Raw genomic sequence first — 461,373 nt, forward strand, 5'->3', positions numbered from 1 at the left:
TGGAAAAGTTTTTTGAAAAGGTGGAGAGTGGAGGATACAAGGTCGCCAAGAAGCTTCGCGACATTTGTCTCTTTTCGCGTCATGATGTGACTCGTGATCCGCCGTTTGCGAAAGTGGATATGATCTCGTGTCGCAATGTTCTCATTTATTTCGATGCGGAACTTCAGAAGACTGTCCTTCCGATTTTTCATTATGCCTTGAATCCAGGTGGCATTCTCTTTCTTGGGAAATCAGAATCTGTGGCTGGTTTTTCTGATCTCTTTTCAGTTGCGGATAAATCAAATAAAATTTGCCTTAAAAAAGGTGTTACAACGCCACTTAAATTACAGATGTCACTTTTGAGGCCGAATTCGTCCGAAAGAGTTAATACCGGGATTTCTCGAGTCGAAGCTTTGCCAGCTCGAGTTGATTTGCAGAGAGAATCGGACCGGATTGCCCTGGCCAAATATGCGCCACCAAGTGTTGTGATCAATGAGGCCTTAGAGATTATTCAGGCGCGAGGCCGCACGGCCCCCTTCCTTCAGCTCTCGCCGGGACATGCAAGTCTCAATCTCTTGAGAATGGCCCACCCAGAATTGAGCGCAAAACTAAAAAAAGCAATCCAGACGTCACGCGCGAAAAGTGGACCAGTAACTCAGGAAGGTTTGCAGATTCATGATGAGGGTAGAACAAGATTTCTAACCATTCATGTGGTCCCTATCCCAGCCTTGCCGATGATCAAAGAACATTACCTCACAATTTTTTTTGAGGAGACTGATCATGGGACGGAGCAGTCACGTTCAAGTGAGAAGAAGCAGCAAACTCGTGAGGAGTTCAATAAAAGTAATAGGCGAAAACAGAATACGCAACGCCCCGCCGGCCACAACTGTCTCGAACTAGAAAAAAAGCTTTCAGTTTCTTTGGAGTACCAGCAGTCTCTCATTGAGGAATATGAGACTTCGCAGGAAGAACTAATTGCCAGCAATGAAGAGTTGCAAAGCACAAATGAAGAATTGCAGAGTACGAATGAAGAGCTCCAGAGTAGCAATGAAGAACTGGAAACGGCGAAGGAAGAACTGCATGAAGAACTGCAGTCTGCGAATGAAGAACTGATAATGGTTAACGATGAGGTGCAAACAGCAAATATTGAAATGGTCCAACTCAACAACGATCTCTCTAATTTAATTGCAAGTGTCGACATTCCTATTGTGATGATCGGTGCAGATGGACGTATTCGCCGCTTTACCCCAAAGGCCGGTAAAGTTCTGAAATTGATTTCTACTGATGTGGGTCGCCCTATTGGCGATATCAAACCGAGTGTTCAGATTGGGGATCTCAGTGAAATCGTCTCTGAAGTCATTGAATCCATGAGGGTCAAGGAGATTGAGGCACAGGACGATAAGGGTTATTGGTATCGCCTGCATGTGCGACCCTATAAAACAGAGGGCAATAAAATTGAGGGCGCTGTCGTGGCCCTCATCGACGTAAATACTATAAAAGTACATTCAGAGAGTCTCAGGAAGGCTGCGGATGATTTGAAACGTGCTCGTGATGATGCCGCTTCAATCATTGAGGCTCAGCCAATTCCCTTGCTGGTCGTTGATTCTGATAAGCGAGTGCTATTGGCAAATGAGATATTCTACGAGACCTTTAAGGTCACGAAGTCACAGACGGAGGGACGAAAAGTTTTTGAACTTGGCTCTGGTCAGTGGAATAATTCAAGATTGTTGGAACTTTTACGACTCGTTCTTGTTGAGGGTTCGAAGTTTCAAGGCTTTGAAGTGGAACATGAGTTTCCTGAAATTGGATTTAAGACAATGTTAGTCAGTTGCAGAAGGGCTGAGCTGGAAGGGTCAGGTAAGACGGTCGCGCTTTTCGCGATTGAAGATATCACTGAACGGCAATATGCGATCAGGGCGCTCAAGGATTCTGAAGAAAAGTACAGGACACTTGTAAATACGGTTAGGGATTATGCCATTTTTATGCTGGACACCAAAGGAAAAATTGTCAGCTGGAATCACGGTGCCGAAAATCTAACGGGATACATGGCAGAGGAAATTGTCGGAAAGACAAATGCTCTTTTCTATACCCCTGAATCACTAAAACAGGGGCTCATGCAGAGGGAGCTTGAGCAAGCCACGGAGCAAGGACGTTACGAAGTTGAGAATTGGCGCCTGCGTAAGGATGGTTCACGGTATTTCGCAAATATTATTACTTCCGCATTTCACGACAGTAAGGGAGAATTGAAAGGATATATCAAGATTATTCGGGATATATCCGAGCGAATAGAGGTTGAAAGAGAGCGAGCGAAACTTTTGCTCAAGGAAAAGAAGGCAAATCAAGCCAAAGACGAATTCTTGGCGACACTTTCACATGAACTTCGTACTCCACTTTCGATCATTCTTTCTTGGGCGCAGATGTTACAGCTAGGTCACCTCGATGCCGAGAAGGTAAAAAAGGCGCTGGAAACCATAGAACGAAGCGCAAAGGCTCAGAGTCAGTTGATCGATGACCTATTGGATATTTCAAGAATTCAGGCTGGTAAACTGAATTTGAAAGTTCAAAAAGTTGAACCCGAAAAGGTCATATCAGCTGCGGTGGAATCGACTCGAAATATGGCCACCAACAAGTCGATCGAAATTGAGACGACTATTGATTCATCGATAAAGTTTATTTATGCTGATCCCACGCGCTTGCAGCAAATCTTGTGGAATCTCATTGCCAATGCGATCAAATTCTCCCATCCGGGCGGAAAAATATGGATTAAACTTGGCCAAGTGGAACTCCCTACAGGTAGGCATAATCTAATTGAGGTGCGAGATAATGGGAAGGGGATCAAATCGGAGTTCCTTTCGACCATTTTTGAACGTTTTATGCAGGTAGATAGCTCGAGCACGCGCGCTTATGGTGGTCTCGGCTTGGGACTCGCGATCGTCCGGATGCTGGTCGAGATGCACGAAGGGAAAGTTGAGGTCGAGAGTGAGGGAGAGGGGCTGGGTGCAACTTTTAGGGTTTTGCTTCCAGAGAAACTGAACGCAAAGGTAGTTAGGACAGCGGGCGCGGCAGAGGCAGAGGCAGAGGCAGAGGCAGAGGCAGAGGCAGAAGTGAGGCTTGATGGCTTTCGAATTCTTCTAGTGGATGATGAGCCGAGTGCGAGAGAAGCTTTTGGTCTTATGCTGCAAAAATTCGGAGCGCAGGTGAAAGCAGTCGGCTCATCCACTGAGGCTGTTACGGCCCTCGAAGAGTTCAAGCCAGATATATTGGTCAGTGATATCGCCATGCCGACTGAGGATGGGTACAGTCTCATAAGAAAGATAAGGGCCTTGAAATCCAGATTTGCGCAAATTCCTGCTCTTGCGTTCACGGCTTACGCTGGACGTGAGGATGTACAACGCGCGCTTTCAGCTGGCTTTCAGTCCCATGTGGCAAAGCCAGCTGATGGACGCAAGCTGGCCTTAGCTATTTCCAAATTGGCTGGGAGTCGTTAAAATTTCTAAACTGGCCTGCTTGATTGTTGTTCCAAACTCCTTTTTGGAAGCTTTCACTGTCAGATGATTTGATGTTTGTGAAAATCCACATGAAGGTCAATATGATTTTTAAGTCTCTTGGGATCCTTTGTTGTACACCAGGTTTTACGGATGAGGCGATTGATGTTGGCTCTGAGTACGGCGTAGGTTTGATTGAGAGTGAACAGAGGATCTAATCCGATTTTTTAAAACTCCCCCTGTCCTGCCACACAGCCCCTTTTCCCTTTGTGGGCCTTGTGAGTGGCCTGAGGAAACCAATTCGATATCGATGGCGGGTAGTGAGGACTTTTCATCAGAGTAAATGATTGAGTTATCATGGTTGCTGAAGGGGGTTTGCATTTTGTGTGCTCGATCGTTTCAAGATCATCAAACTGAAACTCAGTGAGAGGCTGGAGTTAATCAAAATTCTTCTGATTTCCTATTCTCGACCAGTGGGCAAGAAAAAGAAACTTTCGAACGACAGTAGTTCGACTGATTTTCAAGAGCTTAGCTACCTTTCTTTGTGAGATTCCCGAGCAGAGAAGTTCAAAGACTCGTGGGATGAGACGACGCTTTTATTGTCGATAGCATTTTTGTCTGGTGGCTTCTGAAAACGTGCGTCGACATTGCTTGCAACGAAATCTCTTGAGTCGGCGTCCATCCGATTTTTTGAAAAAGGACCCGAACTTCGGATGGCGATCATGGGTAAATGAACAATGGGGGAAAATTCGCTTCATAGCAAAGAAGAGAGGCAAATACCTCGCCAACTCGTGGGAGCTACGCTCTGCCAACCAACATTCTAGTGAGCCAGTTTGAACAAAATACGTTTCGCTAGTTCCCTTCCATTGCGTCTTGACGATACTCATCTCGAATCTGCCGAAGCTCATGTTTCTTTTTCTTGAAATCAAATATAACGCCCTCGGTGTTCTTGAAAGGAATACTGGTGCTAGAATTTCCAAGAAGACTTGAATCGCTGGAGCTGAAAGCGGAGGCAGCAGGAGATTTGCAGGAATCATGGTCCCACACCTTTCCATTTGGGCACAAATAAACGCAGGTTCGACTGACAACTGGGAGAGAAGAATTGCAGTTCTCTGGGAGAGTAGAAAGGACGTCTCGGGTTTCCTGTCCACTGGCGTCGCAAGCGTTCCAGTCAGAATAAGTAAATGTGCAGGGAATGAGAGTTCTGTTTGTTAAGAGAGCAGATTTGGAAATAGTAGCAATTCCTGACCCCAAACGCCAATGTAAATATGGTGTTGGGTGGGGATGATTTTTCTAACATCAATCCCATAGAGTCCTTCATTGTTTGACGTCCAGGTTTTCCCACTGTCTTCGCTAAAGAAAAAACCATTTTCTCCCCCAGCGTAGATAAGATCTTTTTCAAATGGATCGTAGATGGAGTTAAAGTGAAATCCAGCATCAATTCCAGGTTTGTCTGGGTCGGCGTAGGAAGTGATAGTTTGTGTTGATATTTTGTAAAACGAAATATTGTGAGTTGGTGATCCAGAGTAGGTCCCTATAAAATTTGTGATCATCAATTCATCTGTGTCAAATGGATTAAAAGACATGGATTTAACATTTACTGTGGGCCAGTTCATCTTGGACCACGTGGCACCTCTATCCGAGGACAAGTATAACTCACGTTCCGATGTCATAACGGCCATTCGAGATCCGTTCAGTGGGTCCACAGCAATAACAAATGGCGTTCCAGGAGTGGAGATACCTTTCTTGTCAAGATCCGCAGGATTTGTGGTCATTCTAAAAGAAAGAAGATTTTTTGAATTATTGCACGCAACATAAGCGATTTTGGGACTTGACTGGTTATCGAATCCAACTGTATTAACAGCGGTAAGAGGAGTAGGAATGCACGCCCTATCCAGAAAAATCTCCTTATTGGGGTACTCGACAAGACGAACGATACCGCCCATAATCCAGTCAGATTGAACGTGGAGACTGTTATCGTCTAAAACTGAATCGAAAACTGAGACTTCACTGCCGAAATAATCACTCCACTTAGGACCACTTGATACAACAGCCATGTGATCTTGAAAACCAAGCAAAAAATTGGGTCTACTCTGAAGGGAACTGGTATTTCCCGCAAGGGTAAATGAATAGGTTTCGGTGTAATGGTCTAGATTGTACTTTTTTGTAATATGGTAGGGTTCGGTAGAAATATCCACTTCAACGAGACCGTTATCCGATGGGACAAGAACTTTTGTCGCTGATAGAAAATAAAACTGATTAATATCCCAAAAAGCATTGGCAACAGTAATAGCACCCGTTGGTCCGCCGCTCAATTGAAAAAAAGAGTTGCCTCCGTCCCGAGAAAACGAAAGACTTCCCACTGATTTGGAAACAATAAGAGTTCCAAATTTCCACGCAACTCCACCCATATATCCAATATCGTTAATTTTTCTCCAGGCAGTTTGTCCGACATCTCGTTTGAGAAGCTCAATCGTGTAAGTGGATGTGCCTTGAACGTAAGAAAGACAATAGAGATTTCCATTTTCATCAATTGTTGTTTGGCGATTGCATTTATCACCAATGAGGGTCCAAGTAGAGCCTTGATCTTTGCTCTCAAAAAGACCTTTTTGAGCGTCAACAACGTAGATATCGTTATTCTTGCTGACAATAAGATCCCAAAATTGCTGACCTGGTGGCAAAATGGAGTGTTCCTCCCAATTGATGCCATTGTCTGATTTGAGGATTTTCTTATAAAGGAGGGCCCATATTTTGTTATTTGTGTAGCCTTCAATTTTTCTGACCTGGCTTCCCTTATAACGTGATTCCCATCCTGTTTCTGATGAATTCAATTCGTAAATACCATCGGTCGTAGCGATGTAGATTTTATCGCCAATCCTTTTTGTGTCCCATACGCGACGGGCAGAATGGGAAATCAATCCCTTATTGATCGGAACAAAGTTCGGACGGCTATCAATCTGTTTGAACATGCCCCCGGATGAAGTGCTGATTATCAAATTGCCATTGGCTAAAACAGACACGCTGGTGGATCTACCGGAGGAGGGGCCAATCAGTTGCCATGAATTTTTCGGAGCATTAAGTGGGGAAGAAGGCTCCTCTGGCGGGGATTGGTTCTCGATTGAGCTTCCTAAGCCTTTTCCACTTCTAACTTGAAATCCTTTTTCACAATTCTGATAAACCACCGAAGAGGCGACTGCAAAACAAAAAACGCCCACAAAATAATAAACTCTTTTTTTCATAAAAACCTACCACTTCATCTTAGGATATCTATTCGAATTTAGTTAGAATATTACAGTATCGACTTAAATCATAGTCAACCAGTAACATTTGGCTTTTAAAGGGTCAGCTGCTCACCAGTCTTTGTCTCCGACCTTGGAGTCATCATGCAATGAATTGCGCTCTCAAGCGCATGGGTTACAGTTCTGCCATGGTACACAGGTAAAATATCAACGGACTTTTGGGACTGAAGAAATAAAAACTTTTTCTAGCGACCCAAAATCGTGGGCTCCCTCCAAGACAGTACCATTGAGCAGAACGACTGGCACCCCGTTGAAGTCAAACTCGCGAAACTCCTTCATATCATCTTCAATAATCCTTTTGATCTGGTCGGATTTTATTTCTTCAAGCAATTTCACCATATTTACCCCAAGCTTCGCTGCTGCCTTCTTCAAAAAATCATCTTCGGCAATGCTCGTTTGATTTTGAAAAACATATTCGAAAAACTTCACTGCCTTTGTCTTGTCTTGCATTCTGATTGCCTCAAAATATTGAGCAGCGGGATAGGCCATTTTGTGGAAACTCAGAGGCATGTGCTTAAAGTAAAACTGGATCTTACCCTGATGTTTTTCTTTAAATTGGTTCAATCCCTCAAAGGCGGTTCGGCATGCGGAACATTCGAAGTCGGCATACTCGACGATTGTTATTTCGGAATTCGCACTTCCGAGAAGTCTTCTCTCGCTGTCTAGCCGTGGTCCTTTAGGATTTTTAGCCGCCCTCAATTGTTCGACCTTGACTTCCGCTTGGCGAGTTAAGCCTGTGGCACAACCACTCGTCCAAATCAATGCAACTAAAGCACTGAGCTTAATCATACTCCTCCCTTACTATCGATGATATATGTTTTCAGCCTATTGAAGCCTGAGTGTGTCGTCAATGAATGTCGTCATTTAAATTGTAAAGAAATAAAGATGACATGGGGGTTTGGTTAGTTAGTTTAGTTCAGGTTCCGCAGAATGTTTCAATAACTTGCTCATCGGGGCCTGGTGGTAGCATATAGGATTGGATGGTTTTTGATGGGTTTTCGTAGGGACTTGATAGGGCATCAATCAGTTGCTTCATGGGAGTGAAGTCACCCCCTTCGATCGCGGAATTTATAAGCCTTTCAATCTGGTGATTGCGTGGAATGATTGCTGGACTGACTCTCTGGATTGACGATTTCACATCTGCGTGGAGATCTTTGTTTTTGCGGAGACGATCTCGCCATGACTTTATCCACGTATCAACTTCTGACTTTGAAGAAAAATGAGAATAGATTTGTGTTAAATCAGAATTTTCATCGTGGCAGTCTGCCAGACAACGAAAAGTGAGGGTGTAATCGGCTCGGTCCTTGTGCATCAAATTGAGGAGCGTCTCAATAAGTGAAAAATCATTGTTCTGCGAGTTATCAAATCCAAGCTTTTCTCTCATTCCAGCCAACCAATATGAACGGAATATTTCACCAAATGAATGAATGACTTCTTTAGCAAGATCCATGGCCTTCATCTCATTCGCATCGATAAAAGGTAACAGACAGGTGGCGAACATTCCTAGATTCCACTGGGCGATGGCAGGCTGGTTGCTAAAAGCATATCGGCCTTGATGGTCAATCGAACTAAAGACCATATTGGGATCATAGAAGTCCATATATGCGCATGGACCATAATCAATCGTTTCACCTGATATCGCCATATTGTCTGTATTCATCACGCCATGGATAAATCCAACAAGCATCCACCGAGCTACCAGATGAGCCTGGGCTTTGACTGCGGCCTCCAGAAATCCAAGGTAAGGATTTGAGATATCTCGGGCGCTGGGAAAATGACGGTCGATGGCATAATCAGCCAATAATTTTACGGCTTCCCAATCCTTTCGGAAAGCGAAGTATTCAAATGTGCCAATGCGGATGTGGGAACCTGCAACTCGCGTTAAAATAGCGCCAGGCAGATCCCTCTCTCGATGCACTCGATCTCCACTTAAAACCATGGCCAGTGATCGGGTTGTCGGAATTCCAAGTGAATTCATGGCCTCGCTCACAAGATATTCGCGGATCACGGGGCCGAGGGCTGCTCGTCCATCACCTTGTCGAGAAAACTCGGTTCTTCCAGCGCCTTTTAGCTGAACTTCGCGGGTTCTGCCCTTCGTATCGATGACCTCGCCTAAGAGAATGGCTCTGCCATCTCCCAATTTTGGTGTAAAATGTCCAAACTGATGGCCGGCGTAAGCAAGTGCAATCGGAACGCAATTCTCTACCAGTTTGTTTCCAGAAAATATCTGAGCGATTTCTTTGTCACTGAGTTCGTTGAGGTCGATTTGTAGCTCATGAAGTAGCTTATCGTTTTTGAGTACCAAAGTGGGTTCTGATGACGGCGTTGGCCTCACCTTTTGATAAAATCGTTCCGGAAGTTGTGAGTAGCTGTGTGTAAAGCTGATCATTTCAAAGTTCACCATTCTCTGAGTGACGCTCGCAGAGTCAGAGTCAGAATCAAAACCGCAATCGGAAGCAGGCGTGTTAATACGTAAACGTCATTTCCGCTTACTTATTTCTACTTCCAATGTAGTCAAGGACTTCTTGAGCGTGACCCTCGACCTTCACCCCACGCCATTCTTTTTCAAGTTGCCCATTCTCATCGATAACAAAAGTGGAGCGTTCAATTCCTAAGACTTTTTTCCCGTACATATTTTTGATTTTGATAACCCCAAATGTCCGACAGATTTTTTCGTCAGGATCACTGATCAAATCGATGCTGTAGCACTGCTTGTCTTTAAATTTCTCGTGAGATGAAATCGAATCTCGTGACACTCCGTAAACCTCTACATTTTTATTTTTGAATTCGTTGTGCAATTTTGTAAAATCGTGTCCTTCGATGGTGCAGCCAGGAGTTGAATCCTTGGGATAAAAATAAAGTACTATTTTTTTCCCCTTCATTGCGGACAATTGGAACAGTTTGGATCCAGTAACAGGTAGAGAAAAGTCAGGAACCACCTGACCCAATGAGACGGCTGGCTCAGTGCCAACTGGAGATTGCACTGATTTTTTTACTTTTTGTTGAGTGGACTTCAAAGCCACTTTCTTGGTCGCAGTTGCTCTTTTTGTTAAAGCCACTTTCTTTGTTGTTGTTGTCTTCTTGGCCTTTGTGCCTGTTTTTGTGGCCTTTGATGTTACTTTTCTTGTAGCGGATTTTACTTTTTTTTTCTTTGCCATCTGGTCATTCCTCATTTTAGAGTCAGGGGCGATTGACAAAATTGAATCCTTTCGCTCCTGTTCAGTATTTTTCCGGATCCATTTCTCTAGAGCGGGTTCATCCTATTTGAATGACAGAGAAATGCAACAACTATGGTTTTGGTCCCTTCGCCCTCGTTAACTACTTAAAAATAGGGCGTTTTATTTCCTGCATGTGGACCTTGCTTGCTCAAACACCTGAAACGAGATAAAAGGTGCTGGTCGGAATTTTGAATTTTTCCGCGCTCCTGGAAGTCCGTATTTCGAAAGGAAAAGATAATGTCGAAGAGTTTAGCTGCTAAATCAAAGCATTTTCATGCTCACGATGTGATGCATCTTCTGGCTGGTCAGAACCGAGCTTTGGCCGTCTCTGAAATCAAAAGTCTGATTCTTGAGAAATTTGGTTTGGATGCTGATTTTGGATCTTGTTCGGTGGATGGGATGGATGCGGATCAGGTTATTCAGTTCTTATTGGATCGGCAAAAAATCTCCGAAGTGGAACCCGGTAAATTTATGCTCGAAGGAAATCACTCTTGTGGGCATTGATTGTTTGTCAGTTGGATGAAGTGACCAATTTATTGGCGGAGTCTAATTCTGGAATTTTTACGTGGCCTATTGGTTTCTAGAGCAGATGTGAAAACGCGGTCCTCCGTTCAGATTGAAATTCGGAGGATTTCCTCTTGATTGAGGTCATTGAGAGAGACAAGATTTTCAGTGAATCTGCGATAAAAATTCCTCTATTTCAAGTGACTCTCAGGAGAGGAGGCAATCGAGACAGTCTCCTGTTTGTTGAATCTTCTTTGTTGGCTCAAAATATTTGTTATGTCGAATTCAGCCAAAAGAACTGTGAATATTTAAGACAAGATAAGGGGTTCGAGGAGTAACTCAAAATCTTGAGCTGAGGCACGAGGGCAATGTTTTCGCCTATTCAGTTTTACAAGGACGAAGATAAGAAAGGGGGTTGGAACTCGTGGAGTTCGGATTCTTTGAGCTTTCGCATCTCTCCCGATACTTCTCAAATGCTTACGCTACTTTGGGGCGCACATATTTGTGAACAAAGGCCTGATTCAATCACATTGACAACAAAACAACACACCTTCATCACTTTTGAAGCAGCTCTCAAATTCTATGAAATAGCATTAAATGGGCAGTTGGGTATTAATTTCAAGCTTTAGCCAGAGCCCATTTTATCAAGTGCAAGATGCTGTCGCCCAGGTTGAGCCATTTGGCATTCCGCTTGCTATGAGTTTGACTGATCTTGTCAGCGGAGGGAAGCACCAATTGAACTGAGGTTCTCAATAGGTGGTGATATGAAATTGAAAAAGTGGGCGGCGTTCTTGTTTGTCACTCTGTTATCTAGTGCCCCTTCTTCTGGGCAGGGTGAAAGAAAAGTTATTCTGTTGTGTCGGTCGGCCTCGTTTAGAATCGTTGTGCATCAGATCGGAATTGAGTTCAGATTGAGTGCCTATCATTTTGATGAACAGGGAGCGAGAAACCTTATAGAGGACTCTTCTGTTGAACTAAAGAGAGAGGGGTTTAGTTCAAGCCTATCAAGCTATTTTATTGAGTTTCGAGGCATAGACGTTGAGTACACCTATGCGATTTCACAGAAATTAGCTTTGCTCACCGTAATCGGTGACGGCAATGGCCCCAATTGGCTCTCGGATCATTCGTGTCAGGTTGCAAAGGATTTCCAGGAAAAATTTAATTTTGCCATCGGTCCATCTCTATCGAAAGATCCAATCCTTGCAGATAGAAATAATCAAGTCAGACTAGGGATATCAAGGAAGTAAGCTCGTCACGGCGGACGTCCTTGCACCTTGAATTGCTATCTTAAGCTGGTACGACTGAAAGTTTCTTCTTATCTGCTTTGTCGGATGATTCAGTACGTCGGAAAGAGAACAGACGCTTTGAAAGGCTCTCCTTCTCTGACTCACTTCCATTGGTGGGTGTTTCTCCATTTGGCTCGATCTGACCACTGGAAATAGAGTGTTGCACAATCACGCTTACTTCCTCAAAGAATCGTTTCAATTCATCTTCGCTTGTAGATTCCATAATTATTCCCTTTAATGCTGATCTGATGCCGATTTCAAGGTTCTCAACAAGAAGACTGAATTCGTGGCGCCTTTTGTTCTCCAAAATTTTAGTTTGAATCTGCCACTGCTCTTCAATTCTGGAAATCTCAAGTTCACGGGATCTCTCCATTTCCCTTTCCAATGCTTCTCTTCTGCTTTCACACTCCTTCTGAGAGCTATCCAGCATTTCATCAGATCTTGACTTGGCTTCGATTAAAATCTCCTTGGCTTCTTCCTTGGCAGACTGAAGCTCTAACCTCGCTTGCTCCATCATGCGATGAATTTCATCGTTTGCCTCCGTCTGGCAGGAAACTAAAAATTGAGAAGCCTGAGCGCGTGCGTCTTCGAGAATTTGAGTTCTTTCGGTTTCCAATTGGTCTGTTGTATTTTTCGCAGCCAAATTTGCTTGGGAGATAATTTTTTCGGACTCCTTATCCGCTCTTTGACGAAACTCAAAAAGAAGATGATGGGCCTGTTGGATTGTCTCATCCGCTTCCTTTTGCGCTCTTGCTCTTACCTCATTTGATTGAAACTGAGCTGACTCAACAATTCTATTTGCTTCGATTTCTCTCTGGCGAAAGACTTCATCCGCTTTTGATTGAGCTTCCGAATAAATAGAGGCAACCGAGATGTTAGCAGCTGTCTTAAGTTCTGCGGCCTCAATTCGAGCCGACTCTCTTATTTTTTCAGCGTCAATGTGGGCTGACTCTCGTGTTTCCTCAGCTTTGATGGAGGCGGCGTCAATGATTCTTGCTGTTTCAATATGTTGAATTTCGGTAGCATTGAGTTGCGCCTCTTCTATCAATTTGCGTGAACTCGATCTTGCCTCCTCCAAAATCCCATTTGCCTTGGCTCTGGCTTCATTGATAATCTCAGCACACTTCAGCTCTTTCTGCTTATAAAGTTCTGTCATTTTGATCTCGGTCAGGTCAATCATTTCCTTTGCCTTTTTCTCGCTCATTCGCAGATTTTGGCGATGGATCTCTGAGGCGTTTTGTTCAGCTTCCTCCTGCAAGATTGTGGCCGCTTGGCGAGCCGCCTTTAAAATCTGCGCGACATCATCCTGAGCTTGTATGACTATTTTCGAGCTTTCATTTCTTCGCTCATCAAGAAATGCACTGGCTTCAGCCTGTGCTGATCGAAAAATCTCAAGAGATCTCTGTTGAGCTTCCTTTATGATGTGAGTGACATCATCTTCAGCCCTTGAACGTATCAAGAAGCTCTCCTTTTGGGCCCGTTCTAATTCGTTTTTGATTTCTACGTCGATATTTCTTCTTAGTTCAATTTGGGATACCTTCGCCTCAGATAACACTCGTTGGACATAGGTGTCCCCTTCATTTTTAATTTCAATCGCAGCAGTCTGAGCTTTGCGCAAAATAGAATCAACTTCTGTTTGAGCCTCAGATCTCATCGTCGCAGCTCGCTCTCTGGCTTGTATTAAATAGTTCTCGCCAGTGGTTTGACCTTCCTGAATTATTTGCGACGCCTTATCTCTAGATTGATTGATTATGGACTGGATATCCAGTTCAGCCTGTTTGCGAAGTTGCAGAGTTTTCTGGTCAATTTGAAACATCTTTTCATTTGCGTGAGTTTCTGCCAAATCGAGCGCCTGAGCCGCTTTTTCTTGATATTCTCTCAGGATATTTTCTCCCTGAATCTCGGCCTGACGACGAATAGATTCTGCATCTGCTGTTGCCTGAGTGAGCATTCTTTCACGATTGAGTTGATTTTCTACCTTAACTTTAGAAAGGTATTCGGTGGCCTTGGCTTTTGCCTCGTCAATAATTTTTCGTGCGGACTCTTCGGCCTGCTGGTCGCTCTTTGCTAAAATCTCTTGGCGGAGTTTCTCAAGATTGATGTTTATCGTTTTTCTCTCATCCTCAATTCGTATTCTTTCCTGCTCAAGAGCCTGAAATTTTGACTGAAACTCTTGCTCCAGATTTGCAACAATTTCTTTTCCTCTGAGCTCGGCCATCGATACAATTTCATCTGCCCTATCAAGGGCCTGAGTCTTTATGGCATCGCACTCAAGTTTTGTATTTGAAAATTGCTTTTCGATATCTTTGAGCTTTTCCTGTTCTACCTTCTTTGCTCTTTCAAGGGCTGCATCCATTAATCTGTTTGGACCGAGCTCCTCATCGAAAACTTGATGGTAAAGATCGATCAGGATCGAAAATTGACTCTCTCCAACAGTAATTTTGTCTCCCGGACAGTAACGGTGAGGAATGCTCGATGGAATGGGGTTTCCGTTGACCTTTGTTCCTGTCGCTGTATTTTGATCGGTGATCCAAATCTGATCTTTCACACAGGAGACAACCAAATGTCTTTTTTCGACGCCCTTCTCGCGAAGAACAATTGGTAATTTTGGCATTGAGCCGATGCTAAATTTTTCTAAGGGGACGTAGGCGGTCTGAATATCATTTGGCGAAAGAACGCAAACTCTAAAAATTTTATTTGTTTTATTTTGAATCGCTTGTTCCACCTCGGCCCCCTCAGCTATTTTCATCCTACACCAACAGGATTCTCCTCGCAATGTTTGTGCCGGTCCGCTGTTGTGTTTGCAAGGAGTAAACAGGGTTTATATAGACCAACACGTTTACACAATCATTGCTCTTTTGAAATTGCGCTGTGAGCAAAGGATGGCATTTCATGGTTTTAACGCAGAGATGCACACAATAGTGACAATGAACAAATATTCTTCATTGATCAAATTGAGAAAGTACTGAATTGGGATTCTTCGTTAGGAATACTGATCAATTTTTTGTTCACCAGGGATTCAAATTCCGGAATGACATCCAGAATATTCTGGTTTCTTTGGCGATCTAGTCCGTGGGTAAAATCAACAAATTGTGGCAGTAGATCAGGCCGCTCGACAGAGATCATTCTGTCGAGGTGCACTTGAAGTTGGTTTTTGGTTTCAGGAAAAGGTTCTAATTCCTGATGAAACTCTTCTAAGACTTTATTGATTCGATTTAAGGCGAGCAATTTTATCTCTCTGGGCAGGGCGGCCGGATCATGAAATGCGGGGTGACCAATGTAGTTGAGAGCAGGTATCGGAGGAACTTCCGCTCGATAGGGGATCAAAAATCGAATGAGATCAGATAATCCAAGGAGGCCGCAGCTCTGAAAGACCGTGTTGACATAAACATCTAAGCGATGGCTTTCCTTTTTCAGTCGAACCAGAAAGTCAAAATTGTTTGCGATTTTGCTCCATTTCGAGGGGTAACGACGGTAGTCATTGAGGGCACCTGTCCCATCAAGACTCACAAAGGGTCCAATAAGTAAAGTGCAACTCACCAAAATCCTAATTGGGGGGCTCTGGAGGATTCTTACCTCGTGGCGAAGACTGGAAGCCGATATGCTGCCCAAGTCTTTCATCAAGGATTTCCTCTAGCATTCTTCTCAGTTTCTGTTGCAGAATCTCATCTGTTGCAGCGTTTGAAGCTATGGACTTCGCCATTTCCGATTGTCGAGCCATTTCTCTCATCTGATCATCGACACCAAAAGCTTTAAGCCAACTTGACTCACGTAGAAGAATGAAAACGATAGCGATCGTAAATGTCAGTAATCCAATACATGTCAGCGTGGGGATATCAAAACTCAAAGCTCCATAGGTCTGCACTTGAAAAAGCGAGTGCAGGGCGAGGACCATAATGACGGCTGTCAGGACAATCACTGCTAACAGACTCACAAAATACGCAAGGACGATTTTTCTTAGGCCTTTGAGCGTCTTAATCCAAGCAGTCACTACCTTTGCCTGGACAAACCTTTTGCCCTCATTCATAAGTGTGGTTGTTGCCAGATCAAAAAATTGATCAATCAACTTTAAAACACTGCTCATTGTCATCTCAAATTCTCTTTATTTTGATTTTCTTCCAAACAGAAATCCAATCACGGCGAAAATGGCTGCAGCGCTTGCGATAAAGATCCAGGGCTTCTGGTGAGCCGACTCATCTACAAAGTGTGCAGCATCAGTACTTTTCTTTACCACTGTCCTTCGAGCTTCTTGAAGACGTTCCATAGAGGCGTCTCCGATTTCCTTGAGGGCAGCTTTTACTTCCGGCTTTATCGCAGAAAGAGACTGTCGAAGCTGCTCATAATCTCGCTCAAGAACCTCACGAACGTCATTTCGACTCTCCTTGATAGCTTCATTTAAAATGTTCATCGCGGTTTGAATGGACTTCGTTCGCTCAGTAGAATTTGTATTTATCGTGGATCCGCCCATATATGCCTCCGTCATTTCCGTCTTGGTAAAACATTATCGTTTGTGGCTTATTATAATTTATTCCTGGCAAACGCGAAATATATTTGAGGGTGAGTCCTAGGGCATTTTTACCCAGTAAATGGGACTGAATTTGGCCTAGTGTCAGCTTCTGGGACAATATTTCGTCCTAAGGTACGGGAAATATTTTCCCAACAGAGTCTCTCCTCATGGTTAAACATTCAGAGGTGGTCTCGGCCAGGTATTTGGATTCTCATTTTACTGTAGGATGAAATATCGCATTCAAATTCATGGACGCACAGGCAATTTTTAACCGTCTTTGGAGGATCACCGTCAATGAGAAATAGTAGTTGTGATTTGAAAAATGTTGAAACAATGGACACGAATTGCAGACTGGCTATCATCTCAGCCATCGTTTTCAACCTATTTGTCGGTTTTTCCAGTTTGGCAAAAAGCCCTACGGCGATATTGATCTCAGATGTTTTAGCTGAGTTGAAGTCTGTGCCACTTTCCTTTGCTGACAGAGATTTAGTGTTTGGCTATTTCAGTCTTGAATCTTGCTTGTACACTCAAAATTCTGCTTCAGTCCTGAAGCATTATTGTTTTCCCAAAGGCAAGTATCCAGCAAGAGCAATGACACTCATTGGTCCAAAATTTGGTGTCGTCTATATTTATGAGGAAATAGAAGGTCCCATCGTTCGCAGAGAAATAGCAATAGATATCTTTCCTGAGCATTTGGCTGAATTTTCAGATGGTCCTTACGGTCACTGGATGATTCGTGATTGGAATAAGGCCTTTAGTTATTTTTCGGATTACAGAATGGGTTCGTGTTGGTCGACGAACTTCAGTTCAAATCATAACTCAGCGGAGTCCGATTGCTATCTACTAAGGATCGGTGATTACAAGGATTGGTCGAAGGAGACCATGGATCTTGTGAATGACCCCAAGGCCTGGAATATTCTTTGGGAACAGCTTGAGAAAAGTGCTCCAGATGAAGCATTTGGACATTCTCAGACAAATATAATCATTGATGAGTCTCGCTGAGCCATTGTCTGGTCTTTGGTGCATTCTGAAATTATTTATCACCGACGATTGTCTCAATCCGGAATATGTCCAGGTGCATGTGTGATAGATTTTAATCTATAATGTGTGAGTGATGAGAGATCATCAAGAGTAGCATATGATAGGCAATTGAAACTAAACACAAAGAGCAAATATATGAAGACAAAATCGGACTGGAATTCTGATGGAGCCGCCTTCATTTTGGTAAAATCCATTTCAATCATATTATTGGTGGTGATTGGTTTTGGGTACTCGCGACAAACATTGGCTGCTGAAGCCAGTGATGATGATATGGCGCAGTTCGAGGCTGAAAAGTCCGAGGGAGTAAAGTCTGAAGTGCCGAAAGCATCAAAACGGAGAGGAGAAATGAAGAAAAGGCCTGCAAAGCCATTGGATGAGCAGGGGTCGAAGGATTCAAGCCAGACTCAGGCGTCCTCACCTGACCAGCAGTCTTCTCCGCTTTCGGAGGAGGCTGATGACGAGCCAGGTTCTCTCCATGAGCTTTTTAAATCTTTGGATTATCCAGAGCTTCAGGTGGTTCCACGCGCGAGTCAGCGTCTCAAAATGGAAAGTGGAGAGGAAGGCGATAACTGGTGGTATATTCACTGGCCAATGTATGTCTCTGCTCTCGCAACTGCGGGATTCGGTTCGACCGCTTCGCAGTCTCTGAGAGACGATCTGAACGAAACAGAAGAGAACGATGCGAAATCGGCAGTATTGGCGGCAAGAACTGTGGGTGTATCTTGGTTTTTAGGGACAATGTTGTTGGCAAGCCGCAAGCCATATCAAAAAGGAAATAAAAGAGTTCGAGGAATATCTGGTTCAGGCAGGTCAAATGATCTCATGCGCGAGAGACTCTCCGAAGAGGCATTAGAGAAAACAGCTCACCAATTCAAGGTTTTGAGCTACGTCTCTGTTTTCACGAACGTGGCGGTTGCAGGTTATGCGGGGTCATTTTTAACAGATCGCGGGCGTGTTACTGCGGCAGTGACCGGGATGTTGAGCTTTTTGCCAATTATTTTTGATGACTGGTATGTGTACAATTACAATAAGCACCTTGAATACAAACGCAACATTTTTGCTCCAGTTGTTTCGATGGGCATTCGGGAGGACTCAGTTGGCAGTAGGGAAGCTTATCCGATGCTGAGCTGGGTAGTGGAGTACTGAGGGTGGACCGAAGAACCTTTAAGTTTATTGGGTGGTTGCTGCTTGGACTTGGCGGTGGCCTTTTGGAATTGCAAGATGGAAAGGCCTTGTTGGCGGAAAAGGCTGACAAACAGGACGTCAAGCTATGTGATTCAACGACCGAATTTATTGCCACCTTTGAGTTCCTGCGAAAGAACGGTGGAGCTGGAATGAAGGATGAAGTTGCAAGAGGGGTGGCTGATCATGTTGCTCGCGGCTGCGATGGTGCGTCCACGAGATTTGAGGAAACCTATGGGTTGCTAACAAAAATGGGTGTCTCTCAAATTAAGAGTCTTGAGATGAGCATTGAATTTTCTCGTTTGGATTCAGATATTCAAAGAAATTTTTTTGAAATACTCAAGCATTCCTATCTTTCAGAATTTTTTGACTATGATTTTGACGTTGCATTGAGAATCGCATTTGAATTTTCAAGGGATCTAAAGGGCAATCATGTTCGGGCAAGAGATGATTTCATTTCATTGGTAAAATTTTGCCTTGATAAAAAAAATATGGCTCTTCCGGCTAATGTTTGTGGATTGATGGCCTTGGATTTGGTAAGACTATCTCCCTATTTTCCAATGGGAATATTCAAGCCGTTTACAGAATTTTATGAGAAGTTGCGTGTCGGAGAAAGTTACGGCTTGTCCGTTCGAGATACAATTGAAGTTGTGATGAGGGTTCTCAGATATGGGCCTCGTTCTCCTGATAATTTTAATCGAGCATACGATTATGCGCTGAGCGAGAAGGGTCTAAGAGCTAGACCTAGGGAGGCTCTTCTCTTTGCCCTTCGGATGGCGAGACGGTCAGCGACGGGACAGCCGCTTCCGTTAGCAAAGGGAGAAGACTCGGAGCTCATGGTAGAAAGGGCGCGGAAAAAGTAAAATGGGGAAGGGAAGTCGAGGAGAGATATTAAACCTCTCGAACATCCTGAGGGGTTTAACTGTCTCCTTGCTTTTTTTTCTCGCGGGACCCTGTGCTCGAGCACAAGAGAACCTAGGATGGAAGGAATTAGAGAAAACTGAAATTGAGGTAAGTTGGGAAAATTTGCCAAATGCCAAGGGCTATGAGTTGGAGTTTCAGCCCGTGGATGGTTCTGGAGAGGTGCTCAATTTTTCTACCGTCGAGTCAACTTTTAAGGTCTCGCTCGTTCCTGGATCATATCGATTTCGGATTCGTTCGATGGACAGCATGGGTGATAAAGGAGAGTGGAGTGAACCATTAATACTTGTGGCCCAGAGTCAGGAGGTAACACTTGTCTCTCCGGTGAATAATGTTGCCATCGAAGCCAAGGGAAAGCGGGAACGTGTTCAATTTTCATGGAATCCATATTCTGATGCAAAGGGGTATGTCTTTCGGATATGGTCTGAGACAAAAAGTGAAGTGCATACCCTTAAGACAAAGAAAGTGAATGTTTCACTGAGTCTCCTTGCGGAGAACAAATATTTTTGGGAAATTTACCCAATTCACAAATCCGGCGTTCGGTATCAGAGAAAGAGCCCTCCAGAAAGCTTTACTCTGTATGGTAAACAGCTGCCAACTCCTGAGTTGGAAATTCTGACTCCAAAGAATCCGATTGGAGTCGAATGGAGACCGCTTAAAGACGTTTCCTATAATATCAGCATTTTTCGCCGTGATATTCTTGGACTGGAGTGGGCAAAAATCGAGGAGCAGAACGATATCAGGACTGGTAAGTGGCTCTTTAAAAAGCCGTTGAGACCAGGGCAATATAAAGTTGAAGTGTTTGGAGTCGGCAAAATGAGGACGAACTCAATAGTTGCTACAAAAGAGTTTTTTGTAAAGCCGAAGCTTCAGGAATTGCTTGGCTTGTCACAAGTCAACTTGCAGGGAGCTCAGAATGATTGAGGATGATCAGAATTCCAGGTCCGATGATCCCAACGACAGAAGTTTTTTTACTCAGTTGTCATCATCCGATAGAGAAGATCTATTGAAGGGTCTGAGGGAAGTGGTTAGCCTTGAAGCAAGTATTGCGATTCCTGATAAAAAATTGATTCGTGTTAAATGCGGATGTATGAAAGGTTCACTCATGTTGATTTTGGAGGGTGGGCTTGAAATTGGTTCATATTCAGGGGCCGTCGAAGTGGAATTCATTTTTAATTTGAACAAGTATCTATTGAAATCAAATTTGAAAGCGGATGAGAGTGGACGGAAATATTTGGGATTGAATGGTGATTTTTATTTGGTTCAAAGACGAAAGAACTTCCGAGTTGATGTGCCCGTTCATATCATACCCTCGTGCTCATTTGTGCTGTCTAACCAGTCAAAGCGTCTATTTAGAGCGAAAGTTTTGAATATTAGTTTGGGTGGATGTTTGTTGGCCATCGAGCCCCGCAATAATCATACATTTCAGATTGATAATCAAATTGAGATGACTCTCTCCATTGAGGGAGGAAAGGTAATTGAGGTAACCGGTGTCATCAGAAGAGTTCTCTCGGTTCATCAACAGAAGGATTTCTCTCTCCGATTGGGCATCGAGTTCGAGAGGTTGAGCAGTCATGAAGAATCGAGGATCAATGAAATTGTAATGAAATGCTATCGAATGACAAATCGGTTTGGGAGCCGTCTGAGAAGTATGTAAAGGCTTTTCTATACTTCCGCCTGCAAACGAGAGATGGTGCCCACTCCTGCACGGTGGTGAGCACCATCTTTAGGATTCTCTGACCCTATTATTAATGAAAGACCTCTCTAACTTGCTGACGTGATCGATTGAGGTCGGCATTGTAATAGAACCAAATATCAAAAATGATAAGAAGTTCTCCACCTTTCCGTTTTGCTACGGATTTGTATCGAATTTCATTTCCGAGGGCATCTCTTTCAAAAAAATGTGGGTCATAATTGAGATCTAATACATCAATGTTAAATTGAGATAGACTCAGAAGTTCAGAATCTTGTGCGATTCCGTCTAAGTTGGAATCTTTCCAAAGTCTTAATTCATTGAAGATCGCATCGTCCTTGTCAATGTATCCATCTGAAATACTGAGGGATCTTTTTCCATCTAATGAAGTCCCATCAAATTTGGCCAGAGCTTTAAATCCATTGGGAGAAAAGTTCCATCTGGACCTTTTGTGTTGTCGCCAAAGAGCTCCTGTATACCATTGATCTTTCCCTGGGAGTTTGGCCTAGCCAGAAACATGAAGTTCGGCTCTTTGATCCATCCAATTCGCACTTTTGAAAATGGGGATGGGAAGGAGCGAAATCCAAAAATGTCAAAGAAAACACCTTGAAGCGAATCTGAGAAGGAGAGCTGTTCTCCTTTTTCGACTTGAACTGCTAGAGGGGATGCTCTGTTGTCGCAGGAATCTCCCTCTCCTGTTCCTTCGCCTCCGAGACCCATTCCCGGATTTGGTCCATTTAGGATGTAATGGCGGCTAGTATCGTAGTTTGCCGCTTCGACAACTCCGGTTTGATCATTGTTGGTTTGGACAAGCTTGCCCTCTTTAATTTGAATTCTCAAGCCTGATCTTGGATTGTTTGCCGTGTAATAAAGCCACATAGTCTCAATAGTTCCGGAGTAGGATAGATCCTTGAGGCGACCTTCGCTTGAGAGCAGTGAGACCTGGTAGGTTCCGTCAGGAAGATTGCAGGAAGACAAGTCAATTGTTCTTTCCCGGTAGATTCTCTGGCGAATTTCTTCTGTTTTACCATCAATGTTGCAGGAGAAGGAGGAATCAGAGAATGCGAGTGGTGTGGTCTGTTGACCCGTGTCTTTTTTGACAACTATCTTTAGAGATGGTGCGACTCTGAGATACGTGCCTGCACCGTCTGCCATGCCCTGACTGCATATGGTGGTGACCTTTATTTTAATATCGCTTTCATTTCGTGGTTGCGTGTCGTCCCCTGGCTCTCTGATTCGCTCTGAGGTATCGATGGGATTCCTCAGAATAGATTGAGATTTTAGTAGCTCGTTTTTTTCTCCCCCATCTATAGGACTAAATTTTGAGCATGAAGTTGATATAAGTAGGAAGAATACGACCAGTGGTAATCGAGGTGGGGAACAGTTCGACAAAACGGATTGTTCCGTTGGAGGATAGGCCATTAATTGCTCCTTGATTCGGATTGTTTGTTGCCTAATTCAATTGCAATGCTAATGCCGTACCTAAGTAAAACGTTTCGAGATGAGTTTCTTATTTGATTGAGTTCGCAACACTTGTTCATGAGCCTGACGGATGAATTTCTTATCAACGACTATCACCGATTATCAAGAGTGTGAGCGTTGAATTCAGTCTCGATTTGGCGTTCTTCAGGACTATAATCCAGTTCTAATTTAGCGTATATATTTGCTAGAGTTTGACGTGATGAATTGGATCTCTATTTGAGTTAAGGCAGCCAACTGTCTATCAAAAAGATATCTCGCCTGAAGCAATATGATAAAAAGCGGCTCCACGCACACGTGCTACCTGTAGAATATGGCCTTTGCTTTAAAAATAAATCTGGTCTGGTCATTGAGAGGAAATGGCTTCTAATATACATCATGAGAGCAAGAGCTTTCTTTTTGTCTGTGATGTTGCCGATTTTGGTTTTATCTCTGTTGGCACTGACGTCCTGTTTTCGAAGAGAATGGTCCCAAGAGGAGATAAAATACTACTCATCTCTTTCTACGCCAGATAATTTCTGGTGGCATGGAATGTTCGGTGAAGTTCCGGATGCTGAATCAAGAGCTCTGATAAAGGCCTTCAAGCCATCTATTTACGTGAGTCCGAGGGGCCTTGCGCCGATTGACTTCTATGCTGATTACTTATCTCAGTGTGATCTGATTGATGAGCATGGAAAGGTATTAACGAAAAAGGTAGGCCGAACAGCTCTTCAATTTTACGAACGATCTCCTCATGTGAGTTTGAAATACAGAGGTGGCGTACAGGCGTGTTCAGAAAATTCATGTGAGAGGATAGCCTCGGTCGGGTATGGAAATCATTTTTTGGAATCAATTGTTCTGGATGCAGATCTTGAAATTGCATTTCATGTTTTAAAATACAATTTCGTCTTCCCACGTCGTGGATTGCCGGCAAGACTAAATTTGTTTCAAAAATTCTTAGCCTCTCTCCTGGGGGATTCTGCAAACTGGGCTGAGCCTGATATTCATAGTGCAATCCATATTTTTGTGAACAGTTGGGATGGCCGACCCCAAATTGTCCTTCTTTCCCAGCCGAATCAATACCGCACTTATGTGGTGGGCGAGGACATCTCATGGGATCCTCAGAACAGTTTGCAAATCTGCTTTGCCGAACGATCCAATGTACCCTACCCCTGTCCAGTGGGTAGTGAACCGCAGGTTCACAAGTCGGAATTAAACCCCGCTGACTTATCACCCACTATCTATGGTCGAGGGGATTGGTGGGTAAATGGGGAGGACTTGGTTTACGGTCCGAAAGGAAAGGCCATTCCAGTATCATATGAGTTGGCCTATCTGCCTCAGTGGGATCCCCTTTATGTTTCATGGATGCCTCTTGGCTCAAACCAAGCTCGTTCCCTTCTAGGGGGGTCGAATGAGTGGCGAGGGAGTGGCTCGCCGGGAATGAATTTCAAGTTTAATTCGAAACTTTCACGCTATATTGATATCGCTCAATTTTTTTATTTTGACTCGACGGATAGTGTGGGTCTTCGACTTTTTCTTGAGAAAAAAAGGAGCCTATTGTCAGAGGACTATGATTTCACCTCAGTTTACAGGTGGAATTCTAGCCGATTGAGGAGAAAGATGATTGAGAAATTTTATCCAAACTACCAGCCCCCCAGGTATCCATCTTCGAAGCGCGCAGCTGAATCTGAATAAAATTGGTGGCTGAATGAGCTAAGTTGTTCCGCTTCTCATGCGCGAGGCCCGATTTTCCTTTTGATTTACGGATGATTCAAGATTCCGATTCGATTTACTCAATCGACGAAGTCGCGATTTATTCTCTTGGTTCTGGCGCTTGTATTTGGCGATAAGAGCATCCGCCTCTTTGCTTCGTTGCATCAGGACGCGCTCTCTTTTTTGTTCCATTTTAATCTCGCGACTAGTGTCGTCGCGTTTCCGTTTTGATTCCTTTACCCGACTTTCCACAATAGCGAGCTTTTCCACAACGGAAGCGAGTCGCAATTTCAATTTGTCTCTGTCTCTTTCCTTTTTACGCAGTTCTAGTTCCGTTTTTTCGGCCAACTTAGAACTGCTATCAAATCGCTTTGCCTGGCGTTCAATTTGGTTTTGTAAACGCTTTTTCTCAAATTCCATTTGTCCAATTTTACGACGGAGGCTACTTGTTTCCTTCTTTATTGATTGGATGTGATTCGCTGTCTGCTTAGCTCTTTCCTTTTCGTCCAAAACTTCAATGTCTTCAACTTCAGCTTCTAAAGAGGTTTCATTAAGTTTTTCTTCTGAAGCCTTGCTCTCATTTGAATAGGCCTCCACTTCAAGGGGGGAATCTTCCGGACTCCCCATGGCTTGATAGGAAAAGCCAATTGCAGCTATTGTCATCCAGACAAATAAAAATGATCTCATAGACTGATACTCCCTGGTCTTCATTTGAGATAAGTCTCCAGACGAAAGTAACAGCAATCTTGTCGCCAAGACGATCTACAGTTTAATTGGAAGCCAGGGCAGGAAGCCACGAAAGGATTTCAAGGGAAGTGACCAAAAATGGCCTATAGGGCAATGAGCCCGTTGATTTTGGAGGCCCGTTCGTAGATGGCAATAATAATATCAGCGCAGTCAGCTTTGAAAAAAACAGTTGCGCTGACGTAATTGCCATTGCGGGAGTCGCGAAAAGTCATAGAATGCTGAGGAAAAAGAGCCTCCACTTGAGGCAGTGCTTCTCTAAGGACAATAAATTTAAACATGTATTCGCAGGGCCACTTGTATTCGGTGTTCAAGATAGCCTTAAATTTTTCGTGATCTCCGGGATAACGTGATCTCATGATATCCTGCCTTAAAACGCTAGTTCAAACTGGAATTCCAGTTCTGATTTCTGCACAAAAATTGCGCCAGCTGATCCCTTGAACCACGAGAAATGTTTTAATGAATCCGCGAAGGCAGTTCAAGTAGAATTTTGACTTGTCTTCACGGATTCTGGATTCGGGCTATGCATCGGACATTTCAACTGTCATGGATGTCATTCCTAGATTTTCTTAGTAGTTGGCTGGTTTCCGATTGTTTTTTTGTTGGATTGGACGTGCATTGTTTGCGTAAATTGATCGAAATGTAGATAGCTGATCTTTTGAAATTGTTAAGGGCGTATTGAGGAAATTCCAGTCAACTCCTTCTGTGCATGGTGGGGTCGTCAGCGATCCCGAATAATTGTAGTAGGTTTTCTCTTTTGGAAGGCCAAGGGAAAAATCGACTGTCTGACCGGAAACAATGAGTTCCTGATTCTTCTCTTTGGGCAAATGAGACAAGATTTTTTCGATAAAGGGGTCTGATTTTTTGCCGATAGTAATCATTCGACCCAGGACCGCATGTTGACCGTCTTTGGCTCGATGAACAAAGTGCACTTCCATGGGATAGCGTTTGCCGCTCAAGGTATGCTCGCTTTCTGAGTGAAAGTGAAGTTGAAGGAGTTCGTAATCGGTTCCGTTGATACGAATGAGGCTGCCAGGATCGGCGTTCACCTGGATAGTGTGTCCGTTATCTATTATTCTCAGTTGTGAGGCTTGATATTTTATTTCGATTGGACGCTTTTCTTGTGGTTTGGTCCACTTAAGGTCAATGGGGGATTGATTGTCTCCTGTTTTGCAGAGCTGAAATGCGGGATCGAGGTCACCCCAGAGTTGTGGACCGGTAAGTCCGTTGTAAGACCAGTGAGCCTGCTTGCTTTCGGCGCCTTGCGGGTGGGAGTCCTTTTCTGATGGGTTTGGTTTTGAAGGCTCTTCAGTATTTGTTAGAGGACCATTTGTTTGCGTGGATGAAGGATTTGCCTTCATTTTTTTCTCTTCAGGCATGTTGCTAGATTCCTTATTTGGAGTCGAGCAGCCTGCTAAAGACCAACTTAGAATGCACCAAATGGAAAAAGAAATGGAAGTTTTCATTGACTGTTTCATTGGAGGCCCCCTCAATTTTAATTTCTGGCTTATTCTATAAAAACTCTGATCTTTCGACCAGAGATAATATGACAATATATTTGTTATTTGTGGTTGTTTTGTCACCGACGTTTGTCGGGTTTGATTTCTTGGCAAAGATCTCAGAGAGTATTGGATTTTTGCTTGGCTCAGATTTTAGTTCTCCTGTCGGCCGATCAAGCATTTTTGCAGCAAATCCGTTTTCGGAGCAAAAGTGGAACGCAGCCAATGAGATCAACAAGAGGAAGAGTTGACAACGCAGAATGGGGATGAAATCCCGCAGAACAAAGTGCTTCATTTACTTTATCCCCCCCAAAGCCTGCCTATCCAAGATGTCCCCCGTTTTTTAAATAAGCAAAGAGTGTACCGCAAAAACTGGAGTCGATTTGGCACTGTATATCGCTTGAGGGAATGTTTTAAAAATGTACGGGCATTCCCGTTAGATGGTGTCAAACAACTAAGCATTTCACTTCAAATTGACGCTTCAGGATCTCTATCTTATCGAATTCAGGATTATTTGAAATGAGTTTTGGCCTTTGATCTGGCATTGCCTTTGCTCAGTCCTAAGGTATGGAAGGATCAAACAGGAATATCAAAATGAGACAGAACTGCATCATTTCATGTGTTATTGGAGCTTGCATCGCCGGGTTTTTCACGGGCCTAACCGAGGCGGCGGCGGAATCTAGGAATGGGGGGCGTGCACCCGCTGGGGCTAAAATCGTTGCGAGGTCCGCAAAGGAATATATTGGGAATTTGCGAAAGATCGTCATCGAGACAGAAGGTGATTCGGTAAGTGACTATGACAAGGCTGATGAAATTACCGTATATATGGAAAATCGACTGGCGGAGGCTTATGCGTCTCTCTTATATGAAGCCATTCAGAGTTCTGACCAAGCGCGATTTTTTAAGAAGCTAGCCAAAGTGGTATCCAAGGAGCAGAAAAATCAAATGCAAAGGGTGCTTGGTGGTTTGAATATGACTTTGTCTCAGAAGGATGGGGAGTTAATTGTGCAGCAGCAGATTTTGGAGCAGGCCGAGTCTTTAGCTAGAAGGGATATCGGGCTTGCAAAAAAATCCTTTGAGAAGGAGTTCCGCACCTTGGTCACTGAAAAAAACCGAGAACGACGAAAAGACTTGCCTGGGGCTTGAGAGAAAACATCATGCGCGCGCGCTTTGAGAATGATGCGCACTTTGACCACTTTGGGTATTATGGGCGTGAAATCTTAACCGTCCAGTTAGGACCTGATTCAGCGCCTCTCAGTTTCGCAAAATTGCCCTGATTGATCGCTATCGCCAAATCCAACATGCTGTTTATATAGATCAGATCTTCTCCTCTTGGGACATCAGTAAAGGTTTTTACGTAGGGAATAATCCTATTGTAAGCGATTTGATCGCCATTAAATAGCTGCACTCGATATTGTTCGCCCACTTTCATTTGTAGCTTCTTCGTCATATCCAAAGAAATATTTGTCCAAAGGTTGCCGTACTGGGGGTCAGTTATAGGAATATTCCCAATCAGCGTGCCAGCTTCCAGTTTTGCCTTTGAGAACTCTAGTGTTACTGGAGAGGCTTTGTGCTCTGGACCGATCTCGGCGAAGGATCTCTTTCCCGAAGCGAGCAAGGCCCCAACATTGGCGTACAAGTCCCTGCCAAAAAAAGTGTGGCTGTATTCAGAGCCCTTTAGCCGATACTTTTTTTCGTCGATGATCCGAACGGATTCTATTCCGATCCGATCAATCAAATGAGTCAAGGTCCCATTGTCTGGGGTGACGACCAAGTGTCCAGATTTAAGTTTTGCGACAAGACTGCGTCTTTCTGAACCAACTCCTGGGTCGACAACGCTGACAAATACGGTGGATGGCTGCCAATAAGGGACGGTCTGCATGAGGCGGTAAGAGGCCTCCCAGATGTTAAATGCTGGTATTTCGTGAGTGAGATCAGAGACCAAAACGGTGGAATCGACCCCGTTTATAACGCCTTTTGTCGAGCTCACGGCTCCATCCTTTAGTCCGAAGTCAGTTTGTAGAACAAGAGCTCCCCTTCCCAAGGCAGAAAAGGAGAGAAAGAGAAGGAGACTGAGGCAAACTAGGTGATTCATAGAAAATTTCCTAAAATGATGCCTATTTGCTACCAATGATCTTTGGCGAACACAAGGGAAGCTTAGACGGAGAATTCGTTCATGATTCTGTTTAGCGTCATGATGTTTCAGTACATTGCAATGGGGAGTATTTGGTAATAAGGAGGAAATTTAGGCTAGGTTGAGACCGGCCAGAAGGGGTAGCAAAGTGCCGTCATTCGATGTGGTATCCGAGATAAATCTTCAGGAAGTTGAAAATGCCTTCAATCAGGCTCAAAAGGAAGTTAAGTCTCGCTATGATTTTAAGGATTCCAAGGCCACCATGGCCTGGGACAAGAAAGAAATCAGTTTGGAAGCCGAAGATGACTACAAGCTGGGAGCCATGAAGGACGTCTTGCAAAGCAAGGCCCATCGTCGCGGAGTTGATTTAAGGGCTTTAAAGTTTAGCGACCCTGAAAAAATTGGGGGCATGATGTTGAAGCAGAAAGTGACTTTTGTTCAGGGGATAGAGAAGGAAACTGCAAAGAAAATTACGAAGATCCTGAAGGATTCAAAACTAAAGGTTCAGGCTCAAATTATAGACGACAAGGTTCGGATAACATCAAAAAGTATTGATACCTTGCAGGAATGCATGCAGTTCCTGAAAGGGGACAAGTCACTTGATATTCCCCTGCAATTCGAAAATATGCGTTGAGACAAGGTTTTTTCTCTGCTGACGTCCGGTATTCTGAGGCCGGATCTGGCGCTTGATTTGATTTTCTCGGACAATGGGACATGGGTAAATCAGCTTACAGCAGCCTGCACGCAGTAGCAGATCGGAAGAAAATATCTGAAAAGCCGGTGCGTGACTTTATGTCTCGCAGGGTGTTTAGCATTGTTGCTGGGACAAAAATCTATTTTGCGGTCAAAATGCTCCAAACTCATGGCATCAGTGGTGCACCCGTGGTTGATAAATCCGGGAGTCTGATCGGGATCGTATCCGATTATGATCTTCTCTTGCAGGCGGCAACCCGAGATGTTGCCGATCCTTTGGAGTATAATAAAGATGTTTTGTCAGTGAGAGAGGAAACTCCCTTGAGAGACATTATTATAATTCTCTACAAAAAGAAATTCCGACGTTTGCCAGTTGTGGATTCGACTAACAAAGTTGTTGGGATCGTCTCGCGTGTTGATGTGTTGATGGAGTTGTTGGAACTTCCTTGAGAATAATTGAAGTCAACTGGCGAACCTGTGGGCTGGACCAAGGGCCAATTTCTGGGAAGAAATGAAATATGGCGCCTGGCGAATCATTGCGAGGTTTGGGATCTCATGACAGGGGGGATGCTCAGATGTATGCTCGTATTGAGTTTGAAACTTGGGTAAAAGTTCTTCCATGTTTCTCACAAGAAGAGGGCAATATGCGTTGGTATCAAGAATCTAGAATCATATCTGGTGTTATTCAGATGAAAGATCGTGGTTCCGAACTGGCTTTGATCAATCAAGACGAAGGGCGTTTTGAAATAATCAATACAGAACACAGCAGGGGAATCGAAAAAAATTGCGGTGAGGAGATCTTTATTGAGGGACGGGTCAAGGCCACGGCATCGGGAGCACGCTATCTGTGGGTGAATCGCTGGTGGCAGCAAGACAGCTACCCCGTTGCGAAAAAGATCAGCTGAAATGCCGGTGGCTCGGAGGATGGTGCGACCCATCGACACATTTGATTTTCCAGAAGGATTTATTCTTTCGCGTAAATATCGTGTTATTCGCAAAGTTGGAGAGGGCTGGGAGGGGGAAGTCTATATAGTCGAAGAGCTTTTTACGAATATCGAAAGAGCTGCAAAGATCTTTTTCCCGCATCGCAATCAAAACAATCGCACAGCCAAATTTTATGCTAAAAAGCTTCATAAACTCAGAACCTGCTCAGTTCTTGTCCAGTATTTGACTCAGGAACGTATCTATTATCGGGGACATCAAATTACGTATTTGATCTCAGAGTTTGTCGAGGGCAAGACTCTAGACAGTTTTTTGGAGACCTTTCCTGGAAAAAGAATGAGCCCTTTTCAGGCCGTTCATTTGCTCTACGCCTTAGCTCGCGGACTTGAAGAGGTGCATCGCCTGAAAGAATATCACGGTGATTTGCACTATGAAAATATAATGGTGCAGCGTTACGGATTGGCTTTTGATTTGAAGGTGTTCGACATGTTTCGATGGGGTTCTGCCTCTCCAGAAAATATTCGAGACGATGTTTGTAATCTCATTCGCATTTTTTATGATTGCCTGGGGGGGAGCCGATTTTATCCCCGCCAGCCAAGGGTTGTTAAAGATATTTGTTGTGGATTGAAGCGTTCACTTATTTTAAAGAAGTTTCGAAATGCAGGAGAACTGAGGCTCTATTTGGAGAAAATGAATTGGAATTAAGAGGTCGGCAGTTTTATAATCAGCATCTTGAAGACATAGCAGTCTTCTCGAAAAATTGGCTTGAAGCTGTTATTACGACAACCATGTGTCCCGTGAACAAATTGGAAAATGAGGATTCTTGTTTTGTCATTGAAAATGGGGAATTTTCCTGCGTGGCAGTTGCCGACGGACTAGGGGGGCATAAGGGTGGAGGGCTGGCCTCGCGTCTAGCGATCTCTATCCTAAATGAAACTCTAAATATCTACGAGGCGTTTCCTCAGCCGGAGCGATTGCCAATAAGAGAAGTTATCTTAGATGCCATTGATCGATGCCATGTTCAAATTCAAGCCCTCGGAATTGGGGCCGGCACGACTTTGAGCATGGCTATTTTAACTCGTAAGACAGTGCGTTTTTATAATGTGGGAGATTCTTGTTCCATGCTGATTGGGGGCATGGGAACTCTCAAGTTTAAAAATATTGAACAGTCTCCAGTTGGCTATGGCCTAGAAGGCGGATTCCTGACAGAAGATCAGGTTGTTGGTCATTCAGCTTCAGGAATTGTCCTCAACGCCCTCGGGCTTAGCCCCTTGCGAATAGAAGTCAGTCAGGAATTTGAATTGGCGCGACGGGATAGCATCTTGCTTTCCTCAGATGGACTTACGGACAATCTGGCTTATTCTCGAATAGGCCAGATTGTCGGGCGAGGGACCTTGTTGGAGAAGATCAAAAGGCTAAAAGAGGAGGCTACCGAGCAAATGAGAAAAGAAAAGGGAAAGCCCGATGATTTAACGATGATTTTGCTGAAAGTCCGCGACTGATAGCGATAAAACTTATGCCGCATCGAGCGAAGCCCCATATTTATTGGGAGACTGTTGCTCATTCGCATGCCACAATTACTCTCAGTTAATCAATCGGCGGACGAATGAGACTTGTTCGGTCGTCAAATAGAACATATTTAACCCATGAAAGGGGAGGACTCCGTGACACTTTTTAAATTTATGATTGCAGCACTGTTTTCAGTATCTGTGGCGTCTCTAGGTTGGGCTCAGGAAGGTGGAGGTGAAGACTGGAATGCCGGAGAAGCGACGGAAGCACCTGCCGGAGATAGTGGTGCGGCAACAACGCCTCCAGGCGGTGGCGGCAGTGGGGCTTCAGAACCGGCGAAGCCTAAAACAAAAGAAGTAAAAGAAATGAAAGCAAAGAAGGAAAAGAAGAAAAAAGAGGAAAAAAAGTCAAAAAAGGGAAAAAAGAAGCATCACAGTGAAGATGCAGGCTGATAGTTTGGCTTGGACAATCGAGGCTAAGTTTCAGTTAGGTATTGAACCGGGCTTTCAGGCCCGGTTTTTGGCTTAAGAAGTGGAAAAATGGGGAGTGTCTTGTTACACTGGTTTTATTAAATTTTAAAAAATGGCGCCGCGATCGCTATATTTTGGTTATTTTTCAGAGGGGTTTATTGTGAACGTGAAGCGGATTTTGTTCTTTTGTCTGATTCTCCTTTTGCCTGCATGTCTTGAAAAGAAGAAAGAGACTGAGGTTGTTGTTGATTCCATCGTCACAGATGGTATCCCAAAAGAACAGCAGGCCAGTCCGTCGGGGACGATGGCCAATCCGGACCAAGAGGGTGGTTCCAAGTCGAGCTCGGAGACTTCTCGATCCAAAAAATGAGAGTGAGGTTTTGTTGCTCGAATTTATCAGGCAGTGCCTCATCGGCCTTTTGTTTCTTTGTACGGCATGGGGGTTTCCTCCGCCTAGCTACTCACAGGAGGATCCCGATCTTGGTGTTTCAGCCGAAGAAGCTGAACCTGTTTTTGAGGAGCCCCCCCTCCGCCGCCGACTGATGGGGCCTTTGGTGGGGAGGGTGTGACCCAGAGTGACGATTTTGGTGGAACTCCTTTTGGTACTGGAAAGGGAGATCGTTCTGGTGGAAGTGGCTATCAGGGGGGAGGATTGGGACGAAGCAATAGAAATTCTTCTTCAAAGAATGGGAAAGTTCAGTTCCACCTCGTTAAACCTGGAAATCCAAGATACGGAACTCGGTCGTCTGAGAGCAACTTGATGTCACCATCTTCCGATTCTCTATCGTCTCCCGAATAATTTTGTCGATGAATCTTTGTCCTCAATCTGTTGGTTTTGTTTGATTGGCTGCACGGAAAACTCTAAGATCGTCCTATGGTGATAAAGGACTCGATTTTCGCAGCGGAGAGCACAAAGAGCAAAGGGGTGGAGCATTCTGAAAGCAAACAGAAACCTATTCTTGGGTGGCGCGAGTGGGTGGAGTTACTAGATCTCGGGCCTACTAGAATTAAGGCAAAAATTGATACGGGAGCAAAAACATCGGCCGTTCATGCTGAGGACATCGTGGTTTTTAAAAGAAAGGGAAAACGTCGAGTTCGATTTCGTCTTTATCCATTGCAGCGCAGTCGCGAAGGTGCGGTTTGGGTAGAGGCTGATTTATTGGAAAAGCGCAAGGTACGTAGTTCTGTGGGTCATGAGACTCAGCGTCCAGTGGTCTTGGCTCAAGTTGGATTTGGTGAGCGTCAGCTCTCCATTGAATTATCTTTGATTAATCGTGATATTATGGGTTTTCGGATGTTGATCGGGCGTCAGGCCATCAGAGATCTATTCTTAGTGGATCCGGGAAGATCTTTTCTGATTGGGAAAAAGAAAAAACGGAGAAGAAAGAAGAAGACCTCTGCAAAATCGATTGGGGTTCACCAGTGATTATTGGGGTCTTATCGAGAAAGCGAGATCTCAAGTCAACCCAGTTACTTGTTCGTGCGGCTTCGGATCGCGGACATCATGTCGAGGTTATCGATCCTATTCGCTGTTTCATGAATATCGCGTCTATGCGACCGATGATTCAATTTAAAGAGAAGCGACTCGACCATTTTCATGCGGTTATTCCAAGAATTGGGGCTTCAATCACTTTTTACGGAGCCGCAGTAGTAAGGCAATTTGAGATGATGAACACATATACGGTGAATGGTTCATTGGGTGTCACGAGAGCGAGAGATACGCTGCGAGTATTGCAGATGCTCTCTCGGAAGGGAGTGGGCTTGCCCACTTCCAGTTTTGCTCACTCAACTAAAATGACAAAGGAACTCATCGAGTTGGTGGGAGGTGCTCCACTCGTCATTAAACTGCTTTCTGCACCCCAAGGGGGAAGCGTCATATTTGCACAAACTGCTAAGGCTGCGGAGAGCGTGATCGATGCTTTTCGCCGGATGGATGCCTATTTTATTGTTCAGGAATATATTCCTGAGGCTGAAGGGGCCGACATTCGTTGCGTTGTCGTTGGTGGTAAGGTTGTTGCTTCCCTTCGAAGGCAGGCAGGCGAAAGAGGATTTCCTACTTCTCTCAAGCAGACTGATTTGATTTCGTCTGTAGAGATCACGCGCGAGGAGAATGAAACTGCGCTCAGGGCCGCAAAAGTGGTTGGTTTAGGAGTTGCAGGGGTTGACTTTCTGCGTTCTAAGCGAGGGGCTCTCGTGATTGGTGTGACTCCGTCACCTAGTTTTGTCGGCATTGACAGAATTTGCGGTGTTAATGTCGCCGACAAAGTCATTCAATATGTCGAGAAAAAGATAAAATCAAACTCAATTTAACAAACTGCCTCGAGGTGAGGATTTATGAACAGCGTGGACTCTCTTTCATATCTCAAAAAAGTAACTGAATTGGCCAAGTGGAAGCGAATAGAGTCCCCGGGAAATTCCCCCGGCACTCTGGTTGCGGACACCGCCTTGCCTGCTCCGTTTATTTCTCTCCTTTCGTACAATAAAGGAGAAGTTATTGAAAAAGAAAATATCAGTCTCAAGGATGCCTTTGCAGAGGTGGGACCAAAGCGAGTGACCTGGATTGATATTCAAGGATTAGGAAATGTTGATGTTCTGAGGGAGCTTGGCGATATCATGAGTTTGCATCGCCTTGAATTGGAGGATGTCATTGATTTTTCTCAGCGAATCAGGATTCAAACTCACGAAGAGTATTGTTTTTTGATCGGCAAGCATTTGCTCTACAAGTCAGAATTGCTGGTTCAGCAGGTGAGCTTGTTTTTTGATTCGCAGACAGTGGTGACTCTGACGCCCGTTGATAGCTCATTTCTCAATCCTGTTAGATTCAGAATTCAGAATGGGATCGGACAAATTCGCCGTCAGTCATCGGAGTATTTGATTTATGCAATTGTAGACACGTTGATAGATAGCTCTTTTCCTGCCATAGATCAAATTGGTGACTTGGTGGACACGATGGAGCTTGAAGTCTTTGGCCACACGATGCCCGAAGAGGACGTTGCGAGCACAATCAGAGACACTCGGTTATCATTGTCTTATTGCCGAAAATGGATTTTGCCGATGAAAGATGTTCTTAAGAGTATTCTGGAGGGTCAAAACAAGTTTGTAGGAAAGGACACTCGAGTCTATTTTTCCGATTGCATGGATCATGTGCTGACGCAGCTGGAAACTTTGAATGCTCTCAGAGATGAAACGGCGGATCTGATGAATCTTCATCTTTCTGTTTTAAGCCAGAAAATGAATGAGATCATGAAAGTGTTAACGATCATATCCACGATCTTTATTCCTCTCGGTTTTATCGCCGGTTGCTATGGAATGAATTTTAACCCTTCGGCCTCCGAGTTCAACATGCCTGAGCTCAATTGGCCCTACGGGTACCCCACGGCGATTGGTTTGATGGTTTTTGTCGCCACTTTGCTTGTAGGATATTTTTTTCGAAAGAAGTGGATTCGGTTTCGATTTTGATTGTTTTAAATAATATTTCCTGAATAAACGCTTGATATTTTCGCGACGGATCCACATTGGCACACATTGCCAAAACCACATTCTCAATAATCCGGGAAGGTTGGGGATTTGCAAGATCCAAATAAGCGTCACTGTGTAAGCATATAGTTTTCGAGCATAGGACACCAAGTAGATCGGAACAAGACCGACAAGCCTAATCAGCCACCAATATAAAGGACTCATACGCCAGTACAGCGGACACACAACATGGAAATAGAATTTACGAATGCCGTGGAAATAGAATTTACGAATGCCATGGAAATAGAATTTACGAATGCCGTGGAAATAGAATTTACGAATGCCGTGGTAATAGATACCATTCATAAAATAGGATTTTATTCTGAGAAGGTAGCTCCTGGACAAGAAAAGTACTTTGCGAAAAACATGAAAATAAAAGGGACGGAGCAAACGGTGGAAGAACGGTCGAAAAAAGTAATAAAGGACCACTTTATTCAGAAATCTAAAAAGCTGGGATTGCCAGATTGTGTTTCCTGTAAGCGGTGCCCATAAGTAGATGGCAAACCATCTCGGAAATTGAGGTTTCTTCAGCCAAGTTTGAGTGTACCAATCCTCAAAGCAGTGGCCCGCATGAGGTGAAATCTTTTGAAACACGGCCGACTGCCAGACGTAGTTTTTGGTCATCCTCCAATGGGGGTGGGAGCAAAGAAATTGATAGAGACCAAAGACGACAGGCAACTGGATATCATCAATGATGAGATATCCACCAGTTTTAAGGAGACCCGCGGAGTAAAACCAGTCAATAAACGGAGTGGGAAATCCATGACCCCCATCAATGAGAACCAAATCAAACTCTGGATTCCTCTTCATCAGAGGCAAAGCAGTCTCGGACCTTCCAATGTCAAAATGAAGCTCCGCAGTGGGCCATCTATTTTTCTGACATGCCTCAAGAATGCGCTGAACCTCCTTTGAATCAGGAGTTATAGCCAAGTGCCTGGTCTGGCAGCGAGCAAAGACAAGAGTGCTAAGGCCCACACCTGTTTCCAAAGTTTTCATTCTGGGTCTTAGAAATCCTATGAGAAAATCAAGGATGCCCTCATATATCTCCCACGTGATGGGTTTGTCATCAAAGGTCCTGTGTAACCCCGAAGACTGACTTCGAATTTCTCTTATCTCGCGCCAGTGCCTGATCATGGACCTGTGCTCCCTCGTAATTGGTCGTAAAGATAGGTCGAGAATGGTCCTGGCATCAATCAAGAAAAGTCGTGCTGCGTCTCAATATTGAGTGTTCCCCCTTAAGAAAAAATGCTAGTCCTTGCGATTGGCGGGACCTTCAGCCTTCCCTCTGCTTTCGGGACTTTTCAATCTTCCTCAGGATTGCAATAATTTTATGTGGAATATTTTCTGTTTTTGCTCAGGAGGAGCTTAAATGAAAATGATGGGACGAATCTTTACATTTGTGGCTGGTTTCTTAATTTTCTTGTTTGTTTTTCTATGTGACGCCCAAGCTCTCAAGGTCGATGTCCAATCTGAAGGTCAAATTGTGATTTGCCGAGATGGCAATCGCGAATCCTATCGCCTTCTTGATTACTATGAGGGAGAAGAATTTCAGTCGGCATTTCCAAAGCACGAAGCCTGGGTCTTTGATAAGGTTCGGTGGGCGCTTTCTCAAGCAGAAAGTTTTCATTCTGACTTGATTAAGACGCTCTACGCTGCTCTAAAAGAGATGCCAAGTCAGCTAAAATACATTTCAAAAGGCGAGACGACATCGCCAAATGAGGGGCTGAGATCCTCTGGCCTGCCTCTCAATTGTCGTCTAGAAAAGGCGCTTTTTCGCAATTCTGGCGAAAATATAAAGTATTCTATCGAAAGTAATTTGTGGCAGAAATTGAGTGCCGATGATCAGGCTGGAGTGATCATGAATGGCCTTTTGACCGAGTTCTTTCAGAATAAGGGAATTCAAGTTGATCAAAGCAAACTCAGAGTCCTTGTGAGACTCTGGAGTCAGGGAGCGGGTCGAGTGAGAGGCGTGTCCTACTACGTGTCATCTCTGCGTGGACTTGAAAGTTTGATTCCCACTGTGACTCTGGCGGGCGTGGATTACTCAGTCGATTCAAACAACTCAATTCGCGTGTATAACAATGGCCAAGTTGAAAGTGGACTGATGGCGTCTTCAGAAAATTCATACATTTACAAAAGTCAAAATGGGTTTGATATAGATCTCAGTGGGAAGCGAGGGCCAGTGAAGCTGTCATTTCATACCACTGGGGTCCCACGCGATGCGCTTCTCAAGTCCGAGACAGTCGAGATACCCGTGCAAGGAAAAAGGCTAAAATTCAAATATGAAGTCTCGTTTCACCCAAACGGTCAGATTCAGAGAGGATTTTTTTTGAGTGAATATGGATTGCAGTTGCATATGAAAGATGGGCGTATCCGGCGATTCAAGAGCATGGAATATCATTTGGGAATCTTTGATGAGGCTGGACGACTCGTCAGTGCACGTCGGCTTTCAAATATGAACAAATTGCCTGAGGATTTTAAGGGTCCAAATGCCGCCTTGCTGAAGAGCCAAACAAAATCAGCTAGGCCGCAGTATTGATTGTCTCCATCGTTACACCATGCTCCTGAGCCAGTGGAATTTCCATTACAAAGGAGGTGTTGGGATGGTCTTTGTCATAAAAGAACCGGCCCCCATGATCTCGAACGATTGAGCTTGAGATGCTGAGCCCCAATCCAGTTCCTTTTCCAATGTCTTTAGTTGTAAAGAAGGGCTGAAGAATTTTATCTTGCAAGTTTTTTGGAATTCCGAGGCCTGAGTCAGTCATTCGAATTTGGCAAGTATTTGAAAGAGGGAGAACCTCGATTTCAAGCCATTTTTTTGTGGTTTGTGTTTCAATGGCATCCACCGCATTTTGAATGAGGTTCAAAATGACTTGGCTGATCTGTACCTCTTGGCATTTTAGTATGACAGGATGGGAGGGAGGGTTGTAGATCAGTTGAATATCACGATTTTTCAGCTTCTCCATGCACAAGGTGAGTGTTTCATCGACAATTTTTCTAACATCACATGGAAGAAAATGTGATTTTGATCCGTCGCGGGCATAAGTTCGAAGAGCTTTCACTATTTTTTCTATTCGATTGGTTGTCTCTCGGATTTTGAGGGCCACATCGTTTAGCTTATCTTTGTTTATTACCTCTTTTGAGAGCTGGCGAGTCAGAATTTCAGCATATCCATGTATGATGGCAAGTGGATTGTTGATCTCATGGGCAATGCCACCGGCCATTTCTCCGAGCGTCGAGAGCTTCGAAGCCTGAATTGTTTTGGCCTTTTCTTCGTCTAGAAGATGTTCTGCTGTCTTCCGAGCCTTGATGCTCATAAGGTATGCCTTTATAAAAAGCCCCCAAAAGAAAATTGTTATTACAAAAACAGAGATAGAGATAGTACCGGTGAAATAAAGTTGCTTTGTTTGGTCATCAAGTATCGCATCTCGTCTTGTGCTCATTTCTTCGGCCAAGGACTGCATTGCTTCTGAGTATTTGATCAACTCGTCCTTATACTCCTCAGAATCCAAAATTTCCAAGGCTTTTCCAAATTCTTGGATTTTCATTAAATTGATAGTTTCAAGTTCAAAACGATCGACAAGATTTCGCCTCGGCAACGCAAATAATTGAAAGGAGGAAGCCTTGGGCGCAAATTTTGGAATCAGAACGCTTTGATTTTGATCGAGGGCCTCGCGGTAGGCGAGGATATCGTCGATAAAATTCGATTTATGGGTGACGACCGCAAGATGGAGGGTCGTGGTTATCTTCTCGTGAAGTCGAAGTGAGATTGCATTTCGTTCCGTCAAAGGAAAATGAAACTGATTCATCTCTTGCAAGATGTAATGTCCTGATTTTAGAGAAAGGAATTGCAGCACCAGAAAAACTACACTTCCTAGGATTGCCAGAAATGCCGTTTTTCTTGGAAAATTTGAGACGGACCCAGGAGTGGTTTTCAAGTCAACGGCATCAGATTCTTCTGTCTTCGTGGGCGACATAAGTCTTTCTTTTCGCTTCATTAAATCAAATGACTTCTCGAAGTAGGCTGGAGTCTCTATTTTATCGGATCCCTAGGGGGAAATATATAGGGTATAAAAACGGAAGCGTGGGCATTTGTACCGCGTGCGGACGGTCGTTTCACTTCAAGACAAAATTATGACGATACTTTGATTTTGGTCTCATATTCCTTTGACTTCTTCTGGCTATGCTCAAGGTGTGGCAAGGAGAATTGTACGATGAAACCCAGTGCAGGAAGAAAATGGAAGATATTGATTGTGGATGATGAAGAGCTTATACGAGAATTGATTAATATGGCCTTAGAAGAGTTTGAATGTGAGTTAAGAAGTTCAAATAACACAGCGGATGGATTCAAGGTGGCCGAAGAATTTAGGCCAGATCTTATCATTTCTGATGTATTGATGCCTGGAGGCACCGGAGACAAACTAGTTTGGCGCATTCGGACGGAAATTCCTGGCTATGATCCATACGCTATTCTTATGTCAGGCTATAGCGAGTTAACTCAAAATCAAATAGAATCCTTAAGGATAGACCGAATCATTGAAAAGCCCTTTCAATTGTCACAAATTGTTTCGATCGTTAAAGAAGTACTAAAGTCCGGACCTGTCCTATCTAAGCTGGACTGAGACGAGAGATGGAGAGAGAGGCGGGAGTGTCTGTCGCGCCACCTCATATTCGCTGACCAACTTCTCAAGTATTTCTTTGCAAGAAAGAATTTCATCGATGAGACCAACGGATTGTCCAGCGCTCCACACCGACTTCCAAGTCGGCCCCTCTGCGGCCATTTGGAGGGATTTCATCCCCAACCAATGAATGATCGGCACCACAAATTTTTTTGATACGGGATGATTTTTTAAAATCCGAATGGGAAGAGGCAAGTCAAGGCCCATCTTTTGGACGTATTCTGTTCGGATAACAGAGGCGGGTGTTCCAGATATCCGAGAGGTCATTACAATGTCATCCGGTGTGGCCGTCAATACGGCCTGTTTATAAGAAGGGTCAATATGCGCCTCGTGCGACGCAATAAATCGCGTCCCAACCGAGACGCCGGCGGCGCCCAATGCCAAGCAAGCCGCGATAGTGGCTCCATTCGCCACTCCTCCAGCTGCAATAACAGGAATCTTGAGTTTTTTGGTCAGCCAAGGGATTAGAACCAAGGGTGAAATGGGACCTGCATGGCCCCCAGCTCCAGAACCCACGGCGATGACCCCGTCGGCCCCTAGATCCTGGACTTTCAGGCCGAATTCAAGATTTGTGACGTCACAAAAGACTTTAGCGCCGTTTTTGTGGGCGTCAGAAATAACTGATTTTGGGTTTCCGAGACTCGTAATAAATAAATCCACACCAGCATCAAGTGCGACACGTATATCATCCGCCTGTCGAGTATTGCTCTTGTTTACGATGATATTCACGCCAATTGGATTAGAGGTCCTGGCCTTGATCTCTTTGAGAGCTTCGGCGTATTTTTCAATGGGTCTGAAGTTGAGAGCGGGAAAAGTTCCAATTCCGCCTCCTTCTGAGATGGCCACCACCATTTTGATGTTCGAAACCAAAAACATCGGTGCTCCGATGATGGGCAATTGGCATCCAAGAAGTTCTGTCATTGAGGTCTTAATTGAAGACATTTGATGATCCTGGTTGAGATTTATATGTCGGTCCATCTTAGCACAGACTTGCGCCGACTCAAAGTGTTCGCAATTGAGACGTGAAACTTGAGATGTTGAGATCTTCACTTTAAGTTTCTATTCAAAATTGTTAATCTTAAGGCATGGGAAAATATATACGTAGGACGTTTTGGGCTTTTTCTTTGATGGGTGGAATTTCAATTCTTCAGGCATTATTGAAACCCAATTTTCTGGGTTCAAGAATTGCGGGTGATCATTCATTAAAACAGAACAGGCTTGATGCAAAGGATCCCTCGCCGTTAATGAAGTCTGTGACTTCTTTGGTGAACAAGGGGCTTGTTGTCGCCCAGAAGGGACTGGATACCGTTTGCAAGGATTGCGGCTTGAAGCTAAATCGCCTGCACTCCAATTCGGATGGGGTTTTGTCTCGATCTGAGACGGGACAGGAAGAAGATGGAAATATGGAGAGATGGAAATCTGGGAGTCCTTACAGCGCCGAAATGATGGGTCGGAAGTATGTTTATCGGGACGGCAAATATTATAGAGCTGTTGAGACGAACGTCTATCTGGATGCGGAAGGAAATCCTACCCTGGTTATCGACAATGCCCGGTCTCGTTACGAAAAAAAGGATGAGGAAGAGCAAGATTCAAACAATCGCTTTCGTCCGGATGTTGTCAAGAAGACTGAAGTGGCGAAATTGGCTGGGTCTGAGAGGGATAATTTTGTGAAATCCGGGACTCCATCAATCGCTGACTCTTATTCTCCAGAAGGAATTAAGGGCATGGTTGAAACGATAAAAGAGGCTAAGAAAAACATGGCGGAAAGAAATCGTGTTTTAGAACAGCTGGCTCAAGAGGACATGCGAAGGTCCAAGAGTCGGCACTAGCTGATTTATAAATCAAATACAAAGATACAAAGAGCAACGATACAAAGATACCTGGTCAATCTATGATTTTTTGGTTGGATTTTGTTGTATTGTAACCTGTCGTTCTTCACCTTCATTTAATTTTTTCTTTAGATCCTGTAGTTCTGCGTCCAAGAAAGTCGATGCATTGGAGCCCTTTTCTTGGATCCCCTGAATAACCTGGACGGCTCGTGCTAACTGGCCTGTTTTTCGAAGAAAGCTAAGGTACTTTTGAGTCACAGTGATTTGCAAGCTTTCTTCCTTTGAGGCTAACACGAATTCATAGTACTGAGCCGCTTCATCGTTTCGTCCAGTTTCCTCTAGAGATCGGGCATAATGATAGGCGGGTTCAACAGCTCGTCCTCCGCGCGAGAAATAGTCTTGGAGCGAATATGCAGATCGATCAAATGCATTTAACTTGTATTGAAGTTTACCTAACTGTGCGAGAAGTTCCAGGTTTTCAGGTTGGCGCCGAGCGGCCTCCTTGAGAGCTGATTCGCTGCAACTGGGATTCATTCGTTCTTCGCAGATTTGAGCAAGCCTGGTCATTTCGGCAGAAGAAGAGATGTTCAATATCTGGCGTGTCTTGAGTGGTATAACTTCTAGAAAGTATTGGTCCCAAGTGACCAAATGAATAAAGACGGCGACAAGGGCGACCGACAATAGAAAAGCCTGATTTCGAAATTGGCTGGCAAGTTTCTTGTCGATACGTCTTTCCTGTCCAGATAACACCCATCCGCAGTGGCTACAGACAACAAGGGAATCCATCATTCGCTCCTGGGGAATGATCAGGTGGCAGCGGGGGCAGAGATCTACGGGATTCATAGTTATAACCTCTCACATAAAAATATTTGCCATCAACCGCGTGCGGGCATGCGGTCCCTCGATAGACAATGAGCAATCTTGGTGCCAAATCCTTCAACGAGCAGTTCTTGTTTCGTCGCCATAAGTGTGAAAAAATAGCCAACCAAGGCGAGTTTTGGCATTTTCTTAACGGCATTTTGAGGGGAATAATATGAAATGTGGTCGGCCGCCGTATGAAATTCGAGCGTGGCAAGTGCGTTTTGCCATTTTTGGATGCCTTTTTTTTTCGTGCGCAAGATTGCAAGTGAAGGATCGGTCCTTAGCCATGAGGCCTCTCAAACAAAACAATCAGATTCTAAAGCAATTGGAGGAGGGCAGCGGGTTGAAGGGGTTGAAACAGGTCCTACAGGAACAACTCACTTATTGGGATCTCCAGGTGGGTCGCTTGAAGGGCTCCGAAAGGGAGAATTATCTGCAATCTGATATGATATTTGGCCCGACGCACATACCTCTCTCTGAATACCGTCAAGGATTGGCTCGGTTATTTGATTTTATTGGAGACACTTCAGTTTCGGCCGAAGGACTTAGAAACTACATCGACTCCAATTTTGACTTTTATGAGGTTTACGGAGGGGAAAATGGGTGGGGAAGTGTTTTGGTTACAGGCTATTTTGAGCCCCTTTTGAAGGGCTTTAAACATCCGCAGGGAAATTACACTCAGCCTTTGTATCTTACTCCCAAAAATCTGGTTACAGTCAGGTTCGATCTTTTCGCTGAAGTGATTCCCAGTCTTGCTGATTGGCGGCAGCGCTTTTTTGACCAAAGTGCGGCCCTTTATTCTTTACGAGGCCAGCTAAAGGCTCCTTCCGGTGATTCTTTGGTTCAGGAAATAGTGCCATTTCCGGATCGTCGCCAGATTGACGGCGAAGGCGTTTTAAAGGGACAGGGGCTGGAGATTTGTTATGTTGATCCCATTGAGGCCTTTTTTCTTCAGATTCAGGGGTCCGGAAAGGTTGTCTTGGAAGATGGCTCGTTTCTTCATCTGACCTATTCCGCCCAAAATGGACATCCTTATTATCCAATCGGCAAAGAACTTTTGCACCTCATTCCAAAGGAGCAAATAACTTTCCAAAAGATAGTGTCTCACTTGCAGGGGCTTTCTGGCCACGAGAGAGATGAATTGCTGTTCAAAAATCCAAGCTATGTGTTTTTTAGGAAATCTCCGGAAAATCGGGGCATCACATTTCAAGGCACTCCAGTCGCTGATGGAAGAACAATTGCCACGGATAAGAATTTGTTTCCGAAAGGGGCAATGGCCATTCTTGAGTTTGAAAGGCCTATTTTTAATCAGGATGAAGATCAATACCCTTCTTCATGGTTAATAGAGAAGCGCATTGTATTTGATCAGGACACGGGTGGCGCCATTCGTGGGCCGGGACGAGTTGACTTTTTCTGGGGTTCTGGGAAGGAGGCTGAGAAAATGGCAGGTGTCTCAAAAAATCTTGGGCGCTTGATCTATTTGCTTCCTAAACATCTGGGAAAAAAGTGACTGCCCTTCATCCGTGAAGGGCAGTTGGTGATACCTGACCTTTCGGTCAAGTGAATAGGTCAATTGGGTTGGGTAAAATTGAGTATTTACCCGACGTGGTTAGGACAAAATTGAGAAAAAACAATCTCATATGATTTTTTCTCAGATCGACTTCTAACTTCCTCCTTTGATTGAGGGGGATTGGATTTCTGTAACAGGTTCCTTTCCCAAACTTGCAGCAGCTTGTTCCAAAGTCAGTGTTGTTGCTTTTTGGCTAACAGGATCATAATGCTCTGTTTCGCCTTCAATGAGCGTGACAATATGATCAAGATCTGTTTGTGCCTTCGTCCAGATCCATTTGTAGGTGTTGAGGTATTGGTTGTTCTCATCTTTGTCTCTCAGGAAGACCAGGGCCGTTCCCGATTTGAGCTCAGATGTTTCTTTTGGGTATTTGACAACAACCAAAACTTGATGTTTTGAATCCAAAGTTGCCACCGAAACCTTTTCATTTTCGTTGCTTGGGCTGGATATTTCAGCAGGCCGATACCCCTCGTCTTGGTTGTTCTGGTTCAAACTTCCTTTGTAGAGAATTGTGGTTCCTCGGTTGAGTGGTGTCTGAAGTTCTTTGCTGATGGGTAAGCTGATTTCAATTTCGAAAGTCGAAGAGTTCTCTGACACAATTTGGGCGGAGGCAACGGCCTCAGGAATTACTTCGTCTTGAGATTTTTCCTGTACGGGCTTGCTATCAAGCACTGCTGCTGGCAATGTTGACTTTGAGCGGTGGATTTTACGATCTGAATTGCCACAACCAGTCGAGGTTATGGAAGCGAGTAAAATAAATAATCCAGAGCGAGCCAGCGGCGACACATAATTCATCGTTTCAATCCTCCAGGTTCCGTAGATGGTTATCCATCCTCAAGTTGGCGAGTTCTCACTTCATGACTTCACTCGCGTCACCTGCACAGTTTCATAAGCAATGGAAATGCCAGAGCGTCCGCTGCACGGGCCGGGCTAATTTGAAATCTTCAGAAAAAATGGGAGAAAATTCCCGGTGACAAGCTTCGCGCATTGTCTGAGAAAAAAATACGTACTCCTAATCTTTTTTAGTTTGAGTTGGGGTGTGGTGATCTCAAGAGCGAGAAGAAATTGCAGGGTGCTCTGTTTTCTTACAAGGCTGATTTATTTTTAAATTCGTGATCTGATCCCCCCAAGTTGTTGTCTGTGAGCCTTGAATATTCCTCCGCATTGCGGCGATAATTGGCAATTGGGGCCAGTTCGTGTGACAATTTGAGGTCGGGCGGTGTTCTCAGTTGCTTGTTTTTTGATTGGATGAACACATCATGATCATGGGTGAGGCCAAAGGGGCGAGGAAACGCCATCTAATTAATTGAGAAGGGGGTTTTATGTCTTACAATCCGATTCGCGCTCAGCTTGAACCAAGTCTCGAACAGGCTCGGGCTGTTTGGATTAAAGCATTTAGTCATCTGAAAGAGATTTCGAAGGAGGGATGGTATCCTTCTCTTGTTATTGAAAGGCGTTATAAGAGAGATTTTTTAGTCAATAGCAAATCGGAGGCGATGTCGGAGAGGCTAAGCGAGGGGATTGTAGTTCGCATCTTTGACGGAGTGACGCTATTTGAAGAGGCGAGCTATGATCTATCAGAAGCCTCTGTTTTGGAAATGGTTCGTCAGTTGAATGATCGGGTCCGTATTCAGGGGCAGGCGGGTGAACGGGGAGAGGAAGTTCGTTTCTACCGGCCGTCTACATGGGCGGAGCGTTTGCAATTGTCTCTAGATCCTGAAATAACTCAACAAATACCGGCTGGGGTCAATCAGCAAACCTGGGTTCATTTCGGTACGGCTCAAAGACAGGAACTCTGGAAAACCAATGATGAGGTCATGAAGTTCACTCGAGATAACTTTGATCGTCTGCGCCAGGCTGAGGCGACTCTGTCTAACAGGCATGCGGCAAAAAAACCTGATTTTCTACAGGCGAGAGTAAGTTTGGAAAAATTGGATTTTATATTTATCGATGAGCAGGCTCGGATGAGTCAGAGTTTATTGAGAAACAGCCTGGTCGTTGCAGCTATCAAAGCGGGCGAAAGGGGTCATTCTGTTCAGGGAGGACTTGGTGGTCGAGAAAGCCTCGAGATGAGTGATAAGGAGATGTCTGAGGTCTACGAAAAATTGAGGAAGAGCTTGAATGCGGAGAAGATTCAACCTGGCCATTACAAGGTTCTCATGCATCCTTCTATTACAGGTGTTTTTGCACACGAAGCTTTTGGTCATTCCCAGGAGGGGGACACTTGGGCGCGCGGTCGTTCGAAAGCTCGAGAGCTTTATGAGAGCAAGGAAAAGGTGGGAAATCAACACGCCACGATTCTTAACAATCCGGCGATCTACCAGAATGGACCAAGCTCCTTTTCTGCCTGGGGATCGTACTATTTTGATGAAGAGGGCTGGTTAGCTCAAGAACATTGCTTGGTCAAGGAAGGGGTTCTGCAGAATCCCATGACTCACCTGATCTCGGCGGTGCGTTTGAATGTTCCACGCACGGCCAATGGCAAGAGAGAAAATGGACTCATGGAATCTACACTCGTCAAACAAACACTTATTTTTCTGCCGGTGACAAGACTTTTTCGGAGCTGCTGGCCATGGTAGATTATGGATTTTTTGCGGACCTGGCTTTTGGGGGAATGGAAGATCCTAAGGGGATGGGTATTCAGGTGGGCATGGCTTATGTTGAGGAGATCAAAGACGGAGTCTTGACCGGGCGTACATTCAAAGCTCCGAACGGCGGTGCCATTCAAATGACTGGTTATGTTCCCGATTATCTCGGATCGATCATCGCAAAATCAAAAATCGATGCACATCGCGAGGAAGTTGATGAATCTCAGCATCCCTGGAATGAAGTCGGAGGCTGTGGAAAGTACCACAAGGAATATGTGGCGGCTGGCTGCGGGGGTCCTTACATGTTGGTGGATAAGGTTTTACTGAGTTAACAGGGAGGGAATCGATGTTGCTATGGAACAGAACTGATCTGCTTGAGTGTCTCAAGAAAAACACAAGCCAACAAGGCAGGCCTTGGCTGCAATGGGCGTTAACTGAGCGTCAGGAAGATCGTCAGGAATTCTATTTGATTCAAAGCATGACTCAAAAAGTTGTTCTTGATCAGTCTCGCGAAGTTGAAGATCGATCGTTTAATTTGCGTCTTTACGTGCGTCGTTCAGATGGCAACAAAATGGGCGTTGCGGAGGGTCCTCTGTTTCAGAAATTAGATCTTCAAGGGCAGTTGGAGGAATTGGAAAAAAAGGCTTTGCTCGGTGTCGAAAGGGAATGGCTTTTCCCAAAGTCAGATAGAGATGATGAAGAGTCACAGCCGCCCTTGAAGGTTTATCCTCCACTTTTAGCCGAAATCAGAGATTGTTCTTTCAGAGTCTATCGAGACTTGGAGAAGGCAATTCAAAGAGCTGCAGAAGGGCAATTTAATTCAGGTGAACTCTTTGTTATTCGTGAGCATCGGGTGCGGACCTTGTCTTCTGGATTTTCGACAGAACAGATTGAATCAAAAATTTACGCAGAGGTTTGTTTCTCCTCACAAGATAAGGAATCGGGTCTATCCGAGGAGTTTTTAGTTACTCGATGGGCTTGCCACCCTGAGCAGCTTGATTTCGATAAAATGTGTCGGGAGTCGGCTCAATTTGCCCAGGCAAGTTTACGTACGGAGAGGCCAGCCTCTGGTGAGATCCATGTTTTACTTCATGCGGATGTTCTCAATTCACTTTTTCACGATGTTTTGAGCCAATTGAGCTCGCGGCAAAAATATTACCAAATGCCGTTTAAGCCAAAGGGATCTTCATTAATTGAAGATTTTAAGGGCATGCCATTTGTCATGAGGTTGGATCCGACTCTTGATTATTGCTTCGGAAGTGGATCCTTTAGTTCCGAGGGTTTATCTCAACGAAACAAGATCCTTGTTCAAGACAACAAAATTCAGTTCAATCCAACCTCAAGCCAGATGTCTCAATATTTAGGGGACGAGGTGACCACGGTTCTTGGAAACCTCGTTATTGTTCCAAGCAAGCTTGAAAGTAAGGACTCGTTAATAAAATCAGAGGACAAGGTTCTTGAGATTCTTCAGTTCTCTGGGCTTTTCACAAATTCGATGGATTTAACCTACTCTTCGGAAATTCGCCTGGCTCGACTCTATGACAATCGCACCGGCAAGGTGAGTTACATCAAGGGGGGCAACTTGTCCGGTCACTTTCCCACTAATTTTTCTTCAGTCTTGTGGGGTGGGGATGCAGTTGTTGAGAATTGGTTCGATGAGAGTGGGGGACACACCTACTTCGGGCCCGAAGTGGCCTTGATTGGAAATGTTTCGGTCACATCCTAAATGCCTTTCGAGGTTTAAGAAAGAGGAGACTTCATGTCCAGTTCCAAAATTGTTTTAACCGGAGTCAAACCCACCGGGCAGCCCCATATCGGAAACTATTTGGGGGCTATTCGACCTGCCTTAGCGATGGCTAAAGAGCCCAACACGCGATCCTTTTTTTTTATCGCAGATTATCACTCTCTCATTAACACCCACGATGCAAAAGTGCTAAATCAAATGGTTTACGAAGTAGCAGCAACTTGGCTTGCTTGTGGTCTTGATGCAAGTTCGACGGTGTTTTATCGCCAGTCTGACGTACCTGAGGTTTTCGAACTCAATTGGATCCTTTCTTGTTTTTCTGCGAAAGGCCTCATGAATCGGGCGCACGCCTACAAAGCCAAGCTAGCCGAAAATCAAGAAGCCGGAAAAGAGGATTTGGATTTTGGAGTGAATATGGGCCTTTTTTCATATCCTATCCTGATGGCCGCTGATATTTTGATGTTTGGAACTCATAAAGTGCCCGTTGGTGAAGACCAAGTTCAGCACGTAGAAATCGCTCGTGACATCGCACAAAAGTTGAACCGAACTTATAATTCAGAAGTTTTGGTAGTCCCAGAAAGTGTCCTACAAAAGGAGTCAAAACTTGTGCCGGGTTTGGACGGTCGCAAAATGAGCAAGAGTTATGGCAATACGATCCCCTTGTTTTGCGACGAGAAAGTATTGCGTAAGCTTGTGATGAAGATTAAGACTGACAGCTCCGGTCCGGATGAGCCCAAAGATCCGGACAAGAGTTTAATCTTTGATCTTTTTAAGGAATTTGCGAGGCCTGAACAGATTGTTGAATTTCGCCAATCTTATCTGGACGGAATTTCCTGGGGTAACGCAAAAGAAGCTCTCTTTCAAGCTATCGATGCCAGGCTCAAAGGTCCAAGAGAAAGATACAATGAGCTGATGGCGCATCGTGAAGAGATCGACCGTTTACTGCGAATTGGCGCAGATGAAGCTCGGGGAATTGCAAGTCAAAGATTGAGAGCTGTTCGTAAGGTAATTGGTCTTTCACCTTAAACATGAGGCGGAGGAAAATTATTAAAAAGCGATTCGTGATTTCCATTTTTGCAGGAATAAGCTTTTCTTGTTTGGCGATTTTTTGGTTGTTTTTAAAGGCCTCTTTTTCCCCAATTTCGGACTCCTCTGTCCTGACCTTTGCCCGCGATCAAACCCGCTCTAATGTTTACGATACAAAACATGAGGTGGATTGGGGGAAGCTCAAGGTAAAGGAACCTGCGTGGGGCAAGGAAGCCGTCGAGTCGATGCCGCTTTACCTTTCCTACAAGGAGTCCTTGTTCGCAAGGCAGAGAAATCAAATCGTTTTTGGAAACAGAAGAGGAAAACTTCAATAATTCAATCTCAATACGAGAAGTGTCAGCTGGGAAGCGAGTTTCCCTGAAGGATTCCAACTTTTTTCTACGCCAGTAGTGAGTAAGAATACGGGGATCATCTATGCTCTTGGGCGGAGTGAGGATTTTTACAGTGCCGAGAAGGGGAGCCCGCCAAAGAGTGGAATTATCGTGATAGCTGTTAATGCATTCACTGGGCGAATTGTGAGCCAACGTCAAGTTAACTTGGCTGAGATTTTTTCTCACTACACACCGAACGTAAAATGGGATTTAGATCCACGATTTGGACTTGTTTGTAAAACAGCCTTAGGATTGCGAGAGCAAGGAGAAAGCTCAGTCGTTTACTTCGGCTGCTCGATGACAAAGAACAACAGTTCACTGACTCCCTCGGACCGTAGACCTTACCGTCAATACAGGGGGATTCGAGGCGTTCTTTTGGGACTTGAAACAAACAAAAAAGGTGAATTGGCGGACAAAATGCCGCGTGCTTTTTTCCCGAGTGAATATCATCAGGACGATGCAATGACTGGATTTGACGGCGGAATATACTGTGCAGGAGGAGTCCCTCCAGTTCTGCCTGACGGAAGAATATTGGTTACGACTGGAAATGGACCTTTGCTCCCCAAAATGAACAACTTTGGTTGTTCCATTGTAAAAATAAATTCGGAAACATTTCAGCCAGTGATTAACAAGCCAGGTGAAGTTCCATTTATCAGCTTAGATATTAATGATTTTGAGGAATGTTATACATCGAATGCTGATTATTCATCTGGAACGGTTTCGGCATTGGAGGTCGGCCCAAATAAGTTTGTGGGTTTTCTCAGGGATAAAGTGGGAAATGTGGTGGCTTTTGATCCTGATAGAATGTCAGGGAATCATTTGTCTGGTCGAGAGGAGCTTGATGTTCGCAGGGATTTGGACATAGAGGGACTTCACTACGGACAAGGGTCTGTGCTCTTGGATAAGGATTCAAAGCCCAACCTTGTGATTCATCACCATCGGATCTGGCAGACTCGAAGAAGACTGTTGGCGACAAATGCGACAGAAAACACTCTGTCACGCCTGGGGTATGCGAGAGGCCGTTGTGTCGGATATGTTCGTGATAAGCCAGATGGACATGCCTTTTCACTGTACGAGTCCGGTCCTACAAATGGTGCCATTGTACTTGTCAATGAGTCTTTAGAAAACAAAGAGAGGATGACTTCTTCGGATGTGTCTTCCGTGGGTTTTGCAAAGGAGAAGTTCTATTGGGGAGTGGGAGGTCTCAAGCTTCCTTATCGAAAAATGTTGGAGCTTGGGTTTTCACCAACAAGAGCTTCGAATTATTCCAAATCACGATTTGACTTGGTTCCTCTGCATCTCATGGCAAATGTGGACGTTCGCACCTCGATTGTCAGCATGATTGAATCGCACTACCAAAAGGAGCCCGACTATAACGGAACCTGGAAGGTCTTTTCTGATGATAATGGATTCATTTTGCGACCAAAAAAGCCAGAAGAATTGAATGCCTGCCTTGAGAATGATGGCCTCGTGCCTTTTTACGAATACGAGAAACCTGAATCGGAGTTTCTGGGATTCAAGGTTTCGCGTCTTGTGTACGACGAGGGCTTGGGGCAACCTCGGTACCAGTGGGTTTATTCAGACGACAAACAGAGGTTTCTGCACTCGAGTTCCTTGAACACGATAAGAATTGTTGGCAGTCAGGATGGCTATGTTCTCGTTGCTGCCCACGAGCCCTATAAAGAGCAGGATTCTTGGCTGGTTGTCCTCTCTTTGAAAGATGGTCATCGCATTTCGGAGTTTCGTTTTTCAGGCAGCCATCACTTTTCTCAACCCCTTTTTACGGACCATGGAGTCTTTCTCTCTACCAGAGATCGTGGCCTGATCGCGGTTACTCAAGACGAGCTGGAGCTGTGACTTTTTGCTAAGGTAACGAGGCGGGGTTTCGCCTTCTTCACATCTTCACATCTGCCGAGCTCGACCGTCTACGGCCAAGGCTGCTTCTCGAAGAACTTCAGGAAGAGTCGGGTGAGCATGAAAGCTGCGGGCAAGATCTTCGGACGAAGCAGAAAACTCCATTGCTACAACAGCTTCTGCAATCAAATCACTGGCGCGTGGGCCGAGAATATGAACGCCAAGGATTTGATCTGTTTTCTCGTCGGCGAGGACTTTTGCCATGCCTTCTGTGCAGCCCAGTGCTTTTGCCCGACCATTGGCTGTGAATGGAAAAGTGCCGACTTTAAATTTAATTCCTAGTGCCTGCAGTTCTTCTTCAGTTTTTCCGACGCTGGCAAATTCAGGCCAAGTGTAAATCACTCCGGGCAGAGTGTTGTAATTGACGTGTCCTGCCTGTCCCGCAATAATTTCGGCGACAGCGACACCCTCCTCTTCGGCTTTGTGAGCGAGCATGGGTCCGCGGACGAGATCTCCGACCGCGTAAATGTTTCGAATACTCGTGCGAAAATGCTCATCGATTTGGACGACTCCTCTGCTATCTGTTTTGATCCCCAGACCTTCAAGGTTTAAACCATCCGAGTAGGGTCGGCGTCCCGTGGCGACGAGAACAACATCGGCTTCGATTGAACCTTGACCTTGATCTTTGAGAAGTTCGTATTTGACCAATGTTCTCCCTTGAGAAGGAGGCGTCTCCGCTCCTGTGACTTTGGCCTCCATAATGAACTTCATTCCCTGTTTAGCGAGGATCTGTTCAAGGCGTTTGCTGAGTTTGGCGTCCATGCCTCCGCAAATTTTGCCTGTGTACTCAATGATCGTCACTTCAGAGCCGAGTCGAAGCCACACCGAGCCCAGCTCCAAGCCAATCACGCCCCCTCCCACAACCACAAGTTTTTGAGGCACCGTTGGAAGGCAGAGAGCCTCAGTGGAGGAAACCACTGTTTTTCCGTTGAACTTCAAAAAAGGCAGCTCATTGGGTACGCTTCCCGTTGCGAGCATGATATTTTTCGTTTGAATGAGATTTTTTTTCCCGCTCTTGTCTGTGATTTCGACTTCGTTTGCGCTGATCAGACGACCGAGGCCTTCGATCGAAGCGATCTTATTTTTTTTAAAAAGAAAAGCGATGCCACCAGTGAGGTCACTCACGATTTTACTTTTTCTTTCCATCATCGTTGGGAGGTCGAGACTCAGTCCCTCAAGCTTAATTCCATGATGCGAGAATTCCTTCCGAGCTGCCAAATAGTGCTCGCTTGAATCGAGCAAAGCTTTTGAAGGAATGCAACCGACATTGAGACAGGTTCCACCGAGTGTTGGATTTTTTTCAACAACAGCCACTTTAAGGCCCAGTTGAGCTGCTCGTATGGCACCGACATAGCCCCCGGGGCCGGAACCAATTACAACCAAATCAAATATTTCTGACATACAAACTCCCTAATCTAATCCGACTGAGGTCCTGTTTTCGTTCGGGCAGAGTTCTCACCTGACGACGATCCCAGGCTTCCTATTTACAAATCAAGCAGAAGGCGTGAAGGGTCTTCCATGCCTTCCTTGATTTTAACGAGAAAACTAACACTTTCGCGTCCGTCCACGATCCGATGGTCATAGGAGAGAGCGACATACATCATCGATCGAATTTCAATTTTTCCATTAACGGCCATGGGTCGATCTTCAATTTTGTGGAGTCCAAGAATTCCGCTTTGTGGGGGGTTGAGAATGGGTGTGGACATCAGGGAGCCAAATACTCCACCGTTGGATATCGTGAAAGTCCCATCAGCCAAATCGTCCAATGAAATCTTTCCGTCTCGCGCCTTGAGAGCATAATGTCGAATGGCCAATTCGATTTCGGCTATCGAGAGTTGATCAGCGTCGCGAATCACCGGAACTAATAGTCCCTTTTCAGTGCTGACGGCGATCCCCATGTTGATAAAGTCCTTATAAAGAACCGAGGTCCCCTCGATTTCAGAATTCACCTGCGGAAAAGCCTTTAGAGCAGCCACTGTGGCTTTCACAAAAAATCCCATAAATCCCAGGCTGACTCCGTGTTTTTCTTTGAACGAATCTTTGTACTTCGCCCTCAGGGCCATCACTGCGCTCATATCGATTTCATTAAAGGTTGTGAGAATAGCAGCTGTGTGTTTGGCCTCAACCAATCGTCGAGCGATCGTTTGGCGAAGTTTTGACATTGGCACACGTTTTACATCGCCACTGGTTTTTACTTTGGATTGACTAAAAGGGAAGGACTCTGAGAGCGGGGATTGCATGGCTGTCTTTTCGCTCAGACTGGCATCCGATTTCCCCGTTTTGCCACCGGCCGGTACGACCTCTAAAACATCTCCCTTCGTGAGACGTCCTCCTTTGCCACTGCCGCTTCCAAGGGAGGCAGGATCGATTCCTTTTTCCGTCACAATTTTGCGCACCGCGGGGCTTAGGTGAGGAGAGGAAGGGCCGCCTGCTGCAGGAGCTCTGTGACCATTTCCATTTCCGTTGCCATTGGCTGCCGCCGACGCTGGAGTGGCAGGGGAAGGAGAAGATGAAGACAAGCCTTTTCCCTTCTGCGCTGAATCAGATCGAGGACTTCCCTCTGTATCTATTGTTCCGATAATAGAGCCAATCTGAACGGTCTCTCCCTCCTGAGCCTTTGTTGTGAGGGTCCCATCATTTTCAGCAACGACTTCAACGCTCGCCTTGTCTGTTTCAAGGACAAGGAGAACTTCATCGCGCTTAACGGCTTCTCCATTCTTCTTTTTCCATTCCGAAATTGTGGCTTCGGTAATTGATTCGCCTACCGCAGGAACTTTTATTTCAATTTTCACAGCGAAATATCCTTTTTTTGAAGAGATACCATTTATGGGAGCAGTGTACACTGCCTATTGGGATCAACTAAAGCACTTGTTTAAAATTTCGTCCTGTTCCTTTTGATGGGCTTTGGCAGAGCCTGTGGCGGGACTTGCTCGTTCTGTGCGTCCCACGTACTCCACCTCGAGTTTTCTGAGACCCAAATCATCTAAAAGTTCTCTCAGACGTGGCCCCAGCGTTAACCAAGCCCCCATATTTTTTGGTTCTTCTTGGGCCCAAATAATCTTTTTTAAGTTAGGAAAGCCATTTAAGAAAGGAGTCAGTTGAGTTCTTGGGAATGGATATATCTGTTCAATTCGAATGAGACTCGTCTTTTTTATCTTTTGAGGATGTTCATCGCGATATTTGTCGAGGTCGTAATAAAGCTTTCCTGAGCACAAAACTACTTTTTCAACGTCAGGGAGCTGAGTTATCGTTGGATCATCAAGTACTTCTTGAAAGTGACCCACCTCCATGTCCTCGAGGCGTGAGACAACTTTAGGGTGCCGTAAAAGGGATTTCGGTGACATGACAATGAGGGGTTTGCGGAAATCCCTTTTCATCTGGCGACGAAGGAGGTGAAAGAAATTGGATGGAGTGGTGACGTTACAGACTTGCATGTTCGTCTGTGCGCAGAGCTGGAGGAATCGTTCAAGTCGAGCGCTAGAGTGTTCGGGACCCTGACCCTCGTAACCATGTGGCAAAAGAAGAGTAAGTCCTGCGCTGCGCAACCATTTTTCTTCTCCGCTGGCGAGGAATTGATCGATAATAATTTGGGCTCCGTTGGCAAAATCTCCAAATTGGGCCTCCCAGATCGTCAGGAATGTCGGATCGCCAATCGAGTTTCCATACTCAAATCCCAGCACGGCCATTTCAGAGAGTGGAGAGTTGTAAACGCAAAACTCCCCATTTTCGGGATTCAATTGAGCGAGGGGGCAGAACTCACTTCCATTCTTGATGTCAAAATAGACAGCCTGTCGATGCGTAAAGGTTCCTCTTTTGCAGTCTTGCCCAGAAAGACGTACCGGCGTTCCTTCCAAGCACAGGCTGCCATAGGCGAGTAACTCACACATAGCCCAATCAAGCCGATTCGATTCGAGCATTTCCTTGCGGCTTTCTATGAGTTTTTTTGTTTTCGGAAAAAGAGCAAAATCACTTGGAGGGAGACTGACAAGCGCTTTGGCCGCCTTTTCTAAATCTTGACGCTTCACTCCTGTCGGTGTGGGTCTTTCAAAATCACTGGAGGTTCCGCGACGAAGGCCCTTCCATCGAGCATCGAAGGCGAGTGGCTTTGCTTCGGGTGGATTGGCCCTCGTGGAATTAAGAACAGCTTGGAGGTTATCAATTTTTTCACGATAAAATCCGTCGGCAAAATCAGCAGTTACATGAGCTTCCTGAACCAACTGATCACGATAGATTTTGCAGGTAGTTGGGTGATTCTTGATAATTTCATACATCAAGGGCTGAGTGAAACTGGGTTCATCGCCCTCGTTGTGTCCAAAACGTCGATAGCAAATGAGATCAATCACCACATCCTGCTTGAAGTCCTGACGAAATCGAAGCGCGATATCCATGGCACGTACACAAGCTTCAACATCATCTCCATTGACCAAAATGACGGGGGCTTTTACAGTTTTTGAGACGTCTGAGCTGTATTGAGTCGAACGGGAGTGACGTGGATCCGTTGTGAAGCCGACTTGATTGTTGACGATGATATGTATCGTTCCTCCCACCCTGTATCCATCGAGCTGTGACATTTGAAAGGTTTCGCTCACGACTCCTTGGCCTGCAAAGGCCGCATCACCATGAATAAGAACAGGCAGAACCTTACGTCTTTCAAGTGTGTCCTTGCGCTGGCGCTGCTTGGCACGCGTCATTCCGCAGACGACTGGATCAACGGCTTCCAGATGGCTTGGATTAAATGCGAGAGAGATGTGGCAAGGACCATTTTTGGTGATCTTATCGGAGGAGTACCCAAGATGATATTTGACGTCCCCGTCGAATCCTAAATCTTTATAAGCTGTGCCATCAAATTCTGAAAATATAACATCGATGGCCTTTTCCATAAAGTTGGCGAGGACATTGATTCGGCCCCGGTGGGCCATGCCGATCACTATTTCTTCAAGTCCCAGAGGGGTTCCGTTTGCTGCAAGCGCCTCAAGCATGGGAATGAGAGAATCTCCTCCTTCGATAGAGAATCTCTTGGTTCCAACGTATCGAGTGTGTATGAATTTTTCGAGGGTTTCTGTCCGTGCCAACTGGCAATAGATCTCTTTCTTTTCTTCGGTGGACAGAGTTGGATTCACCTGTTCTTCAAATTCACGTCGAAACCATTTTCTTACGTTGGGCGGACATTCGGCGAGCTGAGCAGTGAGGGTCCCGCAGTAAGATTGTTCAAGGCGGCTGAGAATTTGTCGGAGATTGGTTTCGCCGAGTCCCAAGGCTGTTCCCACGTGAAAAATTTGGTCTAGATCTGAATCAGAGAGATCAAAATGTTCCAAAGAAAAAGCCTCTGTTTGAGGCTTTTGAATTTTCAGGGGATCGAGATCAGCTTTCAAATGACCATAATCTCGGTAAAACTGAATGAGGTTGTAGACTCCCAACTCTTTCTTTGAAAAGCTATCTGCGGCCGGGGAGGTGGAGGGCGCTGCGGGCCCAAGGGACTGGGAGAATTCAAGGCCTTCAAAAAATTTCTGCCACAAAGGATCGACCTGTTCAGGGTTCTTGCGGTAGTCATTATAGAGATTTTCAATGTATTCCATGTTGCTGCGAGCCATGTAACTGAATTTTTCCAAAATTCTCCTCAACTCTTCTGTTCCAAAAATATGTCCCGCGGCGCACTGCCCTGACGAACGGAGGAACCCTTTTTGATGTGGACAACAAAACAATTTCCTAAAACGACATCCCATTTATATCAGGTAAAGTTAGGGTCAGTCAGGTTCATTTTCCAAAAAGTCACAAGACCATTTCGGCCGAAACGGCTGGCTGAGACTTTTTACCAGGAAGTTTATTGGCAAGTCTTATATTGTGGCATGGGGTTTGCTGGACCTTTTGACATGAAAATAATGAGGAATATACATTTTGTGTCCTGCATTGGGAGGTCGATTCATTGGATAGTTTACATCTCATTTGCGCTGGCCTCCTTTCATGTATCTTCTGGAGCTGAGAAGACTGTGTCGCGCCAACCAATGGAAATTCGTCTTTTTGAGAATGGTATTCAAGTCGAAAACTATAGGTATCTTGTAGAAAATATTATGCCTGGGGACGTTTTGATTTTTGATGGCCAGCGGCGCTTTGAAGTCGTCCGTTTTTTGGGAGCAGGGAATACGACTCGGGTGCTTGAGGTGAAACAACAGTCGCATCGAAAAACGCTTGCATTGCGGATACCAAAATTGCCGGGAAAAAATAGCTGGGCGATTCCTGTGCTTCCATACACTGAATATATAAATATCTATTTGGATGTTGCCCCGAATTTTCCCCTACTTGTTCCTCAAATTCATGATTCCCTGCGCGGCCAATTTGCGTTAGTCGACCTGATCAATGTGAAGTTCCTTTTAAGTGATGTGATCCAAAGCGAGATCCTCTACGAAATACACCAAACCACTAACTCGGAAGATATTCCAGCCTGGGGATATGAAAATGGGGTGCTTGTTTCTTCTCAGGATACAAAAAGAGCGTATGCGAGGCTTGCTGACCTAGACGTGCTTTTGGCGCCGATTTTAGGGATGTCCGATGTTGAAGCGAAGCAGCTTGCATTTGACGGAAACAGATGGTGGATCTTGGATTTCCTGGACGCGCGCCTTCTAGAAGGCACTCTCAGTATATCCCGAATAACATCGTTTCCCCTAGATTATCTTGTCTTGGTTCATAAACATTATATGGTCAGACCGGCAATTGAAGAACTTGGCCGAAGAATTCAAGCAGAAAGAATGAAAATTTTTGCCTCCGGGATCAATCCGTTAACGGGAGTCCCCTTACATATTTACTCCAGTCTCGACAAAGACCCGTGGGGTCAAAAATGCCAGGATTATCTCAAATATTAATTATTTATATGGTGCCCGGGGGGGACTCCGTTGTGGCCGGAGGTCTTGCTGGGGGGGCGCTGGCCGGGGGTGCACCAGCCGAATCTTTTGGTCCCGTCACGAGGGGGCAGTTTTTTCCGATGGCATATTGGAATCGCTTGGCCTGATCGTATGGCAGTGTGCGATGCTCAGTAGATGTACCCCAGGAGTTAATTGTAAGAAAAGCTGCTTTACTATCGTCATATCCCGTCACTGTCACGCAATGAAATGAGTGGCCTTCGGTGTCTGTGGTCATGACGATGGGTAAGGGACCCTTAGCCTCGTCTAGCATTTTTTTCAAAGAATTCACCCGGTCGTTGTCGCTGGCGAGATCTCTGTTTTTACAAGAGTCCTGGTTTTGGCTTGTTCCGCCGCCCAGCTTGAGCTTTTTCTTGTTTTCCAGTGCGGCCTTAGCACATTTTAAGAATTTCTGATCCGGTTTGTCTAAATATTCAGGTTCCGACACTTCGGCCAGGCGTTTCTCGTAACCTTCAAGGTCGTCCTCAAGCGACTTATTACCTGGCTGAGGGCAGAAAAGATCATAAGCCACCCCGGGATCTATTCCAAACTTTTCCCGCCAATTCTTCATCTCCTTTGCATCAAATTGAGGGCGCGGATTTATTCCTTTTGTCGCAGCAGTTGCTTTAGAACGAAATTGGGTTCCCCAATCTCTTGTATTCTTGTCATAGGGAATGTAATCATCTTCTGCACAAGCCCCAATGGCTTCCATAATTTTAAGGTTATCGCCAGGTTTCCATCCTGTTTTCAACATCTCATCAGAAGTTCTATGAAAGTCTCTTGGCTCGTCACACATTCTCTTCACGACCGAAATCATGGCAATCCAATTGGCGGAAACTCGAAATGGCTTCGCAGTTGGGGTTTTCGATTCCTTTGTGGCGCGAGCCATCGCGTTATCATAGACGCAGGTCAGACAAAATGCATGGCAAGTACTTCTTGCTCCTTGGTCACGAATGGGATCACAGGCATCCTGAGTGGCTAAAAAAGATTGAATGCCAGTGTCCTCTTGTTTGCTATCCTTCCCTTTCGCTTCCTCCTTCTTTTCCTCTTTCTCTTTTTCTTTATTTCTATTCCAAGGAAGCTGAGCGGGGGGTTCTTTTTTATGTTGTACACTCAGTTCGTTCACGCGGACCCAAAACTTGTCGCAGGCGTCTCGTCCCTTATCGGGGGCGTTCTGGCAGACATCTTTGATTCCGAGATCAAGATCTTGAGTGATGGCAGCATAATCATCCGCAGGGATTTGATTGCCCTTTCCTTTATCTTTGCAGCGCTCTGAAATAGTTTCTGTCGGCACTCGGCTGATACAAGCTTGTTGATCTTTCCCATAGATCTTTCCGCATTGGAAGCCATCAGCTTCGCCATTGCATCCTCTCCCGCGGGTGGGGCAAAGCCCATCAATCGTCGATCGAATCACTCCTCCGATGATGCACTTTGGCCCCCCCCAAGCGCCTTTTTTCGTGGCGGCAAAGGAGCGAGGCAGGATGGTGTCAAAGAGGCCGAACTGAGAGACATCCATTCCGTTGCGCTGAAGAGAGGACTCGAGTTCTGCGACCGCTAGCTGTAAACCTTTTGTGTAGGAAGTTCTCTGCGACCCCGTGAGTTGCTGATAGTTAGCAAGATTGATAAATCTGAAATTGGACTCTTTGGCCTTTATCGACAAGGCAGACAAAATTGCAAAGATAATAATCAAAAGCTTATTTTGAGTCATCAATAGACCTCTCCTGTGAACACATTTTCAAATGGATACGAGTATTGTATTCGATTCAGGTGTATCTGTTGAAAGCTAATGAGGAGTTTGCTTAAACTTGGACCTTGGTCGAAGGAGTTTTTCTGATTCAGTGACCCCGTCTGAAAATTTCCCTACAATGCCGTGATGGTAAAAAAGAAAAAATGGAGGAAATGGAAGCGAAGGCTTGCAAGGGCCCTGGCGATATTATTTATCCTCTTTGTTTTAGGTTTGGCTGCAGGCTGGGCCGCGCTCCCAAGCTTGGTTGAACCGAGAGTCAAGCAGCTCATCATCACAAAAGGAGGCGAGCTTTTCGAAGGGGAGGTAGTTCTCGGGGGATTTCAATTGAAAAGCATTCTTCCCATTTCTATAGCCATAGAAAAACTACAAATTAAGAAGTCTGATGGAACTCTTCAAGTTTTGATCCCCAACGCGACGATAGAAATTGATTTCAATCGGATTTTTAATCATTTTCCTTCCCTTTTTTTCGCACGAGATTGAGGATTGAAAATCCCAACTTGAGAATTTTGATTCCGGAAAGCGTTGAGAAGCTTCTGTTTCAAACCATCCTGATACTTTAGGTGCAAGGCTATTCAAAATGTTTCCTCTTGATTCGAGCATGGATATTCAAATTTCGCGCGGTCAGGTCGAAGTTCTATTGTCTGACAAGAGCGGAAAAGAAGAATTGGGGACTCGCTTAGGACTTAAAGGCCTAAGTCTCTTGCTTCGACAAGAGAGCCTCTTGAACAATCAAACACCGATGGATTTAATGATTCAAGCAATGCTTGACTACAAGTCAGCTTATGCATCTTTTTCTATGCCTTTGAGTATCGATTCCAAGGAGATCTTTACTTCCTCTGGAAAGCTAGACGTCAAGCGGGTAAATATAAATATTGGGGGATTGCTCGCTGCTGTGGCTGGCACGACTGAATTTCCTTCTTTGCAACACAATTGGATATTGAAACTCCAAGTTCCTGAAATCAGCCAAATTAAGGTGCCGCCCCAGTTTTTGCCTCCTGGAAGCTGGGCCGGCGAAATCTCAGGTAAGGTTCATTATGCTCAAAAGCCGTCTTCTCCTCCATATGTCGCCGTTCAGGGAGCTATCCGTGGGCTTCGCGGGGACACCAACTTTCATCGTGACGAAATCCAGATGAACGGAGCTGTGGCTGCTGACGCCCGAATTGATGCTGTCTATTCATCTGGTTGGCAAATAAATGATCTCTCGGTGGTTTTTGATTTGAGCGGAGCCAGCCTTCGCTATCTTGATTGGTTTCAGAAGAAGGATACAGATCGTTTAAGAATTGAAGTTCAGGCAAAAAAAGAGGGAAATGAATTTAAGATAGAGAAGGGAGACTTGGAGTTCACTCGTCTGTTGTCCCATGTTCGAGGAGTCATTTATTCGGAGAGAAACAAGCAATCATTTCTTGAGATTAGCGTTCCCCCTGTTAAGCTCGATGGTTTCGAAGTGTTTTTCCCGTTTCTGAAAGATCAGACCTTGCGTGGGCTTCTGCAGGTTCGCGCTGAAGTGAGGGGCGATCTCTCCCAGCCTGAAAACTTGTTGGTAAAGCTGAGTCCTTTGAAAATTCAGAATTTATCGACCACACTCAACTACAGCAACGACAAAAGGAGCATTCATGCCGGAGGACCATTGTCCCTTAATGCTGACATGGAATTGTTGGCAGAGGGCACTCATCTCAAATCGGCAAAGGCGATTTTTTCTGCTGAATTGTCAGGCATGAGTATGGTTTATGGGGATGAATTTCGTAAGAAGAAGGGCGATCCTCTTTCTCTGCGCGCGTCGGTAAATCAAGCTGGAGATAAAATTATATTGCAGAAGTTTAGTTTTATCCACCCTGCTGGATCCTTTGCTGGAGCGGGGGAAATACAGAACCCTCAACGCCCTAAATTTAACATTCAGGCCGATATAGAAGAAATCAGCTTTTCTCGTCTTTCACAGATCCTGCCTAATTTAGCTCAATACGGACTCAATGGGGGAAGTCTCCAAGGACATTTGAAATCTCATGGTGTTTATGACTTTGCCCTCGGAATCTCCAAGAGTCCGATCAGTGTTGTTGGAGAGATCAAGGCTCAAATGGCAGGTGTGAGCATTCCCATTCCGAAGAGTGAGGAAAAAAAAGAGAGCACGCCAACTGTCTCTCATGCAACAGAGCCCTTTCACTTGCCCAGTTGGCCAATTCTGGCTCAATCCAGGCTAAGTTTTGAGGCTCAGGTGGCCAAAATGAGATTGGGAAGTGAGTCCATAGATCGTTCAAATGTGAAGGGTTCATACGATAAGGGAGACCTTGCTGCTGAGATTTCCATCGGGGGATTATTCGGCGGTGATCTGCGTGTTTCTGGCTTAAAGGTTTTTTTGCTCGAGAATCAACCTCAGTTAAAGCTAAAGGTCGATCTGAACAGATTCAACTTGGCAAGAGTATTCAATTGGTGGATGCCCGAGCGACGCGATTCAGTCAGAGGCCTTTTGAATCTTCAGGGCAACTTTGGGATACCCTTTCCTGGGCCGGTTGGTTGGTACGAAAAAATTGTGAGCGAAGGGGGTGTTTCGATAAAGGATTTTTTTGCCAGCACTTTGGAAATCGACAAAAAAATCAATGATGTTCTAGCGAAATTGCGAAGGGATGAAGAAAAAAAGCCAGTCGATTCAAAGGGAATTAGCGCCGAAATCTCAGCCAAATTTGGATCTCGCGATGGTCAAATAAATCTTGATAATTTGATTTTTTCCACACCTGAAAACAATCAAATTGTTGCCGATGGAAGGGTCGATTTTAATTTGGCAGGGCACCTCAATGGGGAGTTGCGAGTTTCCAATCTGAACATGTCAGGGAGTGTAATGGCTGCTAACGCAGACAAAGAAGGGAGATTGGTTATTCCAATTGAAGTTCAGGGAAGTCTGGTAAATCCGAGTTTGACTGTGGCCAGTGCAACCGTTGAGAAAATGTTGGTTAAGACTCTTGAATATGAAAAGAAAAAGCTTGTCAAAAAGCTTGAGGGCAAGGCGAAACAAGAGTTCGAAAAGACCGTGGACGAAGGTAAACAGAAGCTTGAAAAGGATATCAATGAAAAAATCAAAGGCTTGTTCAACCGGAAATAATGCCTGTCGTCATTCTTCAGTTTTATTCAATTCTCGATCAATATTGAAAGAATCCGGTTGACCGCAGTCTCCAGAAATTTAAATTAGTCGGGCGATGATGGAAACAGAATTTTATCAAGGTCATTTGGATCGAGTCAGTCGTAGCTTTGCCTACTGTATTTCACAGTTGGATGCTCCCCTGCGGGGGTGGGTCAGTTTGACCTACCTCATCTGTCGGATATTGGACACCGTAGAGGACGCTCCTTGGAAGAGATTGAGTGAACAGTTGCGGCAGTTTGGTCAGTTTGATGAGTTTCTGTTAAATCCTCCCCCGCCAGAATTGGTTCGATCATGGAACCAACAATTTCCACAAGAAATCCCGGAGGGTGAGAAGATTTTGCTGAGAGACTCTGCGCTTGTTTTTGGGGAACTTCATGGCACTCCTTTGACTGTGAGAGCAGTGATTCAGGAAATGATCGTTTGCATGAGTGCAGGGATGCAGCACTATTCCCGTCTTCGAAAGCAGCGCGGACAAGTTCGTCTTATTAATCTGAGAGAAGTGAATCAGTATTGTTTTTTTGTGGCTGGTATTGTCGGAGAAACTCTTGCCCAATTGGTTAGGCATGTCGAACCTCAAGTCAGAGCAGCGCGGAAATTTGTTTTGGAGGCCCACCATTTCGGTCTTTTTTTACAGAAAATCAACTTGCTCAAAGATCAATTCAAGGATGAGCAAGAGGGACGTTTTTTTATTCATTCACGGGAAGAAATCAAAGAGAGCTTGAATCGAAATTCCTTGGGGGCCTGGAGGTTTTTGGAGAGTCTTCCAATTCAGCAACGAGGCTTTCGTTTGTTTTGCGCTCAAAGTTTATTTTTGGGCTTGGCTTCTCTTCCCTGGGTCGAAAAATCCCATTCAAAAGGCAAAAAGGTGAAAATACCGCGTCTGGCGACGATGAAGTTATTCGATGTTTTGAAGAGAAATATAAATGATAATTTATTTTTGGAAGGGCTGTTCGGGGAATTGGCGAAGGAGGCTGGATTGAAACCTGATTTCTCTGCATCAGGGAAGATATCAAGTGCCAAGGCGTCTTTTTTGTTGTCTGATGGGGATTGGTTATGTGGAGTCTATCGTGGTCAACTGCACTCCGAAGATTTCTTTGATCTCGGAATGGCGGGGGCCTGTTTAACTTGAAGAACTACTTAGAAGATCTCGATCAGACTTGGTTTCTGCTTATCAATAACACTCTCACAAATCCCTCCTTAGACCGGTTTTTTGGGCAGATTACAAATCTTCACCATCATTCGTATTTTTTGTATATTGTTGTTCCTCTCTGCGTTCTTTTTTATCTGTGGAGGAGTCGCAGGCGGGCAATCAAAGTGATTGTGCTTGTGGGACTGGTTTTGGGCTTTGCGATACAATCAGCTACCGAGTTCTAAAACCTTTGGTTTCGAGGGCTCGACCCAAGTACGCTCTTGGATCTCAAGTGCAAGTGAGAGTCCCATATTATCCTAAGTCTGATAGCTTCCCCAGTAACCATGCGCTCTCAGGTTTTGCAGTGGCGAAGTTGTTGGCTTGGTGTTACCCGCTGGCCAGTCCATGGTGGTTTTTTGGGACAGCGGCAGTCATTGCTTACAGCCGAGTGTATGTGGGAGTGCACTATCCAGGGGATGTCATCGGCGGTGGTCTTATCGGTTACTTGATTTCCACTTTTTTGATTTGGATTCTCTTTTCACGATTCAAGTTTTTCTCCCCTGCGGGCGCGGTGACCGCTCCTCGTAAGAGGGGGCGGCGGTTTTAAAGTACCCATAAGTATTTGAGAAGTTTTGTGACTATTGATTGAGTAATTGCCTTGGACCAAAAGAAAAGGGGGGCAATGATTCAGAACGACTGGATTTATGAGGAATTTAAGGGAGTAATTTAAACGATGGGAGATTTGAACGGCGGACGATACTTCAGAATCAGTATCTCAAAGTCAATGCAGAAAAAGGTGTTTTCAGAAGATGAAGTAAAAGTGTTGATTGCAAGAGATGAGCTCAATACAAGAAAATGAAACGATCAACTCAGACAGCGGTGGCCCAAGCTATGAGGCTCGTTGCGAAATTAGGCGGTTTCTTTGCCAGGAAATCTGATGGAAATTCTGGATTTTTTACTATTTGGCGAGGGCTCAAAAAACTTTCCGAGTTCATGGAAATTTTAAGTTCGCCAAGGTCACTATTTTCAACCTAAATAAATATGGGTATTTTAAAGTGGTCGGTGAACGGATACGACTTTAGTCCTACATAACTGGTCCACTTGTGTGAGATTTGTCTGCGTCATCCCGGTCCAAGCATGTGAGACGGGACACCTTGGCCGGACTATCAATGCAGAAAAATCAGAATTTTTTCATCTAATAAGTGGTTTGTGATCATTTAATTTTCCGCCTTCCCAATCGAGTATTAGGCAACTATCATTATATTGTCGGTTTGCGAACGCTAAAAACATCAGAGTTATCAAAACTAAAAATCTCTGAAAATCCTAGAGTTTTTCTAATTTTATATGCCGGTGTTTCTTGAACTGCAGCCAAGGGACTAAGCCCATGCCTTAAGGCGTTCAAAAATATTTCTTCATTTTCGGTCGACAAGCCAGATGTAATAACTTTTGTGTCGGGATTTATTCTAATAGCCTCTTCCAGTAGGGCTAAGCTAACCCCGTTACGTTTGTATTCTGTATAAACAGTAATATTGTCCACCTGAAGAGAGCCTTCATTCGAATCATATCGGAATATCATAATACCCAAAGATGTCCCGCCGGCAGCTGGCTTTAGCGCCAATTTGAATCGTTTGACGGGACTTTTTGAATCAGGTGAGGGGTCACTTATTGAAATTTTAAGCTGTCGCCCTAATCTAATTTCAATATCTCTTAGAGTCTTATTTTCTGTAAAGATACTGCGGCATAAGGTAGGTGAAGCAATGCTAATATGTGAAATAAAAACAATACAGAATAAAATGCCAAAATACATTGGAAGATTCCTCATCGATCGAAATGGTATACATCTAAAATGTGAAAACTCTAAGCTTTAATTTCCTATCCAATTGATCTCCCGCTAACGTGGCGAAAAAAATCTTCATGAAGCCAAAATGCTTCTTTGGAGACAGTCCAATCCAACGAACTCCATAGAATATCTCACCCCGATCTTAGAAGTCACAAGTCAGCGATTTGACAGGCTAAGATCGGGTCGGCATGAAGCTTGTGGGTAAATGAATTGGCGAGTGACGACAATGGTGACTCGTCTTTTCGTGGTGGTAGCGATATCGGCCCTTTTTGCATGCTGAATCTTTTGTGATTGGCTTTTTATCTAACAAGTGGCATTTGAATTGCAAACGATTGCTCGCGTCCGTATTTTTACTTTTTTTGATGTTGGTTTTTGAAGTTCTCCGGTTTAAGCATCAGCTTGGATTGTTGAAGATGGTATTATGGCGATTCCCAAAAATTCTCGGGCTTGTCTTTTTTTGTTGGTCTCATCAGGCCCATGCTGGTTTTGTTTTGGACTTGGCGAATACCCTGGGATTGGTCAGGCCGCACAAGTCGATCTGTTTGGCCTTTCTAAAGGCGGGTGAGAAGCTTGATAGATTGGAAAAGTCTCAGGTGTCTGATGGTCTTAGCGGTTCAGGCGCCATCTCATCCCGTGCCTTTACCTTGAATTCATTTAGAACTCTCAAGAGTCGACTGGGGGTAGACCCCGAATCTGTTCTGAACCGTGGTTATGCTCGGATTTCCAGTCGGGGAGAAGTTCTGAGAGGTTCGATGGATAAGCTTCATGCGGCTTCAAGGTTGAATGCAGTAATAGTTTTGAGCGATCGTAAAGAGGACAATATAATCGTAGCTTTTTCTTCTCAAAATAGAGAGAAATTGAGTTATGCCATCGACGCTATTGCAAGAGAAATGCAATTGACCCCACTGGGTGAGCTTGGTTGGCGGTCGATATTTACTCAGATTCAGGATTTTTTAACCGAGCCAGTGTCAGGCACACGAGAATACCTAATGGTGTCCGAATCGGCCCAATTCTCCCGTGATATCATCGGCGATTCCGGTGGTGTTGTAACTCTGAGTGCGAGTTCTCAGGGGGGCTCTCAGGGGAGTTCGATTTTTTTGGGCCACTCAGATATGTTGATTGAGCGGGACCCCGATGGGGAGGTTTCTATTCATTTATTGATTCAATACTCTGATGGAGATCCTCAATTTCCAGCGAGAGGCCGAAGAAAAATTATCGGCGGTCCTGAGATGGATCTCAGGACTCCAGTCCCGAATGGGATTCCCAGTAAACGCGATTAACTGTTTTCTGGCTGATGGCCACAGGTTGACACCTTTATGAGTTCCCTAATAGGCCGAGCAGTAGTTCTGAAGATCGTTCACAAGATTTATTCCAGGAAGCCCGGGAGCTCCATTCGGGGTGCTACCCGATCCCCCAAGGCCTCCAGTCGAGGTTGCAGTTGATTGTAAAATGGCCACAGTTGTTGAAGACATTGATGCGCAATAATTTACTTCTGAAACCCCACCGGCGCCACCACCTCCGCCGCCACTGCCACCACCAGTAATTCCGATGCCTCCATTGACGCTTGTGTTGATGTTTGAATGAATTTCGCGAGCCGAGAGATGAATTGTGCCTCCGGCCCCGCCGCCGGCTCTATCAGAAGAGCCTTGTGAGCCGCTGGCTTTCAGTTCAAGTAAGCCCGGCCCCTGTATGTCCCCGATAAAAATGAGCAAGGCTCCCCCTCCAGATCCTCCGGCCACGGTGTTAACGCCGCCACCAGCACCTCCATACATAATTTTATTGCCCCCATAGATCGAACAAGGACCCACGCAATAATCAACTGCGTATCCGCCAGAACCTGAATTTGCACCTCCATCTCCACCAGCGGAAATAGCACTGCCTCCTCCGCCGGCCCCACCAGAGCTCGGTTCATTTCCGCCCCCATTTGTGCTGGCACTTCCTGTGCTGCCTCCCGGGCCGGAAAGGCTGCCGCCATCAGAAAACGCGGTCGCATCAAACCCCGATCCATCGGATTTAATTGTGAGTGTGCTGCTTGAGTTCAGGACCAAGCTCTTGGCCCGAAAAACTGTGAGTCCAGTGACATCCCCCCAGGCGTAGGTTCCCGATAATATCTGATGTACTGCGCCTGGTTGGACAGTGATTTGGTTAAAGTTTGGCACACGGATGATTTGGATATGACAGAAATATCCGCTGTATGAAATGGGCCCTGAGAGATTGGAGTTATTGATCGCAGCAGGAATAGGAGCGATTGGATGATCAATCTCGATAGAAGTGCTGTCTGGTACGTTCGTAACACGAGCAAACTGAAAATCTCCTCTGTGCAGTCCTCCTCCGCAAGCGTTGAGGTCAGGGTCCACCAGAGATCTTCCAGAAACGACATGAAATAGGATTTCGTCACCAATCTCAAACTCGTAGTTCGTAAAACTAGAGCTTGTCGACAAAATCAAGCCTGTCGAGTCGATACCAACGATTCGGCGTGAGGCACCAAAGATTTTGTTGCTCGGCAAGTTTCGATAGCCAGGTGTGTAGCCAGAGAAAAAGCCATAGGTGCTCACATTGGATTGGCTCGGTCCCGTAGAGGTGATAACAATGTCGCCGTCTCCTCCATCACCGAAGAGGTTTTCTGCAACCGGAAAAAGAGGGGTAGTTCCACCGCCGCCCGATCCTCCGCCTTGAAAAAAGCTGCAATCCTCAAATTTCTCTGAGCCAGTGAGTGATGCGACAATGTTCACTTCTGCATTACCAGGAGCCAGATCCAAAGTCGCTTGACCGACAATCAAGGGGGTGGACAAGTGCTCCTTTGGAGGTGAGGCATGAGTACCAAATATGTCATAGCAATGTTCAAAGCTTGTTGTATCATCTGTCTTGAAGCCAATGAGAAAAATGCGGCGACCCTTTCCAGATGGCACATCCAATTCAATATTCTGACCTGGCTTAAAAATACCAGCTTCTTGACCGAATCGAACGACCTCAATGCCCTCAGAATTCTTGCAGCTTTTGTAATCAAGACCAGGTCCGCCGACGAAAACTGCATAACATGCGATTTCAGAAATATCCGTTGCGTCTTCTATTTCCCAGGATCCACCCGCCGATTGGGTGCTTAGTTTTTTTGAAGCTGTTGCATTTGTGCTTCTGGTCTGTCCTAAGAGAACAGACGAAGTTGAGGAGCTTTTCGATTGACCACTTGGTTTTCCCTTATATGAGGGGAGTGCCAAACTAATCTTACTCATATTGCTATTCTTTCGCGTGCAGGAAAAACCCAAAAGCGAGATGATAGACGCGGCCACCAAGTAAATCCAGACTTGTCTTTTGACACCTGTAACGTTCTTCACTTAATACCTCCGCGAAGTCTCTAAGTGCTTATCGGCGAAACCAATGAGACACTCCATGCTAAAATTCTGTTTGTATTGTTATTGGACATGAAAAACTTGAGGTATGCCATGGGCAATCTATGAGTTGCAATATGCAAAAGGAACCAACAAGGGAGGTGAAAGAAAATCGCTCGAAAGTCTCAAAAAAAGACCTTTTGCAATCAAATCAAATCACTTCAAATTTGAAGGCTACTTTTTGTTCTTAAAATTGGGGGCGCCGATCTTGAGAGGATTGGGATTGTTGTAAAGCAAATATTTAGCAGTTTCGTAAAGGCCGAAGGTTAAATCAGACATCCACTGATCTCGGTCTTTCAATGTGGCTCTCAAATCTTGACCGGGAGTCTTTCCGCTCAAATCATAAAGCCCTTGAACGGCATTGGGTTCGGCCAACAAATAATACTGGTTATCAAGAAGAGCAATATGGGGAGGAGTCCTGTAGTAGACATAATGAAAAGCAAAGCGCTGATCCTTGAGCCGGGGGTCCCATAAATCCCGACCGAAGTTCCTGACGAGAGTTTTATGTCCAGTGAGAGAACTGATTGTGACGAGAACATCGGGCTCTGTGGCAAAAGTATCAATTTTCTCCGGATGATCCCAACGCGGATGAAAGAATAAGAGAGGCACGTGAAAACGGGTGATGTGGTGCAATCGGCTGCCTTCAGACAGATGGGCAGCATCGAGATCAGGCAGACCGTGATCGCCAATAATAACAAACAAAGTGTTGTTGTAGTAAGGGGCCTTCTTCGCAATCTCCATAAAATGACCCAAGCTGTAATCCGAAAAGCGAAGAGAATTATATTCATCGTTGGATACAAGTCCATATCGAGCCAGGTCCTCTTTGCCTAGTTCCTTGGTCATAAATTCGCCGCGATCAGACGGTATCGTATAGGGACGATGAAATCCGGCTGTCTGTACGACGGTAAAAAAAGACTGATCTGGAGGCAGGGAACTCAGCTGATCATGAACTTCATTAAAAAGTTGATAGTCTGATATCCCCCACACATCTGTACTTGGTGTTTTAAACATGCCCTCTTCAAAAATTTTCATATCAGGAATATTATTCGCAATAACTCCACGAATATTTCCCCAATTGGCACTTCCTCCAAGGAAATAGAATTTTTGGTATCCTTTGAAGGCGTTTATCAAAATATGCTGATCCACGATCAGGGGATTGCGACTTGAAGTTCTGGAACTCACGACATCTGGAATTCCCGTCAGGGCCGTAAATATGGATCGAGCTGTTCCTTCCGAAGGGACATGATAGCGGGTGAACAATTTACCTTTCCTTGAGAGCGCATCAAAGTAAGGTGTTGGATCGAGAGGATGACCAAAGGCTCCTGTTTTGTGGGCGGCAAAAGATTCCATGATAATGAGAACGATATTGGTGTTTGACGGCAATTGAGGACGGGGAATGAGCCAGCGGTCAAAATTCAATTTCTCTGCATCAGGATTCTCGACACCCAGGTATTTGGAGACAATCGGATAGTATTTTTTTACTTTTTCGAGATCATAGGGTCTTTCTCGATCTTTGAAGGTGTCAAAGAAATAGTGTATGGGATTCATTCCAAGAGAGGTGACAAAGGAATTTGTGCTGAAATAGGCTTCGCTCCAGCGCAAGGGATAGGCAGAAAATTTGCCGTAAATTCCACTCAAAAAAAGGACTGTCACAACAGAGCTTTGAAGCCACCTGTGTCCACCTCGAGTGTGAGGTAAATCGCATTTCTGGAAAAGTTTCCATAGGGCCCACGAAAAGAGGATTGTTAAACTGACAACACCAAAAATTATCTTAACGACAGGATATGTCTGCCAGACCATCTCAGCGCTGATCTCCGGATTTTCAAGAAACATAAGAATGGTCGCGTTAGCCCTTAAACCGAGATAGCTGTAATAAGCAAAATCAACAACATAAAACAACATGGCAAATGCAAAGCAAAATGTTCCGTAAGTTGTCCAGTAAGCTTGGGCCTTCTTAGAGCGGAATGGATTCAGAGATGGAATGAGCATTCCCAGGGCCGGAATCAGTAACAGCACCAAGAGAACTCGAGTATCAAATTTGAGTCCCAGATAAAAGGCTTTGATTAGCTCCAGGCGACTGCCAATGTCAGAGGCAAATGCGAAATAAAAAATCAAACGCAAAAGGGTAAAAGGAATGAGAAACATCACAAACAATCGAGCCAGTAAAAGTCCACGGCTCCCGACAAAGCGTTTCAACATCTATGAGACTCCAGGAAATGAAATTGCTTCTGTGTACCACTGTCCCGCTCGATCAACAAATTGAACTTTTGGATTTGGCCCAGGAACGGACGAGGTCTGTATGTCTGCGCCAGGCTTTTGACGCGATCAGCATGTGTTATTTGATCTCGTTTAATTGCCAGTCGTATTTGAGAAACTCATTTTTGAAAGAATTTTTGGAGAGAATCTTTCTTAAGCTGGGATCGTCGGTAATATAGGGGGCGATAAATTTGTTGATGGAGCCCGCTTCTTTGATGAAATCATCGCCAAACCAAGGCATCGGGGAAAATATCTTAGAGAGGTAGAGAGTTTTCGTTTTTTTTGACAGCCGATTGTGCGTGGAATCACGCAAAAATAACTTTGTTTGATTTTCCAATTGAAGATCAATTCCATGAGCGACGTAAGGGTCTGGTTTCAAAGGGGGGCTTGAAACGGTTCCAGAGTTCAGGGCAAAGAGAATTCGGGGGTCAGGAAATGCGCCACGAATGGCTTTAAATCTGAGCCAATCCAAATTGCGGTTTTTTCCGAGCAAAGAAAAGAATACAATTTGCCATGGACTCTCAAGAAGTGGTCCGATCTTGTTGACGGATTCGATGGGATAATTGTTGAGGACGTGTTTGATTGTAAAGGCATTATAAGAATTGATGAGGAAGGCGAGTTTTTGATTTTGGCCCCAGGAGTTGAACTGAGACTCGGTGACTTTCGAAAATTCAGCCAAACAGAGGTCAAAAAACTTTTCTTTCTTCTTGAGTTCACGATAGTTAACGCTCGAACTTGCGCCTTTGGTAATAACGTACTTCTCCAAAACCTGGGCCCATTTTGTGTAAGAGTGGTCGAACTCTGCCTGAGGGGTGCTGTCCGAACTGGTCATTGATACAAAATCGGCGGCTTTCGTTGAAAGAGAAAAAATCTGAGAGAGAAAAGCGAGGAGGGACAATATTTTAAAAATATAAAATCGATCTTTCATAAATTATCCTCTTTTCTTTTCTTTTCTTTTCTTTTCCGTTTGTTCCTTGCTCGTTCCTCGCACGCCTTTCTTTGGTTGTCGTTATAAGTGACTAAAGGCGTGGCACGTGCTTAGGAGCCGTTTCATTCTATGAAAAAAGTAAGGCCGGGACAATGATTTCTGGGAGCCAATTCGGCGATCAATTTTCTGAGCCAGGTGGGAAATGATGATTACAAATCTCCCAGATTCTCCCAAAGCTGCCTCCGGGCGAAAGAACTGGTGATTTGCCAAAGAGTTTGATATGGGACAATTCGCTATTTCTCGAGAAATTTCCTCAAAGGAGACCTGTTTGCCCGATGTTTCAAAGCTTGCTCAAATCAATCAGGCTCCAGAGTTTGGGTCTCTTTGTGAGACGCCGAAAATGGGTGAATCCCATGGATCTGTTTCGCGTGAACGACTTCCTGATGTTGCCAAACATCGCCAAACAGCTCCTGCCTTGTCTATCGATTGGGTGGGAATGGAAAACCTTGAAATTCCGGTTCTTGATCGCGACGAGACGGGTAAGGCGCAGAGAGTTTCGGCCAGGGTTTCGGCCTTTGTGAGCCTCGATAGGGTGGATCACCGCGGGATTCATATGTCGCGTCTCTATACGCTTTTACGGGATCGTCTCGCGGCGGAAGTGATTGATGGTGCTTACCTCGAACAAGTATTGGAGGACATGTTAACTACCCAGAACGGTCTGAGTGAGAACTGTCGTCTTGAAATTTCTTTCGATAAGTGGAGGAAGCGACGGGCGCTAAAGAGTGAAGAGTGGGGGTGGAGGAGATATCCTGTCGAAATTAGGCTAGAGAAGAGAGGCAATAAGTTGTCATGTCTCTATCTCTTTGAAATTTTATACTCCAGCACTTGCCCTGCCAGCTCCGCGCTTGCTCGTCATGATCTTGTTCGCAGGCTTCAGGGTCGGTTTGGTTCCGAAGATTGGCCTGCAGAACATGTTAAGAAATGGATCGAGGATGATTCTAATGGATTGGCGACACCGCACGCGCAGAGAAGTCGCGCTTGCATTGAGCTCGGATTTGAGAGTGGGGCAGAAGGCCTTTTCTTGAGCCAATGGAATCAATGGATTGACAGAGCTGAAGAGCTTCTTCAGACACCAGTGCAAGCCGCTGTGCGTCGTGAAGATGAGCAGGAATTTGCTCGACTGAACGGTCAGAATTCGATGTTTTGCGAAGATGCAGTGCGCTATTTGTTTGCTGGCTTGAAAGAGTGGCCAGAGATCAAGAGTTTGAAAGTGCGAGTGGCTCACTTGGAAAGTCTTCATCCCCATGACGCCGTGGCCGAGATGAAATGGCCTTGAACTGATAATGATTGTTATTTTCATTGACATTTTTCAATGTGGCCGCTAGGAAGGGGAGATGAAATCGGAAAGTCTCTCTCTTCCCCTCATACATGGTCGGCAATTCTCTGAGACCTCACTTCCTCATGGTCCAGAAAAGCTGATTCACCGCGAACCAGTCGGAGAAGCCAATTTAAGGCGTATGATTCGCAGTATGGGTATCAAAGTGACCTTGCAGCGAGTGACGATTCTGAGTGCTCTCATTGCTGGCCGGGCTCATGTAACGGCTCAGGAGGTCTTTGAGAAGGTGCATGATACCCATCCTGAAATGGGCTTTGCTACGGTCTATCGTTTCTTGCGAAAATTGGTGGAAGCGGGATTGGTAACAGAAGTGAGGGTGGGTGGATTGCCGGCCAGATATGAACTTGCGACTCATCGGCATCATGATCATTTAACCTGTGAATCCTGCACAAAGATCATAGAGTTTGAAGATCCTGAGATTGAGGCTCTTCAGAAAGCTGTGGCGAAGAAATATGGCTTTGTTTTGACTCATCATCTTTTGGAGCTTTATGGTCGCTGTGCTATTTGCGCTCGGCAAAAGTAATCAAAGGTAGACGCATTTTATTGCTGTGCTATTCTTCCTCGTTGAATTGAATTTTCTTCGGGAGGAAATCTAATGAAAGCGGAAGTAAAGTCGCCGGGTTCTTCTGGTTCTTCTGGTTCTTCTGGTCCCTCTTCCGAGCTTGGGATTTGGGTCCGTCGAGCGTCTGAGCACAATCTGAAGGATGTCAGCGTTTTTATTCCCAGGAATAAAATGACCGTTATCACGGGTGTGAGCGGAAGCGGAAAATCGTCTTTGGCCTTTGATACCATATATGCTGAAGGGCAAAGACGCTACATCGAAAGTCTTTCCGCCTACTCCCGAAATTTTCTTGAACAAATGAAAAAGCCGTCAGTTGAGGCGATAATTGGTTTGAGTCCTGCAATTGCGATTGATCAAAAATCAATCAACACAAATCCTCGATCGACGGTCGGGACAGTGAGTGAGGTCTATGACTACCTTCGGTTGCTTTTTGCCCGTATTGGGGTGCCTCTTTGTCCTCAGCACAAAATTCCGGTCACGAGCCAGTCTCCCCAGCAGATTGTGGATGAAGTACAAGCTCTTCCTCTTGGCACAAAGTACTTTGTTTTGGCGCCTGTGGCTCAGGGCAAGAAAGGGGAATTCTGAGTGATTTTCAAAAGTGGATCAAGAAGGGGTTCTCTCGTGTAAGGATCGACGGCGAATGGATAGACCTGGCCAAAGCAAAGAAATTGGCTAAGAGAAAGTCTCACGATATCGAAATACTGATTGATCGCCTCGTCGTGGACGAGAAATATCTGTCGCGGCTCAAAGAGAGTATTCACTTGGCTCTGAGTTTGTCCAATGGCCTCGTGATGATCGAACCTCTTGGGGCCGCTTCAAAAGTTTACTCTGTCCATCGAGCCTGTCCTCAGTGTGCTTTTAGTTTCCCTGAGTTAGAACCGCGCCTTTTTAGCTTTAATAATCCGCGAGGAGCCTGCCCTGCTTGCAGTGGGTTAGGGGTTCTTGTGTCTTCTGAGGTCGATTCGGATGAGATTTTAGAAGGCGAAGACAGCATTGAGGAAGTAAAAGATGATCCGATTTGTCCAAGTTGCCAAGGGAGGAGATTGAGACCTGAAGCGCTCAATGTTCAACTCATGGGAAAAAATATTGTAGAATTGTCGGACCTTTCGATTAGAAACCTTCGCTCGTTTTTGAACAAAGAGCTTCAGATTGGCAAAAGAGAGCAGCTCATAGCTGAAAAAATCCTCAAACAGATCCTTCTGCGATTGGATTATTTGGACAAAGTTGGGACAGGCTACTTGAGTTTGAGTCGCAAGACGAGCTCTCTTTCGGGGGGAGAAGCTCAACGAATTCGGCTTGCCTCCCAAGTGGGATCAGCTCTGATCGGAGTGTTGTATGTTCTGGATGAACCCAGTATCGGACTGCACCCTCGCGATCATCGTCGATTGTTGGATATTCTTGAAGAGCTTCGCGGACGCGGCAACACTGTCATTCTGGTTGAACACGATGAGGAGACAATACGGGCCGCTGATCACCTCATTGATTTAGGTCCCAGGGCGGGGGTTCATGGGGGAGAAGTCATGGCTGAGGGATCGCCTCTCGAAGTTATTGCAGAATCCAAGAGCTTGACGGGTCGGTACCTTTCAGGAGTTGAAAAGATCCAGATCCCTCAAGTTCGTCGCAAAGGTTCTGGTCTTTTTTTGATCGTGGAGGGCGCAACGGGAAATAATCTTCAAAACCTCACTCTGAAAATACCCCTCGGTTGTTTGGTTGGCATCACCGGAGTTTCTGGAAGTGGGAAAAGTACGCTCATTGTAGATACCTTGTATAAGGCATTGGCCAGGCATTTTTATTCTTCTTTGTCTGAAGCCTCTCCCTATAAAAGAATAGTGGGATTGGAAAACATCGACAAGGTCATAGAAATAAATCAGAAGCCTATCGGTCGTACCCCTCGCTCCATTCCTGCAACATACGTCGGAGCTCTTCCTTTGATACGGCAGATATTTTGGGATTTGCCGGAATCGAAGATCCGGGGCTATAAGCCCGGCCACTTCAGTTTTAATGTGAAGGGCGGACGTTGCGAGGTTTGTTCTGGGGGAGGCCAGGTTCGAATCGAAATGCACTTTCTTAGCGATGTGTATGTGACTTGCGATGCCTGCCTCGGAAACCGTTATACGCGTGAAACCTTGAATATTAAATTCAAAGACAAGTCCATATCCGATGTTTTGAATATGACGGTAGAAGAAGCTGCTGATTTTTTCAAACATCATCCGCCCCTCAAGAGAAAGCTGGAAACCTTGATGCGTGTGGGTCTTGATTACATGACTCTTGGTCAGAGCTCTACCACCCTTTCTGGAGGCGAAGCTCAGAGGGTAAAGTTGAGCAAAGAACTTTCAAAACGGGGAACAGGCAAGACGCTCTATATTTTAGACGAACCGACGACGGGTCTTCATTTTGCAGACGTTCGTAAACTTCTCGATTTGCTCCATGAGCTCACGGATCAGGGTAATACAGTTTTGGTAATCGAACATCACCTCGATGTTATCAAAAGCTGCGATTACTTGGTTGATTTGGGTCCAGAAGGCGGCGATGGGGGAGGTCAAATCGTCGGACTAGGGAGCCCCGAGGAGTTGGCCCGAGAACCAGGGAGCCTCACAGGAGGTTTCCTTCATTCCCTTTTCTAGCTGATGTTCAAAGGGGTGGATGCGACTGTTGCTAAAGCGCAGGTTTGAGGTCAAAGAGCGGATAGTCCTAACTCATTGATTTGGCGCAAATTCTCAAATCTTAACAGGACTTTTGTAGAGGAGTCTCTTCAGCTGTCAGAGAGTTCACCGATAGGTCCATAGATGGTGCTCTTTGCGGGACGTTAGCGAGGGAAGAGGCATCGCTCTCTTCGTATTTTAACTGAACGTTACCGATGAGGTTTGAGAGTATGTCTTGGAATGATATTCCGAGTTGGGCGAATGATGTTGCCAACTCTATTTTGCAGACGGTGAAGAAGAAGGACCCATTTACTTTTTATCATTGCTGTCGCGTCGGAATGGCCAGCAGAAAATTAGCAAAAGCAATGGGCCTGAACGAGTTCGAGCAAGCCGTGCTCGAATACTCTGGCTTGTTTCACGATATTGGTAAAGTGGGAGTTCCCGACAATATCCTTCTCAAAGCGGGCCGCCTGACAAACGATGAAATCGAAATCATGAAGGCCCATCCGATTAAGAGCGCGGAGATCATTGAACCTCTTAGTCATATTCCATTTTTTAGATTTTTGTTGCCTGGAATTCGCTACCATCATGAGAGAATGGACGGGGCTGGATATCCGTTTAACCTGGTCGGAGAGAGAATTCCTCTGCCCGCTCGGGTGATTGCAGTGGTTGATAGCTACGATGCCATGTCTAATAAGAGGCCTTACCGAGAAGCCCTATCGCATGAAAAGGTAATAAAAGAGTTAGTTGATTACAGTGGCAGTCAATTTGATGCCAATATCGTAAAGATTTTTATCGAGGCTCTTCCCTATTTTCAGGAGGAAAAGGAAGAGGAGAATCTTGTTATATCTCACGTTTTAAAGGCCGCCTGAGGAGTGATTGAGGGATGTTGGTGTTTTTTGTGGATCCGAGTATTTGGTCCAACCCAGAGAGGGGTGGGTAGCCAACCAAGCAAAGGGGGGCCGCACTTCAGGAAAGAGGCGCGGCTTTTTTTATTTTCTGTCATTTAAAAGTTGTCAGTTTCAGTTGTGCCTGCGGAAATCCTGGTGTTAGGTTCAATTTTTTTTACATCAATGATTTTTGAGAAGGTATATTGTAATTCTGACCATGTGTATTCGGTCTTGGGTTCGTCTTTCATGCAATATATCTTGAGACTCGTTTCGTTAAATGAAAGCTCCAAAAAACGACGTTGCTTACTGCTTGAGTCATCACCGACATCGACAACTGTTTCAGAGTAGTCCATCACACTTAGTACCGGATTGCTCTCTGGGGAAGAATTAGGATTCAATTCGCCTTTTTGGCTGCTGGGTTCCTCTCTTGTGACGTCGCATATCATCTTCTGTTTGGATGACAGATGATATTGATAGGGCCCGGAAGATACTGAATCATAAACCTTCCCTTGCTCCACGAGTATCTCGTTCTTGTTAGCGAGAGATAAAAGTTTTTTATAGTCCAGAACGACTATTTTGTAATCTGAGGTCGTCTCTTTGATTTTGATTCCATTGAGTCCATTTAAGAGAGGATATGAAGTCGAGGCCACTGATGTATATCGAGGAGTACTGCTAGAATTTGCTGAAGGCGTATAGGGAGTTAGCTCTTTTTCAAGGGCTGTTTTTACCCGGTCGCAGACTTCATCGAATTCGGAGCTGGAAATAAACGCTTCCCGGTCGTTTTTCATCAATCTGCAGAAAACTCCTGCATGTCTGGATTTAAAATTTTCACAGGCATTATTGACTGAGGTCAGCTTCTCTTTTAGCTCCGCAGCCAGTGCGGCTGTTAGGACCCTGTTCTGCTTTAATTTCTCTGCAGTTGGTGTAAGATTCATTCGGGCAATTGTTATCGCGTTAGCATCGTCGACTAATGATTGGCTGCAGGCCCCATCATTGCTGGTCGTATCATTATTCCTGGCGCAGTTGCTAAACACGATGAGGATCAAAGCGAAAGTCGCAAAACGGCTGATCATTGGAAGGCTCCCATAAATATTATTCATTTTCTTAAAAAAAATGCCCGAGCCATGATCATGCGGCAGGCCGAGGCCACAACATGCGATCATGGCCGCACATATGAGCAAGAATGGTGCCGTTGTTCTTGCTGTTTCAGTTTGTCAATTCGTCTTAAGTTTTTGGCTTTTATTGTTCGGCCAGCCACCGAGCAGCATCCATTGCCCAGTAAGTAAAGATCACGTCAGCTCCAGCTCTCTTGATGGATAGGAGAGTTTCGAGCACAGCCGCCTTTTCATTGAGCCAGCCTTTTTCTGAAGCGGCCTTGATCATGGCGTATTCGCCGCTGACATTGTAAGCCGCCACCGGGACATCACAGACTTCCTTGGCCAAGGAGATAATGTCAAGGTAGCTGAGAGCTGGCTTGATGAGAATGAGATCAGCTCCTTCCTCTTGATCCAAGCAAATCTCACGGAGGGCCTCGCGGCGGTTGGCAGGATTCATCTGGTAGGATTTTTTGTCTCCTGTCTTCGGAGTCGAATCGAGTGCGTCTCGGAATGGACCGTAAAAACAGGAAGCGTATTTGGCCGAGTAGCTGATAATTCCGACGTCAGAAAAACCGCCTTGGTCAAGGATAGCCCGTATATAGGCTACCCTTCCATCCATCATATCAGAGGGAGCCACGTAGTCAGTCCCTGCGCGAGCCTGCACAAGAGCCATCTGACCCAATACAGAAAGGGTCTCATCATTAAGGATCTTTCCTTCGGATAAGATGCCATCATGTCCATCGGAGGAATAGGGATCCATTGCGACGTCTGTGATCACTGTGAGTTCGGGTAGGGATTTTTTAAGAGATCTGACAGTTCGCGGGAGCAAACCATCCGGATTGGCTGACTCCCTGCCCATAGGGTCTTTGAGGTGGTCTGGAATTTTAGGAAAGAGGGCAATACCTGGAATGCCTAAGGCTAAAACTTCGCGAGCCTTCTCAATGAGAAGATCAGGGCCATACCGAAATTGACCGGGCAAGGACAATATTGGCTCCTTAGCTCCATTTTTTTCCGTTAAAAACAGTGGCATGACGAAATTCTTTGGACTGAGCCAGGTCTCCTGAGTGAGGTCTCGGATACTCGCCGACTTTCGATTTCGCCGGGGCCTTGAGATGAAATCTAGATTCTTTGTCGATTGAAGCTTAGGCAAGGCGACCTCCTTTAGGTGATGAGGATTGAGAGAAGAATACTTCTGATGACTGAGATGGCGGAGGATAAAGACAAAAGGGCTTTTCTCCCGTGAGTTTCTCGATGCATTCAGAAAGCCCCATGAGAGGCAGGCCTATGATAGAGGAGGGATCTCGACCCTTAAGAGATTCGATCATACAAATACCCATTTTTTCAAACTTGTAAGAGCCTGCGCAGTCAAAAGGTCTCTCCCAACTGAGATAAAAGTCGATTTCTTGTGAGCTCAGGTTCTTGAGTGTGACCTGCACTTCTTCAACCAAAGAGATTTCTTTCTGATTGTATATAACGTGGAGCGCTGTCAGCAGCGAATGAGTTTTTCCCTCAAGAAGGCCGAGTTGTGCCTTCGCTTTTTCCGGTGATCCTGGCTTTGAAAGAATTTGGCCCTCAAAGAGGGCTATTTGATCGGAGCCAATGACAATGGCATTTGGCCGAGTGTCGGCGAGGCTTTTGGCCTTGGCTTTAGCGAGAGCCAAGCAGAGGTTCTGAGGCGAGAGAGAGGAGAGTTGGATTTTAAGTGTTTCCTCATCGATCTGAGGTGCCATCGCAGTGAAGGGAATTTCCCAGCTTTCAAGTTGCCTCTTTCGGTAGCCTGAAGTGCTGGCAAGAATCAACAAAGGGGGGTCTACCCGTCGTGTCATTAAATTGGAAATCTCCGTGAAATTCTAGATTCCATTGTTATAGAATGTGGACAGAGGACACAACCAAAAAAATGGGTGAAAACGCATGGAAACTGTAACTCACTATGTGCACAATCTTGATCCCTTTGCGATTCAGTTTACAGAGACGGTGGGTATCCGCTGGTATGGTTTGGCTTATTTATTAGGGTTTGTGGCAAGTTACTTGGTCTTTCTTTACCTTGCAAAACGCAAGCGCATTGAGTTGCCGGCAGAGAAAGTGGGAGATTTCATTACCTGGGGTGCCATCGGGGTTTTGGTTGGTGGTCGATTGGGATATTGTTTGTTCTATTCTCCAGAATTGCTTTGGACCTTCACTTCAGACTTCCCTTTTTGGGGATTACTTGAAGTTCATAAGGGCGGCATGGCCAGTCATGGTGGAATTGCCGGAGTGATCATCGCATGTTGGTTCTTTGCAAAAAAGTACGGCTATTCTAAAATGCACATGATTGATTTGACGGCCTATGGGGCCACTTTTGGCTTTACGGCAGGCCGAATTGCCAATTTTATCAACGGTGAACTTTATGGACGAGATGCTCCCTCGAGTTTATCTTGGGCGGTCAAATTTCCTCGAACTCTATTTTTGGGCCAATTACCACGTTCAAGAACTGAAAGGTTTGGTTCCCGTCTTGGGCCACCTCTCATCAATTCAAAATCCGGGCGGAACCGAGATGAGCTTAAGCGCTGATCGCTGGATTGAATGGGTCGATCACTACCGCAGTGATGCCATGGCTCACGAAAATGTCAACGCAGTTATCGAAAAGATTATTTGGGCAAGTCAGAATGGGAAAATAGAGGTTCTCCAGGCATTGCAGAATGTTCTGACCCCTCGATATCCTTCTCAGCTCATCCAAGCCTTCTTTGAAGGATTTCTCGTCTGGGTGGTTCTCACTTTGCTGTGGCTCAAACCTAGAAAGGCCGGAGTGATCAGCGGAGTTTTTGGAATTGCATATTCCCTAGCGCGAATCTTTGGAGAGCAGTTTCGGATGCCAGATGCCCACATCGGATTTGAATGGCTCGGTTTGACTCGAGGACAGTGGTTAAGCCTGGGTTTTCTCATTTTTGCGATTGGATATACTGTCGTTGCTTTCCGGAGCGACAACCCAGTGCTCGGCGGATTTTGTCCGAGAAGTTCAGAAAAGCCTGAAACAAAATAGAATAGAAAATCCGAAAACGATGGAATTTTGCCCTATAGTTTATTGGGCTTATAGTCTATCAGGCTTATCACTGGTTTTTGTTCTTTTTGTTTCCCTCACAAGCGGGAGAGCCGACTATGTTTCCTCCGTTGACTTGCCACTCCGTTGGACTCATCAGTCGCTGCGACAATGCATGAACCCCTGCGCCGAGCTCCTCAGACAAAACCTCATGAACCTTCCGTTGGCGGTGAATTCGAGACAAATTCTCAAAAACTTTACTTACCACTACTATTAAAAAATGGGTTTCAGAACCGACGGGTACGCTGTGGTTGGAACTCTCATTGATGACTTCAAGATGAATGGGCCGAAAGGCCTCGTTTAACTTTTTCTGTATCCGTTCTTCAATGAGCAAATGATCCTCACCTTCTAGAAAAGTATCAAAGATACGAATCCGAGCAATGTTTGGCAATGAATTGTTTAGATTTGGCTATATTGTCCTATCAAGCTGGTCCTATCAAGCTGGTCTTTAAAATGACCAAGGTGTCAATGTTTGTCTAATGTCTGAACAAGGACCGGGCTTGAATACATTCAATCTGTTCAAATCTGATGTTTGAGGCGCTTTAATTTCGAAAGGCAATTGAAAGGCAATCAACGGAATGGATTTCATTTTTAGGTTCCAAATAGCCCTTTGCTGATTCAATTTGATAATAATTCTAAACTCCGTTCAGTCGTTTGTGTCTCAACTTGAGATCTTTTTATCCGGATCTCAAAATAATTGTATTTTCGGAAATGGGGCATTTTCGGCCTGACTTTTGCTCATACTATGCAGAGGAAGTGTTGGTTGGGTTTGAGTGTTTTCAACTATTTTGAGATTTGATGTTATTTCAGAAATTTCTGGAGCAAAGAAAGGAATCAATGAAGCGAACAGACGGATCTCTAAAATTTCCGGTAATGATTTTGGCCGGTATTTCAATCGCCCTTCTTTTTGTTAACTGTGATTCCTTTAAGGCACTGAAAAACAAGGAAAGTCTTTCTTCTTCTTCTTCTTCTTCAGGATTCAATTTTGACGCCTGTTCTGATGAAAATAAGGAAAGTACAAATAAAGTCTACATATTAGGTGCTTCTGAGTATTTAAATATTGCTGAAGACTTATTTCCGAATGTGAACCATGGAGATCTGGTGAAACTGACCAATGCGCTGCCAGTAGTTCCAGATCTATTCGATGGAAATCTTGAGTTAAAGGATTTTAAGGATTTTATTTTGGATCGAACTCCTATCGTGGAGTATTTTGGAAGAAGATTAACAGAACAAGCCAGTTCCACTTGTGCAGAATTGGACAAGAGTTGTCGTTCAAGTATTCTGAGTTTACAGATTTCAAATATCTTTAGACGTTTTGTTTCTTCGAGCGAAATGAGTGAGCTTGTTGAAAACAATATGGATATTTCGTTTGAAAATTTTGCCAGGCTCATTTTTATTCGCCAGATTTTCATTTTAAGATCTACTCGAATGAACTGACGTCCTACGAATTTATTTCAAAAATATCCATGACTTTGTTTGGAAGCTTTCCGTCTTCTGAGCTTGTCAATCAAAGGGATGAGGTCCGCAGCAACCCCCAAGCGCTCCGCGCAGAGCTATTAAAGATGTTCAGTGTGCCGAAAAATGCACGTCGATTTTCGAAGCGTTTCTGGGAGAAATGGCTCTCGAATGATGGCCTAAAAAACATGGATATTCCAAGCTCTGAGTCCTTCGACAAGGAAGCTGTAATGAATGATTTTTATAGCAAGGTTGAAGAGGCCATTGTATCTGAAAAAGGTTTAAAGGACCTCTTTTATTCAGCGTCCTCAGAGGGAGAAATTCCTGAGAGCCTTCTGACACACCCGAGTTTTGCGATGTCCTCTTCAAGAGTGGTTAATGGACAAGTAAAGTCTCATTACGTTCATCGAGGCATCAATATCACAAATAAGCTGCTTTGCATGAAATTGCCAACTTTAGAGCCTGCGACCCTTGAACAGCTCGAAGAAGCAAAATCAGCATCGGCCAATCAAAATTTTGCTGATGCGATCGCGCAGCACCGATCAAATCCCAATTGTAGATCTTGTCACTCGATCATCGATCCTGTTGGTGTCACTTTAGAGCACTTAAGTCCATTTGGAAAATTTCGTGGTGAATTTAGCGACGGCAGTCCCATTTTAAGCAAAGGTGTGTTTTTGAATAGGGCATACAGTGATTTGTCTTCACTTGTTGAGGTTATTTCAGAGTCAGGCGAGCTAAGAGGTTGCTTTCTCAGTCAACTCAAGGGATTGGGAGATGGGCCAGACAACCGGGTTCTGGGACCCTGCGATGCCAAGGATATCTTTTCTCAAAACAGAGAGCGTCCAGTTATCGATGTTTTAACTGAAATGTTCTCTTCTCGCAGATTTATCAATAGTTCTTTGACTGCTGAACAGGTAAAAATGAAATTGGTTGAAGTTTTCGTTGGAGATCTTTATCGCTATGGTTTGGGAAGAGAGCCTGATTCTGAAGGTTTTGAGACTTGGTTTCAAGTTTACCTCAAATCTGGAATGTTGCCAGTGATCAAAGGTATTCTCCTCAGCGCTGAGATGAATAATCTAGGTCTGAGCCAGGAGCAATTTGCGGGGCGATCCTATCGTTCATTGGCTGGTCGTACTCCAAATTCAGCTGAGCTAGCGGAGGCCGTTCGTAAGTTAGTTGCAGTTGGCAAGGACATGTATTTGGAAAGTTTGTTAAATTCAGATGAAGTAAGCAAGAGATTCAAAATACTGAAGTAGGAATCAATATGAGCACAGAGAGAAAATTATCTCGCAAAGAGTTTATGTTGTGGATGTTAAAAAGCGCGGGGTATGCTTATTGTTTGCCCCATGTCCTTGATTTAACGAAAGCTTTCGCTGCGGGCGGATCTCATCAATATTTTATTGGAGTGATGGCTCACACACTGGCACTCAATAAAACCGTAAAAGATACCAGTGATTTGCATGGAGGTTTTTTCAACGGCTACGGAAATTGGATTTTCAATGGTTATGGAAGTCTGAGCGGACTTGATTCAATTAAAGCCAATGTATTTGTGCCCAGGGGTCTCACCTATAGGATGGAGGCCGGAACTGAGGCGGTTGGACACTTTCAAGCCCAGGGGGGTTTTTTGACGGGCTTTCCGTCACGAGGAGCTTCGGATTATGATCTCCTTGTAGGGGACAACAATACCACTGCGGCCCCTGACGGCACAAAGTCCATTGATTGGCTGATTGCAGAAAGTGCCGGCCAGACGCCCTTAGCCGTTGGGTATAATCACAGGGCTGGGTTTAATGGGGCTGAAGCGCCTCATTTTTTTAATGCAATTTCCTGGAGAGATCCAAGAAATGCTCATTATCCAACTTTTGATTCCGGAGCACTTCTTAAGCAATTAACCGCTCGCGCGCGGTGCGAGACTTATAATTCGGACCCCAAGGTCATTGAAGCACAAATTAAACAAGCCAATGAAAAAATCATTCTTATGGATCGTGTCAAGGACCGATACTCTCAACATTTTAAGCTCAACAGGAGATATGCCGGAGCTTATGATCGGTATATCGAGGATTTTAAATCCGAAATATCCAAACTGAACAAGGATCTCGAGGGTTTGCAGAGCGGTTTGAACTATCAAAATAGCAAGCCGGCTCTATGTGATTGGTCAGGTCCCACAGTGACCACCGCAAACCCCTCCACCAGTGATCGAACAGTTTACGAGCAAAAGGTTCAAGGATTGAATACTTTGTTGGCTCTATCATTTAAAGCTGGATTGACTAATTCGGCAACCATGTCTCTTTGCCTAGAAGTCAATCATGGAAATCAACACTATATTACGAGCCAAGATGTTGGAAGAGACGGCCAAACTCTCCAAGATATCGTCAATCACGGCAATGGGCTAAGAGACTATATGGATTCCGTAACAAAAAATATCGTGCACTTGGTAAATGAACTTAAAAAATATGGCATTTTTGAAAAAACCTTGATCTTGGTTGGAGGCGAGCAGAACGATGGAAACACGCACACAGCCTCAGAAGCGCCAGTTTTTGTTATTGATGGAAGCAATTCTTCTTGGAATGGAAAAGACGTTGGTGTTCTTGCGGGAGGACAGACTGCGCCTGAAGATAAACCCTATTCCTCTTTGTTAGTTGATGTTTTGAATAAGTTTGGAATTTCTAGGTCAAGCTTCGGATCACCAAAGAACATTAAGGGAATTGGGAGAGGTGGGATTTTTTGATGGATCAACCATTGAAAATCAGTAAGCTTATCTTTCTGTTTTCTTGCGTCTTTTTTATTTTAAATTTTCAAAATTGCGGATCGGTTCATGAAGGTAACCAGATAAATTCAAATGTTCTTGAACAAAATAGCACCGGCCAATCTCCATCTGCTCGAAAAATCTGGCAAATGAATCGTGTACTATCGAGTGAACTCCCAATCGTTGTTTACGTAAATCCTCAGATTTTCCCTCCAGAATCAGTTTACGTGTGGATTCATAAGTTTGCCGGGATCATCTCCGGTTGTGGGCAAAAGAATTACCAAGATCATAATAATGCAATTGAACTCATTTGTCCTTCTGAAGGGCTTCTAGAAGTCGAGCTCTATATCACCAACTCTTTAGGTGAAGTCATTCTTATGACCTCTAGATTGACTGTCAGCAGAAAGGATTCCTTTTCATCAAATGAACTTGAACCCCTCTTTAATGGAATTGAAAATTTGGTCGTTGATATTGATGGAAAATCGGGTGGACTTGCGAATTCATCGGACGGCTCCTCTCTCCGGAGCGAGGCGACCGCTCTCTATGGGACCAGTTGTAAGACCTGTCATGGCTCACTTGAAGCTTCTAATGTGAGGGGAAAAAGATTGAATGATCTCAATCGAGCAATTGGCCAGATTACTGAAATGAAAACGTTTCAGCGTCTTTCAGATAGAGAAAGGAAAGGCTTAGTTGAGGTTTTGGGGGGTAGCTAAGCGCTTCTTTCGGTGGTACCTTTGAGGACAATTCAGTCCTAATTTTATTCTTAGAGGGGAAAGGGTGATATGGCGGAGGCAAAGTCCGGAAAAGAAGATTATTTTGACGTCATTGTTGTTGGCTCAGGCATGGGAGGGCTTACTTGCGCAAGTCTCCTAACTCAGTTTTATGGAAAGAAAGTGTTGATCTTGGAGAGTCATTCTAAGATTGGAGGCTATACTCATTCATTTTCAAGATCCGTTCGTGACACCCGCGTTTCTTGGGATGTTGGACTTCATTATGTCGGGCAAATGGGTGAGAAGAGTTCTTTGCAGAAAGTAATGAATCGAGTCACTGGTGGCAAGGTGCAATGGAAAAAGCTTTCGGATCCCCACCAATGGTTTATATATCCTGGTCTGAAGATTGCGGTACCCTCATCGTCTGACCAATTTAAATCTCAGTTGGTGGAATTGTTCCCCTCCGAAGCCGATAAAATAAGTACATACTTTGTGGATGTTTACCGCGCAACAAAATGGGCCAACTTTTTTCATATGGCCAAACGGTTTCCTCGTGCTCTTCAGTTGGTTTTACAATACCTTCTTTTTTGGGGTTATCATTTGGCGTTTGGAAAAACCTCAGAATATTTTGGAAAGAGAAAGTTTTCCAAGGAGCTGAGAGCCGTTCTTGATTCTCAATGGGGCGATTATGGCCTGCCTTCGGGTCAAAGTCCATTTTTTATGAATGCTCTTGTTTTTACTCACTATCTAAACGGAGCTTATTACCCTGTTGGTTCTTCCCAGGCGATTCCTCAGGCCGTAGCGAGCATTGTAAAGGGAGGAGGGGGAGATGTTCGTGTTCGCCATGAAGTCAAAGATCTTCTTCTTGATGGAGATCGAGTGATAGGCGTTAAAGCCTTGAATCTTTTTACAAATGAACTTATCGAAGCTCGATCCTCAGTTGTGATCTCTAACATAGGTTTGATCAATACATATCAAAAATTAATCCCAGAACTTTACGCGAGTTCTACCCTCGATAGGATTTCAGAATTGCCTGAGCCCTGTTCAGGTGTTTGTCTTTTTCTGACTCTCAAGGAGCCACCCAGCAAACTGGGAATTCAGGATCAAATCTTTTGGCTATTTGATTCTTATGATCACGACAAAACTTGGGCGTCACGGGCAGATATTTTGAATCATTCTCCCTCAATGGTATTTCTTTCTTTTTCAGCAAATGTCGATTTAGGTGGAAAGGTTCCAACGGCCCAAATTTTGACCTTTTCGGACCCATCCCTATTTAAGAAATGGGAGGATTTGCCTCTCAAAAATCGTGGTGCTGAATATGAAAGTTTAAAAGAGCAGATTTCGCTTCGACTGCTTGAATTTGTGGAAAAAAGTCTTCCTGGTTTCAAATCCTTAGTGGATTTTTACGAATTGGCGACCCCGCTCACTTTTAAGTCTTATAGCAAACATCCTCAAGGTGCGATCTACGGCATTCCCCTTTCTGTCAATAGGTTTGAGAATCCTTGGATTTCAGCAAAAACGCCGTTAAAGGGATTGTACCTCACCGGGGCTGATATTGCTGGGCCAGGAATTGCGGGAGCTATGATGGGAGGCGTTTTGACTCTCTCTGAGATCGTCGGCCTCTCCGTTCTCGGAAAGGCCTTCCAAAAATAGTGGCCCTGTGATTGGTTTCTTTATTAGTGAAGAAGCAGACCTACGCCTGGTCTTCGCTTGGCGGCCTCATCCTACCCAGTGACACTGGAACGCTGAAGTCTTTCGATTCTTTCCTCGAGTGGAGGGTGAGTTGAAAAGAAGCGCATGATTCCGCCTGGACGACTCGAAATTTTAAGTGCCTGGATAGCAGGGCGGGTGTTGGGGTCGACGTCATCAAAAGTGCGCTTAAGGCCTTCAAGCGCTTGAATCATGTTTCCGCGTCCAGCCAATCGCGCTCCGCCTGAATCTGCACGGTACTCCCTGTATCTAGAAAACCAAGCAACAACCATAGACCCAAGAACCATAAAAACCATTTCGAGTGCAAATTGGACAAGGTAATAGGACATGGGTGTCCCCCCTTGACGATCATCGCTGTCTTGTCCGCGCGCCATTGTGAGTGCATAAGCAATCACGCGAGCCAAGAACATGACAAAGGCGTTCACAATACCTTGGATGAGTGTCATGGTGACCATGTCTCCGTTGGCGATGTGGGCCACTTCATGGCCGAGGACTCCTTTGACTTCATTTCTCTTCATGCGGTGAAGGAGACCACTGGATACCGCAACCAATGAGCGGGATTTACTCGGACCAGTGGCAAAGGCATTGACTTCGGGGGAGTCATATACCCCAACTTCTGGCATGACCGGAAGGCTGGCTGCCCTGGAAAGCTCATGAACCATTTGGACCAAATCTCGAAGTTCAGAATCTCGAGTATCAGGTGGAATGACCTTAACTCCCATCATCCACTTGGCCATGATTCTAGAAAGAGCGAGGGATATAAAAGCTCCGCCCATACCCCAGATCAGGCAAAATGCCAAGAGAGATTCGTAATCGAGTCCCCTGGCCGTGAGATAGGGTTTTACGCCAAGCACGTTCAGAACAATAGAGATCGTGAAGATCACCAGGGCATTGACTGCCATAAAAAGAGCAATTCGTTTAAACCAAGCCATAAGCACCTCCCATAGGCCGCGATGGCGTACTATACCAAACTTTTCTTAAGTGGTGCACATAAAATTTAAAAGGCCGACTCCAGCTGGGGGGATTCTCAGCTCTTGGCTCGGCCCGCCTTATTGAAGTTGCTGAAGATATTCGGAAACTTTCTTCCAGGCCACTTCCCAAAAGCTTGTATCAAATTTCTCAGGCGGGAAGTTCCCCAGAACAAAATCCACAAAATCAGTCATGCCCTCTGGTGCACCCGTACCAATTGCCAGACGGTGATAGGAGAGTCCTTCGCGCACGATCCTTTCAATATCCACTTTGAGTGCTTGGTACTCCGTATCTAAGTCCTTCTTCAATGTCGCCATTTTGCTTTCAATGTCCTGTATACGGGTTTGAAGAGCTGCCAATCTCTCACCAATTTCTGGTCTGGTTTCTTCAGAACTTTCGGCGGAGCGCTGTTGTAATTCTGCTCTTTCGCGTTTTAGAACTTTGAGTTCAGCTCCGCCTCCAAGTTCTAATAGAATTTTCGTGGTATCAGTTTGAACGAGTCTCTTGAGGAAATTTTGAATCGGAATGAGTATTGTATTCAAATTTCTAAACGCTGTCGTGCCTTCTCGTAGCGAGGCCATCTGTTTGAGCTTAAGATTCATTTCAACGAGATTGGGATTGGCGAAATTAAAATACGGACCAAAAGTTTTGTCTTCTCTTATTCGATCTAACACCTTCGAGATAATTCCGAATGAGAGTGCCCTGTTAACAGAAAATATGGCATTATTTCCCTTGGATCTTGAGGGCCTGCATAAAACGAGAGGGAGCCTTCCGTCTCTCGAAGATCGTCGTGTACCAGTAAAACCTGGCTAATCGGTACACCCGTCACGTCAAGCACAGGGGCAACGACGTCGCCGATCTCATTGTAATCTCCTATGGGGCGCAAGATTGCGATTCTCTGTGCGTGCGGTAAAGCGAGAATGAATATCTCCATTTGAGGTGTGCGGAAAGTTCCTGGTTCAGAAAAAAGCCATCGTTCTCCGGATCTAGCCGAACGATCATCATAGATGATATTCAGTCTTTCGAAAACCCGATATCTCTCGTTTACTCGGCTCTGAGAGTTTTGGGTGGCTCCGACGGCGCCAGCGTGCTCGATGAGGTAGTCACCAAAATGAAATCCAAGATTGTGGCGGGTGTTTTCATAGAGGGTATTTCCGGCAAGGACAATAATTCGAAGATTTGGATCCCCCCGCAAGCTGTCGAAAAGGATGCTTGGAAGTTCAATCTTTCTTTCCTCTTTATTCCAATCAATTGTGAAACTCCACATGCCCGAATCCAACTGCACAGGAGGAGTCACAGCCAAATGAACGTAAAATCCTGACTTTTCCCCAGAATACTGGGTGGCTTTTCGCACGAGATCGTGACAAGAAAGACGGCCAGAATTTTCACTGACCTGATCAGCCGCGAGGACGCCCGAATTAAATGAAAGGAAGAATACAGCTGCAAGCAAAGGCTTAAGAACCAGAGACACGACAAAAAGACATGGTTTCACTTTTTCTCCTTGGTCGCCATTTCACGCCCTTGCTGTTTTGATTTTGAATGGCGAATCATGAATCATGTTGTTAACATTGAAAAGGCTCTTCTGTAATTGCGATCTGCCAGCGATGGAAAAAATCTCATTTTAGAATGAAAAATAGACAAAAAATGTTAACCTCGCCAAAATCAAAATCCCGAAATTATCTTTCCTTGACGTGCGCATGGCAAAGCCTTAACTAGACCGGATATTTTACTGAAGCATTACCAACGGAATTCCAAAGGGAGCTTTGTTATGCAGGTTTTTTTGATTATTTTCGTGGGTTTTTTCTCTTGGGCTGCCAGCGCGGATTTCATCGACTCCCTTAAAGAATACCGAACATATTATTTAGTCGAGAGTATCCCGCCTCATGTAGAAAAATTGATGGTTGTCCTCACGCAAGGAGACATGAGACGTGAGGGGGTTCTGCGTGGAGTCCTCAGCGAGTTGAATTTGGATGGGCCTTTCGAATGGGAAAGCGATGTTGTTTATACCGAGGGCCACATTCCTTCTGCTCCTCCTGCTCCTCAGTTGCTTCTGCCCGATTCAATCGAGAAATCGAATTTGGCTCGTTTGGAGAAGCTGAATCGTTTGCGGGAACGTATGGAAGAGCTGTATCCGGGTTGGGTTGTTCAGGTTGGGTATTCCAAACGGGCGAGCCGCTTTAGGTTGATTGAGTTAGTTCCTGTGGGATATGACTTTAGCGGAAAATCGAATCGAAGGGTGGTATACTACCATTCAGTTTTCTTCACGCGCAACAATGATGGTGCTCTTGAATTCCTCGAGGGTGCGAACGATGCCCGATATGGAGATCTAAACGATTTCTTAACTCGAACAAATCGCAAGGAGATTTCGGTCCTTCGATTTTCTTTACCTCCCGAGTTAGAGGGGTCGTCGCTGCTTTCGCATGTGAAGTTGGGCAGTAGGATTATCAGTCAGCCATATGAAAATTTTTTATTTCAATTGAGCCAAGCAATAAGTGAATCAATGGCAGCAGACTGGCCTGAATCACATCGAGAGGCCGTTTTGAGATATCATTTCAAACGCCATGGTGAGAGCCGTCTGCCTCCCGGTTTGAAACAGTACTTTAATCTTCCTGTGACACTTTCTGGACCCAGTGCCAGTGACCCAGGTCAGCCAAATAGTGAGGAAGTTGTAAATTTTCGGATTCCAACCAAGGAAGCCTTAGAGGGCAAGCTTGATATTTCCTTAGTATCTGAATCGCTTGGACTCGATCTTCGACTCAAGGGTGGGATCGCAGGGAGAAGGATGGCCGGTCCGCAGCAGTCGCTTGAGTTGACTATTGAACGACGAAGTCAGGTTTCGGAGATGGACCCTCCTTTCGAATTCAAACTGAATCTTTTGGCCAAGGCTAATAATGTTGTGACGAATGAAACGGGAGAGGTTGCTATTTTAGGCCCTGTGGCAGTTTCATCTGGAGGTGTTTCTGCTATTTCTGGTTATGCATTGCCATATTCCATCAACCAAGAGGCAGTCGTAGGTTCTTGGGTGAAATACACCATTCCTGATACTCTCCTTCCAGATCCTCTTACGGGGTCTCAAAATGTGGCGGCGGCAGCAGAAGGGGAAGTTAGTCATCGCTCCTGTCGCAGTCTAGCCAGCGGATATCCACAATAGGCACCTTGAAGAACAGAGTTTCAGGAAATATTTGATTCGGTGGGACTTGGCCTTGTTAAAGAGACAGAATCTTCTTCTCTTCTGTGAGGCCAAGTTCGTTGTCATCGAGGTAACAGCCGGGGTCCTCGGCCCAGGCGTCTTTGTGGACTTGATATGCGCGAACCCTGGTGTTTCCATTGCAAACGTCAAAGAAAGAGCACTGCCCACAGCGACCGCTGATCTGTCTTTGCTCGGCCTTGAGGCCCTTCATCAGTGGATCAGAGAGATCGGTCCAAATTTGCGAAAAAGGACGCTCTCGAATATTGCCCAAAGTGTAGTCCCACCAGAAGGAGTCAGGATGGACATTGCCGAGATTGTCGATATTGGCGATATTCACTCCTGATGAGTTGCCACCCCATTGGGCGAGCTTGGCTCGAATGTGGTTTTCCATCTCTGGAAAATTATTGCGAACCCAAAACAACAGGTAGACACCATCGGCATCGTTATTGCCAGTCACAAATTCTCGTTCGTCCTCGCGCTGTGCAGATTGCCAAGCCTCTTTAAACAAGAGATCCAATGCCCATTTTGTTATTTCAAAGTGGGCATCCCGCCCACGATTCAATTTTCCTCGACCTGAGTAATTGAGGTGGGACAGATAAAATTTATCAATGTGCTCAGCTTTTTGAAACTCCAGCAAAGCGGGCAAATCTTGAGCGTTCTCTTGGGTGAGAGTAAACCGAATACCGACTTTAAGATTTTTTGATTTGCACACGCGAATGCCTTCGAGTGCGGCTTGAAAGGATCCGGTCTTTCTTCGAAAGCGATCATGAGTCTCGCCGATTCCATCGAGGCTAATGCCTACATAGTTAAAATTGAGCGCGGCGATTTTATCAATATTGGAGGAGTCGATGAAAGTGCCATTGGTAGACAGTCCAACGTAAAAGCCCATTTTTTTTGCGCGCGCCGAAATATCATAGATGTCGGGACGCAAAAGAGGTTCGCCGCCCGAAAGGATCAGGACGGGCACTCGGAAAAACTTGAGATCATCCATGACAGAGAATACTTCTTGCGTGTTGAGCTCACCCGAATAGTCACGGTCAGTGGAGTTTGTGTAACAGTGCAGACAGGCAAGATTGCAGCGGCGAATGAGATTCCAGATGACAACGGGCCCGGGAGGGTTTCTTTTCGGTCTTACTGGAGTGGGAGACTTGATTTCGTTCATGAATTGGCTGATACGAAACATCAGATTTCCTTTCGGCTGCGAAAGCCCGTCTTTTTTAGTATTTCAGAACTAAATAGAATATCATAGCCGTTGAGTGAAGGTTTGAGAATTGAAAGAATTTTTTCAGCATGAGTTTGAACTTCCAGCTTATTCCTTCCGTGCACCATTGCGAACAGATTGTAGGGCCAATCGGGCAAATGGCGCGGTCTTTTGTAGCAGTGGCTCACGCAATCCAGCGATCCCACTCGCTTTCCCAATTCAGAAATCTTGTCGTCATGAACATCCCAGACGGTCATGCCGTTTGAAACGAAGCCAAGTTTGTAATGATTTGGAACGGCCGCGATTCGTCGGATGACCCCTGCTTCTTTCATTTGTCGAAACCGCGAAATGACCTCTTCTTCTGAAGCTCCGACCTCTGAGGCGATGGCTGCAAAGGGTCTTACAGTCAGTGGCAATCCGCGTTCGGTGCACTTGATGATTTTGTTATCCAATTCAGTGAGCTTGAACATCATAATTTAAACCTTAAATCCAGAAAATATTCTTCGAGTTTTGGCATCGCAAATGTTTTCAAACCCGTTTCAGATTCGATAGTTTTAAGAACTTCTTCCGTGGCCCTTTTTGAGTCCGTTGCCGTGACAAACCACATGTTGAGGGCATGTTCTCGTCGGTAATTGTGAGCCACCTCGACGTGGGCATTGACGAGCTTTGTGACTTCTTCAAACTGAGCTTCCGGAACCTTCATGGCGACCAAAGTGAATTCTCCGCCAAATTTTTCAACATTGAACATGGGACCGAATCTTGTCAGAGAGCCGTCGAGAAGTTTCTTTTCAATGATAGAAAGAAGTTCGCTTTCAGACAAATTGAAATCATTGGCGAGCTGAAGAAATGGACTCTCCTCTATCGAAAGCCCATCTTGTAGTTTGTTGAGGAGAGAAGATTCTTGGTCCTTAGTGAGCGGCATATATTTGGCACCTCTCTGTTTAAAGGTCTTTGTGCTGAACAGTATCTTGCTTGCGATGTCGCCTAAACGTAGTTCATTTTTGATGATACGGTACTGAGACAAAACCATATCCTGGTCTTGTCCATGGATCATGCAGTAGAGATTGTAGGGCCAAGCAGGCAGGGAGCGCTTTCGCCGATAACAGAGTGTAACGAACTCGTAGGATTTCATTTTTTTTCCAATTTCACTTACTTTTGTGTCTGGCACATCCCAGACGCACATGGCATTGGACTCAAAGCCAATGGCCTTGTGGTTCACGACGACTCCGAATCGTCGAATGGAGTTTTGTGATTCAAGGTCTTGAATTACGGCCAGAACTTCACTGACCGTCGCGTTGCAGTCTGCGGCAATAGTTTTGAAAGGTTCTGGGTCTATGGGGATTCCAGATTCGAGACGTTGGAGGATTCGATCCATTTTGTTCACTCTGATCTCCCCTTGAGCCAGTGGGCTAAATCAAAGCCCAAATCAATGCGATACTCCTCTAGTAGCCTCAAATCATGGACGGGGATTTGCGTTCTCAATTCGATCTCCCTTAAGACTTCGAGAAGCTTCGCTTCATTTTGTGCAGTCACGACAAACCATAAATTCATTTTGTCTGAGCGCTCATAATTGTGATTCACTTCTTGAAATCCGCTGACAAAATGGGCCAGACTTTCAAGTTTGTCTGGATCAATCATCATTGCGGCGAGAGTGCTAGTTCCTAGCGCATGTGGGCGAAACACAGGACCAATTCGGCTGATGGCCCCTTTCCTTTTGAGGTATTGTAGCTCCGAGATGACAAGTTCTTCGGTGACGCCAAGCTCACTCGCAATTTTCAAATATGGTCTTTCGCAAATTGGAAATCCTCTTTGATACTGATCCAATAGCTGAATTTGAAGGGGAGTCCATTTTGTTGGGACGGATGAATTCATGCAATCGCTCGCTTCACTTTTAAGTCCTCTCACAATTTAGCTCTCACGCATACATATTAAGTTAAGTCTCACACAGACATACTACACAAATACATATATTGATTGCATTCAATAGATCCGTAAAATATGTGTAGGCAATGTCATATTTTCCTCTTTTTATTGATCTTTCAACAAAACGAATCTTGATCGTAGGTGCGGGTATTGTTGCGACCCGAAAACTTGAAAAGCTAAATCCCTTCGCTCCGAAACTTAAAATTGTGGCCAAGGAGTTTTGTCCCGACTTCGAAAATGAACTTGCCCTGTGCCTCAAAGAACCAGAGGTATTTCGACGTGAGTTTCTGGTCACAGACATTGAGGGGATCGATATCGTCATTGTTGCGGCCGATGACCTCAGTCTGCAAAAGCAAATATTCGATATCTGTAGCAAACGCAATATCCCATGCAACAGTGTGGACAGTCCGGCCTTTTGCAGTTTTATTTTTCCCTCTTTAATCCTCAGAGGAGACATGACTATTGGCCTCACAACAGGTGGTAAGGCACCGGGTTTGGCGGTACAAATTCGCAAGCGCCTGGAGGCGGTTTTGCCTGAAGATCTCGAGTCCATGATCAAAACTGTGAGCTCCTTTCGAGAAAAGCAAAAAGTATCGGGTCCCTCCACATTTATCGAGCGAGCTCAACAGGTTTCTCAATTGGTCCAGACCCTATTGACGAAGAGGGACGGAGAAAAGAAGAGTTGGAATCATGAGGCAGAAACCAAGATAGATTGAGGTCGGCAACGCCTCCGACGATCATAACGGCAGGAGATTTGATATTAGGAGGTCTGTCTCGAACCTCGCCCAGAGTCGATCTTGTGACTCGCTGGTTTTTGGTTGTTCCAGATTCTACGAAGGCAACGGGTTCATCTGATTGTCGTCCTGATTTGATTAATTGAGAAGCAATGGCTGCACGGTTGCCGACGGCCATCAGAAATACCAAGGTATCAATTCCACCGAGAGAACTCCAACGAATGGATGATGTTTCCTTTGTGGGATCCTCGTGTCCTGTGATGACCGCAAAGGAAGATGCCAGCTCGCGGTGAGTCACAGGTATTCCAGCATAGGCGGCCGCGGCGATGGAACTGCTGATTCCGGGGACGATTTCAAATGATATGCCAGCCTCGACCAAAGATTGAGCCTCCTCAGCACCTCTGCCGAAGACAAAGGGATCGCCCCCTTTGAGGCGGACTATATATTTGTGGGTTCGAGAGTATTGAATCAAGGTTCTATTGATATCTGACTGCGACATCTCGTGTTTCCCACATTCCTTTCCAACGTAGACAAGCTGAGTCTCGGTCGGAGCGATACTCAGAATCTCCTTGTTGACCAGGTTGTCGTAGAGAATGACCTGTGCCGAACGAAGACGTCGGTATGCCTTGATGGTCAACAGCTCGATGTCACCTGGACCTGCCCCGACAATCGATACCAGGTGCGGAGAACCGGAGGCTCCTTGTGAAGGATTTAGATCGCAAATATTTTGAATCGTCACAGTTTGCCTTTCTTTTACCTTATCGTCTCAACCTATTTAGATTTGCCAATTATGTAAACACCCTGGATCAAAAAAATATAGCGGGCATTCTTGAACAAAGTGAAAATCGAGTCGGCCTTTTCGGTTTGCCGACTTTTCTTTAAAGCGATGGACCAGGCTGAGTTGCTGCAGATAACTGAGGCATAATGCCCCAAATGATTTCAATAGAAAATTAGAAATTGGAGAAAACGGCAAAGCCATTTATTCTTGGCGGAACACTCGTTTAGTGAGAGATTATTGAAATAATAAAATTTCAGCAGCAATGCAAAGATCAAAATTCTAAGTTTAGAGCTCAGAATTTAAGCAAGGGAGTAAGATTTATGAACAGCAATCGTTTCTACACCATCATCCTGTCGCTTGCGGCGGTGACCTTTAGCTCATCGAAATCGATGGGTGCGGGTGATTCTAAAGCGGGAAAAGAAAGAGCGAACTCCTGTGTTGCCTGTCACGGTGTTGCGGGCAATAGCGTGAACCCACTCTATCCATCGTTGGCCGGTCAATCAGAGGCCTACCTCGTCAAGCAACTTAAAGCCTTCAAGTCGGGCGATCGGAAGGATCCCGTGATGTCCGCAATGGCGACTCCCTTGTCAGACAAAGATGTCGAAAATCTAGCGGCTTATTACTCGACCTCCAAATCTGGCGGCAAATCATTGGAAGAATCAAAGGGCGAGAAAGCCAAGACGATGGAGCAGACTGGTCGATATGAGGGAGCCCCATCGGGAATATCTTCGAGTGACATTGTTTACAAGGACGTGCCAAAAGGTATTCAGATTTCAAAAAGCGAATTTGAAAAATCAAACACGATTTACTTTGAGAGATGTGCGGGCTGTCACGGTGTCCTTCGAAAAGGCGCAACGGGCAAGCCGCTGACAACGGACATCACACGTAAGCTGGGAACGGAATATCTGAAGAACTTCATTACTTATGGATCTCCAGCGGGAATGCCGAATTGGGGCACCTCGGGTCAGCTCAGTGATAAAGAGATTGAAATGATGGCCAGATACATTCAAAACGAACCGGCTGTGCCGCCAGAGTGGGGCATGAATGAGCTAAAAGGTTCATGGAAGATGTTGGTTGCTCCAGATAAACGACCAAAGAAAAAGGAAAACAATTTAAATCTTGATAATCTCTTTTCAGTGACCTTGCGCGATTCTGGCGAAGTGGCCTTGATTGACGGTGACAGCAAAAAGATCGTGACGATTATTAAGACTGGTTACGCGGTTCATATATCGAGGATGTCTTCATCCGGTCGATATCTTTTTGTTATTGGCAGAGATGCGAGGCTAAATCTCATCGACCTTTTTATGAAGGTGCCCGAGACCGTTGCTGAAATCAAAATCGGCCTAGAAGCCCGAAGCGTTGAGACCTCAAAATACAAGGGATATGAGGACAAGTATGCTATCGCAGGGAGTTATTGGCCGCCACAGTACGTCATCATGAATGGCGATACGCTGGAGCCAATCAAAGTGGTCTCTACTCGCGGAATGACAACTGGCACTCAGGAGTATCATCCAGAGCCTCGGGTTGCAGCGATCATTGCTTCACATGAGCGACCTGAATTTATCATCAATGTAAAAGAGACCGGCAAAATCATGCTGGTTGACTACACTGATATTGAAAATCTCAAAACGACGGTCGTTGATGCGGCACTTTTCTTACATGATGGAGGATGGGATTCAAGTCATCGTTACTTCATGTCTGCAGCGAATAAATCAAATAAGATTGCCGTCATTGATTCTAAAACAGCGAAACTCGTCAAGCTTGTTGACGTTGGGGCTATTCCTCATCCTGGTCGTGGGGCCAATTTTAAGTTGCCAAAATTAGGGAGAGTATGGGCGACAAGCCATCTTGGCGACGATTCAATCTCTATGATCTCGACTGAGCCAAAAGGTAAAAAAGCTTGGTCCGTGGTGAAAACAGTTAAGGGTCAAGGAGGCGGTTCTCTCTTTATTAAGACTCACCCAAAGTCTAAGAATCTATGGGTGGACACGACTTTGAATCCTGATACGAAAATCAGTCAGAGCGTTGCCGTGCTAGATATTAACAATGTTGACAAGGGTTTTGAGCGTATTCCCATCGCTGAATTGGCGGATCTGGGCGATGGACCGAAGCGAGTGGTTCAACCTGAATATAACAGAGCTGGCGATGAGGTCTGGTTTTCCGTTTGGAATGGAAAAGATCAGAAGTCTGCCATTGTCGTCCTGGATGACAAAACACGTAAAGTGAAGAGCGTTATCAAAGATGCTCGGCTTATAACGCCCACAGGTAAATTCAACGTCTTCAATACTCAACACGACATTTATTGATTTGAGTGGACCTTGTTTTGGCGTTCTTCGAAGGAGAGTTGGATCCTTACCAACTCTCCTTTTCTTTTTGGAATTTCAGAGGTAATAGATTTTTATGTTCAAGTTTCAGGTGTTGTTTCTTTTGTTATTTCAGATTTTAATTGCTCACTCGATTCGCGCAGAGAGGACGGATCTCGAACTCAAACATCTTCTCAAACATGATTGCGGCTCTTGTCATGGGATGACTTTAAAGGGAGGGCTTGGTCCTCCTTTGACAAAGAAAACCATGCTAAGCCGCAACAGAAATGAAATCCAGGCAGTCATTTTGAGCGGAAGACCTGGAACCGCGATGCCACCCTGGAGGAGTCTTGTGACAGAGAGCGAAGCGAACCGTCTGGCCGAAATTCTCATCAAAGGAGATAATGAATGAGAAGTCATATTATCGAATGTCTTTTTGTAAGTTTGCTTTTTTCTTCATGTGCGACACTCAGGGGAACTGGTGATCTCGGCGTCGTTGTTGAACGAGAAGCCGGATCTGTCCAAATCGTTGAAACAACCGAAAGGACAAAACTTGGATTGATTGGAGGACTTGGAGACTTGTCGCACGCTTCGGTGGTCTTTTCCCGAGATGGTCGTTTTGCCTACGTGTTTGGGCGCGATGGGGGACTCACAAAAATTGATCTGCTAAAGACGAAAATAGTGAAGAGGATCCTTCAGTCGGGAAATTCTATCGGTGGAGCCATCTCTCAGGATGGCCGTTACGTTGCGGTGTCCAATTACGAACCTGGCGGCGTAAAGATCTTTCGAAGTGATGATCTGAGATTGGTTGCTGAAATTGAGGCGCGAAATGACGAAGGTAAATTGTCCAAGGTCGTCGGGCTTGTCGATGCACCAGACAATCAATTTGTATTTTCGCTCTTTGAGGCGGGTGAAATCTGGGTCGCTAAAATGACCGATGGAGGCGCTCCTGAGGTCCACAAATTTAAAGATGCCGGGAGAGAGCCGTACGATGGATTTGTAACCCCAGAGGGGCGGTATTATTTGGCCGGCCTTTTTGGCGAAGACGGAATCTCAATGGTGGATCTTTGGGATAAATCAAAAGGTGTAAAGAGGATTTTGCCAAAATACGGAAAAGGGGAGCAAAAGTTACCAGTTTTTAAGATGCCCCATTTTGAAGCATGGGCTGTTTCAGGCAATTTGGCTTTTGTGCCTGGAGTCGGGCACCACGAGGTGGTTGTTGTTGATACCACCAGATGGACAGAAAAGAAGAGAATTCCTCTGAGTGGACAGCCTGTCTTTGCGATGGTCAGTCCCGACGGAAGAAAAGTCTGGGTAAATTTTGCGTTGCCAGACAACGGTAAAGTTCAGATTATTGATGTCTCTACTTTATCAGTTGTTGAAACTCTAAATCCGGGCAAGGCAGTTTTGCACATGGAGTTTACTCCGAAGGGTGAGCAGGTTTGGATTTCTGTGCGTGACGAGAATCGAATTGATGTCTATTCGACTGACAAAGTGAAGAAGCTCAAGTCGCTGACGGTGGATAAGCCGAGCGGCATATTTTTTAGTTCTCGAGCTAATAGGATTGGCCTGTGATAAAGAAACTGTTTTCCACTTTTCATTTTGCCTCTTTATTTGGTTTTGTTTGTTGGTTTGGATTGATTTGTTTGTCTTCGACAAGTTGTCAATCAACGAGAGTTATCGAACCCGAAGAAGCGAAAGAGACAAAAGATGCTGTCGGATCGCCAAATTTCCTGTTGGCTCGTGGGAACTATGTCCAGCATTGCGCCTCTTGCCATGGCGAGAATCGATACGGAATTTCCGGACCCGCTTTGATTCCAGAAGGGCTTAATCGACTTAAAAAGCCCGAGGCCATTACAGCTATTTTGGAGGGACGAAGAGCTACGCAGATGCCTGGCTTTTCTCGATTGTTGTCGCAGGAGCAAATCAAAGATCTGGTTGACTACATTTATAGTCCAGCAACTGATGAAGTGCGCTGGAGTGAAGCATCAATTAAGGCTTCAACCCGCTCTCTCGTTCCCGCTTCGGAATTAAAGGAGAGTCCTCAATTCAAAGCTGATCCTTGGAATCTCTTTTTTGTAGTGACTCATGGTGATCACATGCTGAGTGTGCTGGATGGCGATCGACTGGAAATCCTTGGTTCCTTTCAAATGCGCCCGGGACTTCATGGAGGCATCAAATATTCATCAAACGGACGTTATGCCTATGTGGCTTCACGGGATGGTTGGGTCACAAAGATAGATGTTTATAATTTAAAACCAGTGATGGAAGCGCGGGTTGGAATCAATCTTCGAAATATTGCTATCTCAGATGATGGCAAATACCTGATGGCGGGAAATCAATTGCCAAACACGCTGGTTCTCCTCAGGACATCAGATTTCAGTATCATCAAAACTTGGAACGTAGCAGATCGGCAAGCCACTCCCTCACGCGTGAGCGCCGTCTATGCGGCTAAGCCTCGCCAAAGTTTTGTCATCGCGTTGAGAGATGCCAGTGAGGTTTGGGAAATCAATTATTCCGAAGATCCCCCCGCCGTCCATGAGGGCTTGGTCCACGATTTTCGAACAGATTCAGGTGAACTGGAACAGAAAAGAGAGATGTTCCCACTTCGAAGAATCCCTGTTGACAGGGCCATTGAAGATTTCTTTTTCAACCCAGACTACAGTTATTTGATTGGAACATCTCGAGATGGAGGGAAGGCCCAAATCCTTAATTTGATTGTTGGACGAACCATTAAAACCATCGATATTGAGGGGATGCCCCATCTTGGATCGGGCATAGCCTGGGCCCGCAATAAGACGATTGTCATGGCGGCGCCAAATTTGAAGGCTGGTGAGATCAGCATAATTGACACCAAAACCTGGCAGGTTTTAAAGAAAATTCAAACGGGTGGAGCTGGTTTCTTTCTTCGAAGTCATGAGAAAACAAAGTATGCCTGGGCCGATGCATTTTTGAGCGAGAAGAGAGATGAAATTTATCTCATAAATAAGAACAATCTCAAAGTGGAGAAAATTTTAAAACCCATTCCGGGAAAAACCGCAGCACATGTTGAGTTCACAAAAGATGGTCGCACGGCACTTGTCAGTATCTGGGATGATGAAGGTTATTTGATTGCCTTCGATTCTAAAACGCTCAAAGAGATTAAGCGTATTCCAATGAAGAAACCGTCAGGCAAGTACAATGTCTTCAATAAGACTCATTTGTCGTTGGGGACAAGTCATTGAGTTAGAGACTGACCCACTTGGATGGATTTTGATCATTTAAGTTTTTTACCAATCACGCCCCCCCCCAAAGATTTCTTGATCTTTCTGCTCGAACCCTATCACGTTTTCATCAAGCCTGGCAGCGGTGCCCGTCGGTCAGCAACAAGAGGTGCGATAAGCGCCATATATCCTTTATCGTTATAGAGCTCTTCGCCAACGCTATCTCCGAAGTATTTGCCATAGCTACCGAAGCCTTTCTTTCCGGTTGTTTCAAATTCTTCAGGCGACATGCCGAACGCACGCAAGAGACTCACTAGAAGCTGATTCTGAGATGGGCCGGCTTGGGCCTTGTAACCGAATGTCCCGTCGTAGGGGTATCCCACTCCAGTGAAACGTTTTACATAGTGCAGAAACTGCCCAGTTTTTATGCCTAAGTTTCCTCCGCCAGCAAGGAACGTTTTGAGACACTCATCCCCGTGAGTCGAAAGCGAGCCTCCGTAATCATCGACGTCACCCATGCCGTTGCTCCAGTAGATGATTGAGTTGTCCAGGGCCGTGGCACCAGTGGACGTATCTTCGACCGCAGCATTGAACTGCTCCATCATTTCACCGATCATAGAAGCAACATATTTTCCAAAATTTGTCTGATTGGTCCTCCTCACTGAATTAGGCGCATTCATACCGATTTCATTGTTGTCGGGATGTCCGTTCTCGTGCCAGCTTCCATCATATATACCATCGGCGCCGTCCCCTGAGTCGCCACTTTTAAAATAAATCGTAGCTATGCGACTTCGGTCACAGACCAGAGCTGAAGTGATGATTTTCATTGCTAGATTTTGACGGGTCTTAACGTTATATGTGGTCGATGGGGTAGCGGGCTCTTGGCAAGTCGGCGACGATACCGAGCCCAGTGACTTCTGAATTTCGTAGATCGACTCAATGTGATTTTCTAGGATAATTTTCTCGGCCTTTGAAATTCTTGCGCTGTTTCGAACTTGATTGAAACTCACCAAGACTCGGTCTACGATAAATTGCTTCTTGTTGTTTTCGCTTATGCCTGGCGCAGCTCCGCTGTTGGTAAATACACGATTGAATAAAACAATAGGATCAATATCCATACTTAAGCCTATTGTTCCGCCAGGTGTTTTTTTATTCGACATTTGGGGGGAATCTATATTGTGAGACGCGAAGCTTAGAATCCTTTGTTTGGGAGGCTGCTGGTAGAACTGACTCCAGTTGCTCAAAACAACATCCATGGACTCGTTTCCAGGGTCGATAGCTGAGCCTCGCAGCATACGGTCTGATGGGTGATTGTTCTCTCCGCAGGCCGAATAATTTTGAATCCCTCTTAATAGAGTCACTTTGCTTCTCATAGACAAAATCTTGGGATCTGAAAGAATTGGACTCAGAGATCCTGTGATTTGAGTCAAATCCCTGGACCGAATTGTCATCAAGGGATTGGCTAAGACATCAGTTGGAGCCGTGGGCCAGAACTCACGGCCAAAATAGCAGTGCCCTTGTAAAATAGCGACAAACCGCTTTGGGACTGGGCCGGCCGCGAGCGCCTTTGAAGGAAAAAGAGAGGGTAGAAACGGCAAAGCCAGAGAGAATCCACCAAGGCCGCGAAGAAACTGCCTGCGATCGAGATAGTAAATCACTGTGCCCCCACACGACGAGTTCTGATATTTGGCCGAATAATTGCCGATCCAATCATTTCTCGAATACTGCCTTTTTTATTGCTCGACTGAAGTTTTCCAACCATGCTTTCAAGAACGCATTCATCCTGACTGACCATTTTTCGTCTGGCCATCGCCTCAAACATTTTCTGGGTGAAACAGTCTCGGCCCTCTTGAGAGTTCCCGATCGCACTTGCTAAATCGGAGCCTCCATCGATAACGATTTCCTTTTGGTCCATGGTCAAGTTGACCCTCGCGTCAACGGGAAATGAGTTGGTGGCCTCGCCGGTGGTGCTATCAAAGATCAACTCTTTGGTTCTTAACCTTCCAATCGGATCAAAGTTCTCCATGGCAAATCCCAAAGGGTTGATTTGAGAGTGGCAACCGATACAGGAGGTCGAACTCGTCTTCGCTTGGACAACCTGCCTGGTGCTTTGGTTTGGATCAATGTCGATTGGGTTGAGCACGCCCTCGGGAAGGCTTTGTGGACTGGGCCGACTGATTTCCTTGCATAGCAACTGTGCTCTAACAAAGGCTCCGCGTTTGATTGGTACGGAAGTACCCAAAATACCGACCCGTGAAAGAAAGGTTGCTTTTCCTATTAGGCCGCGACGAGACTTGCCTGAAAAATCGACGAGTCCGTTTGGATCAGGGGTTACTTCGTAGAGTTTGGCTAGTTCTTCCGATTTAACCTTGGACCACTGCGAGGTCATCAGATCGAAGTAGTCGCCATTAACATCCCAGATAATATGATCGACGTAGTCGTCAAACTCGTCCTTCATTGCCACTTTGAGACCAGACAATTTCAGTCCATTCAGAAAAGATTCAGAAAAGCTGAGCGCAGGAGTAATATCAAAACCTAGCCAATCCGCAAACAGCCTGCGAAGGTGAATTCGAGCCTTACTATCAGCCATCATTCTTTGAAATTCCTGGATCAGACCTGACTGGGTTGAGAGGTGCCCAGCTCTCACCGCATCCATTAAAGTGCTGTCAGGCATGGTTCCCCAAATCGCGTAAGACAGGCGAGATGCTAGCGCCCAATCGGAAATAGCATATGAATTGAGGCTCGAATTCTCCATCTCTCCTCCCTCTAACTCGAGATGAAAGAGGAACTCGGGCGAAACCAAAAAGCTTCCGATTAACATCTGAAACTTTTCTGATGCGTTACCTGGAGCGGCTGTGTAGGTATCTTTCGCAAAAGACACCTCATTGGGGTTCAGTGGCCGACGAAAGAATAGAGTGCCCACCTGTTCAACAACTCGGCTCAAGCAAATATCATCAAGCAGGGCTGTGCCGACACAGCTAATGCCCATTTTTGTTAAGAGCGACCTCGAGCTGAATAAGAACGATCCCATTTGGATGCCCACGCCTAAATAAGCTTCGAAGTGCCTCTCCTGAATGGGCGAGGCCTCCTCGCGCCCCAAAACCAAATCAGAGGGGAGACCTGCGAGATGAAGTGCTACGATCTGATCGCTAAGTATGGTTTCGCCAAAAATGCTTTTCAGTGTGTTCAAATATTCGTACTTCGTAAGCCTTTGCACTGTATCGATCGGTGGTTCAGAGCTTAAGCACTGGAAACGACTCTGTAGAGATCCGCCCCTGACCTGTTCAGAGTCGACGTCCACCTTGTGCGATGTAAAACCACCGGTACAGTTTTGAAACACAAGAATCATTGCAGTAGCGGCGAGTGACAAATGGACCAAATGCCAAAAATGGCGGGGTCGCCACATGCCAGGGACATTGCTCATTCCGTGCGCTCTCCTGTCTCTCAGGACCTATTACACTACATAAGTCACTAGTCATTTTACTCCAAAATTAACTTATACGCACTTTTGCGGCCCAGCCTGTCTTACAGTGAAACGGTGTTACGCCGAAATTGTACCTGAGGTGATCTTACTAAAGGAGCCTGCTGGATTCTAAAACGCTCAAAGAGATTAAGCGTATTCCAATGAAGAAGCCGTCAGGCAAGTACAATGTCTTCAATAAGACTCATTTGTCGTTGGGGACAAGTCATTGATTTAAATGGGCCTAAGATGAGGATTGTATCAAATTGAAGCGAAAGTTAAAGTCATTCAGATGATTCTTCGATTGAAGATCATATGTCTGAGAAATCTATCAAGTTTCGGCGCCATTGTTCCGAAATGAGAAGTGATGAGTTTGAGAAAGCGTCATTTCACTTCAATTGGGATTTTTTTTGTCTTTCTAGTGATTTGCGTTGTTGCATTTGAGAACTGTAGCAAGGTGCGGCTTACCGCTCTTGTTCCTGAAAGGCAGGTCTCTTCAGTCATCGGCGCAGAGGCCCAGCGTCTTCCCATTCCTCGCCGAGATCCAGGAAATGCTCGTGTTGTCGTACTTTTGGATCAGAGCTTCTCAATGGTCTGGGGGAAGTGTCCTCAGGATCTGGATGGGACGGCCCCGAGTCCCACTGGTTCTCCATTTAATTCCTGTCAGAGAGGGCCTGGAGTTGATCAGCCGGGGTATCGCTACGATGTCACGAAAGCATGGCTTGATCAACTTGCAGATGTAGTTGAAAAGGGAATGGATGTTAAAGTGATGCTTTTGCCCTTTTCTGGAGGAAAAGCGAAGCGCCCAAATCCAATCGCGAGCCCTGTGCATAACCTTCGAGATCTGGATCACATGAAATTTGTTGATTTGCCCAAGGCGGAGACTTGGCTAGCTGCCCTCAGGCAAGAGCAAGATGCCATGAAGTCCAACGGAGCTCGGGAAATCATGGGAACAACGGTCTTTGATCCTATTCTTGACTATGCTTACGCCGAGATTGTTCGTGAGGCGAATTTGCTTAAGGAGCAAGACAAGTTGGCGACAACACCTTTTTTGTTTGTGATCATCTCAGATGGGGTCTATAAGCCGACCAATGCTCTCTTTGGGCTTCTGAGACAGGTAGCAGGATGCCCTGATTGCAGCAGAACCCCCCACTCATATTGCGTGTACCTGCTTTTCAACAGGTGGATGTTGGAGCGGCCCTGGAGAAGCTCCAGGTCGTTACTGTCAGTCACTTGAGCAGAATTTTAGGGAGTATCTCGGTGATCCCGCTGTGAATCAGTTAGATGAAGTGATAGTTTCGCTCAATAATATTTTGAAACTTGAACAAGATCCTGATTTTTTAGGTTTTCGAATTTCAATGAAATTTGCTAAAATGAATTGGCTGGCCGTTCCTTCTGAGGACACCAACAAATCTCTGGATAAAACAAAAAATATTTTTGATGAGGTGCAGTCGAGTCTGGTCCGGCGTCAGATACCGATCTACAATATCACAGACGGAACTCCACCCTTTCCTGTTGTCAACTTAGGGGGGGATTCGTCTACTTATGTCATTGAAAATTTCTATGCGATAAACACAAATGTTTACGTTAACAAGTTTGGAAATCTTATTATCGATAGCGACGGTGATGGTCTTGGAGACGAAGAGGAAGTCGCGCAAGGAATGGATCCCAGTATTCCGAGGACAAATGGGATTTGTCTGGACGGGATTGCGGTGAACTTCGGATGCCAGAAGCTTGGGTGTCGGCCGGATATTGACATGGACTTGGATGGTTTGAATGAATGCGAGGAAATTACGGTTGGCACTCGAGATATATTGCTGGATTCCGACGCCGATCACATTCCTGATCTCTTCGAGGCATTGAGATTTTTAAAGCCAGGCGATGATGACCGTGAGTCGAAATCTTCAGGAGACAGCTTCACTGACCATGATCATTTTCGATACGGAATTCACCCTCTCCGTCAAGTGGCTTCGGTTCTGGATCGCTTCAAAGTTGACCTTTTTTCGCGGTTTATGGGCTATGAATTGGGGTCAGATCAAAGCGGTGCTCAACAGGCTGTAGCAAAGTATGTGGTCGAGCTCAGAAATATGCCCTTGGCTCCAACGCAAGCCGTGGCTTCAAGTTCGATACTTGTCATGAAATCTCAGTCGGGATCTGGCCCCATAAAGGACGATGTTCGCTTGGACCCGATCGCGAAGGAAGCACATTTTAACAGAGTCTATTTTCTCTTGGAGATGGCAACACTTGAAAATCGTCAAAAGATCTCATGGCACCTGCTCAAAATGGACGTTCCAGCACCAGAAGGTGCAGGATCATATGCTCTTCCAGGTAGTTTTTCTTTTGATAAATTTGTTCAGATCCAGGGAGAGCCACCATGAGATATTTGAACTCCATCTTTTTGCTGGCTGTAATGGTGGTTGCTTGTTTTCAAAATTGCAGCAATGTTCGGCTCACGCCGATTTCAAGCCAAGTGATGTCGTCCTACGCCAAGTCTGGCGATATCTGCAGTTTGCCTTCGCTGAGCTCAACAGATAAAGTGAAGATCACTTTTGTTGTGGATATGTCCTCGTCAAACGCGACCATCGAAAAGAGGAACTCCTCTAATCAGATCATTGAAATCAATGGTTCTGACCTGAATCGTCAGAGGATGCAGACGATCCGCGATTTTCTGACGAAAGACTGTTTGAAAGCCAACGACTCAACGAAAATAGCTGTCGTTGGATTTGCGCATCAAAAAATTATTCCACCGGGTACTGCTTGTGACCGAAATCAGTTTAAACCAGTGGATGATTACCTCACTCAAGGCGCAAACGACCCCCTTGATTTTCTTGAGTCGGAGCATGATCTGACGAAGCAGGATTGCGTTCCTGGCGGAGGGAGATGTTCGGAGTATATCACCCGTTACGATGAGGGAATGGAGTGCGCCAAACAGATTGTGCACGATGATGTGCAGGCGGTAGCCGAAGATGGAAAAAAGGCATTTTATATGACTTTTTTTCTGACGGATGGAGAACCCTCGATTCCAGCAGTTATTGGCTACGACATTTCTAATGCGGCCTACCAGGCCATGAAAATCACGGTGAAGCAAAAGGTTCGCGACATGAGAAATGAGGCGGAGGAAAAGGCCTTGGGCCTGACCCTTCGTCCGATTTTTTATGGCGGAGATTATCTCACCAGAAAGGACCCAACGGGAAAGAAGGAAGCCATCGCCCGCGATATTTTAACAGATATTGCCAATGAAGGCTTGACGGAATATATTTTCCTACAAGATGTGAGCGAGCTCGATCTTTGTAAGTATTTGGTGTCCGGAACTCGAGTTCCATACAAGTTAAAACAATTTGTTGCGACGAATCTGACAATTACGAAAATGGGTGAAAAGTTGCTCGCGGATTCTGATATGGATGGAATTCCCGATGAACTTGAGGGGCAACGAGGATTTGATCCGACAAAAGCGAGATCGATGGGGCCTACCAGTCAGTTGCTCGACGGATTTTGTGGTGGACTCAATGCCTCTCAGTGTGCGAATTCAATTCACCAAGATTGTGGCAATCCGAATGCCTTGGGGTTAACACTCTGTGAAGTGTCGAAATGGGGGCTTTCAAACGGATTGGATTCTGACGGCGATGACTTTATCGACATTATGGAAGTGATTAAGGGGATGGGACCCAATATTCCTTCTGGATATGTAGACGGCGACAGTTCGTCGGAATTTGAAGAAATGATGATCGGAAGAGATCCTCGCTTTCCGGATGATGGCACGCCGGATGAAATGCTCCTACAATACCGTCGATGGCCTCTTTCTAAGCCATTGCCCGGCTGCCCTGCTGATCAAGAGTCCTACCAGTTCGAACTTGATCATGTGCCCTTGCTTCCAACATTAGCCACAAATTCAGACGATCCTGTCAGTCAAAAACTGCCTTGGATGAATCACGGCGAAAATGTAAATGTTCTTATGGCATATTATATCCTGACTCCCGCAAATCAGGCCCTTCGTCAGGACTTGAAAGATCAGGTTTATATCAAATACTATAAGATTCATATATCCAAACACCTCATCGAAGAGCTAGGATTTTTAAAGGCGGGCGAGCTCAATGATGCCTTTAGTGAGTTTGCCGAGGAGTGGAAGTGAATCGCTTGATTTTATTCATTCTCTTATTTGGGTCTATGAAGGCAGGGGCCCAGGCGGTTGGTTGCATCAGCCTTGAGGGTCTTAAGCTTCCCTGTTTTGGTGGTGGAGTTGCCTGCGGATCTTGTGAAAGCAAATACACTGAGGAAGAGAGGAGAAACGCTTGCGTTGGCACCCTGCCCTTATCAAACCCTGCTGGCTGTGGAGGGGGAGGAACTTGCGGAACAAAGTGCTGCACCACCTGTTCCCAATACAACCCGGCAGATTATTATACATGTCAGACACTGCCAGGTGCTTGCGATGCAAATGGCAACTTTGCCTCTTGCGGGAATGGAACCAAAGTAGCGAGTTGTGATGAGAGTTCTTGTGCTTCCCAAGCCGCGAATCGCTGTGGGTCATTTAACTGCTCTTGTGGGATCACCTGTCAAGGGACCAAGCAAATGATAAGGTGTTACAGGTGGACCTCTAGATCTGTCCCCAGCGGTGGGTCGTGCGGCTGTCGCAATGTTGGCGCGACACCAGGACGTTGCTCGGGAGCTCCTACTGGAGCATCTGAGTGTGGAGGAGTTCCGAATCCCTGTAACGGAGATGGATCTCAATGCACAGGTGCGAGCAACCGATGCTATGTTTGTTCCTATTCGCCTGGAAACCCAGGGACCTGCTCACCCACTTGCAATGTGGGATCCGCCTCTTGTTATGAGAATCCTACCCCGGTTGATGTCTGCGCTTCATCCTGTTCCGGTGGCGGTCTCACAGACAGTCCCAGTACACCTCCAGGGACGTCCTGCAGTTCGGTTCCTGGGCCGGCTTGCACCGAGAATAGTTGCCCTGCTTGCGGGGGTTCCTGCTGATTTTTCTGATCTATTTTCGCGTTCCAAAATGACTTGATTTGAGAAAATTTAGAACCTTCTCAATTTTGTTGCCTTGTTTTGAACGAAGCGAGATCCAATTTTTTACAAAATAGGTCCAGGATGGCAGACTGGACTTTGTGGGACGTGACTCGAGGTGTATCTAAAGTGAGATTTTTGCTAAATCAAATTTTCCTTTTTCGACTTTGGATTTTTCGTCCTCCTCACCCATTTATTTTTGCCTGTATTGACCTTCTCATTTTTGTCAGTCTTTCAGGTTTTGTTTTGAGCCAACTCAGTTTGGCAAACGAAGCTCCGTCAGACTTGGTCTATCAAGGACGAATTATGAAGCCCGACAACAGTCCTCTTGAGGCCGCCTCTGTTGCCTTTGATGTGAGTGTTTTCAGCCAGGATGGGATATGTCTGCTCTACGAAGAGATTCACACAGTCAATATGACAAATTCTGGTGGTTCCTTTGCGTTGCCATTGGGAAGTGGAGTTCCGGTTGGGCCGGCGTATTCCTTGAAAGAAGTGTTTTCTAACACGGGAAGTTTTACCGGAGGAGGCTCCTGTCCCTACGCTCCTTTGACCGGTCACAGTCGTCTTCTTCGTGTGACTTTTGATGAGGGTTCCGGACCTGTTGCTCTTCAAGATCAAACCATTAACAGCGTCCCATATGCTCTTTACGCATCAAAACTTGAAGGGAAGGGCAAGAGTGATTTTTTGCAAATCAACACCACGACATCTGCTCTTAGCCAGGCAAACGCGAATTCACTTTTTCAAAATGCGACCTATACCGAGCTCATGGCATTGGCTGGTGGCACGTCTACAGTCTTTGCAAAGAGCGCAGATCTTCCAGTGTCGGGCGGGGTGCTTAACCTGAGCGGTGCAGGACAAGGGGTCAGAGTGTTGGACGTGCCAGCTGGTGGTGACTATGCCGTGAACAAAAATTATTCTGATGGAAAGATTGGCGGGAAAGCCATCGATGCCGCTAACTTCGCAGGACTTGCCAATGGTGAGTCCGTGAAGTGGGATACAAGTGCCAATAGTGGTCTTGGGGGTTGGGTTCGGTATTCGCCTCCCTCAACAAGTGGTACCTCTGGAAAAATTGCCAAATTCACTTCATCTAGTGCCGTAGGCGATTCTGTGCTTACGGAGGCATCGGGTAAAATTGGATTTAATGCTTCCACTCCATCTTATGATTTGAGTTTTGGGGGAGAATCTGCCCGGAGCCTTGGGGTGGAACGTCATTCGACGGCCGATACGGCCGGAAATTCTTTGACGTTGAAAGCTGGTGGAGCAACTTCGGGCGCCACCAACAAAAACGGAGGCAACCTGATTCTGTCTTCAGGAATTGCTACGGGGACAGGAAGCTCTGACATTGTTTTCCAGCCAGTTGCAGCGGGTGGTACCGGGGTCGCCAATCGCAATCCAGCTGAGAACATGCGTTTGAACGCCTTCGGTCTCAGTGGGGGAGGAGCCAACGCAGTCGGCGCCGGAGGCTCATTAGCGTGGGGAGGCGGGGCCACGGCGAGTGGGTTAAATACCGTTGCCTTTGGAGACAATGCTTCGGCTGTTAGCAACTGGTCGGCCGCGATTGGGTGGCAGGCTTCGGCCGATAACCAGCATGGAATTGCGATAGGAGGAGCCTCCTACGCAGGCGGATATCGCAGTTTGGCCTTGGGATATGAAGCGGACGTAACGGGAGGAAATTCCGTTGCCATCAGTGCGGGGGTTCCGGCCGGTGCGGCACCTACTGTTTCAGGAGCCGAGTCCATCGGAATTTTTATGGGCGATCAAAGCGGTGCGGATGTAACGGCAAGCAATGTGATGGCAATCCTCGGTGGCAATGTGGGAATCGGAACGACTTCACCCAGCTCTAAATTAGATGTTAATGGGGCTCAGACATTTCGGGAGATGGCTTCCGCCTCGGCCCCAACACCGGCTGCCACCAAAACCTTTCTTTACGCAGATAGTACCTCGCATACTCTCAAGTTTTCTGTGAATGGCGGAGCCTATAAAGATGTCTTGCCTGCTTCGGCTCTTGTCCGCGTTTGTGAAATTGTCATAGGTGATCCTGGATCAGCCTCTTCAGTATTGGTTGATGATAATGATTCTCCCGCTAATTGCAGCAATTTGACAGGGTCTACGATGACGGTTCTTTCTGTTGAGTGCTATTCCAATGCAGGATCTCCGACAGTGAATCCAATCCTCAATGGTGGAAGTTCGACTTCTATACTGAGCAGTCCCTTGACCTGCGGTACCGGAAGCTTTGCGGCAGGAACCTTAAATGGAACTCCCACTCAAGCTGATAACCAATCAATCGATGGCAATATCGATATCGCCGGTGGGACTGCGAAATACATTGTTATCCGCATCAAGAGAACTTTGTAATCCGTAATTTTACATAATTTGTTAAAGGGAGTGTAGCACAATGGGTTTTGAACTTGCGGGTCTAAAAGAGAGGATAACCCAAGCATTTCCTGTTTTCATTATTTCGCTTGTTGCATGTTCGCTCTTTGTGTCAGATCCGGCCGCAGCTTCAATATCCTTCGTAAAAATGAAGCAAAATGATCAGACCGCCAACTCTAACAATATTGCGACGGGTGCGTTTTCAGCGACGACTGGAAATTTCATTGTCTGTCGAGTGGCTTACAATACGACCTCAGGAAGTTTGATTTCAGTGACGGATACGGCCTCGAATTCCTATTCATTGGCCACAGGGCCTGCGACTCTCCCGAGCAGTACCTGGAGGCAAGAACTGTGGTACGCCTACAATATCACGGGGAGTGGGACTCTCAATATCACAGCAACTCTCTCGGCAACTTTTAATATTTGGAAACAGATTTCGTGCAACGAATACTCAGGAGTCCTGGCGACATCAGATCCAAAGGAATCTGTCACAGGGGCGACAGGCTCATCCTCTCTCACTTCTTCGGCTGGTCCATTGACCACTTCACAAGGAGGAAGCCTTCTTTACGGGTCCCTCTTGTTGAGTGGAGGAACTGGTGAGCCAGGCAACAGCTTCATCCAGCGTTCTGGTCAAAACGGGGATGCCACTGAAGATCGAATAGCGAACTTCGCCGGGTCTCATTATGTTCGGTTCTCACATTCAGGATTGTCAGATTGGGTTGTTCAGGCGGCGGCCTTTAAGGCAGCCACGCCTCCAGTCGCGACGAATGGACTTGTGCAGGCCGCGACGAGCTACAAATCAGGAGCGACGATAACTCTCTCGAACGATTTTGAGAGCGCCAATATAGCCGGAAACTTGATCGTCGTTGGCGGCTATTTTGGAGGCAATGGTCAAACTCTAACTGTATCGGATACGAGAGGTAATACCTATCAATTGGCAGGTACGGTCGATCAAACATCTGACAACCACCAAATTTGGATCTATTACGCAGAAAATATTGCTGGTGGAACTAATACCGTGACGGGGAGCATCCCTGCCAGTTCTACAGATGCTGCTTTTTTTATTGCTGAGTACAGTGGAATTGTCACGTCGGGAGCTTTGGATAGAACGAGCAGTGCGATGGGAAGTGGCAGTTCCATTTCCACTGGCAATACCGCCGCCACCAGTGCTGCCAATGAGCTTCTAATCGGCATGATTGGCATGAGCGCTGGAAGCTCCGGATTCAATATGTCTTCCGGTTTTGAAGAGAAGGGATTTGTGAAGCAGGGTCCGGGAAATAATAACAACATTGCGGCACTTGCAGACCAGCTTGTAACAGCCACTGGCACTTACGCAGTTACGGCGTCACCTTCTGGAAGTGAGGCGTGGTCGGCAATTATCGCGACCTTTAAGCGGACATCATTGAATCGGGTTAAGCATAGGGTCAATAATTTTTAATATTATTGTGTCTGACTCTTGTGGAGACTATCGCTACCAATTTACATATGTCATGAAAATTTTAGTGTCCGGCGATTTCGTGATTGCTTAGCCAGCGGAGGTCGACTACCTAACGGAAAACACTTTTATGGATTTGAGAGTGAAATTGAATTGAACCCGATATTCAAACCGATCACCCTCTGATCTGAAAGCTGCAATGACGAGTGGGGCACAGAAAAGTCAAAAAAGTCCAAGAAGTCAAAAGAGTCAAAAGAGTCAACTCAGTCAATCAGGCCCACCAAAGCAATCAAATCTGTCATTGTCAGAACTGATCTTCTTTTTTCTTTTATTTTTTTTATTTCCATTGGGTCGTAACATATCTATGGCAGCCTCGGAGCGTCCCTTAAAAATTGCGATTTGTCAGATTGATCCCGTAGCGGGAGATATGGAGTACAATCTAAAGGCTATTCTTGAATGCTATCAACGGGCCATCAAAGATGGAGCTGATATTGCTATTACTCCAGAGCTCGCGGTTGAAGGATATACTTTTGGTGATTACTTTGAGAGACCTGAAATTTGGGCTCGAAGCGAGAAATATGTTTCTCTGTTAAGCCAGGCGACAAGAGGAAAAAAAACGGCGCTTTTGGTCGGCCATATCGTGAGAAATCCAGAGGCCTGGGGAAAACCATTGCAAAACGTGGCGAGTGCCTTCCTGGATGGAAAACTGATTTATCGACATGCGAAGGCCCTGTTGCCAGATTATGACGTGTTCAATGATGCCAGATGGTTTCATCCGGGACATAAAGCGAATGTTTGGAAGTTTCGAGGACACAAAATCGGAATAGCGATTTGTGAAGATTGGTGGTTTGAAGATAAATTTGCGGGACCACAGGGGCCGAGATCTTACTATAATTTTGATATCCGCAAAATCTATCAAAGAAAAAAAATTGATTTGGCGATTTCTCTTTCGGCATCTCCTTATGGACAAGACAAGCAAGCCTTCCGTGAGGATATTCATGGTGATGTGGCGCGGAAGCTTCAGGTGCCATTTATCTGGAGTGGCATGTCTGGTGCAACAGATGCCGTTTTGTTTGATGGAAGATCCTTTGTCCTGAATGCCGAGGGTGTCACTGTTGACCGACTTGCCAGTTTTCGTAATGACTATGCGACAGTGTATTTCCCGAAAGGAACAGGTGTCAACTCTCCGATACTTGTCAAAAAGGATTCTTTGCTCGAAGAGACCAATCCTTCAGAACTTGAAATTGTCTATCAAGGCTTGCTGACGGGAATACGTGAATTTGTTCGCAGGACGGGTGCCACGGGATTTGTGCTTGGAATCAGCGGAGGAATAGATTCAGCCGTTGTTGCAGCCTTGATTGCAGCTGCGATAGGTCCAGAGAAGTTGATCGCTGTTTCTTTGCCATCAAAATATTCATCTGAAGGAAGTAAGACGGATGCCTTTGAGCTGGTACACAATTTGGGGGTTCCAGAGAGCCAAGTCCATCTTTTGTCGATCGAAGGAGCTTACGATGCCACTCGAGAAACTTTTGGTGATAAATTCTGGCAGAACGAAGGGATCGTTGACGAGAACACGCAGGCGCGCCTCAGGATGTTGTATTTAAATGGAATAGCCAATCGGTTTCCTGGCTATATGGTAGCTGTAACAGGAAACAAAACTGAATATGCAATGGGATATTTTACCTTCGGCGGCGATGACAAGGGTGGTCTTGGCATTTTAGGAGGGCTTTGGAAGTCTGAGGTCTATCGATTAGCGAATTATGTCAATGAGAGAGCGGGCAAGGAAATCATTCCAAATACCACCATTGTTAAACCAGCTTCAGCTGAGTTAAAACCTGGTCAAGTGAGTTATGATCCTTCGAGCGGATTGCCTCCTTATGAAATACTCGATCGGCTTTTGCGTGACTATTACGAAAGCAGGGTCTCGCTCGAAAACCTTGTCAAATCCTATACCCATCTGCTCCCTCAACGACCAGCCGATTGGGTTGCAACAATTATTCGGCACTCTGAAGCTATGGATTTCAAGCGTCGGCAGGCAGCGCCATTGCTTCGGGTTGACAGAAGAAAGACTTTTGATTGGGTTGGTCGACGGGTCCCGGTGGCCAAGAGAAATATCCATGAGCCTATGGATGCCAATAACTGTCGGGGGCTTTTGACGGCCTCTTCAGAGTTTTCTGGGTCTGATGGGTTTAGAAATACAAGATTTTCTGAGTCTGATTGGTTTAGAAGCACGTTGAGGAACACTCTATCTTCCGAATTTTAACAATAACAGTTTTGAGGGCGAAAATGAAAATCTTAAAGAGTTTTAAAGCAATCCGAATGAGAAATTTGATTTCGTTTGCTGTTTTATTTTTTTGCTGTGATGTGGGATTTGCTTCGCAATGTCCCGACGCAAAAAGAGTGGTTGAAAATATCTTGTCAGATTGGCGCAGCCCACATCGTTTCATTGACGGAGCCGCTCTTCGCGAAGAAGCTGAGCTATTTATTGGGGTGAAGGCGAGAAAGGCATTGGCCAAATGTTCTCCGAGACAGATTCTTGAACTGCTGAAAAAACCGATTTTGTCGCTGATTGGGCGTTAACGCTTGCCGATGCAGAAAATATTTTGAGAATAAGAAGGCTGGGTGTGTTGACTCAGCAGCAGCGCCGACCTTTTGTAAGGGACGATCTTCCTGTTCATGGGTATCAGGATGAAATATCAGGGATGACTCAAAAAGATTTGGATCGAATTTTGGCGGGAGTCGCTCTTCCCAAGGAAGCAATAGCTCAATCAAAATATCCGAGCAAGAGGACTTTTAGTTATACCGTTCATAAGCTTAAAAATCTTGCGCTTAAAAGTCGAGAGAGCGCAGTTATTGACAACGATCTCTACGCTTTCACTGTTGCTGCAATATTTTATAATCTTGGATTTCATGAATCAAAAGAGGCCGTTTTTGAAAGCACATCGAGAGGTGCGGATCAATACCCTTTTCTTGTTGTGGGCGGACAGAGTCAGATCTTAGATTTGTTGGAAAATCTGCGTTTCACGAGATGGGATGTTGAAGTCATCAGAAAACAAATCGGTTCGAGAATCGATGTGGACGAGGGTTTTTGGAATTGGCTAAAAAACTGGAGATTTCGAGGTGAGGTTCGTTTGATTCCCGATGGCTCTGTGGTATTTCCCCACACTCCACTCTTGCAGGTCACGGCGGATCCCGCTTCGGCGATTATTGTGGAGTCTTTGCTCAATCCATGGCTTAGCTTCATGACGAATCTGACAACGACTGCTGCGAGGAATTTGCTCGCAGTGGGAGGAAAAATTAAATCTGTGGCAGATGCGGGGACGCGTCGGTTAGTTACGGGGAATCTGTCTGCTCTCACTGCGATGATGGGGGGAGCAAGTGGCACTTCGAATCTGTTGATGGCTGAGCTGACAGGTATGCCGGCTTACGGGACGATGAGCCACGCCTTTGTCGCAGCCTTTCCAACAGAGCTGGAGGCCTTTGAAGCTTTTGTAGAATATAGTCGAAACCCGAGCCTTCTTTTGCCAGACACCTACCATCTTCAAACGGGACTGCGCACGGCCGTTCGGGCAGCTGGAGAAAAGGTGGCGACCGTCAGACAGGATTCGAACATCATCGGCGACGATGGGAGCGAAAAGAGCACAGCGGAAACCGTGCGGGAAATTCGCAGAATATGGGAGTCACTTGGCAAAGGAAAATGGGGTGGAGTTGTGACGAATGATCTGACAGAAGAGACACTTCGTTTGCTAGCTGGAATGGATGGGGGTATTGACGTGGCCTCGGTTGGCGGAGCCTTTGCTGCCTCGACTAGAGGGGTTCCGCATGGAAACATGGTTTATAAGCTTGTAGAAATGCGAGATACGAAGTCGGGAGAAGTAAGGTATCCGATCAAGATCTCAAACCGCGTAAAATCGACGGAGCCTGGAAAGAAAGATGTGTACCGCGTTTATGACTTGAGTACGGGTCGTGCCGCCTTTGATATCAAGGAGCAAAATGGTTTCAATGTTGCCGTTGCAGATGGACAAAGAGCAATCCCTCTTTTAGTAACTGGATTTTCAAATGGTCGTCGTCGATTAAAACCCGAGCTCGTCACTATTGCGCCTGCGAGAACGTCCCGAGGCTTAGCCGAGTTAGATCCGATTCTCTTAGATCTAGATCAAACTCGAACGTCTCTGGCTGATCGCAACTATCCTGTCGTTTTGAGCGATAACTTGGCTTCTGTAAAAGAGAAGGCAATTGAGGCGGTGACTCCTCCAAAAGTATTTCGAATTTTGGTATTTCCTGGATCCTTTTCTCCAGTTACAGATGGCGGCCACATGGCCTCAGTAAAGATTGTAAACGAGCTGTTTAAGAACCAAGTGTCGCCTCATGGTTTCGATAAGATTATATTTGTTCTTGCTGGTGACAAACCCGTTCATGGCCGATCTTATGATTTGAGTGGTCCTGCTCGTTTGGAGCAGCTCAGTCGGCGCTTGAGAATTTCGGGTCTGGAAGATCGTTCTGGAACTGAATATGAAGTTCATTTGGGTGAAATCGATTCCGGAGGCGGTTATACGATTGATTCACTCAAGGCGATTCAATCAAACAATCCTGGAGCTGAAATAACTATCGCCATGGGAGAGGATGTCTTTTGGAGTATCGGCAGGAAGGCCAGCCCTTGGAAAGATGCGGACAGGATATTGAGCGATTACGGGATTGTGGTGCTCGATCGACAAGGGGTGAAGCAGGTGAAAGATGGTTCTCTCAGTGATCAGGAGGATACGCTCGCTCTTTTAAATAAATTGGGTTTTGTGCGAAGGCCAAATGCCTTTGTTCTTCCTTTTGATCCTGGACTGCATAATGTTACGGGTGGTGCACTTGGTGTCAAGCGCATTGAGTTTTTGAATCCTCACTTCAAGAAAGCCATTTCAGCGACCGAGGTTCGAAAGTTTTACGATGAACAAGGATTTTCTGGTGTCGTGCATGTGACGGATCCTCAGTGGACATTTGCAAACAGGTTGGAGTTTCCCAATGGGGATCAGAGAGAAAATGGGTCTCTTTCGGTGTTGGGTACCGGAGAAAGCATTCGGCTGGTTGCGGCTATATTTGGTGATGTTTTATACGGAAAAATGATGAAGCTTTCTGTCTCGGGTGACTCGCATTTGGAAGCAGAAGTTAGAGATCCAAGTCAAAACGGCGAATTTCATGCGCCAATGAACTTTCCTCGACACGCAATGAAGGGAGAGAGGGGTCCTTCGGGTGATCGATTCATTGTGGAGATTGAAAATGCCCTGGAGGGACGTCGGGTCATTAGGGTTCCAGCGCACGAAGAGGTGGTCGGAAGTGATGGTCAAACCAAACTGAGGCTTGTTCCTTTTGATTTAGGATCTGTAGAAGGGGATTTAAAGGATGTAGGCACTGTCTTTCGCTTCGATAAAAACGGCCCCTCGTCTTACAGCGTCTTTGTTAATCCGCATTATGAATCTTATCTTGAAAGAATTGATCCATTCAAAGTTTTGCCGCACTTTCATTTTGGTTGGTGCACAGACTTTTGTGATTACCATGTGATGAAGGGCGAGCTTCAGAGGGGATATTTTGTGATTTTCATTGCAGACGCAGCCGCTGGAGTGGGAGCAAAAACCACGGGCCAAGCAATGCGTGAGCTTCTTGATTTGGGGCTTGTTGTTATGAGTAGCGACGAGTTTCTCGCTTTAAATAGAAAGTGGTACGAATCAAAAACAAAGTGGACTGGTGTTTTAAATGATCTGGAATTTTGGCGCACAGGAAGCTCAAGTCAAGATCGCGTTGTTGCAGAACTCAAAGCTCCCCGTTACAAGGATCCGGAGTATCCGGGTGACCTAGGGGAGGCTTGCGCTCGCTTCTTGAGTCGTCCTTGGAGATGAGAAATAGCATCGCATCAACGAAGTTTCGTTGAATCGCAAATCGATCATTGCTTTTCACCGTTCATATTTGTTCAAATCCTTCTGTCGAGGCCCCATTGGCCCGCTGTCTCCCGCGCGACAACGGGGAAACAGGTAAATTTGCCAATCATGCAGGTGTTCAATGTGTGGAGATTTTTCTTTTGCTTCGGGTTTCTGAATTATGTTTGACGCTAGATTTGATCGGATTTAGTTTTTGCGAGGGAAGTAAAGAGATAAATAAAAGGGTAGAACAAACAAAAAAAATCAATGATCGTGAGCAAACTTAAATTTGTGGCGATCTGCTGGTAAAAATAAGGGGGATCATTGTGAAAAAGCTAGTTGTTTCCTTAAGCGTGCTTTTACTTGGAGCCTATGCACAGGCGGAAGTTCATGGGCCGCTTTGGACTTGTCAGATCGATGCAGCTCAACTCGAAGGCCATGGTTTTTCATTTATCGTCACGGGTACCACGCTTGAGGGAAAGGGAACAGTCACTTGTTCGTCGCTCAGTGGGACTGTGACCACTCCAGTTGAGGTAGAACTTACAGCCGGCGGAATTGGTGCGGTTATTGGGGTTGTAAAAGCGCAGAATGTGGACCTCATTGGTGCTGCAGTTGGACTGAGGGATCCAGATGGAATCTTTGGAACATATCCGGGCGTTCGTGGAACTGCAGCATTGATCGGTGGAGAGGCTTCTCTGTCGCTTAACTTCGGTGCGAATGAACACGGTGTTGGTCTAGGTGTCAACCTGATCGGATCGGCCATCACCAAAGGCTTTCGCGTTGGTGCGGCTATTGAGGGTTGGGAACTGACTTTGAAGCCAGTTGTTAACGAGCCATGGCAGCCAGCTCCAACTCCTCCTCCCGCACCTAATCCAGGTCACTAAGAGTCTCTTTGCAAAAGAAAGAAGACGAGTGAATCTGAGTTTGTGAGTGAGCAGAGTTAAGGAGAGAGGTCGGAATCGCCCCGACCTCTTTTTTTTTGAAAAGGACCAAAGATGACCAATGTGAGAGAGGTACAGGCTCTGTAGAGTGAAACAATAAATGAATTATCTTTTAGTAATCTTCTTGATTCTCTTTTGTTCTCAGAGCAGAGCTCAATCCAAATCCTTAGCTGATGCCTTTGATTGGATCATTTGGTCAACTCGCAATGAAATTGCAAAAATTGGCCAAGAAAAGCGCCTCGCTCGTTGCCAAAACTTTTACAATGAAATGTTCAATGACGGTTATGCGACCATATCGGTGGCCTTGGGCTACATGGATATTTCCTCTGGCGAGAGCTACTATTATGGGAGTGAAGATTTGGGGTCCGATATTGTTTTGGATTCCATAGCTAAAGCCAGTTTTGTTCGGGTCTTAACCCAACCTTGTATTTCCGGCATCTCAGCCTGTGGGTTTAAGCAAGTTTCTGAAGATATTTTCACGCGATCAATCCTGCGGTCTACGGGCCAATCTCTGGTCGTAAACTTGACGATTACAAACGCGTCGGTGAGTTCATCAAATCGCGATAACACGACCAATCTTATCGAATGGCAAAATCAGAGAACCTCAAACAGTGAGACTAATTTTTTTGGTGGTATTTCTTCGGGTGTCGACGTCGCCATATACATGGGACATGCCCGAAAAGGTGGAGGACCCGATTTCTCGCCTCCCATTTTATTAAAAAGCGGAAAACCCGATTTTGCTTATTACAAAAAGAAGGAAAAGGGCATTCGTAAGCTGGTAGATTCGCTCGTTCAAAGTCGGAGGCCTCCCGGCCTGATTGGCCTTCTTTCATGCAAAAGCACCGGTCTCTTTGTTCCGCGTGTTGAGGAGGCAAGTCCTGCGAGTTTGATTGTTTCTGCTGACGACCTTTTTGATTTCAATGATATCATACCAACGGGTTTTGCTCTTTTGGATGCACTTCTTTCTGAAAGGTGCGGAAATTCGTTTTCTCAAGCGATCCGAATTCGCTCTCAGTCAGCGGCCTATCTGATGATTAATTATTTTCCATAAGGTTTTTTGTAGCGAGAAGACTTGGTCGTGGCTTGTGACTCTCGCGTTTTCGAATATCTTTCATATTCTCGCACGGTATTTGCAAAGAATTCTGTCGCGGAGAAACTGAATGCACGAAAAGCGAAGCTTTTTCGGTTTTTATTTTTTGAGTTATAAGAAATTATTTTTGTTCCTATAAGGGTGAGGATAAAATCATATGCCTAATAGTTTCATGAATTGCAAATATGGGTTCTGGTTAGCCTTTGTTTTGCCGGTCGTGCTTCTCTATTCCGGTGACTTGTCTGCCGACCCCCACAAGAGCTGTTATCGCAAATTGATAAGCGGAGGGGGACGCGATGGATTTACTTTCGAATCAGATCCTAAAAAGCCCTCCGTTCCGATCGTGGTTACTTTGGGGCCCGGAACGGCTTATCTGGAGGAGCTGGAAATCCAACCACTTGAACCCTCTGTTTTGAGAATGAATTTCAGTCATGTAGGAACGGATCCGAAAAGATTGGGAGATGCCAATAATATCTTAAGGACTGTTTGGCCTTTTGGCTCAGCTATTTTGGCGGATAATCCGGGGCCTAAAATTCGGATAACCAACAGCCAACAGATTGCCTTACATACTGGGATTTCCCTCGCCATTAACCGTGATGGAACGAGCCCGGCTGAGGAGAGCAGGCAGGACCTGAGAAATTTACTCATGTCTGTTCAAGAATTCGATTGGATCACAGAGAATTTAAGGGTTGATTCCCCCATCGTCATTGGTGATGACGTGGAGGGAATTGTTACGGCTTTCAAACCAAATAGATCCTTTACCGTGAAAATAACAAGCCTTCCTAAGATTGGCTATGTTCTGACCGGAAACAAAGGCATCCAAGCTCCTGGAGTTGAGGTCAATGCTCCCGCCCTCACGCCTTTAGACTTCAAGAATACGGATTGGCTCATTTGGACCGGGCAGATTCACGGAATTACAATTAGCTTTATTCGTGATGGATCAGATGTGGTTCAGTTGCGATCCTACATGACAGAAATTCTTAGCACAGTATTTAATAAGATTCGTCAAGCTGAATCTTTTTCTGAAATTGAAAAAGATTCATCAGCAGATGGAAAACGTACTCTAGATTTTATTAATAACGTGGCATATCGAGCGAAGCTTGACGAGATGGACCCCAGTGAGCGGTTTAAGATCATCAAAGAAGGGGCTCTCCGACATCATGGAACATTGCCGATGATTTGGGCAAAGGTTGAGACTGTCACGGCCTTGGAAAATCTTGAAGAGATCGTCACAGAGCTGTCTCGCGTGGGTGGTGGATTGATTGTTGCTCGTGGGGATCTTCAGATACAGACGCGCCGCGATCTTGCCGCTGCCGAAGTGCTCCTTGTGGCAGCGGCCAAAAGGGCGGGCCTCCCTGTCGTGGTCGCTACGGGGGGCTTTGCAACGCCATCCGTTCAAAGTGCTCTGACCCCTTCCGATACGGTTGATGTCGGCTTAACAGCTTTGTTGCAAGCAGGCCTGATGGTGTCTGAGCCAACAGCCATGGCTGCGGATGATCAGCGCCTCCGTGATGTGATTAGGCATATGAAATACGTGGCAAGTCAGGCCTATGATCTTGGCGGGAAGCTTCAGGTTGGCCCTTCTCTGGATTCCTTAGCAGATTTCAGAATTGATCCAAGCGCTTTGCCCGATAGAGAGACAATGGACCAAGCCAGAAGAATTGTTGAGAAGAAAAACTTGGGGCGAAACGATTCCTTGGGAAAAGTTCCAGTTGTTTTTGAGGGAGTTCCATCTCTGAGATTGATACAGGCCATTCGGATTCTCGACTGGGGTTTGCCCTTGCTGGTCGTTGACGAAAACAGCGATAATCTGACGAGCGAGACAGATCGGGGTCATTCGGGACGAGAGTTTCTTCAAAGAGTGCTTAAATTCTACCCCTTCGTATCTCTTGTGTCTGCCGGGTCACCTTTATCCTCAGAGAATGATTTCGCTGCGGTCCTTGTGAAACAAACTTGGGCAGGGGCCGGAGATGAGTTTATATTGGTTCGGGAGAAGTACGGAGAAGGCCAGCAACACAAGCAGCAGGTCGAGCCAGTGCTCATTCAAATCAATTAGATTTTTACTTGTATTCCGACTTCAATCACTTGATCGTTTGGAATGTTGAAGTAGGCTGTGGCCCGCTCTGCGTTTTTAGACATAAATGCAAAGAGGTTTTCTCGCCAAATCGCCATTCCAGGTTGGTCGGAAGCGAGGAGAGTTTCTCGTCCAACAAAAAACGTAATTTCAATCAAGTTGAGGACAACCCCTTTTTCTTTGCAGATCCAAAGAATGTCGTGAATGTCTGGGGTTTCCATAAATCCATATTTCGCAATAACCCGATAAAAATCCTTTCGAATTACTTTAATATCAATCCGTTCTGACCTATCAACGTGAGCTTCTTCGCAAGAAGTTATCGTTAGAAGGGCATTCTTTTCATGTAAACATCTGTTGTGCTTCACATTGCGAATCAGTGCAAGAGGGGTTCCTTCCGGATCACCGGTCATGAAAACAGCTGTTCCCTGAACTCGGGCAAGAGTCTGAGAGTCCGCTTTTTCCAAGAAATCTGCTAACGGAAGACTCTTTTCTCTCAATCGCTGCATGAGTATTTTTCGGCCTCTCGACCAAGTCGTCATCAGCGTAAAAATTGAGGCACCTAAAACAAGAGGAAACCAACCACCCTCAGCTATCTTTGGCAGGTTTGCGCTCAAAAAGACGATATCGATTGCGAGAAAGAGAGCAAGGACTGCAACAACAGAAACCCAGTTCCATTTCCAGCGTCGGCGAGCGACACGACAGGTGAGCACAGTTGTGATGACCATCGTGCTCGAAACGGCGATTCCGTAAGCTGAGGCGAGAGCGCTGGAAGATTTGAATGAAAAAACGCACCAGCATGTAAGAATAAACAAAATCCAATTGATCTGAGGAATATAGATTTGGCCGATTTCATGGCTAGAGGTATGAACTATTCGCACTCGTGGTGCGTATCCCAGTTGAACGGCTTGCCGTGTGAGAGAAAAAACTCCCGAGATAAGTGCCTGAGACGCAATGACGGTCGCCATGGTTGCAATTGCAACGAGTGGATAGAGAGCCCAGCTGGGGGCGAGCAGATAGAAGGGATTCTCTGATGCTTCGGGTCTCATGAGCAAGAGGGCTCCTTGTCCAAAGTAATTTAGAACAAGTCCAGGCAACGCAACATAAAACCAGGCCCTCTGAATCGGTTTTCGGCCAAGATGCCCCATGTCGGCGTAAAGAGCTTCACCTCCTGTAACAACGAGAAAAACTGCACCTAGAACTGAGACTCCGTTGAGCCCATTGTTGAGGAAATACTCAAACGCAAATTGTGGGCTTAATGCTGTGAGGACAGTCGGATGCTGAACGATGCTATAAACTCCTAAAGTGCCAATGACCCCGAACCAGAGAAATATGACGGGGCCAAATATTTTACCTATTTGTTCTGTGCCCTGATGTTGGGCCAAAAATAAACCAGCCAAAATAGCAATGGTAATTACAATCACGAGCGGTTCAAAGAGGGGCGTCGCAATTTTTAGTCCTTCAACGGCGCTCAACACTGAGATAGCTGGAGTGATGACTCCATCTCCAAAGAGGAGGGCGGAACCAAAAAGACCAAGGTATAGAATGGCCCGGTTCCAAACGGTCGGTGTGGCGGTTTTTGGCAGAGCTGCCAGTGCGGTGAGGGCAAGGACTCCGCCCTCACCCTTATTGTCTGCTCTCATCACAAAGAGCAGATATTTGATCGAGACCACCAATATCAGAGACCAGAGAACAAGAGATAGGATCCCCAATATGTTATCGGGGGTTGGCGACAGGGCATGCGGTCCATGAAAAGCTTCTCGTACAGCGTACAAAGGGCTGGTCCCGATGTCTCCAAAAACGACGCCGAGAGCGGCCAAAGTAAGGGCGTTCTGAGACAATTTTCCGTTCGCTTCCTTGTTGCCGCTCACAAATCACCTTCCTGGCTTGGTTCCTTGTTTTTGGTTCCATGCTTTTGAATTAATTGGACTAAATGGCAAAGTGCAGGTTTACGATGTTGTGTTGGCCATGTCGAGAATCAAAATAGACTCGCCGCAATATCCGAGATTGACTCTATGACTAGAGAGAACAATTATTTCTTTGTAGATGACGTTACATTTTTGTATATTTTTTCTGCGGTTTGGTGAGTTTGTGTAAATTTAGTTAAGTTTTTAACGGTCAGGGTGCATTTCATTGACTCTGGCCAAACAACAACAAGGAGATACCACATGAAAGCATTATCAATCGTTCTCGCTCTTTCTCTGAGCTCTTTTGCATTTGCCGAAAAGGCTGCAAAAACACCAGCAAAGGCTGCAAAAACAAAGCATGCAGCAACAAAAACTCTCACAAAGGAAGAAGCAACAAAGGCTTGTACTGAAGAAAAAGCTGTTGATCTTAATCAGTGTGTCACTGAGAAAATGGGATCAGCTCCTGCAGCAACTGAGACTCACTAAGTTATTCAATTTTCAGAGTGCTAGCGGGATTGGTGACATTTCCCGCTAGAAACTTTCAAAGTATCTTCTGAATCGGTTTGAGATATTCTGGGATTTTCTTTCCCCCATTTCTTGCTTCCTCCATCATCTATATTCCATCTTTTATTTCTGATTGACTGCTTTTAGAAAAAGCCTCGAACTCAACGGATTTGTGTAGCCAAAATTCTTACCACACAGTATGAAACCGAATCGGGTTGAGGGTTTCAAAATTTGAAAGAGGAAGGGCGGCCTATTCGATGAAAACAAGTGGGATGAGTAAGAGAGATATGACAGTTGGAACTTTACTGCCGATCAATATTGGGATTGGGGCGTTAGCGCAAATTTTTGGCATGATGGGTCTCTTTTGTCTGATTATGACATCTGGGTGTACCAAAAAGCAGACATTTGAAGCAGACAATTCCGATTATATTAAGGTCGGAGAAGTGGGCTCGATGACAGGAGCCGAAGCGACGTTCGGAATTTCAACTCATCGAGGAATTTTGTTGGCTTTTGATGAGATCAATAAATCCGGAGGAATTAAGGGCAAAAAGCTCAAGGTTGTCAGTCTTGATGATCAGGGCAAGCCCGAAGAGGCCGCAACAGCAATTACAAAGCTCATTACTCAAGACAAAGTGGTGGCAGTTATTGGCGAAGTTGCCAGTTCACGAAGCATTGCGATGGCCCCTATTGCCCAGCAAAATAAGATACCCATGATCTCGCCTTCCTCTACAAATCCCAAGGTGACTGAACTTGGGGAATACATCTTTCGAGTTTGTTTTATTGATCCCTTTCAGGGGCTTGTGATGGCGCGATTTGCCTATGAGAATTTAAAGATAAAGAAAGTTGCTGTTTTGAGAGACTCAAAAAACGACTACAGCGTGGGGCTTTCTGACGTCTTCACCGAGTCCTTCAAAAAGGTAGGGGGAGCGATTGTTGAAGACAAAAGCTACAGCGCAGGTGATATCGATTTCAAATCCCAGTTGACATCTATCGCGGCCAAAAATCCAGAAGCGATTTATGTTCCTGGCTATTATACGGATGTTGGTCTGATTGCTCGACAGGCACGAGAATTAGGTATCAAAGTGCCGCTTCTTGGAGGAGACGGATGGGATTCTCCTAAGCTGAAGGAGATAGGTGGAGATAATATTAACGGGTCCTACCTTTCAAATCACTATTCAACAGAGGATCAGTCTCCCCATGTTCAAAGATTTATTCAAAGCTATAAAGGTCTTCACAATGAAGCTCCAGATGGTCTCGCAGCACTAGGTTATGATGCAGCAAAAATTTTGGCAGAGGCCTTGCTCAGGACGACCGATGAATCATCACCGGCCCTTCGCCTTGCCATTGCCCAAACAAAGAATTTTCAAGGTGTGACCGGGCTAATAACGATCGACGAAAAACGCAACGCTACAAAATCGGCGGTCGTTTTAAAGGTTGATCAAGGGGAGTTCAAATATCAGACCACGATCAAGCCTTGATTTTCTGTGCCAGAATTAACCCGGACTCATAATTTAATAGGTTAAAAGTAAAGATCTTAGTTTATGACCGAATTTGTACAGCATCTCATTAATGGCTTCAGTTTGGGCAGCATCTATGCACTTGTGGCCTTGGGTTATACAATGGTGTTTGGAGTTCTTCAGCTGATTAACTTTGCTCATGGCGAGGTGTTCATGACTGGAGCCTTTGTTGGATATTACAGCGGTAGATTCTTGGGTTTCGATAGGAGTCCCTCCTTTGTGGGACTCCTTGTCACTCTTGGGGTGTCAATGATGGCTTGTTCGCTTTTGGGTTTACTGATCGAGAAATTTGCTTATCGACCTCTCCGGCGTCAGCCGAGAATTAACATTTTGATTACTGCAGTTGGCGTTTCTCTTCTTCTTCAGTTCTCGGGTCAGCTGTTTTTTGGGTCTGACCCAAAGTTCTTTCCTCAGGTGTATAAGCCAGAGGGAACCTGGGAAATCGGAGATTTAAGAATTAATCCTCTCCAGGTCAATGTGCTATTTGTTTCATTGTCTATGATGCTAGTCCTTCAATATATCATTTTTAAAACGCGAGTTGGAAGAGCCATGAGAGCGGTGAGTTTTGATCATGATCTGGCGCGATTGATGGGGATACCTACTGACCGTGTCATTAGCTGGACGTTTATGTTGGGTTCAGCATTGGCCGGAGCGGCAGGTGTTTTGGTGGGGCTGATTTACCCTAAAATTGAACCATTTATGGGGATTGTGCCAGGCCTCAAATCCTTCGTGGCCGCGATCTTGGGTGGAATCGGAAATGTCACCGGTGCTTTTGTAGGGGCTATTTTCTTAGGGCTGGCGGAGGAGTTTGTTGTTGGGTACGGAGCTTCCACTTATCGAGACGCTCTCGCCTTTATTTTTCTCATTGTTGTGTTGTTGATTAAGCCGACAGGTTTGTTTGGCAGGGCAGGATCGGAAAAAGTATGAAAGATCTGATGCTGATATTACTGAACTTGAGATATTGGCTTCTCGTGCTTGGGATAGTTTGGATATCAGATTTGGCTCTGATGCCTTATATAGACCCTTATTTTTCCAAAATAATTATCTTGTCGGGAATTAGTATTATTTTGGCCGTCAGCCTAAATTTGATCAATGGACACACCGGACAGTTTTCGATGGGGCACGCGGGATTCATGGCCGTTGGGGGTTACATTTCTGCTCTAACGACTCTCCTGGTTCAGAACCTAGTCATCGGCAATCTTGCCGTTCAGAATCTTATTTTTTTGCTGGCGCTTCTTCTCGGAGGAATTTCTGCGGCCTTGATTGGCTTTTTTGTGGGACTCCCCTCTTTGCGATTGCGCGGGGATTATCTCGCGATTGTCACCTTGGGTTTTGGCGAAATAATTCGCGTGGTCGTCCTCAATCTTGATATAGTAGGTGGATCAAGGGGCTTAGCCGGGATTCCAAAATATTCAAACTTTGGATGGGTTTTTACTTTTGCCGTGATCACTGTATTTTTTTGCTGGAGAATCGTAAACACCTCTTACGGGAGAGCCTTTCTGTCAGTTCGGGACGATGAGATTGCTGCTGAAGCGGTTGGGGTTCCCACAACGCGAGCAAAGGTGAAGTCATTTGTGATTGGCGCTTTTTTTGCGGGTTTGGCGGGAGGACTTTTCGCCCACGACCTCCAGTATTTGAGTCCTGCTATCTTTGATTTTAATCGGAGCTTTGAAATCATCATTATGGTTGTTTTAGGTGGAATGGGAAGTATTTCTGGCTCTGTCATTGCAGCAATATTCTTAACGGTTTTGAAGGAGGCCCTGAGACCTTTGCAAGAAATGACAGGTGTAGATTTGAGGATGATCATCTACTCACTTTTACTCATTATCATTATGCTGACGCGGCCTAATGGTTTGTTGGGAAAAAGGGAAGTTTCTGAAATTCTCATGAGTTGGAAGAAAAAGGCGTCATAAATGGATGATCAATGAGTACGGCTTTGTCTGTTGAAAATTTAAGTATTCACTTTGGCGGTTTAAGAGCTGTCAATTCTTTTAATTTGATTGTAAGGCCCAAAGAAATTGTGGGCTTGATAGGGCCAAATGGAGCGGGAAAGACAACTGTTTTTAATATGCTGACAGGTATTTATCGCCCTTCAGAAGGATCTATTCAGGTATTTGGAAAGAATGTAACGGGCAGTAAGACCTCAGATATTATTTCGAGCGGATTGGCTCGCACGTTTCAAAACATCAGACTATTCAAAGAATTAACGGTTCTCGAAAATCTTCTTGTCGCAATGGATTTTGATAGAAGCCGCAGGGCCGCAACTTTGTGGCATTCAGTCTTTCAAACTTCAAGGGAAATCCAAAATGAGTCAATCAAGCGAAAGGATGCGGCAGAGCTTTTGGCCATTTTTGATTTGGGCGATCGTAAAAATGCTCAAGCTAAGAATCTTCCTTATGGTGACCAAAGAAGACTTGAAATACTTCGAGCCATGGCAACTGGAGCTAAATTGATTTTGCTTGATGAACCGGCAGCGGGTCTGAATCCTCAAGAAACATCTGCCTTGATGAGGACAATCGGTACCATTCGTGAAAGATTTGACATGACCGTTTTACTGATCGAACACGACATGAAATTGGTGATGGGTCTCTGCGAAAGAATTGCGGTGCTGGATCACGGAGTTAAAATTGCTGAGGGCACTCCAGAAAAAATCCAGTCTGATCCGAAAGTTGTTGAGGCCTATTTGGGAAAGGCGGCTCATTGAGGATGGTGAAGGAATCTATTCTATCGGTTGAAAACTTAGTTGTACAATATGGAGCGATTGAGGTCATTCACGGGGTGAGTTTTGACGTTCCTCGTGGGGAAATTCTCACAATCATTGGTGCCAATGGTGCTGGTAAAACGACTGTTCTCAAAACGATATCAGGCTTGATCAAACCATCATCTGGACGCGTGACTTATTTAGGAAAGAGAATTGACGGTCTCGGTGCGGATGAAATTGTTCGTCGGAAGCTCTGCCAGGTTCCTGAAGGAAGAGGTATTTTTTTGAATCTCACCGTTGAGGAAAACCTGGATTTGGGAGCTTATACGGTGAGAAATAAAGTCGCCTACAAGGAGGATCTGGAACACGGCTTTCAACTGTTTCCGATACTAAAAGAGAGAAGGTCCCAGAGCGCGGGAACCTTGTCTGGTGGTGAACAACAAATGTTGGCTATCGCGCGAGCACTGATGTCTCGTCCGGACATTTTGCTCCTTGATGAACCAAGTCTTGGATTAGCTCCACAGGTGATTGAGAAAATATTCACAATCATCAAGAAGATTAATTCTGAAGGGAAAACCATTCTCCTTGTTGAACAAAATGCCCTGCAAGCACTGCAGGTAGCCCATCAGGGGATAGTTCTTGAAACGGGAAAGATTGCTGTGCGGGGGACTTCTCAAGAGCTTCTCGGATCTAGTGCCGTGCAAAGTGCGTATCTCGGATATTAATTATTAGTGTTATTAATTATTAATTGAGAATTTGAACCTAATTGTATTTGAAGCTCATCATCTATTTCTGAGGCAGGGGAAACCTGAGGATCTTCGCACAGACCTTCTCATCTTGATCATGATCATGTCCTTTGGAGTACCAGGGGATACCATAGTTTCCCTTTAACAATTCCGTTGCCGCTCCCTCCATTAAGGCCACGACCAGTGGGTTTGCGCTGACCCACTTCTCAATTCGTTTCTGAATCTGCTGATTCGAGATATCAACACGGTCCAGTGCCGATAGAACAGAACCTGTATATTCTGGATCGTTCACCAATCCTAAGACGGCTTTTTGTACTTTGTCTTCCTTCATCAGTGCGCCTTGGAGTGCATAAAATCGAAAGCGTCTGCTCCTCGCATCAAAATCAAGCAGTCGAGCGCGCGTGTGGGTCCTCAATCCTTGCTTTGATTTTTCAGCGAGGGCAAGTGAAATGGCATAATCCAAGGACCACTTAACCCCAGGTTGAGAGGAAGGTTCTGGAGAATCGAGAAGTTTAACCAAACGATGTTCAGCCTGAGCGGGCAATTGTCGCCATTTGTGCATGAGCTTAACGGCCTTCACCAGCAGGACATAATCCAGGGTGGTGACAGGCTTGTGATAGAGAGCTTCTGAAACGATCTCAAATAGAGAGGTTTGGCTCTTCTGAAGAAACAAAGGTCCGCCAGCTCGTGCGAGGGCCTCTTCAAATAAAAGAAGGCGAGCCAAAGAATGGTCGGCAGGATGATGGACCCCGCTCTTGTGTTGAAGCTCCTTTTGAGAATCTAAGTCTAAAGAATTTTTGGGCCAATCTTTCCTTGGCCAAAGTTTTAGAAGGGCCAACTTCGGGGCAAAAAGAAAGGCTTCAGCTCTGAAATCTGGAGAGTCATAGGACCTTAGTTTTTCTAAGTCTTTCGAATTGGTGATGAAGCTCGAAACACTCTCGATTGCATAAAAAATTTGTGATCGTTCCTTTTGATCAGGTTCGGACCCTAAAAGCTCTATCAAGCGGGAGAGGAGGGAGATATTTCTACTGAGCAGAGATTTAAGAATCCATCCCTTTTGATTGAAATGAAGTTCGCCCATCTCAAGGAAAAGGTACTCAGGTAGTGCAAGAACGGCATTTAGGTTTTCAATCAAAGGTTCTAATCCTATAAAGGCCAAAAGCAGTTCCTTCATTAAGCCTTTGAATTGGACTGACACGGCGATATCATTTTTCGCAAAAAACTGCTCCTGGAGCTTCAAGAGACGACTGTATTGTACTGCTTCCAAATTGGAATTGAGTCCAAAAACTCTGGAAAGCTCAAGGACAGAAGTCAAAATTTTGAGATCATCGAGTGAATTTGGAACTTGGAGTAGCTCCCTACGAATATCTTCGTGAAGGTATCTCATGAGGGGCCGACTCTGAAAGCCCCTCTTTTCATTCACAAATTTTCCAAATTCGTGAATGATGGCCTCTTGAATTGCCATGATCTGCAGATCGGCTCTTTCAAGTAATCTCTGTGGCAGATTTTTAAATCTCCAAAGAGATGTGAATTCACTGTATATCCAACGGGCGAGCTCAGCGCGCATATGCTCTTTACTTGGGTTCAATCTCCAAAGAAGCTCAGCGCTTTTGTTGGCCTCAAGGCGTCGATGCTTATGCTGTTTTTCATATAAAAAACGCTGATATACGGCATCGATCAATTCTGGGTCTTGAAACAGCTTAATAAATGTCGAAGGTTTCATATGTTGGCGTCGAGCTTCCCGAGCAACATTCGACATGAATTCAGAAGTTCCGTCTGCAACAACCGCGTCTGTGGCCCCGAGCCCTTCTCCGAGAGTTCTGGTGAAATGAGCCAAGCTTGCCTGATTGGAATCAACAGGTTCAAACAAAAAAGAAGAAATGGTCAATAACCCCGTCAGTTCGATGAGCTCCAATGAATCGCTGCCTGCAGATAAATCAGGCAGAGCGGAAAAGCGATCGATGAGATTCCAGATGAACACTGGTTTGCTTAGCCGACCCCTCCTTACCTGGTTCAAAGGGCGATTTGCCAATCGGATCTGATCGAGATCAACCAATCCTGCCTTTTCGTGGGAAAGTGGTACATCAGGAATTGCTTGAGTTTGAGGCTCAGCATGAGCCATTGGTCTGATGGCGCCAAAAATGAGGAAGGCAGTCAATACCCCAGAAAAAGCGAATTGTGAGAAAAGTAGTCTCATGCAAGCTTTCATATCAATAAATTCGGGCCTATTCACTAATCGAAGTATTTCTCTTTGGCGCGTCAGCTAGCTATTTGTCTGATTTTTCACTGGCTTTCTCTTTGCTTCGGCCTTTGCTTTCCCTTTTTGAAGAACTAACAAATTTGGCGGTTTCAGCATCTATGGGCTTATCAATTTCCTTCAAAATCTCAGCGACTCGGTTTAGGTTTGAAACCCAGTCAGTGAATACAAGTTGATTTGTACCGGCACTCACCGTCATTTCACCTTCCTTAGACGGAAAAATACGGAATTCACGATTGATACTGTCAGCAGCTAAATGCCTCACGTTGTAAATCCAAGTATAAAGTCTTTGTGGTTTCAAACCAGGTCGTTCAGTGCTGACCTCAATTAAATCTCGCTGAATATTTCGAGCTGTCGAAATCACCATCGTGTCACCCTGCTTGCTAATCGCATAGCCATTTATAGCTAAAGCAGAAGACAATTGATTAAAAGCCTCTTCAACAGAAACAGGCTCTTGTAAGAAGATCGAAATTTTGCCACGAACCGTAGCGTCAACAACAAACTTTTGCCCTGAGAATTTCGAATAAAACTCAATGATTTTAGTCAATTCCTCGTTGTTGAAATACATTTTTATTTTATCTTCAGCTTGAGAAATGCTGATTGTGAACACAGCCAAAATCAAAGTTACCAATCTCATAGGAAACTCCTGGGTTATTACTGGTGGGCTGAGATAACCACGGTTTATTGCCATGTTGCAATTCTTTTCAGTGCTCCGTTATCGCTAGACATTATTGAGGGGCGTCGGCTCCTGGGTTAATGGCCGCAAAACCGACCTCCTCAATTTGAAAATCAACACTCACATTGCGATGAAAGAGTCTCTCAAGAACAGGAGTTAAATCATTCAGCCAGGTCGTCTCATTGACCTCGGGGGCCTCGGGGCCAAATCCATAGATTTGAGTGTCGATATAAACATGAAAATGACTGTCTGCGTGTCGAGTCACAAAACCGCCCATGCGAGCCGGTTTTTGTCCAACCAAGAGATGCAAATAATTTTGAGATCCCAAATTATCGAGGTAATTTCCAGGCCCGATCAAAAACCGACCATCCAAATCGACGGCCCAATAGTAAAGACGACGGTCATCCCATTCGGAGAGAAGTCTTTCAGCTCCCGAAGTTGATCTGCTTGCTAGGAGAGGAATAACAAAAGGTGCGAGAGGTTCTGGTTCGATCCGATCTCCCAATGACAAAAAAATACTTTCATCTGCTTTTTGAATGAGTTTAGCTCTCGGAGCTCTCTCAGGATAATTTTTAAGATCGTCGAGATTCAACAGCTCAGATTCGCCTTGAGAGAGTTTCGCAAAATGAAGGGATGATTGCTTCCTCGACGATTCATCTACCTGGATGAACCCAGGTCTTAGAATTTTGTCCTTCGTAAGGATTCGAGGAATTTCTTTCATGAGATCAGGGGTGAGATAAGCGTCGATGGCGGTGTTCTCATCGGAGGAGCCCATCTCAGCAGTTTCAAAAACCATGTTGATAACATACACCGAGCCCAAAGGGTTGGGCCGACTGAGATTCAGTGACAAGAGTCGATTAAAGAAAACACGATCTTTCCATTGAAACGAAAAGAATCTTTCTTTTCCGCTCACTTCAAGCTGAATTTCATTTTTATTCTCTTCGTTTCTGAAGTTACCTTGAGTGTCAGAATCAAGAGTTCGGCCCAAGATAACCGGAGTCAACGGTCTGTTAGAAATCGGAGGGAAACTCTGCTGGACATGTTGGGAGTTCGCTATAACGAGATTTCTCATCTCTTGGTTATCGAAAATCCTTTTCTTCATTTCTTTGAGGTCAGGATGGTCGAGGGGAATCTTGTAAAGATGACTCAAGTAAAGAGCGAATTCAGGCCATTGGGAGGATGGGGTGAGCCAATTCTCTTTGGTCTTCGAAGTCCCTGCGATTTTTCTGGGCTCGAAAACCGTGGTGAGGGGACTTGTAATTTTGATGGTGTGAGGGGACCATTCCGTCTGACTTGGCAGGGGACCAACATCAATAGTCGCAATGGGAGTTGATCCTTCTTTCAATACGAGAATATTGGATCCCACGTATTCGGCAACGAGAAAAATCTCCCTCAGATTTTTACCCAGAAATTCATTTTGATTGAAACCAATCAAGCCAAGTTTTTTTGAGCAACTCAATGGCTTCGCCGCTTCTGTTGCCTGAGCAAGAGGGAAAGGAGACCAATGAGGAGCCGCAAAAACATTCAGAAGAACAATGCCAATGCCGGAGATCGCGCCGGCCATCAAGTGGCGATTCATTCCAATCCTCCTGCCTAGCGGCTCGAGGCTCGTCTTCTATTTGTGACCGTCCTAACAACATTCAAGCAAGAAAGCATTTGTTTGCCATTGGGTCTGACAACAACTGTATCGCTACCACCTGGAGAATTGGCAGCATCGAGAGCTCCGCCACCTAGGCTTGGAGCCACAGAGACCGCGACATTTCCAAGGTGGATGCCGTCTGTGCGACTGATCCCAAAGGCATCAAAAAGTTCCCATCGCACAAATAGCGGGGTTAAAAACTGTGGTGGATAAGGAAACAGAGGACCTAGCAAAATTGGGAGAACAATCGAGGCGTCGTAGAGCTGAGAACCATTCAGTGGTTTGAGTTCAACCACCGAAATGTTTCGATCATTGGACAGCGACAAACCCATCTGCACAATATCTGGTCCTGTCAATCGAAGAGTCTCCGGTTTGAGATTAAGATGACCGAGAAACCCGTTGGTTCTCGCATCTATAAGGGGGCCGACAGAGCTTGAAGAATAACCGCTCGAGCCAGGCAATCCCTCGATATTGAAGAAAGCCGTTTTCCATCCGTGTTCACGTTTTAAGACATCAAATTGATCGACCTGACCGCTCTCAAGGTTCACTCTAAAAAACAAAGGGGGCAATTGATATTCAGAGGCGGCCACGGGCGTCGCCATCACAAACAGATTGGCGATTCCGCTGCCTTCGGTGCCTTCAGATGTCGCGGACGTCGTGTCATCTGTTGCGCTTTTGTACAGAGAAAATTCATACTGTTTGGCTCGATTCTTCAGCTGAATATTGTCGGCCGAGGCTTGATCTCTTAGAGTGACAACCTGAGCACGAACATATTCACCCATGCCACTAAATTTTGGATAGGTCGATCCAAAGGATTGGTTGGGTTGATAGAAATCGAACCTGTACTCGGTTGATCGTTTGAAGCGCAGGCTCCCAAGTCTCAGTTCTCTTTCGTTGATAGAAAAGGGAAGGCGTCCTGTTGGAAAAGAAGGGACAGAAAAATATCCGCCTCCCGAAGTGATCCCATTGAACACACTGGCTCCACCCTGTCCAATTTGATCCAACTCAAACATAACATCGGGCTGGTCAGGTGGGACATAGAAAAAAGAGCCATGAGTTTCGTTCGAAATAGGCGTGACAGACACCTCAGTTCGAGCCTGCTTCCCATGGCCAATCTGCTGCTCACGACTTTCATATTTTGGTTCGACAATTGCGTACACAATTTGCTCTGGATATTGGATCTCAGTTCCCAAAAGAGCTTCCATGTGGGCTTTATCATTTGGATCATCTAAGATGTATCTCTGAAGTATCTGCACAGACAGTTGAGGTCTATCAAGCGAGCCAGGCTCTGCCTCTCCAAGTTCGGAAACATTGAGTTTGGTACCAGAATCATGAATGACTTGCCATGTCGTTGGAAGAACAAAGAGCCCCTCGTTACTGAGTTGTCTTAACCGGATCTTGCGTTGAGGAGTCGCAAGGGCTCTTCCCGTATGGGCGCTCTCGGCGTTTCGCCGATCAACAGCTTGCCTGAATCGCACAGCCTCTGCTTGAACTCGTTCCCTGCGGAGGTTCTCTTCTTCTTCTCGACGCTTTCTTTCGGCGGCAGCATCAGTTAAGGGGATTCCCATCTTTGCTGCAAGAGCATCGATTTCTATGTCCTTTAATTCTTTGTTTCCGTCATTTGCTTGAGACTTGGATCCAGTGAGGATCAGAATCGCCAAAACTAAAAAGGCAAGAGCGCCAAAATAGGAATTGCGTGATTTTAAATTAACGGAGAGCAAAAGGGCATGCTTAGTCATACGGTGACTCCATTTTTCGCCCCCCAGGTGACACAAGGAGGGCCAATTGAATTTCTTCTTGGTGAATTTACAGCTGGGCTTATTAGACTAAGTTTTGCTCTAAAGGTAGGAGGAAGTTGAAGACAGGTAAATTATCTGCACCTCCTATAACTATTACTTGTCAATATCGAGAGACTCCGGAAACATTCTTCGGTGCTCCCTCATGATGTCTTCGATAACGGAAGGGTCTGCGAGTGTTGAGACATCCCCTAATCGTGACTCTTCGCCGCCGGCTATTTGCCGGAGGAGTCTTCTCATGATTTTTCCGCTGCGTGTTTTTGGCAGAGCGGGAGAAAACTGAATTTGATCGGGTCGAGCAATGCCTCCGATGTCGTCATGAACCCATTTTGTGAGCGTTTGACGCAGTTCTTCAGAAGGAGAAATTCCCGCCATCAGAGTCACAAAAGCATAGATGCCTTGACCTTTGATGTCATGCGGATAGCCGACGACAGCTGCTTCGGCCACTTGACCTTGCGCTACGAGTGAACTTTCAATTTCGGCTGTGCCCATTCGATGTCCTGAGACGTTAATAACATCGTCAACTCGTCCGATGATCCAATAATATCCCTCTTCATCACGATGACATCCGTCTCCGGCGAAGTAATAGCCGGGGAATTGACTGAAATATGTCTCTTCGAAGCGTTGGTGGTCTTTGTAAACTGTTCGCATCTGTCCTGGCCAGGAATCGCGCAAACAAAGATTGCCTTCGCAGGCCCCTTTGAGTTCATTTCCTTGATCGTCAAGAACAGCAGGCTGTATTCCGAAAAATGGCATGGATGCAGAGCCAGGCTTAAGATCCATCGCTCCTGGCAGGGGAGTGATCAAAATTCCACCTGTCTCTGTTTGCCACCAGGTATCCACGATGGGGCAGCGTCCGTCTCCTGCGACATGAAAATACCAAAGCCAGGCTTCAGGGTTGATGGGTTCTCCAACAGAACCTAATATGCGCAGTGATTTTCGGTTTGTGGATTGAACTGGGCCCGGTCCTTCGCGCATGAGTGTACGAAGGAGCGTTGGTGCCGTGTAGAGAATGTTGACTTGATACTTATCGACTATTTCCCAGATGCGAGAGGGGCTTGGCCAGGTCGGAATTCCTTCAAATAAGACTGAGGTGGCGCCATTAGACAACGGACCGTAAACCATATAGCTATGTCCGGTGACCCAGCCAATGTCAGCTGCGCACCAATAGACCTCATTTTGTTTATAATCAAAAACAGTTTCGTGGGTGTAAGAAGTGTAAACCAAATAACCTCCAGTGCTGTGGAGGACTCCTTTTGGTTTGCCGGTGGATCCTGAAGTATAAAGGATAAAAAGAGGGTCTTCGGCACTCATGGGTTCGCACGGGCAATGAGCCGAAACATTGGCCATCGCTTCATGGTACCAAATGTCAATTTTTGGATTCCAGCTCACCTCTGTGGACTTGGCATTTCTTCTGATGACCAGAATCTTTTCAAGACCTGGACACTTTTCGGCGGCGCGGTCCGCATTGATTTTCAGAGGAATGATTTTCCCACCACGATAGCCGTGATCACAGGTCACAAGATATTGACTGTCACAGTCTTGTATTCTCGAGGCCAGCGATTCGGCAGAAAAACCTGCAAACACAACAGAATGAACAGCTCCTATTCTGGCGCAAGCAAGCAGGGTGTAGACAGCTTCGGGAATCATGGGCAGATAAACGGTAACGCGATCTCCCTTTTTGACCCCCATTTCTTTTAGAATGTTTGCAGTTTTTGAGACATTAACCAGAAGTTCCCCGTAGCTAATGGTCAGCCCCTTCTCTTGCGGATGATCAGGCTCCCAATAAAAAGCAACCCGATCCGGATCTTTGCTGGCGTGGCGGTCGACACAATTAAAGCAGGCATTCAGCTCCCCTCCCTCGTACCATCTGATTGAAACAGGCCTCACAAACGAAGTCTTTTTGACAGCCTTCCATTTTTTATCCAAGTCAGACGTTCCGCCTTTTGTGCCCAGAAGGTTTCAGGATCCCTGAGACTGGCTTCATAACTTTCCTTGTATTGATGAGGTTGGATATGGGCCTCTTTTGCCCACTCGGATCTAACGAGAATCTTTTCATCTGAATGGTGCATGGTGAAAACTCCCCGGTTTGACTTAAAATTGGCCTTCTGAGAATCATCATTTTCTGGACACTGAATTTGATCAGTCTGCATCATGGAAGCAAAGGGTCAATGGAAATTGTAAAGTATTTGCAGCGCAAAAAAATCTGGTTTTTCTTTGGGAGTGGTGAAATGGTAACATGCATTGGCTGGGGTGGGACTCTGTAAAGGAGGAGTGCGTGGGAAAGAGAATTATGCGAATCAGTGGCCGCGTATCGAGGTCCTCATGTTTGAAGTTTTTATTTTTCCCATCTGCGTCTGCCGTTATTACTTTCGTTATTTCATTGGTTTTATTTATTTGGCTCCAGGAAAATCGAGCTTTTTCTCAACAAACAAATCCGGATGAATCAGAATCGATGTCCATCTCGACTTCACGCTTAACTGGCGAATTTGCAGAATCAAAGTTTCCCTCCGAAGGGCATCTTAAGATGAGCCTGTCAGGGGATTCTGTTCAATATTTGAGCAGCCAAACAAAGTTTTTTGATCGTGGGACCGAAACTCCCGCCCAACTGTCGTCCTTGACGCTGCAAATCGATTACAGTTGGCGGGGATTGTTTGACGGGGCGATTTCCTTGAAGGATCGGATCGCGATACAGGAGGGGTCCAATTACTTCATGCCCAGAGATCTTTATGGTGGCTGGCAAGGACAAGGGTGGAAATTTTGGCTCGGTCGCAAATGGTATTTGTGGAGTGAGGCTGACGAGCACTTTCACCGTGGCCTCTTTCAGGGAAGATTTATGAACGATAAATTTCGCCAGGATTCCCATGGACTGACGGGGCTATTTTTTGAAAAAAACTGGGAAGGGACTCAGTTGGTTGTTTTTGCCTCGCCATTGTATATCCCCGAATTTGGCCCTGATCACAAAATCGTAGACGGTGGATTTGAGTCTCCAAATCCCTTCTTTAGACCCCCCTCTCGCTTTGTTGATTTTTTAGGGGTTGAAACCCGATTGCGATACAAGCTGATTTATCCTGTCGAAAGTGAAATTGTTTTGAATCAGAGTTACGGGGCTTTGTTCGAGACTCACCAGGGTCCTTTTTATTTTCGATCGAGCTATGCCTACAAACCGATGAATCAATTATTGGTCGGGGCTCAATTTTATTTTCGTCACTCTGAACGAGGGGATCAAGATATTTCGGTCAATGTTTTTCCGCGTCTTCAATATCATCATTTGGCGGCCGTAGAAGGAGGATTCTCTGAACGAGGCGGATGGACGACTTGGCTGAGTCTTGTCAATGAGAGGCCCGAGAAGGACAGTGTTCCGGTTGATTGGACCTACCAGGATACCGGGCCAAGCTCGGTTCTTACGTTTTATCTTGGACACGACCTGGGAGTCAGTCCTCTCGGTGAGACCCGCCTGTTTTTCTCTACTTCTAAAATCTATGGAGGTGATCGTCATGATGGAGGAGAATTCACTGCCCGTGAAACTTTGTTTGAGCGGCGTTTTCAGTTCTACGATGTTTTGTCCTTTGGCCTTCAGGGTGGAAACACTCGTTTGTTGAAACACCAGCTGAGCTGGAACACGCGATTGGATTTTGATGAAAGTCAGCGTGGGATGTTATGGCTGAGTGATCTTCAATATAAGTTCGATAAGGATTGGACTCTGTGGACCTCACTTGATTTGATTGGAATTTTGGATTCGGGAAAGGCTCGCATTACCGATGGTTTTTTGGGGGAGTACCGTGCAAATGATCGGGCTCAGTTGGGAGTTCAGTATGTTTTCTAGAAGACTCATATCAGTTGGGGCTCATTCAATTTCCATGGTGTTGACACTTTCTCTCGTGCTTTTTTCATGTAGCGGTGAAGACAAACCATCTCAATCAGCCCCAGTCATTGAAATGAAGGACTCTCAGTGTTTAAGGAAAGTTGATGAATCACTGGCCGGCTATTTTGACGGAAAGCTCTCGGACGCAAAGGTGAATCGATTCTGGGATTGCATGGAAAACGCGTTTCAGATGTTTATGAGGCATACCAAGGGTCGAGAAATTGGTTTGTACCATGCCAAAGAACTTCGTAATTTTTGCATACATTTTTTTTGGGCGACATTAGGATGACCGACGGTCTTCTGAAAGAATTAATGCAAATCAAAAGAGTGTTCCTTGGTGGAAGTACAGATTATGTGACCTATGAAGAACTTGATTACACTTTGAAGCTTTTTGAAGGTTTTCGACAATTGACTCTAGATTTATTGCCTCACATACGCTTGCTTACTGGCGAGTTTTATCATTTTCAGAAGAGCTATTCCACAGAAGACCTGGATCAATCTCTCTCTGTACTGTCGCAGACGATGGATAAATTTGCCATTCTCATAGAGAACTCGGGGCAATCTTATGACTTCAAAAATTTTGAGAATCTTTTGGAAGAGGTCTATCAGCTCATCAATGTGAAGGGAGGCAAGGGAGGAAAGGGCGCAAAAGGCGAAAAAGGCGGTAAAAAATTGAAGCTCGTCCAGGAGCTAGTTCCGATTCTTGGTGAATTCAAGAACAGTTTAGTTGGCTCGCCTTTGGAATCGATTTTGCCTGGTCAATGGAAAAAGTCTGCGACAATTTTATCTGAAATTTTTGGTCTCTGGATGCGTTACGAGCACTTCTCTTTTCATCGAGGTTGGTCCGAAGACGCAGAGAAGTTGGAGGCGGCCTTTCGGTCTATGTATGCTTCCACTCAGCGATTGGGCCTTGTGGTGAGCGGGACCGACAAGGATTTAGAGTGGTCCAAGCTTGAAAAGGTAGTCGATGACTTGGACCTTGTGGTTGGAAAGTATCGCGGAGATTCTCCGATAGGAGCTGTGAAACAGTACCTCCCATTTATTGGTGAGCTTAAGGCGCAACTTGTGGGTGGCGAGAAAAATCGCGTGACAGCGGTCGAGTGGCCCATACTGATGCGACGACTGACCCAGTTGGCAGAGGTGGGATTGAGATGGAATCATCTCGTGATGCCATTAGGATGGAGCGATGGGCCGGGTTTGGATCATTTGGATTATTCCGTTCAGTTGGCTTTGAAGCTAGTGGATGAGGCCATCAATCAACACAAAGAAAAGGAAATTTCCAAAGCCGATTTGGAGAGCCTATTTGTCACGGCCGAGGCATCAAAACTTTTGCCTCTGGGATTGACTGCCCAATCGATCAATCAAACTTTGCCTGTGTTTCTCAATAAAATACTCAATGATCGAAGTCAGGAACAGACAAGTCGTTCTGGAAGAGGTTTTGATTCTGCGCATCTGAATTACATCTCCAAGCAGTGGAAGGATTGGTCTCGTGCTCAAAAATTTGTCAATGCTTCAGCAAAAGGGACTCCGTTCGACCCTCGAGGGGACAGTATTCTTTTGGAGATGTCCAATCTGATGGATAGCCCCTGGCCTCTCGTGACAGATGCAGAGGGCCGTCTTATTTTTCGTTCTAAAGCGGAAATAAGTTGGAACCAATCCTCTTTGACCCAACTCAATGGAGTGCGCTCTTTGTTGCGCCTTTTGATTCTTGGATATGCGGAAGATGAAAGCCGGCGTCAGGAGGCGAGGGGGGTGAGCCGTGATGAATTGGCAACCATAGCAGAAGACATCTTTCCATTGGCGGTTGATATTGGACTGTTTTCTCCCGAGGATCCGAATATTTGGGAAAGAATTTTCATTGAATCGGACCTCTTTATGCCAAGGAGCAATGGAGACGAGATTGTCAATTTGGTTGAAGGCGCTGAATATTTTGCTTTTGTCTTGAGCGGCATAAAAGCTGGCGAGAACTTCTTGAAACTAGTTCCTCCCGAATGTCTTCAATCAATTGGAAAAGAAGAGAGAGTGTTAACATCATGTTATCGCGAGATTTTGAGTCTCAAACGCGCGGAGGTCCTTGCTCACCTTCCGAAACTTGTGGACTTCAGTCGTCAGTTAAATTCAAAGCAGTGGGATACTTTGGTGGAATACCTGGAAACTGCAGTGAGAGGCCCCGAAGGGGCCGACGGAGCCACTCCCATTAAGACATCAGATATCAAGGAATTGTTGGTGTTGGCTCAATACCTTGAAACCTTTTTTCTCCGCTTTAGCAAGGACGGGGATTTTTGGCATATAAGTAAAGAGGAGGCTCTGGTTGCTTTTCCAATCTATGACTTGCCGCTTCTGAGTTTGCTTGGTTTCGCAGATCGGGAAGATCGCGAAGCTTTATTTTCTTATATGATGAAAAATTGCCAGCCTCCCCCTCAGACGATCGAGGGTTTAGAGGAGCTTCAAAAGTGGAAAAGCCAAAAAGATCAGTGGGAATTTCAGGCGGATAGAGTCTGTTTGGCTCATGTGTTATCTGAACTTGCAAAGTCACTCTAGACGGTTTTTGGCTCAGAAACATGTATAAATTTCATTTTTCTATCATTGATTCTGAGTAATTTAATCAACATTGGTTACAAAATGGGTCTTTTTGGTTACAAGGGGGTTGCCTGTAAAGTTAGATTTGGTAATTTACCCCGTGAAAGAGCGAGGTGCCTGGTGGATTTTGGGCGCGTGCGATTTTTCAAATTTTGGGTTTTTCTTTTTGCGAGGTTTTTCTCGTGGCCTTTCTGTGTCCGCAATACGTGCGGGCTGAGGTGGCTTCAAGAGAAGAGTCCTTGTACTTGCGAATCTTGAGCGATGGGTACCTTTCTTCGGGTGCATTGAAAGACGGTAGTAGCACGTATTCAGTTGTTGGTCTCGATTACTCTGTACGATCAAGGCAGGGTAGACGAGTTTTTCTGTTTCATGCCTGGGGTCAGCAGAGCTTGGATGAATCAAGGGAGCAGCAGTTCACGTTGCCAGAGGCCTATGCGGGATGGACGACAGAATCAAAGGTGTTTCATTTTGGATTTGGTCGAAAGATCGAAACCTGGAGTGCCCTTGATCATGAGTGGAAGATGGGGTTGTGGGGGCCCTTATTTAATTGGGATCCTCTGAGACCTCAGGAGCAGGGTTTGGCTGGTTTCTTCTCTAAGATCAAGTTGAGTCATTGGGAAGTGGCTTTCTTCGGGTCGCCCGTATTTTTTCCCGATCAAGGACCTCAGTTCGCTTTGAATGAGGGAAGTTTTGAATCGCACAGTCGCTGGTTCTCACCTCCACAAGAGCGAGTCGAGGTGTTTCAGAAAGATTCTAACATCTATTACAAGCTTCAGAAGCCCCGCACTCAGGAGATAGTCCTTCAGCCAAGCTGGGCGATGCGATTGCTGTGTGGAGATCCCAGTGAGGGATTTTGGGGACAGTGGTCGATCAGCTACAAGCCCATGAATCAGCTTCATCTGGGTGTTGAGGCTTTTCGAAGTATTGCTTTGCAAGAATCTTTTGGTAGTACGGTCGCTGTTATCCATGCAGGCACTGTGAATCATCAATTGAATACAATTGAGGCCGGTCAGACTTGGAACGGGGCGAAGCTGTGGTTGAGCGCGTCCCAGGAAACTCCTGGCTCTTCAGATATGAATCCGGTCTGGGAGCAGCCTCCTCTCTTTGAATCTCGAGTTTATGGGGCTCATCTGAGCCACCCACTTCCATTGCCAATGCTGTCAGCAAGTCATCTTTCATGGAATTATGTCCAAACAGAGGAAGGCCGACAGGTGAGGACAAAAGGAGCAGAGGCTGCGGGTGGAGTATTGCTTGCGGGTGAGTCAGAGGATCGATTTTCGCAGAGGTTTCCTATTCAAAGGGGAGTTGGCCTTAAATGGGAAGCAAAATTGAGTGAAACTGTAGGTCGTCGTATTGGGTGGGAAACTCAGTACGTCTATTCATTTCCTGATCGTGCTGCATGGTTTTCTGCTTCAGCTAAATGGGGAGTGAGCTCTCAGTTAACTTTGATTGCAGGAATTGATGTTTTAGGGGCGAGTCCCAGTGATAGTGGGGAGATTTTTGAGAAGAGTACTTTTAGTCGTTTTCGGCAGAATGATAGGATTGGGGGGGGACTGACCTATGTTTTCTAGAAGAAATGAATCTAAGGGAATCAATTTTTTAATGTATCTGGGCCTGTCTTTGGTTTTGGGGCTCGGGGTCTGTGCGTGTAGCATGAACTTTGGAGAGAAGAAAGACGCAGCTCCCTCTCTAAAATTAAACTCTGACAAGTTCACCTGTCTCAGTAAGGTCGGCGAAAAGATAGAATCCTATTTTGGAGCTGAGATGACTGTTGCTGAAACAGAGCAGTTTTACACTTGTGTGCAGGAGTCTTTTGATACTTTTCAGGTCTATGCGCGCGGAGCAGACAAGGGCTCCTATTCTCCAAATGAATTGCGCGCTTTTTTGGAGAATGATGTTATCTACCCTAAAAAAATTGGGGATGGATTCATGAGCGAAGCGATGAATCTGAAAATGGCTCTCTTGGGTGGCTCTGCTGATAAAATTACCCAGGCTGAGTTGAAACGATTGAGGGATTTTCTTGAGATCCTTAAGGACGCGAGCATTCAGTTTCAGCCTCATATGGCTGCATTAAATCCCTCTGTTGCGATGCAGAGAACCCCTGATTTTGTAGACCGCTTAGGGCAAGGAAAATCAGCTGGGGACTCAGCGATTCAAATAGCTCAGCTGTTGGGACGTGAGATTGGCAGTATTGCTCAACCCTTGCGACTGGAGAGCATGGGTGGGTTTGTGATCGAATTGGCCCGTTTTATTTACGGAGATGGCGAGAAACTTGAACGGGCCAAGCTTTGGGCTCAAATGATATCTACGGTAAAACCAATTTTCGTTGGGGGCTCTCCAGAGATATTGGAGCCCAGTAACTGGAAATCTTTTTTGGAATCCGGGTTGGCTTGGTACTTGGTTTTTGTGCGTTCGAAGTATGAAGCCTCACAAGGAAGCTTTTTTTATGGGCCCGTGTTTGCTGATTTTGTTGACAACGTGAATCGGGGTTTTCAACTCATTCAAAATTCACTAAATAATCAGCCCGGCAAGGTCGTCTCCTTTAGCTCCTTGGAGAGGCTGTTTTTCAGTATGAAGGCACTGGACATATTGCCATGGACAATCACCCCCCAATCTTTTGCGGAGTTCATGCCCGTTTTGGTGAACAAGGCTTTCGGTGATTTGGGCAAAGCTCCTCAGTTTCGCATAGGAAGCGAGATCACGGGCGAGCACATCAATCAGGCGCTCCAGGAATTTAAGCGATGGGCAGCGATTCAGTCCTACCTGGAATCTCAATTGTCTCCGGGGTATAGTTCTGAGATGGCAAGGCCCAGTGAAGGTGGAAACAGAGGTCTAAAGGTAGACTGGGAATTGTCTTCGATTGGCAAGATGGGAATTGACATCACCGTTGAGAGGGGTGGTGGATTGGCACTGTTTGGTGATGGCTTTGAAGGAAGGCAGACCAATTTTGCTATTGGTGAATTGAAATCAATTATTGAAAGGGTCAGACCATTTTTTAAGCAGGGAGAGGGTCGAACCTATCTGACCTACAAGGACGAGATCGTCAAGGTTCAGGGATTTTATAATCTTTCAATCATGAATATCGTTCGTGGTCTGACAAGACTTCTGGTGCGCGGATACTCGGAGGAGCCATCTCGAGCTGCTAAGATGGAGGGATTAACGCAGTCTGAGTTATCCGAGTTTTTCAAAAGCATTCGAGGTATTGGTGGCGATTTAAAAATTCTTGACCGCCGGAACGTGGACAGCCTCGGAGGCCGAGTTTATACGGAGGGCAATGTATTCACTTACCTCGGTAATGGTTTGCAGGAGTCTATGAACAGAAATGAATTTGGGAATCTGTTGGACTTTGGGGAAACTGTCGAGCTTATCAGTCTTGTTTTTTCCGGAAATAATCTGGGAAGTGAGATGTATTATCAAGCTCTATCGACCTGTGAATCGGGGCCTCTTGATTTTTTCGATCGGCCAAAAGTGAAGCGTGATTGCTTTTCTGAAATATTTTTTGGTAGGATTGGTGATTGGCTGACTCAGTTGCCTCAAATGAAAAACTATTGGCAGAATTTGACAGCCGAGGAGAGGCACTCAGCGCTGATCGTTCTATCTCGAATGTCCGTTCGTCCGGTGCAGGACGAGTTGGACTACATAGAAATAGCAGCGAACCCCTTGGTTGGAACAAGGCCCATTGAGAATTGTGTGCGTCCAGGCTTTCTTCAATTTGGTCCATGGGGAAGGTCGGCTCATGATAAATTTGAGAAATGTCAGATCGATAACTATATTCGGCAGGAGCGGTTGGAAAAAGTAGTTGCTCGCCTTGAAAAGGGCGGCTTTCAGTCCGTTGATTGTGCCTGGTCTGGATCGATAGAGCTTTCGAAGTCCTATTGTGATTGGATTGAAGCGGGTGAAATGGCAACAATCTCTGTTGTTATTCACTATATCGAAACAATTCTGACGCGTTTTGATCTTGATTTGGATGGTCGAATTACCACGAGCGAGGCATGGGAGGCCTTTCCGGTATTCAGGGGACTCATTGACAGAGTCGCGAAGGCAAATGGATTTAACCTTGAAGAAAAGAGGCTCCGCGAGGTTTACGGATTTCTTCTGAGTGAAGGACGAATTCCTACAAAGGAGGATTTTCTTTGGAGAATGGCTTCGATGGGATCTTCTTTGAAAATTGATATTGATAGAATGGGACTTCTCAAGATTTTTGAAATTTTTGTCGGCGGCGGCAAGAGTAAAATGATGAGTGCGTCGAGAGAACTCGCTCAACTTCGTAAGGAAAAGGAGAAGGAGCTGAGAGAGGCTGAGACTTCAAAGAGGAGAGCAGAAGAATTTGAATACGTTGGCCCATGACGCAGAAAGTCTTTTCAAAGTATAGGTAATAAAATAGCCTGATTCCTCAACTATTTGGAGGTGCTACATGACGAGGCTGTTTTCAATTTTTCAAAGACTGATAGTTCCTTTTCTTGGTGTCGTTGCTTGCTGTTTCAGTTTTATCGGTGGGATGACATTTTTGGAATAGCCGATGCGGCGCCCGATTCTAAAGTGAGTCAGTATGTTTTAGATCAAAGCCACACTCAGGTTATTTTTCGAGTCTCCCATTTGGGTTTTAGTTATGTGACCGGATTCTTCACTCAAGTGAACGGTGAAATAGCAATCAGTGATGAAAATCCGTCTGAAAGCAAAGTAAAAATTGTGATCGCAACGGACAGTGTGAACACACACTTTGCGGACCGTGATGATCATTTGCGCAAACCTGATTTTTTTGATGCGAAGAAATACCCAGAGATTGTCTTTACCAGCACCAAGATCTCCAAACAGAACGGAAATATTTATTCCGTCGAGGGGAATCTCAGTCTTCATGGCAAGGTGAAGCCCATCAAGTTTCCTTTCACGCGTCTAAAGACAGGTCCAGATATGAAGGGACAGACGCGTACCGGGGGATTTGCTTCCTTCGTGATCAAGCGAAGTGAATTCGGAATGAATTACATGAATGGTCCGGATAAGATCGGCGATGAAGTTGAAATGACCATTAATTTAGAGGCCGTTCTCAAATAAAGTGGCGAGGTTTTGGGATTGAGACCAATTCTTGAAATGATAGGGGGAAGTCTGTTGCTTCCCCTTTTTCTTACTGTTTTACCCTTGTTTATCGCGAGATCTCTGAGTCGTCGAGTTATCGCCAGCAGGTCCTCATCATTGGATGCGACCGGAAGTGAAAGCTCCAAGAAAGGTCTTGGCGTTGAGATCAAGCGATTTGTTGCCCAAAGTTTAGTTTCATTGGCCCCTGCTTTGGCTTTTTTTGGGGCTTGGCAGGCCTTGATTGGCTGGCCGGGTTTTGATTTCTTCTCGGGACCCGAAGTTCTCCTGGTGGCCACTCCTGTGTTGGCAGTTCTTTCCGTCTCTATTTCTCATCGTATCTGGCGCCAGGTTTGTTTCGGTGTGATCGGAATAGCTACAATTTGGCTGTTTCTTCACCCTCTCAATATTCAGGATTTGTCTTTGTGGCTGATGATGGGCGCGCTTATTTGTTTTTTTTGTATTTGGAGTTATTTTTTCTCACAGTCTGCTGTTGGTGGAAGCGGCGAGCGTTTTTTCAATCGCTTTGAGCTCGCTGGTTTTTATATCAGCTATCTTGGTAGCGTTTTGCTATTGGCTTTTGAGATGATGATGTGGGGGAGTGCTTCTTGGTCACAAGTGATGGGCGGCGTTGTCTCGTCACTATCTGTGAATATGGCTTTTATCTTGATCGACGATGTGAAAACGTGGCAAGTCCGACCAGACTGGCTATGGCTTTTCTGTTTTTGGCAAGGAGTCTTGGCTCATTTCTATCTTGAAGTTCCAATTCAATTTCTTGTTCCAGTCGCGGCACTTTGGCTGTTGAGTGTGTATTGGGAATATCACTTCAAGGATCGAGCTAAGCTTCAAAGCTTAATTCTCTTAGCTGTCACCGTTTTCGCGACAGTGTTCGCTTCTGTAATTTGGGCTTTCGTGACGAAGCCCAAATCATTCTATTAACTGTATTTATTAAGTTTACTGGTGGATGGCCGATTGCTTGGCAATGATGTCGTGGCCGAGCCACCACACTGGCTCACGCGGACTCCAAGATTCGGCGAGCATAATTTCTCCACAAGCACGAAAAACGACTTCACTCAGGAGAGACGTCATCAAATGCTTAGGATCTTTGTGAAGTCCAATCAGGAAGGAACTTGCATCTCTCATTTGATTCATCTGTTCAAGCCCGTTGTGTTGAGGCCAGAGATCAAAACGACTCCACTTCTGAATCACCTCTGATTTAAAGTACCTGTCTGTATAGTTCATAATATCGTCAAGATTGTGATCTGTATTTAACAACTGACCGCAATTCTTTAGTATCTGTTTTACCGCATCATTGTCCCCTCCTTCCTTTTGTAAAGCTCCGACGAGAGGATAAAGGGACACCTCCACACCAAGAAAAATTGAGGAGGAGTTAGTCAATATTTCCGGAGCATTAAAAACGGATACTTTTACTCCCTGGCTAAAGGCTTCCTTGGCAATGTTTTCGAGTTGGATCTTTGAAAAACCCTGAAGGTAAGGAGCGTAAGATTGCCACTGGTATTTTCCGCTCACGAGAACATCAGTTCCGTGATACCCATAAGCGACGTAGGAGACGTGTTTCCCGGCCTTTTCACTTCTCTCTCTGATGCCCTGACTTAGGTCAATGAGATGGTGAAGGGTGTTTCCTGTTACTTCTTCAAAACTTGCTCCACAAAATCGACCCATGTCAGTGTTCCAGAATTCTTCACTTGAAGCATAGCGATCGCCCGCGCCCTTGAACACTCGATTCATGGCTGGCATCACGATCTTGGCTCTGGGAACACCTCCGGCCATTGTATGAACAAAAAGAATGTTGGACTGTGGCGGAATTTGCTTTTCAAGTTCATGCATAAACTCAGCGACACGTCGTCGAAAGCTTTCAATTCCTGCTGCTCGGCTCTGTTCGATCTCATCAAAGTTAATTTTTCCTTTGTTCCACTCGCTCAGTTTCAGGCCTTGAAGTTGATCAACAGGTCGAAGGCCTGATTTGGAGGGCTCCAGGTCAAAACCAGCTTCGAGAGGAACGTTGATAATTGCTTGAGATTTTTCGATGAGTTCTTCGGGAGTCAAAGCTCTTAACTTTTCATCTTCGCCGCGACGACCAACTGTGGAAAAGATGACTTTCATTCCTGCTTTCTGAGCTTCCTCAACGATTCCATTTGCGTAGCCACGATTAAAGAGCTCACCAAAGACAACCAGCACATCACCTTTTTTGTAGTGATCTTTGGCAGGAGTTTGGCGCATCGGCTTAAATTGGGTAATCATGGTCCCTCCTCTGGAGAACAGTAAGATTCATAGATTTATTTTTGAAAGGCGACAGTAGCCGTCTCTCTGTTAAGGGTCAAATTGAGGCTTACTGAGCTCAGAGTTAGGGCGCTTCGTCAAGGGTGACCGGAACAATAAACTAAGGAATCTAACACAAATAAAACGCAATAAAAAAAATTCACATTTAGCCTTATTTTAGACAAAGCAAAATTTTTAATAGTATTAATTTCAAATTCAATAATATTAATTAATTTCAATGATTTAAATCTATTTTGATGCCTGGCCATTTTGTAAAATAGTCTGTCTTGTGGGCCCATTTTACTGTGTTAAGAGATCGTATAGAACTTGCAAGGGGACAGTGGAGACTCCAAATTCTGGAGTGCAATCGAGGAGATGAACCGTTTGAAAATATTAGATTGGCGGACCTCCTTGGTTCCATTTTGGCAAGGGAGGCCGATCATTATTGCTGATAAGGCCAAGTGCAAAAGCTTTTCTTGTTTTGCTTTGTTGGACTATCTCAAATTTCTTTCTGTTTCGTTTTTTTCTTCTTCGGTGTTGTTTGCAATCGTTTTTTTCTTCGCGATGAACCTGACTTTTATTGCATGGGCCGAGTCTTCAGAGGGGATCTCCTCATTGGTTTTTGAAGATCACAGTTTTTCCCGGTTTCACGGCAAGTGGAATATTGAGGCAGGAGGGGAGACCTTTTCTGAAGGAGTTGATCAGGGAACCCTCGTCGGTTTTGTTTTTCGTTCCCGTGTTCAATACAGACTGACAGATCAAATTGATCTTTATGTTGATGCGAAAATGCAGATGTTGACTCGCCAAATTCAGGCCCGCTTTGCTGATTCAAGGCAGACCGGTATATTTCCTTACGAAGTTGTTGCCCGGTATCGTCCATCAGAAAAAGTCGAATTGAAGGCGGGTGCCCTCAACATGGGCTTTCTTGACCTGCCTCTTTTGATATCAAAAGAGAGATCGTTTCCCGGAGCCTTTGAGAAAATCGGCTTCGGCGAGGGTAAAAATTATTTGAGGGCTGTTGCACAACAGAGTATTCCAACCTCTTCTTCGTTTGAGTCGATGCGTTCTGAAAAGGAAGAAACTCCTTTGTTTACGACTGAATCCTTGCAGGCCGGATCGAGTCTTGGGGAAGTGATGATTGTTTCAGGGCAATTAACTCATTTTCGGTACAGTGATCTGCCGTCCGTGGTGGCGTTTGAGAGCGGAAAAATGGGGAACACGACGACGGGTGAGTTTCCGGCTAATAGCCGTTTTTTGTTTGGCTTTTCTGGATGGGTCGTGGGTGGAGAATTTTGCCTTTGTAGAAGTCCAGGATCTGGGTTTCGTATTGGTGGGTATCAACTTGAAAATCGAGAGGCGGAACCGGCTTTCAATAGGTCTCAAGAGCTTGTGCTTCGGGGAGATTTTGAGATTTCAGAATTTGTATTGAGTCCCTATTTATTGAGGTTTTTTAGTGAATCTGATGCCGTTCCAGCTTTTTTTAATTCTGGCTCTAGGGGACATAACAATCGAAGAGGAGAGGGCTTGGGTATGGAGATTTTCTTTCGCCCTTACAATTTTCGTCTTGTTGGGGAGTATATATCGAGTGATGTGATCAATCCAAATTCCTTGCAACAAAGATTGAATTCGATCCAAGTAAGGCTGGAGACTCTAAATGTTGAATTCTAAGCAGATTGTCTCTGGAGTTTTAGGTTTCGTCCTGCTGATGGGATTGACTTCTTGTTGGGAGCCCAAAGAGCAGAAATCCAATTTTGAGAGAGGTTTCTCTACCGCAAATTTTTTAGTTAAATTGGTCGATGGGGATGCCTTGCCGACGGAAGAGGTCACTCCGAATTGGCTCATACCAAAATCGCGTCATTATCATTTCTGGTCTTGTTTGCGAAATCGAGCGACAGATCAGATTATCAGAGGGATTGGCTTTACTGTCAAATCCGATGATTCCAAGATTGAGGTTGTAACAGACAATGAAGGTTGTCTTCACTGGCATGAGAAAATTGATTTTGATTATTTGGCTGAAGAGGCCTATTTGCAGCTCGAAAGGACTGTGTCAGGGACGGGCATTTATCAAGGCGAGCAGAAGATCCAACTCGCCATCAATCCCTGGGTTGTTTCCAGGAAGTCTGGTTTAAAGGAAGTTAAATGGGAAAGAGACAGCCAGGGCACGGATATCCCCGACGGGATTAAAGTCATTGGGAAGAATCAAGTCAAATCAGTTCTGAGGGGCGCCTACAAAGGAAATCTTCCTTCTGCGCACGCACAGGGTCCAAAACTATTGTGGATGAACAGGGTCTCTTCAAATATAAAGGAAATCAAACAGGATGCTCAGGGTGTTTGGCTTCAAATTCAGTTGTCAATGATTCCTGTCGCACAGTTTCGGGATTTATCGGGTTCTCCTAATCCGACTCCTCTGAAGGCGGGGCGATTTCGAGTGGATGCGCAGATCGTTGCTACGAACCTTGGGGTCAATCGCGATGAGAATCTGATATTGACTCCTGATCTTCCGTCGTCTGTAGGAGTGATTACAAACAATGACGGCATTTTACGAGTTCAGTTTGATTCGATGATCACGAGGCGGGTGGCTCGAGGGAATATTCAATTGGCCTTGCGAGTCACTCCGATTGATGGAGCGCCGGAAGGCTTAGGTTCATTTGAGGGACTCTACGAGCTAGGTCCCTTTGATAAACTGGAAAGCAGAAATACAGATATGTTCGTTCCCGCCAGTGTTTATTCTGAGGGTGATGGTTTTGCCTATGAAAAATTTTTGAAAAACGCCGGTAATTTTGAAAAGCTTGAGGCAGCTCGATCTGCCTTTAAAAATGAGCCATTTGAGTTTCCGAAGATGCTGATCAAATTTGAGACGATTCGTCCGGGAGAGACGGCAACAACAAGAACTGTCGATTATTCTATTCAGGCTTGTGTTCGCAATACTTTGACATCTTCTTTTGTAAAAGATGAACTTTTTTATGTCGATTACCTTCCTGACAATAAGACTTTGGAATTAGAAAAAGATTTTTATACTCATGAAAATGAAATGAATTCCCCAGACAATAAGATTTGGTGCAAATCCGACGGATCATCGCCGAAGCCTGGTCAGGACTGTAGACCCTTATCGAAAACTGATCAGGATGGTTGCCTTCGAATCATGGGTCATGTGACTCACAAGTATTACAAGCCAGAAGAGCTCTTTTTCCCGACCATTCGGATTCGGCATGTGGCGAGCACCTATTCCAAAGAATTGGTCTTGGCGATTAATCCATGGGATTTGTTTGCGACTTTTGGACGAGATCGTCGTGAACTGACTGATGATTATGTGGAGGCATCAAAGAAGCGTGAAAAAATATCCTCTTTGCTTTATGTCCCCGCATTTAGCTATCACACTTTGCGTTTCCGCTACGAAATTGATGAGTTTATGAATCTTGTCGTAAAAAAAGTATTGCTGCTTAAGCTTGAACCTAAAGTCTTGAGGTATTCGAGCATTACCGACGGACGAAAAAATATTGGGCATTTGAGAGACGGAATCTATCTGCTCAAATTGGCTGTTCAAAAGGATTATCTCGACCCGGCGGCTGAGGGAGTGGTTATTGGATTTGATGAGGACCAACAGAAGACTTACGTTGAGGCTCCCAAGAAGGCAAAAACACGTGAATATATCAACGGAATTAAGAAATTGGTTCGTGTTCAAGATGGAGAAATCATTACTCCAGTTGAAATAGCGGTTCGTGATTTGCGGCTATTGAGAATTCGATCAAACATGTTGATACAACTTGAAACGATTGATGAAAAAAACTTAACTATGTCTGCAATTGTTCATTCTAACGCGAAAGAACATCTTTCGAAGGGCAACACCGAAGGGGTCAACATAGATCAAAGAAATAAGTTGTTGACGGACATGACATATTCTCTGAGTTCCTTCCTCTGGGCAGGAAGACAAGAGGGCAATCTATTGGTTCCCAAAAAGAACGAAGGAAACTTGCCAGGTATTTATCAGATCACCTCCAAGAAGTATCTTGCTGAGATCGATCATCTCAGGTCTGGAATGACGGAGGAATTTCTTTCAAAGATGAAAGCAGAGGCAGTTCAGGCCTATAAAACGAACGATGTTTCATTTATGCCGGTTGCTCCTTACGTCGAGTTGGATTCTTTACGGGATTTGGACTCGGGTTTGGCCCCACGTAGTTTCTCTGGGCCGGTCACTCTCCTATTGAATTCTAATATGTCATATATTCGTCCACTGGATAATCTCGATGAATCATTCTGTGAGGCAACAGACGACTGTCGGGAAGTCAGCAAGACAATTGATGAAATGACTGGTGGAGAAAGGGCAAAAATTGAAGATCGCGATTATCGAGATTCTCCACTTTTCGGTTCAATCAGGCATCTCAGTTCTATAAACGTAGATACAATTCTTCAAAGGATGACAGTCCTCGAGGAGGAATATCGCAAGAGCAATACAATTTCGAGCCTGCTATATAATTTTATCAATCAAACTGGTCTTGATTTTGTCTCGCTTGGAGATGTTCCGTTGAAACGGTTTGACCAAGAAAAATGCTCATCTATGAGAGAGTACTCAGTCAATGAGGAAAAGTGTTTGGTCCCGGCGCCAGAGGTTTCAACTTCCTTCGAGAATTTCCTTTCAGATCTGAATAATCAGGGACAAAGCACTTACTACCAATTGCCGGGTGAAAATGTGAATAGAGGTGATATTGAAAAATTGATTGAGACCGGTGAGATTGATCCGAGGGTTGACTCTCGATTCTGTGATCTCTTTGGACGTCAGATGAACAGAGTTTGGAAGGATTGGGACCCGCGCGGTTTAACTGTGGTCTCGGATTGGTTGAAAGGCATTGGTTGGGCCTGTGTGGATCGACAGAGAAGTCATGATGGTGTTTCGGTCGGTTTCTTTTCATTGGGGAAAAGGTCGCCCGGACTTATTTTTGAGCGAAAATTGAAAGTTCTTAAGACGGGTAGGTATCGGTTTAAGGGTGGTAAGCCCATGAACATCAGTGTGGGGGTCAATTTTGGAGTGAATTACAACAAGTCATTTTCTGGAGGCTGGAACTATAATATTTTTGGTGAGATACCGATCCTTGGATCAATTCTCAAGTTTTTCTCTTTGAAGGAAGAAAGAACTCGCTCAAATACAAATGGGACTTCAGTCGGAGAAGGGGCTTATCTTGCTATGCAGGAAGCCACAATGGATGTTGAAATTCTTGAACATGAGAAGTGCCTGATTGTGAGACCACACCCGGAGTTCGTAAAATCGATCGTCGATCGTGTGAATTTCAATGTTAAGGCTGTGACGATGAGAATCCGAGATCGTGTGAAATTTAAAATGGGACTTTCAAAATTGGACTATGGAAAAGCAATGAGTCCAGGAGATGATACCGATGTTACTGAGAAGGAGCTTGTCTTGCGCCAGTTCCTTCGGGGGATCATGCTTTGTGGGGGCAAAAAAATCAAGGAGCCCACTCCTGTTCGAGAGAAATACTATTATTTTAGTCAACATTTTACAGAGGGAGATCTGCTTGATAGTGCCGATCTTTATAATCATCCTTGGCTTCTGGCTTTGCGAGGCAAGAGGGATTTTCAGGGATTTATGGCAGTTATCAAAGCAGTTCCTTACAATTGGAATTTTTCAGAGGTGGCCAAGGCAGAGGGTTGGTCAATTGATCATATGATAAGGTCCTATCGGCAGGTTCATCCGACTTTTCCCGGCCTCTATTCGATTTTAGACGATGGACCATCGTCGGCGTCGGCTCCTCAATATCCTTTGCAGGATAAACCCGGCGACTCTTTTCGTGACGGAGTCTTAGATGGCAAAAATAATTCTGAGGAAAAGGCACCTTAAAAAATATTTTTAGTGTCGAATGCGAGCAATGCCGTGACTGGCGCTGAGGGCGTTTTCAACCTCGGGTGAATTTGAGGGTGATTTGAGTCGAGAAAATGTCTTGTGAAAGAATTCTATGTCCCAGCCTCCGTTCACTTTAGTGAAATTTCCAGTAACGACAACTCGATAGAAAGTAGTTGAATCTTCGCGCTGTTCCTCTCCTAAGAACACGGAGGGTTTAGGACCTAGGACGATGATCACTGACTGATCAATGGTAGTGAGCTGAGGCGTGAGCGAACTGTTCAAAGAGGAAGAGACCACTGAGAAAAACGAAACGCCAGATCGATCTATGTAGTCAAGTGTCACATCATGGTTCCAAATACTACCGCCGGGGCCTGTGTAGGTCGGTGTGCTGGCCTTGATATTATTGACGGGTACAGGCTCGCCTTGCTCTTGAGCAAGGTCAGTGTCTGAGTCTTTTGACTTATCTTTAGAGCAGCTGGCACTAAAGAGAATGAGGAATCCGAATGTGACAATGAGTCCGAAATTAATTGCCCTTTTCATCAAAGTCCCCCCAGAAAAGTGGTCCAAAATGCGACAAAGTGGCTCGTGCCACAGGTCATGGCCTAATCCAGAATAATGACAGAACAATGAATTTAGTGTGCATATTTCGGGACAGAAATAGAGCTTGTAACCTCTTGTTTTGACTGAGTGTCGATGTTGAGGATCTAATGAGATGTCTTCTTATTGGACAATGATTCAATAAAAATAAAGTTGGAAGAGGTGAGCGGCAATCCTTTTGGTGGCTCCTCCTTTTCGAATCACTTCATTTGCGATCTGCCTGCTGATGAGAGAATGATATTCCCGTGCTGAAAGCCATCTCTCCAATTTTTGTTTCCATTGCTCAGGGGAATCTACAACCTCGACCATTTTTAAGCTTTCGGCGCCAGTGGGAGGTTTGCTGTTACCAACGTCGAAGTCGACGTCGACGTTAAAGGCCGGGATTTCCTTAAATTCGATGGCTTCACGGTTGTTGTGATGATGAGGGCCAACGAATGTGAGTGATCCAGAGCCCAATGGCTCCATCACACTGTGGACGGAGTTTCGAAACGAGCCGCCGACAAAAGCGAGCTGTCCCCAAGAATAGAGATCAGCCAAAATACCAACCTCGTCTATCAGGAGAACAGCATTTGGTGTCCACAGGTTCGCCTGAGAGTAGCGTAGTGATTGCAGGCCGAGCTCTGAAAGGCGATGTTCTAAATCCACAAGGTGCTTATTTGTGGGCTCATGTGGGGCAATCATCAGCCTCAGCTGGCCGCTCTCAACAAAGAGGCCGAGGCTAGCAAGAAGAACATCTTCATCTTCGGGCCAGGTCGACCCGGCAATGAGCACGGAGTCTCCTGGAGAAGGTTTAAGTTGCAGCTTGAGAGCAGCGTTGGGGTGAGCCAGACGAAAATGAACCTGATCATATCGAGTGTCTCCCGTAACATAATGTTTGCTATCAAGCTGACTGATTTGACTCAGGTCATCTTGGTCTTGTTGGCTGACCACATGAACTTCATCTAGAAGAGGAATGAGAAGTCGCAAGAGATGTTTGGGTAAAAAAGAATTCAGTTTTTTTTTAGAGAAGGTCGCACTAAAGAGGATCGAAGGAACTTGCGCTCTCCTGCACTGAAAGAGCAATTCTGGCCACAGGTCCGTGCGAGCAATCAAGAGAAGCCTTGGTTTCCACAGCTTAATAAAGCTTTGAGTGGCCGCCTGAGTGTCTAAGGGGAGCGGCTCAAGCCAGTCGACGCCTTTGGTGTTCACAATACTTTTAAAGTGGCTTGGAGAGAAGTAAGTGACCAGAATCGGAACATGAGGCTCACGCTCCTTCAGTTCGCGAATCAGGCTTTTGGCGTATTCGAATTCACCAGATGACGCGTGAATCCAAACTGGCCGGAGCTTTCCCATCCACTGAGGCTTTGGGCGCTTTGAGCTCTCTTGTCGAAGGCGAAAGCCCCTTCGCATTTTCGGTGAAAGCCAGAGTCCAAAAGTAAAAAGAAGGGTCAGCATCAGAGGGACGGCAATCCAGCGATAGAGCCACAAAAACAGAAGAAAAAGCGGACTGATTTTTTTTTTAATCACAGGAGAGACCCTCTCAAAGTGGTCGACACGAGCTGGGGAGAAATATCAACTAAACACTTTTTATAAATAGATTGAGAACATTTTCCACGTCCATCTTTTGTGCAGGGTCGACAGGGGAGATCGATTTCGATCACTTTCGAATTTTTCCAGGAAGGAAAGCCAAAGGCCGTTGGGCCAATGAGAGCAAAAGTGGGCCTGTTCAAATAATCACTTAAATGGAGGACGCCCGTGTCTCCGCTGACGACAGCCTTTGCTTCTCGGATGAGCCGAGAGGTCTCGAGCCAAGAGAGCCTTCCCGCCAAATTGATCGTTCGATCCGGAAACATTTTCTGAATGACTGAGCAGAAGTCATCAGCCGGTCCTCCCACGACAATAAAAATGCGCTCTTCCATTTGACGAATGAGTTCAGCCCAGGACTCAATTGGCCAACGCTTCATTTCCCAGGCGGCCGAGGGCGCGACAACTATCGCTTCAGACAATTTTAGATTTGGGTGCTGAAAAGAAGTAAATAGATTTTCAGGAAGCTCGGGAAGTCGAAGATCACGTCCAAGGGATTCTTGCCACTTGATATTCCATTTTTCCAGAGGCAGAACAAATGACTGGGAAGCGCGAAAGGGCCAAGGCAGAACCTTCCATCCAAGGCTTAAGAGGAACCAGCGTTTGATTCGGTATTTTTTGCGCCTGAGAAATGAAGGCCCGCCAAAAAATGGAAATAATAAAATCCAAGATAAAAGGTGCGATCGCAGATTACAATGAGCATCATAAACATGGGTATAGTTTTCAGACCTCATCTTTATTGCAAGTTTCCACAATCCGAGCCAGCCACTCTTTCTATCAAGACTCAAAATTCGATGGACCCTTGGGTGAGAAGAAACAAGATCAGCTGAGTCATTTCTCACGGCCCAGTGAATTTCAGCTTGAGGAAAACCATTGGCTAAATGATCCGCCGCCGAAAAACACTGGACAATGTCTCCAAAGCTAGAGAAACGCAGAATCAGAATCTTTTTAATTGTCCTGTTCGAGAGAGGGGAGGTGGATTGGTTTGAATTCATGCCGAGGACATTACCGCAAAATGAGGATCTGTCCAATAAAAGGTCAGGGGGGATGTTGACCACATAGGGACCTGGTGTCTAAATAGGGAAATTGTGTTTCATACCTGAAGGAGCCCTTTATGTCTTCTGCATCTGCTGCGATCCCGAAGTTCAAGGACCTGACTCCGCCTCGAGAGGGAGGGACCATTGTTTTTTCGCAGGGTCGGTTCAGTGTTCCCGATCATCCCATTGTCCCATTTATCGAGGGAGATGGAACAGGTCCTGACATTTGGCGAGCCTCAAGAGCGGTTCTCGATGCGGCGGTGCAAAAATCATATCAGGGCAAGAAAAAGATTGCTTGGTTTGAAGTTTATGCTGGAGAGAAGGCTTTTAAGAAATATGGGGATTGGCTTCCTGAGGATACGATCGAGGCATTTCGCCACTATTTGGTTTCGATTAAGGGTCCCTTGACGACACCGATCGGTGAGGGGATGAGGTCTTTAAATGTGGCTATACGTCAAATTCTGGATCTCTACGTCTGCTTGCGTCCTGTTTGCTATTTTGAAGGTGTTCCTTCTCCCGTAAAAAAACCCTCAGATGTGGACATGGTGATCTTCAGAGAGAACACCGAAGACATTTATGCAGGAATTGAATTTGCGCAAGGGACTGAGGACGTAAAAAAGGTTTTAAGTTTCTTGAAAGAGTCCTTCCCAGGATCTTACAAAAAAATCCGATTTCCTGAAACCTGTGGGATTGGAATTAAACCTGTTTCCCGAGAGGGAACCGAGAGATTGGTTCGTTCGGCGATTGAATATGCCATCGCTCAGAAGAAGAAATCGGTGACCTTGGTTCATAAGGGCAATATCATGAAATACACCGAGGGCGGCTTTAGGAATTGGGGCTACGCTTTGGCTGAAAAGGAATTCGGAGACCAAATCTATTCTTGGAACAAATGGGAGCAGACAAAAAAAGGCAAAGGGGAAGATGCGGCCAATGCGGAGCAATCCGAAGCTTTGGCGAGAGGAAAAATCCTGATTAAAGACGCGATTGCTGACATTGCGCTTCAGCAGGTATTGACCCGACCCAAAGAGTTTGATGTCATAGCGACGCTGAACCTCAACGGAGATTATCTTTCGGACGCCTTGGCGGCTCAGGTTGGAGGGATCGGAATTGCCCCTGGAGGAAATATCAATTACCAGACGGGTCATGCCGTTTTCGAAGCGACTCATGGAACGGCTCCAAAGTACGCGGATCAGGACAAGGTAAATCCCGGCTCGGTTATTCTTTCAGGAGAGATGCTTCTTCGTCATATTGGTTGGGATGAGGCTGCTGATTTGGTGATATCCGGACTCGAAGGAGCGATTGGAGCCAAAACGGTGACCTATGACTTTGCTCGTCTCATGACAATGGAGGGAGCAAAGGGTGTTAAAGAAATCAGTTGTTCTCAATTTGGCGAGGCCGTCATCAGTCACATGAGCTAAGTGTGTGCTTGGTATCGAGTCATATGAGACTTGATTTCGAGCCACTCGAGATTAGGCATACCCAAGAACGCCGAGTTGTCGCAGTTGGTGTTTCAGGCTGAGCGGATTGTGATAGTGAAGAGCAAGGAAATTGAGATCCAAGGCCGATTTTACGTTGTCTAGATTGTCATCGATAAAAAGACACTGCTCGGCCCTGAGTTGGAATTGGTTGAGCAGGCGGTGAAATATTTCGGGATCAGGTTTTATGACTTTTTCTTTTCCGGAGAGAATGACCCCGTCAAACTCTTTAAGAAAATCAAAACGTTCCTCCGCAATGGGAAATGTTTGATTTGACAAATTGCTGAGAGCGTAGGTTTTGTAATCGCTGTGGCTTTTGAAATAGCGAAAAATTTCTACAACGGCTGAAATTTCTCCTTTTAACATTTGTGGCCATCTCTCCCAGTACATTTGAATTTCTCTGGCGTATTGAGGGTATTCTAAGCAGCGCTCAGAAATAGCAACCTGAAATGAAAGTCCCGCATCAAGCCGTAGGTTCCACTCGGGAGAGCAAACGTATTGGAGAAAATACTCCATTTCGTCTTCTGATTTAAAGACTTCGCGGTAAAGGTAGCGAGGGTTCCAGTCAACCAGGACGCCCCCAAGATCAAAAATGATATTACAGACCATGGTCTGGATCCTATCACCTGTATTGGTTTGGGCCAAGAATCCAGAGTAAAAAGCGCTCAGAGAATTATCGCAGCGTTCTATTGCGCATCTCTTCTCCTGCTTTGGTCCAGATTCTTCATCAACATTTTATTAAGGTCTTTGAAGTACCGAATTAGCATTCAAGTAGAATAGCTAGAAAAAACCGGGAGACAGAAACAATCAAGCCAGGCTCGCGAGAGCCAAGGGTAGCTGAAGAAAAGTGAAAAATGCGATGCACAAGATAAAGTCTTTAAACCTCAATTTTATCTTAGAACTAGCAAAGATCGGTTTGGCTTTTGCTTGGATCTTATTGTCAGGTTGTACAACGAGCATGTTGACGGTGCAGACCTCGCCCGAAGGGGCCGATGTGTACGTCGTCTATCCGGGACAGCAGCCCTCTCGCCTGGGCAAGACTCCGTTGAGCATGGACAGTTATCCTCTCTCATCTCAGCCAGGGATTCGATAAAATTGATTGTCGAGAAAGAGGGATTTCGCGCCGAGCATTACTTGGTTCCAAAGACTGTCTTTGCTGCGAGTATTCGTCTTGATATTGAAATGAGAGAAAGCAAATTGCCGGCAGCTTGTACGGATCAGGACGCAGCCGTCGAAGAAGTCGCTCGATCGGTGGCTCAGGCTCAGTCTCATATCCAGGCAAAAATGTACGATAACGCACTTCGAATTTTGAAAAATCTCAATGATAAATTCCCGAACTCCAGCGTTGTTTACGACCTTATGGGGAACACTCATTATCTGATGAAAGACTTGGAGAAGGCCCTGATCTCGTATGAAAAATCGCTGAGGCTCAGCCCAAACAATAGCGAAACACAAAGAATGGTGGTTAAGTTGAAACAGATATATTCCATTCGCTCTCCGGCGGGTAATTAGCCATGTTTTACCTGGTTGGACTCATTATAGCAACTTCCAGTGTGGTGGCAGTTGTTGTTCATCTTCAGCAGGCCTACAATAGCTATTGGGACTTTGTGGCTTTTGCGATGGTGTTGGGTGGAACCATGGCCGTCGCAACAATTATTGCGCCCTGGGATATCTACCGCGATTTTGCACGAAATCTGAAGAGGTTGTTCGTCTATGTGGCACCATCTCAGAGAGAATTTTTACAACTCTGTCTAGATATTATTTCCAAACATAAAAATGGTCTAAAAGATTTCAAGGTTGATCCGTCACGTCTCGAGCAGAGAATTCTTCGCGATGGGTTCGAATTGATCTCTCTTGGATTTAATCCAGATAAAATTGAAATCATTTTAAAGGAAAGAGTCTATCAAGCAAATGAGCGAAATTTTAGGGTGAGCGCGATTGTCCGTTCATTGGCAAAATATCCTCCAGCATTTGGACTTGCTGGTACGGTCTTTGGACTGGTGCATCTGATGCGCGGGGTTTCAGAGGGAATGAACGCAAAGGAGACGGGCATTCGGATGGCGATTGCCCTCGACGCAACACTTTACGGACTGATGGTCGCCAACCTGTTCGTGAATCCAGCGGGGAGTTAATGAATAGGTTTGCGAAGATGGACGAAGTCCTTGCAGAAATTGCGATTCAGGCCGTTCTTTTGGCGGCAGACGGCACTCCCGTTCTAGAGGCGCAGGAAATGTTAAATTCTTTTGTTGATACGGATCAGAGAATCGACTTGACCGCAATTACCGAATTTCCGAGCGCAGGCGCTGCGTGAAAGCAGAACAGAAGGAGATATGAGAGCAATCAGTCGCAATTTACATAGAGCTCACGAAGAAATTGACACGGAGGGGACGTGGGCGATCAGTTATGGTGATATGGTGACCCTACTTTTGAGCTTCTTTGTTCTTTATTTTACCGTGGATCAAAAGGCCGATCAAGCACAACACCTTCAAGAATCCCTGATGGCAAGTTTAAAAAGTCTTTCTGACAAGGACAAGCCCATCGATAAGAGTTCCTATAAGTTGCATATTGGAGAGGAAAAATCGACAGAAATTGACCAAAAAATAATTGATCAATTGGGCGCCAAAGTTCATCAGGTGGGACAGAAAATTATTATCGAATTTCCCGGTGTTTCCTTTTTTGATATTGGAAAAATTGATTTGCGGTCAGAGGGTATCAGGATGCTGAGCGACTTTGTGACGGCCTATCTTCCTTTTGCGGGGAAATACAGCCTGGGCGTTCACTCCTTTACGGACACTCGACAGGTATTGAGAACAAAAAATCGGCGATTCAATGATAACCTTGAACTCTCGGCCTTGCGGTCGGTCGCTGCGATGAGGATCCTGCAGTCGAGGGGAATTCCCCTTAATGCCATGAGGATCAGCGGATTGGGTGAATTGGAGGTCACTTCGGAGGAACTCAAGGCCTCGGGTGTCAATTTCTTGAGTGGAGACCCCAGAGACCTCGCTCGAAAGGTCGTATTGGTTGTTGAGCCTGCCGTCGAACGTGGAGGTAAGGGGTGAAAAAATCAGTTGTCGCATCATTTCTCTTGTCGTCTCTTTTGCCTCTTGCAGTGATGATTCCGTCGGGCGTTTGGGCTCAGAATGACACTCGTCACCCGCGGGTGGCTGAGCTGGAAGATCAGTACAAACGACAAGCGATGGATTTTCTGAAATCTCGATTTCCTCATCTGCCATTTTCAGTTGTTGTCAGTATTGACCCTCTGAGGCGAGTTTCGGCTGACAATTATCAGGCGAAACAAGAGGCTTTGCCGTATTATTTACTACAAGATGAAGAGATTCGGGATGAGTGGGATGATCCCAACGCGACTTTGTATGTGTTGAGCAGACGAATTAAATCTGTTCAGGTTTCTGTTTCAGTGCCCTCATCGGTCGCTGATGAGGAACTTTCCGAAATCAAAGAGACTCTCATTTCTTCTTTGAGACTTGTTCCAGCCAGAGATAAGATAGAGATTTTGAAGCGTTCCTGGTCAGGACTGCCGAATTTTTCAGTTTATGCAGGAATTGGTTTGGCAGCGATCCTTATCTTTCTTCTCGGACTTTATGCGATCACCCGTATGTCCTTGCGTCGAATGACTCGTTCTTTTAGCGAGTTGCAGACGTCTTTGGGGTCAAAAAACAGTCAAGCTTCTGTGAGTCCTCCGCCCGTGGTGTCTATGGCAGATGAAAATAAGAATAGCGGAATGGGTGGCGGTGAATTTCGCTTTACGGATCCGATTAAGATCAGAGAAGTCATCGCTGGTCGAGTGCATGAGTTACTCTATTCTGATGAGTTTCCTCGTCTCGAGGATATTGTAAATTTGGATCGGTTTGCACAGAATGACTCTCGTTCCACCGGAGCACTGATTTCTGAATTTCCTCTCGATATGCAACGTCGGTTATTTTCTCTTGGAAGGGGAGAATACTGGATGGAGGCCTTTATCGAACCAGGAGAATTGGTTCCCCAGTGTTTGGAAATTCTTGAACGTCTCTGTCGAGTTCAAAAATCAAAAAGAGGGAAGGAATGGGAAGCCTTGCTGATACAAATTTGGCGAATGGATGAGTTAACTAGAGTGAGATTTCTACGGACAATTGAGCAAGAGGAATCGATGGCCATCGTTCATTCGATGCCAAAAAATGTTTCGGTTCCAACGGCCCGTCAGGCCTTTCCTGGAAGTTGGGGTGCCGTCTTAGATCCTCAATTTCGTCCCACTAAGGTTACTGTGGAGCGAATCAAGAAAATCGGTGAAAAAGCGATGGAAATTTTACCTCCAGTTCCGTTTGAGATACTTGAAACATACAGGCAGGAAAAGGATCTCATTGCCTATCTCAATGTCTCTGACGTGGCGGCAGAGAGAGATATCTATCGAGCATCCCCAGAAACGGCAATGATTCATCGAATAAGACCTCCCTTTTATCGTGTTGTGCAAGATGATAAAGCTCATATGGAGCAATTTGTTAATATGATTAGCTTAGACGATTGGGCTTTGGCTCTGTTTAACGTGAATCGAAGTGAAAGAGCAAATATAGATCGGCATTTTTCAAATAAGCAGAAATTCATTTTTATTGAAAAACTGAAAGCCCTTGATTCAAGAAACCCTGAGCTTCGTCAGATAGGATTGATCAGGGAGAGGATAGCCAGGAGCTATGCGGAGTACATGAAGGGGTTAAGTCTCAATCAAAAAGCTGTGGATGTCGAGAGAGCTCAGGAGAATGAGCCTGACTCTCAGGTTGAATCTGATAACGAGCAGAATGACAGTGGAGATACAGAAGAGAATGTCGCCTAAAATTGGAAAATTCAAAAAATCAATTTGGGTTTTCGCTTGTCTTGTTAGCGCGCTGGCTGTCTCGACTCAGAAAGCTCGCGCGACAAAGATAGACGTGATGACAGGTTGGTACAGCATAACGGCCGAAACGGCCACAGCCAGCAGCGAAATTTCAAATTTTGGACTCTATCGAATTAACTATATGATTTCACTGCTTCCAAAATTGGAATTGATTGTTGGCTACAGTTTAATGATGAGCGACATCTTAGGGGGAGATTTGGGCTTCGGAATCGATGGCTCCTTTGTTTATTATCCGATTAGCACCAGCTGGAGGATATTGGCTGCCGTCGACAACGCTAAAATGAGTGTTGACGGCATATGGAGGCCCTATTTGGGAATGGGCTTTTCACAGAGACAATTTCAATCAGTGCAGAGCACCTACGCTGGTTTTTCGTTCAATGTGGGCGTTGAGAGATCCTTGGCCAGAGCTTTTGATATAAAGGGAGAGATTCGCTATCTTTTATTGCAGGGCACTCGTGATTCCACTGCGACCGAATTATCTGCAGTCGGTGGAGTCGTATTCTCCTTTTGAGATGATACTTTCGAGACATATCTCAATTCGATTTTTTTGAATTAATATAAATTCTCCGAATTGGAATGCATCGGTCTGACTCAGTTTATCCAACTGAGTCATATTTGTGAGTGAATATTCAGTCAAGAAATGTCGATTAAAGGTGTAGAATGGTCCAATGAATAGGGATTTAAATAATGTGTTAAGGATTTTTTGAAACCCATTTTATCCGCTCCGAACTGAGGACTTTAAATCAAACAAGAGGTTTGACTGGGGTCTAGATGAGGTGCGTGAACTATCGCTTGGAGATTCGTTATGGCGAATGTCAAATGGATGAAAAAAGTTAAAGAGAATCGCGCTGCGAAGGGGTCCATTCATAGTTGTCTGATTCTGCATTCATGTTTCAGGTCAATTTTAGTTTCGCTCTCGTTTGCGATGTTGGCTGTTTCTGTTTCGAGCTGCAAGAAAAACAGTACGGCTTTCGATTTTCTTGAAGAAGAACCATCTATTTCGGCTGGAGAGGTTGATATAATTGGATACACCCCTGAAAGTGATCCCGTGGTGGTCGCAGATGGAAAATCAACGACATTTGCCGTATCTCTTGGACCCACAGCCGGAGCCGAAGTTACCTACGTCTGGAAGCTAGATGCTGTTGAGGTGGCCTCTTCGTCAAATCCGTTCTATGTTCTCAATGGATCCTCGGTCACCTCTGGCTCTCATTCGCTAGTTGTTGAGGCGCGGAATACCAAATACGCGGCTTCGAAGACTTTCAATGTTCGCAAGAATGCCGCCCCAGCTTTGTCATTGACGACTCCTGGCGCCACTGGAAATTCTGTCAACGTGAACGGATCAATCAGTTTTTCTGTTCAGGCAACCGATTCAGATGGAGATTCTCTTTCCTATACTTGGAAACTCAACGGAGTCGAAGCGCCGAGTCTCTTTGCGGTGACAAGTTCGGCTGGCACCTCGACTGCCATTTTTTCTCCAACTCTGACTCAGGTCGGTTCGGGTACAATTAAAGTTGAGGTCTACGACGGAAATGATACCACCTCCTATTCTTGGGGAATCGACGTTGTAAACCCCATCACTGCAGCGATCAACAGCTACAGTCCGACGACCGCGCTCGTTATTGTGACTTCAACTGGGAGCGTTGCTTTTAGCATCAGTGCAACAGCAAAAACCCCACAGTTTATAGCTGGAAACTTGATGGAGTGGCCGTAGGAACAGCAACAAATCTCTACACCTTAACAGGAGCCGGGTTGACTGTTGGGAGTCACACTTTGATCGCAAAGGTCGAGGATTCAGACAGTTCAGATACCCATACCTTTTCGATTAAGCGCAATGCTGCCCCTGTTCTTTCTAATCCGGTGGCAACGCCGAGCTCCCAGGTTATTAATTATGGATCTCAGATGACCCTCACTATTGATGGCACGGACGGGAATTCGGATTCACTCAATTACACTTGGACTTTAAATGGCAATCCAAGCGCCACACTTTCAGCAAGCAATACGGGAACAGGGAGTCAGGTGATTTTTCAGCCAAACGTTTCATTGACTGGAAACCACACGATATCAGTTTCAGTGACGGACAATACCGAAACGGATAATTATTCATGGAGTGTGAGTGTCAATCGCTTTACGGACGCTTGCAATCAATTGACTTCCGGAAAAATTTGTACCTTGGTTGGAGTTCCTTCTGGCGGTTCAGGTCTCAATCCTGTGGATGATCAAACCAAACAAAAAATCTACCCTCGAGACGTGATCGATGATGGGTCTGGAAACTGGGTCTATGCTGACAGTCACAACAATGCCGTTTGGTTTTATAACCGTTCAGGATCGGATATTGTTCGCTTGGGCAAGACAATTCCAGCTGGTACAACGGTTATGGTTGTGGGTAACGGCGCCATAGGCAGGACAGATGACTTTAGCACGTATAACAATTTTAAGTTATACAATCCCAGCGGCATTGCCTATGATGCGGCAAATGACCGACTTTTTGTTGCTGATATCAGCAGCAATCGCGTCGCAAAAATTGATTCAACGGGAGTTGCATCGACTCTGCTTGGAACCTTTGGAACCGGTCAGGGAGGGGCAACCAACAATCAAGACACAGCAGGGACAACGCATGTCTGTGGCTCTCCTCGTGACTTGGTCTACCTCGATCCGGATGTCTATGTGACCTGTTCTCAGTCTAATTCTATCAAGAAGGTTAATGCGAATACCGGACTTGCTCGAGTTGTTGTGGGCACAGTTGCATCAGGGTCGACAGCCGCTGGAAATGGAGAAGGAACCGCAGGGAGTGGTGCTGGAACAGCTCAGGTGAATGCTCCTCAAGGCATCGAAAAAGACTCTTTGGGAAATATCTATTGGACAGAGGTGGGATCGGGAAATGACTGTCGGCTGAGGGTTTGGAATCGCACGGGCGGTACAATTAACTTTTTTAATTCCACAGTCTCGGTGCTTTCTGGCCAGACGGGTACGCTAGCTGGATCGACTACTGACTGCACCTATGTGGGCGGTGCCCGTGCAGCTCTTCGTTTGGGACAAGTTTACGGACTTGGAGTTCACGAATCGGGCGGAATTGTGCAAGGGTTCTTCTTGCCGAGTTATAACTATCATCGCGTGATGTATGTGAACAATTTGAATTCCAGTCAGCTTCATGGCGGAACGACAGTCAACGCCCTCGAGGGCGCTACTGTTTTAGGAGATGGAAACGCTGCGTACAATGGTGATGGGGCTCTTGGAAATCTTGTTCGCGTTTATAACCCATTTAACATGTCTATGACTGCCTCTGGAAACGATGTTCTTCTTGCGGACTACTCGAATCTGCGAATACGTCGAATGACCTTGGCCTCAGGATTGGTATCCACAGATGTGGGTGCTGGTCGTTTGCGCTACGGGCTTGTGGGTGGTGCCGATGAAAGTGCAAGCGAGGCTGTTCTCAATCTGCCTTACGATATGTCTATCGATGCGGGAAATAGCAAACTCTATTTTACAGATAGCGGAAACTACCGAATTCGCCAGGTCGATTTGATTACGGGTTTGGTGTCGACAATTATTGGAGAAGGAATTTCTGGAGATGGGAATATTCAAAATGAGGATCCATCAAATGTGAGGATGCGAGACCCGCGTGGTGTGATTCCGTTTGGAAGCCATCTCTTGTATTCAGATGCGACATCAGGGAATTGTCTTGTGAGAGCCTATAATCGAGCTGCCACGGCACAGACTATCTTTGGCGTGACGGTCAACTCAATGAAAGTATCTACAGTGGCTGGAAACATCATTAATGGTTGTGCCACATTTCAAGGAAGTGGAGGGGCTGCCACCAATGCGAGGCTTCGCAATCCTGAAGGGATTGTCTCAGATGGGACAAATCTTTTTATCGCAGATAGTGCCGATGATTGTATCCTAAAGGTATCTTCATCCGGAATTATCACTTCCTACTTGGGAACATGCAATTCTGGAAACTATGGGGAGGGGCCGCTGGCTGGGGTTACTTTGAATGATCCCACTTCATTGGTCTTTGACCCGAGTTACCCAGGCACAGGTAATTTCTTTTTTGTCGATCAGACAAATCAAGGAACAGCGAGAATTAGGTATGCCAATTACACAGGGGCACAGGTAACAATTGCGGGTGTTCCTGTTAATGCGAATAGTGCAAATACGATTTTTGCCGAGACTGGAACTCCGAGACTTTTTGGAATTGCGGCTTTTTCAAACCAGCTGTGTTATTCTTCTGGTCATACAAATGGCCTGAACGGAAATCACAATGTCATCTGTCGAGATCGCAGTTCTGGGCTTGCTCCGGTTACGCTCAGGGCTGGATCTATTTTGGGTGATGTCAAAGGATCTGGTGGTCCTCTGCACTATGAGCATGAAGGGGTTGATGCTTTCCAGGCACTTCTGAATAGACCCGGAGGATTGGCTTTTGATGCGTCGGGGAATCTCTATATTGTTGAGCGAAATAACTCATTGATTCGCAAAGTAAAACGTTGGTTTTAGTTGATGGTTTTAATCAGTGAGTCCCACAGTTGAAACGGAGTGTGATTGGGATGATGGGTAAAGAGTGAACCATGTTTTTCTTGGTACTTTTTTCTTGAGTTTCGTTTCTTTTGCTTCTCTTTTTTCCTTTGCTTCAGTTGAAGAACAAACCCAAATCCAAACCCAAATCCAAACTCAGTTCCAAACCCAATCACATTCCCATTCAGATGATCCTTATAATCAGATTGAATTCTTCGTCCTGGAGAATGGCTTAGAGGTGATCCTGTCGCCTGAATCGGCAGCTCGAACCGTGAAGGTCTATTATGAGGTTGACGTCGGCTATGGCTCCGAAGACGTCGACAACCTGGGAGTATCTCATCTTCTGGAACATGCTCTATTTAGGCATCCGGATCTTTCATCAAATATGTCTTTTCTTGATGTGATCCAAGAAAAGGGAGGACAGGGCAACGGGATCACTTCAAAACTGACAACTTCGTATTTTGCGACGGTTCCGAGCGGGAAAGTGACTTGGACAATTCAGACCTTTGCAAAAATGATGTTGGGTAGAAGAATTCAAAGAAAGGATTTGGAGAAGTCGCGTCGTGAGGTTCAATTGGAAATTGGAGAAGCCAATCCAGTGAGTTCATTTCTTGGATTCGACGCGGCCAAATGGCTGACACTTCCTTACCTTAAAGCTCCGGAATTCTATGAGTACAATTTTGGCATGGATATTGGTAAGACATCCTTTACCGAAGAAGAAAATCGATTGTCTAACCAAAAAATTAGATTGGACCAAGTTCAGGATCGCTATGATCGCTATTATTACCCCGGTAATTCTCGACTTTATGTTGCTGGAACCTTTGATCCGACGAAGATTAAGGAGATATTGCGAACTTCCTGGGGCGCCTTTTCGTCAAGTTTCAAACATGAGGTAAGGCCCGCGCAGACCCCAAGGCCGCGGGGCAAACCTCAGGTCATCCATGACATTACCTCTGACAATGTCCCAAGCCTTCAAGTTGGCACTCTGCTTTACGATTTGACCTATTTAGAAGAAGTCGCCGTCAATATATATATCAATTTCATGGCCAGTGAATTGATGAAGGAAATAAGAAATCAGAGGGGGCAAACCTATACAGTTGTTCCGCGATATTACACAGAGTCTGGAGTTGGATTTGCGAGTGTTGAGCTTGAAGCTCATCGGGCTGACTATGGAGACATTGAATCAAGAGTTCGATCGATTTTTATGAGTATTGCCGAAGGAGGACTTTCTGGTCTTGAATTTGAAAGTGCGCGTGCGGCCTATTTGAAGCAGCTCAGTTTGGTTGAATCTGACAGCGAATCTCTTTATTCACTTTCTGCGGCCTGGAGAGAATTGCGAAACCGTTACGGAAGGGATATTATTTCCCCTTACGCCATGGCTCGGGATTTGACAACTGAGCAAATGAATGAAGCCTTAAAAAAGCATTTCCAACCGCAGCGTCGTCTCGAGATATTAGATTCATCTAATCTTTTTTTTCGATACGATGATTGGGTGTTTGGATTTTTAATTTTTCTCATCGGCTTGTCCGTCATGAGGTGGATCACCTTGAAACCATTCAACCACAGTGAGGTGAGATGGGTTCGGAAGGTTCGATATCCTGGCTTAAAATTGGTTGAGCTCTCTGCTCTGGCTCTCTCTGCCTTTATGTTTGATCATGCGAAATATGTTCTGGAACAGATAATTCCAGAATTGATTGATCTGCGTCAGGTGATGATCTTCAACGGATACCTTTTGCCCTGGACGGAATCTTTGACGGTCGTTGTGATTCTGATTGCCACGTTTAGCGCCTATCCGCGAAAGTTGATGGTGGTGAATCATTCCTTGCTTGTGAAAAGTTTGACGTTTTATTCCTATCGCATTGCGTTTGAGGATATCGAACGAGTTGAAGCGATCTTCTATTTGAAGCACATTATGTCTTGGAAAAACCTCAGAGAATTGGGTTGGCGACACTATATCTTTCATCCATTTGTATGGGAACCGGCTCTTTTGGTTCGGACAAAGAAGAAGTCCTACGTTTTTAGTATTAAAAAGGGGAATGAAGCGGCAGGGGAATTGAGAGAACTTCTCGACGATTTTAAAAAGATTGGTTTAATCGAACATCGGTCAGTACTTTTCCCTCTGCCTCAAGTGAAGCATCGTTAGGCAATATAGCAAGGATGGGGCGCAATGAAATTATTTTTTTTAGTGATTCTTTTTGGAATTTCAACTAATTCATGGGGAGCTGAAGCGGGAGGTCGAGTGACCAAAGGAAAATACAAAGAAGTTCCATCCAAGGAAGAATTGAAAAAGCGCCTGACTCCTGAACAATATTTTGTCACGCAAGAGGACGGAACGGAAAAGCCGTTTGTGAATGCCTATTGGAATAAGAAGGATGATGGGATTTATGTTGATGTCGTAACGGGTGAACCCTTGTTTAGCTCCCTCAATAAATATGATTCTGGGACCGGTTGGCCCAGTTTTGATCGACCTCTGGTCGATTCAGACATCGTCAAAAAGGAGGATCGCAAATTCTTTTCGAAAAGAACAGAGGTTCGATCGAAATACGCAAATTCTCATCTTGGTCATGTGTTCGATGATGGTCCTGCGACCACAGGTCTTCGCTATTGTATCAATTCGGCGTCTCTCAGATTTGTATCGATCGAAAAAATGAAAGAGGAGGGCTACGGGGAGTTTTTGTTTCTATTTGCCGAAAAAAGGGCTTGGAAACTGGCGACCTTAGCTGGGGGATGTTTTTGGGGGGTAGAAGAGTTGATTCGAAAAATCCCAGGAGTCATTGAAACCCAGGTGGGATACAGTGGGGGTGAGGTGAAAGATCCCATTTATGATATCGTAAAATTGGGCAAGAGCAATCACGCTGAGGCCGTTCAAATTTTGTTTGATCCAAAAAAGCTAAGTTATGAAGAAATTTTACTTCAGTTCTTCAAAATTCATGATCCAACGACCTTAAATCAACAGGGCAATGACAAGGGAACACAGTATCGTTCTGCGATTTTCTACGCTGATGGTGAACAGAAGAAAATAGCTGAGGCGGTAAAGTCGCGAGTTGATAAATCTGGAAAATGGAAAAATACCATTGTGACTCAAATTATTCCGTATAAAGAATTTTGGCGCGCCGAAGATGAGCATCAGAAATTTTTGTATAAGAATCCCCAAGGCTACACTTGCCACTTTGTTCGAAATATCAGTTTTTGATTTTCGAAATAAACGTATCATAACGGGCACACGAGAGAATCAAATTCTCGTTTCGAGTCAAAATATAAAATGGGAAATGTCGGGCAAACTTACACTGACTAAAAACTGTCACATGAGGAGGCATTAGACAAGTGTCCAGTCGGCATACGCCGTGCAATAGGTTAAGATGGAACTGAGCGGGTTAATCAGTTAAGGGGGAGCGGCGTGGTGATCAGAAAATGGCCCAATATATTTAGAGATAGGGTAAAAAATCAGTGGCTCAAATATCGATCAAGTCGGCTACAGAAGCATACGCTTATGGTCTCATTAACTTTGTTGATCGTCTTATTTCAGAATTGTGATCCCGCCGGAGTTCCTAACGGAAGCGCCCCAAATGGTGATGGATTTGTCGATAATGCGAGCGGAAATGGCAATAATCCATCCGGAGGAGGAAGCACTCCACCACCTCCTGGAGGAGGCGGCACACCACCTCCTGGAGGCGGCACACCGCCCCCTGTTGTAACGGGAAACCCTCCCCCACCCAATCCAGCGGGAATTAATTTAACAGCAAATACAGTTAATAGCATTTCCTTGAACTGGACTCCGGGAGGAGGAAGCACTGTCGGATATCGCGTGGCGTATCAAGAAGGAACAACAGCTCCGGCAAGCTGCGGGACCGGCACAGTGCTTTCAGTCAATTCCACGGTCAGCTTAATTGCCAATCTAACTAGGGCTTGGCAATACTCTTTTCGAATTTGTGCTGTAAATGGTAACACCACTCCAGACATGTCTTCTGGAATTACCTATACGACCGGAACAAGGTGCTTTCAAAATCCAGCTCCGACAATTGTGCAGGATACTTTTGCCAGCTTTTCCTTTCCGATGGGAATGGGGCCGCTCTCAGGTACAGCTTCGAATATTCCGCAGGTAGCTGTGACGGGAACAAATGCTGGGGGACCATACGATCTAAATCAGACTTATTCGCTTCGATGTACAACTTCGGTCAATAATATTATCGACGTAGATTGCGCAGATAACAACGGAACCAATTTCAATAATAATGCGGCAAGTATCCGATTTCAGCAGCCTGCGAACAGTCAGTGTCAACCGACAGGTCCGGTCACAGTGACAATGGTCGCTCGAGATGAGTGCGGTGCTGAGTCGCCTGCAAAAACAATTGTGGTAAATGTGACAAACGAGTGTCTTCCGGAGACAAAAATTGCTGCTGTAGAAAAAGCACAAAATGATCAATTTGGAAGTCAGGTGGCGATTGACGGTGACTACGCGGTTGTCGTTGAGACTGGTGACAGTGAGGGCGGTGACGGGGCCGGAGCTGCGAATGTCTTTTTTTACAATGGTACGAGCTGGATTTTTCAGCAAAAATTGATTCCTACAGAGGCCGCGATGAGTGATAACATGAAGAGTGTTGCCATCAGCGGAAGTAGAATCGTGTTGGGAAGTCCCTATCATCCCACCGCCGGAGTTGGAGCCGTCTTTGTTTTCGATCGATCTGGCTCTACTTGGACACAAACTGCGAAGATCACTCCTTCTCAACCCAATGTGCAGGATGTTGGAGACCTTTTTGGGTACTCCGTGGCTCTTTCGGGAAATCAGCTTGTGGTCGGAGCACCTTGGGACAACAATGTTGAAACAGCGGGATCAAAATTGGCCTATGCGGGAGCGGTTTATGTCTACAACCTATCAGGTGGAGCCTGGGTTCAAGATGGAAGCAAAGTTGTCGTTAGTGGCAATACCGGACGCAATGAATTTGGAGCGAGCGTTGCCATAGGATCCGATTACATTGTGGTCGGCGCACCTCACAATGAGACCTTCAAGGCAAATGGCAATGGCAAAGCCTACGTGCTGAAAAAGCCTGCCGCCAATTGGACAGTTTCTCAGACTTTAGAGTCTTCAAATAAAAAGGCTGGAGACATGTTTGGAATTTCCGTGAAGACTGATGGGGTGCGGATCGCTGTTGGGGCCATCTTTGCCACAGGTCGGTCTGGTCAAACTTCGTCGGGAGCCGCGTACATCTTTGAGAATACTGGAACCTGGGTTCAAACCGCAGCAATAGGCGCAAGCGACGTGGCAAATGGAGATCGTTTTGGAGCTTCAATTGCTCTAGCTGGAGATGATCTGCTGATTGGTTCTTACTGGGATGACTCAAAAACAGGAGCTGCTTATCACTATCGACGCAGCGGAGCCAATTGGACTCAGACTTTCAAAATTATGTCACGTGATAGAGCTTTAAACGATGAGTTCGGTGGTTCTGTTGCCATGTCTAATCGTCGAGCTATTTGTGGAAGTCGTTTGGATGATGGATCGGCTGAAAACATTGGAGCAGCCTACATTGTCAATCTGAAGTGATTTATTGGAGCGCTGGGCGCTAAGGAATGTTTCGAGTGCACAGTTGTTTTGGGAACAAGAGGGGTAAGAGGATGAGTCAAAGGAATATCAAATTGAAAAGTAGCCAAATAATATTAGGCCTATCTTTCGCATTTTTGCCATTGACTTCGTTTGGACTGGCTATTGATGGCACAGAGGAGTTTCCAGGGCAGCGGGCCGGAATCGTGGCTCTTTATGAATTCAATGATACAACAGGTCCTGTTCTTGATACTTCCGGCGTGGGAACCCCTTTGAATTTAACGATTGATTCTGCCACAGCCGTCATTCGTTCTGGAGGTGCTCTTGATATTGAATCTCCAACCTTGATCCATTCAGGTGGACCGGCCACAAAAATCGTTAATGCCTGCAAAGCATCCAATGAATTGACTATTGAAGCCTGGATTGAGAACAATCAGGATCGTCCGCCCCGCCCGAAGCCTGTCAGAATTGTCACGCTCTCAAACAAGGCAGGAAATGCCGCGGATCAGCTCTCATCCACCAATCGAAATTTTTTCTTAGGGCAGGACTATATAGATTCAAATCGATTTCATGCCGTTGTCAGAACCTCTGGGAGTCGCGATGGAGCAGAAGTTATCACTGAACAAGGAGTTTCTGCTTTTAAGAAACTTCAACACGTCTTTTTCTCTCGCGATGCTTCTGGCGTCACCCGTCTCTATGTGAGCGATGAGTATGGGGTCAATATATTGCGCGAGACAGTTCTGAGCAATGAGACAAGGGGCACTTTTGCCAATTGGGACAATGGAATGATATTGGGTATTGGAAATGAGATTTCATATCTTGATCCCGCTGCACGTGCTGATGCAGTTGAAACGAAATTCAAAACAGAAGAGAGAGCTTGGCTTGGGAAGATTCATCTTCTAGCTATATATTGTCGCGCACTCACACCTAAGGACATCAGCGGAGATGCGGCACCTGGTAATAAGGTTTATCCTGCTTACAAGCCCGTGCCTGGAGATCCCATTACTGAAGGTCGAAAAAAGGCGATTTTGCTCTATAAGCGGCTGGCTGGGGTGAGTACTTCAATAGATAATCCAGTTGTAAGGGAGATGGGTCAAAGGATAGATGCTCAAGACATGATTGGCGCGGCTGATTTGGCCTCTCAAGAAGCTGATTTCTATAATATTACAGTGCGTGATTTTGCTGGCCGAATGTCAACACGCGATGAAACAGTCAATGCTCCTTTGAGCGACTTTGTTGCAACGGTGATTGGTGTCACTCGCGATGATATCAATGCTAAACAATTGTTGACAGGTAACTTCACCTATCAGGGGGACCCTCGTAAGGCGGCCGTCGTCCGCAATACTTTGAGCGATATTGTTGTTTCCAACAATCATTATGATGCCCTTTCGAGCGGAAATTTTGATTTAAAAAGAGTCTTGGTTAAAGTCGATGGACAAAAGATTTACAATGGCGCCGGAGGAGTTGTAGACAATCCTGATCCAGCTGGGATTTTGACAAGTCGGGCTTTTCTCCAAGCGCATGCATCGGCAGGAACCAATCGACGAATCATCCAGTATTCATTTAAGATTTTTCTCTGCAATGATATTGAAGGATGGGCTGATTCCAAGCAGTCCGATAACTGGGTCGGGCGTGATGTCGATCGTTTTCCAGGCGGGGATACCGCCCAGTATTCCTCCAAATGTGCCGCTTGTCACAGTGTGATGGATTCCCTGAGAAATGCTTTTGCTCGCTACGATTTTTCAAATGATGTGATTAAATACGCATCTATCATGCCTGATGGCGATGGCGACGATCGGGATTCGATGGAGGAAAGCCCATCGGGAATTTCAGCTAAAATGAATCGCAATGCAGATACCTTTCCTGGTGGATTTCAATCGAGCGGAGACAGCTTTATAAACTACCTTCGGTCCGGTGCCAATAGTTCCTATTTTGGTTGGGGATCGAAAGTGTCTGGTTCTGGAGCCTCAGAATTTGGTTTGATGTTAAGTGAATCAAGTGCATATCCGCGTTGCCTGGCCCGCAGAGTTTTCCGCTCAGTGTGCAAGCGCGATCCAGTGAGCTTTGAAGAGGACATGTTAAAAAATGCGGCTAAATCCTTTACGGAAGCGAATTACAGTCTCAGAGAATTGTTTAAGCGCATTGCGATCAGCAGAGAGTGTTTGGGTCAATAGTTGAAGATTAATTATTAATTGAATGAACAGGGGAGAATAGAATGTCTGTGAAAATAAAAGGAAAAATGAGAATTTTCTCGGTGGTGATAGGACTCTTCATGACGATGGTATTTGTCGGTCACGGTTGCAGTGACCTTCTCGGAAGAAGTTCAAAAAAAGATTCAGCATCAAATGGACCCGCCAGTGATGAAAACCAGGATTTCGAGGTGATTCCAGGCGAGAGAACCGTATCAACCGTTTATGCGAAGCAAATATTGGACAATATGACTTCCTGCTCAGGGATTGGAACACCTAGCGTTGCGACTGTTCAGGAATGGACTCAGCGTTTAGGTACCATTTCAGAATATGGCTATGCGACTTCGATTTCAGGTCCAATGATGATGGGGATCGTCGCCATTGCTGGTGAGATTTGTAACGACTTAGTTTCTTTGGAAACGCCCAAACCAGATGTGCAAAGAATTATCTTCGATGGAATTGATTTTACTCGTGGACCTTCTTCGGTATCAAGTGGCGCGATTCGCTTAGTTGTCAACCGACTAGCCCGAAGTTGCTGGCAGCGTGACAATTTGACTAGTCCTGGCCCGCAGGGAGAGCCCAGTGAGACAGATATAATTGATAGTGCCTATCAAGATATTGTTCAGGCTGGCGCAGCCGATACTCCAGCCCAAACCAGAGCTGGCATGTTGGCAGTGTGCACGGGCATGTTATCTAGTTTGAGCGCAGTTGAATTTTAAAAATTGAAAAATGAAAGTTGAGGAAGTTTATGAGCAAATTGAGCAAAAAAGACAAATTTAAGATCCTTGAAATGGAAGAAAGAAACCCAGAGTTAAAGGAACGAAATACCGTTTCTCGAAACTATGTTCAGCAGCATGGAAAGCCAATTTCGCGAAGGGAACTCTTGGCTTCGGGAATGATGCATTTTGGAGCTGCGATGACTTTGCCTTCCATCTATAACGTGTTGGCAAACAATGGCGTAGCCCAAGCGGCCGATTTAGTTTGTTCCAAGGGAGGCAATACCGATCTTGCTGCTCTCGTTACTCTCAGTTTGTCGGGTGGAGCGGGCTTGTCGGGAAATTGGGTTCCTCACGATGCCGGCGGACAATTGCTGCCATCATATAATCGTTTGGGCATGGGAGCGACTTCCCAGCTGAATGTAGACCGCAGTGAATTTGGCGGTGGACCTTTTGTAGCGACGAGCCAACTCTTGGCCGGCATTCGAACAACGTCTACTCCCGGAACAAGGGATAAAACATCATTTGTTGGAGTTTGTGTCACATCTCAAGATGACTCAAGCAACAACAAGTTTGACGTAACTGGAATGGCAGCCAAATCTGGACTCGAGGGAAGTCTCCTGAAAAACTTAGGCACCCAGCAAACCGAAACTGGAACAAAGCATGCTTATGCTTTTGTACAGCCTCCGACTCCGCTTGTTGTGAGCCAATACAATGACATCACGAGTGCTCTGGGAGTAGCGGGAAGCCTGAATGCGCTAAGTACGACACAGAAAAGCCGTCTTTTCAAGATGGTTGAAGATTTGAGCACCACTCAGGCCCGCCAGATTTCTCAGTATACTGGTGGAAGTAAATTGGGTGATTTGATTAGGTGTGCGACTGGTCAAAATAAGGAGCTCATGAGCAATTCAGATCCTGGTACCAGCCCTCTTAACAACGCGGCTATCGCTGGGGTTTGGGGATTAAATGCCAATACAGCGACTAACAATAGGGACTTTGTTTTTGGAGCGATGGTTTACAATGCGCTCAAAGGTAATTGTGGATCAGTCAACCTAGAGCTTGGTGGCTATGACTATCATGGCAATCCACGTGCGACCACTGATGGGCGTGATCTTCAGGCAGGTCAAGTCATCGGTCGGATATTGGAGTCGTTTGCGGCGATGGGCAAACCAGGAATGGTCTATGTTTGTTCGGATGGAGCAGTGGGTTCTGTCGTATCTGATACTTCCAGCGCGCAGTTTACCAGTGATCGCGGTGGGGGCGGCAGTGCCTTGATGTTTGCCTATCATCCTACTGGACGCCCTGTAACGAGTGCTTTTCAGTTAGGTCACTTCACAGAGGGACAGCAGGCCAACGATCGCCACTTTGTTGGGGGAAGCCCTCAGGTTGCTGCGGCCTCCGTGTTTGCAAATTACCTCTCTCTCAGTGGTCGACTGAACTTATTTGACACAAGGTTATTGACCAACGAACAACTGAATGAAGCTGTTAAAATTTTCAAACCAGTAGGGTGAGATTATGTGGATGAAGGGACGTATACTTTTGGTCATTGCGGTAATTGGAGTTCTACCTCTGTTCTACAACAATTGCTCTCCTTCTCATGATAACTCTGAGAGCGCTAGCTCTCAGGGTAAGAACGGTTGTAGCGACATGTCGGAATTGTTTAGCCGAACCTACCATCCCTTCGTTAAGCAACATTGCGCCACCTGCCATGTTCCAGGTGGGCTTGGAAAGGGCACCTTTGCAGATTCCAATCTGACTGTTGCCTGGCGCTCGTTTGAAGTAACAGGTTTTTCCAAAATATCAGAATATTCCGTAAATCCCTCACATCAATCTCCTTATACAGGTCCACAGCATGAAGCCGAGATATCTCAACTTCGTGAAACTTGGGTAAAGGGGATTGAGGAGGCAGAGCGAAACTGCAAGGATGGCGTCCCAATTGATGAGACAGAGGACAAGGCCCCACGCATTCGCACAAAGAGCAAGGGGATCAATGCTAATTTTGCTACAGGTCAGGCCGTGACTTTGACTTGGGGTCTTGATCGGGAGCTGATTGCCGACGAGGGAATGACTTTACCCACATTGCCCGGGGCATTATTTGAAGTTAAGGTCAGCGTGCAAGATGTGTTAGGAATAAAGTCCTATCTTATTTCAGAGCCGCGAATCCGTGGTTCTTCGGTAGATATCGAAGTGAAGAGCATTCGATTTACAGTCAATGGTAAAAGCCTTGCTGGCAATCTGACTTTTAATGCCGTAAACGAGGCCGTCAGGGCAGGAACGAATGTCTTGCTGTCAGCTGGAACCAATGTTGCTCCAATTAAAGTGAGTTATTCGGATGTCATCGCAGTGTCTTTCGGAAGTCTTGAAATTCCATCGGAACCGATTCCTCCTCCGTCTGCAGGTCCGCAGGTTTCATTTTCAGTGGCAACTTCATCTGTTGTCGAGTCGGCCGGCCTGGCGACGGTGAGAGTGAATCTGTCGCAGCCGTCAGCGAAGTATATCACGGTCACGATTCGTGTGAATGGCCAGACAACATCTTCAGCGCTTTGCTGTATCGATAATTTTACAAATGAGGAGCAGGAAAATATCAGTATCAATCGCTTCGATTGGGACTACAAAGTGAAGAATTATTCAGTTGTCATCCCTCCGGGTGAGACTTTCAAGAATTTTGAGATTGATATTGCAAATGATCAGAGAGACGAGGGAGCTAGCGAAGCCTTGGTGCTTGATTTAGATGCGATTGGCACTGTTAATGCGGTAGTGGGATCGGTTGCCCGTCATACCTTAACGCTGCAAGATGATGACGATCCTTATGATGGAGCAGCATTAACCATGACTCAGCTTTTGCGTCCAGGAGGAATTCTTTACGTGAATTGCCTGGGCTGTCATAATTCGCTAGATAATGAAGGGGGATATGACATCACGGATTGGCAGAGTCTAATTGATAATCGTATTCTGATACCCTATGACGTCAACAGCAAGGCTTTTGTGAGAATGAATAGCAAGCTTGCGGGTTTGCCTCCCATGCCATTTACGGGCTTGCTTGAAACAGAGAAGAGAAGGGCTGTGCAGGATTGGATTATGGCTGGAGCACAAAATAACTAGTTAAGAAATTCAGAAAAAACAGAGCAGACAAAGCGAGTGAAAAACTCGCTTCTGTTCAATTAGCGCGATTGGACCGCCTCTTCATACAATCTGGTAAGAAAATAGAGAAGTGATTCGATGGCCATCTCCTTGGTCATTTTGTAGTGTGCGGCCATTAATTGAGAAACTTCATTGATACTTCTGTGACCATCGATTGCCGTGAGAACTTCGAATTGAAATCGACTCTGGTTTGAAACTGTATCAAAAAAACCCTCTTTTGGAATAGGTAGGTCATGATTTTCTAACCAGGAAGGAAGATAAGAATACTTTCCTGGATCCTTTCCTTTTCTTTTTTTGCACGCCCTGAAGGCCCATATTTTTTCTTGCCGCCAGTGACCGCTATGAGGAGACTGAAGATAAGGTAGAGTTCTTTCTTGCCACTCAAGAAGATCGAATCCGGCATTCGTTAGCAAATCCTGGATTTCGGTGGGAGAATAGTGAATGGAATCAGGGCCATATCCAAAGCCAAGAGGGCCCAGGTTAATCCATTCCCCCTTCATTTTAAGCGAGTAGTTCATCCGACGTGCAAGCATTTTCAGATCAATGGGAACGATATCCACAAACCAGGGTGTCAAGATGGCCTCCAGGGATTCTCTTTTACGGGTAAATTGAGAGCATCGGCAAAAAGAAATGAGAGGTTACCAGCCTGGCCAAGCGGATTTCTGAGAGTCTGCAGAGCACATGTGGCTTCAAGTGAGACAGGTGAAATGGGAAACTCAAAAAAATCCAGCGTTTTTTGGCGTTGCATAGCTTGAGCAGTGAACATTAACAAAGGGTTGATATCGACAGATGTGAGATTCCAGTTTGGGTGTTGGTGGGCCAATTCAAAGGCAAGTCTCCCAGCGCCTCCGCCAAGGATAACGAGTTGGTTCCATAAGGATTGGCCTGATGGGGTTATTGAGTCAAAAACCTGTATGGTCTCTGTGAGCTCATTGTTTTCCCACGCCCAGTCTCGAAATAAAAGATCCAGATAAGTGCGAGGTCCTTGCTTCGTTGGCATTTTATTGGGAGTCTCTGATGCAGTCGATCGCTGATCAAGCTGAGCTTGGTTATTAAAAAGCGGATCCAACAATGAAGTCATTTGGTGAAGGTTGTGTTCCATGCCCTTTTCCATGAGTTCAAGACGTCTTCTCGTTGAGACCTGAAGATCGACACTTCGCAATTGGGTATTTAGCGAAGATATTCTTTGTCTGAGATAAGAAAGATAAGAACCGCATTTGCTCATCCACTGTATTCGAACCGATTCGGGTGAGGAAAAAAGCCACGGAATTTCGTTGAGAGAAGGAAAGACACTTGAGCAAGAAACGCATTGCCAAGCGCTTCCCTTTGTCAGATCTAGTTCGCTTGAGCAACTGGGGCAAACGAGGGATAGATAAAATGAGGACACGTCCACAGGAGGCTCCTTCGACCGGTTGATCGACTTTGAAGGCCGGAATTTGGCTCTTGAAACTAGATTAAAAATAGACTGCCACTTGGGCAATCCAAATCTGTGTCAAAATGGGATATAAAGAAAAAACTAGATGCTTCCAAGGTAGGTTGCGATGGCTTGAATTTGAGTGGCGTTAAGCTGGCCGCCAAGGCCCATCATCGTTGGAACAGACCCTATTGCGTTGGTTATTTGAGCGGCTGTGCGGCCTCGTTTGGTGCTTGCAGCGCCAACACCATGACAAGAGGAGCAATAGGTATTGTAGAGGACTGTTCCCGAGGGGGCCGTTGGAGGGGGAGGTGGAGTTCCACCAGGGGTGCCTGGATTGTCAGGCGTCGCCAGGGGGTTTCCGCCTCCAAGAACTATGATCCAGTCTCGGACGAGGCCGGTTTCTGAGGATGAGAGTGGTGACTGACCTTTTGGCATTGATCCATCAATGATGCTGGTGAAAATTGGGGAGTTTTGGGGGGAGCCTGGCAGGATCCAGCCATTTGTTGTCATGCCATCAATATTCAATATATCCGGTATTGGTGTTATTTGTGTCGAAGTGGGACTGTGGCAGCTCGAGCATTTGTTTTGAAGAACGCTTAAGGCCCCGGTCGTAATGCGTTCGCTGCTCAGCGAGGTTTCATCGACCTTTTCCTCAGAATCATGTTTGGACATGCAATTTTGGAAAGACAAAATGATCAAGGTCAAAGAAAAGATCCAGGTGTATTTTGATCTGACAAATTTGCCCATTCTGCAATCTCCCCTGATTCAAAAATTTCATCTCTTCTGTTGCCGAAAATATCTGTGACAATTCCAGTATGAGTGACAAAGAGGTCATTCCAAAGCCGCTAAATTCAGGCTTGTTCAGGGTGAGACACATTTCTCGTAGATAGTACTTTTGAGACAGTGGAGTTCAATCTGCTGCAACAATTGTTTAGGACGTAGACACGAGTGCGGATATTACTGGCTCTATTTACTTGTGGAAATTCACTCGTCAGTCTGCGATAATGAGGCATGAGAAAGCCGTCGCAAAAATGGGTTAGGATTTTTTCATTTATTTTCTTTTCAAGCGCAGTGGTCGGTTTATTTCAAAATTGCGCAAAATCGAATTCGCAAAAAAGCCAGGAACTTGCCTCGGGTGAGGCTGATGTCGGACCAATGTGTGGAATTGAAGGGTTCACCTACCTTCATAAGAATTACTTTCTCGTTCACTGTTCAAGTTGTCATGCCAAGTCGGGGTTTGCTTTTCCGGCCTTTGCCGATGCGGATGTAACGTCCTCTTTTCAATGGGCCACTTCAATTTCTGCGAACTCTCTTTGGGCCTCATCCACCAATAATAAGTTTTGTGGTGAAGAGTGCAGCCTCAAGCCATCCGATCCGCTTTATGGTCAATTGGAGACTTGGCTAAAGAGTGAAAATTCTTGCGATTGAGTTATCTGGTTGATTGGTGCAAGATACGTGGAGTTCTGAATTAACAATTAACAATTAACAATTAACAATTAACGCTTTTGATCTCTTTCTCAAAATTTTAATAACCGCTGTAAAAAGCATGCTTTGTTGTCTGAGAAACTTATGTTCTTACGATGAGTAAGGAGTTCAATCGCCTGATTCAATTCAATCTTCGAAATGTGCTCAATGTTTTTGTGACTCCCATCTGTTTCGTTAAACCAATGCCAGAGAACGCCCCCCTCTTTTTGAGGATCCAAATTATCCAGTTTTTCTGTCTTCAAAATTGACTCAGAAACTTTGGTTTTCAGGCCCAGGCCAAAAGGTGATGATTTTTCAACTGTCAAATATTTAAGGCGATACATTTTATTGGACAAATTCCCATCTTTGTTCAAATCATCAATGCCATCTAAGGACAAGGGAAGTACCACCAAGTTGGTATTGTCAGAAAATGACAGTTTAAAAAAAGACAGAGCCCATTCGAGGTCTTCCTTAATTCCCGAATACAAATCCAATATTTGGCAATTCGAAGCGATGAGGATAGACTTAGCATCTGTGTTGCGCTGAACATAAGTTGAGAGATTGTACGGAAAGGAGTTCGTTAGGAAATTGGTCGCCATTTCCTCTGGTGGCCAATTGCTGTTCAAAGTGATGAATTCTTTACGAGATGCTATCTCTCCAGATTGTTCCACTGTAGATTGCCCTCTTTCGTCAGGCTGAGTTCTGCGCAGGAAGCTTCCTTCGCAGATATCGTGCTTTGAAAAAAACTTGCGCAACCTCAACTGGATACTTCCGTAGTCTGGAACAAAAAAGCCGTTCCCGTTGTCTTCTAGGTCGGAAAAATCCAGGAATTTTGGAAAGGAAAGAACTCTTTCCAGGAGAAAGCCTCTTTCTTTATGGTCCATTGCCTGATTGCCGAACTCATGAATTTTCAATCCAATGCTAGATATTTTACTTTGGCCGCTATTTTTTTGAATTCTCTCAGTCTCAATTGCACAATCGACTTCAATTTTCATTTTGGACAACTCACAGCTTTTTCGGCTTAATTCAAAATTGAGTATGTCTAGAAACCATTTCCAGTATGCTGTTGATCTGATTTCTTTCGGACACTGATCCCAAACAACGCCAAACCGCGGACTTTGAATTAATTCAGATCGGGGATTCTTCTCGTCGGTCTTGCCAGTTAAAATAGAATGCATTGATGCGGTTGAGAGCTCAGCAGTTTCAGGGGAGTTCCAAAGACCAAGCTCCTTGAGACGCTCACTCACGAGCACACAAGGATTACTTTCGTCTGGGATACCTGAGGGGTTGAGATGAAATCCGATGCAAAATCGATTGAAGGAATTGAGAATTTCAATTTGAGTTTCTCTTAAAGCGTCTTGGCTTAATTGAACAAAAGGCAAATCTCGCGAATTTGGATAAATCTTCCTACTTTCCTGAGCACAGCGTTCAGTTAGGTTTTCTTCTGGTTGCTGAGGCACGCACACTTCGCCAAAAATTTTTCCACAGCGAAAAGAAGAGAAGCTTTTGTCACAGTCTCTGCCCCTCAAAGGACACTTTTTTGAATCCGCGCTGGCCCTCGTCACTCCGCCAATCCAACAGGTATGTGTGGTTTCAATTCGACTAGGCTGCCTTTCGAATCCTAAAGCGACAAGTTCCAAAGCCATGAAACCTAGGATAAGGCAAGATGAGAGAGCGAAGCGAAAATGAAATACACGAGTAAGCTTTAATTTCCGTCTGAGAAATCCGAAAAATAGGCGAAATGGCAGAAGAAATGGGCGTTGAGACATAATGATGGCGATACTAGCACAAAATAAATCCCATCGGATTCCTGATTGAAAATTATATAGAGTTAAAAGAGGGATTTTTTTTCAAGGAAATGAGCCCTCCGCACCAAGCGAGGCGGAGGACTTATCTTGTTATAATCGGTCAATTAGCCGCAGAAATCTTTTAGGTTCTTATAAAGCTCAACTCCGTTTTGGGCTGGTGCCACAACGGTTCTGTACTGCGACTGAATTCGAGCAGTGTTCTTGCAGCCCATGACTTCAGTAAGACCTTCAACATACTCGCCTTCGCCAGAAGCCAATTCTTGTTTTAGGTTTGAATAGTTGTTGATGACGTAGTTGGCGGCTTCTTGCTCATTGGCTGCAAAAGAAAGTTGCTTACATCCAATGGTGCCAGTTGTCATGCCGAACGCTGGAGGAACAAACATATTGGTTGTTCCACGAGTGGTGGTACCAATCATGGTTTCAGAATCAGTCACTTCCCAGCCAAGTCCGCATCCGTCCATGGTATCTTTCGCTTGGCTCACCAATGGGAAAGCCAACAAGATTGCTCCGATAATAATACTGCGCATAAGTTCCTCCTTAAGGAATTGTTAGTTTTGTATATAGATCACTGTATCTATTCAGGAGGAGGAATCAACGGAAATAAGAGATCCATTCAAATCGAATTTCAAACCAGTCTGGCCGATTGAGAGAATGATCGTAGTTTAAAATTGTAGCTTGGCGGAGTTCTTGATTTCGGGCTAGGGCAAAGGAGTGTTCGACTCGAAATTCATAGTCGCGAGCGTTCAGGTTCCAATTTTTTGAATTCCATAGGATTCTCCCAAGAAGTCGGATCTTATAGGGGGCAAATGGGTTCCAAAGCCATCCGCTTTCGATGCCGGGACGCAGGCGATATCCACGCGGCAATCTCGAATGCGCTTCCGCACGGGAAATACCGAGCGAGTAGAGTCGATGGGTCGCGCCTCCAAGAGAGAGCCCGTAGCCGCCTTCAAAACTCCCAACAAGGCAGTCCTGGCATTCGAGTCCCTTTTCTGTTTCAAAAGCCCAGCGCAGACGCCAAGAGGGGCTTCGATTGAAATGGTTGAGAGGAAAGAGAGATGTGGAAGAAATCAATCCAAGCTCTTGAATTTTAATCGTTTTTTGATCCAATTGAAGTTCTATCCAGGGAAATTCAATCTCGGAAAAAGGGGAGTAGCCTAAATCACTTCCCAATAGATCATGGTAAGCAGACCGAATTTTAATTCTCCCAATGCCTCGAGGCTCGGCCATCGTATCAGTTTGAGAATCGAGGCTTCCCAGGCTGGTATGGACGGAATACGAATCGTGGCCAAGGTCGGGCTGTGACCGCAAGAGTCTGTTTGGAATTTGGGCTTCAGGGGTTTTTTGAGGATCGCGAGAACGTAACAATAAGAGATTATTTTCAATTTTTTGATCTTCTTCGGACCAGTTCTTTTTCTTTTTGGCTTTCAGATACAACATGGACAATAGGCCAGTATCGAGAACCTCGGGCGAGAATTGATTTTTCAGATCATTCTCGCTTTGAGGTCTTATGAGTTTTTGATAGTTCCTGAGTTCGGTTCGCGACAGCAATCCATATCGGAGTTGCAGCTGATGGAAAAGCGAGGGCCGAAAATGAACTTCGCGGACGATTCCGGGGAAGGCATTGACCTGTTTGATTGTCTCCCCTGGAATGACATAGATCCGATGTTGAGTGATATTCCAATCTGTTCGAACAGCCTCAATCGCTCGAAGAATTTGGTAAGAGCAATTCTTGTCAAAAAAATAATATTTGAAGTGGGAGTTAATTTCCAATTCCCAAAGGTGTCCAATCAGGCGATTGGTTTCGATTGCGGTCAGATTGAGGTCGTATTCCCAGAGGTCGCGGCTCTCTGAATTGATGTATTCATTCACCTTTTTGTAGTAGGGTTCGGTTGACCAAATTCCGCGATACCCTCCAAATACTCCCATGTACATAAAAGCGAGGAGATTTGAATCTGGAGGAGTCCATGCAGCAAAATTCACTCCTGTATCAAGAAGTGCATTTGTTCGCTTTGATCGAATTTTTAAAAAGCTGTGTCCAAACATGCTGGCGGGATTATTTGGATAGGCGCTGGAAAAGACGAGAGTCAATCCGGTCGGCTCTTGAAATCGATTGAGAAACTTCTTAAAAAGAGGACATTCAACCTCTTGAATTTTAAGTTGAAATGTGTCTCGAAGAAGACGAAACCTCTCCGGAAATGCGCACTGAGGGTGAAGTTTGAGATCCGTCAATTTCAGATCTTGATCAAAGGCATTGATTGAGGCAATGAGCTCCGCCAAAGGATTGAACTTGCCATCCTGTGCGAAAAAGAATCCGGACCCATCGAGTTCGCTGCGATGCCCACCCCGATAGGGAAGATAGTGCAGGGCGCGCAACCACGCGGCTGATTGAGCGAACTGGTCGAGTGGCGCCGACGCAGCGAGAGACGACGACAGGGCGAATTCAGTATCACCCCGCTTTCCAATTTCATCCCTGGTTTGTGGCCTTGCAGACAATGATACCAGGAAGCTGAAACACCAGATAAAACTAATCGCGAATAGCCTCAGTTGTAACAGTGGACTCCTGGTCCTGCCAGTTAACTCTCGAAATCTTTTCATCCTGCAATTCAATGGCTTCATTATTCAAGCTCTTCTTAGCTAGGCGCAAGGCATCCGCTCGAAATAGGGCGCGCTGTGCGGTTGTGGGCATCGTCAAGTAAAACCAGCAACTGCCTCCCAGGCCGATTGCAGTGATTATACAGAGCGGTTTAATTGCGCCCCCAATCGGGTAGCTCTTTTCCACCTTCACGACTTCGTTCTGCCCCTTTTGGTTGGTCATTTTGCCTTCGTATCCCAGCCGAATTGTCGCGCAGCCTGTGAACGAAAAAACAAGAAGACTCAAAGTAATGGAATCAAAAACTGACTTCACCATTCCTCCCTTGCAAGAGCCCCCAATCTAGTGAATTCTTTTTTGTTATGAAAGATAAAAAAGCATTTTATTTAATTCTGCGCTTTGGCATGCTCATTTTTTTGACAAACCTCGGTTGCTCGAACCTCTTGTATTATCCGACAAGATCGATTTATGTGGATATGAACAAGTTGAAGCCCCTGCCAGAGGAAGTGTCTTTTGAACTTGAAAAAGGACAGAGCATTCACGGTTGGTATTTTCAATCCCAAAACAATCTCCCTCGATCGGTCGTAGTATTTTTTCATGGAAATGGGCAGAATCGTTCTGCCCACTTTTATTCGCTCTATTGGCTGCTCAAAGAGGGCCATGATTTGGCCATTTTCGATTATCCTGGATATGGACAGACAGAGGGTCAGCCGTCCCCTCAGAATACCGTAAAAACAGCCATGGGCGCCATAAACTATGTGCGCAGACTAAAGCCAGGACTTCCCCTGATTGTTTACGGTCACAGTCTAGGAGGCGCTATCGCCATGCGGGCTGTTTGGGAGTTGCGATCAGACTTTCTGCCAAAAATTCTCGTGGTAGACAGCTCCTTTTTGTCCTATCAGAATACGGCGCGAGCGATCATGTCTAAATCTCCATGGACCTGGGCGCTACAGCCCTTTTCGGCATTCCTATTCAGCGATGAGTGGGCTCCAGCTCAGCGAGTTTCTGAAATGGCTGGAACCAAGATCATTGTGATTCACTCGAAAAAAGATGAGATCATTCCCTTTGCAATGGGTAAGGAAATCTTTGAGGCAGCCTCCTTTCCAAAGGAATTCTGGCAAAAGGAAGCTGGCGGTCACAATGAGTCCTTTTCTGATTCAGAAGGGGCAGCACTCAAGGTAAGGCTCCTCAAATCGCTTTCAGAGTCTTTAAATAACTAAAACCTCAGGATGAATTGATTGGACCCGATGAATCCTTCTCGGCTGCCAAATACCCTCAAAATCAGGCGAGGGAAGGCAGTCCTGTGACAATTATCGTCCCCCGTTTTGACAAAACTTCAGGCTCGCAATCTTAGAATCATCTTCTGGGTCAGCTTTTATTTTGGGCTATCCATAAGAAGTGACAAGTCAATTTGAAATACTCAAGGGGCTCTAATTGATCTGGAACAGGGATTTGCAGAATGAGGGAGGCCAATCCAGGTTTTGGCTTAATCCTAGTCACAGACCGCTAAGGAGTATTTTTGTGAATGAGGCATTGTGCAAGATGAAAACAGATAAGGTGATGATTGGAAAGTCGGAAGATATATCATTTTTGAAATCGGTCTACGCAATACTCATCCTTGTCATGATAATTGGCAGTACCCGTGAAGTTATTGCGCGTGAATCAAAGTCTCAAGGTGCAGCGGATACTTCTGTCTTAAGTGCCGAAGTGACGAAGGGCGTATCAGGGAATGATCTGACATCCAACTTTTCGACAGAACCTGCGGATCTACCAGAGATTAGTTTGGAAGAAGGAGAGCGGGTCAGACTCCGTTTAAAACATCAAATCGATCTTCTTTTGTCGCCTCCAGATTCGAGTTTGATGTCTGAATATCTCGCTCTAGATTCAAACTTGAGACAAAAATTTAACACCAAACGCCTGGGAATATTGAGAGCTCTTGCGGGAATTTTATCTAAAGGACGCCTTGTTTTTGGATTACATGGTTTTGTGAAAGGTAAGTATCATCAAATTCGAAATAGAGATCAGTCTGGGAAAACCACAGATGCTTTAACAGATATTTTTCCGCCCACCCAGAGGCGCTCGGTGGCAGAACATGGCCTTGCTGTAGTGAGAGATATAGTTGGTGCTGTCGATAAATTTCTCCTTTCTCAAGTGAATCTCCTTATTGAATCAAACGAAGTTGGCTTTGTTATGGGACTCGCTCCCATTCTCGAGGCAGGCGCAGCAAAATGGGGCTATGGCGGAGCGCCGCTGTCTGTTTATTTAAGTGTGGGATATAACTCCCATGAGAATAGTTATGTTTTTGATATTGCGAGAGGGAGCGAATACTTTGAGAGCGCAATGTCTGTATTTGTTATTGGAGGACTCAATATTCAGACGGGCGTCTACTTACTTTCCAGCAAATTGGAGAGAGATCATCAGTCTCGAACGGGGACAACATTTTATCCACCAGTTGCACCCATGTACGTTAAAGTTACACAATCAGGAGATTATGCGAGTGCAGGAATGAGTACGACCTTCCCTCCATTGGGTGGAGATCTTTTCACCTGGCAAAACAAAGGGTCTCAAGTATCTGTGTTGAGAGTTAAGATTTCAAAACACATTCCTGGCTTTGTTCGTTGGACTTGGGGCGGAATTCCAAATCTGGGAATTGTTTGGCAGAAGGTCAGCAACGTAGTGGCAGAGTTGAAATCCCGTTCTCAAACTTGGGATTGATTGAAGAAATCCTCTCCGTCGACTTCTGCTGGTTTGTGTCGCCAAGCAGTTATTGGGGGTAGATTTGCGGATATTCAATAAGTGAGATTCACAAATTCAGATTGAGACTTTTGAAAATACGGGCAATAGTAAGAACTGTCTCATATCTGAGGTTCATGAGGGAGTCCTGCGCGAGGAAGAGCGAGCGAGAGATGGGGGTAGTGTGGGGTCACTTGAGAAAAAATTGATCTTAGTGGTTGATGATGAGCCTCTGCTTCGAGAGATTGTGAGAACCTTGGTAGAGGATGAGGGGGGCAGTGTTATTGAGGCTTCTGATGGAGACTCTGCATTTGCGATTTTGCAAGCGCAAAAGGTGGATTTAGTGATTTCAGATGTTCGTATGCCCATTGTAAGTGGAGAAGAGTTGGCACGAAAGATCAGATCCACTGATCCAAGGATCCCCGTTATTATTCTGATGACGGGTTTTTCTGATTTGGATCTTGATACGGCGAAAAAAATTGGGGTGAGAACGGTGTTATCGAAGCCTTTCAATTCGGAAGAGTTTATGAAAGAAGTAATTGCATCCTTGGCTGAGGCCGAATAGATCACTTATTCTGACTTTTTTCAGTTTTCATTGTGATCTTCCTTCTTGTAGCACTCCATTGTTGGCGACGACCACTTCCCTGCATTGAATGGACTTGTCCACCGGGATCTTTGAAGACCTTCTTCCTCGATTTTGATTCACAAAATGCAATGCGTAATAGGGATCTGAAAGGAGGCGATCCAGTTCATCCCACATGGGCTGAAGTTCAGTCTCCTCCCCACGATAGAGAATTTCCTTAAAGACTTTCTGTTCCAGCATATATTTACTTACTTTACTCGGCAAGTTTAGGAAAAAGTCCGCAAGACCCTGTCGAACATTGCTAATTCGATCAGCCAACTTCAAAGCCACCGAAAGTCGATCTGTTCGGGTCCTTCTATAGGTATTTTTCAAAATATCTTCAGGGCTCAATCCGACCTGATCCTTGTCGCTATTATTTAATTTAGTGACCCCCAGGACTATTCGGGCAAGTTGAGAGGAAAACAAGTCCTCTATCTCTTCATAAGTCGCGTCGGTATCTTCGATGACATCATGAATGAGTGCCGCGCTTCCCAGTACAAGTCCCTCAATTGAATCCTTAGGTCCAAATCCAAACTCTCTTAGTACTGCTTTGACATTGTTCAAGTGCCTCGTATAGGACTCGCCAGCGTATTCTTGCTGGTTTTCAGCTACATGCTTTTGATGAGAATATCTGATTACGGCTTTGTGCTGGGCCTTGAGCTGCAAAACGAAATTATTTATTTTGCTGATTTTTGCAATCAGTTTAGAATGAGCGGGAATCGTCGCCAAAATTGATCGAATGTCGGTTTGATCCCGAAGAGCAAATTGAGAGATTTTTTCCAGCAAGCTTGAGAATTCATTCAACTCATCTAGAGTGTCAAACGAATCAAGTATGTAGATTAGATGGTCATGCCGAAACCAAGGAGAAAGATAATTCGAAGAAGGGATGGTCGATCTGGACGAGCTATTGGACAACATTGACCCCACAAGATCATAGTATTTAATCACAGCTTCGATTTTAGCTTGGTGAAGAAGGTCGGTCTCACCCTGTTGATCACTTCTGTACAGATCAAATAAATCTGAAAGTTTTTTGGTTCTCATCTGCAGCGATCCGCTCTCGTTCGCTAGACCGGGCCATGAAAAAGAAATTAAAAATACGCAAAACACAGGCATAAAAAAACGAGTATTCACGAACAGTTTCCTCTCAGGATTTTCCATTTACTCCAACCGACAAAGAGAAGGCCATGACTATCCTTGTTTGTGAGAAAAAGATAGAGGAATCAGGCTTTAGATTCCCGAAACTCCAATTTGAGATTGGTAAAAGATGAGCAAATGGTTAGAACAGAAAAGTTTCCATGGCAAAATGAAAAATCGTATCAGTGCTTAAGGCCACACAATCGGAAGAGCTTCGCTGAGGGCCAATTGCTGTACAGTCCTCCGATCTATCTTACCACTTGTAACATATGGAAATGGAGAGAGAAAATAGATCTTTCGTGGAACGGTCACCGGGGGTATTTCATGGGCCATCGATGCCAGACAATCCTCCAATTTTGACTTTTCCATTTGTTGATCGATGACTCCGATAACGTGGTTGGGAGACGTGCGACTGTCTGAGAGGGCAATCAAGGAAACTCCCTGAGATCTCTGTGAAAAATAGTATTCGATTTCTTCAGCCTCTATTCTGATTCCTGCAATTTTAAGCTGCCAGTCTGTGCGTCCAAGAAAAATGACTTGCCCCTTTGCGTTTCGAGTTACTAAATCACCAGTGCGGTACCATAGTTGGAGGTTGTTTCCCCATCGAATGAATTTTTTTTGTGTATCTGGGACGTTTTCGACATATTCTTTTGCTAGCTGCGGACCGGAGATCATCAGTTCTCCGCGTTTCCCGACTTCCTTGATCTCATTTAACTCCTCATCTACGATGGCGAACTGGTGATCGAGGTAGCAATTACCGATAGGAATTCGTGATTCTTCCAGCTCAACATCCGAGATAACATACCGAAATACATTCACGGTTGCTTCGATGGGGCCATAAAGGTTTTCGATTCGTGAATTTTGAGCACAGGTCTTCCAGCGGCGGCAAACTTCCTTGTCGAGTGATTCGCCCGTAAATGTCGTGTATCGCAGAGAAGGTAGGGAATTGGCGTTGAGATCTATTCCTCTTTGAAAATTGAGTTGGACTAAGGTGGGGACTGATGACCAATAGGTGATGGAATTTTTAGAAATGAAATTGGCAATATCGAATTTGTAACTATCTGCCAAGGGGTAGAGGGTAGCGCCATTGACAAAGGCTAAAAAAATATCGCTCAAGCAGGGATCAAAACTCAGTCCAAATGTTTGCGAGATTCGATCGCTTCGACTGATCAGATAATTTGAGAGAAAATTGGAAAGAAAGCTGGAGAAGTTCCCTCGTGTAATGCCAACACATTTTGGTTGCCCAGTGCTTCCAGAGGTGGAGAGGTAATAGCAAATTTTGTTGTGATCTTCCTTTTCAAGGTACTTGGTGTTAATCGAGCTTAAAATATCTTTGTCCGAAAAATTGACAAGAGAAAAATCACTTTCGTATTCCTCAAAGAATTTGGCGTGCCGTTCATCTAGGGAAGTGCAGGCAATGACGCTTTTGACTTGAAGTTTTTTTAGGAGATTTCCTTGATGAGAGAGAGATTTTGATTTGTAGATGGGAACGAAGGGGCGATGACTGAGCATGCAAGCGATCACCGACAAGTAGGCATCGATGCACTTCTCTCCATATATTCCGACCGATTCATTTGAAGAGGTGTTCTCGGTTAGAAAACTTGCCAGTTGGAGAGCTTTTTTAGTGAAGTCTCCGTAATTGATAGAACTGGAGCCCTTGCGTTGAGAGAGGACGACAGCAGGGCTTTTGGCAATTTCGATCCCATTCTGCAGTATCGTTGTGAGGTATTCGGTTAATGTCGTCATCGATAAATCCCCAGGTTACGAGACCACACGAAGAGCGTAGGGATAAATGTAAATTTCAATCGCTGGAAAGATCATGGATATCAAAAAGTGGTTAATTGCGATCGATGCCCATTGAAAGATTGGATGAGAGTATTTCCTGAGCAAATGACTCCATAATGTTGCTCCAAAAATGATTAAAATGAGCCAGAGGCTCGCCCAGGAAATAGAAAATACCAAACTGGAAAGCAAATTCAATGGAGGAGCTCTCAGCTCTGGGACAAGAAGCGCATAGAATGAGCGGATAAAAATGTCCTGAAAGAGCATCATGTGAATGATAACCAAGACAAAGGAAGCAAGAATTGCAAAAATATAGTTCCGAAAGAGGCCGAATAAGGGAATGTAAATATGTCGAAAAAAGAACTTGTAGAGATAGGTTGAGCCCCTTTGCCAGGTTTCCATAGGTGTTTTGGCGAGAATCATAAAATAGGAGGGGTCGGGACAGTTGACGCCAAACAAGCGTGACATGCCCGCCAATTGGCTAAAACTGGCGATGAGAAAGAGGATGAAATAGGTGTAGTGTCCGAAAATGGCTCCGAGTCCTTGAACATGAAGAGAAGCCAATAGGTTCTTTCCCAAAAATGCAATAGCAAAAAGAATAGCTCCAGTGTAACAATTCCAAATTCCTTTCCACCAAAGTTTTTTTTGTTCGACCTTTTCCAAACAAAAAGTGGTTTCTTCAGGCCACAAAGTACTCCAGGCGAAATTGGTTGGGACGAAAGCAAAATCCTCCTTCGCCGGAAGATTGACCGCCAATACCCAGTAGACAACAAAGAGAAGATACATCTGAGGGTGAAGAATCCAAAATAGTTTGAGAACCTGAGAATTATTTTTTGTGGCCGCTTCGTGAGCGAGTAGATAGCCAATGGCGAGAAAGAAGAGAACAAAAAGGGGAGCCCCAGCGAGCGCTAAAGAGCGACTTTTTTGAGAATATCGTAGCAAAACATATCCACCAAGGGCACACAGAGGTATGGCTGCCATGCTCCAACCTGGTTCCATGATCCAGTAGCAAGCCAATACCCAAGAGAAAGTGAGAGTGAGGTAGCGCAAAATTCCAAACCAGGAAGTAGGGCAGTAATAGAACAATAAAGCCCCGGTGCAAAGTGCCGAATAAAGGATTTTTCTTTCCAAAAATAAATCAATACGAACTCCGAAAGGAGAAGGAGTCATAGCGAGCGGAAAGACGATGAGGTGATAGAATGCTCCTAGAAGGAGAATTGCAATGGCTGGAGCCCACTTCGCAGTGATGTTTCCCATTTTGAGGAACAGTTTTTCCTCAAGTTCTAAAAATTTCTTTTCTACCGAAATTGGAGAAATCATCCTTCGATTATCTGTAAGCATTTTCAATAGCGCAATCTCTGAATAGACTTTCCTGCATGAGGAGCTTCTGTTAAACTTGACTTCAATTTTCGGAGCGGAACATGGCGAAAAAACTAGATTTGAGTCGAGTTCAAAATATGTTCTACCTTCATGGTGGTCTCAAGGCTGAGGTGTTCTTTGGATCCTTGGAGGAGGGGCCGAAGCTGAACTATCGCCGGAGTTTAAGGGTGATATCGGCTCAGCAGTCTTTGATATTGGAAGGTATTTACTGCAGGATCTCAGATGGTCAAGTCGAGGTAAAATCCAAGACAGAGTTTAGGGCGGGGAAGATTGTGAGCCACTCGGTCGAATATTTTGGTTCTGGACAAAGAGTCGAACTAAAATCCTTCTTCACTGGGTGGTTCCAGCGTTTGTCGAGTTATCAGCCTTCTGGATGCAAAGTCCAAAGATTTTTTGGACGAGATCATGTGTCACTGGCCTACTTCTCCTGGTTGAGCCCTGAGTTGTCGATGCTTTTGGATATGAAGAAATCTCTTGAATGTAACTTGATCCGAATGGAACAAGTTCGGGCGTATCCGATTAAGGTTGTGCGAGAGGAGTCGTTATCCTCCTCGCAGGTATCTTGTTTGCGTATGTATTCCCGAAGAAATGATTTGGAGTTTCCGGAAACACTCCTGACTTTTGATCGTCAGACAGGTCGATTGCTTCAGACCAAGGGCTATATGTATCCTCCCCCTCATGTGGGACGGATGGTTCTGAGTTACCCTCACTTAGGTGAAGTCCAGAATACCGCGCATTGAATACTGCGCATTCTTGATGAGACTTCTCTCGGGTGGTACGATGGTTCTGTCAAACGCAATGAGGAAGGGCCATGATTCCTCTTTTTGCCCGACGATATGCTTCGTGCTCTAGGGGCGAGACTTGGGGTCAGATGAATCGCATTTGGTATGAAAGCATTATTGACCAGGCGGAGAAGTCAGATAAAATTTTTTCTCGTGGTCGTCCCTTCTTTCTTTATAATCCCTCTGTTGCTGTTGAAAATATCCTCGCAATAAGGAAGGCTTGGAGTGGATCCTCCCAGGCATCAACGAAGGTCTTTTTCTCGGTTAAAGCGAATCCAAATCCCGAAATATTGAAGGAATTAGAATCGGTTGTTGATGGGTATGACGTTTCATCCGAAATGGAATTTGATTTGCTTCTTCGTTTGGGGATCGGGGGCAAACGAATCACTCTCTCCGGTCCTGCGAAAACAGATCGCTTATTGAAAAGGCCTTAGAGCAAAATGTCTACGGGATTCATTTTGATTCAGAAGAAGAATATTCCGCCTACAAGCGGTTGAAGGAGAATGATTTGTCTCAGTCGCAGAGTCGACTGACTATGAGACTAGCTCATGGCAAGATTGGGTCCCATAAATTAGGTTTCTCAGATGAAAATTTGAGTGGCATCCTCAAAGAAATAAATGATCAAAGTTGTTTCGGGTTTCATATTTATCTGGGAAGAGAATCTTTCAGCGCGCCGGTTGTTCGCTCAGTTATCGAAAAGGCAACCGAGTTTCGGCAAAGATTCCCGCTAGCCTTTCACAGAGAATTTGAACTTTTTTTGGGAGCAGGATTTCCAAGCGCCAACTGTGGCTTGGTTGAAGATCTCCGATTGGTGTCGGCAGATCTTCAAGCCCCGTATCCGGTTCACCTCGAAATGGGGCGCTACATCATGAATACGGCAGGTATCTATGGGACGCGGATACTGGCGGTGAAGATTCGGCCCAAGGGGAGAGCTTTTGTGATTATCAATGGGGGACTTCAGCATCTGGCGGCAAATCTGGTTTCTCCGCGCTATGGGCGAAGGCATCTCAATTGCTTATTGAGGTTCGACCGACCTGGTAGGCTGAAGGGTGGCGATAGTCGTGAGTATGATATCTATGGATCCCTGGGAATTTGGAATGACTGCATCCTTCCGGAGGTGTCTTTGCCTCAGAGCGTGGAAAGAGGCGATTGGTTGATCTTTTTTCCGACTGGAGCCTATGGTTTTACGGCCGCTGCAAACCAGTTTATTGGACCTCCGCGAATAGATGAGTGGATGGTCAGAGGTGGCGGTGAGAATTTTGAACTCAAGGAGGTTTCTGCTTCTCATCTTGTTCCCTACCAATTAGCCTTCTCAAATTTGGAGAGGAGTCCTTGTGAACTTCTCCCTTAAAGTAGACGGAGAGACGAACTCTGGGGAGCTTTGTGATCTTTTTGGTTCTGAGTCCAAATATCCGAGCGAATACTATTTTTGGCAGGATCGTAAACCAGATTTTTTTGCCTTTTATAGCCATCTGAAAACTCAGCCTGCCACCTATCTGAAGTGGATAGATGCGAAGGGAAGAACGCGGATTTGCTTTGGCGTCATACCCATAGGTGAAATGCAGGGGTCGCCAATTTGTTATCTCACCGATTTTTTTGCGGACCCTGCAATACGAAACTCCAAAGAAGTCTGGAGATTTGTGGAAGCAAGCTGTCACTTTTTCCGAGAGAATTTTCAAACATCTTTGTGTTGGGGCTTGGAGAATCGTCCTGGTGTACTTCGGGGATTCTCGAGGATGCTCGCTCGAGTTGGTTTTGGCTTTAAGTATTTTGGACTCTCTCTTATGAGAGAGTTCTATTTATCTGGAGAGAGAAGCACCCAGTACCAGGCATCCTTGGAGAAAGTTGAGAGGCTGGAAGGCAAAGAGATTTTGAATAGCCCAGATGTCTTTTCTTTCTTAAAGTTCGCCCCAGAGAACAGACCAATATTTGCTCCCTCTCTGAGTATTTCAGGCTTGGATAAATTGCTGAAAACTGATCCAAATCTGACAATTATAAAATATCCCTCCTCGGTTAATAGAAATAAATGTTTGCTTCTCGTTGACTTTGGAAAAGTCCGAAAACTATGTAGCACCGGTAAAAAGTCAGAATTGATGAAAGGTCAATCCTGGGGGGATGAATTGAGGCAGTTAATCGTGAGTCCTATCGGACCGATTGACGAGAGTGATTCAACTTTAGTGCGGGCAGCCTTCGAGTTTGCAAACTTGGGGAAGTATGATCTTCTTAGTCTTCGCGATATGAAATTGGGACATGAATTTGCTCAGATGAAGAGGCAACTTGTTTATTCACGCAGAGCCTTTGCCCTTTACTCTCAACTTCATCCTCACTGGCCACAAATTTTTCAGGATGTTAGGCCCGAGACTCGTATCAACTTGGAATCAAGCTTCCTATGAAAACGTCTTTTGAGAAGATCGCATTTGTTAATTTGGGACTGGATCAGAATTTCGATAAGCTTAAACTATTGCAAACCCTATTTCCAGCTCGAGTTCCAGCCTCAGAGAGACTTGTTTTGAGTCAACTGGATATGAGCCTGTATTTGGTGTCGCAAAACGGTTTAGGAATCGGATTTCAAAAGCCAGAGGGGGACTTGTCTTCCTGGTTAGACAGGATGAAAGTTCGGGTTCCAAGAGTGCTCAGTTTGAAGACAAATCCCTACTTTATCACCCAGTGGATGGAAGAATTGAAAACTGAATTATTGCGTCTCGACTACGACATTCTAGGGGCGACGGCAGAGCTGGCGGGCCTCTCTGACCTCGAGAGCGAACTGATAGAAACCTTTAAATTGCGGGCACCCAAATTTCAGGGGCATTCGGTCGATTTTTTTTCCAGGGTCAATTCGAAGAGCTTTTTGATTGAGCTGTGTTCGCAGTGGGGGTGTGCGTTTCCGAAGACTGTTTTGACGAACACAAGGTCTTTGAATAGGGAAATAAAACAGTGGACTGGACAGTTTCCCCTATTTATCAAATATGAGCACAGTTCGGGAGGAGGAGGGACTTTTGAAATTGCGGATAGCCAAGATGTTTCATTTATCAAATACATTGATAGGCATAAGAGTGACCTGGGGGATGGAATTTGGCTCCTGCAAGAAAAAATTTCGGCGAAAAAGCAATTCAGCTGTCTGTGTGAAGCCAATTCCTCCCCATCTCTAAAATGCGTTATGGAAGTCGAGTACAATTCTCATGGCTATTCTTCGCGCCATAAGATGGTCAGTCCCAATGAAATAATCGATTTTTTTCCTGAACTGAGCGGAATTGCTGATCGTATCGTGGGAGTCCTCGAGGGCTTACCAGGGGCTATTTGGATTTGATGCTATTTTATCTGAGAGTGGAGATTTGTTTCCAATCATTGATCTGAACGTCAGAATGAATAAGGGACATTTAATTCTCAAGGCGGCTGAGCAATTTCGGATCGATTTGGCAGATATTTATTCCGTGCGAATAAGAGAAACTGGGTTTCGATTTTCATCGTTCGCGGAACTCTGGGGGCAAATTTGCCAGCGATTGAATCTCGATGAGCAGGGACTGTCTCCAGGGGGTCAGTTTGTCATTCCCTATTTGACCTCAGGAATTGTTGATTCGAGCCTATCAACAAACGGGTCATCGCAGAATTTTAGAGAGGGTCCATTGGTACGGTCTCCCGTTGAGTTGACTTGTTTTTTTGGTCACAAAAATTCGTCTGAGGAGGAGTCGATCATATGGAGAGAGAGGGCGATCGAAAAAATATCTAAAATCATGAAAGGGTGGCTCAAAGGTGATGTCTGATATCCGTTCTCATTTGTCTGCAAAGCAGTGGAAAACTTTATTCAGCCACGAAAAACCATTTTTTTTGTATGACTTTGGAAAAATTCGATCTAATCTTTCCTTTATCCGGTCCTATTTAAAAGGACTTATTGACCAGAAGTGCAGTATTTATTTTTCTACCAAGAGTAATCCGAATAATTTTTTACTTAAGTGCCTGATTCCAATCATAGATGGATTTGATACGTCTTCAGAAATAGAGATGCGGATGATGAGAAATCTGGGTGTTGAGGCGCCTCGTCTATCTCTCTCGGGTCCGGGAAAGCCCAATGAGGCATATGATTTTGCTATTGGACAGGGGGTAGGCTGCATTCACCTTGATTCGATATCAGAGTATGAGGCCTTTCGCTCTCTTCAGGGAAAAAGGCCTGACCAAGGTGGGGTGGGAGTCACATTGAGACTGCAACTGGATTCAGACGAAACAAAGCTTGGACTGAGTCTTGAGGAAGTCAGGTCGGTCTTGAAAATGGCAGCAAGACGGCAGTTTTATGGTCTTCATACTTACTTAGGTAGGGAATCCTTTTCCGGCGAGGCTCTCTCTATTCACATTGATTTGCTCAGCAGATTGATTAGCGAATTTCGTGATGCTTTTGTTAAAGACGTCAAACTCTACATCGGGCCGGGATTGCCATCATTGAAAGCTTTAAAGAAAGACATCAGGGATTTTAGCAATCCCATTCGGTCTCCACATCCTGTAACTTTTGAATTGGGTCGATCCCTGGTTTCGGATATAGGTTTTTACGCAGCCCAGGTGTTGTCGGTAAAGCCCGGTCGAGTCCCCACTGTAATTTTAAATGGCGGAGTTCATCATTTGGGTAGTCCTCTATTGTCCGTCTACAGTGCTGGCGAGGCTGCTCGGGTCCAGGGGATAACAGCTCAAGGAACTAAGATTGAGGGCGAAATGGCTGAATTCGCAGTTTACGGATCTCTCTGTCTATCTCATGACTGTCTTCATCCCAAGGCGACTTTGCCCAGGGGAATAAAAAGGGCGATTGGATTTTAATTAGTGATTGTGGGGCCTACGGTATGACCGCTGCTGTTCCATTTTTTATTGGTCAAGCCCTAGCGCTAGAATATGCAATTTGCCTTGATCCGATGGGTGGTGAATGTAGAATTGACGAGATATCGCCACAGAATTTCCTTTCTTACCATGAAAGTTTTTAGTGTGGCTTGCAGGGAGAAAAATGGGGATGAATTCCATTGAGTTGACGGGAAAAGTCCGGACCTTGTTGATTGATTTGAATTTTTCTGCCGCTGCTCGATCCGTTAAAGATGAAGATGATTTGTTTGACAATGGAGCATTGGACTCTCTGACTCTTATTCAGTTTGTCTTGGTCTTGGAGGAGGAGTTTAAGATTCAGTTGGTCAACAGCGATATTTCATACGATAATTTTAAAAGTCTCAATCACCTGGTAAAAATGCTTCAGGATGTTTACAAAGTTTAGATCGAGGTCGACATGATGGTTTTGCCTGACAAATCTCGGACAAAACAACCGAATGCACTTTTCGTTCGTCATCCTCAGTTTGAAGCCCTTAAAACCGCCCATTTCGTTTGGGACTTTTTTTCAATTTGGGTGCCCATTGGAATGGGCATTTATCTTTCTGAAGGAATTAGCATTTGGTTCTATCCCTTGAGTTTCATGATGATAGCCCATCGTCAAATTGCCAGTGCACTGATGGGTCACGAGGGCGCTCATGGACTTCTTGCTAAAGGGCGATCGATTAATAATTTCCTAGGGCGCTACCTGTTTCACTTTCCAGCTTTGATTTCTCATTCACGCTACAAGTCACTTCATTTGCTTCATCACCGTTATTTGGGAGAGCCACATGATCCTGACACTTTTCTTTATGAGGGATATCCTCAGTCTTGGCGAAAGGTCGTGTTCTTTTTGCTCAGGGAGTTGATTTCCGGTCGGTCCCTTTACTATTTTGCCAATTATTTTACGGAAATTCCAATGATGATAAGAAAAATGTTTGGGATCAAATATTCTCGTGACCCTCACAATGGAAAATCCGATTTTATTCAGTATTCAATTTTTTGGTTAGCTGTGTTAGTTCTCATTCACTCTCTCGGAGTTTGGAAAGAGTTCCTTCTCTATTGGATTGTTCCGGTTGTCTTGAGCATTCCATGGATTCAGTTTCAGAACGCACTGGAGCATGGAGCCATTCGACTGACCGCAAAGAATCAGAGTCGTTCCATCTCCCATCCCGCACTTCTGGTCGCTTTAGCTTTGCCGAAAAATTTGAATTATCATTTTGAACACCATGCTAACCCTCATATTCCCCACTACAACTTGCCAAAGTATTCTATTTTCATGAAGGAAAGCCAGCTTGTTCCTCCAGAGGAAGAATTTCGCGTGGGCTTGGGATCAAGCCTGAAGCAACTGTTTTCACGGTAGTGCTCTGACAAATATTTCCAGCTGAGTTCCACTGATTTGGTTTGAAGTGAAGACGACTCGAGAGTGGGCCCAATCAATGTTGAAGCTACTTGCCGAAGCAGTGCTAAGACTAATGTTGGCGGCTCCTGTGCCGTCCGTATTGATCTTTCTTAAATAATAGCCCGTATTGCCAGGATTGGTTTCCCTGATAATGACTTTGTCATTAGAAGGACTAAGTAAGTAACTCACGTCACTCGCAAAGTCATTAACAAAGGTTCCGTCGCTGAGTCGGATGAGTCCTGTATTGTTAACGTTTTCGATAAATAATTCGGAAGATCCTGATGTCGATGACGGGTCATTTACATAAAGGATCTTCAGGGAGTCGCTTGTCGCAACATAATCTGAACATGAAGCACCCCAGCTAACTGCGGTACCACTGAGATCGATATTGCTTGTGCCATCAAGTGCATGAATTTCAATATTGTCATTAAAACTCGAGATCTCACCGCAACTGATCAATTTTGACGAATCCGGGAGGAAGCTAAAATTGCCATAAAAGTCATCGCTTACGGTCTTTAGTTTGACGGCATTATTTCCATCGATATCAACTTTGTAGATATCCCCACCATCGTAGCCTGAAGCGTAGTTCCCCTGATAGTAGGCGATTTTTGCACTATTCGGCGCAATTGTGAAATGGGCAACATCGTAATTTGCAGGGAGAGTTTGATTCAGCTTTGTCAAATTGGTCCCGTCAAGATTGACGGCATAGAGTTCGTTCACCGCGGTGGAATCTTGATTGGCCAAATAAATGACTTTTTGGCTGTCGGGGGTTATTTTGAAACTGCTGACTTGTCCCCCACTTGGGAGATTGGGATTGAGCCTCAGTGGCGTTCCAGTTCCTTGGGTGTCTGAAACGTAGAGTTCAGGCGCGCCTTGGACAGAATGGTCATCTGTGTAAATGATGTGCGCAGAATCAGGAGAGTAAAGACCAGTGCTGGCCACGCAGCCGCCGTTTGTGAAGGGGTCGCTGATGGGGTAGATTGCACTGCCGTCAACATTTGCAGTAAAAAGCTCATAGGTCGTGGAGTCCTTTTGTGCCGCTCGATAGATCACTTGCTGGCTGTTTGGGCTTAAACTGAAACTACTGTAGGCTGTCATCAAACTAGATCCACTGATGCGAATGAGATCTTGTCCGTCAGGTCGAACGCTAAACAAGGCTCGATTGCCTTGGGCGTCGTATTTTCCATTAAAAACAATTCGCTGAGAATCGGTGGTGATCAAGGCTTTATCAAACGTATTGTCACTGCCGTTGAGATCGTTTGGTTCTGGGTTCACTCGTAGCAGCCCAGTTCCGAAAAGATCCATGGTGTAAAGATCTATTCCGTTGTCAACGCTCAGATCAAGAGCTGCCAGAACAAAGCAGCCGTCGGGACTCAATTGAAAGGAACTAATGCCGGAATAAGAGGGAACCGGCAAAATCCGGGTTGTGGCAGAGATATCAGTCCCTTCCTTAATTGTACCGATTGCGACTCCATTCCCGAGATTTGCATTTTGGACATTTGATACCGAGAGAGTGAAGGTCTCTCCGGAGTCTGACGATCCATCATCCACCAGAGGAACTGTGATGCCGATTTCTTTTCGCCCGGGAGGAATGGTTAATGATCCTGATTTTGCCGTGTAGTCACCAGGCGCCATCGCTGTCCCATTTATTGTGGCGTACTGAAACGTCACAGGATATTTTGAGGGATTTGAGAGTTCAGCTACAAACACGGCACCACAGCCCTCCAAATTGGTAACAGATTTGAGATTGAGATCTGGGAGTGCTGTATCATTATCGAGGATGCTGAGAGTGAAAAGTTTAAATCCTTGAATGAATGACCCGGTTGGGGTTCCAAGAGAGATTTGAAGGCTCTCAGTATCTTCAATCCGCGCGTCATCGACGATTGGAATACTGATGGTTCCAGTCGTGGATCCCGCAGGTATGACAAGGGTTCCGCTGTTGGCCGTATGGTCGTGAATTCGAGAAGTGGTGAAGTTAATGATTGTATAGGGAACGCTGATGTTTTCTCCGCTTGCTGCCGTGATATTCACATCAACATTTACAGTTCCGACGTTCTCAGATACTGTCAGGGAGTCTTGAGGCATGGAGGTTGCTGGCGTTGGATCGTCGTCGGTGATGGTAATCGTATCGGTGCTGGAGCCAGTCCAGGCTGCATTGACCACAGTGCCTCTGTTGAGTACGACTGTTTTGGATGTTCCAGGTAAACTGTCGTTGACCAAATCGAAAGACTTGGTTGCTGTCAGAGAACCAGCCGGGATTGTAATTGTCCCGTTTGCGAGGTTGTGCTTTGTTGGATTGGCAGCGCTTCCAGATAACGTAAAAGGTATTTGGACATTAGATGCTGAAATCTTGTTCAGAGCTGCTTCTACGATGACCGTGCCGGCATTTTCTGAAACAGTCATTTGGGGAGTTTTCCAAAAGGCGTAGATGGTCGCACTCTCATTGTCTAATATTGTTGGGGAAGCAAACAGGCTGCTTGTCGTGGTGTTCGTTCCGTTTAGGAAATTGATGTCTATATCTTCAGTGCTTTCAGGATCGGAATCGTCGGTTGTCGGAATATTGAGACTAATTTGAGTTGTGAGCGCAGGGATAATAATAGTACCGGTAGTGCTTGCAGGATTGTAATCGACATTGAGTGTTGCTGATCCCCCGGATATTGTGTAGCTGTACGAAACCTGTTCAGTCGTAGGGCGGGAGAGCGTGATCATTACTGAAATCCCCTCTCCTTCCGTAACTATGCTTGTAGAAACTGCCGCAGAGGGCTTAGTTTGATCATCAACAAGTTTCAATGGAGCGGTGATCTCGCTCTTAGCTTGGTTTCCAGCAATTTGAATCGTGAAATTCTTTGGCGGCTCGTACACGTTATCATTGATCGTCTCAAGATAGAAGCTCATCGAGTTGCTGCCCTTACTTACATGAACAGTTCCAGAGTTTGATTTGAAGTCAGTGCTTTCTTCGAGAATTGACCACTCGAATTCGCAGTCCTCACTAAGATCCTTGTCAAATAGTACAAAGAAGGCCACCTTATCGCCTTCGACAATCTGCAAAGTGACAGAGGGAGTGCTCAGACCAACTTTGGTATTGTGGTCTCCAGGCAGAAGTGATCCGCCACCAATGGCGCCCTTGATCACGTTGTCACAAGACAGCAGGATCAAAGCGCTCAAAATGAGAAATGGCCAATGCATCAAACGGTCCAAATAGGCCTCCAAAAATTTTGTCATATAGCTGATCGGCACAATTGAGCCCTACTTTAGTCCTGTGAACTTCGCTTGTATTAGAACGATCCTCATGTTCACTTTATGTGATACAAAATGAGAATAATGAATGGATTTTCAAAAACAGGGGGGAGCAATGGAAGCTGTGCTGAACAAACTCTGCGTTGTCATTTTGGGTGCAAGTAGCGGTATTGGTGAAGCGACGGCGAGAGAGCTGCACGATCGAGGGGTTCGTCTTGTTTTGGGTGCTCGGCGAGAAGAGAAATTGGGTGCTTTGGCTCGAGAGCTAAATTCTTCTCGGGCCTCGGTGGACTTTCTTCAAGTGGATGTCGGATCCAAGGATCAGGTAGACAGATTTATGTCGTTTGCTCTTGAGAAAATGGGACGCATTGATGCGCTCGTCAATAGTGCGGGGGTTATGCTCCTTTCTAAAATCAGTGATTTAAAAGTAGACGAGTGGGAAGCAATGATAAATACCAATTTGAGAGGGGTTCTGTATGCCTGCGCGTCGGTTATCCCTCACATGTCCAAAAGCGGATCGGGTCACATCATCAATGTTTCCTCTGTTGGAGGCGAGAAGGTGTTTCCTTACGGGGCTGTCTATTGTGCAACGAAATTTGCCGTCAATGCCTTTTCAGAGTCAATCCATCAGGAATTCAAGGGGGCTGTTCGCTGCACTCAAATCTGTCCAGGCATGGTCCAAACCGAGATCAATGATCATATCGTTGCAGATGACCTTCGAAACGCAAATCGACTGGCCTACCGTATCGCTATCTCGCCCTCTCATGTGGCGCAGGCCATTTGCTTTGCTCTTGCACAACCTCCCGATGTTTCAATAAATAAATTGATTATTCGGCCTTCGCTTCAGTCATTTTAGTTAACAGGAGAATTGGTGGACCTGACAGGGATCGAACCTGCGACCTGAAACATGCCATGCTTCCGCTCTCCCAACTGAGCTACAGGCCCACTTTTTTATTCATCTTCAAAGAATTTATTGAGGAATATTTCTAGCTCTTCTGGCCAATGGTGGCAAGCAATAATTTTGTTGAAAAACTCAATAGTTAGAGGCTCTAATAGGATCTAAATGAATCTTGGGGAGGAACCGATATGATAGATAGGACAGGGACTCTGAAGAAGTCTATTAGACTTATTGCCGTATTATTTGTTTGCCTTGCTTGTTGTTTGAAAGGGCAGGCAAAGAATCTGACCAACCGCCTTGGTGTTGGATACGCAGATCAGTTTGCGGAGGAGCTTCCCAGTCTTGCCGTACGATACTACCCAAACCAGAATCTCGGTTTGTCTGCGTCCTTGGGAGTCGACACCCATAAAGACAGTTCGCGGTTTGGATTTATGGCACGAGTTCATCGTGTGATCTTTATGGAAGACAATTTGAATTTCTACATGGGAACCGGGGCGGGAATTTTGAGTGTTGAACTGTCAGGAGCAACCAGCTCTGGATTTGAGGTCAGTGGATTTTTTGGTTCTGAATTTTTCCTTCCAGGATTGGATTCTTTGGCATTCATTTTTGAGGCGGGAGTTGGTGTCACCTCGATTTCAAGTGAAATTCGTTTTCGAACAATGGGGAACAGTCCAATCAGGGCTGGAATGGTCTTTTATTTTTAAACGACAAAAAGATGAAGGGATAAAGATGTCAAAGCGTATCATTGAAACCAAATCAGCGCCAGCTCCTGTGGGGCCTTACTCGCAAGCCGTTGAAATCGGGGATACTCTCTATTGTTCGGGGCAAATTGCAATTGATCCGACGACAGGAGAGGTGTTAACCGGAGATGTAAAAGCTCAGACAGAGAGAGTGATGAAGAACATTGAGGCTGTATTGGCAGCTGCGAGTTTAAATTTTTCAAATGTGGTAAAAACCACAATCTATTTGATCAATATGGGCGATTTTGCCCAGGTGAACGAAGTCTACGGCAGGTATTTTAAATCCTCGCCGCCCGCGAGATCAACGGTGGCCGTGTCAGGTTTGCCAAAGGGAGTCAGTGTGGAGATCGAAGTTCTGGCGAAAAGGTCCTGAGCGAGGGTGCGACTGCAAAGGGGAATTCTTTTTGCTGGTGTATTTGTTTCTGGCTTAGGGGCCTGGGCCTTCTATGAAGAATCGCTTAAGATTTCTGGACAAACGGTGACAAGCTGGGAAGAAGATCACGCGGCGGATTGCGCGGTTGTCCTGACTGGGGGTGCTGGGCGCGTCCGCGAAGGTTTTGATCTTTTGGCTCACAAAAAAATTAAGAAATTGGTTATATCTGGGGTCTATCCTCACGCGACCCTGCGGGAGATTTTTCCTCAGTGGCCCTATTATGGCGTTTTAGACCAACGTAATATCATTTTGGAAAAAAGATCTGGCACAACTTACGGAAACGCTCAGCAGAGCTTGCCCTTGATCGAGGCTCTTCATTGCAGGGACTTGATCTTAATTACCTCAAGAATTCATATGTATCGTTCTATGAGAATCTTTTCGTCTGTTTTTCCGGAGTCTTTTCCTATTTATCCCCGGTCCATCGTGCAGGGTAGCTATGAGACGCCTTTTCCAGAATTGGCGATCGAAGTGATGAAATCTCTCTTTTATTCGCTTTGGGCCTACTAAGGACCAGGAGCCTGATTTTGCTCGACGTCCTGTTTACCCGAGTCTTATCAAGCTCAGCGCGAAGGTCTCCGATTTGTTAATAGGAACAGTTGGAGAAGAGCATGGCTCAAATCACAGCCTATTTGGTTGGACAGGTAGATTCACTCGGTGAGTGGTTTTTGAATATCGGCAAATACACGTTTAAAGTGTTCATCATGATCTATTTTGCCGTTCGTGCCGCCGTTTATGATCAAACCCAAGGGATTCGAACAATTGTGAGCGTTATTTCTGCTCAGATTTACTTTACAGGCGTTCAAGCGCTGCCGCTCATTTCAGTATTAGCTCTTGCCTCCGGCGGGATTGTCATTATGCAATCGAATATGCAGCTGAGTTTGTTGGGTGGCAATGACATGATTGGAAATCTTCTCGTCATTATCATCGTGAGGGAAATCTCTCCTCTGTTAACCGCACTCGTTGTGATTGCCAGAAGCGGAACAGCCGTCGCATCTGAACTCGGAAACATGAAGGTCAATAGAGACAGACGCTCTCGAAGTTATGGGGATCAACCCTCTTAGTTACATTGTCTTTCCTCGTCTCCTTGGCGGAATTTTGAGCGTTCTAGGGCTATCTTTTTACTTCATTGTCGTTGCGCTGCTTGGCGGATTTCTGGTCACTTCTCTTGTTCATGATTTGCCGTTCATATTTTACTCGGAGTCTCTGGCGCAAGCGTTTACGGGCGAGGATGTCTTATTGTTTTTGGCAAAAAACACATTTAGTGGAGCGATCATCTTTGTTGTTTGTTGTTATCAGGGGATGTTGGTGCAAAGCGGTCCAGAGGAGGTACCCCAGTTTACGACAAAGGCCGTTGTAAATAGTATTATCTATGTGACTGTTTTTAACTTGGGGACCACAACCCTGTTTTATCTCAATCAACTGAGAAAGTTGGGAGTGTTTTAGCTTGGAGATCTCCAATAGAATAGAAAAGATTTCTTTTAATGATTTGTCGTTTTCGTTTGGTTCTTCGCACAAACCCTTATTTATTGGGATGGATTTTGAGTTTCAAAAAGGTGAATCATATTGGATAAAGGGTGGTCCCGGCAGTGGCAAATCAACTCTATTAAAATTGCTCGTTGGACTGGTTCAGGCAACTGCAGGCGATATGGTCATAAATGGGGACGGTTTTCGACAAATGAGCTTTGAAGAATTTCTTCCGTATCGAAAACAGATTGGGTACAGCTTTGATCTGGGAGGGCTTATCTCAAATTGCACACTGTTCGACAATCTCATGTTGCCCCTCGCCTATCATCACTTTATGCCTTCCGAGGAAGCGAGATCGTGGGTCCATCAACTGGCAGAAGAATTTGAAATTTCTCCAGTCTTACACTTGCGACCCAGTCGTGTTTCAGGAAGCAACAAGAAGGCAACAATAGTGGCTCGCTCTTTAGTAATGAAACCGAGAGTTTTGCTTCTGGATGATCCCACAACTGGGATATCGGGTTCAAGAGTATCAAAGTTGGCAGAAATAATTCATGAGGGCAGAACGAACGGCCAAATTGATTTTATCTTTTTTGTATCGGAAGATATGCCATTTGTCAGAAAAATTGCAACCCGGACAATTGAAATCAAGGATCAGCGAATTTATCAGACGGAAGCAGTGCAATCTGGATTCATTATTGTAGAGAAAAAGAGGGTCATGTGATCGTTAAACTCACTCGGTATGAAAGGATGGCTGGTCTTTTCCTGGTAGGGGCCATCGTGGGATCCATTGCTGTAACGATTGGTGTTGCTGCAAAAAAGGGATGGTTCTCCAGAAAGATCTATTACGAGACAAATTTGGAAAATGCCGAGGGAATACATCCCGGAACGATGGTTCAAGTCTCAGGCTTGCGTGCCGGAGAAGTGAGCGAAGTCGAGCTATTAAGTAACGAGCAAGTAATGGTAAAATTTAGAGTTCTTGAGAAGTTTTCTGTGCGAGTGAAAGAAGACAGTCGCATTCAGGTTGTGAGGCCATTTTTGATTGGAGAGAAGGTATTGGATTTGTCGGTTGGCTCAGATGAGTCAGCAGAAATCCATGAAGGTGGGCGCGTGCATTCTCGTCCTTCGGTTGACTTGATGGATCTGGTTTCAGGAAAAAGAATGAACGAATTTCTAGCAAGTATCAGTGGCTTTGTTGAAAGTTTTCGAATTCTGAGTCGGGCCTTCGCTGATCCACGGAGGTCAGAGGCCTTTGTTAATACGATGGATCGGATAGAGCCCCTTGTTATTAATATGAATGCCATGTCACTTGGTGTAACAAAGATGACTCAGGCCCTCAATCGAGAGGGACGAATGGAGCTAATGGCAGGAAGTTTGGCAAGTTTGACCAACGAGCTCAAGGTGATTCTTCCGGATCTCACCAGGGAAGCACCCCAAATTGGAAAGCAGTTGGGTCAATTTGTGACGAGTATGACTATTTTGGCCAAAGAATTTGAGGTCCTTGCGCCGGCTCTTCGGGAGGTGGCACCTGATCTGCCTCAAACCAGCCGGCGAGCAGTCGAAGCTTTAAATGAAGCTGTTGTTCTTTTAAAGGCCATGCAGAAATCCTTTTTTCTACGTGGAAGTGTAAAAGAAGTCATCGATGAAGAAAAACAGAGGTCTCCTTCTTCAGAAAACGACTCAGATGTGAATTCAGGTTTTGGAAAGAAGTAGATTTAACTCATTTTTTTTGCTCATTTATTGAATTTTTTTCGACAGCAGATATGATACGAACCCAATGACGGTTCAATTTTTCTTGCGATATTTATTTTCAAAGAGGGCTGGGGCACTTATTCGGACCATTTCTTGGATCTGTGTGTTTGGAATTGGTCTGGGTGTCATGTCTTTGATTGTTGTTTTGAGTGTTATGAATGGTTTTAATGGAACCATACGAGATCGATTGCTCGCAGTGGATCCTCACTTGGTTGTTGGGTCGATTGTTTCCGACAATAGAGATTCAGCTGAGATTCGAAGCTCCCTGATTGAATTGCAAAGTGAATTTGCACAAGTTCGGAGCGTGGATACGGATTTGGTTGAAAGCCAAGATGTGATTTTGAAAACACTCGAGGGAACCTTTGGAGGCGCCATCGCCAAGGGGATGGATGTAGGCGACTTACAGAATATTCTTGTCAGCATTCAGAAAGTTGGCCAAAGACACAAGGGTCATTATGGAGAGGTAGAAATCAGAAGTGCTTCGGAGAAGAGTGGCGCAGATCCTGCGAAGGATTCTGGACACAGTTCTCTCAACGAATCTAAAGAATCTGAGGAAATAGTTAGAGTTAAGGAACTTGCTCGCCTTGGCCCAAAGGAAGTTATTTTGGGTTCTGATTTAGCCCGCTCACTTCGCATTCTTGAGGGAGATCAGATCATGGTAATACCTCCTGAGTCCTTATTGAAGCCGAAGGGAGAAGCTCAAGTTTATGAAACAGTGACAGTGAAGGCTCTTCTCAATTCGAGAGTGGCCGACATAGACAGCAAATTTATGTTTTATCGCCTGGGGCAGACCCTTGGGCAATTCAAGAAATCAGCGAGCAGGGAGATCAATCTTGAACTGCGCTTTAAAGATCCAGGCGATCACGTTCTTTATGAAGGCGACCTTCACAAGAGGGGATTTCGAACCTCGAATTGGATTGAGCGCAATGAAGCTCTTTTTTTCGCCCTAAAGATGGAGAAATTGGCAATGACTATATTTCTTGCTTTAAGCGCATTGATAACCTGCTTTTCAATCATTACAGTTTTGGTCCTATTGCTGACCCAAAAGCGACGCGATCTTGGCATCTTGATGGCTATGGGATTGAGTCAGACGAGAACGAGATGGATCTTTACACGCGTTGGAATGATTTTGAGTTTGACTGGGATGCTGGGAGGCTTAGGATTGGGTCTTGGTTTATGTTGGGCGCTTGACAAATATCCCATCGATTTACTGCCCGATATTTACTACGATTCATCGATACCAGTTCTTGTCACACGACAATTGGTTTATTTCGTCATATTTATTTCGGTGATTGTGGCTTTTGTCAGTTCTTATTTTCCCGCCCGGGCCAATACGGTGAGATGGCCCGCTTTGGCACTGAGGCGCGGAAACAAATAGGTGTCTAAACTGAGACTTCAAAATCTCTGAGCACTTTCGTTAGAGATGTCTTTTTGTCCGTTGATTCGGAACGTTGGCCAATTATCAATGCGGCAGGAACTCCAAATTGGCCAGCTGGAAAATCCTTCATGGTCGTTCCCGGGATGACGACAGAATTTTTAGGCACCCTTCCTTTGCTTATCTTTGGATTTTTTTCGGTTACGTCGATAATTTTCGTAGAGGCTGTGATGGTTACTCCCGCACCAAGAACAGCCCCCTCTTCAATGACGGCCCCCTCGACAATGATGCAGCGACTGCCCACAAACACGTTGTCCTCTATGATGACGGGACTCGCCTGGATCGGCTCTAGGACTCCGCCTATTCCAACTCCACCGGAGAGGTGAACATTGGCTCCGATTTGTGCGCAGGAACCCACCGTCGCCCACGTGTCAATCATCGTTCCCGGACCAACCCAGGCTCCGATATTCACGTAAGAAGGCATGAGTATGGCGCCAGGGCTAACAAAGGATCCCTTTCGAACGAGAGCGTGAGGAACAACTCTGACGCCTTCAGTTCCTTTCCATTTTTTTAATGGTATCTTGTCGACAAAACTGAATTCGCCAAATTCAATTAATTTCATTTTATTGATTTTAAAATATAACAAAATGGCTTGTTTGAGCCATTCTTGAGTCATCCACTCAGAGCCTTGTTTTGTGCAAACTCTTTGCTCGCCTGAATCGAGACCATCGATTGCATATTGGATCGCCTCAACGACGTCATTTCCGAAGTCCTCATTTGTTTTCGTCGATGCCAATTCGCCAAAGGCCAATTGAATGATTTTTTTTGCACGTTCTGTTTGGCTGTCCCTGTTCATGAAATAATTCCTTGTTAGATGTCGAAGCGCATTGAAAAATGCCTTTCAGAAATTTTCACCATACCTACCAGAGATCAGCATCGAATAAAATACTAAAGTAACAAATAAGAATTGGAGGAGTCGCTGGGGTTTATAAGATCAAACTTCGAGAACCTTGAGTGCCTCCAGAATGGCGGGCACGTGGATTTGCACCACGCTTTTATGACTGAGTCCGCGTTCTATCTCGTATGTGAGTGTTGGCATGTTGCGTTCTAATCCGCAATAGGTGCCGAGGCAACCTGGAGTTGGGTAGCCGATGCTGTCTTGGATTTCATAGCCTGTCAGTCGAGAAATGACTTCGGCTACATTTCTGCAATCTCCGTTTACATTGAGCATTGGCTTCCAAGAATGCAGGCTGAGGATAAAGGTGGGCTGGATCCTCTCGATCCATCCAGTGAGCGCCTGGTTTTCGAGTTCGCTATTCGCGGACTTCCCCGGAAAATAGCGGGGGTTCTCAACAGATGCTGTCCAATCTTGAGTGGGGAGATTGCGATTGAGATCGACCCCATTGGCATTTTGCCGTTGACCACTGAGAATACCGTCTACGTTAAACAAAGGAACAATGGTGAGCCTCAGGCATGGCACCGATCCTTTGGCGAGTCTTCCGAGGAGGGCTGATGCAGCGACCGTTCCTTCGCTTTCGTCGCCGTGCACACCCCCTAAAATCAACACATTCGGACCTCCCTGGCCAACTTGATACCCGATAATTGGCAGATTCAATTCCGATTGACCAAATATAAAACTTTTCACTTCTAGTTTCCTCGTGATAGGTTAGGGGCCCATGAAAACTCACTCATCCATTATGGTCAAGAAGTTCGGTGGCACCTCAGTTGGCTCAATTGAAAGAATTGAGGCTGTTGCAGACCGTGTGTTAGCGGATATGAAGTCGGGACAAAAGCCGATTGTGGTCGCGAGTGCCATGTCGGGAGAAACGAACAGGCTGGTCAAGTTGGCCAACGACATTGATCCCTCCTATCGCGGGCCGGCCTATGACATGCTCGTTTCATCCGGGGAGCAGGTTTCTATTGCGCTGCTGGCAATTGCATTGAAGAAGCGAGGCGCCAAAGTCGCACCTTTGCTGGCTCACCAACTTGGTATACAAACGGACGCTATTTTTCGAAGGCTCGCATCACGAATGTGGATGGGCAAAAACTTCTCGGTTTTTTGGAATCCTCGGTTGTTCCGATTGTGGCCGGGTTTCAGGGCGTTACAGAAGGACATCAAATAACTACATTAGGTAGAGGTGGAGGAGACACGACGGCCTTGGCGCTTGCGGCAGCGGTTGGTTTGGATGTCTGTGAAATCTATACAGATGTCCCAGCTATATTTACTGCTGATCCGCGTTTGGTGCCAATGGCTCGCGAAATAGACGTGTTGAGTTTTGAAGAAATGATGGAAATGGCTACTTTGGGTTCTAAAGTTCTGCATTTTCGAAGCGTTGAAATTGCGGCCAAATACAATGTGAAAATCCACCTGAGGTCTGCTTTTGAAACTCGAGAGGGGACCTGGGTGGTCCCAGAAGGAGAGAAGATGGAAACTCCAGTTGTGTCTTCAATAACTCATGACGCGTCTGTGGTTGTATTGAAGCTTTTTCCTGTTCCGTTTGGAGCTAAGTTTTTGGCCGATCTTTTTGAAAAGCTCGCAGAAAGAGGAGTCGTGGTCGACATCATCACTCAGAGCCAAAATGAAGAGGGGCAAAGAGTTGCTTTTTCAGTTCCCGAAGATGATTTGAACATGGCGCTCGAAGTGGTGGCGTCCGTAGTCGGTCCTAAAACTCAGGTGGTTCCGATGAGAGGAATGGCCAAGCTTTCAGCCGTTGGAGTCGGTATGGCAAATCATCCGGGAGTGGCCTCAAGGTATTTTCGAATTCTTGATAAAGTGAATGTACCCGTTCATCTTGTAACGACTTCCGATATTAAAATCAGTGCCGTGATTGAGCGGGAGAAGTTGGGAGAGGCCGCAAGGGCTTTGCATACCGAATTTGGCTTGGACTGTGAGGCGAGGGTTTGAAGGGGAAAAATCGCTAAGGAGAGGGATGGACTTTTTTTATCGCAACAATGAGCTTGGATTTCTATCAGGGAAAGTTTTTTTTTCGCTAAATGATATCGCATCCAGAGCGAAGCGTCCGGTGTATGTCTATCATTTGGATTCTATCCTACAGCGCTATCAGCGCTTCGTCGAAGCCTTTCAAGGGGATGTCCTCGTCTGTTATGCCGTCAAGGCGAACTCCCATCCTGTTTTGCTGAGGGCCTTGGCGCAAAAAGGGGCTGGCGCTGATGTTGTTTCTGGAGGCGAAATAAAACTGGCTCTGTCCTGCGGTTTTCCTGGGAGCCGAATGGTCTTTTCCGGAGTTGGAAAAGAAAAATACGAAATTCAATTGGCCCTTGAAAATAGAATCAAGCAGATCAACGTTGAGAGTCCCTCAGAATTGAGGCGAATTGGACAGGTTGCAAGATCTTTGGGAGTTCAGGCCAATGTTGCCTTTCGATTGAACCCCGATGTGAATCCGGACACACATCCCTATATTCGAACAGGCTTTAGGGAAAACAAATTTGGAATGGATGAAAGTTTTGTCTCTGAATTAAAGAGAATTTTAACAGAGTTCTCTCGAGAACTGAAGCTCGTGGGGCTGAGTTTGCACATAGGGTCTCAGATTCGTGACTTAGGCCCTATCGAAGAGGCCGTGCGAAAATCTTTGCCATTGTTTAAATCTTTACGTGAGTCAGGTCATCCTCTAAATGGTTTTGATGTGGGCGGAGGATTGGGTATTGATTATCATCAAGACAATCCTTCCTCTCAAGGAGGGCAGGGTCCCAAAGGAAAACATAAAAACTTACGATGTCGTAGGTCCCATCTGCGAATCAGCTGACGTGATAGGCTTCGAAAGGGAGTTGCCGGAGCTGGCAGAAGGAGACTATTTGGCCATTATGGACACGGGAGCTTATGGGGCGGTGATGGCATCCCGCTATAACAGTCATGAGCTTCCCCTTGAATGGGTTTATCATAATGGTGAGGAGCTTCATTGATGAGGACCTTTTTAGGTATTTTTGGTCGTGGTTTGGTCGCCTTGCTACCAACTTTTTTGTCCGTCTATATTTTGATTCGTTTTTTTCAATGGGCAGATAACATCATTCATAGTTTATTGGCTCTGCTCCTGCCGGAAAGTTTTTATATTCCCGGGATGGGGATTGTCTTCGGAGTTTTATTTATATTTGTCCTGGGCCTTTCCCTTTCTCATTATTTGGGAAATAAAGCGCATCAATTGCTTGATCGCCTGTTTCGTCAGGTCCCGTTGGTAAAGAGCATATACATCGCCATTCAAGATCTGACGGATTATTTCTCTCCAGAAAAAGGCGCGGGGGGAGATGGACAAGTTGTTGCGGTGAAGTGGCCCGACTCGGGCGCTCAAGCAATAGGTCTGGTGACACGGAGTGATTTGTCGGGGCTTCCAAGCGGTTTGGACAGAGAGGGGCGAGTGGCTGTTTTTTTTCCGATGAGTTACCAGATGGGGGGCTTTACTCTTTTTCTTCCGAAGACTTGGTTAACTCCGCTTGATATGAAGGTAGAAACGGTCATGCGTTCAGCACTCACAGGTTGGATAAAAAAGAAATAGCTTAAAAATTCTTCGTTTGGTCGGCCTTGGAGCTATCCGAAGTTACGAGATTTACGTGCGTGAATTTTGCGGCCTTAAAGGGATGCAATATTTTTTCGGCTGTGAATTGTATGTGCTGGTCAAGGTCGGTATTGAGTATCTCGATTTTTCCGGAGCTTGCGGGGTTCGCTTTTAATTTCCCTTCGTTCATGTTGCTCATTATTTCGGCGCTAATTGCTTTCCCAGATTCGACGAGAGTCACTCCGCCACCCATAACTTTTGCAATGGATTCTTTCAAGATTGGGTAGTGGGTGCAGCCAAGAATGAGAGTGTCGATTTCCTGCGTGGCTATAGGGCTCAGATAGCGATGGATCACGAGATTGGTGAGGGGGTCCTGAACCCAGCCTTCTTCGACGAGAGGAACCAAGAGCGGACAGGCTTGCTGAAATACTTTTGTGCGTGGATCGAGTTCGTGGAGGGCTCGCACGTATGCCCCTCGGTTGACAGTGGCTCTTGTGGCAATTATGCCAATGCTGAGAGTTTGTGAGATTTTATAGGCCGTTCGTGCTCCTGGTCCGATCACCTCGTAAAGTGGCACAGCAATTTTTCTATCGAGATCCAGAACGCTCGATGCGGAGTTGCAAGCAACCACGATGGCTTTTACCTTGCAACTCAACAGAAACTGAATGTTTTGTTCCACGTAATGGCGAATTGTGAGCGGTGATTTTGTTCCGTAAGGAAGTCTTGCAGAGTCTCCCAAATAAAGGAAATTTTCCTGAGGGAAATCTTCAGCCAGAGATTTGAGCACGGTGAGGCCACCGACTCCGGAGTCAAAAACGGCAATTGGAAATTCGGCCCTATCAGCAGCTTCAAGAAACATCCTTTGAGTCTACCTGATATAGCCGCACGGGTCAGCACAAAGAAAAAAGCCTCCCCGGAGAGGAGGAGGCCAAAACGAAAAATGAGGCTGTTGGGCCAACGGACTGGAATCCAACAGCACTCCTTCAGAAAACACGGAGCGGGATCAACAAAGGAAAAACGGCTAAGAAGAACAGGTCAAAAAACCTCGCCAAATAAGCCTAGAAAAAGCGAAGACATTGGTCAAAGGCAGATTGCTCGGAGCCTCGTCATTGGCTGAAATCAGTTCTTTAGTCCATGTGCTCTTGATTCGAAGTATCCCATGGGCGTCATCTCGACAAATAAGGAGTTTGTTCGGATATCTTCGATTACCAAGGCATTGATGTATGACATTCCGCTCCTTAGTCCCCCAGATAGCTCATTTATAACATCTGAAATGTGGCCCTTTACGGGAACTAGAGTCGATTCTCCCTCAGGGGCCATTCCCTCTGGGACCCCCCCTCTCCAGGAGGCTTGTGCGGATTTTGATGCCATGCCACGGTACTGTTTCATCCCGTTGTGGATAGGCCCCGGAGACTCAATTGTTCCAGAAAGAAGAGAGCCAAGCATAACAGCGTCCGCCCCCGCAGCGAGGGCCTTGATGATATCGCCAGAGGACCTGATTCCTCCATCTGCGATGACGGGGACTCCCTTTGGCCTGGCAACTTGAGCGCAAAGAGAAATTGCCGTGAGCTGCGGCACACCGCAGCCGGTAATGATTCGAGTTGTGCACATGGAGCCAGGGCCTATGCCCACTTTGATCGCATGGGCGCCCGCCTCTATGAGATCCACTGCACTTTTTGGGGTGGCGACGTTTCCTGCAATCAACTGGATGGAGGGAAACTCGGTTTTTAGCCAAGCGAGGGTTTCAATCATGGCAACAGAATGCCCGTGGGCTATGTCGATGGTGAGAATATTGACCCCTGAATCTACCAAGGCTTTGGCGCGATCCTTAAAGTCATCGTTGACCCCAATAGACGCCGCAATGTCTCGCGCCAGAACTCTTAATTTTTGAAACTTGTTCAACTTGTTCACTGATCGACATAAATCTATGAAGGATACCGATCGCTCCAAGCTGGTTCATTCCAATTGCCATCTCGTGTTCGGTAACAGTGTCCATGTTGGCGCTCACAAAAGGTTTTTCAATCATTGTTTCCCGAGTCAGCCGGGTTTTTAGCTCGGGGCTCCGCCGGGATCGCACATCGGATTTGTTAGGCACGATGAGGACATCGTCAAAGGTGTAGGCCTTGCCTCTGCCAGTCAGAGCTTTCCAATCAAACATAAGTTCCATGCTGAAGTCTCCTTATCAGGTCGATTGTTTTTTAGATATTTCTTGGCGTTTTATCTGGAGAGAAAAGATGAAATAAAAAACGGAATAAAAGTAGCTCGTGACGAGAAAAGTCAATCCTCCCGTGATGAACTGAAAAACAGGATGGGCTAACCAAGGGAATATTTTGCTATTCATTTTGAAGAGCAATTCTGCAGAAAAGCTTGCCACAAATATGCCGGTTAGAATCCAAAAGACTCCCTTGGTGAGTTCGCTTGATTGAGAGAGCGCGTCCACCTTTCCGTTTTTATACTCAGGGTCAAATAGAACGACGAAGGGCACGAAAATATACCGAATCTGTTTGTATAGACCGGGGACAACAAACAAAATTGCCCACATCAAAATATGTCCAGTCATACGAAGGCCCTCAACAAACAGGGGCCAGCTGTGTTGAGAAACTATTTTGGCCCATTCCTGATAGGGGCGCTGGTTCTGCCAATCATTAAGCCTTATCGGAAGGAGGAGAATCAACACAAAACTCACCGTGATCGAAGTCGCCAGTTGACCCAATTGAGCAATAATTTGATCAATGCCCCCTCTTTGGGCAACCTTGATGCAAAAATCGAAATATTGATTCAATAGCTCAGAGAGTATCCACAGAGGGAGGAGAACTCCATAAGAGGACCTGATGAGAGGTACATAAGATCTATTCGAGAGTGCAAAGGCCTCTTTGATCATGGGATATTCCTCAGAAGTGAGTGGATTGGGGGATCACAGTTGACAATTGAGCCACCTAAATTTGGATTTGTCAAAATGCCTGGTTTTGTTTGAATTTTGAGCTTTTCTCCTGTTTTTTTACCTTGTTTTCGATTGACAGCGAAGCCTCAGACGGTCACTTTATTGCGGCAGCGAAATAAAGTTTAGTCAGAAAGGCCCCGGTGGCGAAATAGGTAGACGCACAGGACTTAAAACTATGGAACGCTTTGCCGGGAAAGGACTCAAATAATGGATAAAACAACAGATTTTGGGTCTATTGCTAGACGCAACCCTCTCAAGTTGCTAGGCGAGTCTACCGATAAAGTAGTGAGCCTGGACGCCTGGAAAGAGATGCGGGATCTTGCTGAAATCAGCCGTAAATTGAATGGTTCAGCGAACTCCGGTAGCTTGCTCGCTATCGTGAAAGAACAACGGGAAAGGGATTTGCTCAGCGCAAAGTAATTTTGAACATGGGAAGAAAGACGACTGCGATTCCTCGCATACAAATTGATAATCCGAAAGAAGGTAAACGAGCCACGTTTTCTGTTCTTTGGGATAACCGTCGTCTTCCCAATGCGAAAAACCAATACGAAAAACTTGAGCATCCCACTGTCACTGCGATCAACAAACAATTTGTTAATTCTGAAGTCACCTTTGAAGAGGCCCGCAAGTCTTTAGAGGACTTTCGTGAACGGCAGTATAAAGAGTTGCGCCGCGAACTCGGCGTCACTTCTTTCTCAAAATACAACCGACTTACGATTCAGCGGTATTACGACGAAAAAGTTAAACCTCGCCACAATCAAGACACCTCTAAGCGGTCTATGTGGAATGAACTCAATCGTGCTATTGAGCTTCTTGAGAACAAATCGCTTCGCACCGTCACCGCTGCCGACATTCAAGAAAAAATAAAACATGCTCCCATTCGCAGACAGCGAAGAATGATTACGATTCTTCAGTCTCTTTTAAAGTTCATTGACCGCAAAGAAATAGATCTTTACAAGCCTAAAGAACCTCAAAAAGAAGTCAGGTATCTGACCGAAGAAGAGTTCAACATGCTTGTCGGCAAGATCCCCGACGACATTTCTAAACGCTACCCGTTGTTGAAAGACCTATTTCTGATTGCTTTCGGGACCGGATGCCGTGAATCCGAAATTCATGGTTTAAGATCAGGCGACCTTCTTATTAAAAATGACGAAGCGGTCATTCATCTCCAAAGACAAAAAGTTCGTAAAGAAGATGCCTCCGCTTCTGGCGAGAGAATCCGTCTTCCAATAAACAGAAAGAAAAGATGGATTGTTCCGTTAGCTAAACAGCAAACGATTGCAGCCTTCAAACGATGGTGTTCGGCCTCCGACGTTGATAAAGAGGAGCTTCGCAACATCGCTAGTCCAAACTTAAAACGACTCTGCGAAGAGTTTTTTAAAAATGATGTTCGAACGCATGGCGGACTTCACATGCTTCGAGCTAGTCATGCTGTGGCTTTACTAAGTCACGGTATTTCGCTATCGTTGGTAGCAAAACAATTGGGTGATTCGATTGTCGTTGTGGAAAAGTATTACAGCTCTTTCACACTCACCGATGATCAAATTGGAATCGTGCAAAAAGTCCTTTCAACTGGTTCGCGCTAGATGAAAGGCATCAGTGAAAACTGATCGCTCTTTGAAAAATGATATGTGCCTCGGTGGCGAAATTGGTAGACGCACAGGACTTAAGAGGAATTTGAGTGCCTTGAGGGAAACCTCAAGAGTAGAGCTGTTCAAATTCGGGGAAGCCTTCACTGGTAATCCCGAGCCAAGCCGAAACGAAAGTTTCGGAAGGTGTAGAGACTAGACGGACAGAACCTAATGCTTTTCGGAGCGATGGTTAAGGGATGGTCCAGACCACGAACGTCACTGGCGGCGAAAGTCGAAGTGGTAAGAAAATCCTGGGGCTCCAGCAATGGGCCGTGCCGGTTCAAGTCCGGCCCGAGGCACCACATATCATTTTTTAAAGGCATTTTTGGTAACTCCACTCAAAGTAGATGGAGTATTTTTTGAAGGGGGAACGATTATTGATGAACCGAAGCTTGCTCTTACTTGCTTTAGGTTTGTCTTTTCCGCTCCAGTTTTTGCCGCCCTAGATTCTAAAAAAGTTTCCTTCCGTGAAGCCATTGATATTGCCCTTGAGAAGTCCCCTTCTTTAAGCAGCGCTCGTAGCGAACTCAGCATTCGCGATCTTGAGTATACAAACTCCTATTCCGTTTTTCTTCCTTCGCTTGACCTTAGTGCGACCCATGGGCTTCGCGGCTCAAATCCTTCAATTTACAATAACAATTATGCAAGTGAGTTGAATCTTCAGCTTACGGAAAATCTTTATGACAACGGAGTCAGTTTAGCAAAATATGATTCTGCCCGTTTTCAAAAAGAAATTGCTGAACTGGGTTATCGTAACGAGCGCGACAAACTCATACTCGACATTACATTCGAATATATGCGCTATTCGTTGGCTGCCAACCTAGCTCAAGTTCAAGAGCAACAATTCAATATCGTTAACAAACAGTATAAATCAGTTTCCAGCCAATACCAGCAAGGAGTGAAAACTCGCCGAGACTACCTGCGCTTTAAAACTGAATTACGTCGGTCCGAAATAGAACTGCAAAATTCGCGTACCACGATGGAAAAATCTAGACTGGAACTCATGCGGCTGCTTGGTTTTGAGGTTGGCGCGCAGGTTCAGCCGTTTGATTTCGAGCCCGTTAGCGTCGATTTGAAATCGGTTGAACAAGTGCCTGCCCAGCGACCTGATCTTACCAGTCACTATCAATATCGAATTGCTAGTCTTCAAAGAAAAGTATCTGAGAATGATGTGTATATTGTTCGGCGTGATTACTGGCCGCAGCTTTTTCTAACTGCAGGTGCCACATATCATACAGGCGACTATCTCGGAACAAGCTCTCCTTTGGCCGAAAATGAAACTAAAAGCTGGAACGCTCTTTTGACTTTGAAATTTAACCTGTGGGACTGGGGTATTCGCCGAAGAAATATCTCGATTGCGGATGCCAAGCGCACTCAGGCTGAGAATTCCATTGCGGCCAACCTCAATACTTTTTCATCCGAAAACGCCAAAATGATGTTGGAGCTAGATCAAAGTACTAAGAATTTTGCTGTTGCCCGCGAACTTCTTGAGCTTGAAACCAAAAGTTACGGTTTTCTCGACACGGAGTATAGAAATGGCAAGGTTTCCTACTTGGACATCATAGTGGGATTGCGGGATCTCTTAAACGCGAAAATTCAAATGTATACTTCATACTACGACTTAAGAGGGCAATTGCTGCGCTATCGCTATCACGAGGGAAGGCTGTATGAATCAATTTCTGAAAAATAACCGCAAGCTTGTGATTGTCGGAATCGTCGCCGTTGTTGTTCTTGGATATTTTGCTTTCAAATCTAATCTTGTCGGTTCTCAATCTGAACAACGGGCTGGAAAAGTAGCAAGGGAAACTCTTGTTCAAAGAGTGACTATTGCCGAACTGCCGAACCAATTCGCTCCACCGTCGTGACGGCACCTTATGATGGCTACATTAAAAGCTTTTGTGAAACTTGGTGATAAGGTTCAATCTGGCGAGCCCATAGTCAGCATTGCTCAATCTCTTCAAGCTGCAGAAAATGTTTTTCCTATCCGTGCCCCGTTTACAGGTACGGTGACTCAGTTATTGAAGTCCGAAGGTCAGTTCTCCAAGCAAAGCGATCCCAAAGAATTTATTCTTCGCATTGATGACCTGACAAAAATGTTCATTAATGCGAATGCACCTGAAATCGATGTCGTAAAAATTCAATCTGGCTTGGAAGCTGTAATCAAGGTCTCAGCGATTTTATCGAAAAATTATAATGGAATTGTCAGAGAAATTTCTCAAGCCGCTACTCCCAAAGAGCAATGGGGAGGACGATCTCAAGTTGAGTATCTCATAAAAATAGAAATTATAGATGCAGATACACAACTCAAACCAGGCATGACCGCCGTCGTGGACATCATTACAAACAAAAAAGATAACGTCCTTGCTCTTGGGCACGAATTCATCCAAAAAGAAAACGAAAACTATTTCGTCATCCTTAAAAATGGGAATCGACAGAGCATTAAAGTAGGTCTGCAAAATGAGTCTGTTTTTGAAGTCCTCGAAGGTTTAAACGAAGGACAAGAGGTCCAGCAAGTTGACTTCTTGAAGCTGATTGAGAATCAGTAATGAGCTTGATTAGTCTTAAGAACCTTAGCTTCGCTTACAATACTTCATCCGGCGAAAAAGTGCCTGTATTGAAAAATATCAATCTTGATATTGAGGCCGGAGAACTCGTTGCTATTCAAGGTCCTTCTGGTTCGGGTAAGTCTACGCTCCTATACATCATAGGGTGCCTTCTCAATTCATACTCTGGTCGCGTTGAAATTGGTGGACAGGACATAATGAGGCTGACCGATGAACAGCTTGCGGTTTTACGGAATAGGCATATTGGATTCGTGTTTCAACAATTCCATCTTCTTGCGAAGGCCAGTGTCTTGGAAAATATATTGCTTCCGAGCAAGTATCCTTCTGAGCGGCCTAACAATAGAAGTCGAATTGAGCATGCCAATAAACTTGTAAATGATTTGGGTCTAAATGGTCGAACTCATCACTTCCCAAACCAACTTTCAGGGGGACAACAGCAGCGCGTTTCAATTGCACGGGCGCTGTTGAATGACACTCAAATTATTTTAGCGGACGAACCAACTGGAAGTCTTGATACCAGCAACTCAAAACAAATCATGGAGCTTTTGAAGGCAACTAACCGTTCGGGAAGAACAGTTGTCATCATCACTCATGATTCCGAAATCGCCCAACAGTGCAACAAGGTTGTTCATTTCCGCGATGGAGAAATCAAAGAGATCACTGAAAACAAAAAAACTGCTTCAACCTCAGATGAAACCCTCTCAATTTTTCGAGATATTCCAAACGAAAATAAAGCCGAATTTCAAGAAAGTCGCTGGGCGGTACTCAGTCGTTACTTTCATGTGGGTATTTCTCTTTTTCCGCTCGCATTTCAAAGTTTGAAGCAGAATCGGTCCAGGTCAATGTTAACGATGTTGGGCATCGTCATAGGAGTCGCGGCTGTTTTATCCATGGTGACGATTGGTTCGTTCACAAAAAAGAAAATCTTGGAATCCTACGCTGAGATGGGCGTCAATACTTTGATATTCTATGGTTATCCAAACTGGGAGCTTCGTGCGACCGATCAGGTCTCGGTTGTCTTTCAAAGTTTCGATTGGGAACGAGACTTGGCTCCGCTAAAAAAAGTCTTCCCGGAAGTGCTGCGTATCTCTCCAACGTTATTTTCATGGGACAACAAAGTCAGTTACGGCGGAAAAACTGTTGATTCTGATGTTCGTGCTTTTGGAGTTTCATCGGACGGACTTGCGATGGCAAACCGAACCCTCATCATCGGGAATAACTTCAGCCCATTTCACGTTGAGTACCGAAGTGCAGTTTGCGTGATAGGCTTTGAAATCTATCAGCGGCTTTTCTCCAACGTTTCGCCTATCGGACAGATTATTGCTGTCAGTCAGAGAGAGTCATCCTTTGGATGTCGAGTAATTGCAGTCCTGGCTTCACAATCTAGCAATAAAGAGTGGAACAAACCAAACCTTCAAGTTTACCTACCTTACACTTTTTTCCAAGGAACAAGCGATCCCTGGAGTTCTCGAATTCGCGAGATCGTTCTTCAGGTGAAGCAGGGTTCTGACGTGGAAAAGGTTGGAAAAAAAATTAAAGCGTTTTTCGATATGAAATACGGAAAGTCAGCTCGGTTTGACGTTGGCTCTGACAGTGTTCTCATCGCTCAAATGAATAAGTTTTTAAGTTTGTTCACTATATTGCTTGGAGCTATCGCACTCGTTTCACTTGCCGTCGGCGGCATTGGGATCACGAATATGATGCTGGTTTCAGTATCCGAGAGATTTAAAGAGATTGGAATTCGCAAAGCTTTCGGAGCGACTAACTTCCGCATTCGCGTGCAATACCTTGTTGAATCAGTTTTGATTTGCAGCATCGCGGGACTTATAGGGCTCGTTGTGGGTTTTATTCTTTACCAAGGTGCGATTTACGGAGCAACAAAATTGGTTGGCAAGCTCGCATTTGAATGGACAATAGACTTCACCGCGTTGTTATTGTCGGTTGTTTCTATTTTCGTAGTAGGTGTCTTCAGTGGTTTAACACCAGCGCTGAAAGCTGAAAAACTCCAGGTTATTGAAGCCTTGCGGAGCGAATAGGGTGGCGGTTGGCCCATAAAACTGTAGACCTTGCATCTTGAGTCATGGTGCGCAATACCCCCGGGCAGAGTCCGGTAAAGGAGCACCAAATGAAGAAGAGATTTAGCGAGGAACAAATAACTTCCGCAGTCAAAAAACTGGAGACGGGAGTGCCAGTAAAAGAGGTGTCGCGCGAGATGGGCGTGACGATTCAGACCCTCTATCATTGGAAAAAGCGCTTTGGTGGTATGGATGTGACCGAAGCCAGACGGTTGAAAGACCTTGAGATAGAGAATACGCGCCTAAAGAGGATCGTGGCGGACCAGACTCTCGACATCATTATGTTGAAGGATGTGAATTCAAAAAAGTGGTGAGGTCCAGCGACAAGAGAACGGAGTCCTCATACCTTGTTGAGAAATACGAGGTCTCCAAGGCTCGAACCAGCTGTCTACTGGGCCTTCCCATCACCACCTTGTATTATAAGCCAAAAGAGAATGGAGACCAACCCATTGTGTCGCGATTGTCGGAGCTAGCGACAGAGCATAGAAGGTTTGGTCACCCGCGGCTATTCGTACTTCTTAAGAGGGAAATATCTGATCTCAACCACAAACGATCGCGTCGGATTTATCAAAAGCTAAAGCTTCAGATTGGCCGCAGGAAGAGAAAAAAGCTTGGATCCTGTCCCAGACTGCCGGCCACTCAAGCAATGGGACCCAATCAAATATGGGCTATTGACTTCATGTTCGACTATATCGAGTCAGGAAGGCGGCTTAAAATTTTCACCATTATCGATGAATTCGCAAAACTCTCCCCCGGAGTTCTGGTTGATCAATCTATTCGAGGAATTGACGTCGTCGAATATCTCGACCACTTAGCTGGCGAAAAATACCCTCAGATTATCCGGGTCGATCAGGGTACGGAGTTTACGTCGAGGGCCATGCTTGACTGGGCCTATCGTCATGGAATTCAGCTGGAGTTTACAAAGGTAAGAAAGCCCAACCAAATTGTCGAATCTTTCAATTCGAGAGTTCGTGACGAGTGCCTCAACGAGCACGTCTTTTTTTCTCTCGAAGATGCCCGAGAGAAAATCGACACCTGGCACTGGAGGTACAACAATATTAATCCACATTCAGCACTAGGAATGAAATCTCCGATTGAATTTGCAAAGGAACAGGAATCCATGTTAGCAAGCTAACGCCACCTGACTCAGGTTACTCGACATACAGAGTCTTGGGCCAACCGCCATCCCATCGATTACTTTTTGTTATGCTCCCTAGGAAGATTGATATCACCATTAAAGAGCCAAATAAATCAAATTCATAAAGTACAAAAAGTGTTGTAGTTACAGTCCAGGACTCAGCCGAATCCCTTGTCTCGGTCAAAGCGAAAAGGCGACGAATTTACCCCACAAAAAGTGGCGATGAACATCGTGGGCGGTAAGAAAATCCTGGGACCTGAATAGAGCCGTGCCAGTTCAGGTCTGGCCCTGGGCGCCACCAGTCTCATATTGAGATTTTTATAAAACCCATTAAATTTAGCCAATTAAGGAGATATAGTTTGGGTATCTCCTCCCTCCCCGCTTTTTCAAGGTTTTCAGTGGATACTAAATTTTTGAAAAACAATCAGCTCTTTCTACAGGTATAGTTTCTGACCTTAATAAGGCTTTAGCTGCATATTGCAAGAAGTCTGGGCTGAAAATCCAAGGCGTAGTTGAAAATGCGATTCGCGACCAACTCTAAGATGAAATCGATATTGCTAGTTATGACGAAACTAAGAATGAAGAAGATATGTTGCCTTCTTTGATGCTCAGGAAGCTTAAAAAATGAGTTCAAAGTCCTACGAAGTTGTTTTTAATATAAGTGCAGTGAAAGAACTCCAAGCCTTGCCTCAAGAAATCCAAAGGAAAATAATAGATACTATTCAGCTTCTTTCTTTGAATCCATACATAGAACTACTTCAAACAAAAAGGATGAAAGGTGCAGATTCGCTCTATCGATTTCGCGTCCAAGATCATCGAGTCAGTTACCTGATCGAAATCCAAATAATCAGAGTTACAATTATCTAAATAGGTCATGGTAAAGGAGTTTATGAGTAATTGACGGCTTCCTATCTGACTGCCGCTCAATTCAAGATTCTCGGTTAGGGCTTCTTATCGTATCGAAGCTGATCGGACATGACTCCATAGTGAGGAGCTCCTGAATTGTCGATCTCTATGATGGCGCCCGCGCGACTTAAGAGACCTCGGCAGTCCGAACTCAAATTGTCACGGCGAATCTTCATTTTCATCTCTGAATATCTCTCTGTCAGCTATTGATCGACCTCGCTCCCACTGTGATCGACGATGTTTGAATCTTTCAAGGCGACGATAACTGAATCAACCTATCAGCGACTGCGGGGCCGATTCATCAAAAAGGATTTAATCATCATCTAAAAAAGAGAAGAACCATCGGTATTTCATTGACAAATAAATTGTGCCACAGGAAATTGTCCGTTGAAACTCGCAGCTCGAAGTTCTATGAGTGGCACAAGATCAGAAAATCACCTGGCAAGAATCGCAAAGATTCGACAACCATAGAAAATTATGCGGAACTATACGGAACCATACGGAACTATACGGAGCTATACAGAATTATATGGAGCAAGTTCAAAATTTCAAACATGTGAAATAGGGGATTGACGCGGGACTGACTCAAAAACCAAAGCCAGCTATACTTGAGGAAAAATAGAAATGAGTTTTCGATTTGTACGAGCTCAAGAGAAAAATGATTTCGAAAGATTTTATCCAGTCATGAAAGAGCTCAGAAAAGAACTGTCCTTTGATGACTATATGACGATCTGTCAAAACGCTCATGAGGCTGACGGATATGAAATCGTAGCGATTGAGGCAGATAAAAAGGTTTTGGCCGTTATGGGGTATAGAATTCTTCATGACTTTGTTCACGGCAAGCATCTTTATATCGATGACCTGGTTTCTACCGAATCACATCGATCTCAGGGCCTTGGTGCTGAACTTCTTAAATACGCAGAGAATCGTGCAAGGGAGTTAGGTTGTAAAGGTCTGCGCCTTTGCACTGGAATTGACAATGAACAAGGCAAGAAATTCTATGAACGAAATGCTTGGAAATTGAGATCTGTCGCCTATAAGAAGAAGTTGGATTAAAGATGTATTTGCCGAAACATTTTTCAATCAATGAGAAAGCTAGAATCAAAAGGTTAATCGAGAAGAATTCGTTCGTGACTATTCTATCCTATCCAAAAGATTCAAGGCCGTTTATAAATCACCTGCCCGTTATTTTTAGTTCGGGACCAAATGAAGAAGATATTCTTATTGGTCACATGGCAAAACGAAATCCGCAGTGGATGCATTTTAAAGATGACCCAAGTGCGACGATAATAGTTCAGGGTCCGCATACCTACATCACTCCAAGATGGTATAAGTCAGGACGCGATGTTCCGACTTGGAATTATGCAGTCGTTCATTTGCAAGGACGAGTAGAGTTGGTTGAGACTTTCTCTGGGCAAATTGAGGTTTTAAAACAACTCACTCATTTTTTTGAAAAATCAATTGTGACTCCTTGGGAGTTTGAATTGCCAGATGACTTGCTGGACGAGAAAGCGCTTACTTCAGCGATCATTTCATTTAGATTTAAAATTGAGAAAACGGATGCCAAGTTCAAGCTCTCCCAAAATCGCAGTGTTGAAGACAAAGCGGGGGTGATTGATGGATTAAATGAACGAGCCGATGAAATGAGTCGAGCTGTTCGCGAAATGATGATTGAAAGTGGATGATTTTTTTCAGATCAATTCTAGTTTAGAAAAATGGGAAGAGATATTTGAGTCAAAAATATCTGAGATAGCTTCCTCAGAGGATCCCGCTCATGATTTGCTCCATTTTAAGAGAGTAGTTGGTCTTGCGAAGCAGCTTTGCAGATTTGAAGCAGGGACTCCGGAAATCGTAGTCCCGGCAGCATGGCTTCATGATTTTGTTATCATCCCCAAGGATAGTCCACTTCGAAGTCGATCCTCACGCCTTTCTTCCGAAAAGGCTATCGAATTTTTAAAATCGATTGATTACCCTTCTGAATACTACGACGAAATTGCCCATGCGATCGAGGCTCATAGTTTCAGCGCAAATTTGGAAGTGAATACTATTGAGGCCAAAATCGTGCAAGATGCTGATCGACTCGATGGTTTGGGTGCAGTTGGGATAGCCCGATGTTTTTCTACTGCGGGGCTTCTGAAGCGATCTTTTTATAATGATAATGATCCGTTCTGTGACGTTCGAATTCCAGATGACTCTTTGTATACTGTTGATCACTTTTTCAAAAAACTATTTAAAACTGCTGAAACTTTAAAAACCAAGGCGGGAATCTTAGAAGGAAAAAGAAGGGTTGAAGTTATGAAGGCGTATTTGGCTTCCTTCAGGCTTGAAGTACAACAATGAATTTCAAAGCTCGGCGACTCTCCAAGAACTCTGCGAATAAGAACCCTTCGGTCTTGCAACCTTAGTTGCTCCTTATGTTGCGCATTATTTTTCAGTAAAGTTATGAGTTTGAAGCGTCAAAAATGTCTTGATTTCCTCCTTTACATTAATATATTATCATAGTATAATACGTATGTATATTGCGAATATGAGTTTTGATGTGCGGGGGGATTTAATGCGACATACCGTTTCTATCCAGAAGATAAAGAAGTCTTGTGAAGAGGTGTGTCTCATTCTGAAATCACTTTCGCATCCTCAGCGGCTTCTTGTCCTTGGTCATTTACTTGAGGGACCTAAAACAGTGGGCGAACTTGTCGAGCTTTGTGACGCCTCGCAGTCGCAAATGTCACAATTTTTAATCCGGATGAAATTTGAGGGCCTGATTGACTCTGAAAAAAACGGTAAATATCAGGTCTACTCTTTGGCAGACAAACGTTTGGTCCGCCTAATGAAAACTATTCAGGTGGAGTATTGCAAAGGATGATGGATCAGATGATTTATAATGGAGTACCAAACCAAACAAAGGAGCAGAGGAACTATGAAAACAAATATTCATTCAATCGAGCGAGTGGTCAGAATTGTTCTCGGGTTATTACTTGTCTCGCTGGCGTTCGTCGGACCAGCGAATCTTTGGTTTCTCTTAGGCTTAATCCCAATCGCAACGGGCGCTATCGGCTGGTGTCCTCCTTACGCCATGTTGGGAATTAACACCTGTGGTATCGGAAAAAATAAATAGGAGGTCAAGGCAGACGGATGCGAAATGGAAGTGATGAGAGGGGCGACTAAAGACGACCAGAAGTGACCATAAAGAAACTGGTTGAGAATGATTAGCGAAGAGGGAGTAAATGAAAAAGTTCATTATCTTAGGGAGTGTAATTTTCGTTTCGGCAATTCCGGCTCGCGCCGAAACGCTTTCGTTTGCATCCGCGTGGAGTAAAATCAGCGAGAGGTCTGCTGCTCAAGAGTCTTCTCGATTACAGACTGAGTCTTTGACTGAAGCCCAATCAAGAGCGTCCCGCCATTGGTTGCCTAAAGTGTATATTGATGCCAGAACCTATCAAACCAATGATCCCGGGGCTTCGTTCATTGGGGTTCTCGAACAACGCTCCATTAAACAGGCCGATTTCAGCCCAGACTCGATCAATTATCCAGATACCCAATTATTTACACGAGGTGCTCTGGGCGTTGATTTGGCCCTCTACGAGGGAGGAATGAAATCATCTCAAGTGGAGCTTTTCAAGCACTCTGTTGCTGCACAGAAAATTGCAGCTTCACAAATTCAAGTTGAGGAATATTCTACTGTCGGTCTCTCCTATGGATCTATTGCAGTTCTTGAACAGCAAAAAATCAAGCTTCAGGCCTTGGCTTCAGAGATTGAGCGCATGATCAATGGCTATCAGCTCGGGAGCAAGTCGAATCCGGTCGGCTATTCGGGCCTGCTCGGTATGAAGTCCCTGGCAAATCGTTTGAGTGGACTCATTAAAGAGTACGAAGCTCAGAGTCGATCTCACTATGCGGCTCTTAGTGAGATGGGTTTGAAAGGCCAGAATTGGTCTCCCGAAAGCATTGACACATATGCTTTTGTGAATCGCTATTTCTTCGACTTTTCACATCAAGGCGAATCCATTTCCTCCTATAGAATCGAATCTGCAAAGGAGAGTGTGAAAGCCAGTGAGCAGATGGCCAACATGGAAAAGGCTAAGTTCCTTCCTCGTGCGGGAGTTTTTGCTGAAGCCTTTGTTTTCAATGGTAACCGCGATACAGCGAACGGCTACAGTGCCGGCCTCTATTTGCAGTGGAGCCTATATGATCCATCTAGCTACGGCAGCCTCAGGGAAGCACAGCTGAAATCGATGGCTGCCGCGAAATATTCGGAAGCCTCAGATCAGCAAGAGCGCGCTGAACGAGCCGCTCTCAATGAGTCACTCGAGTCCTTGCGACAAAACATCGAGTTACTGAATGACAGCCACAATTTGCTCGTGGAGCAGTCCAAGATGACCGAGACTCTATTCAGAAACGGATCGATAAATGCGCTTCAAATTGTAGAAATACTAAGTCGGCGATCGGACCTCATTGCCCAGCAAGGTGAGGCTGAGCTTGGCCTGATCAAAGCCGGTTCTCAAATCATCACAAAACAGAAATTTGATATCGGAATGCATCTGGGCTCAGGAGTGAGAAATGAAAAATAGCAAACTTGGCTTTGCCGGAAAACTGGCACAAACCTTCGTTCATTCTAAGCTAACCCCCGTCATTGCGATCTTCAGTCTTCTACTTGGGCTGATGGCCGTTTACCTGACCCCAAAAGAGGAAGAACCGCAGATTTCAGTGCCGATGATTGATATTAGAACAGCCGCTCCGGGGTTCACGGCAGAAGAAGCAGAAAGAAAAGTGACTGAGCCTATCGAGCGCGCGGTATGGGGGCTCGATGGTGTTGAGTATGTCTATTCGACCAGCCAACCACACGGAAGTCTTGTGACGGTCCGATTCAAAGTCGGCGAGCCCTTGGAGCCGAGTCTTGTTAAGATTCATCATAAGCTCATGACGATTCAACATGAGCTCCCAGGCAATGTTTTGCCTCCGCAAGTAAAATCATTTTCAATTGATGATGTTCCCTTTCTTGTTTTAACCTTCACTTCTAAAAAAATGGATGAGTTTGAGCTCAGAAGTTCTGTCGCGCCTCTCGCTCGCGAACTATCAAGTACACCGGATCTTTCAAAGGTCGGCCTTTTAGGTGGACAAAAACGAGCGATTCGAGTCATTGCAGATCCCAAAAAAATGCAAGCCCACGGGGTTTCTCTTTTGGATGTCATGCAGTCGCTTAAAATGAATGATGCCCTCGCACCTTCCGGTAAAAATTGGAGCGAAAATGAAGTATTCGATGTTGAGGTCGGCGGACGATTGCACTCGGGCCAAGAGGTAGGAAACTTGGCAATAGGACAGAGAGCTGGGCGAGTCGTCTTCATAAAAAATGTAGCTCAGGTTTTGGACGGACCAGAGGAAATCGTTCGCAGTTCGGTTTTATTAGAGAAAAATCAAGAGCCCGAGAAAGCTGTTTCAATTGTCTTCTCAAAAAGAAAGGGCACGAATGTCGTGACACTTTCTCGTGAGATCCTTCAGAGGGCCGGTTCTTTCCTCAAAGAACAGCCGCAGAAAGCTGATCTAAGAATGACAGTCGTCAGAGACTACGGTTCGACTGCCGCTGATAAGTCAAACGAGCTGATTGAGCATTTGCTGCTAGCAACCTTATCAGTTTCAGTTTTGATTGCGCTATTTATGGGTATTCGCGCCTCCCTTGTCGTGGCAATCGCAATTCCGGTAACGCTCGCGTTAACACTCGCAATCTATTACTTTATGGGTTACACGCTCAATCGCGTGACTCTCTTTGCGCTGATATTCTCGATTGGTATTTTGGTCGACGATGCCATTGTCGTTGTTGAAAATATCGAACGCCACCTGAAAGAAAACATTAAAGATGGCCTAGTAAAGGCCACAATCAAGGCTGTGAACGAAGTTGGAAACCCAACAATCCTTGCTACATTTACGGTTATTGCTGCGATCCTGCCGATGGCATTTGTGAGAGGTCTTATGGGGCCGTATATGAAGCCAATTCCGATCGGGGCGAGCTTTGCAATGTTGTTATCTTTATTTGTCGCCTTTGTCGTGACGCCTTGGGCTGCGATAAAGCTCTTAAAGGCCAATCGCCATAGCGATGCAAGCTCAACCCCCAAAGTGAGTCGTCTGGATCAGCTCTATCAAAAGGTCATGGAAGCGCTGCTCGGATCAAAGAAGCAGGCGCTTCTGTTTGGGGCATTTTCAGTCATTTTACTTTTAGCTGCCATGAGTTTGGTCTACTTCAAGTCTGTTAAGGTAAAAATGTTACCCTTCGACAATAAGCAGGAGTTTCAAGTCTTGATTGATTACCCAGTGACGACACCGCTCTTGGTGGGTAAGCAGTGGTCAACAGATCTTGCTCGTGAGATTCTTAAGAACAAAGAAGTTGAATCAGTACAAGTTTTTGCGGGCGAAGCTTCTCCCTATTCATTTTCTGGAATGGTTAAACACACTTTTCTAAGAAGTGCTGACTACCAAAATGATCTGCAAATTGTTTTGAGTGAAAAAGGAAAGCGGAAAGATTCTAGCCACAAAATTATTGAGAGCTTGCGTCCTCTTATCAAAAAGTTCGGCAGCGACAAAGGAGCTATCATCAAGGTCCTCGAAATTCCTCCTGGTCCTCCAGTGCTTGCGACAATGATGGCCGAGGTCTATGGACCTGATGCTAAGACGCGCGAAAGGGTCACAAAGGAAATCGAATCTGTTTTCGCTTCTGAGCCAAGTGTTGTTGATCTTGACACGACTTTGAGATTGGGGCGACCTCGGAAGGTTTATGAGTATGATCAAGTGCAAGGTGGCCTTTTAGGGACAAGGTCGAATGAGCTGATGGAATTGGGACGCTTGGTATTTTCGGAAACTTCGGTTACAACTTTGGCGAATGTGAATTCACCTGAAGATGTGGACATTGATCTATCTTTGAAGCAAGAGGCCCGTTCGGGTGAGCAGGCCTTTGTGGGTCTTCGCGTCCCTTCATTTGAAACCGGAACAGTCGAGGCCGATAAAGTTTTGAAATCGGCGAGGGAGGAGGCAACCATTTCCCTGTTTCGAAAGAATTTGAAGCCCGTTTCTTATGTGATGAGCGAGCTATCTGGGAGCGAAGAAGCCCCGGTCTACGGTATTTTGAAACTTGCCTCGAAAATCAAATATCCACTGCAAACTGCGGAAGTTCCCTGGAATACTGTTGCACCCGTGGTCAAATGGGACGGGGAGTGGTTCATCACCTATGAAGTGTTTAGAGATCTTGGCGGGGCCTTTGCGGTGGTCATGGTTTTGATTTACATTTTAGTGCTTGGTTGGTTCAGAAGCTTTACCGTTCCATTGGTCATCATGGCTCCGATACCAATTAGTCTTATCGGTATTCTGCCTGGGCACGCCATTTTGGGATCATATTTTACGGCCACGTCGATGATCGGTTTCATTGCGGGTGCCGGAATTATTGTGCGTAACTCGATTATTCTAGTTGACTTCATAGAACATCAGTTGGGCCTTGGCATGAATCTAAAGGAGGCCGTAGTGAGTGCTGGCGTATTGAGATTCCGTCCAATGCTGCTGACTGCGGCCGCCGTTGTCGTAGGCAGTTCAGTCATGCTTGCCGATCCAATTTTTCAGGGTTTGGCTATCAGTCTCATTTTTGGTGAGGTTGCCGCCTACCATATTAAGTCGTTTTGCTGTTCCCATTCTCTACTACTGGTTTGTCGGAAAAGCAGAGTCTGGAGTTCTCCAGACAAACCTGAATGCTGCGGTGACGAAGTCTCATCGCTATGATCCTATGATCAACCAGGCCTATGTGAGGTTTGCAGCGCACCATGGTATGCCAGATAAATTTTACATATCAAATATAAACCTGTGAGCATTTTTACGAGTAAAGTAAATTGAAACTCGAACAACATAAATGAGATTAAGGGAATTAGAAGATGAAGAGTATATTTTTAATCCTATGTTTATTAAGTACTACTGTTTATGCCGATTCGCTTGGTGATGCTGAAGTAATTAGAATTTTAATCTGTCAAGGTGTAATCAAGTGTGGTGGCAATAGCCGCTCTGGTGGCCCTTGTTACAGCGGCCACGGCGGTCCACTTTACAGCGGCCACGGGGGCGCCTGTTACAGCGGCCACGGCGGTCCACTTTATAGCGGCCACGGTGGACGCCTGTATGAAGGCTATGGTGGCCCACTTTACAGAGGTTATGGCGGCGATTGTTATAGTGGTTATGGTGGTGCCTGCTATGGGTACTCAAATACTGAACTGCCCTTAAGGTGTTTAGCTCTGTGTAAGTAAACTCATCCTTGGAGGTTGGAACAACAATCAAGCAGGCCAATTTAGAGAGTACCAGATCATTGATCGAGGACAGATTTTCAGGCGTCCTTGTGGGGCGGAATCTTCCTCAGCTCTTTGGTTTTATTTCCATTTAGGGTTGCTATAGGCGGCTATACAAATTGAGTTGGCATCTAAGTTCACCTTCTTTGCTTCTTGAAAAGTCCGAGTCCACTCAGGAGGTTTGAATCGAGTGCTATGCTTAAAGAGATAGTAATTGTAGGCCGTATTTGGGAGAGAGTTTTTTTCAGTTCCAGAGCGAAGGAGAGAAAGCGACTTTTTCGCTTTCTTCCAAAGTTCGGGGGATTTAGGACAAAGAAAATTCGTGTAGCTTGATTCCTGGTAAATATTCAGCGAAGAAGCAAACTGGTCCCGCTCAAAAACGACTTGCCGGATCTGGCCGCGTCTTTTCTCAATTCGTCTGAGAATAACTTCTGCAATCGTTCGGAGAGCGAGGTCCTCTTGTTCTGGGCAATTGGCTGCAAGAGTTTCAGCATAAATAAGGCGAGCCAGGATTTCTTCGTCATCAAGAGCTGATTGATCAAATAACTGAGTATATCCCTGATACTTGTATTCGTTCCGAGAATTGTTTTTCTGATAAGTCTTTATTTTCTCAAGGTCAGAATTTTCATCGAAACATTTGGGTAAAGAGTCGTTTGTTGATTGCACAGGACCGGAACTCGCTTTCTTTCCCGTTGCAATCACTTCCGCATGCAGAGGAGAAAAATGAAACATGACACAGATCAACACTACAGTCACCATTATAGATTTAACCATGGCCTTCCCAATCATTTTCAATTTTCTTTATCTTCGGCATGAACGTCGATGGAGACAAGACAATACTCCTGTCGCTCGATGAAAGCCCTGGTTTTAGCCGATTTTTTTACGCTCTACTACAGCTGTGAATTGAGCAGACTTGCAATGCGGCTCTTGACGTCTTTGGGTGTGACTCGGAATGCATCTCCGCCGGTGCTTCGAGCTGTCATAATCAATTCCTCCATCAAACCTTCATCCGCCTCCATTCCCAAAATATACATGGGAATTCTAAGCTCAGCCGCGATTTTTTTGATTTGTGCCTGATCGAGCCTGTCGTCTCTCGATGCGCCATCAGTCAGAACAATCAGAACAGTTTTATCCTGTTTGTGCTTCTCTTCTTGCTCGAGCAAGTCATGAAGGGCAACCGCAATACCATCAAACATGGCGGTTCCACCCTCAGTCTTTAAAACTCTGGCCAATCCAATAAAGCTCATTTTTTGTTTGTTCAAAAATGCTTCGATCGGAAGTGCTCTGGTGACTCGATCGTCAAATAATATAAGTCCCACTCGGTTTTCGGGGCGAATAAACTCAGCTCCAATAATCAAGGATTCAATGACCATCTCAATCCTGTTATATTGGTTCATAGATCCGCTAATATCACCCAGAAAGACTGCGTTCACAGGGCGACCGGAGGTTTTTTCCCGTTTCCAAATTTTTTGCATGGCAATAAGATTTTTTCCGCTCACATGACTACCGGAGACATAGTCCGGTCTGCCAAAGAATCCCATTTCACGAGCCATTTGTTTTGCGTCTGCACTTTGTTCAGCAAAGTGAGCAAAGTCTTTCAGGATTTCCATTTTTTTCTGGTCGAGATCGCTTGAGGCATAGAGGGGATTTTCATGAGGTTCTCCAAATGGAAGGAATAAGAATTTGTCCCGAAGATCAGCTGAATTAATGAAGGTCTGATACTCCATCACCATCGCATCCAGAGACTCTCCGCCCTTTACGGCCTCACGCATTTGTAAGGTCGATTCATAAATTAATGGGACACCATCCTGAAATTTTCGGAAGGCATCAGTGACCAAAGGACTTGAAAAATCGGTTTGGCTTTGAGCGGCCAAAGTCTCTAAAACGGTCGCCAAGAAATTTAATCCGGTCGAACTTGAATAGGGGTTTGTATATCCCATTTTAATTTTACCGCTATTGACGGCATCAACAAGATTTGCCACCGAGAATTGAGCTGTATCGACATTATTATTAATTAGTCGGAGTTTTTCCTTTGAAATCACGATTCCGGCTACATTCTGGACTAAACTATCGCTGATTTTAGTCAGAGGCACACCTCTTGCCTCTGCCATCCTTACCCACAAGCTATTGGAGGGCGAGAAGGCTTCAACAGAATAGGCCTCGTCCGGTTTGAGCTGTTGCTGCACCAGGAACTGATAGGCTGTTCCAGAATCAATTCGGCGAATCGCTATCTTTCCAGCTTTATTTGGAAGTTCATTGTAGAGGCGTGCCATTTGGTTCAGCCAATTGTCGCGGCCTTTGTCTGTTGATTTTTCGGTAGATGAAAAAATCTCCACCGTTATGGTGTGGTCGCCGGTGTCCGGCAGAACAGGAACTGCGAATGTGTCAATATCAGGAATGGAGAAACTCAAATCCGATTGGATTTCATAGCCGTCCTCTGAAGTGGCTGATGGAGATCTATCATCCTTCATTCCGCCCCCTGTGAAGTGAATTTCTCCGCTGAATTTCCGTTCCTTGAGATTTTTTAGGTTGAGTCGCCCGACTTGAGCGCTGAGGTTGGCGAGTCTTTGCTCTCGGCTATTTCCAGAGATTTCTTCTTTTTTTTCCTGATCTGATTGTCCCCACGGCCACCAGCCAGCAAAAGAGGGGGCCGTCACTCCCATAAAAACTGCCATGAAAGCGGCGTAAATGAAAGCCATGAAATTCGAATTGGAGTTGGATGAATTGTGCATTTGAATCGGCCCCTTTTGTTTAATTCTGCTCTGGAAGTACTGTGACAGGGATGTCTTTGAACTGAGAATCTAGCTGGCTGAAATTGCCCTGTTTTGTGCCAATTTTCTCTAAGGTGCTTTGCCAACGTTGAGCAGCTCCAGGACGCTGGCCCTCTTTGAGGTGAGTGATCATGTCCTTTTCCCATTCGCTATTGACAACAAGATCAGCTGACAATTTTAAAGTTGTCTTTGCAGTCCGTGTCCAGGAAAGGTTTCGGAGACTCTCGTAAATTTTGTCGCCATCGGCTGGAGAAATCTCGTCATAAGGCACAAAGTCATAAACCCTTTCTCCGCTGTCTTTCAAGTCATTGAATTTCCAATCATCGATGTCCGCAAGATTCAATTTTCCACTTACATCAGGAGGAAGATCAGCCAGGTACTTGTAGGGAGCTCTGGTTACAAAAAATGCACAGGCCTTGTTGTCAAGAGCTGCGCGAATTGAATTTTGGGTTGCATCAAATTTGATATTTCCAGCAGAATCCAAAGTTGGTTCAACGGGAGTGGCGTCGATCTTTCCGTATGCAGATGGGTAGAACGCCTTTAAATTTTCAAGAGTCATGGCTCCACCGCTCTGAAGTGAACCAACAAAAACGGTTCCCTGGCCCTTTTGCGATAGACTCTCTAGGTCAGCGAAGGACTTAACTCCGAGATCACGATGGCAAACCAGATGGGCATGCTCCTCGTAGGCCCTGGAGGCAATTCTCAGGTCAATAGGGTTGTCCGCAGAGTTCGATCTAAACCAGGCTGTTGCATCATGCTGAATAACAGCAACGTCACATTTGTTACTGTTAATGGCTTCAATGTTTTCCTTTGATCCCGAGGTCGAGTAAATTTCCACATCAAAAGTCTTATTGCCGCCCGATGCTTCGAGCATGTGCTTTAAGTACTTACCCACCTTTATGTATGTGCCGCTCTTGCCTCCACCACAGACCCGCACTTTCACTTTCTCACCATTTTCTGCTGCAGCAGATGAGTTTGGCGAGCTTGCCAGGAATACTGCGAGTGATAAGACCGTAGATAGAAGACTCAATTTATATCGGGTTTGCATCTGGAAGATCCTCCAATTTGTACTTTTAGATAATGACTTCGGAAGGCTACCCTAGCAATTGTTGCGCCAATCTTATGAGACTCCCGTGGAAATCAAAATCTCTGAAACTCCTGAAGAATCTGATTTCCTTGGAATCGGTGGGACAGAAGAAGAGTGAAAGATAGTGAGTGTTTTGTAAAATTGATGAAGATATTTCGCGAGGAGTCCGTCTCTTGTTTTCTGCTTTGAAAGAGAATTGATGGCATGCTGCATTAAGTTGGAGACTCCTACTTCATGCCATCATTCATAACGATAATGATCAGCCGAGACATTAAAACTTGCGAGCGAGGGTTTTGCAAGGACCTCTCACCTTGCTTGACGATTCTCGATCGAAATGATTTTAAACTCTACAGCTCATTGACGAACTTGAGCGTTTCGCCGTCAGGTTTTTCGAGACTGAGTTCGATGAGTCCTGCCGGAAGGTCATGGCACAGTCGAGTTCTGTGATCGCTTACGGTGATCCTCTCAACTCCCGCATCTGTTACTCTTTCGCCGTGATAGGTATTAGATCCGCAACTGGTAGACGAATACCTGAGTCTGTAGTAAGTCTCGTTAGGAAAAACAACCCTCTCACAATTGCCGTCGATTCGATTGTTCGTCACTGCAAACGACCGAGTCATCTCAGCTTCATCGAGAACGAGCTCTCGATAAATAGAACAGTGAGGATTGGGTTTTCCCACTGAATCGATGGGAACCATTTTGAATACACCAGGAGTGAGCCGAATTTCTGGTGGTGGTTTTGCGAGCGCCCCAAATGCAGTAAAGATGGCAACTAAAAATACGCTTTTCAGATAACTCATATAATCCCCCAAGAATAGGTTTTTGGACTCTCCATTGAGTCCGAAAGACAAGCTTCAAGTTGATGTTAATAAAAGGCAAGTTTGAGAGGGGCGATGTAATGTTTTCATTAATGAGGTGCCTGTCTGCTCCTTCGTCTGGAAAAAGAGTCTTGGGTAATTTTAGCTCACTTCTACAGGCGAAAATAATTCAACCAGTAATCAAAATACTTAAACTAGATTTTACAAGCATACAGGTGATAGTATGCCGGTCGGTTCGGCCGTTCATTGCAACAATTTTTGTAGAGGTGGAGCATGAAGTGTTTAGTTCTTGTGTTGTCTGTGATGTTTTCGGTTTCATTTGCCTTTGCTGAGCTTGAAACGGTTAAGGGAGCCAAGCAAGACATCAAAGCTCTAAAAAATGAGATGTTGGTCAAACTCAATGATGTTGAGAAAGAGATTGAAGAATTGCGAGCGAAAGTGAAGGAGAAAGGCAATCAAACTCTCGAAGAAACCATCAAAGAACTCGAAGAGAAGCGCACCGGAATCCGTGCCGAGGTGGATTCCTTGAAACAGGATGCGAGTACCAATTTGAAGACTTTGAGAAAGAAACTCGGGGATGCTTTAGATTCCCTTCATGCCAAGGCCAAAAAAGCTCTCCAACAAGATTAGCCGGTGGCCCTATCTCTTCTCGTTTTGTTCCTGCTCCTGTTTTGGTTCGCCGAGCGAGTTTCTCAGCTTATAAGAGTTTAACTGGGGGATTAAAGTGATCCATCAGTTTAGTCTTAAAGGCCGCGTGGACTCCTGACTTCTCAGATCCAACCCTCTCTAATAACCAAATATAATCAATCATTTTGTTTGAGCTGGGTCGAATAATTTTGAGCCCCTTTCGTGTTTCAGGAGAAGCCACAAGATATTTTGGGACAACCCCAATTCCAGCTCCCTCTCGAACAAGGGAGACGACCATTTCGGCTGTTGAAGCAAAGACACGAACGGGAATTTTTTTGGGACGTCTGTTGAAGTGAATATCGAGCCAGCGACGGATGGGCTGATGATTGAAATAGTAATCAATAATAGAAGTATTTAGGATTTGTTCGAAAGTGGGATTTTCGGGAAATATGTTGACCGAGGAAATGAGAACCAACTCTTCCTGGCAAAGGGCCTGGGAGCGAACAGTCTTCTTTTCAATAGAAGGGAAAATTGAGAGACTGAGATCGATACGACCGCGATTTAAGAGCTGATTCAAGCACGAAGGAGAGTCAAAGACCATTTTTATATTAGCCTCTGGAAATTCCTGAATAAAATCCTTGAGTAAACCGGTCAGTTTCGATTTTGCAAACTCAAGGTAGGCGCCAATTCGGAGCATGCCAGAAACCTCAATTTCACGGCCTCTGATTTGTCTTAAGGTTTGAAGGATTGCGGATTGCGATCGTCCAAACTCCTGATAAATATTTAGGCCGTCTTTTGTGGGGATCAGTTTTCTTCCTCTTCGATCAAATAGAGAAATTCCAAGTGAGTGTTCCAGACTCGTTATGGTCTGACTTAATGCGGAAGGTGTGACGTGCAGGGTCTCGGAGGCGCGTTGGTAGTTGCCCGATTCTATCACTTGGCAAAAGATCGAAATTTTGTTGAAATCAATATTATTAAGTTTCACTAAACGATTGAATTAGTATATTGAGATTACCTTATCAAGTGAATTTGTTAGAATCCCTCTGATCTAGGAGGACTTATGACTGATTTGTTTTCTGCTTCGTTTGAACATCTTCATCTCTTAAAGCATCCATTCTATCAAGCTTGGGCGGCCGGAACTTTGTCACATGACCTGCTCCGCAACTATGCCACCCAGTACTATTTTCACGTTGACTGTTTTCCACGATATTTGGGCGCTATACACTCTCACTGCGAAAACCAGAATCAACGAAAGAAAATTTTGGAAAATCTAAATGAAGAGGAAGGAACTTTTTACGGGACTTCGCATCCAGAACTTTGGCTGCAATTTGCTGAAGGACTGGGCGCTCATCGCGATGAAATTCTCAGGGCAGAACCTGGTCGTGCAATTCAAAATGTGATATCCCATTTTTTTCAATTTTCTCGATCCTCTTTTGAGGAGGGACTGGGCGCGCTGTATGCATATGAATCGCAGGTGCCGGAGATTGCAGATTCGAAGTTGGAGGGGTTAAGGTTGCGGTACGGAATAGATGACGAGAGGACGCTTGCTTTTTTTGAAGTTCATCGAAAGGCCGATATTGAGCATCGCTCTGTCATTTTGGAAATGCTAGAGAATCTGCCGCATGAGAAAAGGCAACTGGCTCAGAATTCTGCTATCGGAGCGGCTCAGTCACTTTGGGATTTTCTGACGACAGTGCAGGAAGAAAGAGAGAGTTGTGCCCCAAAACAGCTTTGCATGTAGTGCCCTTAAAATTGAGGAGTTGACTCTTTCTGTGCGATTGGGGTGCTCAAAGGCCGAGAGATCTAAAACCCAAGAGGTTCGGGTGTCAGTTGAGATTCGATTTCTTAAGTGTCCAAAAGGAGCACTGACGGACTCTCTCAACGACACGATTTGTTATGCGACTGTGTCCGAGGCGATCAAGAGACACTGCGAGTCTCGTGAATTTCATTTGGTCGAGAGAATGGGTTATGATATTTATGGTCTTGTTCGAGAGATAGTCGGTTCCACCGACGATCTTGGAATTTCTGTTCACAAAATGCATCCGCCGGTCGAGAATCTTCGCGGGGGAGTCATCTTTCGGTGTGGGGATTTTGTGACATGAGATGTTTTGTGGGTTTCGGTTCCAATCTGGGCGATCGAAGATCCAATTTGGAAATGGCCGCAAGGTCTCTTGCGAGTGAAAGGGAGGCTCGGTTGCTTCGGCGATCACCTCTTGTCGAAACTCCGGCACTGGTTCCTGAGGCTGCGCCTTCGCACTGGCGGAAAACATTTCTGAACGCTGTCGTTGAGATAGACTGGTGCGGCAGTCCCACAGAACTTGTGAGATGTCTTAAGAAAATTGAAATCGATCTCGGGAGAGAGTCGGCCCCTCGGTGGGCACCAAGATCACTGGATCTTGATCTTCTCACTTTTGGAGACCAGACACTTCATAGCGAAAATCTTCAGGTGCCTCACACGGAGATTTTTAATCGGCAATTTGTGCTGACGCCGCTCAAGCACCTTTCCCCCTCATTGAAAATTCCGGGACATACAGAGAGCGTACTGGAGCGCAGCCGTTCCTTGGATAATCCACTTCCTTTGTGGATGGGCATTTTAAATTTTACGCCCGATTCCTTTTCTGACGGCAACGAACTCTCTTCTTCTGAAAAGCTGGAAGATCTATTGGACGTCTTTGATCGAGATAATACGCAGATCCTTGATTTGGGGGCTGAATCAACCAGGCCAGGCGCCCATCCGCTCTCTCCCGAAGAAGAGTGGGGTCGGCTCGCAGCAAAGCTCGAATTGGTTCTTGAAAGATTTCGAGGTCGAATGTTTCACCCCTGCATCAGCGTAGATACCTACCACCCGGAAACAGCTGCGAGGCTTTCGTCCCTTGGCGTGGAAATCATCAATGACGTCAGTGGATTGGCAAACGAGGGCATGCTCGAAGTTCTCAAAGGGTCAAATTGCCAGTATGTATTGATGCACAGTCTGACAGTTCCTGCCAATCCAAATGTGAAATTGAACGTTGATGATCCCGTCCAGAGCATCATTGACTGGGCCCTAAGGAAAATGGACCAACTGGATCATTCTGGTGTCAATCTTGACAGGGTAATTTTCGACCCGGGCATTGGTTTTGGAAAAACTGGAGAGGATTCGATGCTTCTCCTCGAGCAAATCCAAAGATTTTTTCTCTTCCTGTTCGAATTCTTGTTGGACATTCCCGAAAATCCTTTCTCAATCAATGGGGCCATCGCGAGGCAGGGGATCGTGATCCTGAGACTTTGGGTGTTTCCCTCAAACTTGCAGAGAGAGGCGTTGATATTTTGCGCGTACACAGACCTGATCTCCATCAGCGCACGTTTCGCACTTTTCGGGAGGTCTGAAGTGAAACCCCTGTCGATCCACCCCATTCAGACTCGAATATTTCGTCAACGTGAAGACCTTTGTGACTTTATTGTTCAATCGATTCCCAGCCAGCTTGTTCACGAGGGGATTTTGCTGGCCGTTACATCAAAGGTACTGAGTCTTGCAGAAGGGAGATTGATGTCCCATGCCAACATTTCAAAACGAGAAATCGTAAAGAAGGAGGCGGACCTTTACCTTGGCGAGATCGGTCACGGTTGCTTTCTTACAATCAAGAACGGTCTTCTTATACCTTCGGCGGGAATTGACGAATCCAATTCTGAAAATGGTGACTTGATCCTTTACCCGGAGGATCCCTTCGAAAGTACGCAGGAGCTTTGGAAGGATCTTCGAAAGGCTTGGAATATAGAACGCCTTGGTCTTGTGGTGACCGATTCTCACGACACCGCTCAGAAGAGGTGTGACGGGAATATGTTTGAGTTATGCTGGATTTCGTGGGTTCAAAATCTTGTTGGTACACGTGACTTATTCGGTCGTGAACTTCGTATGACACAGATGAATTATGCAGATGGTCTTTCGGCCGCTGCTGTTATGATGATGGGTGAAGGGGCTGAAGCGAGGCCTCTTGCTATCATTGAGAATGCCGAAGTTCAATTTTCTGAGGAGGTCATAAAGGAGGAATTGCAAATTCCTCTTGAAGAGGATTTGTATTATCCTCTCTTGCAAGCTTTCCTATCAAAAACAGATGGGCGTGGCTAAGAAAATGAGAGGTCTTTGAGAGTAATTGGTGTGGCAAGACGGAATTTGAGGATTCACCAGATCTAGAGATTTATTGGGTCTAATTGCCAGCGGGCTATAGGGTGCCATTCCTATTTTTTGGAAAAAAATGGGACCGATAGCCCACTTACATTAATCTTCTACGTAAGGTTCTTGATTTTGGCCCACTGGACCGGATACGAATTGGTTCAAAATTTGCAAACACATTTGTTCATGTATAAAATTAACTCTCTAATTCAGGTAAAGGTATTTTTTCACTGCAGCAGTTCACTTTAATTTTAAGCTTCTGTATAGCAAATTTTGTCACCTCGCCGTCGTTTGGGGCTGAGGGGGAGAACCAAGTCTTTTAGATGCCCATGTTCATATTGATCTCAACGAAAGTGGAGAAATAGAGTCCGTGGACCGCAAGCTCGATCATTTTTGAAGAAAGGCAAACTCAAAAGGCTCTGATTATTTCCCCGCATACATAGTAGATGATCAGTATAAACCTTTTAGGGGGAAGCTTCATCTGCGAGATTTGTTTAACCAAAAGACAGCAGAGCTTATTAGAAAACATCCTGACCGGCTAATGGGGTTATGTGGATTGGGTCATAATTGGTCTGATGGAGCAGAAATCACGTCGATGTGTTTGAAAAATGAAGGTATGATAGGCATTAAGCTAAGGATTTCAGATGATGACAGCATCGAAAGACTCACGGTCTCCTCTATTTTTAATAATGTTGTCCGATCGATTAGAAAAAATCGCAACAAAATAAGAATGATTCTGATACACATGCCTGGAAATTACCCTTGGGTAGCAGCTAATCCAACTCTTCATTCGGCAGAAGTTCGAAATAATGAATATTCAAAAGATGTAAAAGAGATAGAAAAACTGATCGAACTAGGGCATCTCTTCCCAGAGATTCAGTTTGTTGTTGCCCACTCTCAATCCTCATACGAATTAGTTGACGAGCTTTCAAAGAGATTAAAATTAAGAAATTTAAGGAACTTCTGGTTAGAAACTTCCACAGCCCTTACTACACTTGATTCTGATAGATATAAGCCCATTGATGAAAAGGACTCTTGGAGAAAGTATGCGGAATCATGGAAGCGGTTTGGAATAGACAGAGTTTTATTTGGTTCAGATCAGATTATTGGTGAAAGAGGTGTTTTCGAAAACGATTATGATAGCGGTGAAAGGTTTAAGAACGAAGTATCAAGTATATTAAATAGTCCCTTTTTGCGTTTAGATGAAAAGGATTCCATACTTGGGTATAACAGCGAAAACTTCTTTAATATTGTCTGCGATAAATGCAGACCAGACTTCCTAGAAGTAAAGAAATCACAAAAAGCCGAAATAGCTAAGAGAAATTTTGACACAACAGTTCTATTTGAGAGCAATGGGCAATGTAAGAACTTTTATGAATGTTCATGTCAAGGTACGAATTCTACTAGTGACGGCCTTGTTATACCAATGGCAAAAGTGTTGAGTAACAATATGCTTTTTTCTGAACTCCAACAGGAAATTGACAGTTACTTTGTTGAGTGGATAAGGAATCCTATTAGAGGACAAAATAAAATAGACTATGTTATTTCTGAATATGTGAAAAATCATAAACTAAATGAAAAGCTCTCGCATTGGATATCAGTTTTGAGGCTTGTTAGAGAGGACGCCTATCAGATATTTTCCGGGAAGATTGGGCAAGAGCAAATGGCCAGGCTAAGTTCGCGTCTCGAGAAAATTACAGTGGCCAATGATTTTTTAGAAAATCCTGAACTACTTTTTGATATTACTGCTCATTCTGGGCAAGATATTTTGGTTGGGGGCCTGTTGGCAGAGTCGAATACAAGTTTTGCGGCGATCTATTCTACACTAGCTCATGAAGTTGCCCATAAACTATCAGAATTGGGTTCAGAATATTTTGGGTCAACTAAGCGGTGTATCCAAGAGAGTATGTCTGAGGAATTGGTTTTGCCTGGGATTGTTGTCAGCCAAGAGGAGGTTTGGGCCGATACTTTCGCAAGGGAGAGTTTAGCAATTAGAATGCAAAAGCTAACCTGGGATGATGAAACTAAATCCAAAGGACTACGAAACACGTTAAGAACCTTTTGTGGCTACCTTGGCTCTAAAAGCGGTCATCCGTCTGGGCGGTGGCGAATTGAAAGTTTAATGGATCATCCTGTCTTAAATCAGATTGTAAACAGTATTGGACCAACTATGCCCAAACCAAATCTCAATCAATGTGCAATCACTCGTTCATAGCTGACAGGGTTTATCGGGATATTTCAAAATTCCTCGTCCGAATTTGTATGTGCCCACATTTCAATGGATGGGGCCTGGGTTTTTGTAGAATCCTAAGTTATTTCTCAACTTTCAGAAAGAACGAGTTGAGTCCCGCAGAGGCCTTGAAACTCTTTTTCGATCGAAAATTTCCAGCCTTCGTTACGAAGGGACTGACCAGTTACAAGATTTACTAAATCGCAATCGACTTCAAAAATTCTACAATGCATTTTGTGCTGGCCGTCTTTGGCAAATCGGCTCTATAGATAAAAGTCACTTCATCGGTATAGTGGGGATGCTTTTCGAGTCTTCTTAAACTCGGTGCCATTGCTTTTACTACACGAGTTGGCAAAATCGCGATTCCGGCCCCCGATCCGGCCAGCATGGCAATGACTTCCAGGCTTTCAGAGTAGATTGTTCGTTCGTAATTTTCTTTTTGATTTAATTTCTTTAACATAGCCTGCGCCTGAGGCATGTCGGGGTTATAAATCAATACATTGTCAAGCCCACCTGAGACTCCCCAAAAACAAACTTCGTCAGCTGCCAACTTGTAGATGACGAGATCGGAGTGCCTAATTGGATTTACAACAATTCCGAAATCAATACGGCCTGAGATCACTCCCTCGCAAACGATCCGAGATGAGTTGTGCACAAGATTGATTTCGATACTGGGATAGTTTGAATAGATCTCTCTTATTACATTTTTTAGCGCGTAAATGGCTACCGAGGGATGACACCCCATCGTAAATCGGCCAACAAGTTCGGTATGGGATCTCTTTGTTTCAGATACGACGGCCTGCCAACTTGCAAGTAATTGATTGGATTCACGGAGCAGCCTTTGCCCAGATGTTGTCAGCACGAGCCCGCGACTTCGACGTAAAAAGAGTTTCACCTGGAGCAGGTTTTCGAGTCTCTTAAGTGCCAAGCTGAGAGCTGGTTGGCCAACGCCCAGTCTTTCGGCGGATCGGGAGAGATTTCCCGTGTGTGCAATATCTTGAAAATATCGCAAGTCCCAAGGGTCCGGACAAGTATTAATATTCATAATAGCAATTCATATACTATCAATTTAAATAAATACAAGGATTTGGGTATAAATCTGTACAGACATTTAAATATATGGGGGGCGCAAAATGAAAAATTCAGTATCTCGCAGGGGTTTCTTTAGGGTCGGAATGGGTGCTGCAGGCACCTTGGTTGCAGGTCGCACACTCGCAGAACTGTGCGGTCAGACGACCGGCGAACAGCCACTGGGTCCATTTTTTCCAAAACCAGGGACTCCTGAAGACCCTATTCGAGAAGACAGAAATCCCGCAACTCCGATCTATCTCGCCAATGACGGTGATTTAACGATTGTTAAGGGGAGAAGTGGGGTGGCGGATGGGCAAAAGGTTTACGTCAAAGGGCAAGTGACGAATGCTGCTTGTCAGCCTATTCCAAACGCAACTCTCATCGTTTGGCAGGCGTCAAAAAGCGGACGCTACAATCATAAGGGTGATGATGAAAACCATGATTTTTATCATCCTAAAACGGGTGAGATCATAAAGAGAACCATGGATCACTCCTTTCAGTACTGGGGTAAGATACTAACAAATGAAAAAGGTGAATATGAATTTAAGACGATCGTTCCTGGGTTTTACCCGGCTGATTTGCGAAGCGGTTGGTATCGACCGCCGCACATTCACTTTATGGTGTCCGCGACAGGATACCCACAATTTGTTACCCAGCTTTATTTTAAAAGTGACAAGATTGATAACAATGAATGGATTCAGGAGTTAAATTTAAAGGATGCGATTTTGCAAGGATCCAGCATCACGGATGAGCAAAGGGAGAAGCTTGTTGTTGATTTTGTCGAGAGCAAGGATCCCTCTTATGCGGATGGATTGATTGGCCAATTCAATATTATCTTAGCTCGATAAGCATTACACGCTGAGCAGCCTTTGGGGCCTCGTACGAGACCCCAAAGGCCCAACCCAAGAGAGAAAGGTTTGGAGATAATAGGCCAATTCAAAGCATTGGACTTAGCAGATTGTATGCCATATAAGGCATTTCTCCTCAGGTTGAGACTGTCAGATGCGCAAATGCAGATTCTCCAATTTGGTCCGGTTTGAAAAAGTTCCGAATTTGCTCTTTTTTCGGATGGAAAGGACATGTCTTTTGATGAAAATCGAGCGAATGAAATTCTATTGGATTGCTGTTGTATTGATCTTGAGCATTCGATCGAATGCAAGTTGTGGCTCATTTCTTGGATATACAGCTGTCATTGGTCGGGAGCCGGCCTTAATTGGGGCGCCGTTTGTTTCCTTGAGCACGCTTAAAATGGTTGATGAGATATTCTTGCCGAACTCAGCAATGAGAGAAGCGGGTATTGCGAGTCCTTTCACTCAAACGATAAGGGACTGGGCATTTCGCTTTTTCATGAACCCTTCGGTCATTCATGTCACAGAACCTCAGCTTGTTCAAGCGAGCAGAAATCTCACAGATCTCAAGAATAGGCTGTATCGTTTCATTCAACTGTCTGATCGCCTCGAAGGTTTATCTTCGATAGTTCGGGAAATTTCAGATCATTGGGAACGGGAGAGAATTACCCACAAAATTCTTGGTTCGATTAATCCCTACGCAATTTTGGTTTTGCCGCAAAAGCGTGGATCGATGCTTAATGATTTTGCTTACTATATAAAGAGCGAAATCAACTTAGATCTTGTTGTTGAACCCTCTATTTGCCGTCAAGGTAATGCCCTCCGTTTGGACTCTTAATGTTTTACCTCCCAATGCCGGAACTCAAAATGTCGCGATCTGAATACGCTTTATTGGGAGGAGGTGAGAGGAATCAGTTGGTAAATAGGCTTGAAATTAAAGTGAGAGAACTTGGGGCGGCTGCCGCGACTCGGGAGAGGGAATTTTGGTCTATGTTGCAGACTGAAGATCGAGAAGATCTTACCTACTTTGTTAAAACGAACGGCAGGTGAAATTCGAAATCAGCAGTCAGGCACACCTTGGACATTAAATCATGGACAGTTCAGTAGTCGAGCGTTGCCAAGTACAGATCATATCCGCCGACAGCTCCCTTGGTGGCGAAATATATTTTTTTCTGAGAAGGATGCACATAAAAATTATCAATGTAGGCATCTGATGCGAGAACGCCACTCAGTTTTTGAACTTTACCCGTCGATAAATTCAAAATGTGAAATTCGTCAGCTTTTCCGTCGCTATTAACATCAACTGTAAAAAAACAATAAGCTCTCTGGTCATTGATAAGGAACTTAATTGGCGCTTTTGGAGACTTAGTTTCTGACATCTTTTCCCGAAGAGATCCATCGACACTTGCCTTATAGAGATAGAAATCTGTGCCATTTTCTTCTGATGACCAGTAGAGAACTTGCGAGCTATCTGCGCTCGAGTAAAATGAAGAAATAGTGCCGTCAGGTCCAGCATGGACTCCGCTTAGCGGAACCTCACCCGTGCCGTCAACAGAGATTGAGTAGAGTCTTTTAGTGGAAGGCCTAACAAAAATAAGATGGCTGGAATCTGGAGTGAAGAAGTATTTAGTTACTGGCTCAAGGAGGGGATAAGACCAGCTGCCGTCAGGAGAAAGAAGCAAAAGATCAACCTGCGAGTAAACAAAGCCCACCTTTTCTGCCTTTCGAACGGCAATTTTAGTCGAATCATTTGAAACGGCTCCCAAATGATAATTTTTACCGAGCAAAATTGGAGTTGTTGGGTCCACGCTCAAATGAGTTGAATAGAGACGATACATGTCGGTTGGAATTGTTGAGTCATACACAACCGGTGTAAAGACCCAATTGGAGTCAGGGCTAAATGAAACGCCACCGCCAGCCATATCGTCATATCTTGCCATTGCGTTTGGAGGCACCATATGCAGGCGATTTGTCATTGCCGTCGTACTTCCGTCTGTCCTAAAGGCGAACGCCTGTTTATACCAATTCTCCCACCACATGAGACTGGCAACGGCCCAAGCACCATCAGGGCTAAGACTGAACCCCTCAGCTGATCGGTCTGCCCCGCCGATCAGCTCAGCACTGACGTATCCCCAAAGGCCGCCATCCAAGTTTACACCCTGCACTCTCATTTCATTGTCGGCGAAACGGTTATGATTTCCATCGCGGTAGATGACCCGACCAGAGTTGGCAATTTGGTAGTCGCTCTGGACTCCTTGGCTGTAAACCATAGAGTTGTAAACGTAATGTTCGGTATGATTCAATTTGACTAAATTGGACCCATTTATGTCAACCGAATAGAGCTGTCTTAATCCGCTGAGTTCGTGATCTGCTCGATACACGAGTTTATTCCCGCCGGGCGAGAGTTTAAAATCCGCAACAGTTCCCAGTCCAGCTCCTGTGGTTCCGCTCAAATGGCGAGTGACGAGTGATTCCATGTCACGAGAGTAAAGATCAACGCGCACGTCATCCTCTAAGTTAGAGGTAAAGAAAAGCAGCCCCGATTGAAAATCAAACTCGTAATTACTTACTTGCTTTTCAATGACTTTACCTAGGCTGACATTAAAAATCAGTTCCGATTTCTTATTTTTGGAATCAGTAATTTGAAGGCGAATCCTTCCTGCCGTTTGAGGAAAAAAACTGTTCGTATTGACATCGAATGACCCACGTCCCTCTAGGATGTCAACCTGGTATGGGGGAGAGCCGCCAGAGATTACCATTTTGAGATCCGCATTGAGATCTGTGTTTGATGGAATCTCAATTTGTATTGGAGAGAAACCCATGTTTCCAGATATATCGTTGTCCACATTGAGACAGGAAGTTAAAATTGCAGTTACCAGTAGAGACAATGAAATCCTAAAAATAGATATCTGAATCACGTGAGCCTCCGAAAACGTCCCGCTATGAATCGGTTCAGATGAATTGCGCTGGCTGAAAGTGCCCGTGCATATGGCTTTTCGGATAGTTGACGAATATTCCTGAGGTCAAAAAAATCGCAGAAGAAATTCAGATTTATATCTTAAGGCAGTTGCCAGGATTTCAAATAGGAATTGATTTTCTGTGAGATGGCTTCCTTTCTTTGGCGAGTTTTCGAGTTGTTCGCGTGTTCAGGATTCAAGGCGGAGTTGAAGGAATCCTCAATTTTTTTCCAATAGATGAGAGGAAATCGTAAGCCCATCGATGGATCCAACTTGTCGAGTGATTCGCTGATATTTAAGTCTACTGATGATACCTTGATTTCAAGAACAATTTTATTCGCAAACTGAAGACGAGCCAGATAATCGAGCTGTGAGGTTCTTTCTATTGCTTCTTCAAGTTTTCCTAAATTGTCGAGTTTCTCAGAACCGGACATGAGTGATTCATCGAGAAGAAATGACTTGATAAACAGGGCCCGACTCATGAGTACGGAATAGGCCGCGGCCTCATAGCGTCCACCCTCTAGGATTTGGTCCTTCACCAGGGATTCAATTGTCAATTGAGGAGCAAGGCCTGCGATAACTTGCAGTGCTGTGAGCTTTACCATCTTCTCATGAAGCAGGTCAGCCAGACCCTTTTCCCCTAAAGTCGCTAGATCCTCAGGTTGCGCCTTAATAACCTCTTGGAGCCAAACATAGGCGAGCTTGACTATTTCTTCGGCCGTTGCTTCTTTTGAGAAAGTTTCCCCTCCGCCAGCATTCCCGTTGGGGGAAGAAGATATTTGGAGTTTTCTGAGCTTAACATATCCTGGAGACTCAGCAGAAGGATTTGCTTGTGGATGGCGTCTGTCGTCTTTCCCATCTCTTGGTTGGTTTTAACTATCTGTGCGTAGGTTCCATCCATTTTCTCTGGCATCTTTTTTGTTGCGTTGATGGCGTCCTGAGCCCCGCAGCCAACTAAAATTGAAACCACAAAGAGAGAAAAGAAAACTGATCCATTTATTCGATTCATTTGATCGATTCCTTTTTGTTTATTCGGCATCACTACACAACTTTACTCTATACACGGCCTTCGGCGTCACTTCTCCGCAATCCAATTGTGATTTGCGCGACTAATATCCAGTAATCAAAAGGTTTCGCAGGGCCTCAAGCTCAGAGTCAGTTGTTTGTCCCAGCCAAATAGAGAATATAGACTTCACAAATCCTACAGTCCCGTTGATAGATACAGATTGGCCCGCCGAGTTTTCGTAAACAATTTGCTCGGAGCCATCGGGAAGTCGGTGACCAGCAACAATCATGTCTCGCTTCGCTGTTGCGGGACCTCCGTCCTCAACGACTTCGAGAAAAGTCCTCACTTCCGGTTTAGTAAGGTCAACGCCATTTCTAATCAGGGATTCCTGATAGGAAGCTCGAATTTTTTCAACTTCAACATCTCGTAGAAAATTCATGCGCAAGGCAACCGCTTTTGAGCCATCAAGACTGGCTAGGGCCTGATCAAGGCTGTGCACAAACTTTGCCGGATCTGAAACTAAAAGTTGGGCTACATAAACCTTCACAGAAAAAAGGGCCACCTTCTTTTTTCGCAAGCCTGCGCCTACAGTCGTTAAAGAATAACGACTTGAGCCAAGTTGTGCCTCGGCTCCCTTTGAAATTGTGACTCCTTCAATTTCTCGGCTCTGGCCGTCGAGTTGAAGAACTCCGGCCTGGCTTGCACCTGAATAGGCCAAGCTCCCCAAGATAAACAGTCTTAATAATGTCGTCATGTTTGCCCCCTCTGGTAATACCTTGATGCATTCAATCTTAGATGTGCTCAATCTTTCGGATTCAACTCCACACCTCTCTATTGAGCGGAGCTTCTCATCTGATTTTTCGAAAGAACGCCATCTCTGTTACTTTCCCGAGATCCATAGTGCCCAGGGATCTCCTCAAAAATCCACGAAAAAGTATCTGGACGAATCATCATCGCGTTGGAATGGGTATTTTTTCATTTCCCAGATTGCTTTTCCTGGATAATTCTTCGCTATTTTTTACATTATTCATTCTAGCCTTGGCAAAATGACTTTTTTCTCCGGTAGGTCTGATATCTCTCATTAAGCCTGTGAAATACAGGAAGAAACTTGATAGAATGCGATGATAAGGGACGTTGAGAGGTGTTATGTCTATATTCAAACAGGAACTCGCGCGCCTCACGGCAGCAACAGACAAATTTGATAAATTGGGAATTCTTGACCAACAATTTTGGTTTTCCTGGCAGGGGGAGAGATATCCTCTTCCTATTGTAAAATTTGGCCCCTCTCGCGAAACTGCGGCGCCAACACTTCTTTTGTCGAGCGGAGTTCACGGTCTAGAAAGAATTGGCGTAGAACTTTCATTGTCGCTCATAGACACTCTTTCGCAAAGAATGAGGTGGGACCTTAGTCTGAATCAAATTTTTGAGAAGGTTCGATTGGTTGTAATACCCTTTGTGAATCCCTATGGCTTTGTCCATTTTCGAAGGTCCAATGTGAATCACGTAGATCTCATGAGGAATGCACCTCTAGATGCAGAAGCGCGAACTCCTTGGCTCATCGGCGGGCATCGATTGAGCAGGAACCTTCCTTGGTATCGAGGACTTGCAAATGAGTTGGAATGTGAGGCTAAGATTCTATGTGATCGCGTTCTCCAAGAGTCTGCACGTTCGCCGGTTCTGGTTTCACTGGATATTCACTCGGGTTTTGGAGTGATGGATCGCCTTTGGTTCCCCTTTGCTTATTCGAATCGACCATTTCCTCTGCTGGAAGAAATATCTGCTCTCGTTGATATTTATGAAGAAAATTTTCCCTATCACACTTATCGTATTCAACCGCAATCGCATGACTATATGACCCATGGTGATCTTTGGGATTACATGTTTCTAGAACATCAAAAGCAAAGCACAAATATCTTCCTTCCATTATCCCTTGAAATGGGTTCCTGGAATTGGATTAAGAAGAATCCTCTCCAGATGTTTTCAAAATTGGGTTTTTTCAATCCTGTGAAAAATCATCGGCGAGCTCGCACTCTTCGTCGGCATTATGGGCTGATCGATTTCTTATTGAGAAGTCTCTATTCTGAAAGATTTTGGAAAGAAATCCAGACAAAAAGGGAGGAGAATCATCGCCGGTCTAGGGGGAGGCGTTGGTATGGGCATCTCTAAACCATGGGTGCTTCTCAGAGGTCTTATGAGGCACTCAGGACACTGGAGCACATTTGGAGAGAAGCTTCAGCAGCAATATCCGAGTTCTAAAATCCTTCTCCTTGATCTACCTGGGAACGGAACAAAATATCACCTTACTACGCCGACGAACGTAGAAGAAATCATTGAGGATCTGAGAGAAGAGGTTCGCAGATCGGTAGGAAGGACGCCTTTTCATTTTTTGGGAATGTCTTTGGGAGCAATGGTTGGCCTCAAATGGGCTGAAAGCTGGCCTGAATCTTTTCATTCGCTCATTGCAGTGAATCCAAGTCTTAGGCAATGCTCCAAGCCTTGGCAGCGTTTGAGGCCGCAATCGCTTGTCGGAATCACGGCTGCTATTTTTGCCCAGGATGCCTTCAGCCGAGAGAAGATTATTCTCCACCTAACAAGCATGATGAATTCCAACAAGCACCAGGAACTTGCACAGACTTTTGCTGATTTTGATTTGCGGTGGCCACCCAAAAGACTGAATTTTTTGCGACAAATTGCATTGGCGTCCCGAATACAATTGACGAAGCCTGTGGATGTCCCAATGGCTATTTTTGCTTCCGCACAGGATCACCTCGTTTCTTCTGTTTGCTCCATCAATATGGCAAGGGCCTTCTCATCACATCTTGAGGTGCATCCCACTGCTGGCCATGATCTCGTCTTAGATGATCCTGATTGGGTTTTAAACAAAATAAGTTCATTTATTTTTCAGTTGGAAAGGAAGGTCTAAAGCGTGCAATTTTCTCATCTCCTATTTCCGAGCGAGTGACGACGGTCAAAAAATCAATACATTGAAATTCTTCATCCCAGGCTGGTGGTCCGGCAATTTTTGCACCCATCCTCAAATATCCCTTGAGAAGGGGTGGAAGCAGATTCCGAGCTCTTCTTCTGTCAATTTCGGATAGATTCGATGCGACCGGGTGGATGAGTTCATTTAGACCCTTCATCCGGAATTTAGCTGTTGGAAAAACGGGGTTATCGACGAGAGCTTTCCTGTCGAAGGCGAGATATTTGTAGACGAGGGCCGCCTCTTCAATTGACGAGATCTTAATACTTGAACAACCAAACAGAAGTTGTGCTCCGGTTGACTCCATATAGTCTGCAACGCCACGCCAGAGGAGAGAGATGACGGATCCAGTTCGGAAATCGCTATGAATACAAGCGCGGCCCAGTTCCAGGTGTGGACCAGGCAATCGAAGGAGTTCGTCCATTTCAAATTCTCTGCAGGAATAGAAACTATTCGAAAAGAGAGAGCAGTTCAGTCTATAGGTTCCCACAATCTGTTGAGTCGGCTTATGAACGATAATCAAATGATCACAGAGCATGTCAAAACGGTCAATGTCTAGGCCTCCCAAACGACGAATCCCTGCCAATTCTCCAAAGAAAATATCATGTCGAAGACGAAATGATTCTCGGAGTTCATCGCTTCTCTCTGCGACCCTTATTTCAAACTTGTCCAATTCCTGAAATAATGGAACTTTGGCAACAAATGAATTCAGTCTTCGAGAATTCCATTTCAACGATTCACTCACTCGCATTAACAATTCGGACATAACTGCCTCCCTTTGTTGATATCCTAGCATTAAGATTTTCTTGAAATGTCAGGGTTTGGTTAAAATGAGCTAATCAATTTCTAAAAAACAGAAGGGCAGGAATAGGATATTATCAGTGAATGAGACACAGACTTGTAAAGAATTTGAATAAGGCAAAGCGCGCGAGTCAAGTATTTGTGATTACCTACAGTTATCTGACTTTTGCCCGACGTCGAGAGGCGCCCAATGTGAGCCTCAAGAGAGCCTGGGCTCGACATATTCTCCGCCACCTAAACGTCAACCTGAAAATAAAAGGGACTCTACCACCGTCCGAAGGTCCCTGGGTTTTGGTCGGCAATCACCTCAGTTATTTGGATATCCCCGTTCTTGTAATGGCCGTTCCTGAGCTATCTTTTCTAGGTAAATCGGAAATCGCCCGTTGGCCTCTTATTGGGAAAGGTGCAAAGGCAATGGACACCATCTTTGTAAATCGTAAATCCGGTTCTTCGCGTGAACAAGCGAGAAAAGATGTCACGAGAAAACTGAGACGAAAGAGGAGTAAACTCTGTATTTTTCCATCGGGAACGACATCCCTAAACGAGAGTCCAAGGTGGAACAAAGGTGCCTTTGAAATTGCGAAAACCTGTCCCTGTCACATTATCCCTTTTCGATTGACGTACCAGCCACTAGAGTCCATCGCCTACATTGATCGCGATATCTTTCTTACTCATCTCTTTCATCTGGTCGGACTCGATTCAATCGACGTAACGATTGAATTTGGAACCCCTTCGCTTGTCGACGATCCAATGATAGTAACCCGGAATACAAAGGAATGGAGCGAAGCAACTCATGGCAATTCTCTCTGATCTACACATTCACTCCACTTATAGCGATGGAAAACTCTCCATTCGAGAAATTGTAGATCTTTATGGTCAGGCAAAATTTGACGTCATAGCGATCACTGATCATCTCTGTGAATCCAACAATCTGATCGGCTATGTTTCCCATAAATTAAAACGATCCATCTCGGAGGAGAATTTCGATCAGTACATTGATGAAATACATCGCGAGGCTTTCCGCGCAATGAGAAAATATGGCATGTTGCTTCTTCCTGGAGTTGAGGTGACAAAGAATTCATTTTGTGGTGATAGGTCTTCTCACTTCATTGTTCTGAATCCCGATTGCTGCCCCAATGCCAACGAGGCAAGCTTGGATATTCTGAAGAAGTTTAAATCAACATCGACGGCCCTTATTGCCGCCCACCCCTTGCACACAGGAAAATTTGAATTTCAGTCTCTGCACCTGTGGAATTATCGTGAGGCTTTCAGGGAGGTTTTCGATGCCTGGGAAGTTTCAAGCTTCCAACGCTACTTTTTCGAAATCGCATCAGAAAAGTTGCCACAGATTGCGTCGAGTGATTTTCACAACCACTCCCATTTTTCTTCTTGGAAGACTCTTCTTCATTGTCGGCAGAAACTTGCGGATGTGGTTGATGCAATTAAAATGCAAGCCTTGGAGATTGTATACTATCAGTCCAAGCATTCCCACCCAGCTGAACTGACTCAGTCGACGGTTCTTTCGGAACAACACAAGCTAGTGCACTCAGTACTTGTTTGAAATGGTTTTCAATTTTGAAAATAACACAAAGAACAAGGATCACTTTTTAGTCTTTTGAAATTAACCTGGACAAATTTTCTGTATTTTGTTAGCTCGGGTTGGTCTAAGGTTCCACATTTTATTTTAGTTAGAAATGTTTAGTTGGAAATGTATTTTGAAATATATTGTCTGTCATTTTAAATATTTTTTAGCCTTCGGAGGTTGTGGTGCGGCTCAATTTTTTCCTCATGGTGTCTTTGATCGTACTGTTTTGTCACAACACTCAGATCACGGCCATTGGCGCCTCAAACGCGAAACTCTCCTGTGCTCAGAGATTGCTGGTGCCGATTGGTGATAAGAGTGTTCTGGCAGAGGGAGTTTTGGAGGAAATTGCTTCAGCCTACGCTGATGCCATATGGACCAGTATTGTTGAGATACATAAGAATTCTTCCGGTTTGGACGGTGCCACCAAGAGGGAGGAAGTGTACATAGAGTTTAAAGAGAAAGTGATGAACGAGCTCAAACGGAATGTCTATCATGAATTTGTAGCAAATCTCAGATCGAAGCACTTTCTTTTGGGGAGATATGATAGGGCGAGCAATGCAATTCAAGAATTGGGTGTTTCGCAGTGGGGTGCTGATTTGGTTTTAGGGATGGCAATCCCAGTGTCCGTAATTGGTGCCAGTTTGTTCTTTTACAGTCAGGGTGATTTACGGCTGGCCTATGGTTTACCCGTTCTGGGGGCAACAATTGGAGTGTTTCTTGCTAGTAGCTATAGTGCGGAAAATCGGATTCACAGCCAAAGCAAGAAATTGAGTCTTCAGTTCCAAGATATGGTCACTGAGAAGCTTTGGCAAAAGTTAAAACCTGTTTTTCCGGAGGAAAAAGAGGAAGTTCGTAAGAGTCTAAGCCGGTGGGCCGAAAATGGTGACACTCGAGCTATTCTGAATGCTGTCTTCCTGTATTTCGAGTATGCAAGGGAGTAGGTGGAGGATGTGCGAGCGATTGGTGTCGATATAAATTGATACTAGGAAAATCTGAGGTAAACTTCGTGTTCTTTCCCGTCGTCGACGAGATGGATTTTTTGTGCCTCAGTGATGCTCTGAAGCGTGTCGAGCTGAATATGCAAAACGTAGGTGCTGCTCTTGTACTTGTATCGAATCTTAAATTGCTTCCACTCTGGTGGCACACAGGGTTTAATGAGAATCTTACTCCCCATGACTTGAAAGCCCAGTATGTTTTCGATCCCAGCTCGGTACAGCCAGCCAGCTGCTCCGGTGTACCAGCTCCAGCCGCCACGTCCGGCATTTGGCTCCTCCGAATAAACATCCCCTGGTACAACATAAGGTTCGATTTTATAACGATTCACGCTGGCCAAATCAGTGGACCGCTGAATCGGATTCAAAAAGGAAAAGAGTTTCCAGGCTCGTTCTCGATCACCAAGAAGGGCCGCCGCAACGACTACCCAGCTGGCAGCATGAGTGTATTGACCCCCATTTTCGCGTACCCCCGGCAGGTAGCCTTTAACGTAGCCTGGATCCAAATTCGTTTGATCAAAGGGTGGAGTGAACAATAAAATTAATTCTTCGTTGGATTTGACAAGTCTTTCATAGACAGATTCCATAGCTCTTCGCACGCGATCAAACTGGCCAGCGCCTGACATAACGGCCCAAGTCTGCGAGAGCGAATCAATTTGACACTCAGAGTTTTCAGCGGAACCAAGTGGTGTTCCGTCATCAAAGTAGGCTCGTCGATACCAAGATCCATCCCAAGCATTTTTCTCAGTTGATTCTGCGAGGTGAGTCGCATGCGCTTTCCACCTTGTGGCTCGCTTCTCATCATTTTTGCGCTCAGCGAGTTTTGCAAAATTCTTTAGATTTGAAATTAAAAACCAAGCCAGCCAGACGCTTTCGCCTTGACCTTTGATGCCGACAAGATTCATTCCATCATTCCAGTCTCCGCCGCCCATGAGCGGAAGTCCGTGCTCACCAAGTTTGAGGCTCTTATCGAGTGCACGTGCGCAATGCTCATAAAGAGAAGCCTTTTGGACAGAAACATCTGGAAGGAAGTAATTGTCCTCTTGATCAGGGAGAAGTGATGGTCCCTCGAGAAAAGGTACCAATTCATCTAAAATAGAATGGTCCTGGGTAACATCAAGGTAGCGTGAAACAACATACGGCAGCCAAAGGAGATCATCTGAGAAACGAGTTCTGACACCTCGACCTGCTGGAGGATGCCACCAATGCTGCACGTCTCCCTCGATAAACTGGCGACTTGCGGCTCGTAATATCTGTTCGCGTGCCATTGAAGGAGCAGTGAGCAGGACGGCCATGACGTCTTGCAGTTGGTCTCTGAACCCGAAGGCTCCTCCGGCCTGGTAGAAGGCAGCGCGCGCCCAAATGCGGCAGGCGATCGTTTGATAGAGAAGCCATCGATTGAGGATCAGGTCAAGACTTCGATCTGGAGTTTCAACTTGAACTGTTTCAAGAAGGCTGTTCCACTGAATTTTCACGCGCTCAAATTCATGGTTGAGGTCGATTTCCTCTCGCAAAAGCTTGATCAACTTTCGTGCTGAAACTCGATCATCGGCTTGTCCAAGGACAAAAATAACCTCTATGACTTTGCCGGGTGGAATTTTAACTTCTGTCTGTAGAGCTGCACAGGGATCCAAGCCACAGCCGGAAACATTGAGAAATGGTTTGTCACAAAAAATACCGACGGGCTGAGATAAATCCGAATTTCTCCCGATAAATTCAGTTCGGTCGCAAGTGAATGAGCTGTGTTTTTGAAGAACTGCACTAAACGCCACTTTCATTCCGTATTCCGGATTTCTTGGATTGAGGGCGAAGATGGCCTGCGAAGACTCGTCGAACTCAGTGATCGTCGTAGGTGCCATGGTAGAGCGTGAAAACCCCAATACCCATTCGACGTAACTGGAAAGAGTTAACTTCCGAATTTTACGCGTTCGATTTTCGAGTCTGAGGCGGGATATCTTAACCGGTTGATCAATGAGAACAAATTGCTTGAGCTCTGAAAGAATTCCGTAAGCCTGAGTTTCAAAGCGACTGTAACCTTGACCGTGATGAGCGATGTAGGTGGTGTGAGGAAGGCGAATCGGAGACGCCGTAGGTCCCCAAACGGCGCCTAAATCAGGATCACGAATAAAGAAAGCCTCACCAGAAGGATCACCAACAGGATCGTTTGACCAAGGAGTCAGTTGATTTTCGCGACTATTTGACGACCAGGTGTATCCACTGCCGCTTTCAGAAACCTGAAATCCAAATTCAGAATTGGCAATCACGTTAATCCAAGGAGCAGGAGTCGTTTCAGCATTTTTGAGGACAATGGAATATTCATGACTCTCTGTCGAAAAGCCGCCGCGTCCGTTGAAAAACTCAAGTTGTGGTATCACCGGAAATGTTTCTGACTCTTCTCGGGGCAGGCAGATAGGCTCGGCCTTTCGTAAAGTTTTCGTTCTTGTCCGCTTCACTTGATCTAACAGGCTTCCATCATGTGTTGAAAGAACAGCGCGAGCTTCGCTTGTGAGCAGAATATAATCGGCCTCTGAAATCAAATCTCGGCGCAAAATAAATACTTTACCATGTTTACTAGAAGTAATATTGGAGGGGATACGAGCCGTTTGAGCCATTTTTTCTAGGCAGACCTGTAGCTCCTGAGAACAAGTATTCGGAGCTTCGTTAAGTATAACAAGATCAGAGTGAAATCCTTTTGTGGATAGATATACTTGAGCTTTGAGCAAATTGTTTACCAGACTGCGATTCTCAAGGTCATCAATTCGGACAAGAACAAGGGGATCATCACCTGAGATTTCAAAGGTCCAAAGTTCCGTTAAATTCTTGATGTTTTGCTTGAGTCTCTCACTGGGAGGTCGCAGAGATGGGTCAGAGTAGATAAGGCGGGTGGCTAGCTGTTGAAAGAGATGAGCTTCATCTGGCTCCACTCCAAGGTGAGAAAGTTTAATCTGTGCTTGCTGAGAGGCCAATTCATTGAGTCGATCAAAAACGGAGGCATTGCTGAACTTTTCGCACATGATATCGATGGCCTCTCGAGATTCTGTGACTCCGAGAGAGAAGACCAAGTGGCAAGTATCCCCCGGTTCAAGGCGAATTCGTCTGCGGAGACTCATCACTGGATCAAGCACGGATCCCACCGTGTTTGATAGAATTTCTGTTTCAAAGAGGGCCGCTGGCCTTCTGAGATTTCGTCCTCGACCCAAAAACTGGGACCGATCGGTTTCGTACTGGAGAGGTCCTACTGAATGGAAGTCCGTGTGCAAGGTATGCATCATCCAAATCCGCTTATCTCTATTGGATCGCGGGCGTCGGCTTGCAATCAATGCTGATGTTTCGTAATCAAATTCAGTTTCGATAAAAAGATTTGAAAATGAGGGGTGAGCGAGATCTGAGAGATGTGCATTTAATACTGCCTCAGAATAGGAAGTGACTTCAAGCTCGCGAATCGATTTGCCCAAATTAATGAGTGTCAATCGACGAATTTCAGCATTTTCCTCGGGAGAAACAAAAATATCAAGTCCACTTTCAATTCCGAAATCTTCTTTTACAATTTTGATCCGATTTTCGAAAAATGAGGCCTGATAGCGATTGGACTCAGAGCATATCGGCTGATAACCTGCTGACCAAACATTCTTGCTTTGACAGTCCTTTATATAAAGAAAAAATCCATAATTGTCGCAAGTGACATCCTCTCGCCAGCGCGTGACGGCCAGATCATGCAATCGACTAAATCCGGATCCAGCTGCTGTTACCATGACCGTGTACCGACCATTGGACAAAATATGAGTCGCTGGCACCGGTAGGTTGACCGCATAGCATCGGCCAGATTGAGGGGCATCAAGGATTTCGGCTCGAATGCGTTCTTCGGATTCTTTGACTATCACATCGGTAACAGATCTGCATATTTTCTTTTTCATCGCTTTTTATTTTCGCATTTCAGCCCGTGGAAAGCAAAAAAAATCCAGAGTTCAGATTCTCGGCGAGCGGAGAGTTCTTCCCTTTTAAATTTTCTTGGCGTAAAACGGAGGCAGATGGGGGTTGGTATGAGCAGTCAGTTTATTAAATGGTTTGAAGAGATTTCGATTCAGGATATTTCTCTGGTTGGAGGCAAGAACGCCTCCTTGGGAGAAATGTTTCAGCGCCTGACTCCCCAAGGCATAAATATTCCCCCGGGCTTTGCTGTGACGGCGGATGCGTTTTCGTTCTTAGTCGACCAGAGTAAGATTTCAGAGAAAATGTATTCATTGCTTTCAAATCTCGATTCGCAAGATACGAACAAGCTGGCAGAAGTTGGTCACAAGATCAGAGCAATAATTCGAAACGCCGGAATACCTGAAGAGGTGGCCAGCGAAATTCGCAGTGCCTATGCTCAGCTTTGCCATCGAACTGGTGTTGTGGAACTGGATGTGGCTGTCAGATCCTCGGCTACGGCAGAAGATCTTCCTGATGCTTCATTTGCCGGACAGCAGGAATCTTTTCTCAATGTGCGGGGTGCAAATGATCTCCTGCTTGCCTGTCTTAATTGTTTTGCCTCACTTTTTACGGATCGAGCAATCAGCTATCGATCGACGAAGGGATTTGGACATGACAAAGTGAGACTCTCTATCTGCGTTCAGCAAATGGTTCGATCGGATCTAGCAGCATCGGGAGTCATTTTCACGTTGGACACAGAATCTGGGGCCAGAAATGTCGTTCTCATCAACAGTGCCTATGGCTTGGGCGAGAATGTTGTCGGAGGTCGCGTTGATCCAGACGAATTTCTAGTTCTGAAACCTCTTTTGGGAGACTTGGATAGGAGCGCAGGGAGAGTGCCGATTTTGCGTCGAAAGTTGGGCTCAAAACAGGTGAGGATGGTGTATTCAGGACAGGGCAGTCGGACGACTCGAAATATTGAAGTCTCTCAGCGTGATCGTGAATTGCTCTCCATCAATGACGGTGATGTCATCAAGCTCGCTCAGTGGGCCTGTGCCATTGAGCAATACTATTCCAAGTTAAATGGTCGTGAAACCCCAATGGACATAGAATGGGGAAAGGACGGAAAAACAGGTGCTCTTTTCATTTTGCAGGCCCGACCAGAAACTGTTCATTCTCAGGAGTTGGGTCTTGTGCAGAGCTCATTTTTTTTAAAGGAAAGATCGGCTGTCCTGATAACTGGGCGAGCCATTGGTTCAAAAATTGGAACAGGGCCCGTTCGAATTATTAACCATGTTTCTGAATTGGGTGAATTTCAGGACGGTGAGGTCTTGGTTGCTGATATGACTGATCCTGATTGGGAGCCGATCATGAAAAAGGCCTCTGCGATCATAACCAACCGAGGCGGGAGAACCTGCCATGCGGCCATTGTAAGTCGTGAACATGGTGTGCCCTGCATTGTGGGAACGGGAACTGGTACAGAGGTGCTCAAACTCGGGCAAGTAGTGACCGCTTCTTGCGCTGAAGGCGATGAAGGCATTGTCTATAAGGGGCGCTTGTCATTTGAAGAGGAGAAAGTGAACTGGACGTCCCTTGAGAGGCCACGTACAAAGATCATGGTCAACTTGGGAAATCCGGCTCAGGCCCTCAAAAACTCTCTTTTGCCTGTGGAGGGAGTGGGGCTCGCGCGAATCGAATTTATCATCAGTGAGTACGTCAAGATCCATCCCATGGCGCTGGCCCATCCTGAAGAAATAACTGATCAGGAAACAAAAACAGAAATAGAGAATTTGTTGGGATTTCACAGGAACAATCCGAGACAATATTTTATCGATCGACTGTCTGAAGGAGTGGGTCTTATCGCTGGCGCTTTTTATCCAAGGCCTGTCATTGTTCGCTTTTCAGATTTTAAATCCAACGAGTATGCGGGCCTTTTAGGGGGACAAAAATTTGAGCCCATCGAAGAGAATCCGATGATTGGGTTTCGAGGGGCCTCCCGTTACTATGATCAGCGTTACCGTGATGGCTTTGCTCTAGAGTGTTCTGCTATAAGTCATCTTCGGCAAAAAGTGGGTTTGACTAATATTAAAGTGATGGTTCCATTTTGTCGTTCTCCTGAAGAGGGGCAGAGAGTTTTGGCAGAAATGAAAGAGCACGGTCTTTTTCAGGGCAAGGATGGTCTTGAGGTCTATGTGATGTCTGAAATTCCCTCGAATATTCTGCGTGGTGAGGAATTTGGAAAGATCTTTGATGGCTTTTCGATCGGGTCGAACGATTTGACCCAAATGGTTTTGGGTGTCGATCGGGACTCCTCCGTGATCAGTCATCTTTTTGATGAACGTGATCCTGGGGTTCTCAAGATGCTTCGCATGGCGATCGAGGTGGCCAAGAGGACAGGTCGACCTATCGGAATCTGCGGTCAGGCCCCAAGTGATTTTCCTGAATTATCGAGACTGTTGGTTCAGTCGGGGATCAGTTCGATCTCGGTGACCCCCGATGCCGTATTAAAGACGATCCGCGTGGTTTTAGATGCAGAGAAATCATGCTTTATCAATAAATGACATGACAACCACGAGTCCTTCGATCAAACAGTCTCAAAAAAAGCCACTCGCCTCGTCCGAAACGACAATCCATTCAAAATCTTTGTGTAAGCAAAATCATCATGAGGAGATTGTTCTAGCTTAAGACCTCGCTCTATTTACGTCGCATTTTAAATTTTTGAAATTTCTAGGATTTTTTTGACATGGTCCAGTTTTAGAATCGGATGCACTTGACATTTTCTTCGCTGTGGTCAGTATTAAATCAGAAACAACAGGGCTTTTGCGGGCGATTGTAGCTTCTTTACTTGATGCGTGCCCTGGACGTATTAAAGGAGGTACAAAGTGATGTCGGGTATTCCACCCAGTCGGCTCTGGTATTAAAAATAGACAATACAATTATAGTTTCCATTGAGTTGGCGCAGCTATCTTGATGGATGTTTGCGACAGCGCCAAAGCTACGTTCGAGGGAGGGACCGTGCTCAGCTATTGTGTGTAATTTGGACTTGTAGGCTTTGTTCTTGAGTACGAAGTGAGAAATTTTATTTCGACCTTTGCTGAAAGGCCACACCATGAATCACCAAGTGGTTTGGCAATTTTTGAGGGGTGTGTATGTATTTTATGAAACAACTTTTAACTTTCAAGAAAATGAAGGCAGAAAAAGCAGATCCAAACCAGCCTCTGGAAAATCCATCGAGGGGCTGCTTCGGAAACGTCCTGACACCCATCACGCTGTCGGGCGTGGTCGCGCCCTGGGATAAGGATGCGAGTACCACTCGAAAATCTGAATACAAGCTGGTGTGCACGAGCGGACTTGAGTACTTCCTTGTAACCAAAGAGGAGGCCAACACGTACATCATGAAAGACATTGATTCAGTTGACGCCTATGAGCGAATTATCAACCAGCGCGGGAAATTAGGGCCTGCGATCGAGTATCTGGCATCCTAGGAGGAACAGGTGTTCAAGTGGTTTTCAAAATTCTTCCGAAGAAGAGGCGATCGAAGGCGTGTCGTCCTTATTACCGGAGCAAGCACGGGCTTGGGTTTAGCTCTGACTAAGGAGCTGTTGAGATCTGACTCCTTCCATGTCATAGCGACGGCACGTCGGTCGTCACTTCACCGCTTTGAAGACATGGGGTTTTTTGAAACTGAGAATCTGTGGATTCGACCGCTGAACGTATTGTCAAAAAGTGATCGTGACAATGTTATTGCCGAGGCAATTGAAAGACTCGGTGGCATTGATGTCTTGGTGAACAATGCGGGTTATTGTCTGCGCGGAGTGGTCGAGCAAGTAAATGAGACTGAGCGACTCAAGCAAATTGATACCAACTTCCGGGCGCCTATGGCTCTCATTCGAGGGGTACTCCCTCATATGAGAAAAAAAAGATCTGGACATATCGTCAACATTTCATCTGTCGGAGGCATGATGGCCATGCCGACTATGTCGATCTATAGTGCGTCTAAGTTTGCCCTTGAGGGTGCAACAGAGGCTTTGTGGTATGAGGTCCGTCCATGGAATATCAAGGTGTGTTTGATTCAACCGGGATTTATCAATTCGGGCTCATTTAAGAATGTTGAGCTTACGAGAGAAAGTCGGAAGTCTATGCAGGACAAAAACAATCCGTATTACTATCACTATAATTCAATGGCCCCGTTTATCGCGAAAATGATGAAGTTATCTCCTACGACACCAGAAAAAATAGCCGAGCGTATCCACAAAATTATCAATAGTAAGAATCCGCCGCTAAGATCTTTCGTAACTGTTGACGCGTATCTATTTGGATTTCTGAGAAAGTGGCTACCTCGAAATCTCTACCACTCACTTATGTACTACTCCTTACCTAAAATATTCCGCTGGGGAGAAGACGACCACTATTATGGCGACGCTGAGTACGAAAGAAATGAAATGCGCAAGGCAAAGGAGGATGCGGAGAATAGAAGGAGTCCTTATCCCCTCAAGACGCTGCCGCAGAGAAATCACGGTGATAATCATAATTTTCAGCCACATAACCTGGGGGTAGGGCCTGAAACTCTGAAGAAGTCGCCCTTATTCTAATTCCAGGGTTGGTTAAGAGGAGGGAGTCGGTGGGTTTTTATATACCTTCAGTTTTGAGGCGGAGGATGAAAGGGGAAGATGACTATTGACTCACTCCCCGTGGCTAAAGCCAGGGGGCTTTACGTCACGAATGGTAAAAAACTTGACGGCAGGCACCGCTTGAAATAACTCTGTCGTCGCTGCGCTCCGAAGGTCCGGGCCCAGGCGCTTTCAAACAGCTGGACTGACGGGTTCAATTGGTGAAACGCAGTGTAAAATGAACGGCGTTAAGTTAGAAATTATTTTGCAGAAGGAGCGATAGTGAAGAAAGCGGCTATATCTTTGTTTGCCTTATTGTTAATTCCCTGTGCTCGTGCGAAGGATATCGAGGTCAAGAACATCGATTTTAGCAACTATTCAATTACTTTTGACTCGGCGATCTTTTCAGGAGATGTTTCAAGCAAATACCGCAGCGACAAACCCTATATCTTAGCCGCCTCTTCCGATTCAAATATTATTGGAGTCTTGGAGTGCGACGATTCCATTGTTTCCCGTCTCGATAGAGAATACCTCAAGCTCACATTGACAGATCGCAAATGGAGCTCGACTCCGGCACTAGCTCTGTTAGCGATGAATGCAGAGGAATGTCGCTCAATGGGTGATTCAATAGTTGAAGGGAGATCAAAGATTGAAGTTCACACGGGAAAAAGGTCTAATTTTAGCTACCGCTACGCAAGTAAAGTTTTTCCTCTTAAACTGAATGTTCTCTCTGCTCATTCAGAAAACTAACTTTATTTTAATACCAACACAGGCAAATTGCTTTCGCGCACAACTCTTCTTGTGACACTGCCGCCCATTAAAGCTGCTGTGGGGCCTGCTTTTGCCGCGACAACAATGAGGTCTGCTTTTTCCTTTTTAGAAGATCTCAAAATGAGGTCAGCCGTCCCTCGCAGTTCTGAGGATATGATGATACTGGTAGGGATCTTGGCACGTTTACATTCTCGCTCCATGGCTAGCTTCAATCGATTGACTTTTCTTCGGTAAGAATGAATTTTTGGATTGGATTCATCCAGAGACCATTTGTAAGTAGCCTCTGCATGATGTAGTAAAATGAGGCTGGCCTTCATTTTTTTGCAATGACCAATGACCTTTTTAAGCTGGGCCTTCGAGTTTGTGCCAAAGTCGCTGGCAAAAAGGACTCTTCTGATTCTGGGAGGAGTGTGGGCCTTTGGGTTCAGAAGAAGAAGACTAATTTTACTTCTGTGAATTGCTGTTTCCGCGACACTTCCTATCGCGAACCGCATATATCCCTTGCGTGCGTGAGTAAAAAGCCCAAGGAGATCAGCTCCACGATCTTTTGCAAGTTTGAGGAGGCGATCAACCGTTTCGGTGGTCGACAGGGTTCTGTGTTCGACAACATGAATTTTTTTATCCTCGAACTTTAAACCAGCTTTCCTCAATGCCATTTTTATCAATTTTCGAGGATATAAACCAAATCTCTCTTCAGCCGGCACATCAAACGCAAGATTCAGAAAGGACTCAGTCCGTGTGACCACGAACCCCACCTCAATATTTGCTGAAGAGCCAACAAGTTGTTTGAGTGTGTTCTGTATTCCTTTTATTCTGATGTTGTCCTGATGGAAGGGTTCAAATGCCCACAAGGCTTTCATGGTATATCTCCTCTTTTCGCAAGGCTGCTTGACAAAAAGCGTTCGAATCTTACTTAGACCAATGAACGATATTTGCCAAAGCCTCTCCGGTAAAGTCTATCTCGAAATTGTCGAAGTAATCAAGTTCTTACATTTCATTCGAAGAAGGAAAAAATATTGATCGATATTGTTGATCGAAGATCTCGAAGTTTGGCTCGAAAGGGGGGGGGGGGGGGGGGGAGGGGAGGGGGGGGGGGGGGGGGGGGGGGGGGGGGGGGGGGGGGGGGGGGAGGGGGGGGAAAAAACTGTAATGAAACTCCAGGGGGTTGGGGTGAAAACCTGTTTTTGTGGGTTTCTGAAACCACTTAAGGCATCTTCGTCTTGAGGGCTGTCGAATTTCCTGGGAGGTTCCGCTTTATGATTTCTCTAAATCGATCTCGTATGGCTGGGAAGTTCGCCGTTTGGGGGGGGTGGGCGGCCTTTGTCGATAAAAATGTCCCGCCGATCGACCATTGTCACCCAAAACGGGGAAGATGCTCTCGCCCTGACTCGGTGAACCCCGGGCCCCGCCCCGGGGGAAAATTTGGGACTTTAAAAAAGGTGGGTCGGGGACAACTATCAGGAAAGGGTTGGGATGGGGGGGGGGGCCGGGCCAAAGATAGAAGAACCTTGGCTTGAATTTTGCTCATAGGTCCAAAAATAATCGAAGTGTTTTTTTTTCTCAAGGAGCACACGTGGGTAGAGGCAGATTTTTTCTCAAATCGGCTGTGATTATTTCTTTTGTTTTTGGCGTTTTTACAGGGGTATTCGCCCAAACGTCTCAAGACGCGAGGATGAGGACGGAGTCATTTAGTCTTCCAAACGGTATTCAGGGAATTGCCATCTCGATTCCAAAGGCCAAGTTGGCAAGCATTGGGGTGTCCCTGCCTGTTGGCTATTTTGATGATCCTGCTCAGCATCCTGGATTGGCCCACTATTTGGAACATATGCTGTTTATGGGATCCAGCAAATTTCCATCGGAGTCGGATTATCGAGATTTTGTTGAGAATCGGGGAGGAAACTCAAATGCATTCACCTCCAAACATGAAACAAATTACCAGCTTCTCTCCCGCCAAAATATATGTCCGAAGGCTTGGAGCGCTTCAGTGATTTTTTCAAGGCACCTTTGTTTGATGAATCCTTTCTAGAGAGAGAAAAAATAGCGGTTCACAACGAGTTTCAAAATTATCTGCAAAATGATGGGTGGCGCCTTCGTCGAATCATGCATCTCAATGCTGGAGCCAACCACCCCATTGGCAAATTTTGGGTGGGAAATTTAGAATCACTTAAGAACGCAAAGAAGGCTGACCTCCAAGAGTTTTATAAAAAACATTACGGCGCCGATCATATGAAAATCGCGATCACGGGACCACAACCAACCTCTGAATTGGTAAAACTTGCCACTGCTCACTTCACTGAGATTCCGCGAAGAAATATTGAGCCTGCCGTATTTCTTGCTCCTGAGCCTCAAGATCTGCCACGTCAAATTGAGGTCATGGCGGCGACCCAAGAAAAAACTCTTGATTTTTACTTCACTGTGAAGCGGCCCACAGTGAATTGGATGCGCAAAGAGATACGCTTTCTTGTCAGTCTGTTGAGCAAAAAGCACACTGGATCTCTGTATTCAATCCTAGCAGAAAATGAGTTGATATCTGATGTTTCTGCTTTGGATGGCAATTATCCGGGTTTTAGTTTCGTCAGTATTCGGCTCAAGCTCACGGATAAAGGCACTAAAGATCTTGATCTTCTCAAGAGAACGGTTTTTGGGTACATTCAATTTTTGAAATCCAATGCAACCCAAGCCACATTAGTCGGTCTTCTAGCTGATTTTGAGCGTTCTGCTGCGAGAGCTTACAGAGAGCTGGAATTGTCTTCAAGCTCCGGCGAAGCTGGCGAATTGGCGTCTCTGCTGCTTGAATTTGGCAATGGAGATGAGCTTTTAAGGAAGTCGTATATTGGGGAGCCCTTTAGTCAAAGTGACTTTAAGCAGCTTTTGGGCGAGTTGTCTCCGCAAAAACTGACGGTACTATATATGTCAGATCGAGCAGATCTTCCAGAAAAGTGTCCGGTCTGGAAGATTCCTTATTCGATAACAAAAATGTCTGTCGCCGAAACACGCGCTCTAGAGGAAGCCCCTGTTACCGAGGAGATGAAATTTCCAACACAAAATCCCTATGAACCCAGAAGCTTTGACATGCTGGTGGCAACAACAGATCAGAAGTTGCTGGAGCTTCCAACGGAGAACCGAGGATCTCTCTTTTTACTGAGATCTGCTGAATACGCTATCCCTAAGGTCTATAGTTACTTTGACTTGAGAAGTGATCTTATCAAGCGCACGGAGAGTTCTGAGGCTGTCAAGAGCTTGCTTGTTCAGGTAATGAAGCAATATCTGAGTGATTGGATAACAAAAAAGAGAGAGTTCTGGGCAGTCTCTTTGGGATCGAGCTCGGATCCAATTCTCTTACTTTTCGATGGTTTCCTATCCTGGTACGTCTCAGCTGATTCTGAGGGATTATCTGAAAGGGATAAAGCAATTTGGGGAGTTTTTGGGTCATTTGGATCCGTCCGCGCTCGAGACATTTAAGGGATCCGTGGTGGATTCAATTGATTCAAAGAGATTGAAGATCCCTATCTTCGCTCCCTTGAGGTCGCCAATTTGCAATTGATTCCGCAGGCAGTCGATGACATGGAGATCGTCGATGAGGTGAGGTCGGCCACTGTTGGGGATCTCGTGGCACAGTGGAATCGACTCATGTCGTCCTTCGGAGTTGAGTCTCTCGTGTACGGCAATATTGATCGGGGAGAAGCTCAGGCCCTCTATGATCAAATATTCCTCAGTCTTCAACCTGAAAAGACGGTAGATCGTGCGGCCTTTCAAAAGTTGAAAGCAGAAGCTGTTTCGATTCGGGAGAGCTTTGCCAATCGGACTGTCGTAGCTTCTAGCGAAAATTCGAACAGTTCATTTTTGAGTTTCTATGAATTGGGACCCAGATCTCCACGAAACTCAGCGATCATGTTGGTTTTAGATAAGCTCGTTGGACCGTCCTATTTTGGGGAATTGCGTAGTCGACAACAGCTTGGTTACATTGTTCAGGCAGGGGGTCAGTTCTTCAAGAAATTTGTGACACTTCAAACTCTCATTCAATCGAGCCAAAAGTCCGCAGACGATCTTGAGCAGGCGAGTTATAAGTTCTTGAGAGATTTTGCAGATCGAGGTCTTCCGCCGCTCTTGGAGGGCTCGAGCTTAGAAAATACCCGGTATGCCCTGCATCTCGATCTTGACTATAGAGGGGCAACTTCGGCGGAATTTTTTGAATGGCTGAAGGCCTCAGTGTTGATGAACGATGGGGACCTCGACCGTTCGAGTAAGGTGGCAAAAGAATTGGATAGTTTGAGCAGCGCAGACATTGTGCAGGCGATGAGAGACCTTGTGACACCAGGTCGACCAGGAGTTCTAACCGTGAAAATAAATGGGAAATCTAACGGCCATGTGAATCCAAATGGGAATAGTCCCCATTTTTTGTTTTTGACGACGAACACATTAGGCGATATTTCTTGGCACTATTATGATGATGGCTCATACGGGTTCACAGAAATTTAAGGTTTGTTCATTTTATAAATTCTTTCCTCTCTCTGAGGTGGAAGTCCGAGATTTAAAAGATAGCCTCAGGGCGGCTGCTGAAAAGCTGGGAATACTTGGTTTATTTATTCTGGGACCAGAAGGGGTCAATTCCAGCTTTTCTGGTACCCCCGCCTCGGTTGAGGCCTTCAAATTGGCCCTATCTGAGCACCTGCCCGTTGACAATGATCTTGTGTTCAAGGATAGTTTTGCGAATCGCCCTGCTTTTCGCGATCTTAAAATTAAAATTCGCAGAGAAATCGTGACACTTGGACGTCCGGATCTTTTGCCGAATGGCCCTCGCCGGCACCTGTCGCCAAAAGAGTGGCACGAGATGATCAGTCAGAAGGATGTCGTTGTTATCGATACCCGAAATAGCTATGAATATGAAACAGGCCATTTTCGAGGCGCCATCGATCCGAAGACGAGGGAGTTCAGTGAGTTTCCTAAGTTCCTAGATCAAAGTGGAATTGAAAAGGACAAGAAGGTCATGATCTATTGCACTGGTGGAATTCGTTGTGAAAAGGGTATTCTCGAAATGGAGGAACAGGGTTTCACAAATGTTTACCAGCTTGAAGGTGGGATCCTCAATTACCTCAAGGAGTATCCTCAGGGTCATTTTGAAGGCGAATGCTTTGTTTTTGACTATCGTGTAGCGGTTGATCAGAATTTAAACCCGAGCGAAAAATATCGACTTTGTCCTCATTGTGGCCAACCGGCCGCTGTCCGAATAGACTGTATTCAGTGTGGAGTTCCAGAAATTGTTTGTCAGAACTGCCTTTCTCGAGATCAGCAGTTTCACACATGTTCTAAAAATTGTGCTCACCATTTTCGCCTGGGGCATCAGACAACTCGCGTGCATCTCGATTCATTTAACAAACGGAGTCCTTTGCCTGAGTGAGATAGTGTGATATGAGGCACATGGACGAATTCACCTCTTTTTGTTTTTCAAGGAGCATCTAATGAAATTGGCGTCGTGGGTAACATCAGCACAGATGGTCTTGTCCGTTCTATTGTGTTGTCCCTTTCTTGCGGGATATTCTGCCGGCGCTCAGGACAGAGGAGTCGGACGCAGAAGTCCTTGCCAACTCAACTTAATTGGCTTCGCTCAGGCAGAAACGGTTTTTTCACACGCGCTAATGGAAAACTTAATTTTACGCAACTCGAATCAAGGAACGGACTTGAGTCAAGTTCCAAACATCGTTCTGCCATCAGCACCGATAGTAAATGCGATTGTTATGGCAGCGCTTGGAGCAGGTGAAGATACTCAAACTAGAGAACAAATGTTTACGGTGCTTGGGATTCCCCCAACAACGACCTTTGAGAACCTTTCAGATACTGCTGCTGCCTTGAATCGGCAGGTTCAGTTGAATGGTGATGGAATAAGAAATCCAATCAGTCGTCTTGTAAACATACTCTTTGTTAGGGAAGGGGAATTGGTATCTCCTCACTATCAGGAGGCCATAAATGCGAGTTTTCAGGCTCCTGTTTCCTCATTGGCCCCTGACGAAATTGACCGTGTGAATGGGGTTGTGGACAAAGCGACCGACGGCAAGATTAAGAAACTGTTAACTGAAATCAATCCCCTTATGAAAATGATTCTGGTGAGTGCCAGCTATTTCAAAGGTGGTTGGAAGCATCCGATAAAAGAAAGGCAGACTCAGCCCGGTGACTTTTTTCCTGCTGGCTCAGAAAAGTCTGAAGGGAAGGGTCTGAGCTATCAAGTTGATATGATGAGAACTGTGGCGCCGCATGGGTATGTGGACAAGAAAACATTCGAGGCTGTCGAAATTGCGATAAATGGGCCTTATGTGGCGGGGAAGCAAGGCGAGAAGGGAGTGTTGAGGCCTCGATACTCAGCCCTGTTACTTCTTCCTAAAGCCTTCAGTTCACTCTTAGATATTTTGCCTTCCCTACAAGAGCCTGGGGCACTTGACTCTATTGTTTCCGAGATGGATCGAACCGAGCTTGTTACGCTAACTATCCCAAAATTTGATTTTACCTGGGATGGCGATCTTATTCCCACTCTTAATGGGATGGGACTGACGACCCCCTTTGGTAGAGACTCAGATTTTTCAAATATGCTTGAGACCACTCCAGATGATATTGTCATCTCACAGGTAAAGACGTCTGGGTTTGTTGAGTTCAACGAGAAGGGAATTGCGGGGGGAGGTGCAGCAGCCATTGAAATGAGTTTGAGGGGTGGGTTTGATCTGCCAGGGCGTGAAATTGTTTTTGATCATCCCTTTTTGCTCGTCCTCAGAGACAACGAACTTGGCTATACTTTTCTTGAAGTGGCGGTTGTTCGGCCGAACAGAGCTCATTCGATGAGCGGAACTACTCAGCCGAGTAGGAGATAAGTGTTTCTCTCTATGATTTTTTCAAGATCTCTTGCTGCTATATGTCGTTTGAATCGCATTCTTTGATGGCGATGACTTCGGTTCTTTTGGGGCCTTCGCATCGGTAATCAGATGGATCACAGGACACAAGTCGGTAGTTTTTTATCTGTTTCACTTTCTGAGATGTTGTACCAACACACTTTGGGTTTCGGCTGTCAGTATAATCCATCGTGCAGACTTCCTGCTGGTAGGTTGGACCTGTTACGAACAGCTTCTCAGGTATTCTTACATATTTCTCAGTGGTACAGATGTATTGAGGATTTCGGGAATCGGTTCTGTCGTAATGCCCCTCCTGACACACTTTTTTTACGAAGGATTCTCGATGGTAACGATATTCGTTCGTGTGCGAATCAATACAAACAAGATTGGCCGCAACGCCGTCTCCAATTTCAGGAAAGTAAACTTCGCCCTCGATCCATGATTTGTTGCTAATCGCCGAATCAATATCGGTGGTCAAACTTTGGGCAAGGCTCATTCCGGAAAGAGCCAATTGGGTTGAAAGAAAGATTATTGTTGTTAACAAGCGATTCTTCATAAATGAACTCCCGACATGATTCATAGTTTGTTGTTAATAGGATCCAAAGATCTAAGATTTCTGAGACCTATAAAGGACAGGACGCTTGCCCGGGTCAAGTGGAATTCCTTTTCAAGGTGAGTTACATCCTTGAAGTCCTCGTGTTTGAGGGCCTTCCTGAATTTTATTTACCTGTAGTTTTGACAAAGACCCAGGTCGCAACAGAACTGGAGCGTCGTAAGAGTCGCGAAGCATCGATTCCATTTTTCCGTGAAAGACATTGAAGGAATTCCAATCTGTGCAATAGACTGCGTCAGCCTCGCTGAGAGAGCGGTTGAATGAGGAATCTTTGTTGCCTAGGTTATAGAGTTGGTTCCAAGGGGTGTTGTCTGCCTCGGTGCCTTTGACATCCCATCCTCGGTTGTTGTTGAGGGACAGATCTCTCCAGAACGGAATTTGATTTTGAGTTCCCGTTAGACGGATGAATACCGTCTGTCCAAAAATTGATTCGCCATTTTGGCGAGTCAAATAGACGATATTTTCACAGCCATAAGCCTTTAAGATCAGCGTGGGGTGGAGATCTGACCAGCCTCCGGCAGAGAGATACTCCTTGTGATATTGAAGATTGGTCCAGCGTTGATTGTAGTGCTTTGTGACTTCAGACAGAATGCTCTCGCGACTTGAGTTAATAATGAAATCTTGGATGTTGGCTAAGCCTGGTTCAGCAGGACTGAGAGACAACACCTCAAACCAATTGGCGGATTCCAAAGCAAGAAACTTTTTACTTTTTAAGTCTCCTTTTTGAACAAACGGCTCAAGACCAATTTGAATATTTTTAAGCTGACTTTGCTGACCCCAGTAACCATATGCCATGTCCCTATCGAAGTTGATTGAGTAAGAGGAATAATCAATACTCTGATTGGCAGCCTTGTACGCGCTCACCATTTGAGTGAATTTTTCTTTGCCTTTTCCCTTTATGATGGAAGTGGTCGCAAAGAAGAGAGACCGAGTCCCAGGGGTTCAAAAATCTCTGATTGCGGTATTGGGACCAGGGAGTTGCAAGATATTGATCAACCAATTGGGAGAATTCGTTCTGGCAGCTAGAAGAGATATCAGTAAAATGCCTTGAGTATCCTTGTTTTGAACAGTTGTCGAGGAAGCTCAACATTTTTTTCCGATGTTCGATTGGAGTATTCCCTGCGTAGAAATCGCCAATCTGTCCAATGAGAAGGGCAAAATACTTGAAGTCGATCAATCCAGGTCGAAAGAAGATATCTCTATCGGTCGTGGCCTCGAATTTTCCAAAAACTTCAAGAGACTCTAGAGCGGCCTTCTGAAAGTGCGCCGGGTGACGCTCTAGTCCTCGGAGAATCTCAGGGTTCAGCAGGGGGCCGTATTTTTCTATGGCCTCAACCAGATCTTGAGTGAACTTCTTGTCGGAGGGATTTGCCCCACTTGCAGAAGAGAGGTATCGCATCAGTATCTGGGCGATTTCCGATCTTTGATTGGTAAGCTCATTGAGGAATTCAAATCCGCTCGCGGCCCGAGAGTGATGAGCCAAAACCTGCAAATAGAACGGCATCGATTTGATTAAAAGACTTTGCCTCTGCCTTCGTTCAACCGGATCAGAAATCAAAGCCAGATCTGGATTAAGAGCGACCGACTCGACCAAAAAAGTAGTGATGGATCCTGAGCTCCCACCAGCAATTGCCTGAGGCATACCAAGTTCTTCGACCATTCTTGCCATCGCAGGCCAGTGAGCCGCAATAAGCTCGCCATTGCCCCTAATTCCGACGCAATAGTTTGGTTGCTCGCTGTCTCCGAGAGCAGTACAAAACAAAAATGGAAAGGACAGCAGTGATAAAATGCCAACGGCAATCGACCTTGAAACAGAAACAACATCCCTTTTTGTTGTCGTCATAATGACCCGCCCCCCTCAATTGAGAATTCTGTGTTTGCGATATACATGCCAGTTGTTTGCTCTTGAGTCGATTAAAAAGTAAACTGGCCGACTTGATTTTTGTTCCAAGCTCCGCGTATCTTGGTCCGTAAGCGCTCCATAAACTCTATTTTCCTTACTTGAATTTTTCCCATAAATTACTCCACCTCCAAGGAGGATTGAATGAAAAATTCTGAGCAAAGATTAAAAACCAAAGAATATTGTCAGACTAAAATCAGGGAAGCAGAGAATTTTTCTGGCCCCGAGATCGAGTTCTGTCGGCAAGAGGGGCTGAACAACACCACGTTCAAGCAAGATTCTGTATTTTGATCGAAGTGGGTTCTGTCTATGGAAAAAGCAATTGGATTCGGAAAGGTTTTCATGGCCGAAGATATCTGTGGAGGAAGTCGTCCACATATCCATAGAGCAATTAAGTTGGCTTCTGGAAGCTTATGATGTTTGGAAATAAAGCCATTTTCAGAAATAGATTTTGAAAGAGTCTGTTGATCTTTCGGAGAAAATGTTGAAGAGTCCCTCGCTTGCAGGCGCAGGAGCTATTTTCAAAACAAGAACAGTTATCCTCAGAAAATGAAGGACGTGAGAGCACGTCTTCGTCTCGATGAAGAGAAGACCAAGTTTCTGCAAAGTGAGGTCACTTGGCTGCATGAGCAGATCCGTTCTCTTGAGCGGCGCAGTTTGGGAGAAAGCCATATGATCTGTGATTCGAATTAACACTTTGGCAGCTGCTCTGATTCCTTTGATTCGGCAAAATCCATGGAGAACTTCTTTGTAATGATATATTTCTTTTAGCTGGGGGTCAGTCCGCCTACTTCCCTATTCTTTTGTAACAAACGATTCCTGCGCAGGAGTAGCTCGTGCCATTAACTTTAAATTTACGGCGTCTTTGACCAAGTAACTCATTACGACCAACTGGAATCTCCTTCCAATCACGAGTGTAAATACGGTACTCATCATCGCTAACCACGTAGAAATCACTGTAACCTTTCACCCTTTTAAAAAATTGTGTGTTGATATCCCAGTATGATAAACCCGGTATTTTAAGTACCACACGATTGGTGTTAGATTTATTTGAGAATGACACCAAACTTTTTTGGGGGTCAATTTGTAAATTTGTAATTCCAAGCTCGTAGTTCATTATCTTTTCAAATTGCTGTAAGTGTACCGGCAAATGAGGCTTATTATTGAGATCAATTCCAACAGAACAGCGAGCAGATAGGAATTGAATTGGAACCAAAAGTGAGTATTTAATATCTGAAGCCTTTTTACACTCAAGCTCTGGTAAGACAACTTGAAAATCTCGAGGTAGCCAGGAATGCCAAGGATTATTAAAACGCCAGTTTTCGTTTCTCCATGAGAATTCATAGCGGCCATTCGATATGTTAATTTTGGTATATTCGTCGAAAGAATAAGGCCAAAACACGTCTATGCCATTAAATCTTGGATCTATCGGAGTTGAAAATGAGAAGGATGACGTACTAAAGAAGCCAACAGGTCCCCAGGTTGAGTCACCGCCCCTCCGCGAGGGTATCCAGCCACAACTGTTCCATTTCAAGTTTTTCAATGTTATGGACATGGCAGAAGAAGGCCGACCCGTGACGATCCCGTGATTTCTGAGCATTTCATAATATCCTTCAGAGACATCAAAAAAATCTTGAGCATCTTCAGCACCAGCACATGAGTGGCGCCCCGCATCTTTAGCTTCTATATGTTCATTGATCTCGCAAGGGCTAAACTCTGGACTCATACCCCGTGCCGAATCATATTCAACTATGGTACCTTCACTAAAGTCTGTACCGCCGCAGGAGGTTACAGGGTGCCCTACTTGGTCTAAGCCATTCACGCAGTAGCTGTTCAAGTCTGGATAGAGCCAAACAATCGACTTTGCAACTTTTATCCTCGGAAACATGACCGGATCCGAGTCATGCGTATAAACATAACCTGCTGCACCAGGGTAATCAAGTAATACAGCTAAGTTGTCGCCCTTGGGTGAAATTGCGAAGTCGATTATCCTTTTGCTGAAATTCGGGATATGAGAGTCAAGTGATGGAGGTACACCATGCATCTCCCCCCAACATTTTAGCCTTTCTTTGTCTAGGGCGCATGAAAGACCTTGAGTACGAACAATTTTTTTCACAGGTGGCACGAGTGCTGGCTCTGGATAAATATCCTTGTCTGTAGCGCCGATATCAATAGCAAACCCAATCATAGAAATCGAATAAACGGCTAGGGTCACCGCAATACGCCTCAAACTAAGTAAGGCCAGAATCTTCTTTGTTATCATAAATGGATTCCTCAATTCAATTGAATCTTGTCCCCAGTTTAAGTAGGGTTTTAAAGTGGACTCCAAGTAAAGAATAACTCTTATTTAGAGCAAAACAAAAAGGAGTCCAGATATGAAGGTAGAAAAAAATATTAAATTTAGAAACAAAAATCTTCTTTCTCCTGAAGAAATGAGGTTACGCCGTCGACGGGACGCGGACCGGCTTAAAGATTTCCAACCACATCTCAGTCCTTTCATGCATTTAGCAATCGAAGCGGGTCTACGGCCCTAGTCGCCGGTTCACTCATTTCCTCGTAAGGGGTTGAGTTGAGTCAGATTGTGTTAAGCAGTTTAAACAGGTAAGCCTTCAGCCGCCATAATTTTAAGAGCATTTGTCGTGGGGCAGGGCCCTAGATGGTACTGATAAGAAAAATGGAGTCCGGATTCTTCCGCTCGAATTTCATCCCGAAAGTGTCCGTTCTGAAGAGTCTTGAACTCTTCTGCTAGATGGGTGAGTTCCAAATCGTGGGTGGTAATCAATCCCAGCGCTTGGGGCGATGAAAGGAGTTTACGGATAACAGCCTGGCTTCCTAAAAGTCTTTCGCGATTGTTTGTACCTCGAAAGATTTCATCCACAAGGTAAAAAAATGAAATCCCGGCCGAGGCTTGATCGATGACCAATTTAACTCTTTTAACCTCATAATAAAATGAGGAATAGCCGTCTTCCAGGGAGTCCTTAATCTGAAGGCAGGTCAGGACTGGTCCACAAAAAGTTTCAAATTTTTCTGCAAAGATAGGGCATCCAATCATAGCGAGATGCTGATTGAGTCCTAATGTTCTCAGAAATGTTGATTTGCCACTCATATTTGAGCCCGTAATAAGACAGAGCCGAGTGGAAGTTGACATCTGAAAATCGTTGGCCACGACCTTGTTGCGGGGGATGAGTGGATGAAACAGATGCTTAGCATCAATGCGGACATCGCTCTGAAATGTGGGAAAAAAGGAGGTTTGATAGTGATGAAAGAGAGCTAAGGAGCCAAGAGCTTCCAGATTTTCGATTTCATGCAGACTTGCTTTAAAATCTTCAAAGTATCTTAGTCTCCATTTTTCAAGTCGCCAGGTCCACAAATAGGTCCAGGGAAATAGCGCATTGACCGCCAGAAAAACGAGGGGATGGGCCTGAATGCTTAAGCAGCTGAGAATCCAACGAACTCTCTTGAGCCGTGCTGCTGGTTTGAGACGAAAAGTCATTGGAGCAAGTTCACGAGAGAGATTCTCTTTTGACTCGAGCCAATCAAAGACGGGCAAAAGTGATTCTAAGTCATGACTAAGGACTTCACCTTGGGTAAATCCTCTGGCTGCCTGTCCGAGTGTCGCCAAAGAAAAAAGAAAATAAATACCAATAGTGAGGGGTCCAGAAAAGGATATCTGACCCGTCGTCCACATCGCAAAAAGAAAAGCGGAAAGAGGGTACAGCAGACAATGCAAAATCAGATTTCTATGAAAGCCGGATCCTACCAACGAACGATCAAGTTCGCTCTTGAGCCTCGATGAGTCTGGTGGGAGCTGACCACTTTGTCCACGAAAAAAGAATCGAGCCAGTGACCAATAATTTTTAGAAAGGAGTTTCAGTTTATCCTGGCGTTCCTTAATGTCTTGAATATTGGAGAGGGGATCAAGAAGTAAGCGCAATAGTTTTGATTTTCCACCTGAACTGAAGGTTTCGTCGATCAGGCCAAAAAGAGAATTGTCGCCGAGGATATGCAAATCTCTTGCGAGGATTTGATTTTCGCTATTCAGAGCCTCGAGATGGGGAGAGGAAAGCCCCGTGGGCATTTTGCCAGAAATTCTTGAAAGATTTCTGACACAATGATTTTTCCAGGCAATCAGAGAAGCCTGCCATCGCCGAATATTGCGCGATCGAAAAACCAAGTAAATGAAAAGCAAAGATGAAGTGATAAAAATGAATCCCCAATTCTTGAACTGAGGGCCTGAGGCGATGATAAGACCAGATGAAAAAGCAATGAGTGCCACCGCGAGTCGCCAGTTAAACAATCGAGAGAGTTGCCGATTGGTTCGATCTAAAAGAGATTCTATGCGGACTAAGCGGCCTGCGAGGTATCGGGTGTGTTGAGAATAGTGGGTTGAAAAGGATTCATTCATTTGTCAATTTGGGCTCCCAAAAAAATTCAAATCGAATTGCCCGGCGACCTAAAGGGCTTCTCATTCTTTGGCATTTTTTAGCCTTTGGTCAACCAATAACCGATGAATCCAGCCTGGAATTGCCAGACGGCCGATTAGCTGGCTGCTGAGGTTCCGCGGTCACTTGTGACGATTTTCTTTAGGCAACGAAAGGCCTCTTTGTTGTAGGGCTGTCCCTTTACCAGTTCTATGTAATTTAATGCTTCGAGAGCCGTTTTTGGTTCAGGGCAGTTGGGGTTGTCGACAGTCAGATTAACGAACTCGTCAGCGAGTGCGATAATACGCGCAAGGGGGTGAGTTTTGAGATCGCGCAGGTGTTGAGGAAAGCCTTGCCCAATCGAGTTTTCGTGGTGTTGGTAGATCATTGCGACCACATCATCGGGGACAGAGCCAAGACCTGTCGCCATTTCCATTCCCTTGAAGGGGTGTGTTTCGTAAAGTTGGAGCTCTTCAAAGGACATGAGGGCTTTTGGTTTGGAAAGAATTTCCGGGGGAAGACTTTTCTTGCCGATGTCGTGGAGCAGTCCTCCGAGAGCCAGTTTTTCAATGGTCGCTCGGTTCTGCCATTGGTGTGCCTGACCAATCAGAGTTGCAATTGCGGCGACAGCCATGGAGTGTCTCACCAAATTATCATTGCACTGATTGAGGCTTTCCATGAGGAGGGAAAGACTGTTGTGGGTCTCAACCAGTTGAACAGTGACCTCTGAGACCTGTTTGGCCTGCTGAAATGCCACTGGATCAAGTCCCATGTGTTCGAGGTGGCGAAACGTTGTGGTGGCTGCACTCGTTACGATTTGTGTCTTTTTTCCGCTGTCCAAATCCTTTCGGCTCAGTATAATGCCAGCGAGCTGAATCGTCTGAGAAGTGAGCTTGTGGTAGCTTGATTTTTCGATCCAGAGGTATTCGACATCTTTGGTTTCATAGGAGCTCAGTTGGTCCTTCTGGGTTTTTGTTCCCTGTTTTGCGATGAGAATAAACTTGTCGTCCGAAAGCTTGACATAAAGGTCCACGGGGACCGTTGATCCACTGATAAACTCACGAATTGGAATAGGGATCATCTCACTTGGTCTCATTCCTTTAAGGCTTCGGAAGTATTTGGTTTTTTCTTGAATAAAAGAATCGAGAAATGAGGTAATGAATGGAGCATCTGCAGCATTCCTGGCGCATGGAGTCTTCGTCGATTACACTCGACCATTTGCGGGGATAGTTAAGTATGGTGGTTCCTCTTAAAATAGATCGTTTAGTCAAGAATTACGGACAGTTGTGTGCTGTCAATGAAGTTGATTTTAGACTTCAATCGGGTGAAGTCTTTGGGTTGCTTGGGCCCAATGGAGCTGGGAAGACTTCAATTATCTCGATTATCGTAACTTTAGAGGCGGCAACATCGGGCTCAGTGGAAGTCTTTGGCTATGATGTTGCAAAACAGCCTCGTCAAGCAAAGGTGAGGATGGGTTTGGTTCCTCAGGAAATCATCAATTATGGTTTTTTTAGTGTTGAGGAGGTCATGGTTTTTCATTCCGGATTTTACGGAATGTTAAAGAACAGAGAGCGAGAAAATTACCTGCTTGAGCGTTTGGGACTTTGGGAGCACCGGCATAAAAAGGTGAAGCAGCTTTCTGGAGGAATGAAGAGGCGTCTCTTGATCGCTAAAGCCTTGGTTCATTGCCCGCAGTTACTTTTACTAGACGAACCAACTGCCGGAGTCGACATCGAACTGCGCGAAAAGCTATGGGAATTTGTTCGTGATCTAAAATCAGAAGGTGTGACTGTTCTTTTAACGACTCATTATCTAGAAGAGGCGGAACAACTTTGTGATCGCATCGGTGTGATTCATCATGGAGTATTGCAAAAATTGGGAGAGACGAAAACACTCATCGCTGATTTAACTCACCGTCAAGTAACAGTCGATTTCAAAAGGCAGGGCGATGATAAATCGGCCTTTAAGGTTCAGAGTCATTATCTGGTTAAGCAAGAAGGATGTCGAATTGAATTCAAGGTGCCTGCTCAAATGGGGATTGGACAACTTTTGCGTGAATCAGGTCTTAATTTGAATTTGGTTGAGGATATCAAAATAGAGGAGGGTTCTCTTGAAGATGCCTTCCGGAGTATAGTGGGAGGTCGACAATGATAAAATCTTCTCAAGAGTTATTGTGGACTCCATTCTTTATGCTCCTCTATCGTGAAATTCGGCGCTTTCTCAAAGTACTTGTGCAGACGGTGATTAATCCAATGATTAATTCGGCTCTTTATTTGCTCATTTTTGGAGTGAGTTTAGGAGGCAGACTATCCGTTTCGGGAGGGGTGAGTTATCTGGCTTTTTTGATTCCAGGCTTGGTCATGATGAGCTGTCTGAACAATGCTTTTCAGAATACGTCAAGTTCTATTGTGATTGCTAAGTTCGGAGGAGAGTTAGAGGACTTTCGAGTTTCTCCCTTGAGTTATCAGCAGATTATCTGGGCTATGGGACTTGGCGGATTGGTTCGTGGTTTTATGGTGGGCGCTATTACCTTTGCAGTGGGACAGTTATTTTTTTTGAGCAGCAAAGGGGAATGGCTGCCTTTGATTCATCCTATTTGGCTCACTTATTTTTTGACAATGGGAGGTTTGATCTTTGCTAATATTGGCATTTCTGTGGCCTTTTGGGCGAAAAGCGTGGATCAACTGAGCGCAATCAGTAGTTTTGTTCTCACTCCTCTTCTTTATTTGGGAGGAGTTTTCTTCTCAATTCACAATCTTGATTCAGCGTGGCAGACTGTGTCTCGTGTCAACCCTCTTTTGTATCTGATAAACGGAGTCAGGCACGGAATTTTGGGGGTTTCGGATGTTCCTGTCGCCGAGGCAGCGGTGGTTGCATTTGGGTTCTTTGCGATCTCTTATACCATTGCCGTCATAAGTTTGCATCGGGGTTCATTTATTCGTTGGTAGAATAAAAAACTAAAGATAAAAGAGCGAAAAGCTTGTAAAGAAAAGATCACTGAGGAATTGAGTATCGCCTTTTTTAGAGGCAGATGGGAAAGTCATGTTTGATAACTTATCGGATAAGCTCTTAGGCAGCCTGAAAAAAATCCGTGGTCAGGGTCGAATTACGGAGCGAAACATTGAGGACACGATTAAGGAAATTCGAATGAGTCTGCTCGAGGCAGATGTGAATTTCAAAGTGGTGAAGAGTTTTATTGATCGTGTAAAAGAAAAGGCGTTGGGACAGAACGTCTTGACCAGTCTTTCGGCAGGCCAACAATTCGTCAAGATTGTGCATGATGAGCTGATTCATGTGTTGGGAGAAGAAGCCGTTGATCTGGATATTCGTGGAGCTCCGGCTGTGATATTTCTCGTGGGACTTCAAGGAGCTGGGAAGACCACCACAGCTGCCAAACTAGCTCTTCACGTGCGTCAGAGGTTTGGTAAAAAGCCAGGTTTAGTTCCAGCAGATATATACCGGCCTGCGGCCATTGAACAGCTAAAGACTCTGGGGAAGCAGAATAATATTCCTGTTTTTCCTTCTCAAGAGAACATGAAGCCTGAGGTCATTCTTTCAGAGTCCAAATCGTGGGCGCGTGAGGAGATGATTGATGTGGTCATTGTCGATACAGCGGGCCGTCTCCAGATTGATGATGCACTGATGAGTGAATTAGAGAGGCTAAAAGACATATGGGAGCCCAAGGAGACATTGCTTGTGGCCGATGCGATGTTGGGTCAGCAGTCTGTCAACGTGGCAGAGGGCTTTCAGCAGCGATTGGGGATCTCGGGTCTCGTTCTTACGAAAGTGGATGGAGATGCCAGAGGTGGAGCTGCGCTCAGCATCCGACAGGCAACGGGCGTTCCTATCAAGTTTCTCGGCGTTGGAGAAAAAGTTTCGGGATTGGAGATTTTCCATCCAGATCGTCTGGCAAGTCGAATACTTGATATGGGTGATGTCCTGTCTTTGGTTGAAAAAGCTCAAGACGTGATCGATGAAAAAACAGCCATTGAATCTGCAAAAAAAATGGCTTCGAATAAATTTACGATGAATGATTTTTTGCAGCAGATTCAAATGTTAAAAAAATTGGGTTCCATGGAGGGTCTTATGAAGATGATTCCTGGGATGGGACAGATGATGAAAAAAATGAAGGACATGACTCCTCCCGACAAGGAAATGAAAAAGATTGAAGCTATCATTCGTTCTATGACTCCGGCCGAGCGCGACAATCACCGTATACTGAACGGATCAAGGAGATTGAGAATTGCCAAGGGGTCAGGAACTGAGGTCTCTGATGTCAACAAGTTCGTGAAGCAGTTCGAAGGGGCCCAGAAAATGATGTCTCAAATGATGAAAATGGGGCTTGGTCGTGGGGGGTTCGGCGGCAAGGGAATGGGCTTTCCATTTTAAATCTAACCGAGGAATCGAGGGCTATAGGTTTTCCCGTCTCCTTTTCAGTCTTTGGCCTTGCGCAAGGGATGCAAAAATAGTAGACGTCTAGGGCTTAGTAGATTGCAGATGGATTTGAAAACTGTGTGAAGGAGTGAATTTAAATGGTAGTGATTCGATTGAATCGAGTTGGAGCAAAAAGAGCCCCTAAATACCGTATTACCGTTGCAGATCAGCGACGATCAAAGGGGGGGCGCTTTGTTGAGGTTTTGGGTAGTTATAATCCAAATCCCTCGGGAGCCGAAAAGGGGTTGGAACTAGACCTGAGTAAGGTGCAAGAATGGGTTGCTAAGGGCGCTCAACCTTCATTGAGGGTCAAGAGTCTGATTAAAAAGGCTCAAGCTAGCCAAATTAAAAATTAATATTACGTTTTATCACACCCTCGGCTAAACTGTCGAAAGTGGGTAATGACTCTGATCTTGAAGCAGTGAGGTGATTGGATGGACCATACGAGTCTAAGAGATCTTGTCGAGTTTATGGCGAAGAGCCTGGTTGACAAGCCAGATGATGTTGAAGTGAATGAGATTATTGGGGAGCAAACGACAGTCGTTGAGCTCAAAGTTGCAAAGGAAGACCTTGGCAAGGTGATTGGTAAGCAGGGACGGACAGCTCGGTCCATGCGAACAATTCTTAATGCTGCGAGCACCAAGCTTCAGAAGCGAAGTGTTTTGGAGATTGTTGAATAGGAATATCGAAATAGTGGTTTTTGATAGGGCTGTGGTCAACCACAGCCCTTTTTTTTCGCTCAGACGAAAAAGTATGAAGAAAGCCACATATAAAGGGAGACTATGCCTTCTTCGAGTCAGCAAGAAATCGATTCTCAGGCCAAAGAAAAGGGCTTGAGAAAAATAGGAAAGGTGAAGGACGCACACGGTATTCGTGGTGAGATTTTTGTTATTGTATTTTCTGGTGAGGCTCCTTGGCTTGATCGATTGAAAGAGCTGAATATCCATGGGGTTCGATCAAAAGGAGACGGGTGGCTGACTCTTGATCTTAAATCGGCGCGTCTCCATAAGAACGGTTTTATTGCGAGTTCTCCGCAAATTCAAAATCGCAACGAGGCTGAAGCACTGAAGGGCTGTGAATTGTATGTCCCAGTAGAATTCTTGATTTCTAAACCTGGCGACTCAATTTTTCTGTCAGAAATCGAAGGTTTTAAGGTGCTTCTTGCTGATGGGACAGAGCTTGGTCAGATTATTGGCTTTTCAAGCAATGGAGTTCAAGACCTTCTGGTTGTTAGAGATAGGAAGAACAATGACAAACGGGAAATTTTGATTCCTTTGATTCCTGAATTTGTTGGCAAAATCCGCTTTGAGAAATCGGAAATAGTCATGATTCTTCCTCCTGGATTGATCGAGGATTGAGATGAGAGATCATGTCTAAGATATTTAATATATTGACTATTTTTCCGAACATGATCAGTCAGTCCCTTCAGGAAGGTCTGGTTGGTCAGGCCTTTAAAAATGGCAAGGCCCAGTTGAATTTGGTGAACCCTCGCGACTTCACTTTTGACCCTCACAAAACGGTTGATGATCGACCCTATGGCGGGGGTGACGGCATGGTTTTTCTTGCGGAGCCGTTTTCTCAAGCGCTCGCGAGTCTAGGTGACCGAAAGGGAAAGGTGGTGTTCCTTTCTCCTCAAGGCAGGCCTTGGAGTGATCAGTTGGCAAGGGATTGGGCTCAGGATCAGGGCCCAGTGACTCTGGTTTGTGGGCGATACGGGGGAATCGATCAGAGATTCATAGAATGCTTTGTCGATGAAGAGATCTCTATTGGTGACTACATCTTGAGTGGCGGTGAGCTTGGCGCTTTGGTAATTATGGATTCTGTCGTTCGTTTTTTGCCGGAAGTTTTGGGTAATCCACTCAGTTCCCATCTGGAGACCTTTGCTGAAGGGCTCCTCGAATGTCCACTTTTCACTCGACCACGAGTTTTCAAGGATCTTCCAGTTCCGGAAATTCTGCTTTCGGGGCACCATGTGCGCATGAAGGCCTTTCGTCAGGATGTTTCTTTGGTGCGGACAAGAATACTGCGGCCTGATTTATTAAAGCAACTGGGCGTGTTGGAGATGAGCGTGGTGGAGGCCGCACGACGCTTGTGTGCTCTGCCGGAAAGAGAGCTCAAATCCCTTGGCCTTGATGCGGATGCGGTGAGACAAATTGCCGAAATTAAGCCAGATTCTTTAATGAGTTAGACGGTATAGATCAAACGATTTATGAGAGGTGTTCAGGCCTCTTGAGTGGGAGAAAATAGGAATGGAGCGCGGAGTTCCTCATGAGCAGCAGATCAACGTGTCGGTGGCTTTGATTCACTGGCCCGTGAGAGACAAAACAGGAAAGGTCATTGCGACCAACGTAACCAATTTCGATATTCATGACATCGCCCGCGTGTCTTGCACCTATGGCGTTAACAAGTATTTTATTGTTCACCGTCAGAGGGAACAGCTCATGTTCGTGAGCCGGATTTTGAATCACTGGAGAGTAGGTTACGGATCGAGATTCAATGCCAGTCGGGGGCGTGCTCTGGAGCGAGTCGAGTTGTGCGAGACTTTAGAAGACTTGATAGCAGGGTTTTCGGAGCCGCCAATTGTCGTCGCAACAGCGGCCCGCGATTATCCGGGATTGACTCGCGTTAGTTTTCGCGAGTTACGGGAGGAAATGATATCTCGTCCCCAGGGTCCTTACTTGCTCTTGTTTGGTACGGGCTACGGGTTGACAGAAGACCTTCTCGAGAGGTGTGACCGACTCTTAGAGCCTATTCGAGGGCCATCATTGGACAAGTTCCGCCATTTGTCCGTCCGTTCGGCGGTAAGTATCTGTCTTGACCGGCTTCTGGCGACATGGTAGTCCTGGCCCTTCTAAAAAATCGTGGAGTGAGCGTATGGATATCGTACAACAAGTAACTGTAGGTCGGGCAAAAACGAAGGACTTACCTCGCTTTACGCCTGGTGATACCTTGAATGTGCACGTTCGGGTGAAAGAGGGAGAAAAAGAGAGAGTACAGATTTACACTGGAGTCGTACTCAAAATCCAGGGCAGTGGTGCGGGGCGGGCCTTTACGGTTCGCAAGATCTCGGCAGGAGTGGGAGTTGAAAGAACTTTCCCCTTTCTCAGTCCGGCGATCGAAAAGGTAGAATTAGTGAGTCGTGGCAAGGTGCGTCGTTCGCGTCTTTTTTATCTTCGAACATTGAAAGGCCGCGCGGCCCGTCTGACATCTGAGGCGATTTCTGAACAGGATTCAGCCAAGGCTGTTGGTAAAACATCGAAGGCTGAATCCATCAATAAATGAAATTTGACTGGTGCAAGCTTGATCCCAGCCTTCCGTTAGTTGGGGTCGATGAAGTTGGGAGAGGTTGCTTGGCAGGTCCCGTCTGTGCGGGAGCTGTCCATATTAATCAGGCCAATCCCTGGCAACATTATACGGATTCCAAGAAACTGTCCGCTTCTCGGCGTGAGCAGTATGCGAAACAGATTTTTCAAGATCATTTTGTGGGTCTTGGTTTTGCAAGTGTCGATGAAATAAGTCGGATCAATATTTTGCAGGCATCTTTACTGGCCATGAAAAGGGCAGTTATGGATCTCGTTGGGAAGATGGGAATATCAGAGGCCCATCTTTTGATCGATGGGAATCAGCTTATACCAGGACTTGAGTCAGACAAGAGATGCAAGTTTAGGCAAACAACTTTGGTCAAAGGAGATTCGAGGGCCGAGCCTGTGGGGGCCGCTTCGATATTTGCTAAAGTTGCAAGGGATCGACTCCTGGTTGAATTTGCCTCACAATACCCAGGCTACGGATTTGAGGATCACAAAGGCTATGCAACTGCTGCCCACAGAGAATCCATTGCGCGACTTGGTCCATGTGCAATTCATCGCAGAACATTTGCCGGGGTTCGAGAGCATTGGACAGATTCGGCGCCGTAGTTCGAGAGTCCTTTCTTCTCGCACGCAAAAGGGCCAGCATTCAGAGGATCTTGTTGTTCAATTTTTGGTTGGATATGGATGGAGGCTTGTCGCGAAGAACTGGCGAAGTCCATGGGCTGAGGTAGATATTGTCCTTTTTGGAAATGAAACGATCCTTCTGACTGAAGTAAAGGCCATCAGAAAGGCATGGCTCGGGGACCCCGTTTCGCGAGCGCAGCGACGTCGCTTGGGGCTCGTTTTGGAAGAACTCATTGAGAGATTTCCTCAATACAAAATTTGGATGTGGTTGGCTCTCGTATCTGATCGAAATGAAGTAAAAATATTTCGGGATTATTTTGGGGAGTAGGTTTTCAGGCGAATTCGCGAATTCACGGTTCCTAATTTCGTGATCTTTTGCGGCCTCTTGACTCCTGGAATAGATGTGAAAAACTAGTTCAGTATGAAAATGACAAATGCACAAGGCTATTTTATGGCTCTCGCTGTTGGCATTGCCATCGCTCAGACACCTCAGGTTTTCGGACAAAATGGACCCAATCCAAACGACCCACAGAATCATGGTTCTGGGCCGATGAAGGAGTTTGTTACAGCCTGCACTTACGGAGTTCTTGCGGGAACCTTAGTGGGAACGGCGACCTTGGCATTTGAGGACAAACCGGGTGATAATCTTCAAAATGTGGCTCGTGGGGCCTCGATTGGACTTTATTCGGGGATCTTACTTGGACTCTATGTTGTCTATATCGTGCCGGAACAAATGGAAAAGGAAAAGATGCGGATGTATGAAGATCAGGGGCTGCCGCCCCCGGAGTCAAGTCGGCTCCGGGTGCTTCCTCTCATTTCAGAAAGAGGAATAGAAGGCTTGTTTGCCCAATACAGAGCATTTAGTTTCTGAGGCGAATTCGGATTTTTCAATAACCATATTGCTTTAGTTCACCCAATACTTCGGTAAATGTTCTATTTTCCGCCAAATTGAAAGTGCACTCCAAAATCCCAATCAGGTTGCCCCTCTGGGAGTTGAAATTGGGAAATCGTGATGTCCCAACAATTTCCGGGAGGTTTTATCTGAGCCTCAAATTTCCAGGAAAAAATCTTACTCGTGATACTGGAGTAATCAAAACCTCCAACGAGATTGAGGTAGGTTGTTGTCCACCCCAAGGCTAGACCTATATTGTTGATTTGACTTGTGAGGTTTACCTCATTGTCCTTGTTCACTAACACAGATCGGGTAAATCCCAATTGCACATAATTGTCGTATTCATTTTTTATTCGAAGTCTTGAAGAGGAGTTGGTGATTCGAGCATAGGGATAGTAGATGGCCAGTGAGTGGAGCTCAACCCGATCGAGGCGCAAGTCAACCAGAGCATTGATCGATGACCAAGCCTGTGGATCCTCGGACTCTGCTTCGTTGAGATCGTAGGACTGAGAAAGGCGGAAGACTCCCATGGTTTTGTACTCGGGGTGGTCCACGCGCCACTGTCTGCGGAGAATGCGATTGCTGACTCCAAAATCAAGAATCCTTCGGTCAAAAATTCGATCGTGATAATCAAACTGCACTTTGTTGATGCCAAAGAAATCATCATCCTTCAATGGCTCATTGGTTTGCGAATATGGTTGTCCCTCAAATTTCCCAAAGAAATAGTGATTTGGTCGTCGAATCCAAGGTATTGAAGAAAATCGAAGTTCAGGTTCGATGATGTGCTTATATCTTTCGGCTTGGTCATTATCTCTATCTCCGAAAATTCCAGCGAGGCGAGTTTTGGCTCCCACTTCCATCTCAAGATAACGACGCGCTGCTGTGGGTGTGTAGTTGGTGTCAAGTTCTGTGGTATGGGCCGTGAAGCGATATTGGGTTTCTCGATAGGTCACGGCAGGCAGAATTTCAAGAAAGTTGGAAATGCGGAAAGGAAGGCTGATTCTGGGTATAAATTCAAATCGGTGCCCCGTTCTCAGTATATCCCCTTTGCTTGGTTCAAAGGCTCCATCACTTTCGTGAGAAATGCATTTTGGGTTTGTCAAAGGACAGGTCCTTCCATCGCCAATAGATTCGCCGGACGAAACGACATCATCGTAAGAAAGTCCACGCCGTGCGAATTGGACGTAGTTCGTGTCAAAACCAAAATAGAGTGGGGTTGCTGCAATTGGGCGATCCATGAGGCTGTAATTAATTTGAGGAAATCGATGTACCGAGGCATTGTTGTTTTCGACAGAGCTCTCTACAAGTTGGTTGATGTTGTAGACAACTTCTGCGCTGAGATGGGATCCCTCGGTATTTTTAGTAAGAGAAACCTTGTTTTCAATTGCCGGCTCACCATCGGTATCAAGATCTCGCGGAAAATCCCTGGCGTATTTAAGGTCGCTCACCATACTGAGATTGGTCCGATGGGTTATCTGCTCAGGCATTTCAAAATAGTGATTGTAGGTAAAGAACCATCTTTCCCTCTCACTTTGAATCAAAGTCGTTTCGTCTGGGTTGGATGGGTTTTTGGTGCGCTGTTCAAAAAATCTGTCTTCGAGAAATGAGCTGTAAAAGTTTCCTTTGCTATTTTCGCTCAAAAGGTAGCGGTATTCGAGGTTTGGCTTGAGTCCCTGGTTTTTGAACATCGTCAGGTTAAGCGTCATATCCTGACTGCGGGAAATGGCCCAAAAATACGGAATGGTCAGACCAAGTTTGCTCGTCTTATTAAATGGAAACCGAGGGACCAGAAAGCCCGACTGCCTGTCGCTCTTTAGAGGAACCCGAATCCATGGCAAAGCAAAAATCGGAACTTTGCCAAGGCGCAAAACAGGATAATCAATGGAGGCATAGCCACCGATTTCGGCCGTGATCTTTGATCCTTTAAAACTCCATGCTGGAGGGCAGGTGGCGCAAGCTGAATAGTAGCTTTGATTTGCCACATACTCATCTTCTCCCGTTTTCTCAATGACTTCGCCTTCAAAAATGACCTGTCCGGCTTTCAAAAAGCCACGATAAATCGTGCCTGTGTTGTTTTGGTAGTTGAGCACGAGTTTCTCGCCCTCAGCGTAAACTTTTTGATTTTGCAGAATAACTTGTCCCTCGGCCTCAACAGTTTTGTCTTTCAAATTAATGGCCGCTTTGTCGCAGGACAAATACTGCCCTTGAAAGATAACTTGAACATTGCCGCTGAGTGAAATGACCTTTTTGACTGTGTCGTGGCTCATTTTTTGAGCATTGTGGATGGAAATCCCACTGAGATTTGTCTGGCCCTGGCTTTCACCAATAAATAGAAATAAAAATAGAAATAAAAAAATAGTGAAAAAATAAAATGAGAAATAATTCATAAACGAAGATAGGAGTTGTTGCAATGGCCTCATGGGATGTCGTCACTTCTCCAGAACGAAATTTGGTGGCGAGGTCTGATTGATTGCTGATCACAGCAAAAAGTCACAAAAAAGCGCACCCCATTACATACTGACCCTAAAGGCTTGTCAATTTCCTACTTTGAATGCATAACGAAGACGCCGTCCCAGTCAGATGGAGGTGGCTCTGCAATAAATTCCTCGCAGCGTTGGACGTATAGCTGCGATACGGGGTCTTCGGGAAGAGCGAGCAGAGCCTTCTTAAAATGATCCATCGCAGGTGCCCAGGCCATTTCATGATATTTTTGATACCCCTCCTGGAAGCATTTCAACATTTCGATGATTTTGTCACCCGGCTTCTTTTCTGAAATGAGCTCATAAATTTTGACTGGCAGAACCTTTCCCTTGACTTGAACCCAGTCAATTTCGCGGCAGAAGAAGTCGTTTTTTACTTCATCGTATGTAAACTCCGAGATGATAATGCGGGTGCCGTACTGTTTGTTGATCCCTTCGAGACGAGACCCTAGATTGACTGCGTCTCCCATGACGGTGTAACTTCGAACAGTTTCAGATCCCATGTTTCCAACACTCATCTCTCCGGTATTGAGGCCTATGCCAATGTCGATGGGTGGGAGATCTTTTTTGATGTATTCATCTCGAAGTTCTTTGAGTTTCTCTATGTGTTCCAGAGCTGTGCGGCAGGCATATTTTGCGTGATCTGGATAGTAAATAGGGGCGCCAAAAAAGGCCATAATGGCATCGCCCATGTATTTGTCGAGAGTTCCTCGATTCTTAAAAACGATTTCGGTCATAGGGGTCAGATAAGAATTCAGGAGATTGCTCAGTTCATGAGGATCAAGTTTTTCTGAAATTGTCGTGAACCCACGGACATCAGAGAAAAACACCGTCATCCTTGTTTTCCGACCGCCGAGCTCGATTTTCTTGGGGTCAGATAAGATTTCCTCAACTATCGCAGGAGAAACATACTTTTGAAATGTTGAGCGAAGTTCGCGTTTGTTCTTTTCCTCAGAGAAATATTTGTAGAAGGTTAAAGAGATGTAGAGCATTAGGATCAATATAAACGGGTGTATGATCGTGATGACATAGCCATTTGCGAAGGAGTAGTATTTATCAAAAATCATGGTTGCGGCCATGGCAGCAAACGTGAGCACCAATCCCGGCAGCGCTCCGAGTCGAGAAATGGCGATAGTTAATAGGATTCCAATCGTCAGAAGCGCCAGTGGCATTCTGAGATCTTCATCTGGGTGAGGTCTGAGAAAATCTCTTCTGAAAAGATTGTCTATGACATTGAGATGAGTCTCGGCTCCCGGGAAATTCTCATCAAATGGAGTTACTCGCAAATCATAGATGCCTACGGCCGTCGCTCCGAAAACAAAGACTTTATCCTTAACCCAGTCGGCTTTGTTGACTTCTACCGTGCGACTATTGTCCCAGCGGCGTTTGGTCTTATCCCAAACGTTTTGGGTAATTTTTGCTATGGGACTGTCGCTCAGCAGCTCAGAAACTCCCAAATAAGGAAACATATTCTGTGGACCGGCGTAATTGATCATGAGGCTGCCCTGGCGATCCACAGGTACGTCAAATACAACTTTTCCATCTTCGCTATTGGTGATCGAGAATTTTTTAATTACCTTTGATTCATATTTGGCGTCTTCGCTGATCTCTACTTGGGCATTGTATCCCATTGCAAGAAGGAAGGCTTTTAGAGAAATAGAAGGCACATAATGTTCGCCATTTCTTACGATCAGCTGTTTTCGCCGGATTGTTCCGTCGTCGTCAAGGTGAGCATTGAAATATCCTGTGTTCTTCGCTTCAGATGATATCAATGGAGTGTTCATCACCCAATTGTCGGCGACAGGGATCAGATTTCGCTTGTAGCGATCTTTAAAGGAGTTCACAAACTCTTCAAAGGTGTTGAAGAGAAATGACGATGCATCCTCTTCGGCCTTCACGTGGGGCCAGGCCTCAACCAGGGCCGGATAGAGGATGTCTTCTTTTGGGTCGAGCCAGTTTCCACAATAGTCTGCTTGGGCTTCACGAATTTTCGAATTGAGATCAAGGTGCTCTCTGAGGTTCTTGGGTGGAGGAGTGTTTTGAGTGATTTCAGATGAAATAACCTTGAGATGTTCTTTGTAGATCTCTGCCATTGAATCCGGAATATACACGTCATTCTGGTCGACAATAGCTAAGAATACTTCTTCATTGTCCCAAATCTTATATGCTGGGGTGCTTTCGTAAATATAATTGAAGCAGCGATTTGGGTAAGTTGCTTTCAGTAGTTCGTTGTTGTTGCTATCATAAAATGAACCCATGACAATGTGGCCCGAATTTTGTTTTATCGAAGCTGCTAGAATTCGATCTGAGTCCCTAGAGAGAAGTTCTTCAGAAAATTTTTCCACTCCAATCGGATTAAGGATTCCATCATTTTTGAGCTTTTCAAAGATCTCCTTTGCTGGATTTTCCGACTCCTCTGAAAACACGGCATCGAAGGCAATAACCTTTGCTCCGAGACTCACTGCTCTGTTGATCGTTTTCGCGATGATCTCCCTTGGCCAGGGCCATCGCCCAAGAGTTAAGACCGACTGTTCATCAACCGCCAGGAGTGCGACATTTTCGGATGGAGACCGCGGTCCGCGTTGTTGGAGTCTAAAATCAATTGTCTTTTGATGGGCTATTTGGAGAGACTTGATCAGAAAACTATCGACTTGTTGTCCTTCTTCCAAATGAGTTGCATTGTAGTAATTCAGACTCAGAAGGACGTATGCCACCGTAATGATAAACCCTAAAGTGTAGTGAGAGAAGATGTAGCTCATCCAGGACATAAATGTTTTCATAAGCCCACTCGCGTTGGTTGTCTTTTTTGATGCTGTTTCATTTTTACGGAGAATTGGATCTTTGTCCCTACGACAATGGGCCAGATTTTTTCAAATAAGATTGGGCCATCTCTTTGAAAGGGATAAAAGGACTATGATTGGGAGGAAGAGAAAATTACAATCTGGGGTTGATGATGGAAATTAAGTTTGAGCAAATCAGCGTAGATATCATGGCAGTCTATTTGAAGGGTCGCATTGACCTTGAGACAATTGAGCGCTTTCTCGGTTGCCTTGATCATCTTAAATCCTATAAGGTCATTTTTGATTTGAAGGATCTTTGTTTTGTGGGGTCCAACGGAATCTCAATCTTTGTCTCTGCTATCCAGCAACTCAATCAAACAAGCTGTATGGGAATCACTTTTTGTCACGCAAGTTCAGAGTTTAAGAGGATTTTTGCAGCAACTTTTGTTCCGGAGATAGTGGTTCATGAGGATTTTCAGAAGGCCCTTCGAGCCATCAGTATCCCTCAAGCGATAACCCCAAGCATAGAAAATTCCGCGATCCCTTCGGTTTCATCCGTCGACTCCGGTTCCAATGCCTACGAGGGTGCAAAAAGCTAAAAGGGCATGCGACAGATATCAAAAGATATCGAATGCCGTCCGTTCCAGACTAGACTTGTTTCGCCAGTTCAATTGTAGGCACAATTTTTCCGGTCCCATCTGTTCCAATGATTTTGCTATATGCGGTGATCGGGGATTGGGTTCTGAGTAGATAGGCGAGAGTGGCGGCAACATGGCCGAGGGTCAATTGCCCCGAAGACAGTCCATTGACAGGTGCCCCATAGCCCCAAGTTCCTGGTGCAGCAGAGGTTGCTCCTGTTTCCTTTTTGATGTTGCCAAGAACAATGGGTCCCGCGATGGCCCCTGAATAAATGGCGGCGCTGGCACCCTGAAACCCGTGGTCGGATCCAGTTCCAGCTCCCCTTGCCGAGCGGTTAAATTCGCCCGCAGTGTCAATGACCGTATCATTCCAGATGCTTTCAGCTTTGAGCCGATCAATCAGTTCAAGAAGGCAGGACGCGTAGGCTCGATAGTACATGGTGTTGAGATAGAGACTGGGAATCGCTCCCGTGTAGTGTTCGTCGAAGGTGGGAGTGGCCGAGGTGTTTCCGGACAGTGATAGATTAGTTAAACCACCCGGAAGAATTGCCATTGAGGAGGAGAGGTCGTTGACCAATACGTATTCGGCAACGGCAAAATGCTCTGCCATTCTCGAAATTGTGGTATTGGCCGTGATAAGATTTCTGATGTCTGGGGTTGTCAAAATGTTGGTAATGCTGCTCAGACGATGCGTTTCCGTGCGGGTTCCCGTTATTCCGATGGGGGCATTATTGATGCCAGTAAAAATCCTCGTGGGATCAATGGCCCGCGAAATCAGATCTCGATATTTTGCCAGAAGACTATTCCAGGTGTCAGTGAGGTCGCCAAAACCTTCATTCAGAAGCGTTTCAGCCCCTTCTCTGCTCTGAGAAATGATATCGGCCCCTGGATGTCGATCAATTGCATACTGTTCAATTTCATCCAGAGCGGCATTGATCGCGGTTTGAACCTGCTGTTTGTTTGCCTTGTAGCCAGCGGGCAATGTTCCCATAAATGGAGTGAGAAGGCTTTGGATCATGTTGCCGGAGTTGCCGAGGGTGATCGCGGCTTTGCCCTTGGTGGAGAGATATCTGAACTCTGTTGCCGAAAGATTTACCGCAGGGAATGGATTGGCAGACGCATCGCCAGAGAGAGCTGGTACCGATTTGACGGCACCCAAAGGACGGTATCGCAAAGCGGCGCTGCCCCCGTGGCCGGCATTAGCCGTCGTAACGCCTCGTATGTGAAGGAGGTTATTTAGAAGATCTGTCATGGGTCGATCCCCTCCACTTGCCCTGGGAACGGGGAATTGCCACATGTAAGGGACGTTGATGCCTTTGGCCAGAACTGTTGCGTATGTGACAGATGCGGCTCTGCCTCCTGAAAGAACATACTTGGTTCCCACTTGGGCATTTGCCACAAAATTGCTGGTGTTGTAGGGTGTTAGGAACAGATCAAATGTCCAGCGGGGAGGAGCTCCGAAATGTTGGATAAATAGATAACGGCGAGGATTGGCTGCTTGAGCGTGGGCTTTGCTGATCATTCCATTCAAGATTGTCTCGAAAAGTAACTGAATCGGGTGAGAGGCGATCGTAGCCCCAAGAGTAATGCCGATCTGGGATAGCATGTCCCTCCGGCCTTGGATAAACTTATTGTTCTTGCCCGACATGTGCCTCTCTCCTTTAATCAGATAGTCCAAAATCAGAAAGCCGATACCGCGGATGATTGATAATATCCCTCACCAATGTTCGCAAATTTTGGTGAGTTTTCAACGATACCCCAAGACCAATGATAATATTGCGATGAATGAGGTGTTCGGCGGAGAGAGCCCCGTGCTCAGGATCTCCGAGATCGCCAATGTCGGCGTCGATTCCAGTAAAATATTGGTAATACCTCTTTGCGATACAAACGTAGAAGTCGTTGGTGTTTGCTATTTGGTTTCCAAGTTCCTGGACGGAATTGATTGGGACATTGACTAGGGTTCCGTTGTAACTTCGATAGTAGAAGGTTCCTCGCGTGGGACGCCGGTAATAGTTGGCATCCACTGTGCTGGGCCAGCCTGTTTCGGCGGGCATATCCGTCGGATGAAGATCTGTAAAAAAGCCACCCCAACGTGGGGTAAATAATGCACTTCCTGCCACAATTTCATACTTGAAATTTCGAATGACAGACGAAGCTCGATCAATCGAGGCATGGCATTTGACACAGTTTGCGGTCTGCCGGAATTCTACAGTACTTGTTGGTGCAACAAAGGTATTTCCATCTGCCTGTCTGACCGCAGGCAAATCACGACAAAGGGCATCGTAAAAAAGGCTTCGGGCCCACTTGCGGGGCATTCCCAGTCCGCCAGTTGCTTTAAACGTGGAAGCCTCGTCAACCGTGGCCAAAATATAATCTTGGGACCCTAAAAATCCTCCACCTCTCGTGCTATTTACGGCAACATCTCCTGATATGACCTTGCTCGATGAAATGACCGTATAACTGAAATTCCAGATTTGTCGGCTTAATTCTTCAACACCAATCATGTCACCGCGAGCGGCAAATTTCACCGCTGATCCAAATGCATAATCGACTTTTGTAAAAGTACTGACACCGGCTGCAGGATCATTGTCGGTTCGAACTACCCGCAGATATTGCGGTGTTGTGACGACGAATCTGGCTTGAACTGAGGGGCCAAAGAGGGCCTTTGTATAGTAGGCAGCTGGATTGCTGCTATCAAAGAGATCCCTGTTATTGATTTCAGGTCCCGCTCCAAGGGTATTTGGAAAGGCTTTGGTTTGAAACCAAGAAGCATGAAGGTTGTGGAAATTATTAATGACTGCCTTAGCGACAGGATCTGCGGGATTGGCAATGGTGCGTGCACCGACAGTGAGTCGTGCACGATCGAAAACCGCCATGCAAGCATCTACGGCCGTCATCGAACCAGAAGCCACGGCTGCATAGAGTGGATCTGTGCTGCTCGCTCGGAGCTGAGTGAATTGAGCGTAGCATCGCATAAAGATGGCCAATTGGGAGAGGGGTTCCGCTTGGGAACTATGGAATGCTCCGCCGCAAGTAGAGGTCAAAATAAGAAAGGCAAGTGGTCCTAATAATTTTGTCTGAGGTGTTGATTTGTGTTTCATAACAACTCCAATGCTGATCCCACACAGAGGGGCACCATGGCGTACCGCCAGGCATTTAAATCGCCCAAACCTTTGGTGCGGGAGTCAATGACCACAGAGACCAGAGAACTGAGAATTTTGGTATTTGGATTGTGTCCTGGGTAAAAATGATCAAATAGGCGTCGAAGGTTTGTCGTGTCAGCGGTCGAAGTGATAGTAATTCCCGCTCGACTGAGAGCGTTCTGTACGGATCTATCTTTTGCGAGGATTTCCTCGCAGGCCCTTGTCATATAGCCCTTCCGCAAGGTGCTCGGAGTAGGTAACATGGGTGCCGCAATATTTTCGTTAAGGTCTCCAACACAGCGGGTTTCATATTTTCGACAAGGTCCCCCGAGAGCACCCGTTTTATCGAGAAGTAGAGTGTTGATGAGATTTAAAATCGGCGTATCTGCTGCGGTTCTTTGTGCCACTTCGGGTAAAAATAGATCAGTAAATGTTGAAACTACGTAAACACGAGTGCCGATAGGTGCAACGTAGCGCAAAGGCAGACCTGCTGGAGGTGGTGGAGCCGTATCAACGAGAGCTGTTGCGATGGCTTGGATCTCGGCAGGAGTGAGTGCTGTGAGAGCAGGTTGTGAACTCATTTGTGCAACAGTGCTGATCGCCGCAGTGATTTGAGCATCTGTTTTATTTTTCTTTGTGGAAGTGGCGAGTGGATTGTGACAAGAGGCGCACTTTGAACCGTAGAGAGCGACCCCATTGGGAGGCGGAGGGGCTTGAAGAGTTTTTGCGGATACGGTCACACCACTGGAGACGTCGGGAGTAGTTTTCCCGTTGATGGCACAAACTCGAAAGGAGTACTGAGTGTTGGCGCTCAATCCAGTCACCTGATGAGAAGTCCCAGAGATTGCGGACTCTGAGATCTTAGTTCCGGCTGTGCAGTTGGCTGGCGCTGCAGCACCCAACTGATAAGAAATCCGATAATCAACAGTAGATCCGCCGCCCGAGGTCCAAGTCAGAGTGATTGCTGACATTAAGTTTGGCACGGCAGCCAATGCAATTGGATTTGGAGGAGGTGGTGGAGCCGTATCAACGAGAGCTGTTGCGATGGCTTGGATCTCGGCAGGGGTGAGTGATGTGAGTGCGGGTTGTGAACTCATTTGTGCAACAGAACTGATCGCCGCAGTGATTTGAGCGGCTGTTTTATTTTTCTTTGTCGAAGTGGCGAGTGGATTGTGACAAGAGGCGCACTTTGACCCGTAGAGAGCGACTCCATTGGGAGGTGGAGGGGTTTGAAGTGTTGTTGCAGATACAGTCACACCGGTGGAGGCGTCGGGAGTTGTCTTGTCATTGATGGCACAAACTCGAAAGGAGTACTGGGTGTTGGTATTTAATCCAGTCACTTGATGAGAGGTTCCAGAGATTGCGGACTCTGAAATCAGAGTTCCCGCAGAGCAGTTGGCCGGTGCCGTTGCACCCAACTGATAGGAAATTCGATAATCAACAGTAGACCCAGCGCCCGAGGTCCAAGATAAAGTGATTGCAGAAACTGAGTTTGGCGTTGCTGTGAGGGCTGTTGGATTGGGTGGTGGAGCGGTGTTGGTGAGAGTTGTCGCAGATACAGTCACACCGCTGGAGACGTCGGGAGTTGTTTTGTCATTGATGGCACAAACTCGAAAGGAGTACAGGGTGTCGGTGTTTAATCCAGTCACTTGATAAGAAGTCCCAGAGATCAAGGACTCTGAGATCAGAGTTCCCGCAGAGCAGGTGGCCGGTGCCGTTGTACCCAATTGATAAGAGATCTGATAATCAACAGTAGATCCGCCGCCCGAGCTCCATGACAGAGTGATTGCAGCAGCCGAGTTTGGCGTTGCTGTGAGGGCTGTTGGATCGGGTGGCGGCGGCGCTGTGCCGACCAGTACCGTTGCTATGGCTTGAACTTCGTCAGAAGTGAGAGCTTCTAATGAACTCATCTGTGCAACGGAACTGATGGCAGCGGCAATTTGAGCAGCTGTTTTATTTTTCTTTGTCGAAGTGGCGATCGGATTGTGACAGGAAGCGCAATGGTTGGTGTATAATTTGTGACCGTCTATGTTTCCCAGACTGGGAACATGGAGTTTCCTCTGTCCCTTGCCGCAACCACTTAGGATCAATGCTAAACCCAAAGCGATGCGCCAAGTACTTTTTTTGAACATGAGATGATCCCTCAAACCCACTAAAATAGACAAATGTCCAAACACCACATCCCTGTACAATAGCAAAACAAAAGCCATGAAATGACGGTTTGAAATGCCGTATTTGTATCTTGATCTGTCATCGATTTGATCGATCGATCTTTTTCTTTCCAATAATTCCCTTCTTTCTCTATCTGCAAATACCAGGCGATTCCGTCCGTTTGTAATTACCGAGGGAAAATGACCTTTCATTGTTTCATTTTGCGACACCCCTTATCGGATTTAAGCCACTTGCGCCAGGGAGGTTGCAAGCGGAGGAGTTTGGTCGTGCGATAGTATCTATGAAAGGGAAATGGCATTTTTTGAATCGCCAAGGGTGAAGCGATCTTTGAAACGGGCTTTCACAATTGCTCAGATCCACGTTGGTAGCGCTGCCTCCCGAAGGTGGTTCAGGCAACAGCCAGTGAACCTCAAATTGGGGGGGGATCTTGGTAGGTGTCTGGGACCTGATCGCCCGTTTCGTTGACGGGAGCGGGCGAGAATCCAGACTGAATTTCACTGATCAGTTTTTCAATGCGTTGAACAAGCTCCCTTCGGTGTGAGGGCTCAGTTTCGCTGCTCTTCTGTTGTTGCTCATTTGGTCTGACTGAGGTTGCGCCCAGATATCTGACTTGCCCCTCGAGCTCTCTAATTTTTGTGGAAGTTTGGAGATGATTGGAGTCCCTTTGCTCTTTTAAGAGATTCACTTCACGACGCTGTTCAATGAGCGAAGTACTTAACTGTTGATTCAGATTCTGCAAAGCCTGGTGTCTCTCTTTGAGTTGTTCATGCTGTTGGTGAGTATCACGCCATAGACACTCGAGGCTTTCGATTCGATCTTCAAGTTCTCTTTTTGAGGCGCTCAATTCATCCCTTTGGGACTTCATTGACCCCATCTCCTTATTTAGGCGATCAACTTCGAGGCTTCTTTCCTTGGCTTCTCGCCTAAATTCAGCAAGTCCGGCCTGAAGTTGGCTCAAATTTTCTTCATACTGAAGCTTAGTGTCGCTGAAGCTTCTCTGAGCCGCAACGAGCTGATTCTCAACAGAGATCTTTTCTTGAAATAGGCGTTCCTGGTCTGTGAGCAAATCCTCAAGTTCAAGGATTCGTGAGGAACTGATCTTCACTTGTCCTCGGAGATCCGAAAACTGCTGTTCATAGGTGTCCACGAGTTGTCTTTGGTTACTTTCTGATTCGACGGACTGGCGCTGAATATGGTCAACGGCTTCGCCGAGCTTAACTCGAAGTTCAGTTAAGGTGAGAGTTTCCTGTTGAAGCCGAGACGTCAATTTTTGATTCTCATGATCCAACCTTTGAATGCATTGCTCTGCTTCTTTTTTACGGTCTTTGCTCAATCGATTGATTCGAGTTCTGTAGCTTTTATATCTGGCAAGTCGTCTTGTTGTTCGTTCAACTTTTGTGGAGAGATAGTCCAATTTTTCTCTAGAAACAGCATAGTACTCAGCGTAGCGGAATTTCTAAAAAGTGAAACCTGTTCTTTGAGTTCTTGAATTTGTCTTTCGCTTGTTTTGCGAGTGTTGCCTTGCAATCTGTCCTTTTCTCGATACACAAGGACTTGGTCGGCGAGCGCTTCATTTCTATCTTGTAGTTGCTTTAGGGTATTCTCAAATTTGCCAGCTTGTTCCTCAAGGATGGAATGGCGGCGAAGGGCTACGTTTAGCCTTGCCATCAGGTCCTCATTTTGGCGAATGAGCGAATCAATAGCGCCTGATTTTTGAACATTTTCTGGCAAAGCACTGAGGTCTAGTTTGAGAGGAAGATGCGTGGGTAAAGGGATTTTCTCTACAATTCGCGACTCTTCCCAGCCTCGTTTTGGCACATCTTTCAAAGCGTCCTCTATAAAATCGATCTTTATTTGTGGACGAAAGGCTCCTTCTTCTACCATCAGCATTACCCCTTATCGCCGGCAAGTTCGTCGGTCCATTGTTTCATTAGAGAACGTGCCTTGTCAAAAATCGGACAATACTCTAGTTGACACACAAAGTAAAAGCTCAAACTTGGACCTTTGTCGACCGAAAAGAATTTATGGGAGCAGTTACTCAGGTCGATTACAGTCAGCTAGAAGCCGAAAGGCTGGCGAATGTAGATCTTGAGCTACAGAGAGAGCTTGAGATGCGAAGTAAGACCACTGGAGGGGGGCATACCACCCTTCGGCAGGTGGTCCTCCGTCTCGTTACGGATGGGAACTACCCATTGGCAGAGGAAGAGCTGAAAGTTTACATGCAATTTCGGAATGATTTTCCGAACTTTATTTATCGAAGCCAAAAATATGTGGAGCATTGCAAAGATCTTATTCAAGCGATCTCGGCCAAGCGGAGCTTTAGGGGTATGCAAACCCTCTCTATGGCTAAACAGCAGGAATTTCATGACAAGGTCCTGGAGCATTTTGATGAGCTAAAAGACTATCTGAAGCAGATAGAAATGGTGGAGAGAGAAGTTCGCCTCGAGGATATTCGATCGACGGTTTGGGTGATTCAAGTATTTTCCCAATGCGTACTGGGTATCGTCGCCTTGGCATTTCTTCTCGATGTTAACCATGGCTTGGCAACCTCATTTATTCTTGTCATGGACAAGTTAATAGACGACGGAGCCAACTGGCTCATCAATCTAATTTGAAGATGATTGCTCTACATCAATTTGTTTTATTGGTTTATCAAACTTTGGTAAACCCTTTCTAAGACTGGGATAAGCTGTCCTCTCGGAAGTTTTTTGCCATTGACATATATTGTGGGCGTGCCTTCAACTCGAGCAGCAACTCCCAAACTGGCTTGGGCCTTAATCAGGTCATGAGTTTCAGCCGAATCCATGCAGACTTTCAGGTCGTCAAAGCGAATCCCGATTGATTCGGAAGCGCCCTTCAACTCCCAATCGAGCTCGTCTCCAGATTTTTTACGGGTCATCTTATCCTGTTGGGCAAAGTAAGTCGTGTAACTCCCACCCCTTTCCTTGCCTATTGGCGCAAAGCACTGATTTTGCTAAGCGGCATGAGAGACCGTCTCCTTGTGAGATCGAGGAATTGCAAGTTGCGTCCAGCGGAAAGGAAAAAAACTTGACGAGCACATCGGCCTTGGCTTTCGCAAAAGCTGAAAGGGGAGTTGCTGCCATTTTGCAATGTCCGCATCGGAAATCGGCAAATTCGACGATAGTCATACGAGCCCCTTCAGGGGAAGATCCTTTGGTGAGCAAAGGGGGGGTGGAAAAGTCATAGCTGGTTCCTGCCTGCCACTCAAAAAAGCTTGAATTAACAACCTGGTCTAGATTCTCGGCCCCGTAATGCTGAATGAAAAAATGGTGAAGAAAAAAAGCACCACCAGGGATGGCAAGAAAGTAGATCAAGTTAACCCGGGCAGATGTGAACAAAGAGAGGATATCTTCGCCGATCCTCGCAAAAAACGGATCCTGTTGCTCTCTTCTCATGCACTCGAAAGTCACAAAGGAGGCCAGGTAAGCAAAAATACAAAATAGACAATAGGTGCCAAGGAAAAAGAGAGAAATTGAACCCATTGCGATCGATGTCATTGCTGAAAAACCAGTCAGTAAAGTCGTCAAACGCAGCAAACGCCCTCTCGACTCTGTCAAGCTTAGACTATAGACCAGGAGCATCAGGAGGAAAATGAAATTAGCGGCTAGCCCCCAGACGGCCATGGGTATCCCAAACAAAGAGGCAAAACGGGAAGCGCTCACAGCATCGCAATTAAACTTTGCGCTGAGAGTGCAAATGGCATTGCCTTCTGCCACACCAAGATGAAGAGGATAGTAGTGAAGAGCGAGATATCCATGGGAAAAAATTGCGACGATGAGACTCAACAGTGCTAGGCGGACTTTCCAATTCATCTAGGGCCTCCGGGTGGTACCATGGCGGGTTATTGAGGGCTCAATTTAACCCGAAAATCTTTTCCCTCGCAAACTATTCTGTCTTCTTGCATTCAAAAACTGTATTTGCCAAAGTAGGGTGTGGAGTGGGTGCAGGTGACCGGACACAGGGTTTGTCTTTGGATTTACTGAGGGATTTTTGCTGATTTGAGACAGGATTGAGGTTGAATGGGAATTGATAGTCTTCATTGGCTCCGCACGCGAAAGAGGCTTCTTCAACAGTTGAAGAAACAGGTGAAGTTGCGTTTGGGAGGAGAATCGGAGGATGTTCTTCATTATGCCCAGGAATATAAAAATGAGTTCAATGGAAGATGGCGAGAGGTCTCTCACCAGCAATTTCAGGGCAATTTATTGAAGGCGACCCTCATTCTTGGAGGAGATTTTCATGCGTTTGGTCAGTCGCAGAGGAGCCATATGCGACTTTTGAGAGATTTCCCAAACAAGGACTCTGTCATTTTGGCGGTCGAGTGCTTCGAGTCCCGACATCAAGCGGCAGTAGATGCCTATATAACGTCTCAAAAAATGAAAGAAGAACAGTTTTTGGAAGCGATCCAATGGTCAGCTCGTTGGGGGTTTCCGTGGGAGCACTATCGGCCACTTTTTGAACTTGCCAGAGAAAGAAAATATCGAGTTGTGGCTCTGAATCGCTATTTTAGGACTCGATCAGAATCAAATCTACAGAAGCGAGATATTCATGCTGCTAAGGTTTTGGCTGCGACTCGAAGAGACTACCCGAATCACTTTGTCTATGTCCTTTTTGGGGATTTGCATTTGGCGGAGAAGCATTTGCTAAAAGCTCTAAAAGAAGAGGGAGCTTTAGCCAAGGAGAAGGTACTTCGAGTTTTCCTTAACTCAGAAAAATTGTATTTTAGGCAAGCAAAACAGGGATCGGTAAGCCGCCATATTGTTTTGCGCGGAGGGAAAGATCGATATTGTCTGTTAACGGCTCCGCCATGGGTCAAGTGGCAAAGTTATCTCATGTATCTTGAGCAGACCTATGACCGTGATTTAGATGAAGAAGGTGGAATCGACTACACTGATCACGTGGCCTCTCTCATTCGATTGGCAGGAGACGATTTGGGGATCAGACTCAAAATCCAGGATATTGCCGTCTATGGCAGTGAAGATAGATCTCTTCATCAAATCTCCCAGAAATTATTGAACGAGTATGAGATGAAAATCTTTGCGCATTTAATTGATCGTGATCGAAGTTTTTTTATTCCTCAAGGGGGGATGTTTTACCTCTCGCGTCCCACGATCAACCATGCTGCTGGATTGGCTGGACAATATATTCAAGCCAAATTGAGCGGAAGATCTCATACGGTTTGGGATATGCCCAATGATTTTATTGCCTCGATCTGGGTCGAATCAGTCAGTTTTTTTGTGAGTAAGCTGATCAACTCTCACCGAATGAGTGAATCCCTGCGATCTATTCGCCAGGAACTAGAAGCAGGTGATCCAAGAGGTCGCGGACGGGAAGTTCTCCTCATTGTTCTTGATCAGCGCATGAGCGAAATTATTCAAATTCACAGTGGTCGCAGGAGATCTCGTCGCTATCGACCTCCTCGAAAAAGCCAATACTTGGATGCTTCAAGAATTCTGGGGAATATGATGGGCGAGAGAATGTTCACGGCATTTAAGCTTGGACGCTTGCCGCTAAAAAGTTTGATCAATTTAATTTCTCAGGATGTTTTTTCGGATGATTTTTCGGATATTTATTTTCAGACCATCAGAAGACTTGAGTCACACAGTGCAGAATCCCAGAAAAATTTGGTTGGGGGGAGCGGGTGATGGCCAAATGGTACTTTGTAGATGAGGGGAAGCCTCGAGGACCTTTGGGTGAAAATGAAATTGTGCTTGCCGCAAAGGAGGGGCATCTGGGCCCTCTGGATCTCATCTTCAGAGATGGATCGGAGCGATGGATTCCAGCGCGCGAATTGGAATTTTTGCAGGATATTTTTCGCGAAACCATTGAAGGTCCTGACGTGGTGCCGCAGTGGATAGTATTGAGGAAGAAACCTCGAGATGATGGAGCTGGATACCTGCAGTCTGGACCTTTTTCTACCCAAGAAATTCGTGACAAGATTAAAGTGGGCGATCTTGATTTTGATGATTATGTTTGGAAAGAGGGAAGAGAAAAGTGGTCCAAGATTTCTCAGACGAGGGAGTTTAACCCACAGTACGACGAGACTCGAACCAAAGAAAAGAATGCTCCTTCCGGGATCCGAGTTCGGCCAGAATCAGCAGAAGTCCAAGCTGAGGATCTTCTCAAAAATGTTCTCAAAGCAAAAAAGCCAAAAAAAGGCAAAAAAGAGAGATTTGATCCCGAAGCCACACAACTGGATATTCCACTTGAGGCGCAAAAATCTGAGATTCTTGATGATTCAGTAACTTTGACAGAATTTCATGAATTGAGTCAAACAGCTAGTTTGCCTGGGGCTTCGAAGTCTCAGGAGCGCGAGGAATTTCTCAAAGAGCGCCAAGCCAAGGCCGCGGTGCGAATTCCAGCTCCTGTGATAAAGAATGAAGCGCCGGTGTTTGTTAAAAAGGAAGCTCGTTCGGATGAGGTAAAGACGGCAGTTCTTGGATTGATTCCGAGTTTATCGGCAAGAGTATTCCTGACATTTATGGCGCTCACTTTTCTTGGAACAGGATTCTGGCTGGTTTATTCATCGATACCCAAGCGCGCCGAGCTCGAGGCGATAAAAAAACAGAGAGAATTGGATCAGCGTGAGTCTCAGCGGAGAGAAAAAGAACAGCTTGGACAAAGGAGTGATCAGGAAATTCCTGGAACCGAGGAAAGTGATGATACTCAGGGTGGAGCCGATGGAGGTTTGGGTGCTGCCGACAAGAGTAAGAGAGAGGAGATACCAAAGACCTCGGTCGTGGCGCCCCCCCCTAGTCCGCCAAAGCCCAAAGAATTTCCAAAGCAAAATCCTTCTTATTTAAAGATTCAAACCGCAGATTGGAAGGACAAGGCGCAGGCTCGGTTGGTTTATTCGACAGATGGAAGCCATCATTTTCCGCTTTCTGTTACAATTTACGGAAGAGCCGGAGAAATTTTGGCACGCGCAAGTTATTTGAGAAAATGGGAGCTAAAGGCCAAGCCGGGTGAAGAGAGATCTCTGTCTATCGGTAAGCTGGGGTTGGGGGACGGAAGTTATCGGGTCTCAGCGAAGATTGATAATATCACGGCAACAACAACTGTGTTTATCGGAAGCAAGGACAGTCAGTTTCAGATCGCATTGCAGGCTCAGCGAAAGAAAATTTCATGGCGTCATCAGCGTGAGAGAAAACGTCTTTATCAAGCCACTGAAAGACTTTTGGCTTTGAGCAAGGATGTGGAGCTTCAAGCTCGCAGTTTGGTTTTTCATCGTAAAGCGGAGTGGAATGTCTACTACAAAAATTGGTCAGCAAAATTGAGAGCTGCCTTTGTTTCTGAAATGGACATCAATGGAACTTCTGCGTACAAATATGTGCATTCCCAGGAATGGATTGATCTGAGAAACAACTTTAACGAGCTTCGAACGATTACCACCAAGATTCACAAAGAGATAAATTCAAAAGGGGCATCTGAACTTGCCCCCTTGCAGACCCTTGTCGCCGAGATGTCAAAATTATCCCGTCGGGTCAAGGATCTTACTCTGTGGAGACAATAGGATTGAAACTAAGCACTTGTTCTTTTGCTCAGGCTTTAGAGCTGACCCGATTTCTTGCGCCAGCCGTTGATTGTGCTTTCCTTAAAATCCTTGCCTGGTCGGAAGCGAGGCACGCAACTTGCTGGAATCGTCATGAGAGAGCCAGTTTTGGGGTTGCGACCATTTCGAGATTTTCGCATGGCTCGATCGAAGGTGCCAAACCCGACCAATTTGACCTCCTGCCCACTGCATACCGATTTTTGAACAATTTCTAAGATCGAATTTAAAAACTCCTCTGATTGAGTCTTGCTGATTTGGTTCTTTTGCGCTAACTGGTCAATCAATTCTGCTTTGTTCACTGAGTATCCTCCCGTCATTGGGAATTAGGTGCGATTTTTTTGAGGATGGCCAAACTAAGGCGGTGAAATCGATCGGTCAAGAAAATCTAAGCTGCGGCAGGTGAAAATCATTTAAAAGAGAAGCATTAACTGGTAGTTTTAAAAATATGTTGACAGATTTAAAGCAAAAAATTGTGACCGACCTCTCAGCCATCATTCATCTACCGGAACGGGAAGTTATGTCCCTTCTAGAGGTTCCAAAGGGATTGGATCATGGACATCTGGCCCTTCCTGTTTTTTTATGGCCAAAGAACTCAAAAAGGCACCAGTCTTGATAGCCCAGGAGGTAGCCCTGCAGATTAAGGCGCGTCATAATCCTCTCATTGAAAAGGTAGTCCCTTTGAGTGGTTTTGTAAATATTCACCTCAATCCTCAATCTTTTCAGGAGGCCCTGCTGAAATCAGTTCATGAGCAAGGTGATGCTCTTGGATACAGCGAGGAGGGACGAGGAAAGAATCTTGTGATTGATTTTTCCTCGCCAAATGTTGCAAAGCCTATGAGCGTTGGCCATTTGCGAGCGACGGTGATTGGCCAGGCCATCGCCAATCTGGCTAAATCCCAGGGGTACCATGTCATCGGTTTGAATCATCTTGGAGATTGGGGGGTTCAGTTTGGAAAATTAGCTTGGGCCTACTTGAATTGGGGAAATGAGTACGATTTTGACGCAAGACCTTTTGAATCTCTTTTTCAAATCTATGTCCGCTTTCATGAGCAAGCTGAAAAGGACGAGAATTTGAACATCCAGGGCTCGCTCACATTTAAGAGACTCGAAGAAGGGGATTCTCAGGTCACAGAAATTTGGAAGAAGTTCGTTGATGTCTCCATGCTTGAATACAAAAGGCTTTGGGCGCTATTGGGAGTTCAGCATGATTTGGTGCGGGGAGAATCATTTTACAATGATAAGCTGAAGCCCACGGAAGCTCTCATAGAAAAGGCAGGCCTTTTGGAAGAGAGCCAGGGGGCCATGGTGGTTCGCCTTGAAAGTGAAGGCCTTCCGCCTTGTTTGATTCGAAAATCCGATGGAGCTTCTCTTTACGCAACTCGCGATATTGCCAGCGCGATATACAGACGAGAAGAATTGAAGGCCGATCTCAATCTCTATGTGGTCGGAGAGGAGCAAACTCTTCATTTCAAGCAAGTATTTCATGTCCTAAAAAAGATGGGATTTGAATGGGCCAAGGACTGTCATCATATCTCTTTTGGTCTTTACCATTTTAAAGAGGGCCGTATGTCGACTCGAAAGGGCAATGTTGTGCTCTTAGAGGAGGTTCTCAGCAAAGCCATCGAAATGATGAGGGACTTGGTTCAAGAAAAAAATCCAGACTTGAGTGATCGAGAGAAGGATCTAGTGGCTCGCCAAGTTGGCGTGGGAGCTGTGATTTTTAATGATCTGGTCAATGATCGCGTGAAAAACGTTGAATTTGATTTGGCTCGAGTTTTAAGTTTTGAGGGCGACAGCGGTCCTTATGTGCAATATATGAACGTGCGTTGCCTGAGTGTGCTACGCAAATACGGGCATGAAATACCTCATGACATGCCAGTTGTTTTAGATTCTCAATGGGAAAGAGAACTCATTCGTCAGTTAATGAATTTTCAAGATGTCCTTCACGGGGCCTTTCGCCAGTTCAAGCCTCACATTCTCGCTGTGTACCTTTTGGATCTATGCCAGGCTTTCAGTCAATTCTATCATCACTGTCGGGTTTTAGGCGAAGCGCCTCAGATTGAACGATCGCGAGTGGCTCTCGTCTATGCCGTTCACAGAGTGCTAACTTGTGGGCTTAAGATTTTAAATATTGAAGCCCCTGATGTGATGTAGCGGCTTCGCCTCCCATTATAATGACTCTGGGGCAAAAATATTTGTAGGCTTCTTATGATTAGAAAATAGACTTGTGCGATCGCGGAATTCCTGGAAAAATGCGTACATGGTACGCCGTTTTCTAGAAGACAAGATCACATCGAATTTGAAGTACAAAAGCGTGTTGCTGCTCGGTCCACGCCAGGTCGGGAAGTCGACTCTCTTTCTTGAAATGAAATGTGGAGCCCTTCTTGTATTGTAGTGTCGGAGAAGTAGCGCAAAAGAATGAACGAGTTGCCTCTGCGTTCTACTGATGAGCCTTCGATTGCGCATAGGGATCACTCGATATAACTTCGCTACCAAAGAATTTGTTGCCTCGATTTCTTTTGAATTCGGGATGTCGTCCAACGAAAAAAATCTGATCGATTTCTTTAAGTTCATCATAAAAACGTTTTGCCTGGGTGAAAAATACTTCATCACCGTGCAGCCTCTGATTAAAGTAGTTGATAATCCCAGCATTTTTTCCTCGAAGGGAGCTGATAGTTTCACCGTATTCTGGTGAGTAAAGTAGCTGAGCAAGTAATCCGTAGGCATGCGATTGAGAAGAATTTTCTGGAAAGCAAAAAAGGACTTCGAGCGCCTGTTCGACCCCCCTGGAGTTTAAAAAACCTGAAGTTAAGGATGGAACTTTTCCTGTCACACAGAGCTTATCTGCAGGTTCGAATATGGTCCAGATGCCCCAGAAATGTCGGCTGCACGGACATTTTCACCAAAAAAAGTCATTGTTTCAAAGGAAAATATTCAGCACAGGTTTTGCATTATGAGCTGTATGGATTTCCAAAATATCCTAGGCCAGCTTGAGGGTGTCTCTTTTCGCAAATTTAGGCATAATATTCCCAAAATTTGTCGCCTTTCCTTCTGCACTTTTCTATTAGCTTGCGCGTTCTTCTTAGCTATTCAGAATTTTGCAGAGGCTTCATCGTGCCTAAGATCGTTGGTTTCATCATCAAGTGAAATCGAAGATAGGATCATTAGAATTCTTTCCAAGAAATTGACATCGCCAGATGATCAAGAATGGAAGAGCGAGATGGCTCGAGCTGATAAAATTCTAGCTCAAATCGTTGCAGAAAAACTTAGTTCGCTTCCAGAGGCGAAAAGCGAGGCTCTCATAAAAGGTTTGGAAGCCATTGACTACGAAATATCCAGAGACGGAAGTCAACACGGATCTGTTAAGTACTCTCCCGATATTTTGCCTCAATTGGTGATGGAGGCCCTTCATGCAGGGCCCTATAGCCGGATTGTATTGCGCCATGAATTGAGTCACTATATTAGAATACATGGAGGTCACAGCGATTCGCAGATGGCATTCAACGAAGCAGAGAAACGTCTGAATCGTCCAAATGGACTTCTACGTGAAGAGGCGCGCGCTCTTTCGGATGAGTATGATTTTGTCCACCTCCTGTGGAAAGTCGAAGACATAGGAAGATTGACAAGCATGGTCCACCATGAACCCGCTGATTCAATTCAGATGCTTCGTCAAGCCGGCATGATGAATGGGGACGGGCGGTTGATGTTTGGAAAACAATTTTCGAAGTTATCCGACTCAGAGAAACTGAAACTCATGCCCCACGTGAGAGAATGGATGGACTATCAACAGAGAATTTTTTTTGTTGATACTGTTAAAGAAGTCCTCCTGACATCAAAGAGTCAGTTTGTAAAACACCGATTGCGTTTATATCGGCCTGAGCAAGCTCATAGGAACATTACTTCATGGGCCAAAAAATATTTTCCTGGTGGCTTTGTCCGCGTTCTCGATGTCTTGGGCGTTTTCGAACTAATAAGCAGAATCAGTATCAGCAAGTGAGATAGAGGATTGTCTGGAAAAAAGGCCGAGCAAATTAAAAAATGGGGTGTTAGCGGCCCCGAACAGGACCTGTCTAACTACCGATCTGAAATGAAATGTGGAGCCCTTCTCGTAGTGTCCGCGAAGGGCACAGAAGCGAAGCTCGTTGTCTCTGGTGCGCACTATTTTCGAGGTGAGGCAGATGCCGAAGGCCTTTGAAGAAGGGAAGGGAGTTCACGCAAGTTTTGAGAGATCTTACTCATCTCCTCTATTACTGCCAGATTATCTGAGTTGATAGGAACCAGTCGGCTTGGGTGATGCACTTTCATCGCATGCTGAATGATTTCAAGATTTTCGAGCAGTGATTTTGTAAATTGAATCAGATTAAAGATATTTGAATGAGCAAAAGTTCGATTGATCCTTTTAAATGCCAAGGCCTCCTCTGCCTGCGAATCTTCATTGAGAGAGATCATCCGGTTCTGAATATGTACCAATACGTCTAAATCATAGCTCAATCTGTTGATCATTTCACCGAGGTGATCAGGGTTGATCATGGAGGAGATCTCAGGCCAACTTCTACTATAGCCAATGAGGTTGCCTATGCCGAATTCTACATTCATCACCCATCCGTAGATGGTTTCGATTTCTTGAGCCAACTGTTTGAAGGCGGTTCCTAGTTTCTGAACTTCAAATTGCGGGGAAGTATCATCATCAGGAGTCGAAGTATCCTTGTCTATCACATCTATCACGTCTATCACAGCCCCGAGATCGGGCAATGGGGGTGTTTTATAAAGGGTGATCGAGGCATCTGCTTGAGCGCGATCATTTTCAAGAAGAAGAGGCTCAACTTCTTGACTGTCCAGAGATCCCAAAATCGCAAGGGAGGACAAACGAGCAAAATATTCTGAAAAACGACGCATAAATTCGCGGGTGCGGGAGGGCTTTCTTTGTTTGTCAAGATTACGAGCAATTCTTGAGATCGAATCGCTGTTTCTAGAAGTCACATAATCGAGAAATTCATAGTCTTCAGCAGAAATGGATGTAGAGATCTGCAAACCAAACTTCAAGAGTCGTTCGTCACGTGCCGCTTGCAACAAAAAGAGGCTCAATGCTGAGGCATGGCCTGAAAGACTTTCTGACCACGGGCCAGTGCTACGGAGCTGATAACCAAAATAATCGACTGAGGTACCGAGCGCTCGAGAAAAACTGTATACGTGGTTTATTTCCAAGTGCATTTTGAGGTATTCAAGTAGAGGCTTTTCTTTTGGTTCACCCCACGCATTGATCTTCTCGTATTTTGCTTCTGATCCAAAGCTGAGAACAAAATCTGGATCAAACCTACGCTCATCATACTCTCTCCAGAGAAACAAGTCGCGAGTTTTAAGTGTATTGGGTTGGACGCGCTCAACTAGACTTTTCAATCTGCGTTTTGATTGAGGGAGGTTCTTGAAGACGCCTGATCTGCGGAACCAGAAGCCATCAGAAGGAAAATCCTGATCCATGAGCAAGCGGGGCTCTTTTGCCCAAAAATGCAGGAGAACATAGGGGTGAGTTCCTATTCGCAATAGAGCATCTTGGAGCAGCTTATGGAGCGATATATCGAGCTTGTATTTCGATGCCTTAAAGTATCTCTGATCCAGCATGAGGTCGTACAGCAACTGACAGGTCTGAAACACAATTCGAACCCCGAAACGAGGATGGAGTAAGGGAGAAATGGTGTCTTGGAAGGAATCAACAAAACTCCTCGCTTCAGAGCCTTTTGTCCCATGAAACCTCGGATCCACACGAATCATTTCATATTTAGCGACAATCTCATTTCCAAGGATATATCTTAGAAGTTGGAGTTGATCAGACAGAAAGTAATTTAACTCTGAACTGCTACGGGACCACTCAACCGGAATCAACTCACTGGAAACGGAAGATATGTTGTAGTACAAGATTTTTAAAATTTGCCCCTGGTCTAAATGTCCTTGAAGGAGGATATTATTAACTGAATCTCGGTAATCTCCGATGAGATTGACGAAGTGATCGGGAGAGCCGTGAATGTGATTGCCATATTTCTTCCCTTCTTCTACCCAAAAGCGGAGTTCATTGTTCTCGATAAACTTGTTTAGTTCTTCCCAAGATTTCAGGTAACCCGATGGGGTCGGGACGTCTGGTCTTCTAGTCATACGCAAAGAGGTCGCTTTGTCGGGCTTGGCGTGTGTTGATACGACAAGGGGATGGTCCTCTCTTGTACCGGCAAGGCTTCCGCGGCAAGTTGACACATCCTTTTCTGAGATAGGCTCAGCGCGTCGTGAGTCTATCCAGTAGTCGCCACCAGGTCCGGCGATAGCTCTGGCAGTTGTTAAGAGGCTGGCTGTACCTAACAAACAAAAAAGCATGAGTTTTCTGGAATTTAATTTCATGGCCCATGGAATACTGCGTAGCGATATCTGAGTCAATAATGATAGTAGGCGTTAATTAAGCGACAAATCGAAATTGCGAGTTCGCCATTTTCACTCTTTGCAGCCTTATGCTCCAGGAATTTGAATTCCTAGATTGAGAATGTCAGAGGACGGCTTTGAGGGGTCCAATCATCAAAATTAGTCATAATTGTCAGATAGTTGTCCGATAAGCAGGTTGATGGGTAACCAGCCATTTTTAATCTATATTTCTCTTTTGTTTTCCGGCTTGGTATGGGCTTATGGGGCCTTTCGCCATCATTTTAATGATGCCGACCTCTTTCAGGAGAAAATCCTTATTCTCCGCGAAGCTGTCGAGAGAGAACGTCTGCGGACTCGGGTGGCACAGGAGGACATGGCGGTCTTTCGCCAACAGGTGGCATCTGTTATTCCAGAAATTCTGAAAAGGGAAGGGAAGGGAGAAAAGGGATATCCTTTGCGTCAGTTGGCCTCAGTCACCTCTGGGAAAAAGGGCGATGGGATAACAGAACACGTCTCGGCGATTTTATTTGAGAGAGCAAAAAGTAAATTCCGGGAGGGAGAATTCGAAAAAGCGAATGAGCTATTTCTGAAGATAATTAATGAGTTTTCGTATTCAGTTCATATCGCGGAAGCCTTTTTTCTTCTTGCCGAGGGGCAGTTTCAGATTGGAGTTCTAGAGGACTGTGTGAAGACGGCAGAGAGAATGGTGGATCTCTTTCCTGGAAATGAATTGACGGGATTTGCTTTGCTTCGAATGGGAAAGATTTTTGAAATTCAACATCGTCCAGAAGAAGCCCTTGAAATTTATAAAACAGTTTTACGAAGTTTCCCTCAACCCGAGGTCGCAGCCCAAGCGGCTCGCTCTCTTCGTTCTGTGGATTTATGAAGAAATTTATTTTTACCCTCATCATTTTTTTCTGCTTCTTTGGTGAAATTCGCATGAAGGCTTCGAGCAAGACCCTTAATTCGAAAGAAAAGGATGTGCATTTTGTCGATCGGAATAAGGAAACTCATCACTTTCAAATTGGCGAGGGGCTTGTATCAGATCCCTTCGATTGTTTAGAAAAAAAGCAATATCCATGTTCTATCAAAACAGAATCTGAAAGATCCTGGGCATGGAAATGGGAGGACGGTCGTGTTGAATTCTCAAAAAAAACGATGGCCATTCTGGAGTCTCCAGGAGAAGTGAGGCTGATTGAAGGCAGTCTCGTTGTCTATTCTGAGAGTGGATCTGCCTGGCTGAGAACTTTATTTGGGGACGTCGCCTTGAGCGAAGGGGTGGCGATGGTTCGTCGGGACCATAGCATCGGCAAATTCGAGGTGAATGCTTTGATAGGAGAAGTTTTGATTTATCCGCGTGGTTCAAAGGAGGTCCTTTCACTTCCTCAAGGTTACCGCAATTGGTTAGGGGAGATGCAAAGTGGAGGCTCGTCCGCGTCTGAAATTCCTCAGTCCATAAACAAGAAAGTCGTTTTAGAAATGTGGCCCCTGGTTTTTAGTGGTGAACCATCGGAGTATTTTCAGAAGGTTCGAAATTTTCATTCCTCGTGGATGGAAGCGGTAAAAAATATTGGATCATTCCATCAGACTTTGGTCGAGCGACGTCTGGCTTTTATTGAAGAGGAGCGTCGTTTGGCTCAGGCCAGAAGAGCCCAAGCTGAAACTGAGAAGAGAATGCTTCGAGACTTGTTTCGTCGCAAAAACTTTCTCGACTAAAGATTTACGACCAAGGCTTGGAATCGAAAATCTGCCGGTGGTTTTTTCAAATAAATCGAATAATTGGGATAAAATATTTGAGGTAATGCAAATGCGCCGAATTCCATTTGGCTCTGTTGGGAGGAGAGGGTATGTCATCAGTCAGCGGGTCGGGGGGGGCTAATCGGCAGGATGATACAGTTCGACGCAATCGCGAGGACTACGCAGAGAGAGAGCCAAATAATCAGAAAGCACAACAAAGAGATTCGTCGTTTGAATGAATCTCATCAAGCCGAGATGGATCGGCTGCAGGAAAGCTATGGAAAGCAAATTCAAGATGTGAAAGATAAGTCCCGCCAATCTGTATCAGTGCGAGAGATGCGTCATCAAAAAGAAACTGAAGACCTGCGCGATCTCTATCGCAAGCAAACACAGGCGCAAGTTCAATCATCAAATGAGAAATACCAGGCTCTAAAAGAAGCAGTTGCACGGGATCAGGCTAACTTAAAGTCAACGGGAGAGGATCAAACGAGTGCCTTAAATGATCACTACCGCACTGTTGCATTGTCAAAAGACCAACAGCATGAAAAGGAGCTGGAGATCATGCGAGAGGCTCAGCAAAATGCGATTCAGAACAATCGTGAGAAGTTACTGGCACGGCAGAGGGCTGAGCTGGATGCAATTGAGGGCTCTCGTCGAAAAGAAATTCTTGAGTTGCAGAAGAGCCTGGGCGCCCTTCAAGCCACTTCTGCCACCCGGCTGAAGTCCCAGGAAGTTCAGCATATTCAGGATAAACAGAGAATGTCTGATAATCTCATAGACACTGTCCGCAGAGAACGGGAAGGTTTTAGTGAGTCTCTTATGGCCGAAAGGGAGGGAGCGCAAGAGTCCGTCCGACGTCAGACTGAGCGAATTGACAAAATGGCTGCTAAAGAGCGTGAGGCCTTGGAAAAAACCAGAGAGGACTTGCAGGCTGACGTGAGTGGTCGGGTCAACAACCAGATTCGCCGGTTGGAACAGCAGGTGGGAGATCTCAAGGACGGGAATATTCGTAAGGAACGTGAGATCAAAAGACGCGCTAGCCAGGAAATTGACAATTTCCGCTCTGCCTCTCAGCAAAATGTCGAAAGTTTTCAGAATCAGGCCAGAGACGTCAGTGAATCCTACAAAGAACAGAATGCCAAAGACATCAAAAAGGTGCGCAAAGACTTTGACGACCAGCTGATTGCCTCTCAAAGGTTTTATCGAGGGGAAATGGCGTCCAATAATGCAAAAACCAAGGGTTCTTATGAACAGCTCAAAACTGACTTCGATGCTCGTCAAAAGCAAACAAAAGAGCAGGCCGATCTCAGGGTCGAGAAGGTGAGAGAAGATGCCAATTTGGTTTTGGAAAGAATGAACGACTTTTACAAAAGCAAAATTCAGGATCAGAAAATAAATCTAGATGAAGAGAAAGCTGAGGTCCGGGACAAATTTGAGGGAGACAAGAGGGAGTCTGTGGAACGACTCCGAGCCCAGGTGAGAGAAGCGGAAATTCGCCACGATCGGAAGATCAATGAAATTGTGGCGCAGTACGAAAAACGTTTGGCCGAAATTAGCGACAAGAGAGTGATTGAGCGTGAAGGAACGGAAGTCATTCAAAAGCGACAATTAGGGGATGTGAAGCGAATTCACGAAAGCCAGTTAGCCACTCAAAAATCCAATATGAAGAGAAGCTGGCTGAGCTAAATGACAAGCACCAGAGAGAGATGCAAACTCTCCACCAAAGGTACAGCGATCAGATCAATCGAATGTCGGTCGTGGTCAAGAAAACATAGATCTTGCACCCAGAACATAGACAGCTCGAAACTATCCAGGTATAGAATTTGTAGTCCCATTATCATTTTTACTGAGAGTTTGGTGAATCTATGTTGGCGGATCGTCGCGTCAAAATTGTAGCTACTGTTGGTCCCTCGATAAGCCAAAAAGAGAATCTCAGGGCGGCCATTGAAACTGGCGTGAATGTGATTCGTCTGAATTTTTCACATGGGACCCATGAGGAACACCTAGAGGTTATTCGTTTGATCAGGGAGATTTCTCGTGAGCTGGTTGCTCCGGTTGCGATATTACAGGATTTACAGGGGCCAAAAATTCGGGTTGGAAAATTCAAGAACGGTTCCATCGAACTTAAGAAAAATGAAATTGTCATTATCGATCCTGATCTGGAGATCGGAGAAGAAGGGATTTTGCCTACGGATTTTTCGGAATTACCAGAGGTCGTGGAGCCCGGAACAAAAATCCTTCTTGATGATGGCTTGTTGGAATTGTCCGTCACCAGAAAAATCGACCGAAAAGTAGAAGCCAAAGTCATATATGGCGGTATCCTGAAAAATCGCAAGGGCATGAATCTTCCCGGAGCAAATCTTCCAGTTGAATGCCTGACGGAAAAAGACCTGGAGGATTTGGAATTTGGACTGTCTCAAAAGGTTGATTATGTGGCTCTCAGCTTTGTCCGAAAAGGAGATGATCTGCGCAAATTGCGAGAGCTGGTTGAGTCCCGTCAACCTGGAACGAGAATTATAGCCAAGGTCGAAATGCTTGAGGCTCTTGATAATTTAGATGAAATCGTGGCGCTCAGTGACGGAGTGATGGTCGCGCGAGGTGATCTGGCTGTTGAAGTGGGGCAAAGCCAACTGCCTGGCGTGCAAAAAAAGCTGATCCACATGTGCAATCTTGCGGGCAAACCTGTCATTACAGCTACCCAGATGCTTGATAGTATGGTCGAAAATCCAAGGCCCACTCGCGCAGAAATTACGGACATAGCCAATGCGGTTCTCGATGGTTCTGATGCTCTTATGCTGTCTGCAGAGACAGCGAGTGGCAAGCATCCGATCAAGTGCATTCAAACGATGCATGAGATTTCGACTGAGGTTGAAAAAACGGGTGATTATTTCTACAATATTTCTTTAGAGGACGAGTTTACAGATGTGGCCCAGGCCATTGCGGCGAGTGCCTGTCTGACGGCTCAGAAACTCAATGCTTCGGCTATTGTTTGTCTGACGACTTCAGGCAAAACAGCCTCTATGATTTCCAAGTTTCGTCCAAAAGCTCGTGTGATTGCGGTTACTCACATTTTGGAAACTCTCAACAGGCTGGAACTTGTCTGGGGCGTGCAAACACTCATCATTCGTCCTTACAAATCGACAGACGAGGCCATGTCACAAATAGAGGATTTGCTGATCAAATATGGTTTGGTTAAACACGGAGACAAGGTTGTCTTGACACTTGGTGTTCCAGTCCTGCTCAGGGCGCGTACCAATTCTCTGAGGGTTTTTGCAATTGGACAAGAGGGCGAGCTGATTGGAGATTCGTCCTTGCTTCCATTGAGATTTCGGCGGACCACTTAGTTCAAATAGTTCAAAGTTTGTCCGGATGGACTTAATGGCTTGGAACTTTTTTGAGAGTAAAGATTATTTCCCAATAGGGTAGGATCGTCTGAATTTCAGATAAAACAAATTTCATCGTCAGTTTCCCGCCATCTGCACTTTGTTTTTCTTGAGTTAGGCCCTTCTCTGCAAGCGAATCAGCATCATTCGTTTGAAAAAGATAGTTAAGATCCTTCATGCTATTATTTTGTATTTCAGTCAGGGAGACCGTAACTTCACCTTTTTCGTTGGGCTTTTCCTTCTGGCCATAAAATCTGAGAGCTCTCAGAGCAGGAAGCTCCTTCTCTGTGATCGTGACTCGCTTGGATTCCTCTGTAAAAAGGTATTTGTTGTACCAATCTACAAAGCCCGTCAATTTCGCATGGTCTAAAATGGTGAGTCTTTGTTTTCCTTCGCCCAGGTCCTCAACCTTCATGATTCCTAAGCCTTGCAGGGTTTGCATTATTTTTTGCATTTTATGGGTTGGTTGCTGAAATATCTGAATTGTGTAATTACGTAAAACACCCGATGGGATTGTTAATCCCTCTGGCACCTTTTCGCCACACTTGAAACCCACCAAGCTGATGATTGCACAGAGTCTTGAAATGGAATGATCATCAAACATCTCTGTGTTTTGGGAATTGGAGGATTCTAGATTTTTGATTCGTTGATTGGCATTTCTGAGGTTTGAATTGACGGTTTTAACCATGGCCTTAAGCCACTCGGGAAAAGTCTTAAATTGTGCATACAAGGCCGCAAAAGGAAGAATGATCACGTCTGAATCCTGCAAGGCGACGGCAGAAGCCGATCTTGGCTTGTTGTCAAAGAAGGCCATTTCGCCAAGCATCTCTCCGGCCGTCAACTCGGCCAACACGATATCATTGCTTCCCTTCGCTTTTTTGACAGCAATGCGTCCAGATTTGATGACATATAAGGCGTCTGATGGATCGCCTTCCCGAAAGAGAATTTCGCCTTTTCCAAACTTTCTAATGCCCGACAATTGAACTCATTCCCATCAATAAAAAGATATTCTGAGTCTCACCAGCCTTGCCTCCTATCGGCTATTCTTGGACTTTGAAAAAGCCAATAAGCAGGGCGAACGTCCTGTTTGCGAGTTAAAAAAGTATTTTCTCACCCAACTCAGTTCTGCCTATTTCGTTACATAATATTTTATTTTCTGGTTTGTTTAAAAAAAACCATCAAATTCCGACATGAGAATATGCAAAGTAAATCAGAAAGGATTACGGCTATATGAACCCTAAAATATCCAAATTTAAGATCTATTTTATGATCTCGTCCGCGGTTCAGGTTTCAATCATCGCTATCTCGTTAATTTTGATTTTAACTTCGATGGATGGCAGAGCCTTGGCCAAAAAAGCTGAGAGCGCTTCAAAGCTTTCAGATTATTTGTTGTCTTCCAGTGGATTTAACCAAATGAGCTCTGAGGACCAGGTCAGATATTCCATGTTTTTCGCCCAATTCGGATATGGCTTAGAAACCATTCAAAATGCCCCTCAGGATCAGCTTGTAAAATCTCCGAGCCACACAAAGCAGGAGTCTGGGTATCATCGCTTAGAGGGTTTGCAAAGCGAGAGATGGTGGTTTGCTGCCTTGTTTGGTGAGGAGGTTTTTGGAAGCGAACCTACCAGACCAAGAGAATCTGCTTGCCAGGCGGGTTCAAATGAACCGGGAAAACCGTGTGTAATGGGAGGCCATCTTTCTGTTTTCTATGATGAGGTAAAAAATAATATAAAGATCCCGAAATGTCGAGTGCCGGTCGAAGGCACTTAATGTGGAGGCACACAATTTAGTTGCAGTAGTTTTGGTTTGTCAGATCTTTTTCAGGTTGTCGATGAATACAATAATAGAAACAGGTCAAAGTTGATTTGTGTCCCGGCCGAGCCATCCAACCAGTTAGCCGTCCGTTGTGGACAGGCATTTGCCGACTGGAGAAATCATCATTTCAAAAAACTGTTTAATGAAAACGGCAAAATTGAATTGTCAGACAAAGTGATAGATGCAAGTCAGTGGCCAGAACTCGAGAAAAACTATGCTAGGCTCTTGGCTCATTTTGAGAAGACTGTTGATTGCGCCCAAGATAAAGTCGAAAGGTGTCGAGCTCTGAATAGGATACGAGAGGGAACCTATGGAAATGGGGTTTCTTGGAATTATGATTCAAGCACAAACACTTCGAGCGCCACAATTCCAGGAGTAGTAGGCACTGCCTCCTTTAGTGGGAAACCAAAAGGTGGGGCATTTTTTAGCGGTGAGATGGTTGATCCAGATTTCCAGCGGTCTGAGTGTGCCAATGTTCTCGCGGCTGCAACGGATATCAAGAAATCCTGGGATGCTGTGCCAGCTTCCATAAAATTGTGGGCAAGAGATTTCAGGCAGAAATCTGACGGGGTAGTTCCTGTTAATGAAAGAGAACCTTCTCGGAGAGGTGGCAAAGCCTCGACATAAAAATCTTCATTTCTATCTACCTTGAATTAATTTGTTGTAAAATTGCTAGATCAAAGAAACACCCAAACTAGATTGTTCAACCAACCTAAATTTACTTTTAGGAGCCTCGCAGAGAGGACAACGATATGAGTTGGGTAAGGACTGAAAAGAAGTATAGACAGGAATTTCTTGGCTCGTATCACCCAAGGTCTCGTCGTAAATCGTCAGGCAAACTGAACATTGATCGAGAAATTCGGGTGCAGTCTCCCTAAACGAAAAATCCTCTTTTACTGAGAACCTAACCTCTTCAGACTTTTTATGTTGATACGCATTGAATGTTTTGCATGCTATTTTTAATTTTCTTGGAAGTTGTGGCCTTAAGAGGTTTCTGCTAAATTCAAAACCTCTTCTCTCATTTGGGTCAAATTTATTGGAATAAAAAATGTCATACAGACAGAGTATATTCCACCTGCCAAAACGCAAAAGCGGTTTTCTTCGAATTAAGATATTGCAGTATATTTCGCTTTTCCTGTTTATCTTAATGCCAAAACATATCGCAAAGGTTCGTAAATCATCTTTGTTAAATCTCTTTATAATATAGTGTTTTAGATTCAAGGCGTCCTGATTTTGGTCTTCCACCTGGAAATTCAATTCATTGGCCGCATGGCGGACATTAATCAAATGCTTTGCTAAAACGGCATCCCAGAATATTCTATCCTTTTCTTCGATTCCCTTGATCATTAACGATTTCCAAGGTGTTGAACAGATCTGGCCGACCTTGGTTGTGAGGCAAAGTTCGCAAATGTCTTGCAAGAAATCAATGCTGAACAACTCGTCTCTTCTGTATATTCCGAGCCAAAAATAATTCATGCTATAGCGATTAAATCCCTCATAGTAGGGCAAGCGAAAGGCCATTGTCTTCAATGGTTGTTCCAGGTGTTTTGAATTGTAATGGCACTCTCTTTTAACTTCTTTGTAAAGGAGATCACCATCTGCCATTTCATTATCATAAAAGGAATCTTCATTTAGAAAAATAATATTTTCGATCCTCTGAGACACCGCAATCAAATCATTCGTATAGATCAACTCCTTCCACTCGTAGATTTTGTTGGTTTTAGGAAAACGCACAAACAAATGCCAAAAGTGCAAGCTGGAAGAAGCGACCCAGTTTATGTTTCCAGTAAATAACGGGGTAAAGCTTTGATTATTATCAGAAATATTGATCTTTAGTCGTGGCACGTAGTCCAACAAGTCAAAAATATCCTTGTAGATTCCCTCACTAAACCAAGATTTCACAATAAAGGCTTCTGTCGCCGGGTAGGAACTTACGATATTTGGTGATAAATCAGTGTTCATTTCAAATGACAAATTGAGACCGCTGAGCAATGAAATCAATTCCGTATATTTGTTCTGTCCGGTTATCAGAATCAGCTGCTGCCGCAATCCAAAGCTGACTTGATCGATACCCAATTTCTTACTTAGCTTGAGTATTTTCAGAAGGTCTCCAGGCGAAAGGATTCCTCCTGTGAAATTAATTTTAATAAAGTTCGATCTGTTCATATGGCCCCAATCGACTCATGAATGGGAATATCGCAAGCGGAGCCGCCATCATATCTCTGAAGTAATGATTTTTCCAAAATACTTCTGATCTCGGGTCGGCAACTTCCACAGCCCATTCCGGCGCCTGATTGTTCACACAGGCTTTTTAGGTCAGAACATCCGAGGTCAATTTTTCGTTCTATGTTTCCAATTCCAACTGTTGCGCAAACGCAAATAATTTTTCCCATTGCTTCTTCAGCAAATTTTCCCGATCGTAGTAGGCTCAATCTCTTATCAGAAAGCTCAATTTTATTTTCAATCAGATTTTTAAATTCCGAAAATTCCAATCGATCTCCAAGCAATATGGCGCCCACGAGTCGGTCGTTGTGGATAATACATTTTTTATAATATCTTTTTGCCTTATCTATAAAAACGACCTCCTCATATCCCTCATCGATCGGACATTCCACGAGTCCGAGCGAGCTTAAGGAAAGGCCAGGAATTTTCAGTATATTCATCAAAAGCGAGCCCTTGTAGTATTTGGAAATATCTCCCGAAAGATACCGGGCCGCTATCTCCGCTTGTTGTTCCGCCGCTGCCGTAATCCCATAGAGAGAGCCCTTAAATTCTGCAATTTCTCCAATTGCAAAGATGTCTGGATCAGATGTTTGCAGGTACTCATTGACTACGACTCCTCGTTTGGTTTCAATGCCTGATTCTTTTGCCAATTCAATATTTGGCACAGTTCCGATCGCGATAACGACGGCCTGACATTTTATCTGCAGTCCACTTTTTAAAATCAATCCCTCCACTCTTTCGGTCCCAAGAAAGCGATTGATCTCATCGTTATAGTATATTTCAATTCCTCTATCCGATAGGTCATCGTTTAATAACTGACTGCCCAATGAATCTAATTGACGATCCATTAGCCTCGATATCCTCTGTACAATCGTGACTTCCGAGCCTATCTCGCGCAGGGACGCCGCCAGTTCAATTCCCAATAAGCCACCGCCCACGATGACGATCTTCCCCTTGCTAAGGTCCATATATCTTTTTAAGCTGTCGGCATCTGATTTCGTTCGCATAGTAAAAATGCCCTGCATTGAAGGAACATCTTTGATCATCAGGGAGCGACTTCCCATCGCCAATATTAATTTGTCGTAAGTGTGAACCTGGTCGAGTTCATCAGTCAGTCTTTTGCGACTTTGGTCAATCGCTTTGATCCCTACTCCGCGGTGGAAAGTAAAGTTATTTGATTCTGATTTTGCATCCTCGTCATTCATTTTAACTAGTTGCTGCCATTTTAAACTACCGTTTATGTAATCTGGCAACAGAATGCGATTATAAAAGGGGGTGTTTTCATTTCCAAAAACGACGATTTCATCTTCTCTATTTAACTCTCGATAAGAAGTCACAAATCCAAAGGCGCCGGACCCTGATCCAACTATCACAATTTTTTCTTTTGGTTTAGAATACAACTCGACCTCAACCCGAGAATATTTGAAATCTGGTTCTTTGGATCTCGCGTCAACCAGATCGTGGGTGACATTATTGGCTCGATTCAAATCACTGTTTAATATTTTGCCCCAATGCATCGGCAAAAAAACAAGGCCCCTCTTAATGTCTGAAGATAGTTTTGCCTTTACCCTGACATTACCTCTTAAACTTGTGATATTGACGAGATTGCCATCTTGAATATTTCGCTCTCGGGCATCTTGCGGATTAATTTCCAAAAAGGATTCTGAAATATGTTGATTGAGTTTATTGACTTTACCGGTTTTACTCATTGTGTGCCACTGATCTCTAATTCGTCCGGTGGTGAGAACCAAGGGAAAATCTGAGTTCTCTTCTTCTGATTCATTTCTATCAGAGAACGAATGAATCATTGCTCTTTTGGAGGGAGTATAGAATTGGAGATCTGGAAAGAGTCGGGGAGTGCCAAAACCGTTTGTATTTTTAGGATAGGGCCACTGGACGCCATTCCTATTTTTTAAGATTTCATAATTTAGTCCGCCGATGTCAATATTGGTCCCAATGGTCGAGGCGCAGTGTTCGGCGAAAATATTTTCTGCGCTCTCATAATCAAATCCGTGATAATTCATTTTCTTAGCAAATCGACATATAATCTCAGCATCTGGCAAGGCCTCTCCTGGTGCCGGCATAATTTTGGACAAATAGGTGATTCGTCTTTCTGCATTTGTCATTGTTCCCTCTTTTTCGCTCCAGGCCGCCGCGGGCAAAACAACGTCGGCAAAGTTTAGGGTCTGAGGCGTAAGAGAAATATCCTGAATCACGACAAATTTTGCCTTTTTTAGTCCTTCTTCCGCGGCACGCGAGTTTGGCAGACTAATTAAGGGATTGGTGCAGATGATCCAAATTGCCTTCAATTTTTCTTCATATAGGGCAGAAAACATTTCGGTGGCCGTCAGGCCTGGTTTGTCCGGGACATTTTTAACCCCCCAGAATTTTGCGACAACTTCGCGATCTATCGAATCTGCCATATTCCGATGGGCCGACATTAAGTTGGCCATTGCGCCTACTTCCCGTCCACCCATGGCATTCGGTTGACCTGTCAGCGAGAATGGGCCTGAACCGGGCTTGCCAATCTGGCCGGTAATCAAATTTAAATTGATCAGGCTTAAATTTTTATTAACTCCGACCGAACTTTGGTTCAAACCCATGGTCCACATTGTTATAAAGCCCTTGGCGTTTCCGATGTGGCGTGCAGCAAGGCGAATGTCCTTTGCATTGACTCCGCAGATGTTTGCAGCGTCCTGGACAGATCTTAGCATGACAGTTTCTCTGTATTTTTCAAAACCTTGGGAGTGATTTCTGATAAAATTCAAATTGATTCGACCTTCTTCAATGAGGCATCGACCTATTGCGTGGTGCAGAGTGATATCCGTACCCGGATTTAACTGGAGATGTAGATTCGCCTCCGAACTCGTTTGGGTGATTCGTGGATCGCTCACAATAATAAATAGGTTAGGATCCTTTTCTCGTGCCAACTCAATTCTTCGCCAAATGATGGGATGACACCAAGCGGGATTTGCCCCCGCTACGAAAAAGCAATCAGCAATTTCCAAGTCATCGTAAGAAACAGGAACGGAGTCTTCGCCCAACGACATTTTAAGTCCGACAACTGCACTGCTCATGCACAGGCGAGAGTTCGTGTCTATATTGTTACTTCCAATAAAGCCCTTAACAAGTTTGTTGATCACGTAATACTCTTCTGTCAGACACTGTCCAGAAGCGTAAAAGGCCACTGAGTCCGGGCCAAATTTATCAATAAGAGCTTTGAATACTGCTGCTGTTCGATCAAGCGCCTGATCCCATGTCACTCTTTGCAGTTTGGCTCCCTTGCTATACCTCATCTCGGGATAAAGCAGTCTGTCACTCTGATCCATCACGGTGTAATGCAGATTCATTCCCTTAGAGCAAAGCATCCCATTATTAACTGGATGATCGGTGTCACCCTCGATCGATAATCTTCCAGCTCGATCTTTTTTTGCTGTGATTCCGCAGCCAACTCCACAGTAGCAGCAGGTGGTTTTGAATGTTTCCATCATACAGAATATACCTTTGAAAATTCAGTTGTTTTTAATAAATATCCAAACAGCATTCTGAAGTGCTACCACCAGGTCCTGCAATTCAACCAACCAATTTCTCAAGAGGCTCGCTCGTTTCTGCAAATTTCTTTTTTTGACATAGGTTGCCTCCGTAGCTGATTTCCTGAGGGAGAGTCTATTTTTTTATTCGAAAAAATAAGTCTTTCTATAAAGGACATTTAGCAAAGGCATTTTCGATGTCAATCAATGACTTAGGAATGTGCAATTGAGGTTCGTGGAGTGAAATTTCGCTTCATCGATTGTCGCGAGAAGAAATTTGTTGATTTTCATAACTCATTTTTGGGGCTGGAAGTAGCTACTAGCGAATATTTTCTAAACTGGCCCACGAGGATGTTGGTTGGCAGAGCGTAAATCCCATGAGTTGGCGAGGTATTTGCCTCTCTCTTCTGCTATGAAGCGAACTTGCCCCCATTGTTCATTTACCCATGATCGCCATCCGAAGTTCGGGTCCTTTTTCAGAAAATCGGATGGACGCCGGCTCAAGAGATTTCGTTGCAAGCAATGTCGACGCACGTTTTCAGAAGCCACAAGACAAAAGTGCTATCGACAAAAAAAGCGCCGTCTCAACCCACGAATCTTTGAACTTCTCTGCTCGGGAGTCTCACAAAGAAGGGTGGCTAAGCTTTTGAAAATTAGTCGAACCACTGTCGTTCGAAAGTTTCTTTTTCTTGCCCACTGGTCGAGAATAAGAAATCAGAAGAGTTTTGATAGGATCGAGCCTTTCACTGAGATTCAGTTTGATGATCTTGAAACGATCGAGCACACAAAATGCAAACCCCTTTCGGTAACCATGATCGTGAACCGCGCCGACCGGCAGATCATTGACTTTTGCGTGAGTCGAATGCCGGCCAAAGGTCTTATTGCTGAGATTTCTCGCAAAAAATACGGGCGTCGCCCTGACGAAAGAGGACCGGCAAGAGAGGAGCTATTCAAAAATATTTCATCTAAGATCGCTCCAAACGCAATCATTCACTCTGATGAAAATCCTCACTACCCACCATCAATATCGAAGTGGTTTCCTCAGGCCACTCACAAGGCCCACAAAGGAAAAAGGGGCTGCGTGGCCGGACAGGGGAGCTTAAAAAAATCGGATTTGACCCTCTGTTCACTCTTAATCACACCTACGCCATGCTCAGAGCTAACATCAATCGCCTCATTCGTAAAACCTGGTGTACAACGAAGGATCCCAAGAGGCTTAAGGACCATATTGACCTTTATGTGGATTTTCATAACCATCAGATCATCTGACAGTGAAAGCTTCCAAAAGAAAATCTAGATATTAATACAGCGCCAGCTCACAAGCCTTCTGTGAATATGTTGTATCCAAGGGCGGCTGACCCAAGGTGCGCGGAGCTTGCTAACCTAAATCTCAGGAGTTCAGTATCTTCAAACATGCGTCCGGCAGCAGCGCTCCCGTTGTGAGCACTGCACCAAGCCGAACTCGATCCCGAACTCCTGAGATTTAGGTTAGCAAGGCACCGTTGGAGTTTGGAAAAACAATCACGTAGGCCAGTTTAAAAATGTCAGCGGAGCCGGGACCTGCATGTAAGAGCAACTTTGGCCGAGAGTAAAGTATACTTAAGTGATATATAAACGCGAAGATTTCGGAGCCATAAGTGCTCTGGCGGGCCACCCATATAGGCGCCACCAGGATCCAGATAACCGCGAATTTTAAGCAATGAATCAAAGGCGACCTGACGAAGCTCAGGAGGGTAATTCTTTTTGTCTATCGCAATTTCTGTTAGAAAGTCTTTGGTAACTTGTGTGGGAAATGGGATATTGGAAATCCCTTTTACTGCTCTTATCTGAAGCCAAGGCACTTCCTGAGAATGACTCAGTCCAAGAAAATAATCTTTTAGCAAATGAACTGTTTCAGCGATTTCCTTAGTTGGGAGTGAGTCTTCTTTGTTCATTTTACTTTGTTGGGTTAGATCCCAGGCAGCATTTACCGCTACGTCTAGGGCCGTCGCTTGTATTTCAGCTGGAAATGAACTTGATAAGTATGTTCTAGCCAATTGATGTTTGAATTCATAATCGGCAATTTTTGACCTGCTCAGCCCCTTCAAATATGATTTCAGAAAAAGATGGGGGCTGAGCAGGATCCATTTATTCATCGGTTCATCTAGTGTCTCGCTGATTTCAGCAAGGCTTGCCCTTTCGATTGCGTTCTCCAAAATCATAGGAAAATAACCGTTGCCCCAATCTCGATGGATGTGTTTGCGATCCGTCATCGATTCCTGCATCAATTGTGCAATTGGAATTGCCAATTTCATGATCTCGTTGAGTGGATAGGCAAGTCCTCTGGTCCCGACAACAGCCGCAAATATCTTCTTGAAAAGAACATCATTATTCTCAAAAGAAATCCTCCAAGTGGCGATGTTGTCCACAAAAATTCTAAAAAAACTATCGCTGCGATCAGCGGTGTCAGGAGTGGGATGAGATACCAATTCATTCAAGGCAATCCTCCATTTTGCCTCAATCTTTGAGTAATCTGATTCCGAAATCCACCGCTTGTTATCATGGATAACGGTCAGAATCTTGCCACCCAATTCAATATCAGGCCCAGACTGCGCAAAGGCAGGTCTTGGCGCAAAGAGGGCCATACTCATCACGAACATGGCCATTTTAAAAAGAGGTCCAGAGGTAACATTATAAACTTTTCGTTTTATCAATTGAGCTCCTTCGATGATTGCTTTTCAGGCTGTGGCAAGCGAATATCAGATGAAAGAGGATGCGACAAGTACCTGTTTACATTGGAAAAGCGAGACTGGGCGGTTTTGTGTTTTGTCGAAAATCCAACCAAAAGCGGCAAGAACCTCATTTGATCGTTCAATCCAATGCTTGGTTGACCCTACTCAAAGGGAAATGATAGTTCTGCTTTGAAAATTGCGAGTTCGTCTTCCTGATATATTAAATCACCTAATAAGGAGCACCTGATAATGAAAGGTTACCATTGGATGTTTTTGTCTCTCGTTGTTGGTGGTCTTGCCGGATGGGGCGCGAATCTCATCAGTGTTGATACGCAGTCAGTAGAGGCTCTTAATTTTGTTGTAACCAATTTCTTAACTCCTATAGGCCAGTTGTTTTTGCGTTTGATGTTCATGGTCGTTGTCCCGATGGTTCTCTCTGCTCTCATTTTGGGTGTCTATGAATTAAGTGCAACGGAGGGAGTGAAAAAAATTCTGGGACGGACAGTTGGATGGACGATTGTGCTGAGCTCAATCAGTGTTCTCATCGGAATAGGATTGATCAATTGGATCGAACCAGGCAAGGGCTTCGATTTTTCGGCGGCTCTGTCTGGCTCCGACGTTTCCAAGATCAGAGAGATTCATTCTAACGCCAGTCATGCGAAGCCTATCGCCCAAGTCATTGTCGAGTTGATTCCAAAAAACCCATTGGAGGCGGCTGTTCGCGCAATGGAGGGTGAAATGCTCTCTCTTATGATATTCAGCGTGATTTTTGGTCTGGCCCTGGGTGCAGTTGCAAAAGCGAGGGGGAATCTAGAGCCGGTGATGGTTCCATTTCTGAGAGATATGTTCGACGTATCGATACGAATCGTACAAAGCGTGATGAAAATGGCACCACTCGCAGTATTTGTGTTGGTTTTTTCCTCAGCGGCAAAGATGGGGCCTGATATTTTTAAGGCCCTTTTCTCCTACGTTGCTGTCGTGCTGCTTGGCTTGGTGTTTCACATGGTGGTTGTTTATGGCCTTGCCCTCAAACTTTTTGCAGGTCGATCTCCAACTAAATTTTTTCGTAATATTAGCGAAGTCTTACTCACTTCATTTTCGACGGCTTCCAGCAATGCCACTCTTCCTTATTCTCTCGATACGGCCGAATTTAAGTTAGGCCTTCCTCCCAGGATTTCGCGTTTTGTGCTGACTGTTGGGGCCACTGCAAATCAAAATGGCACGGCCCTGTTCGAAGGCGTCACCGTCCTTTTTTTAGCTCAAGTCTATGGTGTCGACCTGACAGGCCTTCAACAACTTCAGGTTGTCTTGATGTCAATTCTGGCCGGAATAGGCACTGCTGGTGTACCAGGTGGCAGTTTGCCTTTGATTGTCATTCTCCTCCAAACTGTTGGCATACCCGCAGAGGGCATTGGCATTATCTTAGGGATAGATAGAGTGCTCGACATGTGTCGGACGGCAGTGAATGTCTCTGGCGATCTCGTTATTGCAACTTTGGTTTCGAAAGAGTAGAAATGGCTCTCTAAAAAATTAATTCTATTCTGCCAGCGCTAGATTGAAGATGTTGGGACTTTTGATTTCGATTTCGATGATGTACATTAATTCGACGGTCGTAGCTTATTTGCGTACTTCCGAGTTAATTAACAACCTCTCTTGACTGAAAAATGGAACTTATGTCGTCAGGCGACAATGGCAGCGTGAAAAATTGCTCCGATGTCGATTAGGGAAGGTCTGGGTTATCGTGAAGAGTTGGATAGTCATATTGCTAGCATCTGTTTGTATTTCTGTTGCGGCATCAGAGCCTCCTGAAGACCCTGTGGATAAAAGTTGTAGGAACCGAATAAGATTAGTAGTAGTAAAGGGTAAGCCTGACAAGCCTCTCCATGAGGATCTAGGCATGCCAGGCCTTCGTTCATCCCTCAAACGAACTCCCTCTCCTAAATTTAGCCTTAAAAAAGCAGAGAGGTCTTTTTTTAATGCGGAAGATGCTGTCTTTGAAAAGCATCTTAGTGGAGATCCATATGTGGCCAAAGAGTGGAAGGCAGTCTTTTACACTCCGGACAGGATGGCACTGGATGCCCTAGATATTATCCACACATCTCCTTACGGTAATGATTCTGTGCTCGCCGCTCCACATGTCCTGCGCTACTTGCAGATGAAGATGAGCGTTTGGAACTCGCTGAGGGAAAATGGGAGCAACCCAACATTTTTGTTAAGGCTTGGGAGAAAGGGGGAGCCAGATCTCGTGGATCGGATGATTCACCTCTATCAACTCAGAATGAATCATATTCTTGAAGGCAACTGGGCACCCAACGAGCTGTGAGATGTGCTTCCAACGAGCATCAGCCTTGCCGCATCGAGTATTCCATTGGATTGGGTGCTTGCAAAAGATGCGGTGGGGGCTCCATTCTCGGACTTTGCCAGGACGCAGGTTGCCGAAAAGCTCATACCTCTGGCCAATGAATTTCTCTTTTCTTTCCTTCCTGATGCTCTCGAACGTGACCCGAGGAATACCTTGTTGGTTAGATTTTCTGTTATGTCTAAAATCAGGGATTATATAAATCGCGAGCTGGCGCACATGAAAAGGACCATTGGTTTTGAAATTCCAAATATGATCTTTTTATACCCAGAGGAAGTCCCAACGACCCGGTGGAATAATGAACTCAAGGCGTTCAACGAGCTCATCTGGCTTGTTCGTGAATTCTATTATGTCACAGATCTCCCGTTTGATGATGTCCTGGCAATTTTTCAACAAGCAAGTTTCGCAGATGATCCAGAAATTAAAGAGCTCATACAGTCAGTACTGAGAAATTATCGTGACGAAGGCTTTCTCAAAAAGGAGGACTTTCTCAAAATAATAGAATTGCAAAAGGACAAAAGGCTACCTCCCTTCTATGAAGGTGGATCTTGGCATCATGTTGGATAAATGGCGCTCTTCAACCAAAAGTCATGACTTTTAGGTCCGAGGCGATTTGTAGTGGGGCCGCAGTGGCCCTGATGATGTCATCAACTTCAAAGCCTGGAGCAATCTCGCGCAAGAGAAAGCCAGTCGGGTTGACATCCACGACGGCCATGTCAGTTACAATTCGGTGAATGCAATGAATACCCGTCAGAGGAAGCGTGCACTCTTTAAGCAGCTTGGACTCCCCTGATTTGTCGACATGTTGCATAGCCACAATGACTCTCTTGGCACTGGCAACGAGGTCCATGGCTCCACCCATGCCCTTCACCATTTTTCCTGGGACCATCCAGTTGGCGATATTTCCATTCTGATCAACTTGCATAGCGCCCAAAACGGTCAAATCGATATGGCCACCGCGAATCATGGCGAAGCTGTCCGCAGAGGAAAAAAAACTGGATCCAGGTACCGTGGTGATCGTTTGCTTCCCAGCATTGATAAGATCCGGGTCCACTTCATCGTTGTGAGGAAAGGGTCCAATACCCAGTAATCCATTTTCGCTCTGTAACATAAGGGTTTTTGCTGGAGAAATAAAATTGGCAACGAGAGTGGGTATCCCAATACCGAGGTTAACTGTAAACCCGTCTTCGACCTCTTGAGCAATTCTCTGAGCAATTTGATTACGATCTAATATTTTTGCCACCGATAGTTCTCCTCTGGTCTAGTTGCGCACGGTCAGGTTTTCAATACGTTTCTGGTAATTTGTTCCTTGAAAGATTCGTTGAACATAAACTCCAGGAGTATGGATGTTGTCGGGATCAAGACTTCCAATTTCGACCAGTTCCTCGACCTCAGCAATTGTGATCTTTCCAGCTGTTGCAACCATGGGATTGAAGTTGCGGGCCGTTTTCCGAAAAATAAGATTGCCAAATTTGTCGCCTTTCCATGCTTTCACAAATGCAAAATCACCTCGGATCCATTTTTCCAGAATGTATCGTCGTCCCTCGAACTCTCTCTCCTCTTTTCCAGTTGCGACAAGGGTTCCCACTCCTGCTGGAGTGTAAAAAGCGGGAATTCCAGCCCCTCCCGAGCGCAGGCGCTCGGCCAAAGTGCCCTGAGGGATCAGTTCGACCTCTAATTCCTGATTGAGGAATTGACGTTCGAACATCTCATTTTCGCCGACATAACTGGAAATCATTTTCTTAATTTGCCTGGTCTTGAGAAGTAGGCCCAAGCCAAAATCATCAACCCCTGCGTTGTTTGATACGCAGGTCAGATTCTTTACTCCTGAATTTCTGAGAGCCAGAATGCAATTTTCGGGAATTCCGCAAAGACCGAATCCTCCAAAAAGGAAAAACATGCCGTCCTTCACTCCGTGGATGGCTTCCTCAGCGTTTGCGTAGACCTTATCGGTTCTTCTCATATTCTCTCCACCAACACAGAAACGGCTTCGCCTCCGCCAATGCAGAGACTGGCAATTCCAAAACTTTGATTCTGTTTTTTTAGAGCGTGCACGAGAGTTGTAAAAATCCTTGCTCCGCTGGCTCCGATCGGGTGGCCGAGGGCGACCGCTCCTCCATTGACATTGACTTTTTGGCGATTCAACCCGAGCTCTTTCATCGCCACCAGAGTGACAACACTGAAGGCCTCATTGATTTCCCACAGGCCGATATCCTGGGCTTTCAATCCCGCCAAATGGAGGGACTTTTTCATTGCTCCGACTGGAGCTGTCGTAAACCATTTGGGCTCCTGGGCAAAGCTTGCGTGATTGATGATTCTTGCTATAGGCTTGAGCTGATGTTTTTTAACAGCTGTTTCAGACGCCAAGACAACGGCTGCTCCACCATCGTTAATTTTACTTGCATTAGCAGCCGTGATAGTTCCCTGCTTTTCAAAAACAGAACGCAATCCCGGCATTTTATCGAATCTTGCGTTTGGGGGCTCTTCATCTTTCTCGACAATCACCGTTTCCTTTTTGCCTTCAATCTTCACGGGAACAATTTCATCATTGAAAGTCCCAGACTTTTGAGCTCGTTGCGCCCATTCATAGGATTCAATTGCAAACTTATCTTGCTCCTCTCGAGAGATCTTATGTTCTCTCGCGCACAATTCTGCGGCCTGTCCCATATGCCACTGATGGTAAGGATCCCAAAGACCATCTTGAAGAAGTGAATCCAATGTCTGAACGTGGCCCAGTCGGTATCCATTGCGGGAATCCATCAAAAGGTGGGGAGCTAAACTCATGTTTTCCTGTCCGCCAGCAATGACGATTTCGCTCTGTCCAAGACGAATGGAATCCATTCCCAGCATGATAGCTTTGAGTCCTGATCCGCACACTTTATTTATCGTTAGGCATGGAGTGGAAGGGGAGAGGCCTGCAGACAGTGCGGCCTGCCGCGCTGGAGCTTGACCCGTTCCCGCAGTGAGAACGTGGCCCATGATGCATTCATCGATAAACTCTGATTTCAGAGCGGCTTTTTCCAAAGCCGATTTGATGGCTGCGGCTCCAAGTTGTGGTGCAGGAAGGGAGCTGAGAGTGCCTTGGAAGGCACCAATTGGAGTTCTCTGAGCACTGACGACATATACTGCTTGAGACACGGGGACCTCCAGTTTGTAAAAGAAAAAAACGACTTCGGACGGGTTCGGGTCGATCTGATTTTGGGAAATCACAAGATATCTTGTCAATCCTATGGGTTCGCGCTTCAACTTAAAACTCACTGTGTCATCAAAGGGAACAGGTGCTAATTGGTCAGTCCTTGGCTATCATCACAGGCAGGTGAAAAGGAGCAACTTTGTGAAGTGGACACGCGGGTCGCTGAACTTATCAATGGGAATTCTCTTGGTACTGGTTGGTGGATTGGAGACTCCGCAGGCTCATTCGGCTGTTATCGATTACAAACCATTGGTCATTGAAGTGAAGCCAAACGACAGATTGGTGGTACTGGGATTTGAAGGAACCATCAAGGTCGAAGGAAAGGCTTCCGGTTCCCGAGAGCTGAGCATACGTGTGAAACAAGAAAATCCAACAAAAATGAGTTCAGAGGCGAAGTCTGTTTTGGACGAATGGAATTTCAGTTTGCAGCGCAAGGGGGATATCATCGAGGCGGCCATTCACTCACCCCAAAGCAAGTCGGACTGGGTGAAACTACTGATGGGTGGGGTTCCTCAGTTTTATCTTGAGATCGCGGCGCCTCCTGTTCCACTCGAAATTTCCTGGAGGAAGGGCCAAATCGCCATCGAGAGATGGAACGCTCCCGTATCAGCCCACCTCCTGAAGGGCAGTTTACGACTGCACGGAGGCAAGGGTGAGGCGACCCTCAGAAATAGCAGTGGGGAACTTTCGGTTGTCGGAAGAGAGGGGAATGTCGTTGTTGATTGCTTTAATTCAAAAGTTCAACTTGCTAATATTAAAGGAAAAATCGATCTAGAAAATTTTACTGGAGAAACTCACGTCGGAGATTCAGAGGGGGGACTTCATTTGGTCACGACTGCTGGTCAGGCCAAAATAGAGACTCTCAAAGGTCGTCTGGATTTTCAAAATCTTCGGGCCAATCTGATGATCGACAAGCTCAGCGGTGAGCTTCGAGGTCAAAGCGGAGGAGGCTCTGTTACCGCAAATGTCATTGGAGATGCTGACGTGAGGATTCAGTCGAAGGAGGGCAATGTCAATCTCACTCTTCCGAATTCTGGAGCCACTGTTAATGTGGCGACCGCCGAGGGTCAATTGGTGTTGCCAGCATTTTTGGCCGTCACTCGATCACCGAGCCTGAAATCCTCAAAAGGTAAACTTCGCGGGGAGGTTGCTGGCTCAGTTTTTGTTCGGACCACTGAGGGCAATATTAGGATCAAGTAGGGGGTTGAAAAACTTTTACCACTTGACGCCCGTATAAAAATAACTCAACTATTATCCCCATGGCTAAAAAGAAGAAAAAGGTTGTTAAAACCAAAAAAAAAACAGCGGTATCCCCAAAAAAGACTGTCGTAAAAAAAGCTTCGACTAAAAAGGTTCCGGCAAAAAAAGTCGCTAAACCTAAGATAAAACTGAGGTCTAAAGCAGGATCGACACAAAGAGTCACGGTCAAATTAAAGGATCATAAAGATCGAACTCCAAAGGCAAAGGCCGACGATAGGTTAGTGGCTCACGAGGATGTTGCCTCCAAGGAAAAGAAAGCAGAAAAGAAGCCTAAAAAGCTCAAAGTTGAGACGGAGAGAGACAAAGAGGTCTCTCCAGCAGTCACCAAGAAGGAGGCCCCTACTGTGCTGGCGTCCTCGGAGGATCTCGGAGACTCTGATGATGCCGGTGATCATGAGGTTGAATCGAGGCCGCCTGAGGAGATTGTTCTCACTGATGCTGAGGGCCGAAGATATTGCCGACGCAGGGACTGCGACCAGCTTGCAATTGTTGAGAGTTATTGCCGATACCACTACCTGCTTTTTTGGAAGAAGATTCAGCAACGCAAGAAGATTCTTTGTGATGGCAAACTCATTCATTATATTGAAGAACTGACATCGCGTTATCCAGATAAATATCTCGAAATGATTCGTCGTGACTTGAGGACTGAAAAGGATTTCATGGCTGCGATTCAGGAGCTTGAAATTGATGAGTCAGGCGGGGAAGACGGTGAGTTTGATGAGGATAGCAGTATCCTCGAGGAAGTCCGTGGAGCCTCTGACACTCATTCACGAGAAGATGACGATTTCTAGTCTCGATATGATTTTCAGATAAGGATCTAACTTTGTCTTTGTCCTTTTTTTGCCGTTTTCTTGGTGGCCTTTGTGGGCGGCTTTTTTTCTGGAAAGTCTTCGTCCTCAAGGCCGAGCATAGAGATTTTTAGGTCCAACTCTTCTTCAGTTAGGTCCTCGTCAATGTCGTCTCCGCGCATGAGATTATCTTCAGCTTGGATTCCTAACAATTGATCGGCCTGCGACTCCAAGGCTGTGTTGGTGGATGAGAACTGCAGGTATATGGACCGTCCAGAAAAATCAAATTTCTCCCAGGACCGTGGGAATTCCGCATTTTGCTCGGTAAAAAAGGACTCCATCATAGAGGCGGCACAGTCGACAGCGATATGGATCATTTTTATCATATTGTCTTTATTTCGATCATATTCGACAGATATTTCAAAGTTAGCCTGACGTAATTCGTTCTTGGCTCGATAGCCGAGCCTGAGAAGGACTTCTTTCAAGTAAATCCGACCTTCAACTACAACAGTACCTCCGTCTATGTAACTACTGAAATTTTCAGAGAAAAGTTCATTTATTTGTTGAGCAAGTTCGGCCGGAATAGGAGTCCATTTTGAAGAATATTTTAAACGTGGCTGCACTGGTGTTCCCCTTAGCGATAGATTTGACCTTTTATAAGTCGACGTTTATAAACTTGTCTATACTTCTCAGAATTTAGGCATTTAGCCTGAGGATATCACGAGTTTTTGCAGGAATCTCTTACCCGTTGAGGCGCCGATTGAAAAATCTGGACTTGGGTCAAAATTTAGATGGAGGGGGGCAAGGCCTCGGAGTTTACATCTCAACCTATGGATGTCAAATGAACGCCAATGACACGGAGAGGATGTATTCATTGCTGGAAATGGCCAATTACACGCCGGTTGGAACCCCTGACCAGGCGTCCTTGATCATTATTAATTCTTGCAGTGTGAGAGAAAAGCCAGTTCACAAAGTTCATTCTGAGGTTGGACGCTACAAGAAATTCAAACAGAAAAATCCTCAGGTTAAGATTGGAATCGCCGGATGCGTGGCTCAGCAGGAGAAGGAGCGTATCATGGTGGATATCCCCATGGTGGATTTTGTTATTGGAACTGATTCGATTGACCACTTGCCGAAGATCGTTTCCGACCTTCACCAGCAGAACAAGCTTGTGGCGGCTCGTTTTGACTACGAAAATCCCTACTATATCGAGACTTTGGTTCGAGCTCCTGGGGTGTCGACTTTTGTTAATATCATGAAAGGTTGCGATAACTTTTGCACCTTTTGTGTTGTCCCTTTCACAAGAGGGAGAGAGCGCAGCCGTCCGATGGCTGATATTCAAGGAGATATCGAGAAATTGATTCTGCGAGGAGTGAAAGAAGTCACGCTCTTGGGTCAGAACGTGAATTCTTACAAGAGCGAGTGCGGAGCGAATTTTGCGGAACTATTGAGAGTTCTTGCAAGCGATACGAATATCGAGAGAATTCGCTTTGTGACAAGTCATCCCAAGGATTTTGATCTCAATCTCGTTGAACTTATGGAAAGACACCGGGACAAAATATGCGAATATATTCACCTTCCGGTTCAGGCTGGAAATTCAAGAATCCTTGAGCGCATGAATCGTGGATATACTCGTGAGGAGTATATCGAAAAGGCGCACATGATTTTAAGGGCGATGCCTGGTTCTGTCCTTTCCACTGACATCATCGTGGGCTTCCCGGGAGAAACAGAGGAGCAGTTTCAGGAAACTCTTTCCTTGCTTGAGGAAGTCCCCTTTGAGAGTATTTTTGCTTTCAAATACAGTCCGCGACCGTTTACGAAAGCGGCTCGTTTTACAGACCAAGTCTCGAACGAAATCCAGAGCGAGAGGCTCGACCGATTGTTTGCAAAACACAAAGAGATCGCATTTGATTTGGTAAAGAAGTATGAGGGCGAGACCTTGCGAGTTTTGGTTGAGAACTATGATCAGAGTTCTGGGCGTTGTGCAGGACGTTCAACACAAAATAAATTGGTGCATTTCAATGGCCGCGAAGACCTGACGGGACAAACTGTATCCGTTTATATAAAAGAAGCTTTTCCTCAGACTCTGCGCGGGGAGCTAAAATTATGAGTGAGAAGTTTGAAGTTGATTTGCATTCTGATCAGGAGCTGGTCGAAGTCTTTCCCTTTGGCGTCACTCTGGCCGCAGACGAGGTGCGGCCCATCATGTTGTTTAGAGATGCGGACGAAAAGTTAACTCTGCCGGTATGGTTAAGTCCCCTCGATGCTGGGATTAGTTTGTCTCAAGAGTTTCAAAAAACTGTACCTGCAACACCTCATCGGTTGACACACAAGTTGCTGAATGAGTTGGGAGTGAATCTGGACCGATGTCTTTTTGTCGAAATCAAGGGTCACGTTCAAATTGTTGAATTAAAATTTAAAGGAGACGAGAGACTTCAGGGTCTTCGTCATAGGGCTGATGAATGCATTTCATTTTGTCTTTTTCAAAAGCAAAATTTTTTGTGCCACGTTGGTTTGTTCAGCAAAGTCGGGAGTTAAAGACGAATATTGATAATCTTCAGCAGGGGTTAAATTTGGAGCCAGGTATTAGCCGCAATCAACACCCCTATATGATGTAGGAGATTTTGATATGGTCATGCTTTCTGTTCGTGGGTTCACGCCTCAAGTTGGTGAAGGCACTTATCTGGCTCCGAACTCCACTTTAGTTGGTGATGTGGTTTTAGGTAAAGAATGTTCCGTTTGGTTTAATGCTGTGATCCGTGGTGATGTCATGCCTATTCGCATAGGAGATCAATCCAATATTCAGGACGGATCTGTGATTCATGGAACCTTTAATAAGTTTGGAACTACAATCGGTCGTAGAGTGACTGTTGGTCATGCCGTGATCCTTCATGGGTGTGAAGTGGGAGATGAAGTTTTGATCGGAATGGGTTCCATTATTATGGATAAGGCAAAGATCCCTTCTCGGTGTATTGTCGCGGCTGGATCCTTGGTGACAGAAGGAGCTTCATTTGATGAGGGTTCCCTCATATTGGGTCGTCCGGCAAAAGTGGTGAGGCCCCTCAGTATTGAAGAACTCGCTTTTTTAAAAAAGTCCGCCAATAACTATCTGGAGTATATGAAATGGTTCGAGAAAAGCGAAAAAGGAGAGCATCATGTCTGATTTGATTCCCCAGGCATTCACCTACGATGATGTTTTGTTGTTGCCTCAATATTCGGAAGTGACCCCTTCAGAAATCAATACGAGCAGTTTTTTTGCTCGGAATGTTTTTCTTAAAGTTCCGGTTATTGCAGCGGCAATGGACACTGTGACAGAACACAAGACAGCTCGAGTGATGGCCCAAATTGGGGGGCTTGGTATTCTTCATAAAAATATGTCGATTGCAAATCAGGCTCTTGAAGTTGAAAGAGTGAAAAAATATGAAAGTGGAATGATCTTGGATCCTATCACAATGCACCCTGAGAATCGAGTTTCAGATGCCATGAAGTTGATGCAAAGATATTCGATATCTGGCGTACCTATCACGGTGGATGGGAAGCTGGTTGGAATCTTGACAAATCGTGACCTGCGGTTTGAAACAAATCTTGATCAACCAATTTCGAATATTATGACCAAGGAAAGTCTTGTAACGGCAGAAGTCGGAACAACTTTGGAGCAGGCAAAGGTGATACTTCACCGCCACCGCATTGAAAAACTACCGGTCGTGGACAATCAAGGAAAGTTGAGAGGCCTGATTACCATTAAAGATATTGAGAAGGCGCAGACGTTTCCGCAAGCCACAAAAGATGATCATGGTCGTTTGCTTGTTGGGGCGGCCGTCGGAGTCGATTCAACGAGTCGTGAGCGAGTTGCTGCTTTGGTGCACGCGGGATGTGATGTAATTACGGTGGATACAGCTCATGGACATTCATTAAATGTAATGAAAATGGTCGATTTTGTTTCGAAGGAATTTCCTAATGTCATTTTAGTGGCTGGTAACGTCGTGACGGCAGAAGGGACAACAGATTTGCTTAAGCGAGGCGTTGATGTTGTAAAGGTGGGAGTTGGGCCTGGCAGTATTTGTACGACTCGTGTTGTGAGCGGCGTTGGTATGCCCCAAATTTCGGCAATATTTGAGTGTGCTAAGGCGGCGAAAAAGCTGGGTCGGACGATCATCGCTGACGGTGGGATTAAATTTTCAGGAGATGTCACCAAGGCGCTGGCAATGGGTGCCTCGACCGTTATGGTGGGCAATATGTTGGCGGGTGCGGATGAAAGTCCTGGTGAGACAATATTGTACCAGGGCCGTACCTACAAAGTTTATCGAGGCATGGGCAGTCTTGGTGCCATGAAAGACGGATCTAAAGATCGCTACTTCCAAGAAGATGTCAATGACATGTCAAAGCTCGTTCCGGAGGGAATCGAAGGGAAGGTGCCCTATCGGGGCAGCTTGAGTGGAATTATTCATCAGCTCATAGGTGGCTTAAGGTCGGGAATGGGTTATCTTGGCGCTCAAACAATTGATGAGCTTCAAAAAAGAGCGAAATTTGTGCGAGTGTCCCCGCAAGGGCTTCGTGAGTCTCATGTACACGATGTGAGTATTACGAAAGAAGCACCTAACTATCGGTTAGATTAGTCGTGCCCAGGGGACAAGGATTCTTTCTATTTGTTTTGCTTTCCAGTTTTTGGTTTTTTGGTTGTGCGAGTTTAACTCAGAAGAGTCGCAGTCAGGTGGTTGTGGTGAAGTCTCAGCCTCTTGGGGCTGAGGTTCGTTATCAAGGGAAGAGGGTAGGGATGACTCCGCTTCTTCTCGCTTTGCCCAGAGGCCGTGGTCTTGAGCTTGAAGTTCTTCAATCGGAACACAACAAGAAAACTTTGATATTGCCAACTCAGTACAGGTGGGGTCGAAGTTTTGCCGGAAATTTGGTTTTGTTCACATTGGCTCCATTTGGTTGGGGTTTCGACTTGCTGACAGGATCAGCTTGGGATTTCGTCGATCCCATTGAAATCAACTGGGACAAGAACATTGGGAGCGATGATCGACTCTCAATTGATCGGATCGCGATTGCTCCACCACAAAGCCCAGATGAATTTTTGAGCGATCAAGTCGGATTGACGATTGTGTCGGATGTGAGAAAACGGTACCCAAACGCCGAAGTCTTGCAATACGGAGAAACCCTTGAAACTTTTTTGGCCTGGGAATATGACTTTGATTCTAAACCCAGTTGGTCCTATCGCACTCAACTTTTCAAGGAATTGGGCGTGAGCCATCTCGTGGAGTCAGAGGTTCTTTCAGGCCGCTCAACTCAAGCTGAGGTCAGGTCTCAGCTGACGCCATTTACAAACGAGGCTCATCAAGAGACCTTTGCTTTGAGCTTCGATTCTGAACAAATATCTTCCTATGCGGACAGGAGTTTGTCGGAAAAAATGGGCTCGTTTGTAAGACTCATACCAAACACAATTTCAGTTGAATTTGCTTCGGTGACTCCTTCATTTAAAGCGAACGGTTCAGAGTTTGTTGGTGTTAGCCAGTATGATTCCGGGGTCTGGGGAGATATCTTTCGTTATTTGGGAGCATTGAATCTTTCTCACTTGGAAAAACAGAGTCAAAGAAAGTTTGGACAGGCTCAGCTTAAGTTTGTTCCCTCGGCGTATGCGAGTTGGAGTCGAATTAGCTATCCAGGGACCCCAATTTTTCAAGGGATTGAATTTAATAGGTTGCATTTTGCCGGTGGGTTTGGGCCTCAGATCGGATGGAAATCATCCTACGGATATGCCTATTTTCAGATGATTCCTGCACTTGGATACACTGGCATTTCGTGGGAGAAGTCGGGACAGGTCTCTCAAGATGGTCGTGGAAGTCTCAGCATAAATAGCGAGTTTGGCTACTCTTATTTTTTTTCGGATCGATTTGTTGGGAAGTTCTTCGTCCGTCGAGTCACGGAAGATATTGAGCTGTGGCAGAAATCAATGGCCCTCGCTTCGGATGTTTCGCCTTTGAAGCTAGATGATGTAGGCTATTCTTATGGTGGAGTTTCTTTTGGGTATCATTTTACAGTCCCAAGATTCTTAATAGATTCGATTTTGGATTAGTCTGGACCCAGGGGATTCTATTGGTTAAGGTAATGAACTCTTTGAATCTTTGTTTGTGTTTCAACTAGAAAGGCAGGGCGTTTGCGGATGGAAGGTGGATTTCTTATTCTTGATTTTGGTTCACAGTACACTCAATTGATTGCGCGTCGCCTGCGCGAGCTGAATGTGTTTTCGGAACTTCTTCCTTACGATATGGCTACAGAAGAAATCAGACAGCGAAAACCGAAAGGGATCATATTGAGTGGGGGACCTTCCTCAGTCAATGAAGAGGGCGCGCCTGAGCGAGCAATCAAAGAACTAGCCGAAATAGCTCCAGTTCTGGGTATTTGCTACGGTATGCAGCTGATTGCCCAGCAATACGGCGGTCAGGTTGAAAGTGCCGAAAGACGAGAATATGGACTTAACGTGGTCAAATGGAAGAAGCTGATCGCGAAAGTTCCCAAAGAACAAAACGTCTGGATGAGTCACGGGGATATTGTGAACAAAGTCCCCCTCGGTTTTGAAACCGTGGCCTCCAGTGCCTTTGATTATCCAGCAGCGATTGTCAGCCCACGTATCTGGGGTTTTCAGTTTCACCCTGAGGTGAGTCACACTGAACATGGGATGGAGCTGCTTAAGGCCTTTGTATTTGATCACTGCGGGGCTCAGCGTGATTGGACGGCTCCCTCTATTGCTCAACGTCTGATTGAGAACCTAAAGACAAGAATTCCAGATGGTGAACATGTGCTGTGTGCAATGAGTGGAGGAGTTGATTCCACCGTCGTTGGAACGCTCTTAACGAGGGCTCTCGGTGCTGATCGGGTTCATTGTGTCTTTGTAGACAATGGATTATTGCGAAAGGGCGAATATGATCAGGTCTTGCAGACATACAAGACAATTGGGCTAAATGTTGTCGGAGTAGACAGTTCGGCTTTGTTTTTGGATAAGCTCAAAGGAGTCTTCGATCCAGAAAAGAAACGAAAAATTATTGGTCACACATTTATTGATGTTTTTAAAAAATCAATTTCGGAAATCGGTCCTATCGACTGGTTAGCTCAGGGGACCCTTTACCCCGACGTCATTGAAAGTATTTCGCTCCGAGGCACGAGCGTGACCATTAAATCTCACCATAACGTCGGTGGTTTACCCAAGGACTTGAATCTCAAGTTAGTCGAACCTCTTCGTGAGCTTTTTAAAGATGAAGTGCGGTCTATTGGCTTAGAGTTAGGGATACCTCGTGATGTCCTATGGAGACATCCATTTCCAGGGCCAGGGTTGGCCATTCGGGTGCTTGATGAAGTGACTGAAAGCAATTTGAGCATTTTAAAAGATGTAGATGCGATTTACGTAGATGAATTAAAGGCCAAAGGTCTCTATGATAAAATTTGGCAAGCTTTCTGCGTTCTTTTGCCAGTAAAATCAGTGGGAGTTCAAGGGGATTCTCGAACCTATGAGAGAGTGGTGGCAATTCGGGCTGTCACTTCAACTGATGGGATGACAGCCGACTGGTACTCCTTTCCAACCGAGTTTTTGCGTCAATTATCCAACAGAATTACCAATGAGGTCAGAGGAGTCAATCGTGTTGTCTATGACGTGACATCAAAGCCGCCAGGAACGATTGAGTGGGAATAAGGAATTATGTCATTTGTTCATTTGCATGTTCATTCGCAGTATTCGCTTCTTGAGGCAACCGTTCGCCTGGACGCTCTTGCTGAACGAGTGCATGAGTTGCAAATGCCAGCAGTGGCTCTTACCGACTGCGGAAATATGTTCGGTGTCATTGAATTCTATTTCGCTGCAAAGAAGATGGGCATTAAACCCATCTTGGGATTAGAGGTCTATATTGCCCCTAAGTCGAGGCTTCTCAAGGGGGAGGATCGAGAGACCACTCAAATGCCAAATCGTAGACTTGTTCTCCTGGCACAGAACATTGAAGGATACAGGCAGCTTTGTAAGATCAGTACCATTGGTTATCGTGAGGGATTTTATTATAAGCCACGAATCGACTACGAGATTCTCAAGCAGCACAATTCGAATCTTCTTTGTTTAACCGGCGGACTCATGGGTGAAATTCCTTGGAGTCTTCAAAATCTAGGAGAAGACAAGGCCTTAGATGCGATTGATAAACTAAAGGAATTGTTTCCTGAGCGACTTTACCTCGAAATGAATCAGACGGGTATTTCTGCCTGGGAGAGAATCAATGGGTTTCTTGTCGAGGCTTCTCAAATAAAAAATGTTCCATTGGTAGCAGCCAACGATGTTCATTATCTTCATCAATCCGATCAGTTAGCCCAAGAAACATTGATCTGTATTGGTTCCAATAAGACTCTGATGGACGAAAGTCGCTTCCGACTTGGTTCCGATCAGTTTTATCTCAAGGGCCCTAAGCAGATGCGAGATCTGTTTAAAAATAATTCTGAAGCCTGTGATATGACTCTTGAAATAGCGGATCGTTGTTGTCTTGAATTTTCACTGAAGAATCAAGAGGGCAAGCCCATTTATCATTTGCCCACCTATCCGACTGTGGATGGGCGAACGACAAAGAATGAGATGGAGGAACTCAGCCACAAGGGTTTAGAACAGAGATTTGAGCAAGCACAAAGGCGCGGTGAGGAATTCACTCCAGAAAGAGTGATCACTTACCGTGAACAACTCGAATATGAACTCGGTGTTATCGATCGGATGGGATTCAATGGTTATTTTTTGATTGTTCAGGATTTTATTGGATGGGCAAAGGCCAATGATATTCCCGTTGGTCCAGGTCGTGGGTCTGGAGCGGGCTCTCTGGTTGCTTACAGTCTTGGGATTACTGATCTTGATCCGATGACTTACAATTTGATCTTCGAGCGGTTTTTGAACCCAGAACGAGTTAGTATGCCTGATTTTGACGTCGATTTCTGTCAGGAAAACCGTCAGAGAGTTATTGAATATGTGACGCAAAAATACGGCGAAGACAGTGTCTCTCAGATTATCACTTACGGTAAGTTGCAGGCAAGAGCGGCCATTCGTGATGTGGGTCGAGTGATGGGAATGACGTTTGGTGAAGTTGACGTGATTGCCAAGCTCATTCCGGAGCGTCTTGGGATCAATCTTGGAGATGCCATCAAAGAGGAATCTCGAATTCGTGAGTTAATGGAAACTGATCCTAAAATCAGTAATCTGATGGATCTTGCTCAAAAAATTGAGGGTCTCGTGCGTCACGCAGGCATACACGCTGCGGGAGTTATCATTGCTGATGGAAATATCGTAAATCACGCGCCTCTCTATCGTGGGGTAGAGGGAGAAAACGTCGTCCAGTATGACATGAAGCACTCAGAGAAAATTGGACTTATGAAGTTTGATTTTCTCGGTCTCAAAACTCTCACGCATATCAATGATGCTCTTCGCTTAATAGAACGCAATCGTGGAAAGAAATATCTTGTCCAGGATATTTCTCTTTCAGATCCTGGCATCTACGAATTGATGTGCAAAGGAGATACCGCAGGTGTTTTTCAATTTGAGGGAGAGGGAATTACGGATCTGATTCGCAAGGCTCAACCAAACTGCTTTGAAGATATTGTGGCAATCAATGCTTTGTACAGGCCTGGTCCTATGGACATGATTCCTGATTATTTGTCTCGAAAAAAGGGCGAGACTCCCGTTAAATATTTGTTTCCTGAGCTTGAGCCGATTCTGAAGGAGACTTATGGGATCATCGTTTATCAAGAACAAGTGCAGGTAGTTGCTTCACGGATTGCAAATTATAGTTTAGGGGAAGCGGATTTGCTTCGTCGAGCGATGGGAAAGAAGATTGCTGAAGAAATGGCAATTCAGAAAGATCGATTTTTGGCAGGAGCGAAAGAGAACAATCATGATTTGGTCATAGCGGCGGAACTTTTCGACACGATGGCGGAGTTTGCCAAATATGGCTTTAACAAATCTCACGCTGCTGCCTACTGTGTGGTTTCGGCCTACACAGCCTGGATCAAACACTATTATCCAGTCGAGTTCTTCGCCTCTCTCTTAAGTACAGAGATGAACGACACTGATAAAGTCGTCAAATACGTGAAGGATGCTCAGCGCCACAAAATTAAGGTTTTACCTCCTCATATCAATCATTCTGAGTATAAGTTTTCGGCCCGTGGCGATGCTATTTATTTCTCATTAGGTGCTATAAAAGGGGTCGGCAAAAGTGCCGTGGAGGCAATTCTTGACTCTCTTCAATCTCGAGAAGGCAAAGGATTTGTGTCTTTGGAGGAATTTTTTTCCTCAGTAGATTTAAGAAGGGTCAATAAAAAGACTGTTGAGTGCATGATCAAGGCGGGGGCCTTTGATGGATTTGGGTCCAATCGAGCCGAGTTATTGGAAAATTATCCCCGATTCATAGAGCGGGCCGATCAAGCAAAAAAGGATTTAGAAAGAGGACAGGTAAGTTTATTCGCCTTCGCGGCTGAAGTTCAAGAACAGGAGAAGGTTCGGATTGAGTCTCGTCCTCCATGGAACAGAAGCCAACGGTTGATTTATGAGAAAGAAGTCTTGGGTTTTTACTTGTCGGATCACCCCTTAGCCGGCCTTGAGAGGCTCACGAAAAAGTGGGCCTCCGGCACGGTCCAAGGACTTGCGGATTCACCGAACAAGAGTCGAGTGAGTATTTTGGGTATTGTAAATACCTTAAGAGAGATCATTACAAAAAAGGGAACTCGCATGGCTTTTGGAGTCCTCGAAGATCTGACCGGCAGTCTTGAGTTGGTTATTTTTCCTGATACGTTTGCGAAATATGAAGCTTCGCTTAAATCAGATGTTGCACTTTTGGTATCTGGAACTTTGGAGAAAGACAAAGATCAGTGTAAGGTGTTAGTAGATGAAGTTAGGCCCATTCACGATATCTTTGGACGAGCAAAATCAGTTGTGCTGAGCCTCAATCAAAAGAGCGAGGATAAGCTAGGAGATTTACGTGATCTTTTTCTCAAGCATCCTGGAGAAGCGAATCTCTCCCTCGAGCTTTTGTTGTCGGATATTTCAAAGTCTGTGATCTTGGAACCGATGGATCCTCGATCGGTAAAGCCTTCGCAGGAGCTCATAGAGAGTGTGGTCTCTCTGTTGGGCGTTGAGAACGCAATTGACCTTCACTGATTGACGGTGTCTATTTTTTTAACGGACGACTGATTGCTATTCAAGACAATTACAAATCCATTTTTTTGTATTCATTCTAAATCTCAAATTGAGACAGCGCCCTGGAACAAGGTCCTGCCTAGCGTGGCAAGTCGCTTTTTATTGGCGCAGGAGCAATGAAAGACGCTAGAATTTATTTGAGGGCGGTTTCACCCAGACGTTTTCTCGATGTTCCTGCCTAACCGGCTATAGTTAAGATTCCTTTAGAGAGAAAAAATTGAAAGAAGGAGAGACGTTTTGGAAACGAAAAAAATGAAGTTGATGCCACGATTAAGATCGGCAGTAAGTTTTAAATCCATCCTCAGTTTCTCGGCATTAATTATATTTGGACTTGGATTTCCGTTCCTTTACCTGAACTGTGGGAAAGGTGGATTTAAACCAAACAAGGGGGTTCAGAATTCACTTGGTCCCGAAGGGATCGGGCCCGGCGGAAAGCCCGTCGATTTTGGAATTGGCAGGCAGGATCCAAATTGCCTGTCTGACACAACATCCGATTACAATGGATGTGTTTTTTTCAAGAATCCTCTGTTTCAAGCTGGGAAGATATTGAATCCTCCCATTGTGGTCAATTCCGCCGAAATCGCTGGTACGGCGACACCAAAACCTGATCCCGTCGGGTTAAATGATCAAAACGCTTATTTGACTTATGCAGTTAAAACGCCGACCTCGGGCCTCGACAACAGCAATTTTGTATTTGATGAAGTTGTTTATGGAAATAGCGACGAAGTGTTCGAGTTTGCTAGGACGGTACCGACCAATGGTAGATTCAAGTTCAGTACCAATGGACTTCCCATGCTAAACCTTGTTGATTACAACATCTATTACTGGCTCAATCACTTTGTTTATAAAATTGAATCCCAATATGGCGCAGCTGGGTTCGCAAAAAACAAAGAAGTAATTGCGGCTCCTCATTTCTATTACGCACAATATGAGGAGAACGGTCCATACAGCCTTTTTATTAATGCGGCCTGGACGGGTCGAGACGTGAATGCCATGGTCTTTGGCGTCTCTTTGCCCAGAGGCAAGGTTAACAATTTTGACGTCCATGCTCCACTCGCCTTATCTGCTGACATTGCGGCCCACGAATATGGACATGCAAATCTGGAATACGGAGCTAATTTGCCGATAGCCCTTTCTTCGAATGATAAAAAATGTGGAAATGGCGACAAAAATATTTGCTCAAAGACAGTGCAAGGAAGTCTATTCGCCATTCATGAAGGCGTTGCTGACGTGTACTCCTATTTGATGTTCGATACAACAATACTTGGTGAAGATATCATAAACTCAATGGAGGGCTTGGATCACTGCAAGAATCCACGCTCAATGAAAGCAATTAAGGAACAAAATCTGAAAGCTCAGTCGTTTTACGATGACTGCGCGAGTTACCAGATGTCAGGTGAGGTCCACGCCATGGGCAGTATTTACTCAACTATTTGGTATGGACTTATTGAATCCGCTCGAAAAGAGAGCTCTGCAGCATATAAAGATGCTATCAAGTTTTTTTATGAACACCAAAAATATATTTCAGCCAGCGACACCTTTCCGACCCTGAAAACTGCAATGAAGGACCTAGATGGAGAAATGTTTAAGGGAAAATTTGCAACCAAGATCAATGCAGAATTCACGTCGATGGGTCTTTAATTGGTTATTGACTGAGACATATTCCAGCAAGAGAAGATAAGAAAAGGAAAAACATAATGACATCAAAGAGAATTGGCCTCGTTGTAACTGCAGCTATTTTGGTTGGTCTCAGTATCCTTTTGATTCAGCGAAACCAAGGGAAGGATTCAAAAAAGATGGGAGATAAAGCTGATTCTCAGGAAGAGCCAGGTTCTGCCAATAAATTGCCAAATTCGAACGGTTCAACCGATAAGAAAAGTGATACTGATTTGAGTTCCAGTTCTGCTTCCGGAAACACAAACGCGAGTCTTCAGGAAGAAGACCGTTCTCCTCAGGCTCCCAATCGCAAGGTAGCGGGCATGAACGATGACTTTGAGGCATTGTTTAAGGAGAAATTCCCAGGAAGGTGGACATTTACCAAGGATGAGTCCGGCAATGTATTTCGTGTTTCAGGAGACAGAATGAACAAAAAACCCCTAGACGTGGCTACTGAAGTGGCTGGGATAAGCGGACTCCCAGTTCAAGCGACTTCCTTCGTCGAAAAAGATTGGGAACGTGGCCTAGCAGATCCAACAAAGGCAGTCTATCTTGAACAGCAGTTTCTGGGCATGCCGGTGTATTTGGGATATTTTAAAGCAGGAGTGAGTCAGCAGGATGGAGCAATTTTATGATCAACCTGAATTTGAGACCCGTGCGAGCTGACGATTCGGTGAATGTCAGTGTTTCTGTCGAACAGGCACGGAATGAGGTCGAAAAACACTTTGCTAGCAAGAAAAAATTTGAAATTAAATCAAATCGAGGACCCTTATTCTTTGCTGAAGCAGACCCCCATGAACCCGTTTGGATTTTCAATGTGATGATTTATAAGCCTGGTTTTGATGCAATCGAAATTGGAATAGGGGCCAGCTCTGGAGCTGTTCGCTTCGAAACATCTACCGTCATTCACTGATCAATTATCGGTCATTTCACTGCAGTACCGCATTGTTTTTTGTAACATAATGCATGAAATGCTAAATCTTTCATGCAACAGAAGTTTATTTTCAGTAAAGTAGCTTCAAGAACAAAGTCACAACAAGGTTAAATCCGGGTAACAGCCGTATGATACACACACGAATTATCATATTTTTTCTTTTTGCGAGTCTCTGCAGTCTTTGGGTCGCAACTCCTCTGCAGGCCGAAGAGATTCTAGAATTGACTGTCGAAGGCTCTTCAGCGGCCGCGAATCCAGCGGTGGCAAGACAGGCCATTTTTGATTCAGTGATACACGATTCGTCTGTAAAGTATATTTTGGATATTATTGGACAGCAGAAGTATGATCACAATAAGACTCTCATCAGGGGCAAGATTCTAAAGAATTCCGGAAAATATATTCTGTCGATGAAGTCCACGCCGCCTGTAAAAGTTGGCAATGGCTATACCATGAACGTCACGCTCAAAGTGTCTCTTCGAAACCTTCAGGCTCTACTTTTGGAAGAAGGCTTGCTTTACAAGATGGAGGGGTTTCCTCAAATTTTGCCAATGGTCAGCTTTCAGGATCGGGTCAACGGGCAAACCTATTCATGGTGGGTTTCTGAGGCAGGAACTGATGCGAGCTTTATTCTAAATCAAAACCGGGAGTTTTTAAGCAAAATGAGATCTTCCTTTCGGGAGCGCGGCTTTTTTTGCTTGTTTCCTCTAGGCAGAGGATATCGTAATATGATGCCGTCCACATTTTTTTCTGAGAATCCACGAACAGAAGACTATCTGTTTGTGGGAGAGTTTTTTGAGGCTCAGATAGTTACCAAGGGCTATATTCGCTACGCAAAGGCACGAGTGAAACCTGATGCCTACCAGATCGACGTTAAAATTGTTGCCATTCATTCCGGAAATGGACGGATTGTGGGAGAGGTGGTACGGACCTATGAAACGGATCCAGGCCCGTTTCAGACATCTGTACAGCGAAAGGCGAATGAGGTCCTTGATACTGTGGCCCAGGATCTTTCAGTGCAAATTTTTGATGCTTGGAAAAGGGGAACTTTTGGGGCAAATCTTCTTCGCTTAACCGTAAATGGCCGACTCAATTACCTCCAGATGAACGAACTCAAGAAGGCTATGCTCGAACAAGTGCGGGATATTAGATCTCTCAAAGAAAGATTTTTTGAAAGTAATCGAGTGATCTTTGAAGTGGATGCTTCAAGTGGAATTAGGCAAATCGGCTCCATTCTTGAAAAACAGGGACTTAAACCTTTTCGAATCAGTGTTTCAAAAATAACGTCTGATAGTTTGGAAATCGAAGTTCAGACGAATTGATCCGACTCGAAACAATGCGCGTCCTTTTTAGAATCTAATTCGCTAAAAACGCCTATCCTTTCTATATTGACGAAAGACTAGACAGACATTCGTCGTGACTCAGTTAGAACCGCCTTTAACCCATTGAAATAAAAGAGATTAATGGATTGTCTCAGAAGTTATCTAGGTGTCGATTTTGCAAAATGAAAAGTGTGGCGGCACAAGGCAATCGCAAAAAAAATTGGTTGGGGAGATTTACGATGAAGATTCAAATCGGGACGATTTTGTTATTTGTGATGGCGTTTGGATGTGGAAGTGATTTTAAATCAAAACACGTGATTGATGTTTCGTCCACCGACGATGGAACTTCGGTTGTGGGAAGTATATCAGTCAGTCAAGCCATTGCCGATGGGGTGGATCAAGTTCTCGTTACGATTAAAATTATCAATTCCAGAACTCTTCCAGTGCGTGGTGTTACCCCAAGACTGCTTGAGGATGGTAGCTTCGTCATCATTAGCCCCTGCTCTGAGTCCAATGCCATTGGGGAATCCATTTGTCGAATAGCCAGTACGAGAGCGGGCACGCGGGCATTGCATGCGATTTCTCCGAGCGAGTTTCAAACCAATGTGACATTTATTCCGGGACCTCCTGCTAAAATGAATATTGTGGCCGGAAATAATCAATCAACAACTGTAGGACGCAGTGTTTTAACTCCTCCGAGAGTGAATGTGCTGGATGCCTTTGACAATCCTATCAGTGGCCTTTCAATATCGTTTACACCGAGCGCAGGCGGGAGCGTTGCGACTTCCCCTGCTGTGACAGGTAATAATGGCGAAGCTGCCCTTACCCAATGGACCTTGTCAGCCCAGGAGGGGACCAATACCCTAACTGCGGCGATAGGCGCTATCTCTGTTGTCTTCAATGCGACTGGAATGCCAGAAAATCTCAATCCTCTGCAACTTGTTTACTTTCCTGCCGGGGATTGTACCACTGGAAAGATAGAAGTGTATGTCAACAACAGTCCTCATCCAAGATATCAATTCATTGATTCAGAAGACTGCATTGAAATTGAAGACAATGTGGCGCGTGGAACTCTCAGAAGCCGCTGCGTAGACTTAACAGGAGCAAGTCTGCCAAGTGATTTCGTGGGGGCGGCTGTTGACCGAAGGCCAAAGAGCGCCACTGTTTGCAGGGCGATACATCGGGCTGCATAATGATGAGAACATAACTGAAGGTTCACCGGAGTGACTTTCCAACGGCTGTCTATTTTCTTGTGATTTCAAAACATTCAAGACCATCAATCCTGCGCTTTTTAAATACAAAAAGGGGATTGTCGGATTCCTCTGTTGGGGTCCCCAAAAGTTTGTGCCAGTAAGCATAAGTAAAATAATAGGGCCTATCAAGCTCGTAAGATCCGGGCAGAGAGACCTTGTGATTCAGCGATAATAGCATTTGATTGCCTTCAGTTGGAATATCTTGGAAGGCCAATCGAACCCCGGGTTCTCCTATTCGACTTGAAAATGACAAGAGCAGCTTTTCGTCTTCGCCTTTCATTTGAACTCTTTCTGTTAACGGGAGTTTCGATCCGTAAATAACGCGGACACCAAGCCAATCCTGCAAACTTTCCTTTTCGATGTGAGAAGGCCACTCAAATGGATTTAATTCAAAAGTCATTGTATCGAGAAGAACACTAATGTTCACACTATCGGTTGCAGTGGAGGAGCTTGCTCGATCTCGCACTTGCAGTTGGATTGTGTATTCGCCAGCCCTATCTGGGACCAAGACGGGATGAGGAGTATCACTCCGAAGAATATAGGCGCGATCGCTTTTCTTGGGACTCTTCTCTATTTCCCAGCTGTATTCGAGTTCTCCTTTAAAGGTGCTGTAGCTATTATTCGATTGAATTTTAATCTCTTTTTCGGCCAGACATTTAGAAAAATCTGAGCCGGCATGAGCATAAACGTGATCGGGTAGGTCAGATCGATTTTCAGCTCTAGAAATTTCGTCTTTTGGTAAGGTTTTCATATTCGGAATTGCTGAGATATGAATGGTTTTATGAGCAATAATTTCGTCGTTTGATTTGAGAAATGCCCGATAGAGATAGTGACCAGGAAGATCTGCTTTAAAGATCATGGAATGGCCGCTATGGTTTTTTCCAATGGAACTTGATGTTGGTGAGGAGACTAGCTGCCAGGAAATTTGATAGGTCGTGTCTCCGACCCTACCTGCAATCGTTGCGGTCAAGGTTTTTTCCTCTCCCACTTTGACGAGCTGGTCAGGATCTAAGATCAGGTCAACGGATCCGTTAAAGTGAGGTCCGACTTCAAGTCGATGTTGATGAGGGGGGCTTGAGGTTGTTCCGTTGTCGACAATAAGACTGACCACATACATGCCAGGAATATCGGGGATAAATTTGGTCTGTGGCGCTGAATTTTGAATTTCACTTGCGGAGCTTTTTGATGGTGACTCGTCTATCTTCCACGAATAATTAAGCGGATTGTGCTCAGGATCAAAACTTTTTTCACCGCTAAAAATTAACTCCTTATTTGGAATTCCTCGGGTAGGCCCACTGATGACTGCTATAGGTGTGAGATTTTTCTTCTGAACAGTAACTTTGATCACAGATGGAGAGCTTTTTAGTTGACCATCGCTGACAACGAGAGAAAACCAGTAAGTCCCATCTAGGCTGACAGTGAATGAGCTGATCGGCGAGTTTGGCTCGTTGATAGCGGCGGTTGCGCCTTGAGGGCTGTTGACAAGGTACCAGGCGAAGTCGAGTTCATCCCCGTCTTCGTCAAAGCTGTTTCGTCCGTCCAAAGTTAATTTACCTGTTTCATTTGTGACCACATAATCGGGACCTGCGATGGCTACCGGAATGTGATTCTGGTCCCCACTGGCCGCATCTTCATGGTTTGTATTCCCACTGACATCGTCAATGGAATTGAACCCAACGGATTCTCTCAATGATTTGGAGATCGCCTTGATAAGTCTCTGTTTTTCTACCGAGAATTGATCTAACGGCGATCCAAAAATATTGTTTTCATTTTTGAATTCCCTTTCAATCGCGCCGGCAAGGTGAATTCCAATTAGGGGTGGATCATTGGGAGCGTGAACAAGATCTTTTTTTTCACGCCCTCCTGCCCAAAAGAAAACTCCCAAAGTGATTAAAAAAAGTAAGATCACTGCAAGACGGAGGCGACCGAATCCTTTAATGACAAAATCAATGAGATTGCCCACTCTTAACCAGATCGAACTCAAAAATCAATTCTCCAGTTAGCAATTTCGGAAATCTACTTTCAAGATATTTGCGAATTGTTTCAGGAACGATGGGGCGGCCCATTTCATCAAATCTCAAGTTGAGTATCTGTTCGGTTGTACCGAAGAGCTCATATTCGGTTTCGCTTTGGGCAAGTCTTATCGGATCGCTCTGATTCGAATCGTCCTTGGTTCCAATAATTTCGGGGACTCCTGGGGGACGTAATTTAATTTTTCCCATTTGGGTGACTTCATTTGAATATCCACTTTCTTTCTCAACTGGTGGAGTCTGAGCCTTTGTATAGTAGGCCGTAACGGCAATAAATACGTTGGCGTCATCTGCAAACGGTACAATTCGTTCGTGGACAACCTCTCCATTTATCATTTGGATCAAATTGGCATTTTCCTTTACGGTATAGTTTCTTGATGTGGGTCCCATGTAGACTCTGTAATAGATTGTCTCAGCGATTGGGGAATTGTCTTCGTGCGTCTGTGGCACGGGAGACCATGCGAGAATGACAGATCGTGCTTGAGCTGTATTGAAACCGAGTGAAAGAGGGATCAATATTGCCAATAAGAATACGAAAATTGAATTGTTTGGTCTCATGGCGTCTCCTTCGTGAAAGTTCTTTTCTATTAGATTCTTACTGGCAAATTTTTCGATTTACTGATCGAGAGGGTTTCCCCTCTCCGTTTTCGTTGTAGGCAGCTACTTTGAGATCATAAGACATACCCTTCTTGAGGTGATCTATTTTATACTGGGTGACGTTTCCCACGCTTATGTATTCTGCGTATGATTTGCTTTCTGAAGGTTTGAGATAAAGTCTGTAACCTTTGAGAGGCCTTAGTATTTCGTCTTCATCTACTTTGAGTTCAGGTGCGCTCCACTTGACAACGAGAGGAAGATCGAAACATCTCCGATTTTCTCCCTCTATTCTCGGTCCACTTGCGCAAGACGAGATCAGAACTGGTAAAGCTAGGAATAAAGGCAACATAAGATTTTGATAGAAAGAATTAATCATTGAACGAACTCCCCCCGAAGTTGATAAACTCCTTATCTTTTACTTGGGATCTGACCGCAAGAAAAATGGGGCTCCACAAAGATATTGAAATTGAAACAGGGTGAGTTGAGAAGTGGAGTGGGCAATAGTTACAAAAATTATTGAAACCTTATTAGCGGCTCGATGTAGCATGATAAGATTTTTTTCGTAGTGAACTAGACTTCAGGACCGTTCTTTGAGTCAATTGGTCAGTGCTAAGATATCAAGAATGGAATACAAGCGTCTCGAATTTTTGGTCATCATCTTCAGTTTACTTATTTATTCAGGATGTGCCTTTCCCGATCCAGTGCCCCAGGTGGCGGGTCAACAAGTTCGTGACGTTCCATTTCATGCGAGAGGAATGGATGAGGAGCCGCGAAAACGCATCATGGTCCTTCCGTTTATAGATGAAAAACCGGACCGATCAAGTAAAGTCCATGAATCGGCCAGAGCAGCGGTCGTTCAGGAACTCCTCCGAACCCATCAATTCGTCATCGTCAAGAATAGCGATTTCCCTCAAGAAGTGAGCAAAATGATGACGGCTGAGAAGGAATATGATCTGGAGAAAATATCGAGAATTGCCGCAAATTTAGGAGTCATGGCTGTTCTTGAAGGTAAAATCATGGATATTCGCATTCGGAAACTCGGGGATAAAATGGGACTTTTTCGCCGAATTCGGGCACGCGTTGAAACGACCGTAAGAATTCGTGTTAACAGCACGAAGAACGGGAAGGAGATCCTCAATGAAGTGAGGCAGGCCATGGTGGAATCTGAGACGACCCAAATCGCGCAGTATTCCGATGCAGATCGATATCTTGAAGAGGACCCAAATCTCGTAAGGGATGGGGTCACCAAGGCCTTTTATGGCTCGCTTGGACCGATTATCAAGGCCGTGGAGAAGTTAAATTGGGAGGGAAAAGTGGCCATGGTTTCTGGTGAGAGAATCTATTTGAACGCGGGGAGGTTATCAGGATTGCAGATAGGAGACATCCTAAAGGTAACAGAAGACGTCGAAGAGGTTTTCGATCCCGAAACGGGTAAATTTATTGGGACGGCGCCCGGCAGAATGAAGGGAACTATTGAAGTAACCAGCTACTTTGGAAACGATGGCACCATTGCGATTGTCCATTCTGGCTCGGGTTTTCGCGAAAATGATAGAGTAGAACTTTACTAATCCCCCCAATTTAATTAAAAGCCAGCAATGGATTCAGAGCAATACTCGTTTACGTCCAAATGGCTGGGGCAAGTTCCCTACCGAGAGGGACTTGAAATTCAGAAAAATACAAGTCAAAGCGTTCGCAAGGATCCGCGCCAGGCGATAGTTCTTGGACTCGAACACAATTCGATCGTCACTCTTGGAATTCGTGGCAATGCGACAAAGGACCTCTATTCATCTGAGGAGCAACTGGCACAGTGTGGGATTGAAATTGAGCGAATCCGGCGGGGCGGGCAGGCCACTCTTCATGCTCCGGGTCAGCTGGTGATATATCCTATTCTTCCTGTCCGCGAGTGGGGAATTGGCACACGAGAGCTGGTGGGGGCCATAGAGAATGCGACTCGCCAGGTTCTCAATCAAAGAGGAGTATCGACCCTTTCAGGTATGAAGGAGCCAGGTGTTTATACCGATCGCGGCAAAATCGGTTTTTTTGGTCTCTCGATCGAGAGGGGGGTGAGTTCCCACGGTCTTGCCATCAATGTTGCAAATAATCTTGATGATTTCAGACACATTCGTTCGTGCGGTGTTTCTCATCAGCCGATGGATTCTCTTTTGTGTCAGGGTATCAGCGCAGAAATTTCAGGACTTTTTGAAGAATGGAGCAGAAGCTTTCATTCGGCTTTGATAACTCTGAGTAATAGCATTTAAGTCGTGCTGCACGAAACATCTTTCATTCAAACACTCGCGGGTTGAACTTGACCTAGCCTTTGTCCTAAACTACAACCCTTTCAAAGAGGTCTCTTGGCGCAGTTGGTAGCGCGTTCCCTTGACATGGGAGAGGTCACTGGTTCGAGTCCAGTAGAGACCACCACTTTCGTGCCATCAACTAGTTTTTTGAATCTTCACCTTCCATCATCCTGCCATCCTAGACACCGTCTCCGAAATAGGTTACTCATTCTAAGAGGCAGGTGTGGAACTTATGAAATCACTTTTGGCAGGCTTGGTTTTTCTTAGCTCAGTGGGCGCCTATGCCACCAATGTTTGTGAAAACAACAGATTTGTAAATATTCTTGCACTCTTTGTTCCATTAAATATAGAGATCCAGGGCCTCAGTCGTGATTTTAATACACACGGTTGCAAAAAGCCTGTGTCCGGATGGATAGAGCTTCTATCTTTAGATCAGCCGATATCAAAACACTACGTAATGTCAGACCGATGTGATGTGGGAGGGCCGGTCAGATATACAAGAAAGCCTTTTCCCGTCACGCTGAATGTCAGGAATTTCGGTCACATCAAGACATTAATTTTTCAAGCTGAGTATGTGGTTCATCCATTGGCAGATCAGTCTCTTGAGGTAGTGGGTCGGGTGTTTGATGGTGAAGCCTATTCCGACGCCCAGAAGAAAGAAGTGGAATTTTCCGGAGAGTATACAATTGTATTCAGCGGCATCAATGGAGCGATCGTTGAGAACAAGGGCGGAACTATGAATTACAGAAAATTAAATAAAACGAGCCCTGTTGAGAGCATTTGCCGATTCAAGGCCAAAACATAGGCCATCGAGGACGAAGTCGAAATTATGCACTTTTCTCGCGGACAATAGGGGCACAACATCACTGACGTAGTTTAAATGGGACGCCACGGAAAATCTCTGCGATAGTGTACTCGCTGAGAGATCTGACGAAGGGGTCGGTGATGCCATAGGCATCCACAAGAATATTCGACAAAGCCAGTCGATAGTTTTTATCTGATTCAGGATGTGTCAGGAAGGCATCATATCGCTGATAAGCATCAACATAATAGTTCCCAAGTGTGGCCTTGAGAAGAGTGTACTCAATCTGAAACGCATATCGTTCCGCCATGAAATCGTAGAAATCACGATTTAAATGGAATCGACCGACCTCATCGACAAAGACCAATTGTTTTGGCAGGACATTGGAAAAAGCCGAAAGGTTCTGATTGAGAAAATGAATGAATCGAATATGGGAAAGCTCGTGCATTAAGGAGATAAAATCGTTTGCCTGCCGAGAGAGAGGTCTGTTTTGAACAACAACTAACGGCCGATGTTTTGGAAGATGATCGAGGTTATATCTCTTCTGAGCTTCCTCGTTGCAATTTTGTGCCGCCGCCCCTTTATCTGCTCCACTGACCGTCTGAGCCATTGCATGTGGATCCCCAAATATAAATTTTGAAAACTTATTATCATAGATATAGGTTGCATTTGAATCGAAATTAGTTTCCCGGCGAAGTGCATCGGTCAATTGAATGATCTTGGTATCCTCATCGAGAAAAGCCGTCTCAACAATTCTTTTAAAATTGGATGGGATTTCTGGGTCATCCATCATTCGCAAAATGAGAGGCTTAATTTCAGATATTTCTCGGAGGCGCCAGGCGATGAATCGCTTCGGGTTCGATTTTGACACAATGGCGAGGAACTTGGAACAAAGACTCGCGGCTTTTGCTGAATTGAGAGGAAGAGGATCTGCAAGTAGAAATGTCACCAATGTTACAAACAGGGCCAATATCCGCACCAAAACAAACCCCTAGGCCAAAAATTGAAGGCTACCGGTACCAAAAATCATACCGCAATGCAATTTTTTTGATTTGCCCCAAGTTCACACATTCTCTAGCTCAAGTTTATTTCAAGCAGTTGTAAATGAATTCATAGGAGCCTTCTGGCAGTTGGTTGGTGAAAGTGACCAACTTGTCGTTGAGCGTGTAGGGGTGGGTTGCCATTGTCATCAAAACTTTTGTCTGGTTAGGCGCAATGTAGTACATGGCAAGATCCACCTGGCCGTCAAAATCGCCGTCAAATGGAGCGCATTTTAGCTGAACACTCTTTACTAAATTGCGCACAGCAGTGCCGATTTCGTTCAATTGATTGGCATAGCTTGAAGCGCAAACATCACCTAAGATTCCACCAGTCAGATCGGTCAATTGCTTATAGGTGTTCCCTTCCACAGCACCCGTGGAGCAGACAGTGCCAGGACGCCAAATGATTGAGTGAAAAGCAAATCTCTTGTCCGGGGCCAACTCGGTCTTGACAAGATTTATGAGCCCTTGCGGAGATGAAGAGACCACATTTGCGCTGCATCCGCTGCTGCACTCGTCTTCATCGGAAATCAGCACAGTTGCTAAAGCTGCAGAACTTCGAATGAGTTTAGCCTGAGGAGAAGTAGAAGAGGCCTTCGCTTTCTGGATAACTCGATAATTGGCGTTTATTCCCCTTTCGTCTCCACTTCCTGATGAACCCATATAGATATTAGATCCAAGCAACCCCTCAGGATTAGCATCCTGAGGGGTCAGAATATTCTTGCCGTTGCTGAATGCTCTAAACGTTCCATCCCCAAATGGAGCGTAGGGGCCAGGGTCTGTGCTCGTCACAGCAATTTGCCAATCAATTCCTTGAAGTTTTGATATAAACCCACTGATTCGATTCTTAATTTCTGCCTGTTCCTCAATCATTGAACCGGAGTTGTCCACAACAAAAAGAACGTCTAAGGCAGCATTGCTCCCATTAATTGAAAATAGTTGAGTTTGGGGATCCAAAGTTACTTGCACGCTCCACTTAACTTCAACAGTGGTTGAATTTCCAAGTTGATCTTTTGCAGTCACAACGTAGGTATGATTTCCACAGTTCATTATCCCGAGATTGACCAAATTTTGAATGCTACAAGCGGTGAGGGCTCCAGCCAGTCCACATTGAACGCTGACAACCTGAGAATAAGCGTCTGTTATCTGATATCCAATTTTATCCTCAATTCCGTAGGCATGATCGACAGGTCGTTCAAGAATGACGATGTCTGGACCAACGGAATCTACCGTCCATGAATAGGAGATTGAGCTTGACAGATTGCCAGCTGCATCGACGGCTCGCACTTCAAACCCGTGAAGGCCCTGTGCCAAGTTGGACAACTGGCTTGGACTGACACAATTGGCAAAAGCACTGCCGTCCAATCGACATTGATAGGAGACAATCGGGCTAACCGAATCCTGTCCTAAAAATTCAAAACCGTCGGAAGTCAACTGAGTCAGAGAAGCGGGAGTTTTTGTGAATCGAATCGTGGGTGCTGTCCGATCAACATTCCAAAGATGAGCCAATGGGCTTGACGAATTTCCGGCCTTATCCTTTGCAATCACCGAAACCTGGTATCTGTTTTCGGACAGATTTGATGGTGCAATTGTGTTATTGGAGCAGTCGATCGGGGTACCATTGAGCGTACAAAACACTTTATCAATGCCCGAACCACCTGTGTCTGAGGCATTTAGCACTAATTTTGGATTCTGGTCATTTGAATATTGACCTGGAGTACTGACCCATGTCACGGTTGGAACTTGATTGTCAACGAGCCATGAATAGGCGGCCGGAACAGAGGTGTTTCCCACTCCATCTACGGCAACAACTTCAAACTTACGAGAGCCTGCCGAAACTGGAAAATTAAACCCCGAACTGCAGGCTTGAAAGGAACCACTGTCAATTCGACATTGAAATGCTGTGACCGGATCGTTGCCGTCCTTGCCCTCAAATTCAAACTTAGCTGACAGACGACTGTCATAAGGATTTGGAGTTGAAACCAGGGTTATAGACGGAGCCGTTAAGTCCACACGCCATTTGTACTCCTTCCAACCAGATGAATTGCCAGCCCTATCTATCGCCTTCATTCTTGTTGTGTAGTTTCCATCGGTTAAAGAGGATATCTCAAAAGCCCCATTTAGACAGCTAACTTCTTGATTTGTAACAGGCTGGAAGCACACAATATCCTTCACACCAGCTAAGTTGTCTGTCGCAGAAAGAGTGAACTTTGCCTTGTCGCTTCCGGTCACTACGGGAGGCGTCTCATTTAAAGTGACAACAGGTGGAGTCCAATCGACAAGCCAAGAGTGTTTCGCCGTTTCGGATATATTTCCGGCCCTATCTTTCGCCCCGACACTAAAGACATAGGAGTTTTCCTGCGGGATAGCTTTCGAAACAAGGGAAGTGCAAGGCTGAAAATCAAGACTGTCGATGCCAGCGCACTCAATCTCAGATATCCCTGATAGGGAATCTTTGGCCAAAATGCTAAATTGTGCTTGTCGACTGGATGAAATCGATTCTGGCGCTCTAGCAAAAGAAACAGATGGACCTACATTGTCATGCACAATGCCGTCACTGATACAATCTGATTCAACTCCTGAATGTGTCTTGAACTTCACATAGACTGAAGTTGAATTATTTTCCTTCTCCAAATTCCAAGGTACGAGTGGTTTCAAACTTTCCCAATCTCCGCCAGAAGAACAGCTTGGATCATTTGTAATGTACATCTCTGATGCACCATCAGCTGCGATATCAAGCCAGACGGCCTTGGACTGAGTGAATTCATCGCCCCGATTAATGAGAATACCACCACCCTGATTGAGCAAGGCTACAATAGAAGATCTGTCTGTGCTGAACCGCTGTTCCGCACAGTTGTTAAATCCAAAAGTTAAAGTGAGTCCAACGATAGACCAAAGTAAAATATTGTCGTACGCACGTCCAAACATAGGCTAATACTCCATATTGGAGGGGAATCTTACACCTTAAGGTGGGAGCAATATTCCTGCCAGCAAAAAAAATCCCTAAACTCGTATAGACTGAGTGGCGTGTTAAGTAGCTGACAGTGTAAAATAAATCTTCGATCCGGTGTCTCAATTTGAGTCAACGCTAAGACAACTTGAATCTGAAATATAAATTGCCAATTCAACAATAATCTCAACTTGAGTCCATTTGCTGTCGATAAGGGGGATAAGAAGCATTTGGTAAAAGAGGCGCTTTTTGAAAGTAAGTACTAAGATGATGAGAAGTATCCTCGGGAAAAGATGGCGGCACGGAGTTCTGGGGTTACTGACAATCTTCTTGATGTGGTTCAATAATTGCGGAAAAGCCTATGAACCAAAATTGGTTAGCGCGTCCTGTAATCAGAATAAACTCGTTTCTCCAGATGAGTTAGATCAGCTGATTCATGAAGCCCACAGGTTGTCTGAATCTACCCAACGCATCAGGTGTCCTGGATTTTTTGCTGTATTGAAGGACGATGAATCCAGTCCTGTTGCGCAAGCCAGAGCAAAGCTTGCGACCAACGATTGCAATCAAGGCGGTCCACCGGTTGATCCAGCACCTCCGACAATAGATGAAATAAAGGATAGAATTATCAAGGATCTTTTGCCGAGAGCAAGGCCGCAAAATATCCGTGATTGGGTGGTTAAGTTGAGTGATCAATCAATGTGGCCAACGAGATACCATCTCTCTGCAAACAACAATGCAGTTTCGGATTGGATTCAGCAAGAGTTTCAAAAGCTGGCATCTGGACGGACCGACGTGAAAATTTCCTTAGTGAGTCATCAGAACACCCCTCAGAAATCAGTAGAAGTATTGATCGGAGGGACTGGCGCCAACAAAAACAAATTCGTTGTATTGGGAGGACACCAGGATTCAATAAATGGACAGGGAAGTAGAAACAATCCTGAAGCATCAGCGCCAGGCGCTGATGACAACGCTTCAGGGGTTGCCTCATTACTTGAGGCCTTTAGAATATTGATGGATGGCAATTACTATCCAGATGCAAGCATTGCCTTTTATACTTACGCAGCCGAAGAAGTGGGTCTAGTTGGGAGTCAAGAAATCGCTCGTTCCTATGCGAATGCAAGCAAAAATGTACTCGGTGTCATGCAGATTGATATGGCCATGTATTCTTCACGAGGAAAACCAAATATACTATTTATAGATGATTTCACAAGCCCCGCATTGACAAAGTTGGCAACCGATTTAGCCAAAAATTATCTGGATCTCTCTGTGAATAGCATGACCTGCGGCTACGCCTGCAGCGATCATGCCAGTTGGACCAAATATGGATATCCTTCGTTCATGCCAGCTGAAGATGATTTCGAAGGGAGCATTGATCGAATCCACACTGTAAATGACTTGGCAGACAGCCTGATGAAAGAGGATTATGCCACAAAATTCTCCCAATTGGCCGTCGCATTTGCCGTATCCATGGCTGGATCAAAATAGTTGACGGATTCACTCCATTTATCAGATCATACTTGCTATTGAGATAGTGAGATCAGGTTTTTTCACCGCTTGAATTTTTCAAATAAAATGGAGGCAAACAATGAAACGCACTCATCACATAGGCGATTCAATGGTGGCACACCCTGTAACTGTTTCGCCAGACGTGGGAATTGTTGATGCTCATGAAATCATGCGTGGCTGGGGCATGAGACACCTGCCCGTGGTCGTTGGAGATGATATTGTGGGCGTCCTCAGCGAAAGGGATATTTACCGATCAATTTCCATCAAGGGAACCAACAAGATCAGTGTCCGGGAGGCCATGAGCGAAAGTCCTTATATCGTTTCTTCCGGATCTACTCTGAAGGAAGTGGTCAATGAAATGGCAAAAAATAAATATGGGTGTGTGCTCGTAAGGGGATCAAAGGGCGGAGTTCGCGGTATTTTTACAAGGACAGATGCTCTGTATGTTCTCTGCCAACTCTTATCAGACCCTGAAGATAATTTTCGGATTATGAATATAGAAGACTATCTCACACATCATCAGAAATTAGCTATATGAACTTAAAATTGCCTTTTATCATTCTGAGTACTTTCCTCTGTTTTACAGATATGCTTGCCAAGGATGCGGGGACGAGTCTTCCTTCAAATATTGCAGACAAGTTCCATTCACCAAAGGACGAGGGGAAAAAAGGCACTGTCGATCAGGATCTGCGTTCGGTCATGCATGACTTCTATAAAAAGATCATTGAGATACGGCCGATCATAAAATCGCTGGACACTTTTAAATCCAAAGAAAATCAGGAGTCAGTGCGATCCGCCTTAGACATATTTTTGTCTCGATTGACAAAAATAAAAAATAATCCCGGTTTTACTGGAGAAGATCAAGCCGCAACGGTTGGACTGTTTCTGCAGCACTTGAGGGATACGCGAAGCTTGCTCGATTTAGGGGAGCTTGAGAGAGCTTATCATGGGGTGCGTCAATCGACGGAATTTTGCTTTAGCTGTCACACTCGGATGCCTCAAGAAGGAGATCCTCAACTGGATTGGAAGCAGGATATTAAGGCCCAAGATGCAACCAATGCCCTCGTCACTGCAGACTTTTATTTTATTACGCGACGATATGAATATAGCATGAATATTTACGATCATCTTCTTCGGTCATTTCCCGACACCGTCTTGCTGCCTCAAGATATCCGCGGTGTTTACCTTCGAAAACTTTTGGTTTTTGCAAGAGTTTGGAGAAATCCTTCACTTGCAGTTGTCAATTTTGGTGAAGATTTGAAGAACAAGAAATTACCGATAGTTAATCGACGCGAAGTGGAGATGTGGCAGAAGTCTTTTGCAGAATGGGCGAAACAGGAAAAGTCAGACAAAGGCTCCGATTGGAATCGAAAAAGACGGACTTCCTTTGCCGTCAAAGTTCTCTCCGAGATGGAGGGCTATCGAGGTCCTTCGGATTCTCAGCCCTACCTTGTAAATCTGTTGAGGTCTTCGGGACTTCTTTACGAAGACTTCATCAAAGCGAAAAACTCTGATGAAAAGGCCGAAACATTGTTTTATCTCGGGAAAACCGAAAGAATTCTTAGTCAATCTTCTTTTGCCCTTCTTGGAGACTTATATCTCAAGGAGTGTGTTCGTTTGGCTCCGCGATCTATCTGGGCGCCTCGGTGTTTGGGAGAATACCGGACCTATCTTGAATGGAGATTTCCCGGCTCAACATCCATGCCTGAGGACATTAAAGCCGAGCTTAAAAAGCTGGAAGACACTGTAGCACAAGGGAAGGGGAATCCTTCCAAATAGGCCGATGAAATCGCTTCAGTTTTTTATTGGGGGTAGGTCGGTGCGACTCAAAGCAGGGGTTTGGGCAACTTTTTATTTTATTTTGGTGCTTGGATTGACGGTTGTTGGCCACCTCGGTATCGGGCCAATTCCTCCGCTAATGCGAAGGATCTTCCCTTTTCAAGGAGTCTGGCGGGCAGAAAGTCAAAAATTTAAAGCAATAACTATCAAAGACGCGGCTCTTCGTGATGAAGTCCGGGTTGTCTATGACACGGATGGCATTCCTCATATTTTGGCTAAATGCAATGAAGACCTCTATTGGGTTCAAGGGTACATAACGGCAAAAGATCGTCTCTGGCAGATGGATTTTCAGTCAAGAGTCGCTGACGGTTCATTGTCTGAGTTAATAGGTGAGAAAGCTAAAAGCATAGACGAATATTTTGTTCGGTTGGGGGTGAGACAGGTCATCGCCGCTGCTGAAAAGGAATTGAACAATGATGAAGTCACCCGCCAACCATCCCATGCTTACGTGGAAGGAGTAAATGCCTACATTAAGTCTCTTTCGGAGGATGAATATCCGATTGAATATTATCTGACGAGGACAAGACCGCGGCTGTGGACATCAAGGCAAATATCAGCGCTGCTGAAGCTCATGGCTTTTCGTCTTTCGGGTTACAGTGACGATTTGGTTCTGACGAGATATTTGCAGAAATATGGCAGCGATGACGTCGAAAATCTATTTCCAGAACATCTTTCTTTGGAGATTCCTTTCGCAAAAGCGAAAACGAAAACGAAAACGAAAACGAAAACGAAAGAAGACCTTCATACTTCTGGGCCAAAGGATAAAGTATTTGTGACCTCTCTCAAAAATTTTCCTGATTCCTTCCAGCCAGTTCCAGGAAACGGCAGCAACAACTGGGCTGTCAGTGGATCCAAAACGAAGTCCGGATATACTTTGCTCGCCAACGATACGCATTTGTCTTATAGCTTGCCGTCGATTTGGTATGAGATGCAACTTAGTTCGCCTGGTATATCTGTGTATGGAGTGACGATACCTGGTGCTCCAGGTATCGTTATTGGATACAACGAAAAAATTGCTTGGGCGACAACAAATGCCTCTACCGACGTGATGGATTGGTACGAAATTGAGTTTCGCGACGAAACAAGTGAAGACTATCTGCTCGACGGCCAATGGGTTCATCCACTTATTACTTCTGAATACATCACAGCGAAGGGCGGTAAGGAAGAAAAAGTTAAGCTTGATATTCTCTGGACGCATTTAGGTCCCGTGGTGCACAGAGAAGGGAAGATTGGACTGGCCCTTAGATGGGTCGCACAAGAGTCGAGCAACGAACTTAAGGCACTTCTGAATCTCAATCGGTCTCAGAATTTTCAGCAATGCCTGAGTTCGCTTGTCGATTTTAGATCCCCGGCTCAAAATTTTATCTGTGCGGACGCTAACAATATCAGTATTAGACACAATGGACGCCTGCCAAAGCGTCAATATGGCCAGGGTAAGTTTATTCTTAACGGACGGATTTCTCAGGAAAACTGGCAGGGCTGGCTATCCTCCGAAGAGGCCCCTCAAGAGATCAATCCAACATCAGGCTTTGTTCATTCGGCGAATCAGCGTCCCGTCTCGGGATCTGAATCCAGTTACTTGGGATGGAGTTACCCAGAAGCATTTCGTGGGAAACGAATTGTCGATTTCTTATCATTGAAAACGAATCTCGATGTGTTCGATATGATTCAACTCCAAAATGATGTCATGAATTCTCATGCAAAAATGGCTCTCCCTTTCATGCTGACTCTTTCCGGAGACGGAAAGGTCCAGGAGGAACTGGGATCTGAATTGTATTCAAAACTCAAGGAGTGGGATTTTCTTGACCGTGCCGAATCGGTCCAAGCGTCTCTTTTCTCTTTTTGGTGGAAACATTTTGAAACTTTGCTTTGGGAAGATGATTTTGGTTTTGCGAAGACAAAACTCTATCCATCGCGAGATCGAACATTGAAGTTACTGGAGAACATTCTCGGTAACGATCAACATCCAGACCGTCGTTGGGTTGATAATTTGCTGACTTTGGAGCATGAGGACCTTTCTCGGCTTCTTCAGATCGCTTTGAAAAACGCAGTTGAGGAATTGAGAGGTCAGTTCGGAAATGATTTTCGAAATTGGGAGTGGGGCAAGGTGAGACCCACTAAGATAGATCATTTGAGTCGCATTCCTGGCTTTGGCGCCACTGAAAGTATTCCTATGGGCGGCAGTCAATACGCCGTCAATTCGAACAAAGGCCACCATGGTCCGACCTGGAGAATGGTTGTCAGCTTTGAACCTCAGCCAAAAGGTTCGGGAACATTTCCCGGCGGAGTAACTGGAAATCCCTTTGATCCCGATTATCAACGCTTTGTAAAAGCTTGGTCTCAAGGTCATTTGAGGCCATTTAAATTTTTTCACAAAATAGAAGATTTCGCAGGAGATTTTCGTCAAACTCTTATCTTTCTACCAAAAAAGGAGAGGACTTGATTTATTTTCTCGTCATTTTAATCATGATTGTTGGAATATTTCTTCCTTGGTGGTTTTGTGGACCTATTTGTTTTGCTTTCGGTTGGCTTGCCAATTCTTCTCGCAAGACACTAATTGGATCTTTTGCCAGTGTGTTTACTGCCTGGGTCATTGCAGCCCACTACTTTGATATTAATAATGCCCTGGCGACAAGTCACAGATTGTCCCTTCTTCTTGGTTTGCCCCATTTTGTATTAGTGTATTTGGTGGTGGGTTCGATAGGGGGAGTATACGGTGCGTGTGCGGGACTTTGTGCGGTCTATTTGCGACGACTTTTCACTCCAGCTGACGCTTGTTGTCCTGTCAATCTAACAGAGGCTGACAAAGAAGGTCTTCGAGCTGAGGAATTCTGAACTATAGGTTGTCTGTGTTTTATCAGATCTCTGTTTTGTTCGCAGTCTCGATTATTTGCTGGGGATCGATTGGGTAGGATTCGATCTTCCAAGCCATAATGAGATACGAGTAGGATATTTTTTTTGCATGGGCCACTGATTGAATTATATGAAGATCCTTCGTGATCGTTGCTATAGTTATAACCACAATCTCTCAAAGAATATCTTTCCTTTTTTCGAGGTCTGCGAAGCTCCCATTCGGAATTCAGTTTGGAAACATAGACGTCTATTTTCTTGCATTGATCTTCTATGATGTCCCACTCATATCGGTCGGCCTTGCTCAACAAAAAGCCACAAGCTTCAGGGCCTGATGAGGGCCGACCACTAGACTTGTAGCAAACTCCTTCGGAGTAGAAATAGATTTCTCCGCCAAGAGCAAAAAATGAAGAAAAGCAAAAGAAAAAAATAAAGCCAGCTGCCAGAAAGGCACATCTTAAAAACTCTGGTCCACCAGAAACAGTTTTACCTTGAACTATACTGAACTTCATTTTCTACACCCCACTCACATCTATCTAGGGCAATAACCGTTCCCGATTCGTGTGGAAGTTATCTTTGTAACTAATTGAAATGACATGAAGCTTCATATTGTAGGGACCTAAATTCTGATTAGAAACAAGTCGTTTGTTAGATAAATGGACGTTCTCAAAATGAGAAAGCTGAAAAAACAGGAGGAGGAAGGGGAAGAATTGTTCATTTTGCTACCAAGTATTGTCGATACAAACGCCCGTTTTTCGGTCTACGGATCCACTATAACCCAACTACCAAGACTGAAGATGACATTCCCGTTATCAAGTTGTGGTTCCACGGCAGTGATATCAAAAACTCTTTCAAAGTTTCTTTGATCCATTTCCTTCTGAAATATAGTATCAGTTTCAATTCTGCGAACTGCACTAACAAGGTCCTGGAACTGACGTTCTGCTTGAATGGGCTTCCCGACCTCCCTATGTAATTCGTCTCGTTCAATGCCTGGATGGTATCTTTTGATAACGATCCCTTCTGCCGGTGAATAATCAACTATCTCGGCGACACGGAGTCCCTTGTGGGCAAGAAAGGAGGATACAAAAACTTCTCTTTCCATCATACGTCTAGCACTCTCACCTGAGAGTTTATAAATCTTAAAAAGAGCAATTCCATTTCTATAGCTTCCAAGGTAAATTCGCCCGGTGGTACCAGAGCCTAGATAGTGAAAAAGAACTACTGGCTCTCCTTTAAAGGTAATGTTCTTTTTTGTTTTTAATGGATGACCCTTCAGGTGAATGTGAAAACCATAAACAGGATCTCTCAACTCTTCATGTGTTTTGTAAAATGTGGCCTCATTTTCCATTTTAGAAAAAAGCTGTGCACAACTTAGAATTGAATTTGGATCTCTCTTTGCAGTATGAGGAGGGTGGGCGCAACTTATAAGTATTAAACAGACAGATGCAACAACTAATCTCACAACCTCATTCTATCACAAAATTTACCTGGGTCTATTGTGTTCTTGGGAATTGAGCTTCTTGATCTATTAACCGACTAATGGCCTTATATGCTAAAATTGATTGGGGTCTGGTTCGAATACTTACAAAAATAGTAGACCACGGATCTTTGAACTTCTCAACTCATGAGTCTCACAAACAAAGGTGGCTAAACTCTTGAAATTAATCCAGCCACCGTCGTTCCAAAGCTTCTCTTTCTTGCCCGTTGGTCAAAGATAAAAAATCAAAAGATTTTTATAAATCCGACCTAAGGGCTAAACGTGGTTAGTCAAATTGAGGACACACCTTAATATTTATGACATCAATCAAGGAAGCTATCGCAATTCCTCTTTATTCCAATCCCACTTCCAGTTTGTGGTCAATTCGGAATATCCTCCATCCATTGACTTTGTCTTTCAACACTTGGCTCATGAGTTCAATCACTCTTTCTTTCGTCAGCGATTTCAAGCTTGCTAACATACTGTCTCTCGCCGTATCAGGCAGGTCGAGGTCAAACCAATAACTGTGTCTTCCCATACTTTCTTCAATGGAAGAAAGCGGGCGTTCGAGCTGGTATATTATGGCATTGCGAAAGTCCTCGAAATCACCTGAAGAGATTTGACTAAAATCCTGTATAGCGTGGTCATTTATCCAGCTTGTCATAGCTGCTTCGACAGCATCTAGATTTTTCGTGCTTTGTATCGAAAAAAGAAGAGAAAGTCCTTGGGCCGTGGACTTCTGCGCTGCGCCGACAGAGTAGCCCCACTCTTGCTCAGTCCGTAGTTCCTTGAAAAAAGCGGGACCAATAAAAGTCATAAATATTTTTGCTGCAGCCCATTTCTCAATTTCTTGAGTCCCTCCGAGTTCAGCTTCCAGACGCACGACACCACCACCTCCTCGTCGGGTGGATGTCATGCGCTGTGTGTGACCAGCACTAAGAACGGGAATTTTCACGAGCTTCGGTGCGGCCGAAGAGGACTGCGCAATCAAGGAATTCTGTAAAAAATCCTGACTCCATGTCCTGGCTTCGTCTGATGAGAGTTCTCCGTGAGCCAAAACATTTGCGTGAGAAGTTTTCATCCATTCCCTTGTTTGAGCGACAACCTCCTCAAAAGTAATTTCACGCATAGCCGAGGTCAATTGCTCAGTGGTCAAACCATAGAAGACTTGCAAGTACCATTCAAAGCGGGCCTGGTCGCTCGCCTCTTGAAGATCAAAATTCGCAAGCCTATGTAAATAGTTTTCTTTGCGTACAGAAAATCGAATGGCGGTTACATCCAGTTGTCTGATGGCATCACCCATTGCCTTGAGAACAAGCGGGACAGATGCCCGAGGGCCAAATGCGGTAAAGTCCATTCGATTTGCGGCCATGGGAACAAGAATAGGCGTGGAGGAGCCTGCCTTGATACCTGCTTTCCATGCCATTTGGGTATTTGCCGACAGAGATTCAGACAGGAGTAGTTTCGACAGAAACAACAGGCCAACTTCTTTGGCGTTCTGTGGCGGTGGAGTGATAACTTCAATTCTTAAACCCACCTTGGCCTGCTCGAAACTATCTTCAGGACGATAAATGAGGTTTGATCCTGCCCTCAATTCGTTGCTAGGAGCCGTCGTCACCTTGAGCGGAGTTCGATCATTTGAAAAGAAAGGGTTTTTCCCTGGAAGGACAAAATTTGTTGGCTTGGCGTCTGCCAGCAACAGAGAGTCGATCGGTAAATCCGAGAGAGAATGTTCGATGTCGTAATGATCAGATTTGAGATCACCAGTGAAACCAGGGTCTGATATCACAATGGCCCAGCGGCTCGGGTCGAGCATTTGCCTGACTCTTGCTTGGATCTTTCGAGCCGAAGGATTAACGGGAATATGTCCCGTTTCTAAGGTGTATTCAGGCGGGACAGAAAGGGCGAGAGTTGCTTGCTGAAGGGCAAAGTCAAAATTCAGCACACTCCGATCATGCACAAAATCAAAAGTATCAATCTCCTTCGAACTTGCGATAAATTCTTCTGGTAGAGATTGCCGACTGAGCTGTAGCAAAAAACCTTGGGTCGTGGCGACAATCTCTTTCCATCGGCCGACTCCATCTGGAGAAAGTTTAAACTCAATTTCAAAAAGATCTCCAGACTCCGCGAGGAGTTCATTCGAGACGAATACCGACTCTATCAAGCCATTCTGGATTAAATGATGGGCAAAGCCTCCAGGTGTGAGCCTTCTAATAGCATCTCCTAAGATCTGGGAGTTCAAAGAGGTAATCTCAGTGCCATCGTGAGGCAGTCGAAAAGAAAGACTGAGTATTCTATCCGTCAGACTCTTGACTCGTGCGACTGGAATAATGCCGGGCGAATTGAGCTTAAGAGGCGGCAAGAGAGACTGCTGGAACCTTCTTTTGGGCAAGGGACCAAAATGCTGAATCGCTAAGGCCTCCAGTTCATCCAATGTTTGAGGACCCGCCAGAACAAGTTTCAAATTACCAGACACATAATGAGTATCAAAGAGTTCACGAAGATCAGTCATGCGAACATCAGCCAAGGTCTGGGAATTTCCCTGAAAGACGCGTCCGAGGGGATGATCCCGCCCAATTAGCTTTTGCATGATATGCCACAGTCTTCTTGAGTCTTTGCTTCTGTTATTATGATATTCTTGATCAACAGCATTGAGCTCTTTATCGATGTATTGTTCGGATAACTTTGGATCGCGAAAGAAGGCGCTCAGGCGAGCCAATGCCTCAGGAAACTTGTCTGGCTTAATATCAGCTGGATAGACAGTGTAGTTGATTCCCGTCATGCCATTGTAGGTTCCACCATTGCCCTGAACAAATCTCGAGTATCCGTCTACTTCGGGATACTCATTTGAATTGATGAAGACCATGTGCTCCAGAAAATGGAAGCTACCAGGGCGCCCCTGGGGGTCCTGCATGCTTCCACTGCCTACGGCAAGGGCCACAGCTGACATGCTTGTTTTGGGGTCAGAAAATAAAATTGTCACAAGCCCGTTGGGTAATTTAAAAACCCTCCTCCGGAGAGAGTCGTTTTGCTCTCTCGCTTCTCTCAGTCTTGTTAACTCAGTCCTGCATTTCCGAGAAATCTTCTCCATGGCATGGCCATGAAGAGCTAAGCAGAATACGCTCAAAAGAACAAAAATCCTAAGTTGGGTAAACACGAAGATGCTCCTTCTAAAGAAATGATGAATTGACGAGGGAGGTGAAAATGTAGGTCCCGCCAACCAAATTTGGTAGGAAAATTAATGCAGGATTTTATAATAACTTTAGTCTTCGATGTAGGTAGACTCTACACTTCTATCCAAATATTTGACTAAAGGCTGCTTGTAAATGTTGTTCGATCTGAGAACCGTGCCGCGACTTCGCCTTGCCATCGAAGGAGGGAAAGTGGGTCTATCGGCTGTTTTCGATGGATCAATTCAAAGTGCAAATGAACGCCCGAAACCCGTCCTGTTCGTCCCATTTTTCCGATTGTTTGCCCTTTTGCAACCCAATCTCCAGTTTTAACTTGAAAGCGATTGAGGTGACCATAAAGCGTGGCCCACTCATTGCTAAATTCGATAATGATCAATTTGCCATAGCCCTTAAATCCACTGCCCGCGTAAACCACAATTCCATTGTGAGCCGCCAGTATGGGAGTATTCAAACTCCCGGACAAATCAATTCCTTGATGACTGAGATTTGAGGGAGGCCGGAACTTCTGAGTGAGCTTTGCGGAATTAACCGGCCAGTCCAACACAAAAGTTTCACTAAAAAAAGGGCCACCCCCATTCCGAGGTCCGGGTCTGAGATAAGGAGCTTGGAATTCAGGCAAGAGGAGATCGTAAGGTTGCACATCCCCAACCGATGTCGACCCTGTTGAAGTCAACTCCCCCGGACCCTCAAATGAGGAACACGAAACGAGCAGTAGCGGGAGGATTAAAAATGACAACAACCTAACAGGATTACACACGGATTCAGTATATCGGAAATCGCTGACACAGTTCAAGAATTTGGTTTCGGACTTTTGCAGTGACTGATTCGTTAGTTGGATGGTCCAGGACGTCTGCAATCCATCCTCCTACTGATTTCATCTCTTCTGTTTTCATTCCCCGGGTCGTGAGGGCGGGAGTGCCAATTCGAATTCCACTGGTAACAAAAGGTGAGCGTTTCTCATTTGGAACCGTGTTTTTGTTGACAGTTATTCCGGCTTGACCAAGAAGTTTTTCTGCATCTTTTCCCGTCACATTTTTACTGGAAAGATCGATGAGCATCAGATGATTTTCAGTCCCATTTGTGACCAGCTTAAAACCACGATTCATAAGCGTTTCAGCGAGAATTTTTGCATTTGCAACAACGCTTTCACAGTAGAACTTGAATTCAGGCTTCAGTGCTTCGCCAAAAGCCACAGCTTTAGCCGCGATAACGTGTTCTAGAGGCCCACCTTGAATGCCCGGAAAAATTTTACTATTGATACTTTTTGAATTTTCCTCGCTACAAAGTATCATTCCTCCCCTTGGCCCACGAAGGGTTTTGTGCGTTGTTGTTGTCGTGTAATCGGCATAGGGAATAGGGGAGGGGTGAACTCCTCCGGCCACCAATCCAGCGAAATGAGCCATATCAACTAAGAGTTTTGCTCCAACTTCTCTCGCGATCTCCTGGAACTTAGAAAAATCCAAGATTCTTGGGTAAGCGCTGTATCCGGCAATAAGCAAGGTGGGTCGGCATCTTTTTGCGATGTCGCGAATTTCATTGTAATCTAGAAGCTCTGTTTTTGAATCGAGCCCATAATGAGTGGCCTTGAAAAGAAAACCGCTGAAATTGACGGGACATCCGTGCGTGAGGTGCCCCCCATGGGATAGGTCCATGCCCAATATGGTATCTCCAGCCTGAGCGGCTGCCAAAAAAACGGCCATATTTGCCTGAGATCCAGAATGAGGCTGAACGTTTGCGTGCTCACAACCAAAAAGCTGTTTCGCTCGATCTATTGCCAGCTGCTCAGATCTATCGACTTCTTCACACCCCCCATAATACCGCTTTCCAGGATAACCTTCGGCATACTTGTTGGTTAGGCAAGAACCTTGAGCCTCCATTACTGCCCGAGATGTGTAGTTCTCACTTGCAATCATCTCCAGGCCATTCTGCTGACGATGCATCTCTGCTGCAATAATTGCTGCGATCTGAGGATCTGATTCATTCAATTCAGACATGGACTCTCCCTTGTGGTTCTACTTATTTATTTAAATTTTATGGGCTGACAGATTTTCTTCACTCGATCTGTGTGTCGTCCGCCTTCAAATGGTGTAATCAAAAAGAATTTCAGTAAGTCCTCTGCGAGAGCAGGCTCGATCAATCGGGCGCCCAAGCAGATGACGTTCGCGTCATTATGTTCACGAGCGAGTTTAACTGTGGCCTCAGACCAAACGAGTGCCGCCCGGATGTGCGAGTATTTATTAGCCCTCATGGACATCCCTTGTCCTGAGCCACAAACCAAAACCCCCTTTGACTGAGGCAGCTTGAAAAGCCTTTCACAAAGACTTGATGCATAGTCGGGGTAGTCCACGCGGCTTTCGTCAAAGGCACCCAAATCAATCCATTCGATCTGGGAAAATGCCTTTATCAGGTGGCATTTAAGCCTGTAGCCTGCGTGATCGCAAGCTATCAATAAAGGTGGCAATTCTTTTATACCTGACATTTTTCACTCGCAAGTTATGTTATCGAGCAATCTAATCGAGACGCGAAAAAATCAAACTGGAATTAGTCCCACCAAATCCAAAACTGTTGTTCATGACGTGATTGAGTTGTTTCTCTCTCGCTGTGTGAGGGACGTAATCAAGATCACATTCGGGACTAGGATTCTCTAGGTTTATCGTTGGAGGTGCAATGCCATGATAAAGACTCTGAAGGGCAAAAACACTTTCGATGGCTCCGGCAGCTCCCAAAGTGTGGCCAATCATACTTTTGGTACTACTCACCCAAAGTTTTTTTGAATGATCGCCAAAAACCCTCTTGATCCCTGCGGTTTCAGCCAAATCTCCCGCAGGGGTGCTGGTTCCATGAGCATTGATGTACCCGATTTCATCGCTATTTATCTGGGCATCATTAATAGCCATTTCCATCGCGAGAGCCGCTCCAGAGCCATTTGCAATAGGATTGGTCATATGGTGTCCGTCTGAACTAAATCCATAACCTCGAAGCTCTCCGTAAATTCGGGCACCCCGCTTCAAGGCATGCTCGTATTCCTCAAGGATAAACATCCCGCTACCTTCAGACAAAACAAAACCATCTCGATCTTTATCCCAAGGACGAGAGGCCAACTTCGGCTGGTCATTTCGCGTCGAAAGTGCTTTCATCGCAGCAAAACCACCAACGGCCAGGGGACATACGGTTCCTTCTGTTCCGCCGGCAAACATCACGTCACAGTGACCATTCCGGATATACCCAGCGGCCTCACCGATCGCGTGAGCGCCAGAAGCACAGGCCGAGGTCAATGTGTAGTTTGGCCCTTTTGTCCCAAATAAAATTGAAATATTTCCGGCAGCCATATTGGAAATAACCGTTGGAATAAAAAATGGGGAAATGCGAGATGGGCCACGCGCGACGACGGTATCTCGTGAACTTTCAATCACAGGCAAACCACCAATTCCAACCCCTGTTAGAACTCCTGTCTTAAGAGCAATGGCTTCTGTCATTTCCAAGCCGGAGTCTTTGAGAGCCATCTTTGCCGCAGCAACGGCAAAATGAGTGAATCGATCCATCTTTTTCTGCTCTTTTTTGGGCACATAATCATCAACAGAAAAGTTCTTAACCTCCCCTCCGATCTTGACATCAAACTGAGAAGTGTCGAAGAAGGTAATCAAGCCGATTCCAGAACGCCCACTGATGAGACCTTCCCAGGTTTCGGTGGCCGTATTGCCAAGCGGGGTTATCGATGATAAACCGGTAACTACGACGCGTCTTTGTTCCCTTACAGGGCGACGAAAGCGATTTCCACCCGAGGCCATAAGCTCCCCCTTTAGTTTTGGGTGTTTGGAGCGGCGATTATATAATCGCCCACTTCAATTAGACTTTACTAAATCAGCATCCGCTCAAGAAAGTTCGGACACTTAAATCCAGGAATGTCCGACAATCCAGTATATCCCGGACTGCTTCTAGGCCATTCCTTTGCCTTCAAGATACTTGCAAACGTCTTGAACCGTCTTGAGTTTCTCTGCATCTTCATCTGGAATCTCAATTTCAAATTCCTCTTCCATTGCCATGACAAGCTCAACGATATCCAAGCTGTCTGCTCCGAGATCATCAATAAAAGAGGCTTCCAACTTCACCCTCTCTGGATCTACTCCAAGTTGCTCTTCAATAATCTTTTTCACCTTAGGTTCAATAGCCATTTGATACTCCTTCTTCTATTTCTTTTGTTGATTCATTATTTATAAAGACAAACAAAGGCAAACTATCCTTCACATGTACATCCCTCCATTTACGTGGAGGGTCTGACCGGTCATATAGGAGGACGAGTCACTGAGCAAGAAAAGAACAGCCTGTGCAACATCTTCGGTCTGACCCAGACGACGCATCGGGATAGAATCCAAAATTTGACCCTTCTGCTTATCGTCTAAGGCTCCTGTCATGTCTGTCACAATAAATCCGGGCGCCACACAGTTGAGGCGAATTCCCCGCGATGCGACTTCTTGCGCAACTGATCGAGTAAATCCCTCGGTACCCGCTTTGCTAGCTGCATAGTTTGCCTGTCCGGCATTTCCGGAATGCCCTATGACGCTCGTGATATTAACAATGGATCCACCCCTGGCCTTAATCATCGGTTTCATCACATTTTTTGTAATCAAATAGGTCCCGCGGAGATTTGTATTGATCACTTGATCAAAATCCTCAGTTTTCATGCGCAGCAAAAGTTGATCGCGGGTAACTCCTGCGTTATTGACAACACCATCGAGTCGCTCAAAGGTTCTCATCAACTCATCTATACAACGATGCACAGAATCTTCATTAGCCACATCCAGTTGCAAACTGAGGTGATTATTATGACCGGGAAGACTTTTGAGAACCTCTTCGGCTGCATCTGGCCGAGAAGAAAAAGTAATCGCAACGCGAGCGCCTGCCATCGCCAAAGTTCTCGCTATTCCAGCTCCAATACCACGACTTCCTCCAGTCACCAATACAGTTTTTCCCTCTAGATTCATAGAATTTCCGTCCTATTTCTCTTTTATGACTGCAACACCTTTTCCAAGGCATTCAGTTCAATCATTGAGTTGATGTTAAAACTTTCGATGTTATTGCCGTCAATTTTCTTAACTAAACCGGATAAGACCTTCCCGCATCCCATCTCAATCATTCGTCGTCCACCCATTTGAACAAGCTTCTCGACGCATTCTACCCATCGAACAGGAGCAGATATTTGGCGAATGAGGTTCTCTCGCAAAACCTGACCATTTTTAGTGGCTTCAGCAGAGAAATTCTGAACGATTGGATAGGCTGAGTCAGAAAATATGATTTTCTCTAGCACCTCTCTCATCCGAACTTCAGCAGGCTTCATGAGGGAGCTATGAAATGGAGCTGAAACATTGAGAGGAATGAATTTAATTCGCTTGGGTTTATTTTCAGCAAAGGCCTCATCCGAATAATTGGCCATCAGCCAATCTATCAATGATTTACTGCCACTGATAACGACTTGCCCTGGGCAGTTAAAATTAGCTGGGTCTAGATTTTTTGAATCACATTTACTTTGAACCCAGAGGCAGAGTTCTTTCGCTTGGTCAGGGGTGACACCCATGACCGCAACCATTCCTCCTTGGCCCACAGGAACAGCTGACTGCATGAACTCGCCCCTCTGCCTTACGGCTCGAACGGCCTCTGAAAAGGAAACTGCACCCGCCGAAACAAGGGCTGCATACTCTCCGACTGAATGCCCGGCGGCAGCCACTGGTTCAGCTCCCGTCAGAGAATGAAGAACCCGATAGCATGCAACTGACACAATAAGCAACGAGGGTTGTGTGTTGTGAGTGAGTGCCAATTCGCTCTCAGCTCCCTCAAAACAAAGTCTCCTAAAATTCACACCTACCGAATCACTGGCCTCTTCGAAAATGTCTTTGGTCTCCTGAAAATTATCCCAAAGAAATTTTCCCATGCCCGAATGTTGGCTTCCCTGTCCGGGATAAATCGCTGACCACATTTATCAAAACCTCGCTAAAAGGCTTCCACTTGTAATGCCTGCCCCGAAAGCTGTAAAAAGCAAGTTCTGCCCGCGTTGGATTCGTCCATCCCGCACGGCGCGATCAAAGGCCACTGGTACTGTGGCGGCAGAGGTGTTCCCCATATCTGCAATTTCGACTATTACCTTTTCCATTGGAATCCCAAAATGCTTGGCAACGGCCTCGATGATTCGAACATTCGCCTGGTGAGGAATAACCCAACTGACCTGGCTTGGATCCATTTTATTAAATTCGAGGGCCTCTTGGCAGGCCTGGCTCATTGTGCGCACGGCATTTTTAAAAATCTCACGGCCCTTCATGCGTACGTAGTGAGAGCCGCTGTCGAGGACTTCCTGCGAAAACGGCATGGCCGATCCTCCGCTAGGCAAAACAAAAAGATCAGAGATAGAGCCGTCCGCGTGGAGGTGGTGACTATAAATTGTCGATTCATGACTCTCGTTTGCGCGGGTCAAAACAGCCGCTCCAGCGGCATCTCCAAATAGAATACAGGTGTCGCGATCCTTATAGTTTACGTAAGGATGGAGAATCTCAGCGCCGACCACGAGGATGGTCTTATTCGGGCCAGTTCGAATGAATTGATCGGCTATCGCCATGGCGTAGACAAAACCCGAACAGGCCGCTGATATATCAACAGCCATGCAATCTCGCGCCCTAACTTCTGTTGAAGGACGCAGGCCGTATTGGGCATAACCTGATCGGGAGACACAGTTGCGAAAATGATCATATCGATATCGGTCGCCTTCATCTCGGCCATCTCGAGAGCTCTCACAGAGGCTTGATAGGCGAGATCACTTGTGAATTCGCCCTTGGCTGCAATATGACGATGAACGATACCCGTCCTTTCCCGTATCCAGGAGTCGGAGGTGTCGACACACTTCTCGAGATCAAAGTTAGTCAAAAGCTTCTCGGGCAGATAGGAACCTGTACCCGCTATGCGGGTTCTATATGTAGAGCTGATCACTATGCTGTCCTCCCCATGAACAATTCTGACTTTGCCGTTAGGCCTGAGTCGCAACGACTTCTGTGCCCTTGTAGTATCCACAAGAGTGGCAAACTCTATGGGGACGGTACATGGCTCCACAGTTGGGGCAGTTGTGAACCGCTGAGTGCTTCGCTTTATCGTGAGAACGACGATGGCCCTTACGCATGCGTGAAGTCTTTTTCTTTGGACATGGCATAATATTTACCTGCTGTTAGGGGCCTTTGTGTTTTCTAGGCCCAGTTCATCCACCAAAATTTCAAGGCGCTATAAGTTATCCAAGTGGAGCCTAAAATCAACGATTTAATTTTAAATCCTTTAACACGGTGAACGGATTGGGGGAATGAGAACCATTTGAGACTTCCTCGACAGATCCTGTCAGCCACCCCTTCTCGTAGGCCTCCTTGAGGTTCTCACAGCTATCATCACAATCCACTCTTGCCTTCGGTTGAATGGGCTCGGCCAGCGCAATAATCTCATGGATAAGAGGGCCGATATTGAAAATCCCAGTTGGAATCGATGAGACGGAAGGAGCCCCTTGCTGCAATTCAGAAGAATGATTGACACGGGCCGAGTGGGACCCTCGCGGTCGCTCCTCCTCAATGACAAGGATCTCGTTAATTTTCTCGTTTACATCAAACTTGAAGTCGATGGCGCAGCGGTAACAAGCCAGATTCATCTTGGACTTAATGAAACCCGAAAGAAGATAAACTCCCCCTGAAGGCAGGAAATTAATCTGAATTTCAAAGGCATTGTCTTGGACCAGATCCTCCAGGGCGGCCTTCATCTCGTGATGCTCTTGATTGTAAGCGTACGTCTGGCCTTCCTCAGGAAGCTCTTTTAGGTGAATTATAAGAGGGGCGATTTTTGTTCGAGCCATAGGGCGCAGACACTATTCATTTTATACTGATGCGTCAATAAAATACGTAGTCTGTGGGCTGATATTGCATGTCCTCGATTCTTTCGACCGAAGACCAGATTTTTGGGTCCAGTGATGGCAAAAAGGCAGAACCCCTAAATGCCATCTGTTACTTTAAATAGGCAGAGCCTGCAGTGATTTGTTATTCCGGGAGTCATGCTATCAATGTCAATGAGAAAGTATTTAACCAAAACTTCATTCGGTGTGGTCACATTCTTTCTCCTCCTCATTTTTGGGGCTGAAGAGGCCCGGGCGGTGTTAGATCTTCAGGTGCATGAAGAACTTACAGTTTATGAAAAGCCTTCTGTTAAGTCCCGCAAGATTACGAATTTGAACCGTGGAGACAAAGTCGTTATCTCACCTAATACATATGGCCTGTTCCGAAAAGTTCTTGTGTCTTTTGAAGGTGAGCGGAGGGGTGGGTTCATCTTAAGTAGCGATATTTCCCGCTCAACCATTTCCGAAAGAATAGATGGAAATCTGATAGGAAAAAGAATTTATACGAACAAATATTCTTTAGGACTCGCATTTGTCGGCACGTACATGCAGCAAGGAGCCAGAAGTTTTTCGACATCAAGCCAGGATGTCTATGAAATTTCAACCTTGGAAAGCACAACATTTTTCTTTTCGGCCTTTATGGATATTCCTTGGAGTCGAAAAATGATGTTGCGCCCCTATGTTTCTTTTCGTTCGACCAATTTCGGAGGAGAAGCAAAACTGAAGGGAGCAATAAATGCCCTTCGCCCAGCTCAACTGACTATCGAGCAACATTTTGTCGGAGCAGGCGTCTTAGCCAAGCTCTACTCAAATCCATTGGATCTTTTTTGGTGGGGTGGCGGGTTTGAAGTTTCAAAGGGAAATCAATCCAAAATTGTCATTGATGATGGGATTCCCTTGTCTGTGGAAGACAGCGGGCCCTCGTTCTACGCCCTCACCTACGGCGCTCTTGGTTGGGACATACCGGCTCCGGGTTCGATCTGGATTGTACCTGATTTGCGTCTCGGTTTCATTCCAAACAGCGATCCAAAAATTCTGTTTTTCGAGGCTTTCCTTGCTCTTTCATATTCATTTTAAGCGGTCAGCAAAATGCAATTGGAAGCGACTGACAATGAACACAATCAATTCAAGTGAAAAAACTCCCACATTAGGGCTCCAGCGCTAGGGCCTCTCTCGTCATTAAAAGGAAGATGCCCATCGCCCCCACTCCAGGCATGACCTAGTCCATCAACTAAGATCAAGCGAGAGCGCAGCTGATTGGCAAAATAAAAATCCCTGTAGCGATAAGAGTACCTGTCCGCAGAGGCCTCGATCGTCCTCTCTTCAGAAAAATCGTATTGACGACTAAAATCGTCCTGAATTCTCCTGGAATTTTCTATATGAACGACTTCGTCATCGAGACCATGGATCACCATCACTCGTCCCTCAAAACTCTGGGCATTGCATTCCTCATTGTTTTTTCCTTTTGCCGCCATTGGACCCGACCTCATGACTTCCGTGCCTTCTTGCCTGTTCTTCACAATCCCGTAGGGAATCCCCGAGTGAATAGCACCTCCCGAAAAATACCGAGGATAACAGGCCAAAAGTATGCTCGTCATGGCTCCTCCTGAAGAAATGCCTGTCAAAAAAACCTTTCCAACTGAGTAATTTCTTTTCACGATCTCGATTTTTTTCATGATTTCATCTGGTTCTCCGCTGTCAGCTCTTTGATTAGAAGGTTCAAACCACTGCCAACACCCCAAAGGATCTCGAAGAGGCTTCTGCTGCGGATAAAACACCAAGAAACCAAGCCTCTCGGCGATGGAGTTGAGCTGAGCTCCTTTTTCGAACTCCTCTGCGGACTGGAGGCACCCATGAAGAGCGACCAGCAGCTCTGGGTGTTCTCCGGCTATGTGATTGGGAATAAAAAGACGATCGTGTTCACTTGGCTGAACAGAGCCGCTCGGTCTCAAATTAAGACGGAACTCATATCCCCAAATCTTTGAATGCGAACTGATCAACATGCCAAGAAACGCCCACTGTAAAAATGCAATCTTCTTACGCAGCATAATAGAACCTCCCCTAAGGCAAAAGTGAACGTGAACCTCTACGAAAAAGCAACTCATGCATTTCTTTGAAACCCAGTCTACTGACTTCAGTCGAGTTTAGGAAACGACGCCTGCTGCCTAGTAAGGAAACACCTCGCATCATGGCGTCAAATATCCCGTCAATGTATGTAAGTAAATACGCAGTAATTACCGATAAATACTTGTGACGAGGGGGTTTTGCAATGAGTAAAACGGTGCACGATGAAATTGATGTTTCTCCGATTCAGTCCACGCGGACTCTGCATGTCATTCGGCAGGATCGCTATTCTATCGATGATGAAATTTGTTACCTGGTCATCAATGGCACTTACTATGAGGTAACGGACTTCTCTGCCTTTGGGATAGCGATTCTCGTTGACAAAGAAACGCCCGAGACGAACGAGTATCGTGAGACTCAACTGATTTTTGACGGCGTGGTGGTCGCCGATCTTCATCTCAGAGTCGCTCGAAGTGAGGAACTTGAAGATGGAAAATTGAAGGTAGCTTTTGAAGTTCTCGGAGAACCGATTCACGTCGAACGAGTTCAGGCTGTTCGTCAAGCGCAAGATATCCTAAAGGCTCACGATCAAAGATTTAAACAGCTTGAGGTCATACCGGAGCATGCCAGGCTTCTTATTTACCAACTCAAAGATTGGTTTGAGGAGCTTCAGGAGCGGGTGAATGCTTTAACAAAATCAAATGAGGAGCCTGATGGGCGGCGAATGGCAGAATTCGAAAGCACTTTGATACCAATCATCGGAACATACATAGGCGAGGAATTTCCAAAACATTATCAGCGGCTGGCAGGGCCCTTGGGAGATCTCCCGCCCGAATCGCGAAAAGTATTGGTTGAATTGTTTCGGAGCAAATTGTGTGGCTTGATTCATCAGTCGCCCTTTGCTCACCGCGTTTACCATAAACCCTTGGGCTATGCAGGTGACTTTGAAATGATGAACCTTATCTATAGATCGGAGAACATAGGGAACTCTTTGTTCGCCCGTTGTCTCCAGTATTACAGCGTCAGGGAGCCAGCTGCCCAAGCTGTTCGCAACAGAGCCGACTACTTGACAATCAAGATTGGCAACATTCTCAGAGAGAGGTCGAACGAAGAACTCCGAATTCTATCGGTTGCTTCTGGTCCATCGCGAGAATGGGTTAAATTGATTTCTGAGGTGAAGGAATTCAATAGCAGATCTCTCCATATTGATCTGCTTGATCAAGACAAAGGCGCATTGAAATATGCGCAACGATCTATAAAGGAGGCCGGACTCTCAAACCCTCATCAATTTTTGTTTCACTTCATTCACAAGGAGATTAAGAATGTGATTGCCCGACGAATTGAAGGAAGCGAATACGACATTATCTATTGCGCAGGACTATTCGACTATTTATCTGATCCAGTCGCTCAGTTGGCGGCAGTCAAATTGTTCAAGTCTCTTCGATCTGGTGGATCACTGATAATTGGAAATTTTAATTTAGCCAACCCAAATGAAGTAATTATGGATCTGGCCCTAGATTGGCATCTTATCTATCGGTCATCTAATGACTTGCAGTCACTGTTTGAAAATATCGGAGGAAAACTCACCATTGAATCTGAAAATCTGGGCATTAACCTGTTTTGTATTATTAAGAAAACTTAACCACATTATTCATGAAGCACATAGATGTCATTCGGAATCAAGAGAAACTTCGCGAAACTAAGGCCATTCTAGCCGTCATCACGCATATGATGGTTGTCCCGCTATTTTTGGCCTTTTGGATTTGCGATTTTTTATATGTCCCAGATATGAAATGGGAATTTTTGATTGTGCGCTCTATGGTTGTGCCTTTGAGTCTCTACACCCGATTTCAATTCAAAAGAATTCTCAGTTTTAATGATGCCCAATTGCTTGCGTTCTTTTATATCTCTGGCCTCGCCTTAATTATTGATTATATGGTGTATAGAATCGGCGATTGGAGCACCCCTTACTATGCGGGCTTAAATCTCATCACAATTGGATCAATCTCATTTATTCCGTGGACATGGCGCTTCTTTTTTGCCTCAATCGGAATAATTTTTCTTCCCTATTTTTTTGGTGCCGTCCTTTTAAATCAAGATACTAGCAACAGTCACACAGTGGTGCTCAATTTATTTTTTATCTCTGGAACCATCGTGATCGCGATTTTTCTAAGAATTTTGTCCGAAAGACTGAGACGAAAGGAGGTAGAGAGTCGCCAGTTGCTGCGCGAGGAAATCATCTCTCGTGGAAAAATAATTGAAGAGAAAACGAATGAGGCGTTAAAGTTGACTGAATTGAGTCGTCAGTTTTCCCCCCAAGTTGTCGAGGCCATCAGAACTAATCAAGTTCTTCTTACAGATAGCGTTCATCGTTCAAATATATGTGCGATATTCGTGGATATTGTGAACTCAACGGAGCGAGTATCTAGAATAGATAAAGACAAGGTTACAAGGGTCATTAGCCACTTCATGATGGATTCGGCCAGAGTCCTCCTTAAGTACGATATTACCATTGATAAATTTTTGGGAGATGGGCTATTGGCTTTTTCTAACGATCCCGTCTCATACCCTGACTACATTGAGAGAGTCTTGAGGGCAGCTATTGAAATCGGAGAGAGAGTCTCCTTGGACCAAGAATTTTATGAGGTAAATTGGCTCAAACCATTAGAAATTCGAATCGGCATCGCGACCGGATTTGCAAACGTTGGATTTTATGGGAATAGAAGATATTTTCATAGCTATACGGCTATTGGTCCGGTCATTAATCTCGCGAGTCGACTGTGTGGAGTCGCAAAACCCGGACAGATTCTAGTTCCATACGATCTCGTTGAGGCACTAGATTCAAATTCTGAGTTCCAATTTGAACTCATTGGCAAGAAAAGTTTAAAGGGATTTGAAAGCGATGTTATTCAAGTATTTGAAATGGCAACGACGGCCGAGACCAGCACCTTAGATAACATGGGTATTCTGGATTGCCCGAAATGTACCCAAGTCATGCATATCGACAAAAATGATGCAGGATTCTTCGTGTTTAGGTGTCGCAACTGCGGACATAGCTTGGATCAAAATCTCCTGCCTAAAGATAATACTGAGAAATCGAAGGCATCTTGAATTCATAGTAGATCCAGAAATTCCATCCTCTGCAGAGGAAATGAGTCCTTAAGTCCTGGTGGAATCCTAGTCAAATTCGCTGTCAATTTTATTGACAGATGAATGATTCAGACAGGAGGTTGCCTAGAATCTGATCATTTCAGACATGCGGTGGCTGAAATGAGACGACTTTTCGATGGCACCCCTGTTGCAACTTAAGTTCACATACGCAAAGGCGAGATGGAGCTTCGCTAGGCTTTGGGCAATGGGCGCAAATCAGAAACGATTGAAGATAGGCGCTTGTTTTCAATGTGATGGAGAGAGAAATGAAAGCTTACTTTACACTGTCATTTTTCGTTGGAGGGCTACTGAGTGTCACGGCATTTTTTGCTGATGCTCGCGAGACTTCCAAAGTCGGCCGGCGAAATGAGAAATCGAATCTGACCGAACGTCTCCCATCATCGGATTCAGCTCTTAACATTAAACGGAAAGAAACAAAATTGGATTTTAATTCGCTGATTGACGAGAATGTTGCGCAGGCAGGAATTTTGAGGGATAGCATCAGCGGAGAAGTTGAGGTTCCAACTTCTCTGCGAGGTCGAAAAGGGAATAATCCTCTGGCGACGAGCGACAAGACCACGACCTCAAATGAGCTTCTAGAAGTTGACATGGGAATGGGTGACGCTGGAGTCTCTAGAACTGGCGATGGAGACGACACACTTAATAAAACACAAGTGAATAACAAGGAAGATCTCTTTTTTGAAGAATCGATGGAGCTTTCTGATGAAGAACCTCTCTCCAAGCGTTCTTCAAGCAGTATAGCAAGCACGGATCGACCAAACTTAAACAAACTCAACAGCAAGCGCCCCAAAACGAAACCTGCCCCGAATTGATATGTCCCATTTTTGGTCGAGTATCCGGTGCTATGATTATTTTTCGTTTTCCCAAATCGTCATTACGAACAAGTTTGTCTGTTAATGATGGCTTCCTGTTTTTGATTAATCCTTACGCGCCAGAATCACTTTGACAATAATCTCCAAATTATTGGAATAGGACGCGACTAGATTCAAGCCTATTTGAGGCTGGGCCATCGTGCTTGGCCGCACAATTGCTCTGTTCCCTAGGCGGGGGTGCTCATGGGAATTCAAATATCATGGCGCGGGTTCATGGTGCCTTTGCTTTCATTGGCCATCTTGTCCTGTTCAGATGTTCGACTGAAAATGCCTGAAGAGGTATTGGTAAACGTCAAATCACAGGGACAATTTTGCATCAGTGACCCAAAGGAAATCCTTCGTTATATGAAGTTTCTTTTTGTTATCGATAAGTCGGGTTCGAATTCTCAGTCTGATCCTGGGGAAGGAAAAGATCGACAAATATTGAAAAATTTGTCAGAGAAAATATCGACAAAGAGTACTACCGTTACTCCATGGTGGCCTTTGAGGGCGACAGGGGAGCAGAGGCCTATATCAATGACGGAGACCCGACTGTACCAACCTTTACCGATGATCTGAATAGGGTTTTTAGAGCGACCGCTCGAATACGATCCGAGCTGGAAGGAGGATCAACTCCCTATAAGGCGGCGCTACAAGCCGTTCATTTAGCTATTGCGAATGATCTCAAAGGATTTCCTGATGAAATGTCTACTTATATGGTTTTTTTCGTTTCAGATGGGCAACCGACGGACACCAGCAACGATTTGGAGCTCCAAGCACTTATCGGCGATATTATCGATCTTGCTCCAAACGTCTTTCTCAGCTCGGCCTATTACGGAGGCGCGGGCGGCGGGGCAATCAATAGATTACGTCGGATGAGCGAAGAGTGGGGAAGAGGGAAATTTGTAAATTTTGAAACCGATGCAAACTGGGATTTTAACGAACTCGTCGTTAAACCGACTCATGAGCCCTGGCAACTAAAGAATTTTCTCGTTTACAATCTCAATGCTGGTTATTGCGAGGACGGAAAAATTGATACAGATTCCGACGGGGACGGCATGTGCGATCGGGATGAAATTCGTTACAGTGGGATCACCGTAAAAGGAAAAACCTATTTGTTTGATCCTAGCAAAAGATTTTCAAGTGGGGGAGCCTTCGGTGACTATTTCCATTGGCGGGAACTTCGCTATGGAGAAGTAATTCCATCAGAAGAAGAATGTAAAGATCGTGCTGATGATGATCATGATTTTCTGACCGCTTGTGAAGAAAGGTATATCAAAAACGACAGACCCTCGGAAAACGTGCCAAAGAACGGAGATCCAAAAAACCCAGATACAGATAGAGACGGTGTCCTTGACGGCTTGGAAACCTTCGTCTATTTTACGCGTTCCTTAGCTTTTGCAATGGATTCCTTTAACTTACTACGATCCAGTATTGACGGAGAACAACAGGCCGGCCTGCAAATTGCTCAACACCGAAATCCGTTGATTGAGGATTTGGATGCCGTTGCCTATGATACCAGACTTAATAAAATGGGCGACGCAACCCGCGATTGTTATAACTTTTCTCAGGGAGCACTTCCCCTTTATCCAACTTTGGAGGTCAGGGAGGGCGACACACTTCCGGGCCTTGAGCACGCCTCAGGAGGAAATGCGGTGCTTGTCTATTTTATTCAGACTCCCCAAAATGATCCTCAAGGCGATGGAATATATATGTACAGTGTTCAAAAGCTGCTTCACGATCCCGCTCGCTCTGCAGTCCTGAGTACGGACGCTGGACTTAAGGTTGAGGACGGGGTGTTTACACAATATATAACTCCGAGAAGACATTGATGGTTTTTATGGGATAGCAGACTGAGAAGCTAGATTTAAAAATAGATTTCTGCTAAAATTCGCTCATGAGGTTGTTGCTGGTTTTATCTATTATGAGCTGTTCTTCCCTGGCTTTTGCCGGAGCGAAGATGGATCTTGACGATGTTACGATTAAGGGCGAACTCCACAATGATGATAGACTTAAATTACTGGCTCGACAAAAAAATGAGCTGAAAAACTACGTTAAGTACCGTACCAATTATCGCACGGAAATCGTGGAAGACCTTCCAAAACCAAAACCAAGAGTCAAATATTAGAAATATCTGAGTCTCAGCGAGAAAGCTTCATAGTCTTCCAAACGGAAATCCAATATTGGGAGTCGTCGATTCGCCGTTCTTAGCTGCTGGAAACTTCATTTTCTTAAAGATGGAAGTGACACATCCGTTGAGTGAATCACCACCACGGATGTCGGACTTTTTGACCTTGGCCCATTGGACGACTCCCTTAGGGTTGATGCTCCACTCATATTCAACTCGACCGGCAATGCCCGGCTCAGTCAATAGGGAACGTTCATAGCACTGCTGAATCTCCGCTAGATATGCTTTCACGATCTCCATGACTTGCTTGCGATCCAATCCTTCCGTCCGATTGATTTTCATCAGCTGAGGAGCGCCAATCACCGCACCCCCAATACCTCGAGTTCCAGCTGTTCCCTTTATTCCTTGAACGCCGTAACCGGAACCAGTTCCAAATCCACGCCCCTGCGTTTTCACTCCCTCTATGCCCGCCGCCTGAAGCTTACCACCACTTGCTTTGAGCGTTCCTATCACTCCGGTCGTAGAAATTTTAGCTCCGCCGCCTCCGGCGTTTGGATTGACATTTATTGCGACGGGTTGATTTGTAGGATTTGGAGTCGGAGCTCCTAATGCGCCCAGAGCCGCCAAGGCTCCAACCTTAGTGATATCTGGGGCTGGTTTTGCCTTTGGTTGAATAACTTCCTTCGAAACAATTTTGTCCCGAACAACTTTCTTCTCTTTTACTATCGGCTGCTTTTCTATCTTCTTTTGTTTTGGTTTAGGTTTGGGCTTGGGCTCTGGCTTAACTACTTCCTTGGGTTGAGGAGGAGGTGGCGGGGGAGGAGGCGGCGGAGGTTCCGGCTTTTTTGGCTCTTCCTTCTTTAAAATGATCGAAGCCTGGCGTGGAGGTTCTACAATTCTTGCTTTTTTCTTGGCTCGGACCAATGAACATAAAGCTCGCGATAACAAGAATATGAAAAACGCTTGAGCCTGTGAATGTTCTTTTGAGCAAGGCATCCGGTTCGATCGTTCGTTTTCGAGACAGCTGCTTGGGAGCAGGTGCATAGCGCAAATGCAGGCGAACGTCTTTGCCCAGATCCAAAGTGCAAAGATCAGTGGCCCCTAGCTTTAAAATATGGTTTTTTCCACTTCGTGGAAGAGATTTGCTTTCGACGAGCTCCTTAAGTGGTACTGGTCGATAATCTCCAGTGCGAAGAAATCCGCCTAAATGATCAGGAATGGAACATTTCGCGACAGCACCGTCAAAATGGGCAAGAAGAAATTCACCTTTAAGGGTTGGCAGATAAACCCCGTCAGATGTGCGACCCACGACAACCTGCTCACCAGGCCAGAAGAGCTGTGTGTCGAAGACCGCACCATGCCAAGTGATGTAGGTCTCGAGGACTCGACGATCGCGGGCAACCTTATCGATTCCCCTGATTGGCCTATCTCTGTCAAGAGGGTAAGATTCAACGCCACCCCCAGCGCTGGACTCCGTAAAGGATGATGCTCTGTTGGGCGGTGATTTTATTGGCTCCCTTACACTTGAGGAGCTAACTGTATTTTGCGAGGCTCTGGTGGGACGAATTTCCTCCCGTAAATAGGATGGCAAAGGAATCGGCGAAGGCTTGCTACCTGGTTGTGGAACTTCAGCAGGCTCCAGACCTTTAACATTCTCACCACGCAATCTGTCCTTTTTCTCTCCTGTCTTTGACTGTTTTTCTACGATTGTGGCATCAGGGTCGAATTCGTTCTTAGCGCTTGGCGTCTTGGCTGATGGAGCGGGAGATGCGCTGCTTTTGTTGTCAGGCCTATTGTACTTCAATTCGCCATCAGCATTGCTGATCGATTCAGAATCAAGCTCCGGATAAAAGCGACCCTTTCTCGCATTAAGAGGCGGCGGCCCAATGGGACCTAAAGATATTTTTGAATGAGACCCTTCGTCTCCTTGGCCCTGTAGTGCATTGGGGAGAGTCGGAGGAGAAGTTTCGGAGTCCATATTTTTGTTTATAGAAAAGGTTTTCGTGAGAGATTCTTGCGGAAGACCAAACTGAAATATAAGTGGTCCAATGTTAGCAATGGTCCCGTTGTGAATTTCAATTCGATCATAGGTTCGTCCACCGATTTGAATTCCATTGGAGGATTTGAGATCAACCAAATAGAGTTGTCCATTTTCTGGAAAAATTACCGCATGCTGTCGACTGATCCAATTGAATTGCGTGAGAGCCACGTTGCAGTGACTGCTTCGACCAATAGTTATAGGCAATGATTCAATCGTTTTTTCGAAGATGACAGTTTTCCCATGAGTGATTAATATATAGATTGGGTATGAACTTAGGTGTTGCGCTGCTTCCATCTACTTACCTGGGTTGTTGCCAAAATTCTTATCGGCCCCGAACACATGAACCTTCACAGGCCAGCTGATTTTTCTTCCTCAGATCGACTTAGGAATATCTCGTCCAGTCCTGAATTGAGTGTCATTTAACCAGGTCTATGATCGGGTGAGAGGGGCCTGAAATGGGTCCTGCACGTTTGGCTAAATTCAGAGACGTTTTCAAGCGCGCTTGAAATTTAAACTGCTTATGAAGACCCGCGATACCATGAAGAGCTAAGGAATTCGATTTGTTTTCCTTGAGTGCATTGTCAAACCACTTTTTAGCTCCGTTCATATCATTTTTATAAAGTCGAACGACTCCAACCGAGGCTAGAACCTTGGCATTTTTTGGATCAATCTCGCTCGCTCTACTTAGAATAAGTTCAGCCATAGAGTAGTCCCTGGACTGGATGTAAATATTGGCGAGGCTCATCAGCAAAATGATGTCTCTAGGCTGGTCGTATAGCTTGTCTCGAATAGCCTTTGCTCCTTCTGGAACTCCCTCTTGAGCTCTTGCTATAAGTCCTGTCTCCTTTGCTTCATCAACCCGGATCGATCCTTGCGATTGGCATCCCTTTACAAATAAAGTGAATACTTCAAATTTTTCAGCGTTGTTCAGACACTGATCAAAATACTGCCGTGAACTCGCCTCGTATTTCGCAGCCTGCTGTGAAATTGCATCTTTGAAGATCTTTGTCTGATCAGCGGGCAGTCCCGGGGGAACGGGGGCCTGTTTGATGAAATCGGCAAATTCTCGATTGGCTTGGCCTAGTCCGTAAAGAGCTGCAATTGTCCACCTCCCGTTGCCAAAATCGATAACCTTTCTCAGTTTTGCATCCAGATCTTTCAGAAGCGCCGCTTTATTGTTTACTGCCTTAGTCTCATTCCCCGGTGTCATACGAATTTGATTGAAGGTCTCCATAGTGCCCATCGATAAGAGGTAGAGTGAGTGAGCGGCCATTTCCTGACTTTCATAGGTTCCACTGGCCATCTGCGTAGCCTTTTCCAAGGAACCTTTTGCAGATGAGATCCCGCGCAATCGAAATTGTGCTAGTCCTTCCCAATAAACCCCCTCGATTCCGGCTGCCTGTGGAGCCGATCTTTGGAGGGCTGCCCAATCACTTGCAAGAAAATCCATTCTTGCGGCAGAAGTGTAGTCGTTTAACTTTCGAAAACTTTGAGCGGCAAACTTAAAATCTCCCATCAACTCTCTCATCGTCGCCGCATTCTTCAAGAGAGTGCGAGCATCCGCCTGAGCGGGATATTTCTCAGCATACAACTCAAAGTAAAGGGAAGCTCGTCGAAAATCTGCAGTTGTCAGCGCCATTTGCCCCATGGAAGTCACAACCTCTTGGGCATACTCCGACTTTCCGTGCTGAGCCAGAAGCTGTTCGCCAGATTGGTAGGCACGAGGATCACGTTTTGATCGAAATGCAACAAATGCCTCGTACAGAGCTTTGTCACCCAACGAGGAACCCTTGTATTTTCCAGCCAACTTCAAAAGACTCGCGGCATAGTTCACAGAGGAAGTTCCCCCAGCTTCAACCTGCACGTTTCGCATTTCAGCCTGTTCAATAACCTGCATGACCTGGTTTTTTAGCCCCGCATCGGTGATATTTTTGTTCGCCAGGAGAGCTTTTCCTTCTTTAATGATGTTAGCAAAATCTTCTTTTTGGTTGAATGAATCGAGAATAAGATTCGCCGCAATCGCAACATCCTTTCCCTCTGGATGGAGGCGAATGTAGTCTTTAAAGGCTTTAACTGCTTCATTGAAATTTCTTTCGTCATAGTAAGTCTGCGCCATATTAAACCTAATTCCTGGCACAGATTTTTCCGTCGGGTAGGCCTTAATGTACCTAGTGCCTGTGTCGCGAAGCCCATTTCTAACCTCGTTGAGTTCAAGACGCGAAAGCTTAGACTGCGTCCGAATTGCCGTGATATAGGATTCTATTGATGATTCAAGAAAGTTCTTTTTTTTCTCTTTTTTAGAAGTAAGATTGACGAGATTTTCATAGGATTTAGCTGCTTCCAAACTGTTTTCAGAATTGAAATAGCACTCCGCTAAATTCAGCCGAAGCAAAGGAGCGTGTTTTGACGATGGAAACGCCCAAAGATAATACTTATAATCAAGGATGGCGAGATTCCAATCTTCTTTTTTGCGAGTGGCCTTGGCCCTCTTATGAGTTCGAGTTGCAACATCTCGGGCAAATATCTCATAGTCATGTATGGCCTTATCTATCTCTGCTTTTTTTAGCTTATCACTGAATCGAACCTGGGCAATAGTTTTGGCCACTTCATAGACGAATCCGCTCACCGGCCATTGTTTGAAAGTATTCTTCATCGCCACGTAGAGACGCTCAATAATATCCATTCTATATTCTAGATCAGTTGTTAGACGCAGAAGTTCAAAATATGTCTTCGTGCTCTCTATGTAGTTCTTTTTTAGATCAAAGCGCTTTGCCAATTTGTCGAGAACTCTTTCGTAACCTGTCCGATCAGGTGATATTCGTCGGAAATAATCCAATGCATTGGTTCTCCACAAGCCCATTTTTTCCAAACGGAACTTGTGAATCTCAGAATAAGGCCAAACCATCGCGGTGAGCGCGTCTCGTCGCACATCGGTCTTCCTATAAAGATCTGGTAAAAGAGAAAGATCAATGTCGCTGTTTAAAGTGAGCACCTTTTCAAAAGAAAGCAGAGAATCTTCGAATTTCGCCTTATTAAGATAAGCCCAACCCATCTTATACTGAGCCAGCGGCGTAAATGGCCCCTTTTTTCGTGCGATAATTTTTAGGTACATTTCCAGGGCAAGATCGATGTCTTTCTTTTCCTCAAAAAAGAAGTCACCAATAACGAGCTGACTTTCTTCCCAATAGCCACTTTCAGGATACTCACGGGTCAGTTGGGCATACGCCTTCACCATCTCCTCAAGACGGCCAAGTTCTCGCAATTCATGAGCCTTAAAAAAATGGCCTTATCTCTCTCCGCAAGCTTTGGGAATTTGTCGATCAAAATATCATAAACTTCAATCGCTCTAAATTTAGGCCTTTTCTCCATAGTAAAATCAATTTCATTCAGAGGGGTTCCTTTGTTCTCTGCAACCTTAATAGCGTACATGTAACGACTTTTTTCAACTAAGAACTCCCCTAAGGCAAAATAGAGATCTGGAAGAAATCGAGCGTCCCTGATTTCCTTAATTTTTGATTCGGTTTCAGCTACACTCTTATCAATTTTCATTAGATCCTGACGCATTTTCTCAAGACTCGCCTGAGCGGGAGACTGACCAACAGAAGGGGTCGTCGACAAGAATATCGCAATCATGCAGATGCAATTTCTGGCCTGGAGAAAGAGCGAGCCATCTGGAAGAGAACTCATCTGAACTCCTTCTCCACCTTATGATCGTCCGGCGTTGACTGTTCTCCACATCGTGAAGATATCTTCATTGAATAGTCTGGCATTTCGTCCCACCAAAATTCACCATCTGCGGGCCAGTAAATTTTCTCGAAAGTAATGTAACTGATATCTTGAGCCCGATAGGTTGAATCATCCTCCCCTCGTCGAACACGAAGTTCATCTAACCGAGAAGTGTACTCCAAGAAGAGGATCTGCTCCTCGGCATCGAGCAATTCATTAGCATAACTCCTAGTTTTTTCTTCAAGTTGGATATCGATGCGAGATTGGAGAATGCTATCTATCCTTGAGTATTCCTGGAGAAGAGGTTTAAAGAAAGTGAACTGATCCCAACTGTATTCCTTAATCATTGCCAGTTCACGACGAACTTGATCAACAAGATTTGCGGAATCTTGAATCTCACGATTGAGAACCGCAAGATTAAAAAGAGCCTTATCGTGACGAAGTGGTTTGCGCCAGCGAATTGCATTTAAGCTTGATTTGAAGTTTGAACGAAAACGACCGGCAACGTATTTTACAGCTTCGTAGTGGCAGAGCTCTCTGTAGATAATCATTTCAAGAATGTGCCTCTCAAAAGTCAGCGATGGCTCAAAGTAAGGGGCCTGTAGGGCCGTCAGGATTCCCATTGCCTTCGCATAGTCCTTAAGATAGTAATGAACCCAAGCTCGCTCCAATTGAATTCGCCCGATTTCGCGCACTCCTGTCAATCCTAGGCTATTGTAGATGGCAAATGATGTTTGAAAATCGCCCTGTTCAAAAATGAGGCGGGCATATTGAAGCGCCGTCTTCTCAAAGATTTTCGGAGGCAAATTTTGAGTCTCCATAAGCTTTTGAAAGATCGCGAGAGCGTTGTCAATACGATCGCGGGAAACTTCCCCTACGGCCGTCCAATATTGCATGAGATAGTCCCAATATGAATCCTTCTTGATCCTGTTGATATGAACTTGGGCCCATTCCGAGAAGCCCAATTGCAAAAGGTCCATGGCCTTGTGGTAACTCACGAACGATTCGATATCTGGATGAAGCGATGCAAATCCATTTCCAACGAGAAGGTGATTAAGTGCCTCCTGATCGTATGGTGTCTCTGTGGTAAGTTTACCAAGCTCAAAGAGTGCAGCTTCCCCCAGTGATGATCCGATTCGGTCTTTTGCCAGCCGAATCAATAGCTCAAAAGCAGCATAATAAAGTTTTCGTTCACGAAAAGCGACGGCCATGGCCATCTGTCCTTCACCACCCTCCGGAGTATCAGTTCCCGCTGAATCTTCCATTCTTGCCCCATCAATGAGAGCTGAAATCGGATTTCCTTCGGCGATGGAGGCTTGAATTTTATACCAAAACTCAGCGTCAATGGGGACATAGGAGTAAGGCTTTACTTCTTCTTTGAGAAACGCCTTGCTGAGATCGACTGATTTTCCGCTGGTGACCTGATCCGGAGGTGCGTCCTGGGCGGAGGATGTCGGAGCGGCAGATTCCTTTGCCAGATTAGTATTTAAAGGTGATTCACTCGCACTCGAACCGTTGACGAGAGAACCTGGGAGAGCCGATTGCCCTTCAAGCTTAACCTTAGATTTTGCTTCCTGAGCCGGAGTTCGCTTGGATATTTTTATTTGAGCGGAAGACTTTAAGGTCTTTGCCTGTCCACCTGCCTCATTTGAAAACCCGCCAGCACTGACAAGAAATGTAAAAATCAAAGAAGCTTCGACTAAACCAATCATCTCTTCACATTTCATTTTGTATCTACTTCCTCACTGGAAAGAGGTCTTACGGGAGGCTTTCCCAGTTGCATGGAGTAACCAACCATGAGAGACATCGAATTGACGGCCCCCAAACTCTTTTCAAAATAGAGGAGATCACGAAAATCAAATTTCCAGGAAGTATCGGCCTTCGTGAAGAAGCGAAGGTAAAGTCCAGCATTTATTAAAGTCCGTATTCCACTCGCGTCAAAGTTAGCACCCCCAGCTCCAAAAACAAAGCTGACCTCCCCCCGAGTGATATGTTTGTTAAAAAGGAGGCTTTTTGTGTAGAGTGGCGTGTAGACAATGTTCGTGGTAAAATAATAGGTCACAAAATCAAGTACACCATCAAAACCTACATTCTCAACGGCCGCCCCGAAATTGTTGAGAAGATCCTTTTTAAGATTTGTTTCGCTGTTAAATGAATAGTTGGCGTTGACGACTTCCCACCCTAAGTAGTCACTAAAGAAGGTGGTATATGATAGGCCAACAGTATATCCTTTATTGAACGCATCGCTTGGCAACCATCCTACTTGAGCAGTGAGGTCGTGATTTAGAAAATAAGTGCGATTCTGGACGGCCACAACTTTAGGAAGGTCATAGAACACGGCGGGAGGAGCTGCAGACGCTGTCTTCATCCAAGAATCTCCTATTGTCGCCAAAGTAACGAGTATGGTACTGACTATTGCCCTGATCGTCACAACTGGACTCCTTTTTCGAAATTTCTGAAGAGAGGAAAGCGAGAGTCTCTCAAAAAATCCTAGCATGATCATTATGAAATAGGAAAGCTAACCAACTGCGATCAGCCACAAATCAAAAGGACCCAGACCTCTGTCGAGTCATTTGGATCGAGACGAGTTTGATGCAAGAAATGAAGTATTTATTCTGAATCAATAAACACAATCAGTTCAGAGATAACCACTTCAGAATCCATCGTGTATCGAGTTTCAAATGAGGCTATACGAGAGTCCTCGTTTTTCATTTCTTCAGGGGGCCAATATATCTGCTTTGGACCTCCACTTCGGCAAGTTGGCAATGTTGATCAACATTGGCTAGCCAGCTTCTTTTGGAGTTTGTAAGTATTTTTTATAATAATTTTAAGATTGATACAAATGATCTGAAATGCTAGGATCCATGCTTTTTCTCAAAAAAAGGGGATCCGTAAAGTGCCCGCCAATTTGTGTCTTCGGAGTTCAGGCTACAGCGCAAAACAGATGTTGTTTGTACTTGGAATGGTATTTCTTTTTGGATCTTATCGTCCTGCATGGAGCATGAGCGAAGCTGAAAAAGAAGCCCATTATTGGAGACAAACGGGCCTTAGTCGACTTCAAGTTCTTGGATTTATTAACAATCAAAGTTGCTCAAAATCGGGTGACGCGTTCGAGCTATGCTTGCTCGTTCTTGATGCTATTGCCGGGCAACTGAAACCAGCATTGCGATTGGCCGTGGCTCAAAACAATGTGGGTCCAGGGAAACTAGGGTCAATGGGTAGGGTAGGTTTTATTCTAAAAGGAGTCGTTGAGGACGACCAAGGCCTGAGAAATGGATTCCAGACAAAATTTCGCCTGGAAAGAGAGAGAGATGAAAGAAGAAAACAATTTGAGCTATATGGGCAAATTTATTTAATTAATAAAGAGACCCAGTTAAATATAGATAAGGCTGTCATCAGTTTATATGACAAACTATTGACTGAGCCAGGAAATGAAAATCGTGAATCTGCGATTTCTGCCGCTGCTATCAACAGATATCTTCAGTTCACCGATCCCCATACGTATATCATTGATGAAAAGAGCTTTAATGAATTGAAATCAAATAAAAATACTGAAATTCAGAAAAGTGGCCTTGGTCTTCTGGTGACGCATCTAGGGAACAAGCTGTATTTGCGCGCTCTGAAAGGAGGTCCCGCTGAAAATGCCGGCATTATGGACAATGATATTCTTTTGGGCATTGATACGGTAGCTTTTGATCAATCACCTTCTGTCGACCAGGTTGCATCCTTGCTATTGGGGGATCCTGGAACCAAAGTGACTCTCAAGATACAAAGAGGCGAAAATCTTCTTGAGGTGGTGATTCAAAGAACTGTTGTGAAGACTGATATTATGGTGCCTGAATTTATTCAACATATGGGTCAAAATATGGTTATATCGCTTTAAATGACTTTCTCAATGCCGATGAAAATCAATCTACTTGCAAACAAATTAAAACAGCGATTCTTGAGATTGAAAGGCAGGGAGCTGAGGGAGTTATTCTTGATTTGAGAAACAACGGAGGCGGTTTTTTGGCTCAGGCCAGCTGTGTTGCGGGCTTGTTTCAGGAAAGAATCGCATTGCAGCCAAGGTGCGAAACCTGAAAGAAAACTCCTTGCTCTTGATGATGACGGATCATCAGCAGGTGACCAAGCTTAAGTTAGTGGTGCTGATTAACTCATTAACAGCGAGCGTAGCCGAGGTCGTTGCAGGTTTTTTCCAGGAGGTTCAACGCGCATGGATCGTTGGAGAACAATCCTTTGGGAAGGGCACGGCTCAGAATGCAGTGGTAATCGGAGGCACAAAGGAGAATAGAGTTCTGTTATTTTATTCAAGCCACCAATTTTATCAGTCAAACGGCTTTTCGCATCAAGGAAAGGGGATCACACCAGATTTCAATGTTCCTATCGACCCAAGCCTCTCCTCTGATGAGCTTTGGCGACCTCGAGAGATGGACTTGTATGAGAACGCAATAACCAACGACACAGGGACAGACTGGGTTCAATCTCGACCCGAAGAACTGAATAAAATTACGGAGTGTATGCATAATAGGAATCTTACAGAACCTGTTTATCAAATTGAAAAGGCAAAGCCTTTTGGAACTGACTATCAGGTTTTAATGGCAGAATCTGTTCTCTTTTGCTCCGAAGGTAGGTTTGGATAGGGACAAATAGGCTCAGAAATCACCCAGAGACCGTAAGAATTTCCCATTATTTTTTTAGATTCGTTATACAGGTGCAGGAGTCTCAGGTCTCTTGTAAGACCATGGCTATCGAGGAGGTTCTCTGATGCCGAATAAAAATGCCTGGATTTTGGTTGCTGACGAAAGTCATGCAAAGGTGTTTCGTCTGATATCGCTTACGCAAGGGGTAAAGTTTGTAAAGGGTCTCGAATTCCCGGAAGGCCGCGACAAGATACATGAATTTACCGTGGAGCGACCGACTCTTAAGGGCTACACTCGCACTCACCAACACACGACGGGAACAGAGGTTGATATCGAGCGCCAGTTGGCGCAGCGGTTCTCGAAGGCCATTGCAGATGTTTTGGAAAAAAGCCGATGTAAATCTGACTTTGAGAGTCTCATACTGGTTGCTCCTCCAAAATTTTTGGGAGAATTGCGTAATAGCCTCACAGAAGAGACTAAAAAATTGGTTCATGGAAGCTTAAACAAAGAAATGACTCTGTCTACCGAAAGTGAGATTTTCTCTGCAGTGAAGGACCTCTTATAAATTTTAGAGAATGAGTTTTCTCAGTTCTTGCTGTGAATACAGGTAGTCGGCATAAACCATCGTATTTGTAATATTACGGTGGCCGAGGGCGACTTGTAATAGACGCAAGTCCTTAGTTTTTCGATAGAGCCTGATGGCAAACGTGTGTCTCAGGGAGTGAAGCTTTTTGGGGACGGGCCGATAGAGATCCCAAATCTGCCGAAATCTGTTGTAGCTAATGGGAAACAGTTTCTCGCTATCAGGAGCGCTGGCCGCTAGCTGCTGGAGCTCGCCGAAGAGCCAATGGGGCAGTGGTATCTCTCGATCATTGCTGCCCTTTATGCCCTTAATAAAAAGACTCGATTCGTAGACGTTCATATCTTTCTGGCTGAGATTGAGGAGCTCGGTGGCTCTAGCTCCCGTATTTAAGGCCAAGAAAAGCAACACACAATTGCGCGAATCTCTCTTTAAATGACTTTTGAGCAAATACTCTAGTCTTTCAAATTCAGGATCAAGAAGGTACTTATTCTTGTTAAGTGAATAACGTGATGTGCTTGCCATGTTGCATATACCTCGCGCGTGCAATTTATATAACTAACTTTAGTTTATACTCATCGAGTCATCGTCATTGATACGAAGCGACACCTCGCCATCAAATCCGACACCATATTAAGTACACTAGATAAATTAAATACAATCAATAACTTAATACTATAACTTATAACTATAAGTCACAGGCAATTTTGAAAGTAGGCATATGCGGGGCAGGGCCCCGATTTCGCCTCGTCTACCCAAATCGAAATTTAGACAGATTTACGCGGCGCTCTCTAATAAATTTTATTTTGCTTCATGTTTCATTGTATTTCACAATAGTATCTATGTAAAACACAATATCAAGGACGAGAGATGGAGACATTAAATCAAGAAAAGAGGGGACAGCTCGAATTAAAGGACGGGAAGTCTCGGCCTAAAATCAACCCTGAATATGGATCGAAAAGCATGGTTTTTGAGTCATATTCTGAGAGTCAGTTTCGTGAACACGGAGGCGCTGACAGATCAAAGACACCCCTGCGACTCAAATATGAGGCCGAGACTGCAGTCATTCAAAAAAAAATCGGGCATCTCGAAGACATACGAAACTCTCTTGGTTTAAGTCGTCGAAAAATGGCGCAGCTTTTGTTAGTTGACCCTTCTGCGTGGACAAGGTGGACCAAGAACGAAGATTCGGCTCCTCCCCACATATTTAGAGCCCTTCAATGGTACATGGCTCTGATCGACAAGCAGCCGGGATGGCACCCTCAAAATTCGTTTAATTCAGGGGACGTCGTGAAGGTCCAGGAGGAGCGTCTCAACCAGGTTCAATCGAATTTGGAGCGGCAGATCTCTTATTTAAAAAGTGAGAACAATCGTTTGGAAACTGAGCTGATCAAAAGAGTTGAGGATTTTGAAGACTCCAGGCCTCCTGAAACTATAGAACGCCAGGTTTCGATAGAATTGGGGTGGAAACTCGTTGCATTGCTTAATTTGCTTGGACTACTGGCTATTTTCATTTGGAAAATGGTCCTTTGATTTTTCGATATTTGAAGTGTGTGAAATATTTTTTGAAGTCCTTATGTCGCACCAACCAAATGATAAACACATCTTCTTTGTAACACGAAATCAAAATACTCCTTTTCAAACCGTCTCATAACATCAATTCGATCAACTATACGATCGCTATAGTCTGATTTGTAAATTTTCAAGAACCATTCCGTCGCACTATAGAGTTCGTATTTTAAACCCATTTCCTTCGCTCTCTCAGCCGAGAGCCTGGTCGCTAAAATATCTATATAATGCTCCCAAAACATAAGTGTTTTAAATATTTAGTCAGATATCTTTTGAGAGCTTGCCCATTGAGTCTTAAATCTCATTTCGGTCTTGTTAAGTTCTGATTTGACTCTATGGGCGATATCATTTTCAGGCAGTCCTTGAAAAGAAGTTCCGTGACTCCTTGCTACAAATGCATTGATCGTTGGCAAATCCTCAGGATAACCGAATTCAGTGAGTCGATCTCTTTCCCAAGTTTTTGGGTCATCATGAATTCTCGAATAATTGAGCAAATGTCTTTTTAAAACTATCCATTCAGTTCTACTAACTGAACTAACAAATAATTTTTCTGCCTTCAAAAATAGTTCGCCAGCCTCTACAACTTCATACCTATGGCGATAGGTCGATTCAAGAGACTTGGCGAGGGCTATTCCTGATCTGTATGAAATCTCAGCACCTATTGATGGTGACGACACAAAAGCCATAACCATGGCACCTAAAATTTTACTGCATTTAAACATGGTAACACCCCTCCATTCTTCGTAACTCAACCACAACAAAATCATCTCCACTTACCTGCAGTCACAACTCCAGATCTAGCCCCACAGTTGAAGTCTAGACGCTGCCAGGTCCAAACTCTTTTGCTTTCAATAAGCTAAAATATTTATCGAGAGAAGCAGAAGGGATCCAGCAACGCTGAGAAAATTAGCCAGCCTTAAGTAGAGAAACAAGAAAAAACCACTGGCCCATCTTAAAATGGCAGACGTTCGGAATGAATTTTTAGAGGATCTTACATTATCCGTCTAGTAAGACTGTGGCGCAGACACCAATCTCGAAAGGAACTTTTTCAGACGATTAGCTGGTCTCAACACAGGCTAATTTGTTGCGAAAGTGTTGAAAAGCGTTCACGGGACAAATGCATGTGCTAGATGTTATAATTGTTGACGGATGGAGGGGGGGGGGATTGTGCGATACATAAAATCGGTATTCGCGGTGTTGGTTGTTTTTGCAATACCCTATCTGTTGTCATTTCAGTCTTGTTCAAACGATTTTGCACCCCACATCATTCATGAATCTGGCACATTGAGTGGTGACCTCCCACAATCTCCTCCCCCTTCTTCCCCTCCTCCTGAAGGCAAGAGTCTTTACTTTCCTCCTTTGAATAGTGAAGCAAGCGAAGTTTGTGATTCATCTACGTGGGAATACACTTCAGCGCTGTCAGCTGGCTTTAACGAAGAAAGACTCAATGAGTTCATGAGTTTCGTGACGAATTCCAGTCAACATACAACGGCAATCGTCATCCTTCACAGAGGAAAAATTGTCCGGGAGTGGTACTCCGGGAAGGTCGATCTCTCGGAATACAATTCCACAGTATCTGTAGGAAAATTGAATGTCTCAGATTGGGATTGCAACGCTTCAGATATGATTCATTCGGCATCAAAATCCATCGTGAGTATGACAATTGGAATTGCTGAGCAGGAGGGACGTCTTAATATCGAAGACCCAGTTTCCAAATTTCTTGGGAGATGGACGAACCTAACGACAGGTGAGGAGAAAATTCGCATTAAACATTTGTTATCCATGACAAGCGGACTGAACGGATCTCCCGCTGGAATAGATAGACTTGAAACTCCCGATGGAAGAATTGAAGGGGTACTTATTGACAATAAATTTCAGCCGCCTGAAGTGGCTTGGTTTTACAATACCTCAGCCTATCATCGACTCTTTGCGGTTATCGATAGCATTGGGAGTGACCGGGCTTCGTATATCAAAGAAAAAATATTCGACCAGATTGGCATGAACGACAGCGTGGTTTCAGGAGAAAATATTAGAGCGAGTGGACGTGATATGGCAAGATTTGGACTCTTAATTTTGGCCGGAGGAAAATGGAAATATAATATCATTATCAATGAGGATTTTGTTGATAAAGCAACCTCTCCCTTCCTCTCCCTGCCAACTTTTTCTGGAGTGTCTCCTGATCGAATGAACAAATCCTACGGTTTCCTGTTTTGGCTCAATGGGCAATCTAGTTGGATGTCGGGAGCTTGTTTTAATAACCTAGGTCAATTAAAGACAAGCCTTAGCTGTCAGACAGCCCTGAACAATGGCGACTTTAACAAGTTCTTTATTGAAACTGCACCCGCTGATCTCATCGCCGCACTTGGTGCTGCTGATAAAAAGATCTATATCGTCCCAAGTCTCGAGTTAGTCGTTGCGAGACACGGCACACCCCCTTCTGAAAACGAATCGGGGTTTGCCGAGAGTAAGTTGGATTCCACTCTCTGGGAAAATCTGATGAAAGCGAGACAATAAATCGCTTTAAAAAATTGGCTAGATTTGACCTTACACCAATCACAAAGGTTACCTCGTCATCCTGGCCTTCTTCAAATAGAATGCTGGAAGTGGGAGAACAATTTTGCGAGGTATCTGCCTATAACCAATTGAAAGGACTGATGATTTCATATTATTGGATGAAAAAGCGAACAGACCAGACCAAACGGCATCGGCCTCTCGCCAAAATCGCCCGAGAGGCACCCAGGACCCCCTCCTGGGCACTTCACTCGGTGTCCTTCAATTCAAAGCAAAGAATGCGGCATCATAGATTGGGGAGGGACACAATATCTGCTCAATTGTTTGTCAGACCCTCGATCTATGAACAGGTCCTCAGATTTAATGGGGGCCAGAGGGCCGACTCCCTGGCGCGGAAGTTGCTTTCTTGAACAGAGAAATAAGGGAGAATTTATGAGAAAACTAGCAATTCGATTTCTTACAATTTGTTCTTTGGGATCGCTCTTTTTTACTTTTTCATGCAACAAAGTAAAATCGGACTCAGGTATTAGCGCATTGGACGGAACAGGAGTTGAAGACCAATCAGGCGGCAGTTCGCCCCAAGCTTCATCAGCACAATCATCAGCAGTGATTGTCATTAATAGCTTAAATGAGCTCGATTTAAAGAAGATAAAAACAGATCAGAGATTCATTTATCTGGGAGTGGAGTGTCGGATGGTAGAAAATGATTATCCAACTCTAGTGATTTTGGTTAAAAATGTGGAGTTAATTGCGCTCGAGGCCTCCCCCACATCTCCCAGAGTTCAAGTCAGAGGACTTTTCTTTGATGACCTGATTACAAACACTTTTCATTGTGCAAATAGCACAACCGAAACCTTAGGATCTTTTGAGGATTCCGAATTTCCTTCGGTTAATCATATATTTGATTTCATCGTTCCTAAGAAATCGGAAATTGACAAATTCCCGGTTGGTAAGTTTTTTATCGCTCGCGCCAGTTCAGGAGACGGTGGAGCCTTTGACGCTGAGGGTGAAGATGGAGAGTCCGTCGAAGATGTATTTGCCTGCATTCCAAGAGATTAGTGCTGAACGCGTTCGAAAGCGACGATGGCTTAAACAATAAACTGATTCTGACCGCTAACTTGAAACTGTGCAGATTCGGACAATCCTCGGTGAGGTCGAAACCATCGCCGAGGAAGAGTCAAGGACCTACTTCTTTTACGGGTCACCGCGATGTGTCCCGTTCTAACTTCGAATGCTCGGGCTCCATTTGCAGTGGCCTCTTGACATCGGCGACTTCCATCCCTTTGAACCGCTTTCGCCCATTTTAAACCCAAATGTTGATATCTTGGTTTTTGAGATTTCAAATGGATAGGTCTTTAAGGGGATGGTCACACCACGGGGTCGTGAAATAAATCGCGCTACTCCTTTCCGAATCAATTCCTTGGGAGCAAGGAACGAAGCCTGCTCTAGAGGAGCACTTTTAATTTGGACGCTGGTAAGCCATCAATTGAGTGCCACGCGGCGAAATCAAACAAGTTGATCAAACTAATAGAAATCCACAAAAACGATTTTGTCGTCTTTCGATCGGATCACCACATTGTCAGGCTTCAGGGCGACTGTGGCTTTGGCGGGAAATTGATAATACAAGGATAGATGATCACTTAGCCCCTCCTGCAAGAAGGGCTGGATTTTATCAAATCCGAGAATTGTAACTGCAAAAGCGTTGGCTGTTAGTCCATCGACGCTAACAGTCTCTCTTTTAGCAGGACTGACACTCTCAACTTGACCTGGGGGAAATCTTTTTTTCAAAGAGTCAATGATGCTTTCGACTACTTCATTGTATTTTCTTACTATCTCTCTAAGGCGCCCTTTGTCGACTAAGGGATCTTTCATCAGTACGTTGAGTGGAGTCCCTTCAACAAAGGGCATTTCTGCTCGATCAAGATGAGAAACTGTGTACTGAGCTGCTTCAAAGGCACTTGTTTCCTTTGCTATCAACGAAAGGGCATTCATCTTTATGAGATCAGCAATGGCGTTAAGTTCCGTGAGGGGTTTGGTTTGATCACTGCTCGGAATTCTCCAATATCTTTTTACCGCGTGAACTTTGGTTGGATCAGATTTTGAAGTAACCTTAAAAACCACACCTGCCCATCCGCGTCCTAAAAGCTTATAATCCTCGGCCTCAAAGTTTCCCCAGTTGACTATTTCTGATCGTTCAATCAAAAGTTTGGCTTCTTGTAGCCTCAGGCCATCCGGAAGATCCAAGGCCTTGATTGCATTTATTGTCCGTCTCAGGCTCAAACCACTCTTAGGGTCCAATAGAATCAGACAGGTATTTGATCCGTGCGTTTTTAAAACTTGGGCTGATTGACGAGGAGATAAGGCGTAAGCTGTCGAAGGATTCAACAGAGTTCCAACGAAGGGCAGACAAAATACAAACAGACTTCGCTTCAACATAACAATTAAGAAGAGAATACAATTCTGGTGCCACTGGTTCGTCACCCGAACCAAACTGGCCAGCGGTAGCCCAGTGAGCGGTTGGAGAGGGCCGGAGAGGGGCGCCATTTTGCGGATCTCACCCAAACAAATAAGCGCATCCTGTCATTTTCAACAACAGTCTCTTCCTATTTTCTGACAAATTTCAGCTGTAAAAAGCGCAAAGGAGCCTTAGAAGAATAGGCCCGTATCTTGCTAGATGCGAGATACTAAGCTTTATATTGGAGGCGAGAGTGAATTTCTTTTTTGGATTCTTCATTTTTCTGGGCTGTTTTCATTCTTTCTTAGCCGAAGGCACGGAGAGCGATGCGGAAGCAATCGAAACAAGTTTGAAATCTGCTGGCAGAGATTATTTGCAATTATTTGTTACGGACAGTCAGGAGATTCCAGAAGCTCTGCAAAGCAATAAAGACTTTCGCCTTGAATATGAAAGGAAAGGCCAGGCCTACAAACACCAGCACGGCATCCAGCTCAGAAACCTGTATAGGCTCCTCCGTGAGGCGCGCCTGTATGAAGAAAAGAATGGGCTGGGGAATGATCTGTCTGTAAAATTCATACTTGAAATGCGAAAGACAGCTTTGGAGATATTGCAGACTCGTTATTTGAGTGCAGGGGAGGGGGTCTATCTCATTTTTGACATCTTCGAGCTTTTAGAGGAGCTAGCAGATAAGGAATTGCCCCGTAACTATTTTTTACTCGAAGCTGCCGATGCGATAAGAAAAAATGCCGACCCATTGATGGATCTTAAAGCTAAAGATCTTATTTTATCGGGAGTTTTTGTTCAACTCTCAGTTGACAGGGGAGGACCGCAGAGCCTCAGGCATTTATTTGGTATTCTGGATTTCCTGGATAGCGAATTGAGGATTGCCAGTTTGGACAACCTTGCTTTTCTTGCCGATCAGGTTGTCGGTTTTTACATTAAAAGGTCATATGACTTCATTGGCGTGAGGAAGACACCTGATCCTAATTCGCCCTATCTGGAATTTGACATCGACCGAATCAGAATACATCTTGTCAAGTTGGTTAAAGAACTTTTGCCTAAAATTGCGAACGAGAAAGCGAGAATAAAGTTAGAAAGAGATCTCGAGGCTCTGCAAGTAAAATTCAGTGAGGCAGAAAGAATATTGAGCGCCCAGCAACGCGCGAAAAGCAAAATAACAGCAGGATGCCGAAAACGCTTGTCTTTGTTGGGTTCAGCAGATTAGTTCAGAGAACGAGAAAGGAGTCAGACCTTCTTTCTCCTACTTCTGCGTTGAATCTCGTCCTCGACCATAAGATAAACCTTAATTGGGAAAATCGAATCCTATTTTGATCATTCTCATACGAATATCGTGAAGTTCGTTTCTGTCTTTGGGATCATCAGAAATTCCGACCACCAAACGGTAAAATACTGCCGCTAGTAAGGCCCTCATCTCTCGAACTCTTTCTATGCTCCCATTCAATTGAACTTGCGGAGGTTGAATACCATCAAAAGCTTTTGAGTACTTTCCCAACAAAACTTGGATTTCTGAATAGAGCTCTAGATCATAACTCAGTCTCTCAATAACTCGTCTGAGATCTTCACGATCAACACCATTGACTTTTTGAGTCCATGTTCGCGACAGGTAATTCATCCAATGAATAATCCCGTTTTCCTTGTTCATTGCCCACCCGTGAATTTCCTTTACCTCTGCATCAATCTTTTTTATTTCTGCAATGAAATCTTGAATGATAAGTGCAAGAGAGAATTTCGCTCCAAAAGAACGATCGAAATCGTTGCCGGACGAAACGGAATTAAACCGCAAAATATTCTCCCGCAATTTAGAATCTAGTCCTTCTCTGTCAATTTCAAGGGGGCGCCGATTCCTATGAGGTGAACTAAAATAGGGTGTGGGATGGACCAAGGGAAGAGAACTACTCTTTCCCACTGGATTCTTTTCAACAGGCAATCTTCTCTCATCATTTTTTTTGAGACAATTTCCTAAACCCAATTTCCAATTGTAGAATGAATTCAATGCCCCATCGAGAAGACCTATTGTTTGATCCTTACTTCCATTCCCAACAATTGGGGGTGGCGTCGAAACATCTTCTGAAGTAACCGAAGGACCTTCAACGACTGGATTTACCTTCTGCCTGAGTAAATACAAATAACGAATTGGATCGTTGTCCTGACCCGCTCCCCCATCAGTGCCGTCCCGGTACTGGTAGGCCTTGCTTTCAAATTCAAGGACCTGGGAACGAATGAAAGAAAGAGAATCCAAAATCGCGCTTGTCGGAAGAGGGAATGGAAGGCCAAGGATTGTCCTCAAGAATTGTGCTTGAGAGCCGAAGGTGCCACTTGCAATGGACCTCTCTGGTCCATTCTTCTGATTGTCTGTGGAATGGGGTTGTCCGATTCTGAAATTCAAGATCTCTTTTATGAAGACAGGTGAAAAACTGCCACTATTAAGATAGGAAGAAACCAACGAAACAACAAGTGTCCTCGCAACAGAAGAGGGAAGGTTATAAACAAGAGGATTATGAATTGAAGGAGAAGTATCATAAATGTCAGCAAATGGACGAACGTAAGCTGCATACGAATCCGGGCTCTGCCCGCTAAAAGAATTTAAGCCCTGCGCATCAGACTTAAAACCTCGCAAATCGAAAATTCTATTTAGTCGCGCAAAATATTTATCAAGGAATCCTCTCTCCCTCATTGCATCATAGGTATAACCGCTGGCATCTCCCATATAGAGAGCTATCTGAGGATCTATTTCTCCTTGAGGCAAAAATCTATCGTGTCGCAGAATCCGAGTTGAGGCATCTTCCGCACGAGACCTGTCATGAGAAGAGAGGAGATCTGCAAAATGATTAAAATCAATGACAAGGGAGGCAACGGGAGTTCTCATTTTTAAAATATTGGGGTTAGAAATGGAAAATCGCCGTCCCTCTTTCCGAACAATTCCAAACAATCGCAAATCCATCTGCAAAAAGAAAAGGGTAATAAGTGGATGCGTCTGAAAATCAAGGAGTGTTGGACGCAAAAGATATTCCATCAGTCTATTAAGAGAAAAAGGAGAACCCCCCTTTGGGGAACGGTTTTGAGTTCCCTTCTTATTACTCGTGAAAATATATTCCATTTTAAGCCGTTCATTTAGTTCGAAAAGCTGCGATCGAGAGTATATACGATAAATCAGTAAGGCCGTCTCGGCCACAACCTTGACTCCTTGGGCCGGCGACAACAGATTTTCAAACAAAATTTCTAAAGCATTGAGGCTGACGAAGTCGCCCTTAAGAACTGGTCCACTAAATGATTGATCTGAAGTGGAGTTCTCTTTGGCCAATTCAAATTGGCCGAAATGAGGCAAAATATTTAAATTCTCTTCTGTGCGAAGTGAATTTAACGGCGATGAATCATGAGCAACATAGGGTATCGCAATAGGTCCAGCTCCCCCAGCGCGAGGGATGCTTTCAAATTGTGAATACGCAAACAAAATCATGTCCGTGAAAACGGGATGCTGAAGCCACTGGAGTTGGCGCACCATGAAGTCGCTTATCGCTAGCTTTGTTCGAAGAATATCAGCAGCTTCATCTGAGCCATTTCGAACAAGCTGGGTTACAAAAGCCAAATTATAGAGAAGAACTTGGAGTTTTCGATCCACAGTGACGTCTGGAGAATCCAAGAAAAGATCGACCTGAGCGCTGTAATTTTCGATTTTCTGAGAGAGTTTAATTTCTTCATAGATACGATCTGCCGAAAGACTGGAGTTCGCCAATTCCGCTGGCCCCAAATATAAAAACCAGGAACTCAATCCGTCATTTCTGACAAATTCAGTCAAATCACCAATTGGCAGTTGCTCGTCGGGCATCAGCCTAGGCTCATATATAGGCTCGGATATCAGTTGCTTTATGCAGGGCCCTCGTCTGTCCACGGCTGTGCCGGGTGATGAGGAGCCAAAAGTTGGAACCTGAGCAAAGTTTTCAAGCGAGGCCGGAGCTTTGACTGCCAAAACCAAAAAGACTGCGGCAAGGACAAAAGAAAAAATATTTTTTTGATAAAACAAAAACTCGCCTCCAGCGAAAACGCACTGGTTCAAAGCAAGCAATGGCCAACACTTTACTGAACCTGAGATTTGGATTGATGCACGAGGAGCATCTGTTACCGCATTAAAGCGCGCCGAGTCAACTTGGCGGAGCTCACAGACAACTACTTGGCGAACGGCGTTATAATTCGCATTATGGTCTGATCGAGGTGGAGGATACATTTTTTACTTGCCCGCAATAGGGCCAGTTTCTAAGGTGTTTGGCACATCATCAACCTAAAAGGATAATTGAATAAAACCTTGATTGAGCCAAAAAGAAATGGGTGGAGGCGGAGATGTTGAGCTTTGAGTTAATTGAAAAGCACGGGGACCACGAAGAGGTGATTTTCTGCCACAACAAGGAAGTAGGCTTGAAAGCAATTATCGCCATTCATAATACAGCGCTGGGCCCCGCACTTGGCGGGACGCGGATGTGGGACTACGCCAGTGAGGAAGAGGCGCTGATAGATGTCCTCCGCTTGTCAAAGGGAATGACCTACAAGGCTTCTGCCGCTGGCTTAAATCTCGGTGGTGGCAAGGCCGTCATTTTAGGAGACCCCAAAAAGCATAAAAGCGAAGGTATTTTTAGAGCTTTTGGAGCCTATGTGAATTCCCTCAACGGAAAGTACATTACGGCCGAGGATGTTGGAACAACGGTTCATGACATGGAATATATTTTTATGGAAACCCCTTATGTCACGGGAATCCCTAAAGCTCTCGGAGGCTCGGGCGATCCAAGCCCATACACGGCTCATGGCACACTCATGGGAATTAAAGCAGCCGTGAAATACAAGTTGGGTGCAGATTCTCTTTCGGGCATGAGAGTTGCCGTACAGGGCCTGGGCAATGTGGGATCTCACTTGGTTGAATACCTTGTAAAAGAGGGCGCTGTGGTTACTATTGCTGACATAGACAAGGATCGAGCGAAAAAAATATCTTTAAGATTTAACCTTTCTGTCATCGATCCAAAAGAAATCGTGACCAGCGAATGCGATGTCTTCGCACCATGCGCCATGGGTGCAGTGATCAATGATCAGAGTCTGCCTAAACTCAAATGCAAGATCGTGGCTGGCGGCGCTAACAATCAGCTCGCGGAGTATCGGCATGGAGATGCCCTCATGGAAATGGGGATCTTGTACGCTCCTGACTACGTGATCAATGCAGGTGGCCTGATGAATGTTTTTGTTGAACTTGAGGGGTATTCTTCGGAGCGTTCATTTGAGAAGACGAATCAGGTATATGACAATTTGATCAACGTTTTTCAAATAGCTAGAAATGACAATATTGCTACGCATCGAGCAGCCGATCGCCTCGCTGAGGCCCGCATTCGATGCATTGGAGGATTGAAGCAACATCATCACGGACGCACGTCGCGACCCTTTTCCACTTTAAAGGAAATGACAAATAGACAAAAATAGGTAGATAAATAAGAGAATAAGAATAGATGGGTTGGTAAAAAAAGTTGCCCCGATGTCGGAGGCCAGGTTCCCATAGGAATATCGGAGCTTTACTTCTGCCTGATTCGGATCATATTCTGACCCCGACTGTGTAAAAAAATGGAGTTTAAAGCGTGAGTAAAAAACTAGATAAAGACGACATTAAGGGTCCCGATGCCTTCATAGCCACTTCAGATGTGGTGGGCCTTTGGATTCAGAAGAATCGTAAACTTGTGTTTTCAGTTCTCGGTGGACTGGTTGTCATTGGGGCAGCTGCCGGAGGCTGGAGTTGGTACCTGAAATTCAGAGAGACTCGCGCCCAGGAGGCACTCTATGAAGTGGAGTCCAAGATTTATAAAATCCAGGCCGATCTTTTGGGCAAAAAAGAATCGAGTGCTCAGAAGGACGAAAAAGAGACGAAAAAGAAGGACACTGATAAAAATATCGACGCTGATTACGGCTCTCTGCTGGGTGACTTTGACACAAAGATCAAAAGCAATATGGGTTCTAAGGCTGCACTGATCGGGAGCATCCAATTGGCTTCGATCTACATGGAATACGAAAACTTTGATAAGGCCCATCAGATCTTAAAGGAAATCTCTCCCACTGCTGGAAAAAACGGCGTCTTTTTCGGTTTGGTTCAGATGCAGTTGGCCTCGGTCCTTGCAGCCATGAATAAACAGGAAGAAGCAAAGGCCCTCTATGATCAGGTCTTGAAGGACAAGGGATCATCCTTTCTTCATTCCGAAGCTATCCTTAAGTTAGGCTTGATGGAGGAGAAATTGGGAAAGCTTGACCAGGCGAAAACACACTACCTTCGAGCGAGCCAAGAGTTCTCCTCTACGGATGCGGGGAAGGCAGCCAAGGCCTATTTGAGATTGATGGAACTCGACAAGTCCGGGGCGAGCCGATAGTTTCTCTGTTTTTTGATTCGCTTTATTATAAGGAGAGGTTATGGAGCACCGTCGAATAGCTGCGTTCTTTTTTCTCACATTGGCTGGTCTTGGCGCTCTTGGATGTTCCCTTACTCCATTGCAGAATCTGCACGCCGAGAAAAAAGACTTCATCATCGAACGAGAATGGATAAAGGCCACATTTGCCGAGGAGTCATTGGATTTTCGCCGTCTCAACCGAATGAGGCCCCTCGTAACAGAAAAATTGGTTGTGGCGGGAAATGCCGTGGACCAACTCGTGGCATATGATCGGGCAACGGGAAAGCTAGTTTGGTCTCGATCCTTTCAGGGTGGCGTAGAAGGTGGAGCTCAAGCTCTTGACAACAGGCTTTACTTTGGATCCAGCGATGGGTTTTTCTACTCTCTCAATTTAAGTACAGGAGCAACTGAGTGGACGTTTCCGGTTCGGGCTGAAGTTCTGGGTGAACCTTTAGTTCAAGACAACCGAGTTTATTTTGTTTCTGGAAATAATATTTTAATTGCATTGGATGCGAATTCGGGACAGGTAGCATGGACCTACAATCGCATGGATCCCTCTCAGATTTCAGTTCGAGGTGCCAGCCGTCCCGTCATCATCGGAGCCCTCATTTATTCCGGTTTCAGCGATGGATCCTTTGTGGCTCTGAATAAAGAAAAAGGAGCTCTCGTTTGGGAACAAAAACTCAATCAGAATAAGCGCTTTCGCGATGTGGACTCCACCCCTGTGATTGAGGGCGACAGCATTTATGTATCCAGCTTTGATGGCGCTCTTTATTGTCTTGATAAGGACAAGGGAATCATCCGCTGGAAAGTGGATGAAGGCGGTTTTTCCCCAGTGACCTTGTATCAAAATTCCCTTTACTACGGCTCAACTTCAGGAAAAATGATGGCCTTAGATAAGGCTTCTGGGAAGGTTCTTTGGATCCGACCGGGTATCAAGGGCTTTGCGACAGAATCTGTTGTTTACCGAGGCCTGTTGGTTTATGGGGAATCGAGCGGTTCGCTTCAGGTTCTTGACGCTGCAACAGGCAATTGGGTGGATCAATTTGATACCGGCAGGGGCGTCACCTCGAGTCCCTATTTGGATGTACAGACGGGTCAGCTCTACTTCATGTCAGCAAATGCGCTTCTCTATCGGATTCGCCTCGGATGGAATGTGCACACAAGATACTGGCCGTGGGGTTAGCAAAGTTGAGAACTCTTCTGGCCGTCATCATTCTCTTTGGTGCTCTCTGTTCGTGTTCAGTTGGCAATTGTCGAAGCAATGGTCAAATGATTTATCAAAAGGATCTTCTTGCCCAGGGACATGCTCAAGCTGTCGCAATTACAAAAGACTCAAGCGACAAATCTGCAAAATATGAAAACCCCGATCGTCACGTTTTTGTTTACAAGCAAGATGGGGGTAAGCAATGTGAGCCAGGGACAGCCATCTCGCTCAATAAAATGGCAAGGGAATTGAAAGCAATACAGATTTTCTCAAAAAAAAAGGGTCAGGGCGACGGCTTTGTCATTTCTCTTTGCGGAGCTCATGGCACAGGAATCAATGTGTTTGAAATAGGTATCAAAGACTTGGAAAAAGCAAAAGAACTGGGCTTTTTAGAGTTGACGGGAGACAAACAGTGAATCATTGGCAAATGAGCGACATTGGATCTTTAGTTGTGGACGTACCCAATTTTCCCAAAAGTGGGATTATGTTCAAAGATATCACACCCATCTTCGCGAACGGGGCAGCATTTCAGTCTCTGGCCATCAAATTCGCCGAGAAGCTCCCTTCTGATGTCACACATCTCTGCGCTATCGAGAGTCGCGGCTTTATTATTGCGGCTGCAGTGGCTCAGCACAGAGAAATTTCACTGGTTTTAGCCCGCAAGCCAGGCAAGCTCCCTCGGGAAACGGTGAGCCACAGGTACGATCTGGAGTATGGCTCAGACTCACTGCAAGTGCACAAGGATTCCTTTTCGGAAGAGAGTCGTGTGGTCATCATTGACGATGTTTTGGCCACTGGAGGAACAGCTTCTGCCGCAGAAAGCCTGGTGAAAAAATGCGGGGCCCATGTTATCCAACACCTTTTTCTGATGGAACTAAAGGGTCTCGATGGAGGAGCTCGACTTAAAGCCCCTTATCATGCATTTCTTCAGTTCTAGAGGAACTTTGCCACCGGAATTCCAGGGTAGTCTGCAAAAAGTTCAATAAAACTTTCATAGGATTTTTTGCGAGTCGATCAAAAAGATATATTTGAGTTGTTCTAAAATTGGATTTGTGGCAAGGCTTGCGCCAGCGACTCCGCCCCTAATAATGAGGACCTTCTATGTCTAATTTGATGCTGCCTTTCCTACTTCTCTTAAACCTGTTACCGGGCTTTACTGCAATGGCCGGAGAACCAGAACCGCTAACAAATGGAGCCAGATTAAATATTGCTGATGCTGATGCAAGGAGCCTTCTCTTTGTCGAAGTGCTAACACAGGCATCACAAAAAATTTCATCAAGAAATCTTCAGTTGGACGATATTCCGGCTTTTCTATTTGGACTCAACAAAAAAAATAAAATCGAAGCCGATGAGTGGACACTTTTCTATAATAATTTGAAGTCTCCGGGTAACTCTGTTGAGATCATCACTCGTGAGCTGGATCCACAATCTAAAATTTACAAAACCATCTTTCGTGTCGACCTCGGCAAGATCCCCGCAAACGTAACCGCGCTCAGTTTCGCTCTCGCTACCTCGCTTGAAGGAGACGCCCATGATCCCCTTGTTAAGGATCTTGAATTCATCACTGCCGTTGTGCGAGCGGGAGAAAATAAGATTGCTGTCTTCTCACCTCAACCCGGATCTTTGACTGAAGAACGAGCGATTTTTTTGTTAACTTTGTACAGACATGGCGAAAGCTGGAAAATAAGGGCCCAAGGAGATGGATTTAATGGCGGATTTGCAAGTTTGTTTAATTCCTTTGGCGGAGAGAGATCTGACAACCCAGATATAAAAGGCCAGGAACCGCCTCAAAAACCTGCCGTTCCAGATGCGCCCGCGCAGCAACCCCAATCACCATCTCCAGAAAAAAAGATGGAGCCAACCTCTTCAATTACAGAGCAAAGAGACAGAATTTCACTTGAAAAACTTGGAAAAAAAGCACCTGGTCTCGTGAGTTTGGCAAAGAAAGTGAACGCCCTAGTCGACAAAATGGGTTTAGGTGAAGTATTTGCGAGTGTTCTTCTTGTTTTAGATGCATCCGGATCAATGTCGAGACAGTACCCTGATGGTGTTCAAAAGCTTATTGATCGCATCATACCTTTGGCTCTTCGGTTAGACCCTGATGGAGCCATTCCCTGTTACGCATTTGCCACCAATTGCGCACGTCTATCGATTGATACGACAACGGGGGAAGAGGTCGGTGACAATATCACGCTGGAAAATTATGCAGATTTCATCAAGAGAGCACAGCAAAGCCGCATGCCCTATGAACAGACAACTCAAGGGGGAATTTTGGGATTGGGCGGGACATCCAGGGATAAAATTGATGCTTCAGGAAATAAAATTCGAAAGCCTTACTCCGGTGGGGGAGAGATCTTTTATGGGCTTGGCTACAGTAATGAGGAAGTTCCTCTGCTTGAAATGTTGCGCCGAGACTATGCGGGAACGAAAAAGCCGGTGCTTGCTATAATTGTTCATGACGGCGGAGTTGGTAGCGCATCAGCTATAATTAAAAAAATAATATCTTTAGCCAACGAAGGGGTTCCAATTTATTTTCAGATTGTCGGATGGGCAGGAAGTGGTTATGGTGTCTTCAAGGAACTGGATACTATTGGGGGCCGTAGAATCGACAATACGGGCTTCTTTGAGTTGACGCCCAAAGATTTAATCGAAATGCCAGAGGAAGTTCTAGTCGAAAAATTATTAAAGGAATTTCCTGCTTGGCTGAAAGCGGCTGAAAAAGAGCAGATTATCGAGCCTTCTTCCTGCCGACCTCGATTGATATGACATGACAACCAACTGAGATTGTGACCGGACTGCCCCGGCTGGAAATTGACCATTCAGGATCAAGAAAAGCTCAGGATAGGTGGAGGGGTCCGAAAAAGTGAGGGCAAAGTTCTCCTAGGGTTTTCTCTCTCATAACTCCATCGAGGTTGCACAGAAGAACAGGAACCTCTGCCGTGGCGAATTCGCTTAAGACCTGACGACACATCCCACAGGGAGGCCATGGTTCAAGAGAATCTGTTACAACCAAAATGGCCTTCACATTTTTAAATCCTTGTCCTATCGCTGAAAATACAGCAGATCTTTCGGCGCAAATAGTCGCCCCGTAGGAGGCATTTTCAACGTTGCAACCAGAAAATATTCGTTGATCATCCATCAAGAGCGCCGAGCCGACCTTGCAATTGCTGTAAGGACTATAAGAATTCGATCGCGCCTTGATGGCAGCATCGAGAAGTTGTTTCTTCAGAGAAGGAGTGAGGCTCACTTAGTTCTTTTCCTCCTTGGCCTTGTTAGACTGGATGGCCACCGTGCCTGAGATATCCTGGAGGTGATCAAACTGTTCAAGTCTCTTTAGCCCTCCAGACCCCTTGAGCTCGATTGTCAGAACGGGGACGTTGTTATCTTTCCACATATAACGTCCTAAACTACCTGGAAAATTGCCCAAGGAAATCCAAGGCAGGGGCTCAAAACGGGGATACTTCAGTCTCGGTCCATCAAAATCCAAAACTCCGAGGGGGGTATGAATTGAAATAATAAAATCTGGGTTAAAATCCTCAATATGCTTCATCGCGCAGCGAGTTTCCATTTCACTTCCTGAATTTGGCCCCGGATATCGACGAGGATCGCTTTTAGTCATTGATTTCCATCTTTGAACAGCTTCACGATCCCAGCCCTCAGTCGGGAAGTTACGGTTGATATCAACCCCGCGGGCATTGACCCTGGTTTTTTGCCAAACCCATCGGGATTCAGGACAGGAATAACTCGCCAAGAGTTACGCGGCTCAACGTTTTCAAGTCTCGCCATCCATGCCCGCGCAACGCTGCCGCTGGGTAGTTCATCCCCGTGAATAAGGGCCAAAGCAAGAATTCTTTTCCCCTTCAAATCACTACTTAATCTCTCGTAGTGAAATATTGGACGTTTCTCCTCGCTCACACATCCCTGAAGCACCTGCGCCTTCTTGCAGGCTTTGGCAAAATCTTCATTCTTTAATGGACCTGGAAGCCGCGCCAACTCAAGATTACAAATAGATGACACTTCGTTTTGGTCGTAATGAATATCGCCTCTGTCTGTCTCTCTGCCCTCAGTCTTGGAAGAACTCGGTATTTTACTTGTGGACTCAAGCGTCGAAACCACCGGCGGGTTTTCTCGCGTGTCAGCTTTTTCAGTGGATACAAGAGAGATTTTTTCACTTCTCTTTTCTACCAATAAATTGGTGCAAGACTGGACAAGGGGAGTCACCAAAGCTCCGAGTACAACAAAAAATAGTCTGCCCATGAATGCTCGCCTCACAATAGAAATGACGCAGATAATATTGCCTCCATTCTTGGACAGGCCTCGACTAGAGTCAAGCCTCGGAGAACTTGGTTTGGTCACTTTTTTGGGTTATGAGGAGCCAATGTCTAAAACATCCTTAGTCATTTTATCGAGAAAGGCTTATTTCAGTGCCGGTGTGAGATATTTTAATTCAACCTGGACTGAAGGCCAAAATCAGAAAGTGTTTGGTGATTCCTGCAAAGAATATGGCCATGGCTATAACTTTACGCTCGAAGCCCGTCTGGCTGGGCACCGCGATCCAAGAACCAGCTTAGTCGTTAATCTCACCGACGTAGAAAGGGATCTGAAAGAAGTCGTTGCACTTCTCGACAAGAAACATTTGGGATACGAGGTTGCTTTCTTCAAGGGGCGAATCCCCACGATAGAAAATATCGCCCAATATTGCTTTCTTGAATTAAAAAAACGCTTGGGGTCGCTCCTCATCGGAGTTCGACTGCGTCAGGGCGAAGACGATTGGGTCGATATTATTTAACCGGAGAGGTCCGCATCCTTGGTGAGAAGTAATCCTGCGGACTTAATAGACTCACTGGTACCAAGCAAATATAGTGTATCGTTACTTTCAAGAGCAAAATCGGCATCAGGTACCGCAACGCCCAATCCGTCACGAAAAACAGAGATAAGTGTTGCTCCAGTGCGTTTTCGCAAATCAAGCTCACCGAGAGTTTTTCCTGCGGCATAAGAGTCGCCCTTTAATTTCATCGGGTAAAGATTTGCCAATGCTTGCCAGGCGGGCATGTCTATCGTTCTTCGTTCAGACTCCTTGATTCCATCTCGAGAACTCTTTAAGCGTTGTTGAGCCTCTAGAGTAAAGTCATAAATCTGTTTCTCATTCGCTCCATAGGCACGCAGAGTACGGGCCAATATTTCTAATGAAGTTTCGAATTCAGAAATTACGGGCTCGAGATTTGGATTAAAATCCAATTTTTCTAAATCACGCATATATTGCAAACGAACAAGTACTTTGATTTCCGGGCGAATACGATGAATGGTTCGCAGTATCGCTTCGGTAATGTCCAAACTATTTACGACAAGTATAACCAGATGGGCTCGATCAAGTCCGCCCTGGTGAAGTATTTCTTCTTTTGAGCCATCTCCAAAAAAAATAGGCTCGCCTCGTTTTAGACCCTCACGAACCGAAGCTCCGTTCATTTCAATGATTCGATAAGGCAGGCGAAGTGACTTTAAGGCTGAGGCCACTTCTTGTCCCGCTATTCCAAACCCAATAATCAGCGAATGCCCACCCTCAGGGCCAGAATCCTGATTCGCTGATGAGCTGCTGATCACACCACTGATCCGATGAATTTTAAGACTTTTTGCAAGATTCTGAAACCGTTGAGAAACCACACTGAAGGGTTTATCTCGAAATCCCAACTTTGGCGCAATTCGGTAAAATAGGGGAGTGAGGATCAGTGAAATAATGGAGGCAGCTAAAAAATACTGGTACTGTCTATCAGACATTAAGCCAAGGACCCTTCCATGATCCGCGAGAATAAATGAAAATTCACCAATCTGAAATAGTATCAAGGCTGTGACAGAGGCGACAGAGGAGGAATGGCCGGCAAGCCATAGGACCAAATAGATACAAATGAATTTCACCAACGAAATGCCAAGAGAAAACGTCAATATCTGGAGCGTGTTTGATGCAAGAAAATCCAAACTCAGCAGCATGCCGATTGAAACAAAAAACAATCCCAAAAAATTATCACGCAGAGGAGCAAATTCAGCGGTCGCCTGCTTTCCAAAGGGGGAGCTAGATATCATAAGGCCAGCAAAAAAAGCTCCTAACGAAAGAGAGAGTCCTATCTTTTCAATCAACAGTGCCGTTCCACCGCAAATAAATAGGACCGAAAAGAAAAACACCTCGCTGCTACGAGTTCGTACAACTCGATCGAGAATAAAGGGAACAACCCATCTCGCACAGACTCCAATGAACAAAATGAGCCCCATAGATTTCAAAAGAAACATCCCGACCATGAGGGAATCAAATTGAATGCGATGGTCACCGCCACCATCCGCTAAGAGGGGGACAATCAATAATAAAGGTATTACAGAAAAATCCTGAAAAAGAAGGATCGCCAGCGACGTCTGTCCAAATGGAGAATCAAGATTTCTTCCCTCTTTTAAGAGTTTTAAAACGACAGCCGTCGAACTAAGAGAAATGATTGATGAAAAGAAAAACGACTGGGGCCAGGAAAGATCAAATCCATAGCGAAGGACAAGCAGACTGACCCCTATAGTCACCCCCATCTGCCCTCCACCAAGGCTCAGAAAAATTCTCTGCAAGGCACGCAACTGACGCAAAGAAAATTCCAATCCTATCGTGAACATCAACAAAATACCGGCAATTTCGGTGAGTAGTTCCACTCGCATTGCGGTCTTTACCCATCCAAGTCCATGGGGACCGACCAGCATGCCCGCAATCAGAAAACCGACGATTGGCGGCAGTCGGAGGGAGTGAAAGATGGTAGCCACCAAAGTAGTTGAACCCAAAATTAAGATAAGATCTGTGAATATCACATGGTTATCTGACATAGGCGCAATTCCTCTTCTAAGAGGCTCGGGACTGGGAGGTTGAGGGTTTTCCTCTCAAAATCTCTATGTCTTCTTGAATGCGAGTTTCACTCACTGTTTCGATAAACATCGCCATTTCTATATTTTGAGTGATGATATCCCAAAAGCCCTCATTATTTATCTTCAGAACCAAGACGTTCTCCAAAGCCACGATTGAGGCCGTTCGGGAAATATCTGCAACAGAAGAAATCTCACCAAAAAAGCCTCCTTGACGAATTTTCTTGATCAGAATTCCGTTGATGACGACGCCCACTGTACCTCGAACCAAAAGATAAAACCCATCTCCTTTGCTCCCTTGATGATAGATTATCTCGTTTGCGGAAAAAACTTCAATCAGCCCCTTGCTCAAGAACAATTGAACAATATCTTCTGGAAGGTGGCGAAACATCGGTGCACTTGAGAAAAACTGAGAGACCATGATCGCATTTTTAAAATCACCAATCTCTCTCACGTATTGAGATTCGTTGCTCACTGAACGAATCAGATCTCCTGGAATTTCTAAAACATCACTTCCCTCTTCAGCAATAACTGTTGAAGTTCTTTTGACCTGCTCAATCACCGCAATTTCACCAAAAATCGATGGTGGCAAAATTTCACTAACAAATTCTTCCCTGCTTTCGATACTTCTATGAACAGACAAAGTACCTCTCAAAAGAACGTAAAGATGGTGTCCAATGTCACCCTGTAGAATTATGCAACTTCCAGTTGGAAAATGTCGCAATTTACTTCCATCCAATATTTTTCTCAGTAGCGACTCAGAAAAACAAGACAGAAGAGGAAGATCTCGTACAATATAGATCAAATTATCAGCTGTCGCAACACCACTGTCCTTCACTTTATGATGAGCTACCAACTTACGGTACGTGGACTTTAGCAGAATCTCCATGGACGTCCCAAGACTCAACATGAGATATTTCAAGAGGCTAAAAATTGAAAATAACATGAGCCCCACAAAGGCCAGTGCTCCGGCCTTTTCTCCTGCCGGCTCAGTCTGGAAGCTATAGATAACTAAACTGTAGTTTTCCACAAACACGCGCCAAACAGATATTGCAGAAACGGAAAGCCAGGCTGCCGCTAAATACGCGTAAGGAGCGAGTGCGCCACTCTGTGGACTTAGATAGATTTCATCATGTAATAAACTAAAAATATTCTTGTCCCTGTAATAGTGGGTGACTTGATTAAGACCATCGTCATCCCATAGGGCTTTAAAATAAAGAGAGATTTCGCTCTCACTGTAAAACGGATTGAGCTCAATCAGAGCAAGAACCGCCGCAACAAATACGGATTGATCAAAGAATTCAGAATTAGGCGCAAGCAAATGAATCCCATAGATGAAAGAGAAATAACACAGGATTAGGCTGCCGTGAAAAATAGTAAGATACAACCGATTCGTAACCAGAAATAGCGATTCATTCCCAACCTTTAAATAGGTTCCCAGTAAACCGAAAACAAGACGGAAATTGTAAGCCTTTCCAGCCAAAAAAAGTAACAGAAGAGTCTTCAGAAGTGATTTAGCGCTCAGCAAAATACTCGATAGCCCGAAGACATAAAGAACACCTAACGCATAACTTCCTTCAACCCTTAGAAACTTAACATTCAAAAATTCCGAATCCATACTCTGCATGCCAAGAATAGCAAGAGTTATGGTCGTTATCGATATGAAATAAAAAACCAGTGGGTGTGTCCCTTCATTGCTGATTCTTTGGCCAAAATAAATCTCAGCCAAAGGACGATAAAATATTGATTTTCCCGAATCAATGAACCTGGAATTCGATTTGGAATAATGCAGCTCTGATCCGTTCTCAAAAAAACCCTTCTCCTTGAGTCGGTAAACAGCTCCAAAAATAGTTTTAAAATGAACCACACCTTGCCGCTTGTATATCTTCTCAACTATTTCCCTCATTGAACGCTGACCGTTACAGAGAATAAGGAGATCAGCTAGCTCGATCGGAAGTATAATCTGTCGATGTTTTTTTTCTGATTCAAAAACTAACTTTGCGCCCTGCGGAGTCACTCGGCCCGTTACCAGTTTCGGACGAAAATTGTCGAAATCATGGCGATCACCTTCTCTCATTCCCTGATCCTCTGGTATTCCTGAAGTGCCTCAGTGAGATTGACGAGCAAATTTTTGAGTCCCTGCGATTGGCTTTCAATATTGGACACAAAAATCAAGAGATCATACAACAGAGCTTCTCTAATTCTCTGCCCGGGTATGGTGTCTTTGGTTTTTACGCAATACACAGGGGATCCATGTCTGTACAGAAATATGCGAGTTCCATAGATTGACACTTCAGCCAAAGGCATATTCAAGTCTGTACCTGGAAAGATAGTTAATGCCTCTCCAGTCATTCCGACCCACAACTCGTGAGTTCCGATATCTAAATGAGCGGCTTCCTTGGCCAAGATCTTTCTCATCTTTAATCCCAAAAATCCAGGTTTCAACAACAAATTGAGGCGAACAAAGGATTTTGAGTCCAAATCAAGAAAGCGCAAGTGTCGTTTGTCATATCCAGCCGCGACAATCAGCGAACGTTGGGTAATAACTCCGTCGGCCCAAACCAATTCTAAATCAATTTCATTTCCTACAGTGGACCGTAAATAATCAAAGCTATCTATCAAGCAAATTCCGCCTAAACTGATGTCCTGAACTTTGATTGGCCTACCTTCAAATCGAACTTTCGGAAGAGTTTCTATGTTACCAAACTCAGGGTATTGGACTCGAGCCGTTCTTCGTCGGTCGAGCGAATTTTCAGTGGCCAAAGATTGAGTAGAGATTTTAGGTTTTTCATATTCATCTTTATGGAATTTATCCAAAAAACGTGAGATCCAACTATGAAGTCTAATGTACTCCATCGACGATTTTACCCAAATATCCAAGTTTTCAAAAGTTCTACTTTTCTATTCTCCCGAATGTAAACGATATTCTCTGGATTTTCTTCTGTCTTCTGTTCGCAAGAAAGGGTGACCTTTTCATTTCCGTTACGTAACCACAGTTGAAAGGTGCTGTCCACCCAGTCAGGCAGAGAATCCACGAGATGCAATTCTCCGAGAGAGATTGCTCTGGTGAAGGTCAGAAATCTCTCATTCTTACCTTCTATCTCTATTTCAAATTTTTTTGCGATCAAGCTTGAAAATTTCAAAACCTCAGAGGCTTGAATTGTGCTCTCTGATTCAGCGAGCGGCAGACCTATACTTCGGATATAGGTCGCCGTTTTTGTGACCTCGTCATCGGGTCCTAACCCAGATCCCTTATCAAAGACACTTTTGAGCGCCGTTTTCAACTCAGGAAATCCGCTCAGCGGCTTCCAGGATTTTTCACCTGTTTTCCAGGCTAGCCAGTGATGTCGATTGCGTATGGGAACAGACTTAAGAATAATTCCAACTTCGGCGAACTTCAATCCGTCCACTTGATGTTCTTCAACCTGATCATATAAGCTCCAGAGCTCTGTTCGCGATGTTTCACCCATTGATTTACCCACCAAAAGTTGTTGATTCTCCTCTTTCAATGCCAAAAACTCAAATGACCCATCTCAAGAAATCGTACTTTGTGAATTTAAAATGCCAAATCCGGGAAAAAATATCTTCTCTTTGTAATTTTATTCAAGCCCGTCTGGTCGTAACTTCCACCATTACTATTGAAATAATTTGGCACATCATCTAGGTCCCAAAAATCGTTGCAGCTGTCTCCAATTCCCGAACAGTTTCCGCCACCTTCAGCTCCCGACCTGTCTGGATTCACAGTGACTCCCGCTGAAGATATGTATGTCAGATAGTCCGAGTACACATCCCACTCGCGAATGTAAAGCTTGATCCGATTCTTCACCTCGTAGGCTTTGTCTAGGCAATCAAAGGTCCAAGCATCGCTCGTCTGAGAAAGTAACGTCCCGCTTCGATCGTCGATCGGATCAATAAAGTAGGGAAGTGTTGATGAGATAAGGCCAGTTCCTATATCCACGTGGTCGTGCAAACCAGAAGTTGAATAGTAATTTGCCACGGTCATTGTGTCTGAACCCTTCGGCTCATCAATGAGAGGAGGCAAATTAGTTGTATTATTTAGACCTTGAACGCCGCCCACATACTGCAGACTGCTCAGAGGAAATCCCAGATAACTGATGAGCGTCCAACCTGAGGTGCGCACATGCCCCCCGTAGCAACCAATTCGGTTGCCTCCCCATTTGCTATCAGTTCGGACAGATGTCGTAATGTTTGGTGGACCCGTGGACGGTATGCGGGTGATATTTTGGGTCATAATGTAATTTCCAAAGCAACAATTGTTTCCTCCCGAAGCAGAGCGGTCGTACACGCAGGTAGCCCCAGCAGTGGTGAGATCAAAGTTGAGTTCTCTATAATTTGGCACGGCGTTGTCTAGAGAGCATGGTCCAGCCGTGCCATCAACGACACAGTCGCTCGACACAACGGCATTTGTGCTATCGTAAGTCACATTTATTACGACGTCACTGGGGCCATATCCGATTTCTTGGTTGTAAAAATAGTAGGGAGTTATACGGAGGTAATCGCACATTCCTGTGGGGACGTTATAATGAAATTGAATTTTGTTGAAATACAGATCCAATTCATTGACTTCCACGTTGCAATCTATCGCGGACAGGGATGTTGCAAACGGAATCTTGCACTCATCTGAAAATCCAGTTGATTTGTGCGCATGAAACGGAAATTTTCCAGAATCATACAGACGAACCCAGAAATCATTATTATCAATTGATCCGATAGGGGGGTTGTTGCCTCCTCCTCCATTTCCATCGTCTCCATCATCTCCACCGTCGCCACTAGCCGCGTCGGTCGAAGCTTCTTTTGCGCAGCTACCCAATACCAAAATAGGGAGTGCAAGGATGACCAAGCACAACAGCAATTTGAGCAAAGGCCTGATCGTATTTCGGTAACAGCAAACAAATAGATACGACATCTTACGACTTCTCCTCACTATCGTCTGAATACTGCCTAAGAAGTGCAAAATCATTCCAAAGCAATATGTATACTTATCGGAATGCCACTGAGGTATTGGAGCCATTCTCCTTAAATTTTGAAAGAGACATGAGTCCTGCATCATTTTGAGGCAAGAATCTGTGCCATTCCTAACTTTTGTCTCCACAATGAATTTAATTTGAAAACGATAATCACTTTGGAAGGTGGAACCTAAAAACAACTGTTTGCCTTTCGTCCGTAGAAAAAATTAAAAAAATTGGAAATACCTGAGAATTCTTGACGTTTGGCTAGTCTCATTTTGATTAAGAAATGAATGAAAATATACGATAATACTCATGGTGAGGGATTGCATGGTGCTGTTTACAAGGCCAAACATTAAAATTATTTTGTCGCTCTTGCTTGTTTTCTGTCTTGGATCTTGCAGTTCGGGTGGTGATGACAACAGTGATGATTCTAACATTGTTTCAGAAATCGATGAAGCGACAGAGGATATCTCCAGCGACGAAGGGGGATCTTCGGATAGCCAGGCGCTCAGTGATGAAAGCAGTGAAGGTAGCGAAGAGGGTAGCGACGAATTTGCTTCTGACTATGAGGATCAGGACAAGAAGGGCGACCAAGGAAAAAGGCAAGCTGCTTCAGAAGATGGTAAGGCGGACGAGGAGTTTAGCGACGAGGAATTTGCAGATGAGGACCTTGCAGATGGCGAAAGCGACACCGACAAGGCGGATGAAACCGAGGAAGTGGCCGGCGCCGGAGACGAGGATTTTGAGGATTTTGAAGATGCAGGAGATAGCGAAGGCCAGAAAGGGAGCGCTGCGGAAGACAGTCAAGAGCTCGCCCAAAATGATGAGCCAACCCTCGAATCTCTGGATTCCCCTTCGACGGCTGAGCTCAACGAACCAGCCGAAAAGAGTGGAGACGAGAATACACCAACAACTCCTGAGCCCAGCATAGATAACCCAAAAGATTTGAATGCCGCTACCGACATTCCAAACGAGGAAACTGGAGAAGGAAACGGCCTTGCTGAACCCGCAGTGTCCTCTGAACGAGGTTGGGTTCCAGTTAAGAAAATTAGGTCCGAACCATTTCGTCAGAATGGTCGTCTGATGAACAGTGTCTATATTGTTAGAAACGATTCTGACCTTGCAGGTGTCAGCCAAAAGTTATTCGGGAAAAATAAGGCGAAGATTCTGCTGGAAGACAACCCTCACTTGGCAGGGGGTCTCAAAACAGGTGATAAGGTCTATTACAATTCGCCCCTGAGACCTGATGACTCGACGACCATGAAAGTGTCTTACGACGATGTCGGAGCTGTCGCAGAGGAGTATGTCACTCGAGTGGGCGACAACATTAGAAGCTTTTCGAAGAAATTACTTGGTTTCCCCGACGCCTGGAAAGAAGTCTGGTCCACCAATGCGAATGTCGAATCCAAGGATGTCGTAGATCAGGGCCTCACCTTGCGATACTGGAGAGATGATCTTGGCTCACTCAACACTAAACTGGCACAGGAGAATCAACCCCCCAGTTTGGATTTTGCAGAGGGAAGCGTCGCGGATGATTTCAATTCAGGCTTAGGACAAACAAAGGCTATTCCTCCACCTCCTGGACCAGATACAAATACAATGGCGAACAACAATGCGCCGTCTCCCAACATCAATCCAGCAATGCCACCCCCAGAGGTGCCTCAAGTGGCCGAAAATATTCCTCCGCCACTTCCTCCGCCGCAGCCCCTATCTGCCGAGAATCTCTCTGAACAAAGTGGGAATGGTGCCGGCGGAGAATCGTCGGGCGGAGGGTCCATTGGCAAGATCGGGGTTGGAGACAATACGACATTAATTTATATTACCCTGGGTCTCATCGCTGCAATGGCAATATTCATTAAGAGAAAGAAAGGGTCTCGCCCATCAGATATGTTTGAGGCAACCCAGGTTTAACCGGGGCGGGCCTGCTTGAATGTTGTTCCAAACTCCAAGGTTGCCTGGATGAACTAAATCTCAGTAATTCAGGATCTTCAAACATGCGTCCGGCAGCAGCGCTCCCGTTGTGAGCACTGCACCAAGCCGAACTCGATCCTGAATTACTGAGATTTAGTTCATCCAGCTCCTCGTGTCTTAGGTACAACGAATTCACCGAGGGCTTGTAGGCCAGCCAATTTGACTTTGATGAAAAAGGAACTGCCAGGGTGGTGGCTGATGCCGCCCTGGCAGTTCTGACTTTAACTGATCTATCAGTTACATCTCTGTTCGATTATCGCGGACCGATACTACCAGGACAGCATATGAGAACACCAGGATAAAACTCAAAGCACTCAGTACCTGGAATATATTCCCAAGTGATTTTGCACTCTGACCCTGGAAACTCAGTAGGATTTTCTGGAGCCGGATCCTTAGGCTGATTTTCTGGAGCCGGATCCTTAGGCTGATTTTCTGGGCCTCCTGGGTTTAAGGGGCCATAACCACCACAGCCATTGGAATCCTCGCATCCCATTTCACCAACTGATTCTCCTGGTTCCTTCGTCTCATAACCACTACATCCATTGGGGTCCTCGCATCCCATTTCACCAACTGGTTCTCCAAAACCTTGAAATGATTGGCAAGACTGCGGGATTTCTACCTTGAGAGAGTTGAATACCTGATTAACGTATCGAGTGTATCGACTAGAAAATCTGGTCACATCAGTCCGATTAAGCTTACAATATGCGCTTTCAGAGGTTTCGGCCTTTCCAAGGTGTGCATTTGCAACAAAGTCAGGATAATCATTGTTGGAACCTCTGTACGAAGCTCTGCGTCCTACGGAAACTAGGATCTTTGCTAAAAAACTAGGATCTAGTTGGGACGATTTCTCTTTTGCTGCAAAATCGCTCTTTCCGCACCCGGTTATAAACACAATTAACAGAAAAAATACTTTCGAACATTTCATTCATTACCTCCCTTTTTTAAATTTGTGCTCCCCACCTTATCGCTCTCAACCACTCATCTGTGATTCAGCTTCGCCGGAGCAACTTATCGCTTGAATAAGCAAGGTACATACCTGCCCAAACCCATTTTTTCTGATTCAAGCAAAAAGAAATGAAGAGAATCTAGTCGATTTCTGTCAAACCAATTCGATCCACCTAAATAACTACAAGTGAGGAAGCGCTGAGCACCGCAATCGTCGATTGCGCAATCGTCTAAAGTATTGACGCTGACACCAGAAGCGGATTGAATAGCTACTTCCTTTGAGGTGAGATTCAGCGTCAATACAACTTAATGTGGGTGTCTCAAATTGAGAAAGTGTGCGGTTCAGTTTCGTTTTTCATTTATCTGATAAGATTTATTATGTTTCTTTTTGTTTATGCCGTGGACCTATTTTTTGACTCGATCTTCCTTGCGCTTGAGAGTATTCAACAGATTTTCTGTCAATCAGTCATATCCACGTAGACTTCTTCTTCAAATGGCTTAATGAGCACTTTCTTAATGCCATATCCTGGATATTCTAGGGTTATCTCTGCTGATCTTTCGTCTATCACTTTAACTAGACCTGGGGTCTGAAGCCTGAGAGCCTTTCCGTTTTGATAGATCTTAGCTCCGGACGGCTTGGTTCGAATTTGTACGGTGACAGGATCTTTCGGATATTTTAGACCCAATTTTGTAATTGAGGAAGGTTCGCGATCGCCCTCCCCAGTAAACCCAAGAATTTTTTTGGTAAAATTGAGGTTATCAGACCAAAATGCGTTGATGTCCTTTCTTACCATCTTAGACCACACCATAGAAACGAGAATAAGAGATGTCCCTATTTTCCAAGAAATTGAAATTGCCTTTTTTAACTCATAATTACGCCACATGCCGCGAGCCTGTTTTTTCTTTTCGGTAATTGCCAGGCGAGAACTCCGAAATCGCTCAACTGCTTCTTGAGTATTTCCCACATTCCGCGGCTCTTCTTTGGGCCCAATAACTCCCAGAGAGTCCACGAGATCTGCATATTGGTTGAACTTCCTTTCAAATTTCTTTGGATTGATGTCTCCACCCATCTTCGCGATGTACTTTGCCAGTTTGTTATCAATGTTGCTCATTTCTTTGGCGAAAACTGTTCTAATCACTTGTTGAAAATCGTGAGATGAAAAATTTGGATAATTCGTATTTAGATATGAATTAACGTCTTTATAAAGCTCCCCAGCCGACTGGTAGCGATCCTTAACGTCTCCGGCGCAGGCCTTCGCAACAATTTCGTCCAACTCTGGCGTTACTGCTGGATTGTAGGCAATTAATCCGGAATGCTCAGGATCTCCTAGCCATCTCACGATGCCAGCATCTGGAATATCCTGATAGAACCGTCTTCCCGACAACATTTCCCAAAACACAACACCCAGAGAAAATACATCTGAGCTGTGTCTGACTTCTTCTCCTTTTGCATGCTCTGGGCTGATGTATTTTAGTTTACCCATGATTTGATCGGATTGGGTTTTTTCATTAAATTCGGAAGTACGGGCCAATCCAAAATCAATTATTTTCACTTCCCCTTCAAAATTTATCATGATGTTCTGTGGGCTTATATCTCGATGAATAATATTTAATGGTTTTCCAGACTCAGGATTTTTGCAGGTTCGAGCATACTCGAGACCGGCAGCGACAGATCTAACGATATACAGAGCGTGTTCAATCGCAATTGTCGTTTTGTGCAACATAGCGTGGTGCATGAAACGACTGAGCGGCAACCCCTTCACAAAATCCATTGCGACATAAAAATCTTCACCTTCATTGCCGCATTCATATAATGAGACAATTGAATTGTGCTTGAGCACGTTGGCCAGTGAGGCTTCCCTCTTTAACATCTTGACAGCACGTGGGTTTGTTGATTGTTCGGCACTAAGAATCTTGAGAGCAAAGAATTGCACGACGTCATTTTGCATTTTTGAAAAGGCCAAATACACTTCTCCGCTGCCACCAGCTCCCAGCTTTTCTAAAAGAGTATATTTACCCATTCTCCTTGATTCAGCCGCTGCCACTCTACCTCCGGTATTTCCCAAGAGTATTATCGGCTTTCTACCAAATGCACTTAAAATGTCTCTTCTACTTAGAGCAATGTTTAGCCCGCGGAGATTCTAACAGGAATTTGATGATATAATCAGGATCAAGGTCTGGATTGAACCCCTTTCCTTGCTTCTTGTTGAAGAATGGACTTAATCTTCAAGGGTCGTCTGAGCTTCTGCTAAGAGACTTTCAATGCATGATCGAGCCAATACATTCATTTTGATAATTCGAAGCCCGTAAAGATAAGAAGGAGATTTGTATTCAGACAAATCCTTTTTCACTACCAAGACTTTCATCGTGATTGAGACAGATCCAATTAACATTTCTAAATCTGCCACATCTCCCTTTTGCAAAATTTCAGACTGAGTTACCAAGCCAATGCCAGACAAACTTAAATTTCCCAAATATCCAGACACCACTGTCGTCAATTCAGAAGAATTAATGCGAACTAAAATTGATGTGATCAATGCTTTGCGGTCGTAAAGTCGGCGCTCACCAACAGACTCTACATCCTCCAACTCGATTGTCTGATTATTTTCTACCACTTTGTCGTCACTATCCCGACCAACCTGTCTTACCTGTGTGCCAAAATCAATCGGGTCCTTGGAAGATACAACGAAAGATTTGCCCGTATCACGGCGGAAAAAACTCTCTATCTCTAGATCGGCCACTGCCATGCTCTGACTGAGATCAATAACATCCTGAATAGTCCCGCCATTTTTTGATTTAAGCAATTGTCTCTCCTCAGTTATCGAGGCTGATCAAATCCCCACTCATTCATAAAGCAATGCTTGTGCCATTCAATGCCCACCAAAATCACTCGATTCGATCTTCAGTGTCCCATTTCTGGACATCTGATCAAGATTGCACGAAGTGTCGTCAAAATAATCAAAAACAGGCCCACCTGATTTTACCTGATTTTTTCCGTTAGGAGCGATCTTAGACGAAACCTTGCCAAAGGGCTCTTCTCTTGCCGGTTTTCATTCGTCAGGGTAAGGCCATATTTTTAGCGAGAAATCTCAGCTACATTCAGTGCCATGTGGAAGTGTTTGATCCCGGCACAATGGGTAATAGGGCGAGCATTTCAAGCGCAAATGAAAGTGGTCGTCGTGACCATCATGAGATCTCAAGGCTATGAGTACATCCTTTGCTTCATCCATGAGCCCTTGAGATTTAACCCATCCGCACATTCTCTTTTTTATTTTTTTATCTACAAAAATCCGGTTGACGTAACCGGTTGCAACCAACATTTTGAAAAACTGATAATTTTTTTCTGTATCAAAATCCTTTTTGACATCCCCCCTTTTATCCAAAACGGTTCCCCATTTTGATTCCCCGATATAAACGATATCGGCATCAAGACCATTTTGATGGGAGGAGTGGCTACCCAACTTTCCTCCTCCCTTCTTGCTGAGCGCGTTCACCCGAACAACATCCCTGTTCCCATACATCTCTTGAAACCGAAGGCTCACCTTCTTAATGATAGCAACCAATAGTCCGGATCCATAGTGCTGTTCCCTTCTCAAATCAATGATTTCGAATTCCCCATTCTCAGGCTCATCGAGAAAATTTGGACCAGAGCCAGATTCGGAGATAGATCCGCCTTCCAAGCGACGATCATTCTTCGAACAGGTTTGCTTGAGGCAGCGATTCGTCCCACAACGCGAAAAACACACGAAATAGGGCAATCCCTTGCTTTGAGCTCCCAATTTTAAATCATTCTCCTCAAGAAAAGTTCCATTCACCCGATGTGAATGGCCATCTTTATCAGGTAAAGTCTCACTCACACCTGTGACTGTCGTACCTTCACTTTTCCGCCTTTCATCACTCTTGACAAAATCGCTATCTTTGACTACTGGCTGATTTCCCTTTGGCGAAAAAGTTGGATCAGGAGATGTCGGAGCTGGATGCGGTCCTCTGCTCCGAGGGGCCTCAGGGGACTCACCAATCACGTCAATCCGATCGATCGGTTCCTTCGCACCATTGCCAGATTTATCCCCTGTTTCAGCTACACCTTTAGATGCGGGGACGCTTTCAGGTGGGAGAGATTTCTTCGACGGAGGATCTCTCTCTTTCGGCTTTCCCAAATCCCTGACCTCTTCATAAAACTTGGAGTCAACTTTATAACCAACAAATTCGCCCGCACAGCCAGTGTAGTCGTCACAACCTGAAACAATTGGGATCTGGTCGGCCTGAGGAGTTTCCAACTTTTCAGGTTTGACCTTATGGTCATTTGGAAAGACATTGGGCAGATCAAACTTCATTTGCTTGTCATTCTCATCACTAATGAATTGCTTTCTTCGGTTAACTCCATTCTCTCGATAGTAAACATCAACATAAATTGATTGACACTTTGTCGAATCAATACACTGAGCTATTGCGCGCAGACGAGAACCCAAATCCGTCGTTTGCGTTTCTTCAAGGTCCGCACGCCCTTGAGCTCCAACTCTTCCCCTCAGAAACAACGGGATCTTTTCACCTTCCGTTTCAATTGTTACACGCAACTCTATTTCCCGATTTCGTTTGTCGAAAAAAATTGAAGGTTTCACAAACCTGAGAGTATCCTTCGAGCTTGTTGTCCCGGCGATTCCGCCAGCTCCATTGTCAGAACTCTCCGGCAAGGCGGGATAGAGAAAAACTGATCCACTCTGATCTGTAAATTCCTCTTCACCAATATTTGCGTTTGTTGGTCCGGCCAGGTCCCTTGAATCGCCTGGTCTAAGCTTATCCAGTTTTGGTGTGGTCGTTTTTGGCGTACAGGCCCCAATAAATAGAAAAAGAGCCCCACCTAAAAAATAGAAAAATGTCATTCGCCAATTCATATACAGTGCTTCCCTAAAAATCATAAGAACCTATTCCGTAGTTCTTCCGCTCCATCGAAAAGCAATTTCAAGACCCAGCAGATCCTGTTAAGGCTCAGATAAATGATCAAAATGCTCACACATTTATCAATTGAATGACAAATTTTGCCCAATCAAGGGCAAAAAAAACCCTCCCCTTTACGGAGAGGGTTATATCGCAAGAGTGCTGATTCTCTCGCTCCCCCTCGAAGACGATAAAAGCCAACATCCCATCCCTTGCAATCATAAAAGGAAGACCAAAAGGTGAAATGAAACTTACCAACGTGGACGCACGAGCGAAATACACAAATCCGCACAAATGCTCACACATTGCGCATGGTATCTTTTGAAAAAACTTCCTGTTTAGGGACAGTAGGTCAAAAAGTCATAAAATAATTTTTGAGCATGAATAAATGAAGCGATAATAATCATGAATAATATTTATGATAGGTCGCCACTTCTTTGTTATTCATTTATAATCATTTGATTTTTTTCGATATTCGTAGATTTAATCAGCAGAATCAAACATGAAAAATGGGCAGGCTATGAATAGAGTTCACTCCTCAAGATTTAACAGTCGAGCGATTGTTTGGTTTTTTCTTTTCTCCCTAACGATACCTGCTTTTACGTCAATGGTGAGTGCGAGTGAGGAAATGGTTGGGAAGAAATTTGCTTCTCCTATAGACCGTTCTCACTTGAAAACTACTTTCCCGTCACTCGATGAGTTGTCTGGAAAGGGAGATTCAACCTATACGGACAGTCGAGGATACAAATACGAGATTTTCTTTCCCTCCTCTCGCCCAGGCCTTCAGACAATTATTGACGACATCAACATTGATTTGGCGAAAACGAAGATTGGAAGTTCTATTTGTTCCAGCATATTGAACCACGACCCTAGTCTAATCGAAAATCATATGTCCGTAAGTACTAAAGCAGCAAATGAGATCGCCCGCAGTTGTTTGTGGCAAGACGGACCCCACCCTAATCCGTCCCGGAATAGCCTTGTTTTCTCAAGTCCACCAGAAGTTCTGAATAAACTTAGTATCCGACCGGGCAGTAATCAGAAACGATTGTTCATTTTGGTTGTGACCGATGCACCCTCCTTCCCTTTTGATTCTTGGACCGATCCTTTTCTGAATCAGACAATTCTTTTGGTTCGACACTCGCCACAATATTCTGACCTAAATATGATTTTTCTGACTCAGCTTTTGGCCCATGAATTGGCTATTTATTTTGACGGGCGTTCGTGGCCTGGAACAAAAGAATGGTCGAATATTGAGCCGAATCGGATATTCAACAAGTACGTTGGGCCAAGCCTCAGGTCGATGAACACCGTCCTTTCCAACCCGCTGATTAGTAACGTCTTTGCCTTTATTCGCGCTTTCTATGTCGAGCGGGCTATGATTGACGATATGGTTCAAAACCAAGGATTAGAGCTACCAGATCGCTACGGTTACGACTTTAAGTCGTTTCCGTTTTTAGCAACAGATTACACGGATCAAGATCTCATTGATTTTGTCAAAACTCAGTCTGAAACGCTGCTCCCCCTTTCCCTTCCTTTAGTCGCTTGGGCGCCGAATTATCGGGCAAAGAAATGGAGAGACCTGGATGATTCTGTGGCTGGTTCTCAGAATCAACGAACAACCGATTCTACCCTGGTTCTAAAAACCTACGCTCCCGATTTCATCCAGTCATTTATTGAATCGAATCCACTCAAGGAGTTGCTTAATTTGCCTGAGCGACGATTTGGTGAGTCCGCCTGGCTAAGGACAGAGCAAGTTTTTGCGACTCTGTTTTTTCCAAATGAGTTTTCGTTCTTAATAGGAGTGGATTCGGCCCTATCGTCTAAATATCGACAGTCTGATTTCAGCGTCTTTAGATTTATGTCTGAGCCCGCTTTAAGTGGTTACAACGTCAGAGGATCTGGCGGTCCTAGACCCCGAATACGAGGGGGAGGTTTTTCTCTCAGTCTTGATAAATCAAATCAGTTGGCTCATGAACAATAGCGGTGCTCACCCTTATCAGCCTAATTTGACGTCAACAGATATCATTCACAACATGAGATCTCAGACGGAACGTCTGATCCAAAACGGAGACTTAGACCTTGCAACAGAATGCATTGAATATTTTGAACCAAAAACGCTGGCTGAACGTAGACTAAAGGAACATTTGCGTGGCCTTGTTTATGAGTACTCGGGAAATCTCGAAAGGGCCTATTCTTCCTATTTGTTGGCACTTGAAAAATATGGAGAAAATGTCAATCTCATTCGAGATCTGGCCAGCGCTTGTTATCAGCTCGATCTTGTAACAAAATGGCGCTTCTACCATCAAATGCTGAGACGGTCTTTGGCTGATTTGGGAGATGCTCTCTCTGTTGAATCACGGATTTCCTGTACCCTGCAGGTCGGGAAATACATGGAGGAGGACGGAGATCTCAGTGGCGGGCTTGCTGTTTATGAGGAATGTTTTGAATTTGTGAAGTCCGTGCGCAATCAAGAAGACCGTAGACTCTTGTATTTGCGAACTCTCCCGCAGATTGTAAGGTTAAAGTCCCATTTTAATCATACGGAGAAAATGGGATTTTATTATTCTGAGTTAATCAGCATTAATAGGTCTGATTGCCCGAAACCCCTAGATACCGAAGTCCAACACAGTCTTATGCTTGCTGAAATATACTTGGTTGGTATAAATCACGCCTGGGCCCGGGCCCAAACTCTTCTTGAAGACAACAGTCTCTTAGAAAGTGATCGCCGCCTCATCTACTTCGACTTTCTGGAAGAAATGCTCATTCGCGGCGAGTGTATCACCGAAAGCATGCGCTCCTATCAACAGCTTTGCCTTCATGCGAATTCTTTTGAAGCCGAGATCTCTGTTCTCGCTTTCAATCCGGAAAGCGCGAGGGATTTGGCAGAACTATCGGGATTAGCATGTGTCCTTTCCTGGTCCTGCTACTTACGAATTCTGATTCTTTATTTTGGACGCACGCAAGATGGAATTCTCATTGATGAGCTCCGAAATAAAATTAACCTTATTTTGAGTTCCTTACCTTCGTCGGAGGCAAAAGGATTCTGGCTCAACAGAATGAAACCTTATCTTGGTGCCGGAGATCTCATTATCAATTTTTCTCGAGAGGCACGAACGGTCATATTCCAGAACAAGGAAGTTGATCTCTCTCGGAAAAAGGGAATGCTCATCTTGCTTGATGCCATGACAGACGAATCGGAAAAATCAGTTGATGAAATGATTCGCCTTCTGTGGAATTGCGATTATTCTCCGGAAAACTATCACAGGCTGAGAATGACTGTGCACCGACTCAATCAAGTCCTCTATGATTTGACTGCCATTCCAAAGGTATTTGAAATCAGCGCAGATCGCATCACCGTAAAACCCTCAGTCATTCTCGAATTTTTGGTAAACTGAATAAAAAAGGACGATGTGAAGCATCCGTGCTTCAGGATGTCTTCCTGTACGACATCGCCCCCCCATCGCCTAATGCTAGCTTTTTTCGAACTGAGTTCAAGATATTTTTACATAGTGAGTTGAAAAAAATATAATATTGACCCTAAGAGGTGGGTATTTAGACCCGAATACAGGGTCAAGAGACGTGCTCTTGACCCTGTTGGAAAACAGACGGATGACCTCTCATAGAAATTTGATCTATGAGACGATCACCTCCGCCTTGGGTTGATAACCTTGTTTGTCCATAGGCTTCACCTCCTTCCGCGGTTCGCTAGAACCTACTGTGCTTTCCAGTCTACCCAAAGTCAGTCTGATTGCCTAGTGCGCGGCCATCATGAACTTCATTTCCATGATTCAAAAAAACAAATCAGACAAATGTCCAGCCAGGTGATCGAATTCATCGGCCTTCGCAAACTGAATTTCAATTATTTGGAGATTGATATCCTCAATACTCGCGCCTAGCATGGACGTTGTGATTTGGCACAAAAACTGTATGGATGGACAGTATGTAACCAATTTACGAAGGGAATGTATGATCCGTCAGCAAAAGAAAAAAGAGGTTCCGGACGGCATCTCTGATTATTCAGTTTCTGGATATGTCAGAAGCGTTTTTAGAGTCGTTTTACTGCCGTTCATCGTATTCGCATTAGACTTTTCGACCACAGGCCTGAGCGCGGCAGGCTCCTGTCGCGAGAACCTGGGGCTCCTCTCCAGAAACTCTGCTTCTGATGTCGCTTCTTTATCCTCCGACATTTCCACTCGGTTTCCTCTTACCTTTTCTGAATTTGAGGCCTCGCGCAATACTTGGGAGCCTCTCGTCAACCGCCAGCGCACACAGCTTCTGAAGTGGTCCGATCGAAGAGACACCGGAGAGCCCGTTCTCTTCATTGTTGTTCCATCTCTCAATTTTGACCCTGCAGAGATAGGACCGATCATCGGAACAGCCCACTACGAACAGCGAGCCCTTTGGTCTTTGCTTCGGGCAGCTGAACAAAACGTGCGAGTTCTTTTCGTCTCTTCATCAGCAGTGCCTCAAACCTCTCTTGATGAGCTCTTTGCTGGATTTTCACAGAGTGAAATTGATGAAATAAAGAGTCGTACAGAGATGATTGCTTTAAATGATAAAAGAATTGACTACTTAAGTGATAAAATTGCCGATTCACCTGAGGCATTGGCTCAAATACAACGGGCCTCAAAGAGGCTCCTCAACGGTCAAGAACCAACAGCAGAAAATACCTTTCTCAGCGGATTCGTAAATGAATCAAGCATGAGCAGATTGTCCGCCGCACTCCATCTTCCTCTTACGGGAATGCATCCCGCATTAGAAATTCTTAACTCTAAACAGGGCAACAGGGTCATTGCCAGAGAATCTAAGATCCCGTTTGCCGGAGGCACTGATTCTAATTTCACCATCGACGAGATCGTGCAATCCATTGATGAGCGTTATATCGAAATGAAGGGCAGAGGAAGTTGTTTTATTAAGGCCAACTACGGGGCCAGCGGACAGGGAATCATCAAGATCGAATTTCGTAACGCCATAGATACAGATACAGATACATATGCAGATAGCGCAAGCAAGGCAGGTTCAAACATTGTCCTGGCTTTGAATCCCCGGGACAGCGAAAAAAACCGCAGGAAAGAGATTTTGGCATTGCTCCAGCGCCACTCAGAAGACAATTCCTCATTAAAAAATGTTCTTTCGCGCGCGGAAATACTTGGTGTGGTCATTGAATCTGGAATTGTCCACACACGAGCCCCAAGTGTGCAGCTTGAGATCCTCGCTGACCAAAGAGTTGTGCCCTTGTCCACTCATATGCAGGATATGGATGGGCCGGTCTACAAAGGAGCCTCTCAGCCGGCCTACGGCGATATAGAGCTTGAGTCCAAGCTCATGTCCTATGCCGTGAAGTATGCTGAAACTCTCGCTCGCTACGGAGTTGTAGGAAGAATCGGATTGGATTTTTTTGAGGTTGAAAAAAACGAAGAGATTGACTTCATTTTTGGAGAAGCAAATATCAGAGAGGGAGGAACAACCCATCCTTGGGAAACGGTAGCGAGATTCCTTCGCGCAAGCTATGATGCCAACAGAAGAGCCTTGATCTCCTCTGTGACAGGTCAACCTGTTTTCTATAAAATGACGGATAACTTTGTTGATAGGGAAAGCTTCCAGAATCTCTCTTTACTGGAGCTTTGGGCCGAATTCAAAAAGGACTCCGAATACCCATCAATGGAAGCTAATAGAGTAATGGGAACGGGTGTTAAGTTCCACATGATGTCTGCCTTACCTGAGTTTGGAAAAATAGGATTTACTGCTTTTGCACGATCAAAACAGGAAGCTGCGGATCTTTTTGAGAAAGCCAAACGAGTGCTGCTTCGATCCGCAAAGCGACTTCGAGAGAAATCGGAGAATTAAATTGACCCTTCATTGGAGCGAAGGAATTTGACGGATATCAATGAAAGTCTTCTCAGACACATTGGCGGAATAGGATTGATGCATCTCACCTGGAGCCGCCGAATCAGCGAGCTTTCTTTAGAGCTGGCCAGCTTTCTTCGTGAGCATGAAAACTTGCATTTGGCACCACAGGAGTACCGAGTTCCCGAAATATCCGTCGATTCATCTTGTTCATGGAAAATGTTACCTCATCCTTTTGATTTGAAGTGGGTATTTCAATTCAACGAAAAAAGCCAACTTCGCCTTAATCGTCTTTACTCGGGTCTCCACTGGCTTCAAGGAAAAACTCAGCTCGATTGGCTCGGCATTTACCAAGAACAGGCGAATCTTCTCCTCCCCAGTTATCTTAACGATTTTTATGGAAATGACCCAAGTGCTCCTTTTTTAGTTAAAATTTGCTATCTTGGCGCTCCAAGTCGGGCAATTTTTCCTCTCAACGATGAATATGCAAGGCGAAGTAACAATTGCTCGACCTACATCAGCAGAAATCACGCGCTGATTCAAAATCTGGATCAGCAGCTGGGCCAAGCTCTTCCCTATTATGAATGCGATTCAAGAGTCAAAAGTGAACTTTGTTTGCCTTTGACTTCGCAAGGAAGTCTTGTTGGTGTTTTAGATACGGAGTCATTTTCAAAGGACTTCTTTGTTCCGGAAAGAGTATTGCCCTGTTTGGCTTTGGCCGAATTAATTAATGACAGCGGTCTGCTCAGCTAAGCGAGAGACTCAGTCTCTGGAAGAATAGTCCGTCTGTAATCTTCGATTCTTCTTATCTCGATCGATAGCTAAATAAATCAACTTTTCGATAAGCTCACCATAAGGCACCCCCGAGGCTTTCCAGAGGGTGGGATACATGCTGATCTTTGTAAAGCCAGGCAAAGTATTAATCTCATTTACCAGAAAGCGTTCATCCTGAGTCATAAAAAAATCTACACGCGCCAAGCCGGCCGCTTCAAGAACCTGAAAGGTCTTTAAAGCAAGCTCTTGAACCTCTTTTAACTGAGTCGAACTTAAAGCTGCCGGTACGACGAGGTCGGCTCCATTCTCATCGACATATTTTGCTTCGTAGGAATAAAAATCTCCCTTGGGAATGATCTCGCCCGCCACCGATGCCGTTGGAGGATCGCCATCTAACACCGCGATTTCAATCTCACGGACGATCTCCCCCTTTTCAATTAAGATTTTGTTATCAAAGAGAAATGCCTCATGAATGGCTCGATCCAATTCTTTCGGGTTTTCCGCTTTGTTCACGCCTATAGAAGAACCCATATTCGCAGGCTTAACAAAAACTCGAGGGCCCAGCTCGTCCATAATTTTTTTGGAATTCCATTCCCCCATGCTTCGACGGCGATCTAAAGTTATCCACGGCAGAACAGGAAGTCCCGCATCACGAAGCAGTCGCTTCATCACATCCTTGTCCATCCCAACGGCGGAGCCCAAAACATCTGAGCCTACAAAAGGAATGTCCACGAGTCTCAGCAATCCCTGGACAGTCCCATCCTCCCCCATCGGTCCGTGGAGGACTGGGAACATCACATCTACATCCAACGGCATTCGAGAACTTGCGACCAATGGAGCCTCCCCTGAGCCCGGATTAATGGCAACAGGCTGCCCCTTAACGTCTAATTTTATCAATTTTGGATTCTGACTCGATAAGAACAATTTGGCTGAATCGTCCAAATGCCATTGACCCATTTTATCAACGCCAATCATAACGACCTCGAATTTGTTCTTATCTATCTCATCTATTATGTTACGCGCTGAGAGCAAAGAGATCTCATGTTCTGCTGATTTTCCGCCAAATAGTATCCCGACACGAATTTTTTTGTTTTTCATGGACCCATTTTACCATCTCAACTTGAGAGGGGAAACTACTCAAAGCGCACTCTTCAAATCATCTGCTCTGTTTTCATTTGAGATACCTCTGTCTCACTGACCCCGATATCCAAGAAAATGCAAATTTATTAACCAAGTAAATTCAAGTGGTTGCACGTATCAAATTGAATGCTTTTTGGGTAATTCCAGAAGTTCTGGGGACTTGAAGAGATTTCTGTTATGACGCATCGAGCTTCAGAAATCAGGACATCGGTCGATAAGTGAGTATCTGTTGCATGTAATCTCCTGTTACCACCAAGTTCCCGCAAAAGCTGGACGTATTTCATTGGGCCAAAAACCCAAACAGGGGGCATTTTTATGAAAAGAACAGGCGCATGCTACAGCATTATCATTATTGCTGGTGTTCTTTTAGGTAGTTTTGGGTGTGAGAAAAACGCACCTTCATTTTCTCTTCTTCCTGATTCAGAGATATTCTTTCAGAATTCGGGGGCCGTCTCTCCAAAGATAGATTTACTATGGGTCGTCGACAACTCAGGGTCCATGCACAGCTCCCAGGTAAATGTAGCTGACAACTTCTCAAGCTTTATCACTGACTTCTCTTCTCGAGGATTTGATTATCGCATGGCTGTAGTTGCAACCGATGCCTATCGTCAGTTGTTCACTGGCAGTCCAACTGTCTCACTCTTCAAATCTGCGGGTGGCACCTCAATTATCACTCCAAGCACTCCTGACATTAACAATGTGTTCATCGACAATATCATGGTTGGCACCGCAGGCTATGGTGATGAGCGAGCACTTCAGAGTTTCAAAGTTGCTATGGATAATCCTGCAAACAGTGGCCTCTTGCGCCCCGATAGCTTTTTCGCAATCATCATTGTTGGAGATGAAGACGACTTCTCGCACGATGGCAGCGACTACATAAAAAATCAATATTCGGCGTACACAGACCCTCTTCACGTTAAATACAACAGCGCCAAAAATCACACTATCACAAAATACATGGAGTACCTTGAAACTCTCACCGGATCTTCTGGAGCTACAAAGCGCTTTAGCGTAAACTCAATCGTCATAAAAAACGAGGACGCTTCATGCCTCAGCCAACTCACCGGCGGCGGTCAACAATATGGCATTCGCAATCAAGGTCTTGCCGAAGCTTCTGGTGGAGTTGTCGGAAGTCTATGTGGCGATTTTTCAGTTGAACTAAAGAAAATTTCTGAAAACATTTTAACGCTCTCAACACAATTCTTTCTGAAGCGACTGCCAATTCCTGAAAGCATCGTGGTTTCTATCAACGGTGTGAGTATACCAAACCTGAGTGCTAACCCTGGGCCCTTGTCTGGTGGCTGGACCTACAATGCTGAAGCAAATAGCATTCTGTTTTATGGAGACTACATTCCTGCGGCAGGAGCTCAGATCTCAATCGACTTCGATCCAGCTAATCTTGAAATCTGATTGGCCGTGTTGGGAATTAAGATCTAAACTGAGAAGATGAAATGGTTAGGTAAGCTTGTTTTGCTCGTTGTCCCTTTTTCATTTCTTATGGGAACGTGGTGGGGCTTACGTAAAATCGAAGGCCAGATAAGAAATCAAGATCGATCCGGAACTCAATTGAAACTTCTCTATCGTAAAGGAACCATCCCTCCTGAAGCCCTTTCTGATTTCACCTTAAAATCTGGCTTACAGATACTTGGCCATTCAGTGGATTCAGACGAAGCTTTGGTCGCGGAAATCGTCGGGCATCCGGATAAATATGATCTCATTCAAATTTTTTCCTACATGGCAAACAAGCCAATTGGCCCAAAAGGATTCGCTAAACTTAACCCTCAATTGCTGGCCGATAAATCAAAGGTCTCTGCCGATCTGTCAAATCTTTCAATTGATCCTGAATTTGAATATTTTCTACCCGTTACCTGGGGGATAAACGGATATCTATGGAATAACAAACTTGCAGGTCCCCCTCCCCAAAATCTTCATGAGGCCTTCGACAATCCACTCCTCAAAGGTAAAATATTTGTCTTGCCACACGAAACAGAATTATTTAGCCTCATGCAAAAACTGGATTCCTTTCATCTGACAACATTGATCAGGAAAGGTCAGATGGTTTAGAGGCGACGGTTCACCAATTCTTAGGGCAATATAGGATTGCATCGCAATCCGTACAACAACTCTGGATGACGGGACAGGCTGTTCTGATTCAATCGCCCAATGGCCCGGCAGCAGAGATTCTTTCTGTCGCAAATGCAGACAAAACAGACAAAACAGACAAAACAGACAAAACCGTATTTTGGATTCCAGAAGATAAGTCAAATCTGTGGGTATCTTACATTGGAATCTCAGAAAGCACGCAAAAATACAATGAAGCTCATGAGTTTTTTATCCTATCTACTTCAAGACAATACCATTCATCTCTTTGTGCGCTTCAATGGACAAGCCACAGCCATAAACCCCTCCCAAAATGGTCAGCTAAAAGAAATGCAGTTACCCAGTTACCTCCGAAAAGTGAATTTGACTAGAATTGAAATTCCCTCCGAAACTCCATCACTCGACTCGTCCTGGCAACGAACACTTCATAGAGTCGCTCCCGAATACTTCGCAAAATACCGCAGGCGAGAAGACATCAATGAGCCCAATAAGACGATACAGGAAAGTCACGCAGAGAATGATTTAGAACAGGATGCTGTTCTAGAGATCAAAGCCACTACCGAGGGCTCACCGTGATGCTTTTTTTTGCCATGAGTGGATTTTTAAATAGCTCGCCATTGGGATCTATTCCAATGAGCTCTACGTCCAGTCGGTGTTCTCGCCGAACTCCGGTTGTATCCTGAAGTCCCGCTCTTGGTAATCTAACTCGAGCCGAAAATTGACCATAAACGCAAGTGGTCCCAAGCCCAAGATTCTGTGAACTCTGCACCAGGGTATTATCGAGAAATAATTCCCACAAAACCAAGTTCTGTTCAAAGCCACCTTCATTGCAATCACCTGCCACATCAAATTCTATGTCACTCACAGCGACAGGGTAGTTATTTTCTGTGTTAATCTTAAGTTCCATAAACTCAGAAGACTGGTGAGTGCAGCTGTTTGTATCGACACAACTGGATTTCAATTCGGCAAAAAGATTGTTTTCAGAGTAGACATCACAACTGGTGAAGAAAGACAGGGAAGCCGCCACCCCAATGCCTAAAGATAATATAAATAATTTTCTAATGTCGACCGTAAGCATTTCAATCCCATTTGTGTCTATTTTTGAGACATTTCCACCTTACGCGCCACCTCATCATCGAGAGAGTCCTGCATCAAAGGTAATGCATCCCCTGTACCACCCCATCTCCAACTCTTTCCATTTGAGTCGTCTATTTTGTTAAATTATTTTGCAGCAACTAAGTTCCAAACAATCCTGCACCTTGGTCTCATATTAAAGCACTGAGAAAAGGGGGCCGATAAAGAAGCTATAGATGCCCATTTCAAGGAGTTATCATGGCTAAAAAGGAAAATAAGGAATCTAACGGACCTTCGGGTGCAGGATCTCCAACTGTTCTGGCTAGATGCTTGGTAGAAAAGTGTGGAAAGAAAATAGAGAGGCTGGATTTCTGCGAGGAGCACTACCTCTGGTTTAAAGAAGGACTCATCAATAGGCAGGGCGAAAAACCAAGAGATTTTGATAAAAAATATCAAAATTACATTCGAAGAAATAAGCCTGCCGCATAATTGCAGGCAAGACTTGGAAAAAGGCCGCCTTGACGCGGCTTTTTTCTTAGTTCTGAAATGGAACTCCCGCCACTCCTCTCCTCAATATCGAGCAAAAAAAATCAATCCCACGATCAGAGAAAATAGAAATATTTTGAGTCCAAAAAACAAAAAATTCCGCACTTCTTTGATCATCTAAGCCCATTTTTCCACGAGTTTTTTGGATTCCCACAGGATTCCTTGACAGAACTCGAATTCTTAATACTAATCTCAATATAAAAATCCGGCGAGGAAACCAGGACCTCTGGCTATGAGAAAAACCTAAGGAGCCTAAAAACAACGAAGGAGCTCTTTCGTGGAAAACTGTGTACTTGTAACTGGCGCAGGCAGCGGCATAGGAACAGAAATAGCGAAGCTATATTCTTCAAAAGGCTTTGAAGTCTGGCTCTTGGGCCGAAATCCAAAAAAATTGGAGACAGTCTCCCAAAGCCTCAGGGGAAAAACTCAGATATTTCCGTGTGATCTCAACGACTTGGACCAAATAGAAAGAATCAGCAGGAATATTTTGAGCTCCCAAAAAGGGAAGGTGCTCAAGTGTCTTGTTCACAATGCAGGCCTGATTAAAAGAGTGCCGTTTGTTGACTCCACCCGGAGTGAATGGCAGGAAAGCTTCAATGTGCATTTGCTTGGCCCCGTCATCTTGACCCAAGCCCTCTTGCCCCTGATGTACCCAGCTGCGCCGGCCTACATTGTGAATGTTTCATCGAATTTGGCCATAAACCCGATAGAAAACACTTCCAGCTATTCAGCTCTCAAATCTGCTCTTCTTAACTGGACAAAATCGCTGGCTCTGGAGTTAGCAAGCAAAAATATTCACGTGAATGCGGTGGCACCAGGAATTGTCGAAACCCCTCTCCATGGCAAGTGGTCCCCTGAAGACAAAAAGTACATGGATAGACTTCAGCCATTGGGACGAGTTGGAACTCCAGAAGAAATCGCCCAAAGTGTTTATTTCCTTGGATCCGAGGGCGCATCATGGACGACAGGCTCCATCCTCACCGTTGACGGAGGCATCTCCCTCATATAGGCAATTCTCCCTCTCACCACCTTCAGGTACCGGCCACCAACAAGTAGATGAAGACACCCAGTACCGTCAAAACCCCGGCCGCCAATGAAAAGGCCTGGACGAGCTCCAACAGACCATAGACGCGGACAATTGCAGATTTCCTGTTACGTACCACATTTCGTCTCATTTCAAATCATCACCTTGATAAGAAATTTCGTTGATCATGTTAATTGTAATCAATGTATTAAAGTATTTGATGATTTTTTCTAATTCAGCCCGTAGATTCCTGGAATGACCCATAAATCGACCCAAACCAATACTTTGACCCCATCGAAATGGGACGTGAATTCTCCATTGGATCACCTATGACCGACGAACCCATTCGTCTTTCTAAGCTCATGGCAAATCGCGGGATCTGTTCACGTCGTGAGGCCGATCAACTTATTGCGAAAGGCTGGGTCCTTGCTGATGGGAAAATCGTGAGCGAGTTGGGGACAAAAGTATCTCCTCAGGCCGAGATCTCTTTGAAAAAGGAAGCGACCCAATCTCTCGGGAGCAAAGTCTCAATTATTTTGAATAAACCTATCGGCTATTTATCTAGTCCCACTGAAAAAAATTACAGGCTGGCGACAGATCTCATTCAACCTGACAATCAAGATCGTGAAAACCGCCGCACTCACAAATTTCACCCTTCTCATCGACGAGGACTCGCCTCAGCCGGCCGCTTGGATATTGATTCTAAAGGCTTGCTTCTTTTAACTCAAGACGGAGTGCTAGCGAAGACCGTTATAGGCGCCCAGAGCTCGATTGATAAGGAGTACCTGGTCCGAGTGCGTGGCCAAATCAGTTCCGAAAAATTGGCTCTGCTCACCTTTGGCTTGGAACTTGACGGAAGAAAACTAAAACGGGCTCAAATTAAAGAACTCCAGCCAGGCCTTCTCCAATTTGTTTTGCGAGAAGGTCGAAAACGCCAGATTCGGCGGATGTGTCAGCTTGTCAATCTAGAGGTCGCATCTTTGAAACGGGTGCGAATCGGAAAAATCCGCTTGGGGAGTTTAAAGGAGGGCCAATGGCGCTATTTGGGTCCAAGCGAAAGACCTTGAAGACTTGATTTTTTGGACTCATCTCGCAATGATGAGAACTTCACGAGGCGTATTTTTGAAAGATTTTGATAAATATAAATATTTATAATTGAAAAAGTCTACAACACTGAGGTGCCTATTATGGGAAAGAGTTGGAAAAATCCTGCCAAAGCAGCGATCGCAGCTAAAAAAGGAGCTCTATTTACAAAGCTAGCTCGCGAAATTTCGGTTGCAGCTCGGCTCGGAGGGCCAGACCCGCAATACAATGCCCGATTGTCTCTCGCCGTTGCACAAGCCAAAACTCAAAGTTGCCCAAAAGACACAATTGAACGAGCTATCCGCAAAGGCTCAGGACAGGATTCGGATGCGGCCCAATTCGAAGAGACTCTCTATGAGGGGTATGGGCCGCACAATGTAGGCATCATGGTTGAGTGTCAGACTGACAATAAGAACCGGACTGTTACCGAAATTCGCAATCTCTTTCGTAAGTACGGCGGGCATATGGGAGAAACCGGAAGCGTGGCTTGGATGTTTGATCGAGTGAGTCTGGTGGAGGGAACCAAGGAAAACATTGGGGATCCAGAAGAAGAGGCCATTGAAGCGGGGGCGAACGAAGTCGATGGAAACCCAGAGGAGGGATATAGCTTCTACGGTTCCCCCGAAGAATTGGATGCCATTCGAACAGCCCTCCAATCAAGGAATTGGGAGATAACAACATCTGAACTCAGTTACAAAGCAAAGAACTATACAGGTCTAAACGAAGCACAGCTCGCCGAGGTTTCGACTCTGCTGGAAGCACTTGAAGACAACGAAGATTCCCATCGGGTCCACGCCACGATAAAATAGAGACTGGATTTTGTTTATAGAGGCTGGATTTTCGTTTTTTTTAAGTCCGGCCAAGTAATTGGTGACGAGACCTTCGGTCTCGGTATAGATAAGCAATGGTCGATTTGATAACGCGCCAAGATGAATTGAAAGCGGAATTCAGCCAAATTCAGACTTGGGAAGAAAAATATCGCCGCCTCATTGAAATAGGAAAAACTCTCCCAGAGTTTCCTGAAGACAAGAGACTGGACGACTATAAAGTGAAAGGCTGCCAGAGCCAAGTGTGGCTCTATGCCTACACGGATGAAAATGAAAGAATACAGTTTCTAGCAGACAGCGACGCCCTGATTGTCAGAGGTCTCGTTGCCCTGCTCTTAAGGGTGTATTCTAATTCTTTACCTGACGAAATTCTTTCCACTCCCCCGCAGTTTATTAAAGATCTGGGCTTTAGCGCCAATCTTTCGCCGAGTCGGGCCAATGGCCTCTTCTCCATGGTCAAACAGATTTTTTATTATGCTACGGCCTTCAAAAGCCTACAGACCATAAAATAAGAATGAAACACCTCAAACTCCTTCTTTGTTTTGGCACCTTGATATCTTGCCACTTACATAATTTGTGTTACGCAGGAGTCTGCATCAAAGCGCTTTCAGAAGAAGGGGAGGGTCTCCGGAACAAAACTGAGGTTATCAGAGATAATTCAAAACCACATCTCCACGAGGATTTAACTCCCTACATTGAAAAAATGGAGAAAAGCTCTCTTCAAAAGTCTGCCTTTGCGGCCCTTGCACACCCCGGTCGCATCGTGGATCTCGGAACGGGATCAGGAGTCGCAGCGAGGGATTTGGCTCTCATGTTTCCGGATTCCCATGTCATTGGAGTGGACCTTGATGAAAAAATGGTAAGTTACGCAAGAGAGCACTACACTTTGCCAAATTTGGATTTTCTCGTTGGAAATGCCGAAGAATCCAATTTTCCATCGAATTCTTTGAATGCTATTTTTATGTCTTCCGTAGGCCATCACTTGACCAGTTATGGCAAAGGAGATCCTTTCGATGTCTCTCGCGTTGCGAAAGCGATTTGGAAAAATCACAAACAACTAAAGTTTGGTAACATTTTTGTTCTAAGAGATTTTGTTATTTCTCCTGGACCAGATGAAGTCTTTCTTGATTTGGCAACTGATGACGGAGTAGAATTTGGCAAAATCGAGGATCTCTCCACTTCTGCGTTATTCGAGCGTTTCGCTGCTGATTTTAGAAGTAGCCAACACCCAAATTCGGGTGTCCCCTATCAAGTCACACCGATCGACAATCATGGACAGAGCAAGAAGCGAAGGTATCGGCTGAGCCACCGGGATGCTGTCGAATTTATTCTCCGAAAAGACTACCGAGACAGCTACTTTGCTGAAATCCAGGAGGAGTACACCTACCTCTCTCAATCTGAATTTGAAAATACGATCATGGAAGCAGGATTTCGGGTCCTCCTATCATCTCTAATATTCAACCCATGGATCATAGAAAATCGTTTTAGAGATAAGTTTACCCTCCAAACCCTGGATGGAAAAATTCTTCCCTTTCCCGCCACCAATTATGTCATCGCAGGCGAAAAAATTCGACCTAACGAAGCGACTCGCATCGAGGAAACGCATCAACGGGTGACCAGCGACCCTAAATTCCTCTCTGTCAAAGCCATGCAACAGGTGAGAACGGGGGAAATCTACGACGTCGTTGGCCGTCCCCACGATACAATCGATGTGCTTCCATTCTTTCGGAGAAAGGGACAGATTTTCGTCTATGGCCACCAGAGCTATCCAAGACCGATCCTCACCACTCTAAAACCAGGGGAATTTTTAAATGGCGCCAGCACAAAGGGCTATTCATTTGAACCCGTTAGTTTTGTTCGAAGGTATGATCAGGCTCAAGCGTCAGAGATTGAACGCGAACTTCGGAGCCGAATGGGAATAGAACCAAATCGGTTGTTGCGAACAGGTTCAGATGAGACCTATACCTTTTATACAAGCCCGGCCTTAGTGACCGAAAGGGTCACGTCTGTCGCAATTCCAATGAGAAGGCAAAAACTCCGCCTCCACTATCCGAAAGAAAACGAAACCGGATTGTCCTCATCAGGAGTGATAAGACCTATCGAAGCCACTCAACTCTTAAGATCTTCACAGGCGGGTTCTGTTCTCGATTCAAGAATGGAGATTGCCACTTACAATCTTCTGCTTGACGAAGACAAGAAGATTGGACCCTGGATTGGAGAAGAGATTGGTCTTGTCAATAACCCAGATCATCCAAAACCTCGCATCAAATCTGCTTTCGATGTTCTTTCTCCAAAACGTAGGTTCCGGGTCTTTCAGGAGGTCGATCGTAAAGAATTTGGTCAATTCCTTGAAGTTCGAACTGGGCGCTTTTCTGACTTTGATCGACAGGGAAAAACAATCCTTACGACTGAAAGAGAATATGTCGTCCCTAAGAAATTCAGCAACTCTGTGATCTCAGTTATTCCCGCCTTTCGAAGGGGAAAGAATATTTTTGTTGGAATTGAAAGGCGAAATTTACCAGGCATACAATTAAATGAAGGCTATTCCGACATCGCAGTCAATCCTGCCTGGAGGATTCCTAAAGAAATCACCACTCTTGAATCTGGAATCGAATTCGTTAAAGAGCACGTAGAAAGTGATTTTGGGTTAAAGATTCGTCGGACCTATGGTCTCGGCGGAGCCTACCACCCGACTCCCGGTTTAACTCCTGAAATTGTCTATCCCGTTGTCGTTGAAATCAACCCCTCTGTATCTCCTGAGAAAACCAGCACCTCTTTTGTTTGGGTTGATCTGTCCGACCTTATTCGGAATCGACGCCACATTAAAGATGGCCACCTTCTCGTCGTCGCCTTTCGCCTCGCTCATGCCACGCTCAACTAGTCATCTTCTATAATGCCACGGCCGATATTATGCTGAAACTGTTTAAAGAGTGCTCAAACTGAAAGCCTATTTTGTCATCGTCTTCAGGGTTTAAGAAATGACGGACTCGCTCTTTTTTGTTCTAAATTTAACTTATATATTTCAAATAGTTATACTCTATATTTAAGATT

Annotated in this window: 405 protein-coding genes, 2 tRNA genes and 7 pseudogenes (1 of these 414 only partly in view); 260 read left to right on the forward strand and 154 right to left on the reverse strand. The window is 45.2% G+C overall.

Translation table 11 applies throughout. From position 1 onward, the window contains the following. Positions 1–3,467, forward strand: the 3' portion of a protein-coding gene (locus IPJ71_01005; GenBank protein ID MBK7842263.1) for a PAS domain S-box protein. The gene continues 391 nt to the left of window position 1, outside the view; the window shows 3,467 of its 3,858 coding nt (coding positions 392–3,858); its start codon lies beyond the left edge, outside the window; the stop codon is at positions 3,465–3,467. A 434-nt stretch (positions 3,468–3,901) separates the two neighbouring features. Here IPJ71_01005 and IPJ71_01010 read toward each other — a convergent pair whose 3' ends face one another. From IPJ71_01010 to IPJ71_01035, 6 genes are all read right to left on the reverse strand, one after another. After that, complete coding sequence (locus IPJ71_01010; protein MBK7842264.1) at positions 3,902–4,048, reverse strand: helix-turn-helix domain-containing protein; 147 nt, start codon at positions 4,046–4,048, stop codon at positions 3,902–3,904. 268 nt (positions 4,049–4,316) lie between these two features. After that, positions 4,317–4,511, reverse strand: coding sequence for a hypothetical protein (locus IPJ71_01015; GenBank protein ID MBK7842265.1), 195 nt, complete (start codon positions 4,509–4,511; stop codon positions 4,317–4,319). Positions 4,512–4,675: 164 nt separating this feature from the next. Further along, positions 4,676–6,703 (reverse strand): hypothetical protein, encoded by a 2,028-nt coding sequence (locus tag IPJ71_01020; protein MBK7842266.1) that lies wholly within the window; start codon positions 6,701–6,703, stop codon positions 4,676–4,678. Positions 6,704–6,910: 207 nt separating this feature from the next. Further along, positions 6,911–7,552 (reverse strand): thioredoxin domain-containing protein, encoded by a 642-nt coding sequence (locus IPJ71_01025; GenBank protein ID MBK7842267.1) that lies wholly within the window; start codon positions 7,550–7,552, stop codon positions 6,911–6,913. Between the two features lie 127 nt (positions 7,553–7,679). Continuing rightward, entirely contained in the window at positions 7,680–9,152 is a 1,473-nt protein-coding gene (locus tag IPJ71_01030; protein MBK7842268.1) for a YdiU family protein, read from the reverse strand. A gap of 100 nt (positions 9,153–9,252) precedes the next feature. Beyond that, the gene (locus tag IPJ71_01035) at positions 9,253–9,921 is read right to left on the reverse strand and encodes a peroxiredoxin (GenBank protein MBK7842269.1); all 669 of its coding nucleotides are present in this window, start codon (positions 9,919–9,921) and stop codon (positions 9,253–9,255) included. A 297-nt stretch (positions 9,922–10,218) separates the two neighbouring features. On the opposite strand from IPJ71_01035, the gene IPJ71_01040 reads away from it, so the two are divergent. The 3 genes from IPJ71_01040 (at position 10,219) to IPJ71_01050 (ending at position 11,732) form a co-directional block, all read left to right on the forward strand. Then, on the forward strand, positions 10,219–10,485 hold the full coding sequence (locus IPJ71_01040) for a YecH family protein (GenBank protein ID MBK7842270.1): 267 nt from the start codon (positions 10,219–10,221) through the stop codon (positions 10,483–10,485). 597 nt (positions 10,486–11,082) lie between these two features. Next, positions 11,083–11,229 carry a hypothetical protein gene (locus IPJ71_01045; protein MBK7842271.1) on the forward strand — a complete coding sequence of 49 codons (147 nt, stop codon included), beginning with the start codon at positions 11,083–11,085 and terminating at the stop codon, positions 11,227–11,229. A 20-nt stretch (positions 11,230–11,249) separates the two neighbouring features. Next, complete coding sequence (locus tag IPJ71_01050) at positions 11,250–11,732, forward strand: hypothetical protein (GenBank protein MBK7842272.1); 483 nt, start codon at positions 11,250–11,252, stop codon at positions 11,730–11,732. Positions 11,733–11,772: 40 nt separating this feature from the next. Here IPJ71_01050 and IPJ71_01055 read toward each other — a convergent pair whose 3' ends face one another. From IPJ71_01055 to IPJ71_01070, 4 genes are all read right to left on the reverse strand, one after another. Further along, positions 11,773–14,520 carry an FHA domain-containing protein gene (locus IPJ71_01055; GenBank protein ID MBK7842273.1) on the reverse strand — a complete coding sequence of 916 codons (2,748 nt, stop codon included), beginning with the start codon at positions 14,518–14,520 and terminating at the stop codon, positions 11,773–11,775. A gap of 200 nt (positions 14,521–14,720) precedes the next feature. Next, positions 14,721–15,311 carry a hypothetical protein gene (locus IPJ71_01060; GenBank protein MBK7842274.1) on the reverse strand — a complete coding sequence of 197 codons (591 nt, stop codon included), beginning with the start codon at positions 15,309–15,311 and terminating at the stop codon, positions 14,721–14,723. A 7-nt stretch (positions 15,312–15,318) separates the two neighbouring features. Beyond that, positions 15,319–15,855, reverse strand: coding sequence for a hypothetical protein (locus tag IPJ71_01065; GenBank protein ID MBK7842275.1), 537 nt, complete (start codon positions 15,853–15,855; stop codon positions 15,319–15,321). 18 nt (positions 15,856–15,873) lie between these two features. Continuing rightward, positions 15,874–16,239 carry a DUF883 family protein gene (locus IPJ71_01070; GenBank protein ID MBK7842276.1) on the reverse strand — a complete coding sequence of 122 codons (366 nt, stop codon included), beginning with the start codon at positions 16,237–16,239 and terminating at the stop codon, positions 15,874–15,876. 333 nt (positions 16,240–16,572) lie between these two features. Between IPJ71_01070 and IPJ71_01075 the strand changes: the two genes are divergently transcribed. The 5 genes from IPJ71_01075 (at position 16,573) to IPJ71_01095 (ending at position 21,079) form a co-directional block, all read left to right on the forward strand. Beyond that, positions 16,573–17,280: a hypothetical protein gene (locus IPJ71_01075; protein ID MBK7842277.1), complete on the forward strand. Its 708-nt coding sequence runs from the start codon at positions 16,573–16,575 to the stop codon at positions 17,278–17,280. A gap of 174 nt (positions 17,281–17,454) precedes the next feature. Beyond that, entirely contained in the window at positions 17,455–18,465 is a 1,011-nt protein-coding gene (locus IPJ71_01080; GenBank protein ID MBK7842278.1) for a hypothetical protein, read from the forward strand. A gap of 2 nt (positions 18,466–18,467) precedes the next feature. Then, a complete protein-coding gene (locus IPJ71_01085; protein ID MBK7842279.1) occupies positions 18,468–19,364 on the forward strand; it encodes a hypothetical protein in 897 nt (298 codons plus the stop codon). Between the two features lies 1 nt (position 19,365). Then, positions 19,366–20,346: a fibronectin type III domain-containing protein gene (locus IPJ71_01090; GenBank protein MBK7842280.1), complete on the forward strand. Its 981-nt coding sequence runs from the start codon at positions 19,366–19,368 to the stop codon at positions 20,344–20,346. Continuing rightward, positions 20,339–21,079, forward strand: a complete 741-nt coding sequence (locus IPJ71_01095) for a PilZ domain-containing protein (GenBank protein MBK7842281.1) — start codon at positions 20,339–20,341, stop codon at positions 21,077–21,079. Before IPJ71_01090 ends, IPJ71_01095 begins: the two co-directional genes overlap by 8 nt. 417 nt (positions 21,080–21,496) lie before the next feature. Here the strand turns inward: IPJ71_01095 and IPJ71_01100 are convergent, their stop codons facing one another. Beyond that, entirely contained in the window at positions 21,497–22,537 is a 1,041-nt protein-coding gene (locus IPJ71_01100; protein MBK7842282.1) for a hypothetical protein, read from the reverse strand. A gap of 435 nt (positions 22,538–22,972) precedes the next feature. Here IPJ71_01100 and IPJ71_01105 point away from each other — a divergent pair, with 435 nt between their 5' ends. Further along, positions 22,973–24,268: a hypothetical protein gene (locus tag IPJ71_01105; GenBank protein MBK7842283.1), complete on the forward strand. Its 1,296-nt coding sequence runs from the start codon at positions 22,973–22,975 to the stop codon at positions 24,266–24,268. A gap of 18 nt (positions 24,269–24,286) precedes the next feature. On the opposite strand, the gene IPJ71_01110 is transcribed toward IPJ71_01105, so the two are convergent. From IPJ71_01110 to IPJ71_01125, 4 genes are all read right to left on the reverse strand, one after another. Next, positions 24,287–24,973: a hypothetical protein gene (locus IPJ71_01110; GenBank protein ID MBK7842284.1), complete on the reverse strand. Its 687-nt coding sequence runs from the start codon at positions 24,971–24,973 to the stop codon at positions 24,287–24,289. Between the two features lie 143 nt (positions 24,974–25,116). Continuing rightward, the gene (locus IPJ71_01115) at positions 25,117–25,389 is read right to left on the reverse strand and encodes a DUF493 family protein (GenBank protein MBK7842285.1); all 273 of its coding nucleotides are present in this window, start codon (positions 25,387–25,389) and stop codon (positions 25,117–25,119) included. 210 nt (positions 25,390–25,599) lie between these two features. After that, positions 25,600–26,508: a carbonic anhydrase family protein gene (locus IPJ71_01120; GenBank protein ID MBK7842286.1), complete on the reverse strand. Its 909-nt coding sequence runs from the start codon at positions 26,506–26,508 to the stop codon at positions 25,600–25,602. A gap of 34 nt (positions 26,509–26,542) precedes the next feature. Next, positions 26,543–26,824: a hypothetical protein gene (locus tag IPJ71_01125; protein ID MBK7842287.1), complete on the reverse strand. Its 282-nt coding sequence runs from the start codon at positions 26,822–26,824 to the stop codon at positions 26,543–26,545. Positions 26,825–27,123: 299 nt separating this feature from the next. Here IPJ71_01125 and IPJ71_01130 point away from each other — a divergent pair, with 299 nt between their 5' ends. Further along, positions 27,124–27,675 carry a hypothetical protein gene (locus tag IPJ71_01130; GenBank protein ID MBK7842288.1) on the forward strand — a complete coding sequence of 184 codons (552 nt, stop codon included), beginning with the start codon at positions 27,124–27,126 and terminating at the stop codon, positions 27,673–27,675. Positions 27,676–27,733: 58 nt separating this feature from the next. On the opposite strand, the gene IPJ71_01135 is transcribed toward IPJ71_01130, so the two are convergent. Next, positions 27,734–28,624, reverse strand: coding sequence for an S-adenosyl-l-methionine hydroxide adenosyltransferase family protein (locus IPJ71_01135; GenBank protein MBK7842289.1), 891 nt, complete (start codon positions 28,622–28,624; stop codon positions 27,734–27,736). 187 nt (positions 28,625–28,811) lie between these two features. On the opposite strand from IPJ71_01135, the gene IPJ71_01140 reads away from it, so the two are divergent. The 14 genes from IPJ71_01140 to IPJ71_01205 all read left to right on the forward strand — a co-directional run bounded on the left by IPJ71_01140 (position 28,812) and on the right by IPJ71_01205 (position 38,332). Further along, on the forward strand, positions 28,812–29,297 hold the full coding sequence (locus IPJ71_01140) for a YajQ family cyclic di-GMP-binding protein (protein ID MBK7842290.1): 486 nt from the start codon (positions 28,812–28,814) through the stop codon (positions 29,295–29,297). A gap of 80 nt (positions 29,298–29,377) precedes the next feature. Beyond that, positions 29,378–29,806 (forward strand): CBS domain-containing protein, encoded by a 429-nt coding sequence (locus IPJ71_01145; protein MBK7842291.1) that lies wholly within the window; start codon positions 29,378–29,380, stop codon positions 29,804–29,806. A gap of 68 nt (positions 29,807–29,874) precedes the next feature. Further along, complete coding sequence (locus tag IPJ71_01150; GenBank protein MBK7842292.1) at positions 29,875–30,261, forward strand: hypothetical protein; 387 nt, start codon at positions 29,875–29,877, stop codon at positions 30,259–30,261. A gap of 19 nt (positions 30,262–30,280) precedes the next feature. Then, on the forward strand, positions 30,281–31,003 hold the full coding sequence (locus IPJ71_01155) for a protein kinase (protein MBK7842293.1): 723 nt from the start codon (positions 30,281–30,283) through the stop codon (positions 31,001–31,003). Then, positions 30,994–31,800, forward strand: a complete 807-nt coding sequence (locus tag IPJ71_01160; protein ID MBK7842294.1) for a protein phosphatase 2C domain-containing protein — start codon at positions 30,994–30,996, stop codon at positions 31,798–31,800. Before IPJ71_01155 ends, IPJ71_01160 begins: the two co-directional genes overlap by 10 nt. Positions 31,801–31,962: 162 nt before the next feature. Continuing rightward, positions 31,963–32,259, forward strand: coding sequence for a hypothetical protein (locus IPJ71_01165; GenBank protein ID MBK7842295.1), 297 nt, complete (start codon positions 31,963–31,965; stop codon positions 32,257–32,259). A 130-nt stretch (positions 32,260–32,389) separates the two neighbouring features. Then, entirely contained in the window at positions 32,390–32,647 is a 258-nt protein-coding gene (locus tag IPJ71_01170) for a hypothetical protein (GenBank protein ID MBK7842296.1), read from the forward strand. Between the two features lie 195 nt (positions 32,648–32,842). Beyond that, positions 32,843–33,076 carry a hypothetical protein gene (locus tag IPJ71_01175; GenBank protein MBK7842297.1) on the forward strand — a complete coding sequence of 78 codons (234 nt, stop codon included), beginning with the start codon at positions 32,843–32,845 and terminating at the stop codon, positions 33,074–33,076. 75 nt (positions 33,077–33,151) lie between these two features. Further along, positions 33,152–33,703 carry an ATP-dependent zinc protease gene (locus IPJ71_01180; GenBank protein MBK7842298.1) on the forward strand — a complete coding sequence of 184 codons (552 nt, stop codon included), beginning with the start codon at positions 33,152–33,154 and terminating at the stop codon, positions 33,701–33,703. Next, on the forward strand, positions 33,700–34,587 hold the full coding sequence (gene rimK, locus IPJ71_01185) for a 30S ribosomal protein S6--L-glutamate ligase (GenBank protein ID MBK7842299.1): 888 nt from the start codon (positions 33,700–33,702) through the stop codon (positions 34,585–34,587). The genes IPJ71_01180 and rimK overlap by 4 nt, the downstream gene beginning before the upstream one ends. A 24-nt stretch (positions 34,588–34,611) precedes the next feature. Further along, the gene (corA, locus tag IPJ71_01190) at positions 34,612–35,736 is read left to right on the forward strand and encodes a magnesium/cobalt transporter CorA (protein ID MBK7842300.1); all 1,125 of its coding nucleotides are present in this window, start codon (positions 34,612–34,614) and stop codon (positions 35,734–35,736) included. 246 nt (positions 35,737–35,982) lie between these two features. Further along, positions 35,983–36,285 carry a hypothetical protein gene (locus IPJ71_01195; protein ID MBK7842301.1) on the forward strand — a complete coding sequence of 101 codons (303 nt, stop codon included), beginning with the start codon at positions 35,983–35,985 and terminating at the stop codon, positions 36,283–36,285. A 93-nt stretch (positions 36,286–36,378) separates the two neighbouring features. Beyond that, positions 36,379–36,705, forward strand: coding sequence for a hypothetical protein (locus tag IPJ71_01200; protein MBK7842302.1), 327 nt, complete (start codon positions 36,379–36,381; stop codon positions 36,703–36,705). A 457-nt stretch (positions 36,706–37,162) separates the two neighbouring features. Next, positions 37,163–38,332, forward strand: a complete 1,170-nt coding sequence (locus IPJ71_01205; GenBank protein MBK7842303.1) for a hypothetical protein — start codon at positions 37,163–37,165, stop codon at positions 38,330–38,332. Here IPJ71_01205 and IPJ71_01210 read toward each other — a convergent pair. Further along, positions 38,316–39,791, reverse strand: a complete 1,476-nt coding sequence (locus tag IPJ71_01210; GenBank protein MBK7842304.1) for a GHKL domain-containing protein — start codon at positions 39,789–39,791, stop codon at positions 38,316–38,318. The genes IPJ71_01205 and IPJ71_01210 overlap by 17 nt on opposite strands. Positions 39,792–40,007: 216 nt before the next feature. Here IPJ71_01210 and IPJ71_01215 point away from each other — a divergent pair, with 216 nt between their 5' ends. Then, positions 40,008–40,415, forward strand: a complete 408-nt coding sequence (locus IPJ71_01215; GenBank protein ID MBK7842305.1) for a response regulator — start codon at positions 40,008–40,010, stop codon at positions 40,413–40,415. Here IPJ71_01215 and IPJ71_01220 read toward each other — a convergent pair. Next, the gene (locus IPJ71_01220) at positions 40,398–41,414 is read right to left on the reverse strand and encodes a nitronate monooxygenase (protein ID MBK7842306.1); all 1,017 of its coding nucleotides are present in this window, start codon (positions 41,412–41,414) and stop codon (positions 40,398–40,400) included. The two genes, IPJ71_01215 and IPJ71_01220, sit on opposite strands and share 18 nt — an antisense overlap. Before the next feature lie 143 nt (positions 41,415–41,557). Here IPJ71_01220 and IPJ71_01225 point away from each other — a divergent pair, with 143 nt between their 5' ends. Further along, positions 41,558–42,301: a hypothetical protein gene (locus IPJ71_01225; GenBank protein ID MBK7842307.1), complete on the forward strand. Its 744-nt coding sequence runs from the start codon at positions 41,558–41,560 to the stop codon at positions 42,299–42,301. Between the two features lie 60 nt (positions 42,302–42,361). On the opposite strand, the gene IPJ71_01230 is transcribed toward IPJ71_01225, so the two are convergent. Then, on the reverse strand, positions 42,362–43,144 hold the full coding sequence (locus tag IPJ71_01230) for a hypothetical protein (GenBank protein ID MBK7842308.1): 783 nt from the start codon (positions 43,142–43,144) through the stop codon (positions 42,362–42,364). A 32-nt stretch (positions 43,145–43,176) separates the two neighbouring features. Next, positions 43,177–43,419 carry a hypothetical protein gene (locus tag IPJ71_01235; protein ID MBK7842309.1) on the reverse strand — a complete coding sequence of 81 codons (243 nt, stop codon included), beginning with the start codon at positions 43,417–43,419 and terminating at the stop codon, positions 43,177–43,179. An 8-nt stretch (positions 43,420–43,427) separates the two neighbouring features. On the opposite strand from IPJ71_01235, the gene IPJ71_01240 reads away from it, so the two are divergent. Further along, positions 43,428–44,672, forward strand: a complete 1,245-nt coding sequence (locus IPJ71_01240) for an MltA domain-containing protein (protein ID MBK7842310.1) — start codon at positions 43,428–43,430, stop codon at positions 44,670–44,672. 153 nt (positions 44,673–44,825) lie between these two features. Here IPJ71_01240 and IPJ71_01245 read toward each other — a convergent pair whose 3' ends face one another. Then, a complete protein-coding gene (locus tag IPJ71_01245) occupies positions 44,826–45,527 on the reverse strand; it encodes a hypothetical protein (protein ID MBK7842311.1) in 702 nt (233 codons plus the stop codon). Positions 45,528–46,054: 527 nt separating this feature from the next. Between IPJ71_01245 and IPJ71_01250 the strand changes: the two genes are divergently transcribed. From IPJ71_01250 to IPJ71_01275, 6 genes are all read left to right on the forward strand, one after another. Further along, the gene (locus IPJ71_01250; protein MBK7842312.1) at positions 46,055–47,311 is read left to right on the forward strand and encodes a hypothetical protein; all 1,257 of its coding nucleotides are present in this window, start codon (positions 46,055–46,057) and stop codon (positions 47,309–47,311) included. Then, a complete protein-coding gene (locus IPJ71_01255; protein ID MBK7842313.1) occupies positions 47,305–47,652 on the forward strand; it encodes a hypothetical protein in 348 nt (115 codons plus the stop codon). The genes IPJ71_01250 and IPJ71_01255 overlap by 7 nt, the downstream gene beginning before the upstream one ends. Positions 47,653–47,666: 14 nt before the next feature. Next, complete coding sequence (locus tag IPJ71_01260; protein MBK7842314.1) at positions 47,667–49,046, forward strand: hypothetical protein; 1,380 nt, start codon at positions 47,667–47,669, stop codon at positions 49,044–49,046. 33 nt (positions 49,047–49,079) lie between these two features. Continuing rightward, entirely contained in the window at positions 49,080–50,090 is a 1,011-nt protein-coding gene (locus tag IPJ71_01265; GenBank protein ID MBK7842315.1) for a tryptophan--tRNA ligase, read from the forward strand. A 35-nt stretch (positions 50,091–50,125) separates the two neighbouring features. Next, positions 50,126–50,425 (forward strand): hypothetical protein, encoded by a 300-nt coding sequence (locus IPJ71_01270; GenBank protein MBK7842316.1) that lies wholly within the window; start codon positions 50,126–50,128, stop codon positions 50,423–50,425. 75 nt (positions 50,426–50,500) lie between these two features. Continuing rightward, complete coding sequence (locus IPJ71_01275; GenBank protein MBK7842317.1) at positions 50,501–52,339, forward strand: hypothetical protein; 1,839 nt, start codon at positions 50,501–50,503, stop codon at positions 52,337–52,339. 45 nt (positions 52,340–52,384) lie between these two features. On the opposite strand, the gene lpdA is transcribed toward IPJ71_01275, so the two are convergent. From lpdA to IPJ71_01290, 3 genes are all read right to left on the reverse strand, one after another. Beyond that, positions 52,385–53,797, reverse strand: coding sequence for a dihydrolipoyl dehydrogenase (gene lpdA / locus IPJ71_01280; GenBank protein ID MBK7842318.1), 1,413 nt, complete (start codon positions 53,795–53,797; stop codon positions 52,385–52,387). 83 nt (positions 53,798–53,880) lie between these two features. After that, the gene (odhB, locus tag IPJ71_01285; protein ID MBK7842319.1) at positions 53,881–55,188 is read right to left on the reverse strand and encodes a 2-oxoglutarate dehydrogenase complex dihydrolipoyllysine-residue succinyltransferase; all 1,308 of its coding nucleotides are present in this window, start codon (positions 55,186–55,188) and stop codon (positions 53,881–53,883) included. A 63-nt stretch (positions 55,189–55,251) separates the two neighbouring features. Next, positions 55,252–58,119 carry a 2-oxoglutarate dehydrogenase E1 component gene (locus IPJ71_01290; protein ID MBK7842320.1) on the reverse strand — a complete coding sequence of 956 codons (2,868 nt, stop codon included), beginning with the start codon at positions 58,117–58,119 and terminating at the stop codon, positions 55,252–55,254. Positions 58,120–58,398: 279 nt separating this feature from the next. Here IPJ71_01290 and IPJ71_01295 point away from each other — a divergent pair, with 279 nt between their 5' ends. Further along, positions 58,399–59,253 carry a hypothetical protein gene (locus IPJ71_01295; GenBank protein ID MBK7842321.1) on the forward strand — a complete coding sequence of 285 codons (855 nt, stop codon included), beginning with the start codon at positions 58,399–58,401 and terminating at the stop codon, positions 59,251–59,253. Positions 59,254–59,257: 4 nt separating this feature from the next. Here the strand turns inward: IPJ71_01295 and IPJ71_01300 are convergent, their stop codons facing one another. Then, the gene (locus IPJ71_01300) at positions 59,258–60,997 is read right to left on the reverse strand and encodes a hypothetical protein (GenBank protein MBK7842322.1); all 1,740 of its coding nucleotides are present in this window, start codon (positions 60,995–60,997) and stop codon (positions 59,258–59,260) included. A 165-nt stretch (positions 60,998–61,162) separates the two neighbouring features. Between IPJ71_01300 and IPJ71_01305 the strand changes: the two genes are divergently transcribed. From IPJ71_01305 to IPJ71_01330, 6 genes are all read left to right on the forward strand, one after another. Beyond that, positions 61,163–61,516: a hypothetical protein gene (locus IPJ71_01305; GenBank protein MBK7842323.1), complete on the forward strand. Its 354-nt coding sequence runs from the start codon at positions 61,163–61,165 to the stop codon at positions 61,514–61,516. Positions 61,517–61,634: 118 nt separating this feature from the next. Continuing rightward, positions 61,635–64,127: a hypothetical protein gene (locus IPJ71_01310; GenBank protein ID MBK7842324.1), complete on the forward strand. Its 2,493-nt coding sequence runs from the start codon at positions 61,635–61,637 to the stop codon at positions 64,125–64,127. Positions 64,128–64,221: 94 nt separating this feature from the next. After that, the gene (locus IPJ71_01315) at positions 64,222–65,295 is read left to right on the forward strand and encodes a squalene/phytoene synthase family protein (GenBank protein MBK7842325.1); all 1,074 of its coding nucleotides are present in this window, start codon (positions 64,222–64,224) and stop codon (positions 65,293–65,295) included. Beyond that, a complete protein-coding gene (locus IPJ71_01320) occupies positions 65,292–65,540 on the forward strand; it encodes a hypothetical protein (protein MBK7842326.1) in 249 nt (82 codons plus the stop codon). The genes IPJ71_01315 and IPJ71_01320 overlap by 4 nt, the downstream gene beginning before the upstream one ends. A 5-nt stretch (positions 65,541–65,545) precedes the next feature. Beyond that, positions 65,546–65,902: a phosphatase PAP2 family protein gene (locus IPJ71_01325; GenBank protein MBK7842327.1), complete on the forward strand. Its 357-nt coding sequence runs from the start codon at positions 65,546–65,548 to the stop codon at positions 65,900–65,902. 248 nt (positions 65,903–66,150) lie between these two features. Then, a complete protein-coding gene (locus tag IPJ71_01330) occupies positions 66,151–66,330 on the forward strand; it encodes a hypothetical protein (protein MBK7842328.1) in 180 nt (59 codons plus the stop codon). A 223-nt stretch (positions 66,331–66,553) separates the two neighbouring features. On the opposite strand, the gene IPJ71_01335 is transcribed toward IPJ71_01330, so the two are convergent. After that, positions 66,554–67,102, reverse strand: a complete 549-nt coding sequence (locus IPJ71_01335; protein ID MBK7842329.1) for a hypothetical protein — start codon at positions 67,100–67,102, stop codon at positions 66,554–66,556. Between the two features lie 320 nt (positions 67,103–67,422). Between IPJ71_01335 and IPJ71_01340 the strand changes: the two genes are divergently transcribed. Further along, positions 67,423–68,415: a hypothetical protein gene (locus tag IPJ71_01340; GenBank protein MBK7842330.1), complete on the forward strand. Its 993-nt coding sequence runs from the start codon at positions 67,423–67,425 to the stop codon at positions 68,413–68,415. A 45-nt stretch (positions 68,416–68,460) separates the two neighbouring features. Here IPJ71_01340 and IPJ71_01345 read toward each other — a convergent pair whose 3' ends face one another. The 3 genes from IPJ71_01345 to IPJ71_01355 all read right to left on the reverse strand — a co-directional run bounded on the left by IPJ71_01345 (position 68,461) and on the right by IPJ71_01355 (position 73,705). Further along, a complete protein-coding gene (locus tag IPJ71_01345) occupies positions 68,461–70,467 on the reverse strand; it encodes a hypothetical protein (GenBank protein MBK7842331.1) in 2,007 nt (668 codons plus the stop codon). A gap of 228 nt (positions 70,468–70,695) precedes the next feature. Continuing rightward, positions 70,696–72,720 carry a sulfatase-like hydrolase/transferase gene (locus tag IPJ71_01350; GenBank protein MBK7842332.1) on the reverse strand — a complete coding sequence of 675 codons (2,025 nt, stop codon included), beginning with the start codon at positions 72,718–72,720 and terminating at the stop codon, positions 70,696–70,698. 136 nt (positions 72,721–72,856) lie between these two features. Continuing rightward, entirely contained in the window at positions 72,857–73,705 is an 849-nt protein-coding gene (locus tag IPJ71_01355) for a DUF547 domain-containing protein (GenBank protein MBK7842333.1), read from the reverse strand. Between the two features lie 280 nt (positions 73,706–73,985). Between IPJ71_01355 and IPJ71_01360 the strand changes: the two genes are divergently transcribed. The 4 genes and pseudogenes from IPJ71_01360 to IPJ71_01375 all read left to right on the forward strand — a co-directional run bounded on the left by IPJ71_01360 (position 73,986) and on the right by IPJ71_01375 (position 79,177). After that, on the forward strand, positions 73,986–75,041 hold the full coding sequence (locus IPJ71_01360) for a GTP cyclohydrolase I FolE2 (GenBank protein MBK7842334.1): 1,056 nt from the start codon (positions 73,986–73,988) through the stop codon (positions 75,039–75,041). A 58-nt stretch (positions 75,042–75,099) separates the two neighbouring features. Further along, positions 75,100–75,624, forward strand: coding sequence for a transcriptional repressor (locus IPJ71_01365; GenBank protein ID MBK7842335.1), 525 nt, complete (start codon positions 75,100–75,102; stop codon positions 75,622–75,624). Between the two features lie 72 nt (positions 75,625–75,696). Continuing rightward, positions 75,697–78,287: pseudogene (gene uvrA, locus IPJ71_01370) on the forward strand (excinuclease ABC subunit UvrA). Between the two features lie 248 nt (positions 78,288–78,535). Continuing rightward, positions 78,536–79,177, forward strand: a complete 642-nt coding sequence (locus IPJ71_01375; GenBank protein ID MBK7842336.1) for an HD-GYP domain-containing protein — start codon at positions 78,536–78,538, stop codon at positions 79,175–79,177. Positions 79,178–79,311: 134 nt separating this feature from the next. Here the strand turns inward: IPJ71_01375 and IPJ71_01380 are convergent, their stop codons facing one another. The 3 genes from IPJ71_01380 to maf all read right to left on the reverse strand — a co-directional run bounded on the left by IPJ71_01380 (position 79,312) and on the right by maf (position 82,118). Further along, complete coding sequence (locus tag IPJ71_01380) at positions 79,312–80,268, reverse strand: hypothetical protein (protein MBK7842337.1); 957 nt, start codon at positions 80,266–80,268, stop codon at positions 79,312–79,314. 166 nt (positions 80,269–80,434) lie between these two features. Further along, positions 80,435–81,442, reverse strand: a complete 1,008-nt coding sequence (hemB, locus tag IPJ71_01385) for a porphobilinogen synthase (protein ID MBK7842338.1) — start codon at positions 81,440–81,442, stop codon at positions 80,435–80,437. Continuing rightward, positions 81,435–82,118: a septum formation protein Maf gene (maf, locus tag IPJ71_01390; GenBank protein MBK7842339.1), complete on the reverse strand. Its 684-nt coding sequence runs from the start codon at positions 82,116–82,118 to the stop codon at positions 81,435–81,437. The genes hemB and maf overlap by 8 nt, the downstream gene beginning before the upstream one ends. An 85-nt stretch (positions 82,119–82,203) precedes the next feature. Here maf and lgt point away from each other — a divergent pair, with 85 nt between their 5' ends. After that, complete coding sequence (gene lgt / locus IPJ71_01395) at positions 82,204–82,842, forward strand: prolipoprotein diacylglyceryl transferase (GenBank protein ID MBK7842340.1); 639 nt, start codon at positions 82,204–82,206, stop codon at positions 82,840–82,842. Next, positions 82,772–83,311: a prolipoprotein diacylglyceryl transferase gene (locus IPJ71_01400; protein ID MBK7842341.1), complete on the forward strand. Its 540-nt coding sequence runs from the start codon at positions 82,772–82,774 to the stop codon at positions 83,309–83,311. The genes lgt and IPJ71_01400 overlap by 71 nt, the downstream gene beginning before the upstream one ends. Positions 83,312–83,378: 67 nt before the next feature. On the opposite strand, the gene IPJ71_01405 is transcribed toward IPJ71_01400, so the two are convergent. After that, a complete protein-coding gene (locus IPJ71_01405) occupies positions 83,379–83,759 on the reverse strand; it encodes a BolA family transcriptional regulator (GenBank protein MBK7842342.1) in 381 nt (126 codons plus the stop codon). 446 nt (positions 83,760–84,205) lie between these two features. Between IPJ71_01405 and IPJ71_01410 the strand changes: the two genes are divergently transcribed. The 5 genes from IPJ71_01410 (at position 84,206) to IPJ71_01430 (ending at position 89,929) form a co-directional block, all read left to right on the forward strand. Continuing rightward, positions 84,206–84,805, forward strand: coding sequence for a hypothetical protein (locus tag IPJ71_01410; GenBank protein MBK7842343.1), 600 nt, complete (start codon positions 84,206–84,208; stop codon positions 84,803–84,805). Between the two features lie 29 nt (positions 84,806–84,834). Beyond that, positions 84,835–86,079, forward strand: coding sequence for a DUF1588 domain-containing protein (locus IPJ71_01415; protein MBK7842344.1), 1,245 nt, complete (start codon positions 84,835–84,837; stop codon positions 86,077–86,079). An 8-nt stretch (positions 86,080–86,087) separates the two neighbouring features. Then, positions 86,088–87,548, forward strand: a complete 1,461-nt coding sequence (locus IPJ71_01420; GenBank protein ID MBK7842345.1) for a DUF1552 domain-containing protein — start codon at positions 86,088–86,090, stop codon at positions 87,546–87,548. Next, positions 87,548–88,279: a hypothetical protein gene (locus tag IPJ71_01425; GenBank protein MBK7842346.1), complete on the forward strand. Its 732-nt coding sequence runs from the start codon at positions 87,548–87,550 to the stop codon at positions 88,277–88,279. Before IPJ71_01420 ends, IPJ71_01425 begins: the two co-directional genes overlap by 1 nt. A gap of 69 nt (positions 88,280–88,348) precedes the next feature. Continuing rightward, positions 88,349–89,929: an NAD(P)/FAD-dependent oxidoreductase gene (locus tag IPJ71_01430; protein ID MBK7842347.1), complete on the forward strand. Its 1,581-nt coding sequence runs from the start codon at positions 88,349–88,351 to the stop codon at positions 89,927–89,929. Between the two features lie 71 nt (positions 89,930–90,000). Here IPJ71_01430 and htpX read toward each other — a convergent pair whose 3' ends face one another. The 3 genes from htpX to IPJ71_01445 form a co-directional block, all read right to left on the reverse strand. Continuing rightward, entirely contained in the window at positions 90,001–90,918 is a 918-nt protein-coding gene (gene htpX / locus IPJ71_01435) for a protease HtpX (protein MBK7842348.1), read from the reverse strand. A gap of 117 nt (positions 90,919–91,035) precedes the next feature. Further along, positions 91,036–91,629: a hypothetical protein gene (locus IPJ71_01440; GenBank protein ID MBK7842349.1), complete on the reverse strand. Its 594-nt coding sequence runs from the start codon at positions 91,627–91,629 to the stop codon at positions 91,036–91,038. Then, a complete protein-coding gene (locus IPJ71_01445; GenBank protein ID MBK7842350.1) occupies positions 91,623–92,447 on the reverse strand; it encodes a hypothetical protein in 825 nt (274 codons plus the stop codon). Before IPJ71_01445 ends, IPJ71_01440 begins: the two co-directional genes overlap by 7 nt. Positions 92,448–92,723: 276 nt before the next feature. Between IPJ71_01445 and IPJ71_01450 the strand changes: the two genes are divergently transcribed. Next, positions 92,724–94,106, forward strand: coding sequence for a hypothetical protein (locus IPJ71_01450; protein ID MBK7842351.1), 1,383 nt, complete (start codon positions 92,724–92,726; stop codon positions 94,104–94,106). A gap of 55 nt (positions 94,107–94,161) precedes the next feature. Here the strand turns inward: IPJ71_01450 and nirJ are convergent, their stop codons facing one another. The 4 genes from nirJ to IPJ71_01470 are packed head-to-tail and all read right to left on the reverse strand — an operon-like array spanning position 94,162 to position 97,218. Continuing rightward, complete coding sequence (gene nirJ / locus IPJ71_01455) at positions 94,162–95,328, reverse strand: heme d1 biosynthesis radical SAM protein NirJ (GenBank protein ID MBK7842352.1); 1,167 nt, start codon at positions 95,326–95,328, stop codon at positions 94,162–94,164. Continuing rightward, positions 95,328–95,816, reverse strand: a complete 489-nt coding sequence (locus tag IPJ71_01460; GenBank protein ID MBK7842353.1) for an Lrp/AsnC family transcriptional regulator — start codon at positions 95,814–95,816, stop codon at positions 95,328–95,330. Before IPJ71_01460 ends, nirJ begins: the two co-directional genes overlap by 1 nt. Continuing rightward, positions 95,816–96,730, reverse strand: coding sequence for a hypothetical protein (locus IPJ71_01465; protein ID MBK7842354.1), 915 nt, complete (start codon positions 96,728–96,730; stop codon positions 95,816–95,818). Before IPJ71_01465 ends, IPJ71_01460 begins: the two co-directional genes overlap by 1 nt. Further along, on the reverse strand, positions 96,727–97,218 hold the full coding sequence (locus tag IPJ71_01470) for an Lrp/AsnC family transcriptional regulator (GenBank protein ID MBK7842355.1): 492 nt from the start codon (positions 97,216–97,218) through the stop codon (positions 96,727–96,729). Before IPJ71_01470 ends, IPJ71_01465 begins: the two co-directional genes overlap by 4 nt. Before the next feature lie 137 nt (positions 97,219–97,355). Here IPJ71_01470 and IPJ71_01475 point away from each other — a divergent pair, with 137 nt between their 5' ends. Then, on the forward strand, positions 97,356–97,985 hold the full coding sequence (locus IPJ71_01475; protein MBK7842356.1) for a bifunctional precorrin-2 dehydrogenase/sirohydrochlorin ferrochelatase: 630 nt from the start codon (positions 97,356–97,358) through the stop codon (positions 97,983–97,985). Here IPJ71_01475 and cobA read toward each other — a convergent pair. Then, the gene (cobA, locus tag IPJ71_01480) at positions 97,879–98,682 is read right to left on the reverse strand and encodes a uroporphyrinogen-III C-methyltransferase (protein ID MBK7842357.1); all 804 of its coding nucleotides are present in this window, start codon (positions 98,680–98,682) and stop codon (positions 97,879–97,881) included. The genes IPJ71_01475 and cobA overlap by 107 nt on opposite strands. Before the next feature lie 488 nt (positions 98,683–99,170). Between cobA and IPJ71_01485 the strand changes: the two genes are divergently transcribed. The 4 genes from IPJ71_01485 (at position 99,171) to IPJ71_01500 (ending at position 104,308) form a co-directional block, all read left to right on the forward strand. Beyond that, positions 99,171–101,087 carry a c-type cytochrome gene (locus tag IPJ71_01485; GenBank protein MBK7842358.1) on the forward strand — a complete coding sequence of 639 codons (1,917 nt, stop codon included), beginning with the start codon at positions 99,171–99,173 and terminating at the stop codon, positions 101,085–101,087. 94 nt (positions 101,088–101,181) lie between these two features. After that, entirely contained in the window at positions 101,182–101,496 is a 315-nt protein-coding gene (locus IPJ71_01490; protein ID MBK7842359.1) for a cytochrome c, read from the forward strand. Further along, the gene (locus tag IPJ71_01495; protein MBK7842360.1) at positions 101,493–102,659 is read left to right on the forward strand and encodes a protein nirF; all 1,167 of its coding nucleotides are present in this window, start codon (positions 101,493–101,495) and stop codon (positions 102,657–102,659) included. The genes IPJ71_01490 and IPJ71_01495 overlap by 4 nt, the downstream gene beginning before the upstream one ends. Then, complete coding sequence (locus tag IPJ71_01500) at positions 102,656–104,308, forward strand: c-type cytochrome (GenBank protein ID MBK7842361.1); 1,653 nt, start codon at positions 102,656–102,658, stop codon at positions 104,306–104,308. The genes IPJ71_01495 and IPJ71_01500 overlap by 4 nt, the downstream gene beginning before the upstream one ends. 98 nt (positions 104,309–104,406) lie before the next feature. On the opposite strand, the gene IPJ71_01505 is transcribed toward IPJ71_01500, so the two are convergent. Together IPJ71_01505 and IPJ71_01510 are read right to left on the reverse strand one after the other, a co-directional pair. Then, a complete protein-coding gene (locus IPJ71_01505; protein MBK7842362.1) occupies positions 104,407–105,945 on the reverse strand; it encodes a DUF1552 domain-containing protein in 1,539 nt (512 codons plus the stop codon). Next, the gene (locus IPJ71_01510) at positions 105,942–107,711 is read right to left on the reverse strand and encodes a DUF1592 domain-containing protein (protein MBK7842363.1); all 1,770 of its coding nucleotides are present in this window, start codon (positions 107,709–107,711) and stop codon (positions 105,942–105,944) included. Before IPJ71_01510 ends, IPJ71_01505 begins: the two co-directional genes overlap by 4 nt. A 158-nt stretch (positions 107,712–107,869) precedes the next feature. Here IPJ71_01510 and IPJ71_01515 point away from each other — a divergent pair, with 158 nt between their 5' ends. From IPJ71_01515 to IPJ71_01580, 14 genes are all read left to right on the forward strand, one after another. Next, entirely contained in the window at positions 107,870–107,980 is a 111-nt protein-coding gene (locus tag IPJ71_01515) for a hypothetical protein (GenBank protein ID MBK7842364.1), read from the forward strand. 134 nt (positions 107,981–108,114) lie between these two features. Next, positions 108,115–108,984 carry a hypothetical protein gene (locus tag IPJ71_01520; GenBank protein ID MBK7842365.1) on the forward strand — a complete coding sequence of 290 codons (870 nt, stop codon included), beginning with the start codon at positions 108,115–108,117 and terminating at the stop codon, positions 108,982–108,984. A 34-nt stretch (positions 108,985–109,018) separates the two neighbouring features. Then, positions 109,019–110,125: a hypothetical protein gene (locus tag IPJ71_01525; protein ID MBK7842366.1), complete on the forward strand. Its 1,107-nt coding sequence runs from the start codon at positions 109,019–109,021 to the stop codon at positions 110,123–110,125. Continuing rightward, entirely contained in the window at positions 110,122–111,876 is a 1,755-nt protein-coding gene (locus tag IPJ71_01530; GenBank protein MBK7842367.1) for a hypothetical protein, read from the forward strand. The genes IPJ71_01525 and IPJ71_01530 overlap by 4 nt, the downstream gene beginning before the upstream one ends. A 57-nt stretch (positions 111,877–111,933) precedes the next feature. Next, positions 111,934–112,218: a hypothetical protein gene (locus IPJ71_01535; protein ID MBK7842368.1), complete on the forward strand. Its 285-nt coding sequence runs from the start codon at positions 111,934–111,936 to the stop codon at positions 112,216–112,218. Positions 112,219–112,356: 138 nt separating this feature from the next. Next, positions 112,357–112,761, forward strand: coding sequence for a hypothetical protein (locus IPJ71_01540; protein MBK7842369.1), 405 nt, complete (start codon positions 112,357–112,359; stop codon positions 112,759–112,761). An 83-nt stretch (positions 112,762–112,844) separates the two neighbouring features. Next, complete coding sequence (locus IPJ71_01545; protein ID MBK7842370.1) at positions 112,845–115,115, forward strand: hypothetical protein; 2,271 nt, start codon at positions 112,845–112,847, stop codon at positions 115,113–115,115. 40 nt (positions 115,116–115,155) lie between these two features. Next, a complete protein-coding gene (locus tag IPJ71_01550) occupies positions 115,156–116,571 on the forward strand; it encodes a hypothetical protein (GenBank protein ID MBK7842371.1) in 1,416 nt (471 codons plus the stop codon). Positions 116,572–116,869: 298 nt separating this feature from the next. Then, on the forward strand, positions 116,870–118,831 hold the full coding sequence (gene nadE / locus IPJ71_01555) for an NAD(+) synthase (GenBank protein MBK7842372.1): 1,962 nt from the start codon (positions 116,870–116,872) through the stop codon (positions 118,829–118,831). 23 nt (positions 118,832–118,854) lie between these two features. Further along, positions 118,855–119,148 (forward strand): hypothetical protein, encoded by a 294-nt coding sequence (locus IPJ71_01560; GenBank protein ID MBK7842373.1) that lies wholly within the window; start codon positions 118,855–118,857, stop codon positions 119,146–119,148. 44 nt (positions 119,149–119,192) lie between these two features. Beyond that, the gene (locus IPJ71_01565; GenBank protein MBK7842374.1) at positions 119,193–122,450 is read left to right on the forward strand and encodes a hypothetical protein; all 3,258 of its coding nucleotides are present in this window, start codon (positions 119,193–119,195) and stop codon (positions 122,448–122,450) included. A gap of 344 nt (positions 122,451–122,794) precedes the next feature. Continuing rightward, positions 122,795–123,352 (forward strand): hypothetical protein, encoded by a 558-nt coding sequence (locus tag IPJ71_01570; GenBank protein ID MBK7842375.1) that lies wholly within the window; start codon positions 122,795–122,797, stop codon positions 123,350–123,352. A gap of 157 nt (positions 123,353–123,509) precedes the next feature. Then, the gene (locus IPJ71_01575) at positions 123,510–124,460 is read left to right on the forward strand and encodes a hypothetical protein (protein ID MBK7842376.1); all 951 of its coding nucleotides are present in this window, start codon (positions 123,510–123,512) and stop codon (positions 124,458–124,460) included. 196 nt (positions 124,461–124,656) lie between these two features. Continuing rightward, entirely contained in the window at positions 124,657–126,555 is a 1,899-nt protein-coding gene (locus IPJ71_01580) for a hypothetical protein (GenBank protein ID MBK7842377.1), read from the forward strand. On the opposite strand, the gene IPJ71_01585 is transcribed toward IPJ71_01580, so the two are convergent. Then, complete coding sequence (locus tag IPJ71_01585; protein ID MBK7842378.1) at positions 126,552–128,441, reverse strand: potassium transporter Kup; 1,890 nt, start codon at positions 128,439–128,441, stop codon at positions 126,552–126,554. The genes IPJ71_01580 and IPJ71_01585 overlap by 4 nt on opposite strands. A 297-nt stretch (positions 128,442–128,738) precedes the next feature. On the opposite strand from IPJ71_01585, the gene IPJ71_01590 reads away from it, so the two are divergent. The 6 genes from IPJ71_01590 (at position 128,739) to IPJ71_01615 (ending at position 133,924) form a co-directional block, all read left to right on the forward strand. After that, a complete protein-coding gene (locus tag IPJ71_01590) occupies positions 128,739–128,963 on the forward strand; it encodes a hypothetical protein (protein ID MBK7842379.1) in 225 nt (74 codons plus the stop codon). 290 nt (positions 128,964–129,253) lie between these two features. Continuing rightward, the gene (locus IPJ71_01595) at positions 129,254–130,459 is read left to right on the forward strand and encodes an ABC transporter substrate-binding protein (protein MBK7842380.1); all 1,206 of its coding nucleotides are present in this window, start codon (positions 129,254–129,256) and stop codon (positions 130,457–130,459) included. A gap of 63 nt (positions 130,460–130,522) precedes the next feature. Next, a complete protein-coding gene (locus tag IPJ71_01600; GenBank protein ID MBK7842381.1) occupies positions 130,523–131,425 on the forward strand; it encodes a branched-chain amino acid ABC transporter permease in 903 nt (300 codons plus the stop codon). Continuing rightward, positions 131,422–132,411 (forward strand): branched-chain amino acid ABC transporter permease, encoded by a 990-nt coding sequence (locus tag IPJ71_01605; protein MBK7842382.1) that lies wholly within the window; start codon positions 131,422–131,424, stop codon positions 132,409–132,411. Before IPJ71_01600 ends, IPJ71_01605 begins: the two co-directional genes overlap by 4 nt. Positions 132,412–132,422: 11 nt before the next feature. After that, positions 132,423–133,202: an ABC transporter ATP-binding protein gene (locus IPJ71_01610; protein ID MBK7842383.1), complete on the forward strand. Its 780-nt coding sequence runs from the start codon at positions 132,423–132,425 to the stop codon at positions 133,200–133,202. Positions 133,203–133,204: 2 nt separating this feature from the next. Further along, positions 133,205–133,924: an ABC transporter ATP-binding protein gene (locus IPJ71_01615; protein MBK7842384.1), complete on the forward strand. Its 720-nt coding sequence runs from the start codon at positions 133,205–133,207 to the stop codon at positions 133,922–133,924. 61 nt (positions 133,925–133,985) lie between these two features. Here the strand turns inward: IPJ71_01615 and IPJ71_01620 are convergent, their stop codons facing one another. The 5 genes and pseudogenes from IPJ71_01620 to acs form a co-directional block, all read right to left on the reverse strand. Next, the gene (locus IPJ71_01620; GenBank protein MBK7842385.1) at positions 133,986–136,142 is read right to left on the reverse strand and encodes a hypothetical protein; all 2,157 of its coding nucleotides are present in this window, start codon (positions 136,140–136,142) and stop codon (positions 133,986–133,988) included. 70 nt (positions 136,143–136,212) lie between these two features. Beyond that, positions 136,213–136,839: a general secretion pathway protein GspD gene (locus IPJ71_01625; protein MBK7842386.1), complete on the reverse strand. Its 627-nt coding sequence runs from the start codon at positions 136,837–136,839 to the stop codon at positions 136,213–136,215. 91 nt (positions 136,840–136,930) lie between these two features. Next, entirely contained in the window at positions 136,931–138,457 is a 1,527-nt protein-coding gene (locus IPJ71_01630; protein ID MBK7842387.1) for a hypothetical protein, read from the reverse strand. A gap of 14 nt (positions 138,458–138,471) precedes the next feature. Beyond that, positions 138,472–140,256, reverse strand: a complete 1,785-nt coding sequence (locus tag IPJ71_01635) for a hypothetical protein (GenBank protein ID MBK7842388.1) — start codon at positions 140,254–140,256, stop codon at positions 138,472–138,474. A gap of 153 nt (positions 140,257–140,409) precedes the next feature. Continuing rightward, positions 140,410–142,385 (reverse strand): annotated as a pseudogene (acs, locus tag IPJ71_01640) (acetate--CoA ligase). A 206-nt stretch (positions 142,386–142,591) separates the two neighbouring features. On the opposite strand from acs, the gene IPJ71_01645 reads away from it, so the two are divergent. The 7 genes from IPJ71_01645 to IPJ71_01675 all read left to right on the forward strand — a co-directional run bounded on the left by IPJ71_01645 (position 142,592) and on the right by IPJ71_01675 (position 152,767). After that, the gene (locus tag IPJ71_01645) at positions 142,592–144,139 is read left to right on the forward strand and encodes a hypothetical protein (protein ID MBK7842389.1); all 1,548 of its coding nucleotides are present in this window, start codon (positions 142,592–142,594) and stop codon (positions 144,137–144,139) included. Next, the gene (locus tag IPJ71_01650) at positions 144,129–144,467 is read left to right on the forward strand and encodes a hypothetical protein (GenBank protein ID MBK7842390.1); all 339 of its coding nucleotides are present in this window, start codon (positions 144,129–144,131) and stop codon (positions 144,465–144,467) included. The genes IPJ71_01645 and IPJ71_01650 overlap by 11 nt, the downstream gene beginning before the upstream one ends. Positions 144,468–144,490: 23 nt before the next feature. Beyond that, positions 144,491–146,719, forward strand: coding sequence for a hypothetical protein (locus IPJ71_01655; protein ID MBK7842391.1), 2,229 nt, complete (start codon positions 144,491–144,493; stop codon positions 146,717–146,719). 191 nt (positions 146,720–146,910) lie between these two features. Continuing rightward, positions 146,911–148,329: a hypothetical protein gene (locus IPJ71_01660; protein MBK7842392.1), complete on the forward strand. Its 1,419-nt coding sequence runs from the start codon at positions 146,911–146,913 to the stop codon at positions 148,327–148,329. Continuing rightward, positions 148,319–151,105, forward strand: a complete 2,787-nt coding sequence (locus IPJ71_01665) for a hypothetical protein (protein ID MBK7842393.1) — start codon at positions 148,319–148,321, stop codon at positions 151,103–151,105. Before IPJ71_01660 ends, IPJ71_01665 begins: the two co-directional genes overlap by 11 nt. A 60-nt stretch (positions 151,106–151,165) precedes the next feature. Next, positions 151,166–151,810 (forward strand): YceI family protein, encoded by a 645-nt coding sequence (locus IPJ71_01670; GenBank protein ID MBK7842394.1) that lies wholly within the window; start codon positions 151,166–151,168, stop codon positions 151,808–151,810. A gap of 12 nt (positions 151,811–151,822) precedes the next feature. After that, positions 151,823–152,767 (forward strand): hypothetical protein, encoded by a 945-nt coding sequence (locus IPJ71_01675; protein MBK7842395.1) that lies wholly within the window; start codon positions 151,823–151,825, stop codon positions 152,765–152,767. A 15-nt stretch (positions 152,768–152,782) separates the two neighbouring features. On the opposite strand, the gene IPJ71_01680 is transcribed toward IPJ71_01675, so the two are convergent. Further along, the gene (locus IPJ71_01680) at positions 152,783–154,087 is read right to left on the reverse strand and encodes a hypothetical protein (GenBank protein MBK7842396.1); all 1,305 of its coding nucleotides are present in this window, start codon (positions 154,085–154,087) and stop codon (positions 152,783–152,785) included. 405 nt (positions 154,088–154,492) lie between these two features. Here IPJ71_01680 and IPJ71_01685 point away from each other — a divergent pair, with 405 nt between their 5' ends. Beyond that, positions 154,493–155,776 (forward strand): hypothetical protein, encoded by a 1,284-nt coding sequence (locus tag IPJ71_01685; protein MBK7842397.1) that lies wholly within the window; start codon positions 154,493–154,495, stop codon positions 155,774–155,776. Further along, positions 155,763–159,956 (forward strand): hypothetical protein, encoded by a 4,194-nt coding sequence (locus tag IPJ71_01690; protein MBK7842398.1) that lies wholly within the window; start codon positions 155,763–155,765, stop codon positions 159,954–159,956. The genes IPJ71_01685 and IPJ71_01690 overlap by 14 nt, the downstream gene beginning before the upstream one ends. Before the next feature lie 9 nt (positions 159,957–159,965). On the opposite strand, the gene IPJ71_01695 is transcribed toward IPJ71_01690, so the two are convergent. The 3 genes from IPJ71_01695 to IPJ71_01705 all read right to left on the reverse strand — a co-directional run bounded on the left by IPJ71_01695 (position 159,966) and on the right by IPJ71_01705 (position 162,961). Next, on the reverse strand, positions 159,966–160,499 hold the full coding sequence (locus tag IPJ71_01695) for a hypothetical protein (protein MBK7842399.1): 534 nt from the start codon (positions 160,497–160,499) through the stop codon (positions 159,966–159,968). Between the two features lie 195 nt (positions 160,500–160,694). Then, positions 160,695–162,062: a hypothetical protein gene (locus IPJ71_01700; GenBank protein ID MBK7842400.1), complete on the reverse strand. Its 1,368-nt coding sequence runs from the start codon at positions 162,060–162,062 to the stop codon at positions 160,695–160,697. Beyond that, positions 162,059–162,961, reverse strand: coding sequence for a glycosyltransferase family 9 protein (locus tag IPJ71_01705; protein MBK7842401.1), 903 nt, complete (start codon positions 162,959–162,961; stop codon positions 162,059–162,061). The genes IPJ71_01700 and IPJ71_01705 overlap by 4 nt, the downstream gene beginning before the upstream one ends. A 272-nt stretch (positions 162,962–163,233) precedes the next feature. Here IPJ71_01705 and icd point away from each other — a divergent pair, with 272 nt between their 5' ends. Next, positions 163,234–164,574 (forward strand): NADP-dependent isocitrate dehydrogenase, encoded by a 1,341-nt coding sequence (gene icd / locus IPJ71_01710; protein MBK7842402.1) that lies wholly within the window; start codon positions 163,234–163,236, stop codon positions 164,572–164,574. Between the two features lie 51 nt (positions 164,575–164,625). On the opposite strand, the gene IPJ71_01715 is transcribed toward icd, so the two are convergent. Next, on the reverse strand, positions 164,626–165,240 hold the full coding sequence (locus IPJ71_01715) for an HAD family phosphatase (GenBank protein MBK7842403.1): 615 nt from the start codon (positions 165,238–165,240) through the stop codon (positions 164,626–164,628). Between the two features lie 250 nt (positions 165,241–165,490). On the opposite strand from IPJ71_01715, the gene IPJ71_01720 reads away from it, so the two are divergent. The 16 genes from IPJ71_01720 (at position 165,491) to IPJ71_01795 (ending at position 185,565) form a co-directional block, all read left to right on the forward strand. Next, positions 165,491–165,724 carry a hypothetical protein gene (locus IPJ71_01720; GenBank protein MBK7842404.1) on the forward strand — a complete coding sequence of 78 codons (234 nt, stop codon included), beginning with the start codon at positions 165,491–165,493 and terminating at the stop codon, positions 165,722–165,724. Between the two features lie 2 nt (positions 165,725–165,726). Beyond that, positions 165,727–166,143, forward strand: a complete 417-nt coding sequence (locus IPJ71_01725; GenBank protein MBK7842405.1) for a tetratricopeptide repeat protein — start codon at positions 165,727–165,729, stop codon at positions 166,141–166,143. A 2-nt stretch (positions 166,144–166,145) separates the two neighbouring features. Continuing rightward, the gene (locus tag IPJ71_01730) at positions 166,146–166,763 is read left to right on the forward strand and encodes a MotA/TolQ/ExbB proton channel family protein (protein ID MBK7842406.1); all 618 of its coding nucleotides are present in this window, start codon (positions 166,146–166,148) and stop codon (positions 166,761–166,763) included. Continuing rightward, positions 166,763–166,942, forward strand: coding sequence for a hypothetical protein (locus IPJ71_01735; GenBank protein MBK7842407.1), 180 nt, complete (start codon positions 166,763–166,765; stop codon positions 166,940–166,942). The genes IPJ71_01730 and IPJ71_01735 overlap by 1 nt, the downstream gene beginning before the upstream one ends. Positions 166,943–166,961: 19 nt before the next feature. Then, positions 166,962–167,690: a hypothetical protein gene (locus IPJ71_01740; GenBank protein MBK7842408.1), complete on the forward strand. Its 729-nt coding sequence runs from the start codon at positions 166,962–166,964 to the stop codon at positions 167,688–167,690. Next, positions 167,687–169,453: a hypothetical protein gene (locus IPJ71_01745; protein MBK7842409.1), complete on the forward strand. Its 1,767-nt coding sequence runs from the start codon at positions 167,687–167,689 to the stop codon at positions 169,451–169,453. Before IPJ71_01740 ends, IPJ71_01745 begins: the two co-directional genes overlap by 4 nt. Further along, positions 169,443–170,024: an outer membrane beta-barrel protein gene (locus IPJ71_01750; protein MBK7842410.1), complete on the forward strand. Its 582-nt coding sequence runs from the start codon at positions 169,443–169,445 to the stop codon at positions 170,022–170,024. The genes IPJ71_01745 and IPJ71_01750 overlap by 11 nt, the downstream gene beginning before the upstream one ends. Before the next feature lie 294 nt (positions 170,025–170,318). Further along, positions 170,319–171,224, forward strand: a complete 906-nt coding sequence (locus tag IPJ71_01755; GenBank protein MBK7842411.1) for a hypothetical protein — start codon at positions 170,319–170,321, stop codon at positions 171,222–171,224. Next, a complete protein-coding gene (locus tag IPJ71_01760; protein ID MBK7842412.1) occupies positions 171,215–174,004 on the forward strand; it encodes a hypothetical protein in 2,790 nt (929 codons plus the stop codon). Before IPJ71_01755 ends, IPJ71_01760 begins: the two co-directional genes overlap by 10 nt. Before the next feature lie 64 nt (positions 174,005–174,068). Then, a complete protein-coding gene (locus tag IPJ71_01765; protein MBK7842413.1) occupies positions 174,069–176,165 on the forward strand; it encodes an insulinase family protein in 2,097 nt (698 codons plus the stop codon). 24 nt (positions 176,166–176,189) lie between these two features. Further along, positions 176,190–177,215, forward strand: a complete 1,026-nt coding sequence (locus IPJ71_01770; GenBank protein ID MBK7842414.1) for a bifunctional methionine sulfoxide reductase B/A protein — start codon at positions 176,190–176,192, stop codon at positions 177,213–177,215. A 297-nt stretch (positions 177,216–177,512) separates the two neighbouring features. Beyond that, positions 177,513–179,561, forward strand: a complete 2,049-nt coding sequence (locus tag IPJ71_01775) for a fibronectin type III domain-containing protein (protein MBK7842415.1) — start codon at positions 177,513–177,515, stop codon at positions 179,559–179,561. Positions 179,562–179,632: 71 nt separating this feature from the next. Next, positions 179,633–181,732 carry a hypothetical protein gene (locus tag IPJ71_01780; GenBank protein MBK7842416.1) on the forward strand — a complete coding sequence of 700 codons (2,100 nt, stop codon included), beginning with the start codon at positions 179,633–179,635 and terminating at the stop codon, positions 181,730–181,732. A 41-nt stretch (positions 181,733–181,773) separates the two neighbouring features. Beyond that, entirely contained in the window at positions 181,774–182,466 is a 693-nt protein-coding gene (locus IPJ71_01785; protein MBK7842417.1) for a hypothetical protein, read from the forward strand. Positions 182,467–182,495: 29 nt separating this feature from the next. Continuing rightward, the gene (locus IPJ71_01790) at positions 182,496–183,974 is read left to right on the forward strand and encodes a hypothetical protein (protein MBK7842418.1); all 1,479 of its coding nucleotides are present in this window, start codon (positions 182,496–182,498) and stop codon (positions 183,972–183,974) included. 10 nt (positions 183,975–183,984) lie between these two features. After that, positions 183,985–185,565 carry a hypothetical protein gene (locus IPJ71_01795; protein MBK7842419.1) on the forward strand — a complete coding sequence of 527 codons (1,581 nt, stop codon included), beginning with the start codon at positions 183,985–183,987 and terminating at the stop codon, positions 185,563–185,565. Positions 185,566–185,624: 59 nt separating this feature from the next. Here the strand turns inward: IPJ71_01795 and IPJ71_01800 are convergent, their stop codons facing one another. The 3 genes from IPJ71_01800 to IPJ71_01810 all read right to left on the reverse strand — a co-directional run bounded on the left by IPJ71_01800 (position 185,625) and on the right by IPJ71_01810 (position 187,768). Then, entirely contained in the window at positions 185,625–186,236 is a 612-nt protein-coding gene (locus tag IPJ71_01800; protein ID MBK7842420.1) for a hypothetical protein, read from the reverse strand. Beyond that, the gene (locus IPJ71_01805) at positions 186,176–186,997 is read right to left on the reverse strand and encodes a hypothetical protein (GenBank protein MBK7842421.1); all 822 of its coding nucleotides are present in this window, start codon (positions 186,995–186,997) and stop codon (positions 186,176–186,178) included. Before IPJ71_01805 ends, IPJ71_01800 begins: the two co-directional genes overlap by 61 nt. A 123-nt stretch (positions 186,998–187,120) precedes the next feature. Next, positions 187,121–187,768, reverse strand: a complete 648-nt coding sequence (locus tag IPJ71_01810) for a c-type cytochrome (protein MBK7842422.1) — start codon at positions 187,766–187,768, stop codon at positions 187,121–187,123. A 264-nt stretch (positions 187,769–188,032) separates the two neighbouring features. On the opposite strand from IPJ71_01810, the gene IPJ71_01815 reads away from it, so the two are divergent. Continuing rightward, positions 188,033–188,449 carry a hypothetical protein gene (locus tag IPJ71_01815; GenBank protein ID MBK7842423.1) on the forward strand — a complete coding sequence of 139 codons (417 nt, stop codon included), beginning with the start codon at positions 188,033–188,035 and terminating at the stop codon, positions 188,447–188,449. An 89-nt stretch (positions 188,450–188,538) separates the two neighbouring features. Here the strand turns inward: IPJ71_01815 and IPJ71_01820 are convergent, their stop codons facing one another. The 4 genes from IPJ71_01820 to IPJ71_01835 all read right to left on the reverse strand — a co-directional run bounded on the left by IPJ71_01820 (position 188,539) and on the right by IPJ71_01835 (position 193,201). Next, positions 188,539–189,945 carry a hypothetical protein gene (locus IPJ71_01820; protein MBK7842424.1) on the reverse strand — a complete coding sequence of 469 codons (1,407 nt, stop codon included), beginning with the start codon at positions 189,943–189,945 and terminating at the stop codon, positions 188,539–188,541. Positions 189,946–190,397: 452 nt separating this feature from the next. Then, the gene (locus IPJ71_01825; protein MBK7842425.1) at positions 190,398–190,820 is read right to left on the reverse strand and encodes a DUF3015 family protein; all 423 of its coding nucleotides are present in this window, start codon (positions 190,818–190,820) and stop codon (positions 190,398–190,400) included. A gap of 64 nt (positions 190,821–190,884) precedes the next feature. Beyond that, positions 190,885–192,666 (reverse strand): DUF4105 domain-containing protein, encoded by a 1,782-nt coding sequence (locus tag IPJ71_01830; GenBank protein ID MBK7842426.1) that lies wholly within the window; start codon positions 192,664–192,666, stop codon positions 190,885–190,887. 151 nt (positions 192,667–192,817) lie between these two features. Next, on the reverse strand, positions 192,818–193,201 hold the full coding sequence (locus IPJ71_01835) for a hypothetical protein (protein ID MBK7842427.1): 384 nt from the start codon (positions 193,199–193,201) through the stop codon (positions 192,818–192,820). 44 nt (positions 193,202–193,245) lie between these two features. On the opposite strand from IPJ71_01835, the gene IPJ71_01840 reads away from it, so the two are divergent. The 3 genes from IPJ71_01840 to IPJ71_01850 all read left to right on the forward strand — a co-directional run bounded on the left by IPJ71_01840 (position 193,246) and on the right by IPJ71_01850 (position 196,181). Further along, positions 193,246–194,103, forward strand: coding sequence for an alpha/beta fold hydrolase (locus IPJ71_01840; GenBank protein ID MBK7842428.1), 858 nt, complete (start codon positions 193,246–193,248; stop codon positions 194,101–194,103). 301 nt (positions 194,104–194,404) lie between these two features. Further along, positions 194,405–195,598: a hypothetical protein gene (locus IPJ71_01845; protein MBK7842429.1), complete on the forward strand. Its 1,194-nt coding sequence runs from the start codon at positions 194,405–194,407 to the stop codon at positions 195,596–195,598. 202 nt (positions 195,599–195,800) lie between these two features. Beyond that, positions 195,801–196,181, forward strand: coding sequence for a response regulator (locus IPJ71_01850; protein ID MBK7842430.1), 381 nt, complete (start codon positions 195,801–195,803; stop codon positions 196,179–196,181). Positions 196,182–196,208: 27 nt separating this feature from the next. On the opposite strand, the gene IPJ71_01855 is transcribed toward IPJ71_01850, so the two are convergent. The 3 genes from IPJ71_01855 to IPJ71_01865 all read right to left on the reverse strand — a co-directional run bounded on the left by IPJ71_01855 (position 196,209) and on the right by IPJ71_01865 (position 200,474). Next, positions 196,209–197,156, reverse strand: a complete 948-nt coding sequence (locus IPJ71_01855) for an HD domain-containing protein (protein ID MBK7842431.1) — start codon at positions 197,154–197,156, stop codon at positions 196,209–196,211. A 405-nt stretch (positions 197,157–197,561) separates the two neighbouring features. Next, positions 197,562–199,118 carry an AMP-binding protein gene (locus IPJ71_01860; GenBank protein MBK7842432.1) on the reverse strand — a complete coding sequence of 519 codons (1,557 nt, stop codon included), beginning with the start codon at positions 199,116–199,118 and terminating at the stop codon, positions 197,562–197,564. A 15-nt stretch (positions 199,119–199,133) separates the two neighbouring features. After that, positions 199,134–200,474, reverse strand: coding sequence for a hypothetical protein (locus tag IPJ71_01865; protein MBK7842433.1), 1,341 nt, complete (start codon positions 200,472–200,474; stop codon positions 199,134–199,136). Between the two features lie 101 nt (positions 200,475–200,575). Here IPJ71_01865 and IPJ71_01870 point away from each other — a divergent pair, with 101 nt between their 5' ends. The 9 genes from IPJ71_01870 to IPJ71_01910 all read left to right on the forward strand — a co-directional run bounded on the left by IPJ71_01870 (position 200,576) and on the right by IPJ71_01910 (position 207,512). Beyond that, positions 200,576–201,274, forward strand: a complete 699-nt coding sequence (locus IPJ71_01870; protein MBK7842434.1) for a hypothetical protein — start codon at positions 200,576–200,578, stop codon at positions 201,272–201,274. A gap of 131 nt (positions 201,275–201,405) precedes the next feature. Then, entirely contained in the window at positions 201,406–201,750 is a 345-nt protein-coding gene (locus IPJ71_01875; protein MBK7842435.1) for a hypothetical protein, read from the forward strand. A gap of 74 nt (positions 201,751–201,824) precedes the next feature. Further along, positions 201,825–202,667, forward strand: a complete 843-nt coding sequence (locus IPJ71_01880) for a hypothetical protein (GenBank protein ID MBK7842436.1) — start codon at positions 201,825–201,827, stop codon at positions 202,665–202,667. Beyond that, entirely contained in the window at positions 202,651–203,709 is a 1,059-nt protein-coding gene (locus IPJ71_01885; protein MBK7842437.1) for a hypothetical protein, read from the forward strand. Before IPJ71_01880 ends, IPJ71_01885 begins: the two co-directional genes overlap by 17 nt. Further along, complete coding sequence (locus IPJ71_01890; GenBank protein MBK7842438.1) at positions 203,706–204,623, forward strand: hypothetical protein; 918 nt, start codon at positions 203,706–203,708, stop codon at positions 204,621–204,623. The genes IPJ71_01885 and IPJ71_01890 overlap by 4 nt, the downstream gene beginning before the upstream one ends. A gap of 55 nt (positions 204,624–204,678) precedes the next feature. After that, on the forward strand, positions 204,679–205,077 hold the full coding sequence (locus IPJ71_01895) for a hypothetical protein (protein ID MBK7842439.1): 399 nt from the start codon (positions 204,679–204,681) through the stop codon (positions 205,075–205,077). Then, a complete protein-coding gene (locus IPJ71_01900; GenBank protein MBK7842440.1) occupies positions 205,070–206,116 on the forward strand; it encodes a hypothetical protein in 1,047 nt (348 codons plus the stop codon). Before IPJ71_01895 ends, IPJ71_01900 begins: the two co-directional genes overlap by 8 nt. 187 nt (positions 206,117–206,303) lie before the next feature. Further along, positions 206,304–206,558, forward strand: coding sequence for an acyl carrier protein (locus IPJ71_01905; GenBank protein ID MBK7842441.1), 255 nt, complete (start codon positions 206,304–206,306; stop codon positions 206,556–206,558). A gap of 12 nt (positions 206,559–206,570) precedes the next feature. Continuing rightward, positions 206,571–207,512: a fatty acid desaturase gene (locus IPJ71_01910; protein ID MBK7842442.1), complete on the forward strand. Its 942-nt coding sequence runs from the start codon at positions 206,571–206,573 to the stop codon at positions 207,510–207,512. Here the strand turns inward: IPJ71_01910 and IPJ71_01915 are convergent. Continuing rightward, the gene (locus IPJ71_01915) at positions 207,504–210,773 is read right to left on the reverse strand and encodes a hypothetical protein (GenBank protein ID MBK7842443.1); all 3,270 of its coding nucleotides are present in this window, start codon (positions 210,771–210,773) and stop codon (positions 207,504–207,506) included. The two genes, IPJ71_01910 and IPJ71_01915, sit on opposite strands and share 9 nt — an antisense overlap. 130 nt (positions 210,774–210,903) lie before the next feature. Between IPJ71_01915 and IPJ71_01920 the strand changes: the two genes are divergently transcribed. Continuing rightward, positions 210,904–211,644 carry an SDR family oxidoreductase gene (locus IPJ71_01920; protein ID MBK7842444.1) on the forward strand — a complete coding sequence of 247 codons (741 nt, stop codon included), beginning with the start codon at positions 210,904–210,906 and terminating at the stop codon, positions 211,642–211,644. Between the two features lie 13 nt (positions 211,645–211,657). Here the strand turns inward: IPJ71_01920 and IPJ71_01925 are convergent. Continuing rightward, a tRNA-Ala gene (locus IPJ71_01925) sits at positions 211,658–211,733 on the reverse strand. Positions 211,734–211,907: 174 nt separating this feature from the next. Here IPJ71_01925 and IPJ71_01930 point away from each other — a divergent pair. From IPJ71_01930 to IPJ71_01960, 7 genes and pseudogenes are all read left to right on the forward strand, one after another. Further along, positions 211,908–212,390: an organic solvent tolerance protein gene (locus tag IPJ71_01930; GenBank protein ID MBK7842445.1), complete on the forward strand. Its 483-nt coding sequence runs from the start codon at positions 211,908–211,910 to the stop codon at positions 212,388–212,390. Positions 212,391–212,415: 25 nt separating this feature from the next. After that, positions 212,416–212,799 carry a RidA family protein gene (locus IPJ71_01935; protein MBK7842446.1) on the forward strand — a complete coding sequence of 128 codons (384 nt, stop codon included), beginning with the start codon at positions 212,416–212,418 and terminating at the stop codon, positions 212,797–212,799. A gap of 12 nt (positions 212,800–212,811) precedes the next feature. Next, a complete protein-coding gene (locus IPJ71_01940) occupies positions 212,812–213,366 on the forward strand; it encodes a YdcF family protein (protein MBK7842447.1) in 555 nt (184 codons plus the stop codon). Between the two features lie 194 nt (positions 213,367–213,560). Continuing rightward, positions 213,561–214,302, forward strand: a pseudogene (locus IPJ71_01945) (ABC transporter permease). 88 nt (positions 214,303–214,390) lie between these two features. Continuing rightward, positions 214,391–215,044, forward strand: a complete 654-nt coding sequence (locus IPJ71_01950) for an ATP-binding cassette domain-containing protein (GenBank protein MBK7842448.1) — start codon at positions 214,391–214,393, stop codon at positions 215,042–215,044. After that, the gene (locus IPJ71_01955; protein MBK7842449.1) at positions 215,041–216,033 is read left to right on the forward strand and encodes an MCE family protein; all 993 of its coding nucleotides are present in this window, start codon (positions 215,041–215,043) and stop codon (positions 216,031–216,033) included. Before IPJ71_01950 ends, IPJ71_01955 begins: the two co-directional genes overlap by 4 nt. A gap of 64 nt (positions 216,034–216,097) precedes the next feature. Beyond that, a complete protein-coding gene (locus tag IPJ71_01960; protein MBK7842450.1) occupies positions 216,098–217,450 on the forward strand; it encodes an ABC transporter permease in 1,353 nt (450 codons plus the stop codon). Positions 217,451–217,454: 4 nt separating this feature from the next. Here the strand turns inward: IPJ71_01960 and IPJ71_01965 are convergent, their stop codons facing one another. Then, positions 217,455–218,303 carry a 2,3,4,5-tetrahydropyridine-2,6-dicarboxylate N-succinyltransferase gene (locus IPJ71_01965; protein MBK7842451.1) on the reverse strand — a complete coding sequence of 283 codons (849 nt, stop codon included), beginning with the start codon at positions 218,301–218,303 and terminating at the stop codon, positions 217,455–217,457. Between the two features lie 138 nt (positions 218,304–218,441). Continuing rightward, positions 218,442–219,092 carry a succinylglutamate desuccinylase/aspartoacylase family protein gene (locus IPJ71_01970; GenBank protein MBK7842452.1) on the reverse strand — a complete coding sequence of 217 codons (651 nt, stop codon included), beginning with the start codon at positions 219,090–219,092 and terminating at the stop codon, positions 218,442–218,444. 52 nt (positions 219,093–219,144) lie between these two features. Between IPJ71_01970 and IPJ71_01975 the strand changes: the two genes are divergently transcribed. The 5 genes from IPJ71_01975 to IPJ71_01995 are packed head-to-tail and all read left to right on the forward strand — an operon-like array spanning position 219,145 to position 221,955. After that, positions 219,145–219,570, forward strand: a complete 426-nt coding sequence (locus IPJ71_01975) for a hypothetical protein (protein ID MBK7842453.1) — start codon at positions 219,145–219,147, stop codon at positions 219,568–219,570. After that, positions 219,531–220,352: an aspartate kinase gene (locus IPJ71_01980; GenBank protein MBK7842454.1), complete on the forward strand. Its 822-nt coding sequence runs from the start codon at positions 219,531–219,533 to the stop codon at positions 220,350–220,352. The genes IPJ71_01975 and IPJ71_01980 overlap by 40 nt, the downstream gene beginning before the upstream one ends. Before the next feature lie 25 nt (positions 220,353–220,377). Then, positions 220,378–221,211 carry an alanine racemase gene (locus tag IPJ71_01985; GenBank protein MBK7842455.1) on the forward strand — a complete coding sequence of 278 codons (834 nt, stop codon included), beginning with the start codon at positions 220,378–220,380 and terminating at the stop codon, positions 221,209–221,211. Further along, the gene (locus IPJ71_01990; GenBank protein MBK7842456.1) at positions 221,111–221,368 is read left to right on the forward strand and encodes a hypothetical protein; all 258 of its coding nucleotides are present in this window, start codon (positions 221,111–221,113) and stop codon (positions 221,366–221,368) included. The genes IPJ71_01985 and IPJ71_01990 overlap by 101 nt, the downstream gene beginning before the upstream one ends. Beyond that, complete coding sequence (locus tag IPJ71_01995) at positions 221,368–221,955, forward strand: DUF502 domain-containing protein (GenBank protein MBK7842457.1); 588 nt, start codon at positions 221,368–221,370, stop codon at positions 221,953–221,955. The genes IPJ71_01990 and IPJ71_01995 overlap by 1 nt, the downstream gene beginning before the upstream one ends. 1 nt (position 221,956) lies before the next feature. Here IPJ71_01995 and IPJ71_02000 read toward each other — a convergent pair whose 3' ends face one another. From IPJ71_02000 to IPJ71_02010, 3 genes and pseudogenes are all read right to left on the reverse strand, one after another. Continuing rightward, a complete protein-coding gene (locus tag IPJ71_02000) occupies positions 221,957–222,814 on the reverse strand; it encodes a glutamate racemase (protein MBK7842458.1) in 858 nt (285 codons plus the stop codon). A gap of 260 nt (positions 222,815–223,074) precedes the next feature. After that, a pseudogene (locus IPJ71_02005) lies at positions 223,075–224,113 on the reverse strand (guanosine monophosphate reductase). A 24-nt stretch (positions 224,114–224,137) separates the two neighbouring features. Next, on the reverse strand, positions 224,138–224,836 hold the full coding sequence (locus IPJ71_02010) for a hypothetical protein (protein MBK7842459.1): 699 nt from the start codon (positions 224,834–224,836) through the stop codon (positions 224,138–224,140). A 267-nt stretch (positions 224,837–225,103) separates the two neighbouring features. On the opposite strand from IPJ71_02010, the gene IPJ71_02015 reads away from it, so the two are divergent. The 9 genes from IPJ71_02015 to IPJ71_02055 all read left to right on the forward strand — a co-directional run bounded on the left by IPJ71_02015 (position 225,104) and on the right by IPJ71_02055 (position 233,171). Continuing rightward, a complete protein-coding gene (locus IPJ71_02015; GenBank protein ID MBK7842460.1) occupies positions 225,104–225,316 on the forward strand; it encodes a hypothetical protein in 213 nt (70 codons plus the stop codon). Positions 225,317–225,324: 8 nt separating this feature from the next. Then, the gene (locus IPJ71_02020; GenBank protein ID MBK7842461.1) at positions 225,325–226,482 is read left to right on the forward strand and encodes a tyrosine-type recombinase/integrase; all 1,158 of its coding nucleotides are present in this window, start codon (positions 225,325–225,327) and stop codon (positions 226,480–226,482) included. A gap of 310 nt (positions 226,483–226,792) precedes the next feature. After that, positions 226,793–228,217 carry a TolC family protein gene (locus IPJ71_02025; protein MBK7842462.1) on the forward strand — a complete coding sequence of 475 codons (1,425 nt, stop codon included), beginning with the start codon at positions 226,793–226,795 and terminating at the stop codon, positions 228,215–228,217. Then, entirely contained in the window at positions 228,195–228,392 is a 198-nt protein-coding gene (locus IPJ71_02030; protein ID MBK7842463.1) for a hypothetical protein, read from the forward strand. The genes IPJ71_02025 and IPJ71_02030 overlap by 23 nt, the downstream gene beginning before the upstream one ends. Before the next feature lie 12 nt (positions 228,393–228,404). Further along, a complete protein-coding gene (locus tag IPJ71_02035) occupies positions 228,405–229,073 on the forward strand; it encodes an efflux RND transporter periplasmic adaptor subunit (protein MBK7842464.1) in 669 nt (222 codons plus the stop codon). Further along, positions 229,073–231,127, forward strand: a complete 2,055-nt coding sequence (locus tag IPJ71_02040; protein MBK7842465.1) for an ATP-binding cassette domain-containing protein — start codon at positions 229,073–229,075, stop codon at positions 231,125–231,127. The genes IPJ71_02035 and IPJ71_02040 overlap by 1 nt, the downstream gene beginning before the upstream one ends. A gap of 89 nt (positions 231,128–231,216) precedes the next feature. Beyond that, on the forward strand, positions 231,217–231,480 hold the full coding sequence (locus IPJ71_02045) for a transposase (protein ID MBK7842466.1): 264 nt from the start codon (positions 231,217–231,219) through the stop codon (positions 231,478–231,480). Further along, positions 231,474–232,301 (forward strand): IS3 family transposase, encoded by an 828-nt coding sequence (locus tag IPJ71_02050; GenBank protein MBK7842467.1) that lies wholly within the window; start codon positions 231,474–231,476, stop codon positions 232,299–232,301. Before IPJ71_02045 ends, IPJ71_02050 begins: the two co-directional genes overlap by 7 nt. Before the next feature lie 627 nt (positions 232,302–232,928). Continuing rightward, positions 232,929–233,171, forward strand: coding sequence for a hypothetical protein (locus IPJ71_02055; protein MBK7842468.1), 243 nt, complete (start codon positions 232,929–232,931; stop codon positions 233,169–233,171). A 74-nt stretch (positions 233,172–233,245) separates the two neighbouring features. Here IPJ71_02055 and IPJ71_02060 read toward each other — a convergent pair whose 3' ends face one another. Then, entirely contained in the window at positions 233,246–233,386 is a 141-nt protein-coding gene (locus IPJ71_02060) for a hypothetical protein (GenBank protein MBK7842469.1), read from the reverse strand. 448 nt (positions 233,387–233,834) lie between these two features. On the opposite strand from IPJ71_02060, the gene IPJ71_02065 reads away from it, so the two are divergent. The 7 genes and pseudogenes from IPJ71_02065 to IPJ71_02095 all read left to right on the forward strand — a co-directional run bounded on the left by IPJ71_02065 (position 233,835) and on the right by IPJ71_02095 (position 241,050). After that, entirely contained in the window at positions 233,835–234,266 is a 432-nt protein-coding gene (locus IPJ71_02065; protein ID MBK7842470.1) for a GNAT family N-acetyltransferase, read from the forward strand. A 2-nt stretch (positions 234,267–234,268) separates the two neighbouring features. Further along, on the forward strand, positions 234,269–234,895 hold the full coding sequence (locus tag IPJ71_02070) for an FMN-binding negative transcriptional regulator (protein MBK7842471.1): 627 nt from the start codon (positions 234,269–234,271) through the stop codon (positions 234,893–234,895). Between the two features lie 10 nt (positions 234,896–234,905). Continuing rightward, positions 234,906–235,550, forward strand: a complete 645-nt coding sequence (locus IPJ71_02075) for an HD domain-containing protein (GenBank protein MBK7842472.1) — start codon at positions 234,906–234,908, stop codon at positions 235,548–235,550. A gap of 214 nt (positions 235,551–235,764) precedes the next feature. Then, a complete protein-coding gene (locus IPJ71_02080; GenBank protein ID MBK7842473.1) occupies positions 235,765–236,073 on the forward strand; it encodes a winged helix-turn-helix transcriptional regulator in 309 nt (102 codons plus the stop codon). Positions 236,074–236,127: 54 nt separating this feature from the next. Further along, entirely contained in the window at positions 236,128–236,325 is a 198-nt protein-coding gene (locus IPJ71_02085) for a DUF2892 domain-containing protein (GenBank protein ID MBK7842474.1), read from the forward strand. A 109-nt stretch (positions 236,326–236,434) separates the two neighbouring features. Next, positions 236,435–237,778 (forward strand): TolC family protein, encoded by a 1,344-nt coding sequence (locus IPJ71_02090; protein MBK7842475.1) that lies wholly within the window; start codon positions 236,435–236,437, stop codon positions 237,776–237,778. Then, positions 237,768–241,050 (forward strand): annotated as a pseudogene (locus tag IPJ71_02095) (efflux RND transporter permease subunit). The gene IPJ71_02090 and the pseudogene IPJ71_02095 overlap by 11 nt, the downstream one beginning before the upstream one ends. Positions 241,051–241,198: 148 nt before the next feature. Here the strand turns inward: IPJ71_02095 and IPJ71_02100 are convergent. The 5 genes from IPJ71_02100 to IPJ71_02120 all read right to left on the reverse strand — a co-directional run bounded on the left by IPJ71_02100 (position 241,199) and on the right by IPJ71_02120 (position 246,174). Next, positions 241,199–241,339: a hypothetical protein gene (locus tag IPJ71_02100; GenBank protein ID MBK7842476.1), complete on the reverse strand. Its 141-nt coding sequence runs from the start codon at positions 241,337–241,339 to the stop codon at positions 241,199–241,201. A gap of 258 nt (positions 241,340–241,597) precedes the next feature. Beyond that, positions 241,598–242,290: a hypothetical protein gene (locus IPJ71_02105; GenBank protein MBK7842477.1), complete on the reverse strand. Its 693-nt coding sequence runs from the start codon at positions 242,288–242,290 to the stop codon at positions 241,598–241,600. A 116-nt stretch (positions 242,291–242,406) separates the two neighbouring features. After that, positions 242,407–244,215 (reverse strand): VWA domain-containing protein, encoded by a 1,809-nt coding sequence (locus IPJ71_02110; GenBank protein MBK7842478.1) that lies wholly within the window; start codon positions 244,213–244,215, stop codon positions 242,407–242,409. 52 nt (positions 244,216–244,267) lie between these two features. After that, complete coding sequence (locus tag IPJ71_02115) at positions 244,268–245,335, reverse strand: hypothetical protein (GenBank protein ID MBK7842479.1); 1,068 nt, start codon at positions 245,333–245,335, stop codon at positions 244,268–244,270. A 386-nt stretch (positions 245,336–245,721) separates the two neighbouring features. Next, positions 245,722–246,174: a hypothetical protein gene (locus tag IPJ71_02120; GenBank protein ID MBK7842480.1), complete on the reverse strand. Its 453-nt coding sequence runs from the start codon at positions 246,172–246,174 to the stop codon at positions 245,722–245,724. A gap of 291 nt (positions 246,175–246,465) precedes the next feature. On the opposite strand from IPJ71_02120, the gene IPJ71_02125 reads away from it, so the two are divergent. Continuing rightward, positions 246,466–246,822: a hypothetical protein gene (locus IPJ71_02125; protein ID MBK7842481.1), complete on the forward strand. Its 357-nt coding sequence runs from the start codon at positions 246,466–246,468 to the stop codon at positions 246,820–246,822. A 67-nt stretch (positions 246,823–246,889) separates the two neighbouring features. Here the strand turns inward: IPJ71_02125 and IPJ71_02130 are convergent, their stop codons facing one another. Beyond that, positions 246,890–247,756 (reverse strand): LysR family transcriptional regulator, encoded by an 867-nt coding sequence (locus IPJ71_02130; GenBank protein MBK7842482.1) that lies wholly within the window; start codon positions 247,754–247,756, stop codon positions 246,890–246,892. Positions 247,757–247,879: 123 nt separating this feature from the next. Here IPJ71_02130 and IPJ71_02135 point away from each other — a divergent pair, with 123 nt between their 5' ends. The 4 genes from IPJ71_02135 to IPJ71_02150 all read left to right on the forward strand — a co-directional run bounded on the left by IPJ71_02135 (position 247,880) and on the right by IPJ71_02150 (position 253,184). Next, positions 247,880–248,560: a CADD family putative folate metabolism protein gene (locus IPJ71_02135; GenBank protein ID MBK7842483.1), complete on the forward strand. Its 681-nt coding sequence runs from the start codon at positions 247,880–247,882 to the stop codon at positions 248,558–248,560. Next, the gene (locus IPJ71_02140) at positions 248,535–248,921 is read left to right on the forward strand and encodes a dihydroneopterin aldolase (GenBank protein ID MBK7842484.1); all 387 of its coding nucleotides are present in this window, start codon (positions 248,535–248,537) and stop codon (positions 248,919–248,921) included. Before IPJ71_02135 ends, IPJ71_02140 begins: the two co-directional genes overlap by 26 nt. Further along, positions 248,918–250,924 (forward strand): dihydropteroate synthase, encoded by a 2,007-nt coding sequence (folP, locus tag IPJ71_02145; GenBank protein ID MBK7842485.1) that lies wholly within the window; start codon positions 248,918–248,920, stop codon positions 250,922–250,924. Before IPJ71_02140 ends, folP begins: the two co-directional genes overlap by 4 nt. 535 nt (positions 250,925–251,459) lie before the next feature. Next, a complete protein-coding gene (locus IPJ71_02150) occupies positions 251,460–253,184 on the forward strand; it encodes an amidohydrolase family protein (protein MBK7842486.1) in 1,725 nt (574 codons plus the stop codon). 211 nt (positions 253,185–253,395) lie between these two features. Here the strand turns inward: IPJ71_02150 and IPJ71_02155 are convergent, their stop codons facing one another. Next, entirely contained in the window at positions 253,396–254,244 is an 849-nt protein-coding gene (locus tag IPJ71_02155; GenBank protein MBK7842487.1) for a LysR family transcriptional regulator, read from the reverse strand. A gap of 88 nt (positions 254,245–254,332) precedes the next feature. Between IPJ71_02155 and IPJ71_02160 the strand changes: the two genes are divergently transcribed. The 3 genes from IPJ71_02160 (at position 254,333) to IPJ71_02170 (ending at position 256,168) form a co-directional block, all read left to right on the forward strand. Continuing rightward, positions 254,333–255,118: a hypothetical protein gene (locus IPJ71_02160; GenBank protein ID MBK7842488.1), complete on the forward strand. Its 786-nt coding sequence runs from the start codon at positions 254,333–254,335 to the stop codon at positions 255,116–255,118. A 256-nt stretch (positions 255,119–255,374) separates the two neighbouring features. Next, positions 255,375–255,956 (forward strand): hypothetical protein, encoded by a 582-nt coding sequence (locus tag IPJ71_02165; GenBank protein ID MBK7842489.1) that lies wholly within the window; start codon positions 255,375–255,377, stop codon positions 255,954–255,956. A 29-nt stretch (positions 255,957–255,985) separates the two neighbouring features. Continuing rightward, entirely contained in the window at positions 255,986–256,168 is a 183-nt protein-coding gene (locus IPJ71_02170; GenBank protein MBK7842490.1) for a hypothetical protein, read from the forward strand. Between the two features lie 50 nt (positions 256,169–256,218). Here the strand turns inward: IPJ71_02170 and IPJ71_02175 are convergent, their stop codons facing one another. The 4 genes from IPJ71_02175 to IPJ71_02190 all read right to left on the reverse strand — a co-directional run bounded on the left by IPJ71_02175 (position 256,219) and on the right by IPJ71_02190 (position 259,835). After that, on the reverse strand, positions 256,219–258,036 hold the full coding sequence (locus tag IPJ71_02175) for a hypothetical protein (GenBank protein ID MBK7842491.1): 1,818 nt from the start codon (positions 258,034–258,036) through the stop codon (positions 256,219–256,221). Positions 258,037–258,176: 140 nt separating this feature from the next. Then, positions 258,177–258,680 carry a hypothetical protein gene (locus IPJ71_02180; protein MBK7842492.1) on the reverse strand — a complete coding sequence of 168 codons (504 nt, stop codon included), beginning with the start codon at positions 258,678–258,680 and terminating at the stop codon, positions 258,177–258,179. Between the two features lie 101 nt (positions 258,681–258,781). After that, positions 258,782–259,084 (reverse strand): hypothetical protein, encoded by a 303-nt coding sequence (locus IPJ71_02185; GenBank protein MBK7842493.1) that lies wholly within the window; start codon positions 259,082–259,084, stop codon positions 258,782–258,784. 100 nt (positions 259,085–259,184) lie between these two features. Then, a complete protein-coding gene (locus tag IPJ71_02190) occupies positions 259,185–259,835 on the reverse strand; it encodes a chalcone isomerase family protein (GenBank protein MBK7842494.1) in 651 nt (216 codons plus the stop codon). A 392-nt stretch (positions 259,836–260,227) separates the two neighbouring features. Between IPJ71_02190 and IPJ71_02195 the strand changes: the two genes are divergently transcribed. Together IPJ71_02195 and IPJ71_02200 are read left to right on the forward strand one after the other, a co-directional pair. Continuing rightward, positions 260,228–261,247, forward strand: coding sequence for a DUF2817 domain-containing protein (locus IPJ71_02195; protein MBK7842495.1), 1,020 nt, complete (start codon positions 260,228–260,230; stop codon positions 261,245–261,247). After that, positions 261,234–262,004, forward strand: a complete 771-nt coding sequence (locus tag IPJ71_02200; protein ID MBK7842496.1) for an alpha/beta hydrolase — start codon at positions 261,234–261,236, stop codon at positions 262,002–262,004. The genes IPJ71_02195 and IPJ71_02200 overlap by 14 nt, the downstream gene beginning before the upstream one ends. Here the strand turns inward: IPJ71_02200 and IPJ71_02205 are convergent. Next, complete coding sequence (locus IPJ71_02205; GenBank protein MBK7842497.1) at positions 261,976–262,827, reverse strand: GNAT family N-acetyltransferase; 852 nt, start codon at positions 262,825–262,827, stop codon at positions 261,976–261,978. The two genes, IPJ71_02200 and IPJ71_02205, sit on opposite strands and share 29 nt — an antisense overlap. A gap of 119 nt (positions 262,828–262,946) precedes the next feature. On the opposite strand from IPJ71_02205, the gene IPJ71_02210 reads away from it, so the two are divergent. The 3 genes from IPJ71_02210 (at position 262,947) to IPJ71_02220 (ending at position 265,388) form a co-directional block, all read left to right on the forward strand. Beyond that, a complete protein-coding gene (locus IPJ71_02210; protein MBK7842498.1) occupies positions 262,947–263,672 on the forward strand; it encodes a 1-acyl-sn-glycerol-3-phosphate acyltransferase in 726 nt (241 codons plus the stop codon). Continuing rightward, the gene (locus tag IPJ71_02215) at positions 263,656–264,423 is read left to right on the forward strand and encodes a hypothetical protein (GenBank protein ID MBK7842499.1); all 768 of its coding nucleotides are present in this window, start codon (positions 263,656–263,658) and stop codon (positions 264,421–264,423) included. Before IPJ71_02210 ends, IPJ71_02215 begins: the two co-directional genes overlap by 17 nt. A gap of 206 nt (positions 264,424–264,629) precedes the next feature. Next, a complete protein-coding gene (locus IPJ71_02220) occupies positions 264,630–265,388 on the forward strand; it encodes a hypothetical protein (protein ID MBK7842500.1) in 759 nt (252 codons plus the stop codon). 41 nt (positions 265,389–265,429) lie between these two features. Here the strand turns inward: IPJ71_02220 and IPJ71_02225 are convergent, their stop codons facing one another. Next, positions 265,430–269,353 carry a hypothetical protein gene (locus tag IPJ71_02225; protein MBK7842501.1) on the reverse strand — a complete coding sequence of 1,308 codons (3,924 nt, stop codon included), beginning with the start codon at positions 269,351–269,353 and terminating at the stop codon, positions 265,430–265,432. A 126-nt stretch (positions 269,354–269,479) separates the two neighbouring features. On the opposite strand from IPJ71_02225, the gene ppsA reads away from it, so the two are divergent. From ppsA to IPJ71_02245, 4 genes are all read left to right on the forward strand, one after another. After that, a complete protein-coding gene (gene ppsA / locus IPJ71_02230) occupies positions 269,480–271,909 on the forward strand; it encodes a phosphoenolpyruvate synthase (protein ID MBK7842502.1) in 2,430 nt (809 codons plus the stop codon). A gap of 597 nt (positions 271,910–272,506) precedes the next feature. Continuing rightward, positions 272,507–272,833, forward strand: a complete 327-nt coding sequence (locus IPJ71_02235) for a hypothetical protein (GenBank protein MBK7842503.1) — start codon at positions 272,507–272,509, stop codon at positions 272,831–272,833. A gap of 9 nt (positions 272,834–272,842) precedes the next feature. Next, positions 272,843–273,940: an SDR family oxidoreductase gene (locus tag IPJ71_02240; protein ID MBK7842504.1), complete on the forward strand. Its 1,098-nt coding sequence runs from the start codon at positions 272,843–272,845 to the stop codon at positions 273,938–273,940. A 300-nt stretch (positions 273,941–274,240) separates the two neighbouring features. Then, positions 274,241–274,708 (forward strand): hypothetical protein, encoded by a 468-nt coding sequence (locus IPJ71_02245; GenBank protein ID MBK7842505.1) that lies wholly within the window; start codon positions 274,241–274,243, stop codon positions 274,706–274,708. Positions 274,709–274,710: 2 nt separating this feature from the next. Here the strand turns inward: IPJ71_02245 and IPJ71_02250 are convergent, their stop codons facing one another. Next, entirely contained in the window at positions 274,711–275,589 is an 879-nt protein-coding gene (locus tag IPJ71_02250; protein ID MBK7842506.1) for a universal stress protein, read from the reverse strand. 812 nt (positions 275,590–276,401) lie between these two features. Between IPJ71_02250 and IPJ71_02255 the strand changes: the two genes are divergently transcribed. The 5 genes from IPJ71_02255 (at position 276,402) to IPJ71_02275 (ending at position 281,586) form a co-directional block, all read left to right on the forward strand. Further along, the gene (locus IPJ71_02255) at positions 276,402–276,755 is read left to right on the forward strand and encodes an insulinase family protein (protein ID MBK7842507.1); all 354 of its coding nucleotides are present in this window, start codon (positions 276,402–276,404) and stop codon (positions 276,753–276,755) included. After that, positions 276,689–278,191: an insulinase family protein gene (locus IPJ71_02260; GenBank protein MBK7842508.1), complete on the forward strand. Its 1,503-nt coding sequence runs from the start codon at positions 276,689–276,691 to the stop codon at positions 278,189–278,191. Before IPJ71_02255 ends, IPJ71_02260 begins: the two co-directional genes overlap by 67 nt. A gap of 72 nt (positions 278,192–278,263) precedes the next feature. Continuing rightward, on the forward strand, positions 278,264–279,208 hold the full coding sequence (locus IPJ71_02265) for an insulinase family protein (GenBank protein MBK7842509.1): 945 nt from the start codon (positions 278,264–278,266) through the stop codon (positions 279,206–279,208). After that, entirely contained in the window at positions 279,174–280,127 is a 954-nt protein-coding gene (locus IPJ71_02270) for a hypothetical protein (protein MBK7842510.1), read from the forward strand. The genes IPJ71_02265 and IPJ71_02270 overlap by 35 nt, the downstream gene beginning before the upstream one ends. Positions 280,128–280,188: 61 nt before the next feature. After that, positions 280,189–281,586 (forward strand): serpin family protein, encoded by a 1,398-nt coding sequence (locus IPJ71_02275; GenBank protein MBK7842511.1) that lies wholly within the window; start codon positions 280,189–280,191, stop codon positions 281,584–281,586. A 37-nt stretch (positions 281,587–281,623) separates the two neighbouring features. Here IPJ71_02275 and IPJ71_02280 read toward each other — a convergent pair whose 3' ends face one another. The 3 genes from IPJ71_02280 to IPJ71_02290 form a co-directional block, all read right to left on the reverse strand. Next, complete coding sequence (locus IPJ71_02280; GenBank protein ID MBK7842512.1) at positions 281,624–282,160, reverse strand: hypothetical protein; 537 nt, start codon at positions 282,158–282,160, stop codon at positions 281,624–281,626. Between the two features lie 111 nt (positions 282,161–282,271). Beyond that, on the reverse strand, positions 282,272–283,084 hold the full coding sequence (locus tag IPJ71_02285) for a hypothetical protein (protein ID MBK7842513.1): 813 nt from the start codon (positions 283,082–283,084) through the stop codon (positions 282,272–282,274). Next, complete coding sequence (locus tag IPJ71_02290) at positions 283,047–284,060, reverse strand: hypothetical protein (GenBank protein MBK7842514.1); 1,014 nt, start codon at positions 284,058–284,060, stop codon at positions 283,047–283,049. The genes IPJ71_02285 and IPJ71_02290 overlap by 38 nt, the downstream gene beginning before the upstream one ends. Positions 284,061–284,261: 201 nt before the next feature. On the opposite strand from IPJ71_02290, the gene IPJ71_02295 reads away from it, so the two are divergent. The 3 genes from IPJ71_02295 (at position 284,262) to IPJ71_02305 (ending at position 284,810) form a co-directional block, all read left to right on the forward strand. After that, positions 284,262–284,408 (forward strand): hypothetical protein, encoded by a 147-nt coding sequence (locus IPJ71_02295; protein MBK7842515.1) that lies wholly within the window; start codon positions 284,262–284,264, stop codon positions 284,406–284,408. After that, positions 284,395–284,547, forward strand: a complete 153-nt coding sequence (locus tag IPJ71_02300) for an IS66 family insertion sequence element accessory protein TnpB (GenBank protein MBK7842516.1) — start codon at positions 284,395–284,397, stop codon at positions 284,545–284,547. Before IPJ71_02295 ends, IPJ71_02300 begins: the two co-directional genes overlap by 14 nt. 119 nt (positions 284,548–284,666) lie before the next feature. Then, positions 284,667–284,810: a hypothetical protein gene (locus tag IPJ71_02305; GenBank protein MBK7842517.1), complete on the forward strand. Its 144-nt coding sequence runs from the start codon at positions 284,667–284,669 to the stop codon at positions 284,808–284,810. 94 nt (positions 284,811–284,904) lie between these two features. Here the strand turns inward: IPJ71_02305 and IPJ71_02310 are convergent, their stop codons facing one another. Continuing rightward, positions 284,905–286,380 carry a hypothetical protein gene (locus IPJ71_02310; protein ID MBK7842518.1) on the reverse strand — a complete coding sequence of 492 codons (1,476 nt, stop codon included), beginning with the start codon at positions 286,378–286,380 and terminating at the stop codon, positions 284,905–284,907. A 112-nt stretch (positions 286,381–286,492) separates the two neighbouring features. Between IPJ71_02310 and IPJ71_02315 the strand changes: the two genes are divergently transcribed. Beyond that, positions 286,493–286,651 carry a hypothetical protein gene (locus tag IPJ71_02315; protein ID MBK7842519.1) on the forward strand — a complete coding sequence of 53 codons (159 nt, stop codon included), beginning with the start codon at positions 286,493–286,495 and terminating at the stop codon, positions 286,649–286,651. Between the two features lie 59 nt (positions 286,652–286,710). On the opposite strand, the gene IPJ71_02320 is transcribed toward IPJ71_02315, so the two are convergent. Together IPJ71_02320 and IPJ71_02325 are read right to left on the reverse strand one after the other, a co-directional pair. Beyond that, on the reverse strand, positions 286,711–288,522 hold the full coding sequence (locus tag IPJ71_02320; protein ID MBK7842520.1) for a hypothetical protein: 1,812 nt from the start codon (positions 288,520–288,522) through the stop codon (positions 286,711–286,713). Positions 288,523–288,656: 134 nt separating this feature from the next. After that, entirely contained in the window at positions 288,657–289,634 is a 978-nt protein-coding gene (locus tag IPJ71_02325) for an HD domain-containing protein (GenBank protein ID MBK7842521.1), read from the reverse strand. 140 nt (positions 289,635–289,774) lie between these two features. Here IPJ71_02325 and IPJ71_02330 point away from each other — a divergent pair, with 140 nt between their 5' ends. The 12 genes from IPJ71_02330 (at position 289,775) to IPJ71_02385 (ending at position 297,775) form a co-directional block, all read left to right on the forward strand. Beyond that, positions 289,775–290,689, forward strand: a complete 915-nt coding sequence (locus IPJ71_02330; protein ID MBK7842522.1) for an ABC transporter ATP-binding protein — start codon at positions 289,775–289,777, stop codon at positions 290,687–290,689. Positions 290,690–290,727: 38 nt separating this feature from the next. After that, positions 290,728–291,486 (forward strand): ABC transporter permease, encoded by a 759-nt coding sequence (locus IPJ71_02335; protein ID MBK7842523.1) that lies wholly within the window; start codon positions 290,728–290,730, stop codon positions 291,484–291,486. Positions 291,487–291,580: 94 nt separating this feature from the next. Next, positions 291,581–292,927, forward strand: coding sequence for a signal recognition particle protein (gene ffh, locus IPJ71_02340; protein ID MBK7842524.1), 1,347 nt, complete (start codon positions 291,581–291,583; stop codon positions 292,925–292,927). 143 nt (positions 292,928–293,070) lie between these two features. Continuing rightward, entirely contained in the window at positions 293,071–293,328 is a 258-nt protein-coding gene (gene rpsP / locus IPJ71_02345; GenBank protein ID MBK7842525.1) for a 30S ribosomal protein S16, read from the forward strand. 78 nt (positions 293,329–293,406) lie between these two features. Then, entirely contained in the window at positions 293,407–293,652 is a 246-nt protein-coding gene (locus tag IPJ71_02350) for a KH domain-containing protein (protein ID MBK7842526.1), read from the forward strand. Between the two features lie 102 nt (positions 293,653–293,754). Further along, on the forward strand, positions 293,755–294,330 hold the full coding sequence (rimM, locus tag IPJ71_02355) for a 16S rRNA processing protein RimM (protein ID MBK7842527.1): 576 nt from the start codon (positions 293,755–293,757) through the stop codon (positions 294,328–294,330). Between the two features lie 11 nt (positions 294,331–294,341). Beyond that, complete coding sequence (gene trmD / locus IPJ71_02360; protein MBK7842528.1) at positions 294,342–295,160, forward strand: tRNA (guanosine(37)-N1)-methyltransferase TrmD; 819 nt, start codon at positions 294,342–294,344, stop codon at positions 295,158–295,160. 61 nt (positions 295,161–295,221) lie between these two features. Next, a complete protein-coding gene (locus IPJ71_02365) occupies positions 295,222–295,812 on the forward strand; it encodes an RNA methyltransferase (protein MBK7842529.1) in 591 nt (196 codons plus the stop codon). Between the two features lie 34 nt (positions 295,813–295,846). Then, complete coding sequence (gene rplS / locus IPJ71_02370; protein MBK7842530.1) at positions 295,847–296,254, forward strand: 50S ribosomal protein L19; 408 nt, start codon at positions 295,847–295,849, stop codon at positions 296,252–296,254. Next, on the forward strand, positions 296,251–296,886 hold the full coding sequence (locus IPJ71_02375) for a ribonuclease HII (GenBank protein MBK7842531.1): 636 nt from the start codon (positions 296,251–296,253) through the stop codon (positions 296,884–296,886). Before rplS ends, IPJ71_02375 begins: the two co-directional genes overlap by 4 nt. Continuing rightward, a complete protein-coding gene (locus tag IPJ71_02380) occupies positions 296,846–297,232 on the forward strand; it encodes a YraN family protein (GenBank protein MBK7842532.1) in 387 nt (128 codons plus the stop codon). Before IPJ71_02375 ends, IPJ71_02380 begins: the two co-directional genes overlap by 41 nt. A gap of 93 nt (positions 297,233–297,325) precedes the next feature. Beyond that, a complete protein-coding gene (locus tag IPJ71_02385; protein MBK7842533.1) occupies positions 297,326–297,775 on the forward strand; it encodes a hypothetical protein in 450 nt (149 codons plus the stop codon). A 62-nt stretch (positions 297,776–297,837) separates the two neighbouring features. Here IPJ71_02385 and lptD read toward each other — a convergent pair whose 3' ends face one another. Further along, positions 297,838–300,216 carry an LPS assembly protein LptD gene (lptD, locus tag IPJ71_02390; protein MBK7842534.1) on the reverse strand — a complete coding sequence of 793 codons (2,379 nt, stop codon included), beginning with the start codon at positions 300,214–300,216 and terminating at the stop codon, positions 297,838–297,840. A gap of 122 nt (positions 300,217–300,338) precedes the next feature. Next, positions 300,339–303,035, reverse strand: coding sequence for an adenylate/guanylate cyclase domain-containing protein (locus tag IPJ71_02395; protein ID MBK7842535.1), 2,697 nt, complete (start codon positions 303,033–303,035; stop codon positions 300,339–300,341). A 194-nt stretch (positions 303,036–303,229) separates the two neighbouring features. Between IPJ71_02395 and IPJ71_02400 the strand changes: the two genes are divergently transcribed. Beyond that, a complete protein-coding gene (locus IPJ71_02400) occupies positions 303,230–303,655 on the forward strand; it encodes an STAS domain-containing protein (GenBank protein ID MBK7842536.1) in 426 nt (141 codons plus the stop codon). 49 nt (positions 303,656–303,704) lie between these two features. Here IPJ71_02400 and IPJ71_02405 read toward each other — a convergent pair whose 3' ends face one another. The 5 genes from IPJ71_02405 to IPJ71_02425 all read right to left on the reverse strand — a co-directional run bounded on the left by IPJ71_02405 (position 303,705) and on the right by IPJ71_02425 (position 310,893). Beyond that, the gene (locus IPJ71_02405) at positions 303,705–305,342 is read right to left on the reverse strand and encodes a DUF1501 domain-containing protein (GenBank protein MBK7842537.1); all 1,638 of its coding nucleotides are present in this window, start codon (positions 305,340–305,342) and stop codon (positions 303,705–303,707) included. A 13-nt stretch (positions 305,343–305,355) separates the two neighbouring features. Further along, positions 305,356–306,795: a hypothetical protein gene (locus IPJ71_02410; protein ID MBK7842538.1), complete on the reverse strand. Its 1,440-nt coding sequence runs from the start codon at positions 306,793–306,795 to the stop codon at positions 305,356–305,358. Continuing rightward, complete coding sequence (locus tag IPJ71_02415; GenBank protein MBK7842539.1) at positions 306,792–309,200, reverse strand: fibronectin type III domain-containing protein; 2,409 nt, start codon at positions 309,198–309,200, stop codon at positions 306,792–306,794. Before IPJ71_02415 ends, IPJ71_02410 begins: the two co-directional genes overlap by 4 nt. A 218-nt stretch (positions 309,201–309,418) precedes the next feature. Continuing rightward, positions 309,419–310,276 carry a hypothetical protein gene (locus tag IPJ71_02420; protein ID MBK7842540.1) on the reverse strand — a complete coding sequence of 286 codons (858 nt, stop codon included), beginning with the start codon at positions 310,274–310,276 and terminating at the stop codon, positions 309,419–309,421. A 62-nt stretch (positions 310,277–310,338) separates the two neighbouring features. Next, positions 310,339–310,893 (reverse strand): hypothetical protein, encoded by a 555-nt coding sequence (locus IPJ71_02425; GenBank protein MBK7842541.1) that lies wholly within the window; start codon positions 310,891–310,893, stop codon positions 310,339–310,341. A gap of 140 nt (positions 310,894–311,033) precedes the next feature. On the opposite strand from IPJ71_02425, the gene IPJ71_02430 reads away from it, so the two are divergent. Continuing rightward, positions 311,034–311,624, forward strand: a complete 591-nt coding sequence (locus IPJ71_02430) for a hypothetical protein (GenBank protein ID MBK7842542.1) — start codon at positions 311,034–311,036, stop codon at positions 311,622–311,624. Positions 311,625–311,650: 26 nt separating this feature from the next. Here the strand turns inward: IPJ71_02430 and IPJ71_02435 are convergent, their stop codons facing one another. Both IPJ71_02435 and IPJ71_02440 read right to left on the reverse strand, forming a co-directional pair. Beyond that, positions 311,651–311,962, reverse strand: a complete 312-nt coding sequence (locus IPJ71_02435) for a thioredoxin domain-containing protein (GenBank protein ID MBK7842543.1) — start codon at positions 311,960–311,962, stop codon at positions 311,651–311,653. Then, a complete protein-coding gene (locus tag IPJ71_02440; GenBank protein ID MBK7842544.1) occupies positions 311,910–312,842 on the reverse strand; it encodes a hypothetical protein in 933 nt (310 codons plus the stop codon). Before IPJ71_02440 ends, IPJ71_02435 begins: the two co-directional genes overlap by 53 nt. Positions 312,843–313,049: 207 nt before the next feature. Here IPJ71_02440 and IPJ71_02445 point away from each other — a divergent pair, with 207 nt between their 5' ends. After that, a complete protein-coding gene (locus IPJ71_02445; protein MBK7842545.1) occupies positions 313,050–314,672 on the forward strand; it encodes a ChaN family lipoprotein in 1,623 nt (540 codons plus the stop codon). After that, positions 314,672–316,540 carry a DUF4339 domain-containing protein gene (locus tag IPJ71_02450; GenBank protein MBK7842546.1) on the forward strand — a complete coding sequence of 623 codons (1,869 nt, stop codon included), beginning with the start codon at positions 314,672–314,674 and terminating at the stop codon, positions 316,538–316,540. The genes IPJ71_02445 and IPJ71_02450 overlap by 1 nt, the downstream gene beginning before the upstream one ends. 35 nt (positions 316,541–316,575) lie before the next feature. Here IPJ71_02450 and IPJ71_02455 read toward each other — a convergent pair whose 3' ends face one another. Continuing rightward, positions 316,576–316,878 (reverse strand): HU family DNA-binding protein, encoded by a 303-nt coding sequence (locus IPJ71_02455; GenBank protein ID MBK7842547.1) that lies wholly within the window; start codon positions 316,876–316,878, stop codon positions 316,576–316,578. Between the two features lie 310 nt (positions 316,879–317,188). On the opposite strand from IPJ71_02455, the gene argS reads away from it, so the two are divergent. Next, positions 317,189–318,733 carry an arginine--tRNA ligase gene (gene argS / locus IPJ71_02460; protein ID MBK7842548.1) on the forward strand — a complete coding sequence of 515 codons (1,545 nt, stop codon included), beginning with the start codon at positions 317,189–317,191 and terminating at the stop codon, positions 318,731–318,733. A 286-nt stretch (positions 318,734–319,019) separates the two neighbouring features. Here the strand turns inward: argS and IPJ71_02465 are convergent, their stop codons facing one another. Beyond that, the gene (locus IPJ71_02465; protein ID MBK7842549.1) at positions 319,020–319,412 is read right to left on the reverse strand and encodes a hypothetical protein; all 393 of its coding nucleotides are present in this window, start codon (positions 319,410–319,412) and stop codon (positions 319,020–319,022) included. 387 nt (positions 319,413–319,799) lie between these two features. On the opposite strand from IPJ71_02465, the gene IPJ71_02470 reads away from it, so the two are divergent. Continuing rightward, on the forward strand, positions 319,800–320,576 hold the full coding sequence (locus tag IPJ71_02470) for a hypothetical protein (protein MBK7842550.1): 777 nt from the start codon (positions 319,800–319,802) through the stop codon (positions 320,574–320,576). 9 nt (positions 320,577–320,585) lie between these two features. After that, a complete protein-coding gene (locus IPJ71_02475) occupies positions 320,586–320,774 on the forward strand; it encodes a hypothetical protein (protein ID MBK7842551.1) in 189 nt (62 codons plus the stop codon). Here the strand turns inward: IPJ71_02475 and IPJ71_02480 are convergent. After that, positions 320,738–322,939, reverse strand: a complete 2,202-nt coding sequence (locus IPJ71_02480; GenBank protein ID MBK7842552.1) for a hypothetical protein — start codon at positions 322,937–322,939, stop codon at positions 320,738–320,740. The two genes, IPJ71_02475 and IPJ71_02480, sit on opposite strands and share 37 nt — an antisense overlap. Positions 322,940–323,180: 241 nt before the next feature. Here IPJ71_02480 and IPJ71_02485 point away from each other — a divergent pair, with 241 nt between their 5' ends. From IPJ71_02485 to pyk, 4 genes are all read left to right on the forward strand, one after another. Then, positions 323,181–323,867 (forward strand): tetratricopeptide repeat protein, encoded by a 687-nt coding sequence (locus tag IPJ71_02485; GenBank protein MBK7842553.1) that lies wholly within the window; start codon positions 323,181–323,183, stop codon positions 323,865–323,867. Beyond that, positions 323,864–324,697 (forward strand): hypothetical protein, encoded by an 834-nt coding sequence (locus IPJ71_02490; protein MBK7842554.1) that lies wholly within the window; start codon positions 323,864–323,866, stop codon positions 324,695–324,697. The genes IPJ71_02485 and IPJ71_02490 overlap by 4 nt, the downstream gene beginning before the upstream one ends. Before the next feature lie 171 nt (positions 324,698–324,868). Beyond that, positions 324,869–326,404: a hypothetical protein gene (locus tag IPJ71_02495; protein ID MBK7842555.1), complete on the forward strand. Its 1,536-nt coding sequence runs from the start codon at positions 324,869–324,871 to the stop codon at positions 326,402–326,404. A gap of 179 nt (positions 326,405–326,583) precedes the next feature. Continuing rightward, a complete protein-coding gene (gene pyk / locus IPJ71_02500; protein ID MBK7842556.1) occupies positions 326,584–328,062 on the forward strand; it encodes a pyruvate kinase in 1,479 nt (492 codons plus the stop codon). Positions 328,063–328,093: 31 nt separating this feature from the next. Here the strand turns inward: pyk and IPJ71_02505 are convergent, their stop codons facing one another. Beyond that, positions 328,094–329,080, reverse strand: a complete 987-nt coding sequence (locus tag IPJ71_02505) for a cyclic nucleotide-binding domain-containing protein (GenBank protein MBK7842557.1) — start codon at positions 329,078–329,080, stop codon at positions 328,094–328,096. A gap of 251 nt (positions 329,081–329,331) precedes the next feature. Between IPJ71_02505 and IPJ71_02510 the strand changes: the two genes are divergently transcribed. Together IPJ71_02510 and IPJ71_02515 are read left to right on the forward strand one after the other, a co-directional pair. Further along, positions 329,332–329,871: a hypothetical protein gene (locus IPJ71_02510; protein ID MBK7842558.1), complete on the forward strand. Its 540-nt coding sequence runs from the start codon at positions 329,332–329,334 to the stop codon at positions 329,869–329,871. Between the two features lie 36 nt (positions 329,872–329,907). Continuing rightward, positions 329,908–330,543 carry a hypothetical protein gene (locus IPJ71_02515; protein MBK7842559.1) on the forward strand — a complete coding sequence of 212 codons (636 nt, stop codon included), beginning with the start codon at positions 329,908–329,910 and terminating at the stop codon, positions 330,541–330,543. Positions 330,544–330,588: 45 nt separating this feature from the next. Here IPJ71_02515 and IPJ71_02520 read toward each other — a convergent pair whose 3' ends face one another. After that, entirely contained in the window at positions 330,589–332,082 is a 1,494-nt protein-coding gene (locus IPJ71_02520) for a rubredoxin (protein ID MBK7842560.1), read from the reverse strand. Next, positions 332,079–335,630: a molybdopterin-dependent oxidoreductase gene (locus tag IPJ71_02525; protein ID MBK7842561.1), complete on the reverse strand. Its 3,552-nt coding sequence runs from the start codon at positions 335,628–335,630 to the stop codon at positions 332,079–332,081. Before IPJ71_02525 ends, IPJ71_02520 begins: the two co-directional genes overlap by 4 nt. Positions 335,631–336,081: 451 nt before the next feature. Here IPJ71_02525 and IPJ71_02530 point away from each other — a divergent pair. Next, positions 336,082–336,938 (forward strand): annotated as a pseudogene (locus IPJ71_02530) (transposase). Between the two features lie 275 nt (positions 336,939–337,213). On the opposite strand, the gene IPJ71_02535 reads toward IPJ71_02530, so the two are convergent. Next, complete coding sequence (locus IPJ71_02535; protein ID MBK7842562.1) at positions 337,214–338,362, reverse strand: hypothetical protein; 1,149 nt, start codon at positions 338,360–338,362, stop codon at positions 337,214–337,216. A gap of 267 nt (positions 338,363–338,629) precedes the next feature. Between IPJ71_02535 and IPJ71_02540 the strand changes: the two genes are divergently transcribed. From IPJ71_02540 to IPJ71_02550, 3 genes are all read left to right on the forward strand, one after another. Further along, a complete protein-coding gene (locus tag IPJ71_02540; GenBank protein ID MBK7842563.1) occupies positions 338,630–339,892 on the forward strand; it encodes a dicarboxylate/amino acid:cation symporter in 1,263 nt (420 codons plus the stop codon). 385 nt (positions 339,893–340,277) lie between these two features. Further along, a complete protein-coding gene (locus IPJ71_02545; protein ID MBK7842564.1) occupies positions 340,278–340,703 on the forward strand; it encodes a hypothetical protein in 426 nt (141 codons plus the stop codon). A gap of 3 nt (positions 340,704–340,706) precedes the next feature. Next, positions 340,707–341,306, forward strand: coding sequence for a hypothetical protein (locus tag IPJ71_02550; GenBank protein MBK7842565.1), 600 nt, complete (start codon positions 340,707–340,709; stop codon positions 341,304–341,306). 10 nt (positions 341,307–341,316) lie between these two features. Here IPJ71_02550 and IPJ71_02555 read toward each other — a convergent pair whose 3' ends face one another. The 3 genes from IPJ71_02555 to IPJ71_02565 are packed head-to-tail and all read right to left on the reverse strand — an operon-like array spanning position 341,317 to position 343,877. Continuing rightward, positions 341,317–341,973 (reverse strand): 3-oxoacid CoA-transferase subunit B, encoded by a 657-nt coding sequence (locus IPJ71_02555; GenBank protein MBK7842566.1) that lies wholly within the window; start codon positions 341,971–341,973, stop codon positions 341,317–341,319. Positions 341,974–342,000: 27 nt separating this feature from the next. Continuing rightward, a complete protein-coding gene (locus tag IPJ71_02560; GenBank protein ID MBK7842567.1) occupies positions 342,001–342,702 on the reverse strand; it encodes a CoA transferase subunit A in 702 nt (233 codons plus the stop codon). Next, the gene (locus IPJ71_02565) at positions 342,699–343,877 is read right to left on the reverse strand and encodes a thiolase family protein (GenBank protein ID MBK7842568.1); all 1,179 of its coding nucleotides are present in this window, start codon (positions 343,875–343,877) and stop codon (positions 342,699–342,701) included. Before IPJ71_02565 ends, IPJ71_02560 begins: the two co-directional genes overlap by 4 nt. A 196-nt stretch (positions 343,878–344,073) precedes the next feature. Here IPJ71_02565 and IPJ71_02570 point away from each other — a divergent pair, with 196 nt between their 5' ends. Further along, positions 344,074–345,132 carry a DUF4097 family beta strand repeat protein gene (locus IPJ71_02570; protein MBK7842569.1) on the forward strand — a complete coding sequence of 353 codons (1,059 nt, stop codon included), beginning with the start codon at positions 344,074–344,076 and terminating at the stop codon, positions 345,130–345,132. A gap of 59 nt (positions 345,133–345,191) precedes the next feature. Then, positions 345,192–345,983 (forward strand): hypothetical protein, encoded by a 792-nt coding sequence (locus IPJ71_02575; GenBank protein MBK7842570.1) that lies wholly within the window; start codon positions 345,192–345,194, stop codon positions 345,981–345,983. Between the two features lie 26 nt (positions 345,984–346,009). Here IPJ71_02575 and IPJ71_02580 read toward each other — a convergent pair whose 3' ends face one another. Beyond that, positions 346,010–346,603, reverse strand: coding sequence for a hypothetical protein (locus tag IPJ71_02580; GenBank protein ID MBK7842571.1), 594 nt, complete (start codon positions 346,601–346,603; stop codon positions 346,010–346,012). A 218-nt stretch (positions 346,604–346,821) separates the two neighbouring features. On the opposite strand from IPJ71_02580, the gene miaB reads away from it, so the two are divergent. From miaB to IPJ71_02640, 12 genes are all read left to right on the forward strand, one after another. Further along, positions 346,822–348,090, forward strand: coding sequence for a tRNA (N6-isopentenyl adenosine(37)-C2)-methylthiotransferase MiaB (gene miaB / locus IPJ71_02585; GenBank protein MBK7842572.1), 1,269 nt, complete (start codon positions 346,822–346,824; stop codon positions 348,088–348,090). Then, complete coding sequence (locus tag IPJ71_02590) at positions 348,087–348,518, forward strand: bifunctional nuclease family protein (GenBank protein ID MBK7842573.1); 432 nt, start codon at positions 348,087–348,089, stop codon at positions 348,516–348,518. The genes miaB and IPJ71_02590 overlap by 4 nt, the downstream gene beginning before the upstream one ends. Positions 348,519–348,609: 91 nt before the next feature. Further along, positions 348,610–349,143 (forward strand): gamma carbonic anhydrase family protein, encoded by a 534-nt coding sequence (locus tag IPJ71_02595; GenBank protein MBK7842574.1) that lies wholly within the window; start codon positions 348,610–348,612, stop codon positions 349,141–349,143. Beyond that, a complete protein-coding gene (guaB, locus tag IPJ71_02600; protein ID MBK7842575.1) occupies positions 349,136–350,596 on the forward strand; it encodes an IMP dehydrogenase in 1,461 nt (486 codons plus the stop codon). Before IPJ71_02595 ends, guaB begins: the two co-directional genes overlap by 8 nt. A gap of 2 nt (positions 350,597–350,598) precedes the next feature. Then, the gene (locus IPJ71_02605) at positions 350,599–352,053 is read left to right on the forward strand and encodes a hypothetical protein (GenBank protein MBK7842576.1); all 1,455 of its coding nucleotides are present in this window, start codon (positions 350,599–350,601) and stop codon (positions 352,051–352,053) included. An 87-nt stretch (positions 352,054–352,140) separates the two neighbouring features. Continuing rightward, on the forward strand, positions 352,141–353,664 hold the full coding sequence (gene guaA, locus IPJ71_02610) for a glutamine-hydrolyzing GMP synthase (GenBank protein MBK7842577.1): 1,524 nt from the start codon (positions 352,141–352,143) through the stop codon (positions 353,662–353,664). Between the two features lie 6 nt (positions 353,665–353,670). Continuing rightward, positions 353,671–357,144, forward strand: a complete 3,474-nt coding sequence (dnaE, locus tag IPJ71_02615) for a DNA polymerase III subunit alpha (GenBank protein ID MBK7842578.1) — start codon at positions 353,671–353,673, stop codon at positions 357,142–357,144. Positions 357,145–357,420: 276 nt separating this feature from the next. Then, on the forward strand, positions 357,421–358,824 hold the full coding sequence (locus IPJ71_02620; GenBank protein MBK7842579.1) for a hypothetical protein: 1,404 nt from the start codon (positions 357,421–357,423) through the stop codon (positions 358,822–358,824). Between the two features lie 56 nt (positions 358,825–358,880). Then, positions 358,881–359,474 carry a hypothetical protein gene (locus tag IPJ71_02625; GenBank protein ID MBK7842580.1) on the forward strand — a complete coding sequence of 198 codons (594 nt, stop codon included), beginning with the start codon at positions 358,881–358,883 and terminating at the stop codon, positions 359,472–359,474. Further along, entirely contained in the window at positions 359,471–359,752 is a 282-nt protein-coding gene (locus tag IPJ71_02630; GenBank protein ID MBK7842581.1) for a hypothetical protein, read from the forward strand. The genes IPJ71_02625 and IPJ71_02630 overlap by 4 nt, the downstream gene beginning before the upstream one ends. Before the next feature lie 149 nt (positions 359,753–359,901). Beyond that, positions 359,902–361,092, forward strand: a complete 1,191-nt coding sequence (locus IPJ71_02635) for a hypothetical protein (GenBank protein ID MBK7842582.1) — start codon at positions 359,902–359,904, stop codon at positions 361,090–361,092. A 239-nt stretch (positions 361,093–361,331) separates the two neighbouring features. Continuing rightward, the gene (locus IPJ71_02640; protein MBK7842583.1) at positions 361,332–362,285 is read left to right on the forward strand and encodes a hypothetical protein; all 954 of its coding nucleotides are present in this window, start codon (positions 361,332–361,334) and stop codon (positions 362,283–362,285) included. 49 nt (positions 362,286–362,334) lie between these two features. On the opposite strand, the gene IPJ71_02645 is transcribed toward IPJ71_02640, so the two are convergent. From IPJ71_02645 to IPJ71_02655, 3 genes are read right to left on the reverse strand one after another with little or no spacing between them, the layout of a single operon-like run. Continuing rightward, positions 362,335–364,329, reverse strand: coding sequence for a hypothetical protein (locus IPJ71_02645; protein MBK7842584.1), 1,995 nt, complete (start codon positions 364,327–364,329; stop codon positions 362,335–362,337). Continuing rightward, the gene (locus IPJ71_02650; GenBank protein ID MBK7842585.1) at positions 364,292–364,933 is read right to left on the reverse strand and encodes a hypothetical protein; all 642 of its coding nucleotides are present in this window, start codon (positions 364,931–364,933) and stop codon (positions 364,292–364,294) included. The genes IPJ71_02645 and IPJ71_02650 overlap by 38 nt, the downstream gene beginning before the upstream one ends. 37 nt (positions 364,934–364,970) lie before the next feature. Next, positions 364,971–365,348, reverse strand: coding sequence for a fibronectin type III domain-containing protein (locus tag IPJ71_02655; GenBank protein ID MBK7842586.1), 378 nt, complete (start codon positions 365,346–365,348; stop codon positions 364,971–364,973). Between the two features lie 247 nt (positions 365,349–365,595). Between IPJ71_02655 and IPJ71_02660 the strand changes: the two genes are divergently transcribed. The 4 genes from IPJ71_02660 to IPJ71_02675 all read left to right on the forward strand — a co-directional run bounded on the left by IPJ71_02660 (position 365,596) and on the right by IPJ71_02675 (position 368,074). Continuing rightward, entirely contained in the window at positions 365,596–366,540 is a 945-nt protein-coding gene (locus IPJ71_02660) for a hypothetical protein (GenBank protein ID MBK7842587.1), read from the forward strand. Positions 366,541–366,567: 27 nt separating this feature from the next. Next, the gene (gene lipB / locus IPJ71_02665; protein MBK7842588.1) at positions 366,568–367,230 is read left to right on the forward strand and encodes a lipoyl(octanoyl) transferase LipB; all 663 of its coding nucleotides are present in this window, start codon (positions 366,568–366,570) and stop codon (positions 367,228–367,230) included. An 87-nt stretch (positions 367,231–367,317) separates the two neighbouring features. Then, positions 367,318–367,393, forward strand: a tRNA-Val gene (locus IPJ71_02670). 99 nt (positions 367,394–367,492) lie between these two features. Beyond that, entirely contained in the window at positions 367,493–368,074 is a 582-nt protein-coding gene (locus tag IPJ71_02675) for a hypothetical protein (GenBank protein MBK7842589.1), read from the forward strand. 58 nt (positions 368,075–368,132) lie between these two features. Here the strand turns inward: IPJ71_02675 and IPJ71_02680 are convergent, their stop codons facing one another. Further along, the gene (locus IPJ71_02680; GenBank protein ID MBK7842590.1) at positions 368,133–369,053 is read right to left on the reverse strand and encodes a hypothetical protein; all 921 of its coding nucleotides are present in this window, start codon (positions 369,051–369,053) and stop codon (positions 368,133–368,135) included. A gap of 103 nt (positions 369,054–369,156) precedes the next feature. Continuing rightward, a complete protein-coding gene (locus tag IPJ71_02685; protein MBK7842591.1) occupies positions 369,157–372,039 on the reverse strand; it encodes a VWA domain-containing protein in 2,883 nt (960 codons plus the stop codon). 271 nt (positions 372,040–372,310) lie between these two features. Here IPJ71_02685 and IPJ71_02690 point away from each other — a divergent pair, with 271 nt between their 5' ends. The 5 genes from IPJ71_02690 to IPJ71_02710 all read left to right on the forward strand — a co-directional run bounded on the left by IPJ71_02690 (position 372,311) and on the right by IPJ71_02710 (position 378,241). Beyond that, on the forward strand, positions 372,311–373,546 hold the full coding sequence (locus IPJ71_02690) for a M20/M25/M40 family metallo-hydrolase (protein MBK7842592.1): 1,236 nt from the start codon (positions 372,311–372,313) through the stop codon (positions 373,544–373,546). Positions 373,547–373,646: 100 nt separating this feature from the next. Then, positions 373,647–374,105, forward strand: coding sequence for a CBS domain-containing protein (locus IPJ71_02695; protein ID MBK7842593.1), 459 nt, complete (start codon positions 373,647–373,649; stop codon positions 374,103–374,105). Continuing rightward, entirely contained in the window at positions 374,102–375,346 is a 1,245-nt protein-coding gene (locus tag IPJ71_02700) for a hypothetical protein (protein ID MBK7842594.1), read from the forward strand. The genes IPJ71_02695 and IPJ71_02700 overlap by 4 nt, the downstream gene beginning before the upstream one ends. A gap of 4 nt (positions 375,347–375,350) precedes the next feature. After that, entirely contained in the window at positions 375,351–377,849 is a 2,499-nt protein-coding gene (locus tag IPJ71_02705) for a penicillin acylase family protein (protein ID MBK7842595.1), read from the forward strand. After that, a complete protein-coding gene (locus IPJ71_02710) occupies positions 377,846–378,241 on the forward strand; it encodes a hypothetical protein (GenBank protein ID MBK7842596.1) in 396 nt (131 codons plus the stop codon). Before IPJ71_02705 ends, IPJ71_02710 begins: the two co-directional genes overlap by 4 nt. A gap of 775 nt (positions 378,242–379,016) precedes the next feature. On the opposite strand, the gene IPJ71_02715 is transcribed toward IPJ71_02710, so the two are convergent. From IPJ71_02715 to IPJ71_02770, 12 genes and pseudogenes are all read right to left on the reverse strand, one after another. Next, positions 379,017–379,604 carry a hypothetical protein gene (locus tag IPJ71_02715; GenBank protein ID MBK7842597.1) on the reverse strand — a complete coding sequence of 196 codons (588 nt, stop codon included), beginning with the start codon at positions 379,602–379,604 and terminating at the stop codon, positions 379,017–379,019. Positions 379,605–380,085: 481 nt separating this feature from the next. After that, on the reverse strand, positions 380,086–382,890 hold the full coding sequence (locus IPJ71_02720; GenBank protein MBK7842598.1) for an insulinase family protein: 2,805 nt from the start codon (positions 382,888–382,890) through the stop codon (positions 380,086–380,088). Positions 382,891–383,042: 152 nt separating this feature from the next. After that, the gene (locus IPJ71_02725; protein MBK7842599.1) at positions 383,043–383,660 is read right to left on the reverse strand and encodes a M23 family metallopeptidase; all 618 of its coding nucleotides are present in this window, start codon (positions 383,658–383,660) and stop codon (positions 383,043–383,045) included. A gap of 25 nt (positions 383,661–383,685) precedes the next feature. Then, entirely contained in the window at positions 383,686–384,918 is a 1,233-nt protein-coding gene (locus IPJ71_02730) for a serine hydroxymethyltransferase (GenBank protein ID MBK7842600.1), read from the reverse strand. Between the two features lie 26 nt (positions 384,919–384,944). After that, positions 384,945–385,403: an RpiB/LacA/LacB family sugar-phosphate isomerase gene (locus tag IPJ71_02735; GenBank protein ID MBK7842601.1), complete on the reverse strand. Its 459-nt coding sequence runs from the start codon at positions 385,401–385,403 to the stop codon at positions 384,945–384,947. Positions 385,404–385,434: 31 nt separating this feature from the next. Beyond that, positions 385,435–386,712 (reverse strand): beta-ketoacyl-ACP synthase II, encoded by a 1,278-nt coding sequence (fabF, locus tag IPJ71_02740; protein ID MBK7842602.1) that lies wholly within the window; start codon positions 386,710–386,712, stop codon positions 385,435–385,437. Between the two features lie 147 nt (positions 386,713–386,859). After that, positions 386,860–387,096 (reverse strand): acyl carrier protein, encoded by a 237-nt coding sequence (gene acpP, locus IPJ71_02745; protein ID MBK7842603.1) that lies wholly within the window; start codon positions 387,094–387,096, stop codon positions 386,860–386,862. A 69-nt stretch (positions 387,097–387,165) separates the two neighbouring features. After that, the gene (fabG, locus tag IPJ71_02750) at positions 387,166–387,906 is read right to left on the reverse strand and encodes a 3-oxoacyl-[acyl-carrier-protein] reductase (protein MBK7842604.1); all 741 of its coding nucleotides are present in this window, start codon (positions 387,904–387,906) and stop codon (positions 387,166–387,168) included. Positions 387,907–387,929: 23 nt separating this feature from the next. Beyond that, complete coding sequence (gene fabD, locus IPJ71_02755) at positions 387,930–388,895, reverse strand: ACP S-malonyltransferase (protein ID MBK7842605.1); 966 nt, start codon at positions 388,893–388,895, stop codon at positions 387,930–387,932. A gap of 3 nt (positions 388,896–388,898) precedes the next feature. After that, a pseudogene (locus tag IPJ71_02760) lies at positions 388,899–389,893 on the reverse strand (ketoacyl-ACP synthase III). A gap of 40 nt (positions 389,894–389,933) precedes the next feature. Beyond that, positions 389,934–390,113, reverse strand: a complete 180-nt coding sequence (rpmF, locus tag IPJ71_02765; GenBank protein MBK7842606.1) for a 50S ribosomal protein L32 — start codon at positions 390,111–390,113, stop codon at positions 389,934–389,936. Positions 390,114–390,209: 96 nt separating this feature from the next. Continuing rightward, positions 390,210–390,794, reverse strand: a complete 585-nt coding sequence (locus tag IPJ71_02770) for a DUF177 domain-containing protein (protein ID MBK7842607.1) — start codon at positions 390,792–390,794, stop codon at positions 390,210–390,212. Positions 390,795–390,998: 204 nt separating this feature from the next. Here IPJ71_02770 and IPJ71_02775 point away from each other — a divergent pair, with 204 nt between their 5' ends. Continuing rightward, complete coding sequence (locus tag IPJ71_02775; GenBank protein MBK7842608.1) at positions 390,999–391,907, forward strand: hypothetical protein; 909 nt, start codon at positions 390,999–391,001, stop codon at positions 391,905–391,907. Between the two features lie 44 nt (positions 391,908–391,951). Here IPJ71_02775 and IPJ71_02780 read toward each other — a convergent pair whose 3' ends face one another. Next, complete coding sequence (locus tag IPJ71_02780) at positions 391,952–392,878, reverse strand: PHB depolymerase family esterase (GenBank protein ID MBK7842609.1); 927 nt, start codon at positions 392,876–392,878, stop codon at positions 391,952–391,954. A gap of 221 nt (positions 392,879–393,099) precedes the next feature. Here IPJ71_02780 and IPJ71_02785 point away from each other — a divergent pair, with 221 nt between their 5' ends. From IPJ71_02785 to IPJ71_02805, 5 genes are all read left to right on the forward strand, one after another. Continuing rightward, positions 393,100–394,536, forward strand: coding sequence for a hypothetical protein (locus IPJ71_02785; protein MBK7842610.1), 1,437 nt, complete (start codon positions 393,100–393,102; stop codon positions 394,534–394,536). A gap of 11 nt (positions 394,537–394,547) precedes the next feature. Further along, on the forward strand, positions 394,548–396,005 hold the full coding sequence (locus IPJ71_02790) for an adenylate/guanylate cyclase domain-containing protein (GenBank protein ID MBK7842611.1): 1,458 nt from the start codon (positions 394,548–394,550) through the stop codon (positions 396,003–396,005). A gap of 305 nt (positions 396,006–396,310) precedes the next feature. Then, positions 396,311–396,877, forward strand: coding sequence for a hypothetical protein (locus tag IPJ71_02795; protein MBK7842612.1), 567 nt, complete (start codon positions 396,311–396,313; stop codon positions 396,875–396,877). Between the two features lie 533 nt (positions 396,878–397,410). Next, positions 397,411–398,748 carry a hypothetical protein gene (locus IPJ71_02800; protein MBK7842613.1) on the forward strand — a complete coding sequence of 446 codons (1,338 nt, stop codon included), beginning with the start codon at positions 397,411–397,413 and terminating at the stop codon, positions 398,746–398,748. A 65-nt stretch (positions 398,749–398,813) separates the two neighbouring features. Further along, a complete protein-coding gene (locus IPJ71_02805) occupies positions 398,814–399,044 on the forward strand; it encodes a hypothetical protein (protein ID MBK7842614.1) in 231 nt (76 codons plus the stop codon). Positions 399,045–399,071: 27 nt separating this feature from the next. Here IPJ71_02805 and IPJ71_02810 read toward each other — a convergent pair whose 3' ends face one another. The 6 genes from IPJ71_02810 to IPJ71_02835 form a co-directional block, all read right to left on the reverse strand. Beyond that, positions 399,072–399,671, reverse strand: coding sequence for an AgmX/PglI C-terminal domain-containing protein (locus IPJ71_02810; protein ID MBK7842615.1), 600 nt, complete (start codon positions 399,669–399,671; stop codon positions 399,072–399,074). A 154-nt stretch (positions 399,672–399,825) separates the two neighbouring features. Continuing rightward, positions 399,826–401,289, reverse strand: a complete 1,464-nt coding sequence (locus IPJ71_02815) for an FHA domain-containing protein (GenBank protein ID MBK7842616.1) — start codon at positions 401,287–401,289, stop codon at positions 399,826–399,828. Positions 401,290–401,500: 211 nt separating this feature from the next. Then, complete coding sequence (locus IPJ71_02820) at positions 401,501–404,320, reverse strand: tetratricopeptide repeat protein (protein MBK7842617.1); 2,820 nt, start codon at positions 404,318–404,320, stop codon at positions 401,501–401,503. Further along, positions 404,314–404,772 carry a hypothetical protein gene (locus tag IPJ71_02825; GenBank protein MBK7842618.1) on the reverse strand — a complete coding sequence of 153 codons (459 nt, stop codon included), beginning with the start codon at positions 404,770–404,772 and terminating at the stop codon, positions 404,314–404,316. Before IPJ71_02825 ends, IPJ71_02820 begins: the two co-directional genes overlap by 7 nt. Continuing rightward, positions 404,769–406,538 carry a hypothetical protein gene (locus tag IPJ71_02830; protein MBK7842619.1) on the reverse strand — a complete coding sequence of 590 codons (1,770 nt, stop codon included), beginning with the start codon at positions 406,536–406,538 and terminating at the stop codon, positions 404,769–404,771. The genes IPJ71_02825 and IPJ71_02830 overlap by 4 nt, the downstream gene beginning before the upstream one ends. Then, positions 406,535–407,179, reverse strand: coding sequence for an outer membrane beta-barrel domain-containing protein (locus tag IPJ71_02835; GenBank protein MBK7842620.1), 645 nt, complete (start codon positions 407,177–407,179; stop codon positions 406,535–406,537). Before IPJ71_02835 ends, IPJ71_02830 begins: the two co-directional genes overlap by 4 nt. A gap of 528 nt (positions 407,180–407,707) precedes the next feature. On the opposite strand from IPJ71_02835, the gene IPJ71_02840 reads away from it, so the two are divergent. From IPJ71_02840 to IPJ71_02855, 4 genes are all read left to right on the forward strand, one after another. Further along, positions 407,708–408,694 carry a PDZ domain-containing protein gene (locus IPJ71_02840; protein ID MBK7842621.1) on the forward strand — a complete coding sequence of 329 codons (987 nt, stop codon included), beginning with the start codon at positions 407,708–407,710 and terminating at the stop codon, positions 408,692–408,694. Then, entirely contained in the window at positions 408,652–408,891 is a 240-nt protein-coding gene (locus IPJ71_02845; protein ID MBK7842622.1) for a hypothetical protein, read from the forward strand. The genes IPJ71_02840 and IPJ71_02845 overlap by 43 nt, the downstream gene beginning before the upstream one ends. Next, a complete protein-coding gene (locus tag IPJ71_02850) occupies positions 408,879–409,451 on the forward strand; it encodes a hypothetical protein (protein ID MBK7842623.1) in 573 nt (190 codons plus the stop codon). Before IPJ71_02845 ends, IPJ71_02850 begins: the two co-directional genes overlap by 13 nt. A 124-nt stretch (positions 409,452–409,575) precedes the next feature. After that, the gene (locus IPJ71_02855; protein ID MBK7842624.1) at positions 409,576–410,016 is read left to right on the forward strand and encodes a host attachment protein; all 441 of its coding nucleotides are present in this window, start codon (positions 409,576–409,578) and stop codon (positions 410,014–410,016) included. Positions 410,017–410,019: 3 nt separating this feature from the next. Here IPJ71_02855 and IPJ71_02860 read toward each other — a convergent pair whose 3' ends face one another. Beyond that, positions 410,020–410,556: a site-specific integrase gene (locus IPJ71_02860; protein MBK7842625.1), complete on the reverse strand. Its 537-nt coding sequence runs from the start codon at positions 410,554–410,556 to the stop codon at positions 410,020–410,022. 345 nt (positions 410,557–410,901) lie between these two features. On the opposite strand from IPJ71_02860, the gene IPJ71_02865 reads away from it, so the two are divergent. Further along, positions 410,902–411,564, forward strand: a complete 663-nt coding sequence (locus IPJ71_02865) for a hypothetical protein (GenBank protein ID MBK7842626.1) — start codon at positions 410,902–410,904, stop codon at positions 411,562–411,564. 41 nt (positions 411,565–411,605) lie between these two features. Here the strand turns inward: IPJ71_02865 and IPJ71_02870 are convergent, their stop codons facing one another. After that, positions 411,606–411,842, reverse strand: coding sequence for a hypothetical protein (locus IPJ71_02870; GenBank protein MBK7842627.1), 237 nt, complete (start codon positions 411,840–411,842; stop codon positions 411,606–411,608). 15 nt (positions 411,843–411,857) lie between these two features. After that, positions 411,858–412,322: a hypothetical protein gene (locus IPJ71_02875; protein ID MBK7842628.1), complete on the reverse strand. Its 465-nt coding sequence runs from the start codon at positions 412,320–412,322 to the stop codon at positions 411,858–411,860. 445 nt (positions 412,323–412,767) lie between these two features. On the opposite strand from IPJ71_02875, the gene IPJ71_02880 reads away from it, so the two are divergent. Both IPJ71_02880 and IPJ71_02885 read left to right on the forward strand, forming a co-directional pair. After that, entirely contained in the window at positions 412,768–414,114 is a 1,347-nt protein-coding gene (locus tag IPJ71_02880) for a serine hydrolase (protein ID MBK7842629.1), read from the forward strand. A gap of 429 nt (positions 414,115–414,543) precedes the next feature. After that, positions 414,544–415,170, forward strand: a complete 627-nt coding sequence (locus IPJ71_02885) for a hypothetical protein (GenBank protein MBK7842630.1) — start codon at positions 414,544–414,546, stop codon at positions 415,168–415,170. Between the two features lie 465 nt (positions 415,171–415,635). Here IPJ71_02885 and IPJ71_02890 read toward each other — a convergent pair whose 3' ends face one another. Beyond that, positions 415,636–416,673, reverse strand: a complete 1,038-nt coding sequence (locus IPJ71_02890) for a hypothetical protein (GenBank protein MBK7842631.1) — start codon at positions 416,671–416,673, stop codon at positions 415,636–415,638. A gap of 146 nt (positions 416,674–416,819) precedes the next feature. On the opposite strand from IPJ71_02890, the gene IPJ71_02895 reads away from it, so the two are divergent. Further along, a complete protein-coding gene (locus IPJ71_02895) occupies positions 416,820–417,791 on the forward strand; it encodes a hypothetical protein (GenBank protein ID MBK7842632.1) in 972 nt (323 codons plus the stop codon). A gap of 78 nt (positions 417,792–417,869) precedes the next feature. Here the strand turns inward: IPJ71_02895 and IPJ71_02900 are convergent, their stop codons facing one another. Next, a complete protein-coding gene (locus IPJ71_02900) occupies positions 417,870–420,608 on the reverse strand; it encodes a hypothetical protein (GenBank protein MBK7842633.1) in 2,739 nt (912 codons plus the stop codon). A 314-nt stretch (positions 420,609–420,922) separates the two neighbouring features. Here IPJ71_02900 and IPJ71_02905 point away from each other — a divergent pair, with 314 nt between their 5' ends. The 6 genes from IPJ71_02905 (at position 420,923) to IPJ71_02930 (ending at position 426,967) form a co-directional block, all read left to right on the forward strand. After that, entirely contained in the window at positions 420,923–422,044 is a 1,122-nt protein-coding gene (locus IPJ71_02905) for a Glu/Leu/Phe/Val dehydrogenase (GenBank protein ID MBK7842634.1), read from the forward strand. Positions 422,045–422,196: 152 nt separating this feature from the next. Then, a complete protein-coding gene (locus tag IPJ71_02910; GenBank protein MBK7842635.1) occupies positions 422,197–422,976 on the forward strand; it encodes a tetratricopeptide repeat protein in 780 nt (259 codons plus the stop codon). A gap of 40 nt (positions 422,977–423,016) precedes the next feature. Beyond that, on the forward strand, positions 423,017–424,180 hold the full coding sequence (locus tag IPJ71_02915) for a PQQ-binding-like beta-propeller repeat protein (protein ID MBK7842636.1): 1,164 nt from the start codon (positions 423,017–423,019) through the stop codon (positions 424,178–424,180). Then, positions 424,171–424,617 (forward strand): hypothetical protein, encoded by a 447-nt coding sequence (locus IPJ71_02920; GenBank protein MBK7842637.1) that lies wholly within the window; start codon positions 424,171–424,173, stop codon positions 424,615–424,617. The genes IPJ71_02915 and IPJ71_02920 overlap by 10 nt, the downstream gene beginning before the upstream one ends. An 11-nt stretch (positions 424,618–424,628) precedes the next feature. Then, positions 424,629–425,138 carry an adenine phosphoribosyltransferase gene (locus IPJ71_02925; protein ID MBK7842638.1) on the forward strand — a complete coding sequence of 170 codons (510 nt, stop codon included), beginning with the start codon at positions 424,629–424,631 and terminating at the stop codon, positions 425,136–425,138. Positions 425,139–425,302: 164 nt separating this feature from the next. After that, on the forward strand, positions 425,303–426,967 hold the full coding sequence (locus IPJ71_02930; GenBank protein ID MBK7842639.1) for a VWA domain-containing protein: 1,665 nt from the start codon (positions 425,303–425,305) through the stop codon (positions 426,965–426,967). Positions 426,968–427,037: 70 nt separating this feature from the next. On the opposite strand, the gene cdd is transcribed toward IPJ71_02930, so the two are convergent. Continuing rightward, positions 427,038–427,430: a cytidine deaminase gene (gene cdd, locus IPJ71_02935; protein ID MBK7842640.1), complete on the reverse strand. Its 393-nt coding sequence runs from the start codon at positions 427,428–427,430 to the stop codon at positions 427,038–427,040. 18 nt (positions 427,431–427,448) lie between these two features. Beyond that, positions 427,449–427,952, reverse strand: coding sequence for a hypothetical protein (locus IPJ71_02940; GenBank protein ID MBK7842641.1), 504 nt, complete (start codon positions 427,950–427,952; stop codon positions 427,449–427,451). A 342-nt stretch (positions 427,953–428,294) separates the two neighbouring features. On the opposite strand from IPJ71_02940, the gene IPJ71_02945 reads away from it, so the two are divergent. Next, positions 428,295–428,990 carry a 6-carboxytetrahydropterin synthase gene (locus IPJ71_02945; GenBank protein ID MBK7842642.1) on the forward strand — a complete coding sequence of 232 codons (696 nt, stop codon included), beginning with the start codon at positions 428,295–428,297 and terminating at the stop codon, positions 428,988–428,990. Here IPJ71_02945 and IPJ71_02950 read toward each other — a convergent pair. From IPJ71_02950 to IPJ71_02970, 5 genes are all read right to left on the reverse strand, one after another. Beyond that, on the reverse strand, positions 428,987–431,050 hold the full coding sequence (locus IPJ71_02950) for a cation:proton antiporter (GenBank protein ID MBK7842643.1): 2,064 nt from the start codon (positions 431,048–431,050) through the stop codon (positions 428,987–428,989). The two genes, IPJ71_02945 and IPJ71_02950, sit on opposite strands and share 4 nt — an antisense overlap. A gap of 16 nt (positions 431,051–431,066) precedes the next feature. Further along, positions 431,067–433,163 carry a cyclic nucleotide-binding domain-containing protein gene (locus IPJ71_02955; GenBank protein ID MBK7842644.1) on the reverse strand — a complete coding sequence of 699 codons (2,097 nt, stop codon included), beginning with the start codon at positions 433,161–433,163 and terminating at the stop codon, positions 431,067–431,069. Beyond that, positions 433,160–433,942: a hypothetical protein gene (locus IPJ71_02960; protein MBK7842645.1), complete on the reverse strand. Its 783-nt coding sequence runs from the start codon at positions 433,940–433,942 to the stop codon at positions 433,160–433,162. Before IPJ71_02960 ends, IPJ71_02955 begins: the two co-directional genes overlap by 4 nt. A gap of 8 nt (positions 433,943–433,950) precedes the next feature. Next, the gene (locus IPJ71_02965) at positions 433,951–434,556 is read right to left on the reverse strand and encodes a hypothetical protein (GenBank protein ID MBK7842646.1); all 606 of its coding nucleotides are present in this window, start codon (positions 434,554–434,556) and stop codon (positions 433,951–433,953) included. An 86-nt stretch (positions 434,557–434,642) separates the two neighbouring features. Continuing rightward, positions 434,643–436,013, reverse strand: a complete 1,371-nt coding sequence (locus IPJ71_02970) for a hypothetical protein (GenBank protein MBK7842647.1) — start codon at positions 436,011–436,013, stop codon at positions 434,643–434,645. Between the two features lie 370 nt (positions 436,014–436,383). Here IPJ71_02970 and IPJ71_02975 point away from each other — a divergent pair, with 370 nt between their 5' ends. Further along, positions 436,384–437,967, forward strand: a complete 1,584-nt coding sequence (locus IPJ71_02975; protein ID MBK7842648.1) for a hypothetical protein — start codon at positions 436,384–436,386, stop codon at positions 437,965–437,967. A gap of 313 nt (positions 437,968–438,280) precedes the next feature. On the opposite strand, the gene IPJ71_02980 is transcribed toward IPJ71_02975, so the two are convergent. From IPJ71_02980 to IPJ71_02995, 4 genes are all read right to left on the reverse strand, one after another. Continuing rightward, complete coding sequence (locus tag IPJ71_02980) at positions 438,281–438,952, reverse strand: hypothetical protein (GenBank protein MBK7842649.1); 672 nt, start codon at positions 438,950–438,952, stop codon at positions 438,281–438,283. A 478-nt stretch (positions 438,953–439,430) separates the two neighbouring features. Further along, entirely contained in the window at positions 439,431–440,993 is a 1,563-nt protein-coding gene (locus tag IPJ71_02985; GenBank protein ID MBK7842650.1) for a serine/threonine protein kinase, read from the reverse strand. A gap of 198 nt (positions 440,994–441,191) precedes the next feature. Then, positions 441,192–441,776, reverse strand: a complete 585-nt coding sequence (locus IPJ71_02990; protein MBK7842651.1) for a PilZ domain-containing protein — start codon at positions 441,774–441,776, stop codon at positions 441,192–441,194. Between the two features lie 285 nt (positions 441,777–442,061). Continuing rightward, entirely contained in the window at positions 442,062–443,864 is a 1,803-nt protein-coding gene (locus tag IPJ71_02995) for a penicillin-insensitive murein endopeptidase (protein MBK7842652.1), read from the reverse strand. 545 nt (positions 443,865–444,409) lie between these two features. On the opposite strand from IPJ71_02995, the gene IPJ71_03000 reads away from it, so the two are divergent. From IPJ71_03000 to IPJ71_03015, 4 genes are all read left to right on the forward strand, one after another. Beyond that, positions 444,410–445,888 (forward strand): hypothetical protein, encoded by a 1,479-nt coding sequence (locus IPJ71_03000; GenBank protein ID MBK7842653.1) that lies wholly within the window; start codon positions 444,410–444,412, stop codon positions 445,886–445,888. Further along, positions 445,878–447,302, forward strand: coding sequence for a hypothetical protein (locus IPJ71_03005; protein ID MBK7842654.1), 1,425 nt, complete (start codon positions 445,878–445,880; stop codon positions 447,300–447,302). The genes IPJ71_03000 and IPJ71_03005 overlap by 11 nt, the downstream gene beginning before the upstream one ends. 571 nt (positions 447,303–447,873) lie before the next feature. Next, positions 447,874–449,754, forward strand: coding sequence for a hypothetical protein (locus IPJ71_03010; protein ID MBK7842655.1), 1,881 nt, complete (start codon positions 447,874–447,876; stop codon positions 449,752–449,754). 27 nt (positions 449,755–449,781) lie between these two features. Then, positions 449,782–450,507, forward strand: a complete 726-nt coding sequence (locus IPJ71_03015; GenBank protein ID MBK7842656.1) for a hypothetical protein — start codon at positions 449,782–449,784, stop codon at positions 450,505–450,507. Positions 450,508–450,516: 9 nt separating this feature from the next. Here IPJ71_03015 and ddlA read toward each other — a convergent pair whose 3' ends face one another. Further along, a complete protein-coding gene (ddlA, locus tag IPJ71_03020) occupies positions 450,517–451,626 on the reverse strand; it encodes a D-alanine--D-alanine ligase (GenBank protein ID MBK7842657.1) in 1,110 nt (369 codons plus the stop codon). A 357-nt stretch (positions 451,627–451,983) separates the two neighbouring features. On the opposite strand from ddlA, the gene IPJ71_03025 reads away from it, so the two are divergent. The 3 genes from IPJ71_03025 (at position 451,984) to IPJ71_03035 (ending at position 454,344) form a co-directional block, all read left to right on the forward strand. Then, positions 451,984–453,078, forward strand: a complete 1,095-nt coding sequence (locus IPJ71_03025) for a hypothetical protein (protein MBK7842658.1) — start codon at positions 451,984–451,986, stop codon at positions 453,076–453,078. Between the two features lie 36 nt (positions 453,079–453,114). Continuing rightward, positions 453,115–453,732: a hypothetical protein gene (locus tag IPJ71_03030; protein MBK7842659.1), complete on the forward strand. Its 618-nt coding sequence runs from the start codon at positions 453,115–453,117 to the stop codon at positions 453,730–453,732. 258 nt (positions 453,733–453,990) lie between these two features. Then, a complete protein-coding gene (locus IPJ71_03035) occupies positions 453,991–454,344 on the forward strand; it encodes a hypothetical protein (protein MBK7842660.1) in 354 nt (117 codons plus the stop codon). On the opposite strand, the gene IPJ71_03040 is transcribed toward IPJ71_03035, so the two are convergent. Then, positions 454,325–454,846: a hypothetical protein gene (locus IPJ71_03040; protein MBK7842661.1), complete on the reverse strand. Its 522-nt coding sequence runs from the start codon at positions 454,844–454,846 to the stop codon at positions 454,325–454,327. The genes IPJ71_03035 and IPJ71_03040 overlap by 20 nt on opposite strands. Before the next feature lie 254 nt (positions 454,847–455,100). Between IPJ71_03040 and IPJ71_03045 the strand changes: the two genes are divergently transcribed. The 6 genes from IPJ71_03045 to IPJ71_03070 all read left to right on the forward strand — a co-directional run bounded on the left by IPJ71_03045 (position 455,101) and on the right by IPJ71_03070 (position 461,203). After that, positions 455,101–455,331 (forward strand): hypothetical protein, encoded by a 231-nt coding sequence (locus IPJ71_03045; protein ID MBK7842662.1) that lies wholly within the window; start codon positions 455,101–455,103, stop codon positions 455,329–455,331. 334 nt (positions 455,332–455,665) lie between these two features. After that, positions 455,666–456,397, forward strand: coding sequence for an SDR family oxidoreductase (locus IPJ71_03050; protein ID MBK7842663.1), 732 nt, complete (start codon positions 455,666–455,668; stop codon positions 456,395–456,397). 344 nt (positions 456,398–456,741) lie between these two features. Next, on the forward strand, positions 456,742–457,479 hold the full coding sequence (locus tag IPJ71_03055) for an rRNA pseudouridine synthase (protein ID MBK7842664.1): 738 nt from the start codon (positions 456,742–456,744) through the stop codon (positions 457,477–457,479). 120 nt (positions 457,480–457,599) lie between these two features. Then, positions 457,600–458,304: a YebC/PmpR family DNA-binding transcriptional regulator gene (locus IPJ71_03060; protein ID MBK7842665.1), complete on the forward strand. Its 705-nt coding sequence runs from the start codon at positions 457,600–457,602 to the stop codon at positions 458,302–458,304. Between the two features lie 95 nt (positions 458,305–458,399). Then, on the forward strand, positions 458,400–458,834 hold the full coding sequence (locus IPJ71_03065; protein MBK7842666.1) for a SufE family protein: 435 nt from the start codon (positions 458,400–458,402) through the stop codon (positions 458,832–458,834). Between the two features lie 2 nt (positions 458,835–458,836). Then, positions 458,837–461,203, forward strand: coding sequence for a methyltransferase domain-containing protein (locus IPJ71_03070; protein MBK7842667.1), 2,367 nt, complete (start codon positions 458,837–458,839; stop codon positions 461,201–461,203). Positions 461,204–461,373: the final 170 nt, after the last annotated feature.

The sequence above is a fragment of the Bdellovibrionales bacterium genome, assembly GCA_016714165.1.
Lineage (GTDB): Bacteria > Bdellovibrionota > Bdellovibrionia > Bdellovibrionales > UBA1609 > JADJVA01.

Bases quoted from the DNA above. Each gene is read 5' to 3' on its own strand.
- icd (MBK7842402.1), top strand. From the start codon at position 163,234: ATGTCTTCTGCATCTGCTGCGATCCCGAAGTTCAAGGACCTGACTCCG.
- IPJ71_02065 (MBK7842470.1), top strand. From the start codon at position 233,835: ATGAGTTTTCGATTTGTACGAGCTCAAGAGAAAAATGATTTCGAAAGA.
- IPJ71_01220 (MBK7842306.1), bottom strand. From the start codon at position 41,414: ATGTCTTCAATTAAGACCTCAATGACAGAACTTCTTGGATGCCAATTG.
- IPJ71_02960 (MBK7842645.1), bottom strand. From the start codon at position 433,942: ATGGAGTACATTAGACTTCATAGTTGGATCTCACGTTTTTTGGATAAA.
- IPJ71_02595 (MBK7842574.1), top strand. From the start codon at position 348,610: ATGGTCATGCTTTCTGTTCGTGGGTTCACGCCTCAAGTTGGTGAAGGC.
- ffh (MBK7842524.1), top strand. From the start codon at position 291,581: ATGTTTGATAACTTATCGGATAAGCTCTTAGGCAGCCTGAAAAAAATC.
- IPJ71_02115 (MBK7842479.1), bottom strand. From the start codon at position 245,335: ATGCAAACCCGATATAAATTGAGTCTTCTATCTACGGTCTTATCACTC.
- IPJ71_02250 (MBK7842506.1), bottom strand. From the start codon at position 275,589: ATGAAAGCCTTGTGGGCATTTGAACCCTTCCATCAGGACAACATCAGA.
- IPJ71_02330 (MBK7842522.1), top strand. From the start codon at position 289,775: ATGGTGGTTCCTCTTAAAATAGATCGTTTAGTCAAGAATTACGGACAG.
- IPJ71_01770 (MBK7842414.1), top strand. From the start codon at position 176,190: ATGAAATTATTTTTTTTAGTGATTCTTTTTGGAATTTCAACTAATTCA.
- IPJ71_02410 (MBK7842538.1), bottom strand. From the start codon at position 306,795: ATGAAACACAAATCAACACCTCAGACAAAATTATTAGGACCACTTGCC.
- IPJ71_01025 (MBK7842267.1), bottom strand. From the start codon at position 7,552: ATGATTAAGCTCAGTGCTTTAGTTGCATTGATTTGGACGAGTGGTTGT.
- IPJ71_02320 (MBK7842520.1), bottom strand. From the start codon at position 288,522: ATGAATGAATCCTTTTCAACCCACTATTCTCAACACACCCGATACCTC.
- miaB (MBK7842572.1), top strand. From the start codon at position 346,822: ATGAACGCCAATGACACGGAGAGGATGTATTCATTGCTGGAAATGGCC.
- IPJ71_02970 (MBK7842647.1), bottom strand. From the start codon at position 436,013: ATGTCGTATCTATTTGTTTGCTGTTACCGAAATACGATCAGGCCTTTG.
- IPJ71_02480 (MBK7842552.1), bottom strand. From the start codon at position 322,939: ATGCTTTTTTGTTTGTTAGGTACAGCCAGCCTCTTAACAACTGCCAGA.
- IPJ71_02180 (MBK7842492.1), bottom strand. From the start codon at position 258,680: ATGGTAAAGCTCACAGCACTGCAAGTTATCGCAGGCCTTGCTCCTCAA.
- IPJ71_02630 (MBK7842581.1), top strand. From the start codon at position 359,471: ATGATCAACCTGAATTTGAGACCCGTGCGAGCTGACGATTCGGTGAAT.
- IPJ71_02700 (MBK7842594.1), top strand. From the start codon at position 374,102: ATGAACTTAAAATTGCCTTTTATCATTCTGAGTACTTTCCTCTGTTTT.
- IPJ71_02715 (MBK7842597.1), bottom strand. From the start codon at position 379,604: ATGGAAAATGAGGCCACATTTTACAAAACACATGAAGAGTTGAGAGAT.
- IPJ71_02190 (MBK7842494.1), bottom strand. From the start codon at position 259,835: ATGACGACATTATTAAGACTGTTTATCTTGGGGAGCTTGGCCTATTCA.
- IPJ71_02785 (MBK7842610.1), top strand. From the start codon at position 393,100: ATGAGTAAAACGGTGCACGATGAAATTGATGTTTCTCCGATTCAGTCC.
- IPJ71_01635 (MBK7842388.1), bottom strand. From the start codon at position 140,256: ATGACTAAGCATGCCCTTTTGCTCTCCGTTAATTTAAAATCACGCAAT.
- IPJ71_02470 (MBK7842550.1), top strand. From the start codon at position 319,800: ATGGCTCGAGCTGATAAAATTCTAGCTCAAATCGTTGCAGAAAAACTT.
- IPJ71_01855 (MBK7842431.1), bottom strand. From the start codon at position 197,156: ATGTTGTCCAATAGCTCGTCCAGATCGACCATCCCTTCTTCGAATTAT.
- IPJ71_01610 (MBK7842383.1), top strand. From the start codon at position 132,423: ATGAGTACGGCTTTGTCTGTTGAAAATTTAAGTATTCACTTTGGCGGT.
- IPJ71_01380 (MBK7842337.1), bottom strand. From the start codon at position 80,268: ATGATCAGCCGTTTTGCGACTTTCGCTTTGATCCTCATCGTGTTTAGC.
- IPJ71_02650 (MBK7842585.1), bottom strand. From the start codon at position 364,933: ATGAGACCAAACAATTCAATTTTCGTATTCTTATTGGCAATATTGATC.
- IPJ71_01045 (MBK7842271.1), top strand. From the start codon at position 11,083: ATGGGCAGTTGGGTATTAATTTCAAGCTTTAGCCAGAGCCCATTTTAT.
- IPJ71_01470 (MBK7842355.1), bottom strand. From the start codon at position 97,218: ATGAATTCATCCGTCCCAACAAAATGGACTCCCCTTCAAATTCAGCTA.
- IPJ71_01065 (MBK7842275.1), bottom strand. From the start codon at position 15,855: ATGAGCAGTGTTTTAAAGTTGATTGATCAATTTTTTGATCTGGCAACA.
- IPJ71_01510 (MBK7842363.1), bottom strand. From the start codon at position 107,711: ATGAGCAATGTCCCTGGCATGTGGCGACCCCGCCATTTTTGGCATTTG.
- IPJ71_02625 (MBK7842580.1), top strand. From the start codon at position 358,881: ATGACATCAAAGAGAATTGGCCTCGTTGTAACTGCAGCTATTTTGGTT.
- IPJ71_01300 (MBK7842322.1), bottom strand. From the start codon at position 60,997: ATGACTCAAAATAAGCTTTTGATTATTATCTTTGCAATTTTGTCTGCC.
- IPJ71_02425 (MBK7842541.1), bottom strand. From the start codon at position 310,893: ATGGTAGAAGAAGGAGCCTTTCGTCCACAAATAAAGATCGATTTTATA.
- IPJ71_01095 (MBK7842281.1), top strand. From the start codon at position 20,339: ATGATTGAGGATGATCAGAATTCCAGGTCCGATGATCCCAACGACAGA.
- IPJ71_02030 (MBK7842463.1), top strand. From the start codon at position 228,195: ATGAATCAATTTCTGAAAAATAACCGCAAGCTTGTGATTGTCGGAATC.
- IPJ71_01150 (MBK7842292.1), top strand. From the start codon at position 29,875: ATGGCGCCTGGCGAATCATTGCGAGGTTTGGGATCTCATGACAGGGGG.
- IPJ71_01785 (MBK7842417.1), top strand. From the start codon at position 181,774: ATGTCTGTGAAAATAAAAGGAAAAATGAGAATTTTCTCGGTGGTGATA.
- IPJ71_01415 (MBK7842344.1), top strand. From the start codon at position 84,835: ATGACTTTGTTTGGAAGCTTTCCGTCTTCTGAGCTTGTCAATCAAAGG.
- IPJ71_02120 (MBK7842480.1), bottom strand. From the start codon at position 246,174: ATGAGTTATCTGAAAAGCGTATTTTTAGTTGCCATCTTTACTGCATTT.
- IPJ71_02950 (MBK7842643.1), bottom strand. From the start codon at position 431,050: ATGTCAGATAACCATGTGATATTCACAGATCTTATCTTAATTTTGGGT.
- IPJ71_01490 (MBK7842359.1), top strand. From the start codon at position 101,182: ATGTTCAAGTTTCAGGTGTTGTTTCTTTTGTTATTTCAGATTTTAATT.
- IPJ71_02905 (MBK7842634.1), top strand. From the start codon at position 420,923: ATGTTGAGCTTTGAGTTAATTGAAAAGCACGGGGACCACGAAGAGGTG.
- ddlA (MBK7842657.1), bottom strand. From the start codon at position 451,626: ATGAAAAACAAAAAAATTCGTGTCGGGATACTATTTGGCGGAAAATCA.
- IPJ71_01780 (MBK7842416.1), top strand. From the start codon at position 179,633: ATGAGTCAAAGGAATATCAAATTGAAAAGTAGCCAAATAATATTAGGC.
- IPJ71_01630 (MBK7842387.1), bottom strand. From the start codon at position 138,457: ATGAATCGCCACTTGATGGCCGGCGCGATCTCCGGCATTGGCATTGTT.
- IPJ71_02685 (MBK7842591.1), bottom strand. From the start codon at position 372,039: ATGTTTGGACGTGCGTACGACAATATTTTACTTTGGTCTATCGTTGGA.
- acpP (MBK7842603.1), bottom strand. From the start codon at position 387,096: ATGGCTATTGAACCTAAGGTGAAAAAGATTATTGAAGAGCAACTTGGA.
- IPJ71_02485 (MBK7842553.1), top strand. From the start codon at position 323,181: ATGGGTAACCAGCCATTTTTAATCTATATTTCTCTTTTGTTTTCCGGC.
- IPJ71_01410 (MBK7842343.1), top strand. From the start codon at position 84,206: ATGAAGCGAACAGACGGATCTCTAAAATTTCCGGTAATGATTTTGGCC.
- IPJ71_01905 (MBK7842441.1), top strand. From the start codon at position 206,304: ATGAATTCCATTGAGTTGACGGGAAAAGTCCGGACCTTGTTGATTGAT.
- IPJ71_01910 (MBK7842442.1), top strand. From the start codon at position 206,571: ATGATGGTTTTGCCTGACAAATCTCGGACAAAACAACCGAATGCACTT.
- IPJ71_02225 (MBK7842501.1), bottom strand. From the start codon at position 269,353: ATGAAAAAGAAAATATGCAGATCTGTTACCGATGTGATAGTCAAAGAA.
- IPJ71_02800 (MBK7842613.1), top strand. From the start codon at position 397,411: ATGGTGGCCTTTGAGGGCGACAGGGGAGCAGAGGCCTATATCAATGAC.
- IPJ71_02200 (MBK7842496.1), top strand. From the start codon at position 261,234: ATGGGCATCTCTAAACCATGGGTGCTTCTCAGAGGTCTTATGAGGCAC.
- IPJ71_03030 (MBK7842659.1), top strand. From the start codon at position 453,115: ATGAAATGGTTAGGTAAGCTTGTTTTGCTCGTTGTCCCTTTTTCATTT.
- IPJ71_02955 (MBK7842644.1), bottom strand. From the start codon at position 433,163: ATGAGAGAAGGTGATCGCCATGATTTCGACAATTTTCGTCCGAAACTG.
- IPJ71_01100 (MBK7842282.1), bottom strand. From the start codon at position 22,537: ATGGCCTATCCTCCAACGGAACAATCCGTTTTGTCGAACTGTTCCCCA.
- IPJ71_01985 (MBK7842455.1), top strand. From the start codon at position 220,378: ATGGACTTTTTTTATCGCAACAATGAGCTTGGATTTCTATCAGGGAAA.
- IPJ71_01655 (MBK7842391.1), top strand. From the start codon at position 144,491: ATGCAAATCAAAAGAGTGTTCCTTGGTGGAAGTACAGATTATGTGACC.
- IPJ71_02385 (MBK7842533.1), top strand. From the start codon at position 297,326: ATGAAAATGACAAATGCACAAGGCTATTTTATGGCTCTCGCTGTTGGC.
- IPJ71_02820 (MBK7842617.1), bottom strand. From the start codon at position 404,320: ATGGTGAAGGCGTATGCCCAACTGACCCGTGAGTATCCTGAAAGTGGC.
- IPJ71_02575 (MBK7842570.1), top strand. From the start codon at position 345,192: ATGGCTAAAAAGAAGAAAAAGGTTGTTAAAACCAAAAAAAAAACAGCG.
- IPJ71_02885 (MBK7842630.1), top strand. From the start codon at position 414,544: ATGAGAAAACTAGCAATTCGATTTCTTACAATTTGTTCTTTGGGATCG.
- IPJ71_02305 (MBK7842517.1), top strand. From the start codon at position 284,667: ATGAAGGACGTGAGAGCACGTCTTCGTCTCGATGAAGAGAAGACCAAG.
- IPJ71_01260 (MBK7842314.1), top strand. From the start codon at position 47,667: ATGTTGCTATGGAACAGAACTGATCTGCTTGAGTGTCTCAAGAAAAAC.
- IPJ71_02790 (MBK7842611.1), top strand. From the start codon at position 394,548: ATGAAGCACATAGATGTCATTCGGAATCAAGAGAAACTTCGCGAAACT.
- IPJ71_01070 (MBK7842276.1), bottom strand. From the start codon at position 16,239: ATGGGCGGATCCACGATAAATACAAATTCTACTGAGCGAACGAAGTCC.
- IPJ71_01130 (MBK7842288.1), top strand. From the start codon at position 27,124: ATGAGACAGAACTGCATCATTTCATGTGTTATTGGAGCTTGCATCGCC.
- IPJ71_02695 (MBK7842593.1), top strand. From the start codon at position 373,647: ATGAAACGCACTCATCACATAGGCGATTCAATGGTGGCACACCCTGTA.
- IPJ71_02335 (MBK7842523.1), top strand. From the start codon at position 290,728: ATGCTCCTCTATCGTGAAATTCGGCGCTTTCTCAAAGTACTTGTGCAG.
- IPJ71_02105 (MBK7842477.1), bottom strand. From the start codon at position 242,290: ATGGTTAAATCTATAATGGTGACTGTAGTGTTGATCTGTGTCATGTTT.
- IPJ71_01575 (MBK7842376.1), top strand. From the start codon at position 123,510: ATGAATTATCTTTTAGTAATCTTCTTGATTCTCTTTTGTTCTCAGAGC.
- IPJ71_01330 (MBK7842328.1), top strand. From the start codon at position 66,151: ATGAAACGATCAACTCAGACAGCGGTGGCCCAAGCTATGAGGCTCGTT.
- IPJ71_02770 (MBK7842607.1), bottom strand. From the start codon at position 390,794: ATGGCTCGAACAAAAATCGCCCCTCTTATAATTCACCTAAAAGAGCTT.
- IPJ71_01615 (MBK7842384.1), top strand. From the start codon at position 133,205: ATGGTGAAGGAATCTATTCTATCGGTTGAAAACTTAGTTGTACAATAT.
- rpsP (MBK7842525.1), top strand. From the start codon at position 293,071: ATGGTAGTGATTCGATTGAATCGAGTTGGAGCAAAAAGAGCCCCTAAA.
- IPJ71_01950 (MBK7842448.1), top strand. From the start codon at position 214,391: ATGGATTTTGAGTTTCAAAAAGGTGAATCATATTGGATAAAGGGTGGT.
- IPJ71_02000 (MBK7842458.1), bottom strand. From the start codon at position 222,814: ATGTTTCTTGAAGCTGCTGATAGGGCCGAATTTCCAATTGCCGTTTTT.
- IPJ71_02635 (MBK7842582.1), top strand. From the start codon at position 359,902: ATGATACACACACGAATTATCATATTTTTTCTTTTTGCGAGTCTCTGC.
- fabD (MBK7842605.1), bottom strand. From the start codon at position 388,895: ATGTGGTCAGCGATTTATCCCGGACAGGGAAGCCAACATTCGGGCATG.
- IPJ71_02080 (MBK7842473.1), top strand. From the start codon at position 235,765: ATGCGACATACCGTTTCTATCCAGAAGATAAAGAAGTCTTGTGAAGAG.
- IPJ71_01310 (MBK7842324.1), top strand. From the start codon at position 61,635: ATGGATATTCAAATTTCGCGCGGTCAGGTCGAAGTTCTATTGTCTGAC.
- IPJ71_01115 (MBK7842285.1), bottom strand. From the start codon at position 25,389: ATGAGATCACGTTATCCCGGAGATCACGAAAAATTTAAGGCTATCTTG.
- IPJ71_02855 (MBK7842624.1), top strand. From the start codon at position 409,576: ATGCCGAATAAAAATGCCTGGATTTTGGTTGCTGACGAAAGTCATGCA.
- IPJ71_01230 (MBK7842308.1), bottom strand. From the start codon at position 43,144: ATGAATCCCGTAGATCTCTGCCCCCGCTGCCACCTGATCATTCCCCAG.
- IPJ71_01550 (MBK7842371.1), top strand. From the start codon at position 115,156: ATGGGTTTTGAACTTGCGGGTCTAAAAGAGAGGATAACCCAAGCATTT.
- IPJ71_01450 (MBK7842351.1), top strand. From the start codon at position 92,724: ATGCAGGTTTTTTTGATTATTTTCGTGGGTTTTTTCTCTTGGGCTGCC.
- IPJ71_02135 (MBK7842483.1), top strand. From the start codon at position 247,880: ATGACTGATTTGTTTTCTGCTTCGTTTGAACATCTTCATCTCTTAAAG.
- IPJ71_01560 (MBK7842373.1), top strand. From the start codon at position 118,855: ATGAAAATCTTAAAGAGTTTTAAAGCAATCCGAATGAGAAATTTGATT.
- IPJ71_02445 (MBK7842545.1), top strand. From the start codon at position 313,050: ATGGGAATTGATAGTCTTCATTGGCTCCGCACGCGAAAGAGGCTTCTT.
- IPJ71_01775 (MBK7842415.1), top strand. From the start codon at position 177,513: ATGGTCTCATTAACTTTGTTGATCGTCTTATTTCAGAATTGTGATCCC.
- IPJ71_01915 (MBK7842443.1), bottom strand. From the start codon at position 210,773: ATGACAAAATTTTTGGAGGCCTATTTGGACCGTTTGATGCATTGGCCA.
- IPJ71_02160 (MBK7842488.1), top strand. From the start codon at position 254,333: ATGAAAAATTCAGTATCTCGCAGGGGTTTCTTTAGGGTCGGAATGGGT.
- IPJ71_01695 (MBK7842399.1), bottom strand. From the start codon at position 160,499: ATGAAAAGGGCAATTAATTTCGGACTCATTGTCACATTCGGATTCCTC.
- IPJ71_02395 (MBK7842535.1), bottom strand. From the start codon at position 303,035: ATGAGCTACATCTTCTCTCACTACACTTTAGGGTTTATCATTACGGTG.
- IPJ71_02110 (MBK7842478.1), bottom strand. From the start codon at position 244,215: ATGGCTTTCATTTACGCCGCTTTCATGGCAGTTTTTATGGGAGTGACG.
- IPJ71_01620 (MBK7842385.1), bottom strand. From the start codon at position 136,142: ATGAGACTACTTTTCTCACAATTCGCTTTTTCTGGGGTATTGACTGCC.
- IPJ71_01690 (MBK7842398.1), top strand. From the start codon at position 155,763: ATGTTGAATTCTAAGCAGATTGTCTCTGGAGTTTTAGGTTTCGTCCTG.
- IPJ71_02155 (MBK7842487.1), bottom strand. From the start codon at position 254,244: ATGAATATTAATACTTGTCCGGACCCTTGGGACTTGCGATATTTTCAA.
- IPJ71_01495 (MBK7842360.1), top strand. From the start codon at position 101,493: ATGAGAAGTCATATTATCGAATGTCTTTTTGTAAGTTTGCTTTTTTCT.
- IPJ71_03045 (MBK7842662.1), top strand. From the start codon at position 455,101: ATGGCTAAAAAGGAAAATAAGGAATCTAACGGACCTTCGGGTGCAGGA.
- IPJ71_01215 (MBK7842305.1), top strand. From the start codon at position 40,008: ATGAAACCCAGTGCAGGAAGAAAATGGAAGATATTGATTGTGGATGAT.
- IPJ71_02215 (MBK7842499.1), top strand. From the start codon at position 263,656: ATGGCAATTCTCTCTGATCTACACATTCACTCCACTTATAGCGATGGA.
- IPJ71_01425 (MBK7842346.1), top strand. From the start codon at position 87,548: ATGGATCAACCATTGAAAATCAGTAAGCTTATCTTTCTGTTTTCTTGC.
- IPJ71_02285 (MBK7842513.1), bottom strand. From the start codon at position 283,084: ATGGTGAGCGCGTACAAGGCTGCCAATCAGAGTATTGATTATTCCTCT.
- IPJ71_03055 (MBK7842664.1), top strand. From the start codon at position 456,742: ATGACCGACGAACCCATTCGTCTTTCTAAGCTCATGGCAAATCGCGGG.
- IPJ71_02035 (MBK7842464.1), top strand. From the start codon at position 228,405: ATGGCTACATTAAAAGCTTTTGTGAAACTTGGTGATAAGGTTCAATCT.
- IPJ71_02275 (MBK7842511.1), top strand. From the start codon at position 280,189: ATGAAATTGGCGTCGTGGGTAACATCAGCACAGATGGTCTTGTCCGTT.
- IPJ71_02260 (MBK7842508.1), top strand. From the start codon at position 276,689: ATGTCCGAAGGCTTGGAGCGCTTCAGTGATTTTTTCAAGGCACCTTTG.
- IPJ71_02020 (MBK7842461.1), top strand. From the start codon at position 225,325: ATGGGAAGAAAGACGACTGCGATTCCTCGCATACAAATTGATAATCCG.
- IPJ71_01170 (MBK7842296.1), top strand. From the start codon at position 32,390: ATGGCGCCGCGATCGCTATATTTTGGTTATTTTTCAGAGGGGTTTATT.
- rimM (MBK7842527.1), top strand. From the start codon at position 293,755: ATGCCTTCTTCGAGTCAGCAAGAAATCGATTCTCAGGCCAAAGAAAAG.
- IPJ71_02655 (MBK7842586.1), bottom strand. From the start codon at position 365,348: ATGATTAATTCTTTCTATCAAAATCTTATGTTGCCTTTATTCCTAGCT.
- IPJ71_01460 (MBK7842353.1), bottom strand. From the start codon at position 95,816: ATGTTCAAGCTCACTGAATTGGATAACAAAATCATCAAGTGCACCGAA.
- IPJ71_01590 (MBK7842379.1), top strand. From the start codon at position 128,739: ATGAAAGCATTATCAATCGTTCTCGCTCTTTCTCTGAGCTCTTTTGCA.
- IPJ71_01580 (MBK7842377.1), top strand. From the start codon at position 124,657: ATGCCTAATAGTTTCATGAATTGCAAATATGGGTTCTGGTTAGCCTTT.
- IPJ71_02965 (MBK7842646.1), bottom strand. From the start codon at position 434,556: ATGGGTGAAACATCGCGAACAGAGCTCTGGAGCTTATATGATCAGGTT.
- IPJ71_02660 (MBK7842587.1), top strand. From the start codon at position 365,596: ATGGAATACAAGCGTCTCGAATTTTTGGTCATCATCTTCAGTTTACTT.
- trmD (MBK7842528.1), top strand. From the start codon at position 294,342: ATGTCTAAGATATTTAATATATTGACTATTTTTCCGAACATGATCAGT.
- IPJ71_02195 (MBK7842495.1), top strand. From the start codon at position 260,228: ATGTCTATATTCAAACAGGAACTCGCGCGCCTCACGGCAGCAACAGAC.
- IPJ71_02315 (MBK7842519.1), top strand. From the start codon at position 286,493: ATGAAGGTAGAAAAAAATATTAAATTTAGAAACAAAAATCTTCTTTCT.
- lgt (MBK7842340.1), top strand. From the start codon at position 82,204: ATGGAAACTGTAACTCACTATGTGCACAATCTTGATCCCTTTGCGATT.
- IPJ71_01080 (MBK7842278.1), top strand. From the start codon at position 17,455: ATGAAGACAAAATCGGACTGGAATTCTGATGGAGCCGCCTTCATTTTG.
- IPJ71_01870 (MBK7842434.1), top strand. From the start codon at position 200,576: ATGGCGAAAAAACTAGATTTGAGTCGAGTTCAAAATATGTTCTACCTT.
- IPJ71_01365 (MBK7842335.1), top strand. From the start codon at position 75,100: ATGAAATCGGAAAGTCTCTCTCTTCCCCTCATACATGGTCGGCAATTC.
- IPJ71_01530 (MBK7842367.1), top strand. From the start codon at position 110,122: ATGAGATATTTGAACTCCATCTTTTTGCTGGCTGTAATGGTGGTTGCT.
- IPJ71_02375 (MBK7842531.1), top strand. From the start codon at position 296,251: ATGAAATTTGACTGGTGCAAGCTTGATCCCAGCCTTCCGTTAGTTGGG.
- IPJ71_03005 (MBK7842654.1), top strand. From the start codon at position 445,878: ATGAACAATAGCGGTGCTCACCCTTATCAGCCTAATTTGACGTCAACA.
- IPJ71_02070 (MBK7842471.1), top strand. From the start codon at position 234,269: ATGTATTTGCCGAAACATTTTTCAATCAATGAGAAAGCTAGAATCAAA.
- rpmF (MBK7842606.1), bottom strand. From the start codon at position 390,113: ATGCCATGTCCAAAGAAAAAGACTTCACGCATGCGTAAGGGCCATCGT.
- IPJ71_02400 (MBK7842536.1), top strand. From the start codon at position 303,230: ATGGAAATTAAGTTTGAGCAAATCAGCGTAGATATCATGGCAGTCTAT.
- IPJ71_01125 (MBK7842287.1), bottom strand. From the start codon at position 26,824: ATGAAGCACTTTGTTCTGCGGGATTTCATCCCCATTCTGCGTTGTCAA.
- IPJ71_01475 (MBK7842356.1), top strand. From the start codon at position 97,356: ATGTCATATTTTCCTCTTTTTATTGATCTTTCAACAAAACGAATCTTG.
- IPJ71_02875 (MBK7842628.1), bottom strand. From the start codon at position 412,322: ATGTTTAAATGCAGTAAAATTTTAGGTGCCATGGTTATGGCTTTTGTG.
- IPJ71_01290 (MBK7842320.1), bottom strand. From the start codon at position 58,119: ATGGGATGTCGTTTTAGGAAATTGTTTTGTTGTCCACATCAAAAAGGG.
- lpdA (MBK7842318.1), bottom strand. From the start codon at position 53,797: ATGTCAGAAATATTTGATTTGGTTGTAATTGGTTCCGGCCCCGGGGGC.
- IPJ71_02930 (MBK7842639.1), top strand. From the start codon at position 425,303: ATGTCTAATTTGATGCTGCCTTTCCTACTTCTCTTAAACCTGTTACCG.
- IPJ71_01195 (MBK7842301.1), top strand. From the start codon at position 35,983: ATGGAAATAGAATTTACGAATGCCGTGGAAATAGAATTTACGAATGCC.
- IPJ71_01960 (MBK7842450.1), top strand. From the start codon at position 216,098: ATGACGGTTCAATTTTTCTTGCGATATTTATTTTCAAAGAGGGCTGGG.
- rplS (MBK7842530.1), top strand. From the start codon at position 295,847: ATGGATATCGTACAACAAGTAACTGTAGGTCGGGCAAAAACGAAGGAC.
- IPJ71_01355 (MBK7842333.1), bottom strand. From the start codon at position 73,705: ATGAAAGATCGATTTTATATTTTTAAAATATTGTCCCTCCTCGCTTTT.
- IPJ71_01430 (MBK7842347.1), top strand. From the start codon at position 88,349: ATGGCGGAGGCAAAGTCCGGAAAAGAAGATTATTTTGACGTCATTGTT.
- IPJ71_02805 (MBK7842614.1), top strand. From the start codon at position 398,814: ATGAGGTTGTTGCTGGTTTTATCTATTATGAGCTGTTCTTCCCTGGCT.
- IPJ71_02590 (MBK7842573.1), top strand. From the start codon at position 348,087: ATGAGTGAGAAGTTTGAAGTTGATTTGCATTCTGATCAGGAGCTGGTC.
- IPJ71_03025 (MBK7842658.1), top strand. From the start codon at position 451,984: ATGAAAAGAACAGGCGCATGCTACAGCATTATCATTATTGCTGGTGTT.
- IPJ71_01295 (MBK7842321.1), top strand. From the start codon at position 58,399: ATGGAAATTCGTCTTTTTGAGAATGGTATTCAAGTCGAAAACTATAGG.
- IPJ71_02975 (MBK7842648.1), top strand. From the start codon at position 436,384: ATGGTGCTGTTTACAAGGCCAAACATTAAAATTATTTTGTCGCTCTTG.
- IPJ71_02045 (MBK7842466.1), top strand. From the start codon at position 231,217: ATGAAGAAGAGATTTAGCGAGGAACAAATAACTTCCGCAGTCAAAAAA.
- IPJ71_02060 (MBK7842469.1), bottom strand. From the start codon at position 233,386: ATGAAGATTCGCCGTGACAATTTGAGTTCGGACTGCCGAGGTCTCTTA.
- IPJ71_01305 (MBK7842323.1), top strand. From the start codon at position 61,163: ATGGTAAAAAAGAAAAAATGGAGGAAATGGAAGCGAAGGCTTGCAAGG.
- IPJ71_02165 (MBK7842489.1), top strand. From the start codon at position 255,375: ATGAAATTCTATTGGATTGCTGTTGTATTGATCTTGAGCATTCGATCG.
- IPJ71_03035 (MBK7842660.1), top strand. From the start codon at position 453,991: ATGAGTTTTTTATCCTATCTACTTCAAGACAATACCATTCATCTCTTT.
- fabF (MBK7842602.1), bottom strand. From the start codon at position 386,712: ATGGCCTCGGGTGGAAATCGCTTTCGTCGCCCTGTAAGGGAACAAAGA.
- IPJ71_01890 (MBK7842438.1), top strand. From the start codon at position 203,706: ATGAAAACGTCTTTTGAGAAGATCGCATTTGTTAATTTGGGACTGGAT.
- IPJ71_01860 (MBK7842432.1), bottom strand. From the start codon at position 199,118: ATGACGACATTAACCGAATACCTCACAACGATACTGCAGAATGGGATC.
- IPJ71_01735 (MBK7842407.1), top strand. From the start codon at position 166,763: ATGAATAGGTTTGCGAAGATGGACGAAGTCCTTGCAGAAATTGCGATT.
- IPJ71_02235 (MBK7842503.1), top strand. From the start codon at position 272,507: ATGAAACAACTTTTAACTTTCAAGAAAATGAAGGCAGAAAAAGCAGAT.
- IPJ71_01600 (MBK7842381.1), top strand. From the start codon at position 130,523: ATGACCGAATTTGTACAGCATCTCATTAATGGCTTCAGTTTGGGCAGC.
- IPJ71_02210 (MBK7842498.1), top strand. From the start codon at position 262,947: ATGAGACACAGACTTGTAAAGAATTTGAATAAGGCAAAGCGCGCGAGT.
- IPJ71_01375 (MBK7842336.1), top strand. From the start codon at position 78,536: ATGTCTTGGAATGATATTCCGAGTTGGGCGAATGATGTTGCCAACTCT.
- IPJ71_01210 (MBK7842304.1), bottom strand. From the start codon at position 39,791: ATGAAGCGAAAAGAAAGACTTATGTCGCCCACGAAGACAGAAGAATCT.
- IPJ71_01120 (MBK7842286.1), bottom strand. From the start codon at position 26,508: ATGAAACAGTCAATGAAAACTTCCATTTCTTTTTCCATTTGGTGCATT.
- ppsA (MBK7842502.1), top strand. From the start codon at position 269,480: ATGAGCAGTCAGTTTATTAAATGGTTTGAAGAGATTTCGATTCAGGAT.
- IPJ71_01840 (MBK7842428.1), top strand. From the start codon at position 193,246: ATGAAAGATAAAAAAGCATTTTATTTAATTCTGCGCTTTGGCATGCTC.
- IPJ71_02295 (MBK7842515.1), top strand. From the start codon at position 284,262: ATGAAAAATTCTGAGCAAAGATTAAAAACCAAAGAATATTGTCAGACT.
- IPJ71_02730 (MBK7842600.1), bottom strand. From the start codon at position 384,918: ATGTCTGAATTGAATGAATCAGATCCTCAGATCGCAGCAATTATTGCA.
- IPJ71_01180 (MBK7842298.1), top strand. From the start codon at position 33,152: ATGGTGATAAAGGACTCGATTTTCGCAGCGGAGAGCACAAAGAGCAAA.
- IPJ71_03060 (MBK7842665.1), top strand. From the start codon at position 457,600: ATGGGAAAGAGTTGGAAAAATCCTGCCAAAGCAGCGATCGCAGCTAAA.
- IPJ71_01750 (MBK7842410.1), top strand. From the start codon at position 169,443: ATGTCGCCTAAAATTGGAAAATTCAAAAAATCAATTTGGGTTTTCGCT.
- IPJ71_02540 (MBK7842563.1), top strand. From the start codon at position 338,630: ATGAAAGGTTACCATTGGATGTTTTTGTCTCTCGTTGTTGGTGGTCTT.
- IPJ71_02495 (MBK7842555.1), top strand. From the start codon at position 324,869: ATGATACAGTTCGACGCAATCGCGAGGACTACGCAGAGAGAGAGCCAA.
- IPJ71_01350 (MBK7842332.1), bottom strand. From the start codon at position 72,720: ATGTTGAAACGCTTTGTCGGGAGCCGTGGACTTTTACTGGCTCGATTG.
- IPJ71_01730 (MBK7842406.1), top strand. From the start codon at position 166,146: ATGTTTTACCTGGTTGGACTCATTATAGCAACTTCCAGTGTGGTGGCA.
- IPJ71_03040 (MBK7842661.1), bottom strand. From the start codon at position 454,846: ATGCTTACGGTCGACATTAGAAAATTATTTATATTATCTTTAGGCATT.
- IPJ71_02015 (MBK7842460.1), top strand. From the start codon at position 225,104: ATGGATAAAACAACAGATTTTGGGTCTATTGCTAGACGCAACCCTCTC.
- IPJ71_01790 (MBK7842418.1), top strand. From the start codon at position 182,496: ATGAGCAAATTGAGCAAAAAAGACAAATTTAAGATCCTTGAAATGGAA.
- IPJ71_02185 (MBK7842493.1), bottom strand. From the start codon at position 259,084: ATGAATCGAATAAATGGATCAGTTTTCTTTTCTCTCTTTGTGGTTTCA.
- IPJ71_01135 (MBK7842289.1), bottom strand. From the start codon at position 28,624: ATGAATCACCTAGTTTGCCTCAGTCTCCTTCTCTTTCTCTCCTTTTCT.
- IPJ71_01155 (MBK7842293.1), top strand. From the start codon at position 30,281: ATGGTGCGACCCATCGACACATTTGATTTTCCAGAAGGATTTATTCTT.
- IPJ71_01360 (MBK7842334.1), top strand. From the start codon at position 73,986: ATGGGACAATTCGCTATTTCTCGAGAAATTTCCTCAAAGGAGACCTGT.
- IPJ71_03000 (MBK7842653.1), top strand. From the start codon at position 444,410: ATGAAAAATGGGCAGGCTATGAATAGAGTTCACTCCTCAAGATTTAAC.
- IPJ71_02925 (MBK7842638.1), top strand. From the start codon at position 424,629: ATGAGCGACATTGGATCTTTAGTTGTGGACGTACCCAATTTTCCCAAA.
- IPJ71_01835 (MBK7842427.1), bottom strand. From the start codon at position 193,201: ATGGTGAAGTCAGTTTTTGATTCCATTACTTTGAGTCTTCTTGTTTTT.
- IPJ71_01110 (MBK7842284.1), bottom strand. From the start codon at position 24,973: ATGAGATCATTTTTATTTGTCTGGATGACAATAGCTGCAATTGGCTTT.
- IPJ71_02915 (MBK7842636.1), top strand. From the start codon at position 423,017: ATGGAGCACCGTCGAATAGCTGCGTTCTTTTTTCTCACATTGGCTGGT.
- IPJ71_02825 (MBK7842618.1), bottom strand. From the start codon at position 404,772: ATGAGTTCTCTTCCAGATGGCTCGCTCTTTCTCCAGGCCAGAAATTGC.
- IPJ71_01485 (MBK7842358.1), top strand. From the start codon at position 99,171: ATGGGTGCGGGTGATTCTAAAGCGGGAAAAGAAAGAGCGAACTCCTGT.
- IPJ71_01625 (MBK7842386.1), bottom strand. From the start codon at position 136,839: ATGAGATTGGTAACTTTGATTTTGGCTGTGTTCACAATCAGCATTTCT.
- IPJ71_01250 (MBK7842312.1), top strand. From the start codon at position 46,055: ATGTCTTACAATCCGATTCGCGCTCAGCTTGAACCAAGTCTCGAACAG.
- IPJ71_02985 (MBK7842650.1), bottom strand. From the start codon at position 440,993: ATGGGTAAATATACTCTTTTAGAAAAGCTGGGAGCTGGTGGCAGCGGA.
- IPJ71_02085 (MBK7842474.1), top strand. From the start codon at position 236,128: ATGAAAACAAATATTCATTCAATCGAGCGAGTGGTCAGAATTGTTCTC.
- IPJ71_02290 (MBK7842514.1), bottom strand. From the start codon at position 284,060: ATGACGACAACAAAAAGGGATGTTGTTTCTGTTTCAAGGTCGATTGCC.
- IPJ71_01740 (MBK7842408.1), top strand. From the start codon at position 166,962: ATGAGAGCAATCAGTCGCAATTTACATAGAGCTCACGAAGAAATTGAC.
- IPJ71_02040 (MBK7842465.1), top strand. From the start codon at position 229,073: ATGAGCTTGATTAGTCTTAAGAACCTTAGCTTCGCTTACAATACTTCA.
- htpX (MBK7842348.1), bottom strand. From the start codon at position 90,918: ATGGCTTGGTTTAAACGAATTGCTCTTTTTATGGCAGTCAATGCCCTG.
- IPJ71_01030 (MBK7842268.1), bottom strand. From the start codon at position 9,152: ATGATCAGCTTTACACACAGCTACTCACAACTTCCGGAACGATTTTAT.
- IPJ71_01810 (MBK7842422.1), bottom strand. From the start codon at position 187,768: ATGGGCAAATTTGTCAGATCAAAATACACCTGGATCTTTTCTTTGACC.
- IPJ71_03010 (MBK7842655.1), top strand. From the start codon at position 447,874: ATGATCCGTCAGCAAAAGAAAAAAGAGGTTCCGGACGGCATCTCTGAT.
- guaB (MBK7842575.1), top strand. From the start codon at position 349,136: ATGTCTGATTTGATTCCCCAGGCATTCACCTACGATGATGTTTTGTTG.
- IPJ71_02490 (MBK7842554.1), top strand. From the start codon at position 323,864: ATGAAGAAATTTATTTTTACCCTCATCATTTTTTTCTGCTTCTTTGGT.
- IPJ71_01265 (MBK7842315.1), top strand. From the start codon at position 49,080: ATGTCCAGTTCCAAAATTGTTTTAACCGGAGTCAAACCCACCGGGCAG.
- IPJ71_01715 (MBK7842403.1), bottom strand. From the start codon at position 165,240: ATGGTCTGTAATATCATTTTTGATCTTGGGGGCGTCCTGGTTGACTGG.
- IPJ71_01650 (MBK7842390.1), top strand. From the start codon at position 144,129: ATGTTTTCTAGAAGACTCATATCAGTTGGGGCTCATTCAATTTCCATG.
- IPJ71_02450 (MBK7842546.1), top strand. From the start codon at position 314,672: ATGGCCAAATGGTACTTTGTAGATGAGGGGAAGCCTCGAGGACCTTTG.
- IPJ71_01315 (MBK7842325.1), top strand. From the start codon at position 64,222: ATGATGGAAACAGAATTTTATCAAGGTCATTTGGATCGAGTCAGTCGT.
- IPJ71_01050 (MBK7842272.1), top strand. From the start codon at position 11,250: ATGAAATTGAAAAAGTGGGCGGCGTTCTTGTTTGTCACTCTGTTATCT.
- IPJ71_02010 (MBK7842459.1), bottom strand. From the start codon at position 224,836: ATGATCAAAGAGGCCTTTGCACTCTCGAATAGATCTTATGTACCTCTC.
- IPJ71_02415 (MBK7842539.1), bottom strand. From the start codon at position 309,200: ATGAAAGGTCATTTTCCCTCGGTAATTACAAACGGACGGAATCGCCTG.
- nirJ (MBK7842352.1), bottom strand. From the start codon at position 95,328: ATGTTTCGTATCAGCCAATTCATGAACGAAATCAAGTCTCCCACTCCA.
- IPJ71_02055 (MBK7842468.1), top strand. From the start codon at position 232,929: ATGAGTTCAAAGTCCTACGAAGTTGTTTTTAATATAAGTGCAGTGAAA.
- IPJ71_01245 (MBK7842311.1), bottom strand. From the start codon at position 45,527: ATGAATTATGTGTCGCCGCTGGCTCGCTCTGGATTATTTATTTTACTC.
- IPJ71_03065 (MBK7842666.1), top strand. From the start codon at position 458,400: ATGGTCGATTTGATAACGCGCCAAGATGAATTGAAAGCGGAATTCAGC.
- IPJ71_01205 (MBK7842303.1), top strand. From the start codon at position 37,163: ATGAAAATGATGGGACGAATCTTTACATTTGTGGCTGGTTTCTTAATT.
- IPJ71_01755 (MBK7842411.1), top strand. From the start codon at position 170,319: ATGGCGAATGTCAAATGGATGAAAAAAGTTAAAGAGAATCGCGCTGCG.
- corA (MBK7842300.1), top strand. From the start codon at position 34,612: ATGAACAGCGTGGACTCTCTTTCATATCTCAAAAAAGTAACTGAATTG.
- IPJ71_01875 (MBK7842435.1), top strand. From the start codon at position 201,406: ATGAATCGCATTTGGTATGAAAGCATTATTGACCAGGCGGAGAAGTCA.
- lipB (MBK7842588.1), top strand. From the start codon at position 366,568: ATGGATTCAGAGCAATACTCGTTTACGTCCAAATGGCTGGGGCAAGTT.
- IPJ71_01020 (MBK7842266.1), bottom strand. From the start codon at position 6,703: ATGAAAAAAAGAGTTTATTATTTTGTGGGCGTTTTTTGTTTTGCAGTC.
- folP (MBK7842485.1), top strand. From the start codon at position 248,918: ATGAGATGTTTTGTGGGTTTCGGTTCCAATCTGGGCGATCGAAGATCC.
- IPJ71_02280 (MBK7842512.1), bottom strand. From the start codon at position 282,160: ATGAAGAATCGCTTGTTAACAACAATAATCTTTCTTTCAACCCAATTG.
- IPJ71_01795 (MBK7842419.1), top strand. From the start codon at position 183,985: ATGAAGGGACGTATACTTTTGGTCATTGCGGTAATTGGAGTTCTACCT.
- IPJ71_01665 (MBK7842393.1), top strand. From the start codon at position 148,319: ATGTTTTCTAGAAGAAATGAATCTAAGGGAATCAATTTTTTAATGTAT.
- IPJ71_01605 (MBK7842382.1), top strand. From the start codon at position 131,422: ATGAAAGATCTGATGCTGATATTACTGAACTTGAGATATTGGCTTCTC.
- IPJ71_02560 (MBK7842567.1), bottom strand. From the start codon at position 342,702: ATGAGAAGAACCGATAAGGTCTACGCAAACGCTGAGGAAGCCATCCAC.
- dnaE (MBK7842578.1), top strand. From the start codon at position 353,671: ATGTCATTTGTTCATTTGCATGTTCATTCGCAGTATTCGCTTCTTGAG.
- IPJ71_01895 (MBK7842439.1), top strand. From the start codon at position 204,679: ATGAATAAGGGACATTTAATTCTCAAGGCGGCTGAGCAATTTCGGATC.
- IPJ71_01055 (MBK7842273.1), bottom strand. From the start codon at position 14,520: ATGAAAATAGCTGAGGGGGCCGAGGTGGAACAAGCGATTCAAAATAAA.
- IPJ71_02510 (MBK7842558.1), top strand. From the start codon at position 329,332: ATGAACCCTAAAATATCCAAATTTAAGATCTATTTTATGATCTCGTCC.
- IPJ71_01965 (MBK7842451.1), bottom strand. From the start codon at position 218,303: ATGAACAGGGACAGCCAAACAGAACGTGCAAAAAAAATCATTCAATTG.
- IPJ71_01145 (MBK7842291.1), top strand. From the start codon at position 29,378: ATGGGTAAATCAGCTTACAGCAGCCTGCACGCAGTAGCAGATCGGAAG.
- IPJ71_02795 (MBK7842612.1), top strand. From the start codon at position 396,311: ATGAAAGCTTACTTTACACTGTCATTTTTCGTTGGAGGGCTACTGAGT.
- IPJ71_01995 (MBK7842457.1), top strand. From the start codon at position 221,368: ATGAGGACCTTTTTAGGTATTTTTGGTCGTGGTTTGGTCGCCTTGCTA.
- IPJ71_01040 (MBK7842270.1), top strand. From the start codon at position 10,219: ATGTCGAAGAGTTTAGCTGCTAAATCAAAGCATTTTCATGCTCACGAT.
- IPJ71_02270 (MBK7842510.1), top strand. From the start codon at position 279,174: ATGATGATGGCTCATACGGGTTCACAGAAATTTAAGGTTTGTTCATTT.
- IPJ71_01090 (MBK7842280.1), top strand. From the start codon at position 19,366: ATGGGGAAGGGAAGTCGAGGAGAGATATTAAACCTCTCGAACATCCTG.
- IPJ71_01335 (MBK7842329.1), bottom strand. From the start codon at position 67,102: ATGTATTTTGGCATTTTATTCTGTATTGTTTTTATTTCACATATTAGC.
- IPJ71_02830 (MBK7842619.1), bottom strand. From the start codon at position 406,538: ATGAAATGTGAAGAGATGATTGGTTTAGTCGAAGCTTCTTTGATTTTT.
- IPJ71_02520 (MBK7842560.1), bottom strand. From the start codon at position 332,082: ATGAACAGATCGAACTTTATTAAAATTAATTTCACAGGAGGAATCCTT.
- IPJ71_02125 (MBK7842481.1), top strand. From the start codon at position 246,466: ATGAAGTGTTTAGTTCTTGTGTTGTCTGTGATGTTTTCGGTTTCATTT.
- IPJ71_01825 (MBK7842425.1), bottom strand. From the start codon at position 190,820: ATGCGCAGTATTATTATCGGAGCAATCTTGTTGGCTTTCCCATTGGTG.
- IPJ71_02310 (MBK7842518.1), bottom strand. From the start codon at position 286,380: ATGATAACAAAGAAGATTCTGGCCTTACTTAGTTTGAGGCGTATTGCG.
- IPJ71_01935 (MBK7842446.1), top strand. From the start codon at position 212,416: ATGTCAAAGCGTATCATTGAAACCAAATCAGCGCCAGCTCCTGTGGGG.
- guaA (MBK7842577.1), top strand. From the start codon at position 352,141: ATGGAAGGTGGATTTCTTATTCTTGATTTTGGTTCACAGTACACTCAA.
- IPJ71_01865 (MBK7842433.1), bottom strand. From the start codon at position 200,474: ATGATTTCTCCAATTTCGGTAGAAAAGAAATTTTTAGAACTTGAGGAA.
- IPJ71_02255 (MBK7842507.1), top strand. From the start codon at position 276,402: ATGAGGACGGAGTCATTTAGTCTTCCAAACGGTATTCAGGGAATTGCC.
- IPJ71_01035 (MBK7842269.1), bottom strand. From the start codon at position 9,921: ATGGCAAAGAAAAAAAAAGTAAAATCCGCTACAAGAAAAGTAACATCA.
- IPJ71_02735 (MBK7842601.1), bottom strand. From the start codon at position 385,403: ATGTCAGGTATAAAAGAATTGCCACCTTTATTGATAGCTTGCGATCAC.
- IPJ71_01720 (MBK7842404.1), top strand. From the start codon at position 165,491: ATGCACAAGATAAAGTCTTTAAACCTCAATTTTATCTTAGAACTAGCA.
- IPJ71_02430 (MBK7842542.1), top strand. From the start codon at position 311,034: ATGGGAGCAGTTACTCAGGTCGATTACAGTCAGCTAGAAGCCGAAAGG.
- IPJ71_03070 (MBK7842667.1), top strand. From the start codon at position 458,837: ATGAAACACCTCAAACTCCTTCTTTGTTTTGGCACCTTGATATCTTGC.
- IPJ71_02870 (MBK7842627.1), bottom strand. From the start codon at position 411,842: ATGTTTTGGGAGCATTATATAGATATTTTAGCGACCAGGCTCTCGGCT.
- IPJ71_02780 (MBK7842609.1), bottom strand. From the start codon at position 392,878: ATGCTGCGTAAGAAGATTGCATTTTTACAGTGGGCGTTTCTTGGCATG.
- IPJ71_01900 (MBK7842440.1), top strand. From the start codon at position 205,070: ATGTCTGATATCCGTTCTCATTTGTCTGCAAAGCAGTGGAAAACTTTA.
- IPJ71_02640 (MBK7842583.1), top strand. From the start codon at position 361,332: ATGAAGATTCAAATCGGGACGATTTTGTTATTTGTGATGGCGTTTGGA.
- IPJ71_01815 (MBK7842423.1), top strand. From the start codon at position 188,033: ATGAGAAAGCCGTCGCAAAAATGGGTTAGGATTTTTTCATTTATTTTC.
- IPJ71_02860 (MBK7842625.1), bottom strand. From the start codon at position 410,556: ATGGCAAGCACATCACGTTATTCACTTAACAAGAATAAGTACCTTCTT.
- IPJ71_01595 (MBK7842380.1), top strand. From the start codon at position 129,254: ATGAGTAAGAGAGATATGACAGTTGGAACTTTACTGCCGATCAATATT.
- IPJ71_02350 (MBK7842526.1), top strand. From the start codon at position 293,407: ATGGACCATACGAGTCTAAGAGATCTTGTCGAGTTTATGGCGAAGAGC.
- IPJ71_02440 (MBK7842544.1), bottom strand. From the start codon at position 312,842: ATGAATTGGAAAGTCCGCCTAGCACTGTTGAGTCTCATCGTCGCAATT.
- IPJ71_02980 (MBK7842649.1), bottom strand. From the start codon at position 438,952: ATGAAATGTTCGAAAGTATTTTTTCTGTTAATTGTGTTTATAACCGGG.
- IPJ71_02090 (MBK7842475.1), top strand. From the start codon at position 236,435: ATGAAAAAGTTCATTATCTTAGGGAGTGTAATTTTCGTTTCGGCAATT.
- IPJ71_02405 (MBK7842537.1), bottom strand. From the start codon at position 305,342: ATGTCGGGCAAGAACAATAAGTTTATCCAAGGCCGGAGGGACATGCTA.
- IPJ71_02545 (MBK7842564.1), top strand. From the start codon at position 340,278: ATGCCAGGCCTTCGTTCATCCCTCAAACGAACTCCCTCTCCTAAATTT.
- IPJ71_01520 (MBK7842365.1), top strand. From the start codon at position 108,115: ATGAGTTTGAGAAAGCGTCATTTCACTTCAATTGGGATTTTTTTTGTC.
- IPJ71_02170 (MBK7842490.1), top strand. From the start codon at position 255,986: ATGTCGCGATCTGAATACGCTTTATTGGGAGGAGGTGAGAGGAATCAG.
- IPJ71_02995 (MBK7842652.1), bottom strand. From the start codon at position 443,864: ATGAATTGGCGAATGACATTTTTCTATTTTTTAGGTGGGGCTCTTTTT.
- IPJ71_02865 (MBK7842626.1), top strand. From the start codon at position 410,902: ATGGAGACATTAAATCAAGAAAAGAGGGGACAGCTCGAATTAAAGGAC.
- fabG (MBK7842604.1), bottom strand. From the start codon at position 387,906: ATGAATCTAGAGGGAAAAACTGTATTGGTGACTGGAGGAAGTCGTGGT.
- IPJ71_02835 (MBK7842620.1), bottom strand. From the start codon at position 407,179: ATGAAGACAGCGTCTGCAGCTCCTCCCGCCGTGTTCTATGACCTTCCT.
- pyk (MBK7842556.1), top strand. From the start codon at position 326,584: ATGTTGGCGGATCGTCGCGTCAAAATTGTAGCTACTGTTGGTCCCTCG.
- maf (MBK7842339.1), bottom strand. From the start codon at position 82,118: ATGACACGACGGGTAGACCCCCCTTTGTTGATTCTTGCCAGCACTTCA.
- IPJ71_01225 (MBK7842307.1), top strand. From the start codon at position 41,558: ATGGGAAAATATATACGTAGGACGTTTTGGGCTTTTTCTTTGATGGGT.
- IPJ71_01975 (MBK7842453.1), top strand. From the start codon at position 219,145: ATGGTCAAGAAGTTCGGTGGCACCTCAGTTGGCTCAATTGAAAGAATT.
- IPJ71_02775 (MBK7842608.1), top strand. From the start codon at position 390,999: ATGTCAATGAGAAAGTATTTAACCAAAACTTCATTCGGTGTGGTCACA.
- IPJ71_01075 (MBK7842277.1), top strand. From the start codon at position 16,573: ATGAGAAATAGTAGTTGTGATTTGAAAAATGTTGAAACAATGGACACG.
- IPJ71_01920 (MBK7842444.1), top strand. From the start codon at position 210,904: ATGGAAGCTGTGCTGAACAAACTCTGCGTTGTCATTTTGGGTGCAAGT.
- IPJ71_02205 (MBK7842497.1), bottom strand. From the start codon at position 262,827: ATGTCCGAATTGTTAATGCGAGTGAGTGAATCGTTGAAATGGAATTCT.
- IPJ71_01105 (MBK7842283.1), top strand. From the start codon at position 22,973: ATGAGAGCAAGAGCTTTCTTTTTGTCTGTGATGTTGCCGATTTTGGTT.
- IPJ71_02525 (MBK7842561.1), bottom strand. From the start codon at position 335,630: ATGATGGAAACATTCAAAACCACCTGCTGCTACTGTGGAGTTGGCTGC.
- IPJ71_02705 (MBK7842595.1), top strand. From the start codon at position 375,351: ATGAAATCGCTTCAGTTTTTTATTGGGGGTAGGTCGGTGCGACTCAAA.
- IPJ71_02325 (MBK7842521.1), bottom strand. From the start codon at position 289,634: ATGAGACCAAGTGAGATGATCCCTATTCCAATTCGTGAGTTTATCAGT.
- lptD (MBK7842534.1), bottom strand. From the start codon at position 300,216: ATGAGGCCATTGCAACAACTCCTATCTTCGTTTATGAATTATTTCTCA.
- IPJ71_02365 (MBK7842529.1), top strand. From the start codon at position 295,222: ATGGAGCGCGGAGTTCCTCATGAGCAGCAGATCAACGTGTCGGTGGCT.
- IPJ71_01420 (MBK7842345.1), top strand. From the start codon at position 86,088: ATGAGCACAGAGAGAAAATTATCTCGCAAAGAGTTTATGTTGTGGATG.
- IPJ71_01545 (MBK7842370.1), top strand. From the start codon at position 112,845: ATGGCAGACTGGACTTTGTGGGACGTGACTCGAGGTGTATCTAAAGTG.
- IPJ71_01255 (MBK7842313.1), top strand. From the start codon at position 47,305: ATGGTAGATTATGGATTTTTTGCGGACCTGGCTTTTGGGGGAATGGAA.
- IPJ71_02025 (MBK7842462.1), top strand. From the start codon at position 226,793: ATGGGCCGTGCCGGTTCAAGTCCGGCCCGAGGCACCACATATCATTTT.